403 protein-coding genes, 6 tRNA genes, 3 rRNA genes, 1 other RNA gene, 3 pseudogenes and 2 riboswitches (2 of these 418 running past the window's edge) are annotated in these 452,728 nt (G+C 73.8%); of the genes and pseudogenes, 217 read left to right on the top strand and 199 right to left on the bottom strand.

Annotated elements, in window-relative coordinates:
• Together ACQFYA_RS19760 and ACQFYA_RS19755 are read right to left on the bottom strand one after the other, a co-directional pair.
• A protein-coding gene (locus ACQFYA_RS19760) for a serine/threonine-protein kinase (RefSeq protein ID WP_499127001.1) crosses the window boundary here: on the bottom strand, positions 1-66 show its 5' portion. Its footprint begins 912 nt before the window's first position; 66 of the gene's 978 nt are visible here — the first part of the coding sequence; its start codon is at positions 64-66; its stop codon lies beyond the left edge, outside the window.
• Position 67: 1 nt separating this feature from the next.
• The gene (locus ACQFYA_RS19755) at positions 68-535 is read right to left on the bottom strand and encodes an Lrp/AsnC family transcriptional regulator (protein ID WP_499126999.1); all 468 of its coding nucleotides are present in this window, start codon (positions 533-535) and stop codon (positions 68-70) included.
• A gap of 125 nt (positions 536-660) precedes the next feature.
• On the opposite strand from ACQFYA_RS19755, the gene ddaH reads away from it, so the two are divergent.
• Both ddaH and ocd read left to right on the top strand, forming a co-directional pair.
• Complete coding sequence (gene ddaH, locus ACQFYA_RS19750) at positions 661-1,590, top strand: dimethylargininase (protein WP_499126997.1); 930 nt, start codon at positions 661-663, stop codon at positions 1,588-1,590.
• Complete coding sequence (gene ocd / locus ACQFYA_RS19745) at positions 1,587-2,768, top strand: ornithine cyclodeaminase (protein WP_499126995.1); 1,182 nt, start codon at positions 1,587-1,589, stop codon at positions 2,766-2,768. The genes ddaH and ocd overlap by 4 nt, the downstream gene beginning before the upstream one ends.
• 64 nt (positions 2,769-2,832) lie before the next feature.
• On the opposite strand, the gene ACQFYA_RS19740 is transcribed toward ocd, so the two are convergent.
• Positions 2,833-3,474 carry an HAD family hydrolase gene (locus tag ACQFYA_RS19740; RefSeq protein ID WP_499126994.1) on the bottom strand — a complete coding sequence of 214 codons (642 nt, stop codon included), beginning with the start codon at positions 3,472-3,474 and terminating at the stop codon, positions 2,833-2,835.
• A gap of 312 nt (positions 3,475-3,786) precedes the next feature.
• On the opposite strand from ACQFYA_RS19740, the gene ACQFYA_RS19735 reads away from it, so the two are divergent.
• Positions 3,787-5,256 carry a zf-HC2 domain-containing protein gene (locus tag ACQFYA_RS19735; protein ID WP_499126992.1) on the top strand — a complete coding sequence of 490 codons (1,470 nt, stop codon included), beginning with the start codon at positions 3,787-3,789 and terminating at the stop codon, positions 5,254-5,256.
• A 97-nt stretch (positions 5,257-5,353) separates the two neighbouring features.
• On the opposite strand, the gene ACQFYA_RS19730 is transcribed toward ACQFYA_RS19735, so the two are convergent.
• Entirely contained in the window at positions 5,354-6,940 is a 1,587-nt protein-coding gene (locus ACQFYA_RS19730) for a M20/M25/M40 family metallo-hydrolase (protein ID WP_499126991.1), read from the bottom strand.
• Positions 6,941-7,134: 194 nt separating this feature from the next.
• Positions 7,135-8,391 carry a 23S rRNA (uracil(747)-C(5))-methyltransferase RlmC gene (gene rlmC, locus ACQFYA_RS19725; protein ID WP_499126989.1) on the bottom strand — a complete coding sequence of 419 codons (1,257 nt, stop codon included), beginning with the start codon at positions 8,389-8,391 and terminating at the stop codon, positions 7,135-7,137.
• A 128-nt stretch (positions 8,392-8,519) separates the two neighbouring features.
• On the opposite strand from rlmC, the gene ACQFYA_RS19720 reads away from it, so the two are divergent.
• The 3 genes from ACQFYA_RS19720 to ACQFYA_RS19710 are packed head-to-tail and all read left to right on the top strand — an operon-like array spanning position 8,520 to position 13,304.
• Positions 8,520-10,124, top strand: coding sequence for an MFS transporter (locus tag ACQFYA_RS19720; protein ID WP_499126987.1), 1,605 nt, complete (start codon positions 8,520-8,522; stop codon positions 10,122-10,124).
• Positions 10,125-10,146: 22 nt separating this feature from the next.
• Complete coding sequence (locus ACQFYA_RS19715) at positions 10,147-11,760, top strand: amidohydrolase (protein ID WP_499126985.1); 1,614 nt, start codon at positions 10,147-10,149, stop codon at positions 11,758-11,760.
• On the top strand, positions 11,757-13,304 hold the full coding sequence (locus ACQFYA_RS19710; RefSeq protein WP_499126983.1) for an MFS transporter: 1,548 nt from the start codon (positions 11,757-11,759) through the stop codon (positions 13,302-13,304). Before ACQFYA_RS19715 ends, ACQFYA_RS19710 begins: the two co-directional genes overlap by 4 nt.
• Positions 13,305-13,330: 26 nt before the next feature.
• Here the strand turns inward: ACQFYA_RS19710 and ACQFYA_RS19705 are convergent, their stop codons facing one another.
• Positions 13,331-13,768: a VOC family protein gene (locus tag ACQFYA_RS19705; protein ID WP_499126981.1), complete on the bottom strand. Its 438-nt coding sequence runs from the start codon at positions 13,766-13,768 to the stop codon at positions 13,331-13,333.
• The gene (locus tag ACQFYA_RS19700; protein WP_499126979.1) at positions 13,765-14,397 is read right to left on the bottom strand and encodes a DinB family protein; all 633 of its coding nucleotides are present in this window, start codon (positions 14,395-14,397) and stop codon (positions 13,765-13,767) included. The genes ACQFYA_RS19705 and ACQFYA_RS19700 overlap by 4 nt, the downstream gene beginning before the upstream one ends.
• 159 nt (positions 14,398-14,556) lie before the next feature.
• Between ACQFYA_RS19700 and ACQFYA_RS19695 the strand changes: the two genes are divergently transcribed.
• The gene (locus ACQFYA_RS19695) at positions 14,557-15,204 is read left to right on the top strand and encodes a biliverdin-producing heme oxygenase (protein WP_499126977.1); all 648 of its coding nucleotides are present in this window, start codon (positions 14,557-14,559) and stop codon (positions 15,202-15,204) included.
• Positions 15,205-15,206: 2 nt separating this feature from the next.
• Here the strand turns inward: ACQFYA_RS19695 and ACQFYA_RS19690 are convergent, their stop codons facing one another.
• Positions 15,207-16,952 carry a SpoIIE family protein phosphatase gene (locus tag ACQFYA_RS19690; protein WP_499126975.1) on the bottom strand — a complete coding sequence of 582 codons (1,746 nt, stop codon included), beginning with the start codon at positions 16,950-16,952 and terminating at the stop codon, positions 15,207-15,209.
• 91 nt (positions 16,953-17,043) lie between these two features.
• Between ACQFYA_RS19690 and ACQFYA_RS19685 the strand changes: the two genes are divergently transcribed.
• Positions 17,044-17,892 (top strand): CPBP family glutamic-type intramembrane protease, encoded by an 849-nt coding sequence (locus ACQFYA_RS19685; protein WP_499126973.1) that lies wholly within the window; start codon positions 17,044-17,046, stop codon positions 17,890-17,892.
• An 87-nt stretch (positions 17,893-17,979) separates the two neighbouring features.
• Complete coding sequence (locus ACQFYA_RS19680) at positions 17,980-20,193, top strand: GAF domain-containing SpoIIE family protein phosphatase (RefSeq protein ID WP_499126971.1); 2,214 nt, start codon at positions 17,980-17,982, stop codon at positions 20,191-20,193.
• Between the two features lie 34 nt (positions 20,194-20,227).
• On the opposite strand, the gene ACQFYA_RS19675 is transcribed toward ACQFYA_RS19680, so the two are convergent.
• Positions 20,228-20,956 carry a DUF305 domain-containing protein gene (locus ACQFYA_RS19675; RefSeq protein WP_499126969.1) on the bottom strand — a complete coding sequence of 243 codons (729 nt, stop codon included), beginning with the start codon at positions 20,954-20,956 and terminating at the stop codon, positions 20,228-20,230.
• A 268-nt stretch (positions 20,957-21,224) separates the two neighbouring features.
• Between ACQFYA_RS19675 and ACQFYA_RS19670 the strand changes: the two genes are divergently transcribed.
• On the top strand, positions 21,225-22,526 hold the full coding sequence (locus ACQFYA_RS19670; protein ID WP_499126967.1) for an LVIVD repeat-containing protein: 1,302 nt from the start codon (positions 21,225-21,227) through the stop codon (positions 22,524-22,526).
• 82 nt (positions 22,527-22,608) lie between these two features.
• On the opposite strand, the gene ACQFYA_RS19665 is transcribed toward ACQFYA_RS19670, so the two are convergent.
• Together ACQFYA_RS19665 and ACQFYA_RS19660 are read right to left on the bottom strand one after the other, a co-directional pair.
• Positions 22,609-23,607, bottom strand: coding sequence for a DMT family transporter (locus tag ACQFYA_RS19665; RefSeq protein ID WP_499126965.1), 999 nt, complete (start codon positions 23,605-23,607; stop codon positions 22,609-22,611).
• Between the two features lie 46 nt (positions 23,608-23,653).
• Positions 23,654-24,505, bottom strand: coding sequence for an MBL fold metallo-hydrolase (locus ACQFYA_RS19660; RefSeq protein ID WP_499126963.1), 852 nt, complete (start codon positions 24,503-24,505; stop codon positions 23,654-23,656).
• Between the two features lie 62 nt (positions 24,506-24,567).
• On the opposite strand from ACQFYA_RS19660, the gene ACQFYA_RS19655 reads away from it, so the two are divergent.
• A complete protein-coding gene (locus ACQFYA_RS19655) occupies positions 24,568-25,989 on the top strand; it encodes a sensor histidine kinase (RefSeq protein ID WP_499126961.1) in 1,422 nt (473 codons plus the stop codon).
• Positions 25,986-26,663: a response regulator gene (locus ACQFYA_RS19650; protein ID WP_499126960.1), complete on the top strand. Its 678-nt coding sequence runs from the start codon at positions 25,986-25,988 to the stop codon at positions 26,661-26,663. Before ACQFYA_RS19655 ends, ACQFYA_RS19650 begins: the two co-directional genes overlap by 4 nt.
• Positions 26,664-26,749: 86 nt before the next feature.
• Here ACQFYA_RS19650 and ACQFYA_RS19645 read toward each other — a convergent pair whose 3' ends face one another.
• On the bottom strand, positions 26,750-27,055 hold the full coding sequence (locus tag ACQFYA_RS19645) for a hypothetical protein (protein ID WP_499126959.1): 306 nt from the start codon (positions 27,053-27,055) through the stop codon (positions 26,750-26,752).
• Positions 27,056-27,078: 23 nt separating this feature from the next.
• Positions 27,079-27,534: a nitroreductase/quinone reductase family protein gene (locus ACQFYA_RS19640; RefSeq protein WP_499126958.1), complete on the bottom strand. Its 456-nt coding sequence runs from the start codon at positions 27,532-27,534 to the stop codon at positions 27,079-27,081.
• 183 nt (positions 27,535-27,717) lie between these two features.
• Between ACQFYA_RS19640 and ACQFYA_RS19635 the strand changes: the two genes are divergently transcribed.
• From ACQFYA_RS19635 to ACQFYA_RS19610, 6 genes are all read left to right on the top strand, one after another.
• Positions 27,718-28,611 carry an ABC transporter ATP-binding protein gene (locus tag ACQFYA_RS19635; protein WP_499126956.1) on the top strand — a complete coding sequence of 298 codons (894 nt, stop codon included), beginning with the start codon at positions 27,718-27,720 and terminating at the stop codon, positions 28,609-28,611.
• Positions 28,608-29,849 carry an ABC transporter permease gene (locus ACQFYA_RS19630; RefSeq protein ID WP_499126955.1) on the top strand — a complete coding sequence of 414 codons (1,242 nt, stop codon included), beginning with the start codon at positions 28,608-28,610 and terminating at the stop codon, positions 29,847-29,849. Before ACQFYA_RS19635 ends, ACQFYA_RS19630 begins: the two co-directional genes overlap by 4 nt.
• A 115-nt stretch (positions 29,850-29,964) precedes the next feature.
• Complete coding sequence (locus tag ACQFYA_RS19625; protein WP_499126953.1) at positions 29,965-31,314, top strand: cytochrome ubiquinol oxidase subunit I; 1,350 nt, start codon at positions 29,965-29,967, stop codon at positions 31,312-31,314.
• Positions 31,311-32,297: a cytochrome d ubiquinol oxidase subunit II gene (locus tag ACQFYA_RS19620; RefSeq protein WP_499126951.1), complete on the top strand. Its 987-nt coding sequence runs from the start codon at positions 31,311-31,313 to the stop codon at positions 32,295-32,297. The genes ACQFYA_RS19625 and ACQFYA_RS19620 overlap by 4 nt, the downstream gene beginning before the upstream one ends.
• Before the next feature lie 123 nt (positions 32,298-32,420).
• The gene (locus ACQFYA_RS19615; RefSeq protein ID WP_499126950.1) at positions 32,421-32,612 is read left to right on the top strand and encodes a hypothetical protein; all 192 of its coding nucleotides are present in this window, start codon (positions 32,421-32,423) and stop codon (positions 32,610-32,612) included.
• A gap of 53 nt (positions 32,613-32,665) precedes the next feature.
• A complete protein-coding gene (locus tag ACQFYA_RS19610) occupies positions 32,666-34,435 on the top strand; it encodes a hypothetical protein (RefSeq protein WP_499126948.1) in 1,770 nt (589 codons plus the stop codon).
• On the opposite strand, the gene ACQFYA_RS19605 is transcribed toward ACQFYA_RS19610, so the two are convergent.
• Entirely contained in the window at positions 34,406-35,158 is a 753-nt protein-coding gene (locus ACQFYA_RS19605; protein WP_499126946.1) for a PadR family transcriptional regulator, read from the bottom strand. The two genes, ACQFYA_RS19610 and ACQFYA_RS19605, sit on opposite strands and share 30 nt — an antisense overlap.
• A 247-nt stretch (positions 35,159-35,405) precedes the next feature.
• Here ACQFYA_RS19605 and ACQFYA_RS19600 point away from each other — a divergent pair, with 247 nt between their 5' ends.
• The gene (locus ACQFYA_RS19600) at positions 35,406-37,322 is read left to right on the top strand and encodes a cation:proton antiporter (RefSeq protein WP_499126944.1); all 1,917 of its coding nucleotides are present in this window, start codon (positions 35,406-35,408) and stop codon (positions 37,320-37,322) included.
• Between the two features lie 134 nt (positions 37,323-37,456).
• Here the strand turns inward: ACQFYA_RS19600 and ACQFYA_RS19595 are convergent, their stop codons facing one another.
• Both ACQFYA_RS19595 and ACQFYA_RS19590 read right to left on the bottom strand, forming a co-directional pair.
• Positions 37,457-38,269: an ABC transporter permease gene (locus ACQFYA_RS19595; protein ID WP_499126942.1), complete on the bottom strand. Its 813-nt coding sequence runs from the start codon at positions 38,267-38,269 to the stop codon at positions 37,457-37,459.
• Positions 38,266-39,177, bottom strand: coding sequence for an ABC transporter ATP-binding protein (locus ACQFYA_RS19590; RefSeq protein WP_499126940.1), 912 nt, complete (start codon positions 39,175-39,177; stop codon positions 38,266-38,268). The genes ACQFYA_RS19595 and ACQFYA_RS19590 overlap by 4 nt, the downstream gene beginning before the upstream one ends.
• Positions 39,178-39,307: 130 nt before the next feature.
• Between ACQFYA_RS19590 and ACQFYA_RS19585 the strand changes: the two genes are divergently transcribed.
• Positions 39,308-40,546: a sensor histidine kinase gene (locus ACQFYA_RS19585; RefSeq protein ID WP_499126938.1), complete on the top strand. Its 1,239-nt coding sequence runs from the start codon at positions 39,308-39,310 to the stop codon at positions 40,544-40,546.
• Entirely contained in the window at positions 40,543-41,205 is a 663-nt protein-coding gene (locus ACQFYA_RS19580) for a response regulator (protein WP_499126936.1), read from the top strand. Before ACQFYA_RS19585 ends, ACQFYA_RS19580 begins: the two co-directional genes overlap by 4 nt.
• A gap of 114 nt (positions 41,206-41,319) precedes the next feature.
• On the opposite strand, the gene ACQFYA_RS19575 is transcribed toward ACQFYA_RS19580, so the two are convergent.
• Genes ACQFYA_RS19575 through ACQFYA_RS19565 form a run of 3 tightly spaced genes read right to left on the bottom strand, consistent with a single transcriptional unit; the run spans position 41,320 to position 43,562 of the window.
• Positions 41,320-42,120 (bottom strand): deoxyribonuclease IV, encoded by an 801-nt coding sequence (locus ACQFYA_RS19575; protein WP_499126934.1) that lies wholly within the window; start codon positions 42,118-42,120, stop codon positions 41,320-41,322.
• Between the two features lie 42 nt (positions 42,121-42,162).
• On the bottom strand, positions 42,163-42,861 hold the full coding sequence (locus ACQFYA_RS19570) for a GAF and ANTAR domain-containing protein (RefSeq protein ID WP_499126932.1): 699 nt from the start codon (positions 42,859-42,861) through the stop codon (positions 42,163-42,165).
• Entirely contained in the window at positions 42,858-43,562 is a 705-nt protein-coding gene (locus ACQFYA_RS19565; protein WP_499126930.1) for a GAF and ANTAR domain-containing protein, read from the bottom strand. The genes ACQFYA_RS19570 and ACQFYA_RS19565 overlap by 4 nt, the downstream gene beginning before the upstream one ends.
• A 70-nt stretch (positions 43,563-43,632) precedes the next feature.
• On the opposite strand from ACQFYA_RS19565, the gene ACQFYA_RS19560 reads away from it, so the two are divergent.
• The gene (locus ACQFYA_RS19560) at positions 43,633-44,451 is read left to right on the top strand and encodes a hydroxymethylpyrimidine/phosphomethylpyrimidine kinase (protein ID WP_499126929.1); all 819 of its coding nucleotides are present in this window, start codon (positions 43,633-43,635) and stop codon (positions 44,449-44,451) included.
• Positions 44,452-44,768: 317 nt separating this feature from the next.
• Here the strand turns inward: ACQFYA_RS19560 and ACQFYA_RS19555 are convergent, their stop codons facing one another.
• The gene (locus tag ACQFYA_RS19555; RefSeq protein WP_499126927.1) at positions 44,769-45,545 is read right to left on the bottom strand and encodes a metallophosphoesterase family protein; all 777 of its coding nucleotides are present in this window, start codon (positions 45,543-45,545) and stop codon (positions 44,769-44,771) included.
• 177 nt (positions 45,546-45,722) lie between these two features.
• On the opposite strand from ACQFYA_RS19555, the gene catA reads away from it, so the two are divergent.
• From catA to ACQFYA_RS19540, 3 genes are all read left to right on the top strand, one after another.
• The gene (gene catA, locus ACQFYA_RS19550) at positions 45,723-46,376 is read left to right on the top strand and encodes a type A chloramphenicol O-acetyltransferase (protein WP_499126925.1); all 654 of its coding nucleotides are present in this window, start codon (positions 45,723-45,725) and stop codon (positions 46,374-46,376) included.
• Positions 46,377-46,515: 139 nt separating this feature from the next.
• The gene (locus tag ACQFYA_RS19545) at positions 46,516-49,188 is read left to right on the top strand and encodes a phosphoenolpyruvate carboxylase (protein WP_499127623.1); all 2,673 of its coding nucleotides are present in this window, start codon (positions 46,516-46,518) and stop codon (positions 49,186-49,188) included.
• 146 nt (positions 49,189-49,334) lie between these two features.
• On the top strand, positions 49,335-50,024 hold the full coding sequence (locus tag ACQFYA_RS19540) for a VOC family protein (RefSeq protein WP_499126923.1): 690 nt from the start codon (positions 49,335-49,337) through the stop codon (positions 50,022-50,024).
• 29 nt (positions 50,025-50,053) lie between these two features.
• On the opposite strand, the gene ACQFYA_RS19535 is transcribed toward ACQFYA_RS19540, so the two are convergent.
• From ACQFYA_RS19535 to ACQFYA_RS19480, 12 genes are all read right to left on the bottom strand, one after another.
• Positions 50,054-50,374 (bottom strand): type II toxin-antitoxin system PemK/MazF family toxin, encoded by a 321-nt coding sequence (locus tag ACQFYA_RS19535; protein ID WP_499126921.1) that lies wholly within the window; start codon positions 50,372-50,374, stop codon positions 50,054-50,056.
• 19 nt (positions 50,375-50,393) lie between these two features.
• Positions 50,394-50,630 (bottom strand): ribbon-helix-helix domain-containing protein, encoded by a 237-nt coding sequence (locus tag ACQFYA_RS19530; protein ID WP_499126920.1) that lies wholly within the window; start codon positions 50,628-50,630, stop codon positions 50,394-50,396.
• Positions 50,631-50,682: 52 nt separating this feature from the next.
• Positions 50,683-51,657 carry a 5'-3' exonuclease gene (locus tag ACQFYA_RS19525; protein ID WP_499127621.1) on the bottom strand — a complete coding sequence of 325 codons (975 nt, stop codon included), beginning with the start codon at positions 51,655-51,657 and terminating at the stop codon, positions 50,683-50,685.
• Positions 51,658-51,670: 13 nt separating this feature from the next.
• A complete protein-coding gene (crcB, locus tag ACQFYA_RS19520; protein WP_499126918.1) occupies positions 51,671-52,081 on the bottom strand; it encodes a fluoride efflux transporter CrcB in 411 nt (136 codons plus the stop codon).
• Positions 52,078-52,512, bottom strand: a complete 435-nt coding sequence (locus tag ACQFYA_RS19515; RefSeq protein ID WP_499126916.1) for a fluoride efflux transporter FluC — start codon at positions 52,510-52,512, stop codon at positions 52,078-52,080. The genes crcB and ACQFYA_RS19515 overlap by 4 nt, the downstream gene beginning before the upstream one ends.
• The gene (locus ACQFYA_RS19510; RefSeq protein ID WP_499126914.1) at positions 52,509-52,976 is read right to left on the bottom strand and encodes a universal stress protein; all 468 of its coding nucleotides are present in this window, start codon (positions 52,974-52,976) and stop codon (positions 52,509-52,511) included. The genes ACQFYA_RS19515 and ACQFYA_RS19510 overlap by 4 nt, the downstream gene beginning before the upstream one ends.
• Positions 52,977-53,004: 28 nt before the next feature.
• Positions 53,005-54,219, bottom strand: a complete 1,215-nt coding sequence (locus tag ACQFYA_RS19505; protein ID WP_499126912.1) for a cation:proton antiporter — start codon at positions 54,217-54,219, stop codon at positions 53,005-53,007.
• A gap of 2 nt (positions 54,220-54,221) precedes the next feature.
• Positions 54,222-55,490 carry an AI-2E family transporter gene (locus ACQFYA_RS19500; protein ID WP_499126909.1) on the bottom strand — a complete coding sequence of 423 codons (1,269 nt, stop codon included), beginning with the start codon at positions 55,488-55,490 and terminating at the stop codon, positions 54,222-54,224.
• A gap of 50 nt (positions 55,491-55,540) precedes the next feature.
• On the bottom strand, positions 55,541-56,587 hold the full coding sequence (locus ACQFYA_RS19495) for a sigma-70 family RNA polymerase sigma factor (RefSeq protein WP_499126907.1): 1,047 nt from the start codon (positions 56,585-56,587) through the stop codon (positions 55,541-55,543).
• A gap of 64 nt (positions 56,588-56,651) precedes the next feature.
• Positions 56,652-59,051 (bottom strand): SpoIIE family protein phosphatase, encoded by a 2,400-nt coding sequence (locus ACQFYA_RS19490; RefSeq protein WP_499126905.1) that lies wholly within the window; start codon positions 59,049-59,051, stop codon positions 56,652-56,654.
• Positions 59,052-59,075: 24 nt separating this feature from the next.
• Positions 59,076-62,027: a helix-turn-helix transcriptional regulator gene (locus ACQFYA_RS19485; protein WP_499126902.1), complete on the bottom strand. Its 2,952-nt coding sequence runs from the start codon at positions 62,025-62,027 to the stop codon at positions 59,076-59,078.
• 106 nt (positions 62,028-62,133) lie between these two features.
• Entirely contained in the window at positions 62,134-62,454 is a 321-nt protein-coding gene (locus tag ACQFYA_RS19480) for a hypothetical protein (protein WP_499126900.1), read from the bottom strand.
• 333 nt (positions 62,455-62,787) lie between these two features.
• Here ACQFYA_RS19480 and ACQFYA_RS19475 point away from each other — a divergent pair, with 333 nt between their 5' ends.
• Entirely contained in the window at positions 62,788-63,453 is a 666-nt protein-coding gene (locus ACQFYA_RS19475) for a hypothetical protein (RefSeq protein WP_499126898.1), read from the top strand.
• Between the two features lie 126 nt (positions 63,454-63,579).
• Positions 63,580-64,830, top strand: a complete 1,251-nt coding sequence (locus tag ACQFYA_RS19470; RefSeq protein ID WP_499126897.1) for a MalY/PatB family protein — start codon at positions 63,580-63,582, stop codon at positions 64,828-64,830.
• A 65-nt stretch (positions 64,831-64,895) separates the two neighbouring features.
• Here ACQFYA_RS19470 and ACQFYA_RS19465 read toward each other — a convergent pair whose 3' ends face one another.
• Complete coding sequence (locus ACQFYA_RS19465) at positions 64,896-65,576, bottom strand: M15 family metallopeptidase (RefSeq protein ID WP_499126895.1); 681 nt, start codon at positions 65,574-65,576, stop codon at positions 64,896-64,898.
• A gap of 107 nt (positions 65,577-65,683) precedes the next feature.
• Here ACQFYA_RS19465 and ACQFYA_RS19460 point away from each other — a divergent pair, with 107 nt between their 5' ends.
• Positions 65,684-67,708: a penicillin-binding transpeptidase domain-containing protein gene (locus tag ACQFYA_RS19460; RefSeq protein WP_499126894.1), complete on the top strand. Its 2,025-nt coding sequence runs from the start codon at positions 65,684-65,686 to the stop codon at positions 67,706-67,708.
• Positions 67,709-67,712: 4 nt separating this feature from the next.
• On the opposite strand, the gene ACQFYA_RS19455 is transcribed toward ACQFYA_RS19460, so the two are convergent.
• Positions 67,713-68,483, bottom strand: a complete 771-nt coding sequence (locus tag ACQFYA_RS19455) for a glucose 1-dehydrogenase (protein WP_499126892.1) — start codon at positions 68,481-68,483, stop codon at positions 67,713-67,715.
• A 76-nt stretch (positions 68,484-68,559) separates the two neighbouring features.
• Positions 68,560-69,177: a TetR/AcrR family transcriptional regulator gene (locus tag ACQFYA_RS19450; protein WP_499126891.1), complete on the bottom strand. Its 618-nt coding sequence runs from the start codon at positions 69,175-69,177 to the stop codon at positions 68,560-68,562.
• A gap of 181 nt (positions 69,178-69,358) precedes the next feature.
• Between ACQFYA_RS19450 and gad the strand changes: the two genes are divergently transcribed.
• Positions 69,359-70,765 carry a glutamate decarboxylase gene (gad, locus tag ACQFYA_RS19445; protein WP_499126889.1) on the top strand — a complete coding sequence of 469 codons (1,407 nt, stop codon included), beginning with the start codon at positions 69,359-69,361 and terminating at the stop codon, positions 70,763-70,765.
• 51 nt (positions 70,766-70,816) lie between these two features.
• On the opposite strand, the gene ACQFYA_RS19440 is transcribed toward gad, so the two are convergent.
• Positions 70,817-72,073: an amidohydrolase gene (locus ACQFYA_RS19440; protein WP_499126888.1), complete on the bottom strand. Its 1,257-nt coding sequence runs from the start codon at positions 72,071-72,073 to the stop codon at positions 70,817-70,819.
• Positions 72,074-72,109: 36 nt separating this feature from the next.
• On the opposite strand from ACQFYA_RS19440, the gene ACQFYA_RS19435 reads away from it, so the two are divergent.
• Complete coding sequence (locus tag ACQFYA_RS19435; protein WP_499126886.1) at positions 72,110-72,697, top strand: histidine phosphatase family protein; 588 nt, start codon at positions 72,110-72,112, stop codon at positions 72,695-72,697.
• Between the two features lie 13 nt (positions 72,698-72,710).
• On the opposite strand, the gene ACQFYA_RS19430 is transcribed toward ACQFYA_RS19435, so the two are convergent.
• Positions 72,711-74,759: an NAD(+) synthase gene (locus tag ACQFYA_RS19430; protein WP_499126884.1), complete on the bottom strand. Its 2,049-nt coding sequence runs from the start codon at positions 74,757-74,759 to the stop codon at positions 72,711-72,713.
• A gap of 70 nt (positions 74,760-74,829) precedes the next feature.
• Here ACQFYA_RS19430 and ACQFYA_RS19425 point away from each other — a divergent pair, with 70 nt between their 5' ends.
• The 3 genes from ACQFYA_RS19425 (at position 74,830) to ACQFYA_RS19415 (ending at position 77,532) form a co-directional block, all read left to right on the top strand.
• Positions 74,830-75,546 carry a copper resistance CopC family protein gene (locus ACQFYA_RS19425; protein WP_499126883.1) on the top strand — a complete coding sequence of 239 codons (717 nt, stop codon included), beginning with the start codon at positions 74,830-74,832 and terminating at the stop codon, positions 75,544-75,546.
• 229 nt (positions 75,547-75,775) lie between these two features.
• Positions 75,776-76,057: an HU family DNA-binding protein gene (locus tag ACQFYA_RS19420; RefSeq protein ID WP_499127620.1), complete on the top strand. Its 282-nt coding sequence runs from the start codon at positions 75,776-75,778 to the stop codon at positions 76,055-76,057.
• Positions 76,058-76,257: 200 nt separating this feature from the next.
• The gene (locus ACQFYA_RS19415) at positions 76,258-77,532 is read left to right on the top strand and encodes an MFS transporter (protein WP_499126881.1); all 1,275 of its coding nucleotides are present in this window, start codon (positions 76,258-76,260) and stop codon (positions 77,530-77,532) included.
• On the opposite strand, the gene ACQFYA_RS19410 is transcribed toward ACQFYA_RS19415, so the two are convergent.
• Positions 77,439-78,371, bottom strand: coding sequence for a helix-turn-helix domain-containing protein (locus tag ACQFYA_RS19410; RefSeq protein WP_499126879.1), 933 nt, complete (start codon positions 78,369-78,371; stop codon positions 77,439-77,441). The genes ACQFYA_RS19415 and ACQFYA_RS19410 overlap by 94 nt on opposite strands.
• 149 nt (positions 78,372-78,520) lie before the next feature.
• Here ACQFYA_RS19410 and ACQFYA_RS19405 point away from each other — a divergent pair, with 149 nt between their 5' ends.
• Positions 78,521-79,186, top strand: coding sequence for a TetR/AcrR family transcriptional regulator (locus ACQFYA_RS19405; RefSeq protein ID WP_499126877.1), 666 nt, complete (start codon positions 78,521-78,523; stop codon positions 79,184-79,186).
• Position 79,187: 1 nt separating this feature from the next.
• Here the strand turns inward: ACQFYA_RS19405 and ACQFYA_RS19400 are convergent, their stop codons facing one another.
• Both ACQFYA_RS19400 and ACQFYA_RS19395 read right to left on the bottom strand, forming a co-directional pair.
• On the bottom strand, positions 79,188-81,569 hold the full coding sequence (locus tag ACQFYA_RS19400) for an MSCRAMM family protein (RefSeq protein WP_499126875.1): 2,382 nt from the start codon (positions 81,567-81,569) through the stop codon (positions 79,188-79,190).
• Between the two features lie 51 nt (positions 81,570-81,620).
• Positions 81,621-84,308 (bottom strand): flippase-like domain-containing protein, encoded by a 2,688-nt coding sequence (locus ACQFYA_RS19395; RefSeq protein WP_499126873.1) that lies wholly within the window; start codon positions 84,306-84,308, stop codon positions 81,621-81,623.
• 206 nt (positions 84,309-84,514) lie between these two features.
• On the opposite strand from ACQFYA_RS19395, the gene ACQFYA_RS19390 reads away from it, so the two are divergent.
• Genes ACQFYA_RS19390 through ACQFYA_RS19375 form a run of 4 tightly spaced genes read left to right on the top strand, consistent with a single transcriptional unit; the run spans position 84,515 to position 90,002 of the window.
• Positions 84,515-86,158 (top strand): ABC transporter substrate-binding protein, encoded by a 1,644-nt coding sequence (locus ACQFYA_RS19390; protein WP_499126871.1) that lies wholly within the window; start codon positions 84,515-84,517, stop codon positions 86,156-86,158.
• 21 nt (positions 86,159-86,179) lie between these two features.
• Positions 86,180-87,223, top strand: coding sequence for an ABC transporter permease (locus ACQFYA_RS19385; RefSeq protein WP_499126869.1), 1,044 nt, complete (start codon positions 86,180-86,182; stop codon positions 87,221-87,223).
• Positions 87,223-88,281 carry an ABC transporter permease gene (locus tag ACQFYA_RS19380; protein WP_499126868.1) on the top strand — a complete coding sequence of 353 codons (1,059 nt, stop codon included), beginning with the start codon at positions 87,223-87,225 and terminating at the stop codon, positions 88,279-88,281. The genes ACQFYA_RS19385 and ACQFYA_RS19380 overlap by 1 nt, the downstream gene beginning before the upstream one ends.
• Positions 88,278-90,002, top strand: coding sequence for a dipeptide ABC transporter ATP-binding protein (locus ACQFYA_RS19375; RefSeq protein ID WP_499126867.1), 1,725 nt, complete (start codon positions 88,278-88,280; stop codon positions 90,000-90,002). The genes ACQFYA_RS19380 and ACQFYA_RS19375 overlap by 4 nt, the downstream gene beginning before the upstream one ends.
• Before the next feature lie 116 nt (positions 90,003-90,118).
• Here ACQFYA_RS19375 and ACQFYA_RS19370 read toward each other — a convergent pair whose 3' ends face one another.
• Complete coding sequence (locus ACQFYA_RS19370) at positions 90,119-90,958, bottom strand: CPBP family intramembrane glutamic endopeptidase (RefSeq protein WP_499126865.1); 840 nt, start codon at positions 90,956-90,958, stop codon at positions 90,119-90,121.
• A 234-nt stretch (positions 90,959-91,192) separates the two neighbouring features.
• On the opposite strand from ACQFYA_RS19370, the gene ACQFYA_RS19365 reads away from it, so the two are divergent.
• From ACQFYA_RS19365 to ACQFYA_RS19350, 4 genes are read left to right on the top strand one after another with little or no spacing between them, the layout of a single operon-like run.
• Positions 91,193-91,867 (top strand): hypothetical protein, encoded by a 675-nt coding sequence (locus tag ACQFYA_RS19365; protein WP_499126863.1) that lies wholly within the window; start codon positions 91,193-91,195, stop codon positions 91,865-91,867.
• Positions 91,860-92,162 carry a transcriptional regulator gene (locus tag ACQFYA_RS19360; protein WP_499126861.1) on the top strand — a complete coding sequence of 101 codons (303 nt, stop codon included), beginning with the start codon at positions 91,860-91,862 and terminating at the stop codon, positions 92,160-92,162. The genes ACQFYA_RS19365 and ACQFYA_RS19360 overlap by 8 nt, the downstream gene beginning before the upstream one ends.
• Entirely contained in the window at positions 92,159-93,070 is a 912-nt protein-coding gene (locus ACQFYA_RS19355; RefSeq protein WP_499126860.1) for an ABC transporter ATP-binding protein, read from the top strand. Before ACQFYA_RS19360 ends, ACQFYA_RS19355 begins: the two co-directional genes overlap by 4 nt.
• Positions 93,067-93,861 (top strand): ABC transporter permease, encoded by a 795-nt coding sequence (locus ACQFYA_RS19350; protein ID WP_499126858.1) that lies wholly within the window; start codon positions 93,067-93,069, stop codon positions 93,859-93,861. Before ACQFYA_RS19355 ends, ACQFYA_RS19350 begins: the two co-directional genes overlap by 4 nt.
• 129 nt (positions 93,862-93,990) lie before the next feature.
• Here the strand turns inward: ACQFYA_RS19350 and ACQFYA_RS19345 are convergent, their stop codons facing one another.
• From ACQFYA_RS19345 to ACQFYA_RS19295, 11 genes are all read right to left on the bottom strand, one after another.
• Positions 93,991-96,669, bottom strand: coding sequence for a heavy metal translocating P-type ATPase (locus tag ACQFYA_RS19345; RefSeq protein ID WP_499126856.1), 2,679 nt, complete (start codon positions 96,667-96,669; stop codon positions 93,991-93,993).
• A 189-nt stretch (positions 96,670-96,858) separates the two neighbouring features.
• Entirely contained in the window at positions 96,859-97,224 is a 366-nt protein-coding gene (locus tag ACQFYA_RS19340) for a heavy-metal-associated domain-containing protein (protein WP_499126854.1), read from the bottom strand.
• A gap of 39 nt (positions 97,225-97,263) precedes the next feature.
• Entirely contained in the window at positions 97,264-97,608 is a 345-nt protein-coding gene (locus ACQFYA_RS19335) for a metal-sensitive transcriptional regulator (protein WP_499126852.1), read from the bottom strand.
• A gap of 101 nt (positions 97,609-97,709) precedes the next feature.
• Positions 97,710-100,076: a glycoside hydrolase family 3 N-terminal domain-containing protein gene (locus tag ACQFYA_RS19330; RefSeq protein WP_499126851.1), complete on the bottom strand. Its 2,367-nt coding sequence runs from the start codon at positions 100,074-100,076 to the stop codon at positions 97,710-97,712.
• Positions 100,077-100,260: 184 nt separating this feature from the next.
• Positions 100,261-101,436 (bottom strand): glycoside hydrolase family 1 protein, encoded by a 1,176-nt coding sequence (locus tag ACQFYA_RS19325; protein ID WP_499126849.1) that lies wholly within the window; start codon positions 101,434-101,436, stop codon positions 100,261-100,263.
• A 55-nt stretch (positions 101,437-101,491) separates the two neighbouring features.
• Positions 101,492-102,811 (bottom strand): alpha/beta fold hydrolase, encoded by a 1,320-nt coding sequence (locus ACQFYA_RS19320; RefSeq protein WP_499126846.1) that lies wholly within the window; start codon positions 102,809-102,811, stop codon positions 101,492-101,494.
• Positions 102,808-104,481: an ABC transporter ATP-binding protein gene (locus ACQFYA_RS19315; RefSeq protein ID WP_499126844.1), complete on the bottom strand. Its 1,674-nt coding sequence runs from the start codon at positions 104,479-104,481 to the stop codon at positions 102,808-102,810. Before ACQFYA_RS19315 ends, ACQFYA_RS19320 begins: the two co-directional genes overlap by 4 nt.
• Positions 104,478-105,458, bottom strand: coding sequence for an ABC transporter permease (locus ACQFYA_RS19310; protein ID WP_499126842.1), 981 nt, complete (start codon positions 105,456-105,458; stop codon positions 104,478-104,480). The genes ACQFYA_RS19315 and ACQFYA_RS19310 overlap by 4 nt, the downstream gene beginning before the upstream one ends.
• Positions 105,459-105,464: 6 nt before the next feature.
• Positions 105,465-106,445 (bottom strand): ABC transporter permease, encoded by a 981-nt coding sequence (locus ACQFYA_RS19305; RefSeq protein ID WP_499126840.1) that lies wholly within the window; start codon positions 106,443-106,445, stop codon positions 105,465-105,467.
• Positions 106,446-106,561: 116 nt separating this feature from the next.
• Positions 106,562-108,223 (bottom strand): ABC transporter substrate-binding protein, encoded by a 1,662-nt coding sequence (locus ACQFYA_RS19300; RefSeq protein ID WP_499126838.1) that lies wholly within the window; start codon positions 108,221-108,223, stop codon positions 106,562-106,564.
• A 147-nt stretch (positions 108,224-108,370) separates the two neighbouring features.
• On the bottom strand, positions 108,371-109,504 hold the full coding sequence (locus tag ACQFYA_RS19295) for a LacI family DNA-binding transcriptional regulator (protein ID WP_499126837.1): 1,134 nt from the start codon (positions 109,502-109,504) through the stop codon (positions 108,371-108,373).
• 345 nt (positions 109,505-109,849) lie between these two features.
• On the opposite strand from ACQFYA_RS19295, the gene ACQFYA_RS19290 reads away from it, so the two are divergent.
• On the top strand, positions 109,850-110,641 hold the full coding sequence (locus tag ACQFYA_RS19290; RefSeq protein WP_499126834.1) for a hypothetical protein: 792 nt from the start codon (positions 109,850-109,852) through the stop codon (positions 110,639-110,641).
• A gap of 83 nt (positions 110,642-110,724) precedes the next feature.
• On the opposite strand, the gene hemL is transcribed toward ACQFYA_RS19290, so the two are convergent.
• The 6 genes from hemL to hemE all read right to left on the bottom strand — a co-directional run bounded on the left by hemL (position 110,725) and on the right by hemE (position 118,001).
• Entirely contained in the window at positions 110,725-112,077 is a 1,353-nt protein-coding gene (hemL, locus tag ACQFYA_RS19285) for a glutamate-1-semialdehyde 2,1-aminomutase (RefSeq protein ID WP_499126832.1), read from the bottom strand.
• The gene (gene hemB, locus ACQFYA_RS19280) at positions 112,065-113,015 is read right to left on the bottom strand and encodes a porphobilinogen synthase (RefSeq protein WP_499127618.1); all 951 of its coding nucleotides are present in this window, start codon (positions 113,013-113,015) and stop codon (positions 112,065-112,067) included. Before hemB ends, hemL begins: the two co-directional genes overlap by 13 nt.
• Before the next feature lie 62 nt (positions 113,016-113,077).
• Positions 113,078-114,019 (bottom strand): uroporphyrinogen-III synthase, encoded by a 942-nt coding sequence (locus ACQFYA_RS19275; protein WP_499126829.1) that lies wholly within the window; start codon positions 114,017-114,019, stop codon positions 113,078-113,080.
• Positions 114,016-115,086, bottom strand: a complete 1,071-nt coding sequence (hemC, locus tag ACQFYA_RS19270) for a hydroxymethylbilane synthase (protein WP_499126827.1) — start codon at positions 115,084-115,086, stop codon at positions 114,016-114,018. The genes ACQFYA_RS19275 and hemC overlap by 4 nt, the downstream gene beginning before the upstream one ends.
• Before the next feature lie 270 nt (positions 115,087-115,356).
• Entirely contained in the window at positions 115,357-116,871 is a 1,515-nt protein-coding gene (locus ACQFYA_RS19265) for a protoporphyrinogen/coproporphyrinogen oxidase (RefSeq protein WP_499126825.1), read from the bottom strand.
• Positions 116,868-118,001: a uroporphyrinogen decarboxylase gene (gene hemE / locus ACQFYA_RS19260; RefSeq protein ID WP_499127616.1), complete on the bottom strand. Its 1,134-nt coding sequence runs from the start codon at positions 117,999-118,001 to the stop codon at positions 116,868-116,870. The genes ACQFYA_RS19265 and hemE overlap by 4 nt, the downstream gene beginning before the upstream one ends.
• 64 nt (positions 118,002-118,065) lie before the next feature.
• Between hemE and ACQFYA_RS19255 the strand changes: the two genes are divergently transcribed.
• The 3 genes from ACQFYA_RS19255 to ACQFYA_RS19245 all read left to right on the top strand — a co-directional run bounded on the left by ACQFYA_RS19255 (position 118,066) and on the right by ACQFYA_RS19245 (position 121,091).
• Positions 118,066-119,493 (top strand): glutamyl-tRNA reductase, encoded by a 1,428-nt coding sequence (locus ACQFYA_RS19255; RefSeq protein WP_499126824.1) that lies wholly within the window; start codon positions 118,066-118,068, stop codon positions 119,491-119,493.
• 175 nt (positions 119,494-119,668) lie between these two features.
• The gene (locus ACQFYA_RS19250) at positions 119,669-120,043 is read left to right on the top strand and encodes an SHOCT domain-containing protein (RefSeq protein ID WP_499126823.1); all 375 of its coding nucleotides are present in this window, start codon (positions 119,669-119,671) and stop codon (positions 120,041-120,043) included.
• Between the two features lie 97 nt (positions 120,044-120,140).
• Positions 120,141-121,091 carry a Ppx/GppA phosphatase family protein gene (locus tag ACQFYA_RS19245; protein WP_499126820.1) on the top strand — a complete coding sequence of 317 codons (951 nt, stop codon included), beginning with the start codon at positions 120,141-120,143 and terminating at the stop codon, positions 121,089-121,091.
• An 8-nt stretch (positions 121,092-121,099) separates the two neighbouring features.
• Here the strand turns inward: ACQFYA_RS19245 and ACQFYA_RS19240 are convergent, their stop codons facing one another.
• From ACQFYA_RS19240 to ACQFYA_RS19225, 4 genes are all read right to left on the bottom strand, one after another.
• Positions 121,100-121,426 carry a DUF6510 family protein gene (locus tag ACQFYA_RS19240; protein WP_499126818.1) on the bottom strand — a complete coding sequence of 109 codons (327 nt, stop codon included), beginning with the start codon at positions 121,424-121,426 and terminating at the stop codon, positions 121,100-121,102.
• On the bottom strand, positions 121,426-122,148 hold the full coding sequence (locus ACQFYA_RS19235; protein WP_499126816.1) for an FAD-binding oxidoreductase: 723 nt from the start codon (positions 122,146-122,148) through the stop codon (positions 121,426-121,428). Before ACQFYA_RS19235 ends, ACQFYA_RS19240 begins: the two co-directional genes overlap by 1 nt.
• Positions 122,145-122,738 (bottom strand): sulfite oxidase-like oxidoreductase, encoded by a 594-nt coding sequence (locus ACQFYA_RS19230; protein ID WP_499126813.1) that lies wholly within the window; start codon positions 122,736-122,738, stop codon positions 122,145-122,147. The genes ACQFYA_RS19235 and ACQFYA_RS19230 overlap by 4 nt, the downstream gene beginning before the upstream one ends.
• A gap of 130 nt (positions 122,739-122,868) precedes the next feature.
• Positions 122,869-124,263 (bottom strand): CoA transferase, encoded by a 1,395-nt coding sequence (locus ACQFYA_RS19225; protein WP_499126811.1) that lies wholly within the window; start codon positions 124,261-124,263, stop codon positions 122,869-122,871.
• 173 nt (positions 124,264-124,436) lie between these two features.
• On the opposite strand from ACQFYA_RS19225, the gene ACQFYA_RS19220 reads away from it, so the two are divergent.
• The 5 genes from ACQFYA_RS19220 (at position 124,437) to ACQFYA_RS19200 (ending at position 130,021) form a co-directional block, all read left to right on the top strand.
• A complete protein-coding gene (locus tag ACQFYA_RS19220) occupies positions 124,437-125,270 on the top strand; it encodes a DUF5926 family protein (RefSeq protein WP_499126809.1) in 834 nt (277 codons plus the stop codon).
• A gap of 378 nt (positions 125,271-125,648) precedes the next feature.
• The gene (locus tag ACQFYA_RS19215) at positions 125,649-126,446 is read left to right on the top strand and encodes a glycosyltransferase family 2 protein (RefSeq protein WP_499127614.1); all 798 of its coding nucleotides are present in this window, start codon (positions 125,649-125,651) and stop codon (positions 126,444-126,446) included.
• A gap of 85 nt (positions 126,447-126,531) precedes the next feature.
• Positions 126,532-127,701: an ROK family protein gene (locus tag ACQFYA_RS19210; protein WP_499126807.1), complete on the top strand. Its 1,170-nt coding sequence runs from the start codon at positions 126,532-126,534 to the stop codon at positions 127,699-127,701.
• On the top strand, positions 127,698-128,654 hold the full coding sequence (locus ACQFYA_RS19205) for a ChbG/HpnK family deacetylase (protein WP_499126805.1): 957 nt from the start codon (positions 127,698-127,700) through the stop codon (positions 128,652-128,654). The genes ACQFYA_RS19210 and ACQFYA_RS19205 overlap by 4 nt, the downstream gene beginning before the upstream one ends.
• Entirely contained in the window at positions 128,651-130,021 is a 1,371-nt protein-coding gene (locus tag ACQFYA_RS19200) for an MFS transporter (RefSeq protein WP_499126804.1), read from the top strand. Before ACQFYA_RS19205 ends, ACQFYA_RS19200 begins: the two co-directional genes overlap by 4 nt.
• Positions 130,022-130,105: 84 nt before the next feature.
• On the opposite strand, the gene ACQFYA_RS19195 is transcribed toward ACQFYA_RS19200, so the two are convergent.
• The 4 genes from ACQFYA_RS19195 to ACQFYA_RS19180 all read right to left on the bottom strand — a co-directional run bounded on the left by ACQFYA_RS19195 (position 130,106) and on the right by ACQFYA_RS19180 (position 135,055).
• On the bottom strand, positions 130,106-131,785 hold the full coding sequence (locus ACQFYA_RS19195; RefSeq protein ID WP_499126802.1) for a glycoside hydrolase family 13 protein: 1,680 nt from the start codon (positions 131,783-131,785) through the stop codon (positions 130,106-130,108).
• Between the two features lie 94 nt (positions 131,786-131,879).
• A complete protein-coding gene (locus ACQFYA_RS19190; protein WP_499127613.1) occupies positions 131,880-132,734 on the bottom strand; it encodes a carbohydrate ABC transporter permease in 855 nt (284 codons plus the stop codon).
• Between the two features lie 41 nt (positions 132,735-132,775).
• The gene (locus tag ACQFYA_RS19185) at positions 132,776-133,705 is read right to left on the bottom strand and encodes a carbohydrate ABC transporter permease (RefSeq protein ID WP_499126800.1); all 930 of its coding nucleotides are present in this window, start codon (positions 133,703-133,705) and stop codon (positions 132,776-132,778) included.
• Between the two features lie 36 nt (positions 133,706-133,741).
• Positions 133,742-135,055: an ABC transporter substrate-binding protein gene (locus tag ACQFYA_RS19180; RefSeq protein ID WP_499126798.1), complete on the bottom strand. Its 1,314-nt coding sequence runs from the start codon at positions 135,053-135,055 to the stop codon at positions 133,742-133,744.
• Positions 135,056-135,193: 138 nt separating this feature from the next.
• On the opposite strand from ACQFYA_RS19180, the gene ACQFYA_RS19175 reads away from it, so the two are divergent.
• Together ACQFYA_RS19175 and ACQFYA_RS19170 are read left to right on the top strand one after the other, a co-directional pair.
• Entirely contained in the window at positions 135,194-136,411 is a 1,218-nt protein-coding gene (locus tag ACQFYA_RS19175) for an ROK family protein (protein WP_499126797.1), read from the top strand.
• Between the two features lie 131 nt (positions 136,412-136,542).
• Positions 136,543-137,091 carry a hypothetical protein gene (locus tag ACQFYA_RS19170; RefSeq protein ID WP_499126795.1) on the top strand — a complete coding sequence of 183 codons (549 nt, stop codon included), beginning with the start codon at positions 136,543-136,545 and terminating at the stop codon, positions 137,089-137,091.
• 49 nt (positions 137,092-137,140) lie between these two features.
• Here ACQFYA_RS19170 and ACQFYA_RS19165 read toward each other — a convergent pair whose 3' ends face one another.
• On the bottom strand, positions 137,141-137,533 hold the full coding sequence (locus tag ACQFYA_RS19165; RefSeq protein WP_499126794.1) for a MerR family transcriptional regulator: 393 nt from the start codon (positions 137,531-137,533) through the stop codon (positions 137,141-137,143).
• A 127-nt stretch (positions 137,534-137,660) separates the two neighbouring features.
• Between ACQFYA_RS19165 and ACQFYA_RS19160 the strand changes: the two genes are divergently transcribed.
• Entirely contained in the window at positions 137,661-139,214 is a 1,554-nt protein-coding gene (locus ACQFYA_RS19160; RefSeq protein ID WP_499126792.1) for a SulP family inorganic anion transporter, read from the top strand.
• Positions 139,215-139,223: 9 nt separating this feature from the next.
• Here the strand turns inward: ACQFYA_RS19160 and ACQFYA_RS19155 are convergent, their stop codons facing one another.
• Positions 139,224-143,855, bottom strand: a complete 4,632-nt coding sequence (locus ACQFYA_RS19155) for a hypothetical protein (protein WP_499126790.1) — start codon at positions 143,853-143,855, stop codon at positions 139,224-139,226.
• Positions 143,856-143,926: 71 nt separating this feature from the next.
• Positions 143,927-145,033, bottom strand: a complete 1,107-nt coding sequence (locus tag ACQFYA_RS19150; protein WP_499126788.1) for a diacylglycerol/lipid kinase family protein — start codon at positions 145,031-145,033, stop codon at positions 143,927-143,929.
• 190 nt (positions 145,034-145,223) lie between these two features.
• On the opposite strand from ACQFYA_RS19150, the gene serS reads away from it, so the two are divergent.
• Together serS and ACQFYA_RS19140 are read left to right on the top strand one after the other, a co-directional pair.
• Entirely contained in the window at positions 145,224-146,495 is a 1,272-nt protein-coding gene (gene serS / locus ACQFYA_RS19145) for a serine--tRNA ligase (RefSeq protein ID WP_499126786.1), read from the top strand.
• Positions 146,488-147,303, top strand: coding sequence for an HAD family hydrolase (locus ACQFYA_RS19140; protein WP_499126784.1), 816 nt, complete (start codon positions 146,488-146,490; stop codon positions 147,301-147,303). The genes serS and ACQFYA_RS19140 overlap by 8 nt, the downstream gene beginning before the upstream one ends.
• A gap of 94 nt (positions 147,304-147,397) precedes the next feature.
• On the opposite strand, the gene map is transcribed toward ACQFYA_RS19140, so the two are convergent.
• Positions 147,398-148,180, bottom strand: a complete 783-nt coding sequence (map, locus tag ACQFYA_RS19135) for a type I methionyl aminopeptidase (protein ID WP_499126783.1) — start codon at positions 148,178-148,180, stop codon at positions 147,398-147,400.
• A 223-nt stretch (positions 148,181-148,403) separates the two neighbouring features.
• Between map and ACQFYA_RS19130 the strand changes: the two genes are divergently transcribed.
• The 3 genes from ACQFYA_RS19130 to ACQFYA_RS19120 all read left to right on the top strand — a co-directional run bounded on the left by ACQFYA_RS19130 (position 148,404) and on the right by ACQFYA_RS19120 (position 151,857).
• The gene (locus ACQFYA_RS19130) at positions 148,404-149,801 is read left to right on the top strand and encodes an ABC transporter substrate-binding protein (RefSeq protein WP_499126781.1); all 1,398 of its coding nucleotides are present in this window, start codon (positions 148,404-148,406) and stop codon (positions 149,799-149,801) included.
• Between the two features lie 107 nt (positions 149,802-149,908).
• Positions 149,909-150,898, top strand: coding sequence for a carbohydrate ABC transporter permease (locus ACQFYA_RS19125; protein WP_499126779.1), 990 nt, complete (start codon positions 149,909-149,911; stop codon positions 150,896-150,898).
• On the top strand, positions 150,895-151,857 hold the full coding sequence (locus ACQFYA_RS19120) for a carbohydrate ABC transporter permease (RefSeq protein WP_499126777.1): 963 nt from the start codon (positions 150,895-150,897) through the stop codon (positions 151,855-151,857). Before ACQFYA_RS19125 ends, ACQFYA_RS19120 begins: the two co-directional genes overlap by 4 nt.
• 81 nt (positions 151,858-151,938) lie before the next feature.
• On the opposite strand, the gene ACQFYA_RS19115 is transcribed toward ACQFYA_RS19120, so the two are convergent.
• Positions 151,939-152,400: a DUF805 domain-containing protein gene (locus tag ACQFYA_RS19115; RefSeq protein ID WP_499127611.1), complete on the bottom strand. Its 462-nt coding sequence runs from the start codon at positions 152,398-152,400 to the stop codon at positions 151,939-151,941.
• A gap of 269 nt (positions 152,401-152,669) precedes the next feature.
• On the opposite strand from ACQFYA_RS19115, the gene ACQFYA_RS19110 reads away from it, so the two are divergent.
• Positions 152,670-153,500 carry an EamA family transporter gene (locus ACQFYA_RS19110; RefSeq protein ID WP_499127610.1) on the top strand — a complete coding sequence of 277 codons (831 nt, stop codon included), beginning with the start codon at positions 152,670-152,672 and terminating at the stop codon, positions 153,498-153,500.
• Between the two features lie 93 nt (positions 153,501-153,593).
• On the opposite strand, the pseudogene ACQFYA_RS19105 reads toward ACQFYA_RS19110, so the two are convergent.
• Positions 153,594-154,168, bottom strand: a pseudogene (locus tag ACQFYA_RS19105) (bacterial proteasome activator family protein); the annotation flags it as partial.
• Between the two features lie 36 nt (positions 154,169-154,204).
• The gene (locus tag ACQFYA_RS19100) at positions 154,205-155,182 is read right to left on the bottom strand and encodes an NAD(P)H-quinone oxidoreductase (protein WP_499126776.1); all 978 of its coding nucleotides are present in this window, start codon (positions 155,180-155,182) and stop codon (positions 154,205-154,207) included.
• A gap of 185 nt (positions 155,183-155,367) precedes the next feature.
• Here ACQFYA_RS19100 and ACQFYA_RS19095 point away from each other — a divergent pair, with 185 nt between their 5' ends.
• From ACQFYA_RS19095 to ACQFYA_RS19065, 7 genes and pseudogenes are all read left to right on the top strand, one after another.
• On the top strand, positions 155,368-157,458 hold the full coding sequence (locus ACQFYA_RS19095; RefSeq protein ID WP_499126774.1) for a sensor histidine kinase: 2,091 nt from the start codon (positions 155,368-155,370) through the stop codon (positions 157,456-157,458).
• 23 nt (positions 157,459-157,481) lie between these two features.
• On the top strand, positions 157,482-158,354 hold the full coding sequence (locus ACQFYA_RS19090) for a hypothetical protein (protein ID WP_499126772.1): 873 nt from the start codon (positions 157,482-157,484) through the stop codon (positions 158,352-158,354).
• Positions 158,355-158,628: 274 nt separating this feature from the next.
• Positions 158,629-159,060: a hypothetical protein gene (locus ACQFYA_RS19085; protein ID WP_499126771.1), complete on the top strand. Its 432-nt coding sequence runs from the start codon at positions 158,629-158,631 to the stop codon at positions 159,058-159,060.
• Positions 159,061-159,093: 33 nt separating this feature from the next.
• Entirely contained in the window at positions 159,094-159,543 is a 450-nt protein-coding gene (locus ACQFYA_RS19080) for a roadblock/LC7 domain-containing protein (protein ID WP_499126769.1), read from the top strand.
• Positions 159,544-159,553: 10 nt separating this feature from the next.
• Entirely contained in the window at positions 159,554-159,970 is a 417-nt protein-coding gene (locus ACQFYA_RS19075) for a DUF742 domain-containing protein (RefSeq protein ID WP_429730019.1), read from the top strand.
• 413 nt (positions 159,971-160,383) lie between these two features.
• Positions 160,384-160,928, top strand: a pseudogene (locus ACQFYA_RS19070) (GTP-binding protein).
• 116 nt (positions 160,929-161,044) lie between these two features.
• Positions 161,045-161,132, top strand: a tRNA-Ser gene (locus tag ACQFYA_RS19065).
• A gap of 56 nt (positions 161,133-161,188) precedes the next feature.
• Here ACQFYA_RS19065 and ACQFYA_RS19060 read toward each other — a convergent pair.
• Both ACQFYA_RS19060 and ACQFYA_RS19055 read right to left on the bottom strand, forming a co-directional pair.
• A pseudogene (locus ACQFYA_RS19060) lies at positions 161,189-162,183 on the bottom strand (IS481 family transposase).
• Positions 162,184-162,299: 116 nt separating this feature from the next.
• Complete coding sequence (locus ACQFYA_RS19055; RefSeq protein WP_499126767.1) at positions 162,300-164,108, bottom strand: GMC family oxidoreductase N-terminal domain-containing protein; 1,809 nt, start codon at positions 164,106-164,108, stop codon at positions 162,300-162,302.
• A gap of 112 nt (positions 164,109-164,220) precedes the next feature.
• Here ACQFYA_RS19055 and ACQFYA_RS19050 point away from each other — a divergent pair.
• From ACQFYA_RS19050 to ACQFYA_RS19005, 10 genes are all read left to right on the top strand, one after another.
• Positions 164,221-164,312, top strand: a tRNA-Ser gene (locus ACQFYA_RS19050).
• Between the two features lie 158 nt (positions 164,313-164,470).
• Positions 164,471-164,543, top strand: a tRNA-Arg gene (locus tag ACQFYA_RS19045).
• A gap of 188 nt (positions 164,544-164,731) precedes the next feature.
• Positions 164,732-166,240 carry a sodium/proline symporter PutP gene (gene putP / locus ACQFYA_RS19040; protein WP_499126765.1) on the top strand — a complete coding sequence of 503 codons (1,509 nt, stop codon included), beginning with the start codon at positions 164,732-164,734 and terminating at the stop codon, positions 166,238-166,240.
• Positions 166,241-166,736: 496 nt separating this feature from the next.
• Positions 166,737-168,262 (top strand): 16S ribosomal RNA (locus ACQFYA_RS19035).
• A gap of 538 nt (positions 168,263-168,800) precedes the next feature.
• Positions 168,801-171,914 (top strand): 23S ribosomal RNA (locus tag ACQFYA_RS19030).
• A 123-nt stretch (positions 171,915-172,037) separates the two neighbouring features.
• A 5S ribosomal RNA gene (gene rrf, locus ACQFYA_RS19025) occupies positions 172,038-172,154 on the top strand.
• Together the 16S, 23S and 5S rRNA genes form the textbook arrangement of a ribosomal RNA operon.
• Before the next feature lie 176 nt (positions 172,155-172,330).
• Complete coding sequence (locus tag ACQFYA_RS19020) at positions 172,331-173,605, top strand: AGE family epimerase/isomerase (RefSeq protein WP_499126763.1); 1,275 nt, start codon at positions 172,331-172,333, stop codon at positions 173,603-173,605.
• Positions 173,602-174,060, top strand: coding sequence for an RrF2 family transcriptional regulator (locus ACQFYA_RS19015; protein WP_499126762.1), 459 nt, complete (start codon positions 173,602-173,604; stop codon positions 174,058-174,060). Before ACQFYA_RS19020 ends, ACQFYA_RS19015 begins: the two co-directional genes overlap by 4 nt.
• A 185-nt stretch (positions 174,061-174,245) precedes the next feature.
• Positions 174,246-175,169 carry a sulfite exporter TauE/SafE family protein gene (locus ACQFYA_RS19010; RefSeq protein WP_499126760.1) on the top strand — a complete coding sequence of 308 codons (924 nt, stop codon included), beginning with the start codon at positions 174,246-174,248 and terminating at the stop codon, positions 175,167-175,169.
• Positions 175,170-175,320: 151 nt separating this feature from the next.
• Positions 175,321-176,097 carry a PAS domain-containing protein gene (locus ACQFYA_RS19005; protein WP_499126758.1) on the top strand — a complete coding sequence of 259 codons (777 nt, stop codon included), beginning with the start codon at positions 175,321-175,323 and terminating at the stop codon, positions 176,095-176,097.
• A gap of 39 nt (positions 176,098-176,136) precedes the next feature.
• On the opposite strand, the gene ACQFYA_RS19000 is transcribed toward ACQFYA_RS19005, so the two are convergent.
• Positions 176,137-176,403: a DUF4235 domain-containing protein gene (locus tag ACQFYA_RS19000; protein ID WP_499126757.1), complete on the bottom strand. Its 267-nt coding sequence runs from the start codon at positions 176,401-176,403 to the stop codon at positions 176,137-176,139.
• A 138-nt stretch (positions 176,404-176,541) separates the two neighbouring features.
• Positions 176,542-176,645: riboswitch (TPP riboswitch) on the top strand.
• Positions 176,646-176,715: 70 nt separating this feature from the next.
• Between ACQFYA_RS19000 and ACQFYA_RS18995 the strand changes: the two genes are divergently transcribed.
• The 3 genes from ACQFYA_RS18995 to ACQFYA_RS18985 are packed head-to-tail and all read left to right on the top strand — an operon-like array spanning position 176,716 to position 180,385.
• Positions 176,716-177,789: a thiamine ABC transporter substrate-binding protein gene (locus tag ACQFYA_RS18995; protein ID WP_499126755.1), complete on the top strand. Its 1,074-nt coding sequence runs from the start codon at positions 176,716-176,718 to the stop codon at positions 177,787-177,789.
• An 8-nt stretch (positions 177,790-177,797) separates the two neighbouring features.
• Positions 177,798-179,558 (top strand): ABC transporter permease, encoded by a 1,761-nt coding sequence (locus tag ACQFYA_RS18990; RefSeq protein ID WP_499126753.1) that lies wholly within the window; start codon positions 177,798-177,800, stop codon positions 179,556-179,558.
• A complete protein-coding gene (locus ACQFYA_RS18985) occupies positions 179,558-180,385 on the top strand; it encodes an ABC transporter ATP-binding protein (protein ID WP_499126752.1) in 828 nt (275 codons plus the stop codon). Before ACQFYA_RS18990 ends, ACQFYA_RS18985 begins: the two co-directional genes overlap by 1 nt.
• Before the next feature lie 3 nt (positions 180,386-180,388).
• On the opposite strand, the gene ACQFYA_RS18980 is transcribed toward ACQFYA_RS18985, so the two are convergent.
• A complete protein-coding gene (locus ACQFYA_RS18980) occupies positions 180,389-181,090 on the bottom strand; it encodes a response regulator transcription factor (protein ID WP_499126750.1) in 702 nt (233 codons plus the stop codon).
• Entirely contained in the window at positions 181,087-182,349 is a 1,263-nt protein-coding gene (locus ACQFYA_RS18975) for a sensor histidine kinase (RefSeq protein ID WP_499126748.1), read from the bottom strand. The genes ACQFYA_RS18980 and ACQFYA_RS18975 overlap by 4 nt, the downstream gene beginning before the upstream one ends.
• 317 nt (positions 182,350-182,666) lie before the next feature.
• Between ACQFYA_RS18975 and ACQFYA_RS18970 the strand changes: the two genes are divergently transcribed.
• A complete protein-coding gene (locus ACQFYA_RS18970) occupies positions 182,667-183,041 on the top strand; it encodes a DUF6069 family protein (RefSeq protein WP_499126747.1) in 375 nt (124 codons plus the stop codon).
• Here ACQFYA_RS18970 and ACQFYA_RS18965 read toward each other — a convergent pair.
• Positions 182,980-184,119 carry a PrsW family glutamic-type intramembrane protease gene (locus tag ACQFYA_RS18965; protein ID WP_499126746.1) on the bottom strand — a complete coding sequence of 380 codons (1,140 nt, stop codon included), beginning with the start codon at positions 184,117-184,119 and terminating at the stop codon, positions 182,980-182,982. The genes ACQFYA_RS18970 and ACQFYA_RS18965 overlap by 62 nt on opposite strands.
• 98 nt (positions 184,120-184,217) lie before the next feature.
• Between ACQFYA_RS18965 and ACQFYA_RS18960 the strand changes: the two genes are divergently transcribed.
• A complete protein-coding gene (locus tag ACQFYA_RS18960) occupies positions 184,218-184,829 on the top strand; it encodes a dihydrofolate reductase family protein (RefSeq protein WP_499126745.1) in 612 nt (203 codons plus the stop codon).
• 51 nt (positions 184,830-184,880) lie between these two features.
• Here ACQFYA_RS18960 and pgi read toward each other — a convergent pair whose 3' ends face one another.
• A complete protein-coding gene (gene pgi / locus ACQFYA_RS18955; protein WP_499126743.1) occupies positions 184,881-186,563 on the bottom strand; it encodes a glucose-6-phosphate isomerase in 1,683 nt (560 codons plus the stop codon).
• Positions 186,564-186,665: 102 nt separating this feature from the next.
• Here pgi and ACQFYA_RS18950 point away from each other — a divergent pair, with 102 nt between their 5' ends.
• A complete protein-coding gene (locus ACQFYA_RS18950) occupies positions 186,666-187,151 on the top strand; it encodes a DUF1269 domain-containing protein (protein ID WP_499126742.1) in 486 nt (161 codons plus the stop codon).
• Positions 187,152-187,210: 59 nt separating this feature from the next.
• Here the strand turns inward: ACQFYA_RS18950 and ACQFYA_RS18945 are convergent, their stop codons facing one another.
• Positions 187,211-187,498, bottom strand: coding sequence for a hypothetical protein (locus ACQFYA_RS18945; protein WP_499126740.1), 288 nt, complete (start codon positions 187,496-187,498; stop codon positions 187,211-187,213).
• A gap of 211 nt (positions 187,499-187,709) precedes the next feature.
• Between ACQFYA_RS18945 and ACQFYA_RS18940 the strand changes: the two genes are divergently transcribed.
• Entirely contained in the window at positions 187,710-188,435 is a 726-nt protein-coding gene (locus ACQFYA_RS18940; protein WP_499127609.1) for a copper homeostasis protein CutC, read from the top strand.
• Positions 188,432-189,145 carry a DedA family protein gene (locus tag ACQFYA_RS18935; RefSeq protein WP_499126738.1) on the top strand — a complete coding sequence of 238 codons (714 nt, stop codon included), beginning with the start codon at positions 188,432-188,434 and terminating at the stop codon, positions 189,143-189,145. The genes ACQFYA_RS18940 and ACQFYA_RS18935 overlap by 4 nt, the downstream gene beginning before the upstream one ends.
• A 120-nt stretch (positions 189,146-189,265) precedes the next feature.
• On the opposite strand, the gene ACQFYA_RS18930 is transcribed toward ACQFYA_RS18935, so the two are convergent.
• Positions 189,266-190,315, bottom strand: a complete 1,050-nt coding sequence (locus ACQFYA_RS18930) for a LacI family DNA-binding transcriptional regulator (RefSeq protein ID WP_499126736.1) — start codon at positions 190,313-190,315, stop codon at positions 189,266-189,268.
• Between the two features lie 194 nt (positions 190,316-190,509).
• Between ACQFYA_RS18930 and ACQFYA_RS18925 the strand changes: the two genes are divergently transcribed.
• The 4 genes from ACQFYA_RS18925 to ACQFYA_RS18910 are packed head-to-tail and all read left to right on the top strand — an operon-like array spanning position 190,510 to position 196,199.
• The gene (locus tag ACQFYA_RS18925; protein ID WP_499126734.1) at positions 190,510-191,826 is read left to right on the top strand and encodes an extracellular solute-binding protein; all 1,317 of its coding nucleotides are present in this window, start codon (positions 190,510-190,512) and stop codon (positions 191,824-191,826) included.
• A gap of 7 nt (positions 191,827-191,833) precedes the next feature.
• Positions 191,834-192,802 (top strand): carbohydrate ABC transporter permease, encoded by a 969-nt coding sequence (locus ACQFYA_RS18920; protein ID WP_499126733.1) that lies wholly within the window; start codon positions 191,834-191,836, stop codon positions 192,800-192,802.
• On the top strand, positions 192,799-193,704 hold the full coding sequence (locus ACQFYA_RS18915) for a carbohydrate ABC transporter permease (RefSeq protein ID WP_499126731.1): 906 nt from the start codon (positions 192,799-192,801) through the stop codon (positions 193,702-193,704). Before ACQFYA_RS18920 ends, ACQFYA_RS18915 begins: the two co-directional genes overlap by 4 nt.
• Positions 193,701-196,199, top strand: a complete 2,499-nt coding sequence (locus ACQFYA_RS18910; RefSeq protein ID WP_499126729.1) for a beta-xylosidase/alpha-l-arabinosidase — start codon at positions 193,701-193,703, stop codon at positions 196,197-196,199. Before ACQFYA_RS18915 ends, ACQFYA_RS18910 begins: the two co-directional genes overlap by 4 nt.
• Positions 196,200-196,217: 18 nt before the next feature.
• Here ACQFYA_RS18910 and ACQFYA_RS18905 read toward each other — a convergent pair whose 3' ends face one another.
• Together ACQFYA_RS18905 and ACQFYA_RS18900 are read right to left on the bottom strand one after the other, a co-directional pair.
• The gene (locus ACQFYA_RS18905) at positions 196,218-197,315 is read right to left on the bottom strand and encodes a helix-turn-helix transcriptional regulator (RefSeq protein ID WP_499126727.1); all 1,098 of its coding nucleotides are present in this window, start codon (positions 197,313-197,315) and stop codon (positions 196,218-196,220) included.
• A gap of 112 nt (positions 197,316-197,427) precedes the next feature.
• A complete protein-coding gene (locus ACQFYA_RS18900) occupies positions 197,428-200,319 on the bottom strand; it encodes a M4 family metallopeptidase (RefSeq protein WP_499126725.1) in 2,892 nt (963 codons plus the stop codon).
• A 164-nt stretch (positions 200,320-200,483) separates the two neighbouring features.
• Here ACQFYA_RS18900 and ACQFYA_RS18895 point away from each other — a divergent pair, with 164 nt between their 5' ends.
• From ACQFYA_RS18895 to ACQFYA_RS18880, 4 genes are read left to right on the top strand one after another with little or no spacing between them, the layout of a single operon-like run.
• On the top strand, positions 200,484-200,969 hold the full coding sequence (locus tag ACQFYA_RS18895; RefSeq protein WP_499126723.1) for a nitroreductase family deazaflavin-dependent oxidoreductase: 486 nt from the start codon (positions 200,484-200,486) through the stop codon (positions 200,967-200,969).
• 49 nt (positions 200,970-201,018) lie between these two features.
• Positions 201,019-203,496, top strand: coding sequence for a beta-galactosidase (locus ACQFYA_RS18890; RefSeq protein WP_499126722.1), 2,478 nt, complete (start codon positions 201,019-201,021; stop codon positions 203,494-203,496).
• Between the two features lie 34 nt (positions 203,497-203,530).
• On the top strand, positions 203,531-204,766 hold the full coding sequence (locus ACQFYA_RS18885) for an MFS transporter (protein WP_499126720.1): 1,236 nt from the start codon (positions 203,531-203,533) through the stop codon (positions 204,764-204,766).
• On the top strand, positions 204,763-205,011 hold the full coding sequence (locus ACQFYA_RS18880; protein WP_499126718.1) for a DUF2630 family protein: 249 nt from the start codon (positions 204,763-204,765) through the stop codon (positions 205,009-205,011). Before ACQFYA_RS18885 ends, ACQFYA_RS18880 begins: the two co-directional genes overlap by 4 nt.
• A 24-nt stretch (positions 205,012-205,035) precedes the next feature.
• On the opposite strand, the gene ACQFYA_RS18875 is transcribed toward ACQFYA_RS18880, so the two are convergent.
• The 6 genes from ACQFYA_RS18875 to ACQFYA_RS18850 all read right to left on the bottom strand — a co-directional run bounded on the left by ACQFYA_RS18875 (position 205,036) and on the right by ACQFYA_RS18850 (position 209,757).
• Positions 205,036-206,019 carry an aldo/keto reductase gene (locus ACQFYA_RS18875; protein ID WP_499126715.1) on the bottom strand — a complete coding sequence of 328 codons (984 nt, stop codon included), beginning with the start codon at positions 206,017-206,019 and terminating at the stop codon, positions 205,036-205,038.
• 35 nt (positions 206,020-206,054) lie between these two features.
• Positions 206,055-207,509, bottom strand: a complete 1,455-nt coding sequence (locus ACQFYA_RS18870; RefSeq protein ID WP_499126712.1) for a DUF2252 domain-containing protein — start codon at positions 207,507-207,509, stop codon at positions 206,055-206,057.
• 82 nt (positions 207,510-207,591) lie between these two features.
• On the bottom strand, positions 207,592-207,957 hold the full coding sequence (locus ACQFYA_RS18865) for a DUF2255 family protein (RefSeq protein ID WP_499126711.1): 366 nt from the start codon (positions 207,955-207,957) through the stop codon (positions 207,592-207,594).
• Positions 207,954-208,676, bottom strand: a complete 723-nt coding sequence (locus ACQFYA_RS18860) for a carboxymuconolactone decarboxylase family protein (RefSeq protein ID WP_499126708.1) — start codon at positions 208,674-208,676, stop codon at positions 207,954-207,956. Before ACQFYA_RS18860 ends, ACQFYA_RS18865 begins: the two co-directional genes overlap by 4 nt.
• Complete coding sequence (locus ACQFYA_RS18855) at positions 208,673-208,861, bottom strand: aldo/keto reductase (RefSeq protein WP_499126706.1); 189 nt, start codon at positions 208,859-208,861, stop codon at positions 208,673-208,675. Before ACQFYA_RS18855 ends, ACQFYA_RS18860 begins: the two co-directional genes overlap by 4 nt.
• Positions 208,862-208,863: 2 nt before the next feature.
• Complete coding sequence (locus ACQFYA_RS18850; protein ID WP_499126704.1) at positions 208,864-209,757, bottom strand: aldo/keto reductase; 894 nt, start codon at positions 209,755-209,757, stop codon at positions 208,864-208,866.
• A gap of 176 nt (positions 209,758-209,933) precedes the next feature.
• On the opposite strand from ACQFYA_RS18850, the gene ACQFYA_RS18845 reads away from it, so the two are divergent.
• Positions 209,934-211,181 carry an ATP-binding protein gene (locus ACQFYA_RS18845; RefSeq protein WP_499126703.1) on the top strand — a complete coding sequence of 416 codons (1,248 nt, stop codon included), beginning with the start codon at positions 209,934-209,936 and terminating at the stop codon, positions 211,179-211,181.
• A 243-nt stretch (positions 211,182-211,424) separates the two neighbouring features.
• On the opposite strand, the gene ACQFYA_RS18840 is transcribed toward ACQFYA_RS18845, so the two are convergent.
• Positions 211,425-212,429 (bottom strand): zinc-binding alcohol dehydrogenase family protein, encoded by a 1,005-nt coding sequence (locus ACQFYA_RS18840; protein ID WP_499126701.1) that lies wholly within the window; start codon positions 212,427-212,429, stop codon positions 211,425-211,427.
• Positions 212,426-212,971 carry a PadR family transcriptional regulator gene (locus ACQFYA_RS18835; RefSeq protein WP_499126699.1) on the bottom strand — a complete coding sequence of 182 codons (546 nt, stop codon included), beginning with the start codon at positions 212,969-212,971 and terminating at the stop codon, positions 212,426-212,428. The genes ACQFYA_RS18840 and ACQFYA_RS18835 overlap by 4 nt, the downstream gene beginning before the upstream one ends.
• A 144-nt stretch (positions 212,972-213,115) precedes the next feature.
• On the opposite strand from ACQFYA_RS18835, the gene ACQFYA_RS18830 reads away from it, so the two are divergent.
• The 4 genes from ACQFYA_RS18830 (at position 213,116) to ACQFYA_RS18815 (ending at position 216,130) form a co-directional block, all read left to right on the top strand.
• On the top strand, positions 213,116-214,030 hold the full coding sequence (locus tag ACQFYA_RS18830) for a helix-turn-helix transcriptional regulator (protein WP_499126697.1): 915 nt from the start codon (positions 213,116-213,118) through the stop codon (positions 214,028-214,030).
• Positions 214,030-214,446, top strand: a complete 417-nt coding sequence (locus ACQFYA_RS18825) for a (R)-mandelonitrile lyase (protein WP_499126695.1) — start codon at positions 214,030-214,032, stop codon at positions 214,444-214,446. The genes ACQFYA_RS18830 and ACQFYA_RS18825 overlap by 1 nt, the downstream gene beginning before the upstream one ends.
• A 163-nt stretch (positions 214,447-214,609) precedes the next feature.
• Positions 214,610-215,665, top strand: a complete 1,056-nt coding sequence (locus tag ACQFYA_RS18820; protein ID WP_499127608.1) for a fatty acid desaturase family protein — start codon at positions 214,610-214,612, stop codon at positions 215,663-215,665.
• Positions 215,666-215,764: 99 nt separating this feature from the next.
• Complete coding sequence (locus tag ACQFYA_RS18815) at positions 215,765-216,130, top strand: LapA family protein (RefSeq protein WP_499126694.1); 366 nt, start codon at positions 215,765-215,767, stop codon at positions 216,128-216,130.
• 18 nt (positions 216,131-216,148) lie between these two features.
• Here the strand turns inward: ACQFYA_RS18815 and ACQFYA_RS18810 are convergent, their stop codons facing one another.
• Positions 216,149-217,000, bottom strand: a complete 852-nt coding sequence (locus tag ACQFYA_RS18810) for an MFS transporter (RefSeq protein WP_499126692.1) — start codon at positions 216,998-217,000, stop codon at positions 216,149-216,151.
• Between the two features lie 2 nt (positions 217,001-217,002).
• Positions 217,003-217,197, bottom strand: coding sequence for a hypothetical protein (locus tag ACQFYA_RS18805; protein WP_499126691.1), 195 nt, complete (start codon positions 217,195-217,197; stop codon positions 217,003-217,005).
• A gap of 103 nt (positions 217,198-217,300) precedes the next feature.
• Here ACQFYA_RS18805 and ACQFYA_RS18800 point away from each other — a divergent pair, with 103 nt between their 5' ends.
• Positions 217,301-217,981 carry a flavodoxin gene (locus tag ACQFYA_RS18800; protein ID WP_499126689.1) on the top strand — a complete coding sequence of 227 codons (681 nt, stop codon included), beginning with the start codon at positions 217,301-217,303 and terminating at the stop codon, positions 217,979-217,981.
• 72 nt (positions 217,982-218,053) lie between these two features.
• On the opposite strand, the gene aspA is transcribed toward ACQFYA_RS18800, so the two are convergent.
• The 3 genes from aspA to ACQFYA_RS18785 are packed head-to-tail and all read right to left on the bottom strand — an operon-like array spanning position 218,054 to position 222,380.
• The gene (aspA, locus tag ACQFYA_RS18795; RefSeq protein ID WP_499126687.1) at positions 218,054-219,601 is read right to left on the bottom strand and encodes an aspartate ammonia-lyase; all 1,548 of its coding nucleotides are present in this window, start codon (positions 219,599-219,601) and stop codon (positions 218,054-218,056) included.
• A gap of 42 nt (positions 219,602-219,643) precedes the next feature.
• Positions 219,644-220,708, bottom strand: a complete 1,065-nt coding sequence (locus ACQFYA_RS18790) for an S-methyl thiohydantoin desulfurase domain-containing protein (RefSeq protein WP_499126685.1) — start codon at positions 220,706-220,708, stop codon at positions 219,644-219,646.
• Positions 220,709-220,751: 43 nt separating this feature from the next.
• Entirely contained in the window at positions 220,752-222,380 is a 1,629-nt protein-coding gene (locus ACQFYA_RS18785) for an OPT/YSL family transporter (RefSeq protein WP_499126684.1), read from the bottom strand.
• A gap of 228 nt (positions 222,381-222,608) precedes the next feature.
• Here ACQFYA_RS18785 and ACQFYA_RS18780 point away from each other — a divergent pair, with 228 nt between their 5' ends.
• A complete protein-coding gene (locus ACQFYA_RS18780; RefSeq protein ID WP_499126682.1) occupies positions 222,609-223,385 on the top strand; it encodes an IclR family transcriptional regulator in 777 nt (258 codons plus the stop codon).
• A 22-nt stretch (positions 223,386-223,407) separates the two neighbouring features.
• Here the strand turns inward: ACQFYA_RS18780 and ACQFYA_RS18775 are convergent, their stop codons facing one another.
• Complete coding sequence (locus ACQFYA_RS18775) at positions 223,408-224,079, bottom strand: AroM family protein (RefSeq protein ID WP_499126680.1); 672 nt, start codon at positions 224,077-224,079, stop codon at positions 223,408-223,410.
• A gap of 146 nt (positions 224,080-224,225) precedes the next feature.
• Here ACQFYA_RS18775 and ACQFYA_RS18770 point away from each other — a divergent pair, with 146 nt between their 5' ends.
• From ACQFYA_RS18770 to ACQFYA_RS18760, 3 genes are read left to right on the top strand one after another with little or no spacing between them, the layout of a single operon-like run.
• Positions 224,226-224,588, top strand: coding sequence for an RNA-binding S4 domain-containing protein (locus ACQFYA_RS18770; protein WP_499126678.1), 363 nt, complete (start codon positions 224,226-224,228; stop codon positions 224,586-224,588).
• Positions 224,589-224,629: 41 nt separating this feature from the next.
• Entirely contained in the window at positions 224,630-225,850 is a 1,221-nt protein-coding gene (locus tag ACQFYA_RS18765; RefSeq protein WP_499126676.1) for a dipeptidase, read from the top strand.
• A gap of 56 nt (positions 225,851-225,906) precedes the next feature.
• Positions 225,907-226,587 carry a response regulator gene (locus tag ACQFYA_RS18760; protein ID WP_499126674.1) on the top strand — a complete coding sequence of 227 codons (681 nt, stop codon included), beginning with the start codon at positions 225,907-225,909 and terminating at the stop codon, positions 226,585-226,587.
• Between the two features lie 29 nt (positions 226,588-226,616).
• Here ACQFYA_RS18760 and ACQFYA_RS18755 read toward each other — a convergent pair whose 3' ends face one another.
• The gene (locus ACQFYA_RS18755; RefSeq protein ID WP_499126672.1) at positions 226,617-228,308 is read right to left on the bottom strand and encodes a sensor histidine kinase; all 1,692 of its coding nucleotides are present in this window, start codon (positions 228,306-228,308) and stop codon (positions 226,617-226,619) included.
• Between the two features lie 148 nt (positions 228,309-228,456).
• On the opposite strand from ACQFYA_RS18755, the gene ACQFYA_RS18750 reads away from it, so the two are divergent.
• On the top strand, positions 228,457-229,356 hold the full coding sequence (locus ACQFYA_RS18750) for a universal stress protein (protein ID WP_499126670.1): 900 nt from the start codon (positions 228,457-228,459) through the stop codon (positions 229,354-229,356).
• Positions 229,357-229,428: 72 nt separating this feature from the next.
• On the opposite strand, the gene ACQFYA_RS18745 is transcribed toward ACQFYA_RS18750, so the two are convergent.
• The gene (locus ACQFYA_RS18745) at positions 229,429-229,728 is read right to left on the bottom strand and encodes a hypothetical protein (RefSeq protein WP_499126668.1); all 300 of its coding nucleotides are present in this window, start codon (positions 229,726-229,728) and stop codon (positions 229,429-229,431) included.
• Between the two features lie 202 nt (positions 229,729-229,930).
• Here ACQFYA_RS18745 and ACQFYA_RS18740 point away from each other — a divergent pair, with 202 nt between their 5' ends.
• The gene (locus ACQFYA_RS18740) at positions 229,931-232,057 is read left to right on the top strand and encodes a gluzincin family metallopeptidase (protein WP_499126666.1); all 2,127 of its coding nucleotides are present in this window, start codon (positions 229,931-229,933) and stop codon (positions 232,055-232,057) included.
• On the opposite strand, the gene ACQFYA_RS18735 is transcribed toward ACQFYA_RS18740, so the two are convergent.
• Positions 231,941-232,507: a GNAT family N-acetyltransferase gene (locus ACQFYA_RS18735; protein WP_499126665.1), complete on the bottom strand. Its 567-nt coding sequence runs from the start codon at positions 232,505-232,507 to the stop codon at positions 231,941-231,943. The genes ACQFYA_RS18740 and ACQFYA_RS18735 overlap by 117 nt on opposite strands.
• A 10-nt stretch (positions 232,508-232,517) precedes the next feature.
• A complete protein-coding gene (locus ACQFYA_RS18730; RefSeq protein WP_499126664.1) occupies positions 232,518-233,081 on the bottom strand; it encodes a TetR/AcrR family transcriptional regulator in 564 nt (187 codons plus the stop codon).
• An 83-nt stretch (positions 233,082-233,164) separates the two neighbouring features.
• On the opposite strand from ACQFYA_RS18730, the gene ACQFYA_RS18725 reads away from it, so the two are divergent.
• Positions 233,165-234,067, top strand: a complete 903-nt coding sequence (locus ACQFYA_RS18725; protein ID WP_499126662.1) for an SDR family oxidoreductase — start codon at positions 233,165-233,167, stop codon at positions 234,065-234,067.
• A 13-nt stretch (positions 234,068-234,080) separates the two neighbouring features.
• Here ACQFYA_RS18725 and ACQFYA_RS18720 read toward each other — a convergent pair whose 3' ends face one another.
• Complete coding sequence (locus ACQFYA_RS18720; RefSeq protein WP_499126660.1) at positions 234,081-234,662, bottom strand: 1-acyl-sn-glycerol-3-phosphate acyltransferase; 582 nt, start codon at positions 234,660-234,662, stop codon at positions 234,081-234,083.
• 63 nt (positions 234,663-234,725) lie between these two features.
• On the opposite strand from ACQFYA_RS18720, the gene purN reads away from it, so the two are divergent.
• Complete coding sequence (gene purN, locus ACQFYA_RS18715) at positions 234,726-235,334, top strand: phosphoribosylglycinamide formyltransferase (protein ID WP_499126659.1); 609 nt, start codon at positions 234,726-234,728, stop codon at positions 235,332-235,334.
• A 45-nt stretch (positions 235,335-235,379) separates the two neighbouring features.
• Here purN and ACQFYA_RS18710 read toward each other — a convergent pair whose 3' ends face one another.
• Positions 235,380-236,567, bottom strand: a complete 1,188-nt coding sequence (locus ACQFYA_RS18710) for an SLC13 family permease (RefSeq protein WP_499126658.1) — start codon at positions 236,565-236,567, stop codon at positions 235,380-235,382.
• Positions 236,568-236,658: 91 nt separating this feature from the next.
• Between ACQFYA_RS18710 and ACQFYA_RS18705 the strand changes: the two genes are divergently transcribed.
• Positions 236,659-237,246 (top strand): hypothetical protein, encoded by a 588-nt coding sequence (locus ACQFYA_RS18705; protein ID WP_499126657.1) that lies wholly within the window; start codon positions 236,659-236,661, stop codon positions 237,244-237,246.
• A 5-nt stretch (positions 237,247-237,251) separates the two neighbouring features.
• On the opposite strand, the gene ACQFYA_RS18700 is transcribed toward ACQFYA_RS18705, so the two are convergent.
• The 11 genes from ACQFYA_RS18700 to ACQFYA_RS18650 form a co-directional block, all read right to left on the bottom strand.
• Positions 237,252-238,142 (bottom strand): phosphotransferase family protein, encoded by an 891-nt coding sequence (locus ACQFYA_RS18700; protein WP_499126656.1) that lies wholly within the window; start codon positions 238,140-238,142, stop codon positions 237,252-237,254.
• Positions 238,143-238,188: 46 nt separating this feature from the next.
• Positions 238,189-238,752, bottom strand: a complete 564-nt coding sequence (locus ACQFYA_RS18695; protein ID WP_499126655.1) for a GrpB family protein — start codon at positions 238,750-238,752, stop codon at positions 238,189-238,191.
• Between the two features lie 4 nt (positions 238,753-238,756).
• Complete coding sequence (locus ACQFYA_RS18690) at positions 238,757-242,146, bottom strand: ATP-binding protein (RefSeq protein ID WP_499126653.1); 3,390 nt, start codon at positions 242,144-242,146, stop codon at positions 238,757-238,759.
• Between the two features lie 77 nt (positions 242,147-242,223).
• Complete coding sequence (locus ACQFYA_RS18685; RefSeq protein WP_499126652.1) at positions 242,224-245,115, bottom strand: FG-GAP repeat domain-containing protein; 2,892 nt, start codon at positions 245,113-245,115, stop codon at positions 242,224-242,226.
• A 2-nt stretch (positions 245,116-245,117) separates the two neighbouring features.
• A complete protein-coding gene (locus ACQFYA_RS18680) occupies positions 245,118-247,661 on the bottom strand; it encodes a S8 family serine peptidase (protein WP_499126651.1) in 2,544 nt (847 codons plus the stop codon).
• A 93-nt stretch (positions 247,662-247,754) separates the two neighbouring features.
• Positions 247,755-249,116, bottom strand: a complete 1,362-nt coding sequence (locus ACQFYA_RS18675; RefSeq protein ID WP_499126650.1) for a hypothetical protein — start codon at positions 249,114-249,116, stop codon at positions 247,755-247,757.
• Positions 249,113-249,685, bottom strand: coding sequence for an RNA polymerase sigma factor (locus ACQFYA_RS18670; protein WP_499126649.1), 573 nt, complete (start codon positions 249,683-249,685; stop codon positions 249,113-249,115). The genes ACQFYA_RS18675 and ACQFYA_RS18670 overlap by 4 nt, the downstream gene beginning before the upstream one ends.
• A 145-nt stretch (positions 249,686-249,830) precedes the next feature.
• Positions 249,831-250,274: a universal stress protein gene (locus ACQFYA_RS18665; RefSeq protein ID WP_499126647.1), complete on the bottom strand. Its 444-nt coding sequence runs from the start codon at positions 250,272-250,274 to the stop codon at positions 249,831-249,833.
• Entirely contained in the window at positions 250,271-251,848 is a 1,578-nt protein-coding gene (locus ACQFYA_RS18660; RefSeq protein ID WP_499126645.1) for a tripartite tricarboxylate transporter permease, read from the bottom strand. Before ACQFYA_RS18660 ends, ACQFYA_RS18665 begins: the two co-directional genes overlap by 4 nt.
• A gap of 12 nt (positions 251,849-251,860) precedes the next feature.
• Positions 251,861-252,406 carry a tripartite tricarboxylate transporter TctB family protein gene (locus ACQFYA_RS18655; RefSeq protein ID WP_499126643.1) on the bottom strand — a complete coding sequence of 182 codons (546 nt, stop codon included), beginning with the start codon at positions 252,404-252,406 and terminating at the stop codon, positions 251,861-251,863.
• Positions 252,403-253,413, bottom strand: coding sequence for a Bug family tripartite tricarboxylate transporter substrate binding protein (locus tag ACQFYA_RS18650; RefSeq protein WP_499126641.1), 1,011 nt, complete (start codon positions 253,411-253,413; stop codon positions 252,403-252,405). The genes ACQFYA_RS18655 and ACQFYA_RS18650 overlap by 4 nt, the downstream gene beginning before the upstream one ends.
• 108 nt (positions 253,414-253,521) lie before the next feature.
• Between ACQFYA_RS18650 and ACQFYA_RS18645 the strand changes: the two genes are divergently transcribed.
• Together ACQFYA_RS18645 and ACQFYA_RS18640 are read left to right on the top strand one after the other, a co-directional pair.
• Entirely contained in the window at positions 253,522-255,237 is a 1,716-nt protein-coding gene (locus ACQFYA_RS18645) for a sensor histidine kinase (protein ID WP_499126639.1), read from the top strand.
• Positions 255,234-255,935, top strand: a complete 702-nt coding sequence (locus ACQFYA_RS18640) for a response regulator (RefSeq protein WP_499126637.1) — start codon at positions 255,234-255,236, stop codon at positions 255,933-255,935. The genes ACQFYA_RS18645 and ACQFYA_RS18640 overlap by 4 nt, the downstream gene beginning before the upstream one ends.
• A 24-nt stretch (positions 255,936-255,959) precedes the next feature.
• Here the strand turns inward: ACQFYA_RS18640 and ACQFYA_RS18635 are convergent, their stop codons facing one another.
• Together ACQFYA_RS18635 and ACQFYA_RS18630 are read right to left on the bottom strand one after the other, a co-directional pair.
• The gene (locus ACQFYA_RS18635) at positions 255,960-256,964 is read right to left on the bottom strand and encodes a hypothetical protein (RefSeq protein ID WP_499126635.1); all 1,005 of its coding nucleotides are present in this window, start codon (positions 256,962-256,964) and stop codon (positions 255,960-255,962) included.
• The gene (locus tag ACQFYA_RS18630; protein ID WP_499126634.1) at positions 256,964-257,560 is read right to left on the bottom strand and encodes an RNA polymerase sigma factor; all 597 of its coding nucleotides are present in this window, start codon (positions 257,558-257,560) and stop codon (positions 256,964-256,966) included. Before ACQFYA_RS18630 ends, ACQFYA_RS18635 begins: the two co-directional genes overlap by 1 nt.
• A gap of 155 nt (positions 257,561-257,715) precedes the next feature.
• On the opposite strand from ACQFYA_RS18630, the gene ACQFYA_RS18625 reads away from it, so the two are divergent.
• The 3 genes from ACQFYA_RS18625 to ACQFYA_RS18615 are packed head-to-tail and all read left to right on the top strand — an operon-like array spanning position 257,716 to position 259,414.
• Positions 257,716-258,378 carry a histidine phosphatase family protein gene (locus ACQFYA_RS18625; RefSeq protein WP_499126632.1) on the top strand — a complete coding sequence of 221 codons (663 nt, stop codon included), beginning with the start codon at positions 257,716-257,718 and terminating at the stop codon, positions 258,376-258,378.
• 26 nt (positions 258,379-258,404) lie between these two features.
• Positions 258,405-258,941, top strand: a complete 537-nt coding sequence (locus ACQFYA_RS18620; RefSeq protein WP_499126630.1) for an NUDIX hydrolase — start codon at positions 258,405-258,407, stop codon at positions 258,939-258,941.
• Positions 258,938-259,414, top strand: a complete 477-nt coding sequence (locus ACQFYA_RS18615; protein WP_499126629.1) for a GNAT family N-acetyltransferase — start codon at positions 258,938-258,940, stop codon at positions 259,412-259,414. The genes ACQFYA_RS18620 and ACQFYA_RS18615 overlap by 4 nt, the downstream gene beginning before the upstream one ends.
• 28 nt (positions 259,415-259,442) lie before the next feature.
• On the opposite strand, the gene ACQFYA_RS18610 is transcribed toward ACQFYA_RS18615, so the two are convergent.
• A complete protein-coding gene (locus ACQFYA_RS18610) occupies positions 259,443-259,823 on the bottom strand; it encodes a winged helix-turn-helix transcriptional regulator (RefSeq protein WP_499126628.1) in 381 nt (126 codons plus the stop codon).
• A 124-nt stretch (positions 259,824-259,947) separates the two neighbouring features.
• On the opposite strand from ACQFYA_RS18610, the gene ACQFYA_RS18605 reads away from it, so the two are divergent.
• The 7 genes from ACQFYA_RS18605 to ACQFYA_RS18575 all read left to right on the top strand — a co-directional run bounded on the left by ACQFYA_RS18605 (position 259,948) and on the right by ACQFYA_RS18575 (position 266,597).
• Positions 259,948-260,793, top strand: a complete 846-nt coding sequence (locus tag ACQFYA_RS18605) for an SDR family oxidoreductase (protein WP_499126626.1) — start codon at positions 259,948-259,950, stop codon at positions 260,791-260,793.
• Between the two features lie 101 nt (positions 260,794-260,894).
• Positions 260,895-261,824 (top strand): cold-shock protein, encoded by a 930-nt coding sequence (locus ACQFYA_RS18600; RefSeq protein WP_499126624.1) that lies wholly within the window; start codon positions 260,895-260,897, stop codon positions 261,822-261,824.
• A 193-nt stretch (positions 261,825-262,017) separates the two neighbouring features.
• Complete coding sequence (gene dnaK, locus ACQFYA_RS18595; RefSeq protein ID WP_499126622.1) at positions 262,018-263,901, top strand: molecular chaperone DnaK; 1,884 nt, start codon at positions 262,018-262,020, stop codon at positions 263,899-263,901.
• Positions 263,898-264,536 (top strand): nucleotide exchange factor GrpE, encoded by a 639-nt coding sequence (gene grpE, locus ACQFYA_RS18590; RefSeq protein WP_499126621.1) that lies wholly within the window; start codon positions 263,898-263,900, stop codon positions 264,534-264,536. The genes dnaK and grpE overlap by 4 nt, the downstream gene beginning before the upstream one ends.
• A 114-nt stretch (positions 264,537-264,650) precedes the next feature.
• A complete protein-coding gene (locus tag ACQFYA_RS18585) occupies positions 264,651-265,667 on the top strand; it encodes a DnaJ C-terminal domain-containing protein (RefSeq protein WP_499126619.1) in 1,017 nt (338 codons plus the stop codon).
• A gap of 37 nt (positions 265,668-265,704) precedes the next feature.
• Positions 265,705-266,133 (top strand): heat shock protein transcriptional repressor HspR, encoded by a 429-nt coding sequence (locus tag ACQFYA_RS18580; RefSeq protein ID WP_499126617.1) that lies wholly within the window; start codon positions 265,705-265,707, stop codon positions 266,131-266,133.
• A gap of 155 nt (positions 266,134-266,288) precedes the next feature.
• Positions 266,289-266,597, top strand: a complete 309-nt coding sequence (locus ACQFYA_RS18575; RefSeq protein ID WP_499126615.1) for a DUF1540 domain-containing protein — start codon at positions 266,289-266,291, stop codon at positions 266,595-266,597.
• Positions 266,598-266,683: 86 nt separating this feature from the next.
• Here the strand turns inward: ACQFYA_RS18575 and ACQFYA_RS18570 are convergent, their stop codons facing one another.
• Positions 266,684-267,448, bottom strand: coding sequence for a hypothetical protein (locus ACQFYA_RS18570; RefSeq protein WP_499126613.1), 765 nt, complete (start codon positions 267,446-267,448; stop codon positions 266,684-266,686).
• Positions 267,449-267,680: 232 nt separating this feature from the next.
• Between ACQFYA_RS18570 and ACQFYA_RS18565 the strand changes: the two genes are divergently transcribed.
• Positions 267,681-271,649 (top strand): sigma-70 family RNA polymerase sigma factor, encoded by a 3,969-nt coding sequence (locus ACQFYA_RS18565; RefSeq protein WP_499126611.1) that lies wholly within the window; start codon positions 267,681-267,683, stop codon positions 271,647-271,649.
• A gap of 30 nt (positions 271,650-271,679) precedes the next feature.
• Here ACQFYA_RS18565 and upp read toward each other — a convergent pair whose 3' ends face one another.
• Positions 271,680-272,315 carry a uracil phosphoribosyltransferase gene (gene upp / locus ACQFYA_RS18560; RefSeq protein ID WP_499126609.1) on the bottom strand — a complete coding sequence of 212 codons (636 nt, stop codon included), beginning with the start codon at positions 272,313-272,315 and terminating at the stop codon, positions 271,680-271,682.
• 159 nt (positions 272,316-272,474) lie between these two features.
• On the opposite strand from upp, the gene ACQFYA_RS18555 reads away from it, so the two are divergent.
• Complete coding sequence (locus ACQFYA_RS18555; RefSeq protein WP_499127606.1) at positions 272,475-272,906, top strand: nucleoside deaminase; 432 nt, start codon at positions 272,475-272,477, stop codon at positions 272,904-272,906.
• 50 nt (positions 272,907-272,956) lie between these two features.
• Positions 272,957-274,003: a transglutaminase-like domain-containing protein gene (locus ACQFYA_RS18550; RefSeq protein WP_499126607.1), complete on the top strand. Its 1,047-nt coding sequence runs from the start codon at positions 272,957-272,959 to the stop codon at positions 274,001-274,003.
• A gap of 19 nt (positions 274,004-274,022) precedes the next feature.
• On the opposite strand, the gene ACQFYA_RS18545 is transcribed toward ACQFYA_RS18550, so the two are convergent.
• The 9 genes from ACQFYA_RS18545 to ACQFYA_RS18505 all read right to left on the bottom strand — a co-directional run bounded on the left by ACQFYA_RS18545 (position 274,023) and on the right by ACQFYA_RS18505 (position 284,522).
• The gene (locus tag ACQFYA_RS18545; RefSeq protein ID WP_499126605.1) at positions 274,023-275,555 is read right to left on the bottom strand and encodes a phytoene desaturase family protein; all 1,533 of its coding nucleotides are present in this window, start codon (positions 275,553-275,555) and stop codon (positions 274,023-274,025) included.
• Positions 275,556-275,682: 127 nt separating this feature from the next.
• Entirely contained in the window at positions 275,683-276,138 is a 456-nt protein-coding gene (locus ACQFYA_RS18540) for a thioesterase family protein (protein WP_499126603.1), read from the bottom strand.
• The gene (locus tag ACQFYA_RS18535) at positions 276,135-277,094 is read right to left on the bottom strand and encodes a 3-hydroxyacyl-CoA dehydrogenase NAD-binding domain-containing protein (protein WP_499126601.1); all 960 of its coding nucleotides are present in this window, start codon (positions 277,092-277,094) and stop codon (positions 276,135-276,137) included. The genes ACQFYA_RS18540 and ACQFYA_RS18535 overlap by 4 nt, the downstream gene beginning before the upstream one ends.
• Entirely contained in the window at positions 277,091-277,978 is an 888-nt protein-coding gene (locus tag ACQFYA_RS18530; protein ID WP_499126599.1) for a beta-keto acid cleavage family enzyme, read from the bottom strand. The genes ACQFYA_RS18535 and ACQFYA_RS18530 overlap by 4 nt, the downstream gene beginning before the upstream one ends.
• A gap of 65 nt (positions 277,979-278,043) precedes the next feature.
• Positions 278,044-279,216, bottom strand: a complete 1,173-nt coding sequence (locus tag ACQFYA_RS18525; protein WP_499126596.1) for a serine hydrolase domain-containing protein — start codon at positions 279,214-279,216, stop codon at positions 278,044-278,046.
• Positions 279,217-279,228: 12 nt separating this feature from the next.
• Complete coding sequence (locus ACQFYA_RS18520) at positions 279,229-281,037, bottom strand: ABC transporter ATP-binding protein (RefSeq protein ID WP_499126594.1); 1,809 nt, start codon at positions 281,035-281,037, stop codon at positions 279,229-279,231.
• Positions 281,034-281,900, bottom strand: coding sequence for an ABC transporter permease (locus tag ACQFYA_RS18515; RefSeq protein ID WP_499126593.1), 867 nt, complete (start codon positions 281,898-281,900; stop codon positions 281,034-281,036). The genes ACQFYA_RS18520 and ACQFYA_RS18515 overlap by 4 nt, the downstream gene beginning before the upstream one ends.
• Positions 281,897-282,970, bottom strand: coding sequence for an ABC transporter permease (locus ACQFYA_RS18510; protein WP_499126592.1), 1,074 nt, complete (start codon positions 282,968-282,970; stop codon positions 281,897-281,899). Before ACQFYA_RS18510 ends, ACQFYA_RS18515 begins: the two co-directional genes overlap by 4 nt.
• Before the next feature lies 1 nt (position 282,971).
• Positions 282,972-284,522 carry an ABC transporter substrate-binding protein gene (locus ACQFYA_RS18505; protein ID WP_499126590.1) on the bottom strand — a complete coding sequence of 517 codons (1,551 nt, stop codon included), beginning with the start codon at positions 284,520-284,522 and terminating at the stop codon, positions 282,972-282,974.
• Between the two features lie 151 nt (positions 284,523-284,673).
• Here ACQFYA_RS18505 and ACQFYA_RS18500 point away from each other — a divergent pair, with 151 nt between their 5' ends.
• Complete coding sequence (locus tag ACQFYA_RS18500; RefSeq protein WP_499126589.1) at positions 284,674-285,468, top strand: IclR family transcriptional regulator; 795 nt, start codon at positions 284,674-284,676, stop codon at positions 285,466-285,468.
• A 9-nt stretch (positions 285,469-285,477) separates the two neighbouring features.
• Here ACQFYA_RS18500 and ACQFYA_RS18495 read toward each other — a convergent pair whose 3' ends face one another.
• The 5 genes from ACQFYA_RS18495 to ACQFYA_RS18475 all read right to left on the bottom strand — a co-directional run bounded on the left by ACQFYA_RS18495 (position 285,478) and on the right by ACQFYA_RS18475 (position 291,544).
• Entirely contained in the window at positions 285,478-286,386 is a 909-nt protein-coding gene (locus tag ACQFYA_RS18495; protein ID WP_499126586.1) for a Sir2 family NAD-dependent protein deacetylase, read from the bottom strand.
• 193 nt (positions 286,387-286,579) lie between these two features.
• The gene (locus tag ACQFYA_RS18490; RefSeq protein WP_499126584.1) at positions 286,580-288,367 is read right to left on the bottom strand and encodes a carbohydrate-binding domain-containing protein; all 1,788 of its coding nucleotides are present in this window, start codon (positions 288,365-288,367) and stop codon (positions 286,580-286,582) included.
• 41 nt (positions 288,368-288,408) lie between these two features.
• Entirely contained in the window at positions 288,409-289,230 is an 822-nt protein-coding gene (locus tag ACQFYA_RS18485) for a polyphosphate polymerase domain-containing protein (RefSeq protein WP_499126583.1), read from the bottom strand.
• Positions 289,227-289,835 carry a DUF4956 domain-containing protein gene (locus ACQFYA_RS18480; protein ID WP_499126582.1) on the bottom strand — a complete coding sequence of 203 codons (609 nt, stop codon included), beginning with the start codon at positions 289,833-289,835 and terminating at the stop codon, positions 289,227-289,229. Before ACQFYA_RS18480 ends, ACQFYA_RS18485 begins: the two co-directional genes overlap by 4 nt.
• Positions 289,836-290,056: 221 nt before the next feature.
• Positions 290,057-291,544, bottom strand: a complete 1,488-nt coding sequence (locus ACQFYA_RS18475) for a glycerophosphodiester phosphodiesterase family protein (protein ID WP_499126580.1) — start codon at positions 291,542-291,544, stop codon at positions 290,057-290,059.
• Positions 291,545-291,689: 145 nt separating this feature from the next.
• Between ACQFYA_RS18475 and ACQFYA_RS18470 the strand changes: the two genes are divergently transcribed.
• Positions 291,690-291,779 (top strand) — tRNA-Ser (locus tag ACQFYA_RS18470).
• A gap of 66 nt (positions 291,780-291,845) precedes the next feature.
• Here the strand turns inward: ACQFYA_RS18470 and ACQFYA_RS18465 are convergent.
• The 7 genes from ACQFYA_RS18465 to ACQFYA_RS18435 form a co-directional block, all read right to left on the bottom strand.
• Complete coding sequence (locus ACQFYA_RS18465; RefSeq protein ID WP_499126578.1) at positions 291,846-292,265, bottom strand: hypothetical protein; 420 nt, start codon at positions 292,263-292,265, stop codon at positions 291,846-291,848.
• A complete protein-coding gene (locus tag ACQFYA_RS18460) occupies positions 292,265-293,491 on the bottom strand; it encodes a tyrosine-type recombinase/integrase (protein WP_499126577.1) in 1,227 nt (408 codons plus the stop codon). The genes ACQFYA_RS18465 and ACQFYA_RS18460 overlap by 1 nt, the downstream gene beginning before the upstream one ends.
• A gap of 3 nt (positions 293,492-293,494) precedes the next feature.
• Positions 293,495-293,722 (bottom strand): helix-turn-helix domain-containing protein, encoded by a 228-nt coding sequence (locus ACQFYA_RS18455; RefSeq protein WP_499126576.1) that lies wholly within the window; start codon positions 293,720-293,722, stop codon positions 293,495-293,497.
• 196 nt (positions 293,723-293,918) lie between these two features.
• Positions 293,919-295,466: a replication initiator gene (locus ACQFYA_RS18450; RefSeq protein WP_499126574.1), complete on the bottom strand. Its 1,548-nt coding sequence runs from the start codon at positions 295,464-295,466 to the stop codon at positions 293,919-293,921.
• On the bottom strand, positions 295,466-296,956 hold the full coding sequence (locus tag ACQFYA_RS18445) for an FtsK/SpoIIIE domain-containing protein (protein ID WP_499127605.1): 1,491 nt from the start codon (positions 296,954-296,956) through the stop codon (positions 295,466-295,468). The genes ACQFYA_RS18450 and ACQFYA_RS18445 overlap by 1 nt, the downstream gene beginning before the upstream one ends.
• Entirely contained in the window at positions 296,956-297,321 is a 366-nt protein-coding gene (locus ACQFYA_RS18440; RefSeq protein ID WP_499126573.1) for a hypothetical protein, read from the bottom strand. The genes ACQFYA_RS18445 and ACQFYA_RS18440 overlap by 1 nt, the downstream gene beginning before the upstream one ends.
• Positions 297,321-297,755 (bottom strand): plasmid replication, integration and excision activator, encoded by a 435-nt coding sequence (locus ACQFYA_RS18435; protein ID WP_499126572.1) that lies wholly within the window; start codon positions 297,753-297,755, stop codon positions 297,321-297,323. The genes ACQFYA_RS18440 and ACQFYA_RS18435 overlap by 1 nt, the downstream gene beginning before the upstream one ends.
• A 141-nt stretch (positions 297,756-297,896) precedes the next feature.
• Between ACQFYA_RS18435 and ACQFYA_RS18430 the strand changes: the two genes are divergently transcribed.
• On the top strand, positions 297,897-298,742 hold the full coding sequence (locus ACQFYA_RS18430; RefSeq protein WP_499126570.1) for a GntR family transcriptional regulator: 846 nt from the start codon (positions 297,897-297,899) through the stop codon (positions 298,740-298,742).
• A complete protein-coding gene (locus ACQFYA_RS18425; RefSeq protein ID WP_499126569.1) occupies positions 298,739-299,401 on the top strand; it encodes an HAD family hydrolase in 663 nt (220 codons plus the stop codon). The genes ACQFYA_RS18430 and ACQFYA_RS18425 overlap by 4 nt, the downstream gene beginning before the upstream one ends.
• Before the next feature lie 27 nt (positions 299,402-299,428).
• Here the strand turns inward: ACQFYA_RS18425 and ACQFYA_RS18420 are convergent, their stop codons facing one another.
• Positions 299,429-302,917, bottom strand: a complete 3,489-nt coding sequence (locus tag ACQFYA_RS18420) for a hypothetical protein (protein ID WP_499126568.1) — start codon at positions 302,915-302,917, stop codon at positions 299,429-299,431.
• Positions 302,918-303,144: 227 nt separating this feature from the next.
• Here ACQFYA_RS18420 and ACQFYA_RS18415 point away from each other — a divergent pair.
• A protein-coding gene (locus ACQFYA_RS18415; RefSeq protein ID WP_499120832.1) for an IS3 family transposase occupies positions 303,145-304,316 on the top strand; the annotation gives its coding sequence in 2 pieces (ribosomal slippage) (positions 303,145-303,423 and positions 303,426-304,316; 1,170 coding nt in all).
• Between the two features lie 9 nt (positions 304,317-304,325).
• Here the strand turns inward: ACQFYA_RS18415 and ACQFYA_RS18410 are convergent.
• From ACQFYA_RS18410 to ACQFYA_RS18390, 5 genes are all read right to left on the bottom strand, one after another.
• Positions 304,326-304,844 carry a hypothetical protein gene (locus ACQFYA_RS18410; RefSeq protein WP_499126567.1) on the bottom strand — a complete coding sequence of 173 codons (519 nt, stop codon included), beginning with the start codon at positions 304,842-304,844 and terminating at the stop codon, positions 304,326-304,328.
• Positions 304,845-305,146: 302 nt separating this feature from the next.
• Positions 305,147-305,611 carry a hypothetical protein gene (locus ACQFYA_RS18405; protein ID WP_499126565.1) on the bottom strand — a complete coding sequence of 155 codons (465 nt, stop codon included), beginning with the start codon at positions 305,609-305,611 and terminating at the stop codon, positions 305,147-305,149.
• Between the two features lie 750 nt (positions 305,612-306,361).
• On the bottom strand, positions 306,362-306,802 hold the full coding sequence (locus ACQFYA_RS18400; protein WP_499126564.1) for a hypothetical protein: 441 nt from the start codon (positions 306,800-306,802) through the stop codon (positions 306,362-306,364).
• A 59-nt stretch (positions 306,803-306,861) separates the two neighbouring features.
• Positions 306,862-307,401 (bottom strand): hypothetical protein, encoded by a 540-nt coding sequence (locus ACQFYA_RS18395; protein WP_499126563.1) that lies wholly within the window; start codon positions 307,399-307,401, stop codon positions 306,862-306,864.
• A 278-nt stretch (positions 307,402-307,679) separates the two neighbouring features.
• Complete coding sequence (locus tag ACQFYA_RS18390) at positions 307,680-308,177, bottom strand: hypothetical protein (protein WP_499126562.1); 498 nt, start codon at positions 308,175-308,177, stop codon at positions 307,680-307,682.
• 321 nt (positions 308,178-308,498) lie between these two features.
• Between ACQFYA_RS18390 and ACQFYA_RS18385 the strand changes: the two genes are divergently transcribed.
• The 3 genes from ACQFYA_RS18385 to ACQFYA_RS18375 all read left to right on the top strand — a co-directional run bounded on the left by ACQFYA_RS18385 (position 308,499) and on the right by ACQFYA_RS18375 (position 310,184).
• Positions 308,499-309,002, top strand: a complete 504-nt coding sequence (locus ACQFYA_RS18385; protein WP_499126561.1) for a GNAT family N-acetyltransferase — start codon at positions 308,499-308,501, stop codon at positions 309,000-309,002.
• Between the two features lie 198 nt (positions 309,003-309,200).
• A complete protein-coding gene (locus ACQFYA_RS18380) occupies positions 309,201-309,596 on the top strand; it encodes a hypothetical protein (RefSeq protein ID WP_499126559.1) in 396 nt (131 codons plus the stop codon).
• A 213-nt stretch (positions 309,597-309,809) separates the two neighbouring features.
• Positions 309,810-310,184, top strand: a complete 375-nt coding sequence (locus ACQFYA_RS18375; RefSeq protein WP_499126558.1) for a hypothetical protein — start codon at positions 309,810-309,812, stop codon at positions 310,182-310,184.
• Positions 310,185-310,211: 27 nt separating this feature from the next.
• Here ACQFYA_RS18375 and ACQFYA_RS18370 read toward each other — a convergent pair whose 3' ends face one another.
• On the bottom strand, positions 310,212-311,420 hold the full coding sequence (locus ACQFYA_RS18370; protein WP_499126556.1) for an ROK family transcriptional regulator: 1,209 nt from the start codon (positions 311,418-311,420) through the stop codon (positions 310,212-310,214).
• A gap of 220 nt (positions 311,421-311,640) precedes the next feature.
• On the opposite strand from ACQFYA_RS18370, the gene ACQFYA_RS18365 reads away from it, so the two are divergent.
• From ACQFYA_RS18365 to ACQFYA_RS18345, 5 genes are all read left to right on the top strand, one after another.
• Positions 311,641-312,582: a carbohydrate ABC transporter permease gene (locus tag ACQFYA_RS18365; protein WP_499126555.1), complete on the top strand. Its 942-nt coding sequence runs from the start codon at positions 311,641-311,643 to the stop codon at positions 312,580-312,582.
• Positions 312,582-313,505 carry a carbohydrate ABC transporter permease gene (locus ACQFYA_RS18360; protein WP_499126554.1) on the top strand — a complete coding sequence of 308 codons (924 nt, stop codon included), beginning with the start codon at positions 312,582-312,584 and terminating at the stop codon, positions 313,503-313,505. The genes ACQFYA_RS18365 and ACQFYA_RS18360 overlap by 1 nt, the downstream gene beginning before the upstream one ends.
• Positions 313,502-314,878, top strand: a complete 1,377-nt coding sequence (locus tag ACQFYA_RS18355; protein ID WP_499126552.1) for an extracellular solute-binding protein — start codon at positions 313,502-313,504, stop codon at positions 314,876-314,878. Before ACQFYA_RS18360 ends, ACQFYA_RS18355 begins: the two co-directional genes overlap by 4 nt.
• An 86-nt stretch (positions 314,879-314,964) precedes the next feature.
• Positions 314,965-315,939, top strand: coding sequence for a Gfo/Idh/MocA family protein (locus ACQFYA_RS18350; protein WP_499126551.1), 975 nt, complete (start codon positions 314,965-314,967; stop codon positions 315,937-315,939).
• 32 nt (positions 315,940-315,971) lie between these two features.
• Positions 315,972-316,979 carry a Gfo/Idh/MocA family protein gene (locus ACQFYA_RS18345; RefSeq protein WP_499126550.1) on the top strand — a complete coding sequence of 336 codons (1,008 nt, stop codon included), beginning with the start codon at positions 315,972-315,974 and terminating at the stop codon, positions 316,977-316,979.
• A 75-nt stretch (positions 316,980-317,054) separates the two neighbouring features.
• Here the strand turns inward: ACQFYA_RS18345 and ACQFYA_RS18340 are convergent, their stop codons facing one another.
• The gene (locus ACQFYA_RS18340; protein WP_499126548.1) at positions 317,055-317,375 is read right to left on the bottom strand and encodes a hypothetical protein; all 321 of its coding nucleotides are present in this window, start codon (positions 317,373-317,375) and stop codon (positions 317,055-317,057) included.
• Between the two features lie 218 nt (positions 317,376-317,593).
• Between ACQFYA_RS18340 and ACQFYA_RS18335 the strand changes: the two genes are divergently transcribed.
• Complete coding sequence (locus ACQFYA_RS18335) at positions 317,594-317,938, top strand: hypothetical protein (RefSeq protein ID WP_499126547.1); 345 nt, start codon at positions 317,594-317,596, stop codon at positions 317,936-317,938.
• On the opposite strand, the gene ACQFYA_RS18330 is transcribed toward ACQFYA_RS18335, so the two are convergent.
• Both ACQFYA_RS18330 and ACQFYA_RS18325 read right to left on the bottom strand, forming a co-directional pair.
• The gene (locus ACQFYA_RS18330; RefSeq protein ID WP_499126545.1) at positions 317,935-318,438 is read right to left on the bottom strand and encodes a DUF2087 domain-containing protein; all 504 of its coding nucleotides are present in this window, start codon (positions 318,436-318,438) and stop codon (positions 317,935-317,937) included. The two genes, ACQFYA_RS18335 and ACQFYA_RS18330, sit on opposite strands and share 4 nt — an antisense overlap.
• Before the next feature lie 61 nt (positions 318,439-318,499).
• Positions 318,500-318,982, bottom strand: coding sequence for a hypothetical protein (locus tag ACQFYA_RS18325; protein ID WP_499126543.1), 483 nt, complete (start codon positions 318,980-318,982; stop codon positions 318,500-318,502).
• Between the two features lie 109 nt (positions 318,983-319,091).
• On the opposite strand from ACQFYA_RS18325, the gene ACQFYA_RS18320 reads away from it, so the two are divergent.
• Entirely contained in the window at positions 319,092-319,802 is a 711-nt protein-coding gene (locus ACQFYA_RS18320; protein WP_499126541.1) for a hypothetical protein, read from the top strand.
• Here ACQFYA_RS18320 and ACQFYA_RS18315 read toward each other — a convergent pair.
• From ACQFYA_RS18315 to ACQFYA_RS18290, 6 genes are all read right to left on the bottom strand, one after another.
• The gene (locus ACQFYA_RS18315) at positions 319,784-320,395 is read right to left on the bottom strand and encodes a dihydrofolate reductase family protein (RefSeq protein WP_499126540.1); all 612 of its coding nucleotides are present in this window, start codon (positions 320,393-320,395) and stop codon (positions 319,784-319,786) included. The genes ACQFYA_RS18320 and ACQFYA_RS18315 overlap by 19 nt on opposite strands.
• 55 nt (positions 320,396-320,450) lie before the next feature.
• Entirely contained in the window at positions 320,451-320,987 is a 537-nt protein-coding gene (locus tag ACQFYA_RS18310; RefSeq protein ID WP_499126538.1) for a P-loop NTPase family protein, read from the bottom strand.
• Positions 320,988-321,019: 32 nt separating this feature from the next.
• Positions 321,020-321,547 carry a hypothetical protein gene (locus ACQFYA_RS18305; RefSeq protein ID WP_499126535.1) on the bottom strand — a complete coding sequence of 176 codons (528 nt, stop codon included), beginning with the start codon at positions 321,545-321,547 and terminating at the stop codon, positions 321,020-321,022.
• A 131-nt stretch (positions 321,548-321,678) separates the two neighbouring features.
• Positions 321,679-323,529, bottom strand: coding sequence for a choice-of-anchor I family protein (locus ACQFYA_RS18300; protein ID WP_499126534.1), 1,851 nt, complete (start codon positions 323,527-323,529; stop codon positions 321,679-321,681).
• 130 nt (positions 323,530-323,659) lie between these two features.
• Entirely contained in the window at positions 323,660-324,799 is a 1,140-nt protein-coding gene (locus ACQFYA_RS18295; protein ID WP_499126532.1) for a glycosyltransferase family 4 protein, read from the bottom strand.
• A gap of 86 nt (positions 324,800-324,885) precedes the next feature.
• Positions 324,886-326,208, bottom strand: a complete 1,323-nt coding sequence (locus ACQFYA_RS18290; protein ID WP_499126531.1) for a glycosyltransferase 87 family protein — start codon at positions 326,206-326,208, stop codon at positions 324,886-324,888.
• Positions 326,209-326,427: 219 nt separating this feature from the next.
• On the opposite strand from ACQFYA_RS18290, the gene ACQFYA_RS18285 reads away from it, so the two are divergent.
• A complete protein-coding gene (locus ACQFYA_RS18285) occupies positions 326,428-327,699 on the top strand; it encodes an Nramp family divalent metal transporter (protein ID WP_499127604.1) in 1,272 nt (423 codons plus the stop codon).
• A gap of 97 nt (positions 327,700-327,796) precedes the next feature.
• On the opposite strand, the gene ACQFYA_RS18280 is transcribed toward ACQFYA_RS18285, so the two are convergent.
• Complete coding sequence (locus ACQFYA_RS18280) at positions 327,797-328,279, bottom strand: NUDIX hydrolase (protein ID WP_499126529.1); 483 nt, start codon at positions 328,277-328,279, stop codon at positions 327,797-327,799.
• Positions 328,280-328,679: 400 nt separating this feature from the next.
• Between ACQFYA_RS18280 and ACQFYA_RS18275 the strand changes: the two genes are divergently transcribed.
• The gene (locus ACQFYA_RS18275; RefSeq protein WP_499126527.1) at positions 328,680-329,924 is read left to right on the top strand and encodes an acyl-CoA dehydrogenase family protein; all 1,245 of its coding nucleotides are present in this window, start codon (positions 328,680-328,682) and stop codon (positions 329,922-329,924) included.
• A gap of 70 nt (positions 329,925-329,994) precedes the next feature.
• Here ACQFYA_RS18275 and ACQFYA_RS18270 read toward each other — a convergent pair whose 3' ends face one another.
• Positions 329,995-330,522 carry a histidine phosphatase family protein gene (locus ACQFYA_RS18270; RefSeq protein WP_499126525.1) on the bottom strand — a complete coding sequence of 176 codons (528 nt, stop codon included), beginning with the start codon at positions 330,520-330,522 and terminating at the stop codon, positions 329,995-329,997.
• A gap of 41 nt (positions 330,523-330,563) precedes the next feature.
• Between ACQFYA_RS18270 and ACQFYA_RS18265 the strand changes: the two genes are divergently transcribed.
• Positions 330,564-331,250 carry a hypothetical protein gene (locus ACQFYA_RS18265; RefSeq protein WP_499126524.1) on the top strand — a complete coding sequence of 229 codons (687 nt, stop codon included), beginning with the start codon at positions 330,564-330,566 and terminating at the stop codon, positions 331,248-331,250.
• Between the two features lie 6 nt (positions 331,251-331,256).
• Here ACQFYA_RS18265 and pnuC read toward each other — a convergent pair whose 3' ends face one another.
• The 4 genes from pnuC to ACQFYA_RS18245 all read right to left on the bottom strand — a co-directional run bounded on the left by pnuC (position 331,257) and on the right by ACQFYA_RS18245 (position 334,778).
• Positions 331,257-331,970: a nicotinamide riboside transporter PnuC gene (gene pnuC / locus ACQFYA_RS18260; RefSeq protein WP_499126523.1), complete on the bottom strand. Its 714-nt coding sequence runs from the start codon at positions 331,968-331,970 to the stop codon at positions 331,257-331,259.
• Positions 331,971-332,097: 127 nt separating this feature from the next.
• Positions 332,098-332,229, bottom strand: a riboswitch (FMN riboswitch).
• Between the two features lie 109 nt (positions 332,230-332,338).
• Complete coding sequence (locus ACQFYA_RS18255; RefSeq protein ID WP_499126522.1) at positions 332,339-333,157, bottom strand: TetR/AcrR family transcriptional regulator; 819 nt, start codon at positions 333,155-333,157, stop codon at positions 332,339-332,341.
• A 10-nt stretch (positions 333,158-333,167) separates the two neighbouring features.
• On the bottom strand, positions 333,168-334,397 hold the full coding sequence (locus ACQFYA_RS18250) for a class I SAM-dependent methyltransferase (RefSeq protein ID WP_499126520.1): 1,230 nt from the start codon (positions 334,395-334,397) through the stop codon (positions 333,168-333,170).
• A gap of 141 nt (positions 334,398-334,538) precedes the next feature.
• Positions 334,539-334,778: a hypothetical protein gene (locus ACQFYA_RS18245; protein ID WP_499126519.1), complete on the bottom strand. Its 240-nt coding sequence runs from the start codon at positions 334,776-334,778 to the stop codon at positions 334,539-334,541.
• Between the two features lie 94 nt (positions 334,779-334,872).
• Between ACQFYA_RS18245 and ACQFYA_RS18240 the strand changes: the two genes are divergently transcribed.
• The 13 genes from ACQFYA_RS18240 to ACQFYA_RS18180 all read left to right on the top strand — a co-directional run bounded on the left by ACQFYA_RS18240 (position 334,873) and on the right by ACQFYA_RS18180 (position 351,701).
• Complete coding sequence (locus tag ACQFYA_RS18240) at positions 334,873-335,526, top strand: mycothiol-dependent nitroreductase Rv2466c family protein (protein ID WP_499126516.1); 654 nt, start codon at positions 334,873-334,875, stop codon at positions 335,524-335,526.
• 32 nt (positions 335,527-335,558) lie between these two features.
• On the top strand, positions 335,559-336,482 hold the full coding sequence (locus ACQFYA_RS18235; protein ID WP_499126514.1) for an LLM class F420-dependent oxidoreductase: 924 nt from the start codon (positions 335,559-335,561) through the stop codon (positions 336,480-336,482).
• Between the two features lie 359 nt (positions 336,483-336,841).
• Positions 336,842-338,596, top strand: a complete 1,755-nt coding sequence (locus ACQFYA_RS18230) for a glycosyltransferase family 2 protein (RefSeq protein WP_499126513.1) — start codon at positions 336,842-336,844, stop codon at positions 338,594-338,596.
• Positions 338,593-339,324: an HlyD family secretion protein gene (locus ACQFYA_RS18225; RefSeq protein ID WP_499126511.1), complete on the top strand. Its 732-nt coding sequence runs from the start codon at positions 338,593-338,595 to the stop codon at positions 339,322-339,324. Before ACQFYA_RS18230 ends, ACQFYA_RS18225 begins: the two co-directional genes overlap by 4 nt.
• Complete coding sequence (locus ACQFYA_RS18220) at positions 339,321-341,450, top strand: glycosyl hydrolase (RefSeq protein ID WP_499126509.1); 2,130 nt, start codon at positions 339,321-339,323, stop codon at positions 341,448-341,450. Before ACQFYA_RS18225 ends, ACQFYA_RS18220 begins: the two co-directional genes overlap by 4 nt.
• Positions 341,451-341,785: 335 nt before the next feature.
• The gene (locus ACQFYA_RS18215) at positions 341,786-342,460 is read left to right on the top strand and encodes a YesL family protein (RefSeq protein WP_499126507.1); all 675 of its coding nucleotides are present in this window, start codon (positions 341,786-341,788) and stop codon (positions 342,458-342,460) included.
• Positions 342,461-342,492: 32 nt separating this feature from the next.
• Positions 342,493-344,034 carry an extracellular solute-binding protein gene (locus tag ACQFYA_RS18210; RefSeq protein ID WP_499126506.1) on the top strand — a complete coding sequence of 514 codons (1,542 nt, stop codon included), beginning with the start codon at positions 342,493-342,495 and terminating at the stop codon, positions 344,032-344,034.
• 88 nt (positions 344,035-344,122) lie between these two features.
• Positions 344,123-345,097 (top strand): ABC transporter permease, encoded by a 975-nt coding sequence (locus ACQFYA_RS18205; protein WP_499126503.1) that lies wholly within the window; start codon positions 344,123-344,125, stop codon positions 345,095-345,097.
• Complete coding sequence (locus tag ACQFYA_RS18200; RefSeq protein ID WP_499126501.1) at positions 345,097-345,981, top strand: carbohydrate ABC transporter permease; 885 nt, start codon at positions 345,097-345,099, stop codon at positions 345,979-345,981. Before ACQFYA_RS18205 ends, ACQFYA_RS18200 begins: the two co-directional genes overlap by 1 nt.
• Position 345,982: 1 nt before the next feature.
• The gene (locus tag ACQFYA_RS18195) at positions 345,983-346,687 is read left to right on the top strand and encodes a rhamnogalacturonan acetylesterase (protein WP_499126500.1); all 705 of its coding nucleotides are present in this window, start codon (positions 345,983-345,985) and stop codon (positions 346,685-346,687) included.
• The gene (locus ACQFYA_RS18190; RefSeq protein ID WP_499126499.1) at positions 346,684-347,364 is read left to right on the top strand and encodes a DUF1961 family protein; all 681 of its coding nucleotides are present in this window, start codon (positions 346,684-346,686) and stop codon (positions 347,362-347,364) included. Before ACQFYA_RS18195 ends, ACQFYA_RS18190 begins: the two co-directional genes overlap by 4 nt.
• Positions 347,361-350,150: an exo-rhamnogalacturonan lyase family protein gene (locus ACQFYA_RS18185; protein WP_499126497.1), complete on the top strand. Its 2,790-nt coding sequence runs from the start codon at positions 347,361-347,363 to the stop codon at positions 350,148-350,150. Before ACQFYA_RS18190 ends, ACQFYA_RS18185 begins: the two co-directional genes overlap by 4 nt.
• A gap of 192 nt (positions 350,151-350,342) precedes the next feature.
• Positions 350,343-351,701, top strand: coding sequence for a uracil-xanthine permease family protein (locus tag ACQFYA_RS18180; protein WP_499126495.1), 1,359 nt, complete (start codon positions 350,343-350,345; stop codon positions 351,699-351,701).
• A gap of 21 nt (positions 351,702-351,722) precedes the next feature.
• Here the strand turns inward: ACQFYA_RS18180 and ACQFYA_RS18175 are convergent, their stop codons facing one another.
• The 4 genes from ACQFYA_RS18175 to ACQFYA_RS18160 form a co-directional block, all read right to left on the bottom strand.
• Positions 351,723-352,361 carry a LytR C-terminal domain-containing protein gene (locus tag ACQFYA_RS18175; protein ID WP_499126494.1) on the bottom strand — a complete coding sequence of 213 codons (639 nt, stop codon included), beginning with the start codon at positions 352,359-352,361 and terminating at the stop codon, positions 351,723-351,725.
• 49 nt (positions 352,362-352,410) lie between these two features.
• Positions 352,411-352,707 (bottom strand): type II toxin-antitoxin system VapB family antitoxin, encoded by a 297-nt coding sequence (locus ACQFYA_RS18170; RefSeq protein WP_499126492.1) that lies wholly within the window; start codon positions 352,705-352,707, stop codon positions 352,411-352,413.
• A gap of 140 nt (positions 352,708-352,847) precedes the next feature.
• Positions 352,848-353,609, bottom strand: coding sequence for a class I SAM-dependent methyltransferase (locus ACQFYA_RS18165; RefSeq protein ID WP_499126491.1), 762 nt, complete (start codon positions 353,607-353,609; stop codon positions 352,848-352,850).
• Positions 353,610-353,902: 293 nt separating this feature from the next.
• A tRNA-Ser gene (locus ACQFYA_RS18160) sits at positions 353,903-353,987 on the bottom strand.
• A gap of 148 nt (positions 353,988-354,135) precedes the next feature.
• Between ACQFYA_RS18160 and ffs the strand changes: the two genes are divergently transcribed.
• The 4 genes from ffs (at position 354,136) to ACQFYA_RS18140 (ending at position 357,548) form a co-directional block, all read left to right on the top strand.
• Positions 354,136-354,232, top strand: an RNA gene (ffs, locus tag ACQFYA_RS18155) — signal recognition particle sRNA small type.
• A gap of 427 nt (positions 354,233-354,659) precedes the next feature.
• Entirely contained in the window at positions 354,660-355,568 is a 909-nt protein-coding gene (locus ACQFYA_RS18150) for a MetQ/NlpA family ABC transporter substrate-binding protein (protein ID WP_499126489.1), read from the top strand.
• 94 nt (positions 355,569-355,662) lie between these two features.
• Complete coding sequence (locus ACQFYA_RS18145; RefSeq protein WP_499126487.1) at positions 355,663-356,886, top strand: methionine ABC transporter ATP-binding protein; 1,224 nt, start codon at positions 355,663-355,665, stop codon at positions 356,884-356,886.
• Positions 356,886-357,548, top strand: coding sequence for a methionine ABC transporter permease (locus ACQFYA_RS18140; RefSeq protein ID WP_499126486.1), 663 nt, complete (start codon positions 356,886-356,888; stop codon positions 357,546-357,548). Before ACQFYA_RS18145 ends, ACQFYA_RS18140 begins: the two co-directional genes overlap by 1 nt.
• A gap of 18 nt (positions 357,549-357,566) precedes the next feature.
• Here the strand turns inward: ACQFYA_RS18140 and ACQFYA_RS18135 are convergent, their stop codons facing one another.
• The 3 genes from ACQFYA_RS18135 to ACQFYA_RS18125 are packed head-to-tail and all read right to left on the bottom strand — an operon-like array spanning position 357,567 to position 359,660.
• Positions 357,567-358,355, bottom strand: coding sequence for a hypothetical protein (locus tag ACQFYA_RS18135; RefSeq protein ID WP_499126485.1), 789 nt, complete (start codon positions 358,353-358,355; stop codon positions 357,567-357,569).
• Positions 358,352-359,113 (bottom strand): ABC transporter ATP-binding protein, encoded by a 762-nt coding sequence (locus ACQFYA_RS18130; protein WP_499126484.1) that lies wholly within the window; start codon positions 359,111-359,113, stop codon positions 358,352-358,354. Before ACQFYA_RS18130 ends, ACQFYA_RS18135 begins: the two co-directional genes overlap by 4 nt.
• Positions 359,106-359,660 carry a TetR/AcrR family transcriptional regulator gene (locus ACQFYA_RS18125; protein WP_499126482.1) on the bottom strand — a complete coding sequence of 185 codons (555 nt, stop codon included), beginning with the start codon at positions 359,658-359,660 and terminating at the stop codon, positions 359,106-359,108. Before ACQFYA_RS18125 ends, ACQFYA_RS18130 begins: the two co-directional genes overlap by 8 nt.
• Positions 359,661-359,751: 91 nt before the next feature.
• On the opposite strand from ACQFYA_RS18125, the gene ACQFYA_RS18120 reads away from it, so the two are divergent.
• From ACQFYA_RS18120 to ACQFYA_RS18105, 4 genes are all read left to right on the top strand, one after another.
• Positions 359,752-360,621, top strand: coding sequence for a hypothetical protein (locus ACQFYA_RS18120; protein ID WP_499126480.1), 870 nt, complete (start codon positions 359,752-359,754; stop codon positions 360,619-360,621).
• 66 nt (positions 360,622-360,687) lie between these two features.
• Entirely contained in the window at positions 360,688-363,585 is a 2,898-nt protein-coding gene (locus tag ACQFYA_RS18115; protein WP_499126478.1) for a DNA polymerase III subunit gamma and tau, read from the top strand.
• Entirely contained in the window at positions 363,585-364,013 is a 429-nt protein-coding gene (locus ACQFYA_RS18110) for an NUDIX hydrolase (protein ID WP_499126476.1), read from the top strand. The genes ACQFYA_RS18115 and ACQFYA_RS18110 overlap by 1 nt, the downstream gene beginning before the upstream one ends.
• Positions 364,010-364,414: a VOC family protein gene (locus tag ACQFYA_RS18105; RefSeq protein WP_499126474.1), complete on the top strand. Its 405-nt coding sequence runs from the start codon at positions 364,010-364,012 to the stop codon at positions 364,412-364,414. Before ACQFYA_RS18110 ends, ACQFYA_RS18105 begins: the two co-directional genes overlap by 4 nt.
• 73 nt (positions 364,415-364,487) lie before the next feature.
• On the opposite strand, the gene ACQFYA_RS18100 is transcribed toward ACQFYA_RS18105, so the two are convergent.
• The 3 genes from ACQFYA_RS18100 to ACQFYA_RS18090 are packed head-to-tail and all read right to left on the bottom strand — an operon-like array spanning position 364,488 to position 368,506.
• Positions 364,488-365,012, bottom strand: a complete 525-nt coding sequence (locus ACQFYA_RS18100; protein ID WP_499126472.1) for an NUDIX hydrolase — start codon at positions 365,010-365,012, stop codon at positions 364,488-364,490.
• 21 nt (positions 365,013-365,033) lie between these two features.
• Entirely contained in the window at positions 365,034-367,187 is a 2,154-nt protein-coding gene (locus ACQFYA_RS18095) for an alpha-galactosidase (protein WP_499126471.1), read from the bottom strand.
• On the bottom strand, positions 367,184-368,506 hold the full coding sequence (locus tag ACQFYA_RS18090) for an ROK family transcriptional regulator (protein WP_499126470.1): 1,323 nt from the start codon (positions 368,504-368,506) through the stop codon (positions 367,184-367,186). Before ACQFYA_RS18090 ends, ACQFYA_RS18095 begins: the two co-directional genes overlap by 4 nt.
• Positions 368,507-368,638: 132 nt before the next feature.
• On the opposite strand from ACQFYA_RS18090, the gene ACQFYA_RS18085 reads away from it, so the two are divergent.
• The 12 genes from ACQFYA_RS18085 to ACQFYA_RS18030 all read left to right on the top strand — a co-directional run bounded on the left by ACQFYA_RS18085 (position 368,639) and on the right by ACQFYA_RS18030 (position 380,230).
• Complete coding sequence (locus ACQFYA_RS18085; protein WP_499126468.1) at positions 368,639-370,330, top strand: ABC transporter substrate-binding protein; 1,692 nt, start codon at positions 368,639-368,641, stop codon at positions 370,328-370,330.
• A gap of 50 nt (positions 370,331-370,380) precedes the next feature.
• Positions 370,381-371,370 carry an ABC transporter permease gene (locus tag ACQFYA_RS18080; RefSeq protein WP_499126466.1) on the top strand — a complete coding sequence of 330 codons (990 nt, stop codon included), beginning with the start codon at positions 370,381-370,383 and terminating at the stop codon, positions 371,368-371,370.
• Between the two features lie 13 nt (positions 371,371-371,383).
• Positions 371,384-372,457 (top strand): ABC transporter permease, encoded by a 1,074-nt coding sequence (locus ACQFYA_RS18075; protein ID WP_499126464.1) that lies wholly within the window; start codon positions 371,384-371,386, stop codon positions 372,455-372,457.
• Positions 372,454-373,374, top strand: a complete 921-nt coding sequence (locus tag ACQFYA_RS18070) for an ABC transporter ATP-binding protein (RefSeq protein WP_499126462.1) — start codon at positions 372,454-372,456, stop codon at positions 373,372-373,374. The genes ACQFYA_RS18075 and ACQFYA_RS18070 overlap by 4 nt, the downstream gene beginning before the upstream one ends.
• Entirely contained in the window at positions 373,371-374,297 is a 927-nt protein-coding gene (locus ACQFYA_RS18065) for an ABC transporter ATP-binding protein (protein ID WP_499126460.1), read from the top strand. Before ACQFYA_RS18070 ends, ACQFYA_RS18065 begins: the two co-directional genes overlap by 4 nt.
• A gap of 89 nt (positions 374,298-374,386) precedes the next feature.
• Positions 374,387-375,352, top strand: coding sequence for an ABC transporter ATP-binding protein (locus tag ACQFYA_RS18060; protein ID WP_499126459.1), 966 nt, complete (start codon positions 374,387-374,389; stop codon positions 375,350-375,352).
• A complete protein-coding gene (locus ACQFYA_RS18055; RefSeq protein WP_499126457.1) occupies positions 375,349-376,206 on the top strand; it encodes an ABC transporter permease in 858 nt (285 codons plus the stop codon). Before ACQFYA_RS18060 ends, ACQFYA_RS18055 begins: the two co-directional genes overlap by 4 nt.
• Positions 376,207-376,254: 48 nt before the next feature.
• Positions 376,255-377,502, top strand: coding sequence for a sensor histidine kinase (locus tag ACQFYA_RS18050; protein WP_499126456.1), 1,248 nt, complete (start codon positions 376,255-376,257; stop codon positions 377,500-377,502).
• Positions 377,499-378,104 carry a response regulator gene (locus ACQFYA_RS18045; protein ID WP_499126453.1) on the top strand — a complete coding sequence of 202 codons (606 nt, stop codon included), beginning with the start codon at positions 377,499-377,501 and terminating at the stop codon, positions 378,102-378,104. The genes ACQFYA_RS18050 and ACQFYA_RS18045 overlap by 4 nt, the downstream gene beginning before the upstream one ends.
• 68 nt (positions 378,105-378,172) lie before the next feature.
• On the top strand, positions 378,173-378,772 hold the full coding sequence (gene recR, locus ACQFYA_RS18040) for a recombination mediator RecR (protein ID WP_499126451.1): 600 nt from the start codon (positions 378,173-378,175) through the stop codon (positions 378,770-378,772).
• Positions 378,773-378,840: 68 nt separating this feature from the next.
• Positions 378,841-379,410, top strand: a complete 570-nt coding sequence (locus tag ACQFYA_RS18035; RefSeq protein WP_499126450.1) for a DUF5063 domain-containing protein — start codon at positions 378,841-378,843, stop codon at positions 379,408-379,410.
• 37 nt (positions 379,411-379,447) lie between these two features.
• Positions 379,448-380,230, top strand: coding sequence for a TSUP family transporter (locus tag ACQFYA_RS18030; protein ID WP_499126448.1), 783 nt, complete (start codon positions 379,448-379,450; stop codon positions 380,228-380,230).
• Positions 380,231-380,261: 31 nt separating this feature from the next.
• Here ACQFYA_RS18030 and ACQFYA_RS18025 read toward each other — a convergent pair whose 3' ends face one another.
• Positions 380,262-381,155 (bottom strand): alpha/beta fold hydrolase, encoded by an 894-nt coding sequence (locus ACQFYA_RS18025; RefSeq protein ID WP_499126446.1) that lies wholly within the window; start codon positions 381,153-381,155, stop codon positions 380,262-380,264.
• 80 nt (positions 381,156-381,235) lie between these two features.
• Between ACQFYA_RS18025 and ACQFYA_RS18020 the strand changes: the two genes are divergently transcribed.
• From ACQFYA_RS18020 to ACQFYA_RS18010, 3 genes are all read left to right on the top strand, one after another.
• On the top strand, positions 381,236-383,203 hold the full coding sequence (locus tag ACQFYA_RS18020; RefSeq protein ID WP_499126444.1) for an AfsR/SARP family transcriptional regulator: 1,968 nt from the start codon (positions 381,236-381,238) through the stop codon (positions 383,201-383,203).
• 111 nt (positions 383,204-383,314) lie between these two features.
• Positions 383,315-384,628 (top strand): aspartate kinase, encoded by a 1,314-nt coding sequence (locus tag ACQFYA_RS18015; protein WP_499126442.1) that lies wholly within the window; start codon positions 383,315-383,317, stop codon positions 384,626-384,628.
• Between the two features lie 7 nt (positions 384,629-384,635).
• A complete protein-coding gene (locus ACQFYA_RS18010) occupies positions 384,636-385,778 on the top strand; it encodes an aspartate-semialdehyde dehydrogenase (RefSeq protein ID WP_499126440.1) in 1,143 nt (380 codons plus the stop codon).
• A 136-nt stretch (positions 385,779-385,914) separates the two neighbouring features.
• On the opposite strand, the gene ACQFYA_RS18005 is transcribed toward ACQFYA_RS18010, so the two are convergent.
• Entirely contained in the window at positions 385,915-386,646 is a 732-nt protein-coding gene (locus ACQFYA_RS18005; RefSeq protein WP_499126439.1) for a MerR family transcriptional regulator, read from the bottom strand.
• 41 nt (positions 386,647-386,687) lie between these two features.
• Here ACQFYA_RS18005 and ACQFYA_RS18000 point away from each other — a divergent pair, with 41 nt between their 5' ends.
• Entirely contained in the window at positions 386,688-387,146 is a 459-nt protein-coding gene (locus tag ACQFYA_RS18000) for a DUF6194 family protein (protein ID WP_499126437.1), read from the top strand.
• Positions 387,147-387,174: 28 nt separating this feature from the next.
• Here ACQFYA_RS18000 and ACQFYA_RS17995 read toward each other — a convergent pair whose 3' ends face one another.
• The gene (locus tag ACQFYA_RS17995) at positions 387,175-387,813 is read right to left on the bottom strand and encodes a hypothetical protein (RefSeq protein WP_499126436.1); all 639 of its coding nucleotides are present in this window, start codon (positions 387,811-387,813) and stop codon (positions 387,175-387,177) included.
• Positions 387,814-388,050: 237 nt separating this feature from the next.
• Here ACQFYA_RS17995 and ACQFYA_RS17990 point away from each other — a divergent pair, with 237 nt between their 5' ends.
• The 8 genes from ACQFYA_RS17990 to ACQFYA_RS17955 all read left to right on the top strand — a co-directional run bounded on the left by ACQFYA_RS17990 (position 388,051) and on the right by ACQFYA_RS17955 (position 394,678).
• Entirely contained in the window at positions 388,051-388,446 is a 396-nt protein-coding gene (locus tag ACQFYA_RS17990; RefSeq protein ID WP_499126434.1) for a GntR family transcriptional regulator, read from the top strand.
• The gene (locus ACQFYA_RS17985) at positions 388,443-389,402 is read left to right on the top strand and encodes an ATP-binding cassette domain-containing protein (protein WP_499126433.1); all 960 of its coding nucleotides are present in this window, start codon (positions 388,443-388,445) and stop codon (positions 389,400-389,402) included. Before ACQFYA_RS17990 ends, ACQFYA_RS17985 begins: the two co-directional genes overlap by 4 nt.
• Positions 389,399-390,184 carry a hypothetical protein gene (locus tag ACQFYA_RS17980; RefSeq protein WP_499126432.1) on the top strand — a complete coding sequence of 262 codons (786 nt, stop codon included), beginning with the start codon at positions 389,399-389,401 and terminating at the stop codon, positions 390,182-390,184. Before ACQFYA_RS17985 ends, ACQFYA_RS17980 begins: the two co-directional genes overlap by 4 nt.
• A gap of 5 nt (positions 390,185-390,189) precedes the next feature.
• Complete coding sequence (locus ACQFYA_RS17975; protein WP_499126431.1) at positions 390,190-390,963, top strand: hypothetical protein; 774 nt, start codon at positions 390,190-390,192, stop codon at positions 390,961-390,963.
• A gap of 40 nt (positions 390,964-391,003) precedes the next feature.
• On the top strand, positions 391,004-392,008 hold the full coding sequence (locus ACQFYA_RS17970) for an ABC transporter ATP-binding protein (protein ID WP_499126429.1): 1,005 nt from the start codon (positions 391,004-391,006) through the stop codon (positions 392,006-392,008).
• A complete protein-coding gene (locus ACQFYA_RS17965) occupies positions 392,005-392,826 on the top strand; it encodes an ABC transporter permease (protein WP_499126427.1) in 822 nt (273 codons plus the stop codon). Before ACQFYA_RS17970 ends, ACQFYA_RS17965 begins: the two co-directional genes overlap by 4 nt.
• Before the next feature lie 146 nt (positions 392,827-392,972).
• Positions 392,973-393,941, top strand: coding sequence for a bile acid:sodium symporter family protein (locus ACQFYA_RS17960; protein ID WP_499126426.1), 969 nt, complete (start codon positions 392,973-392,975; stop codon positions 393,939-393,941).
• The gene (locus tag ACQFYA_RS17955; RefSeq protein ID WP_499126424.1) at positions 393,938-394,678 is read left to right on the top strand and encodes a glutamine amidotransferase; all 741 of its coding nucleotides are present in this window, start codon (positions 393,938-393,940) and stop codon (positions 394,676-394,678) included. The genes ACQFYA_RS17960 and ACQFYA_RS17955 overlap by 4 nt, the downstream gene beginning before the upstream one ends.
• 101 nt (positions 394,679-394,779) lie before the next feature.
• On the opposite strand, the gene ACQFYA_RS17950 is transcribed toward ACQFYA_RS17955, so the two are convergent.
• Both ACQFYA_RS17950 and ACQFYA_RS17945 read right to left on the bottom strand, forming a co-directional pair.
• Positions 394,780-397,092 (bottom strand): immune inhibitor A domain-containing protein, encoded by a 2,313-nt coding sequence (locus ACQFYA_RS17950; RefSeq protein ID WP_499126423.1) that lies wholly within the window; start codon positions 397,090-397,092, stop codon positions 394,780-394,782.
• 168 nt (positions 397,093-397,260) lie between these two features.
• The gene (locus tag ACQFYA_RS17945) at positions 397,261-397,758 is read right to left on the bottom strand and encodes an NUDIX hydrolase (protein ID WP_499126422.1); all 498 of its coding nucleotides are present in this window, start codon (positions 397,756-397,758) and stop codon (positions 397,261-397,263) included.
• A 426-nt stretch (positions 397,759-398,184) separates the two neighbouring features.
• Here ACQFYA_RS17945 and ACQFYA_RS17940 point away from each other — a divergent pair, with 426 nt between their 5' ends.
• The 5 genes from ACQFYA_RS17940 to ACQFYA_RS17920 all read left to right on the top strand — a co-directional run bounded on the left by ACQFYA_RS17940 (position 398,185) and on the right by ACQFYA_RS17920 (position 402,586).
• Positions 398,185-399,252 carry a 3-deoxy-7-phosphoheptulonate synthase gene (locus tag ACQFYA_RS17940; protein ID WP_499126421.1) on the top strand — a complete coding sequence of 356 codons (1,068 nt, stop codon included), beginning with the start codon at positions 398,185-398,187 and terminating at the stop codon, positions 399,250-399,252.
• Between the two features lie 253 nt (positions 399,253-399,505).
• Positions 399,506-400,078 carry a sigma-70 family RNA polymerase sigma factor gene (locus ACQFYA_RS17935; RefSeq protein WP_499126419.1) on the top strand — a complete coding sequence of 191 codons (573 nt, stop codon included), beginning with the start codon at positions 399,506-399,508 and terminating at the stop codon, positions 400,076-400,078.
• Positions 400,071-400,799: an anti-sigma factor gene (locus ACQFYA_RS17930; protein ID WP_499126417.1), complete on the top strand. Its 729-nt coding sequence runs from the start codon at positions 400,071-400,073 to the stop codon at positions 400,797-400,799. The genes ACQFYA_RS17935 and ACQFYA_RS17930 overlap by 8 nt, the downstream gene beginning before the upstream one ends.
• 105 nt (positions 400,800-400,904) lie before the next feature.
• Positions 400,905-401,618, top strand: coding sequence for a TetR/AcrR family transcriptional regulator (locus tag ACQFYA_RS17925; protein WP_499126416.1), 714 nt, complete (start codon positions 400,905-400,907; stop codon positions 401,616-401,618).
• Entirely contained in the window at positions 401,615-402,586 is a 972-nt protein-coding gene (locus ACQFYA_RS17920) for an aldo/keto reductase (RefSeq protein ID WP_499126414.1), read from the top strand. The genes ACQFYA_RS17925 and ACQFYA_RS17920 overlap by 4 nt, the downstream gene beginning before the upstream one ends.
• A gap of 118 nt (positions 402,587-402,704) precedes the next feature.
• On the opposite strand, the gene ACQFYA_RS17915 is transcribed toward ACQFYA_RS17920, so the two are convergent.
• Positions 402,705-403,385: a fasciclin domain-containing protein gene (locus tag ACQFYA_RS17915; protein WP_499126412.1), complete on the bottom strand. Its 681-nt coding sequence runs from the start codon at positions 403,383-403,385 to the stop codon at positions 402,705-402,707.
• Positions 403,386-403,511: 126 nt separating this feature from the next.
• On the opposite strand from ACQFYA_RS17915, the gene ACQFYA_RS17910 reads away from it, so the two are divergent.
• On the top strand, positions 403,512-405,425 hold the full coding sequence (locus tag ACQFYA_RS17910) for a cytochrome c biogenesis protein DipZ (RefSeq protein ID WP_499126411.1): 1,914 nt from the start codon (positions 403,512-403,514) through the stop codon (positions 405,423-405,425).
• 81 nt (positions 405,426-405,506) lie between these two features.
• Here the strand turns inward: ACQFYA_RS17910 and ACQFYA_RS17905 are convergent, their stop codons facing one another.
• The 8 genes from ACQFYA_RS17905 to ACQFYA_RS17870 form a co-directional block, all read right to left on the bottom strand.
• Positions 405,507-406,496 carry a putative endonuclease domain-containing protein gene (locus tag ACQFYA_RS17905; RefSeq protein WP_499126409.1) on the bottom strand — a complete coding sequence of 330 codons (990 nt, stop codon included), beginning with the start codon at positions 406,494-406,496 and terminating at the stop codon, positions 405,507-405,509.
• Between the two features lie 139 nt (positions 406,497-406,635).
• Entirely contained in the window at positions 406,636-408,072 is a 1,437-nt protein-coding gene (locus tag ACQFYA_RS17900) for a sulfatase-like hydrolase/transferase (RefSeq protein WP_499126408.1), read from the bottom strand.
• Positions 408,073-408,137: 65 nt separating this feature from the next.
• On the bottom strand, positions 408,138-409,046 hold the full coding sequence (locus tag ACQFYA_RS17895) for a carbohydrate ABC transporter permease (RefSeq protein ID WP_499126407.1): 909 nt from the start codon (positions 409,044-409,046) through the stop codon (positions 408,138-408,140).
• A complete protein-coding gene (locus tag ACQFYA_RS17890; RefSeq protein ID WP_499126405.1) occupies positions 409,043-409,645 on the bottom strand; it encodes a carbohydrate ABC transporter permease in 603 nt (200 codons plus the stop codon). Before ACQFYA_RS17890 ends, ACQFYA_RS17895 begins: the two co-directional genes overlap by 4 nt.
• A complete protein-coding gene (locus ACQFYA_RS17885) occupies positions 409,567-409,995 on the bottom strand; it encodes a carbohydrate ABC transporter permease (RefSeq protein WP_499126404.1) in 429 nt (142 codons plus the stop codon). The genes ACQFYA_RS17890 and ACQFYA_RS17885 overlap by 79 nt, the downstream gene beginning before the upstream one ends.
• Complete coding sequence (locus ACQFYA_RS17880; RefSeq protein WP_499126401.1) at positions 409,992-411,497, bottom strand: ABC transporter substrate-binding protein; 1,506 nt, start codon at positions 411,495-411,497, stop codon at positions 409,992-409,994. Before ACQFYA_RS17880 ends, ACQFYA_RS17885 begins: the two co-directional genes overlap by 4 nt.
• A 122-nt stretch (positions 411,498-411,619) precedes the next feature.
• Positions 411,620-412,729 carry a LacI family DNA-binding transcriptional regulator gene (locus tag ACQFYA_RS17875; RefSeq protein ID WP_499126400.1) on the bottom strand — a complete coding sequence of 370 codons (1,110 nt, stop codon included), beginning with the start codon at positions 412,727-412,729 and terminating at the stop codon, positions 411,620-411,622.
• Positions 412,730-412,754: 25 nt separating this feature from the next.
• Positions 412,755-414,164, bottom strand: coding sequence for a DUF4232 domain-containing protein (locus tag ACQFYA_RS17870; RefSeq protein ID WP_499126398.1), 1,410 nt, complete (start codon positions 414,162-414,164; stop codon positions 412,755-412,757).
• Positions 414,165-414,313: 149 nt separating this feature from the next.
• On the opposite strand from ACQFYA_RS17870, the gene ACQFYA_RS17865 reads away from it, so the two are divergent.
• Genes ACQFYA_RS17865 through ACQFYA_RS17840 form a run of 6 tightly spaced genes read left to right on the top strand, consistent with a single transcriptional unit; the run spans position 414,314 to position 423,782 of the window.
• Positions 414,314-415,570, top strand: coding sequence for a glycosyltransferase family protein (locus tag ACQFYA_RS17865; protein WP_499127602.1), 1,257 nt, complete (start codon positions 414,314-414,316; stop codon positions 415,568-415,570).
• Positions 415,557-416,813 carry a glycosyltransferase family 4 protein gene (locus tag ACQFYA_RS17860; RefSeq protein ID WP_499126396.1) on the top strand — a complete coding sequence of 419 codons (1,257 nt, stop codon included), beginning with the start codon at positions 415,557-415,559 and terminating at the stop codon, positions 416,811-416,813. Before ACQFYA_RS17865 ends, ACQFYA_RS17860 begins: the two co-directional genes overlap by 14 nt.
• On the top strand, positions 416,810-418,186 hold the full coding sequence (locus ACQFYA_RS17855; protein ID WP_499126394.1) for a glycosyltransferase family 4 protein: 1,377 nt from the start codon (positions 416,810-416,812) through the stop codon (positions 418,184-418,186). Before ACQFYA_RS17860 ends, ACQFYA_RS17855 begins: the two co-directional genes overlap by 4 nt.
• The gene (locus tag ACQFYA_RS17850; protein WP_499126392.1) at positions 418,179-419,972 is read left to right on the top strand and encodes an ABC transporter ATP-binding protein; all 1,794 of its coding nucleotides are present in this window, start codon (positions 418,179-418,181) and stop codon (positions 419,970-419,972) included. Before ACQFYA_RS17855 ends, ACQFYA_RS17850 begins: the two co-directional genes overlap by 8 nt.
• On the top strand, positions 419,965-422,415 hold the full coding sequence (locus ACQFYA_RS17845) for a phosphotransferase (RefSeq protein WP_499126390.1): 2,451 nt from the start codon (positions 419,965-419,967) through the stop codon (positions 422,413-422,415). Before ACQFYA_RS17850 ends, ACQFYA_RS17845 begins: the two co-directional genes overlap by 8 nt.
• Positions 422,412-423,782: a UDP-glucose dehydrogenase family protein gene (locus ACQFYA_RS17840; RefSeq protein ID WP_499126388.1), complete on the top strand. Its 1,371-nt coding sequence runs from the start codon at positions 422,412-422,414 to the stop codon at positions 423,780-423,782. The genes ACQFYA_RS17845 and ACQFYA_RS17840 overlap by 4 nt, the downstream gene beginning before the upstream one ends.
• 105 nt (positions 423,783-423,887) lie before the next feature.
• Here the strand turns inward: ACQFYA_RS17840 and ACQFYA_RS17835 are convergent, their stop codons facing one another.
• The gene (locus ACQFYA_RS17835) at positions 423,888-425,138 is read right to left on the bottom strand and encodes an NAD(P)/FAD-dependent oxidoreductase (RefSeq protein WP_499126387.1); all 1,251 of its coding nucleotides are present in this window, start codon (positions 425,136-425,138) and stop codon (positions 423,888-423,890) included.
• Between the two features lie 101 nt (positions 425,139-425,239).
• Here ACQFYA_RS17835 and ACQFYA_RS17830 point away from each other — a divergent pair, with 101 nt between their 5' ends.
• On the top strand, positions 425,240-425,836 hold the full coding sequence (locus ACQFYA_RS17830) for a hypothetical protein (RefSeq protein ID WP_499126385.1): 597 nt from the start codon (positions 425,240-425,242) through the stop codon (positions 425,834-425,836).
• A gap of 408 nt (positions 425,837-426,244) precedes the next feature.
• Complete coding sequence (locus tag ACQFYA_RS17825) at positions 426,245-427,018, top strand: CPBP family intramembrane glutamic endopeptidase (protein ID WP_499126383.1); 774 nt, start codon at positions 426,245-426,247, stop codon at positions 427,016-427,018.
• Between the two features lie 345 nt (positions 427,019-427,363).
• On the opposite strand, the gene ACQFYA_RS17820 is transcribed toward ACQFYA_RS17825, so the two are convergent.
• The 3 genes from ACQFYA_RS17820 to ACQFYA_RS17810 form a co-directional block, all read right to left on the bottom strand.
• Positions 427,364-427,440: transfer RNA gene (locus ACQFYA_RS17820), tRNA-Pro, on the bottom strand.
• Positions 427,441-427,532: 92 nt separating this feature from the next.
• Positions 427,533-428,516 carry a metallophosphoesterase gene (locus ACQFYA_RS17815; RefSeq protein WP_499126381.1) on the bottom strand — a complete coding sequence of 328 codons (984 nt, stop codon included), beginning with the start codon at positions 428,514-428,516 and terminating at the stop codon, positions 427,533-427,535.
• Positions 428,501-430,897, bottom strand: a complete 2,397-nt coding sequence (locus ACQFYA_RS17810; RefSeq protein WP_499126379.1) for a transglycosylase domain-containing protein — start codon at positions 430,895-430,897, stop codon at positions 428,501-428,503. The genes ACQFYA_RS17815 and ACQFYA_RS17810 overlap by 16 nt, the downstream gene beginning before the upstream one ends.
• A 148-nt stretch (positions 430,898-431,045) precedes the next feature.
• Here ACQFYA_RS17810 and sp36 point away from each other — a divergent pair, with 148 nt between their 5' ends.
• A complete protein-coding gene (gene sp36, locus ACQFYA_RS17805; protein ID WP_416345057.1) occupies positions 431,046-431,210 on the top strand; it encodes a Sp36 family protein in 165 nt (54 codons plus the stop codon).
• The gene (locus ACQFYA_RS17800; protein WP_499126377.1) at positions 431,210-431,680 is read left to right on the top strand and encodes a RidA family protein; all 471 of its coding nucleotides are present in this window, start codon (positions 431,210-431,212) and stop codon (positions 431,678-431,680) included. Before sp36 ends, ACQFYA_RS17800 begins: the two co-directional genes overlap by 1 nt.
• Positions 431,681-432,265: 585 nt before the next feature.
• On the opposite strand, the gene ACQFYA_RS17795 is transcribed toward ACQFYA_RS17800, so the two are convergent.
• Positions 432,266-432,943 carry a Crp/Fnr family transcriptional regulator gene (locus ACQFYA_RS17795; RefSeq protein WP_499127601.1) on the bottom strand — a complete coding sequence of 226 codons (678 nt, stop codon included), beginning with the start codon at positions 432,941-432,943 and terminating at the stop codon, positions 432,266-432,268.
• Between the two features lie 199 nt (positions 432,944-433,142).
• Between ACQFYA_RS17795 and nth the strand changes: the two genes are divergently transcribed.
• The gene (gene nth / locus ACQFYA_RS17790; protein WP_499126375.1) at positions 433,143-433,892 is read left to right on the top strand and encodes an endonuclease III; all 750 of its coding nucleotides are present in this window, start codon (positions 433,143-433,145) and stop codon (positions 433,890-433,892) included.
• A gap of 14 nt (positions 433,893-433,906) precedes the next feature.
• Here the strand turns inward: nth and ACQFYA_RS17785 are convergent, their stop codons facing one another.
• Together ACQFYA_RS17785 and ACQFYA_RS17780 are read right to left on the bottom strand one after the other, a co-directional pair.
• Positions 433,907-434,845: an alpha/beta fold hydrolase gene (locus ACQFYA_RS17785; protein ID WP_499126373.1), complete on the bottom strand. Its 939-nt coding sequence runs from the start codon at positions 434,843-434,845 to the stop codon at positions 433,907-433,909.
• A 57-nt stretch (positions 434,846-434,902) separates the two neighbouring features.
• Positions 434,903-435,652 carry a winged helix-turn-helix transcriptional regulator gene (locus ACQFYA_RS17780; protein WP_499126371.1) on the bottom strand — a complete coding sequence of 250 codons (750 nt, stop codon included), beginning with the start codon at positions 435,650-435,652 and terminating at the stop codon, positions 434,903-434,905.
• A 243-nt stretch (positions 435,653-435,895) separates the two neighbouring features.
• On the opposite strand from ACQFYA_RS17780, the gene ACQFYA_RS17775 reads away from it, so the two are divergent.
• Positions 435,896-436,642 (top strand): hypothetical protein, encoded by a 747-nt coding sequence (locus tag ACQFYA_RS17775; protein ID WP_499126369.1) that lies wholly within the window; start codon positions 435,896-435,898, stop codon positions 436,640-436,642.
• Positions 436,643-436,686: 44 nt separating this feature from the next.
• Here the strand turns inward: ACQFYA_RS17775 and ACQFYA_RS17770 are convergent, their stop codons facing one another.
• Both ACQFYA_RS17770 and ACQFYA_RS17765 read right to left on the bottom strand, forming a co-directional pair.
• Complete coding sequence (locus tag ACQFYA_RS17770) at positions 436,687-437,358, bottom strand: YceI family protein (RefSeq protein WP_499126368.1); 672 nt, start codon at positions 437,356-437,358, stop codon at positions 436,687-436,689.
• Positions 437,359-437,570: 212 nt separating this feature from the next.
• Positions 437,571-437,957: a DsrE family protein gene (locus ACQFYA_RS17765; protein WP_499126366.1), complete on the bottom strand. Its 387-nt coding sequence runs from the start codon at positions 437,955-437,957 to the stop codon at positions 437,571-437,573.
• A gap of 237 nt (positions 437,958-438,194) precedes the next feature.
• Between ACQFYA_RS17765 and ACQFYA_RS17760 the strand changes: the two genes are divergently transcribed.
• The 3 genes from ACQFYA_RS17760 to ACQFYA_RS17750 all read left to right on the top strand — a co-directional run bounded on the left by ACQFYA_RS17760 (position 438,195) and on the right by ACQFYA_RS17750 (position 441,138).
• Positions 438,195-438,764, top strand: a complete 570-nt coding sequence (locus tag ACQFYA_RS17760; RefSeq protein ID WP_499126365.1) for a heme-binding beta-barrel domain-containing protein — start codon at positions 438,195-438,197, stop codon at positions 438,762-438,764.
• Positions 438,764-439,915: a CAF17-like 4Fe-4S cluster assembly/insertion protein YgfZ gene (ygfZ, locus tag ACQFYA_RS17755; protein ID WP_499126363.1), complete on the top strand. Its 1,152-nt coding sequence runs from the start codon at positions 438,764-438,766 to the stop codon at positions 439,913-439,915. Before ACQFYA_RS17760 ends, ygfZ begins: the two co-directional genes overlap by 1 nt.
• 71 nt (positions 439,916-439,986) lie before the next feature.
• Positions 439,987-441,138, top strand: a complete 1,152-nt coding sequence (locus ACQFYA_RS17750; protein WP_499126361.1) for an FUSC family protein — start codon at positions 439,987-439,989, stop codon at positions 441,136-441,138.
• A gap of 46 nt (positions 441,139-441,184) precedes the next feature.
• Here the strand turns inward: ACQFYA_RS17750 and ACQFYA_RS17745 are convergent, their stop codons facing one another.
• On the bottom strand, positions 441,185-443,203 hold the full coding sequence (locus ACQFYA_RS17745) for a DHA2 family efflux MFS transporter permease subunit (protein ID WP_499126360.1): 2,019 nt from the start codon (positions 443,201-443,203) through the stop codon (positions 441,185-441,187).
• A gap of 195 nt (positions 443,204-443,398) precedes the next feature.
• On the opposite strand from ACQFYA_RS17745, the gene ACQFYA_RS17740 reads away from it, so the two are divergent.
• The 9 genes from ACQFYA_RS17740 (at position 443,399) to dtd (ending at position 449,386) form a co-directional block, all read left to right on the top strand.
• On the top strand, positions 443,399-443,797 hold the full coding sequence (locus ACQFYA_RS17740) for a PadR family transcriptional regulator (protein WP_499127599.1): 399 nt from the start codon (positions 443,399-443,401) through the stop codon (positions 443,795-443,797).
• Positions 443,794-444,723 (top strand): permease prefix domain 1-containing protein, encoded by a 930-nt coding sequence (locus ACQFYA_RS17735; protein ID WP_499126358.1) that lies wholly within the window; start codon positions 443,794-443,796, stop codon positions 444,721-444,723. The genes ACQFYA_RS17740 and ACQFYA_RS17735 overlap by 4 nt, the downstream gene beginning before the upstream one ends.
• Positions 444,724-444,849: 126 nt before the next feature.
• The gene (locus tag ACQFYA_RS17730; protein WP_499126356.1) at positions 444,850-445,878 is read left to right on the top strand and encodes an ABC transporter ATP-binding protein; all 1,029 of its coding nucleotides are present in this window, start codon (positions 444,850-444,852) and stop codon (positions 445,876-445,878) included.
• Positions 445,875-446,657: an ABC transporter permease gene (locus tag ACQFYA_RS17725; protein ID WP_499126354.1), complete on the top strand. Its 783-nt coding sequence runs from the start codon at positions 445,875-445,877 to the stop codon at positions 446,655-446,657. Before ACQFYA_RS17730 ends, ACQFYA_RS17725 begins: the two co-directional genes overlap by 4 nt.
• Positions 446,658-446,809: 152 nt before the next feature.
• The gene (locus ACQFYA_RS17720) at positions 446,810-447,109 is read left to right on the top strand and encodes a type II toxin-antitoxin system Phd/YefM family antitoxin (protein ID WP_499126353.1); all 300 of its coding nucleotides are present in this window, start codon (positions 446,810-446,812) and stop codon (positions 447,107-447,109) included.
• A 32-nt stretch (positions 447,110-447,141) separates the two neighbouring features.
• Positions 447,142-447,567 (top strand): type II toxin-antitoxin system VapC family toxin, encoded by a 426-nt coding sequence (locus ACQFYA_RS17715; RefSeq protein WP_499126351.1) that lies wholly within the window; start codon positions 447,142-447,144, stop codon positions 447,565-447,567.
• 10 nt (positions 447,568-447,577) lie between these two features.
• Positions 447,578-447,910, top strand: a complete 333-nt coding sequence (locus ACQFYA_RS17710) for a DUF2516 family protein (RefSeq protein ID WP_499126349.1) — start codon at positions 447,578-447,580, stop codon at positions 447,908-447,910.
• Between the two features lie 16 nt (positions 447,911-447,926).
• The gene (locus tag ACQFYA_RS17705; RefSeq protein ID WP_499126347.1) at positions 447,927-448,964 is read left to right on the top strand and encodes an asparaginase; all 1,038 of its coding nucleotides are present in this window, start codon (positions 447,927-447,929) and stop codon (positions 448,962-448,964) included.
• Complete coding sequence (gene dtd / locus ACQFYA_RS17700) at positions 448,961-449,386, top strand: D-aminoacyl-tRNA deacylase (protein ID WP_499126345.1); 426 nt, start codon at positions 448,961-448,963, stop codon at positions 449,384-449,386. Before ACQFYA_RS17705 ends, dtd begins: the two co-directional genes overlap by 4 nt.
• Positions 449,387-449,429: 43 nt before the next feature.
• Here the strand turns inward: dtd and ACQFYA_RS17695 are convergent, their stop codons facing one another.
• Positions 449,430-450,173, bottom strand: coding sequence for an LPXTG cell wall anchor domain-containing protein (locus ACQFYA_RS17695; RefSeq protein WP_499126343.1), 744 nt, complete (start codon positions 450,171-450,173; stop codon positions 449,430-449,432).
• A 170-nt stretch (positions 450,174-450,343) separates the two neighbouring features.
• Positions 450,344-452,245 carry a DUF4012 domain-containing protein gene (locus tag ACQFYA_RS17690; RefSeq protein ID WP_499126341.1) on the bottom strand — a complete coding sequence of 634 codons (1,902 nt, stop codon included), beginning with the start codon at positions 452,243-452,245 and terminating at the stop codon, positions 450,344-450,346.
• 188 nt (positions 452,246-452,433) lie between these two features.
• Between ACQFYA_RS17690 and ACQFYA_RS17685 the strand changes: the two genes are divergently transcribed.
• Positions 452,434-452,728, top strand: partial view of an OsmC family peroxiredoxin gene (locus ACQFYA_RS17685; RefSeq protein ID WP_499126339.1) — the 5' portion only. Its footprint extends 149 nt past the window's final position; only the first 295 of its 444 coding nucleotides appear in the window; it begins with the start codon at positions 452,434-452,436; the stop codon falls past the right edge of the window.

Raw genomic sequence — 452,728 nt, 5'->3', positions numbered from 1 at the left:
GAGCACGGCCGACAGGGCGAGCGCGACGACGACGGCGAGCGCGAGGGCGCGGCGTCCCCGGCGCACGTCACGCGCCGTCCTGCGGCGCCGACCCTGCCGACCGCGCGGGGCGGTCGATCACGCGCGTCATGACCAGCGACGTGCGCGTCTTGTCCACCCGCGCGCTGCCGCGGATCGCCTCCACCGTGCGCTCCACGTCGCCCATGCCGCCGGCCATGATCTGCACCATCGCGTCGGCCTCGCCGGTGACGGTGTCGACCCGCACGATCTCGGGGATCGTGGCGAGGTCGCGGCGCAGGGTGGCGGGTGAGACGTTGCCGCGGCAGAACAGCTCGACGTACGCCTCGACGCCCCAGCCGAGCTCCTCGGGTGCCACCCGGACGGTGAACCCGGTGATCTCCCCGCGCGCGAGCATGACGTCCACGCGCCGCTTCACCGCAGGCGCGGACAGGCCCACCTCGGCGCCGATGTCGGCGTAGGTCGCGCGCCCGTCGCGCAGCAGGTGCCCGACGATCCTGCGGTTCACGGCGTCCATCTCATGCCCCTGACGTGTCCATGCTCGGATTCTTCAACCGACGCGCACGATCCGCCAGGTCTGGGCCCGGAACGCGCAACGGATCGCGCGTCGTGCGCAACGTCCAGGCCCCTAGCGTCCGAGCTATGACGGCCCTCACCACGCCGACGACGACGTCGGCCACGGTTCCCCAGCCCGCGCGGGGCGAACGCACGGCGACCTCGCGCCACTTCCTCATGTGCCCGCCCACGTACTTCGACGTGGTCTATGAGATCAACCCCTGGATGGACCTCGGCGTCCCCGTCGACGCCGGCCGCGCCCTCGCGCAGTGGGAGCTGCTGCGGGCCACGTACGAGGCCCACGGGCACCGCGTCGAGGTCATCGACCCCGTGCCGGGCCTGCCCGACATGGTGTACGCGGCCAACGGCGGCGTGGTGGTCGGCGGGCGCGCCCTGGCGGCGCGGTTCACCTACCCGGAGCGGCGGCCGGAGGGCCCGGCCTACGAGCGGTGGCTCGCCGACGGGCGCGAGGGCGTCACCAGCCTCGGCCAGGCGGCGGAGCAGAACGAGGGCGAGGGCGACCTGCTGCTCGCGGGCGACGTCATGCTGGCCGGCACGGGCTTCCGCACCTCCCGCGCCGCGCACGCCGAGGTCGCCGCGCTGCTCGGCGTGGAGGTCGTGACCCTCGAGCTGGTCGACCCGCGCTACTACCACCTCGACACCGCGCTGGCGGTGCTCGACGCCGGCACCTCGCCCGCCACGGTCGCCTACCTGCCGGAGGCGTTCAGCCCCGCGTCGCGGGCCGTGCTCGCCGAGCGCTACCCGGACGCGATCCTCGCGACCCCCGAGGACGCCGCCGTGCTCGGCCTCAACGCCGTCTCCGACGGCCGCCACGTGTTCCTCACCGACCGGGCCACCGGGATGCACGCCCGCCTGCGCGAGCGCGGCTTCGAGCCCGTGGGCGTCGACCTGTCCGAGCTGCTCAAGGGCGGCGGCTCGGTGAAGTGCTGCACCCTCGAGCTCCGCCCCGCACCCGTCACCGTCACGACCGCCCCGGCCGAGGAGGCCCGCGCATGACCACCGTCCCGTTCCTCGACGTCGCGTCCACGGCACGCTGGGTGGCGCACCGCGGCCCGGAGGCCGTCATCGGCCGCCTCGTCGACGCCCTCGCCGTCGACTTCGCCCGCTGGCCCGACCTCGACAAGCGGCCCCGGATCGCGACCCACTCGCGCGACGGCGTCATCGAGCTCATGCCCGCCGCCGACGACGCCACGTACGGCTTCAAGTTCGTCAACGGGCACCCGCGCAACCCTGCTCGCGGCTTCCAGACCGTCACCGCGTTCGGCGTCCTCGCCGACGTGCACAACGGCTACCCCACCTTCCTCGCCGAGATGACGCTGCTCACCGCCCTGCGGACGGCGGCGACGTCCGCCCTGGCGGCCCGGTACCTGGCGCGCGCCGGCTCGCGGACCCTCGCGCTCCTCGGCGCGGGGTCGCAGTCGGAGTTCCAGGCGCTGGGCATGCGGGCCGCGCTCGGCATCACGCACCTGCGCGTCTGGGACACCGACCCGGGCGCGCAGGCCAAGCTCGCACGGAACGCGCGCGCCCTCGGCTTCGAGGTGCACGAGGCGACGAGCGCGGCGGACGCGGTGACCGGCGCCGACGTCGTCACGACGTGCACCGCGGACAAGAGCAACGCGACGGTCCTCACGCACGAGATGGTCGGCCTGGCCCACCCGGGGCTGCACGTCAACGCGATCGGCGGCGACTGCCCCGGCAAGACGGAGCTGGACCCCGCGATCCTGCGCGAGGCCGAGGTGTTCGTCGAGTACGAGCCGCAGACGCGCGCGGAGGGCGAGATCCAGCAGACGCCGGACCTCGTCGTCACCGAGCTGTGGGAGGTCGTGGCCGGGCGTCGCGCCGGACGCCGCGGGGCGCCCGCCGCCGCCGGGCCGGGGGAGGAGTTCGCCCGGCACGCGGGGGACCGGCGCACGCCCGACGACACGACCGTGACCGTCTTCGACTCGGTCGGGTTCGCGGTCGAGGACTGGGCCACGCTGCGGTTCGTGCGCGACGACGTGCCCGCGGACCTCCTGCAGCACCTCGACCTCGTCGCCGAGCCCGACGAGCCGAAGGACCTGTTCTCCCTGGTCGTCGCCGCGGAGGACGCCGACCGCGCCGACGCCCGGCACGCCCTGGACCGGCTCATGGGGCTGGCCGGCCGCGGCCACGTCGAGGCGCTCGCGCACCGCTGACCCCGCCCGGCGGCCCCCTCTAAGGGGAGCCGCCGTGGCGCGACCGCTCCCGTCCTGTGCCCCGTCACGACCCGTCGAGGACGATCTCCGTCAGCTCGGCGAGGGCGTCGATCCGGTGGGCGGCGAGCGAGAAGTCCTGCGAGCTCGTGAAGTCGTGGTGGACGACGGCGCAGTCGATCCCCGCCGCGACCGCCGAGGCGAGGCCGCGGGACGAGTCCTCGACCACCAGGGTCTCCTCCCGGGCGGCCCCGAAGGTCCGCAGGCCGGTCAGGTACGGCTCCGGGTGCGGCTTGGCGTGGTCGTAGTCCTCGCGCGCGAGGACGAAGTCCATGAACGGCAGGATGCGGCGCTTCTCGTGGATGAGCTCGACGTCCGCCCGCCTGGCGGTGGTCACGACGGCCATCCGGACGTGCTGCGAGAGCTCGGCCAGGGCCTCGAGGACGCCGTCGATCTCGATCGCCTCCGTCCGCAGGTACTCCTGGTAGTAGCGGTCCCGGACCTCGCGCTGCCGGTCGATGGTGCCCTCGTCGACGCCTGCCCGCCGCGCCTGGGCCCAGGTGGCCTGCCCGTGGTGCATGTCCCGGAGGTACTGGTCCCTGTCCTGGGTGAAGCCGACGTCCGCCAGGGCCCGCTCCCCGGCCCGGTAGTACCAGGGCTCGGTGTCCACCAGCACGCCGTCGTGGTCGAAGAGGATGTGCGTCTTCACCTGCCGCAGCCTTCCCGGCCGCCGCGTGGGCGTCACGACCGTCCCGCCACCCGAGACCGGCCCGGGCAGGGGCCGCCAGGCTGCTCGAGACTCCAGAGACGGGGACGCCGCGCCACCCGCCGGGGCGGCCCGACGGCCCCCTCGAAGGCCTGGGGATTTGCGTCCGCCCCGCGGGGCGCTGCGATCATGGCCCCTGGCGTGCACGTGACGCGCGCCCCGAATCGGCCCGCCTCGGCTGGTCGATCGGCTCGGGCATCGGCTCGGGCATCGGCTCGGACATCGGCAGGTACTCAGCAGGGACGGGGGCGTCGCGTGACCGCGATCCACGACGGCGACGCGCCCGCGCGCCGCGGGCCCGTCGACGACGCGATCAAGCGGATGCGTGCCGCCGCCGCGGCGGACGGGCGCGACGACGGGCCGGGCGCCGCGGGGACGGCGGACCCGGAGGTGCTGCGCACCGTCCTCGCCACCCTGCCCCACGACGACCAGCGGCTGCTGTGGGACCGGCACGTGCTGGGGCGCGAGCTCGCCGCGATCGCCACCGACCTGGGCATGCACGCCCGGGGCGTGCTGCGCCGCCTGCGCCAGGCGGAGGAGCGGCTGGCCGCCGCGTTCGCGGCCGCGCACGCCCGCGCGTGCCCGCCGGGGTGCCTCGACACGCGGCAGTCCCTGCACTCGTACGTGCGTCACCGGCTGTCGCCGCCGCGCCGCACCGCGCTCGAGGCGCACCTCTTCGGCTGCCGGGGCTGCATGCGCGCCTTCATCGACGTGCGCGAGGCCGGCTGGGCGGTGCGCGACGCCGGGCCGCTGCTGCTCGCCGGCACGGTCGCGGGCGGCGCGGCCCCGGTGCTGATGGGCGCCCTCGGCGCCGGCACGGCGGGCGCGGGCGCGCTCGGCTGGTGGGGTCCGGTCGGGGCGGCGCTCCTCGCCGCCGGGGAGTGGGTCCGCGCGCTGGCGCTCCAGGCCGGTCAGCTCGGCAAGGGCTGGCTGATCGGCGCGGGCACCGTCGCGGGCGTCGCCGTGGCGGCCGCCGCGGTGGCGCTGGGCGGCAGTGGCGGCGGCCCGGTGGCCGCGCCGCCCGCGCCGGCGCCCACCTCGTCCGCCGCGGCACCGGCGCCGGGGGACGCGACGCCGCCCGAGGCGCCGTCGGAGCCGGGGCCGAGCGAGACCACCAGCCCTGCGGCGTCGCCGTCGCCCGACCCCTCGGAGGGGCAGCCCACCGGGACTCCCGCCCCGTCGACCCCGGCGCCCTCCGACGGCGGCGACCCGACGACGCCGGACCCGGCGTCGCCGGACCCCTCGACGCCGGAGCCCACGACGCAGGAGCCGGGCACCACGACGCCGGACCCCGGCACCACCGTGTCCCCCGACCCGTCCTCGCCGTCCTCGCCGCGGCCGACGTCGCCGTCGGCGACCCCCCGCCCCACGTCGTCGGGCAGCCCGTCGCCGACCCGATCGCCGTCGCCGTCGCCCTCGGAGCCGTCGCCGACCCCGACGCCCACGCCGACCGAGCCCGTGCAGAGCACCGTCACGGTGGACGTCCCCGGGCTGCGCGGCGTCTTCGAGGTGACGGCGGACGACCCGGACGCGGAGGTCCTCGGCGTGACGGCGGGCAACAGCTGGATCCGGGCGCGCGAGTGCGACGACGGCTGGTACGTCGCCTCGAACCGCTACAGGAAGGCCACCGTGAGCGTCGTCGTCGAGGCGCCGCCCTCGGTCGAGGAGCCCGGCGTGACCCTCACGCGGACCAACATCTGGCCGGGCTGGCTGAAGACCTGCTGACCGGGCCTTTCCCGGGCGGGCCTGACCTGGCCTGATGCGGCACGACCGGGCCCGCCCCCCGTGGGGACCGGGCCCGGTCGTGCCGGCGTGCTGCGGGTCAGCGCACGTCGAAGCCGTGCGCCCCGCGGTCGTGGCCGTGGCCGTGACCACCGCCGTGACCGTGGCCGTGCCCGGGTCGACCCGGCTCGACGCCGTTGATCGCCTCGGTGCTCCAGGCGAGCTGCTGCGCCGCATGCCCGATGGCGCGGGACATGATGTCCAGCGCCTCAGGGCTCACGTTCGACAGGTCGTCGCCGGGGGAGTGGTAGTTCTGGTCGAGCTGCTCCCCGGCCACGCCGCCGAAGACCGCCTGCTGCTCGACGGTCTTGATGCCGTCGGCCCCGGTGAACAGGCCGGAGGCCGGGACGCCGTTGTTGATGAACGCCTGGTAGTCGGAGCGTCCCGAGAACTCGGTGTCCACCCACGGCTGCTCGATGCCGTCGAAGTAGTCCGTGAACACCGCCTCGGCGGCCGCGGACCCGTCCGGCACGGGGACCGGCGCCGGGAACGTCGACTCGTCCGCGTCGTACACGCCGATCGTGTAGTTGGGCGAGCCCACCATGTCGAAGTTCAGGTAGGTGGCGATGTCGTCGAGCTCCTCGGGGTCGTGGGCCACGAGGTCCGCGACGTAGTAGTTCGACCCGACGAGGCTGAGCTCCTCGGCGCCCCACCACGCGAAGCGGACGGTGTTGTTGATCGCCTTGGTCTTCGCGAGCTGCACGGCGGTCTCGAGGATCGCCGCCGAGCCGGTGCCGTTGTCGTTGATGCCCGGGCCCTCCTCGACGCCGTCGAGGTGCGCACCCAGCATCACGACGTTGTCGTCCCGCCCGCGCCGGGTCTCGGCGAGGACGTTGAACGACTCCGCGTCCGTGGTCGTGGCCTGGAGGTCGAACGTCACCTGCAGCGACGGGTCCGCCTGGAACGCCGCGAGGATCGCGGCGCCCTCCGCGGCGTCGACGCCGACGGCGGGGGCGTAGCCCTCGTTGCGCCCGCCGAGCGTCCCGTTGAGCGCACCGGGGGCGTTGTTGTAGATGATGACGCCCGCGGCGCCGGCCTCGCCGGCGGCGAGCGCCTTCGCCCCGAACGTGCACGAGCCGCGCTGCACGAGCGCGATCTTCCCGGTGGCGTCCACGCCCGCCCAGGAGTCGTCGTGCGGGGCCGCCGGGTCGGTGCTCGCCGGGCAGCCGTCCACGATCGCGGGCCGGACCAGCCCGGCCGTGACGCCGTCGTCGGGGGTGGACGTCGAGTAGGTCATGGCGATCGGGTCGAAGTCGACCCCGGGGACCTCGACGGCGAGGTCCTGCACGTCGAACAGGACGACGGGGAAGTACTGCCGCTCGGTCTGGTACCCGGCTTTGTGCAGCACCTTCTCCACGTACTGCGCCGACTCCTCGTAGCCCTCGGTGCCGGCAGCCCGGTTGCCGCCGTTCTCGTCCGCGATCTCCTGCAGCTCCTCCAGGTGCCGGAAGACACGCTCTCCGGTGACCTTCTTGGACAGGTCCGGCCCCGGGACGTGGGTGCCGGGGTCGTGCCGGCCCGCGGCGACCGACGGCGACGCCGTCGCGGTGGGGGTGAGGGACGCCGCGAGGACCAGCCCGCTGAGGGCGGCTGTCGCGACGGCCGTGGGGAACATCGTCGTTCTCACGGTCGACCTCCTGATGGGTGACCCCGCGGGGCCCGGGTCGGGCCCACGACACACGACGCGACGCTGCGGAGTGCGGTTGGCGTGAGCGTAGGCCTCAGTGGGCTTCCAGGAAACCCCGGGCGTCGCTGATCGAGCTTGTCGAAACCTCTCCGTCGGTCGAGCTCGTCGAGACCACGGACCGGGTGTCGACAAGCTCAACCAGCGACGGAACGCTCCAACAGGACGAGGACCTCGTAGTGGCTGGTCTGCGGAAACATGTCGAGGAGCCGCGCGCGGCGGGGCCGCAGCGACGGCATGCGCGCCAGGTCCTCGGCGAGCGTCACCGCGTTGCAGCTGGAGTAGAGCACGTGCCCGGTCCCGGACTCCTCGAGCCGGCGCGCCAGGTCCGGGCCGATGCCGCGCCGGGGCGGGTTGACGACGACCAGCTCGGGGGCGACGCCGTCGCGCGCGAACGCGGTGGCGTCGCCCGCGGCGAAGCGGACGTCGGCCACGGCGTCGGCCCACCATGCCGCGTCGTGCCCGCCGACGACGGCGTCCGCGGGCAGGTCGGCGAGCTCGTCGCGCGTCGTGGTGGCGCTCGCGACGGCCTCCACGGAGATCTCGATGCCGGTGACGGCGCGGCCGGGCGCGGCGCAGTGCAGCGCGAACCCGCCGACGCCGCAGTACAGGTCCCACAGGGACGCGGGAGCGACCTCGTCCACCCACTCCCGGGCCTGCGCGTACAGGGCGGTGGCGACGGCGGTGTTGGTCTGGAAGAAGCTCTGCGGGCGCAGGTGCAGCGTGATGCCCTCGCCTCCGAGGGGCACGCGCATCGGCAGCGTCTGCCGGTCGGTGAGGACGATCTCCTGGTCGCCCTCCAGGACGGCCGCGTGCGCGGGCTGCACGTTGACGCTCACCACCGCGACCTGCGGCAGCGCGGCGAGCAGCCACGGCAGGTGCTTGCGGATCCGCGCCACGGGCTCCTGGCTGCGCAGCACGAACCGGACCATGAGCTCGCCGTCGGCCGACAGCGTCACGAGCACGTGCTTGAGCTCGCCCCGCCAGGCCGACTCGCGCGGCGTCTCGCGGCGCCGGGACCCGCGGGAGGGCGACGTCGCGTCGTACGGCTGGAGCCGCGCGCGGGTGATCAGCCCCGCCAGGGCGGGGAACGCGTCCTGCAGCGCCGGCGGGTACAGCCCGCAGTCGGTGAGGTCGACGCCCTGGCCGGCGTACGGCCCGGCCGACGAGCCGAGGATGCCCAGCACCGGCTCCTCGACCGTGCCGCCGACCACCATCTTGGCCTTGTTGCGGAACCCTGCCTCGGGGCCGGTCGCCGGCGGCAGCCAGGCGATGCGGGCGTCGGCGAGGAGGGCGGCCACGTGCTCCTGCTTCTCGCGCACCTGCGTGGGGTGCGGCGTGGCCAGCAGGGTGCACGAGTGGCAGCGGCCGGCGTCGAAGTGGGGGCACTGCACCCGCCCATTCTCCCCCGAGCCGGGGCGGGCCGCGGGAAGGGCTCGAGGGCTCCTGATGCGCTCCCGGACGGCCGACCATAAGTTGTGCTCGGGCCGGAAGAGATCACGTCGTACGGGGAGGCCGGGGCATGACGACGCAGGTCGCAGGGCACACGAAGGGCACGACGGCGGCGCTGGTGGCGCTGACCGCCGCGTCCTGTCTCCAGGTGGTCGACCCGACCGCGAACAACATCGCCATCGTCGGGGCGAGCGTGGACCTCGACATGTCGAGCTCGTCGCGGGCGTTCGCGGCCAGCGTCGGCACCCTGTCGCTGGCGGCGTTCATCCTCACGACGGGGGCGCTGGGCGACCGGCTGGGCCGCCGCCGGGTGATGCTGGCCGGGCTGGTCGTCGCGATCGCGGGCGGCGTCATCACGGCGATCGCCCCCACGACGGCGGTCTTCATCCTGGGGCGCGCCGTCACCGGCGTCGGCATCGCGGCGTCCTTCGGGCTGAGCTTCGCCCTGCTGCGCGAGGTGCTGCCGAACCAGATCCCCAAGGCCGTCGCGTTCTGGCTCGCCGGCCAGACGGCGGCCGCGCTGGTGCTCGGCGTCGTCGCCGGGTGGATGGCCGGCTTCGGCTGGCGGTTCGGCTACCTCGCCATGCCGATCGTCGCGGTGCTCGCCCTGCTCATGTGCCTGCGCGGGCTGCCGGAGGCCAAGGCCGACAGCGTCGGTGCGTTCGACTACGTCGGCCTCGGCTCGATCGCCGTCTCCCTCATCGGGCTCATCTACGGGCTGTCGAACGCCGCCAGCTACGGCTGGGGCTCCACCCAGGTGCTCGTGCCGGTGATCGTCGGCCTGGTGTTCATGGCCCTCTTCATCTGGTGGGAGGGGCGCATCGCCGCCCCGGCGTTCCCGGTCAAGCTGTTCAAGGACCCGGAGCTCGCGGGCTCCGTCGCGGTCGGCTTCTCGTTCAACATGTGGCAGGCCGTGGTGATGATCCAGCTGTCCATGCTGTGGCAGTACGTGTACCAGTACACGCCGCTGCAGGTGAGCCTGGGCCAGCTGCCGATGAGCCTCGCGATGGTGGTCGGCGCGGTGATCGCCGGCCGGCTGCTGTCCCGCGGCATCCCGGCGTCGCTCAACCTGATCGTCGGTCACGTGCTGCTCATCGGGACCATGGTGCTGTTCGGCTTCTCGACGACGACGTCGCCCTACATCTTCTTCGCGATCCCGATGATCGTGGGTGGCTTCGCCCGCATGCTCAACGAGACCACGATGGGTCAGTTCTTCGTGGCCAAGCCGCCGCCGGCCCTGACCGGCGCGATGGCGTCGTCGAAGACCGCGATCGGCCAGACCAGCTTCGCGCTGGGCACGGCCCTGTCCTCGACGTTCCTGTTCGGGCAGTACGGGCGAGGGATCGCGGAGGCGTTCGCCGACGCCAACGTGGAGCCCGCGCAGCAGGGCCAGTACACCGGCATGATCCAGCAGTACGTCTCCGGCGGGGACCTGTCCGACTACGACCCGGCCCTCGTGCAGAAGGTGATCGACCAGGCGTCCGAGGTCTTCCTGAGCTCTTTCAACGGGACGATGTTCATCATCGCGGGCTTCCTCGCCGTGTTCGCCGTCATCAGCACGCTGTTCTTCGCCAAGGCGAACCGGGACCGCAAGGCGGGCCGCCTCGTCGACGGGCCGCTGACGCTCGACGGCCGGCCCGCGGCCCTCGCGGGCGGCGACGAGACCCAGAGCTGAGCACGAGAGGAATCGAGGAACCATGACCGCGCCCGACCTGATCCTCACGAACGCCGCCGTCGTCACGGTGGACGACGCCGACACGATCGCGGAGGCGGTGGCCGTCACCGCGGGGACGATCACGGCCGTCGGGACGGCCGCCGATGTCGGCGCCCTCGCCGGGCCCGGCACCGAGGTGGTCGACCTCGGGGGACGGACCGTCGTGCCCGGCTTCGTGGACGCGCACAGCCACGTGTCCATGGGCGCCCCGTTCGTCAAGCACGCCGCGCTCACGACCCCGCCCGTCGGGGACACCCGGACCGTCGAGGACGTCCTCCGCAAGCTGCACGAGGCGAAGGACCGGAACGACCCGGCGCCGGGGGAGTACGTCATCGGGTGGGGCTACTACCCCGAGGCGATGGACGACGGCGGCGAGCTGACGGCCGAGCTCCTGGACCGCGAGTTCCCCGACCACCGCGTCGCCGTCGTGCACGTGTCGGCGCACGGCGGCGTCGTGAACTCCCGGGTGCTCGAGGAGCACGGCTACGTGCCGGGCGTCGCGGACCCGGACGGCGGCACGATCGTGCGCGTTCCCGGCACCGACCGGCCGAACGGAGTGCTGTGGGAGGGCGCGTGGATACCGCTCGCGTTCTCGCTGCTCGACTACGGGCGCGAGGAGTTCGACGCGATGCTCGCCGAGTACGCGCGCTGGGGCATGACGACCGTGCAGGACGGCGCCGCCACGATGGCGCAGGTGGAGAAGGTGCGGGGGTTCGCGGCGGACGGCACGCTGCCGGTGGACGTGCGCAGCCTCGTGATCTTCAACGAGCTCGACGAGGCGCTGTCCTCGGGCCTCGTCGACACGACGGTCGGCGGGCACACCGTGCAGGGGGTCAAGCTCATCCTCGACGGCTCGCCGCAGGGCAAGACCGCGAACGTCACGCAGGAGTACCTCACGGGCGGCCCGGGCGGGCAGGAGCACTGGCACGGCATCGCCAACATCGACCAGGCCACCACGGACGCGGTCGTCACCACCGCGTACCGGAACGGGGTGCAGGTCTTCGCGCACTGCAACGGGGACGGCGCCGTCGACCAGCTCCTCGCGGCGCACCGCGCCGCCAAGGCGTCGGGCGCCACCCCGCCGGGGCGGACCGTGCCGATCCATTCGCAGGTGATGCGCCTGAACCAGCTCGACGACTACGTCGCCGAGGGGTTCGAGCCGTCGATGTTCACCGTGCACACGCTGCTGTTCGGGGACACGCACGTCGCGAACTTCGGCCGGGAGCGGGCGTTCGGCATCTCGCCGATGCGCTCCGCGATCGACAGGGGCCTGCGCCCCTCCAACCACTCCGACTACCCGGTCACGCCGATCAACCCGCTGCTGCTGCTGTGGAGCTCGGTGTCCCGCACCTCGACCGGCGGCGTCGTCCTCGGCGAGGACGAGCGCGTCACGCCGCTGGAGGGCCTGCGCGCCCTCACGATCAACGCCGCCTACGAGCACCGCACGGAGGGCGACCGCGGGTCGATCGAGGTGGGCAAGCTCGGAGACCTCGTGGTGCTGAGCGACAACCCCCTCGACGTCCCCGTGGACGCCATCCGCGACATCGAGGTGCTCCGCACGATCAAGCGCGGCGTCACGGTGCACGAGGCGTCATGAGCGGCGCCGCGGCAGCGGGCACCGGGGGGACGTCGATCGGCGAGCCAGCCGACGGCGTCGCGCGGCGCCCGGGCCTGGCGATCCTCGCCCTGACGGTCGCGGGCGTGGCGCAGGCAGCCGACGTGTCCCTGCACAACACCGCGCTCGCCTCGGCGGCGGCGGAGTTCGGCATGTCGGCGACACAGCGGTCGATCGCGGCGTCGGCGGCGACGCTGGCCCTGGCGGCGTCGATCCTCACGATCGGGACGGTCGGCGACCGGTTCGGCCGGCGCCTGACGCTGATGTGGTGCGCGGTGGCCCTCGTCGTCGGCGGCGTCGTGACCGCGACCGCCCCGGTGTACGGCGTGTACCTGACGGGGCGCGTGGTCACCGGCATCGGGCTCGCCGGGACGCTCGCGCTGTCGATGGCGCTCATCCGCACTGTCGCTCCCGACCACATCCCGAGCGCCATGTCGCTCTACTTCACCGGCCAGGTCGGGTTCACGCTCCCCCTGACGATTATCGGCGGCTGGCTGATCGGGACGGACTGGCGGCTCGGGTACCTGGTGGTGCCGGTCGTGGGCGCCGTGGCGTTCGTGCTCAACAAGCTGTTCGTGCCGCGGTCCAAGGCGGTGCACCGGCGCAAGTCGGACCCGGTGGGGCTGGTGCTCGTCGCCGTCGCGCTCGTGGGGATCATCTGGGGCGTGAGCGACGCGTCCAGCGGGTGGCTCTCGGCGCGGGTCCTCGTGCCGGTCGTCCTCGGCGTCGTCGCCCTGGTCGCCTTCCTGTGGTGGGAGCAGCACACCGACGAGCCGGCTCTGCCCGTGCACCTGTTCAAGGACCGCAACCTCGCCGGGGCGCTCACCGCCGACGTCTCGTTCAACATGTGGCAGGCCGTCATGGTGCTGCAGCTGTCGCTGCTGTGGCAGTACGTGTACGCCTACAGCCCGCTCGACGTGACCCTCGGCCAGCTGCCGGCGTCGCTGGCCATGGTGCTCGGCGCGTTCGCCGCGGGCCGGCTCGCGGCGCGCGGGCGGCGGCCGCAGACCCTCGTGCTGTGGGGGCTGGCCGGGGTCGCCGTCTCGATGTACCTCTTCGTGCTCGGCGGCACGTCGACGCCGTACTGGGTCTTCGGCGTCTCGCTGGTCATCGGCGGGTTCTCCCGGATGCTCACGGAGACCGCCGCCGGCGAGTTCTTCGTCGAGGTGCCGCCGCCGGACCTCGTGGGCGCGACCGTCGCGAGCAAGCCCGCCATCGGCCAGGCGTCCTTCGCGCTCGGGTCCGCGCTGAGCTCCACGCTGCTGTACGGCGGCCTGGGCCGCGGGCTGTCCGACCGGCTGGCGGAGCTCGGCCTGACCCCGTCCCAGCAGGGCACGGTCGTGGGCTGGTTCTCCGACAGCTCCGTGCCCGCGTGGGCGCGCGACAACGACCTGTTCGACCAGGTGGTGGCGGCCAGCCAGGACGCCTACGTCGACGCCTACCGGGTCACGATGCTGGTCTTCGCCGTCGTCTTCACGCTGCTGCTCGGCCTGGCGTGGCACTTCCTGCGGCGGCGCCCGGCGTAGGTCGCCCGGTCGCCGGGCGCCGGGCGTCAGGCGACGAAGATGCAGAACGGGTGGCCCGCCGGGTCGGCGTAGACCCGCAGTGGCTCCTCCGGGTCGTCGGAGCGGTCGTGGGCCAGCCGGGCGCCCAGGGCGATCGCGCGCTCGTGCTGGCGGTCCAGCTCGGCCACGTCGGGCACCGTGGTGTCGAGGTGCAGCTGCTGGGGCACGGCGTCGTCCGGCCAGGTCGAGGGCGGCAGCGCCGGCACCTGCTGGAAGGCCAGCGGGACGCCGTCCGGGTTGCGCAGCACGAGCCAGTCGGAGCCGCGCGGGTCCGGCTCGCCCGGCGCCGGCGGCTCGTCGCCCGGGCGGTAGGCCAGGCCGAACAGCTCGCGGTAGAACTCGGCGAGCCCGCGCGCGTCGGTGGTGTCCAGCACCACCTGGCGGATCCTCGGGACGGCGGGGACGTCCGGGACGTCGTCGCTCATCGGCCCTCCTCGGGGAACTGCCCGGCGATGCCGCGCAGGGTGGCGGTGAAGGCGGCGTAGTCGAAACCGTGCGCGAGGTTGTCGTTGCCGGGGCGCATGCCCGCGGCGCCGTCCACCTCCTCGCGCAGGATGTCCGCGTGCCCCGCGTGCCGATGCAGCTCGGTGCCGACGTGGACCAGGATCTGGTGCAGCGTGACGTCCCGGCTGTCGGCGCCCCACCACGGGACGCGCCCGGGTGCGTCGAGGGGCAGCGCGTCGATGGTGGCGTCCGCGAACTCCCACACCTGCCGGTACAGGTCGACGATCTGCGCGGCCGGCTCGTCGGCCGTCGCGAAGAACTCCGCCTGCAGGGCGTGGGCGTCGGCGTCGGGCGCGTCGGCCGCCGCCAGCCACGGCGCGTCCTCGGGGCGGGGCCAGAGGCGGCCGAAGACCCCGCCGAAGTAGCCGATCTCCACGGTGGCCGCGTGCTTGACCAGCCCGAGCAGGTTGGTCCCCGTCGGCGTCCGCGGCATCCTGGCCTCGCGTTCGGACAGGCCCTCCACCTTCCAGACCAGCGCCTCGCGCGCGCTGCGCAGGTAGCGGTGCAGCACGGACTTGGCGTCCGGGGGCGTCGTCGTCGGCGTCGTCATGGGCCCAGCGTGCCCGCGGCCACCGACAACGCGCCCGACTCCTCCTGGACGACGGAGGGTAGGCGAGCCTTACCTAGGCTGTTATGGTGACGGCAGGTCGTGACGCTCTGTCACGACGACGGTGCACGGCCGTCCGGCCGACCCTGACCTGGAGGTCCCATGACGGTGCTCGCGGAGGTTGCCCCGCTCTCGACCCGGCTGCGCGAGGGCACGCGCGCCGAGCACTCGCAGGCCGAGTCCGAGGGGTTCGTGGAGCGCCTGCTCGCGGGCCGCCTCGACGTCGCGGCCTACGCCGACCTCGCCGCCCAGCAGCACGCGGTGTACACGGCCCTCGAGCAGGCGAGCGAGCGCATGCGGGACGACGCCCGGGGGCAGGGTCTCGTGTTCGAGGAGCTCACCCGCGTGCCCGCCATCGAGCGCGACCTCGCGCACCTGTACGGGGCCGGCTGGCGGGACGTCGCGCGCGTGCTGCCCGCGACGGAGCGCTACGTGGCGCGGTTGCGCACGGTCGGCGCCGACGTCGCGTGCTACGCCGCCCACGCCTACACGCGGTACCTCGGCGACCTCTCGGGCGGCCAGGTCATCCAGCGGATGATGCAGCGCCACTACGGCCTGACGACGGCGGGGCTCGAGTTCTACGACTTCCCGCAGATCCCCAAGGCCAAGCCGTTCAAGGACGTGTACCGGGAGCGCCTCGACGGTCTCGACCTGGACGACACCGAGGTGGACCTCGCGGTCTCCGAGGCGCAGGAGGCGTTCCGGCTGAACCGGGCGGTGTTCGTCGAGCTCGGCGTCGCCCACCCCTGACCTCAGCGGACGCGGGCGGCGAGGACCGCGACGTCGTCGCGCTGCTGCCCGTGGACCATCCGGTCGACGAGCTCCTGCGGCAGGTCCGACGTCGGGCAGCCGTGCAGGTCCTGCAGCGCCCGCTGCAGGTCCTTGGCGCGGGCGGCGTACGAGGCGGTGCGGGACTCCACGAGCCCGTCCGTGTACAGGAGCAGGGTGTCGCCGGGGGAGAGCTCGGCGGCGTGGTCGCGACGCGACGTGGTCGGGTCGACGCCGAGCATGAGATCCGGGTGCCCGGGCAGCTCCTCCACGCCGCCGTCGGCGCGCAGGACGACGGGCCGCGGGTGCCCGGCGCTGGACCACCACAGGCGGCAGGCGTCGTCGCCCTCGCCGGGCTCGCCGCGGCCCGTCCGGTCCAGCCGCGCGACGACGGCGGTGCCGGTCGCGGTGAGCCCGAGGCCGCGGTTGGCCCGGTCCAGCTCGCGCAGCAGCCACGCCGGCGGCGCGTCCTGGCACCAGGCCAGGGTGCGCAGCATCGCGCGCAGCTGCCCCATGCGGGCGGCGGCCTGCATGTCGTGGCCCGTGACGTCGCCGATCATCAGCACGGTGGAGCGCGGGTCGAGCTCGACCGTGTCGTACCAGTCGCCGCCCACCTTGTCCGTGCGGGTCGCCGTCGCGTACGTCGACGCGAGCTCGAGGTACGGCACCCGGGGCAGCTCGGTGAGCATCGCCGCCTGCAGGGTCGTCGCCACCCGGTGGCGGTCCTCCAGCACCCGGATCCGCACCAGGGCCTGCGCCACGCACGACGCGAGCGTGGCGGCCGTGCGCCGGCTCTCGTCGTCGTGGTCGTGCGGGCCGCGCCACACCAGCACGACGACGCCGAGCAGGCGGTCGTCCAGCACCATCGGCACCATCGCCAGCCCGCCGAGCGCCGGGTCGACCCACGGCGCCCACGTGGGCTCGTCCCGCAGCGCCGCGGCGCCGTCGCGGTAGAAGGCCGGCCGCCGGGCGCGGGCGACGGACGCCACGGCCGGGTCGGAGAACCGCCACTGCCGCGGCAGGTACGGGTACGCGCCGTCGCGCTCGACCAGCGTGAGCCCGGACCCGCCGGGCTCCGCGAGCGCGAGCGTCGCCCAGATGGTGCCGAGCCCCGACCCGGAGGCGCGCAGCGCGTCCACGATCTCGTCGAGGGTGGTCGCGGCCGCGAACCGGTCGGTGAGGTCGAGCAGCATGCGCGTGCGCCGCGTGGCGTGCACGGCCACCTTCTGGATCCGGTGCGCCCGCTGGCGCTCGAGCCGCAGCCGCAGCTCGGCCGTGCAGGCGGCGGCGAGGTCGGCGAGGGTCGCGAGGTCGGAGGCGCTCCACGCGTGCGGCTCGGTGTCGAGGGCGCACACGGTGCCGACCGCGGTGCCGTGCCGGTCGAAGATCGGGAAGCCCGCGTACGACCCCATGCCCAGCTCGGTGACCGTCGCCGTGCGCGAGAGGCGCGGGTGGGCGCGCAGGTCCTCGACGACGAGCGGCCCGCCGGTCCGGATCGTCTCGCCGCAGAGCGGCTCGCTCAGGGTGGTGCGCCGGGTGGCCTGGAACGGGTCGGGCAGACCGAGCGCGCCGGGGTACACCTGCGCGTCCGGCAGCACGAGGGTCACGAGGGCGGTCGGGACGCCGAGCTGGCGCTGCACCAGCCGGGCGAAGCGGTCGAACGACTCGTCCGCGACGGGGCGCGCGAGCCCGGCGGCGACGAGCGCCTGGACCGGGGACGCCGCCCTCATCGCGACGCACCCCCGCCACGGCTGTGCCCAGCGCGACCCGCGACCATGGCCGGATTCTTCCACGCAGCCCGCCGGATATCCTCGCCGGACGATGGACGTCACCCGCCGTGTCCCCGCAGCCCTCCCGCGACTCGTCGCCGCGGGGCTCGTCTCCGCGTCGGCCGTCCTGCTGTTCGCGGTGCACGTGCGCCCGCTGGCGTACCTGCCGCTGGTGGCGGGCGTCGCGCTGGGGCTCGCCGTCGACCGGCTGCTGGGCCGGGACCTGGCGCTGATCGCCGTCGCCCTCGGCATCATCTCCACCATCCCGCTCGAGGCGGACCTGTCCGACGCGGGGATGGCGCGCTTCGCCGTCGTCCTCTCGCTGGCGGTGCTGGTGCCGTGGGCGGCGTCGCGGTTCTGGTTCCGGGACGACCCTCCGGCGGGCTCCGGGGGGACCGGGCCAGGGGTGGTGCGCTTCCCCGTCGGGACGGGGCGCCGCTGGTCGCGGGGGCAGTACGTGTACCTGGTGGTCGTGGTGCTCGTGGGGTACCTCGTGCTGCCGCCGTACTTCCTCGGCTCGGGCGCGTACCTCAACTGGCCGCCGCTCGAGGGCGGCGAGGACGTCGCGCGCCTGTTCGTCGGGGTCAACGCCGTGGGCATCTGGGACGAGCTGTTCTTCGTGTGCACCGTGTTCGCGCTGCTGCGGCGCCACTTCGGGATGTGGACGGCGAACGTGCTGCAGGCGGCGATCTTCGTGTCGTTCCTGTGGGAGCTCGGCTACCGCGAGTGGGGGCCGCTGCTCACGGTGCCGTTCGCGCTGGTGCAGGGCTGGATCTTTAGCCGCTACAAGAGCCTCAGCTATGTCGTGGCGGTGCACCTGCTGTTCGACCTCGTCGTCTTCGCCGTGCTGGTGCACGGGCACCACCCCGAGCTCTTCGACGTCTTCGTCACCGCGCCCTGAACATTCGCCCGCGTCCGGGTTGTTGGCGCACTGTCGCCGTGAAAAGGTGCGGCATCGGGGCTTGTCGCCGAACGAACGAGGTCAGCGATGGACGATCCTGTGGACGACGTCGACCTCGAGGCGTGCGCGAGGGAGCCGCTCCACGTCCCCGGAGCGGTCCAGTCGCGGGGCGTGCTGCTGGTGGTGGACGACGGCGTCGTCGTCCAGGCGTCGGCCAACGCGCCCGGCCTGCTGGGCCTGGACCTGCCCGACCTGCTGGGCCACCGCCTCGACGCGACGCTGGGAGGGCCCGCGGCCGGGCTGCTGCGCCTCGCCCGGGTGCCGGAGCCAGTGCCCCTCGCCGAGGCGCTCCGCCGCGTGACCTTCGCCGGCCGCTCGTGGACGGCCGCGTCGCACCGGACCGGCCAGGGCACGGTCGTCGTCGAGCTCGAGCCCCGGGACGACGCCTCCGACCCGGGCGACGGCTATCGCACCGCCTACGCCGTGCTCGGCCGGGCCGCGACGGCCGGTTCCCTCCAGGAGCTGTACGACCTCGTGGCCCGCGGCGTGCGGGAGGTCACCGGCTTCGACCGCGTGATGGTGTACCGGTTCGACGCGGACCAGCACGGCGAGGTCGTCGCCGAGGACTGCCGGGAGGACCTCGAGCCGCTCCTCGGCCAGCACTACCCGGCGTCCGACATCCCGCCGCAGGCGCGCGCCCTGTACGAGAAGAGCTGGCTGCGGCTCATCTCCGACGTCTCGTCCGAGCCGGTCGCCCTCGTGCCGGTGCGTCACCCGGCGACGGGGCAGCCCGCCGACCTCACGTTCGCCGGCCTGCGGGCCGTGTCGCCCGTGCACGTCCAGTACCTGAAGAACATGGGCGTCGGCGCGTCGATGTCGATCTCCCTGCTGGACGACGGGCACCTGTGGGGCATGGTCGCCTGCCACCACGAGACTCCGCACACGCCGTCGCTCGAGGTGTGCGCGGCGGCGGAGGCGCTCGCCTCCGGCCTGTCCCTGCAGATGGTCGTGCACGCCGCGGCCGACCGGGCGCAGCACGCCCGGCGGGTCGCCACCGCCCTGGAGGCGCTGGTCGCCGCCGGGGACGGGCCGGTCGCCGAGATGGTCGCGCGGCCGGAGCTTCTCGACGTGCTCGGCGTCGACGGCGCCCTCGTGCGCACCCGCGGCATCACGGCGACGGTCGGCACGGTGCCCCCGGCGGCCGGCGCCGTCGTCGCGGCCGTGCGGGCGGCGTCCGCGCCGCGCCAGGAGGACGGCGGCGGCGCTCCCGTCTTCGCGACCCACGCGCTGCGCGCCGACCACCCGGAGCTGGCCGAGCGGCTCGGCGACGTCGGGGGAGCGCTCGTGGCGCCGCTGCCCGACGGCGACGTGCTGGCGCTCTTCCGCCGGGAGGCCGCGCGCGCGGTGACCTGGGGCGGCGACCCCCGCGCCAAGACGGTCGAGCGCGACGACGACGGGACGACGCGCATCGGCCCCCGGCGGTCGTTCGCGAGCTGGCGGGAGATCGTGCACGGCACCAGCGAGCCGTGGTCCGACGACGACGTCCGCTCGGCGGTCGTGGCGCGCCGGACCGTCGTCGAGGCGCTCTACCGCCGCACCCGCCCCGACCTGGGCGCCGCCCTCGTGCTCCAGCACTCGTCGCTGCCGGACACGCTGCCCGCGCCGCCGGGCTGGCGCCTCCAGGCGCGCTACCGCCCCGCCCGCGGGGGATCGGTGGGCGGCGACTGGTACGACGCCTTCGACATGCCGGACGGGCGCGTCGCCCTGGTGATCGGCGACGTCGCGGGCCACGGCCTCCCCGCGGCGTCCGCGATGAACCAGCTCCGCAACGCGCTGCGGTCGCTGCTGCTCACGCACGGCGAGGTGGGCAGGGCGGTCGGGGCCCTCGACCACCTCGCGCGCACGCTGCTCAGCGGCGACATGGCGACCGTGTTCGCGGCGCTCCTCGAGCCCGGCGCCAGGACCGTCGACTACGTCTGCGCGGGCCATCTCCCGCCCCTGGTCGTCGACGAGGCCGGGGCGCAGTGGCTCGACGTGGTGCGGAGCCTGCCGGTCGGCGCGATGCACCGTCCGCCCGAGGCCGGCCGCGCCGAGCTCGGCGAGGGGCAGTCGCTGCTCCTCTACACGGACGGCCTCGTCGAGCGGCGCGGCACATCCCTGGAGAGCCGGCTCGAGGAGCTGCGCGCCATGGCGGGGCTGACGCTCGACCTCGAGGTCCTCGAGCACAAGCTCGCGGGCGTGGAGTCGGAGGACGACTCGACCACCCTGCTGGTGACCGCGCACGGGCGCGCGTGGGGCTGACGCCCCGTCGACCACGTCGTCCGCCCGGGCCCGTTCACAGCTCGTCGAGCAGCCGGGACATCCGGTCGATCTCCGCGATCTGGTCCGCCGCCACGTTCGCGGAGAACTCCTGGACCGTCTCGTCCCGCCCGGCGGCGCTGACGTCGTCGACCATCGTCAGGGCACCCCCGTGGTGCTTGATCATGCCCTCGAGGAACAGCCGGTCGAACTCGGCGCCGTCCGCGTCCGCCAGGGCCGCCATCTCGGCGTCGGTCAGCATGCCGGGCATGGAGTCGTGGTCGTGGTCGTGGGTCTCCGGGGCGCGCGGTCCGCTCCCGTCCGACGGCTCCGCCGACGACGTCGTGGCGACCGCGGGCACCGGGAGATCGTGGTCCTCGAGCCAGCGGCTCATGTACTGGATCTCGCCGTCCTGCGTGAGGCGGATGCGCTCGGCGAACTTGGCGATCTGCGCCGACGTCGACCGGCCGGGGACCAGCTGCGCCATCTCCACGGCCTGCGCGTGGTGGCCGATCATCTTCGTCATGAAGTCCGCGTCCGCGTCGGTGACCACGTCCTCGTCGCCCATGCCCTCGTAGTCCTCGGGCGCGATCGTCTCGGCGGGCTCGCCGGGCTTCCCCGGGGCGAGCACGGCCGACGACGGCGTCGAGGCAGGCTCGGGCGTCTCGGCGGTGCACCCGGCGGAGAGCCCCAGAGCGAGCGCGACGACGCAGGTCAGGGCGGCGCGACGGCCGCCCGTGCGACGGATCCGGGGGTCTGTGGTCACCGGAAGATCCTCTCCTGAGGTTGTTGCCACGGCGTAAAAAGATGCCCGCACACCTGGTGGGGAGGATGCTTCCAGACAACACTCAGTGTGACCAACACAACGATGTGTGGCGCATGCGCGTCGTCCAACCCTGAGTTCACGGAAGAGGAGTCCACGGATGCGGAGTTCACGGACGAGCAGTTCACGGACGAGAGGCGTCGCCGGCGTCGCCCTCTCGTTGACCCTGGTCGCGGGGGCGTTGGGGCTCGCGGCACCGGCATCCGCCTCTGTGGCGGAGCCCGACGTCCCGCCCGGCGAGGTGGCGTCGTCGAACATCGAGCACCTCAGCAACAACCCGAAGAACGGCGCCCTGCAGGGCACCGGCTCGGACATCGCGTTCCAGGGCAAGTACGCCTTCGCGGGCAACTACGACGGCTTCACCGTCTACGACCTGTCCGACCCGGAGGAGCCCGTCCAGGCGCTCCAGGTGTACTGCCCCGGCTCGCAGAACGACATCTCCGTCTACGGCGACATCCTGGTGCTCTCCACCGACTCGTCGCGCAGCGACGACTCGTGCGCGTCGACGACCCGCCCCGCGACGGAGAAGGACGCCTGGGAGGGCATCAAGGTCTGGGACATCTCCGACCCGCTGGAGCCCGAGTACGTCAAGTCCGTCGAGACCGCGTGCGGCTCCCACACCCACTCGCTGGCGCCGACCAAGAACGGCAAGGACCTGTACGTCTACGTCTCGTCGTACAGCCCGAGCTCGACCTACCCGGACTGCCAGCCGCCGCACGACATCATCTCGGTCGTGAAGATCCCCGTGAAGAACCCGGCGGCCGCCACGCTCGTGGGCACGCCGAACCTGTTCCCGGAGGGCGGCTACGAGGGTGACCCCACCCGCAGGGCGTCGGCGACGTCCGGCTGCCACGACATCACCACCTACGCGCAGAAGGACCTCGCGGCGGGTGCGTGCATGGGCGACGGCATCCTCATGGACATCAAGGACCGCGCCCACCCGAAGGTGATCAGCACGGTCCGCGACACGGAGAACTTCGCGTTCTGGCACTCGGCCACCTTCAACAACGACGCGACCAAGGTCGTCTTCACGGACGAGCTCGGTGGCGGCGGGCTGGCGACCTGCACCGGCGAGTACGCCCCGGAGCTCGGCGCCAACGGCATCTACGACATCGAGAAGGCCAAGAAGCACGGCGGGAAGAACGGCAAGGAGCTCGTCTTCAAGAGCTACTACAAGATCCCGCGCATCAACGACAGCACCGAGAACTGCGTGGCCCACAACGGCTCGCTGATCCCCGTCAAGGGCAAGGACCTCATGGTCCAGTCCTGGTACCAGGGCGGCGTCTCGGTGTTCGACTTCACCAACTCCGAGAAGCCGAAGGAGCTGGCCTGGTTCGACCGCGGTGCGGGCATCTCCAGCGGTGGCACCTGGTCCACCTACTGGTACAACGGCTACGCCTACTCGAACGACCTCGGGATCGGTTTCGACACGTTCGAGATCGACGACGCGATCGACGGCAGGGCGAAGACGAACCTCACGTCGCTGAACCCGCAGATGCAGGAGAAGTTCTGACCTGCTGAGCGGGACCGCCACTGCTGGTCGAGCCTGTCGGGACACCGGTCCCGACAGGCTCGACCAGTGTCCGACGGCTCCGTCAGCGGTGCCGGCGGAGCGCGCCCTCGAGCAAGGGGACGGCGACGGCGACGAGGGTGAGGGCCGCGCCGGCGTACGTCGCGGCGCCGGGCGCGGCGACGCCGGGGGAGACGACGTCGAGCACGAGCGCGCCGACCACCTGGCCGGCGATCATGCCGAGCCCGAGCAGCAGCACGCCGATGCGCTGCACGACCGCCGCCTGCAGCGCGATGAAGACGATGCCGAGCAGGCCGCCGGAGTAGAGCAGCAGGTCGGGGGGCAGGGAGCCGGTGGGTGCGCCCTCGACGGCGAGCGACACCCCGAACACCACCAGCAGCGCCGCGGTGCCCACGAGGAAGCTCACGAACGTGGCGGCCAGCACCCCGCCGTCGCCCCGGGGGCGACCGTCGGCGCGCGGCTCGGCGGGCCGCACCGCGGCGCGCACGCGCCCGTTGAGCGCCTGCTGGAACGACTGCAGCACGCCCGCGACCAGGGGGAACAGCGCCAGGCCGAGGGCCGCCGTCGCCGCGCCCGCGCCGGACACCACGACGACCGCGACGACGGTCAGCACCGGCCCCAGCGCGCGGCCCACGGTCACGAGCCGCACCCCGCCGGGCGCGAGCCCCAGCCGGTCGATGACGAGCGAGCTCACGGACTGCCCCGCCACCAGCGCGATGGTGAACACGGACACGCCGAGGGCGTCGACCGTCAGGCCCTGCGACATCACGTAGAAGGCGCCGCCGAGGCCGCCCAGGCACTCCCACCAGCGCAGCCCGCCGGCGCCTCGGCGCAGGCCGGCCGCGACCTGCCCGACCGCGGACCGCCCGGCACGCGAGAACGGCAGCGCGAGGGTGAGCAGCACCAGGCCCGAGCCGAAGGACAGGGCAGCCGTGCCGAAGGCGGTGCCCGTCTCGGCGGCGAGGGTGCCGTTGACGCGGCTCTGCAGCGCGGCGGCGAACCCTGCGACGATCGCGAGCGCCACTCCCGCGGCGCGCTGCCGACCCGTCACGATGGTTGCCACGATCACCGGATCCTAGTCGTGGGGCGGCGCCGCGACCGCGCCGGGATCACGTGAGGTGGTCGAAGTCACCGCGCACCCAGGCCGCGTGCCGCTCGGCCGAGCGCAGCACGACGTCCAGCGCGTCGGCGGGGATCACGCCCTCGAAGTTGTTGTAGAGCCGGTCGAACGGCCGGCGCGCCACGTGCTCGGCGACCCGCGTCACGACCGCCGCCGACAGCGGGATGCGGTTGGGGTAGCTGCGCATGAAGCTCGCCGTGCGGTCGGGGTTGGCGAAGATCGTGTCGCCCGAGAGCAGCACGCCGCGCCGGTCGGCGCCGGTCCAGTGCGCGACCGCGGAGCCGGGGAAGTGCCCGCCGGGCTGGCTGAGCACCACACCGGGCAGCACCTCCCGCTCGCCCGACCAGGTCTCGATCGCGGCGTCCGGGCGCGCCACCCAGCCGGCGTCGGCCTCGCTCACCAGCACCGGCACGGGCCGGCCGGTGGCCGCCGCCAGGCGCCGGCTCCACTCCACCTGCACGCCGTACATGTGCGGGTGGCTGGCCGCGATCAGCACGTCCAGACCGCCGGCGGCCTGGAGGACCGCCTCGACCCCCGCGTCGTCGACGAACCCCAGCGGGTCCCACAGGAGGGCGCCGGCGGGCGTGCGCACCACCTTCGCCTGCTGCCCGATGCCCACCTGGGGCGAGGCGTGCAGCGCGAGGAGGTCGGGCTCGAGCTCGGTGACCTCGACGGCGAGCCCCTCCGCGGCCAGCTCGTCGAGCGTGGTCCACGCCTGGCCGGTGGCGGGCACCCACTGGCGCTCGTCGGCGCAGATCGCGCAGACGTCCGGCCGGGCGGCGTGCTCGACGGCGCAGGTGCGGCAGATCCAGAACGTGTCGGCGGTGACGGGTTCGCTCATGGGGTCAGACTTCCACCTCGAGGCGGAGGCGCGCACGGGGTCGCGCTCCCTACGCTGGGCGGATGCCGCAGCAGCAGACCGCGCCGGGCCAGGCGTGGACGACGCGCCTCGCCGACTGGTGGGGGATCGACTCCGGGTGGGAGCGCGTCCCTGCCGACCCGGCCCGCGCCTACCGGAACGACGCCTGGCTCGGCGCCGCGTTCGTCGTCGTGACGCTGGTGGGCACGGAGCTCGCCCGCAGCATCGGGTACTTCGAGGACGAGACGGCCCCGGTCTGGGTCCTGTACGTCCTGGCGGCGGCCGGCGCCGTCCCCCTCGTCTGGCGCCGGCGGTTCCCGCTCACGGTGCTCGCCGTGGTCTACCTGCACTTCCTCGTGGTCGGGCTGACCGTCCCCATGGTGACGGTCCTGGCGCCGCTGCAGGTCGTCTACTTCGTGGCGATGTTCAGCGCGATGGCCTGGGCGCGGGACCGGCAGGCGATGGTGCTCGTCGTGGGCGCCGCCCTGCTCGCGATGTTCGGCTGGCTGTCGTGGCAGTTCGCCGTGGGCTCGGGCGTCGAGGGGATGGTCGAGCAGATGGGGCTGGCCGGCGAACGGCCAGGCCTGATCAGCCCCGTCGTCGCGGTCACGGTCTACAACTTCCTCATCAACGTCGCGTACTTCTACGGCGCCGTGGTGGCCGGGCAGCTCATGTGGCACGGCGCGCGGCGGCGCGAGCAGCTCGCCGACCAGGCCGCGACGATCGAGCGGCAGACGGCGGAGCTGCAGCGGCAGGCGGTCGTGACGGAGCGGCTGCGCATCGCCCGCGAGCTGCACGACGTCGTCGCGCACCACGTGTCCGTCATCGGGATCCAGGCCGCCGCCGCGCGGCGGATGCTCGCCACCGACGCGCCGGCGGCCGCCGCGCCCCTGGCCACCATCGAGGGCGAGTCGCGCGAGGCCGTGGCGCAGATGCGCGGACTGCTGGGCACGCTGCGCGGGATCGAGGACGCCGACCGGCCCGGCGCCGGGTCGGACGGGCCGGTCGGACCGGGCGCCCGCGCGCCCGAGCCGGGGCTGGCCGACGTGCCGGGGCTCGCGGACGACGCCGGCGGCCTCGACGTCGAGGTGCGCGTCGTGGCGGAGGACGGCGCGGTCGACGGCGTCCCCGCGCCCCTCGGCCTCAGCCTGTACCGCACCGCGCAGGAGGCGCTGAGCAACGTGCGCAAGCACTCCACGGCGCGCGGCGCGAGCGTCGTCGTGCGGGTGGACCGCCGCCCGGCGCGCCCGGACGACCCGGCCGCCGACCGCTTCCCGCACGGCTTCGCCGAGGTGGAGGTGCTCGACTCCGGCCGCCCGCGGCAGGGCTCCGCCGGCACCGGGCTGGGCCTCATGGGGGTGCGCGAGCGGGTCGCGACGCACGGCGGCATCGCCGACGTCGGGCCGCGCGCCACCGGCGGCTACCGTGTGCGGGTGCGCCTGCCCCTGCCCGAGGACCGCCCGTGACCGGCCCCGACGTCGTGCGGGTGCTGCTCGTCGACGACCAGCGGCTCGTGCGCTCCGGCTTCGCGATGATCCTGTCCGTCGAGCCGGACGTCGAGGTGGTCGGGGAGGCCGCCGACGGCGCCCAGGCGCTGGACCGCGTGCGGGAGCTGCGGCCCGACGTCGTGCTGATGGACGTGCAGATGCCGGTGATGGACGGCATCGAGGCGACCCGGCGCATCGTCGCAGAGGACCTGGCCAAGGTGCTGGTGCTCACGACCTTCGACGACGACGCCTACGTGGACGACGCCCTGCGGGCCGGCGCATCCGGCTTCCTGCTGAAGAACTCCGACGCCGACCGGCTGGTGGACGCCGTGCGGACCGTCGCGGCCGGGCACGCGCTGCTCGCGCCGGAGGTCACCCGGCGCGTCATCGAGCGGATGGTCGCGACCGATCCGGCCGGCCCGACCGCCCCCGCCGGCGGCCGCGCGGCGTCCGACCCGCGCCTCGACCAGCTCACCCCGCGCGAGCGGGAGGTGCTGGTGCTGGTGGGCAAGGGCCTGTCGAACGCCGAGATCGCGGCCGAGCTGTTCCTCGGGGAGGCCACCGTCAAGACGCACGTCTCCAACGTGCTGTCCAAGCTGCACCTGCGCGACCGCGTCCAGGCCGTCGTCCTCTACCACCGCACCCTCACGTAGCGATTCCTCGCCGTCCTGCGCCGGGAGGTGCAGGAAGCGCTACGTCGACAGCACGAACGGCCGGCCGGCCGGCCAGGGACGCGGCGTCAAGCCCTCGGCGTCCAGGAGCCGGCGGACCGGAGCAGCCGGCCGCCCGGGAGGACCCAGGCCAGGTCGACGCGGGCCAGGAACCGGCCGCGCAGGTCGCGGACCACGAGCTGCAGGGTGTCGGGCGGGCAGCCCGCGTCCGCGCAGGCCAGCCGGGCCGCGGTCTCGATCGGCGACTCCGCGCGCGGGTCCGACTCGTCCCACCACGCGGCGGTGCGGGCGGCGCCGCGCCGGCCGCGCGCGGCCTCGCGGGCCCGGCGGAACTCCTCCTCCGTGACGACGCGGCGGTGTCGCGCCGAGTCCATGAGCGCGACGTCGAGCAGGAAGGTCAGCGGCGGGTCAGCCGGATGACGGGCAGCTCGCGGTCCGTCTTCTTCTCGTACCCGGCGAAGCCGGGCGACACGGTCGTGACCGTGGCCCAGGCGGCCGCGCGCTCCTGGCCGTGCAGCTCCCGGGCGGAGACGGGGATGGTCCGGCCGCCGATCGTGACCGTCGCGCGGTCGGGGTGGGCCGCGAGGTTGAGGTACCAGGCGGGGTTGGACGCCGCGCCGGCCGGCGACGCCACGACGGTCCAGCCGCCGTCGTCGGCGGGGAACCAGGCCACCGGCGTCGACCGCTCCTTGCCGCTCTTGCGCCCGATCGTCGTCAGGGCCAGGGGTTCGCCGGCCGTGGGCTCGCCGGTCCTGGAGCCGGCGCGCCGCGCCGTCCGCCGGTTGATCCAGGCCAGGAACGCGCCGCGGGGCTGGCGTGCGCCGCGGGTGCCCTGGGGGTGGGTGAACGTCATCGTGCTCTCCTTCGTCCGGGTGTCGCGACCGTCCCGTCGAACCTAGGCGGGGCGCACCGTCGCCGGTACCGACCGTCGGCTCCCGCGGCGCGACGAAAGGAGGGGGTCCGCCTGGGGGCGGAGGCCTCCCGCTCCGCCTCGCGGGGGATCCGCTCGGGGGCCGGGATCCGTAGGTTCGTGGTCATGGACAACGACTCCCTCGAAGTTCGGGGACTGACCAGGACGTTCGGCGACCTCACCGCCGTCGACGACGTCTCGTTCACGGCCCCGGCCGGGCTGCTCACCGGGTTCGTGGGCGGCAACGGCGCCGGCAAGACCACGACCATGCGCATGATCATGGGCGTCCTCGCGCCCACGAGGGGCGAGGTCCGGTTCGACGGCGCCCCCGTGACGCGCGCCGACCGCCGCGCGTTCGGCTACATGCCGGAGGAGCGCGGCCTGTACCCCAAGCAGCCCGTCGTGGACCAGCTCGTCTACCTGGCCCGGCTGCGGGGCATCTCGGCGCCGAAGGCGCGCGCCGAGGTGCTGGACATGCTCGACCGGCTCGGGCTCGCCGGCCGGTCGAAGGAGCACGTCGAGAAGCTGTCGCTCGGCAACCAGCAGCGCGTGCAGATCGTCGCCGCGCTCATGGGCACGCCGCGCATGCTGGTGCTCGACGAGCCGTTCAGCGGCCTCGACCCGGCCGCCGTCGACGGGATGGTCGACCTGCTCGCCGAGCACACCGCCCGTGGCGTGCCGGTGCTGTTCAGCTCCCACCAGCTCGACCTCGTGGAGCGGCTGTGCGAGCGGCTCGTCATCCTCAAGGCGGGCCGCGTGATGGCGGACGGCGCCCCCCGGGACCTGCAGCAGACCGGCGCGCTGCGGCACCGGCTCGTCGTCGAGGGTGACGCCGGCTGGGTGCGCGGCGTGCCCGGCGTGCACGCGGTCGACGTCGACGGCCCCGTCGCGCTGCTCGAGCTCGCCGACGACGCCTCCCTGCAGCGGCTGCTCGCCGCCGGCCTCGAGCGCGGCGGCGTCCGCGAGCTCACCCCCCTCCGGCCCACGCTGGCCCAGATCTACCGCGAGGTGACGGCATGACCACCACCCTTCCCTCCCCGACCGTCACGACGACGTCCGAGGACGTCGTCGAGGGCACGCGCGGTGCGTGGCTGGTCGTGATGAAGCGCGAGATCGTGGTGCGCGCGCTCAACAAGACGTTCCTCGTGGGGCTGCTCGTCTCGGTCGGGATCATCGCCGCCCTGGCCGCGTTCATGGCGTGGCAGGGCAGCAAGACCGACAGCTTCACCGTCGCGGTGCCGGCGGGCGACGCCGCAGCCACGGCGTCGGTCGAGTCCGCGGCCGCGATCCCGAAGGAGCAGGGCGGCGGCGCAGAGCTCACGACCGTCGAGGTCCCGGACGACGCCGCCGCGCGCGCCGCCCTCACCGCCGGCGACGCGGACGCATGGCTGCACCCCGCCGACGGCTCCGGCGACGGCTGGGTGCTCACGGGCGAGTCGGACCCCGACTCGACGCTGACGCGGCTGCTCACCACCGCCGTCGCGGGCGAGACCCTCGAGACCAACGCCGAGGCGGCCGGCACCTCGGTCGCCGAGCTCACCGCCGGCGGCACGCTGTCCACCGACCGGCTCGACGGGGACGCGGTCGACTCCCAGACCCTGTTCTTCGTGTCGTTCGCCCTCGCGCTGCTGTTCTTCATCGGCGCCCTGGGCTCGGGGCAGATGATCGCGGGCAGCGTCGTGGAGGAGAAGCAGTCCCGCCTGGTCGAGATCATGGCCACGGCCGTGCCCCTGCGGCACCTGCTGGCGGGCAAGATCCTCGGCAGCTCGGTGGTGGCGCTGGCGCAGAACGTCGTGTTCGCCGTCGTCGGCCTGGTCGCGCTGTCGTTCACGCCGACCGCGTCGATCCTGCCGGCGCTGTCCACGTCGCTCGTGTGGTTCGTGCTGTTCTTCGCCGTCGGCTTCCTGGGGCTCGCGGCCCTGTACGCCGTGGCCGGGGCGCTCGCGTCCCGCGCCGAGGACCTGCAGCACACCACCACCCCGATGACGATGGCGATCATGGGCGTGTACTTCCTGACGTTCTCCGCCAGCGGCACCTTCGAGACGGTGCTGTCGTACGTCCCCGTGGCGAACGTCGTCTCGATGCCGGTGCGCGTGCTGTCCGGCGACGCCGCGTGGTGGGAGCCGATCCTCTCCCTGCTGATCCTCGCCGCCTTCGCCGTCGTCGCGCTGCTGGTGGGCGAGCGTGCCTACCGGGGGGCGCTGCTGCAGACCGGCGGGCGCCTCAGCTGGAAGAGCGCCCTGGCCGCCCGGGCCTGACCTCTCCGGGTCGCCCGGGCGGGGTAGGGGTGTCCCCCGAAATCGCTCAGGGTTACCCCCCGAACCTGCCCGGAGGCCCGGGATTCCGGGGCTCCGCGGGTCTAGCGTCGGCGCCATGACCGCCGTCGACGCCGCCCGCCTGCAGTTCGCGCTGCTCGCCGGGACCCACTTCCTCTTCGTCCTGGTGACGCTGGGGCTGGGGCCCGTGGTCGCGATCCTGCAGACGCGCTGGGCGCTGGCGCGCGACGCGACGAAGGCCGCGGCCCTCGAGGGCGCCACCCGGTTCTGGGGGCAGCTCTACCTCGTCAACTACGCGCTCGGCATCGCGGCCGGCATCGTCATGGAGCTGCAGCTCGGCCTGCACTTCCCCGGCCTGCTCGACGTCGCGGGCGGCGTGTTCGGCGCCCCGCTGGTGGTCGAGACGATGGGCGCGTTCTTCCTGGAGTCCACGTTCCTCGGGCTGTGGGTGTTCGGCTGGCACCTGCTGCCGCGCGCGGCGCACACCGCCGCGTTCTGGGCCGTGGTGGTCACCGGCTACCTGTCCGCGTTCACGGTCATGGTCGCGAACGGCTTCCTGCGGAACCCCGTCGGGTTCGCGATGGTCTCGACAGGCTCGACCGGCGCGACGGAGGCCCGCGTGACCGACGCCGCCGCGCTGATCACCAACCCGGCGGCGCTGCTGTCCGCCCTGCACGTGGTGGGCGCCTGCCTCATGGCGGGGGCGTTCCTGCTGGTCGGGGTGAGCGCCTGGCACCTGCGCCGTGCGCCGTCGCGCCTGCCGGGCGTGGTCGCGGCGGGGCTGCCGGGCGCCGTGATGTCGCCGGAGAACGACGTCTGGCGGCGGTCGCTGCGCACCGGGCTCGTCACCGGCACCGTCGGGGCGTTCCTCGCGGTCGGCTTCGGCTACGCGCAGTTCGGCTACCTGCAGGGCGTGCCGACCGGCGCAGCGCCCGTGGTGGGCATCGGGTACGCGGTCATGCAGGTCGTCGGCCTGCTGACGTTCGTCGTCGGGTGCGCGCTGCTGCTCCTGCTGCCCGGCAACGTGCTGTTCCGGATGTGGCGGCCGCTGCGCGTCGCGGTGTTCGGCACGTTGACGGCGTTGCTGCCGGTGCCGTTCCTCACGGGCCTGCTCGGCTGGGTGGCGCGCGAGGTGGGGCGCCAGCCCTGGGCGATCGCGGGCGTGCTGCGCACCGAGGACGCCGTGTCGGACGCGTCGGCGGCCGCGGTGATCACCTCCCTCGTCGTCCTCGTCGGCGTGATGCTCGCCCTCGCGGTCGTCGACTGGTCGGTGCTGGCGCGGCTCGCCCGCCGCGGCACGACGCGGCTCGCCCTCGGCGCCCCGCCCGCGCAGGTCCTGCGGGACGCCGACGACGCCGGTGCGGCACCGGGCTCGACGGGCGGTGCAGAGGCGGCCGTCGAGCACGACGACCGCACCGAGATCCTCACGTTCGGAGGGACCCGATGACCGCGCTGGGCTGGGGACTGCTGCTGACCGTGCTGCTCGCGGGCTGGGCCGTGCTCGACGGGGCGGTGCAGGGCGGGGTGCCGCTCGTACGCGCCCTGGGCGGGCGGGACGACGCCCGCCGGCGCGTGGTGCTCGCGACCGTCGCCCCGTTCCTCCTGCTCGGCGAGGTGTGGCTGGTCGCCGCGGCCGGCGTGCTCCTCGCCGCGTTCGGGCACGTCGAGGCCGCGCTCTGGGCGGCGGCCTACCCGCTCGTGGTGGCGCTGCTGGTGGCGTGGGTCGTACGCGACGCCGCGCTCTGGCTGCGCAGCCGGCTCGCGTCGCGGCGGTGGCGCTCCGGCTGGGACGTCGCGGCGCAGGTGGCGAGCCTCGCGCTCCCCGCGGCGTTCGGCGCGGTCGCCGGCGTGGCGTGGGTGGAGCTCTCCGTGGTCGGCGGCCTGGCCGACGGCGGCTCGGGGCCCGCGCAGGCCCTGGCCGTCGGGCTCCCCGTGGTGACCGCGGGCCTCGGGGTCGCGGCGGCGCGGGTGCACGGCGCACTCGTGGTGGCGGCCCGCGCCCCCGGGCCGGTCGCGGTCGACGCGCGGCGCCGCGTCCGTCGCGCCCTCGTGCCGGCGGCCGCCCTCGCGACCCTCGCGGCGCTCGGCGCCCTGGCGGTCGCGGCGCTGGGCACGGCGTCGGCGCTTGTCGCCGCCGCGCTGCTGGTCGCGACCGCGGGCGTGGCGCTCGCCGCCCGGTTCGACCTCGACCGCGGCGTGCACCGCACCGGCGCGGTGCGAGGGGCGGGCCCGGTGCTCGCCGTCGCCCCCGTGGCGGCGACGACCGCCGTCGTCGGGCCCGCGGTGCTCGCGCTGGCCGCCCCGGCCGGTGTGCTGCAGGACCTGACGTGGCCGGTGCTCGGCGCGTTCGCCGCCGTCGTCGTGGCCCAGGCCGTGAGCTGGCGCGTCCTGCTGCGCCCGCTCGGCCCGCGCACGGCGGTGTTCCTGTGATTGCCGTGGCGCCTCGGCGCGACAGGCTCTGACCAGGTCGTCACGCAGGGGCAACACCCGCGAAACGCGCGCCTCGCAGCATGGGGTCGAGCGGCCACCCGGGCCGCGTGAAGGAGGCGCACGATGCCTGTCCCGACGCCCACCCCCACGACCATGCGGCCGATCCTTCCCGCGTCGCACAGCGTCGCCCCGACCCGGCGCGCCACCGCCGGCGACCAGCTCACGGTGGACCCCGACGACCGTCGCCGCCGCGCCCGCACCGCCCTGCTCGAGCTGGCCGTGGCGCGGTCCGTGGAACGGCGCCGCGCGATCTGACGCGGCGGCCCGCACCGGTCGCCGCGACTCGGGGGCGGGCATAGGTTCGAAGGGTGGCCCGACGACGCGGCGCCGGCCATGACGCCTACACGTTCGACCTCGAGCCAGACGGCGACGAGGACGACGAGGCTGCCCCGGTCGTCCGGAACCGGACCACGCGGGAGAGCGGCCCGACGGGCCCCCTGCTGATCGACCTGGACGCCGGCGACCCGGGCGACGAGGCCGACGGCGAGCTCGCCCTCGACGACGGGACCGACGAGGGCTTCGACGAGCGGCCCGGCGCGCTGACGCTGCGGCGGGCGACGGACCGTGCGCGCGGCTTCCTCCGGGGGCGCCGCCTGGTCGCGGCGGTCGTGCTGGCCACCGTCGCGCTCGCCGCGGTGGTGATCGACACGATGGGCGACCGGGGGCGTCTCGCCGCGCTGCGGGCCGCGCCCGGGGGCGTCGTGGACCTGACCGACGAGCCCCGCGAGGTGTGGCGGGTCGCCACGGAGGGCAGCGTGCCCGGCGGCCTCGTGGGCGTGCTGGACGGGCGGGTCGTGGCGCAGCACCAGGGCGCCCTCCTCGGGCTGGACGTCGAGACGGGCGAGCAGGTCTGGCAGGTGGGCCTGCCCGACGGGTCCAGCTCGTGCGGCCCGGGCATGCAGGTGTGGTCGGGCGCCTTCCAGGCCCAGCCGGTGGAGCGGCTCGTGTGCGTGTCGGCGACGACGACGGGCACGTCGCCCGACGAGACCCGCCACCGCAGCACGGTGACGGTGGTGGGCACGGAGGGCCAGGTGGTCGCGACGCGCGAGGTCGCGGCGTCGCACTCGATGCTCTTCCCCGGCCCGGGCGGCGGCCTGGTCGAGGTGGCGTGGGTGGGGGAGGCGGGCCCGGTGGACCCGGGCGTGGCCGACGACGTCGCGTCGGGGATCGCGGGGGTCGGCGCCATCCCCGACGGCTACGACCTGCGGGTCCGGCTCGAGGACGCGGCCACGGGGGAGCGCCGCTGGGAGCGCACGGTGCCGTTCGACGGCGCGGTGGACCCCTCGCTGTGCGTGCGCTGGGCGGAGGACGGCACGACGTCGGGCGTGGACCTGCGCGGCGGCGTGCAGGCGATGATCACGGACCGCGTGCTGTGGCTGGGCGGGTGCGGGGCGGACGCGTGGTTCACGCCCGACGGGGTGCGCCTGGACCGACCGCAGGACCCCGGCACCTTCGAGGGGTTCTCGGTGGACCCGCTGACGGGCGGCGGCTACGTGGCCCGCGTCGACGCCGACCAGGGCGAGAACGACGCCGCCGACGACTCGGACCGCCTGCTGAGCGACGACGGCACCGAGACCCGCGAGGTCCGGGGCCGATACCTGGTGCCGCTGAGCACCGACGGCGGCGGGAACGGCGTGCACCTCGAGCGCCGCGGCGACGCGACCGTCGCGACGGACGCCGACGGCGACGAGCTGTGGAGCACCGCCGTGCGCAGCACCAGCGTGCTGGTGCGCACCGCGCAGGTGGCCCTGGTGGTGGACGAGGGCCGTCGCGTGCACGGGCTGGACCTCGGCACGGGCGAGGTGCTCTGGATGCGGCCCGACTTCGTGGAGGGGCTGGACGCCCTGGGCGCCTACGGGCCGCGCTTCGTGGAGGCGGCGTTCACCGACGGGCGGCTCGCCGCGTTCGTGGTGCCGGACTACACCCGTGGCGACGTCGTGCACTGGGTAGCGCTCGACGCCGCCACGGGCGATCAGCTCTGGCAGGTGGAGCTGGGCGGCGAGGGCTGGGGTGTCCAGCTCGCGGTCGACGGCCGGCTCGTGCGGTGGTCACCGTCCGAGATCGTCGGCCTCGGCTGACGGGTCGGTGTCGGTGTCGGTGCCGGTGTCGGTGCCGGTGTCGGTGTCCTCGTCCGTCGCGGGCCCCTGCGGGCCGGCGAGGACCAGGTAGACGTCGCGGCGGGCCCGGTCGAGCACCGCGGCTGCGGCCTCGGCCTGGGCGCGGTCGCCGGCGCGGGCCACCTGCTCGACGGCGCCGCCCAGGGCGCGCATCGCGACGTGCAGCTCGTGGCCCTGGCGGCGCGGGTCCTCCGCGACCTTCTGCCAGGGGTTGCCGAGCTCCTCGCGGTGCTCCTCCAGGTAGGCGCGGCCCTCGTCGGTGAGCGACGCGAGCCGGCGTCCGCCGTCGTCCGCCACCGCGACGAGGCCCTCGTCCTGGAGCTGGGAGATCGCCGGGTAGACGGCGCCCGGGCTGGGGCGCCACCGCCCGTCGGTGCGGGCGGCGAGCTCGGTGATCACCTGGTAGCCGTGCATCGGCTGCTCGGCGAGGAGCAGCAGCACGGCGGCGCGGATCTCGCCGCGACCGGCGCGGCGTCCGCCGCGGTGCCCGCGGGGACCGAAGCCGGGACCGGGACCGAAGCCCTGGCCGGGGCCGAAACCGGGGCCGAAGCCGTCGGGGCCGGGGAACTCGCCGCGCCGGCGGCGGTCGCCGCGCGGGCCGGGCTGCCGGTCGAAGGGGTGCCGGTCGAAGGACCGGGGGTCGAAGGATCGGGGGTCGAAAGACGTGTCTCGGGGGGTACGCATGAGATGTCCTCACTGGTTCGGAAGTCTGTGGATGTCGGTGGTCGAGCCCGTCGAGACCCAGGTCCGGGGAGAGCTCGGCCGCCGGGGTCCGGGGTCTCGACAAGCTCGACCACCGGAGCGACACGTCTAAGATAGGACGACGATATATCTTTACGCAATGTCGACAGGGTGTGACGTGGGTCACTCTGATCCCGGTTCGGTGACGACCCCCGGGAGAACGCGCAGGGGTGCGCCTACGTTGTGAGGCATGGAAGTGCTTCTCGTCGCGGTGCTCGCGGCGGTCGTCGTCATCGCCGTCACCGCACTGGCGCCCCGGGCCGGGGTCGCCGCTCCGCTGGTCCTGGTGCTGATCGGCGTCGCCGTGAGCTTCGTCCCCGCCGTCGCGGCCATCCACATCGACCCCGAGGTGATCCTCGCGGGGGTGCTCCCGGCGTTGCTGTACGCCGCCGCGGCGTCGTTCCCCACGATGGACTTCCGCCGCGACTTCAGCGCGATCGGCGGGATGTCGGTGGCCCTCGTGGTGATCTCCGCCGTGCTGCTCGGGGTCGTGTTCTCGCACGTGATCCCCGGTATCGACCTGGCGGCCGGGATCGCGCTGGGCGCCATCGTCAGCCCGACGGACGCCGTCGCGACGTCGATCATCAAGCGGCTCGGCGCGCCCCAGCGCGTGGTCGTGATGCTCGAGGGCGAAGGGTTGCTCAACGACGCCACCTCGCTGGTGCTGCTGCGCTCCGCGATCGCGGCCACCGCGGCGAGCGTCAGCCTGTGGGGCGTGGTCGGCAGCTTCGCGAAGGCCGTGCTGCTGGCCGTCGTCATCGGCCTGGTCGTGGGGCGCCTCGGCCTGTGGGTCCGCGAGCACCTGCGGCACGCGGCGCTGTCTACCGCCGTGTCGTTCGTCGTGCCGTTCGCGGCCTACCTGCCCGCCGAGGAGCTGGACGCGTCCGGCATCGTGGCGGCCGTCGCCGCCGGGCTCGTCACCAGCACGCTCTCCGCGCGCCACCTCAGTCCCCAGGACCGGGTGGCCGAACGGATGAACTGGCGCACCATCGAGACGCTGCTCGAGGGCGGCCTGTTCCTCGCCATGGGGCTCGAGGTGTTCGGGCTGGTCGAGGACGTGCAGCGGGCGCACGGCTCGCTGTGGCTCGCGGCGGGCGTCGCGGCCCTCGCCGCCGTGGGGGTCGTCGCGCTGCGCGCGATGTTCGTGCTGCCGCTGCTGCGCTACCTCGCGGCCCGACGCCGGCGGGCCGAGCAGGTCCGCGAGACGCTCGACCGGATGGAGCAACGGGTCTCCGCGAAGCTCGACCAGATCAGCGACCCGCACGGGATCGTCACCCCGGAGGCGGCGACGGCGCTCGCCGACGTCTGGAACCGGGGCGACCAGCGGGTGTGGGAGGCCGGCAACCCGCGCCGCCAGGTGCGGGGGGTGCAGCGTCGCCTGCAGGCCGAGGCGGACAAGCGGCGGGTGGCCGCGGGGTCGCTGTCCGACGACCAGAAGGAGCGGCTCCGCAAGCGCCGGATCGACCGGGTCGCCGAGTTCCGGCGCCGGTTCACGCGGCGGATCGCCGACGTGGACTACCTCCTCGCGGCCCCGCTCGGGCCCAAGGAGGGCGTGGTCATCGTGTGGGCCGGCATGCGCGGCGTCGTGACGCTCGCCGCGGCGCAGACGCTGCCCGAGGACTTCCCGCAGCGGTCGCTGCTCGTCCTCATCGCGTTCGGCGTCGCCGCCGGCACCCTGCTGGTGCAGGGCGGCACGCTGCCCTGGGTGGTGCGCCGGCTCGGGCTGGCCGGGGTCACGTCGTCGCGGTTCGTGGAGGGCACCGAAGGGCTGCGCGAGATCGTCGACGGCACCGCGCGCGAGATGCTCGACGACCCCGGGCTGCGCCGCAAGGACGGCACCCCGTACACGCCGTACGTCGTGGAGCGCGTGCGGGACGTCGTGGTGCGCGAGCAGGCGGACCAGGCCGAGGAGGAGGCGACGCCCGAGGAGGTGTCGGCCCAGTTCTTCGAGCTGCGCCTCGCGACGATCGCCGCGCAGCGCAAGGCCCTGCTCGAGGCCCGAGCCGTGGGGACCTACGACTCGGACCTCCTGAGCAGGGCCCTGGAACAGCTCGACGCCGACCAGATCGCGGTCGAGATGCGTGGGCACCTCGACTCCGCAGGCTGAGCCTGTCGACACCACGGCCCTCGTCGGTGGAGCCTGTCGAAACCACGGCTCTGGGTTTCGACAGGCTCAACCACCGAGGGGGGTTTCGACAGGCTCAACCAGCGGGGGGGTCGACAGCCTCAACCACCCGGGGGTCAGGACGACGTGATCTCGCTGTGCGCCACGCGCCACAGGCCGCCGGCCAGCGGCGCGACCACCCAGATGAGCGTGGCCGTGCCGAGCTGGGCCCAGCCCTCGCCGTCGAGCGGGCTGCCGAAGAGCAGCGGCTCGCCCGCCGTGCCGAGGTCGATCCAGGGCAGCACGTCGGCCATGCCCGGTACGAGGCCGCCCAGGAGGCCGAACAGCGTCGGCGCCAGGAGCAGGGTGACGATGGCCGCCGGTGTGCTGCGCAGCAGCAGGCCGAAGCCGACGCCCTGCGCCATGAACAGCACCACGGACAGCGCCAGGTAGAGCACCGCGCGGGCGGTGACGTCCCACGCCGGGTCGGCGCCGCGGAAGGCGACCACCAGCATGTGCGCGAGGGCGGCGAGGCCGACGGTCAGCACGAGGAGCGCGAGGCCGGAGCCGATCGCGCCGACCACCTTGGCCAGCCCCACGCGGGTGCGGCGCGGCTCCAGCGTGAACGTCACGAGCGCCGTGCGCTGCGACCACTCGGAGGTGGCCGCGAGCACGCCCACGATGGGCAGCAGCATGGCCATCGGCGTCGTCGTGCCGGTCACGAAGGCGCTGAACGAGTGGTTGCCACCGTTCACGGCCATCATCACGGCGAGGACGCCTGCGGTGACGATCGCGATGACGGCCAGCATCCAGCGGCCCGCGCGGGTGTCGAGCTGCTTGCGCCACTCGACCAGCGTGAGCGTGGCGAAGGTGACCGGCCGGACGTCCGGGGCGGTGCGGGGGCGGCGGGTCCTGGTCTCGACAGGCTCGACCGACGATGCGGTGGTCATGCGGGCACCTCCATCCGGGTCTGTGCGCGGGCGTCGTCGGCGGTGAGCTCGAGGAAGAGGTCCTCGAGGCCGCGCGAGTCGGCGGCGCGCAGCTCGGCGAGCACGACGCCCGCCGCGGCGGCCGCACGGCCGACGTCGATCGGCTCGGCCTCGACGGCGAGGCCGCCGGTGGCGAGCTCCTCGACGCCCACGCCGCCCTGCCGCAGGGCCAGCGCGAGCGCGCCGTCGTCGGTGGACCGGGCGAAGGTGCCGGCCTGCCGCAGCAGGTCGTCCTTGTGGCCCTCGGCGACGACGCGGCCGCGGCCGATGACGACGATGCGGTCGGCGACCGCCTCCATCTCGCGCAGCAGGTGCGACGAGAGCAGCACGGTGCCCCCACGGCCGGCGAAGTCGTCCAGCAGGTCGCGCATCCAGCGGATGCCCGCCGGGTCGAGGCCGTTCGCGGGCTCGTCCAGGATCAGCACCTCCGGGTCGCCGAGCAGCGCGGAGGCGATCCCCAGCCGCTGCCGCATCCCGAGGGAGTACTGGCCCACGCGCCGGGCGGCCTCGCGGTCGGTGAGGCCCACGAGGTCGAGCGTGGTGTCGATGCGGCGGCGGTCGACGCCGGTCATGAGCGCTGCCAGGGTGAGGACCTCGCGCCCGGTGCGGCCGGAGTGCTGGGCGGCCGCGTCGAGCAGCACGCCCACGCGCCGGCCGGGGTTGGCGAGCGCGGGGAACGGCTTGCCGAGCACGCGGGCGGCACCCGACGTCGCCGGCGTGAGGCCGCAGATCATGCGCATCGTCGTGGACTTGCCGGCGCCGTTGGGGCCGAGGAAGCCCGTCACGTGACCGGGCTCGACGGTGAACGACACGTCGTCCACGGCCGCGACCGGTCCGTATCTCTTGGTCAGGTGCTCCACGGTGATCATGGCTCCACCCTGCCCGGTCGCCCCCGGTCGCCGCGTCCGGCGAGGGGATGGTTCGTGTCCTCCTTCCGGATGATGCCGGGCAGACCCCCGGCGGATGCCCGCGGACCCGCGCCTGCCTAGGCTCGACGTCGTGCCCGTCGCCCCCGCCCTCCCGTCCCGCGCCGTCCGTGCGTGGGGCGAGACGTGGCGGCTCCTCGCAGCGGCCGCGGCGGGGCTGGTCCCGGTGGTCCTCGTCGCCTGGGAGGGGGATGCCGGACAGCGGGTGACGTCCGACGCGCTGTGGACGGTGGACTTCCTCGTGGGCGTCCTCGGGCTGGGGCTGCTCCTGCTGCGCCGGAGGGCGCCCCTCACGGTGGCATTGCTGCTGTCGGCCGCCTCGATGCTCTCCGTCGCCGTGGCGGGCGCGGCGGCGATCGCCGTCGTGTCCCTGGCGACGCACCGGCGGTGGTGGCAGGTCGCGACGGTCGGCGTGGTCTACGTCGCGTCGAGCGGCGTGTACGAGCTCCTGCACCCCGTGGTGGAGCCGGCGCGCTACGACGCCGTCGTCTGGGGCGTCGGCCAGGTTCTGGTCTATGCGCTGCTGGTGTGGATCGGTGCCTACATCGGGTTGCGCCGCGAGCACCTGGCGTCGCTGCGGGAGCGGGCCGAGACGGCGGAGCGGGAGCAGGCGAGCCGCGTCACGCAGGCGCGGACGGCGGAGCGGGCGCGCATCGCCCGCGAGATGCACGACGTGCTGGCGCACCGCATCTCCCTGGTCGCCATGCACGCGGGCGCCCTCGCCTACCGCACCGACCTGCCGCCCGAGAAGGTCGCGGAGACGGCCGCCGTGGTGCAGGACAACGCGCACGCCGCCCTCGCCGAGCTGCGCGAGGTGCTGGGGGTGCTGCGGGAGACGGGGGTCGAGCCCGCCGAGGCGGGCGGCCGGGCGCCGGAGCCGCCGCAGCCCTCCCTGACCGACCTGGACGAGCTGCTGGCCGAGGCCCGGGCGAGCGGCGTCGACGTGCGCCTCGACCGCCGCGCCGACGGGGTGGAGGCGCTCGGGGAGGCGGTGAGCCGGCACGCGTACCGCATCGTCCAGGAGGGCCTGACGAACGCGCGCAAGCACGCCCCGTGGGCGCCCGTGACCGTGACGGTGGCGGGCGCGCCCGGCGACGGCCTGACGATCGCGGTGCGCAACCCGGTGCGCAGCGTGGGCCCGGCCCCCCAGGGACCGGTGGCGCCGGCGTCGGGGCTCGGGCTGGTGGGCCTCACGGAGCGGGCGGAGCTGGTCGGCGGGCGGCTCTCGTCCGGGACGACGGACGACGCGACGACCCGGGACGGGCGCGGCACCGTGTTCCAGCTGGAGGCGTGGCTACCGTGGGCGTCGTGAGCGAGAAGACGCGGGTGGTGCTGGTCGACGACGACGCGCTGGTGCGGTCCGGGCTGTCCCTCATCCTGGGCGGCGACCCGGACCTCGAGGTGGTCGCGTCCGCGCGCGACGGGCTCGAGGCGCTGGACGTGGTGGCCCGCGAGCGGCCCGACGTCGTCCTCATGGACATCCGGATGCCGCGCCTCGACGGCATCGAAGCCACCCGGCGTCTCGCAGCGTCGTCGGCCGTGCGAGTCATCGTGCTCACCACGTTCGACACCGACGACATGATCGTCGAGGCCCTCCGGGCCGGCGCCGCGGGCTTCCTGCTCAAGGACACGCCTCCGGCGCGGCTGGTCGCTGCCGTCCGCGCCGCGGCGGCGGGGGAGCCGACGCTGTCGCCGCGGGTCGCGGAACAGCTCATCGCGGCGGTCACCGAGGGGTCCGCGCCCGAGGGCCGCCGCGCCGCCGCCGCGCAGGTGGGCACGCTGACGGACCGCGAGCGCGAGGTGGCGCTCGCCGTCGCGCGCGGGCTGTCCAACGCCGAGATCGCTGCCGAGCTCTACATGAGCGTCCCGACCGTGAAGACCCACGTCTCCCGCATCCTCACCAAGCTGGACGCGGCCAACCGCGTGCAGGCCGCGATCACGGTGCACGACGCCGGCCTCGCCGACTCGTGACCCCCGCGAGGTAGTTCGCATCTCCGCGAGGTAGTGGACCAGACCACTACCTCGGCGAGATCTGAACTACCTCGGCGGGATCGGGACTACCTCGGCGAGAGGTGAACTACCTCGTCAGGCGGGCAGGCGCTCCCGCAGCCAGGCGATGTCGGGGCCCATGTCGCCGTGGGTCTCGCAGACGACGGGCGCGCCGGCCGCGGCGACGACCCCGACCAGCAGCTCCGGCGGGATGTTCCCGTCGCCGAAGTGCGCGTGCCGGTCGGCGCCGGACCCGGCGGTGTCGCGCGAGTCGTTCGCGTGCACGAGGTCGATGCGGCCCGTGACGGCGCGGATGTCGTCGACGGCCGTCGCGAGGTCGATGCCGCCCGCCCAGGCGTGGCACGTGTCGAGCGTGAAGCCCACGTTCTCGGCGCCGTTCGCCTGCATCACGGCGGCCCAGAGCTGCTCCAGCCGGTCCAGGCGCCGCGCCAGCGAGAAGTCGCCGCCCGCCGTGTTCTCGATGAGCACGGGGACGTCGGTCTCGAGCGCGTCGATCGCCTTGCGCCAGTTGTCGAAGCCCACGGCCGGGTCGTCCTTGGCCGTGACGTGACCGCCGTGCACGACGACGCCCTTCGCGCCGATCGCCTCGGCGCCGGTCATGATCTGCTGCAGCAGCTTGCGGCTGGGGATGCGGATGCGGTTGTTGGTCGACGCGACGTTGATGACGTACGGGGCGTGCACGACGACGTCGAGCCCCGCGGCCGCCGTCTCCTCGCGGAACGCCTCCGCGCCGCCGGGGTGGACGGCGTCGTCGAGCGGCGGCACCTTCCACGCCTGCGGGTCGGACAGGAACACCTGCACCACGTCCGCACCGATCTGCTTCGCCTGCGCGACGGCGTCGGACAGGTCGACGTGGGCCCCGATCTTCACGCTCATGGGCCCACCCTACGGATCGCGTCCGACGACGACCCGGCGTCGTCAGCGCCGCTGCGCCTTCCGGAGCACATCGTGCGCCACGTGGCTGAGGGAGCGGCCCTCGCGCACCGAGCTCTCGAGGAGGACGTCGTACGCCTCGGCGGGGTCGATCCCCAGCTGGTACGCGATGGCCCCCTTGGCCTGCTCGACGACCGCCCGCCCGCCCAGCGCCTGCACCACCCGGCGGTCCAGCTCGTCGGCGTGCAGGTGGTCGGGCTGCAGGATCACCAGGGTCAGCATGTCCGCCACGGCGCGCGCCGCCCGGGCGCCGTCGTCGTGGAGCCCCGACGGGTCGCGCCCGAAGATGTTGAGCCCGCCCAGCACGCCGCCCCGCCAGTCCAGCGGGATGCCGAGCACGGTCGAGAACCCGGCGGCGACGATGGCCTGCCCCACGAGGGGCCAGCGGGCGACGATCTCCTCGCGACCGATCGCCTCGACGACCTGGCCGGTCCGGACCACGTCGATGCACGGGCCCTCGTCGCGCTGCGCCTGGAACAGCTCGAGGTACGTCGCGCGGTGCGACGTCGCCGCGAGCAGCTCGAGGGGCCCGCCGTTCGTGCGGACGAGGAGCCCCGCCGCGTCGCCGCCGGCGAAGCGGGCGGCGTCCTGGGTCAGGCGCAGGAGGAGGTCGGCGACGTCGTGCTCCTGGAGGAGCTCGGCCACCGCGCCGGCGAGCGAGTCGGCGGGAGTGTGCAGCGTCATGGCTCCTCGGTTCTCTCGGTCTGGTCGTCCGAGGTGTCGTCGTGCGTGAAGTCGAGCCGGTGGTCCAGGACGTCGTCGACGACGTCCTGCAGCGTCGACGAGCGGGCGAACGCGTGCGCCCGGAGGACGGCGATGGCGTCGGCGGGCGGGATCCGGAGCTGGGCCGTCACCATGCCGGCGGCCTGGTGGATCCGGGCCTGGGTGGACCAGTCGATCGGCTCGGTGTCGTCGAGCAGCGACGTGCCGACCGCGTCGGCGAGGAACTGCGCGTCCACCAGGTCGCGAGAGAGCCGGGCGTCGGTGGTGTAGAGGCTCAGCACGCCCATCACGGTGCCATGGACCCGCATCGGCACCGCGTACGCCGTGATCGGGCCGCCGATGGACCGCACCATCTGGGCGAACACGGGGAACGCGTCGGCCCTGGCTCCGTCGATGGGCATCACCACGAGCCGGTCTTGCTCGAGCGCGAGCTGCGCCGGGCCCTCACCCAGCACCTCCTGCAGGTCCTCGATCCGCGCTGACATTCCGTCGGAGGTGCTGACGACCAGCCGCTCGTCGGGGGAGGGCGACACCGTCAGCGCCCCGCCCTCCGCCCCGAGGATCTCCACGCACGCGCGGCAGAGCCGCGCCGCCAGGGTCATGTCGCCGTCGATCCGCGCCAAGGTGTCGGCGAGCAGCCCGAGAAGATGTGACGCGTCCACCTGCTTTCGCCCCCTTCGTGTTCTATCGACAGTCTTTCACCGATGTGCCGGAGTCGTAGGCTTGTCCACCATGAGCACCACGCCGCCGCTCGCGTACGTCATCGCCGGGTCCGAGGCCACGGGAGGGGCCGGGATCCAGGCCGACCTCAAGACCTTCCAGCAGCTCGGCACCTACGGGGTGGGGACGCTGACGTGCATCGTCTCGTTCGACCCGAAGTACGACTGGGGCCACCGGTTCGTGCCGGTCGACCCGCAGGTGATCGCGGACCAGTTCGAGGCCGCGACCTCGACCCACGCGCTGGACGTCGTGAAGATCGGCATGCTCGGCACCCCCGCGACGATCGACGTCGTGGCGCGGTCCCTCGCGACGCAGCCGTGGCGGCACGTCGTGCTCGACCCGGTGCTGATCTGCAAGGGGCAGGAGCCGGGCGCCGCCCTCGACACCGACACCGCGCTGCGCGAGCAGGTGCTGCCGCTGGCCACCGTGGTCACGCCGAACCTCTTCGAGGCGAAGACGCTCGCCGGCATGGACGACATCACGTCCGTGGAGGAGCTCACCGAGGCCGCGCGCCGCATCCACGCCCGCCTCGGCGACGGCCCCCGCTACGTCGTCGCGAAGGGCGGCGTGGAGCTGGCCGGCCCGGACGCCGTCGATGTCCTGTTCGACGGCGAGGACGTCACCGTCTACGCCGCGCCCAAGGTGGGCGACGAGCGCGTCTCGGGCGCCGGCTGCACGTTCGCCGCGGCCATCACGGCGGAGCTCGCGAAGGGCACCGACGTGCACTCCGCCGTCCGCGTCGCCAAGGACATGGTGACGCAGGGCATCGAGGCGCGGGTCGCCGCCCGCACGCCGTTCGACACGGTGTGGCAGGGCGCGTACGTCGCCTGACGACGCCGCCCTCGCCGCCGCCGGTCACCGTCAGTAGCCGCCGCCGGCTGTGCGCCGTCACGACCGTCTCTCAACGAGGCGCTGGAGCAGGTCGTCATCGAGGACGCCGATTCGACGCGCGCGGCGACCTGGGCGCCGGCCCCCGCAAGGCCGACCTGGCCGTCCTGGCCGACCTCGTCGACCGGGGCGAGGTCCGGCCCGTGCTCGACCGGACCTATCCCTTCGCCCTGTCCCTTCGCCGACATCGCCACGGCGTTCGCGTACCTGGAGCGGGGCCGAGCCAAGGGCAACGTCGTGGTCGAGCTCGCGGACTGACGTCAGGCGAGCCGCGCGACGAGGCAGGGCCCGCCCTCGTAGATGCCGCCGTCGATGGCGAGCGCGCGGCCGTCGGCGTAGGACAGCGGCTCGTTGACGTCCGCGTGGTCGCGGCCGAGCATCTCGGCGACGATGCTGTGCCCGTGCACGACCCGGTCGCCTCCGAGGTGGTCCAGCAGCTCGCGGGCGGCCTCCGGGCCGCCCTCCCCGCGGAAGGCCGCGCGGGAGGTGAGGCGCCGCCACGTCTCCCACCACACCGCGAGGTCGTCGGACTCCAGCCGGTCCCGACCGGCGGCGTTGAGGTCCTCGAGGGTCCGGCCCCACTCGAGGTAGGCGAGGGTGTCGGAGTGCACCAGGAGCGCGCCGGCGTCGCGCGCCGCCATCGGCAGGGCACGCAGCCACTCGACGTGCTCGTCGGTGAGGCGCGCCTGGTCGCCGGCGAGGCCGCCGTTGCGACCCCACGACCGTGCGAAGCTCCGCTCGGCCTCGCCCGGCGGCTGGATCGTCGTGGCTCCGAACTGCCGCATCCCGAGCGCCAGCACCTCGTGGTTGCCCAGGAGCGCACCGACGGCACCCTCCGACTCGTCGACGAGCCGCCGGACGAGGTCGATGACGCCGACGCCGTCCGGTCCACGGTCCAGGTAGTCCCCGAGGAACCACAGCCGGGCGTCGAGGCCTGCCCACCGGCCGTCGGCGTCCGTGAGCCCCTCCTCGGCCAGGGCCCGCACCAGGACGTCGCGGTAGCCGTGCACGTCACTGACCGCGTACACCCTCGTCATCTGCTCGTCGCTCCGTCCGTCGTCCTGCCGCAGGCCGAGCGGCCGCGTCGGGAGGTCGCCCGCCGGGACCGGCCCGTGGGCTGCCCCCGCGGGGGACGACCTTAGCCGCGTGCCGGCGGCCCGGCGGCATCGGGAAAAACGCTGCCGGCGCGCGGGCGTCGCTGCGACCCTGGGCGCATGACCACCCCCGCCCCGATCGACCTGGACACCTGGCCCCGGAAGCAGCACTTCGAGCACTACCTCCGGGCGTCGCCGTGCACGTACGCGATGACCGTCGAGCTGGACGTCACCGCGTTCGTGGCGGCCCTGGCCCGGTCGGACCGCAAGACGTACGTCGCACAGGTGTGGGCGCTCGCGACGGTCGTGAACCGGCACGAGGAGTTCCGGATGTGCCTGACGGACGACGGCGCGCCGGCCGTCTGGCCCACCGTGCACCCGGCGTTCACGGTGTTCCACGCCGAGCGGGAGACGTTCGCGTGCGTCTGGGCCGCCTACGACCCGGACTTCGGCGCCTTCCACGACGTCGCGGCCGCGCTGCTGGCCGAGCACGCCGCGGCCGTCGACTTCTTCCCGCAGGGCGCGCCGCCGCCGAACGCGTTCGACGTCTCCAGCCTGCCGTGGGCGTCGTTCACGGGGTTCACCCTGAACATCCAGCACGGCTGGCGCCATCTCGCGCCGATCTTCACGCTCGGTCGCTACGTCGAGCGGGACGGTCGCGTGCTGCTGCCGCTGGCGGTACAGGTCCACCACGCCGCCGCCGACGGGTTCCACACGGCCCGGCTGATCGACGAGCTGCAGGCCCTCCTCGCCGACCCCTCCTGGGTCGGCTGACCGGTGGGCCGGACGCGCGCCGAGGGGTCACCTGCCGGACACGCCGACGCCCGGACGGCGAGACGGCTTACCCTCTAGTCCCGTGAGCGAGAACCTGGGATCGACCGGCTCGATCGAACGTGTGGTGGCACGCCACGAGATGCCCGACCCTCTGCGGGACGACATCCGCCTGCTCGGCGGCCTGCTCGGCACCGTGCTCAAGGAGGCGGGCGGGCAGGGCCTGCTCGACGACGTGGAACGGCTGCGTGGCCTGACGATCCGTGCCTACGGGGCGGACGACGGCGGCGCGACGCTGGCGGAGGCGGCCGAGGTCGTGGCCGGCTTCACGCTGGACCGCGCCGAGCAGGTCGCGCGCGCCTTCACCTGCTACTTCCACCTGGCGAACCTCGCGGAGGAGTACCACCGCGTGCGCGTGCTGCGGGCGCGCGAGTCCGACGCCGCCTCGGGCGTCGTCATCGAGGACTCCCTGCCGCAGGCCTTCACGCAGCTCGCCGAGGAGGTGGGTCGCGACGAGGCCCTGCGCCGGCTCGGCGAGATCGAGTTCCGGCCGGTGCTCACGGCGCACCCCACCGAGGCCCGCCGCCGCGCCGTCTCCGGCGCGGTCCGCCGCATCTCGGCGCTGATCGCCGACCGCGACACCATGCACCCCGGCGGCACGACGCTCGCCGAGAACGAGCGCAGCCTGCTCGCCGAGATCGACACGATGTGGCGCACGTCGCCCATCCGCGCGCACAAGCCTTCGGTGCTCGACGAGGTGAAGACCGCGATGGGCGTCTTCGACGCCACGCTGTTCGACACGTTCCCCGAGGTCTACCGCCGCCTCGACGACTGGCTGCTCGACGGCGAGGCCGGCAGCGTGCCGCCCGTCGCGCACCCGTTCGTCCACCTGGGCACCTGGATCGGCGGCGACCGCGACGGCAACCCGAACGTCACGGCCGAGGTCACCCGGCAGGCCGCGACCCTCGCCGCCGAGCACGCGCTGACGGCCCTTGAAGCCGCCGCCCGCGAGACGGGCCGCAAGCTGACGCTCGACGAGGCGGGCACCCCGGCGTCCGGGGACCTCAAGGCGCTGTGGCAGCGGATGCGGCAGCTCTCGGACGAGCTCGTCACCCGCGCGGCCGCCGACTCCCCGAACGAGCCGCACCGTGCCGCCGTCCTCGCGATCGCCGGCCGTGTCGCCGCGACCCGGCGCCGCGACGCCGACCTCGCGTACCGGGGCCCGGAGGAGCTGGTCGCCGACCTCGAGGTCGTGCAGGCCTCCCTGGTCGAGGCCGGTGCCCCCCGCGCCGCGTACGGCGACCTGCAGAAGCTCGTGTGGCAGGTGCAGACCTTCGGCTTCCACCTCGCGGAGCTCGAGGTGCGCCAGCACTCGCAGGTGCACGCCGCGGCCCTCGCCGAGATCGACGAGAAGGGCGTCCACGGCGACCTCTCCGAGCGCACGGTCGAGGTGCTCGACACCTACCGCGCCCTCGGCGCCGTGCAGAAGCGGTTCGGCATCAAGGCCGCGCGCCGCTACATCGTGTCGTTCACGCAGGCGCCCGAGCACCTGGCCGCCGTCTACCGGCTCGCCGCGCTCGCGTTCGAGGGCACCGACGACGCCCCCGTCGTCGACGCCGTGCCGCTCTTCGAGACCTTCGACGACCTGGAGAACTCGGTCGACATCCTCGAGGCCGTGCTGGAGTTCCCGGAGGTGCAGCGCCGCCTCGCGGAGAACGGCCGCCGCGTCGAGGTCATGCTCGGCTACTCCGACTCGTCGAAGGACGTCGGCCCGGTCGCCGCGACCCTCGCGCTGCACAAGGCGCAGTCGCGGATCGCCGAGTGGGCGCAGCGCCACGACATCACGCTCACCCAGTTCCACGGCCGCGGCGGCTCGCTCGGCCGCGGCGGCGGCCCGGCGAACCGTGCGGTGCTCGCGCAGCCGCCGCACTCGGTGGACGGCCGGTTCAAGCTCACCGAGCAGGGCGAGGTCATCCTCGCCCGCTACGGCGACCCGACGATCGCCGCCCGCCACATCGAGCAGGTCGCTGCGGCGACCCTGCTCGCCTCGGCGCCGACGGTCGAGAAGCGCAACGCCGAGGCCCGGGAGCGGTTCGCGCCGCTCGCCGACGCCCTCGACGTGTCGTCCCGCGCGTCGTTCCACGGCCTCGTGAAGTCCGAGGGCTTCCCGCAGTGGTTCGCGCAGGTGACGCCGCTGGAGGAGGTCGGCCTGCTGCCGATCGGCTCCCGCCCGGCCAAGCGCGGCCTGTCGGTCAACTCGCTCGACGACCTGCGCGCCATCCCCTGGGTGTTCTCCTGGTCGCAGGCGCGCATCAACCTCGCCGGCTGGTTCGGCCTCGGCACGGCGCTGCGCACGCGTGGCGAGGAGGCGGGCGGCCTCGAGGAGCTGCGGGCGGCCTACCGCGAGTGGCCGCTGTTCACGACGCTGCTCGACACCGTCGAGATGGGCCTCGCGAAGACGCAGGAGGACATCGCCGCGCAGTACCTCGCGCTCGGCGACCGCGACGACCTCGCACAGCTCGTGCTCGGCGAGCTGCAGCTCACCCGCGAGTGGGTGCTCCGCGTGACGGGCAACGAGTGGCCGCTCGCCAACCGCCGCGTGCTCGGCCGCGCGGTGCAGCTGCGCTCGCCGTACGTCGACGCGCTCTCCCTGCTGCAGGTGCGCGCCCTGCGCGCGCTGCGCAGCCAGGGCGCCAGCGAGGGGCTCACGCTGGACGACGGCGAGTGGGTGGACGGCGGCTACAAGGACCGCTGGCAGCACCTGCTGCTGCTCACCGTGAACGGCGTCTCCGCGGGCCTGCAGAACACGGGCTGACGCACCCGCCGGTCGCCCGCTGGTCGAGCGTGTCGAGACCCGGGTGTGGTCTCGACAGGCTCGACCGACGGAGGCACCAGGAAATGCGTGGCCGCCGACCTGGTCGAGGCCGCGCTCGCGTGACCTCGCCGGATACCCTGCCGCTCATGAGCCTGGTGACCTTCAAGGACCTGTGCGTCGACGCGACGGACGCCGCGGCGCTGGGGGAGTTCTGGGCCCGCACGCTGGGGCTGCGGGTGGAGCCGCTGGACGGCGGCGACGTCGTCCTGCGCGACCCCGGTGCCGAGCCCGTTCGTGAGCGGACCGTGTGGGTCAACACCGTGCCCGAGCCGCGGACGGTCAAGCACCGCGTGCACCCGGACGTGCGCGCCCTGTCGCTGGACGAGTTCCCCGACCGGCCGCGCCTGACCGAGCCCGGTCGGTACCACTACACGACGCTGGCCGACCCCGAGGACGGCGAGCTCTGCGTCTTCACCGGCGACGAGGTGCCGTCCTACCGGCTCAAGGACATCGTCGTCGACTGCGCGGACCACCGGCGGGTCGCCGCGTTCTGGCACGAGCTGCTGGGCGGGACGCTGACCCAGGACGACGACATGGGCTACGCCTACCTGGACGAGGGCGCCGGCGTCCCGTTCGAGTCGTTCGACTTCGTCCCCGTGCCCGAGCCGAAGACGGTGAAGAACCGCTGGCACTGGGACGTCACGCTGAACGACGGCGTCATGCTCGACGACCTCGTCGCGCGCGGCGCGCGCGTGCTGCGCCCGCAGGACGACGAGATCGGCTGGACCGTGATGGCCGACCCCGAGGGCAACGAGTTCTGCGTCTTCGTGGGTTGAGCTTGTCGACACCTGAGCTCGTCGTCCGGTCAGCCCAGCCCGAGATGCAGCAGCAGTGCATCGTCGAGGGCGGCGGCCTGCTCGGCGGAGAGTGCTCCGAGCCGCCGTCCGAACCGTGCGAGGTCGACCGACCTGACCTGCTCGGCCTGGGCCTTGGAGTCGACGTCCAGCCCACTGACGTCGTCGGCGGCGACGAGCACCTGGAACGGCAGGACTCGTGCCGTGTTGCTCGTCAGCGGCACGACTGTCAGGACGCCCCTGCCGCTGCGCTGGGCGGTGCGGTTGCGGGCGTCGTTCGACACGATCACTACTGGGCGACGTTTGTCGGCCTCGGAGCCCAGCACGGGCATCAGGTCGACCTCCCACACGTCACCGCGGCGCACTCGGACCCTCCAGACCGTCGCCGATCACCGTGTCCCATGCGTGGGCGTCGTCCGAGCCGTACCACTCGTCGTCCGCCGCCTGGTAGGCCGATTCCAGGTCCCGCTCTCGCAGCGCACGGACGGCGGCCTGGAGCGCGGCGGACCGCGACGGGAGACCTGCCCGATCCGCATACTCGTCGAGGTAGGACAGGTCGGGGTCGGGCAGGCTCACACTCACCTTCATACTTTGGATGCTACCCCGCTTCCTACCGGCCGGGGAAGGGCGTCCGGCTCGGTCAGCGGCGGGCGTCGAGGGCCGTGAGCACCCGGTCCACGCTGCTGCGGATGCCCCATCGCTCGGCGAGGGCGTCCAGCGCGTCCGGGTCCTTCGGCGCCCGCGGCAGGGCGTCGTCGACCTCGCCGACGGGGGCGTCGTGGGCCACCTGGACCACGGTGGGAGCCACGTCGAGGTAGTCGGCCGCCTCGAGCAGCTTGGTCCGCTGGGTCGGGGTGAGCCCCTTGGCGCCCGACTCGGCGGCCGCGCGGAGCCCGGCCAGGTCGCCGAAGGCGGCGAGCAGCTTGGCCGCCGTCTTCTCGCCGATGCCGGGCACGCCGGGCAGGCCGTCGGACGGGTCGCCGCGCAGCGTCGCCATGTCGGCGTACGCGGTGCCGCTCGGCACGCCGTACTTCTCCGCGAGCCGCGCCTGGTCGACGACGTCGGGGTCGCGCACGCCGCGTGCCGGGTACAGCACGCGGACGCCCGCGGTGTCGTCGACGAGCTGGAACAGGTCGCGGTCGCCGGTGACGATGTCGACGCTGGCGGGCATCACCAGCCCGACGGTGCCCGCCACCGGCAGCGCGGTGGCCGCGCTGCGCGCCACCTCGCGCGTGACGAGGGTGCCGATGACGTCGTCCGCCTCGAAGCCCGCCGCCCCGACGCGGGCGATGCCGAGCGCGGCCAGCACCTCGACGATCACGGGCACCTGCGGCGTGAGCGCCTCCGGCACCTCCTCGACGTCCGGCTCGCCGGCGGCCGTGAGGCGCGCGACCCGGTGCTCCTTGTACGACCCGATCGCCTCGACCCGGAACGCCGGGCGCCAGTCCTCGTCCCAGCAGGCGACGAGCCGGTCGGGCTCGTGCTCGGTGACGAGGAACGCGATCATGTCGAGCAGGCCGCGCACCGCGTTGACGGGCCTGCCGTCGGGGGAGCGCAGCGAGTCGGGCAGGCCGTAGAAGGCGCGGAAGTACAGGCTCGCGGAGTCCAGCAGCATGAGGCTCACCGGGTCAGCGTGCCACAGCCCCTCCGACGGCGGCACCGACCGCGATGCCCACGGCGACGGCGACGAGGGTGAGCGCCGTCGTGCCCAGGGCGTTGGCGAGCGCGAGCCGGAGCCGGCCGGAGCGGGCGAGGCGCACGGTCTCGACCATCGCCGTCGAGAACGTGGTGTAGCCGCCGCAGAACCCGGTCGCGACGCCCAGCCGCCAGGGCTCCAGGCGGGCCGGGTCGCCGGCGCCGAGCAGCACGCCCGTGACCAGGCCGATGAGCAGGGAGCCCGACACGTTCACCACGACGGTCGCCCAGGGGAACGCGGCGCCGGGCGTGCGCGCCCGCACCGCGCCGTCGACGAGGAACCGGGCGGCGGCGCCGAGCCCGCCCGCCACGGCCACGAGCAGCAGGGTCGTCGCGGCGTTCATCGCGACCCCCGTCGGGAGCCGAGCAGCACGCCCGCGAGGCAGGCGAGCCAGCCGAGCACGAGGGTGCCTCCCGCGTACGCGACGGCCTGGCCGACGGCCCCGCCCGTCAGCAGCCGCTCCGTCTCCAGCGCGAGCGACGAGAACGTGGTGAACCCGCCCAGCACGCCGGTGCCCACGGCCAGCCGCACCCGTCGCACGGCCGAGGTCTCGGGCCCGCGGGCGGCCAGCGCCTCCAGCAGCCAGCCGAGCACGAAGGCGCCGAGCACGTTGGCGGCGAACGTCGCGACCGGCCACCCGTCCACCGCGGGCCACGCCTGCGCGAGCCCGTACCGGCCGGCGGTCCCGACGGCGCCGCCGGCCGCGACCAGGGCGACCAGGCCCGGCCGCCGGTGGGCGGGCCGCACGCGGGCGGGCGGGTGGCCCGCGGTCACGACGCGTCGCCCGCGTGCGCCTCGGGCAGCACCACCACCGGCCGCGGCTGGTCGTGGATCAGGCGGCCCGCGACGGTGCCGCCGACGAGGTGGGTCGCCCAGCCCCGCACGCCGGGGCGTCGCGCCCCCACGACGATCAGGACGGCGTCGTGCGCGGCGGCGAGGCGCGCGAGCTCCGCGGCCGGGTCGCCGGCGGTGCGCTCGAGCCGCCAGGCCACCGGGCTGCCGTCCAGCGCCGCGGCGACGGCCGCGCGCACGGCCGCCTCGCCCTCGCGCCCGGTGCCGGGCTCGGGGCCCGCGTCCGGGTCCACGGGGACGACGGCGCCCGACGGCTCGCGGACGGAGCCCTCGTCCACCGCCACGCACAGCAGGTCCGCGCCGAGCAGGGCCGCCAGGTCGGCGGCCCGCCGGGGCACGGTGGGGTGATGGTCGCGCGGCACGCCCACCAGCACCGGACCCGTCATGCGGCCATCGTAGGCAGGGTGCCCGCCGTCAGACGGTCCGGCGCACCACCGGCACGCCGTCGTCGTCCAGCAGCTCCGCGTCCGGCGACCGCACGCCGAGCAGCGTCGCGGCCGGGGCGCCGGTGAACCCGTAGACGATCGCGGTGAGCAGCACGACGCCGAAGACCACGGGAACCAGCTGGGGGAACGGCTCGCGGGCGTCCTCGAACCGCAGCGCGAAGACGGAGGCCGTGGACGCCGCGACGATGCCGCGCGGCGCCATCCACCCGATCATCGCGCGTTGCGACCAGCGGAGGTCGGTACCCAGCGTGGACACCGCGGCCACGATCGGGCGCAGCACGAGCACGAGCAGCGCGACGATCCCGACGGTCGGCAGCGCGTACCGGGCGAGCTCGTCCAGGTCGATGCGCGCGGACAGCACCACGAAGAGCGAGCCGATGAGCAGCATCCCGATGTGGGTGCCGAACTCGTGCAGCGGCTCGGTCCGCGCCACCCGCTGGTTGGCGAGGATGGCGCCGAGGGCCGTGGTGGCGAAGAGGCCCGCCTCGTCCTGCCCGGACTCGGCGACGGCGTAGGCGCCGAGCGCGAAGGCGAAGGCGAGCACCACCTCGGTCTCCTTCGGCACCCGGCCGAAGCGGATGAGGAGGACGAACACCACGGCGCCCGCCCCGCCCACGAGCAGCCCCCAGGCGGAGGTCAGCAGCAGGCTCGTGGTCTCCGCGTGCAGCACGATGTTCGCCACCGCGAGCGCGACCGTCGCGCCGATGGGGTCGATGAAGATGCCCTCGAACGCGAGCACGGACTCGACGGGCTGGCGGGGCCGGATGATGGCGAGCAGCGGTCCGACGACGGTGGGCCCCGAGACGATGAGGATGGCGCCGATGATCGCGGCCCGCCCCCAGGTCACGTCCAGGCAGAGGTAGGCGATCGCGGTCGCGCCGAGCCCGGTGAGGAGCGCCCCGGTGGTCACGAGTCCGAGGACGGGGCGCCGCGCGCCGCCGCGCAGGCGCCCGAAGTCGAGCTTGAGCGACTCCTCGAACAGCAGGAGGCCCACCGCCATCGAGACGAGGGGGAAGAGGTCGTCGCCGAACAGCGCGTCCGGGTCGAGCCAGCCGAGCACCGGCCCGACGAGGATCCCGAGCACGAGCAGCAGGAGGATGGACGGCACGCGGAGCGCCCGGGCCGCGACCTGGCCGGTCACGCCGACCGCCACGACCAGCGCGATGCCCGTGGAGAGCTCCATGGTCACTCCTCCGCGCCGTCGCGGCGGCGCGCGGCGGCCTCGCGCGCGGCCCGCTCGCCGGCCTCGCGGTTGCGCCGGCGCCGGCTGGTGGACGGCGCCGGCGCGCTGGACCGGTCCGGGTCGTGCAGCAGGTGCGACTCGACGAGCTCGTGCCGCTGGAGGAAGGTGTTCGCCACGGCCTGGACCGTCGCGAGGACCGGGAGCGCGAGGAACGCGCCGAGCGCCCCGAACACGGCGCCGAAGGCGAGCACGCCGACGAACGACACGGCGGGGTTCATCTCGAGGGCTCGCGCGCTGACCTTCGGGGAGAAGATCAGGTTCTCCACCTGCTGGTACGCGATGATGAAGACCAGCACCGCGATCGCCTGCGGCAGCCCCTGCGCGGCGAGCGCGACGGCCACCGGCAGGGCCCCGCCGATGTACGTGCCGATGGTGGGCACGAACTGCGAGACGACGCCCGTGAACACGGACAGCGGCAGTGCGTACGGCGTGTTCACGATCAGCAGGAACACGAAGGTGAAGACGCTCGACAGGGCGGCCAGCACGATGCGCGAGCTGATGAAGTCGGAGACCTTGACCTGCGTGATCTCCCAGAGGGTCAGCACCTCCTGCTGCCGGTCGGGCCGGAGCCAGGCGCAGATCGCCGCGCGGAACCGCGGCCCCGCGGCGATCACGTAGTAGGTGACGAGCAGGATCGTGGTGATCGCGAACAGGACGCCCACGATGGACACGCCCACGCTGATCGCGCCGGTCGCGACGTCCTGGCCCCACTGGTCGAGGGCCTGCGCGAGCAGGTCGTCCGAGTCGGGGACCGTGACGTCCCAGCGTGCCTCGATGCCGGTCTGGAGGTTCGCGTACAGCGCCGGCAGCGTGGCGACGAGCTGCACGAGCTGCTGCACGAACAGGTTGCCGAACAGCGCGAGCACGGCCACCACCACGACGATCGACCCGCCCAGGGAGACCCCCGCCGCGGCGCCGCGGCGCCACCCGTGCCGTACCAGCCACACGACGATCGGCTCGAGGGCGAGCGCGATGAAGAACGCAATGAGCACGTTGACGGCCAGGCTCCCGAGCTGCCCCAGCGCGTAGGACAGGAACGTGGCGACGAAGACCGCCAGGACCGCCATCGCGAGCGCCCGCGGCAGCCACCGCGGCGGGTTGCGGGAGTCGTGCTGGACGGGGCGGACCGAGTCGTCGGTGTCCTCGTCCGGCGCGGGCGCGGGCGTCCCGGTGGCGGGCACGCCCTCGGGCTGCGGGGCGTCCGTGGTCATGCGGGAAAACGTAGCCCAGCGGCGCCGTCGAGGCGCGGTGGGCCCGCAGGTCACAAGGCGGGCAGGCGGTCCGGCAGGCCGAAGCGGGGGAACCACGTGGCGGTGTCCAGGAAGGTCGTGATGCCCGTGATGCGCCCGCTGCCGTCGTCCTCGAGGACGGCGAGGCCCCACGGCGACCAGCCGCCGGCCGGGTCCCGGCGGTACTGCCCGTACGCCATCGAGCCGTTGGCCCGCACCGGCATGCAGCGCGAGCCCTCGCAGCCGGCGCCCGGGCCGGTCATCCAGCGGATCACCTCGGAGCGGCCGTGCACCCACATCGTGTACGGCGGCATGTTGAGCACCGCGTCCTCGTGCAGCAGCGCCACCAGGGCGTCCATGTCGTAGCGCTCGAAGGCGTCCAGGTAGCGCTCCAGCAGGTCCTGGTCGACCGCGGCCCACTGCGGGTCCTTGCCCGGGCCGTCCCCGTCGTCGCCCTCCCGGTTCAGCGCCTTGGCGCCGAGCGTGGCGCGGGCGCGCTGCAGCGCGCTGTTCACCGACGCGACCGTGGTGTCGAGCAGCGCGGCGACCTCGGCGGCCGACCAGCGCAGGACCTCGCGCAGCACCAGCACCGCCCGCTGCCGGGCCGGCAGGTGCTGGAGGGCGGCGACGAACGCGAGGCGGATGGACTCCCGGCCCACCGCGACGTCGGCCGGGTCGCCCTCGCGCGGCAGCACCGCGTCGTCCGGCACGGGCTCGAGCCAGCGGTCCTCGGCCAGCACGTCGCCGAAGTACTGCTCCTCCGCGGGCTGCGGCCCGCCGAGGCCCATCGGGCGCTCGCGCCGCTTCGACGACCCGAGGTGGTCGAAGCACACGTTGGTCGCGATGCGGTACAGCCACGAGCGCAGCGACGACCGTCCCTCGAACTTGTCGTAGGACCGCCACGCGCGCAGCAGCGTCTCCTGCACCGCGTCGTCGGCCTCGAACGCGCCGCCGAGCATGCGGTAGCAGTAGCCGGTCAGCTCGCGGCGGTACTGCTCGAGCAGGGCGCCGACGTCGTCGGAGGAACCGGGGGCGGCCGTGGTCGACGGCGCGGCGGTGCTCGGGGCGGTGTGTGTCACGCCTCACACCGTACGACGGACCACCGACGCTCGGGAGGGTGTCGCCCGGGGCGACGGCGGGCGCTCAGCGGCGGTCGTCGCGCAGCACGCGCTCGACCAGCGGGACCGCCCCGGTGGCGGGCGTGGGCGGCCGCACCCGGGACACCGTGCCGGTGAGCGGGCGGGCCTCCCGGTCGATCTCGAACCACACCGTCTTGCCCTCGACCCGGCCGGAGTGCCGGCCCACGGCGTCGGAACCGTCGTGCCGCACCACGCCCCATCGTGACGCGAGCCGGTCCAGGAACAGCACGCCGCGGCCCGAGAGGTCCTGCGGCTGGGGGGACTGCAGCTCGGGCTCGTCGGTGCTGCCGTCGCGCACGCCCACGCGCAGCCGGCGGCCGTCCACCTCGACGGTCGCGGTGATGGGGCCGTCGCCGTGCTCCAGCGCGTTGGTCAGCACCTCGCTGGTCAGCAGCATCGCGGTGCGCCGCTGCTCGTCGGAGACGTCGCACGACTCGAGGACGTCGTCCACCCAGCGCCGGGCCGGGCCGAGGTCGCTCAGGTCGTCGTCCGCCACGCGCCGCTCGGCCTTCGCCGGCCCGGCCGACGACGGCGGCCCCGACGGCGCCGGCACGCGCACCCGCAGCGCCAGCACGGCGACGTCGTCGCGCTGCGCGTCGCCCACCAGGCCCCGCACCAGCGCGCGCGGCACGGCGGAGGTGGCCTCGCCGTGCGAGGACCGCAGCACGCCCTCGAGGTCGGACAGCCGCTGGTCGCTCGGGACGCCGCGCCGCTCGACCAGCCCGTCCGTGTACAGCACGAGGGTGTCGCCCGGCAGCAGGCGGGCCGTGCGGTCGGCGCGCGAGGTGGTCGGGACGACGCCGAGCAGCAGGTCGGGCGTCGCGTCCAGCCGCTCCACCGTCCCGTCGCGCCGCAGCACCATCGGCGGCGGGTGGCCCGCCACCGACCAGGTCAGGGTGTACGCGCGCTCCGGCGGCGGCGGGGGTGTGGCTCCCGCCGCGGCGTCGGGCGGGCAGGGCGCGGGGTCGCGGTCGAGCCGCGCGACGACGGCGGTCGCCATCGCCTGCGGGCCCAGGCGCGCGTTCGCCCGGTCGAGGCGGGTCAGGAGGGCGGCCGGCGACTCGTCGTGGCTCCAGGCGAGCGCGCGCAGCATGGAGCGCAGCTGGCCCATCTGCGCGGCGGCGTGCACGTCGTGGCCCGCGACGTCGCCGATCATGACGATCGCCGTGCCGTCGTCGCGCACCACGGCGTCGTACCAGTCGCCGCCCACCTGGTCGGTGCGGGCGGCGGGGGAGTAGGTGGTCGCGATGTCGAGGTGGGCGACCGTGGGCGGCGCCGTGAGCATCGACTCCTGCAGCGTGGTCGCCACGCGGCGGCGCGCCTCCAGCAGCGCGACCCGCTCCAGCGCGAGCGCCACGTACCGGCTGATCGTGGACTCCAGGGCCGCCGTCTCGGCGTCGTGCTCGCGGGCCTGGTCCCACACGCAGGCGATGACGCCCACGACCATCCCGTTCGACATCACCGGGAGGAACGACCGGGCGCCCTCGGAGACCGACCCCACCGGGCCCATCTCGGGGTAGGTCGCCACCATCTCCGCGTGGTCGCGGAAGCGCAGGGCCGCGCGGCTGCGCACGACGTGCGTGTCCGGCCGCGGCGCGTCCAGGCGGGTGCTGCGCAGCGCGGGCTCGCCGGGATGGTGGTGCCCCACGGTGAAGAACGACAGGTGCCGCCGGTCGGCGTCCACCAGCGCCAGCGACACCCAGCGGGCGCCCGTCCCGGTGCCGATGACGTGCGCGATGGCGTCCTCGACCTCGTCCAGGGTGGTGACGCGCGCGAACCGTTCGCTCAGGCCCAGCAGGAACCGCGACCGGCGGTGCGCGCGGAACGCCACCTGCTCGGCGAGCCGCGCCCGCTCCCGCTCGGCGCGCAGCCGCAGCTCGCCCGACGCCGCGGCGGACAGGTCGGCCAGGGTGGCGAGGTCCGTCTCGGTCCACGTGCGCGGCACGGACGACACCGCCCACAGCGCGCCGACCACGTGGCCGCGCGCGTCCTCGATGGGGTACCCGGCGTACGCGGCCAGCACCAGGTCGCCGATCATGTGCCGGCCGGCGACCCGCGGGTCGCCGTCGGCGTCCCTCACGACCAGCGGGGTGCGGGTGTGCGCGACGATCGTCGTCAGCGGCTGCGGGAGCTCGAGGCGCCGGCTGAGCTGCGCCGCCGGCGGGAAGCCGACGGCGCCGGGCAGGGACTTCACGTCGCCGTCGTCGGTGAGCATGACGACGGCGGCGGCGGGCACGCCGAGCTGACGGTGGACGAGCCGCGCGATGCGGTCGAACACCTCGTCTGCGACCGGCTCGCCCGCGGCCGCGCCGGCCGGGGGACCGGGCACGCGATCGGACGTGGGACCGGGCACGGGACCGGGCGGCGGGCCGGACAGGGAGCCGACAGCCTGGGCTTCCGGCACGGGCCCAGTATGGACCCTGGCCGATCAGACGTTGAGCAGCCCGCGCCGGTGCGCGACCGCGACCGCCTCCGCCCGCCCCGAGACGCCGAGCTTGGCGAGCAGGTTGGACACGTGCACGCTGACCGTCTTGGTGGAGATGTACAGCCGCTCGCCGATCTGCCGGTTGCTGAGGCCCTGGGCGACGAGCGTCAGCACCTCCTCCTCGCGCTCGGTGAGGAGGGACGTGGTGCGGCGGGCGCCGGGCAGCGGCACGCGGGCCCGACGACCCCACGCGTGGATCGCCTCGGCCAGCGGCCGGGCGCCCATCGCCTCGGCCTCGCCGAGCGCCTCCGCGGCCTCGACCTCCGCGGCGGGCACGTCGCCGGCGGCGCGCAGCGCCTGCGCCCAGCGGAACCGGGAGCGGGCCACCTCGTACCGGTAGCCGAAGTCGAACTCGCGGACCGTCGCCTCCCACGCGGCCGGGTCGGCGGGCTCGTTGGTGAGCGCGGCGCGCAGCCGGGAGTGCTCGGCGGCCGCGCGCTGCAGCCAGGCCCGTCCCTCCGGGCCCAGGCTGCCGCCGCGCGGGCGCCCGCGGCGCGCCGTCTCCCGCGCGACGGCGAGCAGCGTGTCGCCGCGGTCGAGGAGGTCGCGTGCGGCGTCGCCGTCGCGCGGGCCGCTCTCCGCGTGCTCGGCGAGCGCCGCGAGGGCGAGCGCGGTGATCCAGATGCGGCCCAGGAAGTACTCCGACCAGGTGGCGCCCAGGTGGGCGGCGACCTCCTCCGCCGTCGCCACCGCCTCGTCGTACCGGCCGGCCCAGGTGAGCGCGTCCGCGAGCGTGCCGCCCGCGATGAGGGCGATCTGCCCGTCCACAGGCCACGACGGGCGCAGCGACTCCGCACGCTCCACGGCGGCGGCGCCGTCGCGCGCGGCGGCCGCGTAGAGGCGGCCGGCGTCCAGGAACACGACTACCGGCGCGGGGGCGCCCTCCGGGGTGGGGTGGTCGCTCAGGTCGCCGGTGAGGTACGGCAGGATCAGCGCCAGGTCGAGCAGCTGCACCCCGTACGCGCCCCACGTGACGCCGGTCGTCCGGGCGCGCGCGATCCCGGCCTCGAGCACCTGGGCCGCCTGCTCGAGGTGGCCCGCGTAGAAGTGGGTGGCGGCCAGGTTGTACCAGCAGCGCATCTCGGTGCGCAGGTCGCCGGCCGCGACGGCCCGCTCGCGGGCGCGGTCGATCAGGTCCGCGGCGGCGTCGGGGGTACCGACCTCGAGGACGGCGAGCGTCGCGAGCGCGTCGGCCTCCGCGTCCGGCGCGCCCGCGCGCCGCGAGACGTCGACGGCCTGCCGGGCGACGGCGTCGGCCTCGTCGTCGCGGTCCACGTTGAGCAGGACGCGCGCGTGCACGGCGAGCGTCCACGCGAGCTCCGGCGTGGCGTCGGCGTCCGCGACCTCGGGGAGCGCCCCCGAGACGCCGGCGTCGGTGGCGCCCGGGAGCAGCACGTCGAGGGCGCCGCTGGACTGGGCCAGGGCGTCGTCGAGGGACTCGAGGTCCAGGACGTAGCGCACGAGCACGTGCCGCAGGCGGGCCTGCCGGTCCGGGTCGCCGTCGAGGCTCTCCACGGCGCGGCGGGCGAGCTGCTCCGCCCGCATCGCCAGGCCGGCCGAGCTGGCGGCCGTCGCGGTCTCCAGGGCCAGCGCCACGCGGTCGGCGCCCAGCAGCTCCTCGGCGTCGGGCACCGAATCCCACAGGGACAGCACCTGCTCCAGGTGGCGCAGCTCCTCGGCGGGGGCGAGCAGCTCGGCGGCGCTGCGGGCCGCCTCGCGCGACGCGACGAGCGCGGCGGGCAGGTCGTGACCCTGCAGGGCGTGGTGGGCGCGCTTCGCCGCGGAGCCGAGGTCCGGGTCCGCCGTCAGCGCCTCCAGGTACGCGCGGTGCATCGTGGTGCGCTCGCCCGGCAGCAGGTCGAGCACGAGCGCCTCGGCCACGAGGGCGTGCCGGAAGGCGACCTGCTGGCCCTCCACGCCCAGCACCTGCTGGGCGACGGCCTCGCGCAGGGCGACGTCCGTGGCGCCGGGGCCGTCGAGCCCGGGCACGCGCGGCGCCGCGGCCCGCAGCAGGGACTCGTCCACCTGCCGGCCGGCGACCGCCGCGAGCCGCACCAGCTGCTGCACGGCGGGGTCCAGGCGCTGCAGCCGCGTGTGCAGCACGTCCGCCAGCGACCAAGGCAGGCCCATGCCCGACTGCCCGGAGTCGAGCAGCTCCTCGGCGAAGAACGCGTTGCCGTCGGAGCGGCTGCGCACCGCGTCGAACTCCCGCTCGTCGAGGGGTGCGCCGCGGGTGGCCGTGGTGAACTCGCGCAGCTCGTCCGGGGTGAAGGGGGACAGCTCCACGTGCTCCACCGGGCGCTGGCGGTGCAGCTCGGCGATGACGGGGCGCAGCGGGTGCCGGCGGTGCACGTCGTCGCTGCGGTACGTGGCGACCACCAGCAGGTGCTCCGAGCGCATCCGCGCGACGACGAACCGCAGCACGTCGCGCGTGGACTCGTCGGCCCAGTGCAGGTCCTCGAGCACGAGCACCAGCGGGGAGCCCTCGCGCCCGGCGGCGGCGAGGCTGCCCGCCACGCCGTCGAGCAGCTGCAGCCGTTCCGCGTGGTCGGTGCCGGACCCGCTGGCCGGGTCGAGGAGGCGCGTGAGGGCGGGGCGCTCGGCGATCACGCCGGCCACGGCGGGGACCGTCCGCAGCTCGCTCAGGGCCTCGGTGAACGGCAGGTAGGGGATGCCCACGTCGCCGAGGTCCACGCAGTGCGCGACGACGACGCGCGCCCCGGCGTCGCGCGCCAGGTCGCCGAGGTGCGTCACGAGGCGCGTCTTGCCCACGCCGGCGTCGCCGCCGAGGAGCAGCACGCCGGGCTCGCCCTCCGCGGCACGGTGCAGCGCACCGCGGAAGGCGGTGACCTCCTCCTGGCGGGCGATCAGGGGGATCTCGCTGGAACGACGCACCAGGTGATCGTCCCACCGGGCACCCACACCCGCCGCAGGATTTCCGGGCCCGGTTCGGGTCGTCCCGGTGCCGTCCGCCATGCCGTCCGCCGTGCCGAGCGGCACGTCAGGCGGCCCGGCGTCCGGCGCCGTCCTGCGGGCGGAACGCGTCCAGCCCGTGGCTGATCTGCTCGGCCCGGCGGGTCACCTGCTTCTCCCACGCCGTCGCGTCGGTGCGGGCGGCCACGGCGTCGAGCGTCGCACCGAGGCGCTGCACGGCGTCACGGGCGTCCGCCCGGGCCCGCAGCCGGCGCACGACGCTGCCGCCCCAGCGGCCCAGCGCCCGCACCGGGGCTGGCGTGCCCCGCTGGTAGGTCTCCGCGAGCCGCTCCCGCCGGTACTCGAGCTCCGCCACGATCGCCGGGTCCCACGACGTCATCTGTTCCATCTTCCCGTCCCCTCGCCGGCCGGTCCCCCGGCCTCGGTGCCGGCCACCGCCGGCTGCGTCGATCTCGTGGTCACCACACTCGTTCTGAGTCCCCGGCCCCGGGATCGGGCAACTGCCGGGTCTTCAGGAGCGGGGGTACCTCAGACGCCGCCCGACCGGGCCCCGGGCGCGTCTGAGGTAGGGGCGGCCGGGGCATGAGGCGGGCCGGGCGTGCGGTTCGCCCGGGCTATCCGTTGCGACGTGGGTCACACCAGTCGCACACTGGGGGGACCGGACCGATACGGGGGTGGACTCGTGGCTGGATCTGTTGCAGGCGCCTTCGACGCGCTACCGATGCTGGGGCGCGGAAAGCACCGGAACCCGAAGAAGGGCGCGTGCTTCATGGAGCTCGCGTCGTTCCTGGCAGGTGAACGCTGGAGCGACCATCCCCAGTGCACGCACCCGCTGCTGGCGATGCTCGCGCGCGCCGTGAACGACCTGACCTCCGACGGGAACCGGCCGCAGCTCGCGCCGCTCATCCCGTCCGTGATCGGGCTGACCAGCGCCGACCCGCGGTGGGACGTGCAGATCGCGCTGCGCGCCGCGCAGACCGCGCTGCCCGTGGCGCCCGCGGACCGGCAGCAGACGCTGGCCGTGGCGATCATCGGTGCCGAGCGGATGCTCGACGTGCTCGACGGGCGTCCCGAGGGCACTCTCGCCCCCGCGAGCGCCGACGCCCTCGCGGCGTCGCCCAAGACGGCCGAGTGGGCCTACCGGTTCTGCGAGGGCACGCGCGTACGGCCGAAGCGCTTCGTGCGCGACGCCGCGCCGTCCGTCGTGTCGACCGCGGTCCAGGGCATCAGCGAGGCCTTCGTGCCCGACACCGACGACCGACTTCGCGGCCTGCTCCAGGCCACGATCGAGGACGCCCGGCGCTGGGCCGGCCGCACCGACGACGACCGACCGGCACTCGTCGAGGAGCAGTGGACGTCGGTCGTCAAGACCGTCGCGTCGAGGTAGTTCGGCTCGCGCCGAGGTAGTTCGGCTCGCGCCGAGGTAGTTCGGCTCGCGCCGAGGTAGTTCGGCTCGCGCCGAGGTAGTTCGGCTCGCGCCGAGGCGGTGCGGCGCGTCTGGTAGACCGGTGCCGTGACCGTGCACGAGCCCACGACCCCGCCGACCGCCGTCGCCGACCCGCTGGAGCAGTTCACCCTGGCCGACCTGCGCCGCCGCACGTCCGTGAAGTGGCGGGTGCACCCGCCGGACGTGCTGCCCCTGTTCGTCGCCGAGATGGACACGCCCGTCGCGCCGTGCGTCGTGGACGCGGTGCAGCGGGCGCTGGCGCTCGGCGACACCGGGTACGACGTCGGCGCGACGTACGCCGAGGCGCTCGCGCCGTTCGCCGAGCGCCGCTGGGGGTGGGTCCCCGACGTCGCGTCGAGCCGCACGATGCCGGACGTCATGGTCGCGATCGTCGAGGTGCTGCGCGTGCTCACCGCCCCCGGCGACGCCGTCGTCGTGACGCCGCCCGTGTACCCGCCGTTCTACGGCTTCCCGTCGCACGAGGGGCGGCAGGTGGTGGAGGCACCGCTGACCGCCGACCTCCGCCTCGACCTCGGCACGCTCGAGGACGCGTTCGCCCGCGCGACCGGCGCCGCCGCGCACGGCACCGGGCCGGGGTCCGGACGGCGCGCGGTGCTGCTGCTGTGCAACCCGCACAACCCCACGGGCACCGCCCACACGCGGGCCGAGCTCGAGGCCGTGCTGGCGCTCGCGGACCGGTACGGGGTGCGGGTCGTGGCGGACGAGATCCACGCGCCGTTCACGTTCGAGCGGGTCGACGACGGCGCGCCGCGGTTCGTGCCGCTGCTGTCGGTGGCGGGGGCGGACAGGGCGGTCGTCGTGCACTCGGCGTCGAAGGCGTTCCACCTCGCCGGGCTGCGTGCCGCCGTCGCCCTGGGCGGGCCCGGCGCCGCCGCCGACCTGCGCCGCATCCCCGAGGAGGCGGGCCACGCCGTCAACCATCTCGCCGTGCTGGCCCACGCGGCCGCGTACCGCGAGGGCGAGCCGTGGCTGGACGCCCTGCTCGCCGGCGTCCACCGGAGGCGCGGGCTGCTCGGAGGGCTCCTCGCGGAGCACGCGCCGGCCGTGCGGCTGCAGCCCGCCGAGGCGACGTACCTGGCGTGGCTGGACCTGCGGGCCGCGCTCCCCGGCGGGGTGCCGGCGGCCGACGCGGCAGGGTTCGTCCTGGACCGCGGCCGCCTCGCGCTCGAGGACGGCACGCGCTTCGGCGCCGGCGGCGCCGGGTGGCTGCGCCTCAACCTCGCCACGTCGTCGGCGATCCTCACCGAGGCCGCGCAGCGCCTCGGCAGCGCGCTGGACGCCGACCCGCCGCGGTGACGTCGTGCGGCCCTGCGCCGTCGAACTACCTCGCGGACGTCTGGACTACCTCGCGGGGATCTGGACTACCTCGCGTAGTCGGGGGCGGGGCGGGCGCCGAAGGCCTCCTCGAGCGTCGCGGTCCCGGCGAGGTGCATGCGCGTCGCGAGCTCGGTGCCGACGTAGCGCAGGTGCCACGGCTCGGCGGCGTAACCGGTGACGTGCTCCGCGCCCCGCGGGTACCGCACGACGAACCCGTACCGCCACGCGTGCCCGGCCACCCAGCGGCCGGTGTCGGTCCGCCCGAACCGGGTGTAGGTCGTGCCCTCCTCGGTGACGTCGGCGGCCAGGCCCGTCTGGTGCTCCGAGTGGCCCGCGCGGGCGGAGAACGTGTCGGCGGCGCGCCGCCCGTGCGCGTCGACGTACCGCGCGTAGAGGCGGCGCTGGTAGTCGGCGGAGCGGTAGGCGGAGACGAGGACGAGCTCGTGGCCGGTGGCGCCCTCGGCCCCGGCGGCGAGGTCCTCGAGCGCCCGGGCCGCCTCGGTGCGCAGCTCGTCGTGGGCGCCGAGGGTGGCGACGTCGGGCCGCACGAGGTCGTCCGGCGCCCAGTCCCGGGGCGCGAGCGGGTGAACTTTGTTCACCAGCACGAGCGGGTCCGCGGGGTCCGCGGCGGGGGTCACCCCGCGGGTCAGGAACCCCTGGCCGTCGGGCGACGGCACGGGGATCGCAGCGCCGGCGCCGTTTCCCGGGGCGACGGTACCGACCACGGCCAGGACACCCGCGACGGCGGCCGCACGAAATCTATGCAGCACCGTTACCGAGACACGGGGGGCCATGCCTTCCAGACTGCCAGGAAGCCGTTAACCTCGCCAAGGTGCGCCGTCGCTACCGCATCGCCCTCGCCGCCGTCCTGACCCCCGCCGTGGCCCTGCCGCTGGTCGCCTGCACCGGGTCCGACACCCCGCCCGCCGACAAGACCGTCACGGCGCTCGCCGACGCCCTGCGCGCCGGCGACGTGAGCGCCGCGCCGCTGCAGGCGCCGGGCTCCGTGGACCCGCAGACGCAGCTCACCGAGGTGCTGGCGCCGCTCGTCGACGCGGCAGGGAAGCGGGAGCACACCGTGACCGTGGGCGAGGTCGGCAAGCCCGTCACGAAGGACGGGACGACGACGGCCGTCGCGACGCTGGACTGGTCGTGGCCGCTGGGTCGCGACCTGACGTGGTCCTACTCCACCGAGGCCGACCTGACGTACACGGCGCCCGAGAGCAGCGACGGCGAGGGGACCTGGCGCGCGGTGTGGAGCCCCGACGTGATGGTGCCCGACCTGGCGCCGGGCGAGCGCCTCGAGGTCACGACGCTCGACGCCGACCGCGGCGACCTCCTCGACGGCGACGACGAGCCGATGGTCACGGAGCGGGGGGTGTGGCACATCGGCGTGGACAAGACGGCGGTGCAGGGCCTGGGCCAGGAGTCCGCGGCGCGGGACCTCGCGCAGCTGGTGGGCCTCGAGCCCAACGAGTTCTTCGCGCAGGTCGACGCGGCGGGGGAGAAGGCCTTCGTCCAGGCGATCACGATCCGGCAGAAGGACCCCGGCGTGGACTTCACCGTGGACGAGGCGCGCGACATCGAGGGCGTGATCGCGGTCGAGGACACGCAGGAGCTGGGGCCCACGAGCGACTTCGCGAAGCCGATCCTCGGCCGCGTCGGCGAGGCCACGAAGGAGATCGTGGACGCGTCGAAGGGCGCCGTGCGGGCCGGCGACGTCGTCGGTCTCGGTGGCATGCAGCAGACGTACGACGAGCAGCTCACCGGGTCCCCGGGCGTGCTGGTCAGCGTCGTGCCGGCGGGCGGCTCCGACGACGTGGGCCTGGACGGCGAGACGGTCGAGGACGACGACAAGGGCCGCGAGGTGTACCGCGTGGACGCGGTGGACGGGACCCCGGTCGCGACGACACTCGACCAGCACCTGCAGAAGCTCGCCGAGAACGTGCTCGAGGACGTCGACCCGGCGAGCGCGATCGTCGCGGTCCGGCCGTCCGACGGCGCGGTGCTGGCCGCGGCGAGCGGGCCGGGCAGCGAGGGCTGGTCCACCGCGACCCTGGGGCAGTACCCGCCGGGGTCCACGTTCAAGGTGGCCGACGCGCTGGCGATGGGCCGCGCGGGCATCACCCCGGACACCGACGTGGCCTGCACGGACAGCATCACGGTGGACGGCCGCACGTTCGGCAACGTGCCCGGCTACCCGTCGTCGGCGACGGGCGACGTGCCGCTGCGCACCGCGTTCGCGCACTCCTGCAACACGGCGATGATCGCGCAGGCGGACAAGGTCGGGCAGGCGGACCTCGCGACCGCGGCGTCCGACCTGGGCCTGGTCGGCGACGAGGCGGCGGCGTCGTCGATGGGCGTGCCGGCGTTCCTGGGCTCCGTGCCCGCGAAGGCGGGCGGCACCGAGCACGCGGCGTCGATGATCGGGCAGGGCAAGGTGCAGGCGTCCCCGCTGGGCATGGCGACGGTCGCCGCGAGCGTCGCGGCGGGCCACCGGGTGGCCCCGGTGCTCGTGCGCGACGACGCGGAGGGCGGGAAGGACGCCGACGCGTCGGCGTCGCCCTCGGAGAAGGCGGCGGAGCCGGCGACGCCCGGGGTGACGGAGGACGAGGCGGCGGTGCTGCGCGAGCTGATGCACGGCGTCGTGACGGACGGCAGCGCGGACATGCTGCAGGACGTGCCGGGCATCGTGGGCGCCAAGACGGGGACGGCGCAGTACGGCGACGGTTCGCAGCAGCACGTGTGGATGCTCGCGATCGTGGACGACCTCGCGGTCGCCGTCTTCATCGAGGACGGCTACCGCGGGTCGGACACCGCGGGGCCGGTCATGGAGGACTTCCTGGACGGCCTGTGAGCCGTCAGCGGCGCGCCGCGTGGGGCACGCCGGCCACGAGCCCGCCGTCGACGACGAACTCGGCGCCGGTGGAGTAGCTCGACTCGTCGCTCGCGAGGAAGACGACCGTCTGCGAGACCTCCTCCGGGCGCGCGCCGCGGCCGAGCGGGATGAGCAGGTCGCCGGCGTCGATCCCGGCCGTCATCGGCGTGTCGATGAACCCGGGGTGCACGGAGTTGACGCGCACGCCGCGCGGGCCCAGCTCGAGCGCGACCGACTTGGTGAGGCCGCGGACGCCGAACTTGGACGCCACGTAGCCGTGCAGCCCCGCGCTGCCGCGCAGGCCCTCCACCGACGAGATGTTGATGATCGAGCCGGCGCCGGCGTCCGCCATGATCGGCGAGACGGCGCGGATCCCCAGGAACGTGCCCGTGAGGTTGATGTCGATGATCCGGCGCCACGCCTCGGTGTCGAACTCGGTGATCGGGGCGCCGTTCGCGATGCCGGCGTTGTTGACGAGCACGTCGATGCGGCCGAACGCCTCGAGCGTGGCCGCGACGGCGGTCGTCCAGTCGTCCTCGCTGGTGACGTCGAGGTGCACGGAGCGGGCGTTCGCGCCGAGCTCGGCGGCGAGGGCCTCCCCCTTCGCGTCGTCGAGGTCGGCGACGACGACCTTGGCGCCCTCGGCGACGAGCGCGCGGGCGTGCGTGGTGCCCATGCCGCCGGTGCCCCCGGTGACGAGGGCGACCTTGTTGAAGACTCGGTTCCCGGTGCTGACGCCCGTGCTGGCGGTCATGCTGTTCTCCTTCGTGATGCTGCTGAGTGGGTGCACCTGCCCGCCCGGGACGTGGCCGTCCGGGACGGAGGGGACGTCAGGAGGACGGCGTGGTCCACCAGGCGGGCAGGGCGTCGTGGGCGACCCGGGCGAAGAACGCGGGGTCGCGGGGCGGGGGAGCGGAGAGCCAGACCTCCAGCGCTCCGACGGTGCCCAGCCCCACGTACGTGGCGTGCGCGCGGGCGTGGTCGTCGACCTGCGCGGCGGGGGTGCCGGGGTCGAGCGGCATGAGGTCGGGGTGGGCGCGGAGGTGGTCGGTGAGCGTGCTGGTCACGTGGTCGGCGAGCAGCCGCGCGAGCGGCGCGCTGAGGCCGCCGTCGAGCGCCCGCTCGTAGACGGGCAGGTGCGCCTCGACGTGCGCCTGCAGCGCCCCGGTGTACCGGGCCACGACGTGCTCGGCGTCCTCACGGGTGGCGTGCCCGACGACCTCGCGCACGTCGGCGTCGAACCCGGTGCGGATCCGGTCGAGCTCGGCGGCGAGCACGCGGGTCAGCAGCTCGGCGGGGTTGGCCGCGTGGTCGTAGAAGGTGGCCCGGTTGATGCCGGCGCGGGCGGCGACGGCGGACGCGGTGAGGTCCGCGACGTCCTGCTCGGCGGCCAGCTCGAGGACGGCGGTGCGCAGCGCCTCCGCGGTCCGCTCGACCCGCTTGTCCACGCTCCCGCCCCCTCGGCGACCCGGTGGGAGCGGCGCCCCCGACGTCCTCGACGATACGCCCGGGAAACTAGTTAGGCAACAGGTGTCGCCTAAAAGACTTCACCCGGAGGGGCCGGGTGAGCCCGCACCGTGCGACCTAGGCTCGACAGAGCCGCACGCCGCACCGACGAGGGAGAGCGCCATGGCCAGCAGGACCCGAGGCAGCGGGAGGCCCCGCGTGCGGGGCGGGGACGTCGAGCTCAACCCGATCTTCGTCCGGCCGGGCGAGACGAGATCGGTGCCGCGCGACCGGCTGCCGGAGGAGGAGTCCCTGCCGGAGACGGCGTACCAGATCGTCCACGACGAGGCCATGCTCGACGGCAACGCCCGGCTCAACCTCGCCACCTTCGTCGGCACGTGGATGGACGACCACGCCAGCCGCCTCTACCTCGAGGCCGCTGACAAGAACATGGTCGACAAGGACGAGTACCCGGCGACGGCGGCCGTCGAGGTCCGCTGCGCGACGATGCTCGCCGGGCTGTGGCACGCGCCCGACCCGCACGAGGCCGTGGGCACGTCGACCATCGGCTCCTCCGAGGCGTGCATGCTCGCCGGCCTCGCCCTCAAGCGCCGGTGGCAGCACGCCCGCCGCGACGCGGGGAAGCCGGCCGACACCCCCAACCTGGTGATGTCCAGCGCCGTGCAGGTGTGCTGGGAGAAGTTCTGCAACTACTTCGAGGTCGAGCCCCGCTACGTGCCCATCAGCGAGGAGCACCGCGTGCTCGACGGCCACGACCTCGACCAGTACGTGGACGAGAACACCATCGGCGTCGTCGCCATCCTGGGCGTCACGTACACCGGCATGTACGAGCCGGTGACCGAGATCGCCGCCGCGCTCGACCGCATCCAGGCCGCGACGGGCCTCGACGTGAAGGTCCACGTCGACGGCGCGTCCGGGGCGATGGTCGCGCCGTTCGTCCAGCCCGACCTGGTGTGGGACTTCCAGGTGGACCGGGTGGCGTCGATCAACACGTCCGGGCACAAGTACGGCCTCGTGTACCCGGGCCTCGGCTGGGTGGTGTGGCGCGACGCCGAGGCGCTGCCCGAGAGCCTCGTGTTCCGCGTGAGCTATCTGGGCGGCGACATGCCGACCCTCGCGCTCAACTTCTCCCGGCCCGGCGCGCAGGTGCTGCAGCAGTACTACATGTTCCTGCGGCTCGGCCGGGCCGGGTACACCGCGGTGCAGGGCGCGTCCCACGACGTGGCGCGCTACCTCGCCGACGGGGTCGGGAAGATGCCCGCCTTCGAGCTGTGGAACGACGGCTCGGACATCCCGGTCTTCGCGTGGCGGCTACGGGCGGGGCACACGGAGAACTGGAACCTGTACCACCTGTCCGAGCGGCTGCGCACCCGCGGCTGGCTGGTGCCGGCCTACCCGATGCCCGACGACCTCGCCGACGTCACCGTGCAGCGGGTCGTCGTGCGCAACGGGCTGGGGCACGACCTCGCGTCGTCGTTCCTCGTGGACCTGGAGGAGGAGGTCGCCTACCTCGACGCCCTCACCGGGCCGATGCCGACCGAGGGCGTGCGGTCGGGCTTCACCCACTGACCGCCACCGCTGGTCGAGCCTGTCGAGACCCGGTGCATGGTGTCGACAGGCTCAGCCGGCGAAGCGCTCCGACCGCTCATGCACGCGGCCGGCGCCGCGGCCGCCGGCGGCGTCCGCCTCCCAGGTGTAGACCTCCGTGCCGGTGACGAAGACGCGCTCGGCGCGCGAGCCGACGTCCAGCGGGTCGCCCGACCAGACGACGACGTCGCCGTCGAGCCCGGGGGCCAGCGCGCCGACGCGGTCGTCCAGGCCCAGGAAGGACGCCGGGTTCACCGTGAGAGCCTCCAGCGCGACCTGCGGGTCCAGGCCCTCCTTCACCGCGAACGACGCCTGGTGCACGAGGAAGTTGATCGGCACCACCGGGTGGTCGGTCGTGATGGCGACGCGCACGCCCGCCTCGGCGAGCCGGGCCAGGTTCGAGATCGCGCGGTCCCGCAGCTCCACCTTGGAGCGCGACGTGAGCATCGGCCCGAAGATCACCGGCACGTCGCGCTCGGCGAGCACGTCCGCGATCGCGGCGCCGTCGGTGCCGTGGTTGACGACCAGCCGGTAGCCGAACTCGTCGGCCAGGCGCAGGGCCGTGGCGATGTCGTCCGCGCGGTGCGTGTGCTGGTCCCACGCCAGCTCGCCGGCGAGCACGCGGGCGAGCGTCTCCTTGCCGAGGTCGCGCGCGAACGGCTCGCCCTTCGCCGCCGCGGCGTCGCGCTGCGCCGCGTAGTGCTGCGCGTCGAGGAACGCCTGCCGGATGACGGCGGCCACGCCCAGGCGGGTGGACGGCAGCTTCTTCTGCTCGCCGTACACGCGCTTCGGGTTCTCGCCCAGCGCGGACTTCACCGAGACGGCCTCGCTGATCACCTGCTCGTCGACGGTGCGCCCGCCCCACGTCTTGATCGCGACCGTCTGCCCGCCGATCGGGTTGGCCGAGCCCGGCTTCACGACGACCGACGTCACGCCGCCCGCCAGCGCGTCGCGGAAGCCCTCGTCCTCCACGTTGATCGCGTCGAGCGCGCGCAGGTGCGCGCCGTCCGGGCCGGTCTTCTCGTTGGTGTCGTCTCCGGCCCAGCCCTCGGCCTCCTCGTGCACGCCCACGTGCCCGTGCGACTCCACGAAGCCCGGCAGCACCCACCGGCCGCGCGCGTCGACGGTGCGTACGCCGTCCGGCACGACGACGTCGGCGCCCACCTCGGCCACCACGCCGTCGAGCACGAGAACCGTGCCGCCCTCCACCGGGTTGCCGTCCACCGGGACGACGTGGCCGCCCGTGATCGCGACGGACGAGCGGGCGGTGCGGATGGGTGTGGTCGTCATGACCGCCATCTTGCCGCGAGTGGCTACAGTCGGCGCATGCCGACGCGACACCTGCACGTGCTTCGCCACGGCGCCTCGGACCCGTTCGGCGAGCTGACCGAGGAGGGGGAGCGGCAGGCGGAGCTCGCCGGCCGCCGCCTGGCCGCCGTGCCGGTCGACGTCGTCTGGCACTCGCCGCTGCCGCGCGCGGTGCGCACCGCCGAGATCCTGGGGGCGCAGCTGCCCGGCGTCCGCGTGGCGACGGCGTCCGAGCTGATCGACCACGTGCCCCACGTGCCCTGCCCCGTGCCGGCCGCGTGGGCGGGCTTCTTCGACGCCTTCGACACGGCCGAGGCGGCCGAGGGGGAGCGGCTCGCGGCCGCGCTCACCACCAGGTTCGCCCGTGCCGGGGACGTCGAGACCCACGAGGTGCTCGTCACCCACGCGTTCCAGGTCGCCTGGCTCGTGCGCGACGCCCTCGGCGCGCCGCCCGAGAGCTGGCTCCGGCTGCCGTACGCCAACGCCGCGCTCACGACGATCGAGTACCGCGACGACCGCGGCACGTCGCTGGTCGCCGTCAACGACATGGGTCACCTGCCGCCCGAGCTGCGCTGGACCGGCTTCGGCCCGGTCGCGCGGCCCTGAGGTCCCGGACCCTTCACACCGTCGTCGGGACGTTCTCCTCGAGCTCGGCGAGCCAGGCGGCTGCGGACGCGTCGGACGGCATCCGCCAGTCCCCGCGCGGCGACATCGTGCCGCCGGGGGAGACCTTGGGCCCGTTCGGCAGCGCGGAACGCTTGAACTGCGACGAGAAGTAGCGCCGGAAGAAGACGGTCTCCCACCTCCGGATGGTCGCCAGGTCGTAGGCGGAGCGCTCGTCGTGCGGGAAGTGGGGCGGCCACCCGCCGGCGTCGGCGTCGCGCCACGCGTGCCAGGCGAGGAACGCGATCTTGGACGGCCGCAGCCCGTGCCGCAGCGTCCAGAAGAGCGTGAAGTCCTGCAGCGCGTACGGCCCCACCATGGCCTCGGTGGACTGCGGCTTCTCGCCCTCCGCGACGGGCACCAGCTCGGGGGAGATCTCCTGCGCGAGGATCTCGAGCAGCAGGTCGTTGGTCGCGGCCTCGAACGGGCCGGAGTCCGCCACCCAGCGGATGAGGTGCTGGATGAGCGTCTTCGGCACGCCCGTGTTCACCGCGTAGTGCGACATCTGGTCGCCCACGCCGTAGGTGCACCAGCCGAGCGCGAGCTCCGACAGGTCGCCGGTGCCGAGCACGATGCCGCCGCGGTGGTTCGCGAGCCGGAACAGGTAGTCGGTGCGGAGCCCGGCCTGCACGTTCTCGAACGTCACGTCGTAGACCTTCTCGCCGCGCCCGAACGGGTGGTCGAGGTCGCGCAGCATCTGCTCCGCGGCGGGCCGGATGTCCAGCTCCTCGAAGTGCACGCCGAGCGACGTCGCGAGCCGGGTGGCGCGGTCCTTCGTCTCCGACGACGTCGCGAACCCCGGCATCGTGATCGCGTGGATGTCGCTGCGGGGCCGGCCGAGCCGGTCCATCGCGCGGGCCGCGACGATGAGCGCGTGCGTCGAGTCGAGGCCGCCGGAGACGCCGACGACGACCTTCGGCTGCCCGATGGACCGCAGCCGCTGCTCCAGCCCGGCGACCTGGATGCTGTAGGCCTCGTAGCAGTCCTGGGCCAGCCGCTCGGGGTCGTCCGGGACGAACGGGAAGCGGTCCACCGTGCGGCGCAGGCCGACGTCGCCCGCGGGCGGGTCCGCGGTCCAGGTGACGGTGCGGAAGCCCTCGACCCGGGAGCCGAGCGCGCGGCGGTTGTCGTCGAACGACCCCTGCCGCAGCCGTTCCTGGCGCAGCCGGTCGAGGTCGACGTCGGCCACCGCGCGGCGCGGGCCGTCGGGGAAGCGCTCGGTCTCGGCGAGCACGTCGCCCACCTCGTAGACCATGGTCTGGCCGTCCCACGACAGGTCCGTGCTCGACTCGCCCTGCGCGGCGGCGTACGCGTAGGCGGCGAGCCCGCGGTGCGACGCCGAGCGCACCATGAGCCGCCGGTCCTCCGCGCGGGCCACCGTGATGGGGCTCGCGGACAGGTTGAGCAGCACCGTCGCGCCCGCGAGCGCGGCCTCGGCCGAGGGCGGCACCGGCACCCACAGGTCCTCGCACACCTCGGCGTGAACCACGAGCCCCGCGACGTCGGCGGCGGCGAACAGCAGGTCGGGGCCGAACGGCACGGGCCCGTCCGCGAACGGGAGCGTGACGGTGGCGCCGCGCCGGTCGTCGCCGGGCGCGAACCAGCGCTTCTCGTAGAACTCGCGGTAGTTCGGCAGGTACGACTTCGGCGCGACGCCCAGCACGCGGCCGCCCTGCACGACGACGGCGCAGTTCAGAAGCCGGTTCCCGACCTCGAGCGGGGCGCCGACCACGAGCAGCGGGCGCAGGTCGGCGCTCGCCTCGACGATCGTCGCGAGCGCGTCGGACGTCGCCTCGAGCAGGGTGTCGGCGAGGTGCAGGTCGTCGATGGCGTACCCCGACACGCACAGCTCGGGGAAGACGGCCACGGCCACGGCGTCGTCGTGGCACGCGCGCGCCTCGGCGAGGATCGCGGCGGCGTTCGCGCGAGGGTCGGCGACGGTGACGGGCACGGTGCAGGCGGCCACCCGGGCGAACCCGTGGGCGTACGCGGAGGAGAAGTCCACCCCCCGAGTGTAGGAAGAGGTTCCCGGTCGGGGGCGGTACACGCGGCGGCGGGCTCGCTATCGTCGGGCCGTGCACCCGAAGCCCGCGCGCCGTCGTCGCGCCCTCGTCGTCCTGCTCGCGGCCCTGCTGGGCCCGGCGCTCGGCCTCGCGGTCGCGCAGCCCGCCAGCGCCCACGACCGCCTGGTCTCGTCCGACCCGAAGGACGGCGCCCGGCTCGACGACGCGCCGTCGGCGATCACGCTCGTGTTCAGCGCCGAGGTGCTGGAGGCCGGTGCGCAGGTGGCCGTCACCACGCCCGACGGCACGGTCCCCGCCGAGGTGAGCGTCGACGGCGACGAGGCCATCGCGGCCCTTCCCGCCGACCTGCCCGGCGGGGCGTGGGAGGTCTCGTGGCGGGTCGTCTCCTCCGACGGCCACCCCATCGAGGGCGAGCTGGCCTACACCGTCGCGGGCGCCGCGCCGTCGCCCACGACCGCCACGCCGACCCCGACGTCCGACCCGACGCCGTCCGAGGCCGCCCCGAGCCCGTCGCCGTCCGCCGCGACGGGTCACGAGCACGGCGGCGGCACCCCGGGCGTGGACCTCGGCGCCGACGGGGAGGCCGGGTGGGCGACGGCGTGGCTGTTCCCCGTGGCCGTGCTGGCCGCGGTGGGCGTCGCGGCGGCCGTCGTGCTGCGGGTGCGGCGCCGCGACGCGGACGCCCCGGACGGCTCGGACGGCTCGGACGGCTCGGACGGCTCGGACGACGCCGACGGCCCCACCGGCCCCGCCGGACCGGGCGCCTGAGGTCGCCTTCGAGCACGTGATCTGTCCCGCCATGACGGTCGATAGCGGGACAGATCCCGTGCTCGAAGGGTGGGACAGGCCATGTGTCCGGCACGCCACGCGCGCAAAAGTCGCAGGAATCCGCGGATGTTCCCTAGTGTGTTCCCCGTCCGCCCGGCGAGTGCCGGGCAGGATCACGAACGTGACGACGCGCGGGTCGCGTGCGTCGTGAACCGGAGAAGGGATGCACATGTCGCTGAACAAGTCCGAGCTGGTCTCGGCCATCGCCGGCAAGGCAGAGCTCACCAAGGCGGAGGCGGAGAAGTTCGTCAACGCCTTCCAGGAGGTGCTCGAGGAGTCGCTCGCCAAGGGCGAGGCCGTCAAGGTCACGGGTCTGCTCTCGGTCGAGCGCGTGGAGCGCGCGGCCCGTACCGGTCGCAACCCGCGCACCGGCGAGGAGATCCAGATCCCGGCCGGCTTCGGTGTGAAGATCAGCGCCGGCTCGCTGCTGAAGAAGGCCGTCGCCAAGTGATCCCTCGCTGACCGGCGCGCTCGTCGCGCCGCGTCAGCACCCCGGAGGCCCGCCGCTCGCCCTGTCGCGAGCTGCGGGCCTCCGGCGCGTCCGGGGTGTTTCGCGCGGTCCGGCGGGCGGTCCGTCGGGCGGTGGCGTCTCGATCGACTCCGTCGGCGTCCTGGTCGGCCCCGGGCGGGACGGCGGTTGTTGCGACGAGCATGACGACGAACCCGATCGACACCGCCGCGACCACCGCGGCGGCGACCACGACGACGACGGCCACGACGACGACGGCCACGACGACGGCCGCGCCCCGCCCGCTGTCGCCCCGGCGCGCGTGGCTCGCGCTCGCCACGATGTTCCTCGGCAGCTTCTCGCTGGTCACCGCGGAGTTCCTGCCGCCCGGGGTCCTGACGCCGGTGGCCCAGGACCTGGGGGTCTCGGAGGGCGTCGTGGGCCTCTCCGTGAGCGTCACGGCCCTGACGGCGCTGCTCACCGCGCTGGGGCTCAGCTCCCTCTTCCCCCGCACCGACCGCCGCACGCTCCTGGTGGTGCTCGCCCTGGGCGCCGTCGTCTCCAACGTGCTGGTCGCGGTGGCGCCGAGCATCGGCGTGCTCATGGCGGCCCGCCTGCTGCTCGGCGCGGCGCTCGGCGGCTACTGGTCGATGTCGCTGGTCATCGCGGCGCAGCTCGTCCCGGCCGACCGGGTGGGCCGGGCGATGATGGTCGTGAACGCCGGGACGACGGTCGCGACCGTCGCCGGCGTGCCGCTCGGCGTGGTGATCAGCGCGGCGGCCGGCTGGCGGGTCGTGTTCGCGGCGGCGGCGGTCGCCACCGTCGTGACGGCGGTCGCGATGCGCGTGGCGCTGCCGCGGGTGGCCCCCACGCCGGGCATCGGCTGGTCGGCGACGGGGCGGGCCCTGCGGTCGCCGGGCGTCGCGCTCGGGCTGGTGAGCATCGTGGCCGTGATCGGCGGGCACTTCGTGGGCTTCACGTACGTGCGGCCGGCCCTGGCGCTCCTGCCCGGGTCGGACGTCGGGACGATCGCCGTGCTGCTCGCGATGTTCGGCGTCGGCGGGCTGGTCGGCAACTTCGCGATCGGCGCGGTCGTGGACCGGCACCTGTCCGTGCTGCTGCTCGCCGTCCCGGTCGCGATCGGCGCGAGCGTCGCCGCCGTCGGGCTCGCCGCCGCGTTCCCCGCGCTCGCGTACCCCGCGGTGGTGCTGTGGGGCGCCGCGTTCGGGGGCGTGCTCAACGTGGTGCAGGTGTGGATCACGCGGATCATGCCCGACCAGGTCGAGGCCGGCAGCGGACTGGTCGTGGCGGCGTTCCAGACCGCGATCATCCTCGGCTCGGCCGTGGGCGGCCTGGGCGTCGAGACGATCGGCGTCCCGTGGGCCTACCTCGTGGCCGCCGTCGTCGCGGTGGCGGGCGGCGTCCTCGTGCGCAGCACGCTGTCGCGACGGTACTCGGACGGCGTCGCGCCCGTGTGACGCCGGAAGGCGCGGCCGAACGCCGTGTCCGACCCGTAGCCCAGGCGGCGGGCGATCGTCGCGACCGGGAGGTCGCCCGCCGTCAGGAGGCAGCGCGCGTGCGCCACCCGCACCTGGGCGAGGTAGCGGCCGGGCGTCTGGCCCGTGGCGGCGCGGAACCGGGCGGCGAAGCCCGACCGGGACGCGAGCGCCGTGCGGGCCAGGTCGTCCACGGTCCACTCGCGGCCGGGGTCGGAGTGGATCGCCGCGACGGCGCTCGCCAGGCCCGGGTCCTCCCGCTGCATCAGCCAGCGGGCGGGGGCGCAGCCGCGGGCGTACCAGGCGCTGATCGCCATCGTCGCGACGAGCGTGACGACGCGGTCGCCCAGGACGCTGCGCGGGGCGCGGTACTCCTCCACCACCGCCCGCAGCATGGTCGCGGCCGTGGGCTCGCGCTGCGGGAACTCGGTGAGCAGCACGTGGGCGGGCAGCACGCCCCGCCCCGTGTCCGCCCCGGTCGGCGCCACCTGCACGCACTGCACGGCCGCGTCCGAGAGCGCGTGCACCTCGAACCGGGGGCCGTGGGGCAGGAACAGGAAGTCGCCGGGGGCGAGGTCGGCGACGTCGCCCACGCCGCGCACCCGCACCAGGCCGTCGGTGACCGTGAGCAGGGCGGCGTCGCCGGTCGCGTGCTCCACCCACTCGCCGGCCGCGAGCGCGTGCCGCGCCCGGGCCACGAACCGCCACTGCAGCCCGGCGAGCACGCGGTCGAGCTCCTCGGCGGCGGCGGAGGCCGACGTGGTGCCGGGGTCGTCGAGATCGACGCCGCACGACGGCGTGGTCAGGTCCACCGCTGTCATCGCACCTCCCGGGGGCACGACGGCCGGAGCGTCCGGCGGGGCCCTCGAGGAGGATGCCACGCCCGGGGCCGGCACGCGCGGCCGTCCCGCGCCGCCGCGGGGCCGGTCGGCGGGGCTGGCGCGGCGGGTCCGCCGCTAGGCTCCGGAGGATGCGTCCCGACGACCTGACGAACGTTCTCGACCCGTCGACGTCGCAGCTCGCGCTGATGAGGGCCACGGAGCGACTCGTCGCGCGCTACGGGCTCGTGGGCGCGAGCTCGCGGGCGATCGTGCGGGAGGCGGGCCACCGGAACAACTCCGCGGTCACGTACCACTTCGGCTCGCGGCAGGTGATGCTGGACGCGCTCTACCACTGGCGCAGCAAGCCGATCAACGACCACCGGGCCCGCATGGTGGCCGAGCTCGTGGCCGGCGGCCGGGAGCGGGACCCGGAGGCGCTCGCGCGGGCCTACGTGGTGCCGTTCGTGACGGCCGTCGGGGGGATGCGCCCGAGCGCGTGGGCGCGGTACACGCAGGCCGTCCTGCAGCACCGGCCGCTGGTCTTCATGGAATGGGTGCGGCGCGACGTGAAGCGGTACGAGGGCATCGAGGTCCCGGTGGCCCACACCCTCGACCTGCTGGACATGATGCGCGCGGTCGCGTGCGACGGCGTCGAGCCCCTGGCCGGGCTACGGGTCGCGATGGCCTCCCGCGCGGTGGTCGCGACCATGGCCGCGTGGGAGGAGGACGACGAGCGGGGCGACCTGGACGCCCCGCCGCTCGGTGTCGTCTCGGATCAGATGGTGCGGGCGATGGTCGGGGCGCTCACCGCCTGACTCACCTCCGGGCCGGACGGCGCGACGCCCGGAGCAGCACCCCGCCGGCCGCGAGCAGGACCAGCGCGCCCAGCGCCACCGACCCCACGGTCGCGCCGGTCTGCGGCAGCGTGCCGGGTGCCGCGGTGCCGCCCGAGGTCCCCGGTGTCGTCCCGGTCCCGGTCCCGTCACCCGGTCCGCCCGGTCCGCCCGAGGCGCCCGGCACCCCGGGTGTGCCCGGCGTGGCGGTGGGGGACGGGGTGGCGGAGGGGGTCGGGCTCGGCGCCGGCGCCGCGCCGTCCGCCGCGAGCACGAAGTCGAGCCCGGTCACGCCGGCGTCGGTGACCTCGAACGCCCGCGACGCCTCGCCGTCGACGACGAAGCCGTCCGGCGCCGTCACGGTGGCGGTGTACCCGCCGGCGGGCAGGTCGGCGGTCCACGTGCCGTCGTCGCCGGTGGTGACCGTCGCGACCGGCTCCCCGTCGGCGTCCGTGACGGCCACCTCGGCGCCGGGGACGGGTGCGCCGTCGGCGTCGGTCACCGTGCCGCCCGCGGGGTACGTCGCCGGCTCGACCGGCTCCTGCGTCACGACGAAGTCCTCGGCGAGGAAGCTCTCCCCCGCGGGGGAGACGGTGACCGTCCGCTCGACGTCGTCGGCGGTGTAGCCGTCGGGCACGGTCAGGGTGATGGTGTGCACGCCCGTCCCCAGACCGCCGAGGAAGTACACCCCCTCCGCGTCGGTGGAGAGCACGACCGGGTCGCCGTCCGGGCCCTGCACCGTGACGGTCGCGCCCGGGACGGGGTCGCCCTCGTCGTCCGTCACCGTGCCGCCGACGGCTCCCTCGGCCGCGAGGGCGAAGTCGACGTCCGTGACGTCGTCGGTCCCCACCGTCACGGTCTGCTCGGCCGGACCGTCGACGGCGTAGCCGTCCGGGGCCTCGACGCTCACGGTGTGGTCGCCCGGCGCCACGTCGTCGAACGTGTAGGTGCCGTCCGCGGCAGTGGTCGTGCTCCGGTCGCCGAGCGTCACGACGACCCCCGCCACGGGGTCCCCGCCCGCCGTGACCGTGCCGGAGACGGACGCGGGCCCCTGGAGCACGAAGTCGTTGCCGGTGCTGGCGTCCTCCTGGCCCACGTCGACGGTGATGTCCGGCGGGGTCTGGGTGACGGTGTAGCCGTCGGGGACGTCGCTCAGCGTGAACGCGTACTCCTGGGGCGCGCCCCCGTCCACGTCCCAGCTCACGCCGTCCACCACATACCGCCCCTGCGAGTTGGTGACCGCCGTGAACGGGGCGCCGCCGCCCACCGGGGCGAGCGTCACGGTGACGCCGGGCACCGGGGTGCCGTCGTCGTCGAGCACGGTGCCGCTCACCGCGATGGGCTCGACGTCCCGGACGGCGAAGTCGGCGACGCCGTCGGTGGCGCTGAGGTCGACGCCGCCCACGACGGAGGGCCCGTCGGCGACGAGGCCGAACGGGTGCGCGTCGGACGGGCCGGGCAGGCCGGTCAGCTCCACCCGGTAGCCGGGGGCGGCGGTGTAGGCCTCGAACGCGTAGGTGCCGTCCGCCCCCGAGGTCGTGGTGGCGAGGGCGGTGCCGTCCGGCCCGAGGAGCGTGAGCGTCGCGCCCTCCAGCGGGCCGCCGTCGTCGAGCGCGACCGTGCCGGTGACGTCGCGCGCGAGCGACGCGAACCACGTCTGGTACACGGGGAAGCCCGAGCGCCAGGAGAACACGATCGTGAGGCTCGTGACCGGCACGGTGGGCTGGAACCAGCCGCTCGCACCGTTGGTGTCGGTGGCCGTCGGGTTGCCCGTGAGCGTGCCGGTGGCCGGGTCCCAGGTGGGGACGTCGGTGTCGGTGCACGACGGGGTGCCCGCGCCCTGGCAGTAGTTGAAGGCGCCCTGCCAGCCGAGCTCCTCGGCGCTGAGCGGCTGGCCGTCCTCGCCGAGCGCGCTGATCACGGCGCTGTCGGCGTCGATGTCCCCGAGCACGAACGCCCAGCCGCCGGCCGGGGTCGGGCGGTCGAAGGCGTAGGTGGTGGTGGACGGCGCCGTCGCGCGGTCGGCCTGCGGGCGCAGGTTGACGTACGGCTGGTTGCGGCTGGACCCGTACTCCGCACCGGGCGGGGTCGAGGCCGCCAGCCACGACGACGTCCCGGGGAACACGCCGACGCTGCCGGCGCGCGAGCTCGAGGTCATGGTCGCGGCGGGGAACCCGCCCGCGGGCAGCTGCATGGTCGTCGACCAGCTCCCGGCGCCGCCCGACAACGGGTCCCACTCCGCCCAGCCGGCGGTGGTCGCCGCGGCGGCCGTCGTGGTGGTCGTCGCGGCCGGCACCACCACGGCGGTGAGCGCGACGAGCGCGGCCGTCGCGAGGCCGCCGAGCATCCCCCTGGCACGGTTCACCGGCTCAGGCTATGAGACACGTTTCTCAGGCGCGCGGCGGCGTGAGGTTCCTCAGAGGTCGCCGGTGCGCTCCAGGCGCCGCATCGCCACCCAGCCGATCGGCACGCGGGCCCAGTAGGTGACGACGCGGTAGAGCATGGTCACCGAGAAGGCGAGGGACGCGGGGATGCCGGCCGCGGTGAGGCCGGCGATGAGCGCGCCCTCGACGCCGCCCAGGCCGCCGGGGGTCGGCACCAGGGCGCCGACGGAGTTGCCGACCAGGTAGATCACGGCGACGTCGATGAGGTTGAGCGACTGGCCGAAGGCCTCGAGCGCCGCGTCGAACGCCAGCACGTAGCCGAGCGTCATGATGACGTTGCCGCCGAGGCCGAGCGCCAGGCGGCCGGGCTGGCCGAGCATCTGCGAGAGCCGCGGCCACACCTGCTCCAGCGTGGGACGGGCCTTCTCCCACGCCCAGCGCCGCACGGCGGGCACCAGCAGGGTCGCGACGACGGCGACGCCGACGCCCGAGATGGCGAGCAGCACGGTGGTGGACGGCAGCTCGATGAGCCCGCCCGAGCCGGTCGACACCGACAGCACGACGAGCAGCAGCACGGTGACGACGAACTGCGACAGCTGCACCAGCGCCACCGTCGCCAGTGCCATCGGGGTGGCCACGCCCCGGCGGGTGAGCATCCGCAGGTTCAGGGCCGCGGGGCCGATGCCGGCGGGGGCGGCGAGCGAGACGAACGACCCCGCCATCTGCGTGAGCGTCGCGCGCCACAGGGGAAGCTTCTCCGGGGAGAACGCCGTGAACGTCAGCGCCGCGCCGAACCACGTGATCGCGCCGAAGGCGAAGGAGGCCGCGACCCACCACGGGTTCGCCTCCGCGATGGCCGAGGCGATCTCCTCGAAGTTCATCGTCGTGACGATCACCGTGACGGCGACGATCGTCAGCGTCAGCATGATGATCGTGCGCGCGCCGAAGCGGGTGATGTTCTGCGGCTGCACGTCGGCCTGCGGCAGGCGCTCGACGAGCGCGTCGCGCAGCTCGTCCAGCAGGCCCTTGGCCTTGCGGACCTCCTCGCGCGTCGGGCCGGGCAGCGCGATGGACTGCAGCAGCGGCCCGATGGCGGCGATGTCCTCGTCCGGCAGCGCGCGCACCGCGGAGGCGAGCGCGCGGCGCGCCCCGACGCGCAGCGCGAGCAGCGCGAGCATCTGGGTGAGGTCGAGGCGCCGGGAGAGCGTGCCCGACGCGATCTCGCCCTGCTCCCAGCCGGTGAGCCACACGTGCGGCCGGCCGGCGGCGTCGTGGTGCACGAGCATCACGTCGGGCGTCAGGAAGTGGTGGGTGAGGCCGGCGTCGTGGGCGCGCCGCAGCTGCTCCCACGCCTCCGCGAGCACTGCGTCGCCGCGCTCGCCCTCGAGGTCGTCGGCGTCGAGGTCGCGCAGGGAGACGGCGCCGCGCGCGTGCTCCTGCACCAGCACCACGGAGTCGTCCGCGACGCCGATGCCCTCGAGCCGCGGGGTGCGCACGCCGGCGGCGGACGCCGCGTACGCGAGGAGGGCGGTGCGCTCGGCCGCCGCCCGCAGCGAGATGGCGGCCCGGCCCTCGAGCCCGCGCAGCCGCAGCGTGCGCCACAGCCGCTGCACGGTGGTCATCACCTGGCGGTCGCCGTCGAGCACGACGACGTCGCGGCGGGGGCCGTCGTCGTCCGTGAACAGCGCGTACACGCGGTTGTCGCCCGACCGGACGATCGCCACGGCCGCCGCGTCGGCGGTCGTGGGGTCGGGCGGCAGGGCGTCCTCCTCGTCCGGGAGCGAGTCGACGACGTCGCCGTCGGCGTCGTAGGCCGCGACCGGGTCCTCGGGCACGGCGGGCGCGCCGTCCGCGTCCTCGGCCTCGTCGACGACGGCGGAGACGTCGCGCACCCGCACCAGCGCCGCCGGGTGGAAGCCCGCCCGCCGCACCGCCGCCACGAGGTCCGCGCCGTACGCGCGCTCGCTGCGCACGCCGGACACGTACTGCACGGACTGGCCGGCGAGCCGGCCGAGCAGGAGGGCGACCAGCACGCCCGGAAGCGACACCTGCCCGGTGATGAGCACGATGAACAGGGCGAGGTAGAGCACGTTCCACGACCAGCGCACCGTGCGTCGGCGGGTGCGGGGACCGGCCGTGGTGAGCAGGCCGGCGATGGCGGCGACGTAGCTGGGGATCGTGAGCTGCCACTCGCCGTCGCGGAAGACGGACAGCCCGCGCACCAGCTCGTCGCTGCCGAGCTCCGAGATCGCCAGGGCGGCGACGACGCCCAGCACGAGGCCGAGCGCGGCGGCGCAGATCGACTCCACCACCTGCCGGCCGAGGCGCCGCCAGCCGAGCTCGACGAGCACGGCGGCGGGCACGAACAGGGTGATGAGGCCCTCGAGGACCGCGACCGGGATGAACAGGATGCGGGCCAGGAGGGTGCTGAAGTTCTGGACGTCCTGGGTGACGCCCTCCGTGGTGGCGTGGGCGACCACGGACAGCACCAGCACGAGCGCCACCCCGAGCGCGCTGACCACCATGCCGAGCATGTCGGAGGGGTGCCGCACCCGGGCCTCGGGGGTGTCGACGACGCGCACGAGATCGGTGGCCCTGCCCTGGTCAGAGGTGTCGCCGCGGAGCAGCGCCTGCAGCGGGCCGGTGGGTGGTGCGGGGTCGGCGGCCGGGTTCCGGTGCGTCGGCTCCTCGGTGGGACCCGCGGTGCTCGCTCCGGACATGCCGGAAAGTCTAGGTGCTACCGGCCCTCACGGCCTGTGACACGGGGCGGAGAGCAGTGGTAGGTTCCCGGACCACGATGCGATCGCCGGCCCGGGTGTGACCCACGCCCGTGACCGCGGCGACACACCGGTGTGCTAGAAACCCGCATCGTGACGAGCCCACGGCCACCAGCCGGGGGCCGGCCTGGACGAAGGGGACCTTGACCATGAGTGCCATCAGAGGCTCGCGCCGCCTGCTCGCAGGCGCCGCAGGAACGGCAGCGCTGGCGCTGGTGCTGACCGCGTGCGGCGGCGGCTCCGGCGAGAGCGGCGACGGGGGCGGCGGCGGCAGCGCCGACTCGGTGATCGTCGGTACCACGGACAAGGTGACGTCCCTCGACCCGGCGGGCTCGTACGACAACGGGTCGTTCGCCGTGATGAACCAGATCTACCCGTTCCTCATGAACACCCCGTACGGCAGCCCGGACGTGCAGCCGGACATCGCGGAGTCGGCGGAGTTCACGTCGCCCACGGAGTACACGGTGAGGCTCAAGCCGGGCCTGAAGTGGGCCAACGGCAACGACCTCACCTCCTCGGACGTGAAGTTCACCTTCGACCGCCAGCTGAAGATCGCGGACGAGAACGGCCCGTCGTCGCTGCTGTACAACCTGGACTCGGTGGCGACGCCCGACGACACCACCGTCGTGTTCACGCTGAAGAGCAAGGACGACCAGATCTTCCCGCAGATCCTGTCGTCGCCCGTGGGCCCGATCGTCGACGAGGACGTCTTCTCGGCCGACGCGGTGACCGACGACCAGGCGATCGTGGACGGCAAGGCCTTCGCCGGCCAGTACTCGATCACCAGCTACAAGGCCAACGAGCTCATCAGCTACGAGGCGTACGACGGCTACCAGGGCGTCCTCGGCGAGGCGAAGACGCCGAAGATCGCCGCCAAGTACTTCACCGACGCCTCCAACCTCAAGCTCGAGGTGCAGGACGGCTCCGTCGACGTGGCGTTCCGCTCGCTGTCGCCCACCGACATCGAGGACCTCCGCGGCGACGACAAGGTCAAGGTCGTGGACGGCCCCGGCGGCGAGATCCGCTACATCACGTTCAACTTCAACACCCAGCCGTACGGCGAGAAGCAGCCCGACGCCGACCCGGCGAAGGCGACCGCGGTGCGTCAGTCGGTGGCCGACCTCATCGACCGCGAGGCGCTGGCCGACCAGGTCTACAAGGGCACCTACACCCCGCTGTACTCCTTCGTGCCCGACGGCCTGACCGGCGCCACGGAGCCGCTCAAGGAGATGTACGGCGACGGCCAGGGCGGCCCCGACGCCGACAAGGCGAAGAAGACGCTCGAGGACGCGGGCGTCACCACCCCCGTCGACCTGAACCTGCAGTACTCGAACGACCACTACGGCCCGTCGTCGGGCGACGAGTACGCGCTCATCAAGGACCAGCTCGAGGAGAGCGGCCTCTTCAAGGTCAACCTGCAGACCACGGAGTGGGTGCAGTACTCGAAGGACCGCACCGCCGACGTCTACCCGGCCTACCAGCTCGGCTGGTTCCCGGACTACTCCGACGCGGACAACTACCTCACGCCGTTCTTCCTCAAGGAGAACTTCCTGGGCAACCACTACGTGAACCAGGACGTGGAGGACATGATCCTCCAGCAGGCCGTCACGGCCGACGAGAAGAAGCGCACGGACCTGCTGGGCCAGATCCAGGAGGCCGAGGCCAAGGACCTGTCGACCGTCCCGTACCTGCAGGGTGCGCAGGTCGCGGTCGTGGGCTCCGACGTCACGGGCACCGAGGACACGCTCGACGCGTCGTTCAAGTTCCGCTACGGCGCTCTGGCCAAGGGCTGAGAGACGGACTGAGCTCTTCTCGTGGCCTCACGTAGTACGGCGGGAAGCGCACTGGGACGCTACATCCTGGTGCGCTTCCTGCTCATCATCCCCACCGTGTTCATCCTGGTCACCACGGTCTTCGTGCTCATGCGCGCGACCGGTGACCCCATCACCGCAGCGCTGGGCGGGCGCCTGACGCCCGACCAGCTCGCCGAGCGGATCCACGCGGCCGGTTACGACCAGCCGATCCTCGTGCAGTACTGGGACTACCTCACCGGCATCTTCTCCGGCGACTTCGGCACGACGATCAGCGACAACCGGCCCGTCACCGAGGTGCTCACCACCTACGGCACCGCGACGCTGGAGCTCGCGTTCTACGCGATCCTCGTGGCGCTCGTCCTCGGCGTCCCGTTCGGCATGGTCAGCGGCTACTTCCGTGACCGGCTGCCCGACGCCGTGCTGCGCATCCTCGCGATCCTCGCCTACGCGACCCCGGTCTTCTTCGCCGGCCTCATCCTCAAGCTCGTGTTCTCCGTCTGGCTGGGCTGGTTCCCGGTGGCGGGCCGCGTGTCCACGGACGGGGAGATCGCGATGCAGCTCGCCGGCGCGGACTCCGGCTTCATGCTGGTCGACGCGTTCAAGACCGGCGACCCGGCCGTGGTGCTCGACGTGCTGTCGCACGCCTTCCTGCCCGCGATGGCGCTGGGCCTGCTCACCGCCGGCGTGTTCCTGCGGCTCGTGCGCACCAACATGATCGGCACGCTGGGCACCGGCTACATCGACGCGGCCCGCTCGCGGGGCGTGAAGGAGAGCCGCCTCGTGCGCAAGCACGCGTGGCGCCCGGCGCTCATCCCGATCATCACCGTGGCCGGCATGCAGGTCGCGATGCTCCTGGTGGGCGCCGTGCTCACCGAGACGACGTTCGAGTGGCGGGGGCTGGGCTTCCAGCTCTCGGAGTACCTGCAGGCGCGCGACTTCGTGGCCGTGCAGGGGATCGTCGTGCTGATGGCCGTGGTCGTGGCGGTGACGAACTTCCTCGTCGACATCATCGCGGCCCTGGTCGACCCGAGGGTGAGGTACTGATGAGCGCCGCTGGCTCTCCCGAGGCCCCTGAGGTCGTCCCCGTCGGCACCGAGGGCGTCGCCCCGGAGCACGTCGCCGGCCGGGGCGCCTGGTTCAAGAAGCTGCCCGTGGTGCACCAGGTGCGCCAGAGCGTCGGGCTCCAGCGCGGGATGCTGATCGCCGGCATCGTGCTGACGGCCGTGTTCGTGCTGGTCGCCGTGCTCGCGCCGCTGCTCGCCCCGTACGGGTGGTCGCAGCTGCGCGACCTCGACGGCGCGTTCGGCGCCCAGATGCCCCCGAGCGCCGAGCACTGGTTCGGCACCACGGTGGGCGGCTACGACGTGCTGTCCCGCGTGATCTGGGGCGCCCGCACGGCGCTGCTCGTCGTGCTGGTCGCGGTGCTGGCGTCGATCGTCGTCGGCGTGCTGCTCGGCCTCGTGTCGGGCTACTTCGGCGGCTGGCTCGACCGCGTGCTCGTGGTCGTCGCCGACGCCATCTACGCGTTCCCGTCCCTGCTGCTCGCGATCCTGCTCGCCATCGTCATCTCGGGCGGGCAGTCGAGCATGTGGGGCGGCATCTTCGCGGCCGCGCTGTCCATCACCGTGGTGTTCGTGCCGCAGTACTTCCGCGTGGTCCGCGCCGAGGTGGTGCGCATCAAGGCGGAGGCGTTCGTCGACTCCGCGCGCGTGCTCGGCACCGGGCACTGGCGCATCATGACGCGCCACGTGCTGCGCAACTCCACGCGCACGCTGCCGCTCATCGTCACGCTCAACGCGTCCGAGGCGATCCTCACGCTCGCCGGCCTCGGCTTCCTCGGCTTCGGCATCGAGCCGACGGCCGCGGCCGAGTGGGGCTACGACCTGCAGCGCGCCGTCGCGGACGTCACGTCGGGCATCTGGTGGACGGCCCTGTTCCCGGGCCTCGCCATCGTGCTCGCGGCGATGGGCATGACCCTCATGGGCGAGTCGCTCAACGACCTCGCCGACCCGCGCCTGCGCTCGCGCGCCCGCTCCGGGAAGGTGTCCGGCGCCGTGGAGGCCACGTCGGTGGAGTCCGCCGAGAAGGGAGACGACGCATGAACGCCGAAGCATCGAACAGCGCCGTCGCGTCGAACGGCGCCGTCGCGACGATCAGTGACCTCGCGGTCTCGTTCGCCACCGACGCCGGCCCGGTGCGGGCGGTCGACGGCGTGAGCCTCGACATCCAGGCGGGCGAGGTGCTCGCCGTCGTCGGCGAGTCGGGCTCGGGCAAGACCGTCACGGCCAAGACCATCCTCGGCCTGCTGCCGGAGACCGCCACCACGAGCGGCGCCGTCGTGCTCACCGGGCGCGACGGCGCGACGACCGACGTCGTCTCCGTCTCCGCGGCCGCGCTGCGCCAGGTGCGCGGGCGTGACGTGGCAATGGTGTTCCAGGAGCCGTCGAGCGTGCTCAACCCCGTGTACACGGTGGGGTGGCAGATCGCGGAGGGCATCCGGGCGCACGGCGACGTGTCGAAGAAGGAGGCGCGGCGCCGGGCGATCGAGGTGCTCGGCACGGTCGGCATCCCCGACGCCGAGCACCGCGTGGACCACTACCCGCACCAGTTCTCCGGCGGGCAGAAGCAGCGCATCGTCATCGCGATGGCGCTCGTGCTGGGGCCCAACCTCATCGTCGCCGACGAGCCGACGACGGCGCTCGACGTGACCGTGCAGGCCGAGATCCTCGACCTGCTGCGCCACCTGCGCGACGAGACGGGCACCGCCATCGTGCTCATCACGCACAACATGGGCGTGGTGGCCGACCTGGCCGACCGGGTCGCCGTGATGTACCAGGGCAAGGTCGTGGAGCAGGCGCCCGTGGGCGACCTGTTCGGCGACCCGCAGGCCGACTACACGAAGGCCCTGCTCCAGGCCGTGCCGCGCGTGGGGGAGGGCACCGTCCGCGCCGCCGCGCGCGCCGCCGCCCGGCCCGAGGGCTGGGAGTCCGCGGAGCCCGTGGTGCGCGCCGAGGGGCTCACGATCACCTACCCGGGCCGCTTCCGGCAGCCGGCGTTCACCGCGGTGGACGAGGTGTCGCTCGCGATCTGCCCCGGCGAGGTGCTGGGGCTGGTGGGCGAGTCGGGCTCCGGCAAGACGACCATCGCCCGCGCGATCGCCGGTCTCACGCCCGTGAGCGGCGGCTCGCTGCGGGTGCTCGGCACCGAGATGCGGGGCGCCAGGGGGCGTGACCTCAAGGCGATGCGCCCGCGGCTGGGGTTCGTCTTCCAGGACCCCGCCACGTCGTTCAACCCGCTGCTGACCGTCGCCGAGTGCGTGGCCGAGCCGCTGGTCGTGCACGGGCGGTACCGGAACCCGGAGGCCGCGCGAGGCCGCGTCGACGAGCTGCTCGAGGCGGTGCAGCTGCCCCGCAGCTACGGCGACCGCTTCCCGCACGAGCTGTCCGGCGGGCAGCGCCAGCGGGCGTCGTTGGCCCGCGGCCTGGCGCTCGACCCGGAGCTGCTCGTCGCCGACGAGCCGACGTCGGCCCTCGACGTGTCGGTGCAGGCTCGCGTGCTGGAGCTCTTCGCCGAGCTGCAGAAGGAGCTGGGCTTCGCGTGCCTGTTCGTGTCGCACGACCTGGCGGTCGTCGACCTCCTCGCGGACCGGATCGCGGTGCTCTACCGCGGGCAGCTGGTCGAGGAGGGCACAGGCGAGCAGGTGCTCGGCAGCCCGCGCGAGACCTACACGAAGCAGCTGCTGGCGTCCCTGCCGGTGCCCGACCCGGCGGTGCAGGCCGAGCACCGGGAAGGGCTCCGCGCGCTGCGCACCTCCGCGAGATAGAGAGCTCACCACCGCGAGATAGAGAGCCGGACCCGCGAGATAGAGAGGGCACGGACCGAGGCCGGCCTCGGTCCGTGCCCTCTCTATCTCGCGGGTCCGGCTCTCTATCTCGCGGGCTACAGCCCGAGCGCGGCCTTCCACGCCTCCGGCAGGAGGGCGTAGCCGACGAAGGCGACGACGTCGAGCAGGGTGTGCGCGACGACGAGCGGCAGCACGCGGTTCCGCCCCCACCGGCTGGTGTAGAACCACGAGAAGACGACGCCCATCACGACGTTGCCGAAGAACGGCCCGATGCCCTGGTACAGGTGGTAGGAGCCGCGCATCAGCGAGCTCCAGACGATGAACCAGACGCGTGACCAGCCGAGGTCGCGCGTGCGCTCGTGCAGGTACGCGACGGCGACGACCTCCTCGAGCAGCCCGTTCTGCAGGGCGGCGAGGATCAGCACGGGCACCGTCCACCAGTGCTCGTTGAGGGCGCTGGCCTGCACCTGGACCGTGATGCCGAGAAGCCGGCCGAGCGCGTAGAACGCCAGGCCCGGGATGCCGATGGCGGCCGCGAGCCCGAACCCCCACGCGACGTCGCGGCCGGGCCGGGCGCCGTCGAGCCCCCAGTCGAGGCCGATCCGCCGGCGCGTGCCGGTCCAGGTGGCCGAGGCCCGCCCGCTCAGCAGGTACAGCGCCAGGGCCACGGGCACGAGGGCGAACCCGATGCCGAGCACCTGGTACACGAGGTCCAGCAGCGAGCGCTCCGACTGGCTGGCGTTGAGCGTGGCGGACTGCTCGGCGAGCGGGGTGTCCGCGGTGAGCCGCGCGGCGATGTTGACCAGCGCGTACACGCCGCTCTGGCCCAGGCTGAGGCCGAGCACGATCCAGATCTCGGCGGTGGTGCGGTGCCGGGCGGACGGGGTCACCGCGGGTGCCACGGGGGCGAGGACGGCGGGCTGCTCGGCGGTCACGGGGCCAGCGTAGGCCGCGCGGCAGGGAAACCTCAGCGGCGGCCGCGGTGCAGGCCGAGCATGACGCCGACGCCGCGCCCACTGTTGTGGGTACGAAGACGGCGAGAATTCTGAGCGGAATTCTCGCCGTCTTCGTACCCACAACGATCGGGGGGGCAGGGGGTTGTGCCGGGGCGGTCGGCGTGCGATGCTCGACAAACAGGTTTGCCGCACAAAGTTCTCTGTGAGGAAGCGATGACCAGCACCCCCGACCGGCCCGGCGACGGCGACGACGCCGGGCTCGCCGCCGCCGACTCCCTGCGGCTCATCCGCGAGCAGCAGGACCGCGCCCGCGCCGCCCTGGAGCCCGACGGCCGGGCGATCTACGGCGCCTGGGCCGTCGCGTGGCTGGGCGGCTACCTCGTGCTGTGGTGGTCCGCGCAGGGGCGGGAGCAGCCGGAGCCGTGGGCGTACTGGGCCTACGCCGTCGCGCTCGCCGCCGCGGTCGTGGTCACGATGGTGACCACCATCAGCCGGACCGCGGGCACGCGCGGCGTCTCGGCCCGCGCGGGGGCCATGTACGGCTGGTCGTGGCTGCTCGGCTTCCTCACCCTCAGCGCGTTCCTCGGCGGGCTCGCCCGCGCCGGGGCGGAGGGCGAGGTCATGGGACTCGCCAGCAACGGCGGTGCGTGCCTCGTCGTCGGGCTCCTCTACCTGGGCGGGTCGGTCGCCTTCGGCGACCGCAACCTCTTCGTCCTCGGCGCCTGGATCCTGGTGGTCGCCGCGGCGGCAACGCTTGCCGGCCTTCCCCTCACCTACCTCGTGATGGCGTCCGCGGGCGGCGGCGGATTCCTCGTCATGGCTGTCGTGGAGCACCTGCGGCGCCTGCGCCGCCGTCGTGGGGCGGGCGAGGGGACCGGCCGTGGCTGACGCCCTCGACCCGGTCATCCACGCGCCCGCCCGGCTGCGCGTCGTCGCGACGCTCGCCGCGCTCGCCGCCGGCGACGAGCTGAGCTTCCCCAGGCTGCAGAAGCTGCTCGACATGACGGCGGGCAACCTGTCCACCCACCTCCGCAAGCTGGAGGACGCCGGCTACGTGCGCGTCACCAAGACCCACGAGGGCCGCACCCCCGCGACCTACCTCGCGCTCACCCCGCAGGGTCGGCGCGCGTTCGAGGACTACACCGAGGCCCTGACCGGCCTGCTGAGAGGAGCCGGAACATGACCAGGACCAGGCCCCCGGAGCGCGCCCCCGCCGTCGTCGCGGTGGACCGCGTCACCAGGCGCTTCGGCGACGTCGTCGCGCTCGACGACGTGAGCCTCGACATCGGCCCCGGCGAGCTCGTGGGCCTGCTCGGCCCGAACGGCGCCGGCAAGTCGACGCTGCTGTCGCTGGTGAGCGGCCAGCGCCGCCCCGACGCCGGAACGGTGCGGCTGCTGGGCGGCGACCCGCGCGACGCCGCCAGCCGCGCCGGCCTCGGCATCACCCCGCAGGAGACGGGGCTGCCCGCGACGCTGCGCGTGCGGGAGGTGGTCGACTTCGTCGGCGGGCACTTCGCCGACGCGGTGCCGACCGGCGAGCTGCTCGAGCAGTTCGGCCTCGCGGACCTGGCCCGGCGTCAGACGGGCGCCCTGTCCGGCGGGCAGAAGCGGCGGCTCGCCGTCGCGCTCTCCCTCGTGGGGCGGCCGCGCGTCGTACTGCTCGACGAGCCGACCACCGGCCTCGACGTCGGGGCGCGCCAGGCGCTGTGGGACGCGATCCGCGACTACCACGCGGGCGGCGGCACGGTGCTGCTGACCAGCCACTACCTCGAGGAGGTGCAGGCGCTGGCGCAGCGCGTCGTCGTCATCGACCGCGGCGTGGTGCGCGCCGACGACTCGCTCGCCGCGATCCTGCGCCGCGTCGGGCTGCGCCGGGTGGCCCTGCGCTCGGCGGCGGACCTCGCCGCGTGGCCGGGCGTCGTGCGTGCCGAGCGCCGCGAGGACGGCACCCAGGAGCTGTACACCGCGGACGCCGACGCCCTCGTGCGGGAGCTCGTGCGCGGCGACGTGGAGTTCGCCGACCTCCGGATCCGGGGCGCGAGCCTCGAGGAGGCGTTCGAGGAGATGGTGATGCAGGAGGTGGCCCGATGAGTGCGACGACGACCCCGGCCCGCGCGGCGGCGGGTGTGCCCGGCCCTCTGCGGCTGACGTGGCTGCACCTGCGCTACCAGTTCCTGGAGACGGTGCGCGTGCCGATCGCCGTGCTGGGCAACATGCTGTTCCCCGCGCTGGCGATGTTCTTCTTCGTCGTGCCGCAGAGCGACGTGGCCCAGAACCCGCTGTGGGCCACCATGTCGGTGGCGAGCCTCGGCCTGTTCGCCGTGTGCTCCGCCAGCCTGTTCACGTACGGGCTGGGCGTGGCGGAGGACCGGCAGCTCCCGTTCGACCCCTTCCTGCGCTCCCTGCCCGCCGGCCCCGGACCGCGGATGGTGGCGCGGATCGGCAACGGCGCGATCTTCGCGCTCTTCGGCCTGGTGCCGCTGATCCTCATCGGCTGGCTGTTCACCGCCGCGACGGTGACGTTCGGCCAGCTTCTGGCGGGGGTCGGCACGATCCTGCTGGTGTCCGTGCCGTTCGTGCTGCTCGGCATGGCCGTGGGCTACTCCCTGTCCGCGAAGGCCGCGCTGCCGGTGGTGCAGGTGGTGCTGTTCCCGCTGGCGTTCGCGGGCGGGCTGTTCCTGCCGCCGCAGGCGTTCCCGTCCTGGCTCGACGGGATCTCGCAGGCCACGCCCACGCGGGCGGGTCGCGACCTGCTCGTGCAGGCGCTCACGGGGGAGCCGGCGTACCCGACGGCCTGGCTGGTGCTGCTCGGCTGGACGGCGCTGTTCGCCGCCCTGGCCGTGGGCGCCTACCGCCGCGACGAGGGCCGCCGCTTCCGCTGACCCGGGCCCGCCCTCGAACGCTGGTCGATCCTGTCGAGACCCGAACGCTGGTTGAGCCTGTCGAAACCCGAACGCTGGTTGAGCCTGTCGAAACCCGGTACCGGGTCTCGACAGGCTCGACCGACGGGGTCAGGCGGCGCGGCGCAGCCGGAGCGAGTTGCCGACGACGATGACGGACGACGCGGCCATGGCCGCCCCGGCGATCATCGGGTTGAGCAGCCCGGCCGCCGCGAGCGGGATGGCCGCCACGTTGTAGGCGAACGCCCAGAACAGGTTCTGCTTGATCACCCGGAGGGTCCGCCGGGACAGGCGGACGGCGGCGGGCGCGGCCCGCAGGTCGCCGCGCACCAGCGTGATGTCGCTCGCCTCGATCGCGACGTCGGTGCCGGTGCCCATCGCGAGGCCGAGGTCGGCGGTGGCGAGAGCGGCGGCGTCGTTCACGCCGTCGCCGACCATCGCGACGACCCGGCCCTCGGACCGCAGCCGGGCCACGACCGCCGCCTTGTCCTGCGGCAGCACGCGGGCGATCACGTCCTCGTCCGCGATGCCGACCTCGCGGGCGGCCACGCGGGCCGCGCCCTCGCCGTCGCCGGTGAGGAGCACCGGCCGCAGCCCGAGCGCGCGCAGCTCGGCGACCGCCCGGGCGGACGTCGCCTTGACGGGGTCGCGCAGCACGACGACGCCCCGGGCGGCGCCGTCCCACGCGACGACGACGGCGCTCGCGCCGGTCGCCTCGGCGTCGGCGAAGGCGGCGGCGAGGTCGTCGGGGAACGCGACGCCCTGCCCGGCCAGCCACGACGGCTGCCCGACGAGCACCCGGCGCGCGTTGAGCCCGCCGTCGAGCCCGAGGCCGTGCGGTGCCGAGCCGAGCCCCGAGTGCGCGCGCCGCACCACGGCCTCGACCCCGCCGCCCGGCGTGGCGCGGAAGTCGAACGCCTGCAGCGCGCCGATGCCGACGCCGTCGGCCCCCGCCCGGGAGCTGTCAGAGCCAGGTGACGCCATACCCTCACGTGGCTCTGACAGCTCGCGGGCCGCGGCCGCGACGGCGTGCGCGATCGGGTGCTCGCTCAGGGCCTCGACCGCGCCTGCGTAGGCGAGCACCTCCCCTCCGCGCGGGTTGTCAGAGCCAGGTGCCGGCATACCCTCACGTGGCTCTGACAGGTCCCGGGCGACGACGTGCTCCACCCGCATGCGGCCCTCGGTGACGGTGCCGGTCTTGTCGAGCACCACGGTGTCGACGCGGCGCGTGGACTCCAGGATCTCCGGCCCCTTGATGAGGATGCCGAGCTGCGCGCCGCGGCCGGTACCGACCAGCAGCGCGGTGGGCGTCGCGAGACCGAGGGCGCACGGGCACGCGATGATCAGCACGGCCACGGCGGCGGTGAAGGCGAGCTGCACGTCCGCGCCGGCCAGCAGCCAGCCCACGAGCGTGAGCACCGACAGGCCCAGCACCACGGGCACGAAGACGGCGGAGATGCGGTCGGCGAGCCGCGCCACGGGCGCCTTGCCCGTCTGCGCCTGGGACACCAGGCGGCCGATCTGCGCGAGCGTCGTCTCCTCGCCCACGCGGGTGGCGCGCACCAGCAGGCTCCCCGACGTGTTGACGGTCGCGCCGGTCACGGCGTCCCCGGGGCCGACGTCGACCGGCACCGGCTCGCCCGTGAGCAGCGATGTGTCGACGGCGCTGGCGCCCTCGACCACCTCGCCGTCCGTGGCGACCTTCTCGCCCGGCCGCACGACGAACACGTCGCCGACGGCGAGGTCGCCCGCCGGCACGCGCTCGGTGACGCGGCCGCCGTCCGGCCCGACGGCGGGCGTGCCGTCGGCGTCGAGGCGCACGCGCTCGGCGTCCTTGGCGCCCAGCTCCAGCAGGGCGCGCAGGGCGTCGCCCGCGCGGCGCCGGGAGCGGTGCTCGGCGTACCGGCCGGCGAGGAGGAAGGTCGTGACGACGGCCGCGACCTCGAAGTACAGCTCGGGTGCGCCCTCGGCGGCGGACGGCACGAGCGACGGCTGCATCCGCATGCCGAGCTCGCCCGCGCCGCCGAGCGTGAGCGCCCACAGCGACCACAGCGTGGCCGCCGCGACGCCGAGGGAGACCAGCGTGTCCATCGTGGAGGCGCCGTGCCGCGCGGCGCGCACGGCCGCGGTGTGGAACGGCCACGCGCCCCACGTCACGACCGGCAGCGCCAGCGCGGCCACGATCCACTGCCAGCCCGTGAGCTGCAGCGCGGGGATCATCGACAGCGCCACCACCGGCACCGTGAGGATCGCGGACGCGACCAGCCGGCGGCGCAGGTCGTCGCCGCGCGCATCGCTGCCGGAGGTCGAGGCCTCGCTGGTTGAGCCTGTCGAGGCCTCGCTGGTTGAGCCTGTCGAAACCTCGCTGGTTGAGCCTGTCGAAACCTCGCTGGTTGAGCCTGTCGAAACCTCGCTGGTTGAGCCTGTCGAAACCCGGGTCTCGACAGGCTCGACCGGCGGGGAAGGGGCGACCGGCGGTGTGGTCTCGACAGGCTCGACCGACGGGGGTGGGGCGACGTCGCGCCGCGCGGTGACGCGGGCGCCGTAGCCGGCCTTCGCGACGGCCTCGACCAGCACGGCGTCGTCGACGGGCGCCGTGACCTCGACGTGGGCGCTCTCGAGCGGCAGGTTGACGGTGGCGGTGACGCCGTCCACGCGGTTGAGGCGCTTCTCGACGCGGGCCACGCACGAGGCGCAGGTCATGCCCTCGATGGCGAGGTCGATCGCGAGGACCGGGGCGGGCGGGGTACCGGCGACGCCCGGCTGGGGCGTCTCGGTGGGGGCGCTCATGGGTGACTCCCTGAGGTGCTGGGGCGGGGGTCGCCCGCGACGACCGGGGTGGCGGGGTCGCGGTGGGGGCGCCGGTCGGGTCGACGACGGCGCGGCGCGGAGGGCCTGGGTCGCGGGCGGGTGAGCGGCGCGACGGTTCGGCAGGCGGTCCGCGGGTGGTGGCTCGCCGACGCGGCGAGCGGTGGCGGCTCAGGCGCGCGGGGGCACGGCCAGGTCGTACGTCTTGTGGTCGCGCGCGGCGTGCTGGCCGCCGCAGCCGCAGGCGTCGTCGTGGGCGTGCTGGCGGGCGGGGGCCTGGGCGGCCTGCTGGGCGGCGAGCGCGTCCGCCTGGACGGCCACGGAGGCGACGTCGTACCCGGCCTCGTCGACGGCCTCGCGCAGCGCGGCCTCGTCGAGCGGGGCGTCGGAGAAGACGGCGACCTCGGAGGTGCCGCCCGCGTGCAGCGACACGGTGACGTCCTCGACGCCGGGCACGGCGGAGAGGTCCTTCGTCACGTGGGCCACGCAGTTGGCGCAGGTCATGCCGGTGACGCCCAGGGTGGTGACGGTGCTCATGCGTGCTCCTTCATCGGTGGGTGGATCAGCAACGGGGGGTCAGGACCGGACGAGCCGGCCGATCGCGTCGGCGGCCTCCTTGACCTTGGCGGCGCCCTCGGCCTCGGACGCGCGGGCGGCGTCGACGACGCAGTGCCCCAGGTGATCCTCGACGAGGCCGATGGAGACGGCCTGCAAGGCCTTGGTCACCGCGGACACCTGCGTGAGGATGTCGATGCAGTACACGTCCTCGTCGATCATGCGCGCGATGCCGCGCACCTGTCCCTCGATGCGGCGCATGCGCTTGAGGTACGCCTCCTTGTCGGAGGCGTAGCCGTGCGGCCCGTCATGCTGCGGGGTGGCGTCGTGCACGACGGCGTCGGTGGGTGCGGTCGTCTCGGTCATGGCTCCACCATACCCCTAGGGGGTAACGTGTCAACCTTCGAGAACGGGATCTGTCGCGCCATCTGGCCGGGTGACGCGACAGATCCCGTTCTCGAAGGGGGTCAGGAGATGCGGAACGGCGCCACCAGCAGGTCGTCACGACGGGAGCTGGGGCCCACGAGCAGCTCGAAGCCGCCCGGCTCGACGACGCGCTCCCCGGCGGCGTCGACGATCGTGCAGTCGGCGGCGGGCACCTCGACCTCGACGACGACGCTCTCGCCCGGCGCGAGCGGCACGCGCCGGAACGTCGTGAGCTCGCGGTCCGCCCAGGTGACGGAGGTGACCAGGTCGCTCACGTAGACCTGCACGGTCTCGATCGTCGGCCGGTCCCCGGTGTTGGTCACGGTGACACGGCCCCGCACGACGCCGTCGGGCGGGATGTCGGCGGCGTCCAGCTCCAGGTCGGAGTACTCGACGGTGGTGTACGAGAGGCCCTCGCCGAAGACGTACGGCGGGCGCTGCGTGAGGTCGGCGTACCGCGTGCCGTGCTGGCCGCGCACCTGGTGGTAGAACACGGGCTGCTGCCCGGCGTGCAGCGCGTACGAGATCGGCAGGCGGCCCGTCGGCTCGACGAGGCCGAGCAGCAGCTCCGCCACGGCCCGGCCGCCGAGCATGCCCGGGTTCGCGGCGTGCACCAGGGCGGCCGCGCGGCTCGCGGCCTCGGGCAGCACCAGCGGCTTGGACGCGACGAGCACGACGACGACCGGCGTGCCGGTCGCGACGAGCCGCTCCAGCAGCTCCACCTGCCCGCCCTGCAGCTCCAGCGTCGCGGTGGACTTCCCCTCGCCGGCCAGCGCGACCTCGTCGCCCAGCACGGCCACGACGACGTCGGCGGCGCGGGCCGCCTCCTCGGCCTCGGCCAGCAGCGCCGGGTCGGACGGCGCAGGCAGCGCCGCCTGCGGGCGCGGCTGGCCGTCGGGGAAGTGCGTGCCGTCGGGGTCGGGGCCCAGCTCCACGACGTTCGCCCCGCGGGCGTGCACGACCTCCCACGACGCGGGCGCGACGGCGCGGAAGCCGTCCAGCACCGTCTCGACCAGCTCGCGCGGGTGCCCGTCGCGGATCCAGCTCACCTGCCCCGACGCGCCCGCCCAGTCGCCGAGCTGCGCGTGCGGGTCGTCGGCGTTCGGCCCGACGACGGCGACGCGCAGCGCCTCGCCGGTCGAGCCCGTCGAAACCTCGCTGGTTGAGCCTGTCGAAACCCCGCTGGTTGAGCCTGTCGAAACCCGGGTCTCGACAGGCTCGACCTGCGGGTGGGTCTCGACCTGCGGGTGGGTCTCGACCGACGGCAGGAGCGGCAGCGTCCCGTCGTTCTCCAGCAGCACGAGCGAGGCGCGCGCGACGTCGAGGGCCAGATCGCGGTGTGCGGCGGAGCCGACGACGGCCTCGATGCGCTCGGCGACCGGCGCCCGCGGGTCCTCGAACAGCCCGAGGTCCACCTTGAGGCGCAGGATGCGCCGCACCGCGTCGTCGAGCCGCTGCTCGTCGATGCGCCCGTCGGCGACGGCCTCCTGGGCGCCCTCGAAGAACTTGGGCGTCGCCATGACGACGTCGTTCCCCGCGGCCACCGCGGCGGCCGACGCGTGCGCGTGGTCGGGGCTCACGTGCTGCTCCCACACCATGCGGCCCACGTTGTCCCAGTCGGTGACGAGGGTGCCGTCGAAGCCCCACTCGTCCTTGAGCACGCCCTGCAGCAGCCAGCGGCTGGTGGTGATGGGCACGCCGTCGATCGCCTGGTAGCCGATCATCACCGTGCGCACGCCCTCGCGGACCACGCGCTCGAACGGCGGCAGGAACCAGGAGCGCAGCTTGCGCGGCGTGAGGTCGGCCTCGGTCGCGTCGCGACCGCCCTGGGTCTCGGAGTAGCCGGCGAAGTGCTTCGCCGTGGCGAGCACCGCCGTCGGGTCGGTGAGGCCCTCGCCCTGGTAGCCGCGCACCATCGCGGCGCCCAGTTCCCCGATGAGGTACGGGTCCTCGCCGAACGTCTCGTTCACGCGGCCCCACCGCAGGTCGCGCGTCGCGCACAGCACGGGGGAGAAGGTCCAGTGCAGGCCGGTCGCGGAGGCCTCGACCGCCGTCGCGCGCGCCGCCCGCTCCACGAGGTCGAGGTCCCACGTCGCCGCCATCCCCAGCTGGCTGGGGAACACGGTCGCGCCGGGGAAGAACCCGTGGCCGTGGATGGCGTCGTCGGCCACCAGCAGCGGGATGCCGAGGCGCGTGCCGCGTGCCAGCTCGATCGCCTCGACCACCCGCTCCGGCGACGCGTGCAGGATCGACCCGGCCAGCCGGTGGCTCACGATGTCCTCGAGGTCGTCCATCGCGTTGAGCTGCAGCATCTGCCCCACCTTCTCGGGCAGCGTCATCCGGCTGAGCAGGTCCTCTACCCGCTCGGCGGGGGAGAGGGCGGGGTCGCGGTAGGGCAGGTCGGTCATGAGTACGAGTCCTTCGTCGGGAACAGGTGGCCGAGGTAGTCCCAGATCTCGCGAGGTAGTTCGAAAATCGCCGAGGTAGTTCGATCCTCGCCGAGGTAGTGGACCAGACCACTACCTCGCGGAGATGCGAACTACCTCGGCGACTTTCGCACTACCTCGCGGGGTCTCGAGCTACCTCGACGGGTCAGCGGACGGTGAGGCCGTTCGCCTGCGCGACGGAGCCGAGCCAGCCGAGCGACGGCTTCGGGCGGCGCTCGAACGTCTCGGAGTCGAACTCGATCAGCCCGAACGTGGGGCGGAAGCCGGAGGCCCACTCGTAGTTGTCGAGCAGGCTCCAGTGCAGGTAGCCCCGCACGTCGACGCCGTCGGTGATCGCCGAGTGCAGGCCGGCCAGCGCGCCCTCGGTGTAGTCGACGCGGCGCGCGTCGTCCTGCGTGGCCATGCCGTTCTCGGTGACGAAGACCGGCACGCCCTGCGTCTTCTCCCAGGCCGCGCGCACGCCGTGCTCGAGCGCGAGGGGGTAGAACTCCCAGCCCGTGAGAGTGGTCTCGACGCCCTCGGGCACCTGGCGAGGGCCGTCGGGGCCGATGATCGTGCGGGTGTAGGCCTGGACGCCCACCCAGTCGTCGCCGCGGGCGGCCTCGAGGTACCAGTCGTCGCGCTGGTGGCCGTACTCGTGCGCCACGTCCTCGCAGCCCGGCTCGGGCTGGAAGTCCTGCGTCGCGACGGTCCAGCCGGACTTGATGCCGCCCACGCCGGCGAGGATCTCGCGCGACCGGGTGTGGCACTCGAGAAGGGTGTCCGCGACCTGCAGGTCGGGGTCGGGCAGGCCGTAGGCCACGAGGTTCGCCGGGTCCTCACCGCCGGCGATCATCGCGGCGATGTTGGGCTCGTTGATGGTGCAGACGTAGTCGACGTCGTCGCCGAGGATCGGCAGGGCGAGCTCCGTGAAGCGGGCGAAGCGGTCGGCCGCCTTCGGGGAGCGCCACATGCCCTCGTCGGCGAACCAACGGGGCACCGTGAAGTGCATGAGCGTGACCATCGGGGTGATGCCGAGCTCGAGGCAGGTCTCCACCATGCGGCGGTAGTGCGCGATCTCGGCGCGCGAGACGAAGCCGTCCTCCGGCTCGATGCGCGCCCACTCGATGGAGAACCGGTAGGTGTCGAGCCCCGCGTCGCGCAGGAGCGTCATGTCTTCGCGGTAGCGGTGGTAGCTGTCGGCCGCGTCGCCGCTGGGCTCGACGATCGAGGTGCCGGCGGCGTGCTCGCGCGGCCACCAGTCGCTGTTGATGTTGTTGCCCTCGATCTGGTGGGCCGCGGTGGCGGCGCCCCAGCGGAAGCCCTCGGGGAAGTGCAGCACGGGTGGATCCTTACGTCGTCGGTGGTGCGGAGTGCGTGGGGTGCGAGCGGGTGGCTCAGCCGGTGGTCGCCGACCAGAAGCCGGCGAGCAGGTCGGCGGTCGCGGCGGGGTTCTCGACGTTGGGCAGGTGCCCGGCGTCGTCGATCACCCCGTAGCGGGCGCCGAGCCGCTCGGCCATGGCGCGCTGCCACGGCTGCGGCCACGCGGCGTCGTCGACGCCGTGCGCGACGAGCACCGGGAGGCCGGTGGCGGCGAGGTCGGGCGTGACGTCGCGGACGTCGGCGAGCACGTCGATGGCGCCCAGCAGGTTGTCCACGCTGGTGGCGATCGAGCGCTCCCGCACGAAGCGGGTGTCGGCGTCGAGGCCGGCCAGCGCCTGCGGGTCCGCGGCCACCCGCCGCGCGAGCGCGGGGTTGTCGAGGGTCCACAGGTCGACCAGGCCGGCGGCGCCGAGCAGGCGGTCGCGCTCGGCGTCCTTGCGCCCGGGCCAGCCGTGCGGGCCGGAGCACAGCATCGTGAGGCTGGCGAAGGCGCCGGGCGCGCGGACGACCGTGGCCGCCGCGACGGTTCCGCCGAAGCTGTGCCCCAGCAGGTGCAGGTCGCCGGGCTCGATGCCGGCCGCCGCGCTCACGACCGCGGCGACGTCCAGCGCGTCGCCCGTGAAGTCGTCGCGGCGGTAGGCGCCCACCCCGCGCGGGGCTGCCGAGTCGGCCTGGCCGCGCTGGGAGTACGTCCACGCCTCGACGCCGCGCGCGGCCAGCAGCGGCAGCAGCAGCCGGTGGTCCTCCCGCGACCCGGTGAACCCGGGCACGAGCAGGGCGACCGCGCGACGCTCCACGCCGTCCGGCACCGCCGACCGCAGCGCGGTGAGCGGGCCCACCGGCACGTCGAGCACGAGCGGCTCGACGTCGTCCGGCAGGGGCAGGCCGCCGAACGCCACGCCCGCCCGGACTGCTCCGCCGGTCGAGCCTGTCGAGACCATCTCGCTGGTTGAGCTCGTCGAAACCATCTCGCTGGTTGAGCTTGTCGAAACCATCTCGCTGGTTGAGCTTGTCGAAACCCGGTTCGTGGTCTCGACAGGCTCGACCGGCGGGGACGTGGTCTCGACAGGCTCGACCGGCGGGGACGTGGTCTCGACAGGCTCGACCGGCGGGGACGTGGTCTCGACAGGCTCGACCGGCGGGGACGTGGTCTCGACAGGCTCGACCGGCGGGGACGTGGTCTCGACAGGCTCGACCGGCGGGGACGTGGTCTCGACAGGCTCGACCGGCGGGGACGTGGTCTCGACAGGCTCGACCGACGAGGACATGGTCTCGACAGGCTCGACCGGCGGGGACGTGGTCTCGACGGGCTCGACCGGCGGGCGGGGCGTCACGACGCCGCCCCGTCGGCGAACCGCCGCGCGGGCTGCGGGACCGCGTCGAGCAGCTGGGTCGTGTAGGCGTCCTCGGGGAACCGCAGCACCTGCGCCGTGCCGCCGGACTCCACGACCTTGCCGTGGTGCAGCACCATGATCTGGTCGGTCACGACGCGCGCCGACAGCAGGTCGTGCGTGATGTACAGCAGGGAGACGCCGAGGTCGGCGCGCAGGTCCTCCAGCAGGCTGAGCACGCCGGCGCGCAGCGACACATCGAGCATCGAGACGGGCTCGTCCGCGATGAGCACCTGCGGGTTCGACGCCAGGGCGCGCGCGATGACGACGCGCTGGCGCTGCCCGCCCGAGAGCTGGTGCGGCAGCTTGGCCGCATACTGCTCGACGGGCGTGAGGCCCACGGTCTCCAGGAGCTGCAGCACGCGCTCGCGCGCGGCCTCGCCCTTGAGCCCGGTGAAGTTCTCCACCGGCCGGGTGAGCGTGTACTCCACGGTGTGCAGCGGGTTGAGCGCCGAGTACGGGTCCTGGAACACCATCTGGACGTCCGCGTGCAGCGTCCTGAGCCGGCGCCGGCGCAGCTTGTCGACCCGCAGCTCGCCGAACGTCACGGTGCCCGACGTCGGTCGCTCGACGCCCGTGATCATCTTCGCGATGGTCGACTTGCCGGAGCCGGACTGGCCGACCAGCGCCATCGCGGCGCCGGGCTCCAGCCGGAACGACACGTCGTCGACGGCGGTGACCGCCTTCTCGCCGCGGCGCGGCGGCGGGTACACCTTCGACACGTGGTCGACGACGATCGCGTCGTGCGCGGCCGCACGCTCGGGGCGCTCGGCGCGGGAGACGCCGTTGCCCGACGCCTTGCGCTCGAAGCCGGGCAGCTCGACGACCTCGGCCCGCGGGTCCGCGTAGTGGCTCAGCAGCATCTGCGTGTACGGGTGCGCGGGCGCCTCGAAGATCTGGCGCGAGGCGCCGTCCTCGACGATCTCGCCGTCGTGCATGACGACGACCCGCTCGGCGGACTCCAGCACCACGCCCAGGTCGTGCGAGATGAGCACGGCGGTGAAGCCCTCCGCGGCCTGCAGCTCGCGGATGGTGTCCATGACGGCGTGCTGCACGAGCACGTCGAGCGCCGTGGTGGGCTCGTCGAACACCATGAGCCGCGGCTCGAGCGACAGGGCGAGCGCGATGGACACGCGCTGCCGCATGCCGCCGGACAGCTCGCCCGGGAAGCGGTCGAGCACCGACGAGGGCAGCTGCACCTTGTCGAGCAGCTCGATCGCGCGCTGGCGCCGCCTGCCCTTCGGGACGTGGCCGTGCGCGGCGAAGACGTCGCCGAAGTGGTTCGCGATGCTGCGCACCGGGTTGAGCGCGTTCATGCCCGACTGGAGCACCATGGCGAACCCGCCGTGGCGCTGCACGCGCAGCTCCTCGGCGTCCAGGTGCGCGATGTCGGTGCCGTCGAACACGATGCGGCCGCCGGAGATGCGCGCCGGGGCCTTGGCGAGCCGGGTGACGGCGAAGCCGAGCGTCGACTTGCCGGACCCGGACTCGCCGACGAGGCCCACGAACTCGCCCTGGGCGAGGGAGAGGGTCGCGTTCTTGACGGCGTGCGTCGGCGCGGCCCCGCGGGGCTCGTAGACGACGGACAGGTCCTGGATCTCGAGCAGGCTCATCGGCCGGTCCCTTCCCGCAGGCGCGGGTTGGACAACCCGTCGACGCCGAAGTTCACGAGGGTCATGGAGGTCGCCAGCAGCGCGATGCACAGACCCGGGGCGAACAGCAGGATCCACTGGCCGGTGAGGATCGCCATCGAGTTCTGCGCCCAGAAGATCATCGAGCCCCAGCTCACGGTGGCCATGTCGCCCAGGCCGAGGAACGACAGGCCGGACTCGGCGAGCACCGCCGACGTCGCGGCGCCGAAGAACGACCCCGCGATCATCGAGGTCATGTTCGGCAGGATCTCGCGGAAGATGACGCGCGTGGAGCTCTCGCCGGAGAAGATCGCGGCCGTGACGAAGTCGCGCGAGCGCAGCGACTGCGTCTGCGAGCGCAGCACGCGCGCGCCCCACGCCCACCCGGTGATGACGACGACCAGGATGATCATCGGCAGGCCGCCGTTCTGCAGGTACGCCGCGATGATGATCATCAGCGGCAGGCCCGGCATCACGAGGAACAGGTTGACGAGGAAGTTCACGACGTCGTTGCCCCAGCCGCGCAGGTAGCCCCACGACAGCCCGATGGCGACGGCCACCAGCGTCGACAGGCCGCCGGCGACGAAGCCGACGAGCAGCGAGACGCGGGCGCCGTAGATCACCTGGGAGAGCACGTCCTCGCCGGCGCCGGTGGTGCCGAGCCAGTGCGCGGCGCTGCCGGGCTCGTTGCGGCCGAACGAGTCGTCGTGCGGGGAGTACGGGGCGAGCAGCGGGGCGAAGACCGCCATGACGACGAACAGCCCCAGCAGGACGAGGCCCACGCGGGCCTTCGGGTTGGCCCAGACGGTCGCGAACGCGCGGCCGAGCACCTGGCCGGTGCGGCCGAGGCGGGTGCGGGCCGGCCGGGACGGGCCGCGGGCGGCCTCGGGGGCCGGGCCGTCGGGGTCCGGGGTGACCGCGGGCGCCGTGGTGGTCGGTTCAGCAGTGGTGTCAGCCATCGGGGGTCACCGCCTCGTTCGGGGGTCGAGGACGCCGTACAGGATCTCCACCAGGAAGTTCGCGAGCAGCACGCTCACGGTGATCATGAGGAACAGCGCCTGCATGAGCGGGAAGTCCTGGTTGGTGACGGCGTTGAAGAGCAGGTAGCCGACGCCGGGGTAGGCGAACACCTGCTCCACGAGCAGGGAGCCGCCGACGACGCCGCCGAGCGCCATGCCGAAGCCGGTGAGGTTCGGCAGGATCGCGTTGCGGGCGGCGTAGCGGATCGCGACCGTGCGGCCGCGCAGGCCGTTGGCCTCGGCGAACGTCACGTAGTCGTCGCCGAGCGTGTTGATCATGGTGTTGCGCATGCCGAGGATCCAGCCGCCCAGCGACGTGATGAGGATCGTCGCTGCGGGCAGGGCCGCGTGGTACAGGACGTCGCCGAGGAAGTCCCACGACAGGTTCGGCACGGCGGTGGCCGAGTAGGCGCCCGAGGTGGGGAACCAGCCGAGCACGTAGCCGAGGAAGAAGACGATGAGCAGCGCGGTCCAGAAGTACGGGAACGCGGAGAGGAAGCTGCCCGTCACCGTGGGCAGGGAGTCCATCCAGGTGCCGCGCTTCCAGGCCGCCCCGATGCCGATGAGCGTGCCGAGCACGAACGCGATGACGGTCACGGCGCCGACCATGATGAGCGTCCAGGGCAGGGCGCCGGCGACGAGCTCCGAGACCTGCTGGGGGAAGAAGGTGTACGACACCCCGAAGTCGAGGTGGATGACGTTGTTCAGGTACGTGACGTACTGGTCCCAGATGCTGCCGCCGGGCACGCCGAGCTGGGCCTCGATCGCCGCCTGCACCGACGGCGTCACGGGGCCGTTCTGGGAGAGCTTGGCGATGGCCGCGTCAGCGGGCGAACCGGGCATGAGGCGCGGGATGACGAAGTTCAACGTCACCGCCGCCCACAGCGTGAGGACCAGCAGGCCGAGCTTGCGGAGCGCGTAGCGCAACGGAGCCTCCGGGTCGGGTCGTGCTGGTTGAGCTTGTCGAACTCGCTGGTTGAGCCTGTCGAAACCTGGTTTCGACAGGCTCAACCAGCGGGCCGGCTCGACCGGCGAGGGGAAGGTCAGCCCTGGGCGGGCTTGAGGTGCGTGAGGATCAGCAGCGGGGTGGAGTCCCAGGTCTTCGGGGAGGCGTAGGGGTCGTCCGCGCTGGGCCAGCCGGTGAAGTTCTTGTTCGAGAACAGGCCCCACGAGCCGCCGTAGAACAGGGCGATCATCGGCAGCTGCTCGTACGTGATCTGCTCGAGCCGGTGCGTGATCTCGGTCTTCTTCGCCTCGTCGGTGGTGACCTTGAGCTCGGCGAGCAGGTCGTCCGCCTCCGAGGACTCGAACCGGCCGAAGTTGCCGGCCGCCGTCTTGCCGACGGGCAGCCGGAACTCGGAGCCCATGAGGCCGTTGTAGTCCTGGAACGGCTGCCCGGTGCCGCCCACGGTGCCCATGATCATGTCGAAGTCGCCCGTGCGGAGCTCCTTCTGGTACGCGGCGGCCTGCGGCTGCACCACGGTGACGTCGATGCCGATCGCGGTGAGCTGGCTCTTGACCTGCTCCACGCCCTGCAGCCAGTCGGACCAGCCGTTCGGGGTGGTGATCGTGATCTTCAGCGGCTTGCCGGACGAGTCGACGAGCGCGTCGCCCTTCTTCGTGTACCCGGCCTTCTCGAAGGAGGCGAGGGCGGCGTCGGTGTCCTGGTCGATGTAGCCCTGGTTCGGGATCGACGTGTCGAGGATCGACTCCTGGTTGGGCAGCATGAGGCCGGTCTGGCTGGCGCGGTCGACGTAACCCTGCTCGGCCTTGTCCGCGATGACCTGCTTGTCGAGGGCCTGGGCGATGCCGGTGCGGAAGTTGACGTCGTCGTACGGCGCCTTCGTCATGTTCGGGATGAGCGAGATGGCCGCGCCCGCCGGGAACCAGTACGTGTTGTTCTCGGGGTCGGCCTTGACCCAGGTGTCGTCGACGTCGCTCATGAACGCGTACGCCCAGTCGTAGCCGTTCTTGACGATGTCCAGCTCGGAGTTGGCGGCGGGCTGCACGAGCTCCTCGACGGCCACCTTGTCCGCCTGCCAGTACTTCTCGTTCTTCGTGAGCGTGTACTGGTTCGGCGTGAACTCGCCGAGCGTGTAGGGGCCGGACCCGACGGGCTCCTCGTTGGTGAAGGTGACCGGGTCCTTGACGTCCTTCCAGATGTGCTCGGGGACGATGAGCTGCTGCGCCAGGATCTGCGCGGCGGGCACGTCGTCGGCCTGGAGGTGCGCGACGACGGTCTTGCCGTCCACCTCGACCGACTTCAGGTGCGACCAGGCGCCCTTGAGGTCCATCTCGGGGTGCTTCTTGATGAGGTCGAAGGAGAACTTCACGTCCTCGGCGGTCAGGGGCTCGCCGTCCGACCAGGTGACGCCGTCACGGATGGTGAAGACGACCGTCTTCGGGTCGGGCTGCTCGTACCCCGTGGCGAGCCAGGGGGTCTCCTCGCCGCTCATCTCGTTGATGATGACCAGCGGCTCGTACATGTACGTCGTCGTGTTGCGCTTGCCCGACGAGTACGGGTTGAAGTTCCGGTCGAACGTCGGCGACCCGTTGTCCGCCGCGATGAGCATCGACGTCGCGCCGCCGGTGGCGCCGTCGTCGCCCTTGTTCTGCACCGGTGCCGAGCAGGCCGCCGTGGCCAGCACCGCGACGGTGGCCGCGATGGCGGCCAGTCGCCGCCCTGAGCGCGCTGTGCGCGTCATGGACATCCACTCCTCTTCGTCGAGGCCTCTCCAGCGAGGGCCCGCGCACACCCGGTCAGCGTGCGCCGTCCCGGGGAGTGTATGCGCATACATTTCACAGCGCCAAACCGTCGGGCGAAGCCGCATGTGAGAGCCCCGGGCGCGGCCTCAGAGGCAGCCGCAGCTCTCGCGCAGGAGCACGCGCACCGGCAGGTTCACGGTGGCCGGTGGCGCCGACCGGTCGACCAGCCGGGAGCGCAGCAGCTCGACGGCCGCGCGGCCGAGCTCGACCATCGGCTGGCTCACGGTGGTCAGGCGGGGCATCGACGCCTGCGTGGCGTCGATGCCGTCGAACCCGGTCAGGACGACGTCGCCCGGCACGTCGATCCCCGCCTCCGTGAGCACGTCGAGGAACCCGAGGGCGGTCTGGTCGTTGGAGCACACCAGCGCGCGGGGGAGCGCCCGGCCGGTCTCGTCGCCCGGGCCCCGGCCGGTGACGTGGTCCGCGAGCATCCGGGCCGCGAGGTCGCGCGCGCCGGCCCGCGTGAAGTCGCTGCGCGCCGCCGGCTCGTCGGGCACCTCCATGCCCGCGGCGGCGAGCGCGTCGCGGAAGCCCTGGAAGCGCTCGTGCGCGTCGGGGGAGTCGAACGGGCCGCCCACGAACGCCAGGTCGCGGATGCCGTGGTCGGCGACCAGGTGGTCCACCAGGGCGCGCGTGCCCGCGCGGTTGTCCACCGAGATGTGGTCGTAGGCGTCGTCCTGCGGGGGCCCGGCCATGACGACGACGGGCACGCGCCGCGCGATGTGCGCGAGGAGGTCGTCGGGCACCGACTTCGAGAGCACCGCGAGGCCGTCCACCCGGCCGGCGAGCTCGTTGACCGCCTGGGCGCGGCGCAGGCCGCGGGCCACGCCGATCATCACCGCGTGGCCCGTGCGCCACGCCTCCAGCTCGGCGCCGCGCATCACCTCGCCGAGGTACAGGTTGCTCCAGCGCGCCGTGACCGGGCCGCCGGCGTCGTGCACCACCTCGACGGCCTCGCCCACCCGGACCGGGTCGGGCAGGTCGGCGATCTCGTCGATGCCGTCGACGTCGGGAAAGCACAGGCCCAGCACGCCCGTCGAGCGCGCCGCCAGGCCGCGGGCCGCGCCGGAGGGCACGTACCCCAGCTCGCGGATCGCCTCGTGCACCACCGTGCGGGTGCGCTCGCGCACGTCGTCGGGCCGCCGCAGCACCCGCGAGACCGTCGCGATCGACACCCCCGCGCGCTGCGCGACGTCGTACACCGTGGGGGCCTTCGCCACCAGAACTCCTTGACCACGTGCGTCGCCCGCACGGCCGTGCGAGCGGTCCCACGATAGTGACTGCGCATACATCCCGGCATCGCGGCTGGTCGCGCCGGCGCCACCGCGGCCGTCCGGTGGCCTTCGAGCACGCGATCCGTCGCGTCATCCGGAGGGATGGCGCGACGGATCGCGTGCTCGAAGGCGACGCTCGGCCCGGGCGCACGTGGAGGCATCGGCCACAGCGCAGAGGGGTCCGGTGGGCGGCCTGTGAAATACGCGCAGGACCGCCCAAACCCCCGGGTGCCGCCGCATACGCTCCTGACGGCCCGCAGAGCGGGCCGTCCACGAGAGCAGGGAAGCACAATGAAGCGCAAGATCGTGGCATCGCTCGTCGGTGCCGTCGTCGCCGTGGGCGCCGTCGCGGGTCCGGCCGCGGCAGGCACCGGGTCGACCTCCGACAACAGCTATGACGGCACGTCGTCGGCCAGGATGACGGTCACGACGCCCACCTACGTGACCATCAACCGCGCCGGGTACACCAAGGTCCCGGTGACGGCGAAGCTGTCGTTCTCCGGCCCCGGGAAGTTCACCGGCTGGTGGGGGAACGCGGGCAGCGCGACCGCGGAGTCCATCAACGGCCCGTGGCAGTGGGAGTACTCGGACTTCACGAACTCCGTCTCGACGACGAAGAAGACGACGATCACCTTCCGCAAGTACGACCACCTGGTGCCGCAGCGGCTCGCCGTCGGGGCCGACCTGGCACCCACCTTCGGCGGGAACGACTACTACGTCAGCAAGGACCATCTGACGACCGTCTACCTGCGCAACAAGCGCGCCGTCACGGGCACCGACGCCTACCGCGCCAAGGGCTCCCGCGCGTACGTCCAGGTGCGCGGCACGGTCAAGGAGAACGTCTGGAAGAGCTCGTACTCGGACTCCGGCACGTGGAAGGGCACGAAGGGCGTCCGCGTCGCGATCCGCTTCAACCCGACGGGTCCCGCCGGGTGGCGCACGGTCAAGCACGTCACGACCGGAACGGGCGGCAAGGTCGTCTCGCGGGTGAAGAGCGCGAAGGCCGGCACCTACGAGATCGCGGTGCCCGCGACGACGACGAGGACCGCGGCCAGCGGCAGGGACGGCGTCGCCAAGCGCTGACCGACTGCACCCTTCGAGCACGTGATCCGTCGCGCCATCACCCCGGATGACGCGACGGATCGCGTGCTCGAAGGGTGCGCGGGTCAGACGGTCGCCGCGGCGGCCGCCCTCGCGCCGGCGGGCAGGGCCTCGAGGATGCGGTTCACGGCGGCGTCGTCGTGCGCGGCGGAGACGAACCAGGCCTCGAAGACCGACGGCGGCAGGTTCACGCCCGCGTCGAGCAGCGCGTGGAACAGCGCCCGGTACCGGAACACCTCCTGGGCCTGCGCCTGGGCGTAGTCGCGCACCCCGGCCGCGGCCGCGAGCGGGCCGAAGAAGACGGAGAACAGCGAGCCCGCGCGCTGCACGCGGTGCTCCACGCCCTCGGCCGACAGGGCGTCGCCGAGCGCCGTGGCCAGGGCGTCCGCGACGGCGTCCACCCGCGCGTACACGGCGTCGTCGGCGAGGCGCAGGGTCGTGAGGCCGGCCGCCACGGCCACCGGGTTCCCGGACAGCGTGCCCGCCTGGTAGACGGGTCCGGTCGGGGCGAGCTGGTCCATGATCGCCGCGGGCCCGCCGAGGCCGGCCACCGGCATCCCGCCGCCCACGACCTTGCCGAACGTCAGCAGGTCGGGGGCGTACCCCTCGCCGCCGGCGGCCTTGATCGCCGCGTTCTCCAGGCCCCACCAGCCCGACGGGCCCACGCGGAAGCCGGTGAGCACCTCGTCCATGACGAACAGGGCCCCGTGCTCGCGGGTGACGCGGCGCAACCCCTCGTTGAAGCCCTCGGCGGGCGGCACCACGCCCATGTTCGCGGGGCAGGCCTCGGTGATCACTGCGGCGATGCGCGAGCCGTGCTGCGCGAACGCCTCCTCCACGGCGGAGAGGTCGTTGTACGGCAGCACCAGCGTCTCCGCGGCCGACGCCTCCGTGACGCCTGCCGTGCCCGGCATGGCGAGCGTCGCGACGCCCGAGCCCGCCTCGGCGAGCAGGGCGTCCACGTGGCCGTGGTAGCAGCCGGCGAACTTCACGACCAGCGGCCGCCCGGTCACGCCGCGCGCGAGCCGGATCGCCGTCATCGTCGCCTCGGTGCCCGTGGACACGAGCCGCACGCGCTCGGCGACGGGCACCCGTCGGCGGATCTCCTCCGCGAGCTCCACCTCGGCCACCGTGGGGGCGCCGAACGAGAGTCCGCGCGCGGCGGCGTCCTGCACGGCCGCGACCACCTCGGGGTGCGCGTGCCCCAGCAGGGCCGGGCCCCACGAGCACACGAGGTCCACGTACTCGCGCCCCGCGACGTCCGTGACGTAGGGGCCGCGGGCGCTCGCGAGGAACCGCGGGTCGCCGCCCACCGAGCCGTACGCGCGCACGGGCGAGTTCACGCCCCCGGGGATCGCGGCCTGGGCGCGCAGGAACGCGGCGTGGTTGTCGAGGGTCGTTCCGGTCACTTGATCCACTCCGCGATCTCGTTGGCCCAGTAGGTGAGGACGATGTCGGCGCCGGCACGCTTGATGGCGGTCACCGACTCGAGCACGGCGCCCTCGCGGTCGATCCAGCCGTGCGCCGCGGCCGCCTCGATCATCGCGTACTCGCCGCTGACCTGGTATGCCGCGACCGGCACGTCGGAGCGGTCCGCGACGCCGCGCAGCACGTCCAGCGACGTGCCGGCCGGCTTCACCATGACCATGTCCGCGCCCTCGGCCAGGTCGAGGTCGGCCTCGCGCAGGCCCTCGCGGGAGTTCGCCGCGTCCATCTGGTAGGTGCGGCGGTCGCCCTGGAGGGCGCTGTCGACGGCCTCCCGGAAGGGGCCGTAGAACGCGCTGGCGTACTTGGCGCTGTACGCGAGGATGCTCACCTGCGCGAAGCCGGCGTCGTCGAGCGCGTCGCGGATGACGGCGACCTGGCCGTCCATCATCCCGGACGGCGCCACCACCTCGGCGCCCGCCCGCGCCTGCGCGACGGCCATCGACGCGTACCGGTCGAGCGTCGCGTCGTTGTCCACCGCGCCGTCGGCGGTGAGCACCCCGCAGTGGCCGTGGTCGGTGAACTCGTCCAGGCACGTGTCGGCCATGACGACCGGGCCGGGGCGGCCCGTCTCGGCCTCGACCGCCGCGACGGCCTCGCGCGCGAGGCGGATGCCGCGCTGCAGGACGCCGTCCGGGTCGTCGCCGGCGGAGCCGGTCGCGTCGCGCTCGGCGGGGATGCCGAACAGCATCACGCCGCCCAGGCCCGCGCGCGCCGCCTCGGCGACCGCGTCGCGCAGGGAGGCCTCGGTGTGCTGCACCTGGCCCGGCATCGACGTGATCGGCGCGGGCTCGTCGAGGCCCTCCTTGACGAACAGCGGCAGCACGAGGTCCGCCGGGTGCAGGCGGGTCTCGGCGGCCAGCCGCCGCATGCGCGGCGTGGTGCGCAGGCGGCGCGGCCGGTACACGATGCCGGACGTGGTGCCCGAGGTGCTCACGGGTGCTCCTTCGTGGAGGTGGGGGCGGTCGCCGTCGGGTCGGCGGCGACGCTGTCGAACGCGGGGTCGAACGCGGGGTCGGACGGCGGGTCGAGGATGCCGTCGAGGGCGGTGCCGACGGCGGCGGCGAGCGCGTCGTCGGTGGGGCGCGCGGCCACCGCGGCGACGCGCAGCCCCGCGTCGCGCGCGGCCTCGGCGGACGGGGCCCCGATGGCGACGACGGGGGTGGCGGTGCCGGCCTGCGCGGCGATCTCGCGCGCGACGGAGCCGGACGCGACGACGACCAGGTCGAACCCGCCGGCCCGGGCGCGGTCCGCGACGTCGGCGGGCAGGTCGTGGCGCACCGTGCGGTACGCGGTCACGACGTGCGGCTCCCAGCCGCGCGCGCGCAGCCCGTGCTCGAGCGTCGGGCGGGCGAGGTCGCCGAGGGGGAGCAGGACGCGCGGCGCGGCGGTCGTGGGGTCGCCGCGGTCGGGGTCGTCCGGGGCGGGGAACGTCGCGACCAGCCCGGCGGCGGAGGCGTCGGCGGGCGGCACGAGGTCGGTCGTGAGGCCGGCGTCGCCGAGGGCCCGGGACGTCGCGGGCCCGACGGCGGCCCAGCGGCAGGGCGCGGCGGCGAGGTCGTCGCCGGTGCGCGCGGCCGCGGCGACGAGGGCGGCGACGGCGTTGACGCTGGTCACGACCGTCCACGCGTACGCGCCGCGGACGAGGGCGCGGGCGGCGTCGTCGAGCGGGGCGACGTCGTCCGCCGGGGCGCGCTCGATCACCGGCGCGACGACGACGTCGTGCCCGGCCTCGCGCAGCCGCGCCGCGAGCCCGGCCGCGCGCTCCGGCGCCCGGGCCAGCAGCACCGACCGCGGCGCGGCGCGGTCGGCGCCGCGCGCCGGGGTGTGTCCCGCCGCGCGGTCCGCGGGGGTGCTCGTCGTCCCGCGGGTCACGAGCCCTCCGGGTCGTCGGTGCCGGTGGGGACGCGCAGCGGCGCGACGTCGGCGCGCGTCGCGACGTCCTCCGGCGCGGGGGCCCGGTCGCCGCCGACCAGCGGAGCGAGGCGGGCCGCGCCGTCGGCGAGCAGCGCGTCGGCCACCCGGCTGCCCAGGGCCGTCGCGGCGTCGTCCTGCGAGGTCGCCCCGGTGTCCGCGGCCAGGGGCGTCGACGCGCTGTGTGTGAGCTGCTCGGTGCCGTCCACCCGGGCGACGACCGCGGTGAGCTGCAGCTCGCCGGCCTCGACCCGGGCGTGCGCGCCGACGGGCGCGGCGCACCCGGCCTCGAGGCGTGCGAGCACCCCGCGCTCGGCCAGCACGGCGAGGCGCGTGGGGCGGTGGTCGAGCGCGGCGAACGCCTCGCCGAGCGCGGAGCCGGCGGCGAGGTCGCCGGTGCGCGCCTCGACGGCGAGCGCGCCCTGCCCGGGGGCCGGAGCGACGACGACGGGGTCGAGCAGCTGCGACACCACCTCGGTGCGGCCCAGGCGGGACAGCCCCGCGAACGCGAGGACGACGGCGTCCAGGTCGGCGTCGGGGCCGAGGGCGCGCGCCAGGCGCGTCTCGACGTTGCCGCGGATGTCCACCATCTCGACGTCGGGGCGCGCGGCCTGCACCAGCGCGGCCCGGCGCGGCGACCCGGTGCCGACGCGGGCGCCGCGGGGCAGGGTGTCGAGGGTCAGCCCGTCGCGGGCGCACAGCGCGTCGCGCGGGTCCTCGCGCTCGGGGGTGACCACGGTGAGCTCCGCCGGCTGCGCCGTGGGCAGGTCCTTGAGCGAGTGCACCGCGACGTCGCACCGGCCGTCGAGCAGCGCCTCCCGGAGCGCCGTGACGAACACGCCCGTCCCGCCGAGCGAGGCGAGGGAGCCCGTCTTCACATCGCCCTCGGTCCGCACGCGCACCAGCTCGACCGGCCGGCCGAGCAGCTCCTCCAGCCGACGGGCCACCATCCCGGACTGCGTCGTGGCGAGGGCGCTCCCGCGGGTACCGAGTCGCAGCGGGGCGGGGGCGGTCTGGGGGGTGCTCACCCGTCCAGTGTCGCGCAGCGGCGCGGCCCGTGGGCAACCCCGAGCAGGCCGGGAGGCCGATCTCACACCGTTCCCCGCGACGTCCTGACACCGGGTCACGACAGGGCGTCACCACCCGCCGAGGTAGTCCGGATCTCCGCGAGGTAGTCCGAGTTCTGCCGAGGTAGTCCAGCTCCCGCCGAGGTAGTGGACTGGACCACTACCTCGCGGGGATTCGAACTACCTCGCGGGGACTCGGACTACCTCGCGGGGACTCGGACTACCTCGCGGTCAGAGGGCGTCGACGGCGGCCTGCGCGTGCGCGACGATCGAGGCGAGACCGGTGCCGGCCACCCACCCCCCGGTGACGGCCAGCCCCGGCGTGTGCCCGACGGCGGCGGTGAACGCCGCGACGTCCGCACGGTAGGCGGGCGTGGGCGGGGGGAGCGAGCCGTCCCAGCGCTGCAGCAGGTGGTCGCGCACGCGGTCGGTGAGGTCGACGCCGAGCAGCGCCGACGCGTCGCGGGCGGCCTCGTCCGCGCTCGGCGGCTCGGTCGAGGTGCCGACCCGCCCGTAGGACAGCCGCACCACGTGCACGCCCGGCCCGACGACGGCGCGCACGCGGTCGGCCAGCCACGGCCACTTCGCGGTCGCGTGCGTGAGCGCCTTGGCGCGGACGCCGGACGCGGCGCCCTCGTCGTCGGGCGCGACGAGGAGGCCGGAGCCGCGCGGGGCGTCGTCGAGCTCGGGGGCGTCGAGCAGGAGGGTCGCGAGCCAGATGTCGGCGCCGGCCTCGGGCGTCGGCACGACCGGGCCGCCGTCCCCGTCGTCGAGGGGCGCGACCCACGGGGCGAGCAGCGGCGCGACCTGCGGCGTCGTCACGACCAGTCGCGGCGCGCGCACGGCGTCGCCCGCCGTCGTGGTCACCTGCCAGTCCGCGCCCCGGCTCGTCCCGAGGCGCTCGACGCCGTCGACCCGCTGCCCCACGCGCACGGCGGCGTGGATCGGCCCGGTCGCGTCGGTGCGCGGCGAGTCGGCGAACTCCTCGGCGCTCGCGGCGATCTCGCCGGTGAGGGCCTCGACGAGGGCGTGGATGCCGCCGTCGATGCCGCGCACGGCCGAGCCGGCGGGGGCGGCCGCCCGCAGCGCCCCGACGGCGAGGGACAGCGAGCCCGTGCGCGCGAAGGCCTCGAGCAGGCCCGGGGCGACGGCGGCGACGTCGAGGCGGTCCAGCGGCGCGGAGTGCACGCCGGTCGCGACGGGGGCCACGAGCCGGTCGGCCACGCGCCGCCCGAGGCGGGACCGCACCAGCGCCCCGAGGTCGGACGGGTCCGCGACGAACCGCGGCAGCACCCGGTCCAGGGCCGCCCGCGCGACGCCGGGCCAGCCGATCGCGCGACGCACGTCGGGAGCCCACGGCACGGACGGGATGCCGAGCACGCCCGCCTTCGGCAGGGGGAACGCGCGACCCGCCGCGTACCCCCAGGCCGACAGGGGTGCCGGGCTCACGACGCCCAGGCCCAGCTCGTCCGCCAGGTCCGTCACCGCGGTGCCGCGCGCGGCGAACGACTCGGCGCCGAGGTCGAGCCGCACGGGCAGCGACCCGAAGGCGCCGCCGCGCACGGGGCCGCCCACGCGGTCGGACGCCTCGAGGAGCACGACCTGCAGCCCGCGCCGCACCAGCGTGCGCGCCGCGACGAGCCCGCCGATCCCGCCGCCCACGACCACCGCGTCGACGTGCTCGGGCGGCCGGGCGGGCCGACCGGAGGTCGCGTCGGGGGCGCCGAGCGGCGGGAGCGGCGTCACAGCGAGTGGACCAGCTCGACGACGCGCGTCAGCACGGTCGGGTCGGTGTCGGGCGGCACGCCGTGGCCGAGGTTCACGACGTGCCCCGGGGCCGCGGCGCCGCGGGCGACGACGTCGCGCACGTGCGCCTCGAGCACCGGCCAGGGGGCGCCGAGCAGGGCGGGGTCGATGTTGCCCTGCACGGGCACGGCGCCGCGGGGGTGGTCGGCCAGCAGGGCCGCGGCCTCGTCCAGCGGGGTGCGGTAGTCGACGCCGACGGCGGGATGCGTGATGCCGGCGGCGTCCAGCACGTCGCGCAGGGCGGGCAGCAGGTGGCCGGTGCCGGTGCCGAAATGGATGGCCGGGAGGCCGCCGTCGGGCGTGCGCAGGTCGGCGACGTGCGCCAGCGCGGAGGTGGACGACGGCGCGACGTGGGCGGTGTAGTCGGCCAGCGACAGGGAGCCCGCCCACGAGTCGAAGAGCTGCACGGCGGACGCGCCGGCGAGCACCTGCGCCCGCAGGAACCGCCCGGTGAGCTCCGCGGTCCAGGCGGTGAGCCGCGCCCACGTCTGAGGGTCGGCGTGCATCAGGGTGCGGGCGGCGAGGTGGTCGCGCGACGGGCGGCCCTCGACCAGGTAGGCGGCGAGCGTGAAGGGCGCGCCGCCGAAGCCGAGCAGCGGGACGTCGCCGAGCTCGGCCACGGTGAGCCGCACGGCCTCGGCGATCGGCGCCAGCGCGGCGTCGTCGAGGGTGCTCGAGGTGAGCCGGGCGACGTCCTCGGCCGTGCGGTACGGCTGGTCCATCACGGGCCCGACGCCGGGCTTGATGTCCACGTCCACGCCGGCGAGCCGCAGCGGCACGACGATGTCGCTGAAGAAGACGGCGGCGTCCACGTGGTGGCGGCGCACGGGCTGGAGGGTGATTTCCGACGCGAGCGGTGGCCGGAGGCAGGAGTCGAGCATCCCTACCCCCTGACGGACCTCGCGGTACTCGGGCAGCGACCTGCCGGCCTGCCGCATGAACCACACGGGGGTCACGTCCGGTCGGCCGCCCCGCAGGGCCTGCACCAGGGGGGAGCGCGTCGTCCGGCCGTCGACCAGCGGGTGGTCGGCGGGAAGCGGGACTGGCTCGTGGACCGGCTCGGCCGGCATCGTGGGGGATGTCACGGTCCATGATTCTGCCCCTCCTCGTCCACCCTCTTAAAGTGGGAGCACTGTGGTACTCCTCTCCCTCACCGCCTCGCACCGCGAGCTGGACCTGGACGCCCTCGAGCGGCTGTCCACCGGCTCGGGCTCCGTCGGCCGTGCCGTCGTGGGGTCGTGCGGGCCCGTGCAGGGCTCGGTCGTCATCTCCACCTGCAACCGTTTCGAGCTCTACCTGGACGTCGACGCGCCCTTGCAGGGCGACGCCGTCCGGCACGCCACCGGGCACGTGGCCGCGCTCGTCGCGCAGAGCTCGGGGGTCACGCGGGACGTCGCGGCCGACTCGTTCACCGTCCGCACCGGGCCGGAGGTGACCGAGCACCTCTTCACCGTCGCCGCCGGCCTGGACTCGATGGTCGTGGGGGAGCGGGAGATCGCCGGGCAGGTGAAGCGCGCCCTCGCGGAGGCGCGCGCCGACGGCACCACCTCCAAGACGCTCGAGCTGCTGTTCCAGACGGCGTCGCGCACCTCGAAGCGGGTGGGCACGCAGACCGCGCTCGGCGCCGCCGGCCGGTCGGTCGTGGCGCTCGGCCTGGACCTCGCGGGTCGTGACCTGCTGCCGGGCCGTGCCCCCGAGCCCGACGGGTCGTGGCGGGACGTGCGCGTGGTGCTCATCGGGACCGGCTCGTACGCGGGGGCGTCGGTGGCGGCCCTGCGCGCCCGGGGCTGCGACGACGTGCGGGTGTACTCGCGCTCCGGCCGCGCCGGGATGTTCGCCGAGGGGCACGGCGTCGAGGCCGTGGACGACCTGGTGGAGGCGCTCGCGGACGCCGACCTCGTGGTGTCCTGCTCGGGCGCCCGGGGCCGCCGGCCCGCCGACGCCCTCGCGGACGGCGCCGAGGCCTCGCTGGAGTACGTGCTGGACGCCGCCGCGGTGGTGCGGTCCCGCGAGCGCGCGGCGGCCGCTGCCGGCGATCCCTCGACGGGCTCGGGACGGCGCGAGACCGGCAGCCCCCTGGTGGTGCTCGACCTGGCGCTGCACCGCGACGTCGACCCCGGCGTGGCGGACGTCGAGGGCGTGCTGCTGTACGACCTGAGCACGCTCAAGGCGCACGCCCCCGCGACGGCGGCCGGCGTCGTCGACCGCGCCCGCCGCATCGTCGACGACGCGGCGGCGGACTTCGAGGAGACCCGTCTCGGACGGGCGGCCGACGCCGCCGTCGTGGCACTGTTCGACGCCGCCGAGGTGCAGGTGCGGCGCGAGGTCGACGCGGCCGTGGACCGCCTCGCCACCGAGCTCGAGCCCCGCGGCGTGAGCCCGGACGAGTCCGACGTCGACGCGATCGCACGCGACGTCCGCCGGCGCGTGCACTCCGCCCTGCACGGGCAGATCGTGGCCGTGCGCGCCGACGCGCTGGCCCGGGCCCGCGCCGAGGAGGCGGCCGTCGTCTCGGGCGCCGAGGAGCTCGTCACCGACGCCGAGCGCGCCGTCGGGCGCTGACGCCCCGCCTGTCGCGAAACTCCCACGTGGCCCGGTTCGCCGGGTGCCGACCCAGATCACCCTGTTTCGACGCGCGCGTCCGGCATGTCGGTACTAGCGTGCCGAACGCGGGCGTACCGGTCCGCCGCCGGTCGACCTACGAAGGTCGTGACTGCCTCGAAAGGACACGCTGAGCATGGACACCTTCTGGGACTTCTTCTGGTACCTCGTCTGGATCTTCCTGTTCGTCGCCTACCTGATGGTCCTCTTCCAGATCCTCACCGACCTGTTCCGGGACCGGGAGCTGTCGGGCTGGTGGAAGGCGGTGTGGGTCGTCTTCCTGATCTTCGTGCCCCTGATCACCGCGCTGATCTACCTCATCGCGCGGGGGCGCGGGATGTCGGAGCGTCAGCTGGCCGCCGTGAAGTCGGCGAAGGCCGACACGGACGCGTACATCCAGTCCGTGGCGGGCTCCCCGGCGGACCACATCTCGTCGGCCAAGAAGCTGCTGGACGAGGGCACGATCACGCCCGAGGAGTACGAGCGCCTCAAGGCCAAGGCGCTCTCCTGACGAGCCGTCGCTGACGGACCACGACGCCCGGCCCCGCCCCGCGGGACCGGGCGTCGTCGTGTCCGCCGGGCCGGCGCCCGGTCTACGCTCGGCTGACATGACGACCGACCCCGCCGCCCGGGCCACGCGCCTCGGCGTGATCGACATCGGCTCCAACACCGTGCACCTGCTGGTCATGGACGCCCGGCACGGGGTGCGGCCGGTGCCCGCCGCGTCGCGCAAGATCACCGTGCGGCTGATGCGCTACGTCGACGCCGACGGCGCGGTCTCGCCGGACGGGGAGCGGGCGCTGCTCGCGGCGGTCGACGACGTGATGTCCCTCGCCCGCGAGTCCGCGGTCGACGAGCTGCTCCCCATGGCCACCTCGGCGCTGCGCGACGCCACGAACGGCGCCGCCGTGCTGGCCGCGATCTCGCAGCGGGTGGGGCGCGACGTGCTGGTCCTGTCCGGCGAGGACGAGGCCCGGCTGACGTTCCTCGCGGCCCGCCGCTGGCACGGCTGGGCCGCCGGGCGGCTGCTCGTGCTCGACATCGGCGGCGGGTCGCTGGAGATCGCGACGGGCGTCGACGAGTCGCCCGACCTCGCGGCGTCCGTCCCGCTCGGCGCCGGCCGCAGCACGCGCGTCTTCCTCCCCGACGACCCGCCGCCCGCCGACCAGGTCGACGCGCTGCGCGTGCACGCCCGCGCGCTGCTGGAGCCCGTCGTCGAGCGCCTCGCGACCGTGCCCGCGCCGGACCACGTGGTCGCGACGTCCAAGACCTTCCGCTCGCTGGCCCGGCTCGCCGGCATGCAGGTGGACGTGGTGGGCCCGGACGAGCGCTGGCGGATGCGCCTGTCGCAGCTCGCGGACTGGGTGCCGCGGCTCGCCCGCATCCCCGCCGAGGGGCGCACGGCGCTGCCGGGCGTCACCCCGGAGCGCACCTACCAGATCGTCGGCGGGGCGGTCGTGGCGGAGGAGACCATGCGCGCCCTCGGCGTCGACGAGGTCGAGATCTGCCCGTGGGCGCTGCGCGAGGGTGCGGTGCTGCAGCGGCTCGACCGCATGTAGCAGGGGGCTCAGGGCGCCGCGGTCGCCGGGGACGGTGCCTGCACCCAGGCGGCGCCGTGCGCCGACACGAGCGGGCCGTCAGGTCGCTCGACGACCACGAGCAGGACGGCGGTGCACGTCGCGCAGCGGACGACGGCGCCCATCGCGGACAGGTGCACCGTCGTGCGGGCGAGCACGTCGGTGTGGCCGCAGGCCGCGCACCGCACGACGGCGCGCGTGGCCTCGAAGGCGTAGACCTCGTGCAGGGCGCCGGCGAGCGCGGAGCCGTCCAGCGCCGCGGCGCCGCGGGTCTCGCGCGGGGGAGCGGGCGGGCGCACGTCGTGGGGCTGGGTCATCAGGCACCTCCGAAGCGCTCGGTGCGGACCCGGTCGGGCGGGTGCCCGAGGCCGGTCAGCAGCCCGGCGGCCGCCTCGACGAAGCCGGTGGGGCCGCAGACGAACACCGTGACGCCGTCGGCGGGACCGAAGCCGGGGGCCGTCAGGTCGGCGGCGGTGATCCGGGCGGGCGGGGCCTGCCACCCGGCGGGGACCTCGCGGGTGAAGACCCACCGCACGCCGAGGCCCGGCTCGGGCGTGTCGATCTCCTCGCGCCCGATCGCGTCGAGCGGGCCACGCACGGAGCAGACCAGCCGGAACGGTGCGCGGCGCCCGGAGGCGCGGCGGGCGCGCACCATCGCGAGGAACGGCACCACGCCCGAGCCGCCGGCGACGAGCAGCACGGGCGCCGGGTCGGCGTCGTGCCAGACGAAGTAGCCGCCCAGCGGGCCGCGCACCTCGAGCTCGTCGCCGGGCCGGGCGTCGCGCACCAGGTACGGCGACACCTCGCCGTCCGGCACCTCGTCCACCACGAGGTCGACCCGCTCGTCGCTGCCCGTCGCCGCGAGCGAGTACGCGCGGGTGGCCTGGTAGCCGTCGGGGGCCGTGAGGCGCAGGTCGACGTGCTGGCCGGGCAGCGCGCCCGTGAACCCCGGCACGGACAGGGTGAGCGCGCGGGCCGTGTCCGTGAGCTGCCGCGCGCCGACCACGGTCGCGACGTGCCAGCCGCCGTCCGGGCTCACGCGTACCGCTGCTCGAGCCAGGGGTCGCCGTAGGCGTGGTACCCGTTCTGCTCCCAGAAGCCGAGGTCGTCGTCGTCCATGAGCTGCAGGCCGCGCAGCCACTTGGCGCTCTTCCAGAAGTACAGGTGCGGCACCAGCAGCCGCGCCGGCCCGCCGTGCACGGGCTCCAGCGGTTCGCCCTCGAACTCGAACGCCACCCACGCCTGCCCGTCGAGCAGGTCCTGCATCGGCACGTTCGTCGTGTACCCGCCGTAGGAGTGCGCCATGACGAACTCCGCGCTCGTCTCGACGTCGGCCAGCAGGGTGTCCAGGGAGACGCCGCGCCAGGTGGTGCCGAGCTTGGTCCAGTGGGTGACGCAGTGGATGTCGGTCTCGACGTCCTCGGCGGGCAGCGCCATGAGCTGCGCCCAGTCCCAGGTACGCCCCTCGCCGGTCTCGGTGCGGACCGTGAGCTCCCAGCGGGACTCGTCCACGGTCGGCGTCGGGCCCGCGGACAGCACGGGGAAGTCCTGCGTGACGAACTGTCCCGGCGGTATCTGATGCTCCGGCTCGGGGCGCCGGCCCCCGAAACCGCGCGTCACGACGCCCATCGGACGTCCCTCGCGATGCCCATCGTCGACCCCTCTCGCGGGAGCTCGGCCGGCCGGTGGCCGGTGCATGGTCCGATGAGACCAGAGCCGCGGGCGTCTCGCACGCGCCCGCGCGCCGATCACCCGCCGGTCACCAGGCCGCGTGGTCCGTGCCCCACGGGTGGGCGGGCGCCGGATGGTCGTCGACGCCGGGCAGGGCGGGGCGCGCGGAGGTGACGCGGGGCCGGCGGCCGTGGCTCGCGACGGCGTCCGGCCCGGGCACGGCGGCGGCCGGGTGCCCGGGGTCGCGACCGGCGGCGTCGAGCAGCCAGGCGGCCGTGCGGGCGAGGGCGGCCGACACGTCCCGCCCGCGCCCGTCGCGCCCGCGGGCGGCGAGGGCGTCCGCCACGCCGGCGGCGAGCAGGTAGCCCGTCGCGTGGTCGAGCGCCTGCGCGGGGAGCGCGCCCGGGGCGGTGCCGTCGGGGGACTCGAGCAGCGCGACGCCCGACGCCGCCTGCACGATCGAGTCGAAGCCGCGCCGGTGCGTCCAGGGCCCGGCGTCGCCCCAGGCCGAGACCCGCGCGACGACCGCGCCGGGGGGCGGGCGCAGCCCGAACCGGTCGAGCGCGCCGGGCCGGTAACCGGTGACGAGCACGTCGGCGTCGTCCAGCAGCCCTTGCGCTCGCTCGCGGTCGCCGACGTCGTGCAGGTCGAGCAGCGTGGTGCGCTTGCCCTGCCCGACGTCGAGGTGCTGGTGGCGGATCTCCGCGGGCACGGGCGGGTCCACGCGCAGCACGTCGGCGCCGAGCGCGGCGAGCGCCCGGGTGGCGACGGGCCCGGCGATGACGCGCGTCAGGTCGAGCACCCGCACCCCCGCGAGCGGGGCGGCGCCCGCGTCGACCCCGGCCGGCACGACCGGCCCGGCCGACCCGGCCGACCGGGCGCCGACGTCGTCGCGCGGCGCCGCGCGGACCAGCGGGCCGTCGGCCGCGGACCGGCCCGGCGCCGAGGCGCGCCACCCGGCCTCGTCGCGGACGCGGACGACGATCGCGCCCGCCGCGGCCGCGTCGTCCTCCAGCGTCGCGGCGGAGACGTCCGCGAGGCGCGCGACGAGGTCGTCGCGGTCCGCCCCGTCCGGCAGGCCCAGCAGGTGCAGCAGCCGGGTGCGGTGGTGCGGGTAGTTCGCGTGGGTGCGCACCCAGCCGTCGACCGTGGGGAAGAACCCGGACAGCGGCGCGAACCCGGCCACGGGCCGGCCGTCCAGCCGCAGCAGCCGGTCCGAGCCGAACGACGCCGCGACCCGCGCCGGCGACGGGCCGCGGTCCACGATCGGCCCGGTCCCGCCCGCGCGCCGCACGGCGGAGCACAGCGCCGCGACCGACCCGAGCGCGAGGTCCAGCACCGGAAGCGTCGCGGCGAGCCACGCGCCCCGCTCGCCGTCGAGCGCCGGCGCCGCCCGCGCGTCGTCGTCCGCGCCGTCACCTCGGCCGTCGTCCCCGCCGTCGGGCCCGAGGCCCGACGCGATCCCCGACCGGTAGTCCGCCACCAGGCGGCGCCACCCTCCATCCCGCCACGGTACCCAGGCCCCCGCCCGCCCGACGGCCGAGGTGGTCCGGAACCCCGCGAGGTAGTCCGGACCCGGCGAGGTCGTTCAGCGCTCCTCGGCGCGAGCCACCTCGTGGGGACGGGTGCGGCGCGGGGGCCGATAGGATCGCCGGCATGGCCAAGAGCTCTGCATCCGCCCCCGTCCTGCGTCCGTTCGAGGGTCTGCCGGGGGAGGCGGACTGGGTCGCGATGCGCGAGGTCGTGCCGTCCGCGACGGCGACGGCGCGCACGACGGCGGAGCACGGCGGCCGCGACGTCGTCGTCACGACCGTCCTGCCCGGCGGCTGGTGCGCGCTGCACCGCGAGGACGGCACCGTGCTGCTCGCGCTGCACGGCATGGGCAGCGCCGACGACCTCAGCCGTGACCTGGCCGCCGCGCTCCTCGCGGCGCTGGGCGCGGAGCCCGGCACCGGGGTGCTGCCCGAGGAGCTGCCGGCCGCGCAGGACGGCGACCCCCGCCTGCAGGACGTGCTCGACCTCGACGTCCCGTTCGAGGTCACCGTGCACGACGGCTACGACTACTGGATCGACGCAGGCACGGAGGTGACGGCGGAGATCCGCGCGTCGCTCGACGAGGCGGCCGAGACGTCGATCCCCACGGTGAAGCTGTCGTCGGTGCCGTCGGCGTACTGGTGCCAGATGTCGCGCGAGTTCCTGCGCTGGGCGCGCACGGAGGACGAGGACGCCGTGGTGAACGCGATCGCCCGGCTGCACGCGCGCCGCGAGTCCGGCCTGGCGGGCGGCAAGTTCCTGGGGATGTTCCGCGCCTGCGGCCTCGTCGTGCCGGTCTGGGAGCTGCCCCGCGGTACCGAGGCGGCCGAGCTCGAGGAGCCGGTGGCGGAGCTCGGGCGCAAGCTCGACGAGGCGCTCGCGGTCACGGAGCCTCTGGACGCGAACGAGCGGCGGGCGCGGGCCGGTATCGTCTCCCGTCAGGTGACGCTGCGCTGACGCGGCGCCGCCGCGCCGCCCCGTCGGGCAGCGATCCGCGACGGCGCGGGGCTCCGCACGATCTTCACGGCACGTCCCGGACGACACCGTTTCTTGACCAGAGATCGGGCCTTCCGGGGGAGTACAGTTCTTCGGGAAAAGATTGCTCTACTGATTCCCGGTGATTCCCCAAGGGTCACCGCACAGCAGCGCCGGACGGACCACCGGTCGTCAGGCCGACACGGGCGAGAGAACAACAGGCAGGGAGTCGTGAACACGGACCACGGAGCGACCCGCACGGGCGCTGAGGTGTCCACCAGCCAGGACGATGCCGGCGAGCGGAACAGGGTCGCCGGCCAGGACGGTGCAGGCGCGTCCGTCACCACGCGCGTGGGGGCGCTGCCCGTCGCGAAGACGCCGCGGCCACCGGCGGCCCAGGGCCGCCGCAACCCCCAGCGGGTGGCGGTGATCATCCCCGCCAAGGACGAGGCGGCGCGCATCGCCGCGACGGTCCGCTCGGCTCGCGCCATCCCGCACGTCGACCTCGTGCTCGTCGTCGACGACGGCTCCACGGACGACACGCAGCACGTGGCGCGCGACGCCGGCGCGGTCGTCGTCCGGCACTCGCACAACCGCGGCAAGGCGGCGGCGATGGAGACCGGCGCGGCCGTGGTGGCGATGCGCGACGCCGACGGGCGCGCGCCCCGGCTCCTGCTCTTCGTGGACGGCGACCTGGGCGACACCGCCGTGAACACGGCGCCGCTCGTCGGGCCGGTCCGCGAGGGCGTGGCGGACGTCGCGATCGCACTGCTCCCGAAGCAGACCGGGGCCGGCGGGCGCGGCGTCGTCGTCGGCACCGCGCGGCGCGCCATCCAGCACCTCACGGGGTGGAGCCCGTCGCAGCCGTTGTCCGGCATGCGCTGCCTCACCCGCGAGGCGTTCGAGTCGGCGACTCCGCTGGCGCACGGCTGGGGCGTGGAGACGGGCATGACGATCGACCTGCTGCGCGAGGGGTACGTGGCGGTCGAGGTGCCGTGCGACCTCCGGCACCGGGCCTCCTCGAACGACCTCAAGGGACAGCTGCACCGTGCCGGGCAGTACCGCGACGTCGTGCTCGCGGTGAACGCGCGCCGCGTGCGCGGGGCTGTCGACGCCGTCCGCGGCATCGGCCGCTCGCACGACCGCGCATCGTCCTGAACTGCGTCGACAAGCCCAGAGGGCGTGGTTAGGCTCACAGCGCCGGCGGGACGACACCGTCCCACCCTGTCCCGACGGAGGCTCGATGCCCAGCTCTGACACCGGAACCTCGGGCCCGCTGCGCGAGCACGACGTGCGCGCGGTGCTCGACGCGCTGGCGGTGGCGCCCGCGGGCGAGCCCGCCGTCGCCGAGGCGACGGGGCTGCCCCGCCCGGCGGTCGCGCAAGCGCTGCGGGCGCTGGTGACGGCACGGGCCGTGGTCGCCGACGACGAGAGCTACCGGGTGGACCCGGACGCCGCGTTCGGGCTGGGCGTGGACGTGGCCCGTGACCGGGTGCGGGTCGCCCTCGTGGACGCCACGGGGGCGGTCCGGGCACGGGCCGAGCGGCGCGACGTGCAGCGCACCCCGGTGGCCCGGGCGCGGGCGGCCGCGGTCCTCGCGAACTCCTGCCGCGAGGACGTGGAGGCGCGGATCGCCCCGGGCCGGCGCGTCGAGGTGAGCCGCGCGACGGTGGCGTTCCCCGCCGTCGTGGGCCCCGACTTCGCGACCGTGCTGCACGTGCCCGGCTACGAGAAGGGTGGGACGGCGCTGCACGGCGCGCTGGTGGACGCTCTCGGCTGCCCCGTGGCGCTGGACAACGACGTGAACCTCGGCGCGCTGGCCGAGCAGCAGCTGGGCGCGGGGCGGGGCCGGTCGTCGTTCGTCACCGTCGCGTTCGGGGAGGGCTTCGGCGCCGGGGTCGTGCTGGACGGCCGCCTGCACCGGGGCGCGTCGGGCATCGCGGGCGAGGTGGCCTTCCTGCCGCAGCCGGGCCACGCGCTCGGCGAGCAGGTGCTGGGCGACTCCTCGATCGCCGTGCTGGCCAAGGACCACGACCTGCCCGAGGACATCACGGTCCGCGAGCTCATCGACCGCGCCGAGGCGGGCGACGGCGTCGCGGACGAGGTCGTGGCGGAGATGGCGCGGCGCGTCGCCGTCGTCGTGGCGTCGCTGGCGATCGTGCTCGACCCCGAGCTGTTCGTGCTCGCCGACGAGGCCGCCCGGCCCCCGATCCACGGCCGGGTCGCCGCCTACATGCGCGACCGCGTCGGCGTCCTGCCCGCCCGCATCGAGGCCTCGCCGCTCGGGGCCGACGGCGCGGTGCTCGGCGCCGGCCGTGCGGCGAGCGAGACGCTGCGCGGGCGCGTCGCGGCGGACGTCGTGGCCTCGACCGCGCGCGACGGCGCCGAGGCCGTCGACGGGGCGGCCCGGTGAGCGCGCCCGTCGCGCCGCCCTCGGACCTCACCACGCGCCTCGGGCTCGGCCCGGACGCGCGGGCGATCATCCTCAACGCAGACGACCTGGGCATGTGCCGGGCCGCGAACCGGGCGATCATGCCGCTGCTGGCCGAGGGCCACCTCGACTCCTCCACCGTCATGGTGCCGTGCCCGTGGGCCCCGGACGCCCTCGCGACGGCGGCCGCCGACCCCGCCCTCGACGTCGGCGTCCACCTGGTCCTCACCAGCGAGTGGACCCGCTACCGGTGGCGCCCGCTCACCGGGACGGGCACGTCGCTGGTCGACGACGCCGGCTACTTCCCCGCGGCGGTGGACGCCGTCGAGCGGGCCGCGCGGGAGGACGACGTCGCGGCGGAGCTCGCGGCGCAGCTCGACGCCGCGCTCGCGGCGGGCGTCGACGTCAGCCACCTGGACAACCACATGGGCTCGGTCTACGGGCTCGCCACGGGACGCACCTTCCTGCCGCAGGTGCTCGCGCTCGCCGCCGCCCGCGGGCTCCCGTTCCGGCTGCCGCGCTCCCTGGACGGGCTCGAGGCCATGGGCGCCGACCCGGACGCGCCGGGGTCGCAGGCGATCCTCGACGCCGCCACCACGGCCGCCGACGGGGCGGGCGTCGTCATCCTCGACCGGCTGTGGACGCACCCGTTCGAGCTGGCCGGCGAGGGCACGCCCGACGCCGAGGACTACGACGCGGTGAAGGCCGGCTTCCTGGACCTGCTGCGCCGCGTGCACCCGGGGGTCACCGAGATCTTCCTGCACCCGATGCTGCACGACGACGAGCTGCGCGACGCGGTCGACTACGCGGCGCCCAAGCGCGGCTACGAGGAGCGGCTGCTGCGCGACCCGGAGGTGGCCGCCGTCGTCGAGGCGGAGGGCCTGGTCCGGGTCGGCTGGCGCGACCTGCGTGCCGTGCAGCGGGGCGAGCGGTGACCGACACCGTGACGGGCGTCGGGGTGCTCGCCCGCCTGCGCGACCGGCGGCTCGTCGGGCCGGCGGGCCGCGCGCAGACCGTCGCCTACGGGGCGTCGGCGTTCCCGGCGAACCTCATGCTGCAGACGTTCTCCGCGTTCGTCGTCTTCTTCTACGTCGACCGCCTGGGCGTGCCCGCCGGCTGGGTCGCCGCCGCGATGGTGGCGCACGGCATCCTCAACGCGGTGCTCAACCCCGTGGTGGGCGCGGCCTCCGACCGGCGCCGCACGCGCTGGGGCCGCCGCGTGCCGTGGATCGGGCTCGGCATCGTGCCGCTGGTGGTCGCGTTCGCGCTGGTGTGGATGCCGCCGCCGCTGCCGGCGGCGGGGCTCGTCGTGTGGTTCCTGCTCGTCGTGGCGGTGTTCGACGTCGCCTACGTGGCGGTGGTGCTCAACGTGTCCGCCCTGTTCCCGGAGATCTTCCGCACGACGGCCGAGCGGGCGCGCGGCAACAGCCCGCGGCAGCTCTTCGCGCTGGTCGGGATGATCCTCGGCACCGCGGGGGCGCCGCTGCTGTACGACACGATCGGCTGGGCCGGGATGGGCCTCGCGCTCGCCGTGGTGTGCGCCGGGTTCTTCGCGTGGTCGCTGCTGGGGATGGTCGAGCGCGACGCCGACGACGCGGCCCGCGCGCGCGAGTCCGCCGTGGGGCTGCGCGACCAGCTGCGCTACACCTTCGCGAACCGCGCGTTCGTCACGTACGTGCTGGGCTCGCTGCTGCTGCAGAGCACCACGGCGGTGCTGCTGGCCGGCATCCCGTTCTACGTGAAGTACACCGTGGGCGGCACCGACGCGGACGCGACGCTGCTGCTGGCGCCCATCTTCGTGGCCGCGATCCCCGCGATCTTCGGCTGGTCCTGGGTGGTGCGGCGGCTCGGCCCCCGCACCACGATGCTCGCCGTCGTCGCCGTGTACGGGCTCGCGACGTGCCTGTACCTGCTCCCCACCACCGTGCTCGGCGCCGCGGCCGCGGGGCTGGCGGTGGGCCTCGGCGTGGCCGGCCTCATGCAGGTGCTGGAGGTCGCGCTCGGCCAGGTGATCGACGACGACGAGCGCCGCACCGGCATGCGCCGCGAGGGCATGTACTTCGGCGCCAACGGTTTCGTCGTGCGCGGGTCGGTGGTCGTGCAGGCGGTGGTCGTGGCGGGGGTGCTCGCCGGCAGCGGCTACGTGGAGGGGGCGGCGACGCAGGTGCCGGAGGTGGCCACCGGCATCCGCCTGCTGGTCGGCGGCGTGCCGGTGGTCCTCGCGGCGCTGGCGTTCGTCTGCTTCTGGCTCTACCCCCTGCGCGCCTCCGCGCCGGCCGAGCCCCTCAACGCCGCTGGTTGAGCCTGTCGAAACCCCCCCTCGCTGGTTGAGCCTCTCGAAACCCTCGGCGGGTTTCGACAGGCTCAACCAGCGATGCGGGCCGGCTCAACCGGCGACGAGCCACACCGTCGTCGCGCCGGAGAGCTCGCCTTCGCCGAGCGGCGCGCTGCTCAGCAGCACCTCGCCGGCGGGCAGCGGCACGGGGTCGCTGCCGAAGTTGGTGACGCTGGTCCAGCCGTTCGGGCGGCGGAACGCGAGCACGTCCGGCGACCCGGCGTCGAGCCACTCGAGCTCCTCGGCGGTCTGGAGCGTGCGGCGCAGCCCGAGGGCGGCACGGTAGAGCTCGAGGGTGGAGCCCTCGACGCCGTCCTGGGCCGATGCCGCGTGCGCGGCGAACCAGGCCGGCTGCGGCAGGTGCGCGGGGCCGTCGCCGAAGCCGAACGACGGGCCGTCCGCGGTCCACGGCAGCGGCACGCGGCAGCCGTCGCGCCCCTGGTCCACGCCCGGGTTCCGGAAGAACGACGGGTCCTGACGCTCGGCGTCGGGGATGTCCGCGACCTCGTGCAGGCCGAGCTCCTCGCCCTGGTAGAGGTACGACGAGCCGGGCAGCGCGAGCTCGAGCAGCGTCGCCGCGCGGGCCTTCGCGAGCCCGGCCTCGCGGTCGAGCTCGGCCTCCGGCCCGCCCGCCAGCAGCCACTCGCGGCCGCCCTTGCCGGGGCTGTCCCCGCGGGGCGGCAGGCCGTAGCGGGTGGCGTGCCGGACCACGTCGTGGTTGGAGAAGACCCAGGTGGTCGACGAGCCCGAGGCGGCGGCGAGCTCCAGGTTGGCCGTGACGATGCGGCGGAACTGCGCGGCGTCGAAATCGGCCTCGAGCAGGTCGAAGTTGAACGCCTGGCCCAGCCCCTCACGGCTCGCGTAGCGGGCGCGGCGCTCGGCCGAGCCCACCCACGCCTCGGCGACGGCCGTGCGGGGCGGGTCGTAGGAGTCGAAGACCTCGCGCCACCCGGCGTAGACGTCGTGCACGTCGTCGCGGTCGAACAGCGGGTGGTTGCCGTCCTGCGGCAGCGCCTCGATCTCGGCCCAGGTCGGCAGGGGCTCGCCGGGGGCGGGCAGGTCCTTGGTGAGCATGTGCGCCACGTCGATGCGGAACCCGTCGACGCCGCGGTCGGACCAGAAGCGCAGGGTGTGCAGGAAGTCGGCCCGCACCTCCGGGTTGTCCCAGTTGAGGTCGGGCTGCTCGGTGGCGAAGTGGTGGAAGTACCACTGCCCGTCGCCGACGGGCTCCCAGGCGGGGCCGCCGAAGCAGGACTCCCAGTCCGCGGGCGGCAGCTCGCCGTCCTGCCCGAGGCCGTCGCGGAAGATGTAGCGGTCGCGGGCGGGTGACCCCTTCGGGGCGGCGAGGGCCTCGCGGAACCAGGCGTGCAGGTCGGACGTGTGGTTCGGGACGATGTCGACGACCACGCGGATCCCGGCGCCGTGCAGCGCCGCCACCATCTCGTCGAAGTCGTCGAGGGTGCCGATCCGCGGGTCGACGTCGCGGTAGTCCGCGACGTCGTAGCCGCCGTCCGCGAGCGCGGACGGGTAGAACGGGCTCAGCCACACGGCGTCGATCCCCAGGGCGGCGAGGTAGTCCACGCGCGAGGTGATGCCGCGCAGGTTGCCGATGCCGTCGCCGTCCGAGTCGGCGAAGCTGCGGGGGTAGATCTGGTAGACGGCGGCCTGGCGCCACCAGGTGGCGTCGGAGTCGTCGTCGGCGGCGACGGGGACGTCGAGCAGGTCGGTCATGAGAGGTGCCTTTCTTCGGGTGGTGCGGTCATGTTGGGGTCGGGGTCGGGGTCGGGGTCGGGGTCGGGGTCGGGGTCGGGGTCGGGGTCGGGGGTCAGCCCTTCACGGCGCCCTGGGTGACGCCCTCCATCACCCAGCGCTGCGTGAACAGGTACGCGACGATCGCCGGGGCCATCGCCATGAGGTACGAGGCGAACGAGACGTTGTAGTTGTTGCTGAACTGGGTCTGGAACAGCTGCTGCCGCACCGGCAGGGTCTGCAGGGCCGGGTCGGAGATGATGAGCGACGGCATCATGAAGTCGTTCCACGCGTAGAGGAACGCGAAGATGCCGACCGTGGCGCTCATCGGGGCGAGCAGCGGGAACACGAGCCTCCAGAACGTCTGCCACGTGGTCGCGCCGTCGATGCGTGCGCTCTCCTCGAGCTCCGGCGGGATCGACCGCAGGAACGCGGTGAACAGCAGCACGCTGAAGCTCAGCTGGAACATGGTGGCGAGCACGATCACGCCCGCCGGGTTGTCGAGGCCGAGGCGCCCGGTGAGCTGGATCTGGGGCAGCGCGACCACGGGGAACGGGATGAACATCGCCCCGAGCAGGTAGAAGAACGACCAGCGGAACACGCGCCGGTCCCAGTTGCGCATGATCGCGAAGGACGCGACGGCGGCCAGCAGGATCGTCGCGGCGACCGTGCCCGCCGTCACCAGCAACGACATCGCGAGCCCGACGGGGAAGTCGGTGAGCTGCCAGGCCTGGACGAAGCCCTCGACGCTGAAGGGAGCGGGCAGCGAGAACGCCTTGCCGTCGACGGCCTGTCCCGTCGTCTTGAACGCCATCGAGACGGTCACGAAGAGCGGCAGCAGCACGGTGACGGCGCACAGCGCGAGCAGGACGGTGCCCGACCGGTTCCAGCGCTCCCGCGACCGCCGGACCCGCGCGCGGGCGGACGGCACGACGGGGGACGCGGAGCGGGGCGGGGTGGTGAGCGTCGTCGTCACGGGGTGTTCCTTCCGCGGGTGATCGAGAGCTGGAGGGACGCGATCAGGACGGTGACGACGAAGAAGATCGTCGCGTTGGCCATCTGGTAGGCGTAGTCGCCCCCGTTGAACCCGGTGATGATGGTCATCGCGATGCTCCGGGTGGAGGTGCCGGGGCCGCCGTTCGTCAGGCCGACGATGATGTCGTAGGCGTTGAGGAAGTTCTTGAAGCCGAGGATGACGTTGATGACCACGTAGCCCGCCACGAGCGGCAGGGTGATCCTCGTCAGCCGCTGCGTCCTGGTCGCGCCGTCGAGGTCGGCGGCCTCGTACACGTCCCCGGGGATGGCGAGCAGCCCGGCGATGTAGATGAGCAGCGTCCCGGGGACGGCCTGCCACGCCGTCACCACGACGATCGCGACCCACGCGAGGTCCGGGTTCGCCAGCAGGCTCGACTCCAGGAACGGGATGCCGATCGCCTGCCCGGCGGCGGGGAGCGAGTTCGAGAACAGGAAGTTGAAGACGTAGGCGATGATGATGCCGGAGATCACCATCGGGATGACGAACACCGCCCGCAGGCCGACCTTGGCCCGGATGCGGGAGGTCAGGCCCACCGCCAGCAGGAACGCGACGACGTTCACCACGAGCACGGTGACGAGCGAGAACCCGAACGTGAACAGGTAGCTCTGCCAGATGGCGGGGTCGCTGAAGGCGACGGCGTAGTTGGTGAGGCCGACGAAGTCCCAGTCCCCGATGCCGACCGAGTTCGTGAAGCTGAAGAAGATGCCGATGAGCGCGGGGACCGGGATCGCCAGCGTGAACAGCACGAGGCTCGGCAGCAGGAAGAGGTAGTAGATCGGTTCGGTCCGCCGCCTGGCGCCGCGTGACGCGCGGCGGGCGGCGCGGCCCGGGGGCACGCCCGTCGCTGTCGTGGTGAGGGTGGACATGAGCAAGACTCCTTCGTTCCGCTCTGCTGGGAAGGGCTACTGGCGCCGGGCCAGGCGGGCCCAGTCCTCGTCTAGGGTGCGCATCGTGGCGCCGGCGTCCTCGCCGAACGCGATCCCCTGGGTGTAGGCCATGACGGGGATCGTCTTGGGCACGAGCACCGAGGCGCCCTGGTAGACCTTCCCGTCGTCGTAGTACTCGGTCATCCCCGCGAGGCGCGGGTCGGACGGCGGCGGCGCGTCGGTCGTGGGCGTGTAGCCCAGCTGGGACTCGTTGTACGCCTCGATGATCTGCGGCCGGTACAGGTACTCGAGGAAGTCGCGCGCGGCGTCCTGGTGGTGCGAGCCCTCGGGGATGATGGCGGCCAGGTCGACGTTGACGCGCACCTTCAGGTCCGCCGGGTCCTCGGTCATCGGCAGGGGGAAGGTGCCCAGGTCGAGGTCGGGCGCCGTCTTGGCGATCTCGCTGAAGGCCCACGGCCCCTGGAGGTACATCGCGGCCTCGCCCTGGGCGAAGGCGAGGTTGCCGTCGCCGTAGGCACGGCTCGAGGCGTCGTCGTTGACGTACTCGGCGAGCTGCGTCATCTGCTCGATGGGCCGCGTGAAGTCCTTCTCGAACGACACGGCCGACCGCGGGCCGACGCCGGCGCCCTCGTCGTCCAGCCGGTCGAAGAAGTCGAGGGTGTCGACCTGGCCGCCGACGGCGTAGTCGAACCATCCCTGGGCGACGGTCCAGTCGTCCTTGAAGGTGCCGTAGAACGGCGTCACGCCCTCCTTCTCGAGCGTGTCCGCCACGTCGACCAGCTCGCTCCAGGTCCGCGGCACGTCGAGGTGGTGCTCGGCGAAGATCTTCTTGTTGTAGATCACCGAGGCGGCCATCACCGAGTAGGGCAGGGCGCTCGTGCGGCCGTCGCAGCGGCCGTACTGGTCCATGAGGGGCTGCAGGTCCGGGCGGATCCGGCTCGCCGCCTCCGTGCCGCCCAGGTCGGTGAGCGTGCAGCGGTCGACGAACCGCGCGATCTCGTAGTTGTAGTTCGCGAGCATGAGGTCGGGCGGGTTGCCGCGCACGAAGCTCGCGGAGACGACGTCGACGCCCGAGGTGTCGATCACCACCCGCACGTCGTCCTGCGAGGCGTTGTAGTCGGCGGCGACCTGGGTCATGTACGGGATCGCCTCGCGCTTGCTGAAGGTGAACCGGATGGTCTCCGGGCTGCCGTCGCCGGCCCCGCAGCCGGCGAGGAGGCCGGCCGTCAGGGCCACCCCCAGGGCGCCGGCCGTCGCCCGTACCGCGCGTCGGCGTCGCGCGGACGCCGTCGTCCCGGCCCGGGCGGTCCTCGTGCTCCCAGCCCTCATGCTCGCTCCGTTCGTCGTCGAACTTTGTTGGCGGAGAAAATCTAACACTAGAATTTACTGCTCGACCATACTGGTCCCGACCTGGCCCGACCCGGCCCCGACGTCCTCGGGGCGGGCGACGACGACACCGGAGCGACGATGACCCACGGCGCGGAGGCCACGACGCCCTCGACGCACCTCCTACGACGGCTCAACGCCGAGCGCGTCCTGCAGCAGGTGTGGGACGGCGACCCGGTGACGGCCAGCGCCCTCATGGCCGCCACCGGCCTGGCCCGCTCCACCGTCCTCGCGCTGTGCCGGGAGCTCACCGACCGTGGATGGCTCGTCGAGCTCGACGACGCGCGCGCCGCCGGCGCGTACACGAAGGGCCGCCCGGCGCTGCGGTACGCCTTCCGCCCCGACGCCGCGCTCGTCGTCGGGGTGGACGCCGGTCAGCACCGCGTCTCCGCGGCGGTGGCCGACCTGCACGGGCGGGTACTCGCGGAGGAGGCGGTGCAGGTCGACCCCGCCAGCGACGCCGACGCCCGCCGGGCGACGGTCCGCGCCGCCGTGGACGCCGCGGTCGCGCGCTCCGGCCGGGGCGACCGCGAGGTCGTGGCCGCGGTGCTGGGGGTGCCGGCGCCGGTCGGGACGACCGGCGTCCCGGCGGGGGAGCGCAACCCCTTCTGGGCCCGGATGAACCCCGGGCTGGACGACCTGTTCGCCGCCCGCGGCTGGGACACCGTCGTCGAGAACGACGCGAACCTCGCCGCCGTCGCGGAGGCCGAGCACGGCGACGGCGTCGCGGCGTACGCGGCGCTCCTGGTCGGGGAGCGGATCGGGGCCGGGATCGTCCTGGACGGCACGCTGCGCCGGGGGCCGCGCGGCGCGATCGGCGAGATGCGCATCCTCGACATGGTGGAGGGCGTGGGGTCCAGCGACGGGCTCGGCGCCCTGGCCCGCGACGAGGCCCGCCGGCTCCTCCGGCGGCCGGAGTCGGCGGGGAGCGCGCTGGCGGACGTCCCGCTCGACCGCCTCGATGCCGAGCACGTGCTCGCGGCCGCCGCCGCGGGCGACGCCGTCGGGACGCAGGTCCGGGACGCCCTGGCCGACCGCCTGGCGCGGGTGTGCGCCGTGCTGTCGGGGCTGCTGGACCTCGACCGGGTCATCGTCACCGGGGCGATGGCGCCCGCGCTGGGGCCCGTCGTCGAGCGGGCGCGGGCGCTCCTCCCGGCGCACCTGCACGACCCGGCGGTCGAGGTGGTGGTCTCCGACCTCGGGCCGGACGTCGTGCGGACCGGAGCGGTGCGCCTCGCCGTCGACCACGTGCGGGCGCGGGCCCTCGACCGGGACCTGCCGGCGGCCGCGGAGGGGTGAACCTCGCCCGGCCCGCCGGGCTGTGACCTGTCGCACGGGTGACGGCCGCCACCATCGGTCCGCCGGGGCGTCGGCGTCGGGGTTCCGTTCATAGGGTGGACGTCCGCGTCCGACGACCCAGGAGACACCCGATGACCCACGCACGCACGCGCCCGGCCGCCCGACGGGCCGCCGCCCTGATCGGCGGGACCCTTGCGGCGGGCCTCGCGCTCGCGGGCTGCAGCGGGTCCGACGACGCGGCGGCGGGCGCCGAGCCGACGTCGAGCGCCGCGTCGGACGGCACCGCGGACGGCACCACGGACGGCACCACGGACGAGGCGGCCGACGGCGACGCGCAGGTCGGGGCCACGTCCACCGTCCGCTACAGCGACGAGAACCGGACGGTGCTCACGCTGGACCGGGTGCAGGTGGAGCAGCTGACGGGTGCCGACCTCGCGGCGGGCGGCGTGGCCGACGCCATGGCCGTCCTCGCGGAGCGCGGCACGTGGGCGAGCGGCGCGACGGCGGACCACGCGGGCGTCATCGTCGAGGCGGCCGGGCGCGAGTCCGACCGGATCGACCAGGTGCTCAACAAGCTGGCCGACGACCGGGACGTCGAGCTACGGCTGTTCGTCCAGCACGACGACCGCGGGCACGTCGCGCACTTCGGCGAGGACGACGGCACCGACGACGAGGGCTGACCGTCGACCGGGCGTCGACCGGGCGTCGACCGGGCGAGCGGCGCCGCCGTCAGCGCGAGCGCAGGAGGGTGATGAACTCGTCGGCCATCTCGAGCTTCCGCGCCAGGCCCGCCCGCCGCTCCTCGGCCGCGGACAGGTAGCCGTCCAGGCGGACGCGAGCATCGCCGGCGCCCTCGCCCTCGAGCGCGCCCGCTTCGAGGGCGTCGGTGATCTCCAGCAGCTCCGCCATCTCCTCGAGCGTGAAGCCCAGCGGCTTCATCCGGCGCACGAGGAGCAGCCGCGAGACGTCGTCCTCGGTGTAGAGGCGGAACCCGCCCTCGCTGCGCGCCGACGGCCGCACCAGGCCGACCTCGTCGTAGTGCCGCAAGGTGCGCAGGGACAGGCCGGTGCGGGTCGCGACGGCGCCGATGTGCTGGGTTGCGTCGGGGGAGGGCTCGGCCATGGGGTCCAGTCTGACCGATGCGGGGTGCTGGCGAGGACGCCGGCGGCTGGAACCCTACCCTCACGTGAGGGTAGAGTTCCGGGCGCCGCGGGCGTGCCCGCACCTCCCCGCACCGAACGGAATCCACGTGTCACACGAGCCGCGCACCTCCCTGCCCGATCCCGCCCCTGAGCCGACGCCCGTGGCGGGCGCCCCCGAGGCCGCGGCCTCCGGCTCCTTCCGGGCCGCCTTCGGCTCGGTCAAGATCCTGCGCACCGAGGTGCTGGCCGGGCTCGTCGTCGGGCTCGCCCTCATCCCGGAGGCGATCGCCTTCTCGATCATCGCGGGCGTGGACCCCCGGGTGGGGCTGTTCGCGGCGTTCACGATGGCCGTGACCATCTCGTTCGTGGGTGGCCGGCCGGCGATGATCTCGGCCGCCACCGGTGCGGTCGCCCTCGTGATCGCACCGGTGGTGCGCGAGCACGGGCTGGACTACCTGGTCGCGACGGTGATCCTGGGCGGCGTCATCCAGGTCGTGCTGGGGCTGCTCGGCGTCGCGCGGCTCATGCGGTTCATCCCGCGGTCGGTGATGGTCGGCTTCGTCAACGCGCTCGCGATCCTCATCTTCGCCTCGCAGCTGCCGCACCTGCAGCACGTGCCGTTCGCGGTGTACCCGATGGTCCTGGCGGGCATCGCGATCATGGTCTTCTTCCCCCGCCTGACCCGGGTGGTGCCCGCGCCGCTCGTCGCGATCGTCCTGCTCACGCTGGTCACCGTCGTGGCCGCGATCGCCGTCCCGACGGTCGGCGACGAGGGCGCGCTGCCCGAGTCGCTGCCCACCTTGTTCTTCCCCGACGTGCCGCTGAACCTCGAGACGCTGACGATCATCGCGCCGTACGCCCTGGGGATGGCGCTGGTCGGGCTCATCGAGTCGCTGCTCACGGCCAAGCTGGTCGACGACATCACGGACACGCACTCGAACAAGACCCGCGAGTCGTGGGGCCAGGGCGTGGCGAACGTCGTCACCGGGTTCTTCGGCGGCATGGGCGGCTGCGCCATGATCGGCCAGACCATGATCAACGTGAAGGTCTCCGGCGCACGCACCCGGCTGTCGACGTTCCTCGCCGGCGTGTTCCTGCTGGTCCTGGTGGTCGGCCTGGGCGACGTGGTCGCGGTCATCCCGATGGCCGCCCTCGTGGCGGTGATGGTCATGGTGTCGGTCGGCACGTTCGACTGGCACTCGATCCGCCCCTCGACGCTGCGCCGGATGCCGAGGTCGGAGACGGCGGTCATGCTCGCGACGGTCGTCGTCACCGTCGCGACCCACAACCTCGCCATCGGTGTCGCGGTCGGCGTGGTCGTCGCGGCAGTCCTGTTCCTGCAGCGGGTGTCGCACCTCACGACGGTGACCCGCCTGGACGCGGACGACGCCGACGACGAGCGCGTCTACGCCGTCGACGGCGAGCTCTTCTTCGCGTCGTCGAACGACCTCGTCTACCAGTTCGACTACACGGCCGACCCGCACCGCGTCGTCATCGACATGTCGACGGCGCACGTGTGGGACGCCTCGACGGTGGCCGCCCTCGACGCCGTCCAGCACAAGTACGCCCAGCACGGCACGAGCGTCGAGTTCCGCGGCCTGGACGCCGACAGCGCCGCGCGGCTCGAGCGCCTCGCCGGCCGGCTCGGCGCCGGCCACTGACCACGGAGGTCAGCGGGCGGCGGCCGTGACCTCGGTCGGGGACCCCGTCGGGGCCTCGGGCGGGGGCGTCTCCTCGGGTTCCTCCGTCATCCCCGTGCGCAGCACGATCAGCCCGACGAGGGGCACGGCGGCGGACAGCATGATCGAGACCATCCGGATGCCGTAGTCGTTGACGACCGCGCCGCCGACGCCGGCGATGAGCAGGGCCACGAGCACGGGCCGCAGCAGCGGCCACGTCGCCTCGGTGCGCAGCAGCCACGTGGCCCGCAGGCGCCGGCCGCCCCACAGGACGGCGACGAGCGCGAGCAGGACGGCGAGGGCGAGCCAGGCCGGCACCCCGCCCGTGAGGGAGCGCAGTGCGTAGCCGGCCTTGCGGGTGATCGTCTCGAGGGCGGTGCCGTCGACCACGGACTGCACGAACGCGCCGAGGTGGGTGCGCTGCTCGGGCGGCCGCAGCCAGTCGACGACGCCGATGGCGGCGACGAGCAGCACGCCAGCGAGCCCGGCGAGGAGCAGCCGCCGCCACGTGACGCGCGCCTCGAGCACCCCGAGCACGACGACGACGAACACGGGCAGCAGCACGAGCCCGCCGCCGACGTCCGCGCCGAGGGTGGGCCACACGCTGACGACCAGGGTGACGAGTCCGATCACGGACGCGACGACGCCGGCGGGGATCTTCCCCCAGCGCCGGCGGACGGCGGTGGCGAGCCCGGCGGCGGCGATCACCGCGGCGGTCGCGTAGATCGAGTACGTGGGGTTGCCGAACCCGTAGTAGCGGCCGCCGAGCGTCGGGGCGGAGCCCAGCGGGCTGCCCCGGTGCAGCGGCGTGCCCAGCGCGGCGTCGACGGTGAGGACGACGAACGTGAGGGTCGCGACCACCGTCGCCCCTGCCCACACGGGCCGCCGGGGCGCGAGGGCGCCGACGAGCGCCACGAGCGCGGTGCTCGCGCCGAGCGTCGCCCACAGGGCGGTGGCGGGCTCCGCGAGGCGCCACCAGCCCCACGCGGTCATGAGGAACGCGGCGGCGGGCACGGCCGCGCTCACCAGCAGCACGGCGTCGAGCACGCGGGCCCAGCGGCCGGCGGCGCGCGGGGAGGTGCGGCGCAGGCGCGGCAGCAGCAGCACGACGAGCGCGAACGCGGCGAGCCCCACGTACGCGGGGAGGGTCGTCACGGTGCCCGTCGTGACGCGCAGCATGTGGTCGCGCTCGGTGAGCCCGGCCAGCTCGCGGACCGTGGCGCCGGTGCCGCCGGGACGCTCGGCGGCCAGCTCGATCGGCGAGCCGCTGAGGTCGGCCGGCACGGGCAGGCCGAACGCGGTGACGAGGGTGGTGGGCACGTCGAGCAGCCGCACCACGCCGAGCCAGTGGGTGGCGCCGGAGGTGAGGTAGGCGGGCGCGTCGTCGGCGTCGGCGTCGGCGACGCCGACCCCGAGGGACGGCCGGCCGGGCGCCGGGTTGCCGACGTCCATCACCAGCACGGTCGCCTCAGGAGGCACGGCGGCCAGGACACGGCCGACGGTCGCGTCGACCGCGCGCAGGGCGGTGTCCCGCGCGGGGCCGTCGGTCGTGACGTCCTCGGGCAGCGGGACCGTGCCCGTGTAGCCCTCCGGGTCGGGGTGGTAGGGCGCATCGCCCGCGTCGACGACGGTGACGGGGCACGAGAAGGTGTCGGCAGGGTCGGCCAGCGCGCCGTCGAGGTCGCGGTACCGGGCCACCGCGCCGTCCCGCCCGGCGAGGGCGAGCGCGGCGCCGGGGGCGACCGCCGTCGTGCAGACGTCGCCGTCCGCGAGGGCGTCGCCCAGCACGCCGAGGGTCGGGCGGAACTCCGACGACGACTGCAGCGCGGAGAGCCCCTCCCAGCCGTCGACCGTCGCGGCGCCGTCGTCCGTGGCGCTCACGTCCCAGGGCGCGCACGCCCAGGTGTCGTCCACGGTCTCGCCGGTCACGGGGCTGCGCCCGGAAGACAGCCCCAGCCACCCGGCGGCGGGGCAGCGCGCCGACGCGCCGCCGACCGCGGGCGTGACGCCGGCGCCGCTGGCGCCGTCGCGCAGCACGTCCCACAGGGTGGGGGTGGCGGACGGGCTGATGTCCTCCCAGCGCAGGCCCTCGGTGCCGACGATCACCACGGGGTGCTCGTCGTCCACCACGGGCGTGCCGCCGGCGGACACGTCGCCGGCGCGCGCCTGCTCGGAGCCGGGCAGAGCGGTGCTGCCCACGAGGAGCGCCACGAGCAGCCCCGCCGACGTCCCGACGAGCACCGCCGGCACACGGGAGAGCGGCGGGCCGGCCGAGCGCCGGGCGTCGCGGGCCCGGCCCTCGTCTGTCGCGGCGGCCGCGCGGGCCTCGTCCTCGCCCTGGGCGAGCCGGCCGGCGACGAGCACCGGCACCGCGAGCGCGAGCATGATGGCGGCCACCGCGACGCCGGAGTCGTTGAGCAGGGTGCCGACGGCCGCGGTCACGACCAGCGCCACGACGAGCCGGCGCAGCAGCGGGTCCTGCCGGTACGCGCGGGCGAGGCCGTCGAGGCGGGCGCGCTCCGGGGCGAGCACCGCCCACGCGGCGGCGACGCACACGAGCAGCGCCGCGGCGCCGGCCGGGTTGGCGACCGTCGCCCAGGCGCCCGCGGCCTTGCCCGCCACCACGCCGACGGCGCGCCCCTCGACGACGGACTCGACGAACCCGCCCAGGTGGCTGCCCGGCCCGGGCAGGAGCCAGTCCACGACCGACACGACGGCGACGAGGAGCACGGTGCCCGCGGCCACCAGCAGCACGCGGCGCCAGGTGATGCGGATCCCGGCGACGCCGAGCGCCAGCACCGCGAACCCGGGGGCGAGTGCGAGGATGCCGCCGAAGTCCGCACCGAACGGGGGCAGACCGTCGACGAGGACCGTCACGACGCCCACCGCGGCGGCCGCCCAGGCGGCGCGCGCCGGGCTGCCGCCGCGGGCGCGCACGGCCGCGGCGACCCCCGCGGCGAGCACGAGCCCGGCCACGGCGTAGACGGCGAACACGGTGTTGGAGAAGCCGTAGAAGCGCGCGCCGAGCGACGGCGCCGGGCCGAGCAGCGACCCCTGCTGCAGGGTCGTGCCGGTGAGCCCGTCGACGGTGAGGACCAGCCAGGTGACGCCCGCGAGGGCGGTCGTGAGCCGCCACGGCGACGGCGGCAGGAGCCGGCGGGCGAACCACGCGACCAGGGCCGCGGCCAGGGCGGCGAGGCTGAGCCACAGCACCAGGGTGGTGACCGGGGACGGCGCCGCCCACCAGCGCGAGAGCGTGGCCAGGGACGCGGCGACGGGCAGGCTCGACGCGACCACGAGGACGCCGAGCCCGACGCGCCGTCCGTACCGGGGTCGCGCGTCGTCGTCGCGGGTGCCGCGGCGGCGCGCGAGCAGCAGCGCCCCGACCACCACGAGGTCCGCCAGCCCGACGAGCCCCAGCACCAGCGGGGACAGGCGCGGCACCGTGTCGGTGAGCACGCTGAGGTACTGCCGGTTCTCCACGGTGCGGGCCACGGAGATGCGGCGGTCGTCGCCGCGCTCCAGCGGGGACCCGGTGAACGGCGTGAGGGCCTGGGTCATTGCGGCCTCGTCCTCGGCCGCGTCGTCGTCCGTGGCCGCGTCCCCGGTGTCCCCGGGGTCGCCGGTCGCGGCGGGGGTGGCGTCGTCGGTCGGCGCGGTCCCGGAGAGGGCGCCGCCCGTCACGGTGTCGGCGACGGTCGCGGACAGGTCCGCGAGCACCACGACGCCCGCCCAGCGCGACGACGTCGAGGTGAGCCAGGCCGCCCTCCCGCCGGGCGACGTCCAGTCGACCACCACCTGGAGGTCCGACGGGCCCAGCGGCGTGTCGGAGATGCCCGCCACCACCAGCCGCCCGCCCTGGGGGAGCAGGTCGGCCAGCGCGCCCACCTGGTCGTCGAGCGTCTCGACGGCGGCCGTCCGCTCGCTCGCGGCGTCCGGCAGCACGCCCAGGTCGACGACGGTGGCCGGGCACGCCGCGACCTGCTCGGCGGTGAGCTGCCCCGCGTCGGACAGGTAGCGCGGCACGGTCCCGTCGTCGTCCGCGAGCGCGACGGCCGCCCCCGGCCCGACGGCGGTCGCGCAGGCGCCCGCGACGTCGGTGACCTCGCCCAGCGCGCCGGGCTGCGCCGTGCTCGACGTCAGCGGGTCGCTCGCGGCGAGGTCCGCCCAGCCCGGCACCTGCGCGGACACCGGGGTGACCGCGTCCGCGTCCTGGGCGTCCCCCGTCGTGGGCGGCGTCGGCAGCGACGGGCAGCCGAGGGCGGTCCCCTCGGCCTGGTCGGCGGTGTCGTCCGCGGCCTCGTCGGCGCTCGCCGCGTCGTCGGGCTGCGCCGCGGCCTTGCTGCCGGCGGACAGCGTGAGCCACGCGTCGAGCGGGCAGGTGGGGGAGAGGGTGCGCACCGCGATCGACGCGACCGACCCGCCGCCGATGAGCCGCCACAGGTGCGGGGTGCGCACGGCGTCGACGTCGGACCACTGGAGGCCGGAGACCCCCGCGAGCACCAGCGGGGTCTCGGGCGCCGCGCCCTCGGCGGGGTCGTCCGCCGCGGCCGCGGACGGCGCGCCCGCGAGGAGGCCGACGAGCGCGGCGACGAGCACGAGGACGCGGGCAGGGCGGATCACGCGGGCCAGCCTATGCATGCGCAGGTCGGGCCCGGCGGACGTCCGGCGCCGGGCGCCGGACGTTCACGCGATCATCCCGTCCGGACCACGAGCGCGCCGGGCTCCACCCAGGTCTCCAGCTCGACGGCGCTGCCGAGCGGGTCGCCGTCGACCTGCGCCTGCTCGCCGTCGTCCACCCGGATCACCGCTCGTCGTGCGCGGGTGTGGTCGATCCGGCCGATCTTGCCGGGCAGGTCGTTGCGCACGCCGAGGCCCTGCGCCACGACCTCCCCGAAGAGCTGCGCCCACCCGGCGAGGCCGCCGCGGGTGTCGATCGCGGCGACGTCGAGCTCGCCGTCGTCGATCACGGCGTCCGGCAGCAGCGTGATCCCGCCGGGCAGCCGCCCGCAGTTGCCCACCATGAAGCTGCGCAGCCGTGCCTCGACCTCCTCGCCGTCGTCGAGACGGATCGTCGCGCGCATCCGCCGGCCGTGCAGGTGCCGTGCGCCGGCGAAGAAGTACGCCACCCAGCCGACCCGGGCCTTGAGCTCGTCGTCGGCGTCCGCCACCATCGCGGCGTCGAACCCGAGGCCCGCGATGACGAGGAAGATGTGCGCCTGGTCGGGGTCGTCCGGCTGCTCGGCGTCCGGGGCGTACTCGGTGACGCGGGCCCGGCCCACGTCGATGGCACGGTCCTCGCCGCCGAGGACGATGGCGACCGCGTCGGTGACCGACGTCAGCGGCAGGTCGAGGTTGCGGGCCAGCAGGTTGCCCGTGCCGACGGGGATGAGCCCCATGGGGCGCCCTGAGCCGGACAGCGCCTCCGCGACGGCCCGCACCGTGCCGTCGCCGCCGGCGGCGACCACGACGTCGGCCCCGTCCGCGAGCGCCTGGCGCGCCTGGCCCGTGCCGGGGTCGTCCACGGTGGTCTCGTAGAAGAGGGGCCGGGGCAGCGCGGCGTCGGCGCACACGCGCTCGACGACGGAGCGCACGTCGGCGGCCCCCTCCTTGGAGGGGTTGATGACGACGGCGAGCAGCATGCCCCGCGCCCCGCCGTCCTGCGCGCGCTGCCCGTCCGGCTCGGCGACGGCGTGCCCCCGCGTGCGGGCCTGGCGCCACAGCACCAGCGCCACGGTGAGCACGCCGAGGGCGACGGCGAGCGCGACGACCAGCGCGACCCAGGCGTACTCATCCGGCATGAGCGCAACCTACGACGGATCGGGCCCCAGGACCCACCGAGGTGGCGCGTGTCTCCCGTGAGGTAGTCCGAGATCCCGCGAGGTAGTTCTGGACTCGGCGAGGTAGTCCGAGATCCCGCGAGGTAGTTCGGCGAGCAGAGGTGCGGATATCCGTGCGGCCGCCGAGGGCCCGGCCGTTAGGCTTGCGGGCGTGATCGACCTCCGACTGCTGCGCGACAACCCCGACGTCGTCCGTGCGAGCCAGCTGGCCCGCGGCGACGACCCCGCCCTCGTGGACGCGGCGCTCGACGCCGACGCGCGCCGTCGCTCCTCCCTGACGGAGTTCGAGTCGCTGCGCGCGGAGCAGAAGGCGCTCGGCAAGCTGGTGGCGAAGGCCCAGGGCGACGAGAAGGCGCAGCTGCTGGCCCGCACCAAGCACCTCGCGGAGCAGGTCAAGGCGCGCCAGGCCGAGGCGTCGGACGCCGAGAAGCAGGTCGACGAGCTGCTGTACGGGATCGCGAACGTCGTCGAGGGTGCCCCTCCCGGGGGCGAGGACGACTTCCTCGTGGTCAAGGAGGTCGGCGCGCCGCGCGACTTCGCGGCCGAGGGCTTCGCCCCGCGCGACCACCTGGAGCTGGGCGAGGGGCTGGCCGCCATCGACACCGCGCGCGGCGCGAAGGTGTCGGGCTCGCGGTTCTACTTCCTCACCGGGATCGGCGCCCGCCTCGAGCTGGCGATCCTCAACGCGGCGATCGACCAGGCGGTGAGCGCGGGCTTCACCCCGATGATCACGCCGACGCTGGTGAAGCCGGACACGATGCGCGGCACCGGGTTCCTCGGCAGCCACGCGGACGAGGTCTACCACCTCGAGAAGGACGACCTGTACCTGGTCGGCACCAGCGAGGTGGCGCTCGCGGGCTACCACGCGGACGAGATCCTCGACCTGTCCGGCGGCCCGAAGCGGTACGCCGGGTGGAGCGCGTGCTACCGGCGCGAGGCCGGCGCCGCGGGCCGCGACACCCGCGGCATCATCCGCGTCCACCAGTTCCAGAAGGTGGAGATGTTCAGCTACTGCGACCCGGAGGACGCCGCCGCCGAGCACCAGCGCCTGCTCGCCTGGGAGGAGGCCATGCTCGCGAAGGCCGAGCTGCCCTACCGGGTCATCGACACCGCGGCCGGAGACCTCGGCACGTCCGCCGCCCGCAAGTTCGACTGCGAGGCGTGGCTGCCCACGCAGGAGCGCTTCCTCGAGCTCACGTCGACGTCGAACTGCACCACGTTCCAGGCCCGCCGGCTGGGCGTGCGCGAGCGGACCGTCGACGGGACCACCCGTCCCGTCGCGACGCTCAACGGCACGCTGGGCACCACGCGCTGGATCGTCGCGATCCTGGAGAACCACCAGCAGGCCGACGGATCGGTCCGCGTGCCGGAGGGCCTGCGGCCCTACCTGGGCGGCCTCGAGGTGCTGACTCCCGTTGGTTGAGCCTGTCGAGACCCACGCCCCCCGACTCGTCGCCCTCGACATCGACGGCACGCTCCTCGGGTACGACGGCGGCCTGTCGCCGGCGGTGCGCGAGGCCGTGGCCGCGGTCCAGGAGGCGGGGCACCACGTGGTGCTGTCCTCCGGCCGGTCGCTCATCGCGATGGTGCCGGTGGCCGAGCTGCTCGGGATCACCACCGGCTGGATGGTCTGCTCGAACGGCGCCGTGACGGTGCGCCTCGACCCGGGCGTGCCGAACGGCTGGGAGCTCGACCAGGTCGTGACGTTCGACCCCGAGCCCGCGCTGCGGCTGCTGCGCACCGAGCTGCCCGACGCCCGCTACGCGGTGGAGGACATCGGCGTCGGCTTCCGCATGAACGCGCTCTTCCCCGACGGCGAGCTCGACGGCGTGCACCAGGTCGTCGACTTCGAGCAGCTCTGGGCCCGCGAGGTGACGCGCGTCGTCATCCGCAGCCCCGAGCGCACCCCCGAGGAGTTCAGCGAGATGGCCGCCCGCATCGGCCTGGGCGACGTCACCTACGCCGTCGGCTGGACCGCCTGGATGGACGTGGCCCCGAAGGGCGTCACCAAGGCGTCCGGGCTGGAGCGGCTGCGCGAGCGGCTCGGCGTCGTCCCCGCCGCCACCGTGGCCGTGGGCGACGGGCGCAACGACGTCGACATGCTGCGCTGGGCCGGCCGGGGCGTCGCCATGGGCCACGCGGACGAGGTGGTGCGCTCGGCCGCGGACGAGGTCACCGGCACGGTGGACGAGGACGGCGTCGTCCCCGTCCTGCTCTCCCTGCCGAGGTAGTTCGAAACCCGCCGAGGTAGTTCGAAGGGCGGCCCGCATCGTCTGCGGGCCGCCCTTCGAACTACCTCGGCGGGTTTCGAACTACCTCGGCAGGTCAGTCGCGCGCGGAGAGGACGACCGGGCCGTCGTCCGTGACGGCGATCGTGTGCTCGCTGTGGGCGCCGCGGGAGCCGTCGGCGGCGCGGAGGGTCCAGCCGTCGGGGTCGGTGTAGATCTCGTCGGTGGTCTCGAGGAACCACGGCTCGATCGCGATGACCAGGCCCGCCTTGAGCGGGAAGCCGCGCCCCGCGCGACCGTCGTTGGGGACGTGCGGGTCGCCGTGCATCGTGCGCCCGACGCCGTGCCCGCCGAAGTCCGTGTTGATCGCGTAGCCGGCCCCGCGGGCGACCTTCGCGATGGCGGCGGAGATGTCGCCGACCTTGTTGCCGACGAGCGCGGCGGCGATACCGGCCTCGAGGGCGACCTCCGTCGTCTCGATGAGCTTCGCGTCCGCCGCGGCGCGCTGCGGCGTCGGGGAGGAGCCGACGACGAACGACACCGCCGAGTCGGCCACCCAGCCGTCGACGGAGGCGGCGAAGTCGATGCTCAGCAGGTCGCCGTCGCGCAGGGCGTAGTCGTGGGGGAGCCCGTGCAGCACCGCGTCGTTGACGGACGTGCAGATCACCTTGCCGAACGGCATCGCGCCGAACGACGGGTGGTAGTCGATGTAGCAGGACTCGGCACCCCGGTCGCGGATCATGCGGTGCGCGAGAGCGTCCAGCTCGAGCAGGTTCACCCCGACCGCCGCGGCGTCGCGCACCGCGGTGAGCACCTCGCCCACGAAGCGTCCCGCGGGGCGCATCTGGTCGATCTCTCGCGGGCTCCTCAGCTCGATCATGACGGTCCTCTCGAAGTGCTCGTGACACGGGGTAGGGCACCAGGGTGTCACGAATCGTCACCGAGTCGTGACCCTGAAACGCGTTGCGGGAACTTGCACCGGACGGTGCAGGTGCGATCCACTCACGGTGGAGGCAGTATCCCGGTCAGGGGGACCTGAGGATCACGGGCCGCCACCGGTGGGCAAACTTCCGTGGACCACGATGCAGTGGAGGAGCTTGGCGATGACCAGACGACGGACGACGGCGCGACGACGCGCGCTGGCAATCGCGGCCGGCGGTGCGGGCCTCGCGCTCGTGCTCGCGGCCTGCAGTGACCCGGACGGCGAGGGCGGGGCCGGTGAGGAGGGCGGGTCCAGCGCCTCGGCAGCGAGCATCGACTGCTCGGCCTACGAGGAGTTCGGGGACATCGACGGCAAGACGGTGAGCGTCTACACCTCGATCGTCGACCCGGAGGGCGCGACGCAGGAAGCGTCCTACGACGCGTTCGAGGAGTGCACGGGCGTCACGGTCGAGTACGAGCCGTCCCGTGAGTTCGAGGCGCAGCTGCTGGTACGCGTCAAGGCGGGGAACGCGCCCGACATCGCGTACCTGCCGCAGCCCGGGCTGCTCAACACGATCGTGAAGGACTACCCCGACGCGATCCAGCCGGCGCCGGACGCGACGGCGGCCAACGTGGACGAGTTCTGGAACGAGACGTGGAAGGGGTACGGCACGGTCGACGGCACCTTCTACTCGGCCCCGCTGGGCGCCAACGCGAAATCCTTCGTCTGGTACTCGCCGTCGATGTTCGCCGACGCGGGCTACGAGGTTCCCCAGACCTGGACCGAGCTCATGGACCTCACCCAGAAGATCCACGACGACAACGACGGCGCCAAGGTCTGGTGCGCCGGGGTGGAGTCCGGCGACGCCACCGGCTGGCCGGGCACCGACTTCATCGAGGACATGATGCTGCGCACCGCGGGCGTCGAGGACTACGAGAAGTGGTACACGCACGAGATCCCGTTCAACGACCCGAAGGTGGTCGAGGCGTGGGACACCGCGGGTGAAATCCTCAAGAACCCGGACTACGTCAACGCGGGCCTGGGCGAGGTCAACTCGATCGCCACGCAGTCGTGGACCGACGCCGGCAACGGCATCCTCGACGGCAACTGCTGGCTGCACCGCGCGGCGAACTTCTACCAGACGCAGTGGCCCGAGGGCACCGAGGTGTCCGAGGACGGCGACGTCTTCGCGTTCTACCTGCCGACCGACCAGCCCGACGTCAAGCCGATGCTCGGCGGCGGCGAGTTCGTCGCCGCGTTCAACGACAAGCCCGAGGTGCAGGCCTTCCAGACCTACCTCTCCAGCGCGGACTGGGCCAACCAGAAGGCGCTGAGCACCCCGGACGGCGGGTGGGTGAGCGCCAACAGCGGGCTCGACCCGAACAACCTGGCCACTGAGTTCGACCAGTACGTGGCGGGCGTCCTGACCGACCCGGACACGGTCGTCGCGTTCGACGCGTCGGACCTCATGCCCGGCGAGGTCGGTGCCGGCACGTTCTGGACCGGCATCGTGGAATGGCTCACGGGGGCGAGCACCCAGGAGGTCACCGACAAGATCGAGGCGTCCTGGCCGAAGTGAGCCGGTGCGCCGCGTGATCCTTGTTCGACCGCTCGGCCCGGGCACGTCGCACGACGTGCCCGGGCCGAGCGTCCCGACTCCTGATCCGACTCCTCGGGAGGTCGTCGATGACCTGGTTGCTCGAGCCCGACACCACGTCGCAGAAGTTCATGCTCATGGTGGTCGCCGTGGTCCTGTTCGCCGCGGTGATGGGCCTCATCCTGTTCCTGGTGGACCGTCCGAAGCGGATCCCGTCGTGGGTCGTGGCGCTCGGGTTCGTCGGGGTGCCCCTGCTGTTCCTCGCCTACGGGTTGGTGCGCCCCGGCCTGATCACGCTCTGGCAGTCGTTCTTCAACCGCAACGGCACCGAGTTCATCGGCGTTGACAACTACGTGCGGGCCTTCACCGAGGGTCAGTTCCAACACGTGCTCGTGGTCACGGCGGCCTGGGTGATCCTGGCGCCGCTGCTGAGCGCCGTCATCGGGCTGTCGTACGCCGTGCTGGTCGACCGCACCCGGTTCGAGAAGCTCGCCAAGGCGCTCGTCTTCGTGCCGATGGCGATCTCCATGGTCGGCGCCTCGATCATCTGGAAGTTCGTCTACGAGTTCCGGCCCGACCAGCCCGGCATCAACCAGATCGGCCTGCTCAACCAGGTGCTCGTCTGGGTCGGCCTGCCTCCGCAGCAGTTCCTCATCGGGCAGCCCTGGAACACCTGGTTCCTCATCGTGGTGATGATCTGGATCCAGACCGGGTTCGCGATGACGGTGCTGTCCGCGGCGGTCAAGGCCATCCCCGACGACATCGTCGAGGCCGCGCGGCTCGACGGGCTGCACGGCATGGGCATGTTCCGCTACATCACGGTGCCGAGCATCCGGCCGGCCCTCGTCGTCGTGCTGACCACGATCGCGATGGGCACGCTGAAGGCCTTCGACATCGTCCGCACCATGACCGGCGGCCAGTTCGGCACCCAGGTGGTGGCGAACGAGTTCTACACGCAGGCGTTCCGGCAGGGCAACCAGGGACTCGCGGCGGCGCTCGCCGTGGTCCTGTTCATCCTCGTGATCCCGATCATCGCCTACAACGTGCGGCAGATGCGCCAGTCGGAGGAGATCCGATGACCTCGACCCCCACGCCCGGGCAGGCCGTCACGGGCTCTGCGCTCGACGACGACGTCCCGCAGAACCAGATCCGCAAGCTCTCTCGTCTGGAGCGCAGGGCGATCGCCACCAAGGGCAGGCTCAGCTCTCCGTGGGCGTCCGGCATCGCGATCATCATCGCCATCCTGTGGACGATCCCGTCGCTCGGGCTGCTCATCAGCTCGTTCCGACCTCAGGACGACATCCGCCGCAGCGGTTGGTGGACCGTGTTCGGCGACCTGTTCAACGGGACCGCCGAGTTCACGATGGACAACTACAACGAGGCGCTGTACGGCAACAGCAACGACCTGTCCACGTTCTTCGTCAACTCGTTCGTCATCACGATCCCCGCGGTCCTGATCCCGATCACTCTCTCGCTCCTGGCCGCGTACGCGTTCGCCTGGATCAAGTTCCCGGGCCGGAACTTCCTCTTCATCGCGGTCTTCTCCCTCCAGGTGGTGCCGCTGCAGATCGCCCTCGTGCCGCTGCTGTCGGACTACGTCAACTGGGGCGTCAACGGCAGCTACTGGACCGTGTGGCTCTCGCACTCGATCTTCGCCCTGCCGCTGGCGATCTTCCTGCTGCACAACTTCATGAAGGACATCCCTGCGTCGCTGGTGGAGGCGGCACGGGTCGATGGCGCCGGGCACGTGAAGATCTTCTTCCGGGTGCTCTTTCCGCTGCTCGTCCCGGCGATCGCCTCGTTCGGGATCTTCCAGTTCCTGTGGGTGTGGAACGACCTGCTGGTCGGGCTGACGTTCGCGGCCCCGGAGTATCAGCCTCTGACGGTGAAGATCGCCGAGCTGGCGGGCACGCGCGGCGGCGACTGGTACCTCCTGACCGCCGGCGCGTTCATCTCGATGATCGTGCCTCTGGTCGTGTTCATCGCGCTGCAGCGCTTCTTCGTCCGCGGCATGCTCGCGGGTGCGGTCAAGGGCTGAGCCGACCGACCGCGGGGACGACGACGGCGGCCCGGGCGTGATGCCCGGGCCGCCGTCGTCGTGCGTGGTGCGTCAGCCGCGTCAGACCGCGGGCGGCGCGGACGGCGAGCCGTAGGGCCCGGCCGGGAGCGGCACGCCCTTCGGGTCCGGGCCGAAGCGGTTCGGGCCGATGGTGCCGGGCTGCGCGTACAGCACGATCATGATGATCCCGCCGACGAACGGGATGACGCTCAGCCACCAGAAGAAGCCCGAGCGGTCCTGGTCGTGCAGGCGGCGGATCATGACGGCGAGGGTCGGCAGGATGAGCGCCAGGCCGACCAGGCCCCAGATCACGGTGACGGCGATGGCGCCTGCGGCCAGGCCGGTCGACGTGTCGGTCATGGTCGAGTCCGGGTTCGTCGTCGCGGCCGACGCGCCGCCGGTGATCAGGAACAGGATCCCGAAGACGGCGTTGACGATGATGATGAAGAGGTAGAAGAACCAGAACTCCGAGCGGCGCGCGCGGCCCGAGAAGTTGGCGTACTGCGAGAAGACGGACTTGATCGCGTCCGGAACGACATGACGGCCTCACTGGGTCGATGGAGGGGGCGGTGGGTGCGGCGCGAGTCGATCACGTGCGCCCGTCGCGTGCGGCCCCCGGTAGCCCCGCGAGCGTAGGGCGGGCGTGCACCGGTCGTCCAGGGGGCGCGCACGTTTCGTCCACATTCGCGGGACGGGGTGATCTCCCCGGCCGACGGTGGGGCCGCCGCAGGGACCCGTATGCTCCCGTGGTGCCGACCGCTGCCCCGAACCACCGGTCCGCCGTGGACCGCGTGCCGGCACCGCTGCTCTTCCTCGTCTCCGGCCTCACCCTCTACGCGGGGGCGGCCGTCGCGGTGGGGCTCTTCGACCTGCTCGGGGCGCCGACCGTCGGGTGGTGGCGCATCGCGCTCGCGGCCGTCGTGCTCCTTGCGTGGCGGCGGCCCTGGCGTCGGCGCTGGACCCGTCGCGACCTGGCCGCCGCCGCGCTCTTCGGCGTCGTTCTCGCGGCGATGAACGTCGTGTTCTACGTGGCGGTCGACCACCTCCCGCTCGGCGTCGCCGTCGCGATCGAGTTCCTCGGCCCCGTCGCCGTCGCCGCGATCACCGGGCGCGGCTGGCAGGAGCGCGCCGCGATCGCCGTCGCCGCTGCCGGCGTCGTCCTGCTCGCCGGCGTCACGCTCGCCTCCGGGATCTCCCGCGAGGACGCCGTCGTGGGCCTGGCCGCCGTTCTCGCGGCCGCCGCGTGCTGGGCCGGCTACATCGTGCTGGGCAAGCGGGTCGCCGGTGCCGGGACGGGGATCGACGGCCTCGCCGTCGGCATGGCCGCGGGCGGGATCGCCTTTGCCCCGTTCTTCGCGTCGTCCGCGGCGACCGTCGTCACGGACGTCCCGCTCCTCCTCTTCCTGCTCGTCGTGGCCGTCTGCTCGTCCGTCGTCCCGTACGTGCTCGACCAGGTGGTGCTCCGGCGCGTCGGCACCGCGACCTTCTCCGTCATGCTCGCGCTGCTGCCCGCCACCGCCGTGCTCGTCGGCGCCGTCGTCCTGCGGCAGATCCCCACCTGGCCCGAGCTGGTCGGCCTGGTGCTCGTCTCCGGCGCCATCGCCCTGACCTCGCGCACCTGACCCCCGGCACGCGGGGGTGGTCCGGGAGGCCGCGAGGTGGTGCGAGACCCGGCGAGGTGGTCGGAGTGCCGCGCCCGCGCTAGAGGTACTGGCCGGGGAAGGACGGCGGTCGTCGCCACCGGCCTGCCGCGGGCCGGCGTCGGCGCCGGGGCCGAACGGCGTGGGCCCCGCACCGGGCGGGAGGGCACGACGCATCTGGGAGAGCTGCGCCTGCGCGGCCATCTGCTGCGCGACGAGCGCCGTCTGGATCCCGTGGAAGAGGCCCTCGAGCCAGCCGACGAGTTGGGCCTGCGCCACCCGCAGCTCGGCGTCGGAGGGGACGCCCTCGTCGGAGAACGGCAGGGTGATGCGGTGCAGTTCCTCGACGAGGTCGGGGACAGGCCCTCCTCCAGCTCGCTGAGGGAGCGCTCGTGGATCTCGGCCAGGCGGGTGCGCGCGGCGTCGTCGAGCGGGGCGTCGCGCACCTCGTCGAGCAGCCGCTTGATCATGCCGCCGATGCGCATGACCTTCGCCGGCTCCTCGATGCGGGACGTCTCCTGCACTTCCGCGACGACGGCGTCGTGCGCGGCTTCCTCGACGGCGGGGCCCGCGGCCTCCCCGTCCGGCGTGACCACGGAGGTCCGCGTCTCGTCGTCGCGGTCTCGAGTGCTGTCGTCGCTCTCGGTCATCCCCCCAGTGTGGCCCACGGCACCGACGGGGGCCGGTCAGGGGACCAGCAGGATCTTGCCGAACGGGGACCCGGACTCCATCAGCTCGTGCGCGGCGGGGGCGTCCGCGAAGGGCACCCGGGCGTGCACGACGGGCCGGACCCGGCCGTCCTCGACCATCGGCCACACGCGCTCGCGCACGGTCGCGACCAGCGCCGCCTTCTCCTCGACGCTGCGCGGGCGCAGCAGCGTCCCGGTGACCCAGGCCTGCTTGGCCATGAGGGCGTTCAGGTCCAGCTCGCCGCGGCGTCCCTGCTGCAGGCCGATGACGACGAGCCGGCCGCCGGGCGCGAGGGCGCGCACGTTGTCGCCCAGGCCGCCGGCGCCGAGCACGTCCAGCACGACGTCGGCCCCGCGGCCGTCCGTCGCGTCGCGCACGGCGTCCACCACGTCCTGCGCGCGGTGGTCGACGCCGACCGTCGCGCCGAGGTCGACGCACCGGGCGGCCCGCTCCGGCCCGCCCGCGGTGGCGACGACACGGGCCCCGAGCGCGGCCCCCAGCTGCACCGCGACGCTGCCCACGCCGCCCGAGCCGCCCTGCACCAGCAGCGTCTCGCCCGCGCGGAGCCGGGCGGTGTCCACCAGGTTGGTCCACGCCGTGCAGACGGCCTCCGGGAGCGCGGCGCCGTCGACCAGGTCCACCCCCGCCGGCAGCGGCAGCAGCTGTGTAGACCGAGCCACGACCTGCTCCGCGTACCCGCCGCCCTCGAGCAGCGCGACGACCTGGTCCCCGGGCGCCCACGCCGTCACTCCGGGGCCGAGCGCGCGGACCGTACCCGAGATCTCGAGGCCCGGCCACTCGGGAGCGCCCTTCGGCGGCGGGTAGTTTCCGGCGCGTTGGAGCAGGTCAGCGCGGTTGACGCCCGCGGCCGCGACGTCGACGAGCACCTCGCCGGGGCCCGGTTTGCCCGGGTTGATGAGGGATAGGGTGAGTTTCCCTGGACCGCCAGGTGCCGATATCGTGACCGCTCGCACACCGATGGAGCCTACTCCCGCGCCTGGAAGCCCAGCCGGGCACGCGGACTGGTGCCGGACGTGATGGCACCCACCCGGGGGCTGGCCGGCTTCCGCTCGGCCGCACCCCCGACGAACAGTGATGGAGAGAGGTTCAGATGCTCCGCAGGTTGGGCGTTCGCGGGAAGATTCTTGCGACACTCGCCGTGCCGATCTTCGTCCTGGCGCTGACGGCGGGGTGGATCACCTGGCAGTCGCTGCAGGAGAACCGCAGCGCCGAGCAGACGGCGGCTCTCATGGAGTCGCTGGAGCTGCAGGACGCCGCCGGCTCGGCGGTCGCCGCCGAGCGCGCGACGAACATCGCCGCGTCGCTGGGGATCCCCGATGCCAAGAAGGCGCTCGTCAAGGCGCAGGAGACCACCGATCGGGTCCTCGACCAGCGCGACGAGGCGCTCGAGGTCCTGGACATCAGCGCGCTGCCGACCAACGTCCAGGACGCGGTGAACCGCACGCTGCGGGACCGGACCGTGCTCGACGAGCTGCAGCGCAAGGTCATCTCCGGCCAGCTCACGGAGCCGCGCGCCACCGAGCAGTACACGGCGCTCAGCGAGAACGCCCTGGACGTACCGCGCTCCGTGGCCCAGAGCGGCACCGACGCCGGCCTCACGCGCCACATCAACGCCTACACCTCCCTCGACGAGGCGATGCTCGCCAACACGCTCGAGCGGCCGATCGCCGGCGGCGTGCTGGCCGCCATCGCGGCGGGGCAGTCCCCGGGTGCCGATCTCAACGGCCGCATGGTCACTCAGCTGCAGTCCACGGACTCCCTGCGCACCGAGGCGCAGGAGCAGCTCGACCAGATCCCGGGCGGGTTCGAGCTCCCGCCCTACGAGGACGACCTGGACCAGCTGCGGCTCCAGCTGCGCTACCTGAACCTCTCCGGCCTCGACCAAGAGGCCGCCGCCCAGTGGAACGACCTCTCGCAGGGCTGGGTCGACGCGACGCAGCCGGTGCGCGACGACGTCCGTGACGCGACCGTCGCGTACTCGAACGACCTGGCCGGCGACGCCCGCACGGCCGCCCTCCTCACCGGCGCCGCGGCGTTCGGCGTCGTGCTCGTGTCGTTCCTGCTGGCCCTGCTCATCGCCCGCCGCATCGTGCAGCCGCTGGCCCGCCTCACCGCCGCGACCGCGGACGTGCGCGACCGCCTGCCGCGCATGGTCGAGCAGATGGCCGTGCCGGGTCAGGCGCCGTCGATCGACCTCGTCCAGGTGCCGGTCGAGTCGAGCGACGAGATCGGTCGGCTCGCGGCGTCGTTCAACGAGGTGAACGAGACGACGATGGTCGTGGCGCGCGAGCAGGCGGCGCTCCGCGGCTCGATCGCCGAGATGTTCGTCAACGTGGCCCGCCGCGACCAGGTGCTCCTGAACCGCCAGCTCTCGTTCCTCGACGAGCTGGAGCGGTCGGAGGAGGACCCGAGCACGCTGTCGAACCTGTTCCGGCTCGACCACCTCGCCACGCGAATGCGCCGCAACGCGGAGTCCCTGCTCGTGCTCGCGGGCATCGACTCCGGCCGCCGCGTGCGCAACCCGATGCCGGTCTCCGACGTCGTCCGTACGGCGTCGTCCGAGATCGAGCTCTACGACCGCGTCCGGCTCAACCTGGGCGTCGACCCGCACATGCTCGGCCACAACGCGCTGAGCGCCGCCCACCTGCTGGCGGAGCTGCTCGAGAACGCGACGATGTTCTCCGAGCCGCACACCCCCGTGGAGGTCACGACGACGCGCGACGAGCGCGGCGTCGTCGTCACGGTCCGCGACCACGGTCTCGGGATGAGCCCCGAGGAGATCGCCGACGCCAACACGAAGGTGTCGAGCCGTACGGCGTCGGACGCCGTGGGCGCCCAGCGCCTCGGCCTCTTCGTGGTCGGCCGTCTCGCCGACCGGCTGAACGCGCAGGTCCGCTACCGCACGGGCGACGGCGGCACCGGCACCGAGGTCACGGTCGTCTTCCCGGCGGACCTGTTCCTGCCCGACGACGCGCTCCCGCTGCCGCAGCCGACCGACCCGCTGGAGGCGGGGACGCAGACCGCGGCCGCCGGTTTCGGCGGCCAGCTCGCCGGCCAGGCCGAGGAGCCCCCGCGGGTCCCGTCGCCCCCGAGCCCGTCGCCGCGCCCGCCGCGGCGTTCACGCCCCTCGGCGACGAGGCGTACACCACCCCGACCCCGGCTGTCGCCGAGGCGGCGCCGCTCGCCGCGGAGCCCCCGGCCGCGGTCCCGGTCGACCTGGACGCGCTGACCGACGGCACGACGTCGATCGGCATGCCGCGCCGCCGACGGTCCGGCGTCGCGACCGACGGCGCCGGGTCGGGCGCCTCGGGCGGCCGGCCCGACACGGGCCCGATCGTGCTGCCGCCGCTCGAGGCCCCGGTGCTCCCGGACCTGGCGGACGACACCACGGTCGACGGGTGGCGCCCGCCCGCCCAGGTCGAGTCCTCGTCGACGTCGTCGCTCCCCAGCCGGCACCGGGCGCAGCCCGAGCCGGTGGCCGCGGAGCCCGAGCCGGTGTCCGCGCCCGTGCTGGGCGTCGACCAGCGCGCGGGGCTGTTCTCCAGCTTCCGCTCGATGGGCTCGATCGACGTCGCCGAGACCGAGAGCACGCTGCAGCTCGACGCGGTGACGGAGGACCCGGCGGCCCTCCCGGACGGCCTCGCGCCGCTGCACCCGGCCGAGCCGGAGGCCCCGGTCCCGTCCGCGTGGGCCGCGCCCGTCGAGGAGCGCGTCGCACCGGCACCGTCGGTGTGGGCGCCCGCGCAGGCCGAGGAGCCCGTCGCGCTGCCCGAGCCGTACCGACCGGCCACCGAGGCGGCCCCGGCCGTCGCGATGCCCACGCGGGACGCCTACCCGGCACCGGTCGCCCGCCAGGAGCCGGTGCACCAGCAGCCGGTGCACCACGAGCCGGTGCATCACGAGCCCGCGCCCACGCTGTACGCGGAGCCGACCGCCTCGTCGTTCGACCCGGTGGTGCGCGAGGTGCCGGAGCCCGCTCCGGGGACGTCGTTCGACCCGGTCACGTCGTTCGACCCGCCCGCGCGTGACGACGCGTTCGGGGCGGACGAGGCTGCTGCGGCGCGGGGGCGCGGGACACCGGCGCCCAGGACGCGTTCCAGGAGCTCCCCGCGTTCGAGGACCTGATCACCGATCTGCCGACCCGCCGGGCCGCACGGGAGAGCGTCGCGGCGCAGAGCCGCAAGCGTGGCCTGTTCGGGCGCAAGCCCTCGTCCGAGGAGCCGGCTCCCCTCGCGGCGACGCCGTTCCCCTCCACGTCGGTCCCGCCCGAGCCCACCCGGCACGAGCCGGCTCCGTTCGGCGGAGCGCCGGCGGCGTACGAGGCTCCGAGGAGGTCGCGCCGCGGCCGGAGGTCCGGGAGGAGCCCGCTCCCGCCCCGACGTCCTCCTACGGGGGCTCGGTGCTGCCGCTGCGGCCCACGGAGACGGCCGGGCAGGACCCGCTCGACCCCCACTTCGTGCCCGACACCGTCGAGGCGCGGTCGGAGTGGATGGCCTCGGCCGTCCTGTACGAGGAGATGTCCACGATGCTGCAGCGCGGCGTCTTCCAGGAAGGGAACGTGACTTCGACGAACGACGAGCAGACGTACCGCCCGACGACGGTGGCGAACGAGCCCGGCGGCCTGGTGCGTCGCCAGCGGGCCGAGGCGGCCTCGTCGACCGAGCGGTTCACCGCCCGCATCGAGCGCGACCCGGAGCAGCTGCGCTCGCGTCTGTCGGCCTTCCAGTCGGCGACCAGCCGCGGCCGCGACGACGCCGGAGCGGTCAGGGCCTCGACGCCGGCCGCCCCTACCGTGAATGATGTCCCTGGATCGGCGCCGCAGCAGCGGTGACCTGCGCCTTCGGCGTACCAACGAGGAGGAAGCGTGACCCTCAGTACTGAAGCGACCAACTTCGGGTGGCTTCTCGACAACTTCGTGCGCACCGTCCCGGGCAGCCGCCACACGCTGGTGGTCTCGGCGGACGGTCTGCTCATGGCGATGTCCGACCAGCTCGACCGCACCAGCGGCGACCAGCTCGCGGCGATCGTCTCCGGCATGTCGAGCCTGACCCGCGGGGCGTCCCGCCAGCTCGACGGCGGCAACGTGCGCCAGGCCGTCATCGAGATGGACAACGGGTTCCTCTTCCTGATGAACGTGTCGAACGGTTCCGTCCTGGCCGTGGTCGCCGAGTCGTCCTGCGACATCGGGCTCATCGGCTACGAGATGGCGCTGCTCGTGTCCCGCACGGAGGCCACCCTCACTCCGCAGCTGATCTCGGAGATGCGCGGCAACCTCCCGGTGGACGGCGCGACGCGTTCCGCGCGGGTGGGATGAGGTCGCGACCATGACGCACGCATCGTTCGGTTCTCTGGGTGCGCACTCGGCAGACGGCTACGAGGCCTCGACGGTGCGTCCCTATGCGGTCACCGGTGGCCGCGTCCGTTCCGCCCTGTCCGACCTGCCGCTCGAGGCGCTGGTCGAGGTGATGCCCGGCGCCGTGACGAGCGTCGGGCTCACCCCCGAGAAGCGGGCGATCCTGCAGCACGCCGCGCACACCTACGTGTCGATCGCGGAGCTCTCCGCGCTGCTGCGCCTGCCCCTCGGCGTCGTCCGCATCCTGGTCGCGGACATGCAGGAGGAGGGGCACATCACCGTGCACACCTCGACCCCGGTCAACGTCCACACGGGTCACGGCAGTTCCCACTCGGGCCTGTCCCTGAGCGTCTTGGAGAGTGTTCTCAATGGCATTTCCGCCCTCTGACAGCCCGACGCCCGGCGCGTCCGGGGGGATGTCCCCGGCCTGGGCGCCGGTCTCGCAGACCGTCGGCGCGGTGAGCGCGCCGGCGGTCGGCGGCGCTCCGGCAGCGGGCGGCGCCCCGCAGCGGCAGAGCGTGCTCGGGGGCGCCTCGACGGGGACCGCGAGGCAGCCCGGCCGGCCACCGTCGCGGCCCCGGGCCCGATCACGTCGGTGCCGACGGCCACGAGCTCCCCGCGCCCGGTCGCGCAGCAGGTGCCGGCTGCCGCCCCGCAGGCGTCGGTGGGCCCGCAGGCGTCCGCGGCGCAGCCGACGACGGCTCCGCAGCCGGCCGCCGAGCGCCCCGTGGACCAGGTGGCGGCGCAGCCGCCGCCGCGGCGGCCCCGGCGCAGCGGTCGGGCGCCCCGACCGTCACGAAGATCGTCGTGGCCGGCGGGTTCGCGGTCGGCAAGACGACGTTCATCGGGTCGATCTCCGACGTCGAGCCGCTGAACACCGAGGCCGCGATGACGGAGCACTCGGTGGGCGTCGACGACGCGGGCGGGGTCTCCGACCGTAAGACCACCACCACGGTGGCGATGACTTCGGTCGCGTGGCGCTGCCGGGCAACCTGTGGCTCTACCTGTTCGGCACCCCGGGCCAGGACCGCTTCCTGTTCATGTGGGACGACCTCATCCGCGGTGCCATCGGCGCCGTGGTGCTGGTCGACACGGACCGGCTGGAGCAGTGCTTCCCGGCGATCGACTACTTCGAGTCGCGGGGCGTGCCCTTCGTCGTCGGCGTGAACTGCTTCGACGGCGTCGCGAAGCACCGCCTCGAGGACGTCCGCGAGGCGCTGCAGATCCCGGCGCACGTGCCGATGCTGTACACGGACGCCCGCTCGCGCGCGGCGACGAAGCAGACGCTCATCTCCCTCGTGCAGCTCGCGATGCGCCAGCTGCGCTCGGGCGGCGGCGCGGCCTGACGGACGCTGCCCGCACGTCGCGTCCGCGGCCCCGGACCGCCTCGGCGGTCCGGGGCCGCGGCCGTGCCCGGCCGCTACACTGCTGTGCCGGACGGGCCGCCTGCGCGGCCGTCCCGGGAGGGCTGACAGAGCGGCCTAATGTGACGGTCTTGAAAACCGTTGTGCGGCAACGCACCGGGGGTTCGAATCCCTCGCCCTCCGCCACCAGGAAGCCGCACCAGGACGCCGTCGACGGGATGCCGTCGGCGGCGTCCTGGCGTCTAGCTGTGATGTCCAGGGAGGTTGGTCAGCCGGGTGATCGGTGGCTGGCCGCCGATGGCGGAGTGGGCTCGATGGTGATTGTAGAAGTGGAGCCATCCGGGCAGGGCAGCGTTGCGCTGGCTGGTTGAGTCGTAGAAGCGGGCGTAGGCCCATCCGTCAGCCAGGGTCCGGTGGAATCGCTCGATCTTGCCGTTCGTCTGCGGGCGGTAGGGGCGGGTGCGCTTGTGCACGATTCCGAGGTCCGTGCATGCGTGGGCCCAGGCGTGGGACTTGTAGGCGGCGCCGTTGTCGGACAGGACTCGCTCGATGGTGATGCCGTGATCGGCGAACCAGGTCTGGGCGCGTTGCAGGACGCCGATCGCGGTCGGGGCCTTCTCGTCGGCGTGATCTCGGCGTAGGCGACACGGGAGTGGTCGTCGATCACGGTGTGCACGAATGCGGTGCCGACCAGCGGTCCCCGCACGCGACCCTTGCGGCGTTCGGTCACGGTCGCGGCACGGTTGCGGTCGCCCTGCGACTTGCCGACATACCGCCACCCGCCGCCGTCGGGGATGTTGCCGAACTTGGTCACGTCCACATGGATCAACGATCCGGGGTGATCGTGCTCGTAGCGGCGCAACGGTTCTCCGGTGACCCGGTCGATGCGCCAGAGCCGGTTGATCCGGCAGCGCACGAGGACGGCATGCACGGTCGCGGCCGGGATGCCGAGCCGGCCAGCGATCTGAACCGGGCCGAGCCGGTGGCGCCAACGCAGTCGCACGATCGCCTTGACGACCGGCTGCGGAGTGCGGGTCGGGCTGTGGTGCGGGCGCGAGCTGCGGTCGGCCATGCCGGCCGTGCCCTCGGCCCGGTATCGATCGGCCCATTTCTTCGCAGTGCGCGGCGAGACCATGAACATCTTCGCCGCGGCGGCGTGGGTCCAGCCCGACTCGACGATCAGCAGCGCCAGACGCAGCCGCGTCTTCGGAGTCAGCAGGGCGTTAGCGTGGGACACGAAGGCCTCCGGTGGGTGGAAGTGGTTCCTCGACAGCTCCACTTCACAACCGGAGGCCTTCGTCTGTCAGACAGGCTCACCGGATCCGAACGGGACAACGTCCCTGGACATCACATCTAGCGGATCTCGACGATCGGCAGTCGCAGCGCGCCCGGCGCCGCGGTCGGCACGACGGGGCGTCGGGGCGCCGTCGGCGGGACGACGGCGTAGCGCGTGCCGGGCTCGGGGCGGGTGTCGGCGTCGCCCTGGTTGGGCCAGAGAGCGCACGCCCGCTCGGCCTGGGCGGTGATCGTCAGTGAGGGGTTGACGCCGAGGTTGGCGGTGACCGAGGCCCCGTCGAGCACGTGCAGCCCGGGGTGTCCGTGCACGCGGTGGTACGGGTCGACGACACCGGTCCCGGGGGAGTCGCCGATGGTGCAGCCGCCGAGGATGTGGGCGGTCATCGGCACGTCGAACGGGTCGCCGGCGCTGCCGCCGGCGAGACCGCCCATGCGGTCCGCCATCGCGCGCACGGCGTCGTGCGCCACCGGGATCCACGTCGGGTTGGGCGCCCCGGTGCCCTGACGCGAGGTGAGCCGGCGCCCGAACGGCCCGCGTCGCGTGAACGTGGTGAGCGAGTTGTCGCGGCTCTGCATGACCAGCGCGATCACGGTGCGCTGCGACCAGCCCCGCAGGTCGTACAACGCCGGCAGGTGGCGCCGCTGGCGCCACAGCTCGCCGAGCCAGCGCCGCCAGCGCGGGCCCTCCCCGGGCCCCACGCCGTCGACCAGCACGGTCTGCAGCAGCCCCATCGCGTTGGAGCCGCGCCCGTACCGGACGGGCTCGACGTGCGTCTGCGCGTCCGGGTAGAAGGACGACGTGATCGCGACGCCCTCGGAGTAGTCCGGCTGCCCGACCTGCCCGCGGCGCACGGGCCGCATCGCGCCCAGCAGCGCCTCGGAGTTGGTGCGCGTCAGGTGGCCGAGGCGGGAGGACAGGTGCGGCAGGTCGCCGCTGTCCCGCATCGCGTGCAACAGGCGCTGCGTCCCGAGCGTGCCGGCGGCGAGCACGACCTGCCCCGCGCGGTAGCTGCGGCGGCCGGACCGTCGTCGCCCGGTCCGGTGGGTGCGCACCTCGTACCCGCCGTCGGCCCGCGGCACGACGGCGGTGGCCGTGGTCAGCGGGTGCACCCGGGCGCCGGCGGACTCGGCGAGGTGCAGGTAGTTCTTCACGAGCGTGTTCTTCGCGTTGTGCCGGCAGCCGGTCATGCACTCGCCGCAGTGCAGGCACGGGGACCGGTCGGGGCCGGCGCCCCCGAAGAACGGGTCCGCGACGGCGCCGCGGTCCTCGGCACGGCGGGTCCCGCAGCCGTCGCCGAGGTACACGCCGACGCGGGCCTGGCGGAACGTGTGCCCGACGCCGAGCTCGGCGGCGACATCGTGCATCAGCTCGTCGGCCGGCGTGGTGCGGCGGTAGTCCACGGCGCCGAGCATCCGCTCCGCCTGGTCGTAGTACGGCTCGAGCTCCGCCTTCCAGTCGGTGACGTGCGCCCACGCGGGGTCGGTCCAGAACGCGTCGAGCGGCCGGTACAGGGTGTTCGCGTAGACCAGGGAGCCGCCGCCGACGCCCGCGCCCGCGAGGACGAGCACGTCCTTGAGCCGGTGGATCCGCTGGATGCCGAAGCAGCCCAGCGCCGGCGCCCACAGGAAGCGGCGCAGGTCCCAGGAGGTGCGGGGCAGCTCGTCGTCGGCAAAGCGGCGGCCGGCCTCGAGGACGCCCACCCGATAGCCCTTCTCGGTCAGGCGGAGGGCGGCCACGCTGCCGCCGAAGCCCGAGCCGATCACGAGCACGTCGTAGTCGTCGTCGGGCGCCGTCGACCCGTCAGGTCGGGGGTCGCCGCCCTGGTCGCGGGCGTGGGCGGGGTCCTGGTCGTCGTCGTCCAGCATGCGCCAGACCGTAGCGCGGCACGCTGCGTGGCGGGTGCGACGGCGCGCGGCTTTGCCCCCGGGCGTCGTCGGCGGTTAGTCTGGGCGCCGCGGCGTTGCTGTGCTGCCGCGAGGAGACGTCGCATAGTCTGGTCTAGTGCGCCACCCTGCTAAGGTGGTAACGGGGCAACCCGTTCGCGGGTTCAAATCCCGCCGTCTCCGCCAGGAAGGCTCCGGCTGCTGAACGCCCGGGGTCTTTTCTGTTGTCCGGCGCTGTTCTCGGGCTCCGGTGTCGTGCATCACGATGCGGCTCCCCGGTTTGGGGAACCGGCCCCGGGCCTGTAATGTTCTCGTCGGTCGGTGCGAGAGTGCCGAGCAGTACTGCGCCCGTAGCTCAACGGATAGAGCATCTGACTACGGATCAGAAGGTTGGGGGTTCGAATCCCTCCGGGCGCACAGAAGGTCACGACGGCTCGATCCCCTCGGGGATCGGGCCGTCGGTCTTTTCGGCCCTTGGGGTGGCACAGCAGCGAGGTCAGCGCCGACCGCGTCCCGACCTGGCCCCGGTCCGTCGCGCACGACGCGGCGGTCGGCGCGTCCAGCGCCAGACGCTGCACGACACGACCGAGAGGGTGATCGATCGCATGAGCGATCAGACCTGGCAGACGATCGCGATCGTCGTCTATCTGCTGGCGATGCTGGGCATCGGCTACGCGGCCTACCGCAGGACCGACGACCTGGGCGACTACATGCTCGGCGGGCGGCGGCTGAGCCCCGGCGTGGCAGCGCTGAGTGCGGGCGCCTCCGACATGTCGGGCTGGCTGCTCATGGGCCTGCCCGGCGCCATCTACGCCACCGGGCTGGTCGAGGCGTGGATCGCGATCGGCCTCACGATCGGCGCCTGGCTCAACTGGAAGTTCGTGGCGCCGCGCCTCCGGGCCTACACGGAGGTCGCGAACAACTCGATCACCGTCCCCAGCTTCTTCGACAACCGCCTGCGCGACCCGGCGCACCTGCTGCGCATCGCCGCGGGCGTCATCGTGCTGGTGTTCTTCACGTTCTACGTGTCGTCGGGGATGGTGGCCGGCGGGACGTTCTTCGAGAGCTCGTTCGGGTTCGACTACCTCACCGGGCTGCTGGTCGTCGGCGGGGTGACCCTCGCCTACACGCTCTTCGGCGGGTTCCTCGGCGCGACGTGGACCGACGTGGCGCAGGGGCTGCTCATGCTGGCCGCGCTCGTCGCCGTCCCGGTGATCGCGATCGTGGACCTGGGCGGCTGGGACGCGGTGCTGGACGGCGTCCGCGCCGCGGACGCCGGCGACACCAACCACCTGTCCTTCCTGGCGGGTGCGTCCGCGACCGGGGTGATCTCCGCGCTGGCGTGGGGCCTCGGGTACTTCGGGCAGCCGCACATCATCGTGCGCTTCATGGCGATCCGCAGCCCGCAGGACGCCCGCGCCGGCCGCCGCATCGGTATCAGCTGGATGATCGTGACCGCGATCGGGGCCGTGATGACCGGCCTCGTGGGACTCGCGTACGCGAACCTGGAGGGTCTGCAGGTCGACAACCCCGAGACGGTGTTCCTCCTCCTCGCCCAGCTGCTCTTCCACCCGCTCGTCGCGGGGCTCGTGCTGGCGGCCGTCCTGGCAGCGATCATGTCGACCATCTCGTCGCAGCTGATCGTCTCGTCCTCCGCCCTGGTGGAGGACCTGGCGAAGATGGCGGGCCTGCGCCTGAGCACCCGGGCCGAGGTGATGCTCGGCCGGGCCGGAGTGCTCCTCGTCGCCCTGGTCGCCGGGCTCATCGCCCTGGACCGCACGGCGTCCATCCTCGACCTCGTCGGATTCGCCTGGGCGGGCTTCGGCGCCGCGTTCGGCCCGTTGGTCCTGCTGAGCCTCTACTGGCGACGCCTGACGCGGTGGGGCGCCCTCTCGGGCATGGTCGCCGGCGCGGTCGTGGCGTTCGCGTGGGGACGATCGTCGCTCGCCGACTCGCTCTACGAGATCATCCCCGGGTTCGCCACGGGCCTCGTGGTGGCGGTGCTCGTCAGCGTCCTCACGCCCCGCCCGGACGGCGCGGTGCTCCAGGAGTTCGACGCCGCGCGCCGGCTGGCGCGCGGGGAGTCCGTGGAGCCGGAGCCCGCCCGCGCCTAGCGGCTCTTCGGAGCGGGTGGCCGGACGTGGCGCGCGCCACGTCCGGCCACGTTGCACAGGGCGCCCGGTCCGGGTAATGTTCTCGAGGTCAGCCCGACGGGCCGACGGACATCGAGGAGACAGCCGAGAGGCTGGGTACCGATGGCCGGGCCGGGACTGAAACCCACACCTTTCGCGGACGGGATGCCTCGCGCATTCTGTACGGTGGGTAGCGATCGTCTTTTCGATTCCCTTTCGATCTTCGGATCAGGGATTTGGAAGAGGGAAAACGATCTGCTAAGTTTGAGGGGTTGCCCCGGCGGGGTCAGGGTCTGAAGGTCCTGGTCTTGTGGGTGTGCGTCGGTTGTTTGAGAACTCAACAGTGTGTTTGATAGTCAATGCCAATTATTTGGAACCTTTGTTGGTTTCTTTGGATCGGACTGAGCAGTTCAGCTTGGTCTGGCCAGTATCGTTGAATGCTGCGGGCTCTTTTCGGGTTCGTGGTGTTTTCTCTTCTTTTACGGAGAGTTTGATCCTGGCTCAGGACGAACGCTGGCGGCGTGCTTAACACATGCAAGTCGAACGGTGATGTCCCAGCTTGCTGGGACGGATCAGTGGCGAACGGGTGAGTAACACGTGAGCAACCTGCCCTCCACTTCGGGATAAGCCTTGGAAACGAGGTCTAATACCGGATATGAGCCTGCATCGCATGGTGTGGGTTGGAAAGTTTTTCGGTGGGGGATGGGCTCGCGGCCTATCAGCTTGTTGGTGGGGTGATGGCCTACCAAGGCGTCGACGGGTAGCCGGCCTGAGAGGGCGACCGGCCACACTGGGACTGAGACACGGCCCAGACTCCTACGGGAGGCAGCAGTGGGGAATATTGCACAATGGGCGAAAGCCTGATGCAGCGACGCCGCGTGAGGGATGACGGCCTTCGGGTTGTAAACCTCTTTCAGCAGGGAAGAAGCGCAAGTGACGGTACCTGCAGAAGAAGCGCCGGCTAACTACGTGCCAGCAGCCGCGGTAATACGTAGGGCGCAAGCGTTGTCCGGAATTATTGGGCGTAAAGAGCTCGTAGGCGGTCTGTCGCGTCTGGTGTGAAATCCCGAGGCTCAACCTCGGGCTTGCATCGGGTACGGGCAGACTAGAGTGCGGTAGGGGAGACTGGAATTCCTGGTGTAGCGGTGGAATGCGCAGATATCAGGAGGAACACCGATGGCGAAGGCAGGTCTCTGGGCCGCAACTGACGCTGAGGAGCGAAAGCATGGGGAGCGAACAGGATTAGATACCCTGGTAGTCCATGCCGTAAACGTTGGGCACTAGGTGTGGGGCTCATTCCACGAGTTCCGTGCCGCAGCTAACGCATTAAGTGCCCCGCCTGGGGAGTACGGCCGCAAGGCTAAAACTCAAAGGAATTGACGGGGGCCCGCACAAGCGGCGGAGCATGCGGATTAATTCGATGCAACGCGAAGAACCTTACCAAGGCTTGACATGTACGAGAAAGCCCCCGAGATGGGGTTCTCTTTGGACACTCGTACACAGGTGGTGCATGGTTGTCGTCAGCTCGTGTCGTGAGATGTTGGGTTAAGTCCCGCAACGAGCGCAACCCTCGTCCTATGTTGCCAGCGGGTTATGCCGGGGACTCATGGGAGACTGCCGGGGTCAACTCGGAGGAAGGTGGGGATGACGTCAAATCATCATGCCCCTTATGTCTTGGGCTTCACGCATGCTACAATGGCCGGTACAGAGGGCTGCGATACCGTAAGGTGGAGCGAATCCCAAAAAGCCGGTCTCAGTTCGGATTGGGGTCTGCAACTCGACCCCATGAAGTCGGAGTCGCTAGTAATCGCAGATCAGCAACGCTGCGGTGAATACGTTCCCGGGCCTTGTACACACCGCCCGTCAAGTCACGAAAGTTGGTAACACCCGAAGCTCATGGCCCAACCGGTTTTCCGGGGGGAGTGGTCGAAGGTGGGACTGGCGATTGGGACTAAGTCGTAACAAGGTAGCCGTACCGGAAGGTGCGGCTGGATCACCTCCTTTCTAAGGAGCATCTGAGGCCCCGTTGGGGGTCAGCAGGCCACTTGAGGCGCCGTTCGAGCGTCTGGTGGTTGCTCATGGGTGGAACATTGACTAGCAGGATCGGTTCGGTTCATGCCGGCTGGTGAGTACACGCGTTCGGGGTCTTGCTCCGGGTGTGGCGGAAAGCTGGTGGGTGGGGGCGGGGTCTGGTCCGCAAGCACACTGTTGGGTCCTGAGGCAATCGGCGTCCCTTCCTGGTGGTCGGCACGGGTTTCGTGCTGGCTGGTGGGTGGGCGATGGTGAGGGTCTTGTTGGATCTGCATGGTTACGGGTCGTGGGCCTGGTGTGAACCGCTTCGGTGGGTCTCCTTCGGGGGGCTGGTGCCGGGGTAGGCGTGCCGGTGGGTTCACGGGTTCGTCCGTTGCTTGAGAACTGCACAGTGGACGCGAGCATCCCAGATGTTCAGTACTGGTCTGGTCGGCGCGTGGTGGTGGTCTTCGGACTGGTTGCCGCGTTGTTGGTCGGGCTGGTTTTCTGATCTCTGTGAAATATTGTAGTGTGTCGAAGTTTTTAAGGGCACAGGGTGGATGCCTTGGCACTAGGAGCCGAAGAAGGACGTTGTAGCCTGCGATAAGCCTCGGGGAGTTGGCAAACAAGCTGTGATCCGAGGATGTCCGAATGGGGGAACCCGGCTGGGGTCATGCTCAGTCACCTGCATCTGAATACATAGGGTGTAGGGGGGAACGTCGGGAAGTGAAACATCTCAGTACCGACAGGAAGAGATATTCCGTGAGTAGTGGCGAGCGAAAGCGGATGAGGCCAAACCGTGTGTGTGTCAAGCTGTCAGGCGTTGCACATGCGGGGTTGTGGGACCTTCTGGAGGAGTCTGACAACTCTTCAGCCAGTAAGAAAGCCGTGTCATAGTCGAACCGCATTGAAAGGCGGACCGTAGAGGGTGTGAGTCCCGTAGGCGAAATGTCGCGGCCTGGTAGAGGGGATCCCAAGTAGCACGGGGCCCGAGAAATCTCGTGTGAATCTGGCAAGACCACTTGCTAAGCCTAAATACTACCTAGTGACCGATAGCGGACAAGTACCGTGAGGGAAAGGTGAAAAGTACCCCGGGAGGGGAGTGAAATAGTACCTGAAACCGTGTGCCTACAATCCGTCGGAGCCTCCTTAGCAGGGGTGACGGCGTGCCTTTTGAAGAATGAGCCTGCGAGTTAGTGCTCGGTGGCGAGGTTAACCCGTGTGGGGAAGCCGTAGCGAAAGCGAGTCCGAATAGGGCGATTCAGTCGCCGGGTCTAGACCCGAAGCGAAGTGATCTAGCCATGGGCAGGTTGAAGCGCCGGTAAGACGGCGTGGAGGACCGAACCCACTTAGGTTGAAAACTGAGGGGATGACCTGTGGTTAGGGGTGAAAGGCCAATCAAACTTCGTGATAGCTGGTTCTCCCCGAAATGCATTTAGGTGCAGCGTCACGTGTTCCTTGCCGGAGGTAGAGCTACTGGATGGCCGATGGGCCCTACCAGGTTACTGACGTCAGCCAAACTCCGAATGCCGGTAAGACATAGCGTGGCAGTGAGACTGCGGGGGATAAGCTTCGTAGTCGAGAGGGAAACAGCCCAGATCATCGGCTAAGGCCCCTAAGCGTGTGCTCAGTGGGAAAGGATGTGGAGTTGCACAGACAACCAGGAGGTTGGCTTAGAAGCAGCCACCCTTGAAAGAGTGCGTAATAGCTCACTGGTCAAGTGATTCCGCGCCGACAATGTAGCGGGGCTCAAGTACACCGCCGAAGCCGTGGCACTCACACGTTAGCCCAGCATCGACTTGATCGATGTTCAGGTGTGTGGGTGGGTAGGGGAGCGTCGTGTGGGCAGTGAAGCTGCAGGGTGACCTAGTGGTGGAGCCCACACGAGTGAGAATGCAGGCATGAGTAGCGAATGACGGGTGAGAAACCCGTCCGCCGAATGACCAAGGGTTCCAGGGCCAGGTTAATCCGCCCTGGGTAAGTCGGGACCTAAGGCGAGGCCGACAGGCGTAGTCGATGGACAAGGAGTTGATATTCTCCTACCGGCGAAGAACCGCCCATACCGAGCCCGGTGATGCTAACCGCCCCAAACCTGTCACCGTTGCCTTCGGGCGACACCGGCAGGCGCGGCGTGGGACCCGAACCGGTAGTAGGTAAGCGTGTTAACAGGGGTGACGCAGGAAGGTAGCCCGGCGTGGCGATGGTAGTCCACGTCCAAGGTTGTAGCCCGCTCTGTAGGCAAATCCGCAGAGCACCAAGGGTGAGAACTGATAGTGACCGCGTATGCGGGAAACGGGTGATCCTCAGCTGCCAAGAAAAGCCTCGACGCGAGGTTCTAGCCGCCCGTACCCCAAACCGACTCAGGTGGTCAGGTAGAGAATACCAAGGCGATCGAGCGAATCGTGGTTAAGGAACTCGGCAAAATGCCCCCGTAACTTCGGGAGAAGGGGGGCCTGAACTGTGAACACCCTAGCGGTGGTAAGCGGGGAGGGCCGCAGAGACCAGGGAGAAGCGACTGTTTACTAAAAACACAGGTCCGTGCTAAGTCGCAAGACGATGTATACGGACTGACGCCTGCCCGGTGCTGGAAGGTTAAGAGGACGGGTCAACTTCGGTGAAGCCCAGAATTTAAGCCCCAGTAAACGGCGGTGGTAACTATAACCATCCTAAGGTAGCGAAATTCCTTGTCGGGTAAGTTCCGACCTGCACGAATGGCGTAACGACTTCTCCGCTGTCTCAACCGCGAGCTCGGCGAAATTGCACTACGAGTAAAGATGCTCGTTACGCGCAGCAGGACGGAAAGACCCCGGGACCTTTACTATAGCTTGGTATTGGTGTTCGGTGCGGCTTGTGTAGGATAGGTGGGAGACTATGATTCCCGGCCGCCAGGTCGGGAGGAGTCATCGTTGAAATACCACTCTGGCCGCATCGACCATCTAACCTCGGTCCGTGATCCGGATCAGGGACAGTGCCTGGTGGGTAGTTTAACTGGGGCGGTTGCCTCCCAAAATGTAACGGAGGCGCTCAAAGGTTCCCTCAGCCTGGTTGGCAATCAGGTGTCGAGTGCAAGTGCACAAGGGAGCTTGACTGTGAGACCGACAGGTCGAGCAGGGACGAAAGTCGGAACTAGTGATCCGGCGGTGGCTTGTGGAAGCGCCGTCGCTCAACGGATAAAAGGTACCCCGGGGATAACAGGCTGATCTTGCCCAAGAGTCCATATCGACGGCATGGTTTGGCACCTCGATGTCGGCTCGTCGCATCCTGGGGCTGGAGTAGGTCCCAAGGGTTGGGCTGTTCGCCCATTAAAGCGGTACGCGAGCTGGGTTTAGAACGTCGTGAGACAGTTCGGTCCCTATCCGCTGCGCGCGCAGGAAACTTGAGAAGGGCTGTCCCTAGTACGAGAGGACCGGGACGGACGAACCTCTGGTGTGCCAGTTGTTCCGCCAGGAGCACGGCTGGTTAGCTACGTTCGGAAGGGATAACCGCTGAAAGCATCTAAGCGGGAAGCCTGCTTCAAGATGAGGTTTCCATCCCCCTCGGGGGTGAAGGCACCCAGCTAGACCACTGGGTAGATAGGCCGGATGTGGAAGACAGGACGAAAGACTGTCGGAGCTGACCGGTACTAATAAGCCGACAACTTCACACACCCACCAAACACTGTTTGGTCAATAACATGCTACGCGTCCACTGTGCGGTTCCCGAGAAACGGGCACCAACCCCATCACCACACACGTGGTGGCCGGGGTTCACCCTGACAACTCGATAAAGTTACGGCGGTCATAGCGTTGGGGAAACGCCCGGTCCCATTCCGAACCCGGAAGCTTAGCCCTTCAGCGCCGATGGTACTGCCCTCGAGAGGGGGTGGGAGAGTAGGACGCCGCCGGACACCCATTCACGAAAGGCCCACCCCCGCACGCCGGGGGTGGGCCTTTCGCATACCCAGATTCAGGCCGGCTACGGACACGGCACCCGTCGGACGTGTGACGGCGACCATGAGCGCCGACGCGGGGCGCGCGGTGCAGCCGGACGCGCCGCCCGCCCTCGTGCCGATAGGCTCCTCGGGTGACTGGAGCTCCGATTCTTCCCGCCACGGGACCCACGTCGTCGTGGCGCGCCGACCATTTCCTGAGCCTCCTGAGGTTCGCCCAGCCCTCGATCCGCGCTGACGGTGCCGCGGCCTGGCTGGACGACGCCGGAGCGGTGGACGCCACCCAGCCGGCGCACACCTGGATCACCTGCCGGATGACGCACGTCTTCGGTCTGGGGCACCTGCTGGGCGTCGAGGGTGCGGGCGAGCTCGCGGAGCGCGGAGTCGAGGGCCTGGCGTCGACGCTGGCCGACCCGGAGCACGGCGGGTGGCTCGCCTCGCGGGGGCCGGGCGCGGACGAGCTCGACGGGCTCAAGCAGGCGTACGCGCACGCGTTCGTCGTCCTTGCGGGGTCGACCGGCACCACCGCCGGTGTGCCCGGCGGCCCGGCCCTGCTGGAGTCGGCCCTCGCCGTCCTGGACCAGCGATTCTGGGAGGACGCGCACGACCTGCACCTGGACGAGGCGTCCCGCGACTGGACCGTCGTCGACCCGTACCGCGGCGTGAACGCGAACATGCACTCGGTCGAGGCGCTGCTCGCCGCGCACGACGCCACCGGCGAGCGCCGCTGGCTGGATCGCGCGGCCGTGATCGCCGACCGCGTGATCGGCTGGGCGTCGCGCAACGGCTGGCGGATCCCCGAGCACTTCGACTCGGAGTGGCGGCCCCAGCTCGAGTACAACGCGGACCGACCGCACGACCCGTTCAAGCCGTACGGCGCCACCCCCGGCCACGGGCTGGAGTGGGCGCGGTTGCTGCTCCAGGTCGACGTCGCGGCCGACACGGTGGGTCAGCGGACCGACGCGGCAGGGGACCTGTTCGAGCGCGCGGTGGCCGACGGCTGGGACGCGGCCGGGGGCGGAGGCTTCGTGTACACGACGGACTGGTCCGGCAAGCCCGTCGAGGCTCGCCGCTTCCACTGGGTGGCGGCGGAGGCCGCCGCGGCGGCGGACGTGCTGCACCGGACGACGGACCACGCTCGCTACGCCGAGCAGGCCGACGAGTGGTGGGCGTGGATCGACGCGCACCTGGTGGACCACGAGCGGGGCTCGTGGTTCCACGAGCTCGACACCGAGAACGTGCCGTCGGGGCGCACGTGGGTCGGCAAGCCCGACGTCTACCACGCAGCCCAGGCCGTCATCCTGCCCGACCTGCCTCTGACGGGCTCGTTCGCGGCGTCCGCCCAGGCGGCCGGGCGGCTGCTCCAGGGTGCGCGGCTCGCCGCTCCGCTGGAGGACGGCGGCCGATGAGGATCTCGGCGAAGGCGGACTACGCCGTCCGGGCGGCCGCCGAGCTCGCGGCCTCCGCCGACGGCGGCCCCGTTCCCGCCGAGGCGCTCGCCCGCGCGCAGGACGTGCCGCACCGGTTCCTCGAGGCGATCCTCAGCGACCTCCGGCGCGAGGGGATCGTCGCGAGCCGGCGCGGTGCGGGCGGCGGGTACGTCCTGGCCCGCCCGGCCGGCCAGGTCACCGTCGCGGACGTGGTGCGCGCCGTGGACGGGCCGCTGATGTTCGTCCGCGACGCCCGGCCGTCCGACCTCGAGTACACGGGCGCGGCTGCCTCGCTGCTGCACGTGTGGGTCGCCCTGCGCGTGAACGTGCGCCAGGTCCTCGAGCAGGTGACCCTCGCGGACCTGGCCGCCGGGAAGCTCCCGGACGTGGTGCGCCAGCTGACCGACGACGAGTCCGCCTGGCTCAACCCGTGACGACCGCGGGCGCTTCCCGCGCCTGACGGGGCGCGCACGAGGACGTGCGCCGCCCCGCGACCGGACGTCGCGGAATCTCATCATGCGGTCGTCCCCTCGATACCGTTGAATCCGATAGGGCCGATCGGGTAACCTGACATCTGTCGCGGCGGAACCGCTGCCGCGCCGACACGGAGGGAACACTCGTGCGGACTCTCGTCCTGCTGGCCCTCGTGGGCCTCGGTGCGCAGCTCGTCGATGGCAGCCTCGGCATGGCCTACGGCGTCACGTCCACCACCTTGCTGCTCGCGATCGGTACCAACCCCGCGGCCGCGTCCGCGACCGTCCACCTCGCCGAGGTCGGCACGACGCTCGCCTCGGGCGCGTCCCACTGGCGGTTCGGCAACGTGGACTGGAAGGTCGTCCTCAAGATCGGGATCCCGGGGGCCGTCGGCGCGTTCGCGGGCGCGACGTTCCTGTCCTGGCTCTCGACCGAGATCGCCAAGCCGCTGATGTCTCTGCTGCTCCTCGGGCTCGGCCTGTACGTGCTGCTGCGGTTCACGCTGCGCGGCCTGCGCACGGACCGCCTGGGTCAGCCGCTGCGCAAGCGGTTCCTCACGCCGCTGGGCCTGGTCGCCGGCTTCATGGACGCCACGGGCGGCGGCGGCTGGGGCCCGGTGGGCACGCCCGCCATCCTCGCGAGCGGCCGCATGGAGCCCCGCAAGGTGATCGGCTCGATCGACACCAGCGAGTTCTTCGTGGCGGTCGCCGCGAGCCTCGGGTTCCTCTTCGGCCTCGGCACCGCCGGCATCAACCCGACCTGGGCGCTCGCCCTGCTGATCGGTGGCCTCATCGCGGCGCCGATCGCCGCCTGGCTCGTGCGCCTCGTGCCCCCGCGCGTCCTCGGCTCCGCCGTCGGCGGCATCATCGTGCTCACCAACGTGCGCACCCTGCTGAGCCTCGACTCGTTCCCGGTCAGCGCCGGCGTGCGCGGCCTCGTCCTCGGGGTCATCGCGCTCGGCTGGGCTGCCGCCGTCGTCTACTCGTTCCGCGAGCACCGCAAGGCCGTCGCGGCCGAGAAGGCCGAGCCCGTCGCCGTGGAGGCGCCCGCGGCGACGCCCGCCGTCTGACATCTCGGCCCGGCCGCACGACGTCCGCGGGATTCCACCCGCGGACGTCGTGCTGTGGGGTGGCGTTGTCGCGACCTCCCGGTACCGTGAAGAGGCCAGGTGAGTTGCACGCCGGACCCAGCTGCACCGCACTGGGAGGTGGCCCATGTCGATGCCCAGCACGCACAGCGACCCTCCGCGTCGCGAGATCGTCGCGCTCGCGGAGCTGCTCGGCGCCGGGAGCCAGCTGCTCGTCGGCCAGTACCGCGTCGACGTCGCCACGGGGGCGTGGTGGTGGTCGGACGAGGTCTACCGCATCTTCGGGCGCGAGCCCGGGGCGATCGAGCCGGGGCCGGACGTGCTCCGCGCGCACATGCACCCGGACGACCGGGAGCGGCTCTCGCGCACGGCGACGATCGCGCTCGGGACCGGTAGACCGTTCGCCGGCGGGCACCGCGTCGTGGACGACCACGGCCGCACGCACACCGTGGTCGTGACGGGACAGGCGCGCCACGGCGCCGCCGGCTCGACGACCCACCTCGTGGGGTACGTCATCGACGCGAGCCCCGTGGTGCGCGACGCGCTGGACCGGGAGGCGCACCGCGCCGTGTCGCGCGCCTTCGTCGCCGCGGCCTCGGCGGAGCAGGCCAAGGGCGCGATCATGGCCGTCTGCGGTGTGGACGAGTCAGTGGCCACCGAGGTGCTGACGGACGCCGGGGCGCAGGTGGGCGTGTCCGCGCAGTCCGCGGGCGAGCAGGTGATGAAGGCGCTCGCGCGACCCGTCGGGGAGCGCGGCGCCGTCACGGCTGCGGAGGTGGTCCGGGCGGCGCCGCCCGCGCAGGACGCCGCGGACCGGCTCAGCCGCGCGCTCGGCGGGGTGCACCCCGTGGACCGCCCGCACGGTCACGACGCGCAGCTGGCGCGCCGGCGCCCCCGCGCCAGCCACTGACGCGGGGGCTTCCAGGGTCGGCCCCGGTTCGGGCTCGGGTCAGTGGCCGTGGCCGAAGCGCGCGGCGGCGCGGACCGCGCCCCGGCGTGCGACCCGCTTCGCGAGCACCGCGACCCCGCCCGAGACAGCGGCGAACGTCACGGCCTGGATGATCGAGATCTCGTCGTCGTCCACGTTGGTCGGGGCCGCGCTCCCGGTGGTCCTCTCCCAGACCACCCCGATGAGCTTCTGCGCGACCCATCCGGCGGCGACCGTCAGCACCACCGTGCCGACCTTCACCGCGAGCGGCGTCTCGGTGTCCGTCACGTGCTCTCCCTCGGTTCGTTCCCCGGGTCGCCGGGGTCGTGCGTCGTGCGTCCGCGGACGTCGGTGCACGTCAGGCACGTCACACCCCGCCGACGCGGACGGGACCACGGTAGCGCGGCGCCGGTGTGTAGGCTCGTGGTGATACGACAGGGGAGCGCCACCGGCGCTGAGAGTGCGGAACGCCGCAGACCCTCGAACCTGACCCGGTTAGCACCGGTGGAGGAAGTCGGGATTCTCGATCCCTGCGGACGGCCGCACCACGACGGTGCCGGGTGCCCGCAGGACCCCCTTCTCGATGCCTGAGGAGGACACATGACGCACAGGACCAGGCGGACGGCGGCCGGCGCCGCCGTCGTCGCCCTGCTGCCGCTGCTGGCGGCGTGCGGCGGCGGCGGGACGTCGTCGGACGGCGCGGGCGGCGAGAGCTCGAGCACCGTGACGCTCGTGACCCACGACTCGTTCGCCGTCTCCGACGACGTGCTGGCCGCGTTCGAGAAGGAGTCCGGCCTCACCGTGAAGCAGGTGGCCCCCGGCGACGCCGGCACGCTGGTGAACCAGCTGGTGCTGACGAAGGACGCGCCGCTGGGCGACGTCGTCTACGGGGTGGACAACACGTTCGCCTCGCGCGCCGTCGAGGCGGGCGTCTTCGACGCGTACCAGCCGGCGGACCTCGACCCGAAGGTCGCGGCGTACGCGCCCGACGACCTCGCCGGGACGCTGACGCCGATCGACGTGGGCGACGTGTGCCTCAACCTCGACGACGGCTGGTTCGAGAAGAACGGCGTGACGCCGCCGACCACGCTCGAGGACCTCACGAAGCCCGAGTACGCCGACCTCACGGTGGTCACCAACCCCGCCACGTCGTCGCCGGGGCTCGCGTTCCTGCTCGCGACCATCGGCGCGTTCGGTACGGACGGGTGGCAGGACTACTGGACCGACCTGCGGGACAACGGCGTCAAGGTGGCGGAGAGCTGGGAGGACGCCTACTACGTGGACTTCTCCGGGGCCGGCGAGGGCGGGCAGCGCCCGATCGCGCTGTCGTACGCCACGTCGCCCGCGTTCACGGTGAGCAAGGACGGGAAGTCCTCGACCACGAGCGCGATGCTCGACACGTGCTTCCGGCAGGTCGAGTACGCGGGCGTGCTCGCGGGCGCCGCGAACCCGGAGGGCGCGAAGCAGCTCGTCGACTTCCTCACGACCGGCGAGTTCCAGGCCGACGTCCCCGGCCAGATGTACATGTACCCGGCCGACCCGGGGGTCGAGCTCCCGGCCGACTGGACGAAGTTCGCGCCCCTGGCCGACGAGCCGTTCGAGGTGGCGCCCGCCGACGTGGCGGCGCACCGCGACGAGTGGATCGAGCAGTGGACGGCGACGGTCGTCGACTGACGCGCACCGTGACCCGAGCAACGGCACGCGCCACCCCGCACCCGGTGTCCCGGCCCGCCTCCCGGGCGGCCCGGTGGCGCACCGACCGCTGGGGCGCGTGGCTCGGCTGGGGCGCCGCCGTCGTGCTCCCGCTGGGGTTCCTCGCGGTCTTCTTCGCCTGGCCGGTGGCGTCGCTCGTCCTGCAGGGGTTCTTCACCGAGACCCCGACGGGGCGGGAGCTCGACCTCTCCGGGTTCGCGGAGGTGCTGTCGCAGGGCCGCACGTGGCGGATCGTCGGCCAGACGCTCGCGCAGGCGGTCACCGGCACGCTGCTGTCCGTGCTGCTCGGGCTGCCGGGGGCGTACGTGCTGTACCGGTGCCGGTTCCCCGGGCGCACGCTGGTGCGGGGGCTGGTGACCGTGCCGTTCGTGCTGCCGAGCGTCGTCGTGGGCGTCGCGTTCCGCGCGCTGTTCGCGCCCGGCGGCATGCTCGGCTGGGCCGGTCTGGAGGAGAGCTTCGCGGGCATCGTGCTGGCGCTCGTGTTCTTCAACTACGCGGTGGTGGTGCGCACGGTCGGGGGCATGTGGGAGCGCCTCGACCCGCGCGCCGAGCAGGCGGCCCGGGCCCTCGGCGCGACACCGTGGCGGGCGTTCCGCACGGTGACCCTGCCCGCGCTCGGCCCGGCGATCGCGTCGGCCGCCGCCGTGGTGTTCCTGTTCTGCGCGACGGCGTTCGGCGTCGTGCTGGTGCTCGGCGGGCTGCGCTACGGCACGATCGAGACGGAGATCTGGACGCGCACCACGCAGTTCCTCGACCTGCGCTCGGCCGCGGTGCTGTCCGTGCTGCAGCTCGTCGTGGTCGGCGGGGCGCTGGTGGTCAGCTCCCGCGCCCGGACGCGGCGCGAGCGCGCGCTGCACCTGACGAGCGACCGGGTGTCGGCGCACCGGCTGCGGCTGCGCGCCGGGGCGGACCTCGTGCCCGCGCTCGTCACCCTCGTCGTGGTGGCCGGGCTGCTGGTGCTGCCGATGGCGGGGCTGGTCACCCGCTCCTTGCGCACGGCCGACGGCGCCTGGGGGCTCGCCAACTACGCCGCGCTCGGCAGCACCGGCGGGCGCAACGCCCTGACCGTCACGGTGTGGGAGGCGCTCGGCAACTCGCTGCGCACGGCGGCGTGGGCGGCGACGATCGCCGTCGTCGTGGGCGGCCTCGTGGCCCTCGTCGTCTCGCGGCGGCCGCGCCGGCCGGGGACGCGGCGCGCCGTCGGCGTGCTCGACGCCGCGTTCATGCTGCCGCTCGGCGTCTCCGCGGTGACCGTCGGCTTCGGCTTCCTCATCACGCTGGACAAGCCGCTGGGGCTCGACGTCGACCTGCGCACGTCGGGGGCCCTCGTGCCGATCGCCCAGGCGGTCGTGGCGATCCCGCTGGTCGTGCGCACGATGCTGCCGGTGCTGCGCGCCATCGACCCGCGGCTGCGGGAGGCCGCGGCCACCCTGGGCGCGGCGCCGGGCCGCGTGCTGCGCTCGGTGGACGGGCCGCTGGGCGCGCGGTCGCTCGGGCTCGCGATCGGGTTCGCGTTCGCCGTCTCGCTCGGGGAGTTCGGTGCGACGTCGTTCCTCGCGCGGCCCGAGACGGCGACGCTGCCCGTCGTGATCTACCGGCTGATCGGGCGGCCCGGGGCCGAGAACTACGGGATGGCGCTCGCGGCGTCCGTGGTGCTGGCCGTGCTCACCGCGACCGTCATGATGGTGGCCGAGCGCCTGCGGGGCGACCGGCCGGGAGGGGAGTTCTGATGGAGCACGCCCGCGAGGCGACGGGACTCGCCGTCCGCGACGCCGTCGTCCGGTACGGGGCCACGCGTCGCCGGCCGGGGTCGGTCGCGGTGGACGGGGTGTCGATCGACGTCGCGGCCGGCGAGATCGTCGCGCTGCTGGGACCGAGCGGCTGCGGCAAGTCGTCGCTGCTGCGCGCCGTCGCCGGGCTGGAGCCGCTGGCAGGCGGCTCCGTCGCCTTCGACGGCGAGGACCTCGCGGGCGTGCCCGTGCACCGCCGCGGCTTCGGCCTGCTCTTCCAGGACGGCCAGCTGTTCCCGCACCGGGACGTCGGGCGCAACGTGGCCTACGGGCTCGAGACGCAGGGCGTGCCGCGCGCCGAGCGGGACGAGCGGGTCGCCGAGCTGCTCGACGACGTGGGTCTGGCCGGCTACGGGCGCCGGTCCGTCGCGACGCTCTCCGGCGGCGAGAAGCAGCGGGTCGCGCTGGCCCGGGCCCTCGCGCCGCGTCCGCGGCTGTTGCTGCTCGACGAGCCCCTGTCGGCGCTCGACCGTCGGCTGCGCGAGCGCCTGGCCGTCGACGTCCGGGACACGCTGCAGGCCACCGGCACCACCGCCGTGTTCGTCACGCACGACCACGACGAGGCGTTCACCGTCGCCGACCGGGTGGCCGTGATGGACGCCGGGCGGCTGCTGCAGGTGGCCGCGCCGGACGTGCTGCTGCGCGCGCCGGCGAGCGCGCGGGTCGCGGAGTTCCTCGGCCTCGCGCCGGACGAGGACGGGCCGGCGCCCGACCGCGCGGGGGAGCCGGTGCGCGACGAGGACGGCGTCGGGACGGTCGCGGGCTGACGCTCACGCCTCCCCGGCGTCGTGCACGAGCAGGGCGACCTGCGTGCGGTTCTCCAGCCCGAGCTTGTCGAGCACGCTCGACACGTGCGCCTTCACGGTGGGCACGCTGAGGTAGAGGCGCGCGGCGATGTCGGCGTTGGACGCGCCGCGGCCGAGCTCGACGGCGACGTCCCGCTCGCGGGCGGTGAGCACGTCCAGCGCCGACCGGGCGCGGTCGCGGGAGCCGTCCGACCCGGCGACGGTGTCCATGAGCCGGCGCGCGACGTCCGGCGCCAGCACCGGCTCGCCCGCGGCGGCCGCGTGCACGGCGGCGGCGATGCGGGCGGGCGGCATGTCCTTGAGCAGGTAGCCCGCGGCGCCCGCGCGCAGGGCCCCGCCGACCTCCTCGGCGGTGTCGAACGTGGTCAGCACGACGACGGCGGGTGGGGTCGGGCGGGCGCGCACCCGGCGGGTGGCGGCGATGCCGTCGACGCCCGGCATGCGCAGGTCCATGAGCACGACGTCGGCCGGGTGCGCGTCCAGCACCCCGGGGACGTCGGCGCCGTCGGCGGCCTCCGCCACGACGCGCATCCCGTGTGCGCCGTCGAGCATGAGCCGCAGGCCGGCGCGGACCAGGGCGTCGTCGTCCACGAGGACGATCCGCACGGGCGCGGCGTCCGGGGCGTCGGGGCTGGTCGGGGAGCCGGGCTGCGGCGTCGTCGTCACGCGTCCCACGGTAGCCACGCCTCGACCGCGAAGCCGCCCGACCCGTCCGGCCCGGCGTCGAGCGTGCCGCCCAGCAGCGTGGCCCGCTCCCGCAGCCCGACCAGGCCCGTGCCGGTCCCGATGCCCTCCGGCGGCACGGCACCCGCGGCCGCGCCGTCGTCGGTCACCCGGACCCGGACCTCGCCGGGCGCGGTCGAGACGGCCACCCGGACGGCCGCGCCGGGCGCGTGTCGGCGGGCGTTGGTGAGCGCCTCCTGCACCACGCGGAACACCGCCGTCGCGACGGCGGCCGGCGGCTGCGCGGCCGGCGAGGCGTCCGGCCCGGTGGCGTCCGCCCGCTCGTAGCGCACGTCGCCTCCGGCGGCGCGGGCGTCGTCGACCAGCCGGCGCACGTCGTCCAGGCCGGGCACGGGGCCGAGGTCGTCGGGGCCGGCGCGCAGCAGGCGGATCACCTGGCGCAGGTCCTCCAGGGCGTCGCTCACGCCCGCACGCACCCGGCCGGCCGCGGCCGCGAGCTGCGCCGGGTCGGCGTCCGGGCGGTACTCCATCGCGCCGGCCGTCGCGGCGAGGAGGGACAGCCGGTGCGCGAGGGTGTCGTGCATCTCGCGGGCGATGCGGGTGCGCTCGGCCGTGCGGGCCTCGGTGACGCGCCGCTCCTGCTCGGCCTCGGCCCGGCGGGCGCGGTCGCGCAGCGACCACAGCACGAGCGCGCGCTCGCGCCCGTAGGCGCCCCATCCGAGGAGCGCGGCGTGCACCGCGACGTCGCACAGCAGCCACCAGCCGATCGGCAGGCTCACCGGCCGCCACAGCGCCTGCACGGCGTGGCCGAGGACGCCGGCCACCGCCACGGGGACCGCCGTCCGCACCGGGTACCAGCGCGCGACCTGGAGCGTGCCCACGGTCGCGGCCGGCGTGGCCGCCCCGGAGACCGCGGCCAGGGCCGCGAGCGCGACGGCGGCGGCGACGCTGCGTCGGGTGAACAGCAGCGGCACGAGCGCGACCGCGGCGACGGCGACGGCGACGTCGACGGCCGCCGGCACCTGCGGCGCCGCCAGGACCGTCCCGGGCCCGGGGCTCGCGGAGACGACGGCGGCCGTCGTGGCCGCCGTCAGCACGGCCACGAGGGCCCAGGCGACGACCAGGACGCCGCGGGGCACGGGCGGCGGGCCGGTCTCGGGCGGCGGGCACGGGGCGTACCCCGACCAGGCGCCGGGGCGTGGCCCGGCGGCGGGGGCCGGGGTGGTGCCGGTGGTGGTCATGTCCGGGACGCTACGGCGGGCCGTCGCGTCGCGACACCGACCAAGGTCGGGGGTGCGCCCGCCCGAGGGCCCGGCCGCCGCCGACCACGGCAGGGCGCGGGACGGGCGGGCCGCGCGGGACGGTCGTCGTACCGGCAGGGAGCCGGCACGAGGAGGGGACGAGGACATGGACACGACAGGGACTCCGACCGGCGGCCGCGCGACGTCGGGCAGCGCCGGACAGCACGAGGGGCGTCACGGCCCGGCGCTCGTGGCGGGTCGGCTCCTGGCGGGACCGCTCGTGGTGGAACCGGCCGAGGACGGTCGTGGTCGGGGCCGTGCTGACCGGCTCCCTGGTGTATCTCGCGGGGATGCTGCTCGGCGTCGACCCGCAGGTGCGGGCCGGGTCGGGCACCCTCGAGGTCACGATCTCGATGGTCATCGCCACGAGCCTCACCGCGGCGCTCGGCGGGTGGGGGGTCCGTGCGCTCCTGCTCCGCCGCCCGAACGGCGGCGGCACGGCCTGGCTGCTGCTGAGCGGCGGGGTCCTGCTGGTCTCGCTCCTGCTGCCGCTGGGGGCGGCGAACGCCGGCGCGGTCGTGCTGCTCCAGCTGGAGCACCTCGCCGTGGGTGGCGTGATCGTGCTCGGCCTCAGCGGGGCGGGGCGTCGGGCCTCCACAGCGGCGCGAACACCTGCCGCGCCGCGAGCATGAGCGCGAGCAGGGGGCGGCGCCGTCGTTCGAAGGCGGCCTGGTCCACCAGGCCGCGGTCGAGCCTGCGGTGCAGCATCGCGAGCTCGGTCGCGGCCTGCTGGTAGTCGCGCATCGCCCGGGCGGGCCCGGGCCCGCCCGCGGCCCGGACCCGCTCGCGGGCACGACGGCGCCGCGTCAGCGAGGTCAGCATCACGACGTCCGGCAACGTCACGACGCCCAGGGGCCCGTACTGCGGCAGGTGCCGCCCGATGAGCGCCACGATGCGGGCGCGGTCGGTGCGCACCACGACGAGCAGCCCGATCACGACCGCGAGGCCGAGCAGGTACACGGCCACGACCGGCTCGAGGCCGTACGACGGGGCGGCGTTCCACAGCGCGTGGTAGGTCGTCGCCCCCAGCAGGCCGAGCAGCACCGGCCAGACGCGGGACCAGCCGCGCGGGGCGAGCGCCGCCGTCGCGATCCCGATGCCCGTGAGGGACGTGCACAGCGGGTGGATCAGCGGCGACAGGAGGCCGCGCGCCACGAAGGTCGCGGCCAGCGCGTCGGGCCCGGCCACCGTGTAGTAGTGGATGTTCTCCACGGTGGCGAAGCCGAGGCCGACCATCGAGCCGTAGATGATGCCGTCGGTCGGCCCGTTGAGCTCGTGCCGGCGGAACCAGAGCATGCCCACGAGCACGAGGGCCTTGAGGGACTCCTCGACGACGGGGGCGGTGAGCACCGCCGTCGCGACGAAGCCCTCCTCCTGGCCGAGCAGCGGCGTCCACAGCAGGGTGAGCCCGGCCGTGTTGATGCCCATCGCGACCAGCACGGAGACGCCCGCGCCCCAGAGGAACGCGAGGACGAGCGCGTCCGGGGGCTCCGGCTCGAGCCGGTCGAGGGCGAGCACTCCCGCCAGCAGCAGCGGGAGCGGCACGAGGGCGAGCAGCAGCCCCTCGAGGAACGTCGGGCCCTCCGCCGACGTGACCACCAGCGCGACGAGCAGGCACAGCGACGAGACGGCGATCGTCACGATGACGCCCACCGAGGGGCGGCCCGCGGGGCGCGCGTCGAGGATCGCGCGGGGGTCCAGGGCTGGCATGGCCCCCGATCCTACGGGCGGCGGGGCGCCCCGCTCCGATGATTTCCACAGCGCCCGCCGGTCAGACCGTCGACCACCCACCACCGGAAGGACCTCCCATGGCTTCGGTCGTCTCGACCCTGTTCATCTCGCTCGACGGCGTCGCGGAGATCGACCCCGCCTGGCACTTCCCGTACTTCGACGACCGCATGTCCGGCGCCGTCGACGACGACTACCGGGACACCGACGTGCTCCTGATCGGCCGCGTCACGTACGACAGCTTCGCCGGCGCGTGGCCGGAGCGGGAGGAGGCCGGCGAGGAGGACGCGGCGTTCGCCCGGCGGCTCGGCGAGATGCGCAAGGTGGTCGCCACCAGGTCGGCGCACGACCTCGGCTGGCGGAACGTGGAGCGCCTCGACGGCGACCTGCCGGCCGCCGTCGAGGCGCTCAAGGCCGAGGACGGCGTGGAGAAGGTGCTCGTCCCCGGCTCGCTGTCGGTGGTCCGCCAGCTCCTCGCGGCCGGCCTCCTCGACGAGCTCCGCCTGCTCGTGCACCCGGTCGCCGCCCGCCACGGCGAGCGGCTCTTCGACGAGGGCGAGCCGATCTACCCGCTCACCCTGCTCCGCTCGGAGGCCTTCCCGACCGGCGTCGTGCGGCTGATCTACGCGCCGGGCGAGCTGCCGAACCAGGCGGAGTACGAGGACGTCAAGGGCCAGGTGCCTGCTGGTTGAGCCTGTCGAAACCCTGGCGGAGGGTCTCGACAGGCTCGACCGACGAGGGCGTCAGGCGCGGTGCTCCCGGTAGTAGCGGATGAGCGCCTGGGTCGACGAGTCCTGCGCGGCCAGCGCGGCGTCGTCGCCCGACACGGCGGGCGCGACCTCGAGGGCGAGCTTCTTGCCGAGCTCCACGCCCCACTGGTCGAAGCTGTCGATGCCCCACACGACGCCCTGCACGAACGTGATGTGCTCGTACAGCGCGACGAGCTGCCCGAGCACGGACGGCGTGAGCGCCGGCGCGATGATCGACGTCGTGGGCCGGTTCCCGGAGAAGACGCGGGCGGGCACGATCTCCTCGGGCGTGCCCTCGGCGCGCACCTCGTCCGCCGTCTTGCCGAAGGCGAGGGCCTTGGTCTGGGCGAAGAAGTTGGCGAGGAACAGCTCGTGCACGTCCGTGCCGCCGTCCGCGAGCGGGTAGGCCGGGTTCGCGACGGCGATGAAGTCGGCGGGGATCAGCCGCGTGCCCTGGTGGATGAGCTGGTAGAAGGCGTGCTGGCCGTTGGTGCCCGGCTCGCCCCAGAAGACCTCGCCCGTCTGCGTGGTGACGGGGGAGCCGTCCCAGCGCACCGACTTGCCGTTGGACTCCATCGTGAGCTGCTGGAGGTACGCGGGGAACCGGTGCAGCTGCTGGGCGTACGGCAGCACGGCGTGCGTGTGGGCGCCGAGGAAGTTGACGTACCAGACGTTCAGCAGCCCCATGAGCACGGGCACGTTGGACTCGAACGGGGTGGTGCGGACGTGCTCGTCCACGGCCCGGAAGCCGGCGAGGAGGTCGCGGAAGACGTCCGGGCCGAACGCGATCGCCAGCGACGTGCCGATGGCGGAGTCCACCGAGTAGCGGCCGCCCACCCAGTCCCAGAAGCCGAACGCGTTGGCGGGGTCGATGCCGAAGTCGGCCACCTTGTCGAGGGCCGTGGACACGGCCACGAAGTGCGCCTTGACCGCGGCCTGCTTCGCGTCGGGGTCGTCCTCGATGACGCCCGCGGCGATGAGCCGCTCCCACATCCACGCCCGTGCGAGGCGCGCGTTGGTCAGCGTCTCCAGCGTGCCGAACGTCTTGGACGCCACGATGAACAGCGTGGTCTCGGGGTCGAGGTCCGCCGTCTTCTGCGCCACGTCGGTGGGGTCGATGTTGGAGACGAAACGCACCTCCAGGTCGGCCCGGCCGTACGGCTTGAGGGCCTCGTAGACCATGACCGGCCCGAGGTCCGACCCGCCGATTCCGATGTTCACCACCGTGCGCACCGGCTTGCCCGTGACGCCCGTCCACGAGCCGTCGCGGACCTGGTCGGCGAACGCGCTCACCTTGTCCAGCTCGGCCTGCACGTCCGCGTCGACGTCCTGCCCGTCCACGACCAGCGGCGGCTGCGTGCCGGGGGCGCGGCGCAGCGCGGTGTGCAGCACGGCGCGGTCCTCGGTCGCGTTGATGTGCTCGCCGGCGAACATCGCCTCGAGGCGCTCGGGCAGGTGCACCTCGTGGGCGAGCCGGACCAGCAGGTCCAGCGTCTCGTCCGTCGCGAGGTTCTTCGACAGGTCGACGTGCAGGTCGCCCGCGACGTGGGTCATGCGCTCGGCGCGACCCGGGTCCGCGGCGAACCAGCCGCGCAGGTCGCCCCGGAACTCCTGGTAGTGGGAGTACAGGTCGCCCCAGGAGGTCGTGGTGGTGGGATCGACGGGGGAGGAGGTCATGGGCCCACGGTACTGACCGCCGGGTCCGGTTGCGCGACCTGCCCACGCTGCCAGGATGACCATCAGCCGGGAACGGGCCCGGACTCCGTTGGGGAGGTACGCATGGCGAATTTTACGGTCTGGAAGTTCGACGACCCGGGCGCGGCCGACCGCGCCTTCAAGGCCGTCAAGGGCGGCGAGGCGGACGGCCTGGTGAAGATCATCGACCACGCGGTCGTGAGCTGGCCCGAGGGCGCGAAGAAGCCGACCACCCACGGGGACCACGACGACACGGCGAAGGCGTCGGGGTGGGGAGCGTTCTGGGGTCTGCTCCTGGGCGCCCTGTTCTTCCTGCCGATCCTGGGCGCCGCCGCGGGCGCCGCCATCGCCGGCATCTCGAAGTCCCTGTCCGACGTGGGCATCACCGGGAAGGACCTCGAGACGATGAAGAAGGAGATCGTGCCCGGCACGTCGGCGCTGTTCGTCGTGACCGAGCCGATCGACCCCGACCGCCTGGGCGAGCGCCTCCACGGCGTCCAGGCGACGCTCGTGAGCACCAACCTGACCGACGCCGAGCGCCGGAACCTGCTGGAGGCCTTCGGTCAGTGAGTCGCCGGGCGAGCCTGTCGGGGCCCGAGGTCTCGACGGGCTCGACCGACGGCGCGTCGTCAGGCAGGCTGCCAGCGGTTGCCCCACCGCCGGGTGAGCGTGCCGCCGAAGGTGTCGGCCAGCGCGTCGACCCGGTCGTGGACGGCGTCGGCGACGCGGTGCGCCGCGTCGTCGTCGTCCGCGGTGAAGCGCACCGTGACGCGGGCACGCCCGCGCACGACGCCGACGTCGAACGCCTCGACGGTGACCAGCTTTCGGGCGGCGTCGGCGGCGGCGGGCAGCACGTCGGCCGGGTCGACGCCCGGCTGCAGGAGACCGACGGCGAGGCTCACGCGGTAGGAGGGCACCCCGAGATCCTGCCACTCGGCTCCCCGCGCGGGTCCCTGCGCGAGCCCGGGCACGGCGACCGGGCTGCTCGACCGGCACCGTCCCGTCACAGGTCGCCCCGGTCGCCGACACGCCTGCCCCCGTAGACTCGCCGCCGTGACTGCCGACCCGTCGACAACACCCGCCCCCGAGCCTGCGACCGGCCAGGACGTCGCCTCCCGGGGCGTCACCCTGGAGATCGCCGTGCAGGACGTCGCGGGCGCGCGCGTCGCGGTCGCCGGCGGGGCCGACCGCCTCGAGCTGTGCGCCGCCCTCGCGGGCACCGGCGGCCTCACGCCGTCGGCGGGCATGGTCGCGGCCGTCGCCGACGCGCTGCGTGGCACGGGCGTCGGCGTGCACGTGCTCGTCCGTCCCCGGGCCGGGGGCTTCGTGTTCGACCCCGCCGAGGTCGACGTGCAGGTGCGCGACGTGCGCGCCGTCCTGGCCGCCGGCGCCGACGGCGTCGTCGTCGGGGCGATGACGCCGTCCGGCGAGGTCGACGCCGCGGCGCTCGCGGCCTTCGTCGTCGCGGCGGGCGGCGCCGACGTCACCTTCCACCGGGCGATCGACCAGGTGGAGCGCCCGGTCGCCGCCCTCGACACGCTGGCGGCCGCCGGCGTGCGCCGCGTGCTCACCTCCGGCGGCGCGGCGCGGGCGGGCGAGGCCCTCGACGTCCTCGGCTCCCTCGCCGGGCGCGGCGGAGAGCTCGGCATCGAGATCATGGCGGGTGGCGGCGTCCGGGTGCAGGACGTGCCCGCCCTCGTGTCGGCCGGCGTGCACGCCGTCCACCTCTCCGCACGACGCACCGTGGTCGCCGACGGCGGCCCCGGCGGCGGCGGGGCCAGCGGCTACGACGTGACCGACCCCGACGTGGTGGCCGCGACCCGCGCCGCCCTCGACGCCGGGACCGCCCTGTGAACGGGGTGGTGAACGCCGCGGTCGCGATGTCGGCGACCGACCCGGCCGAGGGGTACGACGGCTTCATCGGCTGGGTGCTGAGCCTCATGACGACGCTCGGCGAGGTCGGCGTCGGCGCGGCCGTGCTGCTCGAGACGTTCATCCCGCCCATCCCGTCCGAGGCCGTGCTGCCCGCCGCCGGTTTCCTCGCCTACGACGGGCAGATGAACGCGTGGCTCGCGATCCTCGCCGCCACCCTAGGCGCCGTGATCGGCGCGTGGGTGTGGTGGTTCCTGGGCTTCCTGCTGGGCCGCGACCGCACGCGCGCGATCGTCGACGCCATCCCGCTGATGGACGGCGCGGACTTCGACAAGGCGGAGGCGTTCTTCGCGAAGTGGGGACGCGTCGCCGTGCTCGTGGGCCGCTGCGTGCCGCTGGTGCGCAGCTTCATCTCCATCCCCGCGGGCATCGAGCGCATGCCGTTCTGGTCGTTCACGCTGTACACCGCCATCGGCTCCGGCGTGTGGAACGGCATCTGGGTGGGGCTCGGCTACGCCTTCGGGCCCGCCATCGAGCCCGTGCTGGAGCAGTGGAGCGGCATCATCTCCAACGCGGTGCTCGTGATCATCGGCCTGCTCGTGCTGTGGTTCGTCGTGGTGCGGCTGCGTCAGCGCTACCTCGCCCGCCGCGGCCCCCGCGAGCCCGAGCGCCGGCACGGTCGCGCGCGCTGACCCGTCGCCGAGGTAGTTCGAAAATCGCCGAGGTAGTTCCGGATCCCGCGAGATAGTGCACTACCTCGCCGAGAAACGAACTACCTCGGCGATTTTCGAACTACCTCGCGGGCTTTCGGACTACCTCGGCGGGGGTGCGGTCGAGGCGCGGACGACGAGGGACGTGGGCAGCCGCAGGTGGTGCTCGCGGGCGGTGCCGTCGAGAAGGTCGAGCACCATGCGCAGGGCCTCCGCGCCCATGCGGTGCATGGGCTGCGCGACGGTGGTCAGCGGGGGAGTGCTGCCCCACGACTCGGGGACGTTGTCGAAGCCGACGACGGACAGGTCCTCGGGCACGCGCAGGCCGAGCTCCTGCGCCACCTCGAGGACGTGGATGGCGGACAGGTCGTTGGCCGCGAAGACGGCGGTGGGCCGGTCGGGGCGGTCGAGCAGGGTGCGGACGGGGGCGTCGGCGAGGTCCGGCCGGTAGCCGCCGACCTCGACGAGCAGCGGGTCGACGGCGATGCCGGCGGCCTCGAGCGCCTGCCGGTAGCCCAGCTCGCGCAGACGGGCGGACTCCAGGTCGGGGCGGCCACCGAGGTGCGCGATGCGGCGGTGCCCGAGGCCGATGAGGTGCTCGACGGCCTCGCGGGCGCCGGTCGTGTTGTCGGAGTCGACGGTGGGGGTGCCCTCCGGTCCGGTGTGCGGGTCGACGGCGACCACGGGCACGGGGGAGTCGGGGGACAGGACCATCGTGGGCGTCACGACGATCGCCGCGTCCACCAGGGTGCCGGCGAGCCGGGACAGGGACCGCCGCTCCCAGCCGGCCTGGGCGCCGCCGTCGGTGCGGCCGGCGTAGGCGAGCAGCTCGTAGCCGGTGCCGTCGACCGCGGCAGAGATGCCCTTGAGCAGCTCGGTGGAGTACGGCTCGAACTCGGCGACGAGCACGCCGATGACGTTGGTGCTGGTGCGGCGCAGGCTGCGCGCCACCAGGGAGGACTCGTAGCCGAGGTCCTCGACCACGGCCAGGACGCGCTCGGAGGTGCCGGCCGCGACGCCGTACCGGTTGTTCACGACCTTCGACACGGTGGCCACCGAGACGCCGGCGACGCGCGCGACGTCGGAGATGGTGACGCGCCCCGGGGGCGGGGCGGAGGGGCCCGCGGCGGGCGGGTCGGCGGCGGTGCTCACGAGTCGACAGTATGCGGCACGACGGCGCCGGTCACGCGGTCCAGCCGCCGCCGTCGGCCCTCGGCGGGCGAGTGTTGAAATCGTTATCGAAAACGATTGACGAACCCGTCGCGCGCCTGCCACTCTCGTGCCCAGGAACTCTCCCCCGCGGCAGCGTCGCTGCCGTGCCCGTCGACGAAGACAAGGGATCGATGATGACGAGGACGAGGATCATGCGCGGCGCGACCGCGGTCGCGCTCGGCACCACCGTGGCGCTCCTCGGTGCCGCCTGCGCAGGCCAGGGCACCGGCGCCCAGGGCGGCGGCGGCGAGAGCAGCGCCGACGCCAGCACCATCACGTGGTGGCACAACTCGAACACCGGCGAGGGCAAGAAGTACTACGACCAGGTCGCCGCCGACTTCGAGAAGGACCACCCGGGCACGACCGTCGAGGTCAGCGCCATGGCGCACGAGGACATGCTCACCAAGCTCGACGCCGCGTTCCAGAGCGGCGACGCACCCGACGTGTTCATGGAGCGCGGCGGCGGCGAGCTCGCCGACCACGTCGAGGCCGGCCTGCTCAAGGACATCTCCGAGCCGGCGGCCGACACGATCGGCAACCTCGAGGCGTACATGCCCGGCTTCCAGGTGGACGGCGCGTCGTACGCGCTGCCGTTCTCGATCGGCGTGGTCGGCTTCTGGTACAACAAGTCGCTCTTCGAGGACGCGGGGATCACGGAGACCCCCACCACGATGGACGAGCTGTACGACGCCGTCGACAAGCTCAAGGCCGCGGGCATCACGCCGGCCTCCGTGGGCGCCGGCGACAAGTGGCCGGCCGCGCACTACTGGTACTACAACGTGGTGCGGCAGTGCGCCGCGGACACGCTCGACGCCGCCATCGCGGACGTCGACTACTCCGACCCGTGCTTCGTCAAGGCGGGCGAGACGCTCGACGACACGCTCGCCACCGAGCCCTTCAACAAGGGCTTCCTCACCACCGCGTCGCAGACCGGCCCCACGTCGGCCTCCGGCCTGCTCGCCTCCGGCAAGGTCGCCATGGAGCTGGCCGGCCACTGGGAGCCCGGTGTCATGCAGGGGCTCACGGAGGACGGCGAGGGCCTGGGCGAGGACACCGGGTGGTTCCCGTACCCGTCGGTCGACGGCCAGCAGGGCACCGAGGGCGCCCAGATGGGCGGCGGCGACGCGTGGGCCGTGTCGCAGGACGCGCCCGACGTCGCGGTCGAGTTCGCGCAGTACCTCCTGAGCGACGAGGTCCAGCAGGGCTTCGCCGAGCGGGACATGGGCCTGCCGACCAACCCGACGGCGTCCGCGTCGGTCTCCGACCCGGCGCTGGCCGAGCTGCTCGAGGTGCGCGACGGCGCCCCGGAGATCCAGCTCTACCTCGACACGCTGCTCGGGGCCTCGGTCGGCGGCGCGATGAACGACGCGATCGCCCTGCAGTTCGCCGGCGAGGCGACCCCGCAGGACGTCGTCGACGCGGTGCAGTCCGCCGCGGAAGCGGACCAGTGACGGTCCGATGACGGACACCGCAGTCCGGTCCGCCGGCCGTGCCCAGGCACGGTCGGCGGACCGCCGTCCGGGGCGTCGCGGCCAGGCAGGGGCGTGGCGCAAGCGGGCGGAGATCGCCTTCTTCGTGACACCTGCCCTCGCCCTGCTGGTCGCGTTCGTGGTGGTCCCCGTGGCCACCGCCGTGCAGATGTCGCTGTACCGGTGGAAGGGCTTCGGCCCGATGGTCGACTTCGTCGGCCTGCGGAACTACGTCTCCGTGCTGACCAACGAGGTCTTCACGGACGCCGTCGTGCACAACCTCGTCATCGTCGTCGGCTCGATCCTGCTGCAGCTGCCGCTCGGTCTCGCGATCGCCCTGCTGCTCAACCGCAAGATGTGGGGCCAGGGCCTGCTGCGCACCATCATCTTCGTGCCGTACGTGCTGGCGGAGGTCATCGCCGGCGTCGTCTGGTTCCAGCTGCTGCAGCCGCAGTACGGCGTGATCGACACGATGCTCGCCGCCGTCGGGCTGCAGGGGCCGGAGCAGGGCTTCCTCGGCACCCCCGACTACGCCCTGTGGACCGTGCTCGTGGTGCTCACCTGGAAGTACCTCGGCCTGGCCGTGATCCTCTTCCTGGCCGGCCTCCAGGGCGTGCCCGACGAGCTGTACGAGGCGGCCCAGCTCGACGGGGCCTCCTGGTGGCAGGTGCAGCGGCGCATCACCGTCCCGCTGCTGGGCCCGACCATGCGCACCTGGGGCTTCCTGTCGATGATCGGCTCGCTCCAGCTCTTCGACATGGTGTGGATCCTCACCGGCGGCGGGCCCGCCAACGCGACCACCACGATGGCCACGTTCCTCGTCAACGAAGGCACCAAGCGGCAGAACTTCGGCATCGCCGGGGCCGCGTCGGTGGTGTTGTTCGTCATCGCGCTGGTGCTCGCGCTCGCCTACCAGAAGCTCGTCCTGAGCCGCGACAGCAAGGAGGGCGGTCGATGAGCGCCGTCACGGACACGGCCGTCGGTGGACCCCGCCGGGACGAGGGTCTCGACGGGCACGACCGCCGGGGGAGCAGGAGGTCGTTCTCCGGCGGGAGCCCGCTGGTCTACGCGATCGCCCTGGTGGTGGTCGCGGTGACCCTCGGCCCGGTGCTGTACGGGGTGCTCGGCGGCTTCCGCACCAACGCGCAGCTCGCGGAGGACCCGGCCGGGCTGCCCAGCCCCTGGGTGTGGTCCAACTACGCGGGCGTGCTCGCGGCGGACTCGCCGTTCTGGGGCTACTTCCTCAACTCCACGGTCATCGCGGTGCTCACGACCGCCGTCGTCGTGGTGTTCGGCGTCATGGCCGCCTACCCCCTGGCGCGGTACCGCTTCCGCGGGCGCGAGGCGCTGTTCCTGGTGTTCGTGATCGGGCTGCTGTTCCCCGCGACCGTGGCGATCATCCCGCTGTTCATCCTCATCACGCAGAACTACCAGATGGGCAACACCTGGTGGGGCGTGGCGCTGCCGCAGGCGGCGTTCGCGCTGCCGATGACGGTCGTCATCCTGCGCCCGTTCCTCATGGCGCTGCCGACCGAGCTCGAGGAGGCGGCGCAGCTCGACGGCGCCAGCCGGATCGGGTTCTTCTGGCGGATCCTGCTTCCCCTGTCGGGGCCGGGGATGGTGACCGTCGGCGTGCTCGCGTTCGTCGGCTCCTGGAACGCCTACCTCCTGCCGCTGCTGGTCCTCCAGGGCGACATGCGGACGTTGCCCCTCGGCGTCGCCGACTTCTCCTCGGAGCACTCGGCCGACACCGCTGGCGTGTTCGCGTTCACGACGCTGGCGATGATCCCTGCGCTGGTGTTCTTCCTCGCGATGCAGAAGCGCATCGTGAACGGCCTGCAGGGGGCCGTGAAGGGATGACCGAAGGAGAACCCGTGACCCACGCCCCCGTGGCACCCGCCGCCCCGACCGAGATCCCCGCGACGCCCGTGGTGTCCGACCGCGTGCGCGCGCTGCACGCCCGGATGACGCTCGAGGAGAAGCTCGCGCAGCTGGTCGGCTACTGGCTCGACCAGGGCGGCGAGGTGGTGGCGCCGATGCAGGGCGAGATGGCGTCCGGCGGCGGCCGGCTCGAGGAGGTCACGCGCCACGGCATCGGCCACTACACCCGCGTGTACGGCACGCGGCCGGTGGGCCCGGCCGAGCGGGCCGCCTGGCTGTGGGCGGAGCAGCAGCGGCTGCGCCGCGAGACGCGGCTCGGCATCCCCGCCCTCGTGCACGAGGAGTGCCTCACCGGGCTGTCCGCGTGGAAGGCGGCGACGTTCCCGACGCCGCTCGCCTGGGGCGCGTCGTTCGACCCCGAGCTGGTCGAGGAGATGGGCCGCGTCATCGGCGGCTCGATGCGCGAGCTCGGCATCCATCAGGGCCTGGCCCCCGTGCTGGACGTCGTGCGCGACCCCCGGTGGGGCCGGGTCGACGAGTGCATCGGCGAGGACCCGTACCTCGTCGGCACCGTCGGCACCGCGTACGTGCGGGGGCTGCAGGACGCGGGCGTGCACGCCACGCTCAAGCACTTCGTCGGCTACTCGGCGTCGCGCGCCGGGCGCAACCACGCGCCGGTGTCGGCGGGCCCGCGCGAGATGGCCGACGTCTTCCTGCCACCGTTCGAGATGGCGGTGCGCGACGGCGGGGTGCGGTCCGTCATGGCGTCGTACGTCGACGTCGACGGCGTGCCCATGCACGCGAGCACGGAATACCTCACCGGGATTCTGCGCGACACGTGGGGCTTCGACGGCGTCGTCGTCGCGGACTACTTCGGCGTCGCGTTCCTCGAGGTGATGCACCGGGTCGCCGCCGACCGCGGCCGGGCCGCCGCCCAGGCGCTCGAGGCCGGCCTCGACGTCGAGCTGCCGTCGGGCGACGCCTACCTCGAGCCGCTCGCCGCGCTCGTGCGCGAGGGCGCGGTCGACGAGCGGTACGTGGACCGCGCCGTCCTGCGCGCGCTGGCCCAGAAGGAGGACCTCGGGCTGCTCGACGACGACGCCTTCGCCGGCGAGCCGCCCGCGGTGGTCGACCTGGACTCGCCCGCGCACCGGGACGTGGCGCGACGCCTCGCCGAGGAGTCGCTGGTCCTGCTCGCCAACGACGGCCTGCTGCCGCTCGCGCGGTGGAGCTCCGCCCCGGCGCGCGTCGCCGTCGTCGGGCCCAACGCGCACCGCAGCGACGCCCTCATGGGCTGCTACTCGTTCGCCAACCACGTGCTGGCGCACCACCCCGAGGTGCCCAAGGGCTTCCACATCCCCACCGTGCTCGAGGCGCTCGGCGGCGCGTTCGGCGCGGCGGGCCTGCCACAGCCGGAGCTGGTGCACGCGGCCGGCTGCGACGTCGAGGGCGAGGACACGTCCGGGTTCGCGGAGGCGGTCGCCGCCGCGTCGTCCGCCGACGTGGCCGTCGTCGTGGTCGGCGACCACGCCGGCCTGTTCGGCCGCGGCACGGTGGGCGAGGGCAACGACGCCGAGTCGCTGGAGCTGCCCGGCGTGCAGCGCGGGCTGGTCGAGGCCGTGCTGGCCACCGGCACCCCGGTGGTCATGGTGATGCTGAGCGGGCGGCCGTACGCGATCGACTGGGCGCTCGACCCTTCGACCGGCTCAGGGCAGCGTGTGGACGAGTCGCCCGACGACCGGCGTCCGGGCGCGGTGCTGCAGGCGTTCTTCCCCGGCGAGGAGGGCGGCACCGCCGTGGCCGGCACCATCGCCGGCGCGGTGAACCCGTCCGGCCGGCTGCCCGTCTCGCTGCCGCGGTCGGCGGGGGCCCAGCCGTACTCCTACCTGCACCCGGTGCTGGGCGGGCCGTCGGACGTCACCTCCACCGACTCCACGCCGCTGCGGCCGTTCGGCTTCGGCCTGTCGTACACGTCGTTCGCCTACACCGACCTGACGGTCGACACCGAGGTCGCGGCCGGCGGCACGTTCGCCGCGGCCGTGCGGGTCACGAACACGGGGACGGTCGCCGGGGCGGACGTCGTGCAGCTCTACGGGCGCGACGTGGTCGGCTCGGTCACCCGCCCGGTGGCGCAGCTGCTCGCGTACCGCCGCGTGACGCTCGAGCCGGGGGAGTCCGTCGTCGTGACGTTCGCCGTGCCCACCACGCGGCTGGCGTTCTCCGGCCGCGACCTGGTGCGCGTCGTCGAGCCGGGCGACGTCGAGGTGTGGGTCGGGTCGCACGTCGCGGCCACCCCCGACGTCCGGCCGGACGACGTGCAGCACACGACCGGCGGCGCCATCACCAGTGCCCGCACGTCCGAGAAGCGGGACCTGCCGGGCACCGCCACGCCGCGCGCGACGCTCGTCGTCACGGGCGGCACCTACGCGGTGACCGTCGCCGACCCGCGGGTGGTGACGTCGACCGTCGCGTGACGACGCGGCGCGGGGGCGTCAGCCCTCGCCGAGCCAGCCTCGCCGGGCCGCCTGCACGCCGGCCTGGAACCTGCTCGAGACCTCGAGCCGCGCCATCAGGGCGGCGATGCGGCGGCGGGCGGTGGCCACGTGCACGTCGAGGTGGCGCGCCACCGCCTCGTCCTTGAGTCCCGCGGCGAGCATGAGGAGCAGCTCACGCTCCTCGGCGGTCGGCGCCCCGTCCGGGGCCGGGGCCCCCCGCGTGAGCCCGTCGCTGCCGACCACGAGCGGGACGGCGTCCGCCCAGAGCATCTCGAAGAGCGGGCCGAGGACGTGCGTGAGGATCCCGCCGCGGAGCACCAGCGCCGCCGCCCGGGCGTCGGCTGTCGAGGTGGGCGGCAGCAGCGCGGTGGTGCCGTCGACGAGCACGAGCTTGGACGGCAGGGAGGCGCGCACGCGCACGGACATCCCCAGGTCGACGAGGGCGCGCGTCCCCTCGACACGGCCGGGGAGGTCGAGTCCCTCCTGCGCGACGATCCGGCGGAACGTGACCCCCCGCCGCAGCGCCGCCTCGTCGGCGTCGGGACCCACCTTGAAGTGAGCGGACGGCTCGGGCGTGACCGCCGCGTCGTCCTGCGCGTAGGGCGGGGCGTCGAGGACCAACACCTCGCGCTCGGCCGCCATCACGATGTGGGTGCTCAGGCGGGCGATCTCGGGCAGGCCCACGACGAGGCCCACGTCGGCGACGGGCAGCCGCGCGTCCGGCGGCCACAGCGCGTCCGCGAGACCGTCGACCATCGCGTCCACCGTGCGCAGCTCCGCCTGCTGGGCGGCCAGCTCGGCCAGACGCCGCACGACGACCGTCCGCAGCGCCGCGCGCGGGGCGACGGCCCCGAAGGAGGTGAGGAACCCGTCGGCGGCGAGGCGCTCCAGCGCCTGCTCCGTCCGGTCGGGATCGAGCCCTACCTGATCGGCGAGCTGCGCGGTCGACGTCTCCCCGGTGCGCAGCGCCGCCCGGTAGACGGCCAGCATGTCGTGGTCCAGGCCGAGCCGGGTCAGCTCGGCGGGGTCGTCGCCGACGGCGGCCGGTGCGGTCCCGTCCCTGGTCAGCGGCTGGTCGGACGCGGCGCTGGCCATGCCGGGAGTGTGCGTGCCGCACGCCGCGGGGCACAAGTCGGCGCGCCGGGAGCGGGCACACCACGGCCGGGCAACCCGCGAGGGCTGCCCGGCCGTGGCCGGAAGGGTCAGGTCAGCACGTGCCGACCGGGCGGTCCCGCTTGACCAGGTTGGTGTGCCCGGTGGTGCCGTCGAACCAGAGCACCCGCTGGCCCTCGTCGGCGGCGGCGTAGATCTGCTCGCCGGGGCTGCACGACATCCGCTGCACGCCCTTCTTGCCGTCGGTGGCCACCTGGAAGAGCTTCGGCAGCGTCTCGTTGGCCCACGTGGTGGCGAACGGCGCCGAGGTGACGGTGACCGCCGCGTCCGAGGCGGTCAGCGTGGCCGCGAAGACGGAGCTGTCCGCGGACTCCGGGATCAGCGTGCGCGGGGCGGTGCCGTCGAAGCCCGCCGTGCGGACGGCGGCCTGGCCGCCGTCGGTGATGTCGTCGTCCTCGATCCAGAAGACGCCGGCGTCGGTGACGGCCGTCTGACCGATGCCCATCACGGTGGCGTTGTCCATCGGCATCAAGGTCTTGGTGCCGGCGACGGTGTCGAAGACCTCGACGCCGAGCCGGGGGCCGTCGGCCTCGTACCACAGCTTCGCGTACGCGATCTTGCCGTCATGGACCGACGGCAGGCCCGTGGAGACGTACGGGTTGCCGGGGTCGACCAGGCCCTTCTCGCCGGTCCTGGTGTTGACCCAGCCCACGTGATCGGTGCCGGTGGTGTAGTCCGTGACCGTCTGCACCATGAGGTCACCGTCGACCGCCAGGGACGAGACCGGGCCGTTGTGGCTGAACAGGACCGTCTTGGTCAGCCCACCGGCGACCGGTCGCGACCTGGCGAGGATGGACTCTCCGGTGAACTCCATCCACACCACGTTCGTGCCGTCGGTGTCGGCGTACACGTTGTAGTTGCCGTTGTTGGCGCTCACCAGCTCCGGCTGGCCCTTGCCGTTCGTGTTGCCCAGCCAGACCGAGTAGGGCTCGCTGCCGTCCTCGTTGGTGCGGGAGACGGCGTACTTGCCGCCGCCCGCACCGACGCCCGTGTCGGCGATGTTGTCGCTCGCGATCAGGACGTCGCTGTCGACGCCGAGGTCGGTCTCCCAGCCCGGCACGATGCCGTGCGCGGCGAACGCGGCCTGGACGACCTTCAGCTGCGCCTTGGTGACGCCCAGCTCCTCGGCGGCGGCGACCACCGCGGCGCGGCCGGCGGTGAAGTCGTCGAGCGGGGTCATGTACGCCGACAGGGCGCGGTAGACGATCGTGTCGGCGAGCTCGGGGTCGAGCCCCTCACGGATGTCCCACAGGGCGCCGGAGAAGATCGTGGAGTTGAGGTGGACGCCGCCGTTGTCGCTGCGGTAGGTGACGCCGATGAAGTCGTCGGTGGTGGCGCCGTCGTCCAGGTCGCGCAGGGCGCACTCGCGGGGGCCCGCGGTCGTGCACAGGTCCTCGCCCAGGAGCGCGGCGTCCGGGTCGTCCATCGAGACACCGTTCGCCTCGAGGTCGATCGCGTTGCCGAAGTAGTCGGCGAGGGCTTCGTTCATCGCGCCGGACTGGCCGACGTAGACCAGGTTCGCCGTGTGCTCGACGACGCCGTGGGTCATCTCGTGGCCGACGACGTCGGTGTCCGCGGAGAAGGTGCGGTAGTCACCGCCGCCCTGGCCGTAGACCATCTTGGTGCCGTCCCAGAAGGCGTTGTTGAACGGCTGACCACCCTGGACCACCCCGACCAGCGAGTAGATGTAGCCGTCGTCGCCGTCGAGACCGGCGCGGCCGTGGTGGTCCTTGTAGTAGTCGTAGACCTTTCCGGCCGCCCAGTGCGCGTCCACGGCACCGGTGTCGGTGAAGTCGGCGCCGACGTCGGTGGTGGTCGTGCTGAAGTACGTGATCCCGCTGGGCCAGCGGCCGGACGCCGAGGACGCCTCCCGGCCGCGGGCGTCGTACGTCGCCAGCATCGTGCCCGTGTACGGCGACGCCGGGTCGGTCTTGCTGTAGTCGATCATCTGGTAGACGCCCTTGCCGTCCTTCCAGAAGTTCAGGTCGACGGTGTCGCCGTTGTAGCGGACGCCGGAGACCTTGCTGACCAGCGGGTTGTCAGCGGTCGGCGCGGCCCCCGGAGCCTCGCTGGTCTCGCCGATCTCGGCGGCGGCTGGCTCGGCGCCGGTGCCGCCGAAGGTCTTGATCGAGCTGTACTGCAGCACCGGGAAGCCGGCGTCCGCGTCGACGTACACCTCCTGCTTGACGGGCATCCCGTGCTCGTCGACGCCGGTGACGGTGATGTGCCGGGTCAGCACGCCGTCGCCCTGCGGCAGGACGGTCAGGCCGTTCGCCTCGCCGGAGAACGTCTTGGCGGTCTCGATCGAGTCCTTCCGCAGCATGCTGCCGGGCCGATCGGCGACCGCGGCGACCGCGCGCTCGATGGCGACCTCCTCCGAGACGGCGGGGGTGACGGAGTCCAGGTCGAGGTCGGTGAAGTACCGGCCCGACGTCCCGGTGACGGTGCGGTCGGTGCCGGACTTCTCCATCCGGACGACGTACTCGCCGCCCAGGACGTCGACGCCCCGGTACTGCTGCTGCAGGCGGACGACCTCCTGCCCGTCGGTGCTCTCGGTACCGGCGGCCGTGAGGTTCCGGCCCGGCTGGTCGATGTGGAACCGGCCCGGGTGGGCGCCGAGGTAGCGCTGGGCCGCCTTGGTGGCGCCGACCGACCCGTTCGCGGCGTCGTCGAGCCCGGTCACCAGCGCGGGCGTGTCCGTGGTGGTCTCGCCGCCCGTGGTCGGGGAGGGGGCCGGGGTGGCCGCCGGCGACTGCGGAACGCTGCCCGTCGGCTGCGCCGACGCGACGGCCGGCAGACCGGTCACGACCAGGCCGGCGGCGACGAGCGCCACGAGGCCGTACCCCGACACCCGTCGACAACGCCGGCGCGTGTCCGGTCCGTCCGTCCCTGCTCGTGCCTCGTGCTCGTGCGCTGAGGTCGCCATCTGCGTCTCCTTCGTCCAGGGGTGGAACCCGCTCGGTGGGTCCAGGGAACGGGCGGCGCGGTGCCGCGGTCAACGACCTGCAGCGCCGACAAGTAGGCATGCGCAGATGTGAACGGGAGGCGTCCGGCCTACCGTGCGTGGCCGGGCACCCGCCAGGATGGGGCATGGCCACCCTGCTGCACCGCGTCCGGTCCGTCGTCGCGCCGGTGACGCGCACCCGCGCGTTCCGGGCGGTGGCGCCGCGGGCGCTGCCGCCCGTCGAGCGGGCGCTGGCGCGGCTCACCCGCGGAAGGTTCCAGCTCAGCGCGGTGCTGGTGCCGTCGCTCGTGCTGCACACGACCGGGGCGCGGTCCGGGGAGCCGCGCGACACGTACCTCATGTACACGCCGCTGGGCGGCGGCCGGCTGGTGGTGGCGGGCACGTCGTTCGCGCGCGACCGGCACCCGGCGTGGACGTACAACCTGCTCGCCCACCCGGACGCCGCGGTGAGCATCCGCGGCCGGCGGTACCCCGTGCGGGCCGCGCTGATCGAGGACGACGCCGAGCGCGACGCCGTGTGGGCGCGCATCGAGGCGCAGTGGCCCGGCTACCGCGGGTACGAGCGCGACTCCGGCCGCGTGGTCCGGCTGTTCGCGCTGCGGAGGCCGTAGGTTCTCCCGGAGCCGGGCCGCCGCGCGCGGCCGCGAACGAGAGGAACCCATGCCCGCCGACGTCCCCGCCGACGCCCGGCCCGCCACGCACCGCGTGCGGGTCGCCCGCCCGTCCCCGCCGCGCCGGGACCACCTCGAGCTGGGCGACCCGGCGGGGACCGCCGACAGGATCCGGGTGACCGGCCGGTACCTGGAGCGGGCCGGGCTGCCGTGGTTCCCGGTGACCGGCGAGGTGCACTACGCGCGCATCCCGCGCGAGCGCTGGTCCGAGGTGCTGGGGCACGCCAAGGCCGGCGGGCTGAGCTCGGTGGCCGCGTACGTCTTCTGGCAGGCGCACGAGCCGCATCCCGGCGACTTCCGGTGGGGCGGCGACCTCGACCTGCGGGCGTTCGTCGAGCTCGCGGGGCACCACGGCCTCGACGTGGTCGTGCGCATGGGCCCGTGGGGGCACGGCGAGGCGCGGTACGGCGGCTTCCCCGACTGGCTCGTGGCGCGCGGGATCGCCACGCGGACGAACGACCCGGCCTACCTCGAGCTGGTGCGCGCGTTCTACGGGCAGACGATCGCGCAGCTGGACGGGCTCACGCACGCCGAGGGCGGGCCGGTCGTGGGCGCGCAGATGGACAACGAGCTGTACGACCAGCCGGAGCACCTGGCCACCCTGCGCACGATCGCCGAGGACCTCGGGCTGCGGGTGCCCGTGTGGACCGCGACCGGCTGGGGCGGCGCGCAGGTGCCGCCCACGCTGCTGCCGGTGTACGGCGCGTACGCCGACGGCTTCTGGGAGGACACCGCGACCGAGTGGCCGGCGTTCGGACCGGTCCACTTCAGGTACAGCACGGTGCGCGACGACCTGTCCGTCGGGGCGGACCTGCGCGAGGCCCTGGACGGGATCGCGGTCGACGCCGACGGCTCCGCGGGGCGCACGGACGACGACGCCCTGCCGTACGTCACGTGCGAGCTCGGGGGCGGGATGCACGTGGCCTACCACCGTCGCCCCCTGGTGACGCCCGAGGACGTGGCCGCGCTGGCGCTGGCGAAGATCGGCAGCGGTTCCGCCTGGCAGGGGTACTACATGTACGCGGGCGGCACCCAGCGCGTCGGGCCGCACGGCACCGAGCAGGAGTCGCACGCCACCGGGTACCCGAACGACGTGCCCACCCGCACCTACGACTTCGGCGCCCCGGTGGGCGAGCACGGCCAGGTCCGCCCGCACCACCACCTGCTGCGGCGCCAGCACCTGTGGCTCCAGGCCGACGGCGCGGCTCTCGCGGCGATGACGACGACGGTCGGCGGCGGCGAGGACGTCGACGACACCGCCGAGCTGCGCTGGTCGGTGCGCGCGGACGGCGAACGCGGGTACGTCTTCGTGACGACCTACCAGCCGGCGCGCCGCCCGCTGGAGGCGCAGCCCGGCGTCCAGGTCGCCGTCGAGCTGGACGACGCGACCGTCACCGTCCCCGCGCGCCCGGTCGACCTGCCGGCCGGCGTCTCGGTCGCCTGGCCGCTGCGCTACCCGCTCGCCGACGGGCTGGTGCTGCGCAGCGCCACCGCGCAGCTCCTCACGCGCCTGACGGACGGCGGAGGAGCGGACGGCAGAGCGGACGGCGGCGAGCTCGTCGTGCTGGTCGCGACCGACGGCGTGCGGGTGGAGCTGGTGCTCGACGGCGACGTGGAGGCGACGGGCCCGGTGGTCGCCCGGGTCGAGGACGGCGCGACCGTCCTCGACCTCGCCGGAGCGCCGGGGCCGGGCACCGTGGTCGGGCTGCGCGCCGCGTCCGGGGCCGCGGTGCGGGTGCTGGTGCTCGACGAGGCGTCCGCGAACCGGCTGTACCGCCTCGACGTCGGCGGCCGGGAGCGGCTCGTGCTCAGCGACGTCCCGGTCCACGCGCTCGACGGCGCGCTGGTCGTGTACGCGGACGTCCCGGAGGCGACGGTGTCCCTGCTGCCCGCGCCGGCGGCGCTCGCGGCGTCGACGGGAGACGCCGCCGCCGTCGTCCCGGTGCGGGACGCGGGAGGGCCCTGGGGCTCGTGGACGCTGGCCGTCCCCGGCGCCGGCCGCCGCCGGGTCGCGGCCGGCCTGCGCCCGCACGCCCCGGCTCCGCCGGAGCCCGCGCGCGGCGGCCCGATGGACCGCCTCAGCGCCCCGACCGACTTCTCCGGGGCGGCCCGGGTGCACCTCGACGTCCCGGGCGAGCTGCTCGCCGGGGTCGACCGCGCCCTCCTGCGGGTCTCGTGGACCGGCGACGTCGGCCGCGCGCTCGTGCACGACGAGGCCGGGGGCGACGAGGTCGTCGGCGACCACTTCTGGCACGGCCGGGACTGGGACGTCGACCTCACGCCGTGGCGTGACGACGCCGCCCGCGCCGGGGTGACGCTCGAGCTGCTGCCCTGGCGCCGCGCCACGGGGGTGTGGGTGGACCCGTCCGTGCGCGACGTGCCCGACGGGATCACCGTGGCGTCGGTCGACGTCGTCCGGACCGCCCGCGTGGTGCTCGTCGCGGCCGACGACGCCCTAGCCTCGTAACCCCCCGGACCTCTCGTCAGGAGCCCCGCCCCCCGTGACCGCCAGCCTTCGCGCGCGCCGCAACGCGCTGTTCGCGCTCTTCTTCCTCAACGGCATCGCCATCTCCTCGTGGGTCACGCGCACCCCCGACGTGCGCGACCTCGTCGGCGCGTCGACCGGGCAGATGGGGCTCATCCTCTTCGGCCTGTCCGTCGGGTCGATGATCGGGATCCTGGCGTCCGGCCCGCTCGTGTCGCGGTGGGGCACCCGGCCGGTGATGGTCGTCGGGACCGTCGCCATGGCGGTCGGCGTGGCCGTCGTCGGCCTGGGCGCGGCACTCGGGGAGGGCGCGGTCGTCGCCCTCGGGCTCGGCCTCGTCGGGGGCGGCATGGGCGGCGGCGAGATCGCCCTGAACGTCGAGGGCGCGGAGGTCGAGCGGCTCCTCGGCCGCTCCGCGCTGCCGGCCATGCACGGCTTCTTCAGCCTCGGCACCGTGGTCGGCGCCACCGTGGGGATGGTGCTCACGGCCGTCGGGTTCCCCGTCGTCGCACACCTGCTGATCGTGTCCGCGGCGATGCTCGCCGGGCTGGCCGTCGCGATCCGGCCGATCCCCGCGGGCGTCGGCCGGCGCGTCGCCGCCGAGCGGGTTGGCACCGCGGCGGACGGCGGCCCCCGGCCCGCGGTGTGGAAGGACGCGCGGCTGCTGCTCATCGGCGGCATCATCCTGGCCCTCGCGATGGCGGAGGGCACGGCCAACGACTGGCTGCCGCTCGTCATGGTGGACGGGCACGGCTTCGACGCCGCGCTCGGGTCGGCGGTCTACGCCGTGTTCGCCGCCTCGATGACGGTCGGCCGGTTCGTCGGCGGCCGGTTCGTCGACCGGTTCGGCCGGGCGGCCGTGCTGTGCGCGAGCGCCGTCGTCAGCGCCGCGGGGCTCGCGCTCGTCGTCGTGGTCGACCAGCAGTGGGTGGCCGCGGGCGGCGCCGTCCTGTGGGGACTGGGCGCCGCGCTCGGGTTCCCCGTCGCGCTGTCGGCGGCGGGCGACTCCGGCGAGAACTCCGCCGCCCGGGTCTCGCTGGCCGCGACCCTCGGCTACGTCTCGTTCCTCGTGGGGCCGCCGGTGCTCGGGTTCCTCGGCGAGCACTACGGGCTGCGGTCCGCCCTGGTCGTGGTGCTCGTCCTCGTCGCCGCGTCCGCGTTCCTGGCCCCCGCCGCCCGGACCCCGGAGCGGGACCGCCCCACGGCGCTCGGCCTGCCGGACGACGCCGTGCGCGAGACGATCGACCGATGACGACCGACGGCGACATCCAGCAGACCATCAGCGACCTCATCGCCCGCGAGCGCGAGCTGCGCGAGCGGCTGTCCCGGGGCGAGATCGACGCGAGCACCGAGCACGAGGAGCTCGCCGCCGCCGAGACCCGCCTCGACCAGTGCTGGGACCTGCTGCGGCAGCGGCAGGCGGCGCGGGAGTTCGGCGGCGACCCCGACGCGGCGACCGTCCGCTCGGCCGACGTCGTGGAGCGCTACCGCGGGTAGCCGCGCCGTCGGAGGCTCCCGGCCTCAGCGCCCGACGAGCCCCATGTGGTGGGCGTCGTAGCGGTTGCCGTGCACGCCCACGCTGGTGGCGAGCCCGTCGAGGTCGGCACGCTCGTCCGCGGACAGGCCCACCGCGGTGGCGGCGGCGTTCTCCTCGACCCGCTCGAGCCGGCGGGTGCCGGGGATGGGCACGACCCACGGCCGCTGGGCGAGCAGCCAGGCGAGCGCGACCTGGCCGGGCGTGACGCCCTTCGCCGCGGCGAGCTCCTTGACGTGGTCCACGAGGGCCTGGTTGGCGGCGAGGTTCTCCCGCTCGAAGCGGGGGACGCGCCGGCGGATGTCGCCGTCGGCGAAGGTGGTGGAGGTGTCGACGGTGCCCGTGAGGAACCCCTTGCCCAGCGGGCTGAACGCCACGAGGCCGATGCCGAGCTCCGCGAGGGCGGGCAGCACCTCGGCCTCCGGGTCGCGCGTCCACAGCGAGTACTCGCTCTGCACGGCGGTGACGGGGTGCGCGGCGTGCGCGCGCCGGATCGTCTCCGCCGAGGCCTCCGAGAGGCCGAGGTGGCGCACCTTGCCCTCCGCGACCAGCTCGCCGACCGTGCCGGCGACGTCCTCGATCGGCACGTCCGGGTCGACGCGGTGCTGGTAGAACAGGTCGATCCGGTCGGTGCGCAGCCGCTGCAGCGACGCGTCGGCGACGCGCCGGATCTGCTCGGGCCGGCTGTCGAGGCCGCCCTGGCCGCCCTCGATGTCGAAGCCGAACTTGGTGGCGACCACGACCTCGTCGCGCACGGGGGCGAGCGCCTCGCCGACGAGCTCCTCGTTGACGTACGGGCCGTACACCTCGGCGGTGTCGACGAACGTCACGCCGCGGTCCACCGCGCCGCGCAGGACGGCGATCATGTCGTCGCGGCTGCCGGGGTTGGGGCCGTAGGACTGGGACATGCCCATGGCCCCGAGGCCGATCGCCGAGACCTCGAGCCCCTGTCCGAGGGTGCGGGTGTGCATCGTGCTGCCTCCTGGTGCTTGCCTGCTGGTGTCGGTCACGCCTCCGCGGCCTCCAGCCGTCCCGACGCAACGGCGTCGAGGAAGGCCGCGTAGTCGCGGTCGTTCTGGTCGGCGTAGGCGTCCGCGAAGGCCGCGACCGCCCGGTCGAAGCGGTCGCCGTGGCCGAGATAGGCGGCGACGGCGACGCGGTCGCCCGAGCGGGCGTGCGCCCGCGCGAGCGCCTCTCCGCAGACCCGGGCGTAGGCGCGCGCCCCCGCGGCGTCCATCGCCTCCACGTCCACCCCGCCCTTCCAGTCGTAGAGCTGGCGGATATAGAAGTCGCGGGCCGTGCCGTCGGCCCCGGCGACGCGCTGCCAGCCGAGGAAGACGTCGCCCGCCGCCTGCATGAGCCGCTGCCCCCGCACCACCCGCTCGCCGTGGTTGTCGTACCGGCTCGGCGGCAGGAAGCGCTCGAGCACCGAGCTCTCCGCCTCCTTGGCCTGCAGCACCAGGGTGTCGGAGTCGTCGCGGCCGCGCAGCAGCACGACCCACGCGCGCGTGCCGACGCTGCCGACGCCCACGACCTTGCGCGCCATGTGCACGTAGGAGTACTCCGCCATCGGGTGATGCTCGTGCTGGAGCGTCGGCACGTACGACGCGATGAGGTTCCGCATCCAGTTCTCCGCCCGCTCCCGTTCGCGCGCGACGGGCACGATGTCCTCGACGGGCACGATGAGCGGCGGGCTGGCCGCGATGCGCAGCCGGCCCTCGACGACCTCGACGAGCTTGGCCGTCGCGCGCGTGCTGTCCTTCGTCCGGGCCTTGGCGAGGGCCGCTTCGGTCCGCTCCACCTGCTTGCGGCCGACGCGCCTCGCGCGGTGCTCGTCCTCGACGTAGGCCACGATGCGATCCGCGTCGAGCCGGTCGTACCACCCCTCGAGCACGCCCGACCCGGCCTGCCGCAGCATCTGCTCGCGGTAGGCACGCACGACGGTGCGGTCGATGTCGCTCCGCTCCTCGGCGCCGAACCCGCGGTACCGGCCCGCCACCTCGAAGCTGGTGGTCAGCCGCTTGACGTCCCACTCCCACGGGCCCGGGAGGGTCTCGTCGAAGTCGTTGAGGTCGAACACCATGGTCCGCTCCGGTGTGCCGAAGACGCCGAAGTTCGACAGGTGCGCGTCGCCGCAGACCTGGGTGACGAGGCCCGACACGGGCGTCTCGGCCAGGTCGGTGGCCATGAGCAGCGCGGCGCCGCGGTAGAACGTGAACGGCGACACCATCATGCGCCGGTGCCGGATCGGCACCAGCTCCGGCACCCGCGTCGTCTCCTGCTCCTCGAGGAGGGAGACCGGGTCGGCGCGACCGGGGGCGGGCGCCCACCCCGCATGCGACGACCTCGGGACCCGGCGCCGGGCGCTCCTGCCCTGTTCGGCCCGGCCCGCGAAGTCGTCCGGCGGCGCGGCCTCCTCGGCCCCGGCGCTGCCCGCGCCCACGTTCTCGTCGGTGCTCATCTGGCCACCTCCGACCCTCGTCGGGTCCTGGAGCCTGCTGTCGAGGTCGGGCCTGGTGGTCACGACCGGTGGCGCCGGAAGGTCAGCGCGGATCCACGCGCAGGGTGGTCGACGTGGCTTCCGGGCTGGTGATCCGCCGCACGGCCTCGCCGTCCCCGTACTTCGCGTGGTAGGCCCGGTCGACCGCCTCGTCGTGGGCGTCGTCGCGCGTGAACGTGACCTCGGCGTGGACGCCGCCGGCCTCGATCGTGCCGGTGCCGGTGCGCTGCACACCCTGGTACCAGGCGCCGTCCTGTCCGCGGACGGAGCGGACGTACAGGGCGCCGTCTGTGACGACGTGCCACACGATCCGGGGCGTGCGGAGCGTGCCGTCGGGGCGGTGGGCGGCGACGTGCAGCTCGCCGTCGCCGTCGATCGCGGCGAGGTCGGCGGCGGTCCAGCCGGTCATGACTCCTCCTCGGTGGTGAGCGGGGCGACGTCGTCGACGGCGCGCAGCGCGTTGAGCGTGCGCGGGTAGCCGACGTCGGGCAGCAGGTGCGTGAGCACTGCGATCAGCGTCCCGCGGTCGTTGCCGACACGCAGGTTGGCCCGCACGTGCCCGGCGACCTGAGGGTCCGCGCCGCCGAGCGCGACGAGCAGCGCGAGGGTCACCAGCTCGCGGGCCGGTACGTCGATCGTGCCGCGCGTGTAGTGGTCGCCGAAGCAGTGCGAGGAGAGGTAGCGCTGCACGTGCTGCTCGTCCGCCGGTGCGCCTGCGTACATGGCGTCGACGGCGTCGCCGCCGACGATCCGCTTCTGCACGGCGAGGCCGTCGGCGGCCCGCGTCTCGGGGGTCACCGTCGCCTGGGCGGGCAGCGGGAGCGCCACGCCACGGTCCGCGAGGACGTCGTTCGCCAGGTCCAGCGCGTCGAGCGCGCGGCCGGTCCCCACGTACGGGACCGCCTGGTAGACGACCTCCTTGACCTCGACCGGCGTGATGCCCCCGGCGAGGGCGCCGTCCAGCGCCTCCCGGAGCATCCGGCGCCCGCCCGTCGCGACCAGTGCGGCGAGCCGCACCAGGTGGCCGGTGCGGGCGTCGAGCGGGGCGTCCCGACGCGCGTCGGTCCGGATGCCCTCGAGGATCGCCACGACCTCCGGGTCGGTGCGCGCGAGCTCTGCCGCGGTCATGGCCGCACCAGCACCTTGAGGGCCTCGTGCGAGTCCATGAGCCGGTTGATCCCGGCGTCCGGCGCGCGGTGGATGACCCGGTGCGCGTCCTGCCGGTCGTCGTTGCCCCACGGGCCGAACATCATGGCGCCGAGGGTGAGCGGGCTGACCTGGACATCGGTGCGCCCGAGCGGGCGGTACTGCATGCTTACGCCTCCGGGATCTCGCGGCCGAAGGTCTCGAGGGTGATGGCGTCGGGCTCGGGGCCGCCGCGCACGCCGGTGTCGAGGGCGTCGATCGCGGTGAGCTCGTCGGTGGTGAGCTCGAAGTCGAGCACGTCGAAGTTCTCGGCGATGCGGTGCGGGGTGACGGACTTGGGGATCGCGGAGCGGCCCTGCTGCAGGTGCCAGCGCAGCATGACCTGGGCGGCGGTCTTGTCGTGGGCCTCGGCGATGCGCAGGATCGTGGGGTCCTGCAGGGTGCTGGTGTGCTCGCCGTCGCGGTAGAACGTGATGCCGCCGATGGGGGACCAGGCCTGGGTGAGGATGCCGTGCTTCGCGTCGGCGGCGAGGACGTCGGGCTGGCGGAAGTAGGGGTGCACCTCGACCTGGTTGACGGCGGGCACGACGGTGGTCTTCGCGAGCAGCTGGTCGAGGTGGGTGGGCATGAAGTTGCTGACGCCGATGGCGCGGACCTTGCCGTCGGCGAGGAGGGTCTCGAGGGCCTTGTAGGCATCGACGGTGAGGTCGAAGCGGCTGGGCAGGGCCTGGTGCAGGATCAGCAGGTCGATGGTCTCGACGCCGAGCTTGGCGGCGGACTTGTGATGCGCGTGCAGGGTGGCGTCGTAGCCGTAGTCGCTGATCCAGATCTTGGTCTCGAGGAAGATGTCGGAGCGGTCGACGTCGGAGCGGCGGATGGCTTCGCCGACGCCGGCCTCGTTGCCGTAGGCGGCGGCGGTGTCGATGTGCCGGTAGCCGGTGGCGAGCGCGGCCTCGACCGCGGTGGCGGTCTCGTCCGGCGGGGTCTGGAAGACGCCGTAGCCGAGGGCGGGCATCTCGACGCCGTTGTTCAGGGTGAGGGTGGGTACCTGGTTCGTCGTCATGCCTTCCACGGTAGGCACGGTCCGCGGAACGGGGGAGGCCCTGCTGGTACCCCGCTGGTCGGTACCCGGCCTCGATGGCGGATCCGCGAGCAGCACGTGGCGAATCCACGAGTACTATGCGGCGAATCCACGAGTCAAGCGTGGCGAATCCACGAGCAGGCGCTATCGTCGGCATCATGGAAGCTGTCCCTCGACACGTGAGGCCGCGAGTCCTCGAGGCTCTGAGCGACACGCGAGTCGTCGTCGTCCAGGGCGCGCGTCAGGTGGGAAAGACGACGCTGTTGCGTGAGGTTGTTGCCGAGGATCGTGGGCTTCTGGTCACGTTCGACGACGAACTGACCCGTGCGGCAGCGCAGGCGGACCCCGTGGGTTTCCTGAGCCAGATGACCGAGGGCCTGCTCGCCATCGACGAGGTCCAGCGCGTTCCGGAGCTGGTGCTGGCCCTCAAGCTCGTCGTCGACCGCGATCCCCGACCTGGCCGATTCCTCCTGACCGGATCCGCCAACCTCTTGCGACTGCCGGCGACGGAGGACAGTCTCGCTGGACGTGCGGAGTCGATCGAGCTCCACGGGTTCAGCCAGGGCGAGCTCGTCGGCCACAAGGAACAGTTTGTCGACCGCCTGCTGGCTGGAGACACCTTCCTGGGAACGGCCAGCGACCTGGTCCGCAACGACTATCTCGAGCGGGCGGTCGCGGGTGCCTATCCGGAAGCTCTCAGTCGTCCGGCCGGGCGCCGTCGCAACCTGTGGCTGGAGAACTATCTGGCGCGCATCGTGGAACGAGATGCTCCGGACGTCTCGAACCTCCAACGGCTCGGCGAGCTCCCGCTGATCCTGCGAGTCCTGGCCGCCCGGGACGGCGGAGAGCTCAACATCGCCAAGGTCGCCAGCGACACCGGGATCCCAGCAAGCACGCTGGTCCCGCACCTCGAGCTCCTGGAGACGCTCTATCTGATCCAACGGATCCCCGCCTGGTCGACCAGTCTCTCCAAGCGGGTCGTGTCACGGCCGAAGACGGCGCTCCTCGACTCCGGGCTGGCCGCACGTCTGCTCAATGTGTCCGCGGCGGGAGTCTCTCCGTCGATGAACGGCGAAGCGGCCGGTCACCTGCTCGAGGGTTTCGTCGCCGGCGAGCTTCGTCGTCAGCTCGGGTGGTCGGAGGAGTCCGCGCGCATCAGCCATTACCGCGACCGGGCGGGTGACGAGGTCGACCTGATCATCGAGTCCGACGACGGCCGCGTCGCAGGAGTCGAGGTCAAAGCCTCTGCCTCCGTCGGGCTGCGCGACGCGAAGTGGCTGCTCAAGCTTCGCGACAAGCTCGGCGACCGGTTCGTTGCCGGAGTCATCCTGCACACCGGCGGGACGAGCGGTCCGTTCGGCGACCGAGTCAGCGCCGTGCCCATGGACGTGCTCTGGACGGCCTGACCTCGTGACCGAAGGGCCGGCTGGGACCTGGGACGAGGATTCGGCCGTCACGCGCCCGCGAAGACTGCCGTTGCCCGCGCCAGGCCCCGCGGATCAGGTCGCTGAGGGCGGCGACGAGGGCGGTCTGGTCGCCGGCGGCCAGAGCGACGGCGGGCATGGTCGAGCGGTCGGTCGGTGCGCGAGGGGTCGTGCGGGTCGGCGCGGTGCCGGTCGGCTCGGTGGTGACGGTCATGCGGGTCTCCTTCAGGGACGGGCCCAGGGCAGGCCGACGAGCTTGCCGCGGGCGTCGCCGGACTCCATGAGGGCGTGGGCGTCGCGGATGTCGTCGAGCGCGAACGCGCGGTCGACGGGGACGACGGCGCGGCCGGCGGCGGCGTCGTCGAGGAAGGCCTGCAGCACGTCGGCAGGCAGGTCGTCGGCCTCCCCGCCGTAGCCGGTGAGCCGCACCCCGCGCGGCAGGTATTCGATGGGGTAGAAGTCCTTCACGGTCCACTCGCCCGACAGCATGCCGGTGAAGCAGACGGTGCCGTGCACGCGGGTGGCCCGGAGGGTGTCGGGGAGGGTGGGCGTGCCGACCAGCTCGATCGCGCCGTCGACGCCGTCGGGCAGGATCGCGCGGACCTGGGCCGCGACGTCGCCGGCGTCGATCAGGACGTGGTCGACGCCGACCGCCGTGAGCGCGTCGGTCTTGGCGGGGTTGCGGGTGGTGGACAGCACCGTCATGCCGAGGCGCTTGCCCAGCACGGCCGCGGCCATCCCCACCGACGACGTGCCGCCGCGCACGAGCAGGCTCTGACCTGCCCGGGCGTCGAGGCCGACGGTGAGGGAGCCGTAGGCGGTCTGCAGCATCTCGGGGACGGCGCCCAGGGTCTCCCACGGCAGGCCGGAGGAGAACGGGATGACCTGGCCCACCGGGACGCACGTGTACTGGGCGTAGCCGCCGTCGTACGTGCGGCCCATGCCGCCCATCATCGTCATGACCTGCTGACCGGGGGCGAAGGTGCCCGTGGGGTCGGCGTCGACGGTGCCGGTGGCCTCGATGCCGAGCACCCGCGGGTAGGTGACGGCGTCCCCGGCGAAGCCGAGGCGCGTGTGCAGCTCGGACCGGTTGAGGCCGAACGCCTCGACCCGGAGGCGCACCCGCCCCGGCCCCGGTTCCGGGAGGGGCAGGTCGCGCACGTGCAGGTTCGTCACCGGGCCGGGGGCGTCGAGCACGACGGCGTGCATCGTCGTCGGTGAGTCGGTCATGGCGTGTCCTTCCGAGGAGCGTCGTCGGGCCCGTCGAGCAGCTCGCGGATCCAGGCCCGCTCGGTGCGGCTGGTCGCCCGGGCGGAGAGCAGCATGCCGCGGCGGTAGGGGTCGGTGAGGTCGGCGGCGCGCAGCGGGCGGTCGCCGTCGTAGAAGAAGCTGGCGGGCTGGTCGAGGTAGTCGAGCCGGCGGCGCAGCACGGCGTCGCGCTCGGCAGCGTCGGGCAGCAGGGACAGGAACGACAGCACGACGAAGAACCGGCCGCCGTCGGTGATGTCGTGCCCGGCGGCGTCGCGCAGCCGCTCCAGCAGCCGCGCGCGCCCCGCGTCGGTGAGCGTCAAGGTCTGCCGGGCCGCCCCGGCGGTGCCGGGACCGGCCGCGCGCGTGACGAGCCCCGCCCTCGTCAGCCGCGCGATCGCCGGGTACAGCGTGCCGTCGCTGATGGTGCGCGCGAAGCCGTGCAGCTGCTCCATCCGGCGGCGCAGCTCGTAGCCGTGCAGGGGTTCCTCGGCCAGGAAGCCCAGGATCATCAGCTCGATCACGCCGGCCAGCGTATACCTCGTTTCGATGTACCTCGAATCGAGATACTGGGAGGCGTCGAGCGAGCCTCGGCGCACCCGGGTCACCGTCTCCCGGGTACTGCCAGGACCTCCCACGCCGCGGTGGCCGGACGTACCGTCGAGGACATGGACCTGAAGGCGGAGACGCGAGAGTTCCTGGCCACCCGCCGGGCGCGGATCACCCCGGACAAGGCAGGCCTGCCCGCGTACGGCGGCAACCGGCGCGTGCCGGGGCTGCGGCGCGAGGAGGTGGCGATGCTCGCGGGAGTGAGCGTCGACTACTACACGCGCCTGGAGCGCGGGAACCTCGGCGGCGTCTCGGAGGAGGTGCTCGAGTCGCTCGCGGAGGCGCTGCAGCTCGACGAGGCGGAGCGCGTGCACCTGTTCGACCTCGCCCGCGCGGCGAACGCGTCGGGCGCGGCCCGCTCGCGCGCCCGCCGGGCCCCCGCCCCGACCCTGCGGCCGGCCGTCCAGCGGATCCTCGACTCCATGGAGGGCGCGCCCGCGTTCGTGCGCAACGGACGCCTCGACGTGCTCGGCGCGAACCTCATGGGCCGCGCCCTGTACGCGCCGCTGTTCGACTCGCCCGAGAGGATCGCGAACAAGCCGGTCAACACGGCCCGGCTCCAGTTCCTCGACCCGGTCGCGGCCCGGGCGTTCTGGGGCGAGAAGACGGACCGGATGGCGCACGACGCCGTCGCGATCCTGCGCGCCGAGGCGGGCAAGAACCCGTACGACAAGCACCTCACCGCCCTCGTCGGGGAGCTGTCTACGCGCAGCGAGGACTTCCGCCGGCTGTGGGCCTCGCACGACGTGCGGCTGCACCGCACCGGCACCAAGGTCTTCCACCACCCCGCGGTCGGCGCGCTCGAGCTCGACTACGAGGCGCTGATGCTGCCCGCCGACCCCGGCCTCCAGATGAACGTGTACACCGCGGTGCCCGGCTCGCCGTCCGACGACGGGCTCAAGCTGCTCGCGTCGTGGGCCGCCACGACGCTCGCCGCGCCGACCGAGACCGCCCGAGAAGGAGTCACCGACTGATGCAGAAGAAGCTCGCCCGCCCCGCGACCACCAAGAACCCGCCGGAGATGTTCGCCGGCGACGTGTGGCTCGATCCGATCGTCTCGCCGCAGGACGGCGACCAGCGCATGACCGTCGCCCTCGTGCGGTTCGCGCCCGGCGCCCGCACCGCGTGGCACTCGCACGCCCGTGGCCAGACGCTGCACGTCACGTCGGGGGTCGCCCTGTTCGGCAGCCGTGACGGGGCCGTCATCGAGGCGCACCCGGGGGAGACCGTGTACTGCCCGCCCGGCGAGGAGCACTGGCACGGCGCCACGCCGGACGCCTTCATGGAGCACCTGGCGATGCTCGAGGGCGCCGACGACCCCGCCACCACCACGACCTGGCTCGAGCACGTCACCGACGCGCAGTACGCCGCGTCGCGCACCACCGGCTGAAGACGCGGCCACGGGCGCGCCCGGCGCCGGCGCTGGGGCGTACCGTCGAGATGTGGTGAGCGACGATCCCTGATCGAGGGGGCCGGCCACCGGGGGAAGGTCGAGGCCGACCATGTCCGTTCCGCAGTCCGTTCCGAACGACCGTCCCGTGCCCCCCGCGGCCATGCCCCGGCGGACGGCCGCCCGCCCGGCGACGCGCGACTACTCGGTCCTGGCGAAGGTCGTGCGCGAGTCGGGCCTGCACCGGCGGCGCTACACGTACTACTGGGTGCGCCTCCTGGCCACGGTCGCCGCGTTCGCGGTGGTCTGGGCCGGGATCGTGCTGGTGGGCGACTCCTGGTGGCAGCTCCTGCTCGCCGCGGCGCTGGCCGTCGTCCTCGCCCAGCTGGCGTTCCTCGGGCACGACAGCTCGCATCGGCAGATCTTCCGCTCCCGGGCGTGGAACGACTGGACGGGCCGCATCCTGGCGAACGTCTTCGTCGGCCTGAGCCACGTGTGGTGGACGACGAAGCACAACGCGCATCACGCCGCGCCGAACCGCGAGGGTCACGACCCGGACATCTCGCCGGGCGTCATCGCGTTCACGCCGGCGGTCCTGGCGAGCCGCCGGGGATGGCGGCGATGGTTCGCGCGGCGGCAGGGCTGGTTCTTCTTCCCGCTGCTGACGCTCGAGGGCCTGAACCTGCACGTGGCGAGCGTGCGCACGGTGCTCGGCCGGGGCCCCGTGGTGCACCGTGGGGTGGAGGTCCCGGTCCTGCTGACCCGCCTGGTCCTGAACGTCGCGATCCTGGCGATCCTGCTGCCGCCCGCGATCGCCGGTGCCTTTCTCGCGGTGCAGCTCGGCCTGTTCGGCGTGCTGCTGGGCGGAGCCTTCGCCCCGAACCACAAGGGGATGCCCATCGTCCCGGCGGGCGCCGACGTCGACTTCCTGCGCCGGCAGGTGCTCATGTCGCGGAACATCCGGGGCAACGCCGTCGTCGACTTCTTCATGGGCGGGCTCAACCGGCAGATCGAGCACCACCTGTTCCCGAGCATGCCGCGACCCAGCCTCAAGCGCGTGCAGCCCCTCGTCCGCGAGTTCTGCGCCACGCTCGGCGTCGACTACACGGAGGTCGGGTTCTTCACCTCCTACCGGATCGTCGTCGGCTACCTCAACGACGTCGAGCACCGTGCCCGTGACCCGTTCTCCTGCCCGCTGGCGGCCCAGCTCGGGCGCTGAGGTGCCCCCGAACGGGTCGAGAGGCGCGTACCGTCGAAGCATCCGGGACGACCGCTCCCCGTCTGAGGTGCGCGGGTCCGGAGAAGCGAGGAGGCCGACATGGCCACCGCCCCCACCCCCACGCCGCCGTGGGCGTCCGCGATCAACGGCAACCCCGCCGAGCCGGTGCCCGGGACCAGCGCGGCGCCCAGCCGGACGAGGTCCCGCCGCGCCGGACGGACGCCACGCAGCCGCGCCGGCGCCGCCTGGGTCGGCATCTGTGTCGCGGCGCTCGTGCTGGTCGCGCTGATCGTCTTCATGCTGCAGAACACCCAGCTGGTCCTGGTCTCGTTCCTGGGGATGCAGGGCACGGTGCCGCTGGCGGTCGCGCTGCTCATCGCAGGCGTCGGGGTCGGCCTCATCGCCCTCGTCGTCGGCAGCATCCGCATCGCCCAGCTGCGGCGGCGCCTCTCCCACGGCGGCTGAGCGGAGCGCCGCACCGCCTCACCCCCGGAGTCGCGGCAGCCGGTGCGCGGCGGCGAGGGCCAGGGTGCCGAGCAGCGCGAGGCCGGCGCAGGCCACGAAGATGCCCGGCTGCCCGAGCGCCGTGAGCGACCCGAGCGCGATCACAGGGCCGGAGAGGATAGCCCCGACGCGCCGCGTGTTCATGTACAGGCCCGTGGCGAGGCCCGGGCGGGGGATCATCTGCTGGAACAGCGCCAGACCGGTGCCGGAGATCGCGGCGAACGACACGGCGTTGAGCACCTGGATGCCGAGGAGCGCGGCGGGAGTGTCCGCGGCGGCGAGCGCGACGTAGTAGACGACGCCGACGGCACTGCCGACGACGACGAGCCGCAGCGCGGTGACGCGCGCGCTGAGTCGGCCGACGAGCAGGAGGGCGGGGACCTCCAGGCCGGCCGCGACGCCGAGGGCGAGGCCGGCCCAGACGACGTCGAGCCCGAGGGCCTGGGTGACGTAGACCGTCATGAACGACATCGCCGTCGCGTTGGCGCACTGCAGCAGCACGAACGCCCCGACCACGACGGCCACGCCGGCGCGGGTGGGCGGGGGCCCGGCGTCGTCCTCGGCCGGGGTCGAGGACGTGCCCGGCCGCGTCCGTGCCCGGGCCTGCAGGAGCGCGGTGGCGCCGACCGCCAGGGCCGCGACGACGGCGATGACCAGCAGGATGGCGCCCTCGCCGACGGCGCCGATGACGGCGGTGGCCGCGGGCGGCCCGGCGACCCACGCCACGGAGACGACGGCGCGGGTGTTGACGATCTGCCGGGTGGTGGCGCCCGAGTGGCGCAGGTGCGCGAACAGCAGGGTGCTGCCCACGCCCGCCGGGCCGCCCAGCACGATCAGCCCGGCGACGGCGACCGGGAGCGACGTCGTGAGCGCGAGCAGGGCCGCCAGCGCGATCGGTCGGCCCGCGCCGGGATCAGCAGGGACGCGACCAGCCCGCTGACGTTGTACAGCGCGAGCGCGGGGTTGAGGAACGCGTACTGCAGGCCCCACAGCAGGGCGGTGGAGGAGACCAGCACGTTCTGTCGCATCGCCGCTCACGGTAGGGCCACGCGCGCGATCCTGGGAGGTACTGCCAGTGCCCGGGACGCCCGTCACTCCCGCGTCGCGCCGCGGCGGTGTGCACTGATGTCCATGACGCGCACCAGCGAACCGGACCGCCGGACGGTGCTGCGCGCCGGCCTCGCCGGCGCCGCGGCCCTCGCCGCGGGATGCAGCGGCGCCGCCGCGCCGTCGGAAGGAGCGAGCCCCGAGATGTCCGGAGACAGGTCAGGAGCTCCCGTGACGAACGTGCTGCTGGTGTTCTTCTCCCGAGCCGGTGAGAACTACTACGAGGGGGGCCGCCGGGACCTCGAGGTAGGGAACACCGCGGTCCTGGCCGGCATGATCGCCGACCGGGTCGCGTGCGACGTCTACGAGATCGAGGCGGCCGACCCGTACCCCGAGGCGTACGACCCGACCGTCGCGCGCAACGTCCGCGAGCAGGACGCCGACGCCCGCCCCGCGATCGCCGGCGACCTTCCCGACGTCGCGGGGTACGACGTCGTGCTGCTCGGCAGCCCGGTGTGGAACGTCCGGGCGCCGATGATCATGTCCACGTTCGTCGAGGGTGTCGACCTGCGCGGGACGACGGTGCTGCCGTTCGTCACCTACGCCGTCTCCGGCATGGCCGGGATCGACGCCGACTACCGCGACGCCCTGCCCGGCTCGGACGTCGGCACCGGCCTCGCGGTCCGGGGCGAGGACGTCGCGGACGCGGGCGCGGAGCTGGAGGCCTGGCTCGCCGCGGCGGGGCTGACGGACGAGGACTCGTGACCGAGGCCGGACGGGTAGATCTGCGTCCTCCGAGCCACGGCCGTTGCCCTCAGTGATCTTGCCGGTGGCCGCTCAGGTGGCCGATTCCTCCACGTGCTCGGGGTCGGACGGCGCCCCCGTGGCGTCGTCCGACTCCACGACGTGCGACGACCCGCCCTCCTCGCCGAGCGGCGGGATGCCCTTCTCGTCCGGCGGGTAGAACCGGCCCGTGTAGCGCGGGTGCAGGAAGTTCTCCGTGGTGAGGATGGCGTCCACCTCGGCGGCGGTGAGCAGGCCGCGCGCGATGACGACGTCCCGCACCGAGCTGCCCGTGCGCGCCGCCTCCTTGCCGACGAGGTCGCCGTTGTGGTGGCCGATCACCTCGTTGAGGTAGGTCACGATGCCGATGGAGCCGAGCACGTGCTCGCGCATCACCTCCGCGTTCGCGGTGATCCCGACCACGCACTTGGTGCGCAGCGCGTCGCACGCGTTGGTCAGCAGGCGGGTCGACTCGAACATCGACTCCGCGAGCACGGGCTCCATGACGTTGAGCTGGAGCTGCCCGGCCTCGGCCGCGTGCGTGATGGTCACGTCGTTGCCCATCACCTTGAAGCACACCTGGTTCACCACCTCGGGGATCACCGGGTTCACCTTGGCGGGCATGATCGACGAGCCGGCCTGCAGCTCGGGCAGGTTGATCTCGTTGAGCCCCGCGCGCGGCCCGGAGGACAGCAGGCGCAGGTCGTTGCAGATCTTCGACAGCTTGGCCGCGAGCCGCTTCACCGCGGAGTGCACGGCCAGGTACGCGCCGTTGTCGTACGTGGCCTCGACCAGGTTCTCCGCCGGCACCGTGCCGAGCCCGCTCACCTCCGCGAGCCGCCGCGCCGCGACCTTCGGGTAGCCGGGCGGGGTGTTGAGGCTCGTGCCGATCGCCGTCGCGCCGAGGTTCACCTCGAGCAGCAGGTCGGCGGCGTTGCGCAGGCGCTTGACCTCCTCGGCCACGTTCACCGAGAAACCGGCGAACTCCTGCCCCAGGCTCATCGGCACCGCGTCCTGCAGCTGGGTGCGGCCCATCTTGGGCAGGTCGGCGAACTCCGACGCCTTCTCGTCCAGGGCTCGCGACAGGCGGCGCACCGAGACGATCAGCGCGTCGACGAGGGCGTGCACGGCCAGGCGGAAGCCGGTGGGGTAGGCGTCGTTGGTGGACTGGGACTTGTTGACGTGGTCGTTCGGGTTGATGACGTCGTAGCGGCCCTTGGGGAAGCCGGACAGCTCCAGCGCGAGGTTGGCCACCACCTCGTTGGTGTTCATGTTGACGCTGGTGCCGGCGCCGCCCTGGAACACGTCGACGGGGAACTGGTCGAGGCACCGGCCGTTGACGAGCACCTCGTCGCAGGCGCCGATGATGGCGTCGGCGACGTCCCGCTGGATGGCGCGCAGCTCCCGGTTCGCGAGCGCCGCCGCCTTCTTCACCATCACCATGCCGCGGATCATCTCCGGCACGTCGTTGATGGTCGTCCCGGAGATGGGGAAGTTCTCGATCGCCCGGACGGTGTGGATCCCGTAGTACGCCTGCGCAGGGACCTCTTTCGGTCCGAGCAGGTCTTCCTCGACGCGCACGTCGGCCGTGGGTTCAGCCATGAGGCAGACGGTAGCAACGGGCCAGCCCGGACACCCGCCGGGTCAGACCCCGGCGAGCGCCGGCGCGGCGGGGGCGAAGCGGAACCCGAGTAGGTCCTCGAGCGGCGCGTACAGCTCGGGCATGGCCATGGTGGGCGACAGGAGCAGCTTCGCGGCCGGCGCGACCAGGACGCTCACCTGCTGGCCGATCGTCACGTCGGCGGAGGCGAGCGGCTTGCCGTCGGCGTCGAACGTCGTGATCAGGTCGGGGAACGCGGCCCGGCGCTCGCCGTCCACCTCGAGGGCCATGTACTCGTTGACGAAGTGCAGGCGCGTCGAGCCGGCGTCGTCCAGCACGGCCACGCCGACGTCGAGCCCGCCGTCCTGCGCGCAGCGGTACTCGGCGACGGTCCCGGTGGTGACGATCTCGCCACCGAGGTGCTCGGCGGCGCCGGCCGGACCGTCGGCGAGGTAGCGCTCGCCCAGGGCGATGGCGAAGCTGATCGCGCCGGGCGCGCCGTGGTCGACGGCGTAGCCGACCTCGACGGGGTTGCGCGCGACCCCCACCCAGCCGTTCGCCTCGACCGAGGCGCGACGGACGACGTTGGACGTGGCGTCGAGGCGGCCGCTGACCACGCCCTCGACGTAGGCGTGCGGCTTGCCCCCGGCGTAGCCCTGGTACGAGCGGTAGCCGTCCACGGTGTGCAGGCCCATGGCGCCCATCTGGCTGGACGGGTGGGCGCGGCCGTTGCAGGCGAGGTCGATGACGGGCAGCCCGGTCATGGCGGAGTGGAACCAGCCGTTGATCGTGGTCTCGGCGCCGTTCTCGTTGGTGTGCAGCGCGACGAGCGGCGCCGGGAGGTCGCGCCGCAGCAGCTCCAGCGCGCGCAGCAGCTGGGCCGGCAGCACCTGCGGGTCGGGGGCGGCGGGGGCGCCCACGAGGGCGACGGTGGCGGTGAGCGCGTCGGCGGCGAACTCGTCCGTGGTCCACAGCTCGGGGGTGCCCGCCTGCAGGGCGAGGTCGGCCGTGCGCAGCCCGCGGGCGACGAAGCCGCCGCCTCCTCCGCCGAGCACGGCACCGCCGTAGACGGCCGCGGTGGCGTCGGCAGGGGTGAGGGTTCGCTTCACGAGAGGTGCTCCTTGGGGTGGTTCGTGCCGTGGTCGCGGTGGGTCACTTCGCCGTCCGCCAGACGCCGTTGGCGAAGGAGTAGAGGGCGTCGCCGGCGATGGCGCCGCCGGCGAAGACCTCGAGGTCCCCCTTGACCTTCGGGCCGAGGACGCGCGGCGCCAGGACGCGGACGACGAGGCCGGCCAGGACCATCCAGCCGGCCATCGGCGTGGTGATGAGCAGGCCGGTGGCGAGCAGGATGCCCAGCTGGCGCCGCCGCCCGCCGAGCAGCTGCACGAGCGCCCCGGGCACGGCCCAGATCGCGAGCTGGCGGGCCGTGTCGACCGACGGGCCGGCCTTGATCGCGGCGACGTACGCGGCGTCGATGGGGGCGACCTGGCCGTTGGCGAAGAACAGCCGGTATGACGCCGCCACCACGACGATCGCGACGACGAAGCCGACCATCGCGGCGACGAGCTGCTGGCGGCGCCCTTCCAGCTCGAAGGCGGGGTCGACGTTCTCCCCCCGCAGCAGGTAGCCGGCCTTGAGGTCGTAGCCCATGTCGGCGAACGCCGGCCCGGTCGCGGCGGTGAACCCGGCCAGCACGACCAGGGCCTCGGGCGGGAAGCCGACGAGGATGCCGATCAGCAGCGTGATCAGGGCGATGGCGAAGGCGGGGAACCACCCGGAGTGCATCGCCGCGATGCCGACCAGCAGCTCGTGCACGAACGCCGCCGCGGCGGCGTAGAGCACGAAGCCGAGCAGCATCCCGGGGCTCATGTGCGTGGCGGCCCCGGTGCCGAACGCCAGCAGGACGGAGATGACCAGGTAGGCGCCGAAGCCGAGCTGCATCGTGCGCCCGGGGCCCCGGGTCCCGGCGGCGCGGGCGAGCGCGGGCGCGGTGCGGGCGCGACGGGAGGCCAGGACGGTCCGGCCGACCTGGAACAGGGCGACGAGGCCGGCGCCCATCATCATGCCGTGCGGCAGGTACATGGCGTTGAGGTCGATCCCGAGCAGGGGGCCGGCGTACTGGCTGACGAGCAGACCCACCCCGAACGCGGTCATCGCGCCGAGCCCGCCGATCAGGGCCACGCCGAAGGCGGACATCGGCAGCGAGAAGACGGCGCCGGCGATGCCGGCGACGAGGCCGAGGCCGAGCACCTTGGCGCGCCGTCCGCCCTGGTCGCCGGCCTTGATGGCCTCGGCGGCGGCGATGCCCATGGGCCACGGGTTCGCCGCCGGGAAGACCGGGGTGTCGTACGACCGGTACAGGAGCCACGCGTCCACGAGCATCGCGGCGGCGACGCCGACGAGCATCGGCACGATCATGGCGTCGAAGCCGAAGAGGAACGGGATGCCGATCGGCAGGAACAGGCTGTTCGCCGCGCCGAAGGTCGCGGAGGAGATCGACGTCTGTGCCAGGTTCTGCGCGTGGACGGACCGGAACCCGCGGAAGGCGACCAGTGGCACGCGGGCCAGCGTCATCGCGACCAGCGCGCCGATCAGCGAGGTGCTCGGGGTCACGCCCAGCGTCGCGAGCATCTGCATGCCCACGATCGCGCCGAACACGCTGAGCACGAGCGTCAGGACGAGGTTGGCGGGAGCGAGTGCGCGGGGGTGCCGGCGCGGGGCGTCGGCGGGCCGCAGGTCACCCGGGGGCGCCACGGAGGGCGGCGTTGCGTCGGTGCTCATGGGTGGTGCTCCTGACGGTGGGTGCGCAGCCGGCACCTGGGGTGCTCCAGCTTCCGGAGTTCCAGAAAATGGAATCGAGTGCGAATATATGGATCATCCATAGCACCGCGACCGGCGTCAAGCCATCCCGGTCCGCTCTCAGGATCTGGACACCGGCCTCGTTCCGGCGGCCGCGGCGGGCCGCATACGATCGAAGCCCGCACACCAGACCAGGAGGCCGCGAGACCGTTGAGCACGCTCGCCAACGCCCGTGACGTGCTGCGCCTGATGGCCCAGCTGCAGCACGACGTCACCGTGACCGACGTCGCAGCCCGCCTCGGGCTGCCCAAGAGCTCCGTGTCACGGACGCTGAGCATGATGGCTGAGTACGGGTTCCTGGACCGCGACCCGGCGACCCGCGCCTACCGGCCCGGCGGCCTGATCCTGGAGGCCTCGCACCACCTCCGCGCCTCGCGCGGCACGGTGCCTCTCCTGGAGGAGGAGGTCGCCCGCCTGGTCGCCGACACCGGACACACCGGCTACGTCGACGTGCTCGACGGCGCCGAGTCGCTCGTCCTGCACATGCGCATCGGCAACGCGAGCACGCTGCAGGCCTACACACCGGCCGGGACGCGAGCGCCCGCCTACGCCTCCTCCATGGGCCGCGCGCTGCTCGCCCGCCTCGACGACGACCAGGCCCTGCGCCTGGTGGACGCGCGCCTCGAGCACAGCACGGGCACCGCCCCGACCAGCCGCACGGAGCTGCTCGCGACGCTGGCCCGGGTCCGCGCGGACGGCTGGGACGTCTCTCGCGGCGAGTGGGTGCCGAACGTCGGAGGCGTCTCGGCGGCCGTGGTGGACGGCGACACGGGCCAGGTCTTCGGCCTCGGGATCGCGATGCCCGCGCCGGGCCTGCGCGACGAGGCCGTGGTCCGCTACGGCCGCGCCGTGCGTGACGCCGCCCGGCGCGTGGGCGCACGCACCGGCGACCCGTACTGGCTGCGCTTCCCGGAGGGCGCGGGCTGACGTCGGCCGACGGGTCGGCTGCTCAGCCCAGCAGCAGCCCGGTCCAGGCGCCCGTGATGGCGCCCGAGGTCAGGACCGGGACGGCGACGCCGCCCGCGCGCACCGCGTCGCGGTGCCGGTCCGCGTAGCCCATGCAGTCCAGCACGACGGCCTGCGCCCCCGCGCCCACCAGGTCGTGCGCCGCGGCGACGAGGCCGGTGGTGTCGTCCGCGTACGGCGAGCCCGTCGCGAACAGGGGTGCGGGGTCGAGCCGGCCCCACTTGTCGCGCGCCTCCGCCACCTGCTCCGGGAGCGGAACGACGACCCCCACCGGTGCCCCGGCGAGCATCGTGGAGACGTACGTGGTGATCAGGGCGTCCGGCTCGATCAGGCGGGCGCGGCGGGCTCGCAGCCCCGGGAACTCGCCGGTGCACAGCACGACGACGACGTCGCAGCCGGCGTCCTCGAGCTCCGTCAGCCGCTCCTGCAGCCCGGAGCTCACGGCGTCGGCGTCGAGGGTGATGCTCTGCCCGTCCGCGAGCTTGGTGATCAGGGTGGGCCGGCCCGCGACCGCGCCGTAGAGCCGCTCGGCCGTTGCCCGGTCCACCTCGTCGAGGGCTCCCGCGTGCCGGGTGGCCACCCCCGGAGGGAGCGCGGCCTCGATCGCGCCGGACAGGTCCGGTCGCGGCGCCTGGCCGATCGTCAAGAAGCCCACGGTCCGCATGGTTCGCCCGCCCTCTCGGTTCGAGAATATGGAAAACGGTTCCATGATCCGGTCGTCATGATGTCGCCGGCGACAGTACTCCGCGTCGTCCGCGGCTGGTGAACCGGGGGCCCGCGGGCCCGTGAGAGGCTGACGACGTGCGAGCGGACGTGTGGCTGTGGGCGGTGCGGCTCTTCAAGAGCCGGTCGTCGTCGGCCACCCTGCTCCGGGCCGGCCGGGTGCGCGTGAACGACGTCGTCGCCAAGCCCTCGACGTCCGTCACGGTGGGCGACACGATCACGTGGCGCGACCCGCTGCGCGACCGCAAGGTCGTCGTCGTCGAGCTGCTGCCCAAGCGCGTCGGCGCGCCGCTGGCCGTCAAGGCCTACCGCGACGAGAGCCCGCCCGTGCCCACCCGCCAGGAGCGCGAGGCCGTCGGTGTCCGCGACCGCGGCGCGGGGCGGCCCACCAAGCGCGAGCGCCGCGAGATCGACCGGCTGCGCGGCACCCGCCGCGACTGATCCTGACAGCTCGCGCGGGGGCGGCCGGTAGCGTGCGGGGAATGACCAGCACCGCCGACCACGCCGACCGCATCGCCGCCCTCCTGCGCGACCACCCCGTCTGGGACGGACACAACGACCTGCCGTGGGAGGCGCGCGACCAGGTCGCGTACGACTGGGCCCGGCTCGACGTCGCCGCCGGCACCGAGGGCCGCACGCACACCGACGTGCCGCGCCTGCGCGCCGGGGGAGTGGGCGCCCAGTTCTGGTCGGTCTACGTGCCGTCGAACATGCCCGGCAGCGCGGCGGTCACCGCGACCCTGGAGCAGGTGGACGCGGTGCGCCGCATGGCAGCCCGCTGGCCGGAGCACTTCCGGCTCGCGACGACCGCGGACGACGTCGTGGCCGCCTGGGCCGAGGGCCGCATCGCGTCGCTCATGGGCGCGGAGGGCGGGCAGTCGATCGACTCGTCGACGGGCGCGCTGCGCATGCTGTACGAGGTGGGGGTGCGCTACATGACGCTCACGCACAACCACCACAACCCCTGGGCGGAGTCCGCCACCGACGGCCCGACCGCCGACGGCCGGTTCGAGCAGGGCGGGCTCACCGCGTTCGGGCGCGAGGTGGTGCGCGAGATGAACCGCCTCGGCATGCTGGTGGACCTCTCGCACGTCTCGGCGGGCACGATGCGCGCCGCCCTCGACGTCTCCGAGGCGCCGGTGATCTTCTCGCACAGCTCTGCCCGCGCCGTGTGCGACGTGCCCCGCAACGTGCCCGACGACGTCCTCGCGCGCCTCGCCGACAACGGCGGCGTGTGCATGGTGACGTTCGTGCCGAGCTTCGTCACCCCCGCGATCGGGGAGTGGCGGGCCGCGGCGGGTGAGGCCGCCAGGGCGGCAGGGATCGCGCCGAACGACCACTCCGAGTTCGAACGGTTCGCCGCGGCCTGGGGGGAGACGCACCCCAAGCCGCCGACGACGCTCGACGACGTCGTCGAGCACGTCGAGCACGTGCGCGAGGTCGCGGGCGCGCAGCACGTCGGCCTCGGCGGCGACTACGACGGCGCGGGCGGCTTCGCCGACGAGCTGCGCGACGTCTCCGGCTACCCGGCGCTGCTCGCGGCGCTCGCGGACCGCGGCTGGTCGGACGACGACCTGGCCGCCCTCACGAGCGGCAACGTGCTGCGCGTACTGCGCGAGGCCGAGGACGTCGCCGCGCGCCTGCAGACGGAGCGCGAGCCGAGCGTCGCACGCATCGAGGACCTGGACGGCGCCGCCTCCTGACCGTCGCCCCCGACGACCGTCACGCCTGTCGCGCGCCCGAGGGATACCGTGAGGCCATGACCGGCGCGCCCGTGCGGGTGTTCCTCGTGGACGACCACGAAGTGGTGCGCCGTGGCGTGGCCGACCTGCTCGGCATGGAGGAGGACCTCGAGGTCGTCGGCGACGCCGGGACGGCGGCGGAGGCGCTCGCGCGCGTCCCCGCGGTGCGACCGGACGTGGTCGTCCTCGACGTCCGGCTGCCCGACGGCGACGGCGTCACGGTGTGCCGGGAACTGCGCTCGCGGACGGACGTGGCCGTCCTCATGCTCACGTCGTTCGACGACGACGAGTCGCTGTTCGACGCGATCCTCGCCGGGGCGTCCGGGTTCGTGCTGAAGCAGGTGCGGGGCACCGACCTCGTCGCCGGGATCCGGACCGTGGCCGCCGGCGGCTCGATGCTGGACCCGCGCGCCGCGGGCCGGGTCATGGCGCGCATGCGCCACCAGGGGGAGGACGACGACCCACTGGGCGACCTGACGCCGCAGGAGCGTCGCATCCTCGGGCTCGTCGGCGAGGGCATGACGAACCGGCAGATCGGTGCCGAGCTCTTCCTCGCGGAGAAGACGGTGAAGAACTACGTGTCGAGCCTGCTCGGCAAGCTCGGGCTCGAGCGCCGCGTGCAGGCGGCGGTGCTCTCCGCGCGGCTCGAGCAGGGCTCCCGGCCGGAAGACGGCGGGCAGCCCACCGCCACGCCCTGACGCGGTCCGCCGCGGCGCCCGGGCCGGGGTCAGGCGTCCCGGGGGAGCGGCACCGCCCAGCGCAGCGTGGTACCGCCCGCGCGCCCCGGGCGGACCTCGAACGTGCCGCCGAGCTCCGTGGCACGGCGGGCGAGGTTGGCCAGCCCGCTGCGGGGCGCGTCGAGGGCGATCCCGGTGCCGTCGTCGACCACCGTCAGCACGAGGTCGTCGGTGGCGCGCAGCCGCACGTGGACCCGCGTGGCCCGCGCGTGCCGCGCCGTGTTGGACAGGCTCTCGCGCAGCACGGCGACGAGGTGCGCCGTCGTGGTCGACGGCACCAGCGCGTCGACCGGCCCCTCGAACCGGACGGTCGGGGCGAAGCCGAGGGAGTGCGTCGCGACCTCCACCTCGGCGAGCAGCAGCGAGCGCGTGGCGACGCGGCGCGGGGCGTCGCTGCCGGGGTCGCGGAGGTCGCGGATCGTGGTGCGGATCAGGTCGATCGTCTCGTCGATCTGGTCGATCGCCTCCCCGACGCGCGCGCCGAGGTCGCCCCGCAGGCCCCGGTCGAGCGGCCGGTCGTCCCCGAGGCGGCGGTCGACCGCCTGCAGGGAGAGCCCGGTCGCGTACAGCCGCTGGACGGCCAGGTCGTGCAGGTCGCGGGCGATCCGGTCCCGGTCGCGCACCACGGCCAGCCGGGCGGCGTCCGCGCGGCGCTCGGCCAGCTCGAGCGTCACCGCCGCCTGGTTCGCGAACCCGCCGAGCGCCTCGATGACGACGCCGCGGAACGGCTCGGCGCCCCGGACCTTGCCCACGACCAGCACGCCGAGCGCGCGCCGCCCCCGCCCGATGAGGGGGAACGCGGCGAGCGGACCCAGGCTGCCGTCCGGGTGGAGAGCGACCCGCGCCCGGTCGTCCGTCGCGGCGTCCGGGGAGACGACGGGCCGCCCCTCGGCGAACGCCTTCTCGCTGAACGACCCGGACTGCCGCAGCAGCTGCCCGCGCAGCAGCTCGGCCCGGAGCCCCACCGCCGACCGCACGGCGAGCGTGGGCGAGCCCCGGTCGCGGCCGTCGTCGTCCACCGGCACGGCGATCCCCGCCGTGTCGGCCCCCGCGACGGTGATCGCCCCCGTCGCGACGAGGTCGAGCACGGCGTCCGGGTCCTCCCCGGAGAGCAGCCGCCGGGCGATCTCGTCGTCGGCGCGCGACCACCGCTCTCGCAGCCGCGACTCCTCGTACAGGCGGGCGTTCTCGACGGCGAAGCTCGCCGCGGACGCGAGGCCCTCCAGGAGCCGCTGGTCGGTGGCGGTGAACTCCCCGCCGCCGCGCTTCTCGGCGAGGTAGAGGTTGCCGAACGGGGCCCCGTGGACCTGCAGCGGCACGCCCACGAAGCCGCGCATCGGCGGGTGGTGCGGCGGGAGGCCGACCGCGCGGGGGTCGGTGGTGATGTCCGGGATCCGCAGGGGCCGCGGGTCGCGGATGAGCTCGCCCAGGATCCCGCGCCCGGTCGGGTGCGGACCCACGGCCGTGATCTCGTCCTCCGTCATGCCCACCGTGAGGAAGCGGTCGATGCGCTTGTCGCCGCCGAGCACGCCGAGCGCCGCGTACCGGGCGTCGACGATCGAGGCGGCTGCTCGCACGACCCTGTGCAGCGTCGTCTCCAGCTCGAGGCCCCGGCCCACCGACGCGACGGCGTCCAGCAGGACGTCCACGTCCCGGGTCCGGCGGTCCTGCCGCGGGCTCACGCCTTCCACCGTAGTCCTCGATGCACCCGAAGGTCCCGATCGGGACCTTCGGCCCGGGGGTGAAGGCCGACCGGCAGGCGCACAGAGGCGTTCGGCACTTCCGGGCACGGCGCGGGTGGTGGCCCACTGGTCTCCGGGAGGGAATGCCATGGACACCAGCAGCACCAGCGGGATCGCGACGGACGTCGTGGTCGGCGTGGACGGCTCGGAGGGCGGGTACCACGCGATGGCGTGGGCGGCCGGGCAGGCCGCGCGCCTCTCGGCGAGGCTCGTCGTGCTCCACGCCTACGAGACAACCCTCGGGCTGGGGACCATGGCCGTCGCGGCGGGAACGCCGGACCCCCGGACCGCGGCCGATGCCCTCCTGGCGCGCGCGCAGGCACGGCTCGAGCGCGCGGCGCGTGTCGCGGCTCCCGCCTCCGACCGCGCCGACGTCGGCTGCGCGAGCGTCCGGGGCGACGCGAGCGCCGTCCTCGTGCACCAGGCGCGCCGCGGGGCGGTCGTCGTCGTGGGGCGACGCGGCGTCGGGACCTTCGACCGCGTCCTCATGGGCTCCGTCTCGTCGTCGGTGGCGGCGCTCGCCCCCGGCACGGTGGTCGTCGTGCCGCGCGCGGCGCGCGTCCTGGACCCGCGACGCGTGGTCGTCGCCGTCGACCCCCGCGACCCGTCGGACCGCGTGCTCGAGACGGGGTTCGTCGAGGCGGAGAGGCTCGGGGCGCCGCTGGTGGCGGCGCACTCGGTCGACGAGGGGCTGTTCGCCGGCGCCACCGGGGGCGACCTCGCCTGGCTCGAGCGGCTCCGCGCGGAGGCGCGGGCGGACCTGGAGGGCCAGGTCGCGCGCTGGGGCGAGAAGTACCCGGCGGTGCGCTGGTCGCTCGAGACCCGCGGCGGTCCGGCGCCTGGCTCGCTCCTGTCGCTGCTCCGCTCGGACGACCTCGTGGTCACCGGCGGACACGAGCAGGCGCGACGGGTCGGGCGCGTGCGCGGCTCGGTGCCCGACCGGCTGGTCCGGCACGCGCCGTGCGCGGTGACGGTGGTGCACCACTGAGACTTGCGGTCGTGCGCCGGTCGACTCCCCCGAGAGGCGCGCGGCCGCAGGAGCGTTGTCGGGCGTGGGTCGTCAGGCGTGGAGCGAGCGCTGCGACCAGCTCACGCCGAGGGCTCGGAGCACGTCCTGCGGGTCGCGGCGGGTGGCGTCGGTGTAGGCGCGCAGCGACATCACCGACGCCGTGAGCATGGTGGTGATGACCTCGCGCGCGAGGCGCGGGTCGTGGCTCGCCTCGTCGAGCAGCTCCTGCACCACGCGTGCCCGGATCCCGAGATCGGGCTCCGAGCAGGCCGTGAGCAGGGCGATCGTCAACGAGCCCGCATCCGTGCCGGGGTGGGTGCCGCCGGCGGTGCTCTGGTCGTCAGTACCCATGGCGTCCCCCTCCGCGGCCCGACGGGTTCCGGTCTACCGCAATCGCGGGGCCGCCGCACCCGGAACGGCCGCCCACCAGGGCCGACGGCGCGGCTTGCGGCGTCCGCGCGAGGCGGGGCAGGATGCCGCTCTGTCGAGCCTCCTCGGCACTTCCACCCAGGTCCGGGCGTCGCCCGCGGCCTGCCCCACGCGACGGGACGCGATGACGCTCTTGGCCACGACCCACCGCCGTGCTTCCTGCCGTGCTTCCCGCCGTGCGTTCCCCGCCCTGCTCGGCGCCGGCGTCGTGGGCGCGCTCCTGCTCGCGGGCCCGGCCGCCGTCGCGGACGAGGGGCTCACCGAGGAGTCGCACAACCGCTACGTGCTGCGGGCGAAGGACACCGAGGTCCGGGCGACCGTGACCACCACCATCGGGAACGTCACGCCGAACCGCGGGCTCACGTACTACTACTTCACGACCTACGCGATCCCGGTCCCCGCGGGCGCGGAGGACGTCCGCGCCGTCAGCGCCGGCTCGTCGCTGCCGGTGCGCCTGGAGGCCACGGAGGACCCGAGCACCCGGTACGCGGTGGCCACGTTCTCGCCGCTGCGGTACGGCAGCTCGCGCACCATCGAGTGGACCTACGTCGTCCCGGGCGAGCCCGTCCGCTCCGAGGACTACACGCGCGTGGGCGACGGGTTCGCGACGTTCGCGACCTCCGGTGTGGGCGACGCCGGGCACACGACGGTCGAGGTGGTGCTGCCCGCCTCGATGACGTTCGACGCCACCTCCGACGCCTTCGGCGCGAAGCGGACCGGCAGGACCGTCACGTACACGGCCACCGAGAACACGGACAAGGACGGCATCTGGGCGGTGGTCTCCGCCCGCGACCCGAAGAAGGCCGACACGACCGAGGTGCACACCGACGCGGCGGACCTGACGCTGCAGAGCTTCCCCGGGGACGAGCGCTGGTCGCGGTTCGTCGGCGACCGCCTGGAGGAGGGGATGCCCGTGCTCGAGGACCTCGTCGGCATGGCGTGGCCCGGCGGCCTCGACACGATCCGCGAGGACGTGTCGCCCAAGGTGCTCGGGTACGCGTGGTTCGACCCCGGCAACGACGAGATCGTGGTGCCGGAGGACCTGGACGAGGCCACGCTCTACCACGAGCTCGGGCACGCCTGGCTGAACCCGGACCACCTGAAGGAGCGGTGGCTGTCCGAGGGGATGACGGAGGTGGTGGCGCACCGCGTCGTCGCGCGCACCGGCGGCACCAGCGACCCGTGGGAGGCCCCGGACCGCGACGGGGACGCCGCCCTGCCGCTCTCGGCGTGGGACGCGAACCCGGGCGAGCTCGACGAGGACGTCGAGTCGTACGGGTACGCCGCGTCGTACACGGTGGTGCAGAAGCTGCTGGGCGGTCTCGACGACGACGCGTTCGCGGCCGTGGTCTCGGCCGCGCAGTCCGGTCAGAGCGCCTACGACCGGCCGGGCACCGACGGCGAGAACGGCGGCCTGACGGACTGGCGGCGGTTCCTCGACCTCGTCGAGACGCGCGGCGAGGTCGCCGGCGCGCCGAAGGCGCTGCGCACCTGGGTGCTCGACGCCGACCAGCGGGCGCTGCTGAAGGACCGGGCCGCCGCGCGCGACGCCTACGCGCGGGTGGACGGGGCCGACGGCGCCTGGTCGCCGCCGCTCGGGCTGCGCAGCGCGATGACGGACTGGGACTTCGGCGACGCGGCCCACGTGCGGTCCGCGCTCGACGGCGTCCCGGCCGCTGCCGCCGCCGCGCAGGACGCCGCGGACGCCGCGGGCGTCCCGGTGCCGGCCACGGTGCGCGCCGCGTACGAGGACGCCGACGCCGCGGCGGACTACGAGGAGCTCGCGCCCCTGCTCCGGCGGGCCGCCGACGTCACCACCCGGGTGGGCCGGGCGAGGGCGGCGGCCACGGCGGACCGCGACCCGCTGTCCGGGCTCGGCGCGCTCGCCCTCGACGTCGAGGACTCCGGGCACCGCGCGCAGGTCGCGCTCGCGGCGGGGGACCTCGACGCCGCCGCGGACGAGGCGGACGACGCCCTCGGCCGCGCCGACGCGGCGCCGTGGGTCGGTGCCGGGTTCGTCGTGCTGGTGCTCGGTGCCGCCGGCGGGCTGGTCGCGCTCGTCGTGCGGCGGCGGCGGCGGGGGGCGGGTGTCCCCGACGTCGGCGCGCCCGGCGACGACGCGCCCGGCGACGGGTCAGTCGTGGAGGATGCGCTGGAAGAGCGCGTGGTCCTGCCAGCTGCCGCCGATGTTCAGGTACCGGGGGGCGGTGCCGATCCGCTCGAAGCCGGTCCGCGCGAGCACCCGCTGTGAGGCGTCGTTGTGCAGCAGCGTGGCGGCCTGGACGCGGTGCAGCCCCAGGTCGTCGCGTGCGTGGCTGCACGCGACCTCCACGGCCGCGGTCATGATGCCGCGGCCGGCGAGCTCCGCGTCGGTCCAGTAGCCCAGGTGGGCGCTGCGGAACGCCCCGAGGACGATGTCGGAGAGGTTGACGCGCCCGACCACCTCGCCGTCGCGCTCCAGGACGAGCGGCACCGCCCGCCCGGCGCCGTGCGCGATGAGCTCCACGGGGATGCGCTCGGCGTGGTACCCGGCGTCGTAGAAGGCCTCCGGGCGCGCGGGCTCCCAGGGCTCGAGGTGTGCGCGGTTGCGCGTATACGCCGCGGCGAGGGCCGGGCCGTCGTCGCGGCGCAGCAGGCGGAGGGCGACGCCGTCGGGCAGCGAGGCGGGCAGCACGGACTGCGGCTTTTCGGGCTCGGGCACGACGGCGAGCCTAGCCCGCGGCCTGCTCCCGCAGGGCATCGAGCGCGGCGCGGAGCTCGTCGGCGACGGGCCGCTGCTGGCCGGACCCGATCCAGGCCTCGAACCCCACGCGGAAGGCGGCGACCCCGGCCTCGGCGACCATCGACGCGGCGGGCTCGGCGACCCCTCGGTCGCGCAGCGCCCGGGCCGCGGCGTCGCGCAGCGCGTCGAGCTTGAGGAGCTCGCGCTCCCGGAGGCGCGGGGTGGCGGCGACGACGGAGGCACGGCGGGCGGCGAGCTCGCGGCGCTCGTCGAGCGCCGACACCGCGCTCGCGAAGGCGTCGCCGACGACGTCGAGCGGGGCGGCGCCCTCGGGCGCCTCGCGGACGGCGGCCACGACGGAGTCCTCGAGCTCGTGCGAGCCGTCGAACAGCACCTCGCGCTTGTCGGCGAAGTGCCGGAAGTAGGTGCGCTCGGTGACGCCGGCGCGCTCGGCGATCTGCGCGGTCGTCGTCTGCTCGAACCCCTGCTCGGCGTAGAGGTCGAGCGCGGCGCGCGTCATGCGTCCGCGTGCGTCGGGTTCCCATCGGGCCATGCGGCACAGTCTAGTGATGACAGCGGCTGTCATCAGGTGTACCTTCAATGATGTCAGCAACTGACATCATTGAAGGAGAAACCATGCGCGTCTTCGTCACCGGAGCCTCCGGCTGGATCGGCTCCCACACCGTCCCCCACCTCCTCGCGGCGGGGCACGACGTCGTCGGCCTCGGCTACTCCGACGACTCCGCCCGCAGGGTCGAGGCCCTGGGCGCCGCCGTCCACCGCGGCGGCCTCGACGACCTGGAGAGCCTGCGGGCCGGCGCCAAGGGCGCCGACGCCGTCGTGCACCTCGCGTTCAAGCACGACTTCGACCGCTACGTGGAGGCCGGCCGCACCGAGCGCGCCGTCGTCGGGACCTTCGTCGACGAGCTCGCGGGCAGCGGCCGCGGCCTCCTGCTGGCGTCGGGCGTGGTCGGCGCCCCCGGCGTCGTCATGACCGAGAACGACCGCTCTGTCTTCTCCGGCCCGGACGCGCCCCGCGGCGGCTCCGAGGCGCTGGCCCTCGACGCCGCCGAGCGGGGCGTCCGGTCGGTGGCGCTGCGGTTCTCGGCCACGGTGCACGGGGTCGGGGACCACGGGTTCACGGCCGTGCTCACGCAGGTCGCGCGCGAGCGCGGCGTCTCCGGGTACGTCGGGGACGGCTCGGGCCGGTGGCCCGCCGTCCACGTCGACGACGCCGGGCGACTCGTCGCGCTGGCGGTCGACGGGGCGGAGGCGGGCACCGCGGTGCATGCGGTCGCGGAGGAGGGCGTGGCGTCCCGCGACATCGCGGAGGCGATCGGCCGCGCCGTCGGCGTGCCCGCGGTCTCCGTCGACCCGGCCGACGCGGCCGAGCACTTCGGCTGGCTCAGCCGGTTCTGGGGCATGGACGCGGTCGCGTCGAGCGCGATCACCCGCGAGCGGCTCGGCTGGGAGCCCACCGGCCCCACCCTGCTCGAGGACATCGCCGCCGGCGCGTACGGCCACGCGGTGCGCGGCTGACGGCGGAGCGAGGTCAGCCCTGCTGCTCCTCGTCGCGCAGGCGGGGCTCGGTGCGCTTGCCGGGCCGCAGCCCCGCCTTGTCGGCGTAGAACGCACGGATCGCGTCCATGTCGCCGCCGACGTCGCCGGTGAGCCGGAGCGTGGGGCCGAGGCCCGTGGTCATCGTGGTGCGGTCGACGTAGCCCAGCGTCACGGGCAGGTCGGCGGCGCGGGAGATGCGGTAGAAGCCGGACTTCCAGCCGTCGCCCGAGCGCGTGCCCTCCGGCGTGACGACGAGGTGGAAGACCTCGCCGGCCCGCACGCGCGCGAGCACGTCCTCGACCACGCTGCTGGGGTCGCGACGGTCCACCGGGATGCCGCCGAGCGCCCGCATGACCGGGCCGCGCCAGCCGGCGAACAGTGTGTGCTTGCCCAGCCACCGCACGTCGAGCCCGAGCCGCCACGCGATGGCGAGCATGAGCACGAAGTCCCAGTTGGACGTGTGCGGCGCTCCCACCAGCACGCCGGCCTGCGGCGGCACGGGCTCGCTGCGGAGGGTCCAGCGGCTGAGCCGCCAGTAGACGCCGGCGAGGGCCCGCCGCAGGTTTCTGAGCATCGGGCGACTCTACCGGCCGGCCAGCGCCGTGCCGGTGTCGGTGGGCCGCGGGACGCTGAGGACATGAGCGAGCACGCGCACGGCGCCGCCGTCCCGCTCCGCGTCGCCCTCGTCGGCTCGGGGGCGGGGAGCACCGCCGACCACGTCCTCACGGCGGTGGGGTCGGGCGCGCCGGGCGTCGACGTGCGCCTCGTGGTGGGCAACAACAGCCGGTCGGGCCTCTTCGAGGTCGCCCGGAGGCACGGGATCGCGACCGCGCACCTCAGCGGCGTGACCCACCCCGACCCGGACGACCTCGACGCCGCCGTCCTCGCGGCGCTCAAGGGGGCGGGCGCCGACGCGGTGGTGCTCGCGGGGTACATGAAGAAGCTCGGTCCGCGGGTCCTCGCCCGGTACGAGGGCCGGATCCTCAACACGCACCCCGCCCTGCTGCCGGAGTTCGGCGGCGCCGGCATGTTCGGCGACCACGTGCACGCGGCGGTACTGGCGGCCGGGCGGGCGACGTCGGGCGCCACGGTGCACCTCGTGACGGCGGACTACGACGAGGGTCCCGTCGTGGCGCAGGTCGAGGTGCCGGTGCTCCCGGACGACGACGTGCCCGCGCTGCGCGCTCGGGTGCAGGCGGCGGAGAAGGCGCTCCTCGTGGACGTGCTCCGGACCTGGCGGCCCTGAACCCTCCCGGAACGCCCCGCGGGCGTCGCGCCGGGCGCCCTACCCTCAGCCCAGCGCGGCCAGCGCGAGCACCCCGGCCGTGACGGCGAGCGGCGCGATCATCGCGCCCTGGGTGACGACGCGCCGCACCAGGCCCGAGGGCACGGCGAAGCTGTGCCGGCGGTACTGCTGCAGCCAGAGCAGGGTGGCGAGCGACGCCCACGGGGTCACCAGCGGGCCGGCGTTCACGCCGACGAGCAGTGCCGCCAGGCGTGCGTCGTCGCCGGTCACGGTGGGGGCGAGCGCGAGGTAGGCGGGCAGGTTGTTCACCGCGTTCGCCGACGCGGCCCCGACCGCGGCGACCTGGGCGAGGCTGCCGGCGTCGTCGCCCTCGCCGACCAGCGGGGCGAGCAGCTCGGTGAGGCCGTGCGCGTGCCACGTGCCGACCACCGCGAACAGGCCGGCGGTGACGACGACCGTGCGCCAGGGCACCATCTGCCGCACGGGCACCAGCAGCGGCGCGCGCCGCCACCACGTCGCGGCACCGAGGGCGACGACGGCGCCCAGAGCGGTGGGCAGCACCGGCAGCTCGGCCGCGAACCCGGCGCCCATGAGGAGCACCACGACGGCGGCCACGCGCAGGAGGACAGGGTCGCGCGGCGCGCGGCGCTCCGGCACGACGAAGCGGCCGCGCAGGGCCGGCGCGTGCAGGACGGCGAGCGCGGCCAGCACCACGACGAGCACCGCCACGGCGGGCGCGGCCATCACGCCGAGGTAGCCGGCGTCGAACGACGGCGCCGCCATGAGGTTGGTGAGGTTGGAGACGGGCAGCAGCAGGGACGCGGTGTTGGCGAGCGCGAGCACGGTGAGCGCGAGGGGGAGCGGGTCCCGACCGACGCGGCGCGCGACGGCGACGACGGCCGGCGTGAGCAGCACCGCCGTCGTGTCGAGGGACAGCACCACCGTGCACCCCGCCGCCACGGCCGCCACGAGGAGCCACAGCCCCGCCGCGCGGCCGCGGGACAGTCGGGCGGCGCCGTCGGCGACCGCGTCGAACAGCCCGGCGCCGGCGCAGAGCTCGGCCACGACCGTGAGCAGCACGACGAACCCGAGCACCGGGCCGGTCAGCGCCGCGAGGGACCGGGCCTCGTCCGCGGGCAGCGCGCCCGTCAGCGGCAGCGCGACGACGAGCAGCAGCGCCGGCACCCACAGGGGCGGGAGGAGTCTTCTCGCCGGTCGGCCGGGGCCGGTCACGGCCGGCTCGCGGGGCGTGTCACGGGGCCGAGCGTAGACGGCGGCCGAAAGTCGGAGGTAGCGATCGCCCCGGTGCCGGCAACTCAGGGGTATGAGCACTCGACGTCGACGCCCCGGGGACACCTCGCCCGGACTGCTCTTCGTCCTCGTGGCGGCCGGCGGGGGCACCGTGTGGGTGGTGTGGACCGGTGTGCTCATGCTCCTGGACGCGTCCCGGCCGCCGACGGCCGGCTGGGTCTGCACGCTGGCGGGCGTCGTCGCCCTGGTCGCGATCGCGCTGCTGGTGGCGTCCCTCCTGCGCGGGCCGACGCACATCGTGGCGCACGACGACTCCGGCGCGCGCTGGTCGCTGCGCGCGGCGCCCGTGCCCCTGCGGCTGGCGAGCTCTGCGCCCCTCGCGCAGGGCTCGCGCGGGGAGGCGCTCGCCGCGCAGGTCGTCCGCGCCGCGACGCGGGCCGGCGCGCGCCGCGTCGACCACGCGCGCGCCGTGCTGGTGCTGCAGCAGATCCTCGAGCTCTCGCAGAAGCCGCCGACGACGGGCCCGGGCTCCTCCGGCGACGAGGCGGAGTGGGCGCGGGTGCGGGCGACGGTCGTGGACCTCGCGCTGCGGGCGTCCGACCACCCGCCGCACCCCGTCACCCTGCTGCCGTGGCAGGAGCACCTGGCCGCACCGCGCTGAGGACGTCAGAGTCCCGCGGCGGCGTCGGACGCGGCCAGCACCTCCGCGACGAGGCGGTGACCCTCCGCCTCGAACCCCTCGTCGCCCACCCGGTACGCCCACGCGGCGGTCCCGATCGCCTCGCGCACGCGGGAACGGAACCACGCCGCGGGCTCGCGCGGGTCGCGCCCGTACCCGGCGAGGAACGCCTCCTCCGCGCCGGGATGGCGGCGGAACTCGCGGGTGGCCAGGCGGTCGAGGTCGCTCATCGCGGGCCGGAGGGCGGCGCGGCCGAGGTCGATGACGCGCACGGTGCCGGCGTCGTCCACGAGCCAGTTGCGGCCCTGCCAGTCGCCGTGCGTCGGGACGAGGACGGCGGGCGGCGTCGGCCAGGAGCGGATCAGCGCGCGCAGCCGCTCGACGTCGTCAGCGGCGATGCGGTGCTCGCCGGCGAGCCAGCGCTCCGACCCCGCGTTCGCCCGGGCCTCGAAGTCCGGGTCCTCGACGGCGCTCTGCGCGTGCAGCGCGGCGAGCAGCCGCCCGGCCTGCTCGTACGTGCGCGGGTCGGCCGCGGCGGGGTCGTCCTGCACCAGGCGGCCCGGCTGGTAGGTGGTGACGAGCAGCCTCGCGTCCGCGTCGGCGTGGACCAGCCGGCCGACCCGGTCGCCGGCCGGCTCCGCGGCCAGCCACGGACCGGTCCACTCGCGGTGGGCCCGGACCTCGCGCGCGATGTGGTGGTCGCTCGCGCCGCCGGCCTTCACGACGTACGTGCCGCCGCCGGCCGCGACGCGCAGCACCGTCGTCTCCCCCAGGCCCCAGCTCATGTCCGCCTCGACACGGAGGCCCGGCAGCCACCCGGACAGCAGGCCCTGCTGCCGGTCGGAGAGCGGCCGCAGTGCCGGGTCGTCGTGGGTCATCCGGGCAGGCTAGCGGCAGCGCCCGCCCGGTCGTCCTCTCGGTCGCTCAGCCCCGGGCGCCGCGGGCGGTGATGCCGCGGTTGGTGTCCGCGATCGACGCCCGCTCGTCCTCCGACAGCCCGCCGCGGCGCAGGATGCGGCCGAGCACCTCGCTCTTGAGCAGGATGTACTCGTCGATGTCGGACGCCGTGCGTGCGGCCTGCCGCTTGACCGCGGCGTACTCGTCGCGCAGCCCCGGGTCGGCGCGCAGGGTGTCGCGCACGGCCAGGTGGTTGCGCAGCGACAGGGTGCCCTCGACGACGACGTAGGTGTGGGTGGGGGCGAAGCGCTCGGGCGGGTCGAACGCGTAGCGGTCGGCCACGCCGAGGTCCCCGCGCGGCACGAAGCCGATGCTCTCGAGGGCGTCGGACGCGCGCTCGACGTCGCTCCCGGCGACGACCACGTCGACGTCGATCACCGGCTTCGCCGCGAGCCCGGGCACGGAGGTGCTGCCCACGTGCTCGATGCCCCGGTACGGCACCCCGGCGGCCTCCAGGGCGCGGGCGTAGGCGGCCCGCAGCTCCTCGAAGCGCGCGGGCCATCCCGGCTGGTACTCCACGACGTCGACCATGGGCTCACCGTAGCGATCGGGGAGTCGTGCCCGTCCCCGTCGTCCGACGGGCGTCGGCCACCGCGGCGACGCCCGCCGGGTACGGCAGCGCCTCCGCGAGGGCCGCGGCCTCCGCGAGGACGCTGCCGGCCCGGTCCCGGTCGCCGAGGCGGTCCAGGGCGACGGCGTGGACCACCTGCGCGTCGACCTCCGCGAGCCGCTCCCGGGCGGCCCGGGCACGCCCGGCCTCGACCCCGGAGAGCTCGAGGGCGCGGCCGGCGTCCCCGGCGGCGAGCGCGCACCGGGCCGCCAGCGCCGGCACGGCCTCCGCGGCGCCGTCGAGGGCCCGCAGGGCGTCCTCGGGTCGCCCCTCGCGCAGCGCGAGCTCCGCGAGGGCGGTGCTGGCCTCGTGCAGGGCCTGCCGGTCGGCGAGCCGCGCGGCGGACGCGACGGCCCGGTCGAGCAGCGTCCGGGCGTCGGCCGTGTCGCCCGCGACGGTGCGGACCCGGCCGAGCACGGCCAGCGCGTACGGCAGGATCCACTCCGCCTCGCCCTCCGCGCCCGCCACCGCCTCCTCGGCGAAGCAGCGGGCGGTCTCGACCTCGGCCAGGAGCAGGTGGAGCTCGGCGAGGTTCGCGCGCTCGAACGCCACGGACACCGGGTCGCCGGACTGCGCGACCAGGTCGAGGGCACGGCGGCCGATGCCGATGGCCTCGCCCAGCCGCCCGGCCCGCCGGGCGTTCTCCCGCTGCGACGACAGGATGTTCCCCAGGAGCGTCGGGTCGCCGTACGCCTCGGCGTGGGGGAGGGCCGTGTCCGCGGCGTCGCGGGCCTCGCCGACGCGGCCGGCCTTCCCGAGGTTCGCCGCGCGCAGGGCGTAGGCCCGCGCCAGCAGCCCCTCGCGGGCCGCCCCCGGCACCCGCGCCACGACCAGCAGCGCGCGGTCCGCCGCCGCGACCCCCTCGTCGTGCCGCCCCTGCCTGCTCAGCAGGGTGGACCGGGCCAGATGATGGGCGGCGGCCTGCTCGGGGGACGTGCCCGGTCCTGCCGGGTGACGCCGCAGCGTTTCGGCCGCCTGCTCCCGGTCCCCGGTGCGGGCCAGCATCTCCGCGAGCCGGGCCGCCGCGAGCACGGTGCCGTCGTGGTCGCCGCGGCGGACGAGCTCGGCGAGCGCGGGGCGCAGCACCTCGACCGCCTGCTCGAACTGGCCCATGCGGTGCAGCACCTGGCCGTGGTCCAGCCGTGCCCGGGCGGCGTCGACGTCCAGCCGCGCGACGAGGTCGCGGTAGTACCGGTCCGCCGTGTCGTTGGCGAACAGGGAGGCGGCGCGCTCGGCGGCGCGGCGCAGGTACTCGGCCGCCCGGGGGTCGTCGGTGCGCGCGAAGTGCGCGGCGAGCACGTCCACGGCCTCGGGCCGACGGCGCAGCACCGTGCCGGCGAACGCGGCGTGCAGCTGGCGGCGCCGGACGGCGCTCAGGCTGTCGTAGCAGGTGAGCCGCACCAGCGGGTGGCGGAAGGCGAGCCCCGGCTCGGGGCGGCCGTCGACGACCACGGTGCGTTCCTCGACGAACGCGGCGGTGAGGGCCTGCTCCACCGCCTCCGCGGCCGCGGCCCCGACCAGCGGCGGGTGCAGGCCCGTGGCGGCGACGTCCAGCAGCTCGGTCAGCGCCGCCTCGGCCCCGGCGGCGGACAGGGCCTCGACGACGCGGCGGGCGCCCGGGTCGAGCCGGCCCAGCCGCTCGGCGACGAGCTGGCGCACCCCGGCGGGGGCGACCGCGTCCGGGGGCGTGGCCGCGCCGTCAGCGCCGTCAGCGCGGTCCCCGCCGGCCCCGTCGTCTCCGGCAAGACCCCGGGCCAGCTCGACGGCGAACAGGGGGTTGCCGAGGGACAGCTCCCACACCCGCCCGAGCCGGGCGCCCGCGTCTCCCGCCTCCGCCGTTCCGGCCGTCGCGCCCGCGAAGTCCGCGGCGACGGCGAGGCAGGCGTCGCGGTCGAGCCGGTCGAGCTCCTCCCGCACCGCCAGCCCGCCCCGGACGAGGGACGTCAGGCCGGTGCGGCGGGGGTCGCCCTCGGGCAGGTCCTCCGCCCGGAACGTGACGAGGAACCGCAGCGGCGTGCCCGCCCGCGCCGCCCGGCGGGCGAGGTGGCCGAGGAGCTGGAAGGAGCCGACGTCGGCGGCGTGCAGGTCGTCCAGGACCACGAGGACGGCGCCGGTACCGGCGAGCTCGTCGAGCAGCGCCGCCGTGGCGCGGAAGAGCCGGTCGCGCTCGTCCTCGGGGCTCCGGCCCGGCCCGCCGGCCCGGCCGAGCGAGGGCAGGAACGCGGCCAGCTCCGGGTGCTCGGACCCGACGCGGGCCCGCGCGTCGGCGTCCCGGTCGGCGAGCCAACCGTCGAGCGCCTCGGCGAACGCCCCGTACGGGGTGTGCCCCTCGGCGTCGTGGCCGCCGCCCCACAGCACCGCCGCCCCGTCGGCGGCGGCCCGCCGCGCCGCCTCGGCGACCAGCCTCGTCTTGCCGACGCCCGCCTCGCCCGTGAGCAGCCGGACGGGAGGCCCGTCGGGGGCCAGGAGCCGCTCGAGCGCGGCGTCGCGCCCGCGCAGGGGCGACGCCGAGGGCGCGCGCAACGGCGCGGGGAGCGCAGGACCGGCGGGGGCCCCGGCCGGGGTCGTGTCGAGCGCCAGCCGGTGCAGGCGCTCCGTCTCCGGGCCCGGCCGCACGCCGAGCTCGGCGTCGAGCGCCTCGCGGCACGCGTGGTACTGGTGCACCGCGCGCCGGCGCAGGCCCTGGCGCACGTACGCCTCGATGAGGACGCGGTGCGCCAGCTCCTCCGCGGGGCTGGCGGCGAGCACCTGCTCGGCGGCCGCGACCGCCTCGGGCAGGTCGCCGTGCGCCAGGTGGGCCGCCGCGAGCGCGAGCTGCACCTGCTCCCGCAGCATGACGACCCGGTCCCGGCGGGCCTGGGCCCAGGTGGCGTAGCGGTCCTCCGGCAGCAGCTCGCCGGTGAACAGGGCCAGCGCGGCGGTGAGGTCCTCCGGCTCACCGGAGGCGAGCGCGGCGCGGGACGCGGACTCGGCGTGGTCGGCGTCGATCCACACCGTCGCGGGGTCGAGCCGCAGCAGCGCGCCGTCGGCGACGAGGTACGAGGACGCCGCGCGTGGCGCGAGCTCGGGCTCGAGCGCGTGCCGCGCGGCGTGCAGGGCCACCCGCAGGCTGCCCACGGCGGCCGACGGGTCGGCGTCCGGCCAGCAGACGTCCGTCGCCTGCTCGCGGTGCAGGCGGTGGTCCGGGACGACGGCGAGCAGCTTCACGAGCGTGCGGGCGCTGGGCCGCGGCCACCGCTCAGGCAGCTCGGGGCCGCCGTCGCGGGTCACCCGGAACCCGCCGAGGAGATGCAGCCGCAGCAGAGGTGCGGTCATGGGGTGGAACTGTAACCGAGCACGACGAGGACCCCCCGACCCGGGGAGCGGGTCGAGGGGTCCGGTTCAGCGGCGCCTCAGGAGAGCTTGAACGTCGTCATCTGGTGGGTGTTGTCGTCCAGCGACAGCACCCGGCTGCCCAGCTCCTGGGCCATGCGGTCGTACCCGTGGTGGTCGAAGCCGAGCGAGATCAGCTCCTCCCCGCCGTCCCCGTCGAGGTCGGTCGCGAGGCAGTTGCGGCCGCCCAGCGACTGGCCGCTGCCGACGGCCGACTGGAACGAGTCGCCCGAGGTCAGCTGCGACGGGTCCCAGGCGCCGACGCCGCCCTCGGTCCCGCCCGCGACCAGCGTGCGGCCGCCGGGGCCGGTGATGAACTGCGCGCCGCGCAGCGGGTGGATGACCGAGCTCCTGGTGTCCGCGCCGTCGGCGCCGAACCCGCGGAAGGTCCCGAAGCTGAGCGCGTACAGCGGGCTCACCTCGTCGTCGATGAAGAAGTTGTCGTGCGACCACGGGCTCCCGGTGAGGCCCTGGTGGAGCAGCTCGCCGGTGCGCCCGTCGCGGATCTCGACGACGACGCGCGGAGTGGCGGTGGAGAGGTCGCCCGTCGTGGTGGGGTCGGTGCGCGCGATCCACGTGTAGACCACCGCGTGCCCGTCCGCGTAAGGGATGTTCGGCGACGCGAAGACGGCGTTGCGCAGCAGCGCGCCGTGCAGCTTGCCGTCGGCCGCCGCGGCAGGCGCCACCGGGTCGGCCGCCCAGACCTCGGCGCCGGTCGTCCCGTCGAGGGCGACGCCGTTCTCGACCGAGTCGTCCAGCCCGAGCGCGCCCACGCTGGTGTACTGCGTGTACACCCGGCCGTCTCCGGTCGCCGTGTCGGAGAAGACCACGGCTCCGGCCGCCTCGGGAGCCGAGTAGGTCCACACCGTCTTGCCGCGAGCGTTGTACGCCCGCAGCGCGTCGGTCGGGACGAGGACCTCGTCCTTGCCGTCGCCGTTCACGTCGGCCACGGTCACGGAGCGCACGTACTGCCCGGCACCGTCGATCGTCGTGAGGACGTTGCCCGTGGCGCCGTCGAGGACGACGGTCGCGGTGTCCGCCGCGACGACCACCTCGGGCTTGCCGTCGCCGTTCACGTCGCCGGTCTCGACGTCGTGCACCTCGCCGGGGACGGTGGCACGCCACAGCTGCTTCGGCGCGCCCTTGACCAGCGACCTGCCGGTCCAGGCCCACACCCCGTTCGAGGTGCCGCCCGCGGCGACGTCGTCCTTCCCGTCGCCGTCGAGGTCCGCGGCGGCGGCGACGTTCAGGTCGCCCTGGAGCGGCGTGAGGTCCTTCTGCTTGCCCTTGGCCACGGTGTAGGTGCGGATGTTCTGCCCCTGGTCGACCACGCGGACGTAGTCCGTGCCGCCCGAACGGTAGACCTGCTGGAACATCGGCGAGGCGGCCGTGCCCTCCTGGCGCCACGTGGTCTTGCCCGCGCTCGTGTAGGCCGTGAGGGTGCCGTAGCGCAGCCCGCCCGGGTTGTCCGCCGTGGTCATGCCCTCGTCGTCCTGGGACGACGCGACCAGGAGCCCGCCGACGGCGTCGAGGCTCCAGGTGCTGGGGGCGTCGCCGTGGTTGGCGGAGTCACGCTTGGTCGTCGAGCTCCACCGGACGGTGGAGCCGTCCGCGCCGCTCAGCGCCCGGACGGTCGCGGCGTTGACGTACAGGTTCGCGTCCAGCGTGGACTCGCTGACCGCGTACTCCGTGCCCCCGCCCGCCGCCACGTCGCCGACGGTCATCGCCGTCGCGAGCGCGTTCACCCGGGTGCTCAGCACGGTGCGCTCGCCGGTGGCGAGGTCGTAGGCCACGACGGCGTACTTCACGGCGTCGGACGAGTCCGCCTGCTCCAGGGCGACGACCCGGTCGCGGGCGGCGTCGAGGTGGAGCTGGCGGCCGTACAGGGCGGCGCCGGACTCCCAGGTCACGGAGCCGTCGGCGACGTCGAGCACCAGCGTGGTGCCGTGCGCGGAGACCGCGTCGGTCTTGCGCTGGTTCCAGGAGACGGCGACGTGCCCGTCACCGAGGTCCTCGACCGCACCCCACGAGGCCGGTCCGGCCTCGGCGGTGTCGAACGTCCAGGTCTCCGACGGCGTCAGGACGCCGTCCGCGGACGTGAAGCGGATGCCCGTGAGCGTCGCCGTGGCGGTCGCGGGGGCGTACTGGTTGGTCCGCGGGGCATCGGCGACGAGCAGGGTGCCGTCGACGATCTTCACCATCGAGGCGTACGCGTACACCTTCGACCACGCCGTCGCGCCGGTCTTGCCGTCCAGGACGGTGACCAGGGTGCCGGCCTTCATGGTCGTGCCGGGGATGGTGGCGCCGACCGGCGGGTTCATGCCGACCGCGGCCGAGAAGACGAGGTCGGGGGTGCCGTCCCCGGTCAGGTCGCCCGTCGTGTACCCCGCGTCGGAGGTCGGAGAGAACGGGCTCACGGCGTTGTAGCCCATGAGCACGTTCGGCGGGTACATGGTCTTCTCCCACACCCGTGCGGGCTTGACCCCCCAGTCCGCGTACTCCGAGGCGTTGGTGCGCTCCCAGACGGTGGTGCCGTCCGGCCTGTGCAGCTGGACGTTGCCCAGGCTGTGGAGCGTGAAGTACTGCTGCCCCTTGGCGGGGAGGGTGACGGCCAGGCCCCGCACGCTCTCCAGCGTCGAGGTCGCGGTGAACGTCACCGGGGTCTTCGGGTCGACATCCGCGTCGGCGGCGGCCCCGGCGTCGTCCGCGGACTCCGCGGTGCCCTCGTCCGCGACGTCGCCGTACAGCCCGGCGCCCATGCGGTCGGCGAGCTCCTGCGCCTGGTCGGCGGTGAGCTTCAGCGTGGGGTCGTCGTCGGCCGCGAGCGCCTGCGGCGCCGCCGACAGGACCAGGCCCGCCGCGACCAGGGTGGAGGCGAGCTGCGCGGCCCGCCTGGATCGGGTGATTCTCATGGTCAGGCTCCCGGGGTGAAGCGGATCGCCGAGCCGTCGGTGAGGACGGCCTGGTCGTAGGAGTACTGGACGGCGTCGGTGCCGGTCTGGTTCTCGATGCCGACGGTGGCGCCGGCTCCGGCGCCGGGCACGGACCGGTACTGGAAGGTCACGTCGCCGCCGGCCTCGTCGAAGACCGCCTCGAAGGTGACACGGCTGCCGTCGGAGACGAGCTTGGCCTTGGTCCAGACGACGGCGAACTTCCGCGCCCCGACCTTGCCCTTGACGGCCGTCTGCACGCTGGACTTCTTGTCGAGCGTCAGGTCGTCCCAGAACGGGGCGGCGATGCCGTCGGGCGCGGAGGCCTGCGGCAGCGCCGTGTTGTCGTAGTCGCCCAGGCGCGGCTCGAGGAAGTTGATCAGGCCGTTCGTCGTGACCGACGCGCTGGAGTAGTCGACCCCGTACAGGCTGACCCAGAACGGCAGCGAGATCGTCGCCGCGTCCTCGTCGCCGCTCAGGGCGACGGTGCTCGCGCCCCTGATCCAGGAGTACTCGGCGGGGGCGCAGCTGTTGCCGAAGGAGTCCGTGAGGGCCGGGAGCCGGACCGTGCGGGTCTCGTCGGCATCCACGGTGAGGCTGGTCCGGGAGATCCCGTTGCACAGCACCGGGTCGGAGGGCTCCACCGTGAGGGTGTAGGTGCCCTCGGCCACCGCGGGCACGGTGAACGAGCCGTCGGCGCCGGAGGTCACGGCGTCGAGGGGCGTGCCCGCGACCGTGACCGTCGCGCCCGCCAGCGGCTCGCCGGTGACGTCGAGCACGGAGCCCGACACGGCGTGGGTCGCGACGGGGGCGAGCTTGACGTTCTTCGTCACCGGGGTGCCGGTGACGAGCTCGAGGCCAGACACCGTCGTGGCGCCGTACCCGTAGCCGCTGAACGAGAGGTTGTAGGTGCCCGGCACCAGCGAGATCTTGTAGGTGCCGTCCGCGCCGGTGGTGATCGTGCGGGTGCCGACGGCGGAGGTGGTCGTGGCCGTGACCGTGACGCCCGGCAGGGCGGCCCCGGTCTTCTTGTCCGTGACCGTGCCGGTGACCGTCACTGCGGTGTGCGGGGCCCGGTCGACCGAGGCGAGGATGTCGAGCTTGCCCTCGCCCCACACGTTGTTCGCGTCGGCGGTGCCGCCGCAGTGCGTGTCGTCGACGTCGCGGGCGCCGGCGTTCAGCAGCTCGCGGGTGCCGTCGATGTCGCCGATGAGCGACGGGGCGGCCGACCACAGCAGGGCGACCGCGCCGGCGACGTGCGGCGTCGCCATCGAGGTGCCGTTCTCCGCCAGGTACGACGATCCCGGCCAGGTGGAGCGCACGTTGACGCCCGGGGCGGCGATGTTCGGCTTGGACGAGCCGTCGATCAGCGACGGGCCGAAGCCGGAGAACGAGGCGATCGTGCCGTTCGCGTCGTAGGCGCCGACGCCGTAGGCCGGGGCCTGCGCGCCGGGCGCCTCGCTGGTGGAGCACGTCGCGCCGTCGCCCTCGTTGCCAGCGGCGAACGCCTCGAAGATGCCCGCGGAGTTCCAGGCCTCGATGATGTCCTGGTAGAAGGTGGTCTGCCCGCCGCCCCAGGAGTTGTTGACGATGTTCGGCGCCAGGTCGGGGCGCGGGTTCTTCCCGGCGGCGTCCGTCGGGGCCAGGATCCACTGGCCGGCCTTCAGCAGGGACATGTCCGAGCAGGACGACGTCTCGCAGCCCTTGGCCGCGATCCACGTCGCGTTCGGTGCGACGCCGATGCCGTTCTCGGCGACCATCGTGCCCATCGTGTGGGTGCCGTGGCCGTTGTTGTCGCACGGGATGCCGCTGGTGCCGCACTCGCCCGTGGCGTCGTAGAAGTTGTAGTCGTGCGTGAACGTGCCGTCGCCGTTGTTGCCGCGGTAGTTCCCCACGAGGTCCGGGTGGTCGTACTGGACGCCGGAGTCGACGTTGGCGATGACGATGCCCTCGCCGCGGTCGTCGTAGTTCGTCCACACGTCGTCGGCGTTGATGTCCGCGACGCCCCACTCGGGAGCGTCCTCGGACGACGTCACGGCCGTCGTGGCGGTCCCGACGGCGGTCTCCGTCTCGTCGAGGTGGTACGTCTGCTGCTTGACGATCGTGGCGACGTCGGAACGCTTCGCGAGCTCGGCGACGAGGTCCGCGTCGCCCGTGACCTGGACCGCGTTGGCGATCCAGAAGTCCTCGTGGCCCACCTTCTGCTCGTCCAGGAACGACGTGAGCGAGCGCTGGCTGGTCTCGGCGTGCGCGCGCAGCTCGGTGTAGGTGGCCTTGGCCCGCGCCGCGTGCGAGCGCTTGGCCTTCGGGGCGGTGAGGTCGGCCTGGTCCTTGAGGACGACGAAGAAGGTGGCGTCCTTGCCACCCTTGACGGCGCTGGTGAGCGCCCGGTCGACCTTCGGGGTGTCGGTGTCCGCGGTCGTGGTGGTGGCCACGGCGGTCAGGGGGCTGGTCAGCAGGGCGGCCGCGGTGAGCGTGGCCGCCGCCCAGGCGGCGCGTCGCCGTCGGGGCGGTCGGGGCTGAGGCATCGGTGTGCGCTCCTCGAGAGCAGGTGCAGGGTGCCTGCACGCTAGAGAGCGGCCGTTACTGAGCCATTACCGGTCCACGCCGAGGGCCCGCAGTCAGTCCTCGTGCCGCGAGCCGTCGTCGAGGTACCAGACCAGCCGCGCCGCGTCCCAGGCCTCGTCGCCCACGATGGTGCTCCACGCGACCCAGAACCCGTCGGACAGCTCGGCAGGGATCTCGGTGCCGTCCGGCGTCATCAGCTCGACGCTCACGACGTCCTGGCCCGCGAAGCCCGACAGCATCCTGGCGGTGTCGGTCGACCCGCCGCTCTCGACCCTCGCCACGTCACTCGGCGGGGCGACGTCGGCCTGGCCGCCTATCGCGTTGAGGGACGTGTAGGGCGGGTCCGCGTCCTGGAGGCACACGACGAGCTCACGCCGGTCGTTCATCATCGCGGTGAGCCCGAGGTCGTCGTACCGCTTCTCGATCAACGGCCGGAGGCCGGGGACGTCCGGGCCGTCGGTACACGCCCGCCGCCGCTGCTCGGTGAGCGTCGTCGCAGGCTCCCCGTCCTCGGGCCAGGCGGAGTCGAGCGGCAACGACCGTACGGCGCCGTGCTCCCGCCAGAGGAGCGAGACTCGAGCGTCCGGCGGCACGCGGTCGCCGGGCAGGAAGACGGACCAGCCATAACCGTCCCGGACCACGTCGACGACGAGCGCGGAGTCGGGCGATCCGGCGTCGTGCGGTGGCTCCACCTGGAGCCGGACCGCACTGGCTCCAGAGCCCACCGAACCCCAGGCGACGTACCACTCGTCGTCCGACACCCCGCCGACGGAGGCCTTCCCGTCCGACACATCGGGCGGCGGCTCCGTCCACAGGTTGCTTGTCGAGGTCGTGCCACCGGCGCCACTCGTGTACGAGCAGAACCCTGTCATCCCTGCGGGCGACCGCAGCAGCGTCAGGTCGGTGCCGTCGACGGTCTCCTGGGCGAGCAGGCTCCAGGCGGGGTCGAGGTCGAACCCGTCGGGGACCGCCGACGCCGTGAGATTCGCGGCGCACGAGTCCGCCGGAGAGGCCGGGCCGGGCGCGGGGCTCGGCGCCAGCACCAGACCGACCGCGACGATGCCGACGACGCCGGCCGCGGCCGCACCGAGCTGCACGCGGCGTCGGCGACGCTCCCGGGCGGTGCGACCTCGGCCGAGCGGCACGACGACGTCGTCGTCGAGCAGGGGGACCGGGACGCCGTCGCCGACGCCGACGCCGTCGTCGCCGTGGCGGGCGCGGGCCTCGCCGAGGTCGAGCACGTGCGCGCCGCCGACGCGGCGGCTGCGGGAGGGGCCGGTCCCGTCGTCCGTGCCGTCGACGACCGCGTCGAGGGCGGCGCGGGCGGCGTCGAGCCGCTCCGGGTCGGGGGACGTGGTGGGGGCGAGGCGGGCGAGGCGCTCGTCGATGGCTGCGGGGCTGCCTGCGGGGCTCATGCCGACCTCCTGGAGGGCGCGTCGGTCGGCGCGGGGGAGCGGGTGCCGTCGTGGACCGTGGCGCCGTCGGAGAGCGCGGCGAGGCGCCGCCGGGCGCGGTGCAGCCGCACGTGGAACGTCGCGGTGCTGCAGCCCGCGACGTCGGCGGCGTCGGTCGGCGCGAGGCCGTCCCACGCGACGAGCAGGATCGCCTCCCGCTCCCGGTCGGAGAGGCGGGCCAGCGCGCGGAGCAGGGCGTCGCGCTCGACGGCGAGCGCCTCGGGGGCGGCCTCCGGCAGCGGGGCGGACGCCTCGAGCGCGGCGAGCTCGTCGTCGAGGGTGCGCCGCCGCCGGGCGGCGCGGTGCGCGTTGCGCACGAGGTTGCGCGCCACGACCAGCAGCCAGGGCAGCGCCGGGTCGGGGACGTCGTCGATGCGGCGCCAGGCCACGAGGAAGGTCTCGGAGAGCACGTCCTGCGCGGTGTCCGGGTCGGTGTGCCGCCACAGGTACGCCTGGACGCGGACGGCGTGCGCGCCCCACAGGGCGGCCAGTCGTTCGCGCGGGGCGGCCGCGTCGTCGGGGGTGCTCACACCACGTAGTGTCGCCGGGCGCGCGGCTCTTACATGCCAATCAGCTGGTCGAGCCTGTCGAGACCTGGTTTCGACGGGCTCAACCGGCGGTTTCGACAGGCTCAACCAGCGGGTTCGACAGGCTCGACCGGCGGTCTCGACGGGCTCAACCGGCGGAGGTGGCGGGGCGTTCGCCGGGCTTGACGGCCAGCACGGGGCACTCGGCGGTGAGCAGGATGCGCTGCGCGACGCTGCCCATCAGGAGCTTGCCCACCGGGCTGCGGTGCCGCAGGCCCACGACCACCAGCCGCGCGGACAGCTCGGCCGCGACGTCGAGCACCTGCTCCGCGACGTCGCGACCCATCTCCTGCCGCACGACGTGCGGCAGGCCGGTGCCCCGCAGCCGCTCCGCGAGCTCGGCGAGGCCGCCGGGGGCCGCGTACCGCTCGTCCACGAGGGCGTCGCCGCGGGTGCCGTTGACGACCGCGACGCCGCGCCCGCCCTCCTGGGCCCAGGCGAGGCCGTGCTCCAGCGCCGCGTCGCCGAACTCGTCGGGCGTCCACGCCACGACCACCCAGCCGGTCGGCGTCGTCGTCTCGTCCGTCGTCACCGCTGGGCCCCTTCCGTCACGGTCTCGGTCTCGGCGTCCGCCGCCACGTCGGCCTCCTCCCGCGCCCGCCACCGCGACAGCAGCGGCCGGGCCAGCAGCACCAGCGCCATGACCACGTAGATCGCGATGGCCAGCGGCTCGCTCCACAGGATGGCGGGGTCGCCGCCGGAGATGGTCAGGGCCTCGCGCAGCTTGGTCTCCATGAGCGGGCCGAGGATGACGCCGAGGATGAGCGGCAGCACCGGCAGGCCGAACCGCCGCATCGCCATCCCGAGCAGGCCGAACACCAGCAGCAGCCCGATGTCGAACGGGTCGAGGTTGGTGGCGTACGCACCGAGGCAGGCGAAGAACAGGATGCCCGCGTACAGCTGGGGGCGCGGGATGCGCAGCAGCCGCGCCCACAGGGGCGCCAGTGGCAGGTTGAGCACCAGCAGCAGCAGGTTGCCGACCAGCAGGCTCGCCAGCAGCGTCCACACCATGTCCGCGTGCTCGGTCATGAGCTGCGGGCCGGGCTGGATGCCGTAGCCCTGCAGCGCGGACAGCATCACGGACGCCGTCGCCGTCACGGGCAGGCCGAGCGCCAGCATCGGCACGAGCATGCCCGCGGCGGACGCGTTGTTCGCCGCCTCGGGGCCGGCGACGCCCTCGATCGCGCCCTTGCCGAACTCGTCCGCGCCGGGTCGGGCGCGGCCGCGGGTCCTGCCGGTCCGGCGCCGGGCCAGGCTGCGCTCGGTGATGTACGACAGGAACGTCGGGAGCTCGGCGCCACCGGCCGGCAGCGCGCCGAACGGGAACCCGTACGCGGTGCCGCGCAGCCACGGCTTCCAGGATCGGCGCAGGTCCTCGCGGCCGAGCCACGGCTGCCCGACGGGCACCACCTGCGCGGGCTTGCGGCGCAGGTGCGCGGCCACCCACAGGGCCTCGCCGAGGGCGAAGATGCCCACGGCCACCACCACGATGTCGAGACGGTCCACGAGCTGCGTGACGCCGAACGTGAGGCGCGGCTGCCCGGTGTTGAGGTCGAGCCCGACGAGGCCGATGGTCAGGCCCAGGAACAGCGACAGGAAGCCGCGCAGCGGGCTCGACCCGAGCACGCTGGTGGTCATCACGAGCGCGAGCACCATGAGCGCGAAGTACGACGGCGCCCCGATCTCGACGGCGACGTCGGCCAGCGCGGGCGCGAACATCGCGACCAGCAGCGTGCCGATCGTGCCCGCGACGAACGACCCGACGGCGGCGGTCGCCAGCGCCTGCGCGCCGCGTCCCGCCCGGGCCATGAGGTTGCCCTCGAGCGCCGTCATCACGGAGGCCGACTCGCCGGGGGTGTTGAGCAGGATCGACGTGGTCGACCCGCCGTACATGCCGCCGTAGTAGAGCCCGGCGAACATGATGAACGCCTGCGTGGGCTCCAGCCCGAACGTCACGGGCAGGAGCAGGGCGATCGCCATCGCGGGCCCGATGCCGGGCAGCACGCCGACGAACGTGCCGAGCAGCACGCCCACCGCGGCGTAGGCGAGGTTCATGGGGGTGAGGGCGGCGCCGAGGCCGTCCCACAGCAGTCCGAGGTTCTCCATCAGGTCACCGCCTCACAGGATCCCGTCGAGGACGCCGGGGGTGAGCGGGATGCCCAGCCCGACGACGAAGCCGTACCAGCTGCCCACCGCGAGCACGAGGCCCACGAGGACGTCGCGCACCAGCGTGCGGCTGCCCAGCGCCCAGGCCGCGCCGGCGAAGAGGATGGCGCCCGCGAGCGCCCACCCGAGCCAGCTCACGGTGGCGATGGTCAGCAGGATGACCCCGACCAGCTTCAGCACGGTGGGCCAGTCGGCGCGGCTGGTGAGGTCCACGTCCTCGCCGGCCTCCGGCTCCGGGCGCGAGCCGCGCGCCGTCGCGACGGCCAGCAGCGCGCTCGTCACGACGAGCCCGGCGCCGATGACGATCGGGAAGACGCGCGGGCCGACCGGGTCGGCGAACCCGACCTCCAGGCTCGTCGCGTCGTACACGGTGTACGCGCCGACGACGAGCAGCACGGCGGCCAGGCCGTACTGGGCGGCGTCGACGCGCGGCGTCCCGGCCGGGCCGGGCCCGTGGTCGGCGGGCCCCGCGGCGGGGGTCTCCACGTCGGTGCTCACAGCAGGTTCAGCTCCCTCAGGGTGGTCGAGACCCGCTCGTCCTGCTCGCGCAGGAACTGCTCGAAGTCGTCGCCGGTGACGAAGGCGTCCGTCCAGCCGTTGTCGGCGAGAGCCTGCTCCCACTCGGGCGAGTCGTGCATGCGGGTGAGGTGGTCGATGAGCCGGTCGCGGGCCTCGTCGCTGATGCCCGGCGGGGCGACGACGCCGCGCCAGTTGGTGAAGACGAGGTCGATGCCGCTCTCGGTGAGCGTCGGGACGTCGTCGAGCGCTCCGCCCCGGATCCGTTCGTCGCCGGACACGGCGAGCACGCGCAGCTCGCCCGCCTCGATCTGCCCCTCGAACTCGGCGAGGCCGGAGAACCCGACCTGGATCTTGTGCCCGAGCAGCGCGCTGGTCAGCGGTCCGCCGCCGTCGTAGGACACGTAGCGCACGTCCTTCGGGTCGACGCCCGTGGCCTTGGCGAGCTGCATGGGGAACAGGTGGTCGGGGCCGCCGGGCGACGAACCGCCGCCCACGACGACGGAGCCCGGGTCCTTCGTCCAGGCGGCGACCAGGTCGTCGACGGTCCGGAACGGCGAGTCGGCCGGGACCAGCACGCCCTCCTGCTCCTCGATGAGCTGGGCGAGCGGGGTCGCGTCGTGCGGGCGGGCGTCCACGCCGAACGAGTAGGTGGACCCCACCACGCCGAGGCCGAGCGTCATCATGAGGCGGTCGTTGCCCGCCTCGCCCATGAGGCGCGACATCGCGACCGAGCCGCCGGCGCCCAGGATGTTGGTGACCTGGATGTCGCCGCCGGTGATCCCGTCGCGGTCCAGGACGCCGACCGCGGCGCGGCCGGTCTGGTCGTAGCCGCCGCCGGGGCTGTTGGGGATCCACATGTCGAGGTCGGCCGAGTCGTCGCCGCGCGTCACGCCGCACGCGGCGGAGACCGCCACGAGGGTCGCGGCGAGGGCGGCGGCGACGGCGGCGCGCGCGCCGCGTCGTCGGCGGGATGTCGTCGTCGACACCGTGTACTCCAGACTGTCGGTGCTGCGGGGCGGCTGTGCCCCGGGTGAGATCGTCACAGGTGACCGCGGGGCGCGTCATCATTGGGCAACCAAAGGAGGTTGTGGAACTTGCGGTCACGGGGTCGTGCCACGCGTCACCTCACGCTCGGCGGGCAGGTGCTGCTGCTGCAGCTCGCCGTGCTGCTCGTCGTGGTCGCGGCCGCCGCCGTCGTCTTCCTCGGGCAGGCCGACGCCGCGTTCCGCGACGACCGCGCCGACCGCCTGGAGATCGCGGCCGAGGGCCTGGCCGGCATCCCCGCCGTGCAGGAGACGCTCGCCGCCGAGGTGCCCGACCGGCCGGCGCTCGGCTTCTACCTGCAGACCCGGGCCGACTTCGTGGACGCGACCCACGCCTACGTCGCGGACGTCGACGGCCGGGTGCTCGTCGCCACGGACCCGACGCGCGTCGGTGAGCTCCTGGACCTGCCCGCCGACGCCGACGAGCGGGCGGGCAGCGGCGACGTGGACGACGTCGACGGCCGCTCGATCGCCGCCTGGGTGCCCGTGTACGGGGGCAGCACGCCCCGGCCGGTCGGCGTCGTCGTGCTGGCCGACCCGTACCCGCCGCTCACCGAGCGGGTCTCGCGGGCCGGCGGCGACGTGCTCGTGGTGCTCGGCATCGGCACGGCGCTCGCCGTGGCCGGGTCGTGGCTGCTGGCCCGGCTGGTCAAGCGCCGCACGCGGGGGCTCGAGCCGGCGCAGATCGCGGCGCTCGCGGACCACCGTGAGGGCGTGCTGCGGTCCATCCGCGAGGGCGTGGTCGTGGTGGGCGACGACGGCCGCGTGAGCCTCGTGAGCGACAGCGCCCGCGCGCTGCTCGGCCTCCCCGACGACGTCGGGGACCCCACGGGCCGTCGCCTCGACGACCTGGGCCTGGACCCCGCCGTCGTCGACCTGCTGCGCGGCACGGACGAGGTGCACGACGCCGTGCTCGTCTCCGGGGACACGGTGCTGGTGCTCAACCGTCGCCGCGTCCTGCACGACGGCCGACCGGCCGGCACGGTGACCACGCTGCGCGACCGCACGGAACTGCTGGCGCTGCAGAGCGAGCTGCACGCGCGCGAGAGCGTCACCGAGACGCTGCGGGCGCAGACGCACGAGTTCAGCAACCAGCTGCACACCGTGTCGGGGCTCATCGAGCTGGGCGAGTACGACGAGGTGGGCCGCTTCGTCGACCGGATCACGCGCCGCCGGGCCGACCTGAGCGACGTCGTCACGACGCGCGTCGCGGACCCGGCGGTCGCCGCGCTGCTCATCGCCAAGGCGACCCTCGCCGACGAGCGGCACGTCGAGCTGCTCGTCGACCCGGGCAGCGCGCTGCCGCGCCTGGACCCCGACCTGTCCGCCGACGTCGGCACCGTGCTCGGCAATCTGGTGGACAACGCCGTCGACGCCGCGGCGTGGGCCGCGGGCCCCGACGCACGGGGCGTCGCCGGGACGGCGATGGTCCGCGTGCGGCTGGCGGTGGACGGCCCCGCGCACGACGTCGTGGTCGAGGTCGCGGACAGCGGCCCCGGGGTGCCGCCCGAGCAGGCCGACGCGATCTTCGAGCGCGGGTGGAGCACCAAGCCGCACGGCGCGACCGGCCGCGGCGTGGGGCTCGCACTGGTGCACGTGCTGGCGCAGCGCCGCGGCGGTCGGGTGACGGTGCACAATGGCGACGCCCGCGCCGGGGAGGGCGGCGCCGTCTTCATCGCGCGGCTGCCGCAGGCCGTGGCGGGCGCGGGGTCCGCCGCCGGCGGACCGACCGACGAACCGACCGGCGAGGGGGTGCAGCAGGCGTGAGCCTCGACGTGCTGGTCGTGGAGGACGACTTCATGGTCGCGTCCATCCACCGCCGCTTCGTGGAGCGGGTGCCGGGCTTCCGCGTGGTCGGCGAGGCGCACTCGGGCGCCGACGCGCTCGCGGCCGTCGAGGCGCTGCGGCCCGACCTCGTGCTGCTCGACGTGCACCTGCCCGACATGAGCGGCATCGAGGTGCTGCGGCGCCTGCGCGCGGCCGGCCACGACCTCGGCGTCGTCGTCATCACCGCGGCCCGCGAGGCCGACACCGTGCGCGCGGCCGCGGCCGGCGGGGCCGCGCACTACCTGGTCAAGCCGTTCGCGTCCGAGGACCTCACGGCACGGCTCGAGGAGTTCCGCCGCTCCCGCGCGGCGCTCGAGGGCCTGGGCGACGCCGACGACGCCGACGGCGTCGACCGGGCGGACCTTCAGGCCGGCATCGACGCCGTCTTCGCCCGCACGCCGCAGGCCGCGCCGCGCGCGCCGCTGCCCAAGGGGCTGAGCCAGGAGACCGCGGACGCCGTGCTGGCGGCGCTCGCCGGCGGCGCCGAGCACAGCGCCGCCGAGTGCGCCGACGCCGTCGGTGTCAGCCGGGTGAGCGCGCGCCGGTACCTGGAGCACTTCGCGACGACGGGGCGCGCCGCGGTGCGCCTCAACTACGGCACCGCGGGGCGCCCCGAGCGCCGCTACCGGCTGCGCTGAGCCGGTAGCGGCGCCGCCGGGCGATCAGGCGTCCGCGCTCGGCCCGTACACGAACACCTCCGTCATGCCGCCCTCGAGGACGTCGACGCGGGCGCACGAGGCGCCGTCGTCGACCACCTCGGTCATCGGCACCTCGAACTCCTCGTCCGCGTACACCTCGTCGGCGACGGCACGGGCCTCGTCGAGCGAGAGGCACTCGTCCACGATCTGCATCCGCAAGGCGTCGATCGTCGGGTCGCCGTCAGGACCGAAGAGCTGCTCGAACGGGTCGTCGGACGCGGAGACGACGACCTGCCTGTCCCCGACGGACACCTCGCTGTAGGAGCACGACGGACCGTCTCCGGATGCCGTGTCCGGCGTGTCGGACCCCGCCGTGACCACGGTCCAGTCCTGCAGGCCGAGCCGGTCGATCTCGTCCTGCGCCCAGGCGACGGTCTCGGGGACCGGGCGGCACCCGAGCCAGCCGCCGTCGACCACGTCGGCGACGCTCCGCTGCAGCTCGACGACGCCGGACTCGACCGCCTGCGTACCCTCCAGCCGCTGCACGCCCTCGGGCACCTGGTCGGCGGGGGCCACAATCGTCTGGCCGTCCCACGCGAAGGCGACGGGGTCCTCGATCGGGGGCAGCCCTTCGTCGGCGAGCAGGGTGGTGCAGTCGGTGTACGGGTCGCCGGTGATCCAGGAGCCGGCGGCGTCGATATTCAGCCCCTCCGCCGTGTCCTCGTTCCAGGCGTGCACGCAGGTGACGCCCTCGCCGCTGGAGCCCTGGAACATCTGGATCGCCGCGTACGCCACGCCGCCTCCGGTGAGGACGGCGGCCAGGCCGATCGCCACCGAGCCGCGGCGTCCGAGGCGGCGTCGCCGGCGGACCGGGGCGCCGGCGGCGGGGAGGGTCGGCGCGGTCGCGCCGCGGGTGCTGGTCATGGTGATCTCCTCGCGCAGGGCGGCGAACGCCGCGCCGTCGACGGAGTCGAGGTCCGCCCGGCGGGCGGGGTCCGCGGCGCTCAGCCGCTTCATCAGGTCGCTCATCACGCCTCCTCGGTTCCGGGGCGGGCAGGTGCCCACCCGCTGATCACCTGTCCGGTCGGGTCGACCCGTTGCACCCGAGGGACGTCGTCCGCCGCGGCGAGGGCGGCCAGCTGGTCGGCGAGCCGCTTCCGCGCGCGGTGCAGCCGGACGCGGACCGTGGCCCGCGAGACGCCGAGCACCAGCGCGATCTCGTCCCGCGCCAGCTGCTCCCACGCGACCAGCCGCAGCAGCTCCTGGTCGTCGTCGCCGAGGCGCGCGAGCGCCTGCTCGATGTCGCTGGTGCCGTCGTCGGGTGGTGGCACGGTCTCGACGACCTCGGCCCGCAGGCGGTCCGCGAGGGCCAGGCGGCGCCGGGTCCCGCGGTGGAAGTTCGCGAGGACGCGGCGCGCGACGCCGAACATCCAGGGCCGCGCGTCGGCGCCCTCCGGCACGTCCTCGATGCGCCGCCAGGCGACGAGGTACGCCTCGGCGACGACGTCGGCGGCGTCGGCCGGGTCGGCCACGCGCCGCACCGCGTAGGCGAGCAGCGGGCGGTGCGTGCTCTCGAAGAGCGTGGTGAAGCGCGCCTCGTGGTCGGGCGGTTCGGGGACTGGCATCGGTGGCCCTTCGACAGGGAGACGGTGACGACAGTGCCATGTCCGGCTCCGGTCGGAGCGTTGCAGGCCGTCGTGGGGCTGCTCGCGGCGCCGCGGGTTCGGTCGCGGCTGCGCGCGCGGAGCGGGCGGTCCCGGCGATGGCGCAGGCTAGGAGCATGCGCCTCCTGCTGCTGCGACACGGACAGACGCCCTCCAACGTGGCGGGCCTGCTCGACACCGGTGCCCCCGGGCCGCGGCTGACGCCGCTCGGCGAGAGCCAGGCCGCGGCCGTGCCGGTGGCGCTGGAGGGGCGACGCATCGACGCCCTCGCGGTCTCGTCCCTGCGGCGGACCGCGCTCACCGCGCGGCCGCTGGCCGACGACCGCGCCCTGCGCCCCGCCGTCCTCGACGGGCTCCGCGAGATCGAGGCCGGCGCCCTCGAGATGTCCGCCGACCTCGCCGACCACCACACCTACCTGGAGACCGTGTTCGCCTGGTCCCGCGGCGACCTGTCGCGCCGCATGCCCGGCGGACACGACGGCGACGCGTTCCTCGCCCGGTTCGACGACGCCGTCGCGGCGCTCGCCGCCCGCGACCACGGCGTCGTCCTCGCCGTCTCCCACGGCGCGGCGATCCGCTCGTGGGCGAGCGCCCGCGTCCAGGGGCTCGACGTCGACGAGGTCGAGCACACCCCGCTCGCCAACACCGGCCTCATCGAGGTCGAGGGCGACCCCGCGTCGGGATGGCGCCTGGTCGGGTGGACCCGCGAGCCCGTCGGTGGCGAGCGGCTCGACGCCGTCGTCGCGAACGACCCCACCGGGGAGCCCGTCGACGACTGATCCGGGGCCGGTGCGAGGATGCCCCGATGACGGTCGGTGCGGAGCTGTGGGACGTCCTCGACGAGCAGGGCGAACCGACGGGCGAGGTCGTCCGCCGAGGGGCACCCGGGTGGCCCTCGGGGCGGTTCCACCTGGTGGTGGCCACGTGCGTCGTGCGGGCTGACGGGCGCGTCCTGCTGACCCAGCGCGCGGCGACCAAGGAGTTCCCGCTGGCGTGGGAGCTCCCCGGCGGCAGCGCGCTCGCGGGCGAGCCGAGCCCGCGGGCCGCGGCGCGCGAGCTGCGCGAGGAGACCGGGCTGGAGGTGGCGCTCGCCGACCTCGGGCTCGCCGGTCGCTTCACCGAGGCGTCCGCGTTCGTGGACCTGTACGTCGCGGCCGTGCGAGATCCCGGGGGACCGGAGCTGCGCCTCGACCCGGGCGAGGTCCACGCCGCCGAGTGGGTCACCCTCGGGACCGTCGAGGCGCGCCTGGCCGCCGGGCGGCTCGCCGAGCCGTGGACGGCGCGGCTCGGCGCGCTCTGGCCGGAGGTCCGCCGTCGCGCCTGTGCCAGCATGCGTCCATGACGACGGTGACGCTCCGCGCGATGACGCCCACGGAGTTCGAGGAGTGGCAGGCCACGCTGGCCGAGGACTACGCGGCCGAGAAGGTCGCCGCGGGGGCGTGGCCGCGCGAGGGGGCGGTGCAGCGGGCGCGGGACGAGAACGCGCGCCTCCTGCCCCGGGGCGCGGGCACGGAGCGGATGCTGTTCCTGCGCGGCGTCGACGCCGAGGGCGAGCCGGTCGGCCGCGCCTGGGTGGCGCTGGACCACCCGCGGGGCGCGCCCGGGGTCGCGTTCCTGTACGACATCGAGGTCGTCGAGGAGCGCCGTGGCCGCGGCCTCGGGCGCGCGCTCCTCGCGGCGGTGGAGGGCTCCGCCCGGGCTGCGGGCGCCACCGCGCTGGAGCTGAACGTCTTCGGGCACAACGCCGCGGCGGTCTCCCTGTACGGGTCGTCCGGGTACGACGTGGTCACGCAGCAGATGCGCAAGACCTTCTGAGGAGGTCGCCCCCGGGGGCGCGCGGTCGTCAGCGGGGGAGCGGCCCGCTGTAGGCGACGCGGGCCTCCTCGACGGCGGGCAGGTGCTGGTCGGTCCAGTCGGCCAGGGCGGCGAAGACCGGGGACAGGCTCCGCCCGAGGTCGGTGATCTCGTACTCGACGCGCGGCGGCACCTCGGCGTGATAGTGCCGCAGCACCAGGCCGTCGCGCTCGAGCTGTCGGAGGCGCTCGGTGAGGACCTTGGGCGTGATGCCGCCCAGCGCCCGCTCGAGCTGGCCGAACCGCACCCGACCCGACCGGTGGAGCGTCCACAGGATCGGGGTCGTCCAGCGGCTGAAGAGCAGGTCGACGGCGGGGCTGATCCGGCACGCGGCGACCGGGTCGGCGGCGGTCGGGTCGGTGAGGGTCATACCGCTCCAATACTTTCCAGGGGGAACCTGCTCGGCGGGCGTTCCTAGTCTCCTCGTGTCGCCGCCGGAAGGGCGGGACCCGGGGCCGTCGGCGCCGGACATGCCTCGTCGAGGAGCGTTCCCCATGATCGTCGTCACCGGTGCCACAGGAAACGTCGGCCGCCCGCTCGTGGAGTCCCTCGCGGGCGCCGGCCACGCCGTGACGGCCGTGTCCCGCGGAGTGTCCTCTCCCGTGCCTGCGCGGCGCGGGGTGACGCCCGTGACCGCGGACCTGGCCGTGGCCGGCTCCCTGACGCCCGCGCTGCAGGGCGCGAAGGCCCTGTTCCTCCTGGTCTCCGGGGCGGGCGCGCACGTCGACGGCGCCGCCGTGCTGGAGGGTGCCGCCCGCGCCGGCGTGGGCCGCGTCGTCCTGCTGTCGTCGCAGGCCGCCGGCACCCGGCCCGGCTCCGTCTCGCACGCGCCGCTCGCCGCGCTGGAGGAGGACGTGCGGTCGTCCGGCATGGACTGGACGATCCTCCGGCCCGGCGGCTTCACGACGAACGCGTTCGCCTGGGCGCCCTCGATCCGTGCCCGGCGCACCGTGTTCGCGCCCTACCCCGATGTCGCGCTGCCGGCCGTGGCCCCGCTCGACATCGCCGAGACGGCCGCGGCCGCGCTGACGGGCGACGACCACGCCGGCCGGACCTACACGCTCACCGGCCCGGAGCCGACCAGCCCGCGGCGCCGGGTCGAGATCCTCGGCGCCGCGCTCGGTGAGCGCCTGGAGCTCGTCGAGCTCGAGCACGACCAGGCGCGGGAACAGCTGCTCCAGGTCATGCCCGAGCCGGTGGCCGACGGCACGCTCGACATCCTCGGCCGCCCGACGCCCGAGGAACGCCGGGTCAGCCCGGACGTCGACGACGTGCTGGGACGGCCCGCCTCCTCGTTCGCCGACTGGGCCGCCCGGAACGTCGAGGCCTTTCGCCGCTGACACCGGCGACGTGACGGGGGCCTCTCCGGGAGCAGCACCCGTCCGCGGTGCTGTCGGGGGACACTGGAGGACAGCAATGTCTGCGAGATGAGGAGTCCTAGGTGCCCCAGGGAACTGTCCGATGGTTCGACGCCGACCGAGGGTTCGGCTTCATCGACCTCGGGAACGAGGCCGAGGACCTGTTCGTGCACGCGTCCGAGATCGTCGGCGACGACGGGCCGAAGCTGCTCCGCGAGGGGCAGGTCGTCGAGTTCGAGGTGGGCGAGGGCGACCGTGGCCCGCAGGCGCGCCGCGTCCGGGTCACGGGCGACGTGGCCGACGACGCGACCGTGGGCGTGCTCGGCACGGTCGCCTGGTACGAGCCGGCCAAGGGATACGGCTTCGTCACCCCCGACGACGGTCGCGGCGAGATCTTCGTGCACAGCTCGGCCATCGTCACCGGCGGTGTGATCGCGGAGGGGCAGCGGGTCGCGTTCCTCGTCGTCGACGGGGAGAAGGGGCCGCAGGCGGACCACCTGCTCCCGCTCGGGGCGCAGGCCGCACCGCAGGCGACCGACGGCGCGGACGGCACGGTGTCCTGGTTCGACGACGTCAAGGGCTTCGGGTTCATCGCCCCCGACGGGGGCGGCGAGGACGTCTTCGTCCACGTCAAGGCGCTCGGCGGCGGGCTGACCGAGCTCTCCGAGGGGGCGCGCGTGACGTACGACGTCGTCGCCGGCGACAAGGGGCCGAACGCCCGCCACGTGCAGCTCGTGCGCGGCTCCGGGGGCGCGCGTCCGGCCGCGGACCGCGGCCGGCCGGGCCGTCCCGCGGCATCCGGCGGGCCCGTGCGCGGAGGCGAGGGCACCGTCGCGCGCTACGACGCGGACCGCGGTTTCGGCTTCATCACGCCCGACGCCGGGGGTGCGGACCTGTTCGTGCACGTGTCGGTCGTGCGGGGCGTCGAGTTCCTGGAGGAGGGCGACCGGGTCCGGTTCAAGGTGCGTCAGAGCGACCGGGGCCCGCAGGCCGACGGCGTCGAGCTGGTGTGAGAGCGGCCGTTCGCTCACAGCGAACGGCCGGTCCTGCCTGGGGGAATACCCGCGCGGCGAGCAAGGTTGAGCCAAGCAGACTCAACTTTGGCGCCCGCGGTTTGCGAGGCGGGGACGCCGAGATCTACGTTGAGTGCAGTTGACTCAACCTCGGGCGCAAAGGCGCCCGGACGTCCGCATGGAGGCAGCACACATGGCTCGAGCAGTCGGTATCGACCTGGGCACCACCAACTCGGTGGTCACCGTCCTGGAGGGCGGCGAGCCCACCGTCATCGCGAACGCGGAGGGGTCGCGCACGACGCCGTCCGTCGTCGCGTTCTCCAAGACCGGCGAGGTCCTCGTCGGTGAGGTGGCCAAGCGCCAGGCGGTCACCAACGTCGACCGCACCATCTCGTCGGTCAAGCGCCACATGGGCACCGACTGGTCGGTCGAGATCGACGACAAGAAGTACACCGCGCAGGAGATCTCGGCGCGCGTGCTCGGCAAGCTCAAGCGCGACGCCGAGGAGTACCTGGGCGAGCCCGTCACCGACGCGGTCATCACCGTCCCGGCGTACTTCAACGACGCCGAGCGCCAGGCCACGAAGGACGCCGGCCAGATCGCCGGCCTGAACGTGACCCGCATCGTCAACGAGCCCACCGCGGCCGCGCTCGCGTACGGCCTGGAGAAGGGCAAGGAGGACGAGCTCATCCTCGTCTTCGACCTGGGCGGCGGCACGTTCGACGTCTCGCTCCTCGAGGTCGGCAAGGACGAGGACGACTTCTCCACCATCCAGGTGCGCGCCACCTCCGGCGACAACCGCCTCGGCGGCGACGACTGGGACCAGCGCGTCGTGGACCACCTCATCAAGCAGGTGAAGAACAACGACGGCGTCGACCTGTCCAAGGACAAGATCGCGCTGCAGCGTCTGCGCGAGGCGGCCGAGCAGGCCAAGAAGGAGCTCTCGTCCGCGACGAGCACCAACGTCTCGATGCAGTACCTCTCCATGAGCGAGAACGGGCCGATCCACCTCGACGAGAAGATCACCCGTGCGCAGTTCCAGCAGATGACGCAGGACCTCATCGACCGCACCAAGGCGCCGTTCCACGCGGTCATCCGCGACGCCGGCATCTCCGTGTCCGACATCGACCACGTCGTGCTCGTGGGTGGTTCCACCCGCATGCCGGCGGTGTCCGAGGTCGTCAAGGAGCTCACCGGCGGCAAGGACGCCAACAAGGGCGTCAACCCGGACGAGGTCGTCGCCGTGGGCGCGGCCCTGCAGGCCGGCGTCATCGGCGGCGAGCGCAAGGACGTGCTGCTGATCGACGTCACCCCGCTGTCCCTCGGCATCGAGACCAAGGGCGGCGTGATGACCAAGCTCATCGAGCGCAACACGGCCATCCCGACCAAGCGCAGCGAGATCTTCTCCACGGCGGAGGACAACCAGCCGTCCGTGGCGATCCAGGTCTTCCAGGGCGAGCGCGAGTTCACCCGCGACAACAAGCCGCTGGGCACGTTCGAGCTCACCGGCATCGCCCCGGCGCCCCGCGGCGTCCCGCAGATCGAGGTCACCTTCGACATCGACGCGAACGGCATCGTGCACGTGTCCGCCAAGGACCGCGGCACGGGCACCGAGCAGTCGATGAAGATCACCGGCGGGTCGGCCCTCCCCAAGGAGGACATCGACCGCATGGTGAAGGACGCCGAGGAGCACGCGGCCGAGGACAAGAAGCGTCGCGAGGAGGCCGAGACCCGCAACCAGGCCGAGGCCTTCGCGTACTCGATGGAGAAGCAGATCGCGGACAACCGCGACAAGCTTCCCGCCGAGGTCGTGACCGAGGTCGAGGCGGACATCGCCGGCGTCAAGACCGCCCTGGAGGGCGAGGACGCCGACGCCGTCAAGACCGCGTACGAGAAGCTCGGCGCCTCGTCGCAGAAGATCGGCCAGGCGCTCTACGCCACGGCCGAGCAGGAGCAGGCCGCGGGCGAGCCCGAGGCCGCCGCCGACGACGCCGCCTCGGCGGCGGGCAGCACGTCCGCCTCCGACGAGGACGTGGTCGACGCCGAGATCGTCGACGACGAGGACGACAAGAAGTGACGGACCAGAACCCGCAGGGGACCCCCGAGCCTGACGAGGGCTCGGGGGAGACCCCGTTCCAGTTCACCGACAAGCGCAAGGTCGACCCGGAGTCGGGCGAGGCGCGCGCCGCCGAGCCCGCCCCCGAGCCCGGCTCCGAGGCGGGGGAGGGCGACCCGCTCGCGGCGCTCGACTTCGAGCCCGAGGGCGAGGCCGCCGAGAGCGCCGAGGTGCTCAAGGCCAAGGCCGAGGCGGCGGATCACCTGGACGCGCTGCAGCGCGAGCGGGCGTCGTTCACCAACTACCGCAACCGGTCGATCCGCGACCAGGAGGCGGCGCGGGTGCAGGGCACGCAGGACGTGCTCACTGCGCTGCTGCCCGTGCTCGACGACATCGAGCGCGCCAAGCAGCACGCCGAGCTGAGCGGGCCCATGGCGGCCATCGCGGAGAAGCTCGACGCGTCGCTGGCGCGGTTCGGGGTCGAGCGGTTCGGCCAGGTCGGGGAGGAGTTCGACCCGACGGTGCACGAGGCCCTCATGCATCAGGCCGACGCCGACGCGACCGCCACCACCGTCACGCTGGTGGTGGACCCCGGCTACCGCATCGGCGACAAGGTGGTCCGCGCCGCCCGCGTCGGGGTCGTCGGGCCCGAGTAGCACCGCGACCGCCGGTTGAGCCTGTCGAAACCCGCCCCAGGGTTTCGACAGGCTCAACCAGCACTCGAACGGCGAGGATGATGAGATCACGAGCATGACCAGGAAGGGGGCGTCGTGACAGGTCAGGACTGGATGGAGAAGGACTTCTACTCCGCGCTGGGCGTCCCCAAGGACGCGGACGACGCGGCCGTCAAGAAGGCGTACCGCAAGCTGGCGCGCAGGTACCACCCGGACCAGAACCCGGGCGACGAGGCCGCCGAGGCGAAGTTCAAGGAGATCGGCGAGGCGTACGCGGTGCTCTCGGACGCCGAGCAGCGCCGGCAGTACGACGCCGTGCGGGCCATGGCCGGCGGCGGCGCCCGCTTCGCGGCGGGGCCGGGCGGCGGCGGGACCAACGGTTTCGAGGACGTCTTCGGCTCGATGTTCGGCGGTGCCGGCGGCCCGAACGTGCGCTACCAGCAGTACCCCCAGGGCGGCGCCGCGGGCGGCGGTGGGTTCGAGGACATCCTCAGCTCGATGCTCGGCGGCCAGGGCGGCTTCCGCAGCACCGGCGGCGGCCGGCGCGCCGGCTTCACCACGCCACAGCGTGGCCCGGACGTCGCGGCGGAGACCACGCTGCCGTTCCGCACGGCCGTGGAAGGCGCCACCGTGGAGTTCACGGTGGACGGCCGCAAGGTCAAGACCAAGATCCCCGCCGGGGTGAACGACGGGCGCAGGCTCCGCATCCCCGGCAAGGGCCGCCCTGGCACGGGCGGCGGTGACGCCGGCGACCTGGTGGTCACCGTGCACGTGTCTCCGCACCCGGTGTTCACGCTCGACGGCGCCCACCTGCGCATGACCGTGCCCGTCACCTTCGCGGAGGCCGCGCTCGGCACGACGCTCGAGGTGCCGACGCTCGACGGGCAGACCGTGCGGCTCAAGGTCCCGGCGGGCACGCCGTCGGGCCGCGTGCTGCGCGTCAAGGGCCGCGGGGTGAAGACCGCGAAGGCGCAGGGCGACCTGCTCGTCACGGTGCAGGTGACCGTGCCGCAGAAGCTCGGCAAGAAGGCGAAGGAGGCGCTCGAGGCGTTCGCCGCCGAGAGCGACCACGAGGACGTGCGGGCAGGGCTGGCGCAGCGCGCCGCGGAGTGAGGCCCCCGACGACGTCCACCGCGCGAGGGAGGTAGCGATGGTCACCGAGGACGCCCCGGTGCTGACCGTGTCGCAGGCGGCCGGGCTCGCCGGGATGCACCCGCAGACCCTGCGCCAGTACGACCGGCTCGGCCTGGTGACGCCCCGGCGCACCGCCGGCCGTGGCCGGCGCTACTCCCAGCGCGACGTGTCGCGCCTGCTGGAGATCCAGCGCCTCGCGCAGGTGGAGGGCATCAACCTCGCCGGGATCCGGCGCATCCTCGACCTGCAGGAACACGTGGCGCAGCTCGAAGGTCGCCTCGCCGCCCTCGCGATGCAGCCGGGGGGCCGGGTGTTCGCCGCCGGGTCCTCGGGCGACGTCGTCGTCGTGCGGCGCGGGCAGCGCGTGCGTCGCGCCGAGCGGGCGGAGCTGGAGGCCGAGGAGGGGGCGCTGGTGCTCTGGCGCCCCCTGCCCCGCCGCGGCTGACCGTCTTACGCAACGCAATTCTTCTTTAATTCACGAAGCAATGGGTAAGGCTTTCCTTAGTGAATTCGATGTCGAATTCACTGTGCATATTCGCGCGAGAGGAATATCCTGGCCGAAGGCGGCGAGAGCCGACGACGAGCGGCGAGGAGGGCACGATGAGCACTCTGATGGAGATGCCCGAGGTGACCGAGTGCACGGTCGAGGGCTGCGGCTACAACCACGAGCACGGCTGCCACGCCGGCGCGGTGACCATCGCCGGGCACCGTGGCGACGCGTCGTGCGCCACGTTCATCCCGCTGAGCACCAAGGGTGGCCTGGAGAAGGTCGTCGCCCACGTGGGCGCGTGCCAGCGCGGCGACTGCGTCCACAACCACGACCTGGAGTGCGCGGCGGGCGCCATCCGCGTCGGGCCCGGCCCCGACGACGCGGGCCACGCCGACTGCCTCACGTACGCCCAGCACTGACGGAACCTCAGCGACTGACGGAAACTCAGTGATCGAGCCCGTCGAGACCTCGTCTCGGCGGGCTCGAGCCGTGTCGTCGGCCCGGATCAGCGGGCCAGCTGCCCCAGCAGCTCGGTGGCGGCGGCGTGCGACGACGGCAGACGCTCCACCCACACCCGGGTGGGGCGCCGCAGCGAGTCCCCGAGGCCCATGAGGGCGGCGTTGCGCTCCACGACGCTGCGCGTCGCCTTCGCCAGGTCGGGCACGCCGGTGTCGCGGCGCGCCAGCACGGTGAAGACGCCGTCGGTCAGCGCGGCCATCGGGTGCCCCTCGCCGAACACCTGCTCGAGCGCCCGCCCGACCGTCGCAGAACGCGCCGCGCGGTCCCAGGGCGCCAGCCCGTCGACCGCGACGTCGACGACGAGGATGCAGTACGTGTTCGGGACGTCGTCCTCCCGCCCCACGGCGGCGCCGTAGGTCTCCCGCAGCCGCTCGACGAGGTACTCGCGCGTCGGGAGCCCCGTGGCGGGGTCGCGGACCGCGCCCGGCGCGGGCTCGGCGTCCCGGCCCCGCACCCAGCCGACGGCGACGGCGCGGATGGCGTCCGGGTCCGCCGGGCGCTGGGTGGCGCGGTACAGGCACTCGACGTCGTCGAGCGCCTCGCCCAGGCCGACGCCGGCACGGCCGCGCGCGGCCCCGAGGCGGTGGGCGGCGGCGTGGGGGGAGCGGCCGTCGTCGAAGGCCTCGACCAGTGCGTCGACCGCAGGGTGGTACCAGTCGTCGGGGCGCAGCCAGACCTCGGCGAGGCTGGTGGCGCGCCAGCGGTCGAGCACGTCCGAGCCTTGCTCAGGCGCGTCCGCGGGCCCGCTCATGGACCGGTTCATGATGAAGAGACACCCATGGCAAGCAATCATGACGCAGTTGTGGGCCTTTTTCATCGGGTACGTCGTCCGGGCAAGCAATCTCCGCTGCTCGGAGCACGGAATCCTGCGCCAATCCTGCGGCTTTCCTGAGGAAGTTCACCCTCCGACCAGAGGGTGAACGCACGTAAAGTACGGGGGGCCGCGTGATCTGTCACGCGGAGTCGCCAGAGCGAGGTCGGCCATGACGGACGTCTACGTGGGATCGGACGACTCGGCACGCAGTGATGCCGAGCTGATCCTTGACGTGCGCGGCGGAGACCTCGAGGCGTTCGGTGCGCTGTACGTGCGGCACGTGCCGGCGGCACGGGCCGTGGCCAGGCAGTACGTCCGCTCCGGGGCCGACGCGGACGACCTCGTGTCCGAGGCGTTCCACCGCGTGCTCTCCGTCCTGCAGCACGGCGGCGGACCCGACGCGACGTTCCGTGCCTACCTGCTGACGGTCGTGCGGCGGCTCGCGGCCGACCTCGCGCGCGGGGTGCGCCGCACCCGGCCCACCGCCGACGACGGCACCTTCGAGGCCGCGCTCGGCGTCGTGGACTCCACCGACGCCTCGACCTTCGAGGGCTTCGAGCACTCCGTGGTGAAGAACGCCTACCAGGCGCTGCCGGAGCGCTGGCAGGCGGTGCTCTGGTACACGGAGATCGAGGGCCGCGCGCCGGCGGAGGTGGCGCCGATCCTCGGGCTGACGCCCAACGGCGTCTCCGCCCTCGCCTACCGCGCCCGCGAGGGACTGCGGGTCGGCTACCTGCAGGAGCACCTGACGCACGCGCCCTCGGACGGGTGCCGCGCGGTGAACCCCCTCCTCGGCGCGTACGTGCGCGGGGGCCTCGCCCGGCGCGAGGTCGCCCGGGTCGACACGCACCTCGAGACCTGCGCCGAGTGCCGTGCTCTCGTGCTGGAGCTGGGGGACATCGCGCACGGCATGCGGTCCGTCGTCGCCCCGCTGATCGTGGGCCTCGCCGGGATGGCCGTGCTGGGCGCCCTGCCGATCGGCGGCTCGATCGGCGGTGCGCTCGTGGGCGCCGGGAGCGCCGTCGGAGGCGTGGGCGGTGCGGTCGGCGGGGGCGCCACGTCGGTCGGCACGTCGGTAGGCACGGTGGTCGGCAGCGCCACGGGCACGACGGTCGGCGCGGCGGGCACCGGGGGTGCGGCGGGCATCACCAACGGCGCTGCCGCGGCGAAGAGCGCCGCCGGCGGCACGGCCTCCGTGGCCGGGGCCGCCTCCGCCGGGGCCGCGACTGCCGGGGTCGCCACCGGGTCCGCCGCCACGGCGGCCACGGCGGCCGCCACGGCGGGCGCGACCGCTGCTACCGCGGCCACCGCAGGCACGGCGGTGGCCGCGGGGGCCGTCGTGGGCACCGCGGGCGTGGCGGCCGCGGCGAGCGCGGTCGCCGTCGCCACCGTGGGCGTCGTGACGGTGCTGAACGCCCTCAGCGCCAGCCATGAGCCGCCCGCCGCCGCCCCGCCCACCGCCGTGACGATCCCCGGCGACCAGTGGATGGTGCCGCTGGAGCCGCTGGACGACGCCAGCGTCGGGACCGGCGACGACGAGGGTCAGAACGACGGTGACGACGCCCCGCTCGATCCGGCGACCGACGCGACGGACCCCGCCAACGTGCTCGTGGTCAGCCCGTTCGCCGCGCAGGCGGACCTCGTCGTGTCGACGTCGGCCGACGCGCTCGAGCCGCGCGCGGTGCAGCCGCTCGTCCTCACCGTCAGCAACACGGGGTCGGCCACCGCCACGGAGGCCGTCGTCGAGGTGGCGCTGCCGGACGGCCTCGACCTGGCGCTCCCCGACGGCCCCTCCGGCGCCTCGATCGGCGCCACCTTCGACGGCGACGCGCTGTCCTGCACCCCGGCCGACGACGGCGCCCGCACCGCACGCTGCGTGCTCGGCACGATCGAGCCGGGCGGGTCCCGCACCGGCTCGGTGCCCGTGCGCGCGAACGCCGGCGGCAGCTACCCGGTCGGCGCGTCCGTCTGGGCCGACGGGCTCCAGCCCGAGGTCCTCACCCTGCCGGCCACGACCGTGCTGCACTACGGCGCGGAGCTCACGGCGGCCGCCGGCGAGGTCGTCGCCCTCTCGAACCCCGGCGCCGCGTGGGTGCCCGTGACGGTACGGAACACCGGCGACCAGGCCGCCACCGCCTGGTCGGTGCTTCTGACCGTCCCGGCCGGGCTCCGGCCCGTCGGGTCCGACGGGGACCTCACGTGCCTGCCCGGCGACGCGACGAGCGACGGGGGTGTCGTCTGGACGTGTGTCGCCACCGCGGACGCCGCCCCGCTGGCACCGGGGGAGCAGCGCTCGGTGCGGCTGCGGGTGGTCGCCGACGGCGCTGCCACGCCGGGCACCGTGTCCGTCTCGGCCAGCCCGCAGCTGCCCGGGTCCACGCACGCGCTCCCCGGCAGCGCCGCCGTCGCCGTCGCGCAGCCCTGGGCCGGCGCCGGCTCCGGCGCGCGGTCGGTCCAGGCCCGCTGCGCCACGGTCGGCGGGGTCTCCTCGGCGTCCGCCGTCGTCGAGGGCACGTACGTCAACCTCACGGACCAGACTCTCGCCCTGCGGCTCGACGCCGCCGGGAGCACCGCGACGACGGCGCAGCAGGTCCCGCCCGGGGAGTCCGTGACCGTGCAGGTGCCGGACGGCCTCCGGGTCCCGGCGGGCGGTGCCGTGTGGACGGTCGCGACGACGCTGGCCGGCGAGACCTATCGCACCAGCGTTCCGGCCGGGCCGCACGAGTCGGCCGAGTGCTACGCCCCGCGCTGGGACGTGGACACCTCCGCCACGACGACGAACGTCGACGGCCTCGTGCAGGTGCGCGGCACGCTGACGAACACCGGCGCCGAGCCGGTCCGCGCGGGGATGACCGCCGCCGGCATCAGCTCGGAGGAGAAGCGGCTCGCGGTGGGCGAGACGGCGACGTTCGTCGTGCAGACCGACCGCACGTCGGTCGCCGCCGGCGCCGCGTCGTTCCAGCTGCACCGCTGGGTGACCGACTCCGACGGCGACGAGCCGGCCCAGGCCGCGTCGCCCTCGGTCGCGCCGACCGCCCGGTACGCCGCCGCCTCGATCGCGCCGGCCGTGGCCGAGCGGGCGACGCTCACCGCGGACGAGTGCCGGTTCGACGTCTCGGCCGACACGTCACGGCGTACCGTGCGGATCTCGGTCGACAACTCCGGTTCCACGCTCCCGGTCCGGTTCGCCGTGGCGAACGCCTCCGCGGACGGGCGCGCGGTGGTGGTCGACGGCGGCGCGGCCGGCGTGCTCGAGGTGTCGGTCCCGTGGGACACCCGGACGCTGACCGTGACGGCGGACGGCCGCCGGCTCGGCGCGGTGGACGTGCCGGCGTTCGACGGGTGCGCCACCGCGGCGTGGCCGTCGGACACCGTCGACGTGAGCGTCGCGACGCGGTGCGTGGACGACCGGGCGCAGGCGGTCGTGAACGTCCGCAACCGCGGGTCGGTCGCGTGGGACGCGGGGCTGACGGACGCTGAGGCCAGGTCCGTCGCGGCCGGGTCCGGCACCACGCTCGTCGAGGACCTCGGCGGGCTGCAGGCGGACCGCGGCACCGTGCGGGTGCGCCTCAGCCGGCCCATCGAGGACCGCAACCCGTCGGTGGAGCGCACGTTCGACCACGACGCGGTGTCGTGCGTCGTCGTCGCCCCGCAGGCGGGGCTGGAGCCGGGCGACGTGCAGGTGGAGAAGCAGCGGTGGCGGTCGACGTCCACCCGGTCGGTGACGGTCGTGCTCGACAACACCGGGTCGTCGGTGCCGCAGGACTTCAGCGTGCGCGGCCCGCACGGGGTGTCGGTCGACGTCACCGTGCCCGCGCGCGAGAGCGTCCGCGCGGACGGCGGCACGGTCGTCGGGCGGCACGGGGCCACGTACACGGTGCGCGCGGGCGACTGGAGCACGGAGCTCGTCGTCGACCGCTTCACCGGCGTCGAGTGGTGCGCGGACCCGGCCCGCCGCGGCGGCGGGTACGAGGTCGGGGACGTGGCGTCGTGGCGCGGCGGGAACTACCGCTACACGGGCGCGCCAGCATGGACCGCAGGGGCCGTCGCACCGGTGATCGTCACGGACCAGGGACGCTGGTCGGGCGAGCGTGGGCCGCGCCGCTGGGAGCGGGTCGGCGACTGCGAGTACCTCTGAGCCGAGCGCTCCCCGGAGCGGGCCGCGGGCTCAGACGATGCCGTACAGGCGGTCGCCCGCGTCGCCGAGGCCGGGCACGATGTACTTCTGCTCGTTGAGCCGCTCGTCGACGGCCGCCACGACGATCTGCACGTCGACCCGGGAGCCGATCGCGTCCTCCAGGACCTTGAGGCCCTCGGGCGTGGCCAGCAGGCACACGGCGGTGACGTCGCGGGCGCCGCGCTCCAGCACGTAGTCGATCGCCGCGACCAGGGTGCCGCCGGTGGCGAGCATCGGGTCGAGCAGGAAGACCTGGCGGTCGGTGAGGTCCTCGGGCAGGCGGTTGGCGTACGTGACGGCCTCGAACGTCGTCTCGTCGCGCTGCAGGCCGAGGAAGCCGACCTCCGCCGTCGGGATCATGCGGGTCATGCCCTCGAGCATCCCGAGCCCGGCGCGCAGGATGGGGATGACGATCGGGCTCGGGTCGCTCAGCCGTACGCCCGTGGTCGTGGTGACCGGGGTGCGGATCTCCTTCGGCTCGGTGCGCACGTGCCGCGTCGCCTCGTAGGCGAGAAGGGTCACGAGCTCGTCGACGAGGAGGCGGAACGTCGCCGACGGAGTCTTCTCGTCACGGAGGACGGTGAGCTTGTGGTCCACCAGCGGGTGGTCGGCGACGTGCAGGCGCATGGGCCCACCGTACCCGGGGCCCGACGGCGCAGAGGGCCCGGCGGCTAGCCTGGCGGGGTGACGTCGGACTCCGCACCCCAGGGCCTCGCCCTGCCATGGTCGGACGGGGAGTTCCCGCCGCACACCGTCAGCCAGCGCCGGGCGGTGTGGGACGCGCTCATGGGGATGGCCCTGCACGAGGCGTCGCACGCGCTGGCCAGCGACGACGTCCCCGTGGGCGCTCTCGTCCTCGACGCCGACGGGCGGCTGGTCGGGACGGGGCGCAACCGCCGCGAGGAGACCGGCGACCCGACCGCGCACGCGGAGGTCCTCGCGCTGCGGCAGGCGGCCATGACGCGCGGCGAGTGGCGGCTCGAGGGCTGCACGCTGGTCGTCACGCTCGAGCCGTGCGTCATGTGCGCCGGCGCACTCGTCGCGGCGCGGGTGCGCCGCCTCGTGCTCGGCGCCTGGGACCCGAAGGCGGGCGCCACCGGCTCCGTCTGGGATCTGGTGCGCGACCAGCGCGCCAACCACTCCGTCGAGGTGGTCGGCGGCGTGCGTGAGGACGAGTGCGGGGGAATCCTGCGAGACTTCTTCGAGTCCCGACGCTGACGACGTCGCGCGGGCCGACGAGTCCCCACGACGACGGAGGTCACCAGGGCATGGACGCCACGAGCACGGCCACGGGTACGGGCACGGGCACGACGGACGGCGCGGCGGCGGCGCCCGCGCCGGCGGACTACGCGCGGCACAGCGCGTACTCCGACCCGGGCGGGCACGCGGCGCTCCTGGCCGAGCTTGACCCCGACCCGGCGGGCGTCGGCGCGGCCGCCCGCGCGACGATCGTGCACTACCGGGCGGGGAACCCGAGCCTGACCGACGAGCAGCGGTGCGACCCGGACGCGCGCTGGCTGTCCGCCCTCCTCGACGCCGCCGTCGGGCGCCGGCCCGGGCCGCTCGCGGCCCCGCGCCCCGTCGAGCAGCAGGTCGCCGGGTGCTGCCGCGACCACACCCTGTTCTCCGTGGGCGCGCTGCGCGAGCACGGCGTCCCGGCGCGGTCGCGCATCGGGTTCGCGGGGTACTTCGCGCCGCAGTTCTTCCACGACCACGTCGTCGTCGAGCACTGGGACGCCGCGGCCGCGCGGTGGGTGCGCTGGGACCCCGAGCTCGACGCCGCCGACGGCTGGGACTTCGACGTCCTCGACATGCCGACGGGTCCGGGGTCCCCGTTCCCGACGGCGGCCGAGGTGTGGCGGGCGATCCGGGCCGGCGACGTGGACCCGGGGTCCTACGGCGTGGACCCGGGCGTGCCGCAGCTGTGCGGGAAGGACTTCGTGCGGCGCTACGTGCTGCTCGAGGTGGCGCACCGGCTGCGCGACGAGGTGCTGCTGTGGGACTTCTGGGGCGCCGCCCCCGACCTGCCCGGCCTGCCAGAGCTGGTGGCCGCGACCCCGCCGGGCACCGTCCCGCTGGTCCCGCTCTCGCCGGACGCCGCGGACGCGCTCGCCGACGCGCTCGCGGCGCTGCTCGTCGCCGCGGACGCCGGGGACACCGCCGCCGAGGCGACGCTCGCCGCGCGCTGGGCCGGCGGGCTGGGCCCGCGCCGCCGGGTCGTGACCTACTCGCCGCAGCGCGACGGCCTGGGCCTCACGGACCTGCAGGAGCGCACCACCCGGTGGCTCGGCGGGCCGGGCACGCCGACCGACTGACGCGCCTCGGCGCCCGCGGCTACAGCGCCGCGACCCGGATGCCGAAGACGTCCCGCAGCGCGCGCCGGGCGGCGTGCCAGCCGCTCATGCCGTGCACGCCGGGCCCCGGCGGGGCGGACGCCGAGCACAGGTACACCCCGCCCGTGACGCGGTACGGGTCGGGGCGCAGGGTGGGCCGCGCGAGCATCTGCCACATCGTGGCCGCGCCGGCCGAGATGTCGCCGCCCACGTAGTTCTGGTTGTGCTCCGCCATCCGGGCGGCGGGGATGCTGCGCGCACCCACGACGACGTCGCGGAAGCCCGGCGCGAACCGCTCGACCTGCGCGGTCACGGTCTCCGTGACGTCGACGCCGGATCCCGCCGGCACGTGCGTGTACGCCCACAGGGGGCGCAGCTCGCCGCCGCCGGTCGTGACGCGGCGGGAGGCGTCCACGACCGTCGGGTCGCTGACCAGGCACACGGGGCGCTCGGCGTGGATCCCGGCGGCGACCTCGTTCTCGGCCCGAGCCGTCTCGGCGCGGGTGCCGCCCAGGTGCACGGTGCCCGCGCGACCGACCTCGGGGTCGGCCCAGGGCACGGGGCCCGAGAGCACGTAGTCGACCTTCGCGGCGGCGTTGCCGTACGCGAAGGCCTCGAGTGCGCGGCGCAGCGCGGGCGGCACGGCGGTGCCCAGCACGTCGAGCAGGGTCCGCGGCGTCGTGTCGAACAGGACGACGCGCGCGGCCGGCAGGTCGGCCGGCGTGCGCACCCGGTGGCGCGTGACGACCGTGCCGCCGTGGGCCTCCAGGTCCGCGACGAGCGCCGCCGTGATGGCTCCGGACCCGCCGCGCGGCACCGCCCACCCGCCGTCGAACCCGGGCGGCCGGGCGCCGGGGGTCGCGTGCCCCAGCGCCCCGAGCAGCAGCGACGTGCCCGCTCCGGACAGCGACGGCAGCGCCGTGATCGCGTGCGCGGCGATGCCGGACAGCATGGCGGGCGCCGCCTGCTCGGCGAAGCGGGCGTCCCAGGCGGGCGAGCCCTGCTCCGCGAGCCCGAGGCCGAACCGGGCCGCGGCGAGCGTCGCCCGCACGGGGGCCGCGCCGTCGAGCACGCCGGGCGGCACCGAGCGGCGGTCGCCCATCGCGACGGCGACCACCGCCTCCCACTGCTCGGCGAGCGGGCCGAGCAGCGCGCGCCACGCGGCGCCGTCCGCCCCGAGCCGCTCGGCCGTGCGGCCCAGGTCGCGGTAGGCGACGCCCGCCGGCCCGTCGTCGAGCGGCTGGGCGTACGACACCTCGGGCGTCAGCAGCTCGACGCCGTGCGCGGGCAGGTCGAACGCGCGGAAGAACGGCGACGCCCACGCCATCGGGTGCCCGGCCGAGCACAGGTCGTGCACGACGCCCGCCGGCAGGCCGGCGAACAGGTCGCCGTCCTCGCCCGGGGCGAGGGTGCGCGCCCCGCCGCCGACCGTCGCGTTCGCCTCCAGCACGGTGACGGACAGCCCGGCCCGCGCGAGCGTCACGGCGGCCGCGAGCCCGTTGGGGCCCGAGCCGACCACGATGGCATCGAGCATGTCCGCTCCCGTCCGCTCTCGTCGCCCGGAGGTCTCCCTCGATCCAACCACCGCTCCCGGCACGACGACGCCCGGGGAGCACGAGGGTGCTCGCCCGGGCGGTCGCCGGTGCGGTGGCGCGGCGTGGTCAGCGTCGCAGCGCGACCGACCGGCCGACGTCGGGGCCGGGCTCGGTCAGCAGGGCGGCCACCCGGTCCGCGACGTCGGGCGGGAACGGCGCCGACCGGCCGCCGGCGACGTGCAGCCCGAGGATCTCCTCGGTCGCCCGCAGGCGGCCCTCCACCCACAGCTCGTGCCACAGGTGCAGCGCCTTGCCCGTGGCGCCGACCACGCTCGAGCGCACCTCGAGGTCGGCGCCGGCGGGCACCTCCTGCAGGTACCGGACGTGCGCCTCGACCGTGTACAGCGAGGCGTCGTGCTGCCCGCGGTAGTCGGGGCCGAGGCCCACGTGGTCCATCACCGCGTCGGTGGCGTGCCCGAGGACGAGGACGTAGTACGCCTCGCTGAGGTGGCCGTTGTAGTCGATCCACTCGTCGCGGACCGGCTCGCGCCAGGGCGGGAGGACGGCGGGGGCGGCGCTCACGCGCGGCCCGTGGCCCGCAGCAGGGCGACCACCTGGCGGTCGCGCTCGGCGACGAGGTCGTCCACCGTGCGGCCGTCGGCCTCGTCCTCGCACCCGTCGACGACGGCGTCCCGCAGCTCGGGCGTGAGCTCGGGGGCGTCGAGCCGCGTCCACGGCGAGAGCAGCGACGGCCCGAAGTGGTCCAGCATGTGCGCCATGCCGCCCTGCCCGCCCGCCAGGTGGAACGTGAGCATCGGCCCCTGGAACGGCCACCGGAGCCCGGGGCCGTCCGTGATGGAGCGGTCGATCTGCTCGACGGTCGCCTCGCCGGCGTCCACCATGTGCAGGGCCTCGCGCCACAGCGCCTCCTGCAGGCGGTTGGCGATGAACCCCGGGACCTCGCGGTCCATGGTGATGACCGACTTGCCCGCGGCGGTGAGGAACTCCGAGGCCCAGCGGACGGCGTCGTCGTCGGTGCGCTCGCCGCCGACGACCTCGACCAGCGGCACGAGGTACGGCGGGTTGAACGGGTGCCCGACGACGGTCCGCTCGGGACGGGCGCAGGTGGTCTGCATGTCGGTCATCGGGTAGCCGGACGTGGAGGACGAGATCACCACGTGGTCCGCGGTGGCCGCGTCGATGTCGGCGAGCAGCGCGCGCTTGAGCTCGAGGTCCTCCGGCGCGCTCTCCTGCACGAAGTCGGTGCCCTCGACGGCCTCGGCCAGCGTGGCGCAGAAGGTGAGGTTCGCCCGGTCGGCGCCGTCCGCGAGGCCGAGCTCCGTGAGCGCGGGCCACGCCGCGTCCACGAGGTGGCGCAGCCTGGTCTCGGCGCCGGGAGCGGGGTCCCAGGCGCGGACGTCGTACCCGCGGGCGAGGAAGTAGGCCGCCCAGCCGCCGCCGATGACGCCGGCGCCGACGCAGGTGACGGTGCGGACCTGGTCCGGTGCGGTGCGGACGGGTGCGGTGCGGGCGCTCATCGGGCACCCCCCAGCTGCAGGATCTCGCGGGCGTCGTCCGGGGTGGCGACGGTGGCTCCCATCGCCTCGATGATGGTCCGGGCCCGGGTGACGAGCTGCGCGTTCGTGGCCTTGACCCCCTTGCTCAGGTACAGGTTGTCCTCGAGGCCCACGCGCACGTGGCCGCCCAGCAGCACCGACTGCGCCACCCAGGGCAGCTGCATGCGGCCCAGCGCGAACGACGACCACACCGCGCCCTCGGGGAGCTGGTCGACCAGCGTCGCGAGCAGCCGCGGATCGGCGGGCATGCCGTAGGGGACGTCCATGCAGAGCTGGAACATCGCGGGGGCGTCGATCAGGCCCTCGGCGACCAGCTTCTTGGCGAACACGAGCTGGCCGGTGTCGAAGATCTCCATCTCGACGCGGGTGCCGAGCTCCTGGATGCGGCGGGCGCCGTCGCGCAGGATGTCGGGCGTGCTGACGTAGACCAGGCTGCCCTCGCCGAAGTTGAGGCTGCCGCAGTCCAGGGTGCAGATGTCCGGCTTCACGGTGCCGACGTGCTTGAGCCGCTCGACGCCGTTCACCAGGTCGGTGCCCGGCAGGATCGTGGTGGGCTCCTTCGGGTCGAGGTACAGGTCCCCGCCCATGCCGGCGGTCGTGTTCACGACGACGTCGACGTCGGAGGCGCGGATCAGCTCCACGGCCTCGAGGTAGAGCTCGGTCTCGCGCGAGGGCGCGCCGGTCCGGGGGTCGCGCACGTGGACGTGCACGATGGCGGCCCCGGCGCGTGCGGCGTCGATGCCCGCCTGGGCGATCTGCTCCGGGGTGACGGGCACGTGCTCCGAGCGGCCGACGGTGTCGCCGGCGCCGGTGAGCGCGCAGGTGATGATGACGTTGCGGTTCATGGTGTCCTCTCGGGGGTCTTCGGGGACGGGACGTTCGGGTGGTCGGTCGGCGGGGCGGCCGGTGATCAGGGCCGGGTGCCGGGCACGGCGGCGGCGATCGCCTGCAGCCCCAGGTAGCTGAGGTCGCGGTAGTGCCGGTCCTCCCACGCGTCGGCGTAGGGCCACAGGGAGGTCTTGACCACGACGACGTCGCGGTCGCGGTCCACCAGGGTGAACTGGCCGTGGCTGCCGTCGGCGACGAGGGTGCGGCCGGCGGCGTCCAGCGGCCACCAGTGCCAGGAGTACCCGGCGTGGGTGGTGTAGGCGCTGGGCAGGCGGCCCGGCGCGAGGAACGGGTACGGGGGGACGCCGTCGGCGGCCACCCACTCCTCGGCGAGGAGCCGGGGGCCGTCGGGGGTGCCGCCCACCCGCCCGTCGAGCGCGAGCAGGCCTACGCGGGCCCAGTCGCGCGTGGTGGCGGCGACGCCGCCACCGGCCATGGCGACGCCGTCGCCGTCGATGCCGACGACGGCCTCCTCGGCGCAGCCCAGGTCCGCCCAGAGGCGGGCCACGGCGTCGGCGAACGGCTCGCCGGTGGCGCGCTCGCGGACCCAGTCGAGCACCTGCGAGTCCGCGGTGCAGTACTCCCACTGGGTGCCCGGCCGGTGCTTCGGGCGCGTCTGCGCGAGCAGCGTCCGGGTGCTGCCGCCGGTGCGGAACGCGCCGACGAGCCGGGCGGCGGGGCCGGCGGGGTCGCGGTGGTCCTCCACCCAGTCGAGCCCGGTCGTCATGGTGATCACGTCCGTGACGGTGCACCCCGCGTAGCCGGACCCGGCCAGCTCGGGCACGTGGTCGACCACCGGGTCGGAGAGGCGCAGGCGGCCCTCGGTGACGGCGCGGCCCACCAGCGTGGCGAGCAGGGACTTGGTCATGGAGGCGCCGAGGAACTTCGTCCCCGGCCCGAGCCCGCCGGCGTACCACTCGTGCACCACCTCGCCGCGGTCCAGCACGAGCAGGCTGGTCGCGTACGTCTCCGCACGCCACCGGTCCAGGTCGGCGAGGTGGCCGGCCCCGGCCACCTCGACCTCGAGGCGGCGGTGCGCCTCGGGCAGGGTCGTGGGCCGCGGCGCCGGCACCCGCACGTGGGGCATGACGGGGGAGGCCCCGCCCGCCAGGTGGGGGTCGATGAACCGCAGCGCCTCGATGCCGGTGGTGTCCGGGCGCGGTGCGGCGTCGCCGTCCGCGATGCTCTGGGTCAAGGGGTCGTCCTCTCAGTCGATGCGCGGCGTGTTGGCCAGCAGGGTCCGCGTGTAGTCCTGCTGCGGGTGCTCCATGACCTCCGCGACGGGCCCCGACTCCACGAGCCGGCCCTCGGAGAGGATGTCGACCCGGGTGGCGATGGAGCGCACGAGCGCGAGGTTGTGCGTGACGAAGAGCATGGCGATGCCCCGCTGCGTGCGGAGCCGTTCCAGCAGCTCGACGATCGAGCCCTGCACGGAGACGTCCAGCGCGGAGGTGATCTCGTCGCAGACGAGCACGTCCGGCTGGGCCGCCAGGGCCCGGGCGATGGCGACGCGCTGGCGCTCGCCGCCGGACAGCCGGTCGGTGCGCAGCCCGAGCACCGACGGGCCGAGCGCGACGGCGTCGAGCAGCTCGACCGCGCGGTCCGTGGCCTGCTTCCCGCGGGCGAGCCCGAACAGCTCCATCGGACGGCGCACGATCTGCCCGACGGTCTGCCGCGGGTTCAGGGACAGGTACGGGTTCTGGAAGATGTACTGGACACGCTTGCGGTCCTCGGCGCTGCGGCGGCGCGTGGAGCGGGCCAGCTCGCGGCCGTCCAGCTCGATCCGGCCGGACCACTGGCGGTGCAGACCGCCGACGCTGCGGGAGATCGTCGTCTTGCCGCTGCCGGACTCGCCGACCAGCGCGACGCACTCGCCGCGGGCGAGGTCGAACGAGACGTCGTGCACCACCTGCGTGCGGCCGTACGAGACGTCGAGGCCCGTCACGGACAGCACGACGTCGCGCGCGGCGTCGTCCGGCACGGCGTCGGGCACCCGGCCGAGGTCGATGTCCCAGGCGCCGAGCGCGTCGGTGCGCAGGCACCGGGCCCAGTGCTCGTCGCCCACGTCGACGGGCTCGGGGGTCGTGGTCGCGCAGGCGTCGGTCGCGAACCGGCACCGGTCGTGGAACCGGCACCCGCCGGGCCGCCGGCCCGGCTGGGGCGTGCGGCCGGGGATGCCGCTGAGGGCGCGGGCCTGGCCGACGTGCGGGATCGCGTCCAGCAGCGCCCGCGTGTACGGGTGGGTGGGGCGCGAGAAGAGCTGCTCCCGGGGCCCGAGCTCCACGATCTGCCCGGCGTACACGACGGCCACGCGGTCGGCGATGTTGCCGACCACCGCCAGGTCGTGCGTGACGTACAGGGCGGCGACGTCGTGCGCCTCGCAGAGACGCGCCATGGTCTCGAGCACCAGGGTCTGGGTGGTGACGTCCAGGCCGGTCGTGGGCTCGTCGAGCACGAGCACCTGGGGCCGCGGCAGGAACGCCATCGCGAGGGCGACGCGCTGCACCTGCCCGCCCGAGAGCTGGTGCGGGTACCGGGCGAGGAACGCGTCGTCGTCGGGCAGGCCCACCTCGGCCAGCCCGGCGCGGGCGCGCTCCAGTCGCCCGGCGGGGGTGTCGATGCCGCGCAGCTCGAGCAGCTCCACGATCTGCCGCCCGATGCGGATGCTCGGGTTGAGGGCCGAGGCCGGGTCCTGCGGCATGTACGCGACGTGCTCGCCGCGCAGCATCCGCACCTCGTCCTCGGGCATGGTGAGCACGTCGTGACCGTCCACGTCCACCGTGCCGGCGTCGAGGACGGCGCCGGTGCGGGCGTGGCCGAGGATCGCGGTGCCGATGGTCGTCTTGCCGGAGCCGGACTCGCCCACCAGGCCCACGACCTCGCCGGGCCGCAGGGTCAGGTCGATCCCGTCGACGACGTCCACGCCGCTGCTGGTGAGCGCGACCCGCAGGCCGCGCACGGTGCAGACCGCGGGCGGGGCGTCGAGGTCGCCGGGTGCCGTGGTGGTCGTGGTCATCGGTCGCCTCCCTTCGAGGTGAGCTGGGAGATCCCGTCGGCCATGAGGTTCGTGCCGATCGCGAAGACGCCGATCATGATCACGGGCGCCAGCACCCCCCAGGGCTGGACCAGCAGGGCCAGGCGGTTCTCGTTGATCATCTGTCCCCAGTCGGCGGCGCCGGGGTTCGTGGAGAAGCCCAGGAACGCGATGCCGGCGACCATGCCGATGGAGTAGGTCAGGCGGAGGCCGGCCTCCGCCAGCAGCGGCCCGCTCATGTTGGGCAGCACCTCGCGCACCACGATGCGCAGCCGGCTCTCGCCGAGGGCCTCCGCGGAGGTGACGAAGTCGCGCCGGGTCAGGCCGAGCGCGACGCCGCGGGCCACCCGGGCGACGCGGGGCGCGTGCGAGATCCCGACCAGCAGGACGACCATCCACGACGTCGGCTCCGCGACGGTGGACAGCACCAGCAGGGTGAGCAGGATCTGGGGGAAGGCGAGCACGGCGTCGTTGAGCCGCATCACGACCTCGTCGAACCACCCGCCGAGGTACGCCGCGAGCACCCCGACGAGCACCCCCAGCACCAGGCCGACGACCGTGGCGAGGAGGGCGACCACCAGGACCGAGCGGCCGCCGTACAGGAGCCGGGAGAGCACGTCCTGGCCGATGTAGTCGGTGCCGAGGAACCCCGTGCCGCTGTACGGGTCGCCGGTGATCTCGTTCTCGCCGAAGGGCGCGACCCACGGGCCGGCCAGGGCGACCAGCACCACGAGGGCGGTGATCACCACGCCGACCGTCAGCCGCGAGCTGCGCGCCCGGCGGGGGGCGGTCTCCGTCGCGGGAGCGGCCGTCGTCGTGGCGGTGCTGAGCTGGACGCTGCTCATGAGCTGATCGCCGTCCTCTCGCGGGGCGTGCACAGGATGGACAGGGCGTCGGCGACCAGGTTCACGACGACGTAGACGGCGGCGACGATCATCGCGAGGGCCTGCACCATCGGGACGTCGCTGTTGCGGACGCTGTCGACGAGGCTGGCGCCCATGCCGGGGTAGGAGAACAGGTACTCGACGAGCACGATCCCGCTGGCCAGCCAGGCGAGCTGGAGCGCCACGACCTGGATGCCGGGCACGACGGCGTTGCGCAGCGCGTGCCGGCGCAGCACCACCCGCTCGGGGACGCCCTTGAGGCGCGCGAGCTCGACGTAGTCGCTGTCGAGCACCTCGAGCAGGGCCGAGCGCATGATCCGGATGACGTACGGGGCGACCACCAGCACGAGGGTCGCCACCGGCAGGATCATCGAGGCCGGCTGGGTCCACGGTGCCTCGCCGCCGGCGCTGATCGTGACCGCGGGCAGGGCGTGGAACACCACGGTGGAGAAGATCGCGACCAGCACGATGCCCACCACGAACTCGGGCAGGCCGGCGAGGGTCAGCACCACGAGCTGGATCCCGTGGTCGAGCTTGCGGCCGCGGTGGCGGGCGCTCAGCAGCGCGACGCCGAAGGCGACCGGGATGATGACGACCGCGGCGATCAGGACCAGGACGGCGCTGTTCACGACGCGGTCGCCGATCAGCTCGCCGACCGGGAGGCCGTTCGCGACCGACGTGCCGGGGTCGCCCGTGAGGAGGCCGCCGAGCCAGTGCCAGTAGCGGTCCCACAGGGACTCGTCGAGGTGCAGCTGCTCCCGGATCTGCTGGGCGCGGCCGGGGCTGGTGGAGGCCTCCTTGCCGAGGATCGCCTTCACCGGGTCGCCCAGGGCGGCCGTGGCCAGGAAGACCAGCACGGAGACCAGCCAGAGGGTCAGCGCGGCCAGCCCGACGCGGCGGACCGTCCAGAGCGTCCAGGCGGTGACGGGGGAGCGGCGCCGGGCGCCTCCCGGGGCGGGCGCCGTCCGGCCGGCGGCCCCGGGGGACCCGGCGGACGGGCCGGCGGGCGCGGGTGTCTCGGTCGCGGTCATGTCAGGCCCCCTCGACGAACGACACGCGGTGGAACTTGTAACCACCGCTCGGCAGGTACCGGTCGGGCTCGAACCCCTGGACGAGGTTGGAGTACCCGTCGACCTGCTTCTTGAATCCCCAGACGACGAGGCCGCCGCGCTCGTGCTCGATCTCCTGGCAGCGGTGCAGCAGCTCGCCGCGCTCGCGCTCGTCGACCGTGCGCGTCGCCTGCGCGAACAGCCCCTGGTACTCGTCGTCGTCGAAGTGGGTCTCGTTGTACGGCGAGCTCGGCAGGGCGCAGGCCGCGGCCTGCGGGATGTAGTTGCGGGTGACCCAGAAGTCCTGCGCGAACGGCCACTGGAGGTACTGCTCGCCGTAGAAGGTGTTGGGGTCCGCCTTGGTCAGGCGGACGTCGACGCCGGCCTGGCGCGCCTGGGAGACGAAGAGGTTCGCCGCCTCGACGCCGCCGGCGCCGACCGCGGTGCTGGTGACCAGCTCCACCTGGAGGTCCTCCTGCCCGGCCTGCTTGAGCAGCGACCGGGCCTTGTCGAGGTCCTGGTGACGCTGCGGCAGGTCGTCGGCGTAGGCCGGGTCGAAGGGCGCGTAGAGGTCGTTGCCGACGAAGCCGTAGCCGCCGAGCGCCTGGTCGATCATCTGCTGGCGGTCCACGACCAGCCGCAGGGCCTCGCGCACGCGGGCGTCCGAGAACGGCTCGGTGTCGACCCGCAGGGTGAAGGGGATCCAGGCACCGGTGTCGGAGACCAGTGCGGACGCGCCCTGCTCGCCGACCGCGTCGACCAGGTAGTTGGGCAGGTTGTCGACGCTCTGCACCTGGCCGGCCAGCAGCGCGTTCACCTTGGCCGCGTCGTCGGCGAAGTCGTAGATGACCAGCTCGTCGACCCAGGCGGCGTCGCCCCAGTAGTCGTCGAACCGCTGGAACCGGCTGAGCTGGCCGGGCGTGAAGGTGTCCGCGCGGAAGGCCCCGGTGCCGACGGGGTTCGCGGGGTCGAAGTCCGTCGGGATGATCCCGGCGGTGTACTCCGCGAGGAGCTGGTCGAACACCGAGTAGGGCTGCTTGAGGGCGAACCGGACGGTGTGCGCGTCGAGGGCCTTCGAGCTCTTGATGTCGAGGACGTCGGTCAGCGCGCCCGCGGCGCCCGTCTTCGGGTCGGCGATCCGCGCCATCGAGAACAGGACGTCGTCGGCGGTCATCGGCTTGCCGTGGTGGAACTGGACGTCGCGGCGCAGCTCGACCGTCCACGACGAGGCGTCGCGGTTGGGGGTCACGGCCGTGGCGAGCGCGGGGGCGAGCTGGTAGGCGGAGTCCCAGAAGAGCAACGGTTCGTACAGGTTGTTCACCCGGGCGATGTCGGGATTGGTCACGGGGAAGTGCGGGTCGAGCGAGTCCTTGAGGCCTCCGCCCGTCGCGCCGTGGCTGAGGGTGCCGCCGCGCGACCGTGGGGCTGAGGCGCCGGGCGCCTGCGGGACGGAGCCGCAGCCGGCGAGCGCCGTCGCGCTGACGGCCCCTGCTGCCGCGATCGCCGCCAGTCGGAGCACGTCGCGTCGCGACACCCCGTGACCACCCGGGCCGAGTCCGTTGTAGATTTGTCTCTCCTCGTTCGCATTGCGAGCACGTTGTTGAGCGATGCGAACATAAGTGCTCGGGTGGATCGAGTCAACCTGGCCTGGGGTGACAGGAAAGCGGCGGCAAAGGAGTCGGCAGGTGGATGAAGCGGTCATCAACGAGGGCGAGAGCGGGCGACGGAGCGGGCGGGTGCAGTCCGTGGACCGGGCCGTCGCGCTGCTGCGCGCGGTCGCCCGGTCGGGCGCTCCCGGGGACGCGACCGTCGCGGCGCTCGCCGTCCGTTGCGGGCTCAACCGCGCCACCGCGTGGCGGATCCTCACGACGCTCGAGGCCGAGGGGATGGTCGCCTGCGACCGGCGCACGGGCGAGTGGCAGATCGGGGTGGGGCTGGTCGAGCTCGCGGGCGCGGGCAGCGTCGAGACGGTGATCCGCTCCGCGCACCACGTGCTCGAGCGGCTGTGCCTGCAGACCGGGGAGACGGCGGCGCTCGCCGTGTTCCGGTCCGGCCGGCTGACCTACGTCGACGAGGTGGCGCCGACCTCGGTCGTCGCGGCGACCTGGCACGGGCGGGTGGTGCCGTTCCACGCGACGTCGACCGGCAAGGCGCTGCTCGCGTCGCTGCCCCCGGAGGCCGCCCGCAAGCTTCTCGTCGGGCGGCTCAAGCGGTACACGGACACGACCGTCACCGACCGGCAGGCGCTCGACGTCGAGCTGGAGGAGACGCGGCGCCGTGGCTACGGCGTGTGCCGCGGCGAGTTCGAGGCGTCGGCGTTCGGCGTCTCCGCGCCGGTGCTCGACTCCAACGGGCACCCGCTCGCGATCGTGAGCATCTGGGGTCCGGGGAACCGGCTCACCGAGGAGCGCTTCGAGGCGATCGGCGAGGTCGCCCGGGACGCCGCCGACACCGTCGCGCGGCCGAACGTGCGGCGGTAGCGGCGCCCCTCAGAGCCGCTCGGCCAGCGCGACGAGCGTCTCCGTCACGCCGTCGTCGACCTTCACCGTCGCGAGCGGGTCGCCGCGCGTCTCGCCGCGGTTGACGATGACGACGGGCTTGCCCGCCTTCGCCGCGTGCCGCACGAACCGCAGCCCGCTCATCACGGTGAGCGACGTGCCCGCCACGAGCAGCGCGTCGGCGCCGTCCACCAGGGCGAACGCGCGCTCCACCCGCTCGCGGGGCACGTTCTCGCCGAAGTACACGATCTCCGGCTTGAGCACCCCGCCGCAGAACTCGCACGGGGCCGGCACGAAGTGCCCGGTCTGCTCGATGACGGCGTCCGCGTCCGGCGCGGTCTCGATGTCCGCGACGGTCGCCCCGTCGGCGAGCACCGACTCGACGAAGCCGGGGTTGAGGGCGTCGAGCCGCTCCGCCAGGTGGGCGCGGCTGATGACGCGGCCGCACTGCAGGCAGATCACCCGGTCGTAGCGGCCGTGCAGGTCGATGACGTGCCGCGACCCCGCGTCCTCGTGCAGCAGGTCGACGTTCTGCGTGATGACGCCGCGCACCAGGCCGCGGTCCTCCAGCGTCGCGAGTGCACGGTGCCCGGCGTTCGGCTCCGTGCGGTGCACCACCTGCCAGCCCACGTGGTTGCGCGCCCAGTAGTGGCGGCGGAACGCCTCGTCCGCCACGAACTGCTGGTACGTCATCGGCGCGCGGGGCGGGGAGTCGGGGCTGCGGTAGTCCGGGATGCCCGAGTCCGTCGACACGCCCGCGCCCGTCAGCGCGGTGAGCGTGCGGCCCGTCAGGACGCGCACGGCGTCGTCCACCGTGCCGTGGTGCACCACCGCGTCCGGTGGGAGCTCCCACCGCCGGTCCTGGTACGTCGGGGCGAGCGGCCGGGGCACGGGTTGCACGCCTTCGAGCGTACGTCGCCGTACGGTCTGCCACCCGCCCCGCCAGGTAGTCCAGATCCCGCCGAGGTAGTTCACTTCTCCGCGAGGTAGTCCGAATCTCGCCGAGGTAGTGGACTGGACCACTACCTCGGCGAGATCTGAACTACCTCGGCGAGATCTGAACTACCTCGGCACGATCTGAACTACCTCGTGGTCAGCTCGCGGTCGTGTTCGAGGACGACTGGTCGGTCGAGCCGTCCTGGGTGCCCTGGCCCGGCCGGCCGCCGCCCATGCCGCCGCCCATGCCGCCGCCCATGCCGCCGCCCATGCCGCCGGCGGGGGCCTCACCCGCGGTGGCGGTGCCGACCTCAGTGCCGTCGGCGGTCAGGGTGTACGTGTCGCCGTCGGTGATCTCCGGGCCGGTGTAGACGACGGACTGCGCCGTCTTGGTGAGCATGATCGTGGCGACGGTGGTCCCGTCGGCGTCCACGACCGCCACCTCGGTCCCGGCCTCCAGCGTGGAGTCGGCGGTCAGCGCCACCCAGCCCTGCGTGGAGTCGTCGGCGAAGCCCTCGGCCATGCCCGACGACCCGACCGCGAGCACCGTGCCGCCCGAGACGGTGGTGCCGCCGGCGGAGTCGAGCGCCCCGTTGCCGCCGTTCGTCGGGCCCTCGACGACGACGTCGCCGCCGCTGACGACCGCGACGCCGTTGGAGTCCAGGCCGTCGCCCTCGGCGTCCACGTGCAGCGTGCCGCCCGTGATCGTCAGCGACGCGCCCTCCTGGACGGCGTCCATGCCGCCGCCGCCGCCGCCCTGCGGCATCTCGCCGTCCGCCGGGGGCTGGCCCTGGCCGTCCGCGGGCATCTCGCCGTCCGCCGGGGGCTCCGGCGCGGTGCCCTGCTGGTCGCCCGTGCCGGACGCCGAGTCGTCGGTCGTCGCGTCGTCGGACGCGGCGTCGGTGGCGGTGTCGTCCTCCGCCTCCTTGACAGTGGCGTTCAGACCGTCGTCGGTCGACGTGATGTCGACGTCGCCGCCCGAGAGGGCGATGGTCGCCGCCTCGATGCCCTCCTCGGAGCCGGTCACGGCGAGGGTGCCGTCGGTGATCGCGACGTCCGTGAAGCCCTGCACGCCGTCGGACGCGGCCTCGACCGTGACGTCGCCGCCGGTGAGCGCGACGTACCCGGCCGTGGCGTCGTCGTCGGCGTCGGACTTCAGCCCGTCGCCGCCGGCCTCCACGGAGATCGTGCCGCCGCTGACGACCAGGTAGTCCTTGCCGCGGATGGCGTCGTCCGCGGCGGTGACGGAGATGGTGCCGCTCGCGATGACGAGCCCGTCCTTGCCGGTGATGCCGTCGTTCGCGTTGCCGACGACGTCGAGCTTCCCGGCACCCGAGATCGCCAGGTCGGCGGTCGAGTACAGCGCGGCGTTGGCCGCGTTGTCGCTGGTGGCGTCCTGGTAGGTCTCGGCGTCCTCGAGCCGGTTGGTGGAGCCGTCGGCGAGCACGACGGACAACTGGTCGGCGTCCTGGACGTCGACGGCCGCGCCGGTGGAGCTGGTGACGTCCGCGCCGTCGAGCACGAGGCGCACGACGCCGTCGGCCGACGAGTCGACGACGACCTGGCCGTCGTCCAGCGTGCCGGAGAGCCGGTAGGTGCCGGGCTGGGTGATCGTGACGGTCGACCCGTCGACGGTGACTCCGTCGCCGGAGGCCGACGCCGTGTCGCCGTCGAGCGAGACCGCGACCTCGTCGGCCGTGTCCCAGGTCTCGTCGGCCAGGGCCGCGGTCTCCTCGGACGACAGGTTCTCGTCGAGGACGTCCTGCGCGGACCGGCCGGAGTTGTCGGTCGCGGAGATCTCGGCCGCAGTGGTGCCGGAGCCGTCGGTGGCCGCCGAGGTGGCGGAGCCGGCGTCGCACGCGGCGAGGGCGCCGACGGTGAGCGTGCCGGCGGCGGCGAACGCCAGGGTCCGGGTCCAGAGCGTGGTCGGGCGGGGGATGCGCATGGTGGGTCCTCGCAGGGGTGTGAGGTCGGTGGTGGTGGAGGTCAGGCGACGCTCAACCGCTCGCGCCGGAGGCGGCGCCAGGGGTGGTCGGGCAGGTCGGGTCGCAGGGTGGCGAGCCCGGTCGCGTACTTGGAGATGCGGTCGGGGCGGTGGCCGGCGCGCCACAGGGCGCGGTCGGCGGACGACGGCGCGGTGCCGGCCTTGGTCTCGACGACCACGAGGTCGCCGACGTCGGCCGTGCGGTCGTCGGGCAGATCGTGGTGGCCGGCGTGGCCGGCGAGCCGCCACTCCAGGCCGGTGTCGAGCGTCATGCGCGCGTCGGCCAGCAGCACGGTGGTGCGGCGGTAGGCGGAGCGCAGCACGGGGACGAGGTCCGACGACGGCGGCGCGTCGAGCCGGGCGGCGGCGAGCCGGTCGTCGACGAACTCCAGGCCCTCGCCGTCCAGCGGGGCGGCGAGCTCCCACGGGCAGCGCTCCTTGACGGTGACGCCGCGGGCTGCGCGCGTCTTGACCTCGAGGAACGTGGTGTTCCCCGTGTCGACGTAGGTGCGGGTGCGGACCTTGAACCGCCGCCGCCGGCGGCGCGCCGCCATCCGGAAGGTCAGCAGGTCGGCCGTGTCGTAGTAGGTGGAGGCGTAGGTGAACGCGCGGTCGCCGTCGATCTCCAGCACGCGGGGGCGGCCCTGGCCGGCGAGGGTCGTGAGCATCGCGGCGACCTCGGCGGTGGTGAGCACGTACTTGCGGTCCACGCGGGTCTGCAGGGCGGCGGTGGCGTCGAGCTCCTCGAGGGTGACGGCGTCGCATCCGGCCAGGCCGTGCGCGACGGCGGCCTCGGAGGTCGTGCCCAGGGTCGCCGCGGTCATCGGGTCGTCGCCATCGCGCGCTGCTGGGGCTCGGCGTGCACCGGCGCGGGCCGGGCGCCCTCGCGGGGGAGCTGGTAGCGGACCTCGACGCGCGTCGTGTCGTCCGCGAGGTCGAGCTCCTGCACGCTCACGGAGGTGACGCGGGCGCCGAGGAGGTGCTCGAGGCGGGCGGTGAGCTCGTCCTTGTCGGCGACGGCCTGGTCGAGGACGATCGTCTGGCTGGCGTGGCTGGACAGCAGCTTGGGGTGGTCCGCGACCGCCATGACCACCAGGATGAGCGCGGACCCGGCGAGGCCGAGCCAGCCGACCGAGGTGCCCAGGCCGCCGAGGAGGCCCAGCGCCAGCGCGGCGAAGTAGTACGCCACCTCGCGCTGCGACAGCTCGTCGGACCGCAGCCGGATGATCGACAGCACGCCGAAGAGCCCGAGCCCGAGGCCGGCGGCGACCGTGGTCGAGGCCAGCACCGCGGAGACGGCCAGCACCCCCACGTTGACGCCGAGGTACGCGACCACGAGGTCGCGGCGGCGGTGCCGGGGGAAGTAGAGGGCGAAGGTCAGGATCGACACGGCGACGAGGTCGACGGCGTACAGGGCTGCGGGAGGCATGCGGGCTCCGTGGTGGCGAGGACCGTTCACGGTCCGTTGGTGGGGACGTCACCTAGTGGACACCGTGAGGTCCGGCGACCACTGAGGGCAGCCTGTGCACCTGCTGCGAGCGGTGGGCGTCCGCTGGGAGCGCCGTCGCGCCCTGCGCCTGACCGCGCGTCGCAGCACGCGCGAGGACGCCCGCGTCCGGCAGCCGGGCGCGGGCGTCGTCGTCGGGGCGGTCAGCGCGGGTCGAGCTGCAGGTAGTCGAGGTTCCAGTTCTGGTACGCGTCCCCGGTCAGGCTGACCCGCACGGTGTGCGTGCCCCTCGTGAGGCGCTGCACGATCCCGCTGGCCTGGAGCTCCTGCTTGTTGTGGCTGGTCGTGGTGAGCACGGTCACGCGCTCGCTCTCGGCGCCGCCGTCGAACGACACCGTGTACGCGCCGGCGGGCGTGTACGGGGAGGAGACGCGCGCGGACAGCTCGTAGCGGCCGGTGCGCGGCACGTCGACCTCGTAGGTCAGCCACTCGCCGCCACGCATCCAGGAGACGCGCACGTTGCCGTCCGCGTCGCTGATGTCGACGTCGTCGCCGGGCCGCATGTCGAGGCCGCCGCGGTTGCCGCCGTCGACGTCGTGGTACGCGACGCCCTCGCCGCCCGGCGCGTAGTCCTCGGCCTGCACCCGCACGCTGCCGCGGGGGACCGGGTCGCCCTCACCGGTGCGGAGCCAGCGCTCGAGCTTCTCCACGTCGTCCGTCTGGATCATCGAGGCGTGGAACGTCGTGACGAGCGACTCCCAGCCGCGGCTCGGGTCGATCAGCGAGGCCTCGTCGGTGAGGTGGTCGGCCAGGCCGTCCCACATGGAGTTGATCCACACCCGGGACCCGCCGGCCAGCCGCGCGAGGAACGGCGCGCGGGCCACGGCGTCCTGCTCGGTGCCGAACACGACCTCGTAGCCCACGGGCTGGTCGTCGCCGAACTCGTCGAACGCGGCGAGGTTGTCGTCGCTGATCATGTGCACGTAGAGGGCGTCGGGGTGCGCCTCGCGGAACGTCTCGACCTCCGCGACCGGCGCGTCCGACTTGAACAGCCCGTTGCGGACGGTGCCCGTGTCGACCAGGACGTCCCAGATCTCCTCGCGCGCGGGCCAGCCCTTGTCGAGGTTGACGAGGCCGCGGTCGGCGGCGACCGCCATGGCCTCCGCGAGCGTCGGGATGCGCTCGTCCGTGAGGGCGGTCTGCGCGCCGCCGAGGTGCTCCTTCAGGCGGAGCTCGCGGATCTCCGCGAGCGTGAACGACGAGACCGTGCCCGTGCCGTCGGTGGTGCGGTCCACCGTCTCGTCGTGCATGAGGACGGGCACGCCGTCGGACGTGAGGCGCACGTCGAGCTCGACGACCTCCGCGCCGTCGTCGAACGCCGCCTCGATCGCGGGCAGCGAGTTCTCCGGGGCGTCGCGCCACTGGCCGCGGTGCGCCGCGGTGAGGATCTTCGCGTCGTCGCCGTGGTCCAGCAGGTCGCGGTACGCCCGCTCGGCGGCCGTCCTCCCGCCGTGGCCCTTGCCCCCGTGCGCGAGGGCGGGTGTGGTGGTGACGTTCGCGGTGACGTTCGTCGTGGCGGCGTCGGCGCCGCCGGTCGAGGTGGCGGCCGTCGTGCCGCCCACCGCCGCGGCGGCGGTGAGCGCGACGGCGAGGGCGGACGTGGCTGTGCGTCGAAGTCGTGGGGAGGCCATGCCGCGACGCTAGGTTCCGCAGGGAACCGGCGGCGCGGCCGACGTGCGACGCCTGGGTGAAGACTGGGCGAACTCGGCCGTCCCCGAGACGATTTCGGGTCTGCCGATCCATTGGGTATCCTCGGTGGGCCGGTTCGTCCGGCGAGGTAGCGTGTCCGAGCGGCCTAAGGAGCACGCCTCGAAAGCGTGTGTGGGTGAAAGTCCACCGTGGGTTCAAATCCCACCGCTACCGCCACCCGAAGGGCCCCACCCGCAAGATTCTGCGGATGTGGGGTCCTTCGTCGTTCCCCGTACTCCTTTTTCACTCCGTTTTCCCTTCCGGGAGAGAACCCGTCGATGCCGTGGCGCCACCGGGACGGAGCCCGTGAATCGCCACGACGGTCGCCTCTCCGAGTCGCTTCAGCGAGCCCGCCGTGACCAGCACGAGGCGATCCCCAGGAGCCGTTGCTTCCCACTCCTTGAGCACGATGGGGTACAGACGGGCAACGGCCACCTCTCCTGCTGCCACGGCAGTTCGGCTAGCGAGGATGAGCGGGGCTTCCCTGACGTCGCGGTACAGCAGGGCGTCCGGATATCGCAGGCCGTCCCATTGCGCGCGGTATCCGGACTGGATCGGCCGAGGGTGCGCGTCGCCAGCTCTGCCCGCCATCCGGAGTTCGACGTCGACGGTCACCGAGTGTCTGACCAGGCGTGACCAGCCGAAGTCGGTCGGTTCGGCCATCACGGTGCCGCCCCCTTCGGTGCATCGTCCGTCGCGGATGCCGAAGCCTGAGTGACCAGCTGATCGATCACTTCTCGCAGGTCCGGCGCCACGTGGGTCCGCTTCACATAGTGCCGCACGGTGGTGCCCTCGTCGGCGTGCCCGAGCAGCGCGGTCGCGTTGGCGATGGTGGTCGAGTTGGCGACCTGGGTGGCGACGGTGCGGCGGAAGTCGTGCGGCGTGACCTTGGTGCCGATGGCGGCCTGGGCGTCGCGGAGCTGGTCGCGGATACGGCTCGGTGAGCGCGGCGTCGCACTGGTCGACGGGAACACCAGAGCGTCCGGCCCACCGTCGAGCCCGAGGTCCAGCGCCTCGGTGATGGCGGCGGCGACGAATGCCGGCAGCGTGATGGTCCGGCGCGACGAGTCCGACTTGGGCTTGGACTGCCGCCTCAGCCGGCCCTCGACCCGGACGACGGTGCCCGTCACGGTGAGCGTGGGGATCAGGGCCTCGAGGTCGAGGTCCGCCTCCCGCAGCGCCAGGCACTCGCCGATCCGCAGGCCGGTGCCGAGCATCGTGTCCACGATCTGCGGCAGCAGCGTGATGTTCCGGCGACCGCGGGGGAGCGCGGGACGGTCCTCCCACTCCCGGACGGCCTTCCGCAGCAGAGCGATGTCCTCCAGCCCGAGCGCACGGACCTCGTCACGTCGCGGCTTGCGCACCGTCACGGCGTCACGCACAGGGTTGAACGGTGCTGCGCCGTACCGGACGCACATCATCATGACCTGCGACAGCACGTTGCGAGCCTGGCGGGCAGTGTCGAACTTCTGCGCCGAGCTCAGCGCCATGAGGACCCTGTTCACCGCGACCGGGGTGACCTCGCGCACCCGTAGCGCCCCGAACGCCGGCCGCAGGTCCCGCTCCAGCACGCCGAGATAAGTCGTCAGCGACTGAGGCGTGATCTGCCCCTCGACCCGCTTCTCGGACACCCACTGGTCGAAGACGACCGTCATCCGGGTGTCCGGCGTGATCGTGGCACCGCCGCTGCACGTGCCGTCCGTGCTGGCACGGTGCAGCCTGTCCTCCAGGCGACGCTGCGCAGCGGCACCGGACGGCCCACGGGACTCGTACTTGTGCAGCACGCCCGTGAAGTCGCGGTATAGCGCCTGAGCCCGCCAGAGGCCGGGGGAGATCTCACGGCGGCGGATCTGCCCCCAACGTCCCGGCTCGATGGGCTTGCGAGGCATCGGTCAGCCAACCGCGCGGTCGTCGGTGAAGCGATCCAGCCACGCCTCGACGTCGTCGGGCCGGTACCGCAGCCGGGCGCCGACACGGACAACGTTCGGCCCACCGCCACGGCTCGACCACGCGTAGACGCAGTGCAGGGTCACGCCCAGGTACTCCGCGAGTTCGTCCGGCGTCATCAGGCGTCGACGCGTGGTCGTCCGATCGATCTGGCTCACGCTCGTGGTGCTCATGATCGTTCTCCTCTACTGACTGGGTGGAAGCTGGTCACTAGGCTCTGGCCATGACGAAGACTTCAGCGCCCCGGACGCGGCGACGCAGCGTCTGGTGGTTTCTGGGCACGATCGTTGTCATCCTGGCGCTGGCTGGCGTCGTAGTAGTCGCCATGCCACTACTGCTCTCCCTCGGTCCCGACGTCTGAAGCAGTCGCTAGACCGTCCTCGGTCGAGCTGTGCCGGTCGCCTTCCACTGTGCGTACTCGCGGGCCCGCGCGGCTGCGGCGTCAGCCAGGGCCTTGTCGCCGGGGTTGGTCCAGCCGGTGCCGGCGTAGGTCCAGTGCCCGATGACGAGCGTCGTGTCTTCGTCGTCGGCGAGCAGGCGAGCCTCGAGGTCGGCGGTGTCCATCGGGGTGCCGTCGCGGTCGGCGTCGGCCTTGAGCTTCTGGAACCTGGCGCGGGCTCGGCGGAGCCTGCCGAGGGGGATGGAGTAGCGCCGGGACTTGCTGGAGAAGTGGCCGCGGAAGCCGAGCATGTGCGCCCACTTGGGCAGCAGCCGGTACGGGCTGTCGGCACACTGGCCGCACAGGCAGCCGTCGTCGTCCTCGGGGTCCGGGCCGGCGAGCCCACGGCACGCGGTACGGGCGCGTTCGGCGAGCCATCGGCAGGTGCGGATGAGGCGCTGGTGGTGCGGTCGCGGGGCGGAGGGGTCGGTGCCGGTGCCCTTGGTGGAGTACTTGGCGAGGTAGCCGGCCACCTGTTCGGGGCGTAGGTCGTCGGTGCCGTCGTCGTTGTCCGGCACGCCGGAGCGCACGCACCGCACGTCGAGCTGCTTGCCGAAGCGCAGCACGCGCGGGACGTCGCCGCCGTCGACCGGGGGAGCGGTGACGACGACGGCCCGGGCGGCGTCCTTGGCAGCCTGCGCCAGGACCTCGCCGTCGAGGGGTGCGGGGGAGCCGGGGCCATTGGGTCCGTCGAGGCGGATGAGGGCGTGGAAGTGCACGAGGCCGCGCACCTGGTACTCGGCGACCTTGGCGAACTGCACCGACGCGACGTCGCGCAGCGCGGACTCGGGGACGCCGAGACGGTCGGCGACCTGGCGGCGCAGGGCGATGGTGAAGCGGCGCCACAGCTCGGGGGCGTGCCACTGCCACACGACGGCGGAGTGCCAGTCGTAGCAGCCCTCGCACAGCGGCCCGCCGACGGCGGGATCGGCGTCGGAGTGCTGGGCGGTGCACGAGCGTGGACGGCCGTGCGGGCAGGTGCCCGTGCCGTGGGGGCGGCATCGTCCGCCGCCGTGCTTGCCCCCGGTGCCGTGCACGTGCCCGAACGACGGTGCGGTGAGGGTGGCGAACACGAGCGGATTGTCCGCGACCTCGGCGGGGACGGTCTTGCCGCCCAGCAGGCCGGCACGGATCATCTCGAACGTGTCGCGGGCATAGACGCGAGAGCAGGCAGGGCAGACCGACTCGCGCCGGTTGCCGCACGCCCGGTACAGGGTGCCGAGCGGGGCGTCGGTGGAGCTGAACTGCGACAGCACTTCACCCGTTGCCGCGTCGATCGTCGTCGAGATGCCCTGCAGCCGGATGGGGTGAGAGCAGTAGCCGGTGCGGGCCGCCGCCTCAGCAAAGGCGCCCGTCGTGCGGTCGCGCAGGCGAGCCAGGATTCCAGCAGCCTGCGCGTCGGTGAGGCCGGCCAGGTCGAGGGGGACCTCGGGGGAGTGCCCCCAGAAGCCCTCAGCCGTCGCCGTGGCCGCGTTCATCAGGCGACCTCGGCATCCCGCTCGACGGTCGACCTGCGAGGGGATCGCTTGCGCGGCGTGCGGGGCCGCGGCGTCGTCTCGACCGGCTCGCCGGGAGCCTTAGCCGGGGCGTCGTCGCTCGCAGGAGAGTCCGCCTCGGACTCGGTGGGCAGCGGCGGCGCGGGCGGCGCCGGGTAGGTGGCGGCGACCATGCGGATGAAGTCGTCGGCCCAGTAGTCCGCCCGCACGCGCTCGACGTGTCCGTCGTCCCCGACGAGGTACCCGGCGCCGGGCATCGTGGTCGCAACGTGGTGGGCGGGCGCGGCGGAGGCCATGCCTTCTCCGAGGACCATGCGCGTCTCGGACGCGGATGCGAGGCGCAACGCGATGGCCTGGGTGAACAGGTCGCGCATGCCCACGGTCTCCTTGCGCGGGTCCTGCACGAACGCGACGACCATGACCCCGAACGCGCGCCCCTGGGTCAGGATCAGCTTGAGCAGGGTCGCGGCCTCGTTGACTACGTCCTTGGAGGCGTAGGCGGTCAGGACGGCGAGCTCGTCGATCATCAGCACGTGAACGGGGTCGCCCGGTGTCGGGGTGAACGTGCGCGACAGGCCGCGCATGAGGCCCTGCCGGTGGATGATGACGCGGTGCAGGTCGCCGAGGAGTCGGACGGCGTCGGGCTCGTTCATGGCGATGTGGGAGAACATCGGCGCCCCAACGGAGACCTCGACGCCGCCCTTGAGGTCGACCCCCCACAGCTGGACCATCCCGGCGTGCGAGGCCGGGGCGAGGTTCCCGGCGATGCCCCAGAAGATCGACCCCTTGCCCGAACCGGAGCGGCCGACGACGAGGGTGTGCCGGGCCGCAAGGTCGAGACGCCACGGCGACCCGTCCGCTGTGCGCCCGAGAGTGACCGCACCAGTCTCGATCGCGGACGGGATCACCGGCAGCGTCGGCACGTGCAGCAGCTCGCGCATCGTGAGCGACAGCTCGAGCCACCCGCCGCCGATGCGGTGAGTCTCGACCGCCTCGGCTCCGACCGACGTCGCGATGGCCTCGGCCGCGGCGGCGACGTCGTCCACGGTGTGCCCCACACGGGCGCGGACCCGGAAGGTGAGCGTGCTCCCCGAGGCGCGCACGCGCCGCAGGCGAGGGATCACCCGTGCCCCGTCGTCGGAGTCCGAGGTCGCCAGGCCGCAGCGGTCAGCGATCGTCGACCACCGCTTACGCAGGTGACGTCGCCAGCCGCGGCGTCGGATCGGCCCACCGAGCACCGCCTCGTACGTCAGCGGGTGCACGACGGACCAGACCGCGCGCAGCAGGCAGAACGCCGGGACGCACCACATCACCGCGTAGCCAGCGACCGAGTGGTCCAAGATGAGCAGGACGTTGCCCAGCACGACGCAGGCCAGCAGCAGCCGCCAGGACCGCAGCGTCCACCAGATCAGGTGCCACACCGCACCGGCGACCGTGCGCGTAACGGCCCACGCCGTGCCGAGCGCGTCCATCACGCCGCCTCCGCCCCATCAGACGGCCGGTCGTCGAGGTGGTCCCACCACGGCTCGACCGGAGGGAACGCGCGCACCGGTCGGACGAGCTCGCCCGAGTAGTGCACCGCGAACCGCGGCTCGACCCCGGACATTGAGGACCAGACCGTGAACCCTCGGGCGTGGTCCTCGGGCGGGTACTCGGTCACCTCGCCCAGCGAGAGCAGGCGGGCCAGGTGCTCGGCGTCTGCCTGGGAGTCGACGTGCACGCTCACGCACGTGCGCCCGAGCGCGAGGTAGCCGACCCGGCCACCGACCCACTCGGCCAGGTCCCCAGCGACCTGCAGCAGCTCCGCGGGAGCGAGCCCGCCCGTGGGCGCGGACATCAGGCAGCCGCCTTCGCCGTGGATGGCTTCGCGTCGGTGCGGTCCTGCCCGGGAGCGACCATGCCCGACGCCCGGAACGACCAGGACAGGCGCGGGCGCGGACCGGAGTCGTCGATCCAGGGCAGCGCCGTCAGGCCGGTGAACTCCACGGGCGTCCAGGGCAGGGGAGAGGTGTTCTTCGGCGGCACCGGCTGGACCTCGGCCGCGAACTTCACACTGACGCCGATGTCCTTGCGGTTCGCGTCGTCGTCGCCGTCGATGACCGTGCACTGCCACATCGGCAGCCCAGTCTCCTTGTCCCGCTGCTGCGGACGCGAGCCGTCAGCCCGCTTCTCACCGTTGAAGTCCGCGACGGGCTCCACGTAGCCGCGCAGGAACGCCCCGTTGGGGAAGACCATCGCGTGAGCGATGGGGAAACGCTTGGCGAGTGCCATGGTCTGACTCCCTGCATCTGGTGACTAGGTTGACTAGTCATGTGGTTGGACTTCCTCAGGATGCACGGCTTGACTAGTCATGTCAACGGACTGGCCAAGGTTGGCTGACTTGGATGGGCAACGCGCCCTAGGGTGGACGGCATGAGTCTCGATCCCGACGACCCGCGACCGCCCTACCTCCAAGTGGCGACGGCGCTCCGCGCTGCGATCCTCACGCGCAAGATCGAGCCGGGGGACAAGCTGCCCAGCCAGAACGAGCTGGCCGAGCGCTATGGCGTCTCGCGGATGACGATCCAGCAGGCGCTGCGCGTCCTCAAGGACGAATCGCTCGTCGTCTCCCGCCAGGGCAGCGGTGTCTTCGCGCGCGAACGCACGGAGAAGCCGGTCGGCCTGCGGCCCCACATCGAGAAGGCGTTCGAGGCCGACGAGGTCAGCATCGACTTCCTCGGCTACACCGCCGAGACCCTGCACGGCGCGATCGCCGAGCCGCTCGACAAGATCCGCGCGGGCCGGCTCACGCCGAAGTCGATTCGGATCCGCATCCTGGTCTCCGACATGACCCAGCCCCTCGCCCTACCCGTGGCGGTGGAGGGCGTTGAGCGTGACTCGGCCGCTGCTCGGGCTCGCATGTCCGACCTGAGTACTCGCTACATCGGTGGCGTGACCGACGCCGTGCAGGAGCTCGCGGACCTCGGACTTGTCCCCGACGCCACAGTCGAGACCCGACGGTTCACCGCCGCCCCGATGTTCAAGGCGTACGTCATCAACGGCGCCGACGCCTTCTTCGGGTACTACCCGGTCGTGAAGCACGACGTCCGAACAGCAGGGCGTCAGGTGTCCATCTATGACCCGATGGGCAAGGACACCGTGCTCTTCCACTGGACCGACGATGGCGACATCGAAGCCGTCGACACCCAGTTCGTCATCGAGACCCGTAACTGGTTCGACAGCGTCTGGAACACCATCGCAGTCGAGGGTGACCAGTGACCGACGCCCGCACCCTGCTCTGGTCCGCCCGCGCCGTCCTGCTCGACTTCGACGGCCCTGTTACCCCGTTGATGCCTGCACCGCTCAACATGCAGACTGCCGACGCCGCACGCACCGCTCTGGCCCGACACGGCATCGAACCCGCAGAGCTACGCGAGACCTCCGATCACCTCGCGATCATTCGCTGGGCCGGCGCCCACGCGCCCGCCGCGCTGTCAGATGTTGAGGCGACGTGCATCGAAGCCGAGGTCCAAGCCGCACGCACGTCGCACCCGACTACCGGCGCGCACGAACTGATCGCCGCGCTAGACGACGCCAGCGTACCTGTTGTCATTGTGACGAACAACGCCGCCGAGGCTGTCCAAACCTACCTGCATCGCTTCGGCATCACCGCACAAATCCTCGACGTCGTCGGCCGCCCTGAGCGTAGGCCCGATCTGATGAAGCCGAATACGTTCATGGTGGAGGAAGCGCTCCGCATCATGGGGAGCCTTCCTGATGAGGTTGTCTTGGTCGGCGACGCCGTCTCGGACGTCCGTGTCGCACATCTAGCAGGCATTCGGGCAATAGGTTACGCAAAGAACCCGGTTCGAGGCAGAGAGCTCGAAACTGTCGGCGCGGATGCCCTTGCGGAGACAATGATTGCGATCTTGCCATAACGCACAAGATTCATCGAGCTCGATTGCTCAAGCAGGTCGCAAATAGTCAATCCTGAGATGCACAATGTGGACGCGCCTACCATCCAGCAAATTCCTCGACTTTTGAACGAGAAGTTGTCTCTCGACTTCTTCCCGATCCAGCCGTGCCAGTGACCTGCGGCGCGCATCGGTAGTATCGGTCCAACTCGCGACATCGGGCCACGCGATAATATAAAAGCCATCGCTGGCACCGACATCGTGCATGTACCTCTCCACCAATTGGGCATCCATAGCAGAGAGGAGACCTGCGTTCCATGCCCCTTTAACTTCGATCGGCACCGACAATCGGTCGCAAACCGGATCGACCGAGAATGCATCGACGAGAAGATCTGTGCGCTCGCCCATGCCGCCCGGCCGGCTCCGACGAATCTGCACCTCCCGGTTTACAACAACTCTACGGCGACCCAGGACGCGCGACAGGTTGTTGGCCAAATAGTCTGAGATATCGTCCTCGGTCTTAGGGCGCCCAGAATAAGTGTCCCACAGATAGTGGGATTCCGGCGTGGCGCCTGTAAGTTGCTCCTGAATCTCATCAATCGCTCGGGAAACCGAATCAGCGAGGCCCGGCGAATCGTTCACCACGACCGTTCGCGGGTCGTGCGCTAGGCGGAGGAGGTGCGAGAGAGGTGTTGGTTGCCACGAGTCGCGCCGCAGGGCCGCTTCGGCCGCGACAAGAACGCGCGAAAACAATCTGTTCCCCGGCTGTGCCGCGACAAGCGAGCGAATGACTGAAACTGCCTGTGGAGAGCCCTCGTCTTGCAATTGACGCAAGATGCGGTCTCGCCATTGTCCGACCTCCTCCCGTGGGCCGACCATGTGGGCCTCGTCAATCATTGGGTCGGTGTCGGGCGGGAAATTGGCGCGTAGCCAGAGATAGATGTCGGCCAGAGAGGTTGCCGACATTGCCGCCGCCGACTTAAACCCACGCACTGTCGGCGACGCTGCAAGCACCTGCTCCGCGAATGGCAGATCCGCGTCAAAAGCCTCTCGCAGTTCCGGCCAACTCGCCTCTAGGTCATGGGCAACAAGCGTTGCCGCTGCCAGTCGCCGGTGCTCGCTCGGCGTCGGGTCCTCCAACCATTCATGTAGCAACCGGCGCACGAGGCCGAAGTCATTGGTCGCAAGCGCGCTGACGATTTCCTCCCGCGGCTCACCGTCCGTCGTCTCTAGCAGCGACAGGTAGCAGGCGGCCACCGTATCGTCCCAGAGGTACTCAGATTCGTTCGTCAGCAAAGGCCTACGGCCGCTCGAAACTGCGGCATCCGCCCGCGCAATCAATGCCTTCCGCGCTGCCTGCTGCGCCTCCGGGCCTGCCAGTTCAAGCAACTCCAGCTTGTCATCCCAGGTGGCACCATTGATGAACGATGTCGGCCAACTTGTGATTATCGGAGCCCATTCTCTCCAAGCCGATACTGGAATCTGTCGAAGGCGGTCAGGCGAAATGCGCAGCATGATCATTAGTGCCCGATATCCAGCCTCGGCAGGATGGAACATGATTTCCGGCTTATGGAGCCACATTTCCACATGGCACGAGTGTTCCCGAATGTAACGATCTGAAGCGTCGACAAAGCGCTCTCGAAGGGCATCGTCAAGAGTCTTCCATCGTGGCATCGCGACCACATCGGGGTCGGAACCCCTGTCGAAGTGCTTCGAGCCCGGTGCGACTGTTAGCAGGCGCACGCTCTGCCAATATCCTCCGGCGTCGCCCGAATCGAACCTTGCGAGCAGGTCGCGGATTTCGTCGTTGATCTCGTCCGATTGTTCGGGGTCGGAGGGCTTGACGGTATGAGTCGCCCGTCGGGCCTCACGCATCCGATCAGCTTCGGCGGAGTCCAATGCAACAGGTTCCACCAACTGGTGAACATATCCTTCGAAGAGGGGGTGATCGTGCGACATATCAAGCACAAGATCGCGATGATCGGATATGTCGTCCCTAAACGTCAACCGGAAAAGAGTTCGAACCACGCTTCGCGTGGGCTCATCTGCGGTTGCGGCGTATATATCGGATAGCCACTCAAGATCCTCCGCTCGGACGATGCCCATGGAGAATGGACCGTATGAAGTTAGCGCGAATACTATTGCGTCCGTCGGGGACTTGGCAATTATGCTTGAGGCTATCGCACGTCGCAGGAATGGATCCTCAAATATATCAATGCGCTCTTCGGTCAGGCCCGAATCGTTGGGTAGTAGGTCTTCGTAAATCTCTGCTCGGGCGATCACCAGTTGGGCAAACGCCTCTATGACATTGCGCTCGCGAGGTCGTCTTGACGCCGACGTCATGATTCGGGTTGCGAGTGCGCTGAACGCGTGGTCATTTGTCGCAAGATCGAGATTGTTTACTAGCCATTGCAGCCCTGCAAAAGCATCATCATCGCTGATACGTTTGGGGAGATCGCTCAGGAATGCCTCATAGGCGCCGAAAAAGTTCTGCTGGCGACGCGGGCATAGTGCCTCATACGTTTCTTCTATGGAGATTGCGTGAGGCCAAGACGCCAATAGTGCAACACCTTTGATTTCGTCATATGGATCTTCCTCTGAAGTTAGGGGCTCGATCGCTAGATCGCGAAGCGCGGCGGATTGATGCGATGTCGGTAGACGCGAGATTGCCCATCCGGCGGACACGCGGTCGCGCGTTTCAGCGGTGCGGTCGAGGGCGATCTCCGCCAAGTCATCTCGAAGTTCGACCGCTGCACACTCATCTGCAAGTTCGAGTGCTAGTTGACGTCGATCTGGATCGATATCATGCAAGTGGGCGCGTATCTGTTGAGCAGCGCCAACATGTCGAAGGGGGGCTAGTGAGCGTTCCCAGCGGTTGACGGTGAACTCGCTCGCTATAGAGAAGAGACCGTCTATGACGGCGGCGCGTAATGTGTTACCAGGGAGTTCCACTTCGCCGAGAAAAGCCGATGGATCCGCCTCGACCAAGAAATTGTATTTGTCCGGCGCGATGGCCACGGTCCATGTGGCGGCCAACCTGGTTTGTGGCCAGCATCGACCGTCGGGCGCGAGAAACAGTGACCGTGTCTGCGCTTCTGACAGGTCGTTGGATACTACCCAATCTGCGCATAGGAAGTCGGCGAATGTTGCATGCGCCCAACCAAGACGCTCTCCACCGCGACTCGCAAAGAGGCCGGTTCGTACTGCTTCCAGTACGGCGGACGATGTTACTTGGATACTGCCTTCCGGTATCGGCTCGAGTCCGCCAGAGAGGTGATCGGCGGCGATATCCTCGCCCGCCACGTCGACTGTCGGGCCTGTCCATATGGCAGTGGCACCGCCGAAGACGGTCGCTGCTGCGATTCGTCGTGCGGCCGCGATGCGGTGTTCAAGGGGAATTGTGGTCGCGAGTCCAGCGTCGCGGCGCCCAGGGTTCTGCTCAGTGCAAAGAGAGCCAATCCCTGCTCGATACAGTGCTGCTCCCCGCCCGGGAAGCTCTCCCGACGCTGCGAAGTTTCGGGCGAGGAACTTCAAGGTCAACGGACGTGAGGCTAGAGGTCCCGCCCCTGCCCGGACTACTTCTTTGAGGAAGGGCGTGGGGTCGCACCATGCTGCTGCAATGGTCGACGCATCGACGCGACGGAGGGGGAGAAGTTCGACAATGTGTAGATCATCGTATGCATCTTTTAGTGACTGTTGGGTCTGCTGCACGAATAGGTGACACCTGACCTGTGGTGCCTGCGGGCGCTGCTGGAAGGATGTGTCCCGTGCCCAGACCCCATCCCAAGGAGTTCCGCGACGACGTCGTGGCGATCGCGCGCCAGGGCGAGACCCCGATAAAGCAGGTCGCGAAGGACTTCGGCATCTCCGAGTCGTGCCTGCGCAACTGGCTGCACCAAGCTGACGTCGAGGACGGCGCCAAGCCTGGCGTGACGAAGGACGAGTCGACCGAGCTGCGCGAAGCCCGCAAGCGTGTGCGGCTGCTGGAGCAGGAGAACGAGGTCCTGCGCCGGGCGGCGGCGTACTTCGCCCAGGCGCACCTGCCGGGAAAATGACCTACCCGCTCGTCCGTGAACTTGCTGCTGACGGTGTCCCCGTCGCGGTGACGTGCCGGGTCCTCAAGCTCGCCCGCCAGCCCTACTACCGGTGGCTCGCCGCACCTGTGACGGCCCGGGAGCTCGAGCAGGCGCACCTCGCGAACGCGCTGTTCGACGCCCACCGCGATGACCCTGAGTACGGGTATCGGCTGCTGGCCGACGAGGCCCGAGACGCCGGCCACATCGCGTGTGACCGCACGATGTGGCGACTCGTGCGGGACGGGCGTTGGTGGTCGGTGTTCGGCAAGAAGCGCTCGAAGAACGGCAAGAAGCCCGGCCCTCCGGCGCACGACGACCTCGTCCAGCGGGACTTCACTGCCAGTGAGCCCAACGCCTTGTGGTTGACGGACATCACCGAGCACCCGACGACCGAGGGCAAGGTCTACCTGTGCGCGATCAAGGACGTGTACTCGAACCGGATCGTCGGCTACTCCATCAGCGACCGCATGAAGTCGAGGCTGGCCGTCCAGGCGCTCGAGAACGCCGTCGCCAGGCGCCGGGTTGACGGCGCCGACGTGGCCGGCTGCATCGTGCACAGCGATAGAGGCAGTCAGTTTCGAAGCAGGAAATTCCTCGCCGCGCTGCGTCGTCACGGCCTGGTCGGCTCCATGGGGCAGGTCGCCTCCGCAGGCGACAACGCGGCCATGGAGTCCTTCTTCTCGCTGCTGCAGAAGAACGTCCTGGACCGGCGTCTATGGACGACCCGCGAGCAGCTGCGCATCCGGATCATCACCTGGATCGAACGCACCTACCACCGACGCCGCCGCCAGCAGCGCCTCGGACGATTGACCCCCATCGAGTACGAAGCCATCATGACCACTCAGGTCGCACTCGCCGCCTGACAACCGCTGTCACCTATTCGTGCAGCAGATCCGTTCGAGGCTCGCCGGCCAGTCGGCTGTGCGGCAGGCGATCCGCACGAAGAGTCGGTCGCAGGGGAGTTGTCGAAGGCGACTTGCGATGATCGAGCCTATGTGGGGAATGCGTGCGCGAGCTTCGTCGAGTGCATCTAGGACGAGGCACAGCTGTCCTGATCCGGACGACCAGTCAGCAAGCGACGGGGCCTCGAACACTTCGCGTACCAAGCGGTCCTCGGACCCGTACGACGACAGGTCGAACGCAAGAACTGATACGCCGCCCGCGGCCAAGAACGTCGTATCCGCGATCGCGGTCGATTTTCCGGCACCAGGTTCTCCGAGGAGGACTAAGCACCGGTAGTCGCCGAGCTGTTCGGTGGCCTCAATGCCGGTGCCGGCAGACTCGGTGTGGAGCATGGCCGCGTTGGGGTCGCGCAGGAAGCCGTCGTCATCGAGCGAATAGCTCCCGTCGCGAGAGCACCAGAAACGTTGCAGCCTTGTCTGAGCCGACATCGTCCCATCTTGCGGGTACGGTCGCGGCGTTCGCCAGCGCTCGACCGAGGTTTGGACAGTAAGCGTGAGGGCCGGGGATAGCCCCGGGCAAGTTTGGCGCGGGTTGCTCGACGCCCACACGACTTGGTGCCGAGGGCTGCACCTGTGAGTACTTTCTCTACTGACTCAAGGCGCGGCTCCGCCGCGCGTGCGAGCGCCGGGGAGCACCGCGGGGCCCCGCGCTTCGCTCGCAAGCTCGCTCGCGCACCCCACTGTGCTCCCCGGCGCTCGACTTCACCCGGCCCGCTGGGGCAGCCCCAACGTCACTCCGTTGCGTTCGGCCGTCGTCGGGTCTCTACGACCTGATTGTTCTGCTCGTCCGGCTCCAGACCCCTGCGCAACCAATCCTCCCGAGCCTGGCTCGTCCCCGCGATCAGTGCCCACGTGAAGAACGGGCCGAGCGCCGCCATGATCCAGGCGAAGGTCCAAGTCTTGTCGTGCGGGTTGTAGACGTCAGACCCGCCCGGAGCGATCACGACCGGGTCGATCGCTGCTTCGGTCGCCTCGGGTTGAGGTTCCCCGAAGCCGCTGGAGAACTTGACGCCGTCGACGTCGTGCGCGCCGTCGGCCGACTCGAAGGTCCCGTACCAGTGGCAGTCCTTAGGGCCGCAGTCCTCCACCAGAGGGATGAAGCGTCCCTCGATGCCTCGGTGCGTCGCCTGCCAGCTGTCGACGGACCAGAAGACCCCGATCGCGACCCACGCACCGCCGAGGGCGATCGAGACCACCCAGACCGGAAGAGTGACTAACCAGAACGACACGAGTCGACGACGACGTGGTGGCGGAGGCACGGCGCGGAGTCTACGCAGGTCGCCCCGGGGCCATTCGTGCCGGGGGCCGGCGTCAGCTGGGGTCTCCTTCGCCCTGACGTCCCGGCCCCGCACCGACAGCCGAGCATCCGGCCGACTCCGGACCGCGTCAAGGGCGCATGCGGCGTCGCTACGCGATGGCCTGCGGCCACCCTTGACCCGGACCTCCGCCGGCCTCTTGTGCTCCGCTATCGGTACGGCGCCTCCGAGTGTCCCCACCGGCCGAGGTATCGACAGGTCGCCGGATTGCCTCCGTTTTGGACGGCGGATCGGTGCCGGCGGGTGCAACCCGATCCAACGGGCGGAACGGTAAAAGACCAGGTCAGATGCCAGAACGACCCGGGCAAGCAGGGCGGGCCAACGCGCAGTTTTGAAGCCCACCGCTACCGCCACCCGAAGGGCCCCACCCGCAGCATCACGCGGACGTGGGGCCCTTCGTCGTTCCTCGTACTCCTTTTCACTTCGTGTTGCCTTCCGAGACATCCACCGATGCCTGCGAGGCCGCGATGCGGCGGAAGTCGTGGGGCGCGACCTTGGTACCGATGGCGGCTTGGGCGCCGCGGAGCTGGTCGGAAACGACCGGGGGAGCGGGGCATGCCCTTGGTCAAGCATGGCTTGGGCGGCCCCGGGTCTGTCCAGTGCCGCCCTCTCCTAGCTAGTCCACGAGCGCTACGGCTGGGGACCCACTGGACGCAGACCCGACCGGGTATCGGCGACCAGGCCGACCGCTCCCACGAGCGCCACTATCGCGAGAACGGCTGATACCAACGCCGGCATGCCTTCGCTAAATCGGGTAGACACGCCAATGACGGCTCCGGCTCCGCCGCCTGCGACAACGAGAAGTGCCGGCCACCACCACGCAACTCCGGTGTTCCAGAGGATGGGCACGCAGAGCCCCAGGCCGATAACCATGGGGAGCAGCCCCGCCAAGGCGCCCTCGACCCCGGTGCCCACCGGGTCCGCGATGGCGTAGGGGCTGCCGTCGACGAGTTCATCCGTCCAAAAGAATGCGAACAGGTACGCGAACAAGCCCGTGAACAGGGCGACAAGGAGTGCAAGGCCCGCGCGCAACCACCGAGCACCGTTGCTGGTTTCTGTCACGAGGAACACCGTAGCCAGGTTGTCGAGGCGCGTGAGACCGGTAGTGCCGACCTCACGGGCGCGGCGACCTAACTGCCTGCCCGGATCGATCGGGTCCACGTGCGAGGCCAGCGCACGTGCGCGCTTGAGAACGCCAGCGCAGTCCAACCGGCGAGCAGAATGATCCCCTGCGGCTGGAATACCGGTAGGTCGACGCCGTCCATGTTCACCGTGTCGGGATGGCCAGCAAGGAAGGAGCCTGCGATGAGCAGGACGCCCAAGGCTCCTCCGAGCAGCGTGTACTCACCATGGCGGCTCCACCAGGCACGCAGCCGGGGGACCAGCCGTAGCGGAAGCCCGACGACAAGAACGGCCATCGTCGTCACCACGGCGAGCGCGGCACTCCAGAAGAGCCACCCGACGACCGTCAGAAGATCGTCGTAGGGACCTGAGACGACGCAGACGACGAGACCGGTTGCGAACATCAGGGCGAGCGTCAGGAGCGACTGGACGCCGACAAGGCCCACGGCCGAGAGCGCTGCGCGAGCCCGTGTCCAGTCCACCGGTGGCGCGCTGACATGTCCTTGAGGCTGCAACTCGTGACTCTCCGGCGCTCCTGGGCGGTTCACGCCGGCGAGCCTATCGGTCACGCGCACCCACACCTGTGCGGTCGGATCGCTGGTACTGCGAGCACTCTGGGTCGTGTCCCGGCACCGCACCGACCGCCGAACATCCGGCCGCCTCCGGACCGCATCAAGGGCGCCTTCGGCGTCTGCGCGATGGCCTGCGGCCACCCCTGACCCGGACCCTGGCCGTCATCTTGTGCTCCGCTTTCGGTACGGCGCCTCGGAGCATCCCCGCCGAGAGGTCGCCGGTTCGCCTCCGTCTTGGTCGCTGGTCGGCGCTCCTAGGGATGGGTGAGACCGACGGTCACAGCGGCCGCATAGCCGGCGACGACGAGCCACTCCCACCACGCAGGTCGAACCAGCGACCGTCGCGAGGTGTCGCTCGCCGGCGCCCGGACCGAACCGGCCGTGGCGCGACGCATCTCGATCTCAGCGACGACGCGGTCGACTCGAGACCGGCGATTGAGCATTCCGGAGATGTTCGCTTGCTGGACCGCCCAGCACCACCACGTCTGTCCATCGCGCTGGACGACGCCGACCTTCGACCCGGCCTCGAGCGCTGCCACCTCGCTCCACGGGACCCATGTCTTCGTCACGATGTTGCGAGCGCTGATGCCCTCGTCAGAGACGCGAATCCATCCGCGACCGATCAGGAGGACGAAGAGTCCGCCTCCCCCGATGAGGGTGTACCCGAAGAGGATGCTGCCGAGCGTGTCATCGGGGTGCCTGGGGATGGCAGTGTCCGCGAGGAGCAGGAGGATCCACAGGGGCGCGAGCACCGCAGACCATCCGCGGAGTCCGGGGGACACCCGATAGATGACGTCCCCGTCGGGGAGTTCCGTGCCTCCGGCGGCGCCAAAGTTCGCCGACCTCGGTTCGGGACGAGCCTGCTCTACGTCTTCTGCCACCTTCACTCCTGGTCCAGGACACCGCTGACCCTTGCGCGAGAAGAGAGTCCGAGCTCACCAGGCGTCGGCCGCTGTGTGGGGATCATGGCGGGCCTGGCGCCGACGGTCAATCGCCGAGGCAGGTTCCGAACGTCACGGTCCATCACCGGCGTGCGCTCCGGTCGACGACGGTGGCTGCAGTAGCGTGCCGAGGTGATTCCCGCCCCGACAGCCCGCCTGCGCTTCCGCGAGATGACCCACGACGACCTGGACGCGATGGCCGCGCTGCTCTGCGACCCGGAGGTCATGACCTACTACCCTGCGCCGAAGACCAGGCAAGGGGCGCTGGCCTGGATCGACTGGAACCAGCGGAACTACGCGGAGCACGGTCATGGTCTCTGGGTGATCGAGACCCACGCCGGCGAGTTCGTCGGCGACTGCGGGCTGACCTGGCAGCCGGTCAACGAATCGACCAAGCTCGAGGTCGGCTATCACGTCCGCCGCGACCGGCAGGGACAGGGCTACGCCACCGAAGCCGCCGGAGCCTGCCGTGACTTCGCGCACGACGCCCTCGGAGCGACGGAACTCGTCGCGATCATCCACCCCGAGAACCTCGCATCGCGACGCACCGCCGAGAAGATCGGCATGCGGCACGTCGACGACCACACCGGATCGCGCGGCGTGTACACGGTGATGGGCATGGAGCTTCGCCTCTAGGTGCTCGCGCTGGGATGCGAAACGAGCGGCGGGGCGGGGTGCACAGCACGACCAGTCGCGATCCCGAGGCCGAGCCGACGCACGGCAGAAGCCCGGGTTGGCGGCAGCGGACAGCCAGTGCCGGCGCCCCTCGAGTAACCTCTCGCCACGAAGCGCCGGGATCGCCACGGCTGCTCGTTCGGTTCCGGGAGGGACGGCGTGATCGAGATCCTCGGGGACGTCTTCGGTTGGATCGTTGGCAACCGGTGGGGGCGCCGCGTCGTCGAACGTCGGAACGAGCGGTTCCGAGCGGACAACAAGACCGAGGCTGCGGTCCGCTTGGTATACGGCTCCGTTCGCGGCTTGACGGGGCAATGGATGCCGGCCGTCTGGTCGATCGCACCTGGTCGCCTTTCCAATTTCTCCGTCGTCGTTACGGTCGGTGCTCTCACACGCGACGAGTCACGCAGACCGGGGAATCGTGAGTCCTTGTCCGTCGACCCCGACGCCGAGATCTACCAAGCCCGGAGCAACGACGCTGTCGTTGAGGTGGCACTGCTGCCGTCGCAGTCCGCATGGGTCGTCGCGGTGTTGCAGGGAGAGCAACCCTCGTGAACTGATATTCGCCGCGTCGATGGTTCCTACGGCTGCCTTGGCCCTACTCACATCGCTCCTGGCGGCGGAGACCTTAGCGGCAGACGAGGGGCGCTGTCGCTGGTCCTGACCGGGTGAACTTTGGCCCAAATGCGCCGTTGACGCGGCTTGGCGAGGACCGGCGCCCGACAATGACACTGCCTGGCTTCGGGATGCCCCGATCAACGTCCGGGCGTGACCTCGGGAGGCGACCTCAGCATGGAGCTGCGGCACGAACTGACGGTCTCCGAGGCGTCGGTGCCGGTCGACCCCGACGGGGGATCGCGCGCAGCGCGGCGGCTGGTCGTCGTGGCCGTGCTCCTGCTGGTCCAGGCCGGGATCGTGTGGCTCTTCGTGCCGATGTGGTGGTGGCACGTCGGCAACATCCTCGAGGCGCCTGGAGTCGAGACGGTGCTGGTCCGGGCGTTGTCCGCCGTGCTCGTCGTCGGGATCCTCACCGTCGAGATCGTCATGCTGGCGCGGCGGAGGCGGGAGCCGCTGCCGGTGACCTGGGGCGCGACCGGTGCGCTCGTCTTCACGATGATGCTCGAGTCCATGGGCAGCTTCTAGCGCGGTCACGGCCACGGAATCGCGCGCTCACGCCGTGACGGGGGAGAGCTTCCGCTCGAGGAAGAGCGTGGCGGCTCCGATGGCGCCGACGTCGTCGCCGAAGGTCGACGACGTCACGGGGACGTCGTGCGAGCCGCCCAGGGCACGCCGCGCCCCCGCGACGACCTGAGGCGTGGCGTGCTCCGCCAGGTAGCTCCAGTAGGGGCCGCCGACGATGATCCGGTGCGGGTCGTGGATGCTGGTCAGGGTGCGCGCGGCCTCGCCCAGCGCCGCCCCGTACCCCTCGATCAGGCTCCGTGAGACGTCGTCGCCGTCGTGTGCCCTCTGCTGCAGCAGGGCGAGGGCCGTCGACTGGGGAGCGCCCGACTCCAAGGGGACGCCGGCCCCCCGCGCCTTCTCCAGGAAGCGATCCATGTCGGTGTAGAGCCAGAGGCAGGACATGCGGCCGCAGCCGCACCGGGTGTCGTCCATGCCGGTCGGGAGATGCCCGATCTCGCCCGCCTGGACGGTGCTGCCGCGGTGGATGGTGCCGTCGCCCGCCACGGCCGACCCCACGCCGGCGCCGGCGTACAGGTACAGCACCGTCTCCTGGGTGGCGAACCGGCCCGGCCAGCACTCTGCCGTCAGCGCGGCGTTGGTGTCCTTGTCCAGGACGGCGGGCAGTCCGGTCCGGTCGCGGATCAGGTCGAGCAGGGGCACGTCGCGCCACCCGGGCAGCCACGGGGGATCCACCATCGTCCCCCGGACGGCGTCGATGCCGGCGGGCGAGGCGACGCCGATCCCCTGGAGGACGGCGCGCACCCCGTCCTGCCCGTCCGGCTCGTCGGCGCCGAGCTCGCGGATCATCTCGTCGAGGGTCGCGCCGATGCGTTCCACGTCCGCCGCGGGGTCCTCGCCGGGGCGTGCGAGGGTCCGCGTCAGGATCGGGCGGGCGAGCATGTCGACCAGGGTGACGGTGATGTGCGCGGGGTCCAGGTGGGCTCCGGCGGCGAGCATCGCGCGGGCCTCGACCTGCATCGACATCGCGGGCTTGCCGGGCCGGTTGGTGTGCACCGGTGCCGCGCGTACCAGCCCGCGGTCGATCAGCCGCCGCGTGATCTGCGAGACCGCCTGGCGCGAGAGACCGCAACGTTCCATCAGCTCCGACTGATCGACACCCTCCGGGGACACCCGGATCGCCCGCAGCACGACGAGCTCGTTCCGAGCCCCCACCTGCGGCATCGTCGTCGCGCGCATCCCGCTCCCTCCACCCGGCCATCGTGCTTGGTTGAATATATCCATCAGTATGAGTAATGTCCCCGGACGTCGGACACAGTGGTCCACGTCACCCTCTCGGTGCGCAATGACCCGCGTCCAGCCACGACGGACACCGTTCCGTCGCCGTACCGAAGGGAGAGCGATGTCTGCGACCGGACTGACGGCCAGGGCCCCCTCAGGGGTTGCCCCACCGGAACAGGTGGAGGACGCGACCACCAGCCCTCCGCCGAAACGCAGGCGCCATCGACTCTCGCGCTCCGACCGGCGCGACCTGGCACTCGGCCTGAAGTACATCTCGCCGTGGCTCGTCGGGATCCTGGTCTTCGTCATCTACCCGGTCGGGTACTCGATCTACCTGAGCTTCACCCGCTACTCCGGCATGGGCAGCCCGACCTGGGTCGGAACGGGGAACTACGTCACCGCGTTCGCCGACCCGCTGGTCGGCAAGGCAGCCGGCAACACCCTGTTCTACGCCCTGATCGCCGTGCCGCTCGGGCTCGTCGTCGCGCTCACGCTCGCGCTCGCGATGAACCAGAACGTTCGTGAGGTCGCCTGGTACCGCACGATCTTCTACGCCCCCTCGCTGATCCCCGCGTTCGCGATGTCGTTCATCTTCATCGTGTTCCTGAACCCGCAGTTCGGCGCGTTCAACCAGGTGCTCAACCTCTTCGGCGAGTCCAACGTGAACCTGCTCGGGGACCCGACGGGCGTGAAGATCGCCATCATCCTGATGGCCCAGCTCGGCGCGGGGAACGCGGCCCTGATCTTCCTGGCCGGCCTGCGCAACGTCCCCAAGACCGTCTACGAGGCGGCGCGCGTGGACGGCGCCGGCCCGATGCGGCAGTTCCTGTCGATCACGCTGCCGCTGCTCAGCCCGGTGCTGCTGTTCAACCTGATCACCGGCGTCTCCGGCGCGCTCCAGGTGTTCACCGAGGCGTACATCGTCACCAACGGGACCGGCGACCCCGACGCGGGCGCCCTGTTCTACATGATGTACCTCTACAAGAACGCCTTCGGCTTCGCGGAGCTCGGCTATGCCTCAGCCCTGGCCGTGCTGCTGTTCCTGGCCGGTCTCGCCATGGCCCTGTTGATCTTCTGGTGCTCGCGCCGGTTCGTGAACTACGACGTGGAGGCCGCCTGATGAGCGCGACGATCCAGACGGATTCCCCGAGGAAGCAGCGGGCCGCTGCCCGTTCCGCGGACGCCGATCAGCTGAACCGTCGGGCCGACGGGACACGTCGCCCGTGGTACTCCACGCTGATCGCGCGCGTGGTGATGGTGGTCCTGTCCATCCTCTTCCTGCTGCCTCTGTACTGGATGATCATCTCCTCGGTGAAGTCGGACGAGGAGCTCGCGAAGTTCCCGCCCACGTTCTTCCCCGAGTCGTGGCACTTCAGCAACTTCGTCGACGCGGTGGCGGCGATGCCGTTCCTGCACTTCTTCCTGAACTCCGCGATCATCACGATCTCGGTGGTGCTCTTCTCGGTGGTGTCGAACTTCATCGTCGCCTACGGATTCGCGTGCCTGAAGTGGCCCGGGCGGGACATCGTGTTCTACCTGGTGATCGCGACGCTCTTCCTGCCGTTCCCGGTGACGCTGATCCCGATGTTCGACATGTGGGCCCGCCTCGGGCTCGTCAACACGATGTTCCCCCTGATCATCCCGTCGATGTTCGGCTCGGCGTTCTACGTGTTCCTGCTGCGGCAGTTCCTCATGCAGATCCCCAAGGACATGCTCGACGCCGCCCGGATCGACGGCGCGCGGGAGTGGACCATTCTGTGGCGGCTCGTGTTCCCCACGGCCAAGCCGGCGCTGACGACCGTCGCCATCTTCGCGGCCGTCGCGTCGTGGAACGACTTCATGGGCCCGCTGATCTACCTGCAGGACGAGAGCGTGCAGACCCTCTCGATCGGCCTGCAGTCGTTCCGCTCCGTGCACGCGCAGGACGTCACGTTCAACCAGCTCATGGCGGCGTCGTTCCTGGTCATCCTGCCCCTGCTGCTCCTGTTCTTCGTGTTCCAGCGCTACTTCATCCGGGGCATCACCATCGGAGGCTTCAAGTGATCACTCGCCGCACCTTCTTGAGCGCCGCCGCGGCCTCCGCCGCCGCCCTCTCCCTCGGGGCGTGCGCGCCCCGCGGGTCCTCGAGCGACGCCGTCATCCGCTACTGGGGGATGGGCGCCGCCGACGCCGACAAGGACATGAAGGTCATCGACGCCTTCAACGCCACGAAGGCCGGCTCCGGCGTCACGCTCGACGTCAACCAGGTGCCCAGCAACGGCGTGGCGGACATGAGCCAGATCATCACCGCCGTCCGCGGCGGCACCGCCCCGGACGTCTGGCAGATGGACCGGTTCAACGCCGTCCAGAACGCCTCCATCGGGCTGCTCGAGCCGATCGGCCGGCTCATCGAGGAGTACGAGGACACCTCGGTCGACGAGTTCACCAAGCAGTGGCTGCAGTTCGCTATCGACGAGCTCACCTTCGACGGCCAGCTGTACGGGCTGCCGATCAACACCGACGCCCGCGGGATCATGTACAACGAGAACCTCCTGCGGGAGGCGCGCATCGACCTCGACATGTTCGATCCCGAGCAGCACGTGCTCACCTGGGACGAGATCCGCGAGGTCAGCCGCAAGCTCACCACGACGGACTCCCGCGGCAACTTCGAGACCCTCGGGTTCGTCCCCTGGGACGGCGAGGGCTGGCCCTACACCTGGGGCTTCGGGCTCGGCGCGCAGCTCTACTCGAACGAGACGTCGTCGGTCACGCTGGACTCCCCCCAGTGGCGGTCCGTGTTCGACCTGTACGCCGACTGGGCCGAGGAGTTCCCCTACTCCAAGGCCGACGCGTTCTTCGCGACGTACCAGCCGCCGAACTCCCCGCCCAGCCAGACCGCCGTCTTCAGCGAACGGCTGGCGATGTCCACCACCGGCCCGTTCTCCATCCGCAGCAACGAGAAGTACGCCCCGAAGCTGCCGCTGAAGTTCACGTGGCTGCCGGTCGACGCGGAGGGCGACGACACGTACTCGTGGTCCGGCGGCGCGTCGCTGGTGGTGCCGAAGGGCGCCAAGATGACGCGGAACCTCTGGGAGTTCATGAAGTTCTACACGGGCTACGACGGCCAGAGCATCGTGCAGCCGCTGCTCGGCGACCTGCCGACCAACCTGAGGACGATCCAGGCGCGGCACTACAACCCCAAGGCCGAGCTGTTCCGGCAGATGCTGCCGACCTCCACCTCCCGGCCCCCGCTGCCCGTCGGCACCGTGGCCTGGGACACGCTCCAGCGCTCCCGGAGCTCGGTGATCATCGGGTCCGCGACGCCGCAGCAGGTCATCGCCAACAACCAGCAGAGCGTCGCTCCCAAGATGGCGCTCTTCGAGGGCTACCAGATGCCCGCCACGTACGGGCAGAAGAGCGTCATCCCGGAGGCCTGAGCGAACCCAGCGAGCGCACGAACGACCCACCCGAACCGGCCGGACGACGGGCCGGGAACCACCTGAGCATCACAGGAGCAGAACCCATGACCACACCCCTGCGGATCGCCGTGCTCAGCGCATGGCACGTGCACGCCGAGGAGTACGGGCGCGCCGCCGTCGACCACCCCGACACCGAGCTCGTCGCCGTCTGGGACGACGACGCCGAGCGCGGCCGCGCGCTCGCCGAGCGGCTCGGCGTCGAGGCCACCACCGACCTCGACGCGCTGCTGGCGCGCGAGGACCTCGACGGCGTGACCGTCACCGCCGCCACCAGCGACCACCTCGAGGTGATCGGCAAGGCGCTCGCCGCCGGCAAGCACGTCTTCACCGAGAAGCTGCTCGCCCCGACGGTCGCGGAGTGCGACAAGCTCATCGACGCCGCCCAGGACGCGGGCGTGCGCCTGACCGTCTCCCTGCCGCGGCTGACGCACGGCTACACCCTGGCCCTGCGCGAGATCCTCGACGCCGGGACCCTCGGCCGGCTCACCTACTCGCGGGTCCGGCTGGCCCACGACGGCTCCACCCGCGACTGGCTGCCCGCACGGTTCTACGACGCCTCCGAGGCGCTCGGCGGCGCCTTCTCCGACCTGGGGGCGCACCCCGTCTACCTCACCCAGCTGATCCTGGGCGACGAGTTCACGTCCGTGCGTCCGACCTACACCGACCAGACCGGTCGCGGCGTCGAGGACAACGCGTCGGTCACCGTGGCCACGCCGGACGGCGCGATCGGCGTCGTCGAGACCGGCTTCGTCACGCCTGCCAGCCCGTTCACGATCGAGGTCCACGGCACCGCGGGATCCGTGCTGTACGGCTTCGAGTCCGACGACGAGGGCAAGGCCGTGATGCGCCTGACCACGGCGGAGGGCTCGTCCCGCGTGGACCTGCCCGCCGACCAGCCGATCCTCTTCGCCCAGTGGGCGGACTCGATCCGCGCGGGCGCCGCCCTCGAGGACACCCTCCCGCGCGCCAGGTCGCTGACCGCCCTCGTCGACGCCGCGAACGCCGCCGCGCAGAGCTGACCGACCTCCACACCACAGAAACAGGTTCCACCATGACCGTGACACCCCCCGTCCGCATCGGCCTGATCGGCGCCGGCGGCATCGCCAACGCCCACCTCGCCGGTTACGCCACCGTGCCCGACCGCGTGACGATCACCGCGATCGCCGACGCCGTGCCCGAGACCCTCGCCCAGCGCGTCGAGGAGACCGGCGCCCGCGGGTACGCCGACTTCACCGAGCTGGTGAACGACCCGGAGGTGGACGCCGTCGACATCTGCCTGCCGCACCACCTGCACAAGGTGGCGATCGTCGCCGCCGCCAAGGCCGGCAAGCACATCCTCTGCGAGAAGCCCCTGTGCCTGACCGCCGAGGAGGCCGCCGAGGTGCGCGCCGCCGTCGAGGCGGGCGGCGTCACCCTGATGTGCGCGCACAACCAGCTGTTCATGCCGGCCGTCGCCCAGGCCAAGGAGATCCTCGAGTCCGGCGTGCTCGGCGACGTGTACGAGGTGCGCACCACCGACTCGTTCCACAACAACTTCGACCCGGAGAACATGGGGTGGCGCGCCCACACCGCGACCAGCGGCGGCGGCGAGTTCATCGACACCGGCTACCACCCGACGTACCTGCTGATGCACCTCGCGGGCGCGCGGCCCGTCAAGGCGTTCGCGATGATGTCGACCCACCGCCTGAAGTTCATGGAGGGCGAGGACTCCGCCCAGGTGCTCGTGCGCTTCGACAACGGCAGCGTCGGCCAGCTGGTCACGTCGTGGGCCTACGACGCCGCGCCCGGCACCGACCGGTTCAGCGTCGTCGGCGAGAAGGGGTCGCTCAGCTCGGACGGCACCACGCTGCGGGTGAAGCTGCGCGGCGAGGACGAGCAGGTCTTCGAGCACGAGGCCGTGAACACCTTCGCGGCCGAGATCGTGGACTTCGTCGACTGCCTCGAGACCGGCCGTCGCCCGCTGAACACCGAGGCGGAGGGCATCGACGTGCTCGGCATCATCCTCGCCGCGTACGAGAGCGCGCGTACCGGCGAGGCCGTCGACGTCATCGGCGTCTGACCCGACGACGGGCTGACCGCTGCCGCCCTGGCAGCGGTCAGCCCGTCGTGCCCCGCACGCTGATCTGCGGCGGCGTCACGCGGCGTGGAGCGTGCGGCACCGGATGCACCAGTAGCGCGCCGCAAGGACGACCGCCCCCACGAGTGCGCCCTGGATCGCGCCGGCGAGGGCGATCACCACCGGCTGGACCGTGCTGAGAGCAAGGTCTGCTGCCGGAACGAACGCGAGCGCAAGCATGACGAGATACGTCCCCAGGGTCGCCCACGGGAACATCAGGCCGTAGTACCACGCCAGACCGGTGAGGTCTGCGTCGAGCGAGCCGTGCGTCAGTGCGAGGGCGAGCGCAGCCGAGACGCCCGAGCTCGCAGCGATGATGCCCTTGGTGCCGAGGGTCATGAGGTTGGTCCTTCCGGTCGTGAGGGAGCGTAGCGATCGAATCGCCCCGGTGGTCGCGGCCGAGCCGGAATCACCCGTGGTCACTCTCGGTGGTCTCGTCGGCTCGACCGTGCGCCCCGGGTGCCGCTGTACTTTCGCGGGCCGCCGCCCGACACTGGTCGGCCAGGCGTCGGGACGACCGACGTGCGGCAGACACGACCTCGGGAGACGACCGGCACATGGGATCGCGGCACGTGACGGACGCCTACCCGGAGCGGGGCACCGCGGACGACCACGGACCGAGCCCGCTGCGCGCAGCCGCGGTGATCGGCGTCGTGCTCATCCAGGCGGGTGTCGCGGGCCTCGTCCTCAGCACGTGGTGGCGGCACGCGCGCGGCCTCCTCGAGGACCCGGCGCTGGGCTCGGTGCTGTGGCACGTGCTGACGGCGGCGCTGTTCGTCTGGGTGGTGGTCGCGGAGATCCGCGCCCTGGTTCGGGCGCGCCGGTCGCCGCTGACGGTGGTCTCCGTCGCCACCGTCGCGATGGTCGTCGCCGTGCTGCTCGAAGCGCTCGGCCCTCGCTAGCCGTCGCCGTCCGTCGTCGACGGGCGACGGAGCCAGTACCGCGAGCCGTCCACCTCGCGAGCCAGCAGCCCGGTGTCCACGGCGAACCTGCGCAGGCCGGACGGGTCGACGAACACCATGGCCAGACGCGCGTTCAGCTCGACCTCGGTCATCCACCCGCGGCTCTCGCCCAGGAACACCCGATCGACGACCGCCCGGACGAACTCCGGGCGGTCCTGCTCGCGCGCCGGCCACTCCGAGATCGGTCCGTATGCGAGCAGCCCCGCCTCTGACAGCAGCGTGCCGAGCGCCGCGTAGTCCTCCGCCAGGCGAACCAGGTCGACCTCGCCGTCGACGAACCAGCGCAGGGCCTCGACCGGGGGAGCCGTGCTCTCCGAGGTCGACCCGAGGTCGCCTTCGAGTGCCGCCGCGAGCTCCTTCCGCAGCTTTGGCGCCCGGACCACGCCGATCGCCATCCGGCTTCTTTTTAGGACGTCGCGCACGTCCTCGTCGACCAGCAACTCGATTCCCCTTTTCTCCTGCCGTGCGCGTCAGGGTAGCGGGGCCCGCCGAGGCGATCGCTCACCCGCTCAGGACGGCGACGACCGCAGCGGCCGTGGCGGCGGCCAGTACCGCGACGACGACCCGCCCGCGGAGCGGCCAGCGCGCTTCGAGGGCGAGGGTCACGCCGACGATGCCGGCGGCGAGCACGAGGCCGGAGGCGAGCCCGCCGTACCGGATCCCGACGGCCCATCCTGTCCACGCTCCGGTCGCGGCCGCGGCGACGCCGCCCGTGAACCACGTCGGAAGCTCGACGCCCGACACGAGCGTGAGGACGAGCGTGATCGCCAGCGTCGCCACGACGGGCAGCACCGCCCAGAACAGGAGCGAGTACCCGACGAAGAACGGCCAGCTCAGGTTGAGCATCCGCCAACCACTGTCGGCCGTCACGACCACGCCCACCGTGAGCGACGCCAGCAGTGCGCGGCGCATGCTCGTGCGGGCGGCGTCCGACCGCCCCGGGGACGCCTTCGAGGGCGGCACCGCCGGCGAGTGTGCTGACACCTCGACCACGCTACGCCGGGGCACGGTGGCAGGCCGGACGGGCGCCAGCCCGACCCCGCGTGCGGGAAAGAACCTGACGTCAACGGCGTGCGCGGCGGATCCTGGGACCGTGCTGCCGACCTTCACCCCTGACACCACCGCCGACGAGGCGCGCGCCGCCCTCGGGTCCGCGGGCTGGCGCGAGGTCGGGACGGGGGACTGGGCGTGGGTGCTCGCGTCCCCCGACGACCGGCTCGCCGCGCGCGTCACCCCGTTCGACCCGGCGTTCCGGCTCTTCGCCGACGCGTGCCTGGCGGGGCCGCCGAACCCGTTCCTCGTGCGCGTGGACGACGTCGTCCCGCTTCGGCACCGGGGCTACGTCGTCGTCATGGAGCGGCTCCACCCGGCGGACGAGGAGCGCGCCCGGAGCCTCGTCGCGTCGCTCGGCATCACCAGCGCGACCGACGCGATCTCGCCCGACGACGCGCGCCCGGACCTCGCGGACCACCCCGACGTCGTCGACCTGCGTCGCCGGATCGAAGACCTGCTGGCCGACGGCGCCCGGCAATACCGCCTCTGGGGCGGCGCGGACATCCGGCCCGGCAACGTGCTGCAGACCGCGGACGGGCGGCTGCGGCTCACCGACCCGGTCTTCGTGCACGGGCCCACCGTGTTCGAGTCCATCCGGGACGGGCGCGCCGACCTGCTCGGGGACTTCTCGCGCGCCGACCTCGAGGACTTCCTGCGCATCCCCGCGTTCGAGCCCGGCCCGGGCACCGACGCGCTGCGCCGGGCGCTCGCGGACCTCGTGCTCGACGAGGATCAGCGCGCGACGTCGTAGACCACGTGCACCGCCGTCGTCGACGGCGTCACCCTCCGCTGCACGAGGTCGTGCCGGCGGCCGCCGACGAACAGCGGCGTCCCCGCGCCGAGGACGACGGGGGAGAGGTGCAGCACCAGGACGTCGAGCAGCCCGGCGTCCAGAGCCGACCCGACGGTGAGCCCGCCGCCCATGACCACGACGTCCCGGTCGTCGCCGGCCGCCGCGGACACTCCGTGCGCGGCGGAGCGCGCCTGCTCCACGGCGTCGGGCAGCCCGGTCGTGACGAAGGTCCAGAACGACAGCCGGGTCCGTGCGGGGACGCTGCCGGTGACGACGAAGAACGGCGGCGTGCCGACCTCGCGCGCGCCGTAGCCCACCTCGTCGTCCCAGCCCTGCGGTCCGTCGACGACGTCGAACAGGCGACGGCCGAGGATGACGGCGCCGCTGCGCGCCGTGGCCGTGCGCAGCTGCTCCTGGTCGACGGGGTCGTCGCTGAACGCCCACGTGTGCAGGGCCTCGCCGCCGTCGCCCAGGCCGTTGTCGGGCCCCGCGTTCGGGCCGGTGACGAAACCGTCCAACGAGATCGAGATGTCGCCCACCACTCTGGTCATGGAGGGTGGACCGGCGCGACGCGGGGGAGTCATCGCGGCTTCGGACCGTCGTTCCTCAGCCGGACGCGCGGAGGAAGTCGTCGACCTCCCGGCGCGACCGCAGCCGGTGGAACGCCAGGTGCGCGTGCGCGGGGTCGGCCATCGCCGCGCCGTACCGCTCCGGGTACCGCCTCAGCTGATCCCACGACCAGCGGACGATGGAGTCCTTCGTCCACGGCGCCAGGGCGTCGCGCCAGCGCTGGCGGTTGCCCGTGCCGGGCCACAGCTCCGTCCGGTCGAGCGCGCGCGCCAGCGTGCGCCGGTACACCTGCCACATCACCGCCGCCCTCGGCGGGTCGAGCCAGACGACGGCGTCCGCGCGCGCCCAGATCTCGTCCTGGAGGCCGGCGTAGTTGCCGTCGATCACCCATGCGTCGCCGGCGATCTCGTGCCGCGCGTCGGCGGCGAAGTCCTCGCGCGGCCGCGGCGTCCAGTCCCGTCCCCAGAACAGCGCGTCGAGCTCCACGTGCTCGACCCCGAGCACCGCCGCCAGGCGGTGGGCGAACGTCGACTTGCCCGACCCGGCCGCACCGACCACCGACACCCTGCGCACCGCGGAAACCTAGCAGCCGGGCGGGCGAGCCGTCAGTCGCCGATCTCGACGACCGCGGACGGGTTGGCGGCGCACGACGCTGTGGGGTCGACCTCGCAGGGAGTCGGAACGGTGATGTTCACGGAGATCTCCGCTTCACCGACGGGGACGTCGTCCGGCACGTGGACCGTGCCCTCCGCGACCCCGTCGCTGCTCGGGTCGAGGACGGTGAGGTCGGTGTTGTAGAAGTGGGTGCCGAGGTCGGGGTCGCCCGTCCCGTCCACCAGCGACCTGATCGAGATCCCGTATCGGGCGCGGCTAGGCAGCGTCGAGGAGCACGACGAATGGTGGCCGACCCCGTCGATCTCGACGTGCACCTCGTCGCCCGGCGCCACGCTCGTCGGGGTCACGACCGGGTCGTGCGGGCTGCAGTAGGCCTTGCGCAGGACGGAGTCCACGATCCCGCACCCGGACACCGCCCCCGCCAGCACGATGACCACGACGAGCCCGAGCACCCCGCGCCGCCGCCGGCGGGCCGAGCTGCCGTCGGAAGGCCGGGAGCCGATGACCGTCGCCGTCATGCGCGACATCCTTGCAGGCGACGAGCTCGGCGCGTGGCGGAACGTCGATCAGGTCGGCAGTCCGGGTTCAGATCGGCAGTTCGAACTGCCGACCTGATCCCGAACTGCCGACCTGATGGCGGCCGTGGGACTCAGCGATCGGTGAGCCGGTCCACCTGGAAGAGCGTGGTGGTGCCGGACACCTCGTTGGCGACGGCGAGCAGCGGCCGGTGCGTGGGGGAGTCGGACGCCGGGATGAACGTCAGCCCCTCGGGCCCGAGGTCGCCGGCGCCGGAGAGCGCGTCGGCCGCGTCGGCGCCGTCGTCGATCGCGTCCTCGACGGACACGGAGTAGTCCCGGTTCGAGACGTAGGTGACGAACTCGGAGCGCTCGGGCCGCGTGATGTCGTAGACCATGACCCCGCCGGCGCGCTCCAGCCCGACGAACGCGTACGTGCGGCCGCCGACCTCGCCGATCGTGAGGTTCTCCGGCTCGGGGCCCTTGTCGTCGCTGCGTCCGTCGAACGCGGTCTCGGTGTGGTTGGTGTTGAACGCGTCGCCGAGCGCGTCGGCGGTCACCTGCTCGAAGGTGTCGCCGGAGTCGAAGACGAGGTCGCCGTCGGTGCTCCAGACCGAGAAGGAACGACCGCCGAATGCGTACAGCTGCTCGTAGCAGGAGCCGTCGGCGCTCAGCCCGGACGCCGTCGTGACGTTGAGGCGGCCCAGGTCGGCGTCGCCGAGCAGGGCGGCGGCGGGGGAGTCGTCGCACACGGGCGCGAGGCCGTCGTCGCCCAGGTCCTTGACCCGCGCGGGCTCGGCGTAGTCGCCCCACTCGCGGGCGTCGCCCTCGTTCGCGGTGACGAGGTAGGTCTGTCCCCGCGACGTGTACGACGCGATCCCGTCCGGCATGTACAGGCCCTGCACCGGCACCTCGCGGACGTCGGCCTCGCCGTCCTTGTCGGACGGGTCGATGCCCTGGCCGGGCACGGAGTGGTCCTTGCTGCCGAGCGACCACAGGTCGGTGGTGCGGGCGCGGCGCAGGTCGACCTCGGCGACGGCGTTCGCCTCCTGCAGCGCGACGTAGGCGGTGCGCGAGTCCTTCGACACGGTCACGTACTCCGGCTCGAGGTTGCGCGACACGCGGTGCGCGAGCGACCCGTCCGGGCCGGCCACGTCCGGGCCGAAGACGCGCACGCCGTCGGGCAGCGCGTCGCCCTCGAACGCGTGGAACGTCGCGGACCGCACGGCGGACTGCCGCACGGGCACCTCGCGGTCCCGCCAGCGCGAGACGAGCACGCTGAGGCGCGACGGCAGCGCCACTACCGACACCGAGCCCTCGGGGTCGACGGAGAAGTCGTCGGCGGGCTCGCCCTCGTTCGCGACGACGGCAGAGCGGCCGTCGGGCGTGACCGTCACCATGTCGGGGAGCGCGCCCACCCGGACGGCGCCGAGGGCGTCGCCGTCGCCGGTCGCGTCGAACAGCACGAGCCAGCCGTCGGAGACCTTGTCGGGCGCCTCGACGGCCACCACGACCAGGCCGTCCGGGCGCACCGCGACCGAGTTCGCGACCGCGCCGTCGGGCACGGTCGAGCCGTCGGCCGCCCGCACGCCCGTGGTCTCGAGCGCGAAGAGCTTGCGCGGCGCGGACGGCCGCGCGACGTCCAGCACGGTGACTTCGCCGGCCTGCGCGTTCACCGAGAACAGGCGCTCCGAGCGGGCGTGGTACGCGACGATCTCGGCCGCGGACTCGTCGAAGACGCCCGTGGCGTACGAGCCGAGCGGCGACAGGCCGATCCGGGCGTCGTCGGCGGACAGCTGCACCGGGTCGGCGACGACGCCGGTGCCGTTCCCCGGCTGGGGCCCGCGGTGGGCGGACGCGGTCGCGGGCAGCACGACGGGCACGGCCAGCGCGACGGCGAGCGCCGTGGCGCAGCCGCCCACGAGGGCGCGCCGCCCGGAGCGCGAGGCAAGGGGGCGGCGGGTGCGGGAGCGGGGTGTGCGCAAGGGGTCCTCCGTGGCCTGGGGCGCGCGCCGGGCGGCGCCGTCGAGGGTGACCGTAGGGAGGACGGATGACCGCCGGGCGAGCCCCGGGTGAACACGCCCCGACCTGCAGGTGAATGCCCGCCCGGCCGGGTCAGGCCTCCGCGACGGCTGCCGCGCGGCGGGCCGCGATCGCGTCGTCGTAGTGGCCCAGCAGCTCTGTGCACACGTGCCGCCACGTGCGGCCGAGGACGCTGCGTCGCGCGGCGGAGCCGAACGCGCGCCGCTTGCGCTCGTCGCCCAGCAGGTCGACGACGTGCGCCCGCAGGGCGGCGCGGTCCCCGGGCGGGTACAGCCAGCCGGTGTGCGAGTGCCGCACCAGGTCGAGCGGCCCGCCCGCGGCGGGCGCGACGACCGGCACCCCGGAGGCGTGCGCCTCCTGGATCGTCTGGCCGAAGGTCTCCAGCTCGCCGGGGTGCACGAACACGTCGAGGCTCGCCGTCGCGCGGGCGAGGTCGTCGCCGCGCAGCAGGCCCGTGAAGAGCGCGCCCGGCAGCAGGGACTCGAGGGCGGCGCGCTCGGGCCCCTCGCCGACGACGACGAGCCGCACGCCCGGCAGGTCCGCCACCGCGGCGAGCGCGTCCACCTGCTTCTCCGCCGCGAGCCGGCCCACGTACCCGACCAGCAGCTCCCGACCCGCGCCGACGGCGCCCCGCCACCGCTCGTCGCGCCGGCCGGGGTGGAACCGCACGGTGTCGACGCCGCGGCCCCAGAGCCGCAGGCGCGGGACGCCGCGGGCGCGCAGGTGGTCGAGCGTCGCGACGGACGGCGCGAGGGTCAGGGTGGCCCGGTCGTGCACCTGCCGCACCCGGCGCCAGAACAGGCTCTCCAGGTGCCGCACGCCGTACCGGGCGGCGTAGCCCGGCACCTCGGTCTGATAGACGGCGACCGTCGGCAGGCCGAGGCCGTCGGCGGCCCGCATGCCCTGCCACCCGAGCGCGAACGGCGACGCGAGGTGCACGACGTCGGGCTCGAAGGCGGCGAGCGTCCGCGCGATGCGGGCGCGCTGCCCGAGGACGACCCGCACGTCCGTGTACCCCGGGAGCCCGACGGAGCCGAGCTCGACCACCGGGGCGCCCTCGACGAACGGCGGCACCGCGCCGCCGTCGTCGTCGGGCGCGAGCACGAGGGCGTCGTGCCCGGTCTCCCGGAGGTGCTCGAGGATCCGCAGCACGGAGTTCGTGACCCCGTTCACCTGCGGCAGGAACGACTCTGCGACGATCGCGACCCGCACGCTCCGCAGGCAACCGCCCGCCGGTGACCGGCCGGGGTGCGGCGGGCATCGTGTCGAGGGCGGGTGGGCGAACGGGCGACGAACCCTCAGTCGGAACCCGGCGAACCGGGCGAGATCGGCCCGGCGGCGGCCGGCAGGTCGGAGCGCACGCCGTCGCGCCCGAGCTGGACCATGCGCCACACCGCGCCGACGAGCAGCACGACGAGCGCCAGGTTGCGCAGGCCCTCGATCACGATCATCGCGGGCTCGCCGGCGAGGAACTCGCCGTACGCCACGGGGTAGACGATCTGCGTGCCGAGCGCGGCCAGCAGCACCCCGACGGCGGGCGGCGCCCAGAGCCGGCGCGTGCCGGGGCCGGCGAGCGCGAGCGCCGCGGCCAGCGGCGGGCCGATCCAGGCGACGAACTGCGGGGAGCCCACCTTGTTGAAGACGATGAGCGCGAGGAGCAGCGCGGCGGTGCTGAGCAGCAGGATGTCGCCCGCATGGTCGGGGCGCCGGCGCGCCGTCCACCACGTGAGGGCGGCGAGCAGCAGCACCGCGAGCGGCAGCAGCCAGTCGAGGGCGGCGGCGACCTGGCGGGCGGCGTCGCCCTGCACCTCGTAGGTGAAGATGACGTCGTTGTACTCGATCCGCACGGACGGGTCCCACAGCCGCGCGACGCTGAACCACGTGGCGAGCACGGACTCGGCCTGCAGGGTGCGCGCCTCCTGCTGCCCGAAGACGCTGAACGCGCGCTGCCCGGCGCCGCCCGCGAGCGCGAGGCCCACGACGACCGCGCTGACGATCGCGCCCGGCACCAGGACCTGACGCCACAGGTCGCGCCCGCGCGCCCGGGTGGCGGCCAGCGCCACGACCACCGCGCCGGGTGCGATCTTGATCCACGCCCCCGTGGTGGCCACCGCCGTCGCGAGCGTCGGGCGGCGCGCGGAGACCACCAGTGCGATCAGGATGAGCGGCGCGACGACGCCGTCGAGGCGGCCCAGGAAGATCGGGCCGAGGGCGAGGAGGAAGGCGAGCCACCACCAGGCGCCGAGCACGCCGCGCGGCGCCGAGCGCACCAGCACCACCGTGGCGACGGCGTCGAGCAGCACGATCATCGCCGTCCAGGCGATCTCGTAGCCGAGCAGCGAGGACGTGACGAGCGCCGGCAGGGTAACCGGCACGAGGGCCCCGGCGGGGTACACCCAGTCGTCGTCGAGCACGGGCCACTGGCCGGTGCTCAGCCCGTGCCGCGCCCACCACTCGTAGAGCGTGACGTCGCCGTAGATCGTGTAGCCCCAGGTGACCGCCAGCTTCACGATCCAGGCGTGCACGGCGACGAAGCCGATCGCCAGCAGCCAGCGGGACCTCAGCGCGAAGCCGAGGAGTCCGGGGGGCCGCGGGGCGGCGGCGATCGGGGTGGGTGGCACGCCCGACATGGTGACAGACCCGCCTCGGAGCCGCCCCGCAGGGTCCGAGGGGGTGCGCGATACGGGTCTCGACGTCTAGAGTTTCGGAGAACCGAAAACGGCCGACCTGGAGGAGACCCCGTGAGCCGACCGACCCCCGCCCGAGCCGCCGCCGTGCCGCCCGCGGACGCCACGCCGCCGGCGCGTGCGACGCGCCGGGCCGGCGCGCACCCGGCCCGGCTGGTGGGCCTGCTCGGGCCGGCGTTCGTCGCGGCCATCGCCTACGTCGACCCGGGGAACGTCGCGGCGAACCTCACCGCGGGCGCACAGTTCGGGTACCTCCTCGTGTGGGTGCTGGTGGTCGCGAACGTGATGGCGGTGCTGGTGCAGTACCTGTCCGCCAAGCTCGGGGTGGTCACCGGCCGGTCGCTGCCCGAGGTGCTCGGCGAGCGGCTGTCCCGCCGTGGCCGGATCGCGTACTGGGTGCAGGCCGAGGTGGTCGCGATGGCCACCGACGTCGCCGAGGTGATCGGCGGCGCGATCGCGCTGCACCTGCTGTTCGGCGTGCCGCTGGTGCTCGGCGGCATCATCACCGGCGTCGTCTCGATGCTGGTGCTCACGGTGCAGCAGCGGCGCGGGCAGCGCGTCTTCGAGACCGTCGTGACATCGATGCTCGCCGTGCTGACGGTCGGGTTCTGTGCCGGCCTGTTCTTCGCGCCTCCGGACCTGGGCGCGGTGCTCGGCGGGCTCGTGCCCCGGCTCGCCGGGCCGGAGTCGGTGCTGCTCGCCGCGTCCATGCTCGGGGCCACGGTGATGCCGCACGCGATCTACCTGCACTCATCGCTCGCGCGCGACCGCGTCCGCCACGACGCCCGCGTGCAGCGCCGGCACGCGCTCGCCGCCGGGGCGGCCGATCCTGCCGACGTGCCCGACGACGCCCCGGTCGTGCCCTCCCCGACGGCCGTGCGCCGCCTGCTCACCGCCACACGCTGGGACGTCGTCGCCGCGCTCGTCCTGGCGGGCGGGGTGAACATCGCGATGCTGCTCCTCGCCGCCGCGAACCTGCCGGGGCGCGCGGGCACCGACACGATCGAGGGCGCGCACGCGGCCATCTCGTCGTCCCTCGGCCCGGCGGTGGCCGTGCTCTTCGGCGTGGGCCTGCTGGCGTCCGGGCTGGCGTCCACCTCCGTCGGCGCCTACGCGGGCGCCGAGATCATGTCCGGCCTGCTGCACGTGCGCGTCTCGCTGATCGCCCGGCGGATGGTCACCCTGGTCCCCGCGATCGTGCTGCTCGCGACGGGGGTGTCGCCCACGTGGCTGCTCGTCGTGAGCCAGGTGGTGCTGAGCTTCGGCATCCCGTTCGCGATGATCCCGCTGGTGCGCATCACCCGCGAGGAGGGCATGCTCGGCCGCTTCCGCAACGGACCGGCCACGCAGCTGGCCGCGTGGGCGGTGGCGGCCGTCATCGTGACGCTGAACGTCGCGCTGCTCTGGCTGACGTTCACCGCCTGACGCCGAGGTAGTCCACATCTCCGCGAGGTAGTCCGGATCCCCGCGAGGTAGTTCAGATCTCCGCGAGGTAGTTCAGATCTCCGCGAGGTAGTTCGGGCTAGCGGTCGAGGGCGGCCTCGAGCCGGTCGACGAGGGCGGCCTGGGCGCTGACGACGAGTCGTCGTGCGTCGTCGGGTGCGCACCACGCGACGCGGTCGATCTCCGGCACCTCGATGCGCCGCCCCGAGCGCGGCGGCCACTCGATCTCGACGGTGTTGCTGCGCGCCTGCCCGAGGTCGGGGCCGGGCTCGGGCCACTCTCGCGCCCAGGCGAGCACGCGCTTGCCCGACCGCTGCCGCACCTCGCCGAGGTCGAGGTCGGGGGCCGACGGCGCGGGGAGCGGGAGGCCGAGCTCCTCCGCCGCCTCGCGCAGCGCGGCCGCGTGCGGTTCCTCGTCCGGCTCCAGCTCGCCCTTGAGGACGGTCCACGCGCCCTCGTCCTTGCGAGCCCAGAACGGGCCGCCCATGTGTCCGATCAGCACCTCGAGCCCGCCCTGCGTCGTCGTCCGGTAGAGGAGCAGCCCCGCGCTCGTCGTCGCCATGGGCACAGTGTGGCCCGAGGCCGGGCTCCCGCGCCCCCTTCGCTGGTTGAGCCTGTCGAAACCCGGGCGTCTGGGTTTCGACAGGCTCAACCAGCGGGCGTCTGGGTTTCGACAGGCTCAACCAGCGGGCGTCTGGGTTTCGACAGGCTCAACCAGCGGGCGTCTGGGTTTCGACAGGCTCAACCAGCGGGCGTCTGGGTTTCGACAGGCTCAACCAGCGGGCGTCTGGGTTTCGACAGGCTCAACCAGCGGGCGTCTGAGACGGAGTATCGCTTGACCTGAGACCCGGTCGCGGGTGACGATGGGGCCAGACCGGCGGCGCCAATCCACCAGCCTTGGCGCCGCCGGTCATTCTTCTCACCGGGCCCGGACGACGGACCCCCGCAGAGAGAGGTCGTCGATGACCCGCACCGCCCCCGTCATGCCCGGCGTGACCGCCCCCGACTACGACCTGTCGCAGCCGCTCGACCTCGACTACGTCGGCGCGTTCGCCGACGTCGCCCCCGAGGCGCGAGCCCACCAGCTCGCGGTCCGCGAGTTCGTCCAGGACGAGGTGCTGCCCGTCATCGACGGCTACTGGGAGCGCGCCGAGGTGCCGTTCGACCTGGTGAAGAAGCTCGCCGAGCGCGACTTCCTGCGCGACGGCGTCGACGTCCCCGGCCGCCCGAAGATCTCGTTCATGGCCGAGGGCCTGGCCAGCATGGAGATGTCGCGCGGCGACGGGTCGGTCGCCACGATCTGCGGCGTCCAGGGCGGCCTCGCGCTGCGCTCCATCGTCATGCACGGCTCGCCCGAGCAGATCGAGCAGTACGCCGAGCCCATGGCGCGCGGCGAGATCCTCGGCGCGTTCGCGCTCACCGAGCCCACCCACGGCTCCGACTCCGTCTCGCTCGAGACCACCGCCCGCAAGGAGACGCGCGACGGCATCGAGGGCTACGTCATCGACGGCGAGAAGAAGTGGATCGGCTTCGGCTCCTGCGGCGACATCACCGTCGTCTGGGCCCGTCTCGTCGGCGACGACGGCGACAACCAGGTGCACGGCTTCGTCGTCCCGCAGGACGCTCCCGGCTACGCCGCCACCACGATCGAGGGCAAGGTCTCGCTCCGCGCCATCTGGCAGGCGCACATCGTGCTCGACGACGTGTTCGTCCCCGCGAGCGCCGCCCTGCCCCGCGCGACGTCGTTCAAGGCGACCGCCGCCGTGCTCTTCGCGACGCGCCTCGCCGTCGCCTGGTCCGCCGTCGGCCACGCCGTCGCCTGCTACGAGGCGGCCGCCGCCTACGCGACGCAGCGCATCCAGTTCGGCCGACCGCTGGCCAAGAACCAGATGGTGCAGGAGCGGCTGACCCGCATGCTGTCGCTGGTCACGCAGATGCAGCTGCTGGTCGCGCAGATCACCCGCCTCGCCGACGCCGGCACCCTCACCGGCGAGCAGGCGTCGCTCGCGAAGTACACGACGACGCGCCAGGCGCGCGAGGTCGCGTCCATCGCCCGCGACATGCTCGGCGGCAACGGCATCCTGCTCGGCAACCGCGTCGCGCGGCACTTCGCCGACATCGAGGCCCTGCACACCTACGAGGGCACCGAGTCGATGCAGGCGCTCATCGTCGGCCGCGACATCACCGGGGTCTCCGCCTTCGCCTGACCCGCGCACCTCCAGCACGACCACGGGGAACCGCGCAGCCGCGCGGGTCCCCGTCGTCGTGCGCGGCCGTTCAGGGGCCGAGGGCGACGGGGACGACGTCGGGGAGCCCTAGTCGCACCCAGAACCCGCCCGCATCGGGGCCTGGAGCCAGCCGGCCGATCGAGACGAGCCACGCGGTGAGCACCATGCCGTGCGTCGCGACGACGAGGTCGTGCCCGAGGGCGTGCTCCCGCACTGCGTCGTCGAACCGGCGCGCCGCGACGTCCGGGGCCTCCCAGCCGAAGTGCCGCGCGTCGAGGGCGCCCTCGACCCAGGCGCGGCGTGCCTCCCGGAAGCCGGGGGCGACGGGCTCGGGAGGGCGCCGGACCTCCCCGAACCGCGGGTCCGTGGGGACAACGGCGACGCCGAGCGCGAGGCTCAGCGTCTCGATCGCCTTGCGTTCGTCGCTCGCGACGGCGCGCGCGCCGCCGGGCAGGCGGAGGTCGTGGGCGGCCGCGCGACCGGCGCGAGAGAGCGGCCAGGCGCCCGGAGGTATCTCGCCGGAGACCTCGGGCGCCGCGTGCCGGACCAGGGTGATCCGCGTCGGGTGGTCGTTCATCGGGTCGATCGTGACCCACCGGCTGCGTAGGGTCGAGCGCCATGAGCGACGACCTCGCCCGCGCGGGCGCCCGGTGGGACGACGACCCGCGCGCGGGTGAGTGGATCGCGCCGTTGCTGGGGGAGTTCGGGCCGACGCTCGGCCACGCCGTGCCGCAGGCGTACGCCGCGTACGCCGTCGTCCCGTTGGGCTGGGACGACGACGGCGATTTCGACCCGGACGCGGCCTCCGAGCGCATCGACGTGCTGCTCGGCGTGCTCGCCGCGTGGACGGGGGAGCAGCACGTGCACGGCACGTTGTGGGAGGGGTGGCCGTCGTTGTACGACCGCGGGGGCGGCGTGCGGTCGTCCGGGACGGCCGTCGGGCTCGCGTGGGACCCGGACGGGCCGCAGCCGACCGCCGAGGAGCTCGCCGAGGCCCGGCGTGAGGCGGAGGAGGACCTGCTCGCCCGGCTCGTCGCGCGGCCGTCCGTCGAACGCCTGAAGCTGCCGCACCGGGACTACCACGTGTGGACGGGGACGCCTCGGTCGGTCACCGCGCTCCACGACGTGGTCGAGCTGCCCTCGCACGTCTGGCCCGAGGACCGGTCGTGGTTCCTCGGGATGCCCATCTGCACGGTCGAGGTGGCGCTCGGCGGCCCGGTGGACCTGGTCGACGGCGTCCTGGCCGAGGAACGGCTCGAGGCCCGGCGCGCCACGCCGTCGACCGTCCTCGACGGAGACGACTGATTCGGGTCAGGGCGCCGCGACGGTCGAGCCGGTCTGCGCCTGCTCGCGGCGGTGGATGCGCCACCAGACGAAGAAGCCGACCAGCGTGAACACGCCGTAGAAGACATACATCAACGCCGTGGCGTAGTACCCCGCCGACCAGAGCAGCGGCACGCCGACGACGTCCACCGCGACCCAGACGAGCCAGAACTCGACCCAGCCCTTGGCCATCCCGTAGGTGGCGATGAGGGAGCCCATGAAGATCCAGGCGTCCGACCACACCGGCTCATAGGAGCCGAGGGCGCGGAACAGCGGGGTGAGCAGCGCCGTGCCGGCGACCATCGCCACGACGATCCCGACCCGCTGCCGCCCCGACGCCCAGTGCGGGTGCACCGCAGTGCCGCCCTCGGCGGGGATCTTGCCGTCGGCGCGGACCTCGAGGTCCGCGCGCTGCGTGCGGCGCCACTGCACCCAGCCGTAGATCGACACGATCAGGAACATCACCTGGCGGCCGGCCTGACCGAGCATGTCCGCGCGGCTGGTGTCGCCGAACCACGAGCCCATGAAGACCGTGAAGAGGACGAGGTTGCCGACGATGCCGACGGGCCACGCCCACACCTTGCGGCGCATGCCGCCCAGCGCGGAGGCGAGCCCGAACAGGTTGCCCACGATCTCGCGCCACAGCAGCGCCTGGTCGCCGATGGTCAGCGTGGCGTTGAAGAACGTGTCGATCACGTCCATCGTTCACTCTCCCGGTCCCGAGGTGCGGCATCCGGGGTGAGGGCTGACGTGCGCCGGGGCGGCCCGGTGGGGGCCGCCGTCGACGACACGACGCCCGGCGGCACCCACCCGTCGCCGGGCGCGTGCCGCACGTGCTTCCTCCCATCCGGACTTTGACCGTCGGCCCTGGAGTTCCACCAGATCAGCCGGTCTCCCGAGGGAGACCGGGTCGCGGGCTGTCACCGCCGGCTCGGAATTTCACCGACCCCGGAGCACGTACGTGCGTGTCTCTCACCGCCGGAGGTCCCGGCGGCGTCCTGCACAACGCAGGATGCCACAGGCGCATTCCCCTCGTGTTGCGGCCGCGTGACCGTCTCGACCGGCGGGCGTCAGGCCAGCGCGTCGCGGACGGCGCGGGCGACGTCGTCCGGGCCGGCGCCGGGCTCCAGCACGGTCACCACGACGCGCCGCCCGTCCGTGCCGGTCGTGGTGCTGACGTGGCCGCCGGAGTCGGTCCCGGCGTCGACGGGCACCGGCTCCGCCACCGTCGTCGTCGCGGGGGTGTCGTCGGTGTGCGGGAACGGGGAGACGGCGGCCCGGCGCAGGTCGAGGAACGCCTCCTCGAGCTCGGGCCGCAGGTCGAGGTGGGGGTTGCGCAGCCAGCGCCGCAGGATCGCGTTGTGCACCGCGACGACGGACGCGGCGAACGCGATCGACATCGTCGTGGTGGAGCGGTCCGGGGGGAGCGTGTCGCGCAGGTAGGCGGTGAAGGCGCGCTCGTAGCGGTGCGTCGTGACGAGCTCGCGGTCCCGCAGCGCGGGCACCTGCTGCAGCAGCTGGTGCCGGGCGATCGACGTCTCGCGCTGCCCGACGTGGTGGTCGAAGACGAGCCGCGCCGCGCGGCACACCTCGAGGTACGGGTCCGTGGCCGGGTCCCACGCCCGCTCGGGCGCGCGGCCGGACTCCTCGCTGGCGCGCGCCTCGGGCCGCGTCTCGGCGAGCATGACCACCACCTCCTCGAGGAGCAGCTCGTGGTCGGCGAAGACCACGTCGTCCTTCGAGCGGAAGCGGCGGAAGAAGGTGGCACGGCTGACGCGGGCCGCGTCGGCGATCTCCTCGACGGTGGTCTGCTCGTAGCCCTGCCGGGAGAAGAGGTCGATCGCGGCGTCGACGGCCTGGGCGTGGGTGTGCGTCCGGACGGCGGTCATGCCTGGGAGGTTACTCCGGCGGCACGCCTCGTCCGCGCGACGTCCGCCCTCCTTCGGACCCGAGCAGCAGCCGGTAGAAGCGGAAGAAGCCGAAGTCGTCGACGGGCAGCACCTCGACGCCGGAGTACCCCGCCGCCCGCGCGTAGCGGCGCAGCGTCGCCGGCCGCATCACGGTGCCGGTGCCCGCCGACGGGCTCGTGGACAGGCCGTCCGGCAGGCACACGAACAGGCTGTAGCCGTACATGAGGCGGTCGACGTCGTCGGCCGGGGCGTGGAACTCCTCGGCCACGGACTCGTCCATGACCACCACCACGCCGTCGGGCTTCATCGCCCGCCGCACCGCCTCCAGGACGGCCGCCGGGCGGGGCAGGTCGTGCACGCACTCGAAGGCGAAGGCCGCGTCGTACGGCTGCGCGACGGCGAGCTCCGCGGCGTCCGCCAGGTGGAAGAACGCGCGCCTGGCGAGCCCCGCCTCCGCGGCGGCGGTCCGCGCCGCGGCCACCGACGCCTGGTCGACGTCGATCCCGTGCACCTCGGCGCGCGGGTACGCGCGCGCGAGCGCGAGGGTGGACCAGCCGAAGCCGCAGCCGACGTCGACGACCCGGGCCCCCGGCCGGGACAGCGCCTCGTGGACGTCGGGCATCGCGGCGAGGGTCGGGGCGAGGCGCTGGGCGAACCACGGCCGGTTGACGTCGGCCTGCGCCTGGCGGGCGTCGTCGCCCATCTGGTCCCACGACACCCCGCCGCCGCTGCGGTACGACTCGAGCAGGCGCGGCAGCTGCGACCCGATGGTGCCGACGAACCGGGCCATCGGCGCCATGTACGCCAGGGACGACGCGTCGGTCAGCACCTCCGCGTGCGCCGCGGGCAGGGCGTAGGCGCGGGCCCGGCCGAGGTCCTGCGGGTCGGCGTCGAGCGCCGGGGCTGCCCCCGGGTCCTCCGCGACGAGGACGCCCGCCGCGGCCTGCTGCTCCAGCCACTCGCGGGCGTACCGCTCGGCGGTCCCGGTGGCCTGCGCCAGGGCGGTCGACGTCAGCGGGCCGGACTCCGCCAGCGCGCGGTACCAGCCGAGCCGGTCGCCGACGTGCGCGGCCAGCATGTCGATCGCCCCGAGCCAGGAGGCGAGGAACCGGTCGGCGAAGGCGTCGGCGGCCGGCGGCGAGGCGGTGGGCGGGGTGGGGGCCGAGTCGGCGGACGGCGTGCCCGGGTCGGCGGTCGTGGTCTCGGTCAGGTCCGGCATCGCGGCACCTCCGTGCCAGGGCCCGCGTGGCGCGGGAACCGGGGCGTCGTCGGACGGCGGCGTCCATCTCCGACGCTAGCCCGCGGGCGGGGCGCACGCCGGGCGTGCCGGCGATCCAGAGAGGTCCGCGAGGGCGCGGGCTCAGCCCCGGCGCCGCCCGCGGCCGGTGCCGGGCTCGTCGCGGCGGCGCTCGTCGAACCCGGCGTCGGCGGGGCGGCGGGCGCGCTGCAGGTAGCGGATCTCGCGCACCGCGACGCCGGCGGCGATGAAGAACGGGATCCACGCCCACATCCGCCCGCGCAGCACGACCCACAGCATCGCGAGCGCGACGACGCAGGCCCCGAGGACCGTCCACACGCTCGCCCACCGCACCTTGCGCACGGCCCGAGGCTACCCGCGCGCCGGCGCCACGCCCAGGACGGCGGCGGTGGCCCCGGGCGACCGAGGGTCCGGCGGGCTGGGTATGGTGGCCGTCGTGACTTCCGGGACCGCCACCGCGACTGAGACCACGCCCGCCCCCACCGCGACCGTTCCGGTCGTGGACGTGTACGTCGACCCGCTGTGCCCGTTCGCGTGGATCACCTCGCGCTGGGCGCTCGAGGTCGAGGAGCACCGGGACGTGCACCTCACGTTCCGCCTGATGAGCCTGTACCTCCTCAACAAGGACCGGGACATCCCCGCGGACTACCGGGCGAAGATGGACTCGTCGCGCGGGATCGGCCGTGTCGCGGCCGCCGTGCAGACGGACCACGGCCCGGAGGCGTTCGGCGCCTTCTACACCGCGGCCGGCACGCTCATCCACCCGGGCGGGCGCACGGACTACGACGCCGTCGCCGTCGAGGCGCTCGCCGCGGCCGGGCTGCCCGCGTCGCTGGCCGACGCCGCGACGTCCGACGCGTACGACGCCGCCCTCGCCGTCTCGCACGAGGAGGGGATGAAGCCCGTGGGCGACGACGTCGGGACCCCGACGATCCACGTCGACGGCGTCGCGTTCTTCGGGCCGGTCCTCACCCGCATCCCGCGGGGCGAGGACGCCGTGCGGATCTTCGACGGCGCCGTCGCGCTGGCGTCCTTCCCCGACTTCTTCGAGCTCAAGCGGTCGCGCACCAGCTCGCCGACCTTCGGCTGAGCACCGCCCGCGACCACCCCGAGAGGCTGACCATGACCCTTGACCTGCGTGTCTTCACCGAGCCCCAGCAGGGCGCGTCGTACGACGACGTGCTCGCCGTCGCGAAGGCGACCGAGGACCTCGGCTTCAGCGCGTTCTTCCGCTCCGACCACTACCTGACGATGGGCGGCGACGGGCTCCCCGGCCCCACCGACGCGTGGACGACGCTCGCCGGCCTCGCCCGCGACACGTCGACCGTCCGCCTCGGCACCCTCGTCACCTCCGCGACGTTCCGGCACCCCGGCGTGCTGGCGATCCAGGTGGCGCAGGTGGACCAGATGTCCGGCGGACGCGTCGAGATCGGCCTCGGCGCGGGCTGGTTCGCCCGGGAGCACGAGGCGTACGGCATCCCGTTCCCGGCCAAGCGGTTCGGCCTGCTGGAGGAGCAGCTCGAGATCCTCACCGGCCTGTGGGGCACGCCCGTCGGCGGCACGTACTCGTTCGAGGGCGCGCACTACACGCTCACCGACTCCCCGGCGCTGCCCAAGCCGGCGCAGGCGAAGATCCCCGTCATCGTGGGCGGCGGCGGCCCGAAGCGCACGCCGGCCCTCGCCGCGCGGTTCGGCGACGAGTACAACCAGGCGTTCCCCGAGCTCGACACGGTCGCGCCCCGCATCGCCGTCATCGACGAGGCGCTGGCCGAGGCCGGGCGCACCCCGGACTCGATCGTGCAGTCCGTCGCGCTGGTGCTCGCCGTCGGCAAGGACGAGGCGGAGTTCGCGCGCCGCGCCGCCGCGATCGGGCGCGAGCCCGCCGAGCTCCGTGAGCACGGGGTCGCCGGCACCGTGTCCGAGGCCGTGGACCGGCTCGGCTCGCTGCGCGACCAGGGCATCCAGCGCGTGTACCTGCAGGCCCTCGACCTGCACGACCTCGACCACCTGGACCTGGTCGCGCGCGAGGTCGCCACCCAGCTCTGACCCCGGGGCCCGGTCGGGCGCCGAGAACGACGCGCAAGGCTGTGACCTGCGGCGACAGTCTGCCGAGGACACGGTCTCAACCCGTGGATTCACCCGCGAACGATCCGTGACTCCGCCCGGGACCCGGGCTACATTGACGACCGGACGACGAGGTGGCCCGCTCTCGAGCGGGGCACCTCGACCCGTCTCAGGAGGCAGCACCGACACGACGTCACGACGACGCAACCGACGACGAGGTCGATCACACCGGGCGGTCCCGGGCGCGCAGCACCACGGTGGCGCGCACCGGGGCACGGGCGCCCGCTCGACCTCGCGGTCCCGTCACGGGGGCCGTCGCCGCCGCGTCCGGAGGACACGTCATGTCCGTCTCCGAGTTCGACCGCCTCGTCGTCACCCCGCGCCGGACGCAGCACGTCCGGTCCCGCCCCCGCGGCGCCGCCGGCCGAGCCGACGAGCCGCGCCCGACCGCCCCGCCGCGCGACGAGAACTCCGCCGCGCGGTCGCCGTCGCTCGGCCTGATCATGATGCTCGCGACGCTCGGCGTCGTCGCCTACGCCGTCTTCCTGCTCAACCCGGCCAACCGCGGCGACGCGCTGCCGTACGTCATGGTCATCACCGCGGAGACGGTGCTCGTGGCCCAGGCCCTCCTCGCGATGTGGACGGTGCTCTCGAGCGGGTACGACCCGCGCGGCTTCTCGTTCCACCACGCCCAGGACCGGCTGTTCGACCTGCCCGAGATCGTCCGGGACGAGGCGGAGGACGACCCGCCGCGCTGGAACCTGTACCTGCACGACCGGCCGGTCACCGTGGACGTCTTCATCACGACGTACGGCGAGAGCCTCGGCACGATCGCGCGCACCGTCCGGGCCGCCGTCGCGATGCGGGGCGCGCACCGCACCTGGGTGCTCGACGACGGCCGGTCGGACGCGGTGCGCGACCTGGCGGCCACGCTCGGCGCGCGCTACGTGCGGCGGCTGTCGAGCCACGGCGCGAAGGCCGGCAACGTCAACCACGCGCTCACCATCGCCAAGGGCGAGTACTTCGTCATCCTCGACGCCGACTTCGTGCCGCGCCCCGAGTTCCTCGTCGAGACCGTGCCGTTCTTCGCCGAGGACGACGTCGCGTTCGTGCAGACGCCGCAGACCTACGGCAACCTCGACAACCTCGTCTCCCGCGGCGCCGGGTACATGCAGGCGGTGTTCTACCGCTTCGTCCAGCCGGGCCGGAACCGGTTCAACGCGGCGTTCTGCGTGGGCACCAACGTGATCTTCCGGCGGGCGGCGATCGACGACGTCGGCGGGATGTACACGGACTCCAAGTCCGAGGACGTGTGGACGTCGCTGATGCTGCACGAGCGCGGCTGGCGCACGGTCTACATCCCGACGGTGCTCGCCGTGGGGGACACCCCGGAGACCGTGGAGGCCTACACCAAGCAGCAGCTCCGCTGGGCCACGGGCGGATTCGAGATCATGCTGCACCACAACCCGCTCAGCCCCCGGCGCCGGCTCACGCTGGACCAGCGGCTGCAGTACACCGTGACCGCGACCCACTACCTGACCGGCATCGCCCCGCTCGTGCTGCTCCTCGTGCCGCCGCTGCAGATCTACCTGGACCTCACGCCGATGGACCTCACCATCTCGTGGAGCACGTGGCTGCTGTACTACGCCGGGTTCTACGTCATGCAGATCGCGATCGCGTTCTTCACCCTCGGCTCGTTCCGCTGGGAGGTGCTGATGCTCGCGTCGGTGTCGTTCCCGATCTACACGAAGGCGCTGTGGAACGCCCTGACGGGCAAGGAGCAGGCCTGGCACGTCACCGGCCGGGCGGGCCGGGCCGAGTCACCCTTCAACTTCATGGTGCCGCAGGTCCTGTTCTTCGCGTTCCTGCTGGTCACCTCGGCGGTGGGGGTCTGGAAGGAGTGGGGCGACCCGCTGCCGAGCCTCGCGCTCGCGTGGAACGTCACCAACACGCTCATCCTCGGCGCGTTCGTCGTCACGGCGGGGCGGGAGGCCCGGCAGGTGCGCCGTCGGTCCTCGCGCGCCCGGCACACCGTGGCGCCCGCTCCCGCGCCCGCCCGTGAGATCGTCCCCCGCGCCGTCGGAGGTGCCGCATGACCTGGACCAACCGCCTGCGCCTCGCCGCCGGCCTGCTCGCGGTGGTGCTGCTGTGCGCGGCGCTCACCCTCGTGATGAACCGCCGGGAGGGGCAGGCCACGTCCTCCTCGGCGACGATCGCCGCCGAGACCCTCGACGTCGGGACGGACTACGCGGGGACGGTCACCACGTCCCTCGTGGAGGTCGGCGACGAGGTGCGCGCCGGCGACCCGCTGATGGTCCTGCGCAGCCTCACGCTGCAGCACGACCTCGCCGTCGGCCTCGTCGGCACGGAGGCCTCGGCCTACGAGGTGACCGAGAACGGCACGATGACCGTCGTCGCCCCCGTCGACGGGACCGTGACCGACGTGGCCGTCGCGCCGGGCGGCTTCGCCCAGGCCGGGGAGGTCCTGGCGTCGGTGGAGCGGCACGGGTCGCTGTTCGTCGACGCCAGGCTGGTGCTCGACCCGGCCGACTTCGCCCGCGTCCGGGAGGGGGCGGCGGTCACGGTGGTGCTGCCCGACCAGGCCGAGATCGCCGGCTCCGTCGACTCGGTCGCCGTCCGGAACACCCGGAACGAGGCGGAGGCGACGGTCGAGGTCAGGAGCGACGGCCTGGTGCGGGGCGCGGAGAACGGCCTCGTCATGTCCGGCACGCCCGTCACCGCCGTCATCGAGCTGCACGACGAGGGGCCCCTCGCCGGCGTCGACGCGGCGTTCGACGAGTTCCTCCGCAAGGTGGGCCTGTGACGGCCCGGGGCACCACGGGTCTGACGGCCGCGGGTCTGTCGGCCGTGGCGCTCGCGCTCGGGGGCTGCGGGCTGATCGGCGGCGCGTCCCCGGCCGCGCCGGCGGCCACGGCGCCCGCCGCCGCGACGCCCGCGGCCCCGGACGCGCTGCGGAGCCTCACGGCGCCCGAGGTCGACGTCTCGGTGCTGCCCGAGGAGCAGGTCGCGGCGACGCCGGCGATGCGGCTCGCGGACGGCCTCGCTCCGCCCACGAACCGCTGGTTCTCCGGCCTCGCGCTGGGCGACGCGCCCCAGCCGGTGTTCCCCGTGCCGCTCGCGGTCGCGCTCACCGCGGGCGGCTTCGCGTACGGGCTGCCGGAGGTCGAGGTGACCGAGACCTCGGTCCTCGGGCCGTTCGCGCCGCAGGTCGGCGTGGAGGTGGGCGCCTCGTCGGCGGTGGTGTCGGCCTACGACGTCGCGTCCGTGACGGTCGAGCTGCGCGACGACGCGGGGGACGCGATCGGGCACCTCCTGCTCGTCGAGGGCTCGCCCGTCGTGCGCTACACCGCCGCGGCCGACCAGGACGTGGCGATGACGTCGGCCTTCACGGTCGGCGGCGGCCGCGCGTCGGCCGAGGTGCTGGACCGCGAGCACGTCCTCGTCGGTCCCGGCGGCGCCGCGGACCCCGGCGCCGGTCTCTCCGACGACGGCCGCGTCCTCGCGCTCGCCGCGGGGGAGTCGGCCGCCTGGTTCCCCGTGCCCGACGACGCGTCGGGGGAGGCCGTGGCGACCCTCGCCGCCGCGGCCGCCGACCCCGTCACCGGCACGTCGCTCGCCTTCGGCACGGGCGGCGACAGCCGGGGCGACGCCGTGACCACGGCGATCACGTACGCCACCGCCGGCGGCGGCCCGGCCGCCGTCGTGCGCATGCCGCACCAGCAGGACTCCGCGGGAGCGGACTGCGGCCTCGGCACGTACGCGACCGTGCACGGGACGGTCGACGTGTGCACCGCGTCGACGCTCGCCTGGGCGAGCCCCGCCGTCGCGCCGTCGGGCGCGCTCGACCTGTCCGGGCTGACCGGCCCCGAGCGGTCCGAGCTGGCCGACCAGGTGCGCGCCGACGCCGCCGCCCGGGCGTCCGGGACGCTCGAGGACCCCGCCGACACGTACTACGGCGGCAAGGCCCTGGCCCGGGACGCGAACCTGCTCACCCTGGCCGACGGTCTCGGGCTCGACGACGTCGCGGCCGGCCTGCGCGCCGACCTCGGCGAGCGGCTGCGCACCTGGGCCGAGCCCGCCGGGTGCGCGAGCCGGGCCGAGCGCTGCTTCGTCGTCGACCCCGTGCTGCGGACCGTCGTCGGGAAGGCCCCGGCCTTCGGGTCCGAGGAGGCCAACGACCACCACTTCCACTACGGGTACTTCCTGTACGCGGCCGGGGTGGCCGCCGCGGACGACCCGGACCTCGCCGCCGACCTGGCGCCGGTCATGGACCTGCTCGCGGCCGACGTCGCGGCCGGAGAGTCGGTGGACGGGATGCCCGCGCTCCGGGTGTTCGACGCGTACGCGGGCCACTCGTGGGCCTCCGGGTACGCGCCGTTCGCGGACGGCAACAACCAGGAGTCGGCCTCGGAGGCGGTGTCCGCGTGGAACGGCCTCGCGCTGTGGGCCCAGGCCGCCGGCGACGACGACCTGGAGGCGCAGGCCCGGTGGCTGCTCGCCGCGGAGGCGTCGTCGGCGCGGGCGTACTGGACCGACTTCGACCAGGACGACCCGGCCGTGGCGGGGTTCGGGCACTCCGTGACGTCGTTGGTCTGGGGCGGCAAGCGCGACTGGGCCACCTGGTTCAGCGCCGAGCCCAGCGCCATGCTCGGCATCCTCGTGCTGCCCGCCCAGCCGGTGGCGGAGTACCTCGCCGGCGACCCGGCGCGGATTCGGGCCAACCTCGACGAGGCGCTCGCGGGCCCGCGCGACGACGCCGCGTCGTGGGACGTGATGTTCGGCGACCAGCTGCTCATGTACGCCGCGCTCGCGGGCCCGGACGACGCCGCCGCCGCCCTCGACGTCGCCCGCGACCTGCCCGACGAGCGCATCGACGACGGCAGCACCCGCTCCTACCTGCTGGCCTGGCTCCTGACGCACGCGTCGTGACGCCGAGGTAGTCCGAAACCCCGCGAGGTAGTTCGAAACCCCGCGAGGTAGTTCGAAACCCCGCGAGGTAGTTCCCGACCAGGAACTACCTTGCCGAGGATGGAACTACCTCGGCGAGACAGGGACTACCTCGGCGAGACAGGGACTACCTCGGCGAGACAGGGACTACCTCACGGGGTTTCGGACTACCTCGGCGGGACTGTTGACGGGGGACACCCCGACCCCTACGGTGAATCCATTCAACCGCGGAAAGCCTTTACCGCGGGGGTCGTCGTCGACCCTGTGAGCGCCATGGGCTGCGTCGCCCGTGCATCGATGGAGATGGGAGCTGGCCGATGACGGTCGTGGAACCGGTACGGGCGGACGACCGTCCCCAGACGCCCGGCGCCCCGCGCGTCGAGCGCTGGTTCGGGTGGGTCGACACGATCGCCTTCCTGGGCCTGCTCAACCTCCTGGTCCTCGCGGGCACGCTCGCCGGGGGAGTCGTCCTCGGCGTCGCGCCCGCCCTCGCGGCCGCCACGACGTGCAGCCGCACCCGGCTGCGCGGCGATGCCCAGCGCACGGTGCGCGCCTTCGCCCACACCTGGGCGTCCGGCTTCGGCCGTGCCAACCTGCTCGCGGCGCCGGGCCTGCTGACGCTCGCGCTCACCGGCACGAGCCTGTTCGCGCTCGACGGCGCCCCGACCGCGCTGCGCGTCGCGCTCGGCGTCGTCGGTGCCCTCGGCGCGGTACACCTGCTGCTCGCGCTCACGATGGACGCCCATTACGACCTGCACCGCCGAGACGTCCCGCGGCTGGCCTGGGCGTTCCTGCTGCGCTTCCCCGGCGCGCCCCTCCTGCTCGCGGCGACGACGGCGCTGGTCGGCGTCGTCACCGCGTTCGTGCCCGGACTCCTGCCCGTCGTGTCGATCGGCGTGTGGGTGCACCTGTGCACGGCCCTCTGCCTGTCCTTCTATGCCGCCAACGACCGCACCCTGCGCCCGGCGGCCACCAACCCCCTCGACGAGTGAACGACGACGTGCACTCCGACGAAAGGACGACCATGAACGCACGACGGCTGGCACCCCTGAGCCTCCTGGCGGTGGGGAGCCTCGCGCTCGCCGCCTGCAGCGGCGGGACGGGCGACGGCGGCGGTGGCGGCGGCGAGCCGCTCGACTCGCTGTCCATCATGGCGCCGTACCTCTCCGCGACACCGCCCGAGGACGACGACCCGGTCGGCGAGAAGCTCTCGGAGCTCGCCGGCCTCGACCTCGACATGCAGTGGGTGCCCAACGCGGAGTACGGCGACCGCACCAACGTGGTGCTCGCCGGCGACGAGATCCCCGACGTCATGGTGATCCAGCAGAAGTCGCAGGGCTTCGTGCAGACCGCCGAGGCGGGCGGCTTCTGGGACCTCACCGACTACCTGGCCTCGGGCGACTACCCGAACCTCGTCACGGAGAACCCGGACGTGCAGGAGGCGTCGAGCGTCAACGGCAAGGTCTACGGCGTCTACCGGGCGCGCGACGTCGTGCGCACCTCCATCACGATCCGCAAGGACTGGCTGAAGAACCTCGGCCTGGAGGAGCCGACGAACACCGACGAGCTCATGGCGGTCGCGAAGGCGTTCAGCGAGGACGACCCCGACGGCAACGGCAAGGACGACACCTACGGGATGATCATCCCCGCCTGGGGCGCGTCGATCGGCACCGGCAGCCCCTACGACGCCATCGAGACCTGGTTCGGCGCGGGCAACGTGTGGAAGGACGACGGCGGCCAGCTGGTCCCGTCGTTCACCACCCCCGAGTGGAAGCAGGCCCTGGACTACGAGAAGGAGCTCATCCAGAGCGGCTACGTCAACAAGGACTACGCCACGATGGACGGCACCACCGGCTGGAACGAGCCGTTCCTCAACGGCAAGGGCGGCATCATCATCGACGTCCAGTCGCGCGCGTCCCAGCTCGTCGAGCTGTTCAAGGACCAGGACCCGAAGACGTACGACCAGAAGGTGGCCCTGGTCGGCAACATCGCCGGCCCGAACGGCGACTTCGCGCTCCCGACGCCGGGCTACAGCGGCTTCCTCGCAGTGCCGAAGGCGTCGGTGCAGACCGAGGACCAGCTCAAGCAGGTGCTCACCTCGCTCGACAAGCTGGCCGCCAAGGACGCGCAGGTCCTGGAGAACAACGGCATCGAGGGCGACAACTTCACCGTCGACGGCGACTACGCCGTGTTCGACAAGTCGAAGCAGGACTACACCGACGTCGTCGGCGGGTCGTGGGCGCAGATCGGCACCAACGTGGCCGGCTTCGAGGCGTACACGGCGAAGCCGGAGACGGCCTACGACGAGGAGCTGTACCAGGAACGCCTCGACCTGCAGGCGAAGGACCTCAAGAAGGCGGTCTTCAACCCGGGGGCGGCTCTCGTCTCGGAGACGTACATGACCAACGGCGTCCAGCTCGACCAGATCATCGCCGACGCCCGCATCCAGTACATCAGCGGCCAGATCGACGAGGCGGGGCTCGACGCGGCGATCGCGCAGTGGAAGTCCAGCGGCGGCGACGCGGTGACGTCCGAGATGAACGAGCTCTACGGCCAGCTCGGCTGACCCCCTTCCGGTGCGGGGCCGGGCCTGACTGCCCTGTCCGCACGGGCCCACGGCCCGGCCCCGCGCCCCGTCCGAGATGGAGGCTGCGATGACTGCTGTCGTCGACGTCGAGCAGGCCGGCGCACCCGCGCCGGCCGCCCCGCCCGTGACCCGGCGCCCGCGCCGCCGGTGGGCGCGCGTGGTGCGGTTCCGGTGGCTGCTGGTGATGCTGCTGCCGGGCGTCCTGTACTTCCTGCTGTTCCGCATCTGGCCGATGTGGGGCGCGCAGATCGCGTTCAAGAACTACGTGCCGTTCCTGGGGATCCAGGGCAGCGAGTGGGTGGGCTGGCACCACTTCCAGGAGTTCTTCTCCAACCCCGACTTCCCGCGGCTGCTGGGCAACACGCTGATCCTGGCCGCGCTGAGCCTGTTCGTCGCGTTCCCGCTGACGATCGTGCTGGCGCTGCTGCTCAACGAGGTGCGGCTGTCGGTGCTCAAGCGGACCGTGCAGACCCTGGTCTACATCCCGCACTTCCTGTCCTGGACCGTGGTGGTGTCGCTGACCGCGCTGCTGTTCGCGATCGGCACCGGGCCGCTGTCGAGCTTCCTGGACGGGTTCACCGGTCAGGAGACGAACTACCTCGCCGACCCGGACTGGTTCCGCCCGCTGATCCTGCTGCAGACCATCTGGAAGTCCACCGGGTGGGGCACGATCATCTTCCTCGCCGCGCTGGCCAGCGTGGACCAGGAGCAGTACGAGGCCGCGGTGATCGACGGCGCGGGCCGCTGGCAGCGCACCTGGCACATCACGCTGCCCGCGATCCGCCCCACGATCATCGTGATGCTGATCCTGCAGACCGGGGAGATCCTCAACACCGGGTTCGAGCAGATCTACCTGATGTCCAACGCGCTGAACCGCACGGTCGCGGACGTGTTCGACACCTACGTCTACTTCACCGGCATCCAGCAGGGCGCGTACTCCTACTCCACCGCGGTGGGGCTGTCGAAGGCGATCGTCGGGCTCGTGCTGATCTTCGGCACCAACTGGCTCGCCAAGCGCTTCAACCAGCAGGGGATCTTCTGATGACCACGACCCAGCACCAGCGGTTCAACACGCGCGCCGGCCGGGTGTTCGACGTCGTGAACGTCGTCCTGCTGACCGTGGTGGGCCTGGTCGCCCTCCTGCCGTTCCTCTACGTCCTGGCCGGCTCGTTCGCGACCGAGCTGGAGATCACCACGCGGCCGTTCTTCCTGTGGCCGCACGAGTTCACCACCGACTCCTACGCGTCGATCCTGTCCTCGTCCGCGTTCGTGCGGGCGTTCGTCACGACCGTCGTGGTGACGCTGGTCGGCACGCTGATCCAGCTCGCCCTCACGGCGCTGATGGCGTACCCGCTGTCGAAGGTCGAGCTGCCCGGGCGGCGCACGATCATGACGGTCGTGGTGTTCACGATGGTGTTCTCCGCGGGCATGATCCCCACGTTCCTGGTGGTCAAGCAGCTCGGCCTGCTGGACACGTACTGGGCGCTGATCCTGCCGATGGCGATCAACCCGTTCAGCCTGATCATCATCAAGAACTTCTTCCAGCAGCTGCCGCAGGAGCTCGAGGAGTCCGCGAAGATCGACGGCGCGCACGAGCTGCAGATCCTGCGGCACGTCGTGGTGCCGCTGTCCAAGCCGGTGCTCGCGACGTTCGCGCTGTTCTACGCGGTGGGGATCTGGAACGACTACATGTCGCCGCTGCTCTACCTCAACGACCAGAGCATGTGGACCCTGCAGATGTTCCTGCGCCAGGTCACTGCCTCGGCGTCGATGTCCGCGCAGGACATGGGCTCCGAGCTGCCGCCGCCCGCGCAGGGCATCAAGTTCGCGGTGGTCATCGTGGCCACCATCCCCGTGCTGCTGGCCTACCCGTTCCTCCAGAAGCACTTCGCCAAGGGAATGCTCATCGGGAGCGTGAAGGGCTGACATGACGATCCACCTCGCGGGCGACTCGACGGTCGCCCCCACCGACTCCGGCGCCACGTCGGGGCACGCGGACATCCCGCTCCTGGGCTGGGGCGACGAGCTCGCCACCTGGACCGACGACGCCGTGCGCAACCACGCGATCGGTGGCGCCACCACGGCGTCGTTCCGCGCGGAGGGGCGCTGGGACGCGCTGCTCGCCGAGCTGCGCCCCGGCGACACGGTGGTGATCCAGTTCGGGCACAACGACCAGAAGGAGCCCGACGAGCTCGCCGCCCAGGGCGGGTACACCGAGCGGCTCGCGCGGTTCGTGCGCGAGGCGCGCGCGAACGGGGCCCGCCCCGTGCTGGCCACGAGCGTCGAGCGGCGCCTGTTCGACGACGACGGCACGCTGCGCTGGTCGCACGGCCCCTACCCGGCGGCGGTCCGGGCGCTCGGGCACGAGCTGGACGTGCCGGTCATCGAGCTGACGGTCTTCACGCGCTGGCTGTACACGTGGCTGGGGGAGCGGGCGTCGGCCGCGCTGTTCCCCCACGGCGCGGCCGCGGAGGCGGGGCTGCCCGTGGACGACGCGCTCGGCAAGGACAACACGCACTTCACGACGGCGGGGGCCCGTGCGGTCGCGCGGTACGTCGCGGAGGCGCTGGCGTCGCTCGACGGCGTCCACGACGCGCAGGCGCCGCTCGGTGCGTGGGTGATGCAGCCGTGACCGCGGTCCCCACCGTGACCGCCGCGTACCGCAACCCGCTGGCCTCGCCCGCGGACCTCGACGGCTGGGTCGCCGAGGGGCCGGTCGGCATCGAGCACGCGGACGACGGCGTCGTGCTGCGCAGCACCGCCGACGAGGCCGCGCTCGTGGCCGACGGCCGCGGCGACCACGCGCACTTCACGCTCTGGTGCCCGGAGGTCTTCGGGCCGGACGTCGAGGTCGCGTGGGACGTCCGGCCCCTGGCCGGCGACGGCCTGGCGATGCTGTTCCTCGCCGCGACCGGCACCGACGGGCGCGACCTCTTCGACCCGGCGCTCGCCGAGCGCACGGGGTTCTACCCGCAGTACCACTCGGGCGACGTCTCGACGCTCCACGTGTCCTACCTGCGCCGCAAGTGGGCGAGCGAGAAGCGGTTCCGCACCTGCAACCTGCGCAAGAGCCCGGGCTTCCACCTGGTCGCGCAGGGCGCCGACCCGCTGCCCGGGCCCGACGACGCGGACGGCCACTACCGCGTGCGCGTCACCAAGCGCGGCGCGGACGTGGCCTTCGCGATCGACGACCTCACCCTCTTCACGTTCCACGACGACGCGCCGCTCGGCGCCGGCCGGATCGGGTTCCGGCAGATGTCTCCGCTCGTGGCCCACTACCGCAACCTCGAGGTGACCCCGCTGTCATGACGCACCCCACGCCCGCCCCGTCGCTGGTTGAGCCCGTCGAAACCGAGCCTGTCGAAACCGAGCCTGTCGAGACCGAGCCTGCCGAGACCACGCCCGCCCACCTGACGCCTGCCGCGGTCGACGTCCCGCTGCGCTGGCTCGACGACGCCGCGCCGGACCTCACGGCAGGCGGCGTCACCTGCGGCGTCCCGGTGCGCCCCGCCGTGGTGCGGGACGCCGGCGCGCTCGCCGTGGTCGACGCGGACGGCCGTGCCGTCCCCGCCCAGACGTGGCCGCTGGCGACCTGGCCGGACGGCAGCGTGAAGTGGGCGGGCGTCGCGCTCGGGGCGGGCACCGCGCCCAGCGCGTCGTACCGGGTCGTCTCCTCGTCGTCGGTCGAGCCTGTCGAGACCAAGGACGAGGTCTCGACGAGCTCGACCGACGGGGTGGTGACGGTCGTCGAGCGCGACGACGAGGTGGTCGTGGACACCGGGGCGTGCACGGTGGTCGTCGGTCGGTCGGGGCCCGACGTCGTGCGGTCCGTGCGGGTGCAGGGCGTGGAGGTGGCGCGCTCCGGCCGGCTGGTGTCCAGCCGCCAGGACCGCCCGGAGCCGGACCACCGCGCGCGCCGCGAGGCCGTGAGCGTGGTGCGGGACGTCGTCGTCGAGCAGGCGGGCCCGGTGCGCGCCGTCGTCCGGGTGACGGGGGAGCACCGCGACGTGGTCCCGACAGGCGCGACCGACGGCGACACCTGGCTGCCGTTCACGGTGCGCCTGGTGCTCGCCGCCGGCGCGCCGACGTTCCGCCTGGTGCACTCGTTCGTCTGGGACGGCGACCCCGAGCGCGACTTCCTCTCCTCGCTCGGCCTGCGCTTCGACGTGCCGCTGCGCGCCGCGCCGTACGACCGGCACGTGCGGCTCGCCGGGGCCGACGGCGGGCTGGTGCGCGAGGCCGTCCAGGGGATCACGGGGCTGCGCCGGGACCCGGGCGCACAGGTGCGCGCCGCCCAGGTGGCGGGCCGCGCGACGCCGCCCCTCGCCGCGTGGGACGCGCGCGTCACCGACCGCCTGCGCTGGGTGCCCACGTGGGAGGCCTGGTCGCTGCGCCAGCTCAGCGCGCACGGCTTCACCGTGCACAAGCGGACCGCGGCCGACCGGCCGTGGATCGACGTCGCGCAGGGCACGCGGTCCGAGGGCCTCGGCTACCTCGGGGACACCGGGGGCGGGCTCGCGGTCGGGCTGACGGGCTTCTGGCAGTCGCACCCCACGGGGATCGACGTCGAGCGCGCGACGTCCGACGTCGGGTCCCTCACGACCTGGCTCTGGTCGCCCGACGCCGCGCCGATGGACCTGCGCTTCTACCACGACGGCCTCGGCCAGGACTCGTTCGACGACCAGCTCGACGCCCTCGAGATCACCTACGAGGACTACGAGCCCGGGTTCGGGAACGCGCACGGCATCGGCCGCACGCACGAGCTGACCGTCACCGCGTTCCCCGCGACGCCCGACGCCCCCGCGCTGGCCCGGCTCGCCGCGGCCACCGCCGTCCGGCCCCAGCTCGTGCCCACCCCCGAGGCGCTGCACGACGCGTCCGTCCTCGGCGACTGGGACCTCGTGGACCGCGGCACGCCCGAGCGGGCGGAGCTCGAGGACCGGCTCGCCACGATGCTCGACTTCTACGTCGGCCAGGTGGAGCAGCGGTCCTGGTACGGGTTCTGGAACTTCGGCGACGTCATGCACGCCTACGACGCCGACCGGCACGTGTGGCGCTACGACGTGGGCGGCTACGCGTGGGACAACTCCGAACTGTCGCCGGACCTGTGGCTGTGGACGTCGTTCCTGCGCACCGGCCGGGCGGACGTCTTCCGCCTCGCCGAGCGCATGACCCGGCACACGGGCGACGTGGACGTCTATCACGCGGGCCCGTGGCAGGGGCTGGGCAGCCGGCACAACGTGCAGCACTGGGGGTGCAGCGCCAAGCAGCTGCGCATCTCGACCCCGGCCTACCGGCGCCCGCACTACTTCCTCACCGGCGACGAGCACACGCGCGACCTCATGGTCGAGCTGCGCGACTCCGACCGCACGTTCCTCGGCCTCGACCCGACGCGCAAGGTGCGGCCCGACGCCGCCACCTACCGCCCGCGGCGCGACGCCCTCGCCGTCGGGCTGGGCACGGACTGGAGCGCGCTGGCCGCCACGTGGCTCGCGGACTGGGAGACCACGGGGGACACCCGCTCCCGCGACCGCCTGGTCGGCACGATGACCGACATCGGGGCGCTGAAGCACGGCTTCTTCACCGGCGAGGCCCTGTACGACCTCGACACCGGCCGGTTCGCCACCGACCGCGACCGCGTCACCGTGTCGCACCTGTCCGCCGTCTTCGGGTTGGTGGAGGTCTGCTCGGAGCTCGTGTCCCTGATCGACGCCGGCCTCGTCGACGCGCCCGGCTTCCGGGAGGCCTGGCTGCAGTACTGCCGCCTGTACCTCGCGACGCCCGCCGAGCAGGAGGCCGAGCTCGGCGTCGCGCCGTCGGGCACGAACCTCGAGCAGGCGCACTCCCGCCTCGCCGCGTACGCGGCGCACCGGCTCGGCGACGACGGCCTGGCCGACGTCGCGTGGCGCGCCTACTTCCGCGGCGGCGAGTTCATGGGGTCCGAGGCCTTCCACCCCGTGCAGGTGCTGCCCCCGGAGACGTTGGTGCCGATCGACGAGGCCCGGACGCTCTCCACCAACGACGCCGCGCAGTGCAGCCTCGCCACCCTGCAGAACCTCGCCCTGATCGGACACCGCCTGCACCTCGCTGGTTGAGCCTGTCGAAACCGGGTCTCGAGTAGCTCCCCGCTGGTTGAGCCTGTCGAAACCAGGTCTCGACAGGCTCGACCGGCGGAACCGACCGGCGGTGCCAGTACGCTGTGCGGCGGCAATCTTCACCGGACGTTCACGGGCGAGCGGCAGCGGTGAGCACGGCGGCCCGGATCCGGGCCCGACGGACGGAGCACCATGACTCTCGGCTGGACCACGCACGGCGACGGCAAGCACGTCGGACCGGGCGACGTCGTCGCCCCGGAGGAGCGGCTGAGCTGGCCGCGCACCGTCGGCATCGGGATGCAGCACGTGGTGGCCATGTTCGGCTCCACGTTCATCGTCCCCGTGCTGACGGGCTTCTCGCCCGCGACGACGCTGTTCTTCTCGGCGATCGGCACGGCGCTGTTCCTGCTGATCACGCGGAATCGCCTGCCCAGCTACCTCGGCTCCAGCTTCGCGTTCATCGCGCCGATCATCGCGGCGACCGCGTCGCACGGGGAGTCCGTGGCCGTGGGCGGCATCCTCGTGACCGGCCTCGTGCTGGCCGCGATCGGCGTCCTCGTGCACGTCGCGGGCGCCCGGTGGATCGACGTGGTCATGCCGCCGGTCGTGACCGGCACGATCGTCGCGCTCATCGGCCTCAACCTGGCCCCGGCGGCCTGGGGCACGTGCCAGGAGTCCGTCGTCGACGGCCAGATCGTGCAGACCTGTGACAGCGGCTTCCGGGCCGCGCCGGTGACGGCGACGATCACGCTGGCGGCGATCATCCTCGCCACCGTGCTGTTCAAGGGCATCCTCGGGCGCCTGTCGATCCTGGTCGGCGTGATCGTGGGCTACGTCGTCGCGACGATCCGCGGCGAGGTGGACTTCAGCACCGTGGAAGGTGCGGCGTGGTTCGGCTTCCCGCACTTCGTCACCCCGTCGTTCGACCCGGCGGTGCTGGGGCTGTTCGTGCCCGTCGTGCTCGTGCTGATCGCGGAGAACGTGGGCCACGTGAAGTCGGTGGCCGCGATGACGGGCAAGAACCTCGACCACCTCACCGGTCGGGCGCTCTTCAGCGACGGCCTCGCGACCACGTTCGCGGGCATCGGCGGTGGCTCCGGCACCACGACGTACGCCGAGAACATCGGCGTCATGGCCGCGACGCGCGTGTACTCCACGGCGGCGTACTGGGTGGCCGCGGCGACGGCCCTGCTGCTGTCGATGTCGCCGAAGTTCGGGGCGCTCATCGCGACCATCCCGGCGGGCGTGCTCGGCGGGGCGACCACGATGCTCTACGGCATGATCGGCATCCTCGGCGCCCGCATCTGGGTGCAGAACCGGGTGGACTTCGGCAACCCGGTGAACCTCACCACGGCCGCCGTCCCGCTCATCATCGGCATCGCGAACTTCACGTTCTCCGCCGGCGACCTCACCTTCGAGGGCATCGCCCTCGGCACGGCCTCCGCGCTGGTGATCTACCACGGCATGCGGGCGATCGCCCGGTGGCGCGGCACCAGCCAGGAGCCGGCCTCGCCGGCGTCGGCGCCCGCCGGGGCCGAGACGGGCGCCTGACGGCGGACGCCCCCGGGTCGGTCAGGCTGCGTCGGACTTGACCACCTGGGGGATGGGCGTGACCTCGTCGGCGGGCACGCAGCCCTCCGCGTCGGTCATGGGGGTGTCCGCGTCGAGCAGCACGCGGTCCTCACTGAGCGGCGGGCTGTACTGCTCGCCGACGAGGAGGTCGATGGTGGTGCCCGTCCGGTCGTCGAGGACCAGCCGGACCGCGGGGTACTGGGCAGCGAGCGTGTACGCGCGGGGGATGCCCTTGGTGCCGAACCGGATCTCGGACTGGTCGATCTTCTCCTGCCAGTTACCGGTGTCGACGACGTTGAAGCCGCGCTCGGTGAGCACCTCTTCGTTCGCGCTGGCGAGGGGCTCGCTGCCGTCGGCGGCGTTGTAGACGCGCACCTTGACCTTCGAGTACGGCACGGGCAGCGCCCCGTCGGGCTGGCCCTTGACCGGGGGCAGGCAGGGCTCGGGCTCGACCGCCTCGGCCTGCGGCGTGTAGATGGGCCGCGAGAACGGCGAGCTGAACGCGCCTGAGTACATGGCGGCGGCGGCCAGGCCGGCGACCAGCAGGAACGCGATGATGAGCCCGAAGACGACGGCCTGACGCTCGTGCTCGCGCTTGCGGCGCGTCTCGCGCACGGGGTCGGGGGTCGGTGTCGTCACGCGAAGAAACTACCTGAGTTCGTGGGATTGTTCGTGGGCTCGGGACGCGTCAACGGAGCACGAGGACGCGGGCGTGCAGGACGGGGCGCTGCTGCAGCGCGGCGCGCACGGCGCGGTGCAGCCCGTCCTCCAGGTAGAGGACGCCCTGGTACTCCACCACGTGGGCGAAGAGGTCGCCGAAGAACGTCGAGTCCTCGGCGAGCAGGTGGTCGAGGTCGAGGTTGCGCTTGGTCGTGACGAGCTCGTCCAGGCGCACCTGGCGCGGGGGCACGTCCACCCAGTCCTTGGCGGTGACGTGCCCGTGGTCGGGGTAGGGACGGCCGTCCCCCACGGCCTTGAAGATCATGGCTGCCATCGTAGGGGCGGCCTCGCGGCCCACGGCCTGGTTGCCTCGCGATACGGACACGATGTCGTCACGATCCCGTCACGGACCGGCTCAACCGGGCTCAGGCGGGCTCAGGCGGGCTCAGGCGGGCTCAGGCGGGCTCAGGCGGGCCGGCGGAGCTCCACCAGGTGGCGGGCGGAGTGGGCGACGAACGGTCCGTCGGCGGCGATCTGCTCGTGCAGCGCGCGCAGCTGCGGCAGGGAGGCGTCGACGGTGAAGCCCGGCACCATCCACACCACCTTCCGCAGGAACCAGACGATGGCGCCGACGTCCTGGAACTCGATCCGCAGCCGCTCGGCCCGCAGGTCGACCAGCTCGAGCCCGGCCTCCCGCGCGGCGGCCACCTCGTCCTGGGGGTCGCGGCCCCGCCGGACGTCCTCGGGCTGCGGGCCCAGGAAGTACTCGACCAGCTCGAAGACGCTCGCCGGGCCCACGTGCTGTGCCAGGTACGCGCCGCCCGGGCGCAGCACCCGCGCGATCTCGGCCCAGCGCGGCACCACGGGGTGCCGGCTCGTGACGAGGTCGAACGCCGCGTCGGCGAACGGCAGCGGCGAGTCGTCGTCGTGCGCGACGACGGCGACGCCGCGCGGGTGCAGCAGCTTCGTCGCGGCCGTGACGTTGGGTGGCCATCCCTCGGTCGCGACGAGCAGGCGCGGGAGCGTCGGCGCGGCCGCGAGCACCTCGCCGCCGCCGGTCTGGAGGTCGAGCGCGGCGTCGACGGTGCCGATCCGCTCGTGCAGCAGCCGTGAGAAGCCCCAGCTCGGGCGCTCCTCCGTGGCGCGTCCCTCCAGCCAGGAGAAGTCCCAGCCGGACATGGGGGCGGCGTCGGCCTCGGTGACGAGCTCGTCGAAGGTGCGGTGCATCCCGCCATCGTCGTCCCGGTGGTGGATCCTGTCGAAGCTCTTTTGCTGGTTGAGCTTGTCGAAACCCACCGCTGGTTGAGCTTGTCGAAACCCACCGCTGGTTGAGCTTGTCGAAACCCACCGCTGGTTGAGCTTGTCGAAACCAGGTCTCGACAGGCTCGACCGGCGGGGTCTCGACAGGCTCGACCGGCGGGGTCTCGACGGGCTCGACCGGCGGGGTCTCGACAGGCTCGACCGGCGGGGGCGGGAACGACGACGGGCCCGCACCGTGCTGGTGCGGGCCCGTCGGTCGGCGGAGGATGGGGGATTCGAACCCCCGAGGGCGTGAACCCAACACGCTTTCCAAGCGTGCGCCATAGGCCGCTAGGCGAATCCTCCTGGAGCGCTTCCCGCATCCTGCGCGGGCAGCCCCAGAAGAATAGCCGACGACGCGGCGTCCCTCCGAATCGCGGCGACGTGACGGTGGTCTCCGCGCGGCGGGCGCCGTCGGTTTCGGGAGCGGGCGCGGTCTCGGTTAGGCTGTCGGGCAGACCCCTCGTGCGGCACCATCTCGCCGAACTCCCCCAGGGCCGGAAGGCAGCAAGGGTAAGTGAGCTCTGGTGGGTGTGCGGGGGGTCCTTTCATGCCCCGACGCGCCTCGGACGCGCCGTCCTGGCCGACGCTCACGACGCCGTGAGCGTGCCGCGGGTCACAGCCGCCAGGATATGGACGGCTTTTCGTCCGCTCAGTGAGATTTCCAGGTCTCGGGCTTGGTGGACCCGCGCCCGGGGTGGTCACCTTGATGTCATGCCCCGCATCGCTCCCGCAGCTCCGTCGACCGCGCGCACCAGCCGCCGCGGCGCGATGTGCTGCCTCGCGGTGACCGCGGGTCGAATGTGCGAGCTCGACTGACACCCACCGGCATCGCGCCCGACGACGTCACCCGTCGTCATCCCTCCCCGGCTCGCCCGGGGACCTTCGCCTCCTGCCGCCTCGAGCTGATGGCCGTGGCCGCCGCACCTCACCCCGCCTCATCGGCGCCGCACCCGGCGCCCGCCCGGAAGGACGACCATGTCCCGTAGCACCACGCCCCGCAGCGCCACCCGCAAGCGCTTCGTCGCCGTCACCGCGATCGCCGCGGCCGCCGCCTTCACCCTGTCCGCCTGCGGCGGCGGCTCGGGCTCGGCCGAGGGCGACGGCACGCTCCGCGTCGGCGTCGTCGGCGCCTCCGACGACAAGTGGGCCGTGTTCACCGACAAGGCCAAGGAGGAGGGCCTCGACGTCGAGCTGGTCGACCTGCAGGACTACACGCAGGCCAACCCGTCCCTGTCGCAGGGCGAGCTCGACGCCAACCAGTTCCAGCACCTGCAGTTCCTCGCCGGCTACAACGTCGACGCCGACGACGACCTGACGCCGATCGGCGCCACCGCCGTCTACCCGCTGGGCCTGTACTCCTCGAAGCACGACACGCTGGAGCAGATCCCCGCCGGCGGCGAGATCGCCGTGCCGAACGACCCGACCAACCTGGCCCGCGCGCTCCTCGTGCTGCAGGAGGCCGGCCTCATCGAGCTGAAGGACGGCGGCAGCGCGGTCTCCACCGAGGCCGACGTGCTGCCCAGCTCGAAGGTCACCGTGACCCCCGTCTCCGCCGAGCAGACGCCGATCCAGCTCCAGTCGGTGGACGCGTCGATCGTCAACAACGACTACCTCGAGGACGCCGGCCTCTCCGCCGACGACGCCCTGTTCCAGGACGACCCCGACTCCGCGACCGCCGAGCCCTACATCAACGTGTGGGTGGCGCGGGCCGAGGACAAGGACGACCCGGACCTGGCGAAGCTCGTCGAGATCTCGCACTCCGACGAGGTCGTCGCCGCGGAGCAGAAGGCGTCCGGCGACACCGCCGTCATCAAGGACAACTCGCCCGAGGAGCTGCAGAAGATCCTCGGCGGCCTCGAGGACGACATCCGCTCGGCGTCCTGACCGGGCCGCGACGGCCGGGGAGCGCGGGGCCAGCCCGCGCGTCCCGGCCGTCGCGCTGGGCAGGATGGTGACGGCGGACAGAGAGGACGGACCAGTGAGCGAGACCACGGCGGAAGCGGGCCGGGCCCCACGGGCCGACGGGCCGGGCGCCCCGGCGATCGAGCTGCGGGGCGTGTCGAAGACGTTCGGCGACGGCAACGGTGCGGTGCACGCCGTGGACGACGTCTCCCTGACCGTGCGCGCCGGCGAGATCTTCGGCGTCATCGGCTACTCCGGGGCGGGCAAGTCGACGCTGGTCCGCCTCGTCAACGCGCTCGAGACCGTCACCTCGGGCTCGGTGCTCGTCGAGGGCACCGACCTCACCGGGCTGCCGGAGCGCCGGCTGCGCGGGGTGCGCGCGCGCATCGGCATGATCTTCCAGCAGTTCAACCTGCTGACCTCGCGCTCCGTCGCGGGCAACGTCGCCTACCCGCTGAGGGTGGCGCGGTGGCCCAAGGAGAAGCGCATCGCGCGTGTCGCCGAGCTGCTCGACTTCGTCGGGCTCTCCGACAAGGCGCGGGCGTACCCGCGGCAGCTCTCCGGCGGGCAGAAGCAGCGCGTCGGCATCGCCCGCGCGCTGGCGACGTCCCCGACGATCCTGCTCGCCGACGAGGCGACCTCCGCCCTCGACCCGGAGACCACCCGCGACGTGCTGTCGCTGCTGCGCCGCGTCAACGCGGAGCTCGGCATCACGATCGTCGTCATCACGCACGAGATGGAGGTCGTGCGCTCCATCTGCGACCGCGTGGCCGTGATGGAGCACGGCAAGGTCGTCGAGGTCGGCGACGTGTACGACGTCTTCTCCGCCCCGCAGGCCGACGCCGCCCAGCGGTTCGTCGGCACCGCCATGCACGACCGGCCGTCGCCCGACGCGCTCGCCCGGCTGCGCGAGCGCCACCCCGGACGCCTCGTCACCGTCGGCGTCCGTGAGGGCACGAGCACGGGCACCGAGCTCTTCCGCCTCCTGCGCGAGCACGAAGTGGACGGCGCCGTCGTCTTCGGCGGCATCAGCGAGGTCGGGCAGCGGCCGTTCGGGTCGCTGACGGTCGAGCTCGTCGCCCCTGACGAGCGCATCGTGACCTTCCTCGCCGCGCTGCGCGAGCACGCCGACGTCGTCGACCTCGGCACCGCCCAGCGGCCGACCGACGACCCGCGTGCGCTGCGCGCCGCCAGCGGCCCGCAGGGAGACCCGCCCGGCGCGGACGACGACGATCTCGGTGACCCGTACCGCGAGGCGCGCGACGCGATCACCCGCCACGGCCACCTCGGAGGCGCCTGATGAACCGCGACTGGTCCACCCTGTGGCCGCTGCTGTGGGAGGCGTTCGGCCAGACCCTGCAGATGGTCACCGTGGCGATGCTGACCGGCGGCATTGGCGGCCTGGCGCTGGGGCTCGCCCTCTACGTGACCCGGCCGGGCAACCTGCTGGCGAACCGCGCCGTGTTCGGCGTCCTCAACGTGCTCGTCAACATCGTGCGCCCGATCCCGTTCATCATCTTCGTCACGCTCCTCGGGCCGGTGACCCTGCAGGTCGTCGGCACGACGCTGGGCACCGAGGCGTTCATCTTCCCGCTGTCGGTGATGACGGCGTTCGGCACCGCGCGCATCGTGGAGCAGAACCTCGTGGGCATCGACCCCGGCGTCGTGGAGGCCGCGCGGGCGATGGGGGCGTCGTCGTGGCGCATCATCACGACGGTCCTCGTGCCCGAGGCGCTGGCGCCGCTGATCCTCGGCTACACGTTCCTGTTCATCGCCGTGCTCGACATGTCCGCGATCGCCGGCCTCATCGGCGGCGGCGGCCTGGGTGACTTCGCGCTGCGGTACGGCTACCAGCGCTACAACTGGATGGTCGTGCTGGTCACCGTGGCGGTGATCATCGTGATCGTGCAGGTCGTGCAGTGGGTGGGGAACCTGCTGGCCCGCAAGGCGCTGCGCCGCTGAGCCCTCGACGGAACGCGGTCACACGTCGGTGAGGCGTCGCCACTGGGCGACGACGAAGGCCGCGCCGACCGGGGCGACGGCCGCGGTGACCGCCAACGCCGCCCCGCCGACGTCGGCCGCGGCGTCCGGCCCGCCCGTGCCGGTCCACAGCGACGGGACGGCGTAGGGGAACCACGCGCCGGCGCCGACCAGCACGACGAGCTGGGTCAGCGCGACGACGCCGATCAGCGCCCCCACGGTGGCGAGCGGGCTGCGGGTGGCCGTGGCGACGGCGGCGAACGGCAGCGCGAGGCCCGCTCCGAGCAGGCCGGCCGCGAGGGCCCGGCCCGCCGCGGCCCACGCCGTCGGGCCGAACGGTGCGGCCGTCGTGGCGGCGACGGCCGCCGACGCCCCGGCGGTGAGCGCCACGGCCGCCACCACGCACGCGGCGACCCAGCCGAGGACGACCAGACCGCGCGCGAGCGCCAGCGTGCCGCGCGGCGTCGCGAGGCCGAACCACGCGCCCGCGCGGCCGTCCGCGAGCGGCTGGCCGAAGGTCGCCGCCATCGCGAAGCCGCCGGCCATGAGGACGGCGACGGAGAGGATCTGGCCCGCCGTGGCGAGGTGGGTGGTCGCGAGGTCGCCGGTGGCGTAGTCGGCGAGCTTGGCGGCGCCCGGGCCGTCGACGGCACCCGACCGGGCGAGCGCCGTCAGCCCCAGCGACGCGAGCGGGACCAGCGCGACGAGCAGCGGCGTCGCGAGGCGCTGCACGGTCGAACGGCGCCAGGCGAGGGCCTCGACGCGCAGCGCGGTGCCCAGGGCGCTCATGCGGACCTCCGGCTTCCCCCGGGGTGCGCCGCCGTGTCGGCGGACAGCACGAGGTCGAAGAACCGGCGCTCCAGGTCCGCCTGGTCCGGGTTCAGCGACCCGACGATCCGGCCGCCGTGCACGGCCAGTACCCGGTCGGCGATGCGCGCCACCTCGTCGAGGTGGTGGCTCGAGACCAGCACGGCCGCGCCGGCCGTCGCGCGCTCCCGCACGAGCTCGCGCACGAGGACGACGCCGCGCGGGTCGAGCGCGGACGTGGGCTCGTCGAGCACCAGCGCGGCGGGGGAGTGGACGACCGCGCACGCCACGCCGAGGCGCTGCGCGTTGCCGAGGGAGAGGGTGCGGGCGCGTGCGTGCGCCCAGGAGGTGAGGTCGAGGCGCTCGGCGACGGCGGAGGCCTCGGGGGCCGCCTCGGCGTGCGCGACGCCGTGCAGCTCGGCCGCGACGCGCAGGTTCTCGGTCACGGTGAGCGCCGGGTCCACCAGTGCGGCACCCACCACGTGGCCGAACCGCCGGGCGGCCTCCACCGGGAGCCGTCCCGGGTCGTGGCCCAGCACGCGCGCGGTGCCCGACGTCGGTCGCAGGCGCCCGGTGAGCACGCGCAGCGCCGTCGTCTTGCCCGCGCCGTTGAGGCCGATCATCGCGACCACCTCACCGGGTGCCACGGCCAGCGACAGGCCGTCCAACGCCCGGCGGGAGCCCGGCCGCCGGCCGCCGAACGCGTGGTGGACGTCGTCGAGCAGCAGGGCGCTATCCACCCAGCACCTCCAGCGCGTGGGTGACGGTGTCGGCGAGAGGCGTCGTCGCGTCGGTGCGCGCCAGCAGCGCGGCGGTGCAGGCGCCGAGGCACGCGGCGGCGGCGACGGTGGCGTCGAAGCGCGGCGCGCCGTCGGCGACCAGACGGTCCGCGATCGCGCGCTCGGTCGCCGCCGTCGCCGTGACGACGGCGGCGCGCAGCCGGGGGTGGGCGGCGACCAGCGCGACCCGGCGGTGGGCCGTCGCGTCCTCGGTGGGGGTGACGTCGTCGAGCGCGGCGCGCATGCCCCGCCGGACGCGCTCCAGGGGTGCGAGGTCGCGGGGCTGGGCGCCGACCGCCTCCGCGATCAGCGGGTCGTAGGGGTCGCTGACGAGCACGGCGTCCTTGGTGGGGAAGTGGCGGAAGAACGTCATCTCGGTGACGCCCGCGGCCTCGGCGACCTGAGCGACCGTCGTCTGGTCGTAGCCGCGCGCCTCGAACAGGTCGAGCGCCGCGTCGAGGATGCGGGCCCGGGTGCGGAGCGCGCGGGGGGACGTGAGGGTGGCCACGTCGCCAGCGTAGACCCAATGTGAGTCACTCACTTTTCAGGTGGGCGGCCGGGCTCTGGCGCGTCGCCCTGCGGTACGGAATGATCCGCGCATGCTCTTCGACGAGGAGGCCGAGGACCGCCGTCACCCGCCGTGGGGCTTCGCGGCGCGCGCCGTGTGGTGGCTCGTCTGGACGGTGCTGGCGCTCCTCGTGCTGGTCGTCGTGCTGAGCGCGTGGTGGGCTCACGACGTGACCACGCCCGACGACGGGGACGGGTACGCGGCCGAGCTCGCCGAGCGCACGGCGATCGGGATCGCCGACGACGTCGAGGGGCACTACGCCGAGCCCCTCGATGCGGAGACCCTCGCGCAGAGTGCGGTGACGGAGCCACGGCTGGCCGGAGGGGACGACGCGGAGTACGAGCTCCAGGTGCTCGGCTGGCGGGGCTCCTCGGGCGATGCTGACGGAGCCCGGATCGACCTGGCCCTCTCGGTCCATGTCGCTTCCTCGTCGAGCGGTGCGATCTTCGGCGACAGCCGCGCGGCCGGTCAGGCGACGTCGTGCTGGCACCTGGTCGTCCGCGCCCACGAGCACGACGACACGGCGGACCTGGACCGGTTCGGGTGCCCGGACGACGTCGTGGAGGTGACTCCGGACCCGACCCCCCTGCCGTCGCTCGACCCGGAGGCGGAGGCGGACGTCCTCGGCGTCCTCGACGGGCTCAGGGACGGCGCGACGCCCGGGGATGCAGAGCGAGCGCTGCGGACGTCGTTGCCCGAGTTCGTCGACGTGCGCACGGAGCGGTCGGGCGCCGAGCTCGTCGCGACGGTGGGCGTCGTGCGGTCGCGCGACTGCATCGTCGCGGTGCGCCCCGACGGCGAGGCCGCGTGGCGGTTCTCCGACTTCGACCGGATCCAGCTGGAGCCGGGGGAGCTGGGATGCGTCCCCGGCCTCTACCTGCGCCCCGTCACGACGCACTGACGGGCGTCGTCCACCGCCTGAGCAGCGGCCTCGTCGGTGTCGGCTGCGGCGTCTAGGGTTGGCGGGGTGACCACCGCTCTGTACCGCCGCTACCGGCCCGAGACGTTCGCCGAGGTGATCGGCCAGGAGCACGTCACCGCACCGCTCATGCAGGCGCTGCGCAGCGGGCGCGTCAACCACGCCTACCTGTTCTCCGGGCCGCGCGGCTGCGGCAAGACGACGTCCGCCCGCATCCTGGCGCGCACGCTCAACTGCGCCCGGAACACCCCGGAGAACCCGATCGACACGCCGTGCGGCGAGTGCCCGTCGTGCGTCGAGCTGGCGCGCGGCGGCCCCGGCTCGCTCGACGTCGTGGAGATCGACGCCGCGAGCCACAACGGGGTCGACGACGCGCGCGACCTGCGCGAGCGCGCCACGTTCGCGCCCGCCCGCGACCGGTACAAGATCTTCATCCTCGACGAGGCGCACATGGTGACGCCGCAGGGCTTCAACGCCCTGCTCAAGATCGTCGAGGAGCCGCCGCCGCACATCAAGTTCGTCTTCGCGACGACGGAGCCGGACAAGGTGATCGGCACCATCCGGTCGCGCACCCACCACTACCCGTTCCGGCTCGTGCCGCCGGACGTGCTCGGCCCGTACCTCGAGCAGCTCACCGCCGCCGAAGGGATCGAGCTGGGCGGTGGCGTGGTGCCGCTGGTGACCCGCGCGGGCGGCGGCTCCGTCCGCGACAGCCTCTCGGTGCTCGACCAGCTCATCGCGGGCGCGACGGACGGGACGGTCGAGTACGACACCGCCGTCGGCCTGCTCGGGTTCACGCACGCCACCCTGCTCGACGACGTCGTGGACGCGCTCGCCGCGCGCGACGGCGCCTCGATCTTCCGCGTCGTCGACCAGGTGATCGCCACCGGCCACGAGCCGCGACGCTTCGTCGAGGACGTGCTCGAACGCCTGCGCGACCTCATCGTCATCGCCGTCTCCGGCGAGGCGGCCGACGCCGTGCTGCGCGGGCTGCCTGCCGACCAGCTCGAGCGGATGCGTACCCAGTCCGGACGGCTCGGCGTGTCCGAGCTGTCGCGGGCGGCCGACCTCGTCAACGCCGCCCTCACGGAGATGACCGGCGCCACCTCGCCCCGGCTGCACCTCGAGCTCCTCTGCGCGCGGCTGCTGCTCCCCGGCGCCGACGACGGCACGGAGGGCCTCGCGGCACGGATCGACCGCCTCGAGCGCGGCGCCCTCGCCACCGGCGACGCGCCCGTCCGTGCTCCCGCCCCGGCGGGCGGCGCGCCGGCGGAGGCGCCTCGCGCCCCGGCGCCGTCCGGCTCCGCGGCCGGTGCGCTGAGCGGGGCCGCCGCCGCCCGCGCCGCGCTGCAGGCGACCCGCCGCCCGGCGCCCTCGCCGGACGAGGCGGGCACGGCCGGTGCTCCGGCGGCCGCCGCTGCGCCGGAGCGGACGCCGCCCGTCGCCGCCGACCCCGTCGCCGCCGAGCCCGCCGTGAACGAGCCCACCGCGATCGAGCCCACCGCGAGCGCGCCGCCCGCGGCGGACCCGGAGGTTCCGGAGCACGACGCTCCCGCGTCGGAGGACGTCGTGGAGCCGGAGACGGCCGAGCCAGCTGCTGCCGAGCCCGCTGCCGCTGCCGCGCCGGAGCCCAGGGCCGAGGCGGACGCCGTCGAGCTGGAGCCCGAGCCTGCCGACGACGAGCCTGCCGACGACGAGCCTGCCGACGACGAGCCTGCCGACGACGAGCCTGCCGACGACGAGCCGGCGGGCTTCGAGCCCGGGCCGACCGACGACGAGCAGGCGGACGTCGACGCCGCTGGCGCCCAGCCCGAGACGGTCCCGCCCGAGACTGCCGAGCCGGAGACCCCCGAGGCGCCCGCGCCCGAGACCGCTGCGGAGCCGGTGGCGCCCGCGGCGGCCGACGGTGGCGGGTCGTCCGGGGCGACGGCGGAGATGGTGCGGCGTCGCTGGGACGAGGTGGTCGCGAACATCGGCAGCCCGGTGACGCGTGCGCTGGTCGGCCCGAACGCCCAGGTGGCGTCGCTCGAGGGCGGCCTCCTGCGGCTCGGCTTCGCGGCGCCCGGCATGGCCCGCACGTTCTCGCAGCCGCGGCACGTGGACGCCGTCAGCGAGTCGGTGTACCAGACGCTCGGTGTGCAGGTCCGGGTCGAGGCCACGCTCGACGAGGGCCGGACCGGCGGGGGGGCCTCCGCCCCGCCCGCCGGCGATCCGGACGGCCCGCCGCCGCAGGACCCGTCGCCCGGTCCCTGGACGGACACTGCGCCGCCCACCCCCGCGCGCCCGGCGTCCCCGAGCGTGCCCGGCCCCGCCGGCGGGGGCGACGGCGGCCGGCCCGCCGGCCCTCCGCCCGGCGCGCGGTCGTCGGCGGCGGGCACCACGCCCCCGGTCGCGACCGTGTCCGCGGCCGCCGCACCGGCGGCGAGCCCGCGCGCGTCCGCCGCCGTGGCCGGCCGGCCCGGCGGGGGAGTGGCCGTCGCCGAGCGTCCGTCGGTCCGCACGGCCGCCGACGACGCCGACGCGGCGTGGCTCGCCGGAGCGTCGAGCACGCCGGCGCCGGTCGAGGAGCCCCGGGAGACGTCCGTCGGGACGCCGGTAGAGGCGCCCCGTGCGCCGGCCGCTCCGCGCGCCGACGGGCCGCCGCCGTGGGCGGTGGAGGAGCCCGAGGCGCCCGTGCCCGCGAGCCCGCCCACCGCCGCGCCGTCCACCGCTCCCGCCGGTGCGCCGGTGCGCGAGACGCCCCGCCAGGCGGCCGAGCGTCGCGTGCGCGAGGCGCAGCAGTCGGAGGGGCGCCCGTCCTGGGGGCCCACCTCCGGCGGTGGAGCGATGGACGACGAGCCGTCTGCCGACGACCCCGACATCTCCTCGTCGGGCGTGTTCGGGGTCCAGCTGGTGGTCCAGGTCCTCGACGGCAAGGTCGTCGAGGAGATCGCGGACCAGCCCTGATGGCGGGCGACACCACTGTGGGGACCACCACGCTGCACATCGTCGCGGCCGTCATCGTGCGCGACGACGGCCGGGCCCTCCTGGTGCGCAAGCGCGGCACCACCGCGTTCATGCAGGTGGGCGGCAAGATCGAGCCGGGTGAGGACCCCGTGGCGGCGCTCGTGCGCGAGTGCGCCGAGGAGATCGGGCTCGTCGTCGACCCCGCCGCCGTCCGGCCGCTGGGCCGGCGCACGGCCGTCGCGGCCAACGAGCCCGACCACGTGGTCGACGCGCACGTCTTCGAGGTCGCCCTGCCGGAGGGCTTCGACGTCGAGACGCGCGCCGAGCTGGAGGAGCACGTGTGGGTCGACCCCGCCGCGCCGGCGAGCCCCCACCCGCTGGCGCCGCTGTCCGTCGACCTGATGGCGGACGTCGCCGCCGGCCGATGAGCGCCGCACCGGCCCGCGGCGCCGTCCACCACGTCGAGCTCTGGGTTCCCGACCTGGCCCGCGCCGAGCGGTCGTGGGGCTGGCTGCTCAGTGAGCTCGGCTACCGGCCGCACCAGTCGTGGGAGCACGGCCGGTCGTGGCTGCTGGGCGACGCCTCCGTGGTGGTCGAGCAGAGCCCGGCGATGACCGCCGTCGCGCACGACCGCCGTCGACCCGGGCTCAACCACCTCGCCCTGCACGCCGGGAGCCGCGCGCAGCTGGACGCGCTGGTCGCCGTCGCGCCCGCGCACGGGTGGGCGCTGCTCTTCGCCGACCGGCACCCGTTCGCCGGCGGCCCGGACCACTACGCGGCCTACCTCGAGGACGCCGACGGGTTCGAGGTCGAGCTCGTCGCCCGCTGAGCCACCGGCCGAACTACCTCGCGGAGATCTGGACTACCTCGCGGAGATCTGAACTACCTCGCGGGGGACTGGACTACCTCGGTGGGGAGGCGCGGAGGCCGTCGAGCCAGCCGGCGAGGTTGGCGACGGAGTCGGGCATGAACGGCAGCTCGTCGATCATCTCGAGCAGCCGGGCCGGCGCGACCCACGCGCCCCAGGCGACCTCCTCGGGCTGCCAGGTGACGGGACCGTCGTAGGTGCACTCGTAGAGGAACTCCCGCATCCGCGTGCGCTCGTCGGCGTAGTCGGCCCAGCCGAGGGTCACGAGCTCCACGCCGGCGACGCCGAGCTCCTCGGCCAGCTCCCGGCGCGCGGAGTCGAGCGGGTCCTCGCCCGCGCGCAGCACGCCGCCCGCGCAGAAGTCGTACCGGCCGGGGTAGAGGTCCTTCGTGCCGGTGCGGCGGTGCACGTACACGTCGCCGGCGCCGTTGCGCACGACGACGGCGGTGGCCGCGTGCCGCAGGTTCTCCGCCCGCACGCGGGCCCGGGCGGCCGTGCCGCACGGCCGCCCCGCCTCGTCGTACAACGCCACGACCTCGGACCCCGCGGTGTCGTCCATGCGAGCATCCTGCCGCAGCGGTCAGACCGCGGTGAGCTGCACGACCAGTGCCTGCACGGGCCACAGCGTGGGGAGCTGGAGCCCGACCTCGGCGAGCACCCGGCCGGGGAGCTCCACCGGGCCGCCGCCGATCCAGCCGGGCGTCACCCAGCCCCACCGGGAGGCGCCGATCTCGTCGCGCACGCGCACGGCGTAGCGCCGGTCGGGGTCCAGGCCGTCCACCCGCAGCCGCTCGACCAGCGCCTCCTGCGGGGAGGCGACGGTGGCCGCGACGACCACGGCGGCGGAGCGGTCGGCGGCCACCACCGTGCGGACGCGCAGGGCAGGGTCGGCGACGTCGGCGTGCGACACGGTGCCGGTGTGCAGCAGGGGACGCAGCTCCTTGTAGAGGCCGGCGAAGGCGCGCACCTGCGCCAGCTCCTCGTCGCTGCACCCGAGCAGGTCCCACTCGAAACCGGCCGACCCCTGCAGCGACGTCGCGGCGCGGAACGACAGGTCGGTGGCGCGGCCGGAGGAGTGCGCGGGCGACGGGCCGACGTGCGCACCGACGAGCTCGGGCGGCAGCACCAGCTCCGTCCAGCGCTGGACGTCCTGCCGCTCCACGGGGTCGTTGGAGTCCGACGCCCACACCCGGTCGGTCCGTTCGAGGATGCCGAGGTCGGTGCGGGCGCCGCCCGAGGAGCACGACTCGATCTCGAGGCCGGGGTGGTCGGCCTTGAGCCGGTCGATCAGGGCGTAGGCGGCGAGCGTCTGCGCGTGGTGGCCGGGCCTGCCCTCCTGGCCCGGGAACCGGTGCGCGGCCTCGACGAGGTCGCGGTTGTGGTCCCACTTGACGAAGTCGATCCCGAGCCCGCCGATCACGGCGGACATCTGCGTCCGCACGTGCTCCCACGCGTCGGGGTTCGCGAGGTCGAGCGTGAACTGCTCCCGGAACGACACGCCATCCGGCGGGGGCACCGACTCCCGGCTGGCGAGGAGCCAGTCCGGGTGGGCGCGCGCCAGGTCGGAGTCGAGGTTGACCATCTCCGGCTCGAACCACAGCCCGAGCTGCATCCCCAGGCCGTGCACGAGGTCGGCCAGCGGCTCGAGGCCGTCGGGCCACACGTCGCGGTCGACCTCCCAGTCGCCGAGGCCCGCGGTGTCGTCGCGGCGGCCGAGGAACCAGCCGTCGTCGAGCACGAACCGCTCCACGCCCACGTCCGCGGCACGCCGGGCGAGCTCCGCCAGCCGGGCTGGGTCGTGCCGGAAGTACACGGCCTCCCACGTGTTGAGCACCAGCGGGCGCGGGGTGCGGGGGTGCTGCGGACGGGCCCGCAGCCAGGTGTGGAAGCGGCCCGCGACGCCGTCGAGCCCGGCGTCCGACCAGGCGAAGTACGCCGTCGGGGCGCGGTACGCCGCGCCTGGGGCCAGCCGGATCTCGCCGGGGCGCAGGAGCTCTCCCGCCCCGAGCAGCGTGGGGTGCTCGGTGACGCGGTCGACGCGGTGGCGCACGTCCGCGCTCCAGCCGAGGTGCACGGCCCACACCTCGCCGCCGCGGTTCCGCGGCGCGCCGGCGGAGACGAGCGTCACCCAGGGCGCGTCGTGCCCGCCGCGCCCGCGGCGCGACTCGCGCACGGTGGCGCCGGGCGGCATCGCGGTGGTGGTCGGGGACTTCTCCCGCGTCCACCGGCCGCCGAACGACGTGAGGTGGTCGGCGGCCTTCGGCACGGGCAGCGTCGCCTCGAGCCACGCGACGTCGAGCGACTCCGCCCCGTCGTTGACGAGCTCGTGGTCCACGAGCACCAGCCCGCCGGTGCCGATCCCCAGCCGGGTGCGCAGCGTCAGCCCGGCCGCGGCGTCCGTCGCGGTCACGACGAGGGTGGCGTCGTCGGGGCGCTCCACGGCGGCCGCCCACCGCGGGAAGGCCGGCAGCCCGCCGCGCGTCACGAGCAGCCCCGGGCGGCCCGACCAGCCGTCGCCCTCCTGCGGCACGACCGGCAGGCGCCAGGCGGCGTCGAGGGTGCCGGGCGGCGTCTGGCGGCTCGTGGCGAGGTCGAGCGCGGCGAGGTCGGCGTCGTCGAGGGGGCCGACGTCGGCGCCCCAGTGCAGCACGGTCGGCAGGCCGGCCTCGGGGTGCGCGACGACGACGGCGACGCCGTCGCGGCGCAGCACGGTCCGGTGCGGGGTGGGGATCACGGTGCTCCTGTCGTGGTGGTGGTGGTGGTGGTCGTGGTGGTGGTGGCGATGGAGGTCGTGGCGGCCGTCGCGGTCGCGGCGGACGGGAGGGGGCGGAGGCCGGCGGCGGCGAGCGCGGGGGCCGCGACGGCGCCGAGGTGCGCGGTGCGCAGCGCGTGCAGCGCACCGCCGATGGCGGCGGCGGTCCCGACGTGCGTGGACAGCAGCACCCGGGGCGGGCTGAGCGTACGGCTGAGCGCGTCGCGCTCCAGGGACCGCGCCACCGCGCGTCGGTACAGGGGCCCGGCGGTGAGGAACGCGGGCCCGGCGAGCACCACGGTGTCGAGGTCGAACAGGTCGGCCAGGACGACGGCGGCCTGCCCGACCGCACGGCTGGAGCGCTTCAGCAGCGACCCCGCGTCGGGGTCGCCCGCCTGCCAGGCGCGCGCCACGCGCTCGAAGTCCGCGAGGGCGTGGGTCGGCCCGCCGTCGAGCCCGAGGCGGGCAGCGAGGCGGGGGTCGTCGAGGGCCTGCCGCACGACGGCGCGCGGCCCCGCCTGCGCCTGCACGCACCCCCGGCGCCCGCAGACGCACGGCGTGCGGCCGCGCGGCAGCGCGACGTGCCCGATCTCGACGGCGTTGGACGCGCGCCCCCGGTAGACCTCGCCGTCGACGATGACGGCGCCGCCGATGCCGGAGGCCATGTAGACGAGCCCGAAGGTGCCGGTGGGCTCGTCGCCCACCCAGAGCTCGCCGACGGCCGCGGCGGTGGCGTCGTTCTCCAGCAGCACGGGCAGCCCGAGCCGGTCGGCGAGGGCGTCGGTGACGGGGTACCCGAGCCATTCCGGTGTCGGCTGCGCGGTGAGCAGCACGCCCCGGTCCCGGTCCTGCGGACCGTGCGTGACCAGCCCGATCCCGAGCACACGGTCGCCCGGGACGCCCGCGTGCCGCAGCAGGTCGGCGACGTGGCGGGCGAGGACGTCCACGGTGGCCGCGGGGGTGCCCGCGCCCGCGCCGGGCAGGCCGACGGTGGCGACCGGGTCGCCCGCGAAGTCGACCACGACCACGGTCGTCGTCGTGCGGTCCAGCTGGATCCCGACGCCGAACCCGGCCTCGGCGGTGAGGGCGAGCAGCCGGCGCGGCTGCCCGCGCCCGCCGCGCTCGCGACCGACCTCGTGCACGAGGCCGGCGGCGACCAGCTCGCGCACGACGTGCGTGATCGTGGGCGCGGTGAGGCCGGAGAGCTCCGCGAGCCGGACCCGGCTGAGGGTCCGGTGGGCGCGCAGGAGGTCGAGCATCCGCCCGGAGGTCGTGGCCCGGCCGGGGCCGGTGAGGAGCATGGCCGTTCCTCTCAAGAGAGCGTCGCTGCACTGCTTGACCGGTTAAGTTAACTTCAGCAAGAATACATGCGGCGCCGACGGTGGCGCCCTCCCAGCCGGGCAGCGGTGCCCGGACCTGAGAAAGGACCGCAGATGCTCCTCAGCACAGGAACCCGGCGTCGCGTCGCGATGATCGCCGGTGCCGCCGCACTCGCCCTGACCCTCGCCTCCTGCTCCGGGGGAGGCTCCGGCGGCGGGTCCGGCTCCTCGGGCGGCGGCGACGCCACGCTCGTCGCCTACACCGGCCAGGCGGGCGACTACCAGATCAACTTCAACCCGTTCTCGCCCACCAAGATCGGCGGGCTGGGCACCATCTACGAGCCCCTGTTCTTCTTCAACAAGGCCGAGGTGACCGACCCCGTGCCCCTGCTCGGCACGGAGCAGGCGTGGAACGACGACGGCACCGTCCTGACCGTGACGCTGCGCGACGGCGTCACCTGGAGCGACGGCGAGCCGTTCACGGCCGACGACGTGGCCTTCACGTTCACGATGCTCAAGAAGAACAAGGCGCTGAACAACATCGGCTTCGAGGGCACCGCGAAGGCCGTGGACGACACCCACGTGACCTTCACCTTCGAGAAGCCGGCGTTCGTCAAGGGCCCGGACGTGCTCAGCACCCCGATCGTCCCCGAGCACCTGTGGAAGGACGTCAACCCGACCGAGGACGTCATCGAGAAGCCGGTCGGCACGGGCGCCTACCTCCTCGACGACTTCAAGCCGCAGGCCTTCACCCTCAAGGCGAACACCACGTACTGGGGCGGCGAGCCCGCCGTGAAGAACATCCGGTACCTGTCCCTCTCGGGCAACCAGGCGGGCGCCGACGCGATCGCCGCGGGCACCATCGACTGGCAGACCGGCCCCATCCCGGACATCCAGAACACCCACCAGAACTTCCCGAGCTACGACGCGTACACGCAGTGGCAGAACCAGATGGTCCTGGCGACCTGCTCGAGCGAGGAGATGGGCTGCTCCGGCCCGCAGACCGACCCCGCCGTCCGGCACGCGCTGTACGACGCGATCGACCGCACGCAGCTCAACAAGCTCGCGTTCATGGAGACCGCGAACGAGATGTCGCCCGCCTTCACCCTCACGCCCAGCCAGGACGACTTCGTCTCCGCCGCGGTCACGGAGAAGACCGCGCCCATGACGGCGGACCCCGACCGGGCGGCGTCGACGCTCGAGGACGCCGGCTGGGCCAAGGGCTCGGACGGCATCTACGCCAAGGACGGCGAGCGGCTCTCGCTCACCGTCGAGGTCGTGACCGGCTGGACCGACTACATCACCGCGATCGACACGATGACCTCGCAGGCGAAGGCCGCGGGCATCGAGCTGAAGGCCGCCCAGTCGTCGTGGAACGAGTGGACGCAGAAGAAGGGCTCGGGCGACTTCCAGCTGGTCATCGACTCGCTCTGGCAGGGGCCGGCGCCCGACCCGTACTACCTGTACAACTACTTCTTCGACTCGGCCCCCGGCGCGAAGGTGGGCGAGACGGCGGGGAACAACTTCTCCCGGTACGCCAACCCCGACGTCGACGCGGCGCTCGAGGAGCTGTCGACCCTCCCGCTGGACGACGCCGCCGCGCGGCAGCCGTACTTCGACACCGTCCAGGAGGCGATCGTCGAGGACATGCCGTACATCCCGGTGCTCACGGGCGGCACGACCAGCGTGTGGAACACGGCGAAGTTCACCGGCTGGCCGTCGGACGACGACCTGTACGCGTTCCCCGCGGTCTGGTCGGCGCTCGACGCCGCCGAGATCTTCAAGCACCTCGAGCCGCAGGGCTGAGGCGAGGCTGACGTGAACCGAGCCGCCGCCCCCGAGGAGGGCCGACTGCCGTGAACTACTTCCTGCGCAAGCTGGGCTTCTACGCCGTGGCGCTGTGGGCCGCGCTGACGCTGAACTTCGCGATCCCTCGCCTGCTTCCCGGGAACCCCGTCGACATCCTGCTGGCCAAGCTCCAGCAGCGCGGCGGCACCGTGAGCGAGGAGACCAGGGAGGCGTACGCGCTGCTCCTCGGGGGCGACGACTCGCAACCGCTGTGGTCCCAGTACGTCAGCTACCTGAAGAACCTGGTCCACGGCGACCTGGGCGTCTCGGTGAGCTACTACCCGGCCGAGGTGTCCGACGTCATCAGCCAGTCGATCCCGTGGACGATCGTGCTCGTCGGGCTGTCGACGGTCATCGCCGCCGTCCTCGGCGTGGGCCTCGGCGCCTTCGTCGGGTGGCGGCCGGGCACCTGGCTCGACTCGCTCATCCCCGCCACCACGCTGCTGGCCGCGGTGCCGTACTTCTGGCTGGCGCTGCTGCTGACGTACCTGCTGGCACGCGTGCTCGGATGGTTCCCCATGCAGGGCGGCTACGACGTCGTCCTGGACCCCGGGTGGAACGCCGAGTTCATCGGCTCGGCGATCCACTACGGCTTCCTGCCCGCGCTGACGATCGTGCTCGCGTCGATCGGCGGCTGGCTGCTGGGGATGCGCAACATGATGGTCTCGACCCTGTCGGAGGACTACGTCCTCACCGCCGAGGCCAAGGGCCTCGCACCGCGCACCGTCCTGCGGGCGTACGCGTCGCGCAACGCCGTCCTGCCGTCCGTCGCGGGGTTCGCGATCTCGCTGGGCTTCGTCGTCTCCGGGTCGGTGATCACCGAGCAGGTGTTCTCCTACCCCGGCATCGGGGGCCGCCTGCTCGGCGCCGTGACCAACAACGACTACGCGCTCATGCAGGGCGTCTTCCTCTTCATCACCCTCGCCGTGCTCGGGGCCAACCTCGTGGTCGACCTGCTGTACGGCGTCATCGACCCGCGCACCCGCGCGCGGTCCTGACGGGAGCCCCGACATGACGAACCTCAGCCCGGCCAACGAGCCGGTCCTGGACATCGACGAGGCGATCGACGCCGAGGCCGAAGAGCACGGCCGGAACGGCCGTGCGCCGCGCTCCGGCTGGCGGATGCTCCTGCCCACCATGACGCCGTGGCTGGCGGTCGGCCTCGTCCTCGTCGTCGGCATCACCCTGTTCGGCGTCCTCGGCCCGTACCTCGTGGGCGACCCGACCGAGATCCGCGACCAGGGCCTGACGCCGCCGTCCGCCGAGTTCCCGCTCGGCACCACGCAGACGGGCCAGGACGTGCTCGCCCAGCTCGCGTACGCCACCCGCGGGTCGCTCCAGATCGGCTTCCTGGTGGGCGTCCTCGCCACCGCGCTGTCCGCGTTCTTCGGGATCTACGGGGCGTACCGCGGCGGGTTCGCCGACGAGGCGTTCTCGCTGCTGTCCAACGTGTTCCTCGTGATCCCCGGCCTGCCGCTCGTCATCGTGATCTCCGGCTTCGTGCCCCGCGAGAGCCGCGGCCTGTGGACGATCGCGGTCGTGCTCGCGCTGACGAGCTGGGCCGCCGCGGCCCGGGTGCTGCGCGCGCAGACGCTGTCCGTGCGCAACCGGGACTACGTGGCCGCGTCCAAGGTCTCCGGCGAGAAGCCGTGGCGCGTCATCGTGGTCGAGATCCTGCCCAACCTGCTGCCCGTCATCGCGTCCCAGTTCGTGTTCGCCGTCATCGCGGCGGTGCTGGGCGAGGCCGGGCTGTCGTTCATCGGCCTGGGGGCCGCCAACTCGGCGACGCTCGGCACGATGCTCTTCTACGCGCAGAACGGCTTCGCCCTCTCGCTCGGCGCGTGGTGGTGGTTCCTGCCGCCCGGCATCATCATCGCCCTGCTCGGCATGGGGCTGTCGCTCATCAACTTCTCGATCGACGAGATCATCAACCCCAAGCTCAAGAACCTGCGCCGGCACCGCAAGCGGGCCCGGCGGGCGGCGCGGCTGGAGCGCGAGCTCGCCCGCGCGTCCCGCCGGTCCGGCCGGCAGGGGTCGGAGCCCGTCCGCGACGCGGACGCCGCACAGGAGGTGTCCGCCCGATGACGACGACGATGCTGCACGACGACCGGCGGGCGGCGGGGCCGCGCGGCGCCGAGCCCGTCCTCACCGTCTCCGACCTCACCGTCGTCTACGAGGTGGAGCAGCCCGTCACCGCGGTGAAGGACGCGAGCCTCACGCTGCACCGGGGCGAGATCCTGGGGCTCGCCGGCGAGTCGGGATGCGGCAAGACGACGCTCGCGTACGCGGTGAACCGGCTGCACCGGCCGCCGGCGCGCATCGCGTCGGGGAGCATCACCTTCCACGACCGCGACGGCTCCGACGTCGACGTGCTGGCGCTGGAGGACCGCGAGCTGCGGGCGTTCCGCTGGGACAAGCTGTCGATGGTGTTCCAGGGCGCGATGAACGCCCTCAACCCGGTCACCACGGTGCGCGCCCAGCTGCGCGACACCCTGCTGGCGCACCGGCCGGGCACGTCCCGCGCCGAGGTGCGCCGCCGCTCCGTGGAGGTGCTCGACCGCGTCGGCGTGGACCCGCGCCGGCTCGGCTCGTACGCGCACGAGCTGTCCGGCGGCATGCGCCAACGCGTCATGATCGCGATGGCGATGCTGCTCCAGCCGCAGATCATGATCATGGACGAGCCGACGACGGCGCTCGACGTCGTCGTGCAGCGCGACATCCTGCGCGAGATCGTGCGGCTGCGCGACGAGCTCGACTTCGCCGTCGTGTTCATCACCCACGACCTGCCGCTGCTGCTGGAGATCAGCGACCGGATCGCGGTGATGCTCGCCGGCGAGATCGTCGAGCTCGACACCGCCCAGCGCCTCTACCGCGAGGCACGTCACCCCTACACCCGCAAGCTCCTCGGCTCGTTCCCGAGCCTGTCGGGGGAGCGCGGCGGGTTCATCCGCAGCGGGGTCGACACGACCGCCGCCGACGCCGCCGAGGAGGGCCGCGCATGACCCGCGTCCACGTGTCCGACCTGGTCAAGGACTACTCCATCCGCGCCGGCGTGCGACGCACCCGCCTGCGCGCCGTCGACCACGTGAGCCTGGACCTGGTGCCGGGCCGCACCGTCGCGCTGGTGGGGGAGTCCGGCTCGGGCAAGTCCACGATCGCGAAGATCCTCACCCGCATGGAGAGGCCGACGTCCGGCGCGGTGGAGGTGACCCTCGACGACGGCACGCCCGTGCAGGGCTCGCTGTACCGGCGGCAGGTGCAGATGGTGTTCCAGGACCCGTTCGCGTCGCTCAACCCGTTCCACTCGATCGAGCACCACGTGGCCCGGCCCCTGCGCATACACCACCGCACCCGCACCGCCGACGAGACGCACGAGCGGGTGCTGGAGATGCTGGAGCGCGTCAACCTCACCCCCGCGGAGGCCATCGCGCCGCGGCGCCCGCACGAGCTGTCCGGCGGGCAGCGGCAGCGCGTCGCCATCGCCCGCGCGCTCGCCCCGGGCGCGCAGGTGCTCATCGCGGACGAGCCCGTCTCCATGCTCGACGTGTCGATCCGCCTCGGCGTGCTCAACCTGCTCGGGCGGCTCCAGCGCGAGGACCGGCTCGCCGTCCTGTACATCACGCACGACCTCGCCACCGCCCGGCACTTCTCCGACGAGATCGTCGTGCTGTACCGCGGCCGCGTCGTCGAGCGGGGGCCGGCCGACGCCGTCATCCTCGACCCGCACCACGACTACACGAAGCTCCTGGCCATGGCCGCCCCCGACCCGGAGCGGGTCGACCGGGTCGCCCTGTCGCAGGACGCGGTCGACCGCGGCGGGATCGACAACGGCGTGTGCTTCGACCACTTCACCGGCGAGTGGCAGGAGGCGGGCGCGCCGTCGGGCTCCCACGCGGGCCGGGCGCGGCAGGGCAGCGCGTCGTGACAGGTGTCATGCCCGGCCCGTGCGGTCTGCACGGAAGCCGGTGACGGGCGGCACTACCAGCGGCGACGCCCCCGCCCGAGGGTGGAGGCATGACATCGGAACCCATCGTCCACGTCCGCGGGGCGCGTCGCCGGTACGGCACCTTCGAGGCCGTCCGGGGCGTCGACCTCGACGTCCACCGCGGTGAGCTCGTCGCCCTGCTGGGCACCAACGGGGCGGGCAAGACCTCCTTCGTCGAGCTCGTCGAGGGCCTCGCGCCGGCCAGCGGCGGCACCGTCCGGGTGCTCGGTCACGACCCCTACCGCGAGCGCCGCGAGGTGGTCGGCTCGCTCGGCATCATGCTGCAGAGCGCGGGGTTCTCCGGCGACCTCACCGTCGCCGAGACCGCCCGCACCTGGGCCGGCACCCTGACCCGGCCCCGCCCCGTCGACGAGGTGCTCGCCGCCGTCAACCTCGCGCACCGCGCCGACGTGCGGGTGGCGAGCCTGTCCGGCGGCGAGAAGCGCCGGCTCGACCTCGCGCTCGCGATCATGGGCGACCCCGAGGTGCTGTTCCTCGACGAGCCCACGACCGGCCTCGACCCGGAGAGCCGCCGCGCCACCTGGCGCCTGGTCCAGGGCATGCTCGCCGAGGGCACCACCGTGCTGCTCACCACGCACTACCTCGAGGAGGCCGAGGAGCTCGCGGACCGCATCGCGATCCTCCAGGGCGGCCGCGTGGTGCGGACCGGGTCGGTGGCGGACATCGTCGCCGCCGAGCCCGCCCGGCTGGAGGTCGTGGTGCGCGACACGGGCGGCCGCGCCGTGGTCCCGACCGTGGCCGACCTGCCGTCGCTCGAGGGCGTGGTCGACGTGCCGGACATCGACCACCACGGCCGCCTGCGGCTGCGCACCACCACCCTGCAGGACGACCTGTACGCGCTGCTGCAGTGGGCCGACGCCCGCCGCCTGCGCCTCGACGACCTGGACGCCCGGTCCGCGTCGCTCGAGCAGGCCTTCCTCGCCATGGACGACGACAGCACCACCAGCGACGACACCACGGAGGTGGCGGCATGACCACCACGACCCCGACCCAGGGCCTGTCCCCGGCACGTCGCGGGGAAGCCTCGCCCGCGGCGCGCCGCCTGAGCGTGCGGCGCGTCCGGGCGCTCGCCAAGGCCGAGCTGCTGCTGCTCGTGCGCAACCGCACGGCGCTGTTCAACGCCCTCGCCCTGCCGCCCGCGACGGTGGCCCTGTTCACCACCGTCTTCGGGTCCGGCGACGCCGAGCCCGCCGTCGTCGGGCCGATGCTGCTCAACATCCTGACGGTCATGGCGCTCTCGCTGGTCGTCTACTACAACCTCACCGTGGCCTACGTGGCGCGGCGCGAGGAGCTGGTGCTCAAGCGCTACCTGGTCGGCGAGAGCTCGCGGGCGGAGATCCTGGTGGGCGGCGCCGTCCCGGCGCTCACCGTCGCGCTCACGCAGGTCGTCCTCGGCCTCGTCGCGGTCTCGGTGCTCCTCGAGCCGCCCGCGTTCGTGAACCCGCTCCTCATGGTGCTGGCGGTGCTCGGCGGGGTCGTCATGCTCACGGCGCTCGCCGCCGCGACCTCGGGCCTGTCCCGGACGGTCGAGTCCGCGCAGCTCACCACCCTGCCGCTGCTGCTCGTCGCCCTCCCGTTCGCGGGGTTGTTCGGCGGCCAGGGCGGGTTCCCGGGGGTGCTCGGCACCATCAGCACGTTCACCCCGCTGCGGCCGATCACCGACCTCATGATGCTCGGCGCGACGGGGGTCGACCGGGACGGCCGGGTGCTGACCACCTTCGCCGAGACCGTCGCCGCAGGGCGCCTGTCGGTCCTGGTGCTGGTGGCGTGGACCGCGATCGGCGTCCTGGCCGCGCGCCGCTTCATGCGGTGGGAGCCGCGCCGGTGACGACCGGGCAGGGGCGCCCCGGGCCGGGTGTCGTGGCAGGCTGACCACGTGACGAGCGTCGGACCTGCCACGGCCCCGGCCCGCGGCGCACGCGGCGTCGAGGTCTACACCCGCGTCAGCCTGTACGTCGTGGTCCTCGCGGAGCCGTTCCTCTACCTGTACTGGCTGGCGATCGGTCCGGCGGGCGACACGGAGGCCCCCGGCGGGGGAGCGGTGCTCGCCCTCGTGGTCGCGGCCGCGCTGCACACCCTGGCCTGCTTCGGCGTCGTGCACGTCGGGTTCACGCGCCCCCTGGTCCGCGGAGGACGGCCGGGGCCGCTCGTCTGGGCGTTGGCCGGCACGTCCGTGGCGGTGCCGGTCGTGGCGGTGCTCGCCCTGCCGTCGTCGGCCATGGGCGGGGGCGGGATGGCACCGGCGACGGCGATGACCATCGTCTGCGGGGCGGCGACCGCGGGCGCGCTGGCCGTCGTCCTCCGGGCCCGCCGGATCGCGGGCGCCGGGCTCGTGGTGGCCCTCGTCGCCGCGGGGGTCCAGGCCCTGGTCGCCGGGTCCGGACTCATCCTGGTGGCCCTGCTCGCGTACCTCGCCGCCACGGTCTGGACGTCCTCGGTGCGGCTGTCGATGTGGATCGTCGAGGTGGTGCGCCGCCTCGAGGAGGCGCAGGCCGTCTCCGCGCGGCTCGCGGTCGCCGAGGAGCGGCTGCGCATCGCCCGGGACATGCACGACGTCGTCGGCCGGGCGCTGTCGGCCGTCGCGGTGAAGTCGGAGCTCGCGGCCGCACTGGCCCGCCGCGGCGACCCGCAGGGTGCCGCCGAGATGGACGACGTGCGCACCCTCGCCCAGGACTCGCTGCGGGAGGTGCGCGGCGTCGTCGCCGGGTACCGCGCCGCCGACCTCGCCACGGAGCTCGACGGCGCGCGGTCGGTGCTGCGGGCGGCGGGGGTGACGGTGCGTGTCGTCGGGGAGGTGCCGACGCTCGGCCCGCCGCAGGTGGAGGCGCTCGCCTGGGCGGTGCGCGAGGGGGCGACGAACATCGTGCGGCACTCGGCCGCACGGGAGTGCCGTATCGACCTGGCGGCGGACGAGGAGCAGGAGCTGGTGCTGAGGATGAGCAACGACGGTGTCAGGGCGGATCCGCGATCGGACGGCCCTGCCGGTGCAGCGGCCGGCGGGAACGGGCTGGTCGGGCTCCGCGAGCGGCTCGTCGCGGTCGGCGGCTCCCTCGTGACGTCGGTGGACGCCGACCGGTTCGTCCTGGAGGCCCGGGTGCCCGCCCCGTCGGAGGTGACCGCGTGATCCGGGTCGTGCTCGCCGACGACGAGACGCTCATCCGCGACGCCGTCGCCCAGCTCCTCGACCTGGAGGACGACCTCGAGGTGGTCGCCGTGGCGGGCACGGGGCCGGAGGCGGTCGCGGCGATCGAGCGGCACCGGCCGGACGTCGCGGTGCTGGACCTGCAGATGCCGGGCGCCGACGGGATCGAGGTCGCCGAGGCGGTCCGCGCGGGCGTGCCCGGCTGCGGCATCGTCATCGTGACCGGGCACGGGCGGCCGGGGCACCTCAAGAAGGCGCTCGCCGCCGGGGTCCGGGGCTTCCTGCCCAAGACGGTGTCGGCGACCGTGCTGGCGGCAGCGATCCGCCAGGTCGCCGGCGGCGGGCGCTACGTGGACCCGGAGCTCGCCGCCGACGCCATCGCCGCGGGCGACTCGCCGCTGACCGCACGGGAGGCGGACGTGCTCGAGCTGGCGGCCGACGGCGCGCCGGTCGACGAGATCGCGGAGCGCGCGGCGCTCGCCCCCGGGACGGTGCGCAACTACCTCTCGTCGGCGGTGGCGAAGCTCGGGGTGACCAACCGGCACGAGGCGGTGCGGCTCGCGCGCGCCCAGGGATGGGTCTGACCCGCTGGTTGAGCGTGTCGAAACCCGGGTGGGTTTCGACAGGCTCAACCCACGTAGGCTGATCCCTTGTGTACGAGGGCGCAGTCCAGGACCTGATCGACGAGCTCGGCCGCCTCCCCGGCGTCGGGCCCAAGAGCGCGCAGCGCATCGCGTTCCACCTGCTCGCGGCGGACGTGGCCGACGTGCGTCGTCTCGCCGACGCCCTCACCGAGGTCAAGGCGCGCGTGCAGTTCTGCGAGACGTGCGGCAACGTCGCGGAGTCCCCGACGTGCCGCATCTGCGCCGACCCGCGCCGCGGCGACGACGTGATCTGCGTGGTCGAGGAGCCCAAGGACGTGGTGGCGATCGAGCGCACCCGCGAGTTCCGCGGGAGGTACCACGTGCTCGGCGGCGCCATCAACCCGATCGAGAACGTCGGCCCCGACGACCTGCGCATCAGCCAGCTCATGACGCGCCTGGCCGACGGCGCCGTCACGGAGGTCATCCTCGCCACCGACCCGAACGTCGAGGGCGAGGCCACGGCCACGTACCTGTCGCGGCTCATCGCCCCGATGGGCGTCACGGTCTCCCGTCTGGCCAGCGGCCTGCCCGTCGGGGGAGACTTGGAGTACGCGGACGAGGTCACCCTCGGGCGCGCGTTCGAGGGTCGGCGGGTCGTCGGCGGCTGACCAGGCCGCCGTCCGCCGGACGGTCGGCACGACGACGCCGTCGACCACGGCGTGAGGGGAGCAGCATCGTGGGCGAGATCGAGGCGGACTCCGAGTTCCGGGACGTCGCCGAGCAGATGTCGGCGCAGGCGCGCGTGTTCCTGTCGACGACGACGCAGGTCGCATCCGGGGCGGCGCCGGGGGCCGAGCTCTCGCTGCTCATCCTCGCGACCTCCGACCTGCTCGCCACCGGCGCGCGGCTCGCCGCGATCGTCGACGTCGTCCCCGCCGAGCGGTGGGAGCCCGACGTGGGCCCGGAGACCGACGTCGACCCGCTGCGCGACGCGCTCGCCCAGATGTTCGACGGCTTCGACGACTACGTCGAGGTGTCCGACCCGGCGCTGAGCGCCGACGTCGCGCCCGCCACCCTGTCGGGCGACCTGGCGTGCGTCGCCGAGGAGATCGCCAAGGGTCTGCAGCACTTCGACGACGGGCACGAGCTCGAGGGCCTGTGGTGGTGGCAGTTCAGCTACCTGTCGTCCTGGGGCGAGCGGGCGTCGTCGGCCCTGCGCGTGCTCCAGGGGGTGCTCGGGCACCTGCGGCTCGACGTCGAGGACGACGTCGCCGCGGAGGCGGAGTACGACGCCCTGCACTCCTGAACCGCCCTGACATGCACGTCCGTGCGAGGATTCGCGGGTGCTCGACCTGGACACCCTCACCATCGTGCTGCTCGTCCTCGCCGGGCTCACCGCCGGCTGGGTCGACGCCGTGGTGGGCGGCGGCGGGCTGATCCAGCTCCCCGCGCTGCTGCTGGTGCCCGGGATCTCGCCGGTGCAGGCGCTCGCCACCAACAAGCTGGGCTCGATCATGGGCACGTCGACCAGCGCGATCACCTACTACCGGCGCGTGGGCCCGGACCTCACGACGGCGGGTCCGATGGCGGTCGCCGCCCTGGTCGGGGCGTTCGGCGGCGCGGCGCTGGCGAGCCGGATCCCGGCAGAGCTGTTCAAGCCGATCATCCTCGTGGTCCTCATCGGCGTGGCCACGTACACCGTGCTCAAGCCGAAGCTCGGCGCGCACGACAACCTGCGCTGGGAGGGCAACCGGCACCGCTGGACGGCCGCCGGCATCGGCCTGGTCATCGGCGCCTACGACGGGCTGCTCGGCCCGGGCACCGGCACGTTCCTCGTCATCGCGCTGGTCAGCATCCTCGGCTACGCGTTCCTCCCGGCCTCCGCCCTGGCCAAGATCGTCAACTTCGCCACCAACCTCGGCGCGCTGCTGTTCTTCGTCCCCCACGGCGCCGTGATCTGGGGGCTCGGCCTCGCGATCGGGGCCGCCAACCTCGTCGGCGCGTACGTCGGGGCGCGGATGGCGGTCGCCAAGGGCAGTGCGTTCGTGCGCGTCGTGTTCGTCGTCGTGGTGGGCGCGCTCATCGTCAAGCTCGGGTACGACGTCGTGCAGGAGTGGGGGGCCTGACCACCGCCCTCGGCGAGGGCGGCGGCCGGGCTCAGCGCGCGAGCAGGTCGCGCAGCGCGGCCAGGACCTCGTCCGGGGCGCTCTCGGCCATGAAGTGACCGGCGGTCGTGGTGCGATGGTCGAGGTCGGGAGCCCACGCGCGCCAGAGGCCCGCGGCGTCGTAGCCGAGCGCCGCGCCCCAGTCCTGCTGGACGACGGTCACCGGCATGGTCAGGCGCCGCCCGGCGTCACGGTCGGCCCGGTCGTGCTCGACGTCGACGCCGGCCGACGCGCGGTAGTCCGCGACGATCGACGGCACGGCCTCCCTGGACCGGCGCAGGTACTCGGCGCGCACGTCCTCGTCGAACGGTGCGGGCGCACCGGGCGGGGTCCACGCGTCGAGGAAGTGGCCGAAGAAGGAGTCGGCGGTCGCCGCGATCATGGCCTCCGGCAGGCCGGCGGGCTGGGCCATGAGGTAGAGGTGGAACGCGACCGCGGCGTCCGCGCCGTGCAGCACGTCCCACATGTCGAGGGTGGGCAGGACGTCGAGCGTCGCGAGGTGCGTGACGACGTCGGGGTGGTCGAGGCCCGCCCGGACGGCGACGAGCGCGCCGCGGTCGTGGCCCGCCAGCGCGAACCGGTCGACGCCCAGCCCCGCCGCGAGCCGCACGACGTCGCGCGCCATGGTCCGCTTGGAGTAGGTGTCGGCGGAGGCCTCGGCGGGCTTGTCGCTCGCGCCGTAGCCGCGCAGGTCGGGCACGATCACGGTGTGGTCGGCGGCGAGCGCGGGGGCGACGTGGCGCCAGCACAGGTGGGTCTGGGGGAAGCCGTGCAGCAGCACGACCGGGCTCCCGGAGCCCCCGACGGCCGCGTGCAGCGCGACGCCGTCGTCGACCGCGACGCGCACGTCGTGGAAGCCGGGAAAGGCGGTGGGGGTGGTGGTCATGGGTTCGCTCCTCGTGGTCGGGATGACACGCTCAGCCTCGACGGCACCGATGAGCGCTGGATGAGCAGGGGGAGCGGGGGATGGTGAGGATCGGCGTCCTCGGCCCGGTGGCGGCCTGGGGCGACGACGGAGCGGAGCTCGCGCTGCGCGGTCCGCGCCACCGGGAGCTGCTCGCCCGGCTCGTCGCCGCCCGGGGCCGGGTCGTGGGCGTGGCCGCGCTGGTCGACGACCTCTGGGAGGACCCTCCGCCGGGCGCCGTGGCCGCCGTGCGCACCTTCGTCGCCGCGCTGCGCCGCGCCCTCGAGCCGGACCGGGCCCCGCGCACGGCGGCGCGGCTGCTCGTCACCCAGGGGCCGGGCTACGCCCTGCGGCCCGGGGCCGCGACGATCGACGCGGAGGACGTCGAGCGACGGGTCGGCGAGGCCGCGCGCCTGCCCGCCGCGGCGGCCCTGGACCGGCTGGACGCCGCGCTCGTGCTGTGGCGCGGCGACGCCTACGCGGGGATCGGCGCCTCGTGGGCGCGCGCCGAGCGCGCGCGGCTCGACGAGCTGCGGCTCGACGCCGTCGAGCGGCGCGCGGGGGTGCTGCTCGCCCTGGACCGGCCGGCCGACGCCGTCGCCGGCCTGGAGCGGCACGTCGCGACGCAGCCGTGGCGCGAGGAGGGCTGGCGCCTGCTGGCGCTGGCCCTGCGTGCTGCCGGTCGTCAGGCCGACGCGCTCGCCGTGCTCCGGCGGGCCCGCCGGACGCTGACGGGCGAGCTCGGGATCGACCCCGGGCCGCGGCTGGCGGAGGCCGAGGCGCGGATCCTGCGGCAGGAGGACGCCGACGGCCCCGACCTCTGGGCCCGGGCCGCCGACACGTTCGCGCGGGCCGCGTCGGGCGGCGGGGCCCGCCTCGAGCAGTCGGCGGCGCTGCTCGGCTCGGCGGCCGTGACCGGCGGGCTCGCCGAGGCCCGCGACCAGCGGCTGGCGGTGGTGCAGGCGGCCGAACGGCGCGGCGACCCGGCCCTGACCGCCCGCGTGCTCGACGCCGTGCACGTGCCCAGCGTGTGGCCGGTGCCCGACGACGCCGCCGGGTCGGCGGCGCTGGCCGAGGTCGCGCGGCGCACGCTACGGACGCTCGGCCCGGGCGCCCCCGACCGCACGCGCGCGCGGCTGCTCGCCGTGCTCGCGACCGAGCTGCGCGGCACGCGGGGGAGCCTCGGCCCGGACGCGGCCGAGGAGTCGGTCGCGCTGGCGCGCCGGGCGGGCGACCCGGCGACGCTCGCCCGCGCCCTCGGCGCAGCGGCGCTGCACGCCTGCGGTCGCGCCGGGCTCGCCCCGGTGCGCGACGCCCTCGGCGCGGAGCTCGTCGACGTCGCGGCGCGGGCGGGCCTCGCCACGGACGAGATCCTCGGCCACCTGGTCCGGGTGCAGGCGCGCTCGGCGCTCGGTGACGTGACCGGCGCCGTGGCGCACGCGGCCGCCGCGCAGCGGCTCGCGACCGACCACGAGCGACCCCTGGTCGAGGTGCTCGCGTCGTGGTCCGCCGTCGTGCGCGCCGCGGTCGAGGGCGTGCCCGACGCGCGGGTCGACGACGCCGTCCGGGCAGCGGCCGCGGGGCTGGGCGGCACCGGGATGTCCGGGCTCGAGTCCGGGCTGGAGACGCTGGCGCTGCTGTGCCTGCGCGTCGGGCGCGCGCGCCCGGACGCCGGAGCCGTGGCGGGGGACCCCGAGGACCCGGCGGCCGCGGCCGCGTGGGGCCCGCACCGGGCGTGGGTCCTGCCGTGGGCGCTGCTCGGTGCGGGGCGGGAGGGCGAGGCGCGGCGCGCGCTCGCCGGTGTCCCGGACCCGCCCCCGGGGTTGCTGCTCGAGGCGCTGTGGGTGCTCGCCGGGCGGGCCGCCGTCCTGCTCGGCGACCGGCGGGTCGCGGCGCGGGCGCACGCCGCGCTCGTCCCCGCGGCGGGCGAGCTCGCCGCGGGCAGCGGCCTGGTCACCGCCGGTCCTGTCGCCGACTGCCTCGCAGCGCTGACCGCCGCCCTCGACGCGGGACCGCGCGCCACGACCTGAGACGGATCTCGTCCGCAGGTCGGTCACCGTCTACGATCGTCGGGCAAGCACAAGCACCCGGCGGGCCGTTGAGAGAGACGGAGGCCGGTAGAGCAGAAGGTTGTGACAGGTATGGCACTTGTCGTACAGAAGTACGGCGGATCATCGGTCGCGGACGCCCACAGCATCAAGCGCGTGGCGAAGCGGATCGCGGCGGCCAAGCGAGCGGGGAACGACGTCGTCGTGGTGGTGAGCGCCATGGGCGACACCACGGACGAGCTCCTCGACCTGGCCGGGCAGATCACCCCGCTGCCCCCGCAGCGCGAGCTCGACATCCTCCTCACCTCCGGTGAGCGCATCTCGATGTCCCTCCTCGCGATGGCGATCACGAACCTCGGGGTCAAGGCGAAGTCCTTCACCGGCCAGCAGGCCGGCCTCATCACCGACGCGGTGCACGGCCGCGCGCGGCTCCTGGACGTGGTGCCGCACCGCATCCGCGAGACCCTGGAGAAGGGTCAGGTGGCGATCGTCGCCGGCTTCCAGGGCGTGAGCTCGTCGAACGACGTGACGACGCTCGGCCGCGGCGGCTCGGACACGACGGCGGTCGCGCTCGCGGCCGGCCTCGACGCCGACGTCTGCGAGATCTACACCGACGTCGACGGCGTGTTCACCGCCGACCCGCGCATCGTCCCCGCCGCCCGCAAGGTGGACCGCGTCACCTACGAGGAGATGCTCGAGCTCGCCGCGTCGGGCGCGAAGGTCCTGGCGCTGCGCGCCGTGGAGTACGCCCGCCGCTACGACGTGCCGGTGCACGTGCGCAGCTCGTTCAGCAACACCACCGGCACCCTCGTCACCGGCACGCACGGCGACGCGATCGACCCGAACGCCCCCGACGGCGAGCATGCGGACAGTGAGGAAGAGCAGATGGAAGCCCCGATCATCTCCGGCGTCGCGCACGACCGCAGCGAGGCCAAGATCACCGTCGTCGGCGTGCCGGACAAGCCCGGCACCGCGGCCCGCATCTTCGAGGTCGTGGCCGGCACGGGCGCGAACATCGACATGATCGTGCAGAACGTCTCGGCCGCCCACACCGGGCTCACGGACATCTCGTTCACGCTGCCGCACGCGGACAGCCCCGCCACCCTGGCCGCGCTCAACGCGCTCCAGGAGGAGCTCGGCTTCGCGTCGCTGCAGTACGACGACCAGATCGGCAAGCTGTCGCTCGTCGGCGCAGGCATGAAGTCGCACCCCGGCGTCTCCGCGCGGCTGTTCGGCGCGCTGCGCGACGCGGGCATCAACATCGAGATGATCTCCACCTCGGAGATCCGCATCTCGGTGGTCACCCGCGAGGACGCCCTGGACGACGCCGTGCGCGCCATCCACACCGCGTTCGGCCTGGACTCCTCCGACGGCGAGGCCGTCGTCTACGCCGGCTCGGGGCGGTGACGCGCTGATGGCACAGATCAACTCCTCCGGCGTGAACGTCGCCGTCGTCGGCGCCACCGGCCAGGTCGGCGGCGTCGTGCGGCGGCTCCTGGTGGAGCGCGCCTTCCCGGTCAAGGAGCTGCGGTTCTTCGCCTCCGCGCGCTCGGCGGGCAGCACCCTGTCGTTCGAGGGCGTGGACGTCGTCGTCGAGGACGTCGCGGCCACGGCCACCGACGACCTCGCGGACGTCGACGTCGCCGTCTTCTCGGCGGGCGGCGGCACGTCGCGCGAGCACGCCCCCCGGTTCGCCGAGGCGGGCGCCGTCGTCATCGACAACTCGTCCGCGTGGCGGCTCGACCCCGAGGTGCCGCTGGTGGTCTCCGAGGTGAACCCGGAGGCGATCGGCGACGCTGCCAAGGGCATCGTCGCCAACCCGAACTGCACCACGATGGCCGCCATGCCGGTGCTCAAGCCGCTGGCCGACGAGGCCGGGCTGGAGCGCCTGCGCGTCGCGACCTACCAGGCCGTGTCCGGCTCCGGGCTGGGCGGCGTGCGCGAGCTCGCCGACCAGGCGCGGGCCGCCGTCGCCGGCGACCTCGAGGGGCTGACGCACTCCGGTGCCGCCGTGTCGTTCCCCGAGCCGGACAAGTACGTCGCGCCCATCGCGTTCGACGTGCTGCCGCTGGCCGGCAACCTCGTGGACGACGGCTCCGGGGAGACCGACGAGGAGCAGAAGCTCCGCAACGAGTCGCGCAAGATCCTCGGCCTGCCCGACCTCGCCGTCGCCGGGACCTGCGTCCGCGTGCCGGTGTTCACCGGGCACTCGCTGGCGATCCACGCCGAGTTCGGCGCCCCGATCACCCCGGAGCGTGCGCGGGAGCTGCTGGCCGCCGCGCCCGGCGTGGAGCTGGCGGACGTCCCCACGCCGCTGGCCGCGGCCGGGGCCGACCCGTCGCTCGTCGGGCGGATCCGCACGGACCAGTCCGTGCCCGGCGGGCGCGGCCTCGTGCTGTTCGTGTCCAACGACAACCTGCGCAAGGGCGCGGCGCTCAACGCCGTGCAGATCGCGGAGATCGTCGCGGCCGACCTGGCTGAGCTGGCCGCGTTCGACGACGTCGACGCCGCGGAGGGCGCCGATCCCGTCGAGTCCGTCGGGTCCGCCCCGGTCTGACCGCGAGGTAGTCCGGATCTCCGCGAGGTAGTTCGGATGCCCGCGAGGTAGTCGAGATCCCGCCGAGGTAGTTCGGACTCCCGCGAGGTAGTCGAGATCCCGCCGAGGTAGTTCGCAGGGCCGTGGTGAGCGTCGCTCACCGCGGCCCTGCGTCGTGCCGTCCGTCATGCTCCGCGTCGTCCAGGACGGCGGCCAGGTCGGCGCCGGCGCGCAGCAGCGCCACCGACCGCGTCGCGATCCGGTCCACCCGCTCCCGCAGCGCCGCCTCGGCGTCGCCCGTGTCGCCGAGACCGCGCATCGCGGTCACGACGCCGCGCAGCGCGGGGATGCCGTACCCCGCCGACCGCAGCACGGCGACCACCCGCGCGGTGGCGACGGCGGGTCCGTCGTAGACGCGGGCGCGGAGGGACCCGACCCGCTCCGGCTCCAGCAGCCCCTCGGCCTCCCAGTGCCGGAGCGTGGAGGTCCGCACCCCGAGGGCGTCGGCCAGCTCGGTGATCGTCAGGAGGCTGTCGCGCGGGCGTGCGACCGGCTCGCTGCGGATCGTCTCGAGCGCGCCGAGCGCCTGGAGGGTCTGGGCGCGCTCGGTGGCGAGCTGCGCGTGCAGGTCGGTCAGCGCAGCCGCGGCGTCGGCGAGGGGCACCCCCCGGAGCGCGGACGTCGTCCGGCGCGCGACGACGGGCCCGACGGCGGTCGCGAGGCCCCGGTAGGCCCGGACGGCCCGGACATGGCGGGCGTCGTAGCCGCGGTACCCGTTCGGCGCGCGGACGGCGGGAGGGGTGACGCCCAGCCGCTCGAGGTCGCGCACCTGCTGCACGGAGTATCCCGTGGCCCGCGCGACGTCCACGGTGCGCAGCGGACGGTCCATCCTCACACCCCACACAAGCACTTGAAGGTCACGCTTGAACCATGCGCATCGATACGAGTATGGACCAGATCATCGCGACCGTGCGGGCCTTCGACGGGGTGCTCGTCCTCGAGCCGGGCCCCGGCGACGGGGCGCCGGAGATCGCGTGGGGCGACGCCTTCTTCTCCTATGCCCCGGACGGGCAGGTGCCGACCACCGGGCAGCCGTACGGCACGATCGTCACCAAGAACTACCCCGAGGACGACACCTGCGACCTCGACAGACCCGACCGGTGGCGGGTCAACGTGCACGTGGGCCGCGACCGGCTGCGGGAGCTCGTCGAGGACCGCGGGCCGGAGGACGCCGTCGTCCCCGACGCACTCCTCCCGCACCCGGTGTACGGAGGCCTGGGGTGGGTGTGTGTCGTGAACCCGGCCGGGCGCACGTCGAGCACCGTCCTCGACCTGCTGCGCGAGGCGCACGACGCGGCCCGCGCACGGTACGAGCGCCGGCGGGCGTGAGCACGCCCCGCGGTGCGCCCCCACGGGGTCACCGCGGGGAGCCGTCGGTCGCGCGCCACCCGACGGTGGGCGCGACGACGGCGATCGCCACAGCCGCGAGCACGTGCCACACGGCGTGCCCGGTCACAGCGACGTCGAACGACGCGCCGTCGGACCACGGGCGACCGGGCCGGGTGAGCTCCCCGATCACGCTGCCCGCGCCGAGCACGGCCAGAGCGACCAGCAGCCGACGGCGCAGAGGCGCCCGCGCCGTGGCGCGCAGCAGGACTGCGACGACGGCGACGGCCGCGACGACGCCCTGGGCGACGACCGACGCCGCGGGCCACCACGCCGCGAGGCCGACGTCGAGCAGCGTCGGCGCGAGCCACCACCAGGTCCGCAGGCGCCACCCGGTGAGGTCGGCCACGGCGTCGGCCGCGACGAGCGCGTAGGCGCCCAGCAGCGGCGGGTCGTGCACCACGGGGTTCCATGCCGGCGCCGGGCCGTGCTGCACGATCGAACCGACGCCGATCAGCACCGCGAGGACGCCGAGACTCGCCTGTCGCAGCGCGCGCTCGCGGCGTGCGCCGTCGTCGAGCGCCCGGACCCTCCGCGGCGTCGTCAGGAGGATCCAGGCGCCCGCGACGACGAAGGCGAGGCTCGACCACACGTCAGCGGACCAGGACACACCTCCAGTGAAGGAGGTCGGCGGCCTTCTCGCGTCCCGGAACTACCTCGCGGAGTTTTGAACTACCTCGCGGAGCCTGGAACTACCTCGCCGAGACTCGAACTACCTCGCCGAGACTCGAACTACCTCGGCGCGACTCGAACTACCTCGCGGGAGGGGTTGCGTGGCGACGCGGGTCTGTGGTTCATTAGTCAAGTAATGAACCCCAGAACTACTGACCCTGCGTGAGGAGGCCGCGTGTTCGACGGTCCCGAGCCGATCTACCTGCAGATCGCCCAGATGATCCGCGCGCAGGTGCTCGCCGGTGAGCTCGCCGAGGAGGAGCAGGTCATGTCGACCACCCAGTTCGCCACGACGTTCCGCATCAACCCCGCCACGGCGGCCAAGGCCTTCACCGGCCTCGTGGAGGAGGGCGTGCTCTACAAGCGCCGCGGGCTGGGCATGTTCGTCGCCCCCGGGGCGCGCGAGCGGCTGCTCGACCAGCACCGCAAGGCGTACTTCGACGACGTGCTCGCCCCCGCCCTCGCCCAGGCCGACATCCTCGGCATCCCGACCGACGAGCTCGTCGCGTACGTCCTCGGCACCGACCGCCGGAAGACCGGCGGCCCCACGACCACCACGGAGGAGTCATGACCCCCGCACCCTTCGGCGCCCGTCTCGACGACGTCGTCGTCCGGTTCGGCGCGCAGCGCCGCCTGACCGCCGCCGGCGCCGCCGTCAAGGACGAGGCCGGCACCGCGCTCGACGGCGTGACGCTGGACCTGCGGCCGGGCGTCATCACCGGCGTCCTCGGCCGCAACGGCGCGGGCAAGTCCACGCTGCTCACCCTGCTGGCCGCCTTCAACCGGCCCACCGAGGGCACCGTCCGCGTCGGCACGGGCGACCTCCTGGAGGACCCGTGGGAGAACCCGTGGGTCACCGCCAACGTGCAGCTCGTGCGCGAGAGCGGCGACCTCATGGACGACGAACGGGTCTCCGAGACGCTCAAGTACTACGCCGACCTGCGGCCCTGCTGGGACGCGGACCTGGCCGCCAGGCTGCTCGACACGTTCGAGGTGAACCCCCGCAAGAAGCCGACCGCGCTGTCGCGCGGGAAGCGCTCCGCCGTCGGCGCCACCATCGGCCTCGCGGCGCGCGCGCCGCTGACGATCCTCGACGAGGTGTACCTCGGCATGGACGCCCCCACGCGGTACGCGTTCTACGACGAGATCCTCGCCGACTACGCCGAGCACCCGCGCACCATCCTGCTGTCCAGCCACCTGGTGGAGGAGGTCGAGCGCCTCTTCGAGGACGTCGTCGTGCTGCACCGGGGCCGCGTGCTCCTCGCCGAGACCGCCGAGGAGATGCAGGCCCGCGGGTTCAGCCTCACCGGCCCGGTCGCGGCCGTCGAGTCCCTCGCCGCGGGCCGGCGCGAGCTGCACCGGCAGCGGCTCGGGGCCACCGTCCAGGTCACGCTCGAGGGTGCGCCCGACGACGACACGGCGGCCGCGGCCCGCGCCGCAGGCGTCGAGCTCGGGTCCCTGCCGCTGCAGGACCTGTTCGTGCGCCTCACCCAGCCGGAGCCGAGCGGGACGGAGGCGCGGCGATGAGCGCGACGACCACCGTCACCCGCGCCGAGCGCGACGCGTTCGCCGCCGACGCCCACCACCGCGCGGTCCGCCACGTCTCGTGGACCTTCGCGAGCGGCGCGCTCGTCGTCGGCGCCTGGTACTGGGGCGCCTTCCTGCTCATCACCGTCGCGGTGCCCCTCGTCGTCAGCGCCGTCGGCGGCGTCATGGGCGGTGGCGTCGCGACGGGGCTCGAGTTCTCCGCCCGCTGGTTCGTCCTCAGCATGGGCGTCGTCCTCACCGTCATGACCGTCGTCACCCACCTCGCCGCTGGCGGCACCCGCCGGGCGCTGGGGAGCGGGACCCTGCGCGCGGCCGGCGTCGCGGGCGTCGCCAACGGCATCGCGTTCGTCGTCGTGCTGCTCGTCGAGCGCGGCGTGTTCGGGGCGGTCGGCTGGGAGTGGGACCCGGTCGGCATCGGCCTCGCGTCGCCCGACGGCGGCGCCTGGATCGTCGTGACGGCCGTGTCCGAGGCGCTCGTCTCCGCCACCTACCTGCTGGGCGGCGTCGCCGTCGCGGCGGGGTACCAGACGCACGGGCTGTGGCGCGGCACCCTGCTGGTGCTGCCCGCGCTCCTGCTGCTGTTCCTCGCCGACATCGCGTCGCGCACAGGAGCGGGCGAGGCGATCCTCGTCGGCGCCGCGGGAGACATCGGGACCACGCCCCCCGCGGTGGGGCTCGTCGCCGGCGCAGCGGTGCTCGCGCTCGCGGTCGCGGCCGTGCACCTGCAGCTGCGGAACCTTCGACTCAGGCCGACGAGGTGAACCCGATGACGACCACGACCTCCACCCGGGCCCCCGCGCCCGCGCTCGCGTCCGCCCGCGCCCACCGCGCCGCGACCCGCGCGGCACGCCGTCGGTTCCTGCGCGCGATCTTCGTGGCCGGGATCTGGTTCTGGGCCGCCTGGGCCCTGCTCGTGCTCAGCCTCCCGCTGATCGTCGACCGCTGGGGCGGCGAGGCGGACGGCCTCACCTACGACGCCGCCGGGGGCCCCGTGCGCTGGGTGGCGTTCGCCGTCGGCATCGTCGTGACGGCGGGCACCCTTACCGTGCACGTCGCCGCCGGCGGCACCCGCCGGTCGTTCGTCGACGGCGCGCTGCGGGCCGCGGCGGTCGCCGGCCCGGTGCTCGGCGCGCTCGTCGTGCTCCTCACCCTCGCCGAGCGCGGGGTGTACGCCCAGCTCGGCCGGTCCTGGCAGGGCCCTTCGGCGCCGCTCGGCGTCGACACCCCGACCGGGGTCGTGGTCCAGGTGGTGGGGGAGGCGCTCGTCGTCGTCACCTACCTGCTCGTCGGGGTCGCGGTCGCCGCCGGCTACCGGCGGGCGGGCGCCTGGCGCGGCACCCTGCTCGTGCTCCCGCTCCTCGTCCCGTGCGCGCTCGCCGACCTCGCCACCCGCACCGGCGTGTTCAGCATCCCGCTGCGCGGCGGGTACGACGACGTCGCGCTCGGCGTCGTCGGCACCGTCGGCGGCACGCTCCTCGCCGCCGCGCTGGCGGCCGTCGTCGCCGGCCGCATGCTCCACCCCGTCCCGTTCCGCCCCTGAAGCACTCCCCCTCAGTACCGAGCAGCGAAGGAGACCCGGCATGGCAGCCCCCATCGTCGAAGTGACGAACCTCCGCAAGACGTACGGACCGAAAGTCGCGGTGGACGACGTGTCGTTCGCCGTCCAGCCCGGCGAGATCTTCGGCATCCTCGGCCCCAACGGGGCCGGCAAGACGACGACCGTCGAGACGCTCGCCGGCCTGCGCACCGCCGACGGCGGCACCGTGCGGGTGTGCGGCATCGACACGCAGCGCGACCCGGCCGCGGTCCGCGACATCCTGGGCGTGCAGCTCCAGGAGGCCGCGCTGCACGACAAGATCACGGTGGGAGAGGCGGTGCGGCTGTTCGCCGGGTTCTACGAGAACCCTGCCGACCCGGACGAGCTCCTGGCGATGCTCGACCTCACCCCGCACGCCGACCGGCGGTTCGCCAAGCTGTCCGGCGGGCAGAAGCAGCGCCTGTCGATCGCGCTCGCGCTGATCGGCAACCCCGAGATCGCCATCCTCGACGAGCTCACCACCGGCCTCGACCCCCAGGCCCGGCGCAACACCTGGGACCTCGTGGAGCGCGTGCGCGACAGGGGCGTCACCATCCTCCTGGTCACGCACTTCATGGAGGAGGCCGAGCGTCTCTGCGACCGGCTCGTCATCATCGACGCCGGGAACGTCGTCGCCGAGGGCACGCCCCAGGAGCTGATCGACGGCCTCGAGGGCGGGCGCGCCGTCGTCGTGCGGTTCGCCCCGCGGGACGTCGAGCGCGGCCGCCGCGAGCTCGCCGTCCTCGCCGACCGGGACGCCGAGGTCGAGGGCGTGGCACCGGTCGACGGGTCCGACACGGAGATCGCCGTCACCGGCACGCGCCGGGTGCTGTCCTCCCTGGTCCCGGCGCTCGCCGCCGCCGACCTCGTGCCCGACGACGTCCGCACCGTCACCCGGTCGCTCGAGGACGTGTTCCTCGCCCACACGGGGCGCGCCTACGTCCCCGCGGCCGACGACGCCGGCGCGCCCACCGACACCGCTCTCGTCACCGAAGGAGGCCGGTCATGACCGCCACCACCGCCACCACCGCCCCCACGCGGGCGCGATCGTCCGGCGCCGGCTGGCGCGGGTTCGGCCGCCTGCTGCGCACCGAGGCCACCGTCTGGCTGCGCGACTCGACGTCCGTGTTCTTCGGGATCCTCTTCCCCACGGTGCTCCTCCTCGGCGTCGGGTTCGGCATCCCGGGGATGCGGGAGCCGATGACCGACGACGTCCCGCCGGACTCGATCTGGTACGGCGTGACGCCGATCGCGACGTACCTGCCCACCGTGCTCGCCATGGCGATCGGCACCCTCGCGATCCTGTCGCTGCCGGTCACCTTCGCGACCTTCCGGGACAAGGGCGTGCTGCGACGGCTGTCCACGACGCCGATGCGGCCGCAGGCGATCATCGTGGCGCACCTGCTCATCAACGTCGCCACCACGTTCGTCGGGGTGGCGCTGGCCCTCACCGTGGCGCAGGTGGCGTTCGGCATCGTGCGGCCCGAGCAGCTCGGCGTCGTCGTCGGCGCGTTCGTGCTGGGAATGCTCGCGCTGTTCTCGCTGGGCATGCTCCTGTCCGCCGTGGTGAACAAGCCCTCGACGGCGAACGCCGTCGCGTCCCTCGTCTACTTCCCGCTGCTGTTCCTCGCGGGGCTGTGGACGCCGGGCCCGATCATGCCGGACGTCGTGCGTCAGATCGGGCAGTTCACCCCGATGGGCGCCGCGGCGCAGGCCATGGACACCGGCTGGTTCGGCGACGGGTTCCCGATGCTGCAGTTCGTCGTGATGGCGGCGTGGACGGTGGTGCTGCTGCCGCTCGCGGTCCGGCTCTTCCGCTGGAGCTGACCTCCACGACGCTCGCTGGTTGAGCCTGTCGAAGCCCGGTTCCGCTGGTTGAGCCCGTCGAAACCCAGCGGAACCGGGTTTCGACGGGCTCAACCAGCGGAACGAGGGTCGACAGGCTCGACCGGCGAGCCGGTAAGGTGCGGCGAATGCGCAGAGTTGCAGAGCTCGTGGGTCAGTGGTTCGCCGTGCTCGTCCTGCTCGGAGCCGTCGCCGGGCTCGCCGCGCCGGACACTTTCGCGCCGCTGGCGGCGCACGTCCCGCTGCTGCTGGGGATCATCATGTTCGGCATGGGGCTGACCCTGACGGGTCAGGAGTTCGCGCTCGTCGCGAAGCGCCCCGTGGCCGTCGTCATCGGCGTCGTCGCCCAGTTCACGATCATGCCCGCGCTGGCGTGGGCGATCGGGCACCTGTTCGGGCTCGAGGGCGAGGCGATGATCGGGATGATCCTCGTCGGCGCCGCGCCCGGCGGCACGGCGTCGAACGTCGTCGTCTACCTGGCGAAGGGCGACACCGCGCTGTCCGTCGCGCTCACGACGGTCTCGACCCTCCTGGCGCCCCTGCTCACCCCCGCCCTCGTGCTGTGGCTGGCGGGCACCGACCTGGACGTCACCTACGGCGACCTCGTGTCCTCGATCGCCCAGGTGGTGCTGTTCCCCGTGATCGCCGGGCTCCTGGTGCGCACGTTCGCGGGTCGGCTCGTCGAGCGCTACATGCTGCCGTACCTGCCGCTGGTGTCCGTGCTCGGGATCGTCGTGGTCGTGGCGGGTATCGTCGGGGCGAACGCCGACGCCGTCCTGAGCACCGGCCTGACGCTTGCCCTCGCCGTCATCGTGCACAACTGCGCCGGACTGCTGCTCGGGTACGGCGCGGCGGCCGCGACCCGGTTCGACGAGCCCGCACGCCGGGCGGTGAGCGTCGAGGTGGGGATGCAGAACTCCGGCCTGGCGGCCAGCCTGGCCACCACGTACTTCAGCCCGGCCGCCGCGCTGCCCGCCGCGCTGTTCTCGGTGTGGCACAACGTGTCCGGCTCGATCCTCGCGTCGTACTGGGCGCGCCGCCCCGTCGCCGCGGGCGCGGAGCGCGCCGCCGACGAGGCGCATAGCCTGCAGCCGTGAGGCCGTTCCTGTTCCTCGGCACCCGCGCCGAGGACGTCGCCGCCGACGGGGAGTACGAGGCCGTGCTGCGCTACTCCGGGCTGGCGGCCGCGTCCCTGTGGCGTGTGCGCCTCGAGCGCGAGCCGCTGCCGCGCCTCGACCTCGACGGCCTGTCCGGCGTGATCGTGGGCGGCGGGCCGTTCAACTCCTCCGACCCGGAGGACGAGAAGTCGGCCGCCCAGCACCGCGTCGAGCGCGAGATGGCGGCTCTGCTCGACGAGCTGGTCGAGCGCGACTTCCCGTTCCTGGGCGCCTGCTACGGCGTCGGGACGCTCGGCACCCACCAGGGCGGCGTCGTCGACCGCACGTACTCCGAGCCCGTCGGCCCGGCCGAGATCGAGCTCACCGCCGAGGGCGCGGCGGACCCGCTGCTCGCCGGGGTGCCGGCGCGGTTCACCGCCTACCTGGGGCACAAGGAGGCGGTGCGCGAGCTGCCGCCGTCGGCCACCCTGCTGGCTCGGTCCGCCGACGCGCCCGTGCAGATGTTCCGCGTCGGCACGAACCTGTACGCCACGCAGTTCCACCCCGAGCTGGACCTCGCCGGCATCGAGCAGCGGGTCGAGGTGTACCGGTCGCACGGGTACTTCCCGCCCGAGGAGGGCGAGCGGATCGTCGCGCGGGCCCGCGAGCACCGCGTCACCGCGCCGATGCGCATCCTGCGGAACTTCGTGTCGCGCTACGCCCGCCCCGCGAGATAGAGAAGGCAGACCCGCGAGATAGAGAGGCCCGGACGAGACCGCAGGGCTGCGGTCCCGTCCGGGCCTCTCTATCTCGCGGGTCTGCCTTCTCTATCTCGCGGTCAGCCCCGGGTGCGCGGCGTGGTGACGTCCACCGTCATGATGCCGTTCTTCGCGTTCACGGACTTCACCTTGATCTTCGTGCCCGAGCCCGCCACGACGACCGAGCCCCACGGGTTGGCCTCGTCGTAGTACGCGTTCGGGTCCGTGTCGTTGAAGACGTTCTCCGCCTTCTGCGACCAGGTGCGCAGCGTCGTCATCCCCGCCGTGGTCTCCCGGTGCAGGGTGAACGCGTCGGACTTGCCGAGGCCGAACGTCGCGTCGTACGCCTGGATCCGGTTGCGGGCGAGGGCTCCGTCCGACCAGCGCAGGGCCTGCGCGTTCGCGTCGACCGGCAGGGCCTGCCCGCCGCCCGGGTGCTGCGACGTGTTGTTGTCCCCGTAGAAGCTGTTCACGTACCAGACGAGCAGGCCGTCCTGGTACGGGAAGTGCTCCACGGTGTTCGGCTTCGACGTGGTCCAGCCGAAGTTGTACGGCCCCTCCTTCAGGGTCGTGTCGTAACCCACGTACTGCCGGTTCTCCGCCACGTAGTAGTGCGAGAACTCGACCTCGTACGTGCCGTCGGCCCCGACGACGGTCCAGCCGTCGTTGGTCCAGCCGTCCGTGCCGTCGCTGAAGTCCGCGCTCAGCGCGTCACCCACGGCGACGTCGTCGATCGCGATCCCCAGCTCGTTCACGCCGCCGTCGCTCGCGTACCGGAACCGGACCTGGGCGTCCTGGCCCGCGTACGCGGAGAGGTCGGCGGTGAGGTCGACCCAGGCCTTGCCCGAGTCGCCCGTGATGCCGCCCTTCGCGCCCTCGGCCGACAGGCTCGTGTCGAGCGCGGTCCACGAGGACCCGCCGTCGGTCGAGACCTCCGCGAACGCGTAGTCGTAGTCCTTCTCGATCGCGTACTGGGCCTTCGCGGTCAGCGACGCCCCGTCGGGAACGGTGAAGGACGGCGACGTCAGCGTGCTGTTCAGGTTGTTCGCCGAGCCCGAGTAGGCGAACTCGCCGTCCTGCGGGTCGACCCCGAGGTCGACGTCCTTGGTGCCGTCAGGCAGGTTCACCACCACGGCCTGCGGCTTCGTCGTCGCGTGGTACGACGGGCCGAGCTTGACCGTGGCGCGCTCGCCCGGCTCGACGGTCGCGTAGTCGAGCCAGCCGAGGAACATCTTCTCGGTGGCACCCATGTGGTTCGGCGTGGTCCCGATGGTCCCGTCGCCGTGGCCCAGCCAGGAGCCCGAGCTCATGAGGTTCCAGAAGGCGGTGCCGTTGTCGCCGCCCTGGGTGTCGTAGTAGTCCGGCAGGCCGAGGTCGTGTCCGAACTCGTGCGCGAAGACGCCGAGCCCGCCGTTCTCCGGCTCCGTCGTGTAGTCGCGGATCCACAGGTCCGAGTCGCCGATCTTGATGCCGCCGACCTTCGGGAAGGCCGCCGGGCCGTCGACGCCCGCGCCCGCCTGGTTGACCGCCCAGCGGTGGGACCAGATGGCCGACTCCGGGGCGCCGGCCTCCTCGCCCTCGCCCGCGTGGATCGCCTGGAAGTGGTCGATGTAGCCGTCGGGCTCGTCGAAGACCCCGTCGCCGTCGATGTCGTAGCGGTCCCAGACGTCGAACGACTGCAGGTACTCGGTGATCTCGTCGGCCGTCTTGCCCTGCGCGATCTGGTCCGCGTACCAGGCGTCGGCCGCGTCCTGCACGAACCGGGTCATGTCGGTCTGCGACTCGGTCTGCCCGTACGACGCCGAGCTGTAGGGGACCGTCACCCAGTCGGAGACGTCGCCCTGCAGGTCGAACCGGCCCGAGGACATCTCGTCGTAGACACCGGCGAACGACTCGCCGCCCTGGTCCTCCAGGCCCGTGAAGAACATCTCCTCGTAGTGCTCCTGGGAGAAGTCCGGCTCCCAGTAGGTGGAGTTGTCGCTGCGGGTGGGCTCGGGGATCGCGTTGTGCACGGGCCCGGCGGTGGCGTCGGGGTAGCGCGTGTCGACGTCGTCGCCGAAGTCGACGAGGAACGTCAGCAGCTGCGCCGTCTGCTCCGTCTCGTACTCGACCCACTGGTTCTTGCCGACCTTCACCGCCTTCGACGTGTTGGCGCCCTTGCCCCGCGTCTGGACGGTGGCGTCGCCCGTGGCGACGCGGTCGACGGCCTCCTGCTTGAGCGCGGTGCGCTTCTCGGCCAACGGGTCCGGGCGCGAGTCCTCCTTGACGTGCGCCGCGGGGTCGGACGGCGGGGCGTCGGCCGCGGGCGTCGCGGCGGCGATGCCGGGCGCGAGGACGGCGGCGGTCAGCAAGGCCCCCGCGACGCCGAACGCGCTGGTGGTGCGTGCTCTCACGGTTTTCCTCCATGGATGTCGGAGCGTCCCGGCCGTCAGGGCCGGGCACCGTCATGCCCCTGGCAGCACTGCCCGGGCACACTGTGGCGTCGCACACATAACCAGACTCAGGTTTCACCCGCGCGACGAACCGCGAAAATCCTGGCCATGGGATAGAGGCTGCGACGGTCAGCGCACGAAGAACGGGGCGCCGGTGCCGTCCGCCAGCCACCCCAGCGCGTGGCCGACGCGCTCGGCCGACGACGGCGCGAGACCGGGCGGCACGTCGTCGGGCGCGAACCAGGCGACGTCGGTGGACTCGTCGTCCGCGACGTGCGCCCGCGCGGCGGCGTCGGGGCTCGCGGCCCGGCACAGGAAGCACAGGTCGAGGTACTGCGAGCGGTCCCCGTTCGGGTAGTCGACCGGCGGGGTGACGGTCACGGCGACGAGCGCGTCCACGACGACGTCGACCCCGGTCTCCTCGAGCACCTCGCGCGCCAGCCCGACGGCCGGGTCCTCGCCCGGCTCGAGGATGCCGGACACCACCGCCCACAGCCCGTTGTCCGCCCGCCGGCCGAGCAGCAGGCGGCCGTCGTCGTCGAGCACGACGGCGGACACCCCCGGCAGCCAGAGCATGTCGTGACCGACGTGGGAGCGCAGGGCGGCGACGAAATCGGGCACGGGCATGCGCCGACACTACGACCGTCCGGCCCCGGGCGCGGGAGCGGGCGCGGGACCGGATGCGGGACCGGATGCTGGACGCGAGTGGACGGACCGGGCGACGGCGACGTACCGTCGTCGCCGTGGACATCCGTTGGTATTGGCGCTTTACGCCGGCTCCGGTAGGGGCTCGGCGGGCTGACGCCTGACCGACACCACTTCCTCCGGAGCCAGCACAGGGCCTGGGACGCATCGCGCGTCCGGGCCCTTCGTCGTCAGACGGGCCGCTCCGGTCGGGCATGGACCACGGTTCGACGACGACGCCGAGCCCCGCCCTCCCCGACCCGCCCGCCGACCGCAGACTGACTACCCAGGAGCCCCGCGATGAGCACCGCCACCCCCGCCACCTCCCGTCCCGCGCCGTCCGAACCCGGCCGGCCGCATACTGACGTGATGGCAGAGACCTCCGACCTGCGGGTCCGCGCGCTCGACCCGCTGCCCGCGCCGGGCGCGCTGCGGGCCGAGCTGCCGCTCGGCACCCCCCGCAGTGACCTCGTCACGACGTCCCGCCGCGAGGTGCGCGACGTGCTGCGCGGCGAGGACGACCGACTGCTCGTCATCGTCGGCCCGTGCTCCGTGCACGACCCGGAGGCCGCGCTCGAGTACGCCCGCCGGCTGGCGCCCGTGGCGCGCGAGCTGTCCGACGACCTGGTGGTCGTGATGCGCGTGTACTTCGAGAAGCCGCGCACCACGGTGGGCTGGAAGGGTCTGATCAACGACCCGCACCTGGACGGCACCCACGACGTGCACCACGGCCTGCGCCTGGCGCGCGAGGTGCTGCTGGGCGTGCTCGACGCGGGCGTGCCCGCCGCGTGCGAGTTCCTCGAGCCGACGAGCCCGCAGTACATCGCCGACGCCGTCACCTGGGGCGCGATCGGGGCGCGCAACGCGGAGTCGCAGGTGCACCGGCAGCTCGCGTCGGGGCTGTCCATGCCCGTGGGGTTCAAGAACGCGACCGACGGCGACGTGCAGATCGCCGTCGACGGCTGCATCACCGCGGCGAGCGAGCACACCTTCTTCGGCGCGGACGCCGAGGGGCGCGCGGCCGCGGTCGAGACCACCGGCAACCCGGACTGCCACGTCATCCTGCGCGGCGGGCGCGGGGGTCCGAACTACTCCGAGAAGGACGTGGCGGACGCCCTGGCGGTGGCACGCACCTCCGGCCTCGGCGGTGCCGTGGAGGCGGGCGTCGTGGTGGACGCGTCGCACGGCAACTCCGGCAAGGACCACGTGCGCCAGGCCGAGGTGGTGCGCGAGCTCGCGGCGCGCCTGGCCGACGGCGACCGGGACGTCACCGGGCTGATGATGGAGAGCTTCCTCGTGGCGGGCGCGCAGAAGCCCGGCCCGCTGGACGGGCTCGTCTACGGCCAGTCCGTCACCGACTCGTGCCTCGACTGGGACACCACCGCCGACCTGCTCGGCACCCTCGCCGCCGCCGTCCGCGAGCGCCGCGAGGCCTGACCGCCACCCGAGCGTCCCTGTCGGTCAGGATTCACCGCGGATCCTGACCGGCAGGGGCGCTCGCCCGCGCCGCGTGAGGCGCGGCACAGGGCCGCGACCCATCCGCGACGCCGTCGGCGACGAACCTCAGCTGTCCCCGGACGGTCCGGGGACGACGAGCGACGAGAGAGCCGGGTGCGGTGTGACGTCGTCCCTGGCTGCGCTCGGGCGGCGCGGGACGACGGTGCCGCCCGGGGTGCGGCAGACTGTCCGGGTGCCACCACCCACGACCGCCCGCGGTCCCGTCGACGCCGCGCTGATCGCGTGCGTGGACGGCGACCCCGCGACGTTCGGCACCGTCTACGACGCCCTCGCCCCGGTGGCGTACGGCACGTCGATAGGGGTGCTCCGCGACCCGGACCACGCCGCAGAGGTGACCCAGGAGGTGATGGTCGAGGTGTGGCAGAAAGCAGCCCGGTTCGACCCGGCGCGCGCCTCGGCGCGGACCTGGGTCGCGACCCTCGCCCGTCGCCGGGCGGTGGACCGTGTGCGCGCCGAGCAGGCGCGCCGCGACCGCGACCAGCGTGACCTCGACGCGTCCGTCGCGGGCGCACCCCACGACGCCGTCGCCGAGGACGTCGAGCGCAGGCTCGAGGGGGCGGCCGTGCGCCGCTGCCTCGACTCCCTGACCGCGACGCAGCGCGAGGCCGTGGTCGAGGCCTATTACGGCGGGCGCACCTACCGCGAGGTCGCCGACCGGCTCGGCGCCGCCCTCCCGACCGTCAAGAGCCGGATCCGCGACGGCCTCGGCCGTCTGCGCGACTGCCTGGGGGTGGCCCGTGGCTGACGACGACACCACCCGCGACGCCTGGGACCTGCTCCCGGCGTACGCCCTGGACGCGGTGGACGAGCTCGAGCGCCGGACGGTCGAGAGGCTGCTCGCAGCCGACACGGAGGCCCGCCGTGCCCTCGACGAGTACCGCGACGTGGTCGCGGCGTTCACGGTCGAGGAGGCACCGCCCGCGCACCTGCGCGAGCAGGTGATGGCGCGGGTGGCGACGGCCCCGCAGGCCGGCACGCGCCCGGCCGGGGCCGGCGCCGCGACGCCGCCCGCGCGGCCCCGTCGACGCTGGGGTCTCGTCGCGGTCGCGGCGGCCGCCGTCGTCGCCGTCGCGGTGCCCACGACGGTCGCCGTCCGTGCCACCCAGGAGCAGGCCCGCCTGCAGGAGCGGGTGGACACGGTCGCGCAGATGATGGCCGACCCGTCCGCCACGCTCGTGCGCGCCGACGTCACGGGCGGCGGCGAGGCGACGGTGCTCACCGCGGGCGACGACTACCTCTTCACGGCGAGCGACCTGCCGGGCCCGGGCGACGGGCACGACTACCAGCTGTGGGTGGTCGGCTCCGGTGGCGACGTCACCCCCGCGGGCGTGCTGCAGGCCCAGGACGGTTCCGTCGAGCACCTGGTGCAGGACCAGCCGGGTGTCGGCGTGGCCGTGACCGTGGAGCCCGACGGCGGCTCGGAGCAGCCCACCACCGACCCGATCGTGGTGCTCGCCGAGAGCTGAGGCGTCGCACGGGTCGTCGGCGTGCCCAGAAGATCGTGCGTGTGGAGTCGACTCGCTAGATCGGCGGTACAGCCTTCGCTCTCCCACCATGTATCGTCGATATACATGGAGTCGGGCAAGGAGCGTCTGATGGCGGCGGCGCGGTCGTTGCTGGCCGAGCACCCGCAGCGCGAGCCGAGCACGCGCGAGCTGTACGAGGCGGCCGGCGTGGCCGCGCCCACGCTGTACCACCACTTCGGCGACAAGGACGGTCTGCTCCAGGTCGTCGCGGAGGACGCCTTCACCGCGTACCTGGAGCGCAAGCGCGCCGTTCCTCGCTCCGGCGACCTGCTGGTCGACTTCGCGGCGGGCTGGGACATGCACATCGGCTTCGGCGTGGAGCACCCGGTGCTGTACGCGCTCATGCACGACCGCGAGGAGGGGCGCAGCACCCGGGCGGCGCAGATCGCCGAGGAGGAGCTGCGTCGCGGCCTGGAGCGGCTCGCCGACGCGGGACTGCTCCGCATGGACGTGGACGAGGCGGCCGCGATGACGACGGCCATGGCGATCGGGTGCGTCACGCAGCTCCGGCACAGCGGCGGGTCCGCGACCGGGCCCCTCGCACGGTCGATGCGCAGGGCGTTGCTGTCCGAGCTCACCGGCCCCTCGGCGGAGCCCGCCGACGCCGCGCAGGCCGCCCGGCTCCTCCTCGCCGGCCTCGGCTCCGCCGCCGAGCTGTTCACCCCGGCCGAGGAGGCCCTGCTGCGGCAGTGGATGCGCGTCCTGACCGAACGCCCGGCACCTCGGCGGGACAGGCGAGAGGGAGGGCAGGACGAATGACAGGTTCCACCGAGGAGCTCACGAGCACCCATCTGCTGGGAGGCACGGATCGCGTCCCACGTGTCGGGTACGGAGCCATGCAGCTGGCCGGCCCCGGGGTGATCGGGCTGCCCGACGACGTCACCGGTGCGATCGAGGTGCTGCGCCGAGCCGTGGACCAGGGGGTGCGGTTCTTCGACACCGCCAACGCCTACGGTCCCCGCACGGTCAACCAGCTCATCGGACGGGCGCTGGGCCCGCTCGCCGCCGACATCGTGATCGGGAACAAGGTCGGTGCCTCGCGCGGTCCCGCCGGCGAGTGGCTGACCGACGGCCGACCCGAGACGGTGCGCACCCAGGTCGAGGACGCCCTGCTCGACATGCGCACCGAGTCCAGCGCCCTCACCTACCTCCGGCTGTGGGGCGACAGCCAGGCACCAGGGAACACCCCGGCCGAGACCGTGCCGCTCGAGGAGTCGCTCGGCGCGCTGGTCGAGCTGCGCGAGGAGGGCAAGGTCCGCCACGTCGGGCTGTCCGGTGCCTCTCCCGAGATGGTGGAGCGTGCCCGGCGGATCACACCCGTCGCCGCCGTCCAGAACCGCTTCAACCTGATCGACCGCAGCGGCGTCGAGGTCCTGGCGGCCTGCGAACGCGACGGTATCGCGTTCGTGCCCTACTTCCCCCTCGCCACCGGTGCCCTCGGCGAGCCCGAGGCGCTCACGCGGCCGGCCCGGCGGCTCGGCGTCCCCACGTCCACGGTCGCACTGGCCTGGCTGCTGCGACGCTCACCCGTGATCATCCCGATCCCCGGCACGAAGTCCTCCGAGCACCTGGCCGACAACATCCACGCGATCGAGGTCGCGCCGCACCTCACCGACGACGAGATCCGGGTGCTGACCGCCGTCGAGGACGAGGACTCCGCGACACTGGACACGATGTCGACGCAGATGGTCGACGCCCTGGCACGTCGCCGGCGCGCGTCGGTCTGAGCCGGCACTGCCCGAGCGCGACTCTCCCCGGGCACGACGAGGGCCGCCGCACCCCCTGCGTGCGGCGGCCCTGCGAGCCTCGTGGGCGGGACGTCGTCCCTGTGGTGACGGGGCCGCGTCACATCGGGGGCATGAGCACCGAGTCGACCAGGTACACGGTGGCGTTCTGCGTCATGACGCCGCCGCAGACGATGTTGGCGTCGTTCACCTTCATCTCGTCGCCCTCGCCGGTCACCTCGAGGGTGTCGCCCTCCACGGTCTCGTGCTCGCCGGCGATGTCCTCGGGCAGGATCTGGCCGGGCACCACGTGGTAGGTGAGCACCGAGGTCAGCAGGTCGGCGTCGGTGGACAGCGTGTCGAGCGTCTTCTTGTCGACCTTCCCGAAGGCGTCGTCCACGGGGGCGAAGACGGTGAACTCGTCACCGTTGAGCGTGTCGACCAGGTCGACGTCGGGGTTGAGCTCGCCGCTCACGGCCGAGGTGAGCGTGGTGAGCATCGGGTTGTTGGACGCGGCCACGGCGACCGGGTCGGTGGACATGCCGGTGATGGAGCCGGCGCCGTCCGGGACCTGCTCGGCGTAGGCGTCGCAGCCCGGGCCGACGAGGTTCGCGGCGGGGTCCATGGCCATGTCCTCGCTGCCCTCGGTGGCGCCCTCCGACTCCATGGGCGACTCCTGCGTCGTGGACTCCTCGGACGACGAGCCCGTCGAGCCGTCGTCGGACGAACAGGCGGCGAGCCCCAGGAGGGCCAGGGTGGCGAAGCCGGCGGCGGCGGTGCGAGTGCGAGTGCGGACGTTCATCGATCTCTCCTAGCGTCGTCGCCCCGTGCTTCCCCGGGGCGTTCACCGGGGGTTCGGAGCACCCCGCGGGGCGGATGGGTCGGATCCGCGTTCCATCCGGGAACCCCGCCGCTCCGAACGTCGGGCATGGAGACTCTGGTCCTGATCGGCTTGCTCGGTGGCCTCATCACCGGCATCTCGCCGTGCATCCTGCCGATGCTCCCGGTGATCTTCTTCGCCGGCGGCGTCCAGGGCGCGCGGGACCCGCGCGGAGCGACCGCTCCCGCCGGCGCGGCCGGTGCCCGGACGGGCGCGCCGTCCGCGCTGCGCTTCGACGTGCCGACCGCGGTGCGCACGGGCTCGGGCGGCCGGGTCGTGTCCGGCATCGAGCCCGGCCGCCCGTCCGCGCCGGGCGCTCAGCCGGAGGGCGCGGCCACCACGCGCTCCCGCTCCCGGGCCCGGTCGTGGCGCCCCTACCTCGTGATCGCGGGCCTGGTGCTGAGCTTCAGCGTGATGACGCTGCTGGGCTCGCTGATCCTGGGCGCGCTCGGCCTGCCGCAGGACCTGCTGCGGTGGGTGGGCATCGTGCTGCTCGCGGCGCTCGGCATCGGGATGATCGTGCCGCGCTTCGAGGAGGTCCTGGAACGCCCGTTCCTGCTGCTCGCGTCGCTGGGCTCGCGCCGCGCGGCCGGCCAGGACCGGGGCGCGTTCCTGCTCGGTCTCGGGCTGGGCGTGCTCTACGTCCCGTGCGCCGGACCGGTGCTGGCGGCGATCACGGTCGCGGGCGCGACGGGCGACATCGGGCCGGGGACGGTCGTCCTCACCGTGTCGTTCGCCGTCGGCGCCGCGATCCCGCTGCTCGTCTTCGCGCTGGCCGGTCGCCGGGTCGCGGAGCGGGTGTCGGCGTTCCGCCGCCACCAGCGCGGCATCCGCGTCACGGGCGGCGTCGTCGTCATCCTGCTCGCGGGGGCGCTCGCGCTGAACCTCCCGCAGCAGCTGCAGCGGGCCCTGCCCGACTACACGGGCGCGCTGCAGCAGCAGGTGGACGAGAACGCGTCCGTGCAGGACGCGCTCGACCTCGGCGGGATCGTCACCGACGCCAACCGGGAGCTGTCGAACTGCTCCAACGGCGCGACGGAGCTCGCCGACTGCGGGACGGCGCCGCCGCTCACCGGCATCACGAACTGGCTCAACACCGAGGGCGGCGCGCCCGTCGACCTCGCGGACCTGCGCGGCAAGGTCGTGCTGGTCGACTTCTGGACCTACTCCTGCATCAACTGCCAGCGGGCCATCCCGCACGTGACCGCCTGGTACGACGCCTACAAGGACGCCGGGCTCGAGGTGATCGGCGTGCACACGCCCGAGTTCGCCTTCGAGCGCGAGACGCGCAACGTCGTCGCCGGCGCCCGCGACCTCGGCGTCGAGTACCCGATCGCGCAGGACAACAGCTACTCGACGTGGACGAGCTATCGGAACCGGTACTGGCCGGCCGAGTACCTCGTCGACGCCGACGGCACCGTGCGCTACATCAAGCACGGCGAGGGCGACTACGGCGTCACCGAGCAGCACATCCGCGACCTGCTGGAGGCCGCCGACCCGGACGTCGAGCTGCCGCCCGCGACCGACGTCGCGGACACCACGCCGGGCGAGGAGACGACGCCGGAGACCTACCTCGCGCTGAACAAGGTCTTCAACTACTCCGGCTCGCCGGACTACGGCTCCGGCAAGGAGACGTACGAGCACCCGGACGACCAGCCGCAGGACACCTTCTCCCTCGGCGGCACCTGGGAGGCGGACTTCCAGGGCGCGACGGCGGCGTCCGACGACGCCACGCTCCGGCTCGCCTACCGGTCCACCGACGTGTTCAGCGTGCTCGGTGGCAAGGGCACCGTCACGGCGCGCGTGCTCGACGAGGACGGCAGCGTGCGCGAGGAGCGCGAGATCGACGTCGCCGGCAACCCGACGCTCTACGACGTGCTGCGCGGGGACGGACCGACCGAGGGCACGGTGGAGCTGGACGTGCCCGACGGCGTCTCCGTCTACACGTTCACCTTCGGCTGAGCGCGGTGCGAGCGTCGTACCCCGTCGCCTTCCCGACCACGGAAGACGGCGAGGTACGACGCTCGGTGCCGCGGTCAGCCGTCAGCCGTCGAGGCGGAGGACGGCGTCGTGCGGCAACGGGTGCGGCCGCCATCCGGCATCGGTGAGCAGTCGGGCGACGTCCGACGCCACCCGCCCGCTCCAGGCGTCCGCGCCCGTGAACCGGCGGACCAGGGTGCGTCGCGTGACGATCCGGTTCTGCCGCTCCCGGTCGGCGTAGACGGCCTCGGGGGTCGAGTGCACGTCACGACCGTCGATCTCGACGAGCAGCGCCGTGCCGTCCGGGAGGCGCCAGGCGAGGTCGACGCGCGCGAACGGCCGGCCGCGGCCGTCGGCGACCAGGAGCTGCAGGGTGTCCGGAGCGAACCCCGCGTCCGCGCACGACAGCCGGGCCCAGGTCTCCGCCGGGGACTCCGCCCGGCCGTCCGCCTCGCCCCACCAGCTGTGCGTCCGCATGACCCCGCGGTGGGTGCGGGCACGGTCGTGCGCCTGCGCCAGCCCGTCCGCGGTGACGTCGCGCCGGTGCAGCGCGGAGTCCATGAGGGCGACCGCGTGCCGGCGGTCGAGGTCCGGCACGGCCTGCGCGAACGCGTCCGGGACGGTCGCGCAGGCGAAGCCGTCGATCTCGTCCCAGCGTTCGAGGACGATCCGTCGCAGCCGGACGGGAGGACGCGCGCGGCGCGACAGCCCGTCGGGGAAGGTCACCTCCGGCTCCACGACCGTCGGCGCGCCCTGGACACCGCGCAGGACGAGGGCGCAGACGCCGGTCGCGACCGCGCCGGGGTGGGCGAGCAGGCCGACGACGGCCGCGCGACGTCGTGCTCGGTCGTGCGGATGGCGACCGCCGGGCGACGGGGGGCCGACGTCGTAGACGGTGGGCGCGACGACGTCCCATGCCTTGCGGCGGACGTGCCCGGCGACCTGCGACCGGGTGACCCCGTGCTCCCGGCACTGGGCGGCCGACACCAGGCCCTCCTGTCGGCCGGCGACGCGCGCCAGCGCGGCGGGGACGGGCGGCGCGGGTCGCGGCATGACCCGACCCCACCAGACGTCCGGGACGTCGGGCCGCCGTCGTCCACAGGCCCGCCCGACGGCGACCGCCTGCCGCGCGAGCGTCGTACCTCGTCGCCTTCCCGGCTCCGGAAGAGGACGAGGTGCGACACTCGGCGGGTCAGAAGTTCGCGAGCCGCGGGTGGGTGCGGTCCTCCGTCGCGACGAGCACGTCGATCAGCTGCTCCTGCAGGTCGAGGCGGCGTTCGCGGGCGTCGGCGCGGTCCCACAGGTTGGTGCACTCCTGCGGGTCGGTGGCGAGGTCGTACAGCTCGCCCGTGCGCTCGCGGTCCGTGCTGGGGGCGCCATGGTGCACGACGACCTTCCACCGGTCGGTGCGGAGCATGGTCGTGTGCACGGGCACGTCGTAGGGGATGCAGCTGTTGCGGTACTCGCTGAGGGCCCAGCCGCGCTCGTCCTCCCAGGTGCCGGTGCGGGCGAGGCCGAGCAGGCTCGACCCCTGGCCGTGGGGGAGCGGGGGCGCGCCCGCCGCCTCCAGCAGGGTCGGCGCGAGGTCGATCCACTGGACGATCTCGTCGCGCACCTCGCCCTCGGGCAGCACGCCGGGCCAGCGCGCGATCAGGGGCACGCGCACGGAGCAGTCGAACATCATCGGGCCCTTGAGCAGCATCCGGTGGTCGCCGAGCAGCTCGCCGTGGTCGCTGGTGAACACGACGAGGGTGTCGTCGGCGAGACCCTCGGCCTCGAGCGCGTCGAGGATGCGCCCCACCTCGGCGTCGACGAGCGAGACCATCGCGTAGTACTGCGCGACGATCTCCCGGATCTGCTCCTCCGTGTGCTCGGCGAACCCGGGCAGCGAGCCCGCGTACGAGCGCTGCGACGCCTCCCGGTAGATCGCGGGCTTGTCGTCGAGGTCGTGCTCGTCGCCGACGGGGCGCGGCAGGGCGTCGGCGTCGTACCGGTCCCGGTGCTCGGGCGGGGCGCCGAAGCCGTGGTGCGGGTCGAAGAAGTTCACGACGAAGCAGAACGGCTTGTCCTTGTCCCGGCCCTCGGTGAGGAACTCGATCGCCTCCTCGCCGATCCAGTGGCTGTAGTGCGCCTCCGTGGGCAGGGTGTCGATCGCGTCCGAGCCCTGCGCGAGGGCCTCGTCGAGGAGCCCGGGGAACCGCTCCTCCAGCCACCGGTGGTAGTGGTTCTCGGGGCTGCGGACGTACGGGTCGTGGGCCCAGCGGAACACGCGGAAGCCGTCGTCGACGCGCGGCTCGACCCGCCCGGCGAACGCGGCGCCGAGGTGGAACTTCCCGACGAGCCCGCAGTCGTAGCCGTCGGCCGCGAGGGTGGCGGTGAACAGCTGCTCGGTGGGGGAGATGTCGACGCCGTTCGCCCACAGGCCGTGGTTGCGGGGGTAGCGGCTCGTCATCAGGCTCGCGCGCGACGGCGCGCACACGGGGGACTGCACGAAGCAGCGGTCGAACCGCACGCCCTGGGCGGCGAGCCGGTCCAGGTGCGGCGTCGAGATGGCGGCGTTGCCGGCCGCGCCGAGCGCGTCCCAGCGCTGCTGGTCGGTGCAGAGGAGCAGGATGTTCGGTCGGGACACGCGGGGGCCTCCTGGGCGTGGGTACGGGCGGGCGGTGCGAGGTACGGGGGCGTGCGCCGGGACGGTCAGCTCTTCACGGCGCCGGCCATGCCCTCGACGAAGTAGCGCTGGAGCAGGAAGAACACGAGCAGCACGGGCACCAGCGAGAGCGTCGCGCCGGCCGCGAGGCCGCTCCAGTCGGTGGAGTTGGTGCCCTGGAAGGCGAGCATCCCGACGGCGAGCGTGCGCTTGGTGGGGTCGCTGAACGTGAAGACCAGCGGCACGAAGAAGTTGCTCCACGTGCCGATGAACGTCACGACGGCCACGGTCGCGGTGATGGGCCCGGACAGCGGCAGCATGACGCTGAAGAAGGTGCGCAGGAAGCCGGCGCCGTCGATCTGGGCGGCCTGCTCGAGCTCGTCGGGCAGGCGGGAGAAGTACCCGGTGTACAGGAGCACCCCGGCGACGTTCCCGCCGGCCGACAGCGCGAGGATCAGGCCGACCGTGCTGGGGTACAGCCCGAGCTGGGAGCTCAGCTGCACGACGGGGATGATCGACAGGCCGGTGGGGATGAAGCTCGCGGCGAGGAGCACGCCGACGACGACCCGCTTGCCCCGGAACGTGTACCGGCCGAGCACGTACCCGGCGGTGGCGCAGCGCAGCACGACCACCACGACCGACCCCACCGTGACGATCACGGAGTTGAGGGTGTACTGCGCGAAGCCGGCGGTCTGCCAGGCGTCGACGTAGTTCTGCCACCGCCACTCGTGGGGGACCAGGCTCAGCCCGCCGGTGAAGATGTCGGCGTCGTCCTTGAAGGACGCCGACAGGATCCACAGCAGCGGGTAGACCCAGGCGAGCGCCACGAGGGCGAGCACCGCGAACTGCACCCAGGACAGGGCGCGGCGCCGGCCGGGCCGCCTCTGGCGCGGCGTGGGGGCGGGGCTCGTCGCGGGGCGCGCGACGGGGCGGGCGGTGCTGGTGCCGGCGGTCATCGGTCGGCCCCCTTCCGGGCGACGAGGCGGGAGACGATCGCGGCCGTGCCCACGACGAGGAGCGTGAGCACGCCGAGCAGCACGCCGATCGCGGACGCGTACCCGTACTCGGGCCGGGCCGTGTCGAACGCCTGCTGGTAGATGTAGACCTCGGTGACGAGGGTGGCGAAGTACGGGCCGCCGCCCGTCATCGTCTGGACGAGGTCGAAGATCTGCATCGTCTCGACGATGGTGAGCAGCGAGATGACGACGAGGAACGGCGTGAGCATCGGCACGGTCACCTGCCAGAACCGCTGGCGGGCGTTGGCGCCGTCGACGCGGGCGGCCTCCTGCACCTCGCCGGGGATGGTCTGCAGCGCGGCCAGCCAGTAGACGAGCGTGAGCCCGAGCCACTTCCAGAAGTGCACGGCCATCACCGACCACAGGGCCGCGGAGGAGTCGCCGAGGAAGTCGACCGGCTGGATGCCGAGCGCGCCCAGCACCTGGTTCACGGGCCCGTCGGCGGGGTCGAGGATGAAGTTCATGACGATGCCGATGATCGCCGTGGTCGCGACGACCGGGACGAAGAACGCGGTGCGCAGCAGCCGCGCGAAGGGCAAGCGCGGGTCGTGAGGAACACGGCGAGCACCAGCCCGAGCAGCACGCGCAGGGGCACGGTGACGACGATGATCAGCAGGGTGACGCCGACGGACCGCCAGAACAGCGGGTCGGAGAACGCGCGCTCGTAGTTGGCGAGGCCGACCCACGGCCGGTCGGGGCCGTACCCGGACCACCCGAGGAACGAGTAGCCGACGCTCGCGATCGCCGGCCACACGGTGTACGCGCCGAACAGGACGATCGTCGGCACCAGGAACACCCAGATCCACAGGGTGCGGCTCGCGGCGCGGCGCGGCGGCCGGGCGGTGCGCCCCGGGGCGGCGGGCCGCGTCGTGACGGCGGTGGCGGTCATGCGGGGCTCCCGGTCGTGGTGGTCGGCGGTGTGGTGGTGGGCGTGGCGGTCGGGGCGGTCGCTGCGGTGGTCGAGGACGACGCGTCCTCGAGGCGCCAGTCGTCGACGCTGACGTCGTGCCCGCGCCCGGCGACCAGGCCGACGGCGCGGTCGCGCTCGGCGCGGAGCCGGTCGGTGTACCCGCGCAGCTCGCCGCGCACGTCGTCGACGTTGCCGCCGAGGTAGCCCTGGACGATCTCGCCGAGGGTGGGGCGCACCTGCACCATCTCGGACAGGACGAGCCCGACCGCCGGGTTGCGCACCAGCGGGCTCGGGGCGGGGGTGACGGTGTCCTGCAGCATCCCGACCGCCTGCCGGTACAGCTCGGGCACGTCGGCCCGGTTCACGGCGCCCGCGTCCGCCGGCGGCTGGTCCATGGCGGCGGCCATCCCGGCCGCGTAGTCGGCGCCGGTCATGGTGGCGAGGATCCGGGTGGCGGCCTCGGGCTCGGCGGTCGCGCTCGACAGCCAGAAGGCGCCGCCGACCGGGCCGTTGACGGCCCGGACCGTCCCGTCGGGCGTGGGCATGTTGCCCACGCCGACGCGGGGAGGAAGTCGGGGAACTGCCCGTTGAGCACGCCGACGTTCCAGGTGCCGTCGAGGAAGAGGCCGGCCGCACCGCCGGCCCACGGCGCGGGCGGTGCGGACGTCGAGCGAGGTCGAGGACGGGAACATCACTCCGTCGCGCACCAGGGAGCCGAGGAACTCGAGGACGGACGCGAACTCGTCGCCGTCGAACGGGTAGTCGCCGGTGCGGGCGTCGGCGACGCCCGGGCTGTCGGCGGCGGCCTCGGTGAAGGACAGCTGTGCGCCCGCGCCGGCGGCGAGGTCGACGACGTGCTGGCGCATCCGGTCGGTGAGGCCGATGCCCTCGATCCACCCGTGCGCGTCGCCGGCGCGGGTGATGCGGCGCGCGACCTGGCGGAACTCGTCCCAGGTGCGCGGCCCGGTCGCGGGGTCGGCGCCGGCGCGCTCGACCAGCTCGCGGTCGAACCAGGTGAGGCTGACGTGCTGGCGCGAGCTGAACAGGGGGAAGGAGTAGAGGCGCCCGTCGAAGGTGTGCAGGCCCTCCAGCAGCGTGCCTTCCGGGAACCGTGCGAGGGCGTCGTCGGGGAGGTCGAGGGGCCGCACCCAGCCGTTCTCGACGAGCAGCATGGCGGGGATGCCGAAGCCGTTGGTGAAGACGTCGGGCATGAGCCCGCTCTGCTGCGCCAGCTGGAGCGCGGACCCGAGCCCCGCGGGGTCGTAGACGGTGTAGTCGACGTCGACCCCCGTGGCCTTCGAGGCGGAGTCGAAGGTGCCCTGCTCCAGCCCCTGCAAGGGCTGGAACTCGTCCCACCAGGTGAGGGTGCCCGGACGCCGCGCGGGCGGCCCGGACGGCCCGCACCCGCTCAGCCCCAGCACGCCCGCGAGGGCGGCGGTGCCGCCGAGCGCGAGGAACGAGCGCCGGTCGATGGTCGTCATGGCCACCCTTCTCTCTCGTGCAACGTTGCATGGGTGGTCGTGCAACGTTGCACGACCATCGTCGAACGTACGGGGGCGGCGGGGGATGTCAATGGCCGGGCGTCGAGGGCGGGGGAGCCGGGCTACCGTGCCGGCGCGGTGGACTCCCGCACCACCAGGCGGTGCGGGGAGACGTGGCGGCTCGCGGGGCGCGCCGGGTCCGCCTTGCGCGTCACGACCAGCCGCAGGGCCGTGGCGGCGACGTCGTCGAGGTCGTGCGCGACCGTCGTGAGCGAGGGCGACAGGTACCGGCTCTCGGGCGCGTCGTCCCACCCGGTCACGGCGACGTCGTCGGGGACCCGGACGCCCCGCCCCCGCAGCGCGTGCAGGGCGCCGACGGCGAGCTCGTCCGTCGCGCACACGACGGCGTCGATCTCGGCACCGGCCGCCCGCGCGTCGGCGACCCGCTCCCCGGCGCGCGCACCCGTCTCGCGGTCGAAGCTCTCCGCCCGCAGCACCCCGTGCTCCGCCAGGTCCAGGCCGTGCTCGCGCAGCGCGTCCCGCAGGCCCTCCAGCCGCAGTCCCCCGGGCCCGGTGGCCGTCCCGGGCCCGTCCTGCGACCCGACGAACGCGAGGTGCCGGCGGCCGGTGCTCAGCAGGTGCTCCGCGACCTCGCGCGCCGCGGCGCGGCTGTCGGTGAGGACCTGGTCGAAGACGTCGCCGTACGTGTGCTCGCCGAGCAGCACGGTCGGGGTCCGCGGGTGGAGCCCGGCGAGGTCCTCGCTCGACAGCGAGACCGGGCAGATGAGCGTGCCGCCGATCCCGCGGTTCGGGTGGCTCGCCGCGATGCGGCGCTCCTGGTCGCCGGCGCCGGCGGTCTCCTCGATGACGACCACGAGGTCGAGGGCACGGGCCTGGCGGATCACCGTGTGCGCCAGCGCCGAGTAGTAGGGGGAGCGGATGTCCGGCAGCGCGAGCTGCACGATCTCGGAGCGCCCGCCGCGCAGCAGGCGGCCCGCCGCCGACGGCACGTACCCGACCTCGGCGATCGCGGCCTCGACCCGGGTGCGGATGTCCGGCGCCACGCTCGACCGCCCGTGCAGCACGTTCGACACGGTGCTGGCGGAGACGCCGGCCCGCCGGGCGACGTCCTTGACGGTCACGCTGCCGGTCACGCTGCCGGTCCCGCTGCGGCTCTCGCTGGTGGCCGCCGCCTGCCCGCGCGCGATGGACGCCGTCGCCCTGTCGGTCATGGGGCTATGGTCACACGCCCGGGGGTCACGACCAGCCCTCGGCCCCCTGCACCCACGGCCCGACGCGGACGTCGGCGCCGTCGAGCACGTCCAGGCCCGCGCCCGCGCCCGGCGGGGCGCCCGGGGAGGTGGGGGTCAGCGCGACGGGCCCGGCGCCGGGCACGGGGGTGACGTCGACCGTGGTGGTGACGTCCGGGTCGTTCGCCGTCGACATCGCGCCCCACTGCACGGTGGCCGTCGCCTGCTGGCCGGCGGGCACCACGACCCGCCCGGGCACGACGCCGGGGGCGGACGGCTCCGTCGTCACGTCCCGCTGGGGCTCGCCGGCGGCGTTCCGGAACTCCAGCGCGGGCACGCCGTCGAGGGCGCACGGCCGCCCGGAGGTGTTGCGCGCGAGCACGGCGAGGTAGCGGCTCCCGGCGGCGGCGTCGGGCGCGCCCAGCGCGAGCTCGAGGTCGGCGCCCGTGCAGGCGGGCGCGTCGCCGTCGGGCCAGGCGGGCACGCCCGCGGGCAGCGGCACGGTGTGCTCCTCGGGCTCGGGCGGGGCGGACGCGGCGACCCAGCCGTCGACGCTCGCCGCGTAACCGGGCTCCGTGAGCGTGTAGGCGAGGGGCGCGTCGTCGGTGGGGCGGGCGGGGTCGTCGAGCCAGCGGACGAGCGCGCGGGCGTCGGGCGAGGTCGTCGGCCCGGTCATGCCGACCAGGAGGCCCAGCACCGGGCCGCCGTCGGCCACGGCCGCGTCCTCCGGCCCTGCGCCGGCCTGCACGACCACCGTCTCGACGCCGGGCCGCGCGGCCACGTCGACGGCGAGCCGCGTCAGCGAGGGGTCGGGGACGCGCCCCGACGTGTCGTACCGCACGGCGCCGTCGGCGGTGGCCAGCGACGCCGCGAGCCCCGCGTCCGCGGACGCCCTGGCCAGCGCCACGAGCCCGGCGCCGTCGGCCGCGTCCGCGCTGGCGCCGCTCACCCGCGTCGCGCCCGCGCGCCGGAGGAGGAAGGCATCGGCCACGCCCGCCGCGCCGCCGTCGTCCACCCAGGCGGTGACGGGGTAGACGGGGACGCCGTGGACGGTGCGCGGTCGCCCGGCATGGACGGTCGTGGTCCGGGACAGGTCGCGCACCCCGTCGACCCGCGCCGCGGCGAGGGCGGCGTCCGCCCGCTCGGCGGCCTCCTGGGCGGCGTCGGGCGAGAGGCCCTCGTCGAGGACGACGTCGACCGCGGCGCGTGCGGCGTCGCCGTCCTTCGCGTCGCGTCGCGTCACCTCGTAGTCGACGACGTCCGCGGAGACGACGCCGGGGACGTGGGCGGCCTCGCGGGCGGCGTCGCGCAGCGCGTCGGGCACCGGGTCCCAGGGGCGCCACACCACGAGGAGGGCCGCCACCGCCGCGGCGAGGAGGACGGCCGCCACCAGGGCGGACGTGCGTCGTCGGGTCACGACGGGAGCCTGCCAGACGGGCGTCCCGAGCGGAGCGGCGGCACTGGGCGAGACCTGTGCAGATGCTGCGCGGCGACGGATGAGAACCTCCTCATGGTCGCCTCATCCATGACTCAGGCAACCTCCGCAGGGTGGGCCGGGTGAGACAGATGACGGTGGTCGACACGGAGCACCCGGCCCGGCGCCGGGTCGCGCTCTACTCCCACGACACGCAGGGCCTGGGCCACGTGCGGCGCACGTCCCTCCTGGCCCGCGCGGTGGTGGAGGCGGACCCGGGCGCCGACGTGCTGCTGCTCTCCGGCGCGGCCGAGGCGACGAGCCTGCCGCTCCCGGAGCGCACGGAGGTCGTGACGCTCCCGCGCGTGGGCAAGGACCCGGAGCGCGGCTACGGGCCGCGGGCCTGGGGCGGCACCCTGGACGACGTCGTCCGCGTGCGGTCCGGCGTGCTCGACGGCGCGCTCGCGGCGTTCCGGCCCGACGTGCTCGTGGTGGACAAGGTGCCGCTCGGCGTCGGCGGCGAGCTGCTGCCCGCCCTGCGCCGGCTGCGCGACGCCGGCGGCACCGCGTGCGTGCTGGGCCTGCGCGACGTGCTCGACACCCCGGAGGTCGCCGTCCGCGAGTGGGACGAGCAGCGCAGCACGTCGGTGGTCGAGCGGTTCTTCGACGAGGTGTGGGTGTACGGCGACGCGCGGGTCTACGACCCGCTCACCGAGTACGCGCTGCCCGACCACGTCGCCGCGCGCACGGTGTTCACGGGCTACCTCGGCCGCGGCCGCACCGCCGCGGATGCCGGAGCCGCCGCGGGCCCCCGAGCCGGCGGGGCGCCGTACGTCCTGTGCCTCGTCGGCGGCGGGCAGGACGGCGCCGCGCTCGCCGAGGCGTTCGCGGCCGCCCCGCTGCCGGGCGGCGTGCGCGGCGTGCTCGTCACCGGCCCCTACCTGCCGACCGCCACCCGGGAGCGGCTGCACGCCGCCGCGGCCGGGCGCGACGACCTCGAGGTGCTGGCGTTCGTGCGCGACGTCGTGCCCCTCGTCGAGGGCGCGGCGGCCGTCGTGACCATGGGCGGCTACAACTCCGTGTGCGAGGTGCTGGCGTCCGGGCGGCCCGGGCTCGTCGTGCCGCGCACCCACCCCCGCGCCGAGCAGCTGGTGCGGGCCTGCCGTCTCGCCGACCTCGGGCTGCTCGACGTCCTCGTCGGCGCGATCACGCCCGCCCGCGTGGGCGCGTGGCTCGCGCGCGCCGTCGACGGCGCGACCGGGCGCGCCCGCCCGGAGGTCGACGTCGACCTGGACGGGCTCGCCCGCGTCCCCGCCCTCGTCGACCGGCTCGTGACCGCCGCCCGCGCGGCCGCGGGCGCCCCGAACCCGCGGGTCCAGCAGGAGGAGGAGCACCGTGCCACGGCCTGACAGCATCCCGACCGGCGCCCTGCGCGTCGGCTACGTGACCAAGATGTACCCGCGATTCTCCGAGACGTTCGTCGTCAACGAGGTGCGCGGGCTCGAGCGCCGCGGCGTGGAGATCGAGATCTTCTCGCTGCGCGCCCCCGTGGACACCCGGTTCCACGCGGCGCTGGCAGACGTCTCCGCCCCGGTGCGGTACGTACCGCGCGCCGCGCGGGCGTCGGACGCGTGGTCGGCGCTGGCCGGCGCGCACGACCGCCTGGACCTGCGCGCCCTGCCCGCGGCGGCGCTCGCGGACCTGCTCGCCGCCGACCCGGAGGACGCCGTGCAGGCGCTGTGGGTGGCGGCGGCCGCGCACGACGCCCGGCTCACCCACCTGCACGCGCACTTCGGCTCCGTGGCGACGACGGTCGCCCGCCTCGCCGCGGCCGTGCTCGGCGTCGGGTACACGTTCACGGCGCACGCCAAGGACATCTTCCACGAGTCGGTGGACCCCGAGGACCTGCGGGCCAAGCTCGCCGACGCCCGCGCCGTCGTCACGGTGAGCGACCACAACCTGCGCCACCTGCGCGACACGTTCGGCCCGGCGGCCGCACGGGTCGAGCGCGTCTACAACGGGCTCGACCTCGGGGAATACGTCCGCGCCGCCGGGTCGCGCCTGCCCGGGCGCGTGTGCGCCGTCGGGCGCCTCGTGGAGAAGAAGGGCTTCGGCGACCTGCTGGACGCCGTCGCCCTCCTCGCGGCGGACGGCCGCGACGTGCAGCTCGACCTCGTCGGCACGGGGCCGCAGGAGGCGGAGCTGCGCGACCGGACGGCGGCGCTGGGCCTCGACGCGCGCGTGACCTTCCACGGCCCGCTGCCGCAGGACCGGGTGCGCGACGTCGTGGCCCGCGCCGCCGTCTTCGCCGCCCCCTGCGTGCTCGGCGCCGACGGCAACCGCGACGGCCTGCCCACGGTGCTGCTCGAGGCGATGGCGCTCGGCACGCCCGTCGTCTCCACGCCCGTCACCGGCATCCCCGAGGCGGTGCGCGACGGCGAGACCGGGCGCCTCGTGCCGCCCGGCGACGCGCCCGCGCTCGCCCAGGCCGTCGGCGCGCTGCTCGACGACCCCGCGCAGACCGCCCGGCTCGCGGACGGCGCCCGCGCGCTGATCGAGGCCGAGTTCGACGTCGTCGGCACGTCCCGGCGTCTGCTGGACGTGCTGGAGCGCGCGTCGGCGCCCGCCGTCGCGGAGGGGAGGGCAGCATGAGGGTCGCGTACGTGAGCTCCGACCCGGGCGTCCCGGTGTTCGGGCGCAAGGGGTCGTCCGTGCACGTGCAGGCCGTGCTGCGCGAGCTGGTGCGCGCGGGCGCCGAGGTGCACGTCGTCACGACGCGCCCCGGGGGCGACGTGCCCGCCGACCTCGCCGACGCGGCCGGCGTCGTCGTGCACGAGGTGCCGGTGGACCGGACGTCGGGCACGGCCGACCGGGAGGTCGCGCTGCGGGCCGCCGACGCCCGGGTGACCGCCGTGCTCGACGACCTGACCGCTGCCGGGCCCCTCGACCTCGTGTACGAGCGGTACTCGCTGTGGGGCACCGCGGCCACCGCCTGGGCGCGGGACGCCGGCGTGCCGAGCGTGCTGGAGGTCAACGCGCCCCTCGTCGAGGAGCAGCGCACCCACCGCGAGCTCGTCGACGAGGCGGGCGCGGAGCGCTGCGCCCGCGCGGCGATCGGCGCGGCCACGGCGGTCGTGGCCGTGAGCGGGCCCGTCGCCGCGTGGGCCGCCGACCGGGCGGGCGCGCGTCCCGAGAAGGTGCGCGTGCTGTCCAACGGCGTGGACACCGCGCGGATCGTGCCGGAGCCGGGTCGCCGCGCCCTGCCGGACTCTTCGCGCGGACGCGTTCACGGGCGCCAGGGCGCCCTCCACTGCGGGAGGGATACGTCCGCGCGAAGAGCCCGGCAGGGCGCGACGACGTTCACCGTCCTGTTCGTCGGCACCCTCAAGCCGTGGCACGGGCTGGACGTGCTGGTCGACGCCTTCTCGAGAGTCCGTGACCGGGTGCCTGACGCGCGGCTGCTGCTCGTCGGCGACGGCCCCGGCCGCGACGACGTCCTGGCCCAGGCCCGCGAGCGCGGCGTCGGCGCCGCCGTCGAGAGCACGGGCGCCGTCGTCCCCGCCGACGTCCCCGTGCTGCTTCGCCGCGCGGACGTCGCCGTCGCCCCCTACCCCGACCTCGACCGTTTCTACTTCTCGCCGCTCAAGGTCTACGAGTACCTGGCCGCGGGGCTGCCGGTCGTGGCCAGCGCGGTCGGCGAGCTGCCCGGCGCCCTCGAGCACGGGCGCGCCGGGGTGCTCGTGCCGCCCGGCGACGTGGCGGCGCTCGCGGACGCGCTCGTCGCCCTCGCGCACGACCCCGATCGGCGTGCCGGGCTCGGCGCCCGGGCGCGTGCGGTCGCGGTCGAGAAGCACGACTGGTCCGTCGTCGTGCGGCGGGCGCTCGGGTTCGCGGGGGTCTCGCTGGTCGAGCCCGCCGCGACCGCTCCGCCGCGGGTTGAGCGTGTCGAAACCCGGTTCGTGGTTTCGACGAGCTCGACCAGCGGGGTGGTCTCGACCGGCGGCGGAGGAGGCCGACATGCCTGAGGCCCGCACGAACCAGAAGTCGGTGCGCGCGGCGGGGCGGTCGTTCCGGCGGTTCTGGCCGCACCTGCGCCACCACGTGCGCCCGGAGCGGCGGCTGCTGGTGCTGGGCGGCCTGGCACTGCTGGCGGAGGTGGCCATGCGGCTGCTGGAGCCGTGGCCGCTGAAGTACGTGGTCGACGGCATCGTCGCGGCGACCGGGTCGAGCGTCGCCGGGCCGGCGCCGTCGAACCTGCCGCTCGTCATCGCGCTCGCCGCGGGGTCGCTGCTGGTGATCGTGCTGCTGCGCGCGGGCGCCGCCTACGCGATGACGGTGTGCTTCGCGCTCGCCGGCAACCGCGTCCTCACGGGCGTGCGGGCCGACCTCTACGACCACCTGCAGCGCCTCAGCCTGCGGTTCCACGACGGCTCCACCACCGGCGACCTCGTCACCCGGCTGACCGGCGACGTCGGGCGGCTCAAGGAGGTGTCGGTCACCGCGATGCTGCCCATGCTGGGCAACGTCGTGACGCTGGTCGGGATGGTCGTGGTCGTCGCGGTGCTGGATCCGGTGCTCGCTCTCGTCATGCTCGTCGTGCTGCCGGTGTTCCTGCTCACCAGCTCGCGGCTGTCGCGGCGCATCCGGCACGTCTCGCGCGACCAGCGCAAGGCCGAGGGCCAGCTCGCGTCGCTCGCCACGGAGTCGCTCGCGGCGGTGAAGGTCGTGCAGGCCTACTCGCTGGAGGAGCGCATGAGCGCCGGGTTCGCCCGGTCCAACACGTCGTCCCTGCGCGAGGGCGTCAAGGCGAAGCGGCTGTCCGCGGGGCTCGAGCGCTCCACCGACGTGCTCGTGGGGATCGCGACGGCCGTCGTGCTCTACGTCGGCGCGCAGCGGGTGCTCGACGGCGCGCTCACGCCGGGCGAGCTCACCGTCTTCCTCACCTACCTCAAGGCCGCGTTCAAGCCGATGCGCGACATCGCGAAGTACACGGGCCGCATCGCGCAGGCGGGCGCGTCGAGCGAGCGGGTCGTCGAGGTGCTGGAGCGCCGCCCGGAGGTCGTGGACGCGAGCTGGGCGCGCCCGCTGCACGACGCCCGCGGCGACGTGCGGTTCGAGGGCGTCTGGTTCTCCTACGTGCCCGGCCACCCGGTGCTCCGGGGCCTCGACCTCACCGTGCGGCCGGGGGAGCGGGTCGCGATCGTCGGCGCCTCCGGGGCCGGCAAGTCGAGCCTCGTCTCGCTGCTGTCCCGGCTGCGCGACCCCGAGCTCGGCACCGTGCGCATCGACGGCCACAACCTGCGCGACCTCACGCTGCGCAGCGTGCGGCGGTCGGTCGCCGTCGTGCTCCAGGACAGCGTCCTGTTCCGCGGCACCGTCCGCGAGAACATCGCCGCCGCCGTCCCCGACGCCACCGACGAGCAGATCGAGCGCGCCGCCCGGGTCGCGGGCGCGCACGCGTTCGTCACCGCCCTGCCGCAGGGGTACGACACGATCGTGGGGGAGCGCGGCGCCACCCTGTCCGGCGGGCAGCGGCAGCGGATCGCCATCGCGCGCGCCGCGATGCTCGACGCCCCCGTCGTCCTGCTCGACGAGGCCATGACCGGCCTGGACGAGCAGACCGAGCGCGAGGTCGTCGAGGCCATGCGCCGCCTGACCCGCGGCCGCACCACCTTCGTCGTCACGCACGACCTCGACGCCGCCCGCGACTGCGACCGCGTGGTGCGGCTCGAGGCGGGGCGGGTCGTGGCGTCCGGGCCGCCCGACGTCGTGCTCGGCGGGGAGGCGCAGGAGGTGGCGGGCCGTGGCTGAGGCGACCCTGGCCGGGCTGTGCACGACCGACCGCGAGATCGCCGCGAGCGACCCCGCGGTGCCCGCCCTCCCCGACCTGCTGGACCCGGCGGCCCTCGCCGGGCGGCTGACGCGCGCGACCGGCACCCCCGGCGTGGTGACGCGCCCCTACCTGCGGTACAAGCCGGGCACCAGCTGCCTGCTCGCGGCGCGCTGGGTGCCCGACGGCGGCGCGCCCCGCGACCTGCTGGTCCGGGCCTACGCCGCGCACGCGCTGCCCAAGCTCGACAAGGCGGTGCGGCACGCGCGGCGGGGCGAGGTCGTGCTCGTGGACCGCGCGGCCGGGCTGGTCGTCACGGACTGGACGGCCGACCGGGACCTGCCCGGCACACGGCTCCTGACCGGTGCCGGTCCCGGGGCCGGGGTGGCGCGGCTGCTGCGGCACAACCCCGAGCGGCGGGCGGTGCTGCACCTCGAGAGTCTCGATCACGTCGACGGCCTCGGCGGGGTGCCGGGGGTCGAGCAGGGCGGGGCCGGCGAGGCGCTCGTGCGCCTGGTGCGGCCGTCGGCGGTCGAGCGGACCCTCGCCGGATACGGCCTCCTCGCTGAGACCGGCGTGCGCGCGCCCCGGGTCGTGGCGCGGGACGCCCGGCTCGGGCTCGTCGTGACGCAGTGGGTCGCGGGGGAGCCGCTGGACGCGCTCGACGCCGCCGGCACGCTCGACGAGCGCGGCCTGCGCGACGTCGGGGCGGCCGCCGCGACGCTGCACGCCTCGTCGCCCGCCGGCACCGGCCCGATCGGCGCAGGCCCGGCCGGCGCCGTCCCGGTGCACGGCGACCTCTCCCTCGACCAGCTGGTGCGGGACCCGTCCGGCGCGCTGTGGCTCGTCGACGGCGACGCCGCGCGGTGGGGCGCCGCGGAGGACGACCTCGGGTCGCTCGCGGCGAGCCTCGTGCGGGCGCACGACGACGTGCCCGCGGCCGCGGCCCGGCTCGCCGCCGTGCTCGCCGGCTACGCGGGCGCCCGCGACCTCGACCCGCGGGTGCTGCGCCGCAGCACCGCCGACCACCTGCTGCGTCGGTCCACCGAGCCGTTCCGCCGCCGCGAGCGGGGCTGGGCGGAGCGCGCCGCCCGCCTCGCCGCCCGCGCGCACGGCGTGCGCGACGGCGGGGGCGGCGAGCTCGGCGCGGTGCTCGACGGTGCGCGCCGCGGGGCCCGCCCGTCCCCGGCACAGCGGACCCGGCCCGGTGCGCAGCCGGACGAGCGGCTCCGGGTGCGGTACGCGCCGGTCGCGCGGGAGATCGCGGGCGCCCTCGCCGCGGACGGTCGGCGGCTGCGCGCGGTGGTCCCGCGCGGCGCGGACCGGCTGCTCGTCGTCGCGGAGGAGGACGGCCGCGTCGTCGCGGGCCGGTGGGACGCCGACCCGCGCGCGGCCCGGCGGCACGCGGCGAGGGTGGGCACGGAGCAGCGGCCCGTCGCGGGCGGGGGCCTGGTGCTCCAGCCCGGCGGCGCGGACCCCGACCTGCCGGACCTGGCGGCGCGGGTCCGGGCCGGCGCGACGCTCGTCGCGCACCGCTCCGGCCGTCGCGGCGTGGTGCGCGACCCGGCGGGCACGGACACCGGCACGTACACCAAGGTGACGCGGCCGGGGCGGGAGCCCGGACATGTGGCCGTGCCCCCCGAGGCGTTCGCGACCCCGGACGTGGTGGACCGCGGCGCGGGGTACGTCACCAGCACCACGCTGCCCGGCCGCACCCTGCACGCGCTGCTGCGCGACCCCGCCGTGCCGGACGCCGTCCTCGTCGACGCCGGCCGCGCGACCGGGCGCGGGCTGCGCCGCCTGCAGCAGGCCCCGGCGCCTGCGGGCGCTGCCGGGCACGACGCCGACGCCGAGGCGGACGTCGTCGCGCGCTGGTGGGGCCTGGCCGCGGCGCACCGCGCGACGGCGGAGGCCGACGCGCAGGGTGTCGTCCGGCGCGTGCGCGCCGGCCTGGCCGGGCTGCCGGTGCGCGACGGCGTGCTCACCCACCGCGACCTGCACGACAAGCAGCTGCTCGTCGACGTCCGCGCCGGAGCCGGCGAGGTCGTGCGCGTGGGCCTCCTCGACCTGGACCTCGCGGCGGTCGCGCACCCCGCCCTCGACCTCGCGAACCTGCTCGTGCACCTCGAGCTCCGCGCGCACCAGGGCGTGTGCCCGACCGACCGTGCCGCCCTGGTCGCCCGCGCCGTCGTCGACGGCTACGGCGGCGCCGCCCCCGACCCCGGCGCACTCGACCCCGGCGCACTCGACCCCGCCGCGCTCGCGGCGTGGGCCACCGCGGCCCGGGCGCGGCTCGCGGCCGTGTACGCCTTCCGCCCACCCCCCGGCGACGTGCCGACCGACGTGCCCGGCGCGCTGCTGGCCGACCTCGGCCGGGCCCCGACGCTCCTCGACCACCCGCTCACCCACCTGGAGGACCGATGACGCACCCCGACACGACCCGACCCACCGTCCTCGAGCCTGTTGCCGAGCGCGTCACGGTGATCGGCACGGGCTACCTGGGCGCCACGCACGCCGCGTGCCTGGCCGAGCTGGGCTACGAGGTCCTCGGCCTCGACACCGACCCCGCCAAGGTCGCCGACCTCGCTGCCGGGCGGCTGCCGTTCTACGAGCCCGGCCTGGCGGCACTCGTGGAGCGGCACACCGCGGCGGGCCGCCTGCGGTTCACGACCGACCCGGCGGAGGCGGCGGCGTTCGCCGACCTGCACTTCGTGTGCGTCGGCACGCCGCAGCGCCGGGACTCCATGGCCGCCGACACGAGCCACGTCACGGCCGCCGTCGCCGCGCTGGTGCCGCACCTGCGCCGCGACGCGCTGCTCGTCGGCAAGTCGACCGTGCCGGTGGGCACCGCCGCCGACCTGCAGACGCTCGCCGCCGGCCTCGCGCCCGCGGGGGTCGAGGTCGGCGTCGCCTGGAACCCGGAGTTCCTGCGCGAGGGCCGCGCCGTCGAGGACACGCTGCGCCCGGACCGGATCGTCGTCGGCGTCGCCGACCCGCGCCACGAGAAGCTGCTGCGCGAGCTGTACGCGCCCGTCGTCGACGCGGGCGTGCCCTTCCTGGTGACCGACCTCGCCACGTCCGAGCTGGTCAAGGTGGCCGCCAACGCGTTCCTCGCCACCAAGATCTCGTTCGCGAACGCGTTCGCCGAGCTGTGCGACGCCGCTGGCGCCGACGTCGTCGCGCTCACCGACGCGATCGGCCACGACGCCCGCATCGGCCCCCAGTTCCTCAGCGCCGGGCTCGGCTTCGGCGGCGGTTGCCTGCCCAAGGACATCCGCGCGCTCATGGCGCGGTCCGGGGAGCTCGGCGTCGACGAGGCGCTGACGTTCCTGCGCGAGGTCGACACGATCAACATGCGGCGCCGGTCGCGCACCGTCGCGCTGGCCGTCGAGGAGTGCGGCGGCAGCGTGCTCGGGCGCCGCATCGCCGTGCTGGGCGCGGCGTTCAAGCCGGGCACCGACGACGTGCGGGACTCGCCCGCGCTCAACGTGGCCGCCCAGCTCCAGCTCCAGGGGGCGCACGTGCGGGTCCACGACCCGCGGGCGAACGCCACGGCGGCCCGCACGTTCCCCACCCTCGGCTACGCGGACACCGTCGAGGACGCCGTCACGGGCGCCGACCTCGTGCTGCACCTCACCGAGTGGGAGGAGTTCCGCACCCTCGACCCCGCCGCGCTGGCCCCCGCCCGCCGCGTCGTCGTGGACGGTCGGAACGCGCTCGACGCGCAGCGGTGGGCCGCTGCCGGCTGGCGGGTCCGCGCCCTCGGCCGCCCGGCCGTCGACGCGGGGTGAGCCTGTCGAGACCCGACCGCTGGTCGAGCCTGTCGAGACCCCACCGCTGGTCGAGCCTGTCGAGACCCCACCGCTGGTCGAGCCTGTCGAGACCCGTCCGCCGGCTCAACCGACGAACGACTCCAGCTCGGCGCGCGGCACCTGGCGGCCGGAGCGGATGAGCTCCTCGACGTCGTCCATCCGCTCCCACACGTTGACGGCCATGCCGGCCTGCACCGCGCCGTCGCGCAGCCAGAACGCGACGAGCTCGCGGTCGTCGATCGAGCCGCTGATCACGACCTCGGCGCCGGCGGCGCGCAGGTCGACGAAGCCCTTGTACTCCATGCCCACGTCGTACTGGTCGCTGAAGAAGTAGGGCAGGACGTCGTAGGTGGCGTCGTCGCCCAGCATCGCGCGGCCGGCGTGCGCGCCGGTGTCCTGCGCCACGGCCCAGTGCTCCACGCGGAGCGGGCGGCCGTAGTGGGGCGACGGCACGGACGCGATGTCGCCGGCGGCGAACACGTCGGGCGCCGACGTGCGCAGCGCGCCGTCGACGGCGATGCCGCCGCCGAGGTCGCGGGACCGCAGCTCGATCCCCGCGGCCGACGCGATCCCGACGTTGGGCGTGACGCCGACGCCGACCACCACGAGGTCGGCCTCCAGCACGGTCCCGTCGGCGAGCTGGACGCCCCTGACCCGGCCCGACTCCCCGGTGAACTCGACGACGTCGCCGCGATGCCGCGCCACCCCGCGGTCGTGGTGCAGGCGCCCGTACAGGGCGCCGAGCTCGGGCCCGAGCGTGGCCTCCAGCGGGTGCTCCGTCTGACCGACGAGGCAGACGTCCAGCCCGAGCATCCGCGCGGACGACGCGACCTCGGTGCCGATCCAGCCGTCGCCGACGACGACGACCTTGCCCTCGCCCTCGAGCGACGCGGCCAGCAGGATGCCGGCGAGCAGGTCGGCGTCGTCGACGGTGCGCAGCGTGTGCACGCCGATGAGGCTGCGGCCCGGCACGTTGAGGGCGCGGGGGGTGGAGCCGGTCGCGAGCAGCAGGCGCGAGTACCCGAGCGTCGACCCGTCGGCGAACGTCACCTCGTGGTCCGCCGGCACGAGGTCCACCACGGTGGTGAGCGTGCGCAGGTCGATGCCGTGGTCGTCGTACCAGCCCGCCTTGAGCGGGTAGATGACGTCCGCCTCCGCCTGGCCGCGCACGTAGTCCTTCGACAGCGGCGGCCGCTCGTACGGCCGGTGACCCTCGGAGGTGACGACGACGACGTCGACGTCGTCGTCCTGCTCGCGCACGGCCTCGACGGCCCGGGCCGCGGCCAGGCCACCTCCGACGACCAGGACGGGTGCGGTGGACGACGACGCGGGCATGATGACTCCTGACCAGCGGGGACGAGGGCTGCCGCCCCTGACGCTGCCACAGTACGTCGTCCGTGGCGACCCTCTCGCCGGGCAGCGCTAGATTGCCCGTCATGGTGGCGGAGCCGACGGCGGCGGAGGAACCGGGACCGACGACGCGCGCCCCGGGGGCCGCGCCGTCCGACGCCGGTGCGGCGGAGCGGATCGTGTTCGGCGCCGCGGCCGTCGGACTCGCCTTCTCCGTGGTCATGCCGACCGTGTGGCCCGCATACCCCTGGACGACGACCTCGTGGGTGTGGGTCGCCCTCGTGCTGCCGCCTGCGGTGGCCGTCGTCGGGGCGCTCCGCGCGCACCGGCGCCTTCCCGGGTCGTCCTACGCGCTGGCCGCGACGCTCGACGTCGTCCTGGCCCTCGGCATGCCCCTCGGCCTGTGGTGGGGCGTCGGCCCGGGCGCCGCCTCGGCCGTGTACCTGATCGTCGCCGGAGCCGTCCTGTGGGCAGGACGCCCGCGGCGGGGACCGATCGTCGGGTGGGGCGTCCTCGTGCTGTGCCTGTCGCTGGTCGGGAGCACGGGCCTCGGCGCCCTCGTGGTGCCCGACGGCTGGTGGCCCGCCGCGGCGAGCGCGCTGAACGCGGTCGCCCTGGCGATGGTGGTTCGGCGCGCGGCGTGCGTGCCGCGTGGCGGCGGCGCCCGTTCGGACAGGGCCTGAGCGAGGACGTCAGGATCCAGGCCCCTGGCGTCGCGGCGGCCACGACTTCCTCGATGCTGCCGGCCGCAACCAGTCGGCGGCGCCCCATGACCACGACGTCGTCGGCGGTCTGGGCCATCTCGCTCATCAGGTGACGGGAAAGCAGAACGGTCGTGCCATCTGCGGCAAGAGAGCGCACCAGCTGACGCACCCGGTGCACGCCGCTCGAGCGGTGCAGCCCAGGATCGTTCGCATGAGCCTTCGACCTGGATCATGTGATCGGTTCTTGGCGGCGGACCGGGTCTGTGGCATGGACGGCTCCTGACGGCTCCCTTCCACGCACTGCGTCAGTCTGCAGTGTCCGCCTTCGCGTGCCAGTGTGTGCGGAGTCCGCCGGACTCGCCTTGGCGCCGAGACAGAGGAGATGTCGTGCGGGTGCAACCGAAATTCTGGGTCGGCTTCGCCGCCTGGGTGCTGTACCTGGTCGTCATCGTCGTGATCCAGGCGACCAGCGGGATCTCCTACACCGACTTCGGAGACTCGGCGGAGAACCTCTGGCGCGGCGCCGTGATCTCGCTGGTCGTCGGTGCGGTCGTCATGGCAGTGGTGACGACATGGCTCGGGTGGTGGCGACCGGCCGTTCGTGAACGCCGCAGGACCAGCGCGAAGTGGACGATCATCGCCCCTGCACTGCTGGCCGCCGCCCTGGTTGGCAACGTGGCCGGGACCGAGTGGGCATCGGTGGGGCCTGACTTCATCCTGGCGGCGCTCGCCCTGGGCGTCTTCGTGGGGTTCAACGAAGAGCTGACGAGCCGCGGGCTGCTCCTGGTCGGTCTGCGCAGCAGAACCCGCGAGGTCTGGGTCGCACTGATCTCAAGCCTGCTTTTCGGGCTGATGCATGGCATCAACATCTTCCTGGGCCAGTCCCTCGGCGAGACGCTCCCGCAGATCGGTCAGGCGTTCCTGCACGGTCTGCTGTTCTACATCCTGCGACGGGTCACTGGATCGTTGATCTCGGCGATGCTGCTGCACGGCGCCTGGGACTTCTCGGTGTTCTCGATCCAGGTGACCGACGGTTCCAACCCCCTGGCCGCGCTCCCCCTGCTGGCTGGCGTCGTCGCGCTGGCCACCTTCTGGTTCGCTGCCCGCGACGCCCACGAAGGGGTGGAGGAACCGGCGCTCCACGCTTCGACACCGACGTAACCGACTCTCCGTGCTCATGGTCGTGGGCCGTCCCCGACCTTCTCGATGTCGAGGGCATCACCTACCACCATGCGGACACCAGGAGGTGCCGCTCCTGGGCCCGGACGACTGGCCCAACCACCCGACCAGCCTGGCCGCCTCTCGACGACGTGGGCGGAACTCACCTTTGGCACCACTGGGCCGGCTACCGGAAGCAGGCTTGACGACCGACGCGCCCGTGACCGACCCCAGAAGACGGAGGAACCGGCTCTCGTGCGTCAGCCCCCAACGGCCATCCCGGGGCCTCGGGGCAAGGCGAAAGGCCCCCTGGTCTCAGCGTTTCCGCTGGCCAGAGGGCCTTTCTGGTGGTCGGGGTGACAGGATTTGAACCTGCGACCTCTTCGTCCCGAACGAAGCGCGCTACCAAGCTGCGCCACACCCCGAAGGACTTGCTCCACGACGGAAGGACGTCGTCCTCCTGCGGAGGCCTGCTCAGAATAGCCGACGATCCGGCCTGGACGAAAACGAGATCCGCCTACCGGGCGGTGAACGTGAGCAACGTCGCCTCCGGGCGGCACGCGAACCGTACGGGCGCGTACGGCGACGTGCCCGCACCGGCCGAGACGTGCAGCCACGTGGAGCCGTTCCCGCCGGTCTCGTCGGGCCGCGGTCCGGGCCAGCCGTGCAGGCCGCTGACCCTGCGCCGGTCGATGTCGCAGTTGGTCACGAGCGCGCCGAACCCCGGCACCCGGAGCTGTCCGCCGTGCGTGTGACCCGCGAGGACGACGTCCGTGCCGTCGGCGTGCATGCGGTCCAGCACGCGGCGGTACGGGGCGTGCGTGACGCCCAGGTGCAGGACGGCGTCGCCGGTCGAGCCTGTCGAGACCCGGGTCTCGACAGGCTCGGTTTCGACAGGCTCAACCGGCGAGGGGGCGGGGAAGTCGTCGCGGTCGAGGTGCGGGTCGTCGACGCCCACGAGCGACAGCAGCCGGCCGTCGGCCGCGACGGTGTCGCGCCGGTTGGTGAGGTCGCGCCACCCGGCGGCGACCATCGCGTCCGCCAGCTCCTCGGACGGCAGGTCGGGCGCGCGCGTGGGCGCCACCCGGGCGTCGGGCAACAGATAGCGCGCGGGGTTCTTCGGCTTGGGGGAGTAGTAGTCGTTCGACCCCATGACGAACGCGCCGGGCGCCGTCGTCAGCAGCGGGGCGAGCGCGTGCAGCAGCGGCCCGAGGGAGTCCCGGTGGGCCAGGTTGTCGCCCGTGTTCACCACGAGGTGCGGCTCGAGCGCTGCGAGCGACCGCACCCACGCGATCTTGCGGCCCTGCGACGGCGTGAGGTGCAGGTCCGACACGTGCAGCACGCGCAGGTCCGGCTCACCCGCGGGCAGCACCGGCACGGTTGCCCGGCGGACGGTGAAGAGCTTGGTCTCCAGGTGGGCGTAGGCGAGGCCCGCGACTCCCGCCGCGACGACGCCCCCCGCCACCCGCCAGCCGGTCGCGGCGGTCAGTTGTCGCCCCACGCGTCGCCGAGCGCGTCCCAGTCACCCTCGGTGATGGAGTTCCACGCGGCGTTCGCGTCCGACCGGCCCTTGTCGCCACCGTTGCCCTTGTCGCCACCGTTGCCGTTGCCGTTGCCGTTGCCGTTGCCGTTGCCGTTGCCGCCGTTGTCGCCGTTGTCGCCACCGTCATCGCTGCTGTCGTCACCGCTGTCGTCGTCACCGCTGTCCGGTGTGGACGGGATGGCACCGACGCCGATCAGGTCCGGGTCGGCGTTGCCGAAGTCCTCGACCGGGAGGTCGGAGACCGCCTGGTCCATGTAGTCCTTCCAGGCGGGCGCGGCCACCGACGAGCCGAAGAGGTGCACGTACGACTGACCGTTCACGTAGGCGCCGTGGTAGTGGTCCTCGTTCGGGTCGTCGGCGTTGCCCACCCACACCGAGGTGGACAGGTTGGGCGTGAAGCCGGTGAACCACGTCTGCGACGACAGCTGCGAGGTTCCGGTCTTGCCGGCCACGGGGCGGCCGTCGGAGAGGCCGCCGCCGAGCCCGGCGGCGGTGCCGCTGCTGGAGAAGACCTTCTCCATCGCGTACACCACGGTGTTGGCGACGTTCTCCGGGAGGGCGTCCTTCTTGCAGTTCGCGTCCGGGACGTCGTAGTCCTTGCCGCCCGGTCCCTCGATCGAGGTGATGGCGATCGGCGAGCAGTAGGTGCCGCCAGAGGCGAGCGTCGCGTACATCGCGGCCACGTTCAGCGGCGACGACTCCTGCGTGCCGATGAGCATGGGCGCGAAGATGTCGATGCTCTCCTCGGTCGGCTCGGTGACCTTGCCCTCCTGGGAGTTGGTCGGGCGGAAGCCCATGTCCCAGGCGGTGCTGCGCAGGTCGCACAGGTTGAGCTGGTAGCCCATGGCGGCGAACGCGGTGTTGATGGACTTGTACGTCGCCTCGAGGGCCGAGATGTAGCCGACCTCGACGCCCTCGGAGTTGGCGGGGGCCCATGCCGCGCCCGCGAGGTTCCCGACGCACGGCGTCTGGAAGTCGGACGGGTACCGCGCGACCTTGGTCGCGTTCACCCGCTCCGACAGCGTGTGCCCCTCCTTGAGCCACTCCGCCAGCACGATCGGCTTGAAGTTCGACCCCACCTGGAAGCCGCCCGAGGCGCCGTGCATCGAGTCGGCCGAGTAGTTGACGCGCGTCGTGTTCTTGCCGCCCTCGGCGGGGGTGTACGGGATGTTCTGCGCCATCGCGACGATCTTGCCGGTGCCGGGCTCCACCGAGGCGATGGCGGACTGCAGGCCGCTGCTGTCGTCGGCGGGGACGGCGTCGCTGACGGCCTGGGACGCGGCCTTCTGCTTCTTCGGGTCCAGCGTGGTGTGGATCTCGAGGCCGCCGCGGTACAGCAGCTGCTGACGCTCGGACTTCGTCTCCCCGAACACGGGGTTGTTGACGATCTCCTTGGTCACGTAGTCGCAGAAGAACGCGGAGCCGCCGGCGGCGCTGCACCCGATCTCGGTCGGGTTGACGTCGAGCGTCTCCTTGATCGTCTTCGCCTTGGCCTCGTCCCGCTCCTCGGTGGAGATGTACCCGAGCTTCCACATGTTCTGCAGCACCAGGTCGCGGCGTTCCTTCGCCTCGTCCGGGTTCTTCGTGGGGTCGAAGCGGCTCGGGGACTTCGTGATGCCGGCGATCGTGGCGGCCTCGACGATGCTCAGGTCCTTGGCGTGCTTGTCGAAGTAGTACCGGGCAGCGGCCTCGACGCCGTAGATGCTGCGGGACCCGAACTGGGCGGCGTTGAGGTAGCCCTGGAGGACCTCGTCCTTGCTCATCGTCTTCTCGAGCGCGATCGACATCTTCGCCTCGGTCAGCTTGCGCGCGATCGAGTCCTCGCTCGCCTCGATCACACCGAACTCGTCGCCGTCCTGCAGCGCCTGGTCGATGAGCATGTTCTTCACGTACTGCTGCGTGAGCGTGGACGCGCCCTGCGTGGCGTGCCCCGCGACGTTGTTGGCCAGCGCGCGCGTCATGCCCTGCACGTCGATGCCGCCGTGCTCGTAGAAGCGCTCGTCCTCGATCGCGATGACCGCGTGCTGCATCTGGTCCGAGATCTCGTCCAGCGGCACCACGATGCGGTTCTGCGCGTAGAACGTGGCGAGCAGCTTCCCGTTGGCCGCGTAGATGCGCGACTGCTGCGACATCGGCCGCGGCTCGAGCTCCGCGGGCACCTCGTCGTAGATGGCGACGGTGCTGTCCGCGGCGGCGTTGGCCCCGGCCACGGCCGGGATGACGAGTCCGGCGGCGAGCACGCCACCCACACCTGCTGCGAGGACGAACGCGAGCAGCAGCGCCACGAGCTGGGTCGCGGGCATCGTGCGGGTGATGCGACGGGGGTCGGATTTGGCCATGCCCACCAGGGTAAGGGTTGGGCCCGTTCCGGCACGGCCGGTCGGCGGCTTCCCGCTGTGCAGGTTGTGTGGACCGGTCGTGGGAACGCCGCGACCGCCGTCCCGGCCCGCGCGCGTGGTGACGTCGGCCGATGGTTACGATCGCCGCATGGCTACCACGTGGGAGTACGCGACCATCCCCCTCCTGATCCACAACACCAAGGCGATCCTGGACCAATGGGGGTCCGACGGCTGGGAGCTCGTCCAGGTCGTCCCCGGCCCCGACAGCACGAACCTGGTCGCCTACCTCAAGCGCCCCTCCGGCGGGCAGTGATGGCGGCCGGTCCCGAGGCCCGCCTCGCCGAGCTCGGCATCGCCCTGCCGGACGTCGCCGCGCCCGTCGCGGCGTACGTCCCGGCCGTGCGGTCCGGGCAGTACGTCTACACGGCGGGCCAGCTCCCGTTCGTCGGCGGCGCGCTCGCCGTCACCGGCAAGGTGGGGGAGGGTGACGGCCTCGTCGCGCCCGACGTCGCCGCCGACCTCGCGCGCACCTGCGCGCTCAACGCGCTCGCCGCCGTGCGGTCGCTCACCGGCACCCTCGACGGCGCCCGGGTGGTCAAGGTCACCGGCTTCGTCGCGTCGGACCCGTCGTTCACCGGCCAGCCCGGCGTGATCAACGGCGCGTCCACCGTGCTGGGCGAGATCTTCGGGGACGCGGGTGTGCACGCGCGTTCTGCCGTCGGCGTCGCGGTGCTTCCGTTGGACGCGCCGGTCGAGGTGGAGCTTCTCGTCGAGCTTGTCTGAGGTTCTGTCCGCTGCTTCTGGTGGCGGACGCGGGTGGGGACGAGGTCCTTCGCCCGGTCGCGTTCACGCGCCCCAGGGGGCGCTCCACTTCGGGAACATCTACGACCGGGCGAAGGACCTCGTCCCCACCCGCTCGTGCACCTTCTCGCGCGCCGTAGGCCTCGTCGGAAGCGCTCCTGACGGAGACGGCCGCTGCCGACGTCGGCGACGCGGCTGGTCGCCCGAGGCCGGGTTCATCCTGTCGGCGGCAGTTCCCCGGCGGGCTTCCAGCTCAGATCGGCCCCACCACCGTGCGGGAGCCGCGCACGGCCCTGACCAGGGACGGCCCGGCGCGTCCCTGGGCGTGGGAGGCGGCCGGGGGCCGACAGCAGAGCAGACGGAAGGGGCGTTCTTCGCCCGGTCGTAGACGTCCCGAAGTGGAGCGCCCCTTGGGGCGCGTGAACGCGACCGGGCGAAGAACGCCCCTTCCGTGTGCGGCAGAGACCGAGGTGACGGCCTGAAGGGTTTCGACAGGCTCAACCAGCGGAGCGGGTTTCGACAGGCTCAACCGGCGGAGCGGGTTTCGACAGGCTCAACCAGCGCGGCTCAGCGAGCCCGGCGCTCCAGGCGGTCGATGTCCAGGAGGACGACCGCGCGACCCTCACGACGCACCCAACCGCGGGTGGCGAAGTCCGCCAGGGCCTTGTTGACCGTCTCGCGGGAGGCGCCGACGAGCTGGGCGAGCTCCTCCTGCGTGAGGTCGTGCGCCACGCGGATGCCGTCGTCGTTGGGCTCGCCGAAGCGGGAGGACAGGTCGAGCAGGGCCTTGGCGACGCGGCCGGGCACGTCGGAGAAGACCAGGTCGGCCAGCGTCTCGTTGGTGCGGCGCAGGCGGCGGGCCAGCGCGCCGAGCAGTGTCGTCGCGACGCTGGGGTGCGCGCCGATCCACTGCACGAGGGCCTGGTGCCGCAGCTCGTAGACGAGCGCGTCGGACACCGACGAGGCCGTCGCCGTGCGCGGGCCCGGGTCGAAGAGCGACAGTTCGCCGAACATCTCGCCGGGGCCCAGGATCGACAGCAGGTTCTCCCGGCCGTCGCTCGACCGTCGGCCGAGCTTGATCTTGCCCTGCGCGATGACGTAGAGCCGGTCGCCGGGCTCGCCCTCGCGGAAGAGGACGTCCCCACGGGTCAGCTCGACCGGGACCATGGACTCGAAGAGCGCCTTCGTCTCCTCGGATTCCATGTCCGCGAAGAGAGGGGCGGAGAGCACGACGGTGTCGTCCACAGGATTCCTCACGTGGTTCAGGGGCGGCCTTCCCGGGGTAGGGCCGGTCGTCCAGGGGTTGTCAAGAGTTTGTGTTCCAGTTCTCAGTCTGCCTCACCCCACCAAATCGCGTCCCTCGGGACGCGCCGCGGGTGCGGCTCGGCGGGGCACGACGGACGCCCCGCCGCGCGGTGTCGGGGGGCGTGGCTAGGCTCGCGATGTGCCGACGACGTCCTCCGCCCCTCGCTCGTCCACCCCCGCCGAGACCCCCACCGGGGAGTCCCGGGTCGCGCTCGTGCGTCGCGCGCGCCGGATCGACCGCGAGCTGGCGGTGACGTACCCGGACGCCCGCGCCGAGCTGGACTTCACGACGCCGCTGGAGCTGCTCGTGGCGACCGTGCTGTCGGCGCAGACCACGGACGTGCGGGTCAACGCGACCACGCCCGCCATCTTCGCCCGCTACCCGGACGCCCCCGCGTACGCGGGCGCCGACACGGCGGAGATGGAGGAGCTGTTCCAGCCGCTCGGCTTCTTCCGCGCCAAGACGCGGTCGATCATCGGCCTGGGGCAGGCGCTCGTGGAGCGGTTCGACGGCGAGGTGCCGGGCCGCCTCGACGACCTGGTGACGCTGCCCGGGGTGGGCCGCAAGACCGCGAACGTGGTGCTCGGCAACGCCTTCGACGTCCCCGGGATCACCGTGGACACGCACTTCGGGCGCCTCGCGCGACGGTTCGGCTGGACCGACCAGGAGGACCCGGTCAAGGTCGAGCACGAGGTCGGGGCGCTGTTCCCGAAGAAGGACTGGACGATGCTGAGCCACCACCTGGTGTGGCACGGGCGGCGTCGGTGTCACGCGCGCCGGCCGGCCTGCGGGGCGTGCCCCGTGGCGCGGTGGTGCCCGTCGTTCGGCATCGGCGAGACGGATCCCGTGGCGGCGCAGAAGCTCGTCAAGCCCGGGCCGCGCGGCTGACGTCCCCCCGGGGCCTATCGGCCGGGGGCGGCGAGGGCGTGCTCGAGCCAGTCGGCGAGCAGCTTGCCGAGCTCGTCGGGCGACTCCTCGGGAAGGTAGTGCCCGGCGCCGTCCACCACCTCGTACCGGAAGTCCCGCGCGAGCGCCGCGCCGTCGGTCGGGGCGTGGCGGGGGTCGACGAAGCCGTCGAGGGCGCCCTGCACCTGCAGCACGGGCACGTCCACCGGCTGCCGGAGCTGCGCGAGGTACCGCCGGCCGTCCGGCCGCGGCGTCGAGCGGACCATCCAGCGCAGCGACTCCATCACCGTGTGCGCGGCGAACGGGATGCGCATCACCGTGCGGTACAGCTCGAGGGCGTCCGTCCCCAGGGGCCGGGCCGCGCCGTCGCGCAGGACGCGGGCCACCTGGTCGCCGTCCGTGAGCCGGCGCTCCGGCAGGGTGGGCAGCTGGTAGGCGGCGAGCAGGCGGCGGGCCAGCGGGGTCAGCAGCTGGCGGCCCGACACGTGCAGGCGGGCCGGGTGGGGCGACGACACGGCGGCCACCGCGGTCGTGACGGCCGGCTGCAGCCGCGCCATCGCCCAGGCGGTGACGCCCCCCGTGCCGTGCCCGACGATCACCGCGCGGTCGTGACCGAGGGAGCGCACCACGCCGGCGACGTCCTGGGTGCCGGTCGGGACGTCGTAGCCCGAGGGCGGCTTGTCGGAGGCCCCGACGCCGCGCAGGTCCATGGCGGCGACGCGGTACCCCGCATCGGCCAGGCTCCCGACCTGGTGCCGCCATGCCCACCAGAACTGCGGGAAGCCGTGCAGCAGGACGACGAGGGGGGTTTTTTCGCCGTTCGACCGCTCCGGACCGGCCAGGGCGACGTGGAAGCGCGCGCCGTTGGCGGGCACGAGCTCGTGCCGCCAGGGCCCGTCCACGAGGGCGCTGGAGAAATCGCTGGAGTCCGACATCGCGGTCACTGTTCGAACCTACCCGGAGTCCGCCGTCGTGGCCGAGGGGCGCGTCGGTCAGCGCGTCGGGGCCCGCCCCGCGGCACCCTCGCCGTCGACCGGCGTCCTCGACCCGTCCTCGGCGGGACGCGGCTCCTTGGGCGGGTCGAACCGGTAGCCGACGTTGCGGACCGTGCCGATGAGCTGCTCGTGCTCGGGGCCGAGCTTGGCGCGCAGGCGCCGCACGTGGACGTCCACGGTGCGGGTGCCGCCGTAGTAGTCGTAGCCCCAGACCTCCTGCAGCAGCTGGGCGCGGGTGAAGACGCGGCCCGGGTGCTGCACCAGGTACTTGATGAGCTCGAACTCCTTGTACGTGAGGTCGATCGGGCGGCCGCGCAGCCGTGCCGTGTACCCGCCGGCGTCGATCGCGAGGTCTCCGGCCGAGATCTCCTGCGGGCCGTCGTCGACCGGGCCGCGGGCGGAGCGCTCGATCACCAGCCGGAGGCGCGCCTCCACCTCGGCGGGGGACGCCGTCTCGAGCAGCAGGTCGTCGGCGCCCCACTCGTGCGTGACGACGGTCAGCCCGCCCTCGGTGAGCACGAGGACCAGCGGCACCGTGAGCCCCGTGGCGTGCAGCAGGCGGCACGTGGTGCGGGCGGCGACGAGGTCCCGGCGCGCGTCGAGCAGCACGACGTCGGAGTCCGGCGCGTCCACGAGGGCCGAGGGCTCCATGGGCAGCACGCGGACCTTGTGGTTCAGCAGTCCCAGTGCGGGCAACACCTCGACGGATCCGCCGGACGCGGGCGTGAGGATCAGCAGCTCGGCCACCGGCACCTCCTCCCGGTCGTCGGACGGTCCGTTCGACAGCGTCCGACAGGTGCGTCCGCCAACGTACCGCGGCTGCGGCGTTGATCACACCGCACCCGGCCCGGTCTTCCGACCAGGTTCCCGCAGTGTGCCCCGAACCGTGTTGCGGGCGCGTTACTGCCCGTTGACCGGACTGTGTCGCGTGAGGTCCGGGTGTTGCGGGCGGGCGAGGCCGGCGCCACGCCGTCTGCCACACTCGTCGTCGTGACCGTGACCACCCGTGCCGTCTGGACGGCCGTCCTCGCCGCCGTCGTCGCGGCCTCGGCGTCGTTCGACGCCTTCGGGATCCTGCCCCTGACCGTGGTGTCCGCGGCGCTGGTGCTGCTGGTCGCGGCCGGCTGGGCGCCGCTGCTGCGCCTGCCCGCGCAGGGCGGCACGACGGTCGTGGTCGCGCTCGCGGGCCTGGGCGCCGTCGCCGTCGCCGGGGCCACCCGCGGGGAGCCGGTGCTGCGCAACGTGCCGCTGGTGCTCGCGATGGCCCTGGTGCTCGCCTTCGTCGCCGAGATGCTGCGCCGCGGCGGCCGGCCCCGGCTCGTGGAGTCGGTGAGCGGCACCGTGACGGGCGCCGTCGTGGCCGTCTGCTGCTCGGGGTGGGTCGCCGCGGGGCGGTCCGAGGCGGGGGCGTCGCTGGTCGTGGTGAGCGCCGTCGGCCTCGCGGTGGCGTCGGCGGTGTCCGCGACGCCCGTCGCCCGCTCGTGGGCGGGCTCGCTCGTGGGCGTGGCGCTCGGCGGCGTCGCGGCCGGGGGAGCGGCGATGCTCGTCCCGTCGATCGACCCCGTGAGCGGCCTGGTCGCGGGCGTCGTGACCGGCCTGGTGGTCGCGGTGCTGCGCCTGCTGTTCGAGCGGCAGCCGGCGCTCACCAGCCGGTTCGCGGTGCTGGCCGCCGTCACGACGCCCGTCGCCGTGGCCGGCATCCTCGTCTTCGTCGTCGGGCGTCTCGTCGTCGCCTGAGACCGGCGCTGCCGGCCGCCCTGCGCCGCTCCTGCAGGGCTCCCTCAGTACTGCGGCTCGGGCGGCGCCTGCCGGATCGCCTCGCCGGCCAGCTCGATCCGGACCGTCTTGGCGACGAGCACGCCGCCCGCCTCGAGGGCGACGTTCCAGGTGAGGCCGTACTTCTCCCGCTCGAAGTCCGCGCTCGCGCTGAACCCGAAGATCTCGTTGCCGAACGGGTCGCGACGCGCGCCGCCGAACTCCGCGTTCAGCGCGATCGGGTGCGTGACCCCGCGGATCGTGAGGTGCCCGTGCAGCACGAACTTCGCCGACGTGCGCATGGTCGACTGCGGCACCGCCGCGCGCCCGGGAGTGCGGCCCTTGAGGCGGGCCCAGGAGAACATCGGGTCCTCCTCGGTGCGCCACTCGATCCCGGTGCTGCGGAACTCGATGGTCGGGTAGTTCTCGACGTCGAGGAAGTCCGGGCTGCGCAGGTGGGTGTCCCGGTCGGGGTTGTGCGTGGTGAGCGTCGCGGTCTCCAGCGTCGCGGACACCGACGACCGCAGCGGGTCGTCCGCGACGTGGATGGTGGCCGTGCCCACGGGGAACTCGCCGCGCACGGGGCTCACCATCATGTGCATCGCGAGGAAGCCCAGGCGCTTGTGCGCCTCGTCGAGCAGGTACGTGCCCGCAGCCGGGATGACGAGGTCGTTCCAGGTCCGGGTGGACGAGGTCATGGGTGGTTCTCCGGTATCGCGACGACGGGCGGCCGGCGCCCGCCGCGACGGCAGGGGGAGGCCTCGGGGATGTGCACTCCCGGCGGCCGGGGCAGAGCGGCGGCCCGACGGGATGCTTCAACGTTCAATCTACGGCACGGGAGATGCTCGGCGGGAGTGCCTCCCGGTGCCGGGTGGTGTGGCTCACACGGGTCGGGCCCCGGTCGGCGTCATCAGTAGACGAGCGCCTGGGCGCCGGGGCGCAGCACCTCCTCCGCGAAGACGGCGGCCCCGGCGATCCGCACGCCGGGCAGGACGTCGGCCGGGCCGAGGTCGCGGCGGGCGGCGCACTGGGTGCACAGGGTGACGGTGCCGGCCGCCAGGACGGCGTCGAGCAGGTCGCCCGCGGGGGCGGCGTGCTCCAGCTCCAGCTCCGCGACGCGGCCCGGCACCGCGAACCAGGCGGACTCCCCGGTGAGCCACAGGCTGACCTCCGCGCCCGAGGCCACGGCCGCCGCGGCGACGGTCAGCGCCTGGTTCGCCGCCTCCGGGCGGTCCAGCCCGGACGTGGTCTTGATCACGAGCGAGCGCGCGGGCGCGGTGGCGTGAGGGGTGCTCATGGGCGGCGACCTTACTCACGCACGCCCCGCTCGTCGTCCATCTCCCTCCGCGCTCCCGCCGCGCCAGGGCGGCGGTGAGCGGCGGAGGTGGGTGACCACGGGGGTGCCTGGGTAGGATCGCGGCATGTCGATCCACGCTCTCGAGGCAGTGTTCACCGGTCTGCTGGTCGTCGTGTCGGTCACGATCATCTGGTTCGCCGGGTACGTCGTCTACAAGCTGTTCCAGGGCCAGCGCTGATGCCCTTCGCCTTCCCCGAGGACCTCGCGCCCGAGGTCTACCCGCTCGCCTGGCTCGTGGGCCGTTGGCGCGGCGAGGGCGTGATCGAGTACACCGGCATCGACGAGACGCCGTTCGTGCACGACCTCGTCTTCGACCACGACGGCGGCCCCTACCTGCGCTTCGAGTCCACGCTGCGCGTGCGCTCGGCCGCGGCCGCCGACGGCGAGGGGTCCGGCGCCCCGGGCGACGACGCACCCGACACCGTCTGGTCCACCGAGACCGGCTACTGGCGGGTGTCCAGCGACCGGCCCGAGGGGCTCGAGGACGACCGGCACGCGCTCGAGGTGCTCGCCACCGACGCGTCGGGCCGGCTGTCGCTGTTCCTCGGCGTCGCCGGCAACGGTCGCATCGACCTCGCGACGGACTTCGTGGCGCGCACCTCCACCGCCGCGGAGGTCACGGCGGCGAAGCGGCTGTACGGGCTGGTCGACGGCCGGCTGATGTGGGTCGAGGAGCTCGCGGCCTTCGGGCACCCGCTCGGCTCCTACGCCTCCGCCCAGCTCGACCGGGTGGAGGTCGAGGCCTGATGGGCTCCCCGCTGCTCGACCGTCACGGTGCGGTGCCCGCCACGGGCGCCGACGAGGGCGTGGCCTGGCACTACGGCGACCCGGTGGCCGAGCAGCGCGCGCTCGCGCGCGGCGGCGCCGTCGTCGACCAGTCCCACCTGGGCGTGGTGCGCGTGGCCGGCCCCGACCGCCTGTCGTGGCTGCACTCGATCACCTCGCAGGACGTGCAGGCGCTGCGGCCGCGCACGTCCACCGAGCTGCTCGTGCTGTCGCCGCAGGGTCACGTCGAGCACGCCGCGGGCGTCGTCGACGACGGCGAGGCCACCTGGCTGGTCACCGAGGGCGACCACGCCGCGCCGCTCGCCGCCTGGCTCGAGCGCATGAAGTTCATGATGCGGGTGGAGGTCGAGGACCTCTCTGCCGAGTACGCCGCGGTCGGGGAGCCCGTCGCCGCGGAGGGCGCCGAGGGCGAGCCGGTGACCTGGTGGGACACCTGGCCGCGCGTCGCGGCCGGGGGCACCCGGTACGGGCCGTCGGAGACCGAGCACCCGGGCGCCGACCGCCCGTGGCGGCTCGTCCTCGTGCCCCGCGCCGACCTGCCGGCCGCCGTCGCCGAGCGCGAGGCCGCCGGCTGGAGGCTCGCCGGCACCTGGGCCACCGAGGCGCTCCGCGTCGAGGCGTGGCGGCCGCGGCTGGCCCACGAGGTCGACCACCGCAGCGTGCCGCACGAGCTCGACTGGCTGCGCACCGCCGTCCACCTGCAGAAGGGCTGCTACCGCGGGCAGGAGACCGTCGCGCGCGTGCACAACCTGGGGCGCCCGCCGCGGCGGCTCGTGCTGCTGCACCTCGACGGGTCGCTGCACGTGGTGCCCGAGGCGGGCGCCGAGGTGCGTCTGGGCGGCGCCGAGGGGCGGGCCGTCGGCACCATGACGACCGTGGCGCGGCACCACGAGCTCGGCCCCGTCGCGCTGGCCGTGGTCAAGCGGTCGGTGCCCGAGGACGCCGAGCTCACGGTGGTGGGCGACGTCGGCGGGCAGGAGCTGCAGCTCGCGGCGGCGCAGGAGGTCGTGGTGCCGGGCGACGGCGTCTCGGCCGACCGGCCCGAGGCCCACGGGCCCCTCGCGCGCGGCCTCACCCCGCGCGGACCGGACGCGCCGCAGAGCCTGCTCTGAGCGGCGGCGGCGTGGACGAGGAGCCGACAGCTCGGCCGACGGGCGAGAGAGCCCGCGTCGCGCTCCGCTCCATGACCCGCCGCATCCGGCTCCGCCAGGGCTGGGGCCGCGTCCGCGGCTCGTTCTGGCCGATCGTCCAGGCCTCCCTCGCCGCGGGCGCCGCCTACGGGTTCGCCCACCTGGTGCTGGGGCACGACCAGCCGTTCTTCGCCGCCGTCGCCGCCTGGGTCTGCCTCGGGTTCAGCTTCGACCGGGACCTGCGCCGGGTCGCCGAGGTCGCGGTCGGCGTCGCGGTCGGGGTCGCGATGGGCGACTTCGTGGTGCACCTCATCGGCTCGGGCTGGTGGCAGCTCACCGTCGTGCTCCTCGTCTCGGCGCTGCTGGGGCGGTTCATCGACCGGGGCGCGCTGCTGGCCACGCAGGCGGGCGTCCAGGCGATCGTCGTCGTCGGGCTCCCGGCCGCCGTCGCCACGGAGGGCGCGATCGGGCGCTGGACGGACGCCCTCGTCGGGGGCGCGGTCGCGCTGATCCTCGCGCTGCTGACCCCGGGCGACCCGCGCCGGCGGCTCCGGGCTGCGGCCGAGGAGGCGACCCTCGAGCTGGCCTCGGTGCTGGAGTCCGTCGCCCGCGGCCTGCGCGACGCGGACGACGACGACATCGCCGGCGCCCTCGTGCGCGGGCGGGCGGCCGAGACCGTGCTCGCGGACTGGCGGGACCTCGCGCGCAAGTCCCGCGAGATCGCACGGGTGAGCGTCAACCGGGTGCACCGGGACGAGATCACGCGGCTCGCCTCGCAGGCGGTGCTGATCGACCGCTCGATGCGCAGCGTGCGCGTCCTGGCCCGCCGCGTGCCGGCCGCGCTGCGGTCGCTCGGCCTCCTGCCGGACGAGGCGCGCGTCGCGCCGGGCGTCGCCGACGAGCCCGCCCCCGACGACGCCCCCGGCGCGGGCGGCGCGGAGGCGCACCACCCGGTCGCCGACCTGGTCGACCGGTACGCGGGCGGCGTCCGGCTGCTCGCGAGCGCCCTCGGCTCCGGCGCCGACCCGGCCCGGGCGCGCGAGGTCCTGGCGGCCGTCGCCGCCGACGTCGACCCGCGCACCGTCGGCGAGGGGTACTGGCAGGTGCAGTCGCTCGTGCTCCTGCTGCGCTCGCCGCTGGTGGACACGCTCGAGGCCGCCGGCATGACGCCGGAGGACGCGCGCGCGACCCTCCCCGAGATGTGACGCCGGTGCCGGTCGGCGCGGGCCCAGGACGGGCGGGGCGAGCGGGTCAGCGGTGCTCGACGACGTCCGTCTCGTCGGCGAGGAGCTCGTGCGTGAGCTGCTCCACGAGCTCGTCGACCTCGGGCTCGTCGCCGTCGGGCCACTCGGAGACGTAGCGCCGCAGGCGGCGACGCTCGGCGTCGCGGATCGCCTCGGCGGCGACGTCGCCGTCGGGCGTGGCCAGAACGGCGTCCCCGTCCACCTCGACGAGGCCGCGCGTCTCGAGCGCGTCCGCGACCCGGCGCACCGTCTCGGGCGAGACCTCGGTGCGCTCGGCCATGAGCTGCACCGAGCGCTTGCGCTTGAGGGAGACGCGCGTGACCATCCAGGCCTCCTCGGCCGTGAGGTCGTTGTCGCGCTCGATCAGCTCGTACACGCGCAGCGGGTCCAGCTTGCCGACGCGGCGCCACAGGATGAGGCGCAGCTCGTCGAGCGACGTGCGGGCGGAGCCCAGCGCGAACGACTCGCCCGCCGCCTGGCCGGCCGTGGCGGCGGCGTCGCCGCGCGTGGCCGTGCGCAGCTCGACCTCGGGGAGCAGCCACGTGATCAGGAAGGCGAGCGCGGCCACCGGCACGGCCCACAGGAAGACGACGTGCAGCGCTCCGGCGTAGGCGTCGAGGAACCAGTCCTGCACCTCCGGCGGGCACTGCGCGAGCGCCTGGGTGGACGCGCCGAGGGCCTCGGGCGCGCACGGGCCCTGCGCGGTCGCGGGCACCGACGTGATCAGCTCGTCGGTGAGCCGGTTGGCGAAGATCGTGCCGAAGACGGCGACGCCGACGGACGAGCCGATGGTGCGGAAGTAGGTGGCGCCGGACGTGGCGGTGCCGAGGTCGCGGTAGCTCACCGCGTTCTGCACGGCGATGACGAGCACCTGGGTGACCATGCCCAGCCCCGCGCCGAGCACGAACATGCTGAGGCCGGCCTGGAGCGTGGTCGTGTCCCGGCCCATGAGGGACAGCAGGTAGAGGCCGCACGTGGTGATCGCCGTGCCGATGATCGGGTAGATCTTGTACCGCCCCGTGCGGGAGATCAGCTGCCCCGACCCGATGGAGGTGAGCAGCATGCCGAGCATCATCGGCGTCATCTCGAGGCCGGACTGGGTGGGCGAGGAGCCCTTGACGGTCTGCAGGTACAGCGGCAGATAGGTGATCGCGCCGAACATCGCGAACCCGACGACGAACCCGACCACGGCGGACACGGAGAACACCTTGCTGCGGAACAGGTGGAGTGGGAGCACCGGCTCGGGGGCGAGGCGCTCCACCACGACGAACCCGACCACGGACGCGACGGCGACGGCGACCATCCCGTAGACCTGCCACGACTGCCACTCCCAGGTGGTGCCGCCCAGGCTGGTGACCAGCACGATCGACGTCGAGATCAGGCCCAGCAGGATGATGCCGGCGTAGTCGATGCGCGGCTTCTTGCCGGCCTCGATGTGGGGGAGCACGGCGGCGACGACCAGCAGCGCGACGATCCCGATGGGGATGTTGATGTAGAAGACCCAGCGCCAGTCGAGGTTGTCCACGAAGAACCCGCCGAGCAGCGGGCCGGCGACGGACGAGACGCCGAAGACCGCGCCGAAGAAGCCCTGGTACTTGCCGCGCTCGCGCGGCGGGACGACGTCGCCGATGATCGCCTGCGACAGCACCATGAGCCCGCCGCCGCCGACGCCTTGCACGGCGCGCCACGCGATGAGCTGGCCCATGGTCTGCGAGGTGCCGGCCAGGATCGACCCCGCCAGGAAGATCAGGATGCAGGTGATGAACAGCGCCTTGCGCCCGTAGAGGTCGCCGAGCTTGCCCCACAGCACCGTGGTGGCCGTGCTGGCGAGCATGTACGCGGTCACGACCCACGACAGGTGCTCGGCCCCGCCGAGGTCCGAGACGATCGTCGGGAGCGCGGTGGCGACGATCGTCTGGTCGAGGGCGGCGAGGAGCATCGCGAGCATGAGCCCGCCGAAGATCGCGAGGACCCGGCGCTGGGGCAGCGCCTCGGGCTCGGCGGTGGGTGTGCGCGGTGCGGCCATGCGGTGCCCTCCCGGCGTCGGGCGGACGTCACCGCCCCGGTGGTTGAGCCTTCGAAAACCCGTTCCCGTTACGCAGGCTCGCACGGACTTCCGAGGACGGCACGACGAACGAGTGCCCGCGGCCGGGCCGGAGATGTGGGGCACGTGCAGCACCTGTTGTCGTCGAGTAGTTGATGAGATACAGTACCTGGCGTGATGCAGCGAGATGAGCCTTCGACGGCGGACGACGCGTTCTCCGCCGACCTGCTGCGCGGTCACACCGACACGATCGTGCTCGCGACGCTGCGTCGCGGGGACCGCTACGGCTTCGAGATCTACAAGACGATCCGCGACGCGACGGGCGGGGCGCACGAGATCAAGGAGGCCACGCTCTACGCGACGTACCGCCGCCTGACCAAGGACGGGCTGGTCGAGGCCTACTGGGGCGACGAGTCCCAGGGCGGGCGCCGCAAGTACTACCGGATCACCGACGCCGGCCGGGCCGTCTACCGGCGCAACGTCGCCGCGTGGGTCGCCACCCGCGACGTCATCGACTCCCTGCTCCGCACGGACGGGAGCACGGGCACGAGCACAGACAAGGACACCCCGCGATGACCACCGTCCACCGCCTCCTCGACGAGGCGTTCGCCGGCGTCGAGCCGTCCCCCGAGGTCCAGGACCTCAAGGAGGAGATCCGGGCGAACCTCGAGGCCCGGGCCGCCGAGCTGCAGGCCTCCGGCGTCACGCCCGACGACGCCGCCCGGCGTGCCTTCGACGAGCTGGGCGACGTGCGCGCGATCCTCGCCGACGCCCAGGCCGACGTCGAGGCCCAGACGGGCGGCGCGCGGCGCACCCCGACGCAGGAGGCGTCCGCCGTCGCCCAGCAGCAGCGCGTGCGCCCGAAGCCCCGCTTCGTGCTCGGCGTCGTCCTCGCGTCGCTGGTGTGCACGGCCCTGGTCGTCTTCGCCGCGTTCGCCCCGGCCGGGGTCCTCGACCTGCCGGGCATCCTCGTCGCGATGCTGCTCCTGATGGCGTCCAGCGCGGCCGGGTTCGTCGTCGGGCTCTCCCTCTCGCAGGAGACGACGACGAACCACCCGATGCCGTCCCACCGCGCCGGCGGCTACTACCTGGCGAGCGCGCTCACGGTCTACGGGCTGCTGCTGATCCTGTTCACCGTCCTCGGGACCTTCGACTCGTGGATGTACGCCGTCGCGGGGGTCGCCGTCGTCGCGGGCGGCGGCGTGTTCGTCGGTCTGGGGGTCACCCAGACCAACCGGAAGAAGGCGTGGGTGCGTCAGGTGGCCCGCGACCACGGCTCCGTCGGCGACCGGTTCGAGCGCGACCCCGAGGCCGCCGCGCGGTTCGGGATCTTCACCGCGGTGATCTGGGTGACGGCGTTCGTCGCGTTCGTCGTGCTCGGCCTCACCGTCGGGTGGGCATGGTCCCTGCTCGCGCTCGTCGCCGGCTGGATCGTCTTCATGCTCGTGCTCGCCAGGATGCTCTTCGGCGAGCGGAAGGAGGGGGCGCCCGACACGCACTGACGCAAGAACGGTCCCGGGCGACTGCCATCGCCCGGGACCGGTGGCTCGGGTCCGGTGCACGACCGCACCACGAGACGCACTCCCACCCTAGGGCGTGCGCCGGACCCTCCGACCGATGGAGGAGACATGTCCACGACCCCAAAGGGGCAGGCACCGGCGATCGACGTCGCCGGCCTGACCAAGACCTACGGCTCCGGCCGCGGCGCCCGCCCGGTGCGCGCGCTCGACGGCCTCGACCTCACCGCCGCGCCGGGCACGGTGCTCGGCCTGCTCGGCCCCAACGGCGCCGGGAAGTCCACGACCGTGAAGATCCTCGCCACGCTGTCGCGGCCCGACGCGGGCAGCGCCCGCGTGGCCGGGCACGACGTCGTGCGCGACCCCGGCGCCGTCCGCCGCGCCATCGGCTACGTGGCCCAGCGCCCCGTGACCGACCCGATGGGCACGGGGCGCGAGAACCTCGTGCTGGCCGGCCGGCTGCAGGGCCTCGGCGCCCGGGACGCCCGGGCCCGGGCCGGCGAGCTGCTCGAGCGCTTCGGCGTCGCGCACGCCGCCGACCGCCTGGTGAAGACCTGGTCGGGCGGGATGGCGCGCAAGCTCGACGTCGCCGTCGGCCTCGTCCACCGCCCGCAGGTGTTGTTCCTCGACGAGCCCACCACGGGCCTCGACCCCGAGGCGCGCGCCGCGATGTGGGCCGAGATCGAGCGGATGGCGGCCGGTGACGGCATGACGATCCTGCTCACCACGCACTACCTGGACGAGGCCGACCGGCTCGCCGACCAGGTGGTCATCGTGGACGCCGGTCGCGTCGTCACCACCGGCACCCCCGACGCGCTGAAGGACGAGCTGCGCGGCGACGGCGTCACCGTCGAGCTCGACGACCCCGCCGGCGCGACGGCCGCGGCCGCGGTGGCCGCGCGGGTGCCCGGCGTCGTCGACGCCGCGGCCGACGGCCGCACGCTGCGGGCACGCGCCGACGCCGGGGCCACCGCGCTGCCGGCGCTGCTCACGGCGCTCGACGCCGCGGGCCTGGGCGTGCGGGCGGCGGGGCTCTCGCGGCCCACGCTCGACGACGTCTACCTGCGCCACACCGGCCGCAGCCTGGAGGCCGCCCACCGGGCGGCCGCGGGCGTCGAGCCCGAGGGGGTGGCGGCATGAGCGCCGTGACGCAGGCCGCCCTCCTCACCGGGCGACAGGCCCGCCAGGGCGTGCGCATCCCCGTGTTCATGGTGATGAACCTGCTGCAGCCGATGATCTGGCTGCTGCTGTTCGGGCAGCTCTTCCGGTCCGTCATCGAGATCCCCGGCTTCGCCGGCGGGGCCGACGTCAGCTACCTCGAGTACCTCACGCCCGGCGTCGTCATGATGACGGCGATGGGCGGCGCGGCGTGGGCCGGCACGACCTTCGTGCAGGACATGGAGCGCGGCGTCATGGACCGCTTCCTCTCCGCCCCGACGAGCCGCGGGGCGCTGCTCGCCGCGACCATGGCCTGGTACGCGCTGCTCGGGTGCGCCCAGGCGCTGGTGGTCGTGGGCGTGGCGTGGCTCGGGGGCGCGCGGTTCCCCGGCGGCGCGGCGGGCGTGCTCGTCATGCTGGTCGCCGTGGCCCTGCTGAGCTGCCTGTTCGCCGCCCTCTCGGGCGCCGTCGCGCTGCTCACCCGGCAGCAGGAGGCGCTCATCGGCGTCTCGCAGCTGCTCACCATCCCGCTGATGTTCCTCTCCTCGGCGGTGATGGACCCGGCCCTCGCCCCGGACTGGATCGCCACCGCCGCGCGCTACAACCCGTTCGACTGGGCGGTGGTCGTGGCCCGCGACGCCCTGCAGGGGTTCGCCGACCCCGGCACCGTGTGGCTGCACCTCGGGCTGCTCGCCGCGGCCGTCGCCGCGATGGGGGCGCTGGCGTCCCTGGCGTTCCGCGCGTACCGCCGGGCCGCCTGACCCCGCCGAGGTAGTTCCAGATCCGCCGAGGTAGTTCGGACGCCGCCGAGGTAGTTCGTGACGGGATGTCACGAACTACCTCGGCGGATCTGGAACTACCTCGGCGTGAGGTGCCTGTCCCGGGCGGGGTGCAGACGGTACGGTCGTCGGTCATGGAGGTCTCCGTCAGCGCGCTGCGCGCCGAGCTGAAGTCGTGGATCGAGAAGGCTCGTGCGGGCGAGGAGATCGTCATCACGGAACGGGGGGTGCCGGTCGCGCGCCTGTCCGGGGTGGCGACGGCGGACCTCGTCGCCGGGCTGGTGCGCGACGGGCTGCTCACGCCCGCCGCGACGGAGCGGTCCGTGCACGCCGTGCCCGACGACGACGCGGAGGTCGTCGCCCGCCCGGGCGCCCGGCCCGCGTCGCGCCCGGCGTCGCGCATGTCCGACCTGGTGCGCCGCATCCGGCGCTGACGAGACCCGACCGGCGAGAAGAACGGAGAAGGATGGCCCTCGTCTACTTCGACGCCAGCGCCCTGGTGAAGCTGTGCGTGCACGAGCCGGGGTCCCGCCTGGCGAGCGCGCTGTGGAACCGCGCCGACGTCGTCGTCAGCTCCCGCATCGCCGACGCCGAGGTACGGGCCGCGCTCGCCGCCGGGGAGCGCGCCGGGGTGCTCGACCCCCTCGCGCGGCGGCGCGGCGCGGCGCTGTGGGACGAGCTGAGCCCTGCGCTGCACACGATCGAGGTGACGCCCGACGTCTCGGAGCGTGCCGCCGACCTCCTCGCCTCCTGCCCGGTGCCGCTGCGCGGCGCGGACGCCCTGCACGTGGCGAGCGCCCTCGCCGTCGCGCACGAGGACACCGTCGTCGCGGCGTGGGACGAGCACGTCGCGGGGGCCGCCCGCTCCCGCCGACTCACGGTCCTCCCGTAGGCTCGGGCCCGTGTTCGGAGCCCTGCAGTACTTCGTCCTCGGCGCGCTCGCCCTCGTGGTGTTCGTCGTGCAGCTCGTCGCCTTCGTCGATGCCGCCCGCCGCCCGGCCCGCGCCTACGTCTCCGAGGGGAAGCTGAAGAAGAACATCTGGCTGATCATCCTCGGCGTCGCGGCGATCATCGGGCTGCTCGGCCTGCCGCCCACGTACATGACGTCGACGTCGTTCTTCAACGTCATCGCCGTGACCCCCGCGATCATCTACTGGGTCGACGTGCGTCCGAAGATCCAGCCGTACGGCACCGGCGGGGGGCGTCGCCCCCAGGGCCCGACGGGCGGCTGGTGAGATGGCGGACGGCGAGATGACCGCTCCGCACGTGCCCGCGCCCGTCGCTCCCGTCGCCCGCGGCGCCGTGCCGCTCGCGGAGGTGGTGCGCGGCGACCTCGTCGAGTCGGTCCACCTCGGGCACCTGGTGGTGCTCGGGCCCGGCGGCGACGTGCGGGTCGCCCTCGGCGACCCGGCGACGGCGATCTGGCCGCGCTCGTCGGTGAAGCCGCTCCAGGCGCTCGCCCTGCTGCGCGCCGGCCTCGACCTGCCGGACCGCCTCCTCGCGCTGGCCGCCGCCAGCCACAGCGGAGCCCCCGAGCACCTCGCGGGGGTGCGCGAGATCCTCGCCGGCGCCGGGCTCGACGAGTCCGCGCTGCGCAACACCCCCGACCTGCCGCTCGGCCGCCCCGAGGCGCTCGCCTGGCAGGAGTCGGGGCGCGGGCCGGAACGGAACGTCCAGAACTGCTCCGGCAAGCACGCCGCCATGCTCGCGACCTGCGTCGCGGCCGGCTGGGCCACGGACTCGTACCTCGACCCCGCGCACCCGCTGCAGGTGGGCGTGCGCGCCGCCGTGGTCGAGCTGACGGGCGGCGACGACGCCGGCACGCACGCCACCACGGACGGGTGCGGCGCGCCCCTGTTCTCGACGTCGGTGCTCGGCCTGGCGCGGTCGTTCGGACGGCTCGCGGCCGCCGGGTCGGGCGCGGCGGACGACGAGCCCGGCGCCGCGCGCGTGGCCCGGGCGATGGCCGCGCACCCGGAGATGGTCGCGGGCCGGGGCCGCGAGGACACGCTGGTCATGACCGCCGTGCCCGGCACGATCGCGAAGATCGGTGCCGACGGCGTGTGCGCGGCGGGCCTGCCCGACGGGTCGGCCGTCGCGTTCAAGATCCTCGACGGCGGCGACCGGGCGCGCCCCGCGATCCTCGCGGCCGCCGTGCGCGCGGCGGGGGCGGCGGCCGTCGCGGGCGCGGACCTCGCCGCGCTGGACGCGGTCGGCGCCACCCCCGTGCTCGGCGGCGGTGCCCCGGTCGGCGCGGTGCGCCCGACGTTGCCGGGAGACGCCGCGTGAGGGCGGTGGTGCAGCGCGTCACGCGCGCCAGCGTCACGGTGGACGGCGAGGTGGTCGGCGCGATCGACCGGCCCGGGCTGGTCGCCCTGGTCGGCGTGACGCACGACGACGGCCCGTCGGAGGTGGCGACCGTCGCCCGCAAGATCGCGGAGCTGCGCATCCTGCGCGGCGAGCGCTCGGCCGCGGACGAGGGCGCCCCGGTGCTGGTGGTCAGCCAGTTCACGCTCTACGGCGACGCCCGCAAGGGGCGCCGGCCCACCTGGAACGCGGCCGCGCCGGGCCCCGTGGCGGAGCCGCTGGTCGACGCCGTCGTCACCGACCTGCGCGGCCGGGGGCTCGAGGTCGCCACCGGGCGGTTCGGGGCCGACATGGCGGTCGATCTGGTGAACGACGGCCCCGTGACCGTCCTGCTGGAGGCCTGACGAGCCCCTGACCGGCGGTCAGTGCTCGGTGCTCGGTGCTGGGTCAGTGCTCGGTGCGGCGGCGACGGGCGACGGCGACGGCCACGCCGCCGGCGGCGACCAGCGCGGCGGACGCCACGACCAGCCCGGCCACCCCGGCGCCCGTCTGCGGCAGGAAGCCCGACGTCGGTGGCGCGGCCGCCGGCGGGTTCTCCACCGGCACGGCGGCGGGGACGGTCGTGCCCGACGTCGGGTCGCCCCCCGTGGGCGTGGTCGGCGTGCCGGGCGGGTCCGTCGCGCAGCTCGGGGACGAGGGCGGGTAGTCGGCGGTCAGCGTCAGCTCGGGGTTCACCTGGAGCTTCACGTCCACGGACGGGCGCACCCAGTCGAACTCGTCGCCCTCCATCCAGGTGCCGCCCTCCAGGCGCCAGCCCGGCCAGTCGACCGGGGCGCCCGCCGCGTCCACCGCGGCGCCCGGCCACAGCACGCGGCCGCTCAGCGGAAGGCCCGACTGGACGACGTCGTCGCCGGACGGGTTGAGCCACGTGATCGTCACGGTGGTGTTCTCCGTGCCGGTGGCCGTGACGGCGTAGCGCAGGTACGGCACGTCGCCGTCGCACTCGGGCTGGAAGATCTCCGCGGTGAGCGTCGGCTCCTCCGGCGGCGGGTACTCGGTGGTGCTGGCGCTCGGGCTGGGGCTGCCGGCGGGGTCCGTGCTCGCGGCGGCAGGCGCCACGGCGGCCAGGAGCGCGCCCGCTCCCAGGAGCAGACCGACGGCGGTGCCGGCGGCGAAGCGTGCTTGGGCCATGTCGTCGACTCCTCGGGGCGGTGCGCTGGGCCTTCTGTGGCGTCACGCTAACGGCGCGAGGGCACACCGGTCCCCGCTGCGGCCGGGTGAAACCGCTGGCAGGGCGCGCATTCACCCGCTCGGGCCGGTGCCTCCCGGCGACGTCCCCCGACGGCTCCGCCCGACCGGCGTCACCGGCAGGTCGGGACCTCGACGTCGAGCAGGCCGCCCGTGGTCGTCGTCGGGGTGGACCACACCTCGAGCCGTCCGGACGGCGTGCCGCCGTCACCGTCCCCGTCGACGCTGGCCGGGACGGCGAGCCGCAGCGTCGTGCGCTCGCCCGGCGCGAGGACCACGGTGACCGACTGGGTCGGCCGGCCGTGGGTCGTGCGGGCCTCGCCGCCCACCGCCGACCCGTCCCGCTCGACGCGCGGCTCCGCCCCGTCGCGCGGCCCCGACACCGTCACGCCCAGGCGCAGCGTGCCGGGCGGGCTGGCCCCGCCGGGCAGGCCCGCGACGTACGACGGCAGCGACGTGGCGGCGTCCTCAGGGGCGCTCGACGCGAGCTCCAGCTCGATCGTGTCGACCCGCCCGCGGGAGGTGCACTCCGAGCCGACGACGCTCAGCGACGAGTCCAGGTAGGCCGACATCTTCCCCGACACATGGTCGGTGAGGAACACGCCCACGGCGTCGGCCGCGCGGGGCTCGGCGGCGAACGACCCGGCCACGAGGGTGCCCGCCAGCAGCGCCTGCTCCTCCGGGTCCGCCGACCAGACCCGCACCCGGTGCTCGCCGGCCGCGTGCTGCAGGCCCGTGAGCAGGGCGCCGGGGGAGACGTCGGGCGACATGGCGCGGGCGAGGACGGCGGCCGCCGCCTCGGCATAGAAGCGGTCGGCGGTCTCGGGGTCGAGGACGTCGTAGACGCGCCGCAGGAGGACGTCGACGACGTTGTCGCCGGTCAGCTCGACGGTGTCGCGGCCGAGGGCCTCCGCGACCGGGCCCGACAGCGGCACCCGGACCGCGCCGGACTCGGCGAGCAGGAGGGACAGCGCCACGGGGTCGGTCGCGAGGACGCCGTCGACCTGATCGCCCTGGGCGCGCGCCCACATCTCGGCGGCCAGCGCCGCCGACGTCGGGAAGTCCGGGGTGGCGGTGACGTCCTGCACGAACATGCCGAGGCGCCCCGTGTACGCGGCGTCGTCGTCGGCGGACAGGGGGAGCACGGGGCTGCGGAACGGCCCGACCTCCGAGGCCGCGACCTGGCGCACCAGCCGGACGCGGCCGTCCTCGACGCGCACCAGCGTCAGGGCGCCCGCGATGCCGCCGCCCTGGCGCAGCTCGGCCGTGCTCATGCTCAGCAGCAGGTACGTGCGCGGTCCGTCGGCGCCGAGCATCGCCGGGCCGAGCGCGGCCGCGCGGTCGCCGGTCGCGACGGCGGCGGCGAGCTCGTCGACCCGGTCGCTCAGGGTCGTCACCGGCTCCACCAGCTGCGGGAGCAGGTCGTCGGGGTCGATGTCGTCCAGCCGGTCGCGCGACGCGTCGATCGACGCCTGCGCCGTCGCCATCCCCGGCGCCGCGGCGCGCAGCGGCTCGAGGTCGATGCCGCCGCCCGGGGTGCGGGTCGTCGCGGCGACCGCGTCGGTGAGGTCGGCGAGGCCGGGGAGCACCTCGTCGGTCACGTCGTCGAGCACGACGGCGACGTCCGTCGCGGCGCCCGCCGTCGGGCCGATCACGGGCGTGCGGGCGGCGAGCCACCACAGCGGGCCGTCGGTGGCCTCCCGGGCGAGCGACGTCTGGAGCCGCAGCTCCGCCAGGGCGGGCGAGGACGCCAGGGTGGCGGGGGTCGTCCCGTCCGCCTCGGACCGGGCGCCGGCGCGCAGCTCCTCGGAGACGACGGGGACCTGCTCGGCGGCCCGGCTGAGGGCGGTCCGCGCCACGAGCGCGTCCCGCACCAGCAGCGCGCCGCACACCGCGGCCGTCAGCACGGTCACGAGCGCGACCAGCAGGACCCACCGGCCGGCACGCCGTCGCCGTCGGACCGCCCGCGCGGGAGGGTCCGACCTCGTGGGCGCCGGGCCGGTGTCGACGGTCATCCCCGCACGGTAGGTCCGCGCGGACCCGGCGGAGGGATGAATCTGCGGGTGATGTCGGTGCGCGCCGGTCGACGAGGACGCGTCGGCGGCAGGGGAGTGACCGCCACCACCTGGGAGGTCGCTGTCATCGGAGGCGGCTGCGGGTTACGGTCGTCGGGACCTGTCCCGGAGCACGAAGGAGATCTCCTATGACCACCCGTACCGCACGCACCGCGTGGAACGGCGACATCCAGAAGGGCTCCGGCCGGGTGGAGCTCGCCAGCTCCGGCGTCGGGGCGTTCGACGTCTCCTTCCCGCGCCGTACGGCGGACGCCGCGGAGGGTGTCACCAGCCCGGAGGAGCTCATCGCGGCCGCGCACTCGTCGTGCTACGCGATGGCCTTCTCGCTCGAGGTCGCGAACGCCGGCGGCACGCCCGGCAAGACCGACGTGACCGCCGACGTCACGCTGACCCCGGCGGCGGGCGGCGGCCTCGAGATCTCGA

Origin of the sequence: Promicromonospora sp. Marseille-Q5078 (genome assembly GCF_050315395.1) — a bacterium.
Taxonomy (GTDB): Bacteria; Actinomycetota; Actinomycetes; order Actinomycetales; family Cellulomonadaceae; genus Isoptericola.
Note: the sequence above shows the minus strand (reverse complement) of the source record. Positions and strands in the feature narration are given on the sequence as shown.

Coding starts and splice junctions, on each gene's coding strand:
- ACQFYA_RS18085 (WP_499126468.1), top strand. CDS start 368,639: ATGCTCCTCAGCACAGGAACCCGGCGTCGCGTCGCGATGATCGCCGGT.
- ACQFYA_RS18480 (WP_499126582.1), bottom strand. CDS start 289,835: ATGCCTCCCGCAGCCCTGTACGCCGTCGACCTCGTCGCCGTGTCGATC.
- ACQFYA_RS18070 (WP_499126462.1), top strand. CDS start 372,454: ATGACGACGACGATGCTGCACGACGACCGGCGGGCGGCGGGGCCGCGC.
- ACQFYA_RS17765 (WP_499126366.1), bottom strand. CDS start 437,957: ATGAGCACCCCTCACGCCACCGCGCCCGCGCGCTCGCTCGTGATCAAG.
- ACQFYA_RS19575 (WP_499126934.1), bottom strand. CDS start 42,120: ATGAGCGTGAAGATCGGGGCCCACGTCGACCTGTCCGACGCCGTCGCG.
- ACQFYA_RS19415 (WP_499126881.1), top strand. CDS start 76,258: ATGACGACGAACCCGATCGACACCGCCGCGACCACCGCGGCGGCGACC.
- ACQFYA_RS18225 (WP_499126511.1), top strand. CDS start 338,593: ATGACCTGGACCAACCGCCTGCGCCTCGCCGCCGGCCTGCTCGCGGTG.
- ocd (WP_499126995.1), top strand. CDS start 1,587: ATGACCACCGTCCCGTTCCTCGACGTCGCGTCCACGGCACGCTGGGTG.
- ACQFYA_RS18460 (WP_499126577.1), bottom strand. CDS start 293,491: ATGCCTCGCAAGCCCATCGAGCCGGGACGTTGGGGGCAGATCCGCCGC.
- ACQFYA_RS18800 (WP_499126689.1), top strand. CDS start 217,301: ATGACGCGCACCAGCGAACCGGACCGCCGGACGGTGCTGCGCGCCGGC.
- hemB (WP_499127618.1), bottom strand. CDS start 113,015: ATGCGGCGGCTGGCCGCCGAGACCCGCCTGCACCCGGCGGACCTCGTG.
- ACQFYA_RS19310 (WP_499126842.1), bottom strand. CDS start 105,458: ATGGCTGACACCACTGCTGAACCGACCACCACGGCGCCCGCGGTCACC.
- ACQFYA_RS17985 (WP_499126433.1), top strand. CDS start 388,443: ATGACCCCCGCACCCTTCGGCGCCCGTCTCGACGACGTCGTCGTCCGG.
- ACQFYA_RS18985 (WP_499126752.1), top strand. CDS start 179,558: ATGGAGCACGCCCGCGAGGCGACGGGACTCGCCGTCCGCGACGCCGTC.
- ACQFYA_RS18335 (WP_499126547.1), top strand. CDS start 317,594: ATGGGATCGCGGCACGTGACGGACGCCTACCCGGAGCGGGGCACCGCG.
- ACQFYA_RS19230 (WP_499126813.1), bottom strand. CDS start 122,738: ATGGGCGTCGTGACGCGCGGTTTCGGGGGCCGGCGCCCCGAGCCGGAG.
- ACQFYA_RS17830 (WP_499126385.1), top strand. CDS start 425,240: ATGGTGGCGGAGCCGACGGCGGCGGAGGAACCGGGACCGACGACGCGC.
- ACQFYA_RS18605 (WP_499126626.1), top strand. CDS start 259,948: ATGATCGTCGTCACCGGTGCCACAGGAAACGTCGGCCGCCCGCTCGTG.
- ACQFYA_RS19410 (WP_499126879.1), bottom strand. CDS start 78,371: ATGACAGCGGTGGACCTGACCACGCCGTCGTGCGGCGTCGATCTCGAC.
- ACQFYA_RS17895 (WP_499126407.1), bottom strand. CDS start 409,046: ATGACCGCCGGCACCAGCACCGCCCGCCCCGTCGCGCGCCCCGCGACG.
- ACQFYA_RS18435 (WP_499126572.1), bottom strand. CDS start 297,755: ATGGCACTCGCCAAGCGTTTCCCCATCGCTCACGCGATGGTCTTCCCC.
- ACQFYA_RS18475 (WP_499126580.1), bottom strand. CDS start 291,544: ATGGCCTCCCCACGACTTCGACGCACAGCCACGTCCGCCCTCGCCGTC.
- ACQFYA_RS18630 (WP_499126634.1), bottom strand. CDS start 257,560: ATGCCAGTCCCCGAACCGCCCGACCACGAGGCGCGCTTCACCACGCTC.
- ACQFYA_RS18345 (WP_499126550.1), top strand. CDS start 315,972: ATGACCGTGACACCCCCCGTCCGCATCGGCCTGATCGGCGCCGGCGGC.
- ACQFYA_RS18675 (WP_499126650.1), bottom strand. CDS start 249,116: ATGAGCCCCGCAGGCAGCCCCGCAGCCATCGACGAGCGCCTCGCCCGC.
- ACQFYA_RS18660 (WP_499126645.1), bottom strand. CDS start 251,848: ATGGAGAACCTCGGACTGCTGTGGGACGGCCTCGGCGCCGCCCTCACC.
- ACQFYA_RS18060 (WP_499126459.1), top strand. CDS start 374,387: ATGACATCGGAACCCATCGTCCACGTCCGCGGGGCGCGTCGCCGGTAC.
- putP (WP_499126765.1), top strand. CDS start 164,732: ATGAGCGATCAGACCTGGCAGACGATCGCGATCGTCGTCTATCTGCTG.
- ACQFYA_RS19590 (WP_499126940.1), bottom strand. CDS start 39,177: ATGATCACCGTGGAGCACCTGACCAAGAGATACGGACCGGTCGCGGCC.
- ACQFYA_RS18450 (WP_499126574.1), bottom strand. CDS start 295,466: ATGAACGCGGCCACGGCGACGGCTGAGGGCTTCTGGGGGCACTCCCCC.
- ACQFYA_RS18275 (WP_499126527.1), top strand. CDS start 328,680: ATGACCCGCACCGCCCCCGTCATGCCCGGCGTGACCGCCCCCGACTAC.
- ACQFYA_RS19015 (WP_499126762.1), top strand. CDS start 173,602: ATGAGGATCTCGGCGAAGGCGGACTACGCCGTCCGGGCGGCCGCCGAG.
- ACQFYA_RS19625 (WP_499126953.1), top strand. CDS start 29,965: ATGACCGCCGTCGACGCCGCCCGCCTGCAGTTCGCGCTGCTCGCCGGG.
- ACQFYA_RS17975 (WP_499126431.1), top strand. CDS start 390,190: ATGACGACCACGACCTCCACCCGGGCCCCCGCGCCCGCGCTCGCGTCC.
- upp (WP_499126609.1), bottom strand. CDS start 272,315: ATGCGCCTGCACGTCGCCGACCACCCGCTGGTGGACCACAAGCTCACC.
- ACQFYA_RS17875 (WP_499126400.1), bottom strand. CDS start 412,729: ATGACCGACAGGGCGACGGCGTCCATCGCGCGCGGGCAGGCGGCGGCC.
- ACQFYA_RS18860 (WP_499126708.1), bottom strand. CDS start 208,676: ATGACCGCGGCAGAGCTCGCGCGCACCGACCCGGAGGTCGTGGCGATC.
- ACQFYA_RS18555 (WP_499127606.1), top strand. CDS start 272,475: ATGGGGATGGCCCTGCACGAGGCGTCGCACGCGCTGGCCAGCGACGAC.
- ACQFYA_RS18430 (WP_499126570.1), top strand. CDS start 297,897: ATGAGTCTCGATCCCGACGACCCGCGACCGCCCTACCTCCAAGTGGCG.
- ACQFYA_RS18695 (WP_499126655.1), bottom strand. CDS start 238,752: ATGGTCGACGTCGTGGAGTACCAGCCGGGATGGCCCGCGCGCTTCGAG.
- ACQFYA_RS18280 (WP_499126529.1), bottom strand. CDS start 328,279: ATGGCGACGACGAGCGCGGGGCTGCTCCTCTACCGGACGACGACGCAG.
- ACQFYA_RS18720 (WP_499126660.1), bottom strand. CDS start 234,662: ATGCTCAGAAACCTGCGGCGGGCCCTCGCCGGCGTCTACTGGCGGCTC.
- ACQFYA_RS19540 (WP_499126923.1), top strand. CDS start 49,335: ATGAGCCTGGTGACCTTCAAGGACCTGTGCGTCGACGCGACGGACGCC.
- ACQFYA_RS19375 (WP_499126867.1), top strand. CDS start 88,278: ATGAACGCCGAAGCATCGAACAGCGCCGTCGCGTCGAACGGCGCCGTC.
- ACQFYA_RS18950 (WP_499126742.1), top strand. CDS start 186,666: ATGGCGAATTTTACGGTCTGGAAGTTCGACGACCCGGGCGCGGCCGAC.
- ACQFYA_RS18875 (WP_499126715.1), bottom strand. CDS start 206,019: ATGCACACCCGCACCCTCGGACAGGGGCTCGAGGTCTCGGCGATCGGC.
- gad (WP_499126889.1), top strand. CDS start 69,359: ATGGCCAGCAGGACCCGAGGCAGCGGGAGGCCCCGCGTGCGGGGCGGG.
- ACQFYA_RS18515 (WP_499126593.1), bottom strand. CDS start 281,900: ATGAGCAGCGTCCAGCTCAGCACCGCCACGACGACGGCCGCTCCCGCG.
- ACQFYA_RS19210 (WP_499126807.1), top strand. CDS start 126,532: ATGCCCAGCTCTGACACCGGAACCTCGGGCCCGCTGCGCGAGCACGAC.
- ACQFYA_RS17850 (WP_499126392.1), top strand. CDS start 418,179: ATGCCTGAGGCCCGCACGAACCAGAAGTCGGTGCGCGCGGCGGGGCGG.
- ACQFYA_RS18530 (WP_499126599.1), bottom strand. CDS start 277,978: ATGAACCGCAACGTCATCATCACCTGCGCGCTCACCGGCGCCGGCGAC.
- ACQFYA_RS18880 (WP_499126718.1), top strand. CDS start 204,763: ATGACGACCGACGGCGACATCCAGCAGACCATCAGCGACCTCATCGCC.
- ACQFYA_RS18855 (WP_499126706.1), bottom strand. CDS start 208,861: ATGCAGTACCGCCCGCTCGGGCGCACCGATGTCCAGGTCAGCCCGCTC.
- ACQFYA_RS18340 (WP_499126548.1), bottom strand. CDS start 317,375: ATGACCCTCGGCACCAAGGGCATCATCGCTGCGAGCTCGGGCGTCTCG.
- ACQFYA_RS17785 (WP_499126373.1), bottom strand. CDS start 434,845: ATGTCGGACTCCAGCGATTTCTCCAGCGCCCTCGTGGACGGGCCCTGG.
- ACQFYA_RS19700 (WP_499126979.1), bottom strand. CDS start 14,397: ATGACGACGCCGACGACGACGCCCCCGGACGCCAAGTCCGTGCTGCAC.
- ACQFYA_RS19635 (WP_499126956.1), top strand. CDS start 27,718: ATGGACAACGACTCCCTCGAAGTTCGGGGACTGACCAGGACGTTCGGC.
- ACQFYA_RS18690 (WP_499126653.1), bottom strand. CDS start 242,146: ATGACCGCACCTCTGCTGCGGCTGCATCTCCTCGGCGGGTTCCGGGTG.
- ACQFYA_RS18915 (WP_499126731.1), top strand. CDS start 192,799: ATGAGCGCCGTCACGGACACGGCCGTCGGTGGACCCCGCCGGGACGAG.
- ACQFYA_RS19615 (WP_499126950.1), top strand. CDS start 32,421: ATGCCTGTCCCGACGCCCACCCCCACGACCATGCGGCCGATCCTTCCC.
- ACQFYA_RS18975 (WP_499126748.1), bottom strand. CDS start 182,349: ATGACCACCACCGGCACCACCCCGGCCCCCGCCGCCGGGCCACGCCCC.
- ACQFYA_RS19170 (WP_499126795.1), top strand. CDS start 136,543: ATGACCCACGCACGCACGCGCCCGGCCGCCCGACGGGCCGCCGCCCTG.
- ACQFYA_RS18200 (WP_499126501.1), top strand. CDS start 345,097: ATGACCACGACCCAGCACCAGCGGTTCAACACGCGCGCCGGCCGGGTG.
- ACQFYA_RS18615 (WP_499126629.1), top strand. CDS start 258,938: ATGACGACGGTGACGCTCCGCGCGATGACGCCCACGGAGTTCGAGGAG.
- ACQFYA_RS19350 (WP_499126858.1), top strand. CDS start 93,067: ATGAGTGCGACGACGACCCCGGCCCGCGCGGCGGCGGGTGTGCCCGGC.
- ACQFYA_RS18870 (WP_499126712.1), bottom strand. CDS start 207,509: ATGAGCACCGACGAGAACGTGGGCGCGGGCAGCGCCGGGGCCGAGGAG.
- ACQFYA_RS17940 (WP_499126421.1), top strand. CDS start 398,185: ATGGCAGAGACCTCCGACCTGCGGGTCCGCGCGCTCGACCCGCTGCCC.
- ACQFYA_RS18890 (WP_499126722.1), top strand. CDS start 201,019: ATGCCCGCCGACGTCCCCGCCGACGCCCGGCCCGCCACGCACCGCGTG.
- ACQFYA_RS18965 (WP_499126746.1), bottom strand. CDS start 184,119: ATGCCAGCCCTGGACCCCCGCGCGATCCTCGACGCGCGCCCCGCGGGC.
- ACQFYA_RS18830 (WP_499126697.1), top strand. CDS start 213,116: ATGGACCTGAAGGCGGAGACGCGAGAGTTCCTGGCCACCCGCCGGGCG.
- ACQFYA_RS19125 (WP_499126779.1), top strand. CDS start 149,909: ATGACCTGGTTGCTCGAGCCCGACACCACGTCGCAGAAGTTCATGCTC.
- ACQFYA_RS19655 (WP_499126961.1), top strand. CDS start 24,568: ATGCCGCAGCAGCAGACCGCGCCGGGCCAGGCGTGGACGACGCGCCTC.
- dnaK (WP_499126622.1), top strand. CDS start 262,018: ATGGCTCGAGCAGTCGGTATCGACCTGGGCACCACCAACTCGGTGGTC.
- ACQFYA_RS19570 (WP_499126932.1), bottom strand. CDS start 42,861: ATGACGCTGCACACTCCCGCCGACTCGCTCGCCGGCGCGGTGGCCGAG.
- ACQFYA_RS19090 (WP_499126772.1), top strand. CDS start 157,482: ATGCCGCGCCGCCGACGGTCCGGCGTCGCGACCGACGGCGCCGGGTCG.
- ACQFYA_RS19290 (WP_499126834.1), top strand. CDS start 109,850: ATGAAGCGCAAGATCGTGGCATCGCTCGTCGGTGCCGTCGTCGCCGTG.
- ACQFYA_RS17715 (WP_499126351.1), top strand. CDS start 447,142: ATGGCCCTCGTCTACTTCGACGCCAGCGCCCTGGTGAAGCTGTGCGTG.
- ACQFYA_RS18920 (WP_499126733.1), top strand. CDS start 191,834: ATGACGGACACCGCAGTCCGGTCCGCCGGCCGTGCCCAGGCACGGTCG.
- ACQFYA_RS18120 (WP_499126480.1), top strand. CDS start 359,752: ATGCTCTTCGACGAGGAGGCCGAGGACCGCCGTCACCCGCCGTGGGGC.
- ACQFYA_RS18170 (WP_499126492.1), bottom strand. CDS start 352,707: ATGATCTTCAAGGCCGTGGGGGACGGCCGTCCCTACCCCGACCACGGG.
- ACQFYA_RS19605 (WP_499126946.1), bottom strand. CDS start 35,158: ATGCGTACCCCCCGAGACACGTCTTTCGACCCCCGATCCTTCGACCCC.
- ACQFYA_RS18850 (WP_499126704.1), bottom strand. CDS start 209,757: ATGACGACGAACCAGGTACCCACCCTCACCCTGAACAACGGCGTCGAG.
- ACQFYA_RS19330 (WP_499126851.1), bottom strand. CDS start 100,076: ATGACCGACCTGCCCTACCGCGACCCCGCCCTCTCCCCCGCCGAGCGG.
- ACQFYA_RS19510 (WP_499126914.1), bottom strand. CDS start 52,976: ATGACGGGTCCGGTGCTGGTGGGCGTGCCGCGCGACCATCACCCCACC.
- ACQFYA_RS18255 (WP_499126522.1), bottom strand. CDS start 333,157: ATGACCGCCGTCCGGACGCACACCCACGCCCAGGCCGTCGACGCCGCG.
- ACQFYA_RS17760 (WP_499126365.1), top strand. CDS start 438,195: ATGCCCTTCGCCTTCCCCGAGGACCTCGCGCCCGAGGTCTACCCGCTC.
- ACQFYA_RS18805 (WP_499126691.1), bottom strand. CDS start 217,197: ATGCGACAGAACGTGCTGGTCTCCTCCACCGCCCTGCTGTGGGGCCTG.
- ACQFYA_RS18000 (WP_499126437.1), top strand. CDS start 386,688: ATGCGCATCGATACGAGTATGGACCAGATCATCGCGACCGTGCGGGCC.
- ACQFYA_RS18700 (WP_499126656.1), bottom strand. CDS start 238,142: ATGACCCACGACGACCCGGCACTGCGGCCGCTCTCCGACCGGCAGCAG.
- ACQFYA_RS17925 (WP_499126416.1), top strand. CDS start 400,905: ATGGAGTCGGGCAAGGAGCGTCTGATGGCGGCGGCGCGGTCGTTGCTG.
- ACQFYA_RS19680 (WP_499126971.1), top strand. CDS start 17,980: ATGGACGATCCTGTGGACGACGTCGACCTCGAGGCGTGCGCGAGGGAG.
- ACQFYA_RS19560 (WP_499126929.1), top strand. CDS start 43,633: ATGAGCACCACGCCGCCGCTCGCGTACGTCATCGCCGGGTCCGAGGCC.
- ACQFYA_RS18960 (WP_499126745.1), top strand. CDS start 184,218: ATGGCTTCGGTCGTCTCGACCCTGTTCATCTCGCTCGACGGCGTCGCG.
- aspA (WP_499126687.1), bottom strand. CDS start 219,601: ATGGCTGAACCCACGGCCGACGTGCGCGTCGAGGAAGACCTGCTCGGA.
- ACQFYA_RS19165 (WP_499126794.1), bottom strand. CDS start 137,533: ATGGCCGAGCCCTCCCCCGACGCAACCCAGCACATCGGCGCCGTCGCG.
- ACQFYA_RS17920 (WP_499126414.1), top strand. CDS start 401,615: ATGACAGGTTCCACCGAGGAGCTCACGAGCACCCATCTGCTGGGAGGC.
- ACQFYA_RS19250 (WP_499126823.1), top strand. CDS start 119,669: ATGGACACCTTCTGGGACTTCTTCTGGTACCTCGTCTGGATCTTCCTG.
- ACQFYA_RS19600 (WP_499126944.1), top strand. CDS start 35,406: ATGGAAGTGCTTCTCGTCGCGGTGCTCGCGGCGGTCGTCGTCATCGCC.
- ACQFYA_RS19475 (WP_499126898.1), top strand. CDS start 62,788: ATGCTGGGGCGCGGAAAGCACCGGAACCCGAAGAAGGGCGCGTGCTTC.
- ACQFYA_RS18765 (WP_499126676.1), top strand. CDS start 224,630: ATGACCAGCACCGCCGACCACGCCGACCGCATCGCCGCCCTCCTGCGC.
- ACQFYA_RS18195 (WP_499126500.1), top strand. CDS start 345,983: ATGACGATCCACCTCGCGGGCGACTCGACGGTCGCCCCCACCGACTCC.
- ACQFYA_RS17865 (WP_499127602.1), top strand. CDS start 414,314: ATGACGGTGGTCGACACGGAGCACCCGGCCCGGCGCCGGGTCGCGCTC.
- ACQFYA_RS18545 (WP_499126605.1), bottom strand. CDS start 275,555: ATGCTCGATGCCATCGTGGTCGGCTCGGGCCCCAACGGGCTCGCGGCC.
- ACQFYA_RS18845 (WP_499126703.1), top strand. CDS start 209,934: ATGGAAGCTGTCCCTCGACACGTGAGGCCGCGAGTCCTCGAGGCTCTG.
- ACQFYA_RS19645 (WP_499126959.1), bottom strand. CDS start 27,055: ATGGACTCGGCGCGACACCGCCGCGTCGTCACGGAGGAGGAGTTCCGC.
- ACQFYA_RS18550 (WP_499126607.1), top strand. CDS start 272,957: ATGGACGCCACGAGCACGGCCACGGGTACGGGCACGGGCACGACGGAC.
- ACQFYA_RS18840 (WP_499126701.1), bottom strand. CDS start 212,429: ATGACCGACTCACCGACGACGATGCACGCCGTCGTGCTCGACGCCCCC.
- ACQFYA_RS18580 (WP_499126617.1), top strand. CDS start 265,705: ATGGTCACCGAGGACGCCCCGGTGCTGACCGTGTCGCAGGCGGCCGGG.
- ACQFYA_RS17725 (WP_499126354.1), top strand. CDS start 445,875: ATGAGCGCCGTGACGCAGGCCGCCCTCCTCACCGGGCGACAGGCCCGC.
- ACQFYA_RS19365 (WP_499126863.1), top strand. CDS start 91,193: ATGACCAGCACCCCCGACCGGCCCGGCGACGGCGACGACGCCGGGCTC.
- ACQFYA_RS17750 (WP_499126361.1), top strand. CDS start 439,987: ATGACCCGCCGCATCCGGCTCCGCCAGGGCTGGGGCCGCGTCCGCGGC.
- ACQFYA_RS19525 (WP_499127621.1), bottom strand. CDS start 51,657: ATGCTGCTGGACTCCGCGAGCCTGTACTTCCGCGCCTTCTACGGCCTG.
- ACQFYA_RS18215 (WP_499126507.1), top strand. CDS start 341,786: ATGACGGTCGTGGAACCGGTACGGGCGGACGACCGTCCCCAGACGCCC.
- ACQFYA_RS18725 (WP_499126662.1), top strand. CDS start 233,165: ATGCGCGTCTTCGTCACCGGAGCCTCCGGCTGGATCGGCTCCCACACC.
- ACQFYA_RS18635 (WP_499126635.1), bottom strand. CDS start 256,964: ATGAGCGACCTGATGAAGCGGCTGAGCGCCGCGGACCCCGCCCGCCGG.
- pnuC (WP_499126523.1), bottom strand. CDS start 331,970: ATGGACGTGATCGACACGTTCTTCAACGCCACGCTGACCATCGGCGAC.
- ACQFYA_RS18910 (WP_499126729.1), top strand. CDS start 193,701: ATGACCGAAGGAGAACCCGTGACCCACGCCCCCGTGGCACCCGCCGCC.
- ACQFYA_RS18510 (WP_499126592.1), bottom strand. CDS start 282,970: ATGACCGCGACCGAGACACCCGCGCCCGCCGGCCCGTCCGCCGGGTCC.
- ACQFYA_RS17730 (WP_499126356.1), top strand. CDS start 444,850: ATGTCCACGACCCCAAAGGGGCAGGCACCGGCGATCGACGTCGCCGGC.
- ACQFYA_RS18485 (WP_499126583.1), bottom strand. CDS start 289,230: ATGACCGCGGCGACCCTGGGCACGACCTCCGAGGCCGCCGTCGCGCAC.
- ACQFYA_RS18025 (WP_499126446.1), bottom strand. CDS start 381,155: ATGACCACCACCCCCACCGCCTTTCCCGGCTTCCACGACGTGCGCGTC.
- ACQFYA_RS19755 (WP_499126999.1), bottom strand. CDS start 535: ATGGACGCCGTGAACCGCAGGATCGTCGGGCACCTGCTGCGCGACGGG.
- ACQFYA_RS19695 (WP_499126977.1), top strand. CDS start 14,557: ATGACGGTGCTCGCGGAGGTTGCCCCGCTCTCGACCCGGCTGCGCGAG.
- ACQFYA_RS17690 (WP_499126341.1), bottom strand. CDS start 452,245: ATGACCGTCGACACCGGCCCGGCGCCCACGAGGTCGGACCCTCCCGCG.
- ACQFYA_RS19555 (WP_499126927.1), bottom strand. CDS start 45,545: ATGACGAGGGTGTACGCGGTCAGTGACGTGCACGGCTACCGCGACGTC.
- ACQFYA_RS19005 (WP_499126758.1), top strand. CDS start 175,321: ATGCCCAGCACGCACAGCGACCCTCCGCGTCGCGAGATCGTCGCGCTC.
- ACQFYA_RS18135 (WP_499126485.1), bottom strand. CDS start 358,355: ATGAGCGCCCTGGGCACCGCGCTGCGCGTCGAGGCCCTCGCCTGGCGC.
- ACQFYA_RS17855 (WP_499126394.1), top strand. CDS start 416,810: ATGAGGGTCGCGTACGTGAGCTCCGACCCGGGCGTCCCGGTGTTCGGG.
- ACQFYA_RS18900 (WP_499126725.1), bottom strand. CDS start 200,319: ATGGCGACCTCAGCGCACGAGCACGAGGCACGAGCAGGGACGGACGGA.
- ACQFYA_RS18620 (WP_499126630.1), top strand. CDS start 258,405: ATGACGGTCGGTGCGGAGCTGTGGGACGTCCTCGACGAGCAGGGCGAA.
- ACQFYA_RS18465 (WP_499126578.1), bottom strand. CDS start 292,265: ATGGCCGAACCGACCGACTTCGGCTGGTCACGCCTGGTCAGACACTCG.
- ACQFYA_RS18745 (WP_499126668.1), bottom strand. CDS start 229,728: ATGGGTACTGACGACCAGAGCACCGCCGGCGGCACCCACCCCGGCACG.
- ACQFYA_RS19685 (WP_499126973.1), top strand. CDS start 17,044: ATGGACGTCACCCGCCGTGTCCCCGCAGCCCTCCCGCGACTCGTCGCC.
- ACQFYA_RS18815 (WP_499126694.1), top strand. CDS start 215,765: ATGGCCACCGCCCCCACCCCCACGCCGCCGTGGGCGTCCGCGATCAAC.
- ACQFYA_RS18750 (WP_499126670.1), top strand. CDS start 228,457: ATGGACACCAGCAGCACCAGCGGGATCGCGACGGACGTCGTGGTCGGC.
- ACQFYA_RS17840 (WP_499126388.1), top strand. CDS start 422,412: ATGACGCACCCCGACACGACCCGACCCACCGTCCTCGAGCCTGTTGCC.
- ACQFYA_RS18570 (WP_499126613.1), bottom strand. CDS start 267,448: ATGAGCGGGCCCGCGGACGCGCCTGAGCAAGGCTCGGACGTGCTCGAC.
- ACQFYA_RS19715 (WP_499126985.1), top strand. CDS start 10,147: ATGACCGCGCCCGACCTGATCCTCACGAACGCCGCCGTCGTCACGGTG.
- ACQFYA_RS19420 (WP_499127620.1), top strand. CDS start 75,776: ATGTCGCTGAACAAGTCCGAGCTGGTCTCGGCCATCGCCGGCAAGGCA.
- ACQFYA_RS18265 (WP_499126524.1), top strand. CDS start 330,564: ATGAGCGACGACCTCGCCCGCGCGGGCGCCCGGTGGGACGACGACCCG.
- ACQFYA_RS18305 (WP_499126535.1), bottom strand. CDS start 321,547: ATGACGGCGACGGTCATCGGCTCCCGGCCTTCCGACGGCAGCTCGGCC.
- ACQFYA_RS19620 (WP_499126951.1), top strand. CDS start 31,311: ATGACCGCGCTGGGCTGGGGACTGCTGCTGACCGTGCTGCTCGCGGGC.
- purN (WP_499126659.1), top strand. CDS start 234,726: ATGAGCGAGCACGCGCACGGCGCCGCCGTCCCGCTCCGCGTCGCCCTC.
- ACQFYA_RS18445 (WP_499127605.1), bottom strand. CDS start 296,956: ATGGACGCGCTCGGCACGGCGTGGGCCGTTACGCGCACGGTCGCCGGT.
- ACQFYA_RS18625 (WP_499126632.1), top strand. CDS start 257,716: ATGCGCCTCCTGCTGCTGCGACACGGACAGACGCCCTCCAACGTGGCG.
- ACQFYA_RS19335 (WP_499126852.1), bottom strand. CDS start 97,608: ATGACCGAGACGACCGCACCCACCGACGCCGTCGTGCACGACGCCACC.
- ACQFYA_RS18455 (WP_499126576.1), bottom strand. CDS start 293,722: ATGAGCACCACGAGCGTGAGCCAGATCGATCGGACGACCACGCGTCGA.
- ACQFYA_RS17910 (WP_499126411.1), top strand. CDS start 403,512: ATGGAGACTCTGGTCCTGATCGGCTTGCTCGGTGGCCTCATCACCGGC.
- ACQFYA_RS18315 (WP_499126540.1), bottom strand. CDS start 320,395: ATGACCAGAGTGGTGGGCGACATCTCGATCTCGTTGGACGGTTTCGTC.
- ACQFYA_RS19440 (WP_499126888.1), bottom strand. CDS start 72,073: ATGACGACCACACCCATCCGCACCGCCCGCTCGTCCGTCGCGATCACG.
- ACQFYA_RS18010 (WP_499126440.1), top strand. CDS start 384,636: ATGGCACAGATCAACTCCTCCGGCGTGAACGTCGCCGTCGTCGGCGCC.
- ACQFYA_RS19535 (WP_499126921.1), bottom strand. CDS start 50,374: ATGCCCGTGCTGGGCTCCGAGGCCGACAAACGTCGCCCAGTAGTGATC.
- ACQFYA_RS17800 (WP_499126377.1), top strand. CDS start 431,210: ATGGCGGCCGGTCCCGAGGCCCGCCTCGCCGAGCTCGGCATCGCCCTG.
- ACQFYA_RS19390 (WP_499126871.1), top strand. CDS start 84,515: ATGAGTGCCATCAGAGGCTCGCGCCGCCTGCTCGCAGGCGCCGCAGGA.
- ACQFYA_RS18015 (WP_499126442.1), top strand. CDS start 383,315: ATGGCACTTGTCGTACAGAAGTACGGCGGATCATCGGTCGCGGACGCC.
- ACQFYA_RS19185 (WP_499126800.1), bottom strand. CDS start 133,705: ATGTCCACCCTCACCACGACAGCGACGGGCGTGCCCCCGGGCCGCGCC.
- ACQFYA_RS19340 (WP_499126854.1), bottom strand. CDS start 97,224: ATGAGCACCGTCACCACCCTGGGCGTCACCGGCATGACCTGCGCCAAC.
- ACQFYA_RS18205 (WP_499126503.1), top strand. CDS start 344,123: ATGACTGCTGTCGTCGACGTCGAGCAGGCCGGCGCACCCGCGCCGGCC.
- ACQFYA_RS18185 (WP_499126497.1), top strand. CDS start 347,361: ATGACGCACCCCACGCCCGCCCCGTCGCTGGTTGAGCCCGTCGAAACC.
- ACQFYA_RS18270 (WP_499126525.1), bottom strand. CDS start 330,522: ATGAACGACCACCCGACGCGGATCACCCTGGTCCGGCACGCGGCGCCC.
- ACQFYA_RS18705 (WP_499126657.1), top strand. CDS start 236,659: ATGAGCACTCGACGTCGACGCCCCGGGGACACCTCGCCCGGACTGCTC.
- ACQFYA_RS19075 (WP_429730019.1), top strand. CDS start 159,554: ATGACGCACGCATCGTTCGGTTCTCTGGGTGCGCACTCGGCAGACGGC.
- ACQFYA_RS17695 (WP_499126343.1), bottom strand. CDS start 450,173: ATGGCCCAAGCACGCTTCGCCGCCGGCACCGCCGTCGGTCTGCTCCTG.
- ACQFYA_RS19175 (WP_499126797.1), top strand. CDS start 135,194: ATGACCCACGGCGCGGAGGCCACGACGCCCTCGACGCACCTCCTACGA.
- ACQFYA_RS19710 (WP_499126983.1), top strand. CDS start 11,757: ATGAGCGGCGCCGCGGCAGCGGGCACCGGGGGGACGTCGATCGGCGAG.
- ACQFYA_RS18075 (WP_499126464.1), top strand. CDS start 371,384: ATGACGAACCTCAGCCCGGCCAACGAGCCGGTCCTGGACATCGACGAG.
- ACQFYA_RS18785 (WP_499126684.1), bottom strand. CDS start 222,380: ATGAGCACCGACGCAACGCCGCCCTCCGTGGCGCCCCCGGGTGACCTG.
- ACQFYA_RS18905 (WP_499126727.1), bottom strand. CDS start 197,315: ATGGCCAGCGCCGCGTCCGACCAGCCGCTGACCAGGGACGGGACCGCA.
- ACQFYA_RS18520 (WP_499126594.1), bottom strand. CDS start 281,037: ATGACCACGACCACCACGGCACCCGGCGACCTCGACGCCCCGCCCGCG.
- ACQFYA_RS18150 (WP_499126489.1), top strand. CDS start 354,660: ATGTCCCGTAGCACCACGCCCCGCAGCGCCACCCGCAAGCGCTTCGTC.
- ACQFYA_RS19690 (WP_499126975.1), bottom strand. CDS start 16,952: ATGAGGGCGGCGTCCCCGGTCCAGGCGCTCGTCGCCGCCGGGCTCGCG.
- ACQFYA_RS17970 (WP_499126429.1), top strand. CDS start 391,004: ATGGCAGCCCCCATCGTCGAAGTGACGAACCTCCGCAAGACGTACGGA.
- ACQFYA_RS18020 (WP_499126444.1), top strand. CDS start 381,236: ATGGTGAGGATCGGCGTCCTCGGCCCGGTGGCGGCCTGGGGCGACGAC.
- ACQFYA_RS18995 (WP_499126755.1), top strand. CDS start 176,716: ATGACGCACAGGACCAGGCGGACGGCGGCCGGCGCCGCCGTCGTCGCC.
- ACQFYA_RS19195 (WP_499126802.1), bottom strand. CDS start 131,785: ATGACCGACCTGCTCGACGTCCCCGTCGCCGCCGACGACGACTCCGAC.
- ACQFYA_RS17980 (WP_499126432.1), top strand. CDS start 389,399: ATGAGCGCGACGACCACCGTCACCCGCGCCGAGCGCGACGCGTTCGCC.
- ACQFYA_RS18575 (WP_499126615.1), top strand. CDS start 266,289: ATGAGCACTCTGATGGAGATGCCCGAGGTGACCGAGTGCACGGTCGAG.
- ACQFYA_RS19545 (WP_499127623.1), top strand. CDS start 46,516: ATGCCCGACCCTCTGCGGGACGACATCCGCCTGCTCGGCGGCCTGCTC.
- ACQFYA_RS19530 (WP_499126920.1), bottom strand. CDS start 50,630: ATGAAGGTGAGTGTGAGCCTGCCCGACCCCGACCTGTCCTACCTCGAC.
- ACQFYA_RS17880 (WP_499126401.1), bottom strand. CDS start 411,497: ATGACGACCATCGACCGGCGCTCGTTCCTCGCGCTCGGCGGCACCGCC.
- ACQFYA_RS19640 (WP_499126958.1), bottom strand. CDS start 27,534: ATGACGTTCACCCACCCCCAGGGCACCCGCGGCGCACGCCAGCCCCGC.
- ACQFYA_RS19150 (WP_499126788.1), bottom strand. CDS start 145,033: ATGCCGGATGAGTACGCCTGGGTCGCGCTGGTCGTCGCGCTCGCCGTC.
- ACQFYA_RS17770 (WP_499126368.1), bottom strand. CDS start 437,358: ATGACCTCGTCCACCCGGACCTGGAACGACCTCGTCATCCCGGCTGCG.
- ACQFYA_RS17745 (WP_499126360.1), bottom strand. CDS start 443,203: ATGGCCGCACCGCGCACACCCACCGCCGAGCCCGAGGCGCTGCCCCAG.
- map (WP_499126783.1), bottom strand. CDS start 148,180: ATGATCGAGCTGAGGAGCCCGCGAGAGATCGACCAGATGCGCCCCGCG.
- ACQFYA_RS18350 (WP_499126551.1), top strand. CDS start 314,965: ATGACCACACCCCTGCGGATCGCCGTGCTCAGCGCATGGCACGTGCAC.
- ACQFYA_RS17960 (WP_499126426.1), top strand. CDS start 392,973: ATGCGCAGAGTTGCAGAGCTCGTGGGTCAGTGGTTCGCCGTGCTCGTC.
- pgi (WP_499126743.1), bottom strand. CDS start 186,563: ATGACCTCCTCCCCCGTCGATCCCACCACCACGACCTCCTGGGGCGAC.
- ACQFYA_RS18235 (WP_499126514.1), top strand. CDS start 335,559: ATGACCCTTGACCTGCGTGTCTTCACCGAGCCCCAGCAGGGCGCGTCG.
- ACQFYA_RS19245 (WP_499126820.1), top strand. CDS start 120,141: ATGACGACCGACCCCGCCGCCCGGGCCACGCGCCTCGGCGTGATCGAC.
- ACQFYA_RS18100 (WP_499126472.1), bottom strand. CDS start 365,012: ATGGACGACACCGCGGGGTCCGAGGTCGTGGCGTTGTACGACGAGGCG.
- catA (WP_499126925.1), top strand. CDS start 45,723: ATGACCACCCCCGCCCCGATCGACCTGGACACCTGGCCCCGGAAGCAG.
- hemE (WP_499127616.1), bottom strand. CDS start 118,001: ATGCCGGCCGAGCCGGTCCACGAGCCAGTCCCGCTTCCCGCCGACCAC.
- ACQFYA_RS18370 (WP_499126556.1), bottom strand. CDS start 311,420: ATGCGCGCGACGACGATGCCGCAGGTGGGGGCTCGGAACGAGCTCGTC.
- sp36 (WP_416345057.1), top strand. CDS start 431,046: ATGGCTACCACGTGGGAGTACGCGACCATCCCCCTCCTGATCCACAAC.
- ACQFYA_RS19130 (WP_499126781.1), top strand. CDS start 148,404: ATGACCAGACGACGGACGACGGCGCGACGACGCGCGCTGGCAATCGCG.
- ACQFYA_RS18210 (WP_499126506.1), top strand. CDS start 342,493: ATGAACGCACGACGGCTGGCACCCCTGAGCCTCCTGGCGGTGGGGAGC.
- ACQFYA_RS18065 (WP_499126460.1), top strand. CDS start 373,371: ATGACCCGCGTCCACGTGTCCGACCTGGTCAAGGACTACTCCATCCGC.
- ygfZ (WP_499126363.1), top strand. CDS start 438,764: ATGGGCTCCCCGCTGCTCGACCGTCACGGTGCGGTGCCCGCCACGGGC.
- ACQFYA_RS19180 (WP_499126798.1), bottom strand. CDS start 135,055: ATGAGGGCTGGGAGCACGAGGACCGCCCGGGCCGGGACGACGGCGTCC.
- ACQFYA_RS17735 (WP_499126358.1), top strand. CDS start 443,794: ATGACCACCGTCCACCGCCTCCTCGACGAGGCGTTCGCCGGCGTCGAG.
- ACQFYA_RS18565 (WP_499126611.1), top strand. CDS start 267,681: ATGACGGACGTCTACGTGGGATCGGACGACTCGGCACGCAGTGATGCC.
- ACQFYA_RS18250 (WP_499126520.1), bottom strand. CDS start 334,397: ATGCCGGACCTGACCGAGACCACGACCGCCGACCCGGGCACGCCGTCC.
- ACQFYA_RS17740 (WP_499127599.1), top strand. CDS start 443,399: ATGCAGCGAGATGAGCCTTCGACGGCGGACGACGCGTTCTCCGCCGAC.
- ACQFYA_RS19315 (WP_499126844.1), bottom strand. CDS start 104,481: ATGAGCCTGCTCGAGATCCAGGACCTGTCCGTCGTCTACGAGCCCCGC.
- ACQFYA_RS18055 (WP_499126457.1), top strand. CDS start 375,349: ATGACCACCACGACCCCGACCCAGGGCCTGTCCCCGGCACGTCGCGGG.
- ACQFYA_RS19395 (WP_499126873.1), bottom strand. CDS start 84,308: ATGTCCGGAGCGAGCACCGCGGGTCCCACCGAGGAGCCGACGCACCGG.
- ACQFYA_RS18865 (WP_499126711.1), bottom strand. CDS start 207,957: ATGACCGGCTGGACCGCCGCCGACCTCGCCGCGATCGACGGCGACGGC.
- ACQFYA_RS19705 (WP_499126981.1), bottom strand. CDS start 13,768: ATGAGCGACGACGTCCCGGACGTCCCCGCCGTCCCGAGGATCCGCCAG.
- ACQFYA_RS18490 (WP_499126584.1), bottom strand. CDS start 288,367: ATGCGCATCCCCCGCCCGACCACGCTCTGGACCCGGACCCTGGCGTTC.
- ACQFYA_RS17885 (WP_499126404.1), bottom strand. CDS start 409,995: ATGACCGCCACCGCCGTCACGACGCGGCCCGCCGCCCCGGGGCGCACC.
- ACQFYA_RS17945 (WP_499126422.1), bottom strand. CDS start 397,758: ATGCCCGTGCCCGATTTCGTCGCCGCCCTGCGCTCCCACGTCGGTCAC.
- ACQFYA_RS18230 (WP_499126513.1), top strand. CDS start 336,842: ATGTCCGTCTCCGAGTTCGACCGCCTCGTCGTCACCCCGCGCCGGACG.
- ACQFYA_RS19595 (WP_499126942.1), bottom strand. CDS start 38,269: ATGACCACCGCATCGTCGGTCGAGCCTGTCGAGACCAGGACCCGCCGC.
- ACQFYA_RS18410 (WP_499126567.1), bottom strand. CDS start 304,844: ATGTCGGCTCAGACAAGGCTGCAACGTTTCTGGTGCTCTCGCGACGGG.
- ACQFYA_RS19500 (WP_499126909.1), bottom strand. CDS start 55,490: ATGACCACGGACGCCCCGCAGCCCGAGGGCGTGCCCGCCACCGGGACG.
- ACQFYA_RS18005 (WP_499126439.1), bottom strand. CDS start 386,646: ATGGACCGTCCGCTGCGCACCGTGGACGTCGCGCGGGCCACGGGATAC.
- ACQFYA_RS18090 (WP_499126470.1), bottom strand. CDS start 368,506: ATGCTCCTCACCGGCCCCGGCCGGGCCACGACCTCCGGGCGGATGCTC.
- ACQFYA_RS17965 (WP_499126427.1), top strand. CDS start 392,005: ATGACCGCCACCACCGCCACCACCGCCCCCACGCGGGCGCGATCGTCC.
- crcB (WP_499126918.1), bottom strand. CDS start 52,081: ATGAACGCCGCGACGACCCTGCTGCTCGTGGCCGTGGCGGGCGGGCTC.
- ACQFYA_RS18610 (WP_499126628.1), bottom strand. CDS start 259,823: ATGACCCTCACCGACCCGACCGCCGCCGACCCGGTCGCCGCGTGCCGG.
- ACQFYA_RS18895 (WP_499126723.1), top strand. CDS start 200,484: ATGGCCACCCTGCTGCACCGCGTCCGGTCCGTCGTCGCGCCGGTGACG.
- ACQFYA_RS17905 (WP_499126409.1), bottom strand. CDS start 406,496: ATGCCGCGACCCGCGCCGCCCGTCCCCGCCGCGCTGGCGCGCGTCGCC.
- ACQFYA_RS19630 (WP_499126955.1), top strand. CDS start 28,608: ATGACCACCACCCTTCCCTCCCCGACCGTCACGACGACGTCCGAGGAC.
- ACQFYA_RS18110 (WP_499126476.1), top strand. CDS start 363,585: ATGGCGGGCGACACCACTGTGGGGACCACCACGCTGCACATCGTCGCG.
- ACQFYA_RS18740 (WP_499126666.1), top strand. CDS start 229,931: ATGACGCTCTTGGCCACGACCCACCGCCGTGCTTCCTGCCGTGCTTCC.
- ACQFYA_RS19240 (WP_499126818.1), bottom strand. CDS start 121,426: ATGACCCAGCCCCACGACGTGCGCCCGCCCGCTCCCCCGCGCGAGACC.
- ACQFYA_RS17915 (WP_499126412.1), bottom strand. CDS start 403,385: ATGAACGTCCGCACTCGCACTCGCACCGCCGCCGCCGGCTTCGCCACC.
- ACQFYA_RS19435 (WP_499126886.1), top strand. CDS start 72,110: ATGCCGACGCGACACCTGCACGTGCTTCGCCACGGCGCCTCGGACCCG.
- ACQFYA_RS18105 (WP_499126474.1), top strand. CDS start 364,010: ATGAGCGCCGCACCGGCCCGCGGCGCCGTCCACCACGTCGAGCTCTGG.
- ACQFYA_RS19660 (WP_499126963.1), bottom strand. CDS start 24,505: ATGAGCGAACCCGTCACCGCCGACACGTTCTGGATCTGCCGCACCTGC.
- ACQFYA_RS19480 (WP_499126900.1), bottom strand. CDS start 62,454: ATGGAACAGATGACGTCGTGGGACCCGGCGATCGTGGCGGAGCTCGAG.
- ACQFYA_RS18535 (WP_499126601.1), bottom strand. CDS start 277,094: ATGAGCGCCCGCACCGCACCCGTCCGCACCGCACCGGACCAGGTCCGC.
- ACQFYA_RS19220 (WP_499126809.1), top strand. CDS start 124,437: ATGGCCAAGAGCTCTGCATCCGCCCCCGTCCTGCGTCCGTTCGAGGGT.
- ACQFYA_RS19055 (WP_499126767.1), bottom strand. CDS start 164,108: ATGCTGGACGACGACGACCAGGACCCCGCCCACGCCCGCGACCAGGGC.
- ACQFYA_RS18680 (WP_499126651.1), bottom strand. CDS start 247,661: ATGCCTCAGCCCCGACCGCCCCGACGGCGACGCGCCGCCTGGGCGGCG.
- ACQFYA_RS18820 (WP_499127608.1), top strand. CDS start 214,610: ATGCCCCGGCGGACGGCCGCCCGCCCGGCGACGCGCGACTACTCGGTC.
- ACQFYA_RS19505 (WP_499126912.1), bottom strand. CDS start 54,219: ATGGAGCTCTCCACGGGCATCGCGCTGGTCGTGGCGGTCGGCGTGACC.
- ddaH (WP_499126997.1), top strand. CDS start 661: ATGACGGCCCTCACCACGCCGACGACGACGTCGGCCACGGTTCCCCAG.
- ACQFYA_RS18140 (WP_499126486.1), top strand. CDS start 356,886: ATGAACCGCGACTGGTCCACCCTGTGGCCGCTGCTGTGGGAGGCGTTC.
- ACQFYA_RS18180 (WP_499126495.1), top strand. CDS start 350,343: ATGACTCTCGGCTGGACCACGCACGGCGACGGCAAGCACGTCGGACCG.
- ACQFYA_RS19300 (WP_499126838.1), bottom strand. CDS start 108,223: ATGACGCGCACAGCGCGCTCAGGGCGGCGACTGGCCGCCATCGCGGCC.
- ACQFYA_RS19720 (WP_499126987.1), top strand. CDS start 8,520: ATGACGACGCAGGTCGCAGGGCACACGAAGGGCACGACGGCGGCGCTG.
- ACQFYA_RS18825 (WP_499126695.1), top strand. CDS start 214,030: ATGCAGAAGAAGCTCGCCCGCCCCGCGACCACCAAGAACCCGCCGGAG.
- ACQFYA_RS18730 (WP_499126664.1), bottom strand. CDS start 233,081: ATGGCCCGATGGGAACCCGACGCACGCGGACGCATGACGCGCGCCGCG.
- ACQFYA_RS18760 (WP_499126674.1), top strand. CDS start 225,907: ATGACCGGCGCGCCCGTGCGGGTGTTCCTCGTGGACGACCACGAAGTG.
- ACQFYA_RS19355 (WP_499126860.1), top strand. CDS start 92,159: ATGACCAGGACCAGGCCCCCGGAGCGCGCCCCCGCCGTCGTCGCGGTG.
- ACQFYA_RS18925 (WP_499126734.1), top strand. CDS start 190,510: ATGACGAGGACGAGGATCATGCGCGGCGCGACCGCGGTCGCGCTCGGC.
- ACQFYA_RS19455 (WP_499126892.1), bottom strand. CDS start 68,483: ATGACCGCCAGCACGGGCGTCAGCACCGGGAACCGAGTCTTCAACAAG.
- ACQFYA_RS19380 (WP_499126868.1), top strand. CDS start 87,223: ATGAGCGCCGCTGGCTCTCCCGAGGCCCCTGAGGTCGTCCCCGTCGGC.
- ACQFYA_RS18165 (WP_499126491.1), bottom strand. CDS start 353,609: ATGCACCGCACCTTCGACGAGCTCGTCACCGAGGCCGACGCCGCCCCC.
- ACQFYA_RS17720 (WP_499126353.1), top strand. CDS start 446,810: ATGGAGGTCTCCGTCAGCGCGCTGCGCGCCGAGCTGAAGTCGTGGATC.
- ACQFYA_RS19405 (WP_499126877.1), top strand. CDS start 78,521: ATGCGTCCCGACGACCTGACGAACGTTCTCGACCCGTCGACGTCGCAG.
- ACQFYA_RS19345 (WP_499126856.1), bottom strand. CDS start 96,669: ATGAGCGCCCCCACCGAGACGCCCCAGCCGGGCGTCGCCGGTACCCCG.
- ACQFYA_RS18685 (WP_499126652.1), bottom strand. CDS start 245,115: ATGAGAATCACCCGATCCAGGCGGGCCGCGCAGCTCGCCTCCACCCTG.
- ACQFYA_RS17705 (WP_499126347.1), top strand. CDS start 447,927: ATGACCGCTCCGCACGTGCCCGCGCCCGTCGCTCCCGTCGCCCGCGGC.
- ACQFYA_RS18360 (WP_499126554.1), top strand. CDS start 312,582: ATGAGCGCGACGATCCAGACGGATTCCCCGAGGAAGCAGCGGGCCGCT.
- ACQFYA_RS19120 (WP_499126777.1), top strand. CDS start 150,895: ATGACCTCGACCCCCACGCCCGGGCAGGCCGTCACGGGCTCTGCGCTC.
- ACQFYA_RS17835 (WP_499126387.1), bottom strand. CDS start 425,138: ATGCCCGCGTCGTCGTCCACCGCACCCGTCCTGGTCGTCGGAGGTGGC.
- ACQFYA_RS18440 (WP_499126573.1), bottom strand. CDS start 297,321: ATGTCCGCGCCCACGGGCGGGCTCGCTCCCGCGGAGCTGCTGCAGGTC.
- ACQFYA_RS17810 (WP_499126379.1), bottom strand. CDS start 430,897: ATGGCCAAATCCGACCCCCGTCGCATCACCCGCACGATGCCCGCGACC.